This window comes from Streptomonospora nanhaiensis (assembly GCF_013410565.1).
In the GTDB taxonomy this organism is placed as follows: domain Bacteria; phylum Actinomycetota; class Actinomycetes; order Streptosporangiales; family Streptosporangiaceae; genus Streptomonospora; species Streptomonospora nanhaiensis.
The window spans coordinates 3,201,323-3,656,493 of sequence record NZ_JACCFO010000001.1 but is presented as its reverse complement, the minus strand read 5'-3'; the positions used below and the strand labels follow the sequence as shown (position 1 = coordinate 3,656,493).

415 protein-coding genes, 3 rRNA genes, 7 pseudogenes and 1 riboswitch (2 of these 426 running past the window's edge) are annotated in these 455,171 nt (G+C 74.1%); of the genes and pseudogenes, 227 read left to right on the top strand and 198 right to left on the bottom strand.

Annotated elements, in window-relative coordinates; all coding sequences use genetic code 11:
• The 4 genes from HNR12_RS15940 to HNR12_RS15925 all read right to left on the bottom strand — a co-directional run.
• Positions 1-667 carry the 5' portion of a GntR family transcriptional regulator gene (locus tag HNR12_RS15940; RefSeq protein WP_179768224.1) on the bottom strand. It extends 11 nt beyond the left edge of the window, so the window shows 667 of its 678 coding nt (coding positions 1-667); its start codon is at positions 665-667; its stop codon lies beyond the left edge, outside the window.
• Positions 668-826: 159 nt separating this feature from the next.
• Positions 827-1,570, bottom strand: coding sequence for a maleate cis-trans isomerase family protein (locus HNR12_RS15935; RefSeq protein ID WP_179768223.1), 744 nt, complete (start codon positions 1,568-1,570; stop codon positions 827-829).
• 41 nt (positions 1,571-1,611) lie between these two features.
• Positions 1,612-2,478, bottom strand: a complete 867-nt coding sequence (locus HNR12_RS15930; RefSeq protein WP_179768222.1) for a maleate cis-trans isomerase family protein — start codon at positions 2,476-2,478, stop codon at positions 1,612-1,614.
• Positions 2,479-2,559: 81 nt separating this feature from the next.
• Entirely contained in the window at positions 2,560-3,042 is a 483-nt protein-coding gene (locus HNR12_RS15925; RefSeq protein WP_217781716.1) for a DUF3830 family protein, read from the bottom strand.
• Positions 3,043-3,714: 672 nt separating this feature from the next.
• Between HNR12_RS15925 and HNR12_RS15920 the strand changes: the two genes are divergently transcribed.
• The 3 genes from HNR12_RS15920 to HNR12_RS15910 all read left to right on the top strand — a co-directional run bounded on the left by HNR12_RS15920 (position 3,715) and on the right by HNR12_RS15910 (position 7,188).
• On the top strand, positions 3,715-4,725 hold the full coding sequence (locus HNR12_RS15920) for a D-2-hydroxyacid dehydrogenase (RefSeq protein ID WP_179768220.1): 1,011 nt from the start codon (positions 3,715-3,717) through the stop codon (positions 4,723-4,725).
• Between the two features lie 81 nt (positions 4,726-4,806).
• Positions 4,807-6,273, top strand: a complete 1,467-nt coding sequence (locus tag HNR12_RS15915; protein WP_179768219.1) for an amidase — start codon at positions 4,807-4,809, stop codon at positions 6,271-6,273.
• A 243-nt stretch (positions 6,274-6,516) separates the two neighbouring features.
• Positions 6,517-7,188, top strand: a complete 672-nt coding sequence (locus tag HNR12_RS15910) for a response regulator (RefSeq protein WP_179768218.1) — start codon at positions 6,517-6,519, stop codon at positions 7,186-7,188.
• Between the two features lie 30 nt (positions 7,189-7,218).
• On the opposite strand, the gene HNR12_RS15905 is transcribed toward HNR12_RS15910, so the two are convergent.
• Complete coding sequence (locus HNR12_RS15905; protein ID WP_179768217.1) at positions 7,219-8,988, bottom strand: sensor histidine kinase; 1,770 nt, start codon at positions 8,986-8,988, stop codon at positions 7,219-7,221.
• A 756-nt stretch (positions 8,989-9,744) separates the two neighbouring features.
• On the opposite strand from HNR12_RS15905, the gene HNR12_RS15900 reads away from it, so the two are divergent.
• Positions 9,745-10,827 (top strand): hypothetical protein, encoded by a 1,083-nt coding sequence (locus HNR12_RS15900; protein ID WP_179768216.1) that lies wholly within the window; start codon positions 9,745-9,747, stop codon positions 10,825-10,827.
• Positions 10,828-11,260: 433 nt separating this feature from the next.
• The gene (locus HNR12_RS15895) at positions 11,261-12,391 is read left to right on the top strand and encodes a hypothetical protein (protein ID WP_179768215.1); all 1,131 of its coding nucleotides are present in this window, start codon (positions 11,261-11,263) and stop codon (positions 12,389-12,391) included.
• A gap of 406 nt (positions 12,392-12,797) precedes the next feature.
• On the opposite strand, the gene HNR12_RS15890 is transcribed toward HNR12_RS15895, so the two are convergent.
• The 3 genes from HNR12_RS15890 to HNR12_RS15880 form a co-directional block, all read right to left on the bottom strand.
• Complete coding sequence (locus HNR12_RS15890) at positions 12,798-14,057, bottom strand: L,D-transpeptidase (protein ID WP_308118624.1); 1,260 nt, start codon at positions 14,055-14,057, stop codon at positions 12,798-12,800.
• A gap of 250 nt (positions 14,058-14,307) precedes the next feature.
• Entirely contained in the window at positions 14,308-15,684 is a 1,377-nt protein-coding gene (locus HNR12_RS15885; RefSeq protein ID WP_179768213.1) for an LCP family protein, read from the bottom strand.
• Between the two features lie 370 nt (positions 15,685-16,054).
• On the bottom strand, positions 16,055-16,327 hold the full coding sequence (locus tag HNR12_RS15880; RefSeq protein WP_179768212.1) for a GlsB/YeaQ/YmgE family stress response membrane protein: 273 nt from the start codon (positions 16,325-16,327) through the stop codon (positions 16,055-16,057).
• A 645-nt stretch (positions 16,328-16,972) separates the two neighbouring features.
• Between HNR12_RS15880 and HNR12_RS15875 the strand changes: the two genes are divergently transcribed.
• On the top strand, positions 16,973-18,103 hold the full coding sequence (locus HNR12_RS15875) for a S1 family peptidase (RefSeq protein ID WP_179768211.1): 1,131 nt from the start codon (positions 16,973-16,975) through the stop codon (positions 18,101-18,103).
• A gap of 63 nt (positions 18,104-18,166) precedes the next feature.
• On the opposite strand, the gene HNR12_RS15870 is transcribed toward HNR12_RS15875, so the two are convergent.
• A complete protein-coding gene (locus tag HNR12_RS15870) occupies positions 18,167-18,904 on the bottom strand; it encodes a hypothetical protein (RefSeq protein WP_246425096.1) in 738 nt (245 codons plus the stop codon).
• Between the two features lie 440 nt (positions 18,905-19,344).
• On the opposite strand from HNR12_RS15870, the gene HNR12_RS15865 reads away from it, so the two are divergent.
• Positions 19,345-20,058, top strand: coding sequence for a hypothetical protein (locus tag HNR12_RS15865; RefSeq protein WP_179768210.1), 714 nt, complete (start codon positions 19,345-19,347; stop codon positions 20,056-20,058).
• An 11-nt stretch (positions 20,059-20,069) separates the two neighbouring features.
• On the opposite strand, the gene HNR12_RS15860 is transcribed toward HNR12_RS15865, so the two are convergent.
• The gene (locus tag HNR12_RS15860) at positions 20,070-20,588 is read right to left on the bottom strand and encodes a hemerythrin domain-containing protein (protein WP_179768209.1); all 519 of its coding nucleotides are present in this window, start codon (positions 20,586-20,588) and stop codon (positions 20,070-20,072) included.
• Between the two features lie 96 nt (positions 20,589-20,684).
• Here HNR12_RS15860 and HNR12_RS15855 point away from each other — a divergent pair, with 96 nt between their 5' ends.
• Positions 20,685-21,329 carry a TetR/AcrR family transcriptional regulator gene (locus tag HNR12_RS15855; protein ID WP_179768208.1) on the top strand — a complete coding sequence of 215 codons (645 nt, stop codon included), beginning with the start codon at positions 20,685-20,687 and terminating at the stop codon, positions 21,327-21,329.
• 30 nt (positions 21,330-21,359) lie between these two features.
• On the opposite strand, the gene HNR12_RS15850 is transcribed toward HNR12_RS15855, so the two are convergent.
• The 3 genes and pseudogenes from HNR12_RS15850 to HNR12_RS29770 form a co-directional block, all read right to left on the bottom strand.
• Complete coding sequence (locus HNR12_RS15850; protein WP_179768207.1) at positions 21,360-22,901, bottom strand: long-chain-fatty-acid--CoA ligase; 1,542 nt, start codon at positions 22,899-22,901, stop codon at positions 21,360-21,362.
• A 137-nt stretch (positions 22,902-23,038) separates the two neighbouring features.
• A complete protein-coding gene (locus tag HNR12_RS27875) occupies positions 23,039-23,344 on the bottom strand; it encodes a hypothetical protein (protein WP_218901952.1) in 306 nt (101 codons plus the stop codon).
• 140 nt (positions 23,345-23,484) lie between these two features.
• A pseudogene (locus HNR12_RS29770) lies at positions 23,485-23,874 on the bottom strand (SDR family NAD(P)-dependent oxidoreductase); the annotation flags it as partial.
• Positions 23,875-24,104: 230 nt separating this feature from the next.
• Here HNR12_RS29770 and HNR12_RS15840 point away from each other — a divergent pair.
• The 3 genes from HNR12_RS15840 (at position 24,105) to HNR12_RS15830 (ending at position 25,695) form a co-directional block, all read left to right on the top strand.
• Positions 24,105-24,533 (top strand): hypothetical protein, encoded by a 429-nt coding sequence (locus HNR12_RS15840; RefSeq protein ID WP_179768206.1) that lies wholly within the window; start codon positions 24,105-24,107, stop codon positions 24,531-24,533.
• Positions 24,530-24,871 (top strand): winged helix-turn-helix domain-containing protein, encoded by a 342-nt coding sequence (locus HNR12_RS15835; protein ID WP_179768205.1) that lies wholly within the window; start codon positions 24,530-24,532, stop codon positions 24,869-24,871. Before HNR12_RS15840 ends, HNR12_RS15835 begins: the two co-directional genes overlap by 4 nt.
• 188 nt (positions 24,872-25,059) lie before the next feature.
• Positions 25,060-25,695: a class I SAM-dependent methyltransferase gene (locus HNR12_RS15830; protein WP_179768204.1), complete on the top strand. Its 636-nt coding sequence runs from the start codon at positions 25,060-25,062 to the stop codon at positions 25,693-25,695.
• 221 nt (positions 25,696-25,916) lie between these two features.
• Here the strand turns inward: HNR12_RS15830 and HNR12_RS15825 are convergent, their stop codons facing one another.
• Entirely contained in the window at positions 25,917-26,660 is a 744-nt protein-coding gene (locus HNR12_RS15825; protein ID WP_179768203.1) for a GTP cyclohydrolase II, read from the bottom strand.
• A 130-nt stretch (positions 26,661-26,790) separates the two neighbouring features.
• On the opposite strand from HNR12_RS15825, the gene HNR12_RS15820 reads away from it, so the two are divergent.
• Entirely contained in the window at positions 26,791-27,519 is a 729-nt protein-coding gene (locus tag HNR12_RS15820) for a creatininase family protein (protein WP_372451071.1), read from the top strand.
• Positions 27,520-28,610: 1,091 nt separating this feature from the next.
• On the opposite strand, the gene HNR12_RS15815 is transcribed toward HNR12_RS15820, so the two are convergent.
• From HNR12_RS15815 to HNR12_RS15795, 5 genes are all read right to left on the bottom strand, one after another.
• Positions 28,611-29,672, bottom strand: coding sequence for a lysylphosphatidylglycerol synthase transmembrane domain-containing protein (locus HNR12_RS15815; RefSeq protein ID WP_179768202.1), 1,062 nt, complete (start codon positions 29,670-29,672; stop codon positions 28,611-28,613).
• Entirely contained in the window at positions 29,669-31,342 is a 1,674-nt protein-coding gene (locus HNR12_RS29545) for a class I SAM-dependent methyltransferase (protein WP_338119770.1), read from the bottom strand. The genes HNR12_RS15815 and HNR12_RS29545 overlap by 4 nt, the downstream gene beginning before the upstream one ends.
• The gene (locus HNR12_RS15805; RefSeq protein ID WP_338119769.1) at positions 31,339-32,490 is read right to left on the bottom strand and encodes a glycosyltransferase family 4 protein; all 1,152 of its coding nucleotides are present in this window, start codon (positions 32,488-32,490) and stop codon (positions 31,339-31,341) included. The genes HNR12_RS29545 and HNR12_RS15805 overlap by 4 nt, the downstream gene beginning before the upstream one ends.
• Positions 32,487-32,885 (bottom strand): 6-pyruvoyl trahydropterin synthase family protein, encoded by a 399-nt coding sequence (locus tag HNR12_RS15800; RefSeq protein ID WP_179768200.1) that lies wholly within the window; start codon positions 32,883-32,885, stop codon positions 32,487-32,489. The genes HNR12_RS15805 and HNR12_RS15800 overlap by 4 nt, the downstream gene beginning before the upstream one ends.
• Before the next feature lie 83 nt (positions 32,886-32,968).
• Complete coding sequence (locus HNR12_RS15795; protein ID WP_179768199.1) at positions 32,969-33,946, bottom strand: zinc-dependent alcohol dehydrogenase; 978 nt, start codon at positions 33,944-33,946, stop codon at positions 32,969-32,971.
• 191 nt (positions 33,947-34,137) lie between these two features.
• Between HNR12_RS15795 and HNR12_RS15790 the strand changes: the two genes are divergently transcribed.
• Positions 34,138-34,875 (top strand): CDP-alcohol phosphatidyltransferase family protein, encoded by a 738-nt coding sequence (locus tag HNR12_RS15790; RefSeq protein ID WP_308251248.1) that lies wholly within the window; start codon positions 34,138-34,140, stop codon positions 34,873-34,875.
• Between the two features lie 113 nt (positions 34,876-34,988).
• On the top strand, positions 34,989-35,189 hold the full coding sequence (locus HNR12_RS15785; RefSeq protein WP_179768198.1) for a hypothetical protein: 201 nt from the start codon (positions 34,989-34,991) through the stop codon (positions 35,187-35,189).
• Between the two features lie 24 nt (positions 35,190-35,213).
• Here HNR12_RS15785 and HNR12_RS15780 read toward each other — a convergent pair whose 3' ends face one another.
• Entirely contained in the window at positions 35,214-36,011 is a 798-nt protein-coding gene (locus tag HNR12_RS15780) for an SDR family NAD(P)-dependent oxidoreductase (RefSeq protein ID WP_179768197.1), read from the bottom strand.
• A 145-nt stretch (positions 36,012-36,156) separates the two neighbouring features.
• Here HNR12_RS15780 and HNR12_RS15775 point away from each other — a divergent pair, with 145 nt between their 5' ends.
• The 3 genes from HNR12_RS15775 (at position 36,157) to HNR12_RS15765 (ending at position 38,365) form a co-directional block, all read left to right on the top strand.
• Positions 36,157-36,666, top strand: a complete 510-nt coding sequence (locus HNR12_RS15775) for a DoxX family membrane protein (protein ID WP_179768196.1) — start codon at positions 36,157-36,159, stop codon at positions 36,664-36,666.
• Positions 36,667-36,839: 173 nt separating this feature from the next.
• A complete protein-coding gene (locus HNR12_RS15770; RefSeq protein ID WP_179768195.1) occupies positions 36,840-37,685 on the top strand; it encodes a class I SAM-dependent methyltransferase in 846 nt (281 codons plus the stop codon).
• 44 nt (positions 37,686-37,729) lie between these two features.
• On the top strand, positions 37,730-38,365 hold the full coding sequence (locus HNR12_RS15765) for a TetR/AcrR family transcriptional regulator (protein ID WP_179768194.1): 636 nt from the start codon (positions 37,730-37,732) through the stop codon (positions 38,363-38,365).
• 25 nt (positions 38,366-38,390) lie between these two features.
• Here the strand turns inward: HNR12_RS15765 and HNR12_RS15760 are convergent, their stop codons facing one another.
• Positions 38,391-38,990 (bottom strand): AAA family ATPase, encoded by a 600-nt coding sequence (locus HNR12_RS15760; protein ID WP_179768193.1) that lies wholly within the window; start codon positions 38,988-38,990, stop codon positions 38,391-38,393.
• Between the two features lie 189 nt (positions 38,991-39,179).
• Between HNR12_RS15760 and HNR12_RS15755 the strand changes: the two genes are divergently transcribed.
• The gene (locus HNR12_RS15755; protein ID WP_179768192.1) at positions 39,180-39,581 is read left to right on the top strand and encodes a VOC family protein; all 402 of its coding nucleotides are present in this window, start codon (positions 39,180-39,182) and stop codon (positions 39,579-39,581) included.
• On the opposite strand, the gene HNR12_RS29540 is transcribed toward HNR12_RS15755, so the two are convergent.
• Positions 39,574-40,257: a helix-turn-helix domain-containing protein gene (locus tag HNR12_RS29540; RefSeq protein ID WP_179768191.1), complete on the bottom strand. Its 684-nt coding sequence runs from the start codon at positions 40,255-40,257 to the stop codon at positions 39,574-39,576. The genes HNR12_RS15755 and HNR12_RS29540 overlap by 8 nt on opposite strands.
• A gap of 292 nt (positions 40,258-40,549) precedes the next feature.
• Between HNR12_RS29540 and HNR12_RS15745 the strand changes: the two genes are divergently transcribed.
• Genes HNR12_RS15745 through HNR12_RS15735 form a run of 3 tightly spaced genes read left to right on the top strand, consistent with a single transcriptional unit; the run spans position 40,550 to position 42,243 of the window.
• Positions 40,550-40,819, top strand: a complete 270-nt coding sequence (locus HNR12_RS15745) for a hypothetical protein (protein ID WP_179768190.1) — start codon at positions 40,550-40,552, stop codon at positions 40,817-40,819.
• Complete coding sequence (locus HNR12_RS15740; RefSeq protein WP_179768189.1) at positions 40,812-41,423, top strand: DUF6879 family protein; 612 nt, start codon at positions 40,812-40,814, stop codon at positions 41,421-41,423. The genes HNR12_RS15745 and HNR12_RS15740 overlap by 8 nt, the downstream gene beginning before the upstream one ends.
• 10 nt (positions 41,424-41,433) lie before the next feature.
• Positions 41,434-42,243 (top strand): DUF6082 family protein, encoded by an 810-nt coding sequence (locus HNR12_RS15735; RefSeq protein WP_338119768.1) that lies wholly within the window; start codon positions 41,434-41,436, stop codon positions 42,241-42,243.
• A gap of 22 nt (positions 42,244-42,265) precedes the next feature.
• Here the strand turns inward: HNR12_RS15735 and HNR12_RS15730 are convergent, their stop codons facing one another.
• Positions 42,266-43,183 carry a metallophosphoesterase gene (locus tag HNR12_RS15730; protein WP_179768188.1) on the bottom strand — a complete coding sequence of 306 codons (918 nt, stop codon included), beginning with the start codon at positions 43,181-43,183 and terminating at the stop codon, positions 42,266-42,268.
• Positions 43,184-43,304: 121 nt separating this feature from the next.
• Entirely contained in the window at positions 43,305-44,009 is a 705-nt protein-coding gene (locus tag HNR12_RS15725; RefSeq protein ID WP_179768187.1) for a TetR/AcrR family transcriptional regulator, read from the bottom strand.
• A 107-nt stretch (positions 44,010-44,116) separates the two neighbouring features.
• Between HNR12_RS15725 and HNR12_RS15720 the strand changes: the two genes are divergently transcribed.
• Together HNR12_RS15720 and HNR12_RS15715 are read left to right on the top strand one after the other, a co-directional pair.
• Positions 44,117-45,088 (top strand): SDR family NAD(P)-dependent oxidoreductase, encoded by a 972-nt coding sequence (locus HNR12_RS15720; RefSeq protein ID WP_179768186.1) that lies wholly within the window; start codon positions 44,117-44,119, stop codon positions 45,086-45,088.
• A gap of 75 nt (positions 45,089-45,163) precedes the next feature.
• Positions 45,164-45,619, top strand: a complete 456-nt coding sequence (locus tag HNR12_RS15715) for a GatB/YqeY domain-containing protein (RefSeq protein ID WP_179768185.1) — start codon at positions 45,164-45,166, stop codon at positions 45,617-45,619.
• Between the two features lie 190 nt (positions 45,620-45,809).
• On the opposite strand, the gene HNR12_RS15710 is transcribed toward HNR12_RS15715, so the two are convergent.
• A complete protein-coding gene (locus HNR12_RS15710; RefSeq protein ID WP_179770647.1) occupies positions 45,810-48,176 on the bottom strand; it encodes a penicillin-binding protein in 2,367 nt (788 codons plus the stop codon).
• A 461-nt stretch (positions 48,177-48,637) separates the two neighbouring features.
• On the opposite strand from HNR12_RS15710, the gene HNR12_RS15705 reads away from it, so the two are divergent.
• Complete coding sequence (locus tag HNR12_RS15705) at positions 48,638-48,973, top strand: WhiB family transcriptional regulator (protein ID WP_246425095.1); 336 nt, start codon at positions 48,638-48,640, stop codon at positions 48,971-48,973.
• A gap of 199 nt (positions 48,974-49,172) precedes the next feature.
• Here the strand turns inward: HNR12_RS15705 and HNR12_RS15700 are convergent, their stop codons facing one another.
• Together HNR12_RS15700 and HNR12_RS15695 are read right to left on the bottom strand one after the other, a co-directional pair.
• Positions 49,173-50,351, bottom strand: coding sequence for an ArsA family ATPase (locus HNR12_RS15700; protein WP_179768184.1), 1,179 nt, complete (start codon positions 50,349-50,351; stop codon positions 49,173-49,175).
• On the bottom strand, positions 50,348-51,373 hold the full coding sequence (locus HNR12_RS15695) for an ArsA-related P-loop ATPase (RefSeq protein WP_308118460.1): 1,026 nt from the start codon (positions 51,371-51,373) through the stop codon (positions 50,348-50,350). The genes HNR12_RS15700 and HNR12_RS15695 overlap by 4 nt, the downstream gene beginning before the upstream one ends.
• Positions 51,374-51,504: 131 nt before the next feature.
• Here HNR12_RS15695 and HNR12_RS15690 point away from each other — a divergent pair, with 131 nt between their 5' ends.
• From HNR12_RS15690 to HNR12_RS15675, 4 genes are all read left to right on the top strand, one after another.
• Positions 51,505-51,678 carry a DUF4177 domain-containing protein gene (locus tag HNR12_RS15690; protein ID WP_179770645.1) on the top strand — a complete coding sequence of 58 codons (174 nt, stop codon included), beginning with the start codon at positions 51,505-51,507 and terminating at the stop codon, positions 51,676-51,678.
• Positions 51,678-52,139: a RidA family protein gene (locus tag HNR12_RS15685; RefSeq protein ID WP_179768183.1), complete on the top strand. Its 462-nt coding sequence runs from the start codon at positions 51,678-51,680 to the stop codon at positions 52,137-52,139. Before HNR12_RS15690 ends, HNR12_RS15685 begins: the two co-directional genes overlap by 1 nt.
• A 54-nt stretch (positions 52,140-52,193) precedes the next feature.
• Positions 52,194-52,979 (top strand): NUDIX hydrolase, encoded by a 786-nt coding sequence (locus HNR12_RS15680; protein WP_179768182.1) that lies wholly within the window; start codon positions 52,194-52,196, stop codon positions 52,977-52,979.
• Positions 52,980-53,043: 64 nt separating this feature from the next.
• A complete protein-coding gene (locus HNR12_RS15675; protein WP_179768181.1) occupies positions 53,044-53,853 on the top strand; it encodes an MBL fold metallo-hydrolase in 810 nt (269 codons plus the stop codon).
• Positions 53,854-53,964: 111 nt separating this feature from the next.
• Here the strand turns inward: HNR12_RS15675 and HNR12_RS15670 are convergent, their stop codons facing one another.
• Positions 53,965-54,648, bottom strand: coding sequence for a Crp/Fnr family transcriptional regulator (locus HNR12_RS15670; RefSeq protein ID WP_179768180.1), 684 nt, complete (start codon positions 54,646-54,648; stop codon positions 53,965-53,967).
• Between the two features lie 386 nt (positions 54,649-55,034).
• On the opposite strand from HNR12_RS15670, the gene nth reads away from it, so the two are divergent.
• The 3 genes from nth (at position 55,035) to HNR12_RS15655 (ending at position 57,712) form a co-directional block, all read left to right on the top strand.
• Positions 55,035-55,712 (top strand): endonuclease III, encoded by a 678-nt coding sequence (nth, locus tag HNR12_RS15665; RefSeq protein WP_246425556.1) that lies wholly within the window; start codon positions 55,035-55,037, stop codon positions 55,710-55,712.
• A 161-nt stretch (positions 55,713-55,873) separates the two neighbouring features.
• Positions 55,874-56,503: an NUDIX hydrolase gene (locus tag HNR12_RS15660; RefSeq protein ID WP_246425555.1), complete on the top strand. Its 630-nt coding sequence runs from the start codon at positions 55,874-55,876 to the stop codon at positions 56,501-56,503.
• 30 nt (positions 56,504-56,533) lie between these two features.
• Positions 56,534-57,712, top strand: coding sequence for a MarP family serine protease (locus tag HNR12_RS15655; protein ID WP_179770644.1), 1,179 nt, complete (start codon positions 56,534-56,536; stop codon positions 57,710-57,712).
• Positions 57,713-57,847: 135 nt separating this feature from the next.
• Here the strand turns inward: HNR12_RS15655 and HNR12_RS15650 are convergent, their stop codons facing one another.
• Entirely contained in the window at positions 57,848-58,399 is a 552-nt protein-coding gene (locus HNR12_RS15650) for an ATP-binding protein (RefSeq protein WP_179768177.1), read from the bottom strand.
• A 19-nt stretch (positions 58,400-58,418) separates the two neighbouring features.
• Complete coding sequence (locus tag HNR12_RS15645; RefSeq protein ID WP_179768176.1) at positions 58,419-58,766, bottom strand: STAS domain-containing protein; 348 nt, start codon at positions 58,764-58,766, stop codon at positions 58,419-58,421.
• A gap of 303 nt (positions 58,767-59,069) precedes the next feature.
• Here HNR12_RS15645 and HNR12_RS15640 point away from each other — a divergent pair, with 303 nt between their 5' ends.
• The 3 genes from HNR12_RS15640 to HNR12_RS15630 are packed head-to-tail and all read left to right on the top strand — an operon-like array spanning position 59,070 to position 63,151.
• Complete coding sequence (locus tag HNR12_RS15640; RefSeq protein WP_179768175.1) at positions 59,070-61,463, top strand: DEAD/DEAH box helicase; 2,394 nt, start codon at positions 59,070-59,072, stop codon at positions 61,461-61,463.
• A 56-nt stretch (positions 61,464-61,519) separates the two neighbouring features.
• Positions 61,520-62,179, top strand: a complete 660-nt coding sequence (locus tag HNR12_RS15635; RefSeq protein ID WP_179768174.1) for a GNAT family N-acetyltransferase — start codon at positions 61,520-61,522, stop codon at positions 62,177-62,179.
• A gap of 60 nt (positions 62,180-62,239) precedes the next feature.
• Positions 62,240-63,151 carry a hypothetical protein gene (locus HNR12_RS15630; RefSeq protein ID WP_179768173.1) on the top strand — a complete coding sequence of 304 codons (912 nt, stop codon included), beginning with the start codon at positions 62,240-62,242 and terminating at the stop codon, positions 63,149-63,151.
• A 13-nt stretch (positions 63,152-63,164) separates the two neighbouring features.
• On the opposite strand, the gene HNR12_RS15625 is transcribed toward HNR12_RS15630, so the two are convergent.
• A complete protein-coding gene (locus HNR12_RS15625) occupies positions 63,165-63,962 on the bottom strand; it encodes an ABC transporter permease (protein WP_179768172.1) in 798 nt (265 codons plus the stop codon).
• Positions 63,963-64,881: 919 nt separating this feature from the next.
• Here HNR12_RS15625 and ssd point away from each other — a divergent pair.
• The 4 genes from ssd (at position 64,882) to HNR12_RS15605 (ending at position 69,419) form a co-directional block, all read left to right on the top strand.
• On the top strand, positions 64,882-65,991 hold the full coding sequence (gene ssd / locus HNR12_RS15620; protein WP_179768171.1) for a septum site-determining protein Ssd: 1,110 nt from the start codon (positions 64,882-64,884) through the stop codon (positions 65,989-65,991).
• 418 nt (positions 65,992-66,409) lie between these two features.
• Complete coding sequence (locus HNR12_RS15615; RefSeq protein WP_179770643.1) at positions 66,410-67,606, top strand: TadA family conjugal transfer-associated ATPase; 1,197 nt, start codon at positions 66,410-66,412, stop codon at positions 67,604-67,606.
• A 245-nt stretch (positions 67,607-67,851) separates the two neighbouring features.
• Positions 67,852-68,652: a type II secretion system F family protein gene (locus HNR12_RS15610; protein ID WP_246425094.1), complete on the top strand. Its 801-nt coding sequence runs from the start codon at positions 67,852-67,854 to the stop codon at positions 68,650-68,652.
• Between the two features lie 20 nt (positions 68,653-68,672).
• Complete coding sequence (locus tag HNR12_RS15605; RefSeq protein WP_179768170.1) at positions 68,673-69,419, top strand: type II secretion system F family protein; 747 nt, start codon at positions 68,673-68,675, stop codon at positions 69,417-69,419.
• A 379-nt stretch (positions 69,420-69,798) separates the two neighbouring features.
• On the opposite strand, the gene HNR12_RS15600 is transcribed toward HNR12_RS15605, so the two are convergent.
• From HNR12_RS15600 to HNR12_RS15585, 4 genes are all read right to left on the bottom strand, one after another.
• Positions 69,799-70,224: an Rv3654c family TadE-like protein gene (locus tag HNR12_RS15600; protein ID WP_338119767.1), complete on the bottom strand. Its 426-nt coding sequence runs from the start codon at positions 70,222-70,224 to the stop codon at positions 69,799-69,801.
• A gap of 71 nt (positions 70,225-70,295) precedes the next feature.
• Positions 70,296-70,688, bottom strand: coding sequence for a TadE family type IV pilus minor pilin (locus HNR12_RS15595; protein ID WP_179768169.1), 393 nt, complete (start codon positions 70,686-70,688; stop codon positions 70,296-70,298).
• Complete coding sequence (locus HNR12_RS15590; RefSeq protein WP_179768168.1) at positions 70,666-70,803, bottom strand: DUF4244 domain-containing protein; 138 nt, start codon at positions 70,801-70,803, stop codon at positions 70,666-70,668. Before HNR12_RS15590 ends, HNR12_RS15595 begins: the two co-directional genes overlap by 23 nt.
• Before the next feature lie 1,478 nt (positions 70,804-72,281).
• On the bottom strand, positions 72,282-73,082 hold the full coding sequence (locus tag HNR12_RS15585; RefSeq protein WP_179768167.1) for an oxidoreductase: 801 nt from the start codon (positions 73,080-73,082) through the stop codon (positions 72,282-72,284).
• 154 nt (positions 73,083-73,236) lie between these two features.
• Between HNR12_RS15585 and acs the strand changes: the two genes are divergently transcribed.
• From acs to HNR12_RS15555, 6 genes are all read left to right on the top strand, one after another.
• On the top strand, positions 73,237-75,216 hold the full coding sequence (gene acs / locus HNR12_RS15580) for an acetate--CoA ligase (protein WP_179768166.1): 1,980 nt from the start codon (positions 73,237-73,239) through the stop codon (positions 75,214-75,216).
• Positions 75,217-75,447: 231 nt separating this feature from the next.
• The gene (locus HNR12_RS15575) at positions 75,448-75,885 is read left to right on the top strand and encodes a phage holin family protein (RefSeq protein ID WP_246425093.1); all 438 of its coding nucleotides are present in this window, start codon (positions 75,448-75,450) and stop codon (positions 75,883-75,885) included.
• Between the two features lie 20 nt (positions 75,886-75,905).
• Positions 75,906-76,817, top strand: a complete 912-nt coding sequence (locus HNR12_RS15570) for an alpha/beta fold hydrolase (RefSeq protein WP_179768164.1) — start codon at positions 75,906-75,908, stop codon at positions 76,815-76,817.
• Between the two features lie 127 nt (positions 76,818-76,944).
• Complete coding sequence (locus tag HNR12_RS15565) at positions 76,945-77,610, top strand: DUF309 domain-containing protein (protein ID WP_372451152.1); 666 nt, start codon at positions 76,945-76,947, stop codon at positions 77,608-77,610.
• A gap of 640 nt (positions 77,611-78,250) precedes the next feature.
• Complete coding sequence (locus HNR12_RS15560; RefSeq protein ID WP_179770640.1) at positions 78,251-80,623, top strand: sodium-translocating pyrophosphatase; 2,373 nt, start codon at positions 78,251-78,253, stop codon at positions 80,621-80,623.
• Between the two features lie 264 nt (positions 80,624-80,887).
• Positions 80,888-81,361 carry a SixA phosphatase family protein gene (locus HNR12_RS15555; RefSeq protein ID WP_179768163.1) on the top strand — a complete coding sequence of 158 codons (474 nt, stop codon included), beginning with the start codon at positions 80,888-80,890 and terminating at the stop codon, positions 81,359-81,361.
• 30 nt (positions 81,362-81,391) lie between these two features.
• On the opposite strand, the pseudogene HNR12_RS15550 reads toward HNR12_RS15555, so the two are convergent.
• Positions 81,392-82,021, bottom strand: a pseudogene (locus tag HNR12_RS15550) (alpha/beta fold hydrolase); the annotation flags it as partial.
• Between the two features lie 346 nt (positions 82,022-82,367).
• On the opposite strand from HNR12_RS15550, the gene HNR12_RS15545 reads away from it, so the two are divergent.
• From HNR12_RS15545 to HNR12_RS15535, 3 genes are read left to right on the top strand one after another with little or no spacing between them, the layout of a single operon-like run.
• Positions 82,368-83,201 carry a CPBP family intramembrane glutamic endopeptidase gene (locus tag HNR12_RS15545; protein ID WP_179768162.1) on the top strand — a complete coding sequence of 278 codons (834 nt, stop codon included), beginning with the start codon at positions 82,368-82,370 and terminating at the stop codon, positions 83,199-83,201.
• Positions 83,198-84,355, top strand: coding sequence for a sensor histidine kinase (locus HNR12_RS15540; protein WP_338119766.1), 1,158 nt, complete (start codon positions 83,198-83,200; stop codon positions 84,353-84,355). Before HNR12_RS15545 ends, HNR12_RS15540 begins: the two co-directional genes overlap by 4 nt.
• Positions 84,352-85,011: a response regulator gene (locus HNR12_RS15535; protein WP_179768161.1), complete on the top strand. Its 660-nt coding sequence runs from the start codon at positions 84,352-84,354 to the stop codon at positions 85,009-85,011. The genes HNR12_RS15540 and HNR12_RS15535 overlap by 4 nt, the downstream gene beginning before the upstream one ends.
• Positions 85,012-85,053: 42 nt before the next feature.
• Here the strand turns inward: HNR12_RS15535 and HNR12_RS15530 are convergent, their stop codons facing one another.
• Positions 85,054-85,740 carry an HAD family hydrolase gene (locus tag HNR12_RS15530; protein ID WP_179768160.1) on the bottom strand — a complete coding sequence of 229 codons (687 nt, stop codon included), beginning with the start codon at positions 85,738-85,740 and terminating at the stop codon, positions 85,054-85,056.
• Between the two features lie 671 nt (positions 85,741-86,411).
• On the opposite strand from HNR12_RS15530, the gene HNR12_RS15525 reads away from it, so the two are divergent.
• From HNR12_RS15525 to HNR12_RS15510, 4 genes are all read left to right on the top strand, one after another.
• Positions 86,412-87,944: ribosomal RNA gene (locus tag HNR12_RS15525) — 16S ribosomal RNA — on the top strand.
• A 306-nt stretch (positions 87,945-88,250) separates the two neighbouring features.
• Positions 88,251-91,347, top strand: a 23S ribosomal RNA gene (locus HNR12_RS15520).
• Positions 91,348-91,431: 84 nt separating this feature from the next.
• Positions 91,432-91,547 (top strand): 5S ribosomal RNA (gene rrf / locus HNR12_RS15515).
• The 16S, 23S and 5S rRNA genes sit together here, the layout of an rRNA operon.
• A gap of 199 nt (positions 91,548-91,746) precedes the next feature.
• Positions 91,747-92,796 (top strand): zinc-binding dehydrogenase, encoded by a 1,050-nt coding sequence (locus HNR12_RS15510; RefSeq protein WP_179768159.1) that lies wholly within the window; start codon positions 91,747-91,749, stop codon positions 92,794-92,796.
• 39 nt (positions 92,797-92,835) lie between these two features.
• On the opposite strand, the gene HNR12_RS15505 is transcribed toward HNR12_RS15510, so the two are convergent.
• The 6 genes and pseudogenes from HNR12_RS15505 to HNR12_RS29185 form a co-directional block, all read right to left on the bottom strand.
• A complete protein-coding gene (locus HNR12_RS15505) occupies positions 92,836-93,648 on the bottom strand; it encodes an alpha/beta fold hydrolase (RefSeq protein ID WP_179768158.1) in 813 nt (270 codons plus the stop codon).
• A gap of 270 nt (positions 93,649-93,918) precedes the next feature.
• Positions 93,919-95,131 (bottom strand): annotated as a pseudogene (locus tag HNR12_RS15500) (cytochrome P450).
• 285 nt (positions 95,132-95,416) lie between these two features.
• Positions 95,417-96,250 (bottom strand): ABC transporter permease, encoded by an 834-nt coding sequence (locus tag HNR12_RS15495; RefSeq protein WP_179768157.1) that lies wholly within the window; start codon positions 96,248-96,250, stop codon positions 95,417-95,419.
• Positions 96,247-97,206 carry an ATP-binding cassette domain-containing protein gene (locus HNR12_RS15490; RefSeq protein WP_179768156.1) on the bottom strand — a complete coding sequence of 320 codons (960 nt, stop codon included), beginning with the start codon at positions 97,204-97,206 and terminating at the stop codon, positions 96,247-96,249. Before HNR12_RS15490 ends, HNR12_RS15495 begins: the two co-directional genes overlap by 4 nt.
• Positions 97,207-97,235: 29 nt before the next feature.
• Positions 97,236-98,039, bottom strand: coding sequence for a DUF4097 family beta strand repeat-containing protein (locus HNR12_RS15485; RefSeq protein WP_338119844.1), 804 nt, complete (start codon positions 98,037-98,039; stop codon positions 97,236-97,238).
• A 127-nt stretch (positions 98,040-98,166) separates the two neighbouring features.
• The gene (locus HNR12_RS29185; RefSeq protein WP_179768155.1) at positions 98,167-98,628 is read right to left on the bottom strand and encodes a ribbon-helix-helix protein, CopG family; all 462 of its coding nucleotides are present in this window, start codon (positions 98,626-98,628) and stop codon (positions 98,167-98,169) included.
• Positions 98,629-98,643: 15 nt separating this feature from the next.
• On the opposite strand from HNR12_RS29185, the gene HNR12_RS15475 reads away from it, so the two are divergent.
• Entirely contained in the window at positions 98,644-99,180 is a 537-nt protein-coding gene (locus HNR12_RS15475; protein ID WP_179768154.1) for a DUF2243 domain-containing protein, read from the top strand.
• Between the two features lie 7 nt (positions 99,181-99,187).
• Positions 99,188-100,102: a cytochrome c oxidase assembly protein gene (locus HNR12_RS15470; RefSeq protein WP_179768153.1), complete on the top strand. Its 915-nt coding sequence runs from the start codon at positions 99,188-99,190 to the stop codon at positions 100,100-100,102.
• On the opposite strand, the gene HNR12_RS15465 is transcribed toward HNR12_RS15470, so the two are convergent.
• The 5 genes and pseudogenes from HNR12_RS15465 to HNR12_RS15445 all read right to left on the bottom strand — a co-directional run bounded on the left by HNR12_RS15465 (position 100,038) and on the right by HNR12_RS15445 (position 104,052).
• Positions 100,038-100,526, bottom strand: a complete 489-nt coding sequence (locus HNR12_RS15465; protein WP_179768152.1) for a MarR family winged helix-turn-helix transcriptional regulator — start codon at positions 100,524-100,526, stop codon at positions 100,038-100,040. The genes HNR12_RS15470 and HNR12_RS15465 overlap by 65 nt on opposite strands.
• Before the next feature lie 227 nt (positions 100,527-100,753).
• Positions 100,754-101,542: an ABC transporter permease gene (locus HNR12_RS15460; protein ID WP_179768151.1), complete on the bottom strand. Its 789-nt coding sequence runs from the start codon at positions 101,540-101,542 to the stop codon at positions 100,754-100,756.
• A pseudogene (locus tag HNR12_RS15455) lies at positions 101,539-102,387 on the bottom strand (ATP-binding cassette domain-containing protein); the annotation flags it as partial. The pseudogene HNR12_RS15455 and the gene HNR12_RS15460, both read right to left, overlap by 4 nt.
• Positions 102,388-102,423: 36 nt before the next feature.
• Positions 102,424-103,239, bottom strand: a complete 816-nt coding sequence (locus tag HNR12_RS15450) for an alpha/beta fold hydrolase (protein ID WP_179768150.1) — start codon at positions 103,237-103,239, stop codon at positions 102,424-102,426.
• A 147-nt stretch (positions 103,240-103,386) separates the two neighbouring features.
• Entirely contained in the window at positions 103,387-104,052 is a 666-nt protein-coding gene (locus HNR12_RS15445) for a DUF4097 family beta strand repeat-containing protein (RefSeq protein WP_179768149.1), read from the bottom strand.
• A 235-nt stretch (positions 104,053-104,287) separates the two neighbouring features.
• Between HNR12_RS15445 and HNR12_RS15440 the strand changes: the two genes are divergently transcribed.
• The 3 genes from HNR12_RS15440 (at position 104,288) to HNR12_RS15430 (ending at position 107,080) form a co-directional block, all read left to right on the top strand.
• Positions 104,288-105,052, top strand: coding sequence for a GbsR/MarR family transcriptional regulator (locus HNR12_RS15440; protein ID WP_179768148.1), 765 nt, complete (start codon positions 104,288-104,290; stop codon positions 105,050-105,052).
• Between the two features lie 226 nt (positions 105,053-105,278).
• Positions 105,279-106,697: an MFS transporter gene (locus HNR12_RS15435; RefSeq protein WP_246425092.1), complete on the top strand. Its 1,419-nt coding sequence runs from the start codon at positions 105,279-105,281 to the stop codon at positions 106,695-106,697.
• An 86-nt stretch (positions 106,698-106,783) separates the two neighbouring features.
• Positions 106,784-107,080, top strand: a complete 297-nt coding sequence (locus tag HNR12_RS15430) for a nuclear transport factor 2 family protein (protein ID WP_179768147.1) — start codon at positions 106,784-106,786, stop codon at positions 107,078-107,080.
• A gap of 32 nt (positions 107,081-107,112) precedes the next feature.
• Here HNR12_RS15430 and HNR12_RS15425 read toward each other — a convergent pair whose 3' ends face one another.
• The 8 genes from HNR12_RS15425 to HNR12_RS15390 all read right to left on the bottom strand — a co-directional run bounded on the left by HNR12_RS15425 (position 107,113) and on the right by HNR12_RS15390 (position 113,072).
• The gene (locus HNR12_RS15425; RefSeq protein WP_179768146.1) at positions 107,113-107,316 is read right to left on the bottom strand and encodes a hypothetical protein; all 204 of its coding nucleotides are present in this window, start codon (positions 107,314-107,316) and stop codon (positions 107,113-107,115) included.
• A gap of 192 nt (positions 107,317-107,508) precedes the next feature.
• Positions 107,509-107,754 carry a hypothetical protein gene (locus HNR12_RS27865; RefSeq protein WP_218901945.1) on the bottom strand — a complete coding sequence of 82 codons (246 nt, stop codon included), beginning with the start codon at positions 107,752-107,754 and terminating at the stop codon, positions 107,509-107,511.
• 260 nt (positions 107,755-108,014) lie between these two features.
• Positions 108,015-109,121 (bottom strand): methyltransferase domain-containing protein, encoded by a 1,107-nt coding sequence (locus tag HNR12_RS15415; protein WP_179768145.1) that lies wholly within the window; start codon positions 109,119-109,121, stop codon positions 108,015-108,017.
• Entirely contained in the window at positions 109,118-110,077 is a 960-nt protein-coding gene (locus HNR12_RS15410; protein WP_179768144.1) for an MvdC/MvdD family ATP grasp protein, read from the bottom strand. Before HNR12_RS15410 ends, HNR12_RS15415 begins: the two co-directional genes overlap by 4 nt.
• Complete coding sequence (locus tag HNR12_RS15405; protein WP_179768143.1) at positions 110,077-110,364, bottom strand: hypothetical protein; 288 nt, start codon at positions 110,362-110,364, stop codon at positions 110,077-110,079. Before HNR12_RS15405 ends, HNR12_RS15410 begins: the two co-directional genes overlap by 1 nt.
• 270 nt (positions 110,365-110,634) lie before the next feature.
• Positions 110,635-111,798: a methyltransferase domain-containing protein gene (locus tag HNR12_RS15400; protein ID WP_308251266.1), complete on the bottom strand. Its 1,164-nt coding sequence runs from the start codon at positions 111,796-111,798 to the stop codon at positions 110,635-110,637.
• A gap of 297 nt (positions 111,799-112,095) precedes the next feature.
• On the bottom strand, positions 112,096-112,269 hold the full coding sequence (locus HNR12_RS15395) for a DUF397 domain-containing protein (RefSeq protein ID WP_179768142.1): 174 nt from the start codon (positions 112,267-112,269) through the stop codon (positions 112,096-112,098).
• The gene (locus HNR12_RS15390; RefSeq protein ID WP_179768141.1) at positions 112,266-113,072 is read right to left on the bottom strand and encodes a helix-turn-helix domain-containing protein; all 807 of its coding nucleotides are present in this window, start codon (positions 113,070-113,072) and stop codon (positions 112,266-112,268) included. The genes HNR12_RS15395 and HNR12_RS15390 overlap by 4 nt, the downstream gene beginning before the upstream one ends.
• Before the next feature lie 353 nt (positions 113,073-113,425).
• Between HNR12_RS15390 and HNR12_RS15385 the strand changes: the two genes are divergently transcribed.
• Entirely contained in the window at positions 113,426-113,770 is a 345-nt protein-coding gene (locus HNR12_RS15385; protein WP_179768140.1) for a hypothetical protein, read from the top strand.
• A 271-nt stretch (positions 113,771-114,041) separates the two neighbouring features.
• Here the strand turns inward: HNR12_RS15385 and serB are convergent, their stop codons facing one another.
• The 4 genes from serB to HNR12_RS15365 form a co-directional block, all read right to left on the bottom strand.
• Positions 114,042-115,277: a phosphoserine phosphatase SerB gene (serB, locus tag HNR12_RS15380; protein ID WP_179768139.1), complete on the bottom strand. Its 1,236-nt coding sequence runs from the start codon at positions 115,275-115,277 to the stop codon at positions 114,042-114,044.
• A 111-nt stretch (positions 115,278-115,388) separates the two neighbouring features.
• Entirely contained in the window at positions 115,389-116,012 is a 624-nt protein-coding gene (locus tag HNR12_RS15375) for a DUF1707 SHOCT-like domain-containing protein (protein WP_179768138.1), read from the bottom strand.
• Positions 116,013-116,059: 47 nt separating this feature from the next.
• Positions 116,060-116,686: a DUF1707 SHOCT-like domain-containing protein gene (locus tag HNR12_RS15370; protein WP_179768137.1), complete on the bottom strand. Its 627-nt coding sequence runs from the start codon at positions 116,684-116,686 to the stop codon at positions 116,060-116,062.
• Between the two features lie 115 nt (positions 116,687-116,801).
• Positions 116,802-117,569, bottom strand: a complete 768-nt coding sequence (locus HNR12_RS15365; protein WP_179768136.1) for a hypothetical protein — start codon at positions 117,567-117,569, stop codon at positions 116,802-116,804.
• A 133-nt stretch (positions 117,570-117,702) separates the two neighbouring features.
• Here HNR12_RS15365 and HNR12_RS15360 point away from each other — a divergent pair, with 133 nt between their 5' ends.
• Entirely contained in the window at positions 117,703-118,488 is a 786-nt protein-coding gene (locus HNR12_RS15360; protein ID WP_179768135.1) for an ABC transporter ATP-binding protein, read from the top strand.
• Between the two features lie 273 nt (positions 118,489-118,761).
• A complete protein-coding gene (locus tag HNR12_RS15355) occupies positions 118,762-119,742 on the top strand; it encodes an SPFH domain-containing protein (protein WP_179768134.1) in 981 nt (326 codons plus the stop codon).
• A gap of 45 nt (positions 119,743-119,787) precedes the next feature.
• Here the strand turns inward: HNR12_RS15355 and HNR12_RS15350 are convergent, their stop codons facing one another.
• Positions 119,788-120,141, bottom strand: a complete 354-nt coding sequence (locus tag HNR12_RS15350) for a WhiB family transcriptional regulator (protein WP_179770633.1) — start codon at positions 120,139-120,141, stop codon at positions 119,788-119,790.
• 503 nt (positions 120,142-120,644) lie between these two features.
• On the opposite strand from HNR12_RS15350, the gene HNR12_RS15345 reads away from it, so the two are divergent.
• A complete protein-coding gene (locus HNR12_RS15345; RefSeq protein ID WP_179768133.1) occupies positions 120,645-121,406 on the top strand; it encodes a sulfite exporter TauE/SafE family protein in 762 nt (253 codons plus the stop codon).
• A 40-nt stretch (positions 121,407-121,446) separates the two neighbouring features.
• Here HNR12_RS15345 and HNR12_RS15340 read toward each other — a convergent pair whose 3' ends face one another.
• Positions 121,447-122,073, bottom strand: coding sequence for an HD domain-containing protein (locus HNR12_RS15340; protein ID WP_179768132.1), 627 nt, complete (start codon positions 122,071-122,073; stop codon positions 121,447-121,449).
• Between the two features lie 132 nt (positions 122,074-122,205).
• On the opposite strand from HNR12_RS15340, the gene HNR12_RS15335 reads away from it, so the two are divergent.
• Positions 122,206-123,567, top strand: a complete 1,362-nt coding sequence (locus HNR12_RS15335) for an FAD-dependent oxidoreductase (protein WP_308118502.1) — start codon at positions 122,206-122,208, stop codon at positions 123,565-123,567.
• Positions 123,568-123,604: 37 nt separating this feature from the next.
• Here HNR12_RS15335 and HNR12_RS15330 read toward each other — a convergent pair whose 3' ends face one another.
• From HNR12_RS15330 to HNR12_RS15320, 3 genes are all read right to left on the bottom strand, one after another.
• Entirely contained in the window at positions 123,605-124,435 is an 831-nt protein-coding gene (locus tag HNR12_RS15330; protein ID WP_179768130.1) for a nucleotidyltransferase domain-containing protein, read from the bottom strand.
• Between the two features lie 101 nt (positions 124,436-124,536).
• The gene (locus HNR12_RS15325; protein WP_222600496.1) at positions 124,537-125,418 is read right to left on the bottom strand and encodes an alpha/beta hydrolase family protein; all 882 of its coding nucleotides are present in this window, start codon (positions 125,416-125,418) and stop codon (positions 124,537-124,539) included.
• A 98-nt stretch (positions 125,419-125,516) separates the two neighbouring features.
• Complete coding sequence (locus HNR12_RS15320; protein ID WP_179770631.1) at positions 125,517-126,083, bottom strand: TetR/AcrR family transcriptional regulator; 567 nt, start codon at positions 126,081-126,083, stop codon at positions 125,517-125,519.
• Positions 126,084-126,472: 389 nt separating this feature from the next.
• On the opposite strand from HNR12_RS15320, the gene add reads away from it, so the two are divergent.
• Positions 126,473-127,507: an adenosine deaminase gene (add, locus tag HNR12_RS15315; RefSeq protein ID WP_179768129.1), complete on the top strand. Its 1,035-nt coding sequence runs from the start codon at positions 126,473-126,475 to the stop codon at positions 127,505-127,507.
• Positions 127,508-127,738: 231 nt separating this feature from the next.
• Here add and HNR12_RS15310 read toward each other — a convergent pair whose 3' ends face one another.
• The gene (locus HNR12_RS15310; RefSeq protein ID WP_179768128.1) at positions 127,739-128,287 is read right to left on the bottom strand and encodes a pentapeptide repeat-containing protein; all 549 of its coding nucleotides are present in this window, start codon (positions 128,285-128,287) and stop codon (positions 127,739-127,741) included.
• 803 nt (positions 128,288-129,090) lie between these two features.
• Here HNR12_RS15310 and HNR12_RS15305 point away from each other — a divergent pair.
• From HNR12_RS15305 to HNR12_RS15290, 4 genes are all read left to right on the top strand, one after another.
• Entirely contained in the window at positions 129,091-129,552 is a 462-nt protein-coding gene (locus HNR12_RS15305; RefSeq protein WP_179768127.1) for a Fur family transcriptional regulator, read from the top strand.
• Positions 129,553-129,644: 92 nt separating this feature from the next.
• Positions 129,645-131,093, top strand: coding sequence for a catalase (locus tag HNR12_RS15300; RefSeq protein ID WP_179768126.1), 1,449 nt, complete (start codon positions 129,645-129,647; stop codon positions 131,091-131,093).
• A 699-nt stretch (positions 131,094-131,792) separates the two neighbouring features.
• Entirely contained in the window at positions 131,793-132,881 is a 1,089-nt protein-coding gene (locus HNR12_RS15295; RefSeq protein ID WP_179768125.1) for a chaplin family protein, read from the top strand.
• Between the two features lie 181 nt (positions 132,882-133,062).
• Entirely contained in the window at positions 133,063-134,004 is a 942-nt protein-coding gene (locus tag HNR12_RS15290; RefSeq protein ID WP_308118503.1) for an SURF1 family cytochrome oxidase biogenesis protein, read from the top strand.
• Between the two features lie 4 nt (positions 134,005-134,008).
• Here HNR12_RS15290 and HNR12_RS15285 read toward each other — a convergent pair whose 3' ends face one another.
• Positions 134,009-134,386 (bottom strand): YybH family protein, encoded by a 378-nt coding sequence (locus HNR12_RS15285; protein WP_217781868.1) that lies wholly within the window; start codon positions 134,384-134,386, stop codon positions 134,009-134,011.
• Positions 134,387-134,479: 93 nt separating this feature from the next.
• On the opposite strand from HNR12_RS15285, the gene HNR12_RS15280 reads away from it, so the two are divergent.
• On the top strand, positions 134,480-134,857 hold the full coding sequence (locus tag HNR12_RS15280; protein WP_179768124.1) for a winged helix-turn-helix transcriptional regulator: 378 nt from the start codon (positions 134,480-134,482) through the stop codon (positions 134,855-134,857).
• 67 nt (positions 134,858-134,924) lie between these two features.
• Positions 134,925-135,847: pseudogene (locus HNR12_RS15275) on the top strand (helix-turn-helix transcriptional regulator).
• A gap of 40 nt (positions 135,848-135,887) precedes the next feature.
• On the opposite strand, the gene HNR12_RS15270 reads toward HNR12_RS15275, so the two are convergent.
• Positions 135,888-136,292 carry a DUF1801 domain-containing protein gene (locus HNR12_RS15270; protein ID WP_179770628.1) on the bottom strand — a complete coding sequence of 135 codons (405 nt, stop codon included), beginning with the start codon at positions 136,290-136,292 and terminating at the stop codon, positions 135,888-135,890.
• A gap of 253 nt (positions 136,293-136,545) precedes the next feature.
• Here HNR12_RS15270 and HNR12_RS15265 point away from each other — a divergent pair, with 253 nt between their 5' ends.
• The 5 genes from HNR12_RS15265 (at position 136,546) to HNR12_RS15245 (ending at position 140,629) form a co-directional block, all read left to right on the top strand.
• Complete coding sequence (locus tag HNR12_RS15265) at positions 136,546-136,953, top strand: VOC family protein (protein WP_179768123.1); 408 nt, start codon at positions 136,546-136,548, stop codon at positions 136,951-136,953.
• A gap of 513 nt (positions 136,954-137,466) precedes the next feature.
• Positions 137,467-137,937, top strand: a complete 471-nt coding sequence (locus tag HNR12_RS15260) for a GNAT family N-acetyltransferase (protein WP_179768122.1) — start codon at positions 137,467-137,469, stop codon at positions 137,935-137,937.
• Between the two features lie 37 nt (positions 137,938-137,974).
• Positions 137,975-138,805, top strand: coding sequence for a class I SAM-dependent methyltransferase (locus HNR12_RS15255; protein ID WP_179768121.1), 831 nt, complete (start codon positions 137,975-137,977; stop codon positions 138,803-138,805).
• A gap of 168 nt (positions 138,806-138,973) precedes the next feature.
• On the top strand, positions 138,974-139,876 hold the full coding sequence (locus tag HNR12_RS15250; RefSeq protein WP_179768120.1) for a Vgb family protein: 903 nt from the start codon (positions 138,974-138,976) through the stop codon (positions 139,874-139,876).
• 78 nt (positions 139,877-139,954) lie between these two features.
• Complete coding sequence (locus HNR12_RS15245) at positions 139,955-140,629, top strand: CatB-related O-acetyltransferase (RefSeq protein ID WP_308118504.1); 675 nt, start codon at positions 139,955-139,957, stop codon at positions 140,627-140,629.
• A 63-nt stretch (positions 140,630-140,692) separates the two neighbouring features.
• On the opposite strand, the gene HNR12_RS15240 is transcribed toward HNR12_RS15245, so the two are convergent.
• A complete protein-coding gene (locus HNR12_RS15240; RefSeq protein WP_179768119.1) occupies positions 140,693-141,187 on the bottom strand; it encodes a Clp protease N-terminal domain-containing protein in 495 nt (164 codons plus the stop codon).
• Between the two features lie 127 nt (positions 141,188-141,314).
• On the opposite strand from HNR12_RS15240, the gene HNR12_RS15235 reads away from it, so the two are divergent.
• Complete coding sequence (locus tag HNR12_RS15235; RefSeq protein ID WP_179768118.1) at positions 141,315-142,037, top strand: hypothetical protein; 723 nt, start codon at positions 141,315-141,317, stop codon at positions 142,035-142,037.
• Between the two features lie 41 nt (positions 142,038-142,078).
• Here HNR12_RS15235 and HNR12_RS15230 read toward each other — a convergent pair whose 3' ends face one another.
• A complete protein-coding gene (locus HNR12_RS15230) occupies positions 142,079-142,219 on the bottom strand; it encodes a hypothetical protein (protein ID WP_179768117.1) in 141 nt (46 codons plus the stop codon).
• Between the two features lie 261 nt (positions 142,220-142,480).
• A complete protein-coding gene (locus HNR12_RS15225; RefSeq protein WP_179768116.1) occupies positions 142,481-143,176 on the bottom strand; it encodes a class I SAM-dependent methyltransferase in 696 nt (231 codons plus the stop codon).
• A gap of 228 nt (positions 143,177-143,404) precedes the next feature.
• Here HNR12_RS15225 and HNR12_RS15220 point away from each other — a divergent pair, with 228 nt between their 5' ends.
• From HNR12_RS15220 to HNR12_RS15200, 5 genes are all read left to right on the top strand, one after another.
• Positions 143,405-144,295: an SDR family NAD(P)-dependent oxidoreductase gene (locus HNR12_RS15220; protein WP_372451080.1), complete on the top strand. Its 891-nt coding sequence runs from the start codon at positions 143,405-143,407 to the stop codon at positions 144,293-144,295.
• A gap of 108 nt (positions 144,296-144,403) precedes the next feature.
• Positions 144,404-144,667 (top strand): phosphoribosyl-ATP diphosphatase, encoded by a 264-nt coding sequence (locus HNR12_RS15215; protein ID WP_179768114.1) that lies wholly within the window; start codon positions 144,404-144,406, stop codon positions 144,665-144,667.
• Positions 144,668-144,751: 84 nt separating this feature from the next.
• The gene (hisG, locus tag HNR12_RS15210; protein ID WP_179768113.1) at positions 144,752-145,606 is read left to right on the top strand and encodes an ATP phosphoribosyltransferase; all 855 of its coding nucleotides are present in this window, start codon (positions 144,752-144,754) and stop codon (positions 145,604-145,606) included.
• Between the two features lie 304 nt (positions 145,607-145,910).
• A complete protein-coding gene (locus HNR12_RS29535) occupies positions 145,911-148,586 on the top strand; it encodes an ADP-ribosyltransferase (RefSeq protein WP_179768112.1) in 2,676 nt (891 codons plus the stop codon).
• 144 nt (positions 148,587-148,730) lie between these two features.
• The gene (locus HNR12_RS15200; protein ID WP_179768111.1) at positions 148,731-149,474 is read left to right on the top strand and encodes a hypothetical protein; all 744 of its coding nucleotides are present in this window, start codon (positions 148,731-148,733) and stop codon (positions 149,472-149,474) included.
• Between the two features lie 422 nt (positions 149,475-149,896).
• On the opposite strand, the gene HNR12_RS15195 is transcribed toward HNR12_RS15200, so the two are convergent.
• The 4 genes from HNR12_RS15195 to eccCa all read right to left on the bottom strand — a co-directional run bounded on the left by HNR12_RS15195 (position 149,897) and on the right by eccCa (position 155,912).
• Positions 149,897-150,289, bottom strand: a complete 393-nt coding sequence (locus HNR12_RS15195) for a hypothetical protein (protein ID WP_179768110.1) — start codon at positions 150,287-150,289, stop codon at positions 149,897-149,899.
• 87 nt (positions 150,290-150,376) lie between these two features.
• On the bottom strand, positions 150,377-151,417 hold the full coding sequence (locus HNR12_RS15190; protein WP_179768109.1) for a DUF6177 family protein: 1,041 nt from the start codon (positions 151,415-151,417) through the stop codon (positions 150,377-150,379).
• Between the two features lie 2 nt (positions 151,418-151,419).
• Positions 151,420-151,911, bottom strand: a complete 492-nt coding sequence (locus HNR12_RS15185) for a hypothetical protein (protein ID WP_179768108.1) — start codon at positions 151,909-151,911, stop codon at positions 151,420-151,422.
• Complete coding sequence (gene eccCa, locus HNR12_RS15180) at positions 151,908-155,912, bottom strand: type VII secretion protein EccCa (RefSeq protein WP_179768107.1); 4,005 nt, start codon at positions 155,910-155,912, stop codon at positions 151,908-151,910. The genes HNR12_RS15185 and eccCa overlap by 4 nt, the downstream gene beginning before the upstream one ends.
• A 180-nt stretch (positions 155,913-156,092) precedes the next feature.
• On the opposite strand from eccCa, the gene HNR12_RS15175 reads away from it, so the two are divergent.
• Complete coding sequence (locus tag HNR12_RS15175) at positions 156,093-156,965, top strand: hypothetical protein (protein ID WP_179768106.1); 873 nt, start codon at positions 156,093-156,095, stop codon at positions 156,963-156,965.
• A gap of 430 nt (positions 156,966-157,395) precedes the next feature.
• On the top strand, positions 157,396-158,361 hold the full coding sequence (locus tag HNR12_RS15170; RefSeq protein WP_179770626.1) for a serine hydrolase domain-containing protein: 966 nt from the start codon (positions 157,396-157,398) through the stop codon (positions 158,359-158,361).
• A gap of 41 nt (positions 158,362-158,402) precedes the next feature.
• On the opposite strand, the gene HNR12_RS15165 is transcribed toward HNR12_RS15170, so the two are convergent.
• A complete protein-coding gene (locus tag HNR12_RS15165) occupies positions 158,403-159,179 on the bottom strand; it encodes a response regulator transcription factor (protein WP_246425090.1) in 777 nt (258 codons plus the stop codon).
• Positions 159,180-159,297: 118 nt separating this feature from the next.
• On the bottom strand, positions 159,298-160,602 hold the full coding sequence (locus tag HNR12_RS15160; protein ID WP_222600613.1) for a sensor histidine kinase: 1,305 nt from the start codon (positions 160,600-160,602) through the stop codon (positions 159,298-159,300).
• Positions 160,603-160,847: 245 nt separating this feature from the next.
• Between HNR12_RS15160 and HNR12_RS15155 the strand changes: the two genes are divergently transcribed.
• Both HNR12_RS15155 and HNR12_RS15150 read left to right on the top strand, forming a co-directional pair.
• Complete coding sequence (locus HNR12_RS15155) at positions 160,848-161,642, top strand: ABC transporter ATP-binding protein (protein WP_179768104.1); 795 nt, start codon at positions 160,848-160,850, stop codon at positions 161,640-161,642.
• A gap of 5 nt (positions 161,643-161,647) precedes the next feature.
• Complete coding sequence (locus tag HNR12_RS15150; protein WP_179768103.1) at positions 161,648-163,582, top strand: FtsX-like permease family protein; 1,935 nt, start codon at positions 161,648-161,650, stop codon at positions 163,580-163,582.
• Between the two features lie 386 nt (positions 163,583-163,968).
• On the opposite strand, the gene otsB is transcribed toward HNR12_RS15150, so the two are convergent.
• Both otsB and HNR12_RS15140 read right to left on the bottom strand, forming a co-directional pair.
• Positions 163,969-164,805, bottom strand: a complete 837-nt coding sequence (gene otsB / locus HNR12_RS15145) for a trehalose-phosphatase (protein WP_179768102.1) — start codon at positions 164,803-164,805, stop codon at positions 163,969-163,971.
• A gap of 99 nt (positions 164,806-164,904) precedes the next feature.
• Entirely contained in the window at positions 164,905-165,189 is a 285-nt protein-coding gene (locus HNR12_RS15140) for a DUF3263 domain-containing protein (RefSeq protein ID WP_179768101.1), read from the bottom strand.
• 357 nt (positions 165,190-165,546) lie between these two features.
• Here HNR12_RS15140 and HNR12_RS15135 point away from each other — a divergent pair, with 357 nt between their 5' ends.
• Together HNR12_RS15135 and HNR12_RS15130 are read left to right on the top strand one after the other, a co-directional pair.
• Positions 165,547-166,692, top strand: a complete 1,146-nt coding sequence (locus tag HNR12_RS15135) for a S8 family serine peptidase (protein WP_179768100.1) — start codon at positions 165,547-165,549, stop codon at positions 166,690-166,692.
• Positions 166,693-166,778: 86 nt separating this feature from the next.
• Positions 166,779-167,441, top strand: coding sequence for a GrpB family protein (locus tag HNR12_RS15130; protein WP_179768099.1), 663 nt, complete (start codon positions 166,779-166,781; stop codon positions 167,439-167,441).
• Positions 167,442-167,523: 82 nt separating this feature from the next.
• Here HNR12_RS15130 and HNR12_RS15125 read toward each other — a convergent pair whose 3' ends face one another.
• A complete protein-coding gene (locus HNR12_RS15125) occupies positions 167,524-168,963 on the bottom strand; it encodes an alpha,alpha-trehalose-phosphate synthase (UDP-forming) (RefSeq protein WP_179770624.1) in 1,440 nt (479 codons plus the stop codon).
• Positions 168,964-169,312: 349 nt separating this feature from the next.
• A riboswitch (SAM riboswitch) is annotated at positions 169,313-169,454 on the top strand.
• 13 nt (positions 169,455-169,467) lie between these two features.
• Between HNR12_RS15125 and thrC the strand changes: the two genes are divergently transcribed.
• The 4 genes from thrC (at position 169,468) to HNR12_RS15105 (ending at position 174,104) form a co-directional block, all read left to right on the top strand.
• Entirely contained in the window at positions 169,468-170,736 is a 1,269-nt protein-coding gene (gene thrC, locus HNR12_RS15120; protein WP_179768098.1) for a threonine synthase, read from the top strand.
• 81 nt (positions 170,737-170,817) lie between these two features.
• A complete protein-coding gene (locus tag HNR12_RS15115; protein ID WP_179768097.1) occupies positions 170,818-171,096 on the top strand; it encodes a MoaD/ThiS family protein in 279 nt (92 codons plus the stop codon).
• 343 nt (positions 171,097-171,439) lie between these two features.
• The gene (groL, locus tag HNR12_RS15110) at positions 171,440-173,068 is read left to right on the top strand and encodes a chaperonin GroEL (RefSeq protein WP_179768096.1); all 1,629 of its coding nucleotides are present in this window, start codon (positions 171,440-171,442) and stop codon (positions 173,066-173,068) included.
• A gap of 271 nt (positions 173,069-173,339) precedes the next feature.
• Positions 173,340-174,104: a maleylpyruvate isomerase family mycothiol-dependent enzyme gene (locus tag HNR12_RS15105; protein WP_179768095.1), complete on the top strand. Its 765-nt coding sequence runs from the start codon at positions 173,340-173,342 to the stop codon at positions 174,102-174,104.
• A 243-nt stretch (positions 174,105-174,347) separates the two neighbouring features.
• On the opposite strand, the gene HNR12_RS15100 is transcribed toward HNR12_RS15105, so the two are convergent.
• Positions 174,348-175,301 carry a LysR family transcriptional regulator gene (locus HNR12_RS15100; RefSeq protein WP_179768094.1) on the bottom strand — a complete coding sequence of 318 codons (954 nt, stop codon included), beginning with the start codon at positions 175,299-175,301 and terminating at the stop codon, positions 174,348-174,350.
• 93 nt (positions 175,302-175,394) lie between these two features.
• On the opposite strand from HNR12_RS15100, the gene HNR12_RS15095 reads away from it, so the two are divergent.
• Complete coding sequence (locus HNR12_RS15095) at positions 175,395-175,856, top strand: DoxX family protein (RefSeq protein ID WP_179768093.1); 462 nt, start codon at positions 175,395-175,397, stop codon at positions 175,854-175,856.
• 107 nt (positions 175,857-175,963) lie between these two features.
• On the top strand, positions 175,964-177,013 hold the full coding sequence (locus tag HNR12_RS15090) for an LLM class flavin-dependent oxidoreductase (RefSeq protein WP_179768092.1): 1,050 nt from the start codon (positions 175,964-175,966) through the stop codon (positions 177,011-177,013).
• Positions 177,014-177,051: 38 nt separating this feature from the next.
• On the opposite strand, the gene HNR12_RS15085 is transcribed toward HNR12_RS15090, so the two are convergent.
• On the bottom strand, positions 177,052-177,477 hold the full coding sequence (locus tag HNR12_RS15085) for an NUDIX hydrolase (protein WP_179768091.1): 426 nt from the start codon (positions 177,475-177,477) through the stop codon (positions 177,052-177,054).
• A 111-nt stretch (positions 177,478-177,588) separates the two neighbouring features.
• Here HNR12_RS15085 and HNR12_RS15080 point away from each other — a divergent pair, with 111 nt between their 5' ends.
• Positions 177,589-178,182, top strand: a complete 594-nt coding sequence (locus HNR12_RS15080; protein WP_179768090.1) for a phospholipid scramblase-related protein — start codon at positions 177,589-177,591, stop codon at positions 178,180-178,182.
• A 20-nt stretch (positions 178,183-178,202) separates the two neighbouring features.
• On the opposite strand, the gene HNR12_RS15075 is transcribed toward HNR12_RS15080, so the two are convergent.
• Positions 178,203-179,195 carry a R2-like ligand-binding oxidase gene (locus HNR12_RS15075; RefSeq protein WP_179768089.1) on the bottom strand — a complete coding sequence of 331 codons (993 nt, stop codon included), beginning with the start codon at positions 179,193-179,195 and terminating at the stop codon, positions 178,203-178,205.
• Between the two features lie 212 nt (positions 179,196-179,407).
• Here HNR12_RS15075 and HNR12_RS15070 point away from each other — a divergent pair, with 212 nt between their 5' ends.
• Positions 179,408-179,644, top strand: coding sequence for a hypothetical protein (locus HNR12_RS15070; protein WP_179768088.1), 237 nt, complete (start codon positions 179,408-179,410; stop codon positions 179,642-179,644).
• 11 nt (positions 179,645-179,655) lie between these two features.
• Here the strand turns inward: HNR12_RS15070 and HNR12_RS15065 are convergent, their stop codons facing one another.
• The 3 genes from HNR12_RS15065 to HNR12_RS29765 all read right to left on the bottom strand — a co-directional run bounded on the left by HNR12_RS15065 (position 179,656) and on the right by HNR12_RS29765 (position 183,018).
• Positions 179,656-181,302: a DNA repair helicase XPB gene (locus HNR12_RS15065; RefSeq protein WP_179768087.1), complete on the bottom strand. Its 1,647-nt coding sequence runs from the start codon at positions 181,300-181,302 to the stop codon at positions 179,656-179,658.
• Between the two features lie 197 nt (positions 181,303-181,499).
• Positions 181,500-182,006, bottom strand: a complete 507-nt coding sequence (locus tag HNR12_RS15060; RefSeq protein ID WP_179768086.1) for a hypothetical protein — start codon at positions 182,004-182,006, stop codon at positions 181,500-181,502.
• A gap of 220 nt (positions 182,007-182,226) precedes the next feature.
• The gene (locus tag HNR12_RS29765) at positions 182,227-183,018 is read right to left on the bottom strand and encodes a hypothetical protein (protein ID WP_394353915.1); all 792 of its coding nucleotides are present in this window, start codon (positions 183,016-183,018) and stop codon (positions 182,227-182,229) included.
• A gap of 305 nt (positions 183,019-183,323) precedes the next feature.
• Here HNR12_RS29765 and HNR12_RS15050 point away from each other — a divergent pair, with 305 nt between their 5' ends.
• Complete coding sequence (locus HNR12_RS15050; protein WP_179768085.1) at positions 183,324-184,472, top strand: epoxide hydrolase family protein; 1,149 nt, start codon at positions 183,324-183,326, stop codon at positions 184,470-184,472.
• A 63-nt stretch (positions 184,473-184,535) separates the two neighbouring features.
• Here HNR12_RS15050 and HNR12_RS15045 read toward each other — a convergent pair whose 3' ends face one another.
• The 3 genes from HNR12_RS15045 to HNR12_RS15035 form a co-directional block, all read right to left on the bottom strand.
• Positions 184,536-185,030, bottom strand: coding sequence for a hypothetical protein (locus HNR12_RS15045; protein WP_179768084.1), 495 nt, complete (start codon positions 185,028-185,030; stop codon positions 184,536-184,538).
• Positions 185,027-187,510 carry a helicase C-terminal domain-containing protein gene (locus tag HNR12_RS15040; RefSeq protein WP_179768083.1) on the bottom strand — a complete coding sequence of 828 codons (2,484 nt, stop codon included), beginning with the start codon at positions 187,508-187,510 and terminating at the stop codon, positions 185,027-185,029. The genes HNR12_RS15045 and HNR12_RS15040 overlap by 4 nt, the downstream gene beginning before the upstream one ends.
• A gap of 212 nt (positions 187,511-187,722) precedes the next feature.
• Positions 187,723-188,076, bottom strand: a complete 354-nt coding sequence (locus tag HNR12_RS15035; protein ID WP_179768082.1) for a hypothetical protein — start codon at positions 188,074-188,076, stop codon at positions 187,723-187,725.
• Positions 188,077-188,449: 373 nt separating this feature from the next.
• Between HNR12_RS15035 and HNR12_RS15030 the strand changes: the two genes are divergently transcribed.
• From HNR12_RS15030 to HNR12_RS15010, 5 genes are all read left to right on the top strand, one after another.
• Entirely contained in the window at positions 188,450-189,244 is a 795-nt protein-coding gene (locus HNR12_RS15030) for a hypothetical protein (protein ID WP_179768081.1), read from the top strand.
• Between the two features lie 507 nt (positions 189,245-189,751).
• Positions 189,752-190,135 (top strand): cold-shock protein, encoded by a 384-nt coding sequence (locus HNR12_RS29180; RefSeq protein WP_179768080.1) that lies wholly within the window; start codon positions 189,752-189,754, stop codon positions 190,133-190,135.
• 211 nt (positions 190,136-190,346) lie between these two features.
• Positions 190,347-191,117 (top strand): DUF3027 domain-containing protein, encoded by a 771-nt coding sequence (locus HNR12_RS15020; RefSeq protein WP_179768079.1) that lies wholly within the window; start codon positions 190,347-190,349, stop codon positions 191,115-191,117.
• A gap of 173 nt (positions 191,118-191,290) precedes the next feature.
• Positions 191,291-191,956, top strand: a complete 666-nt coding sequence (locus HNR12_RS15015; RefSeq protein ID WP_179768078.1) for an AIM24 family protein — start codon at positions 191,291-191,293, stop codon at positions 191,954-191,956.
• A gap of 261 nt (positions 191,957-192,217) precedes the next feature.
• Positions 192,218-195,313, top strand: a complete 3,096-nt coding sequence (locus tag HNR12_RS15010; RefSeq protein WP_179768077.1) for a sacsin N-terminal ATP-binding-like domain-containing protein — start codon at positions 192,218-192,220, stop codon at positions 195,311-195,313.
• A gap of 66 nt (positions 195,314-195,379) precedes the next feature.
• Here the strand turns inward: HNR12_RS15010 and HNR12_RS15005 are convergent, their stop codons facing one another.
• Both HNR12_RS15005 and HNR12_RS15000 read right to left on the bottom strand, forming a co-directional pair.
• Entirely contained in the window at positions 195,380-196,867 is a 1,488-nt protein-coding gene (locus tag HNR12_RS15005) for a DUF7059 domain-containing protein (protein ID WP_179768076.1), read from the bottom strand.
• Between the two features lie 90 nt (positions 196,868-196,957).
• Positions 196,958-197,323 (bottom strand): DUF2530 domain-containing protein, encoded by a 366-nt coding sequence (locus tag HNR12_RS15000; protein WP_179768075.1) that lies wholly within the window; start codon positions 197,321-197,323, stop codon positions 196,958-196,960.
• Positions 197,324-197,534: 211 nt separating this feature from the next.
• Between HNR12_RS15000 and HNR12_RS14995 the strand changes: the two genes are divergently transcribed.
• The 4 genes from HNR12_RS14995 (at position 197,535) to thpR (ending at position 201,828) form a co-directional block, all read left to right on the top strand.
• Complete coding sequence (locus tag HNR12_RS14995; RefSeq protein ID WP_179768074.1) at positions 197,535-199,031, top strand: NCS2 family permease; 1,497 nt, start codon at positions 197,535-197,537, stop codon at positions 199,029-199,031.
• Between the two features lie 141 nt (positions 199,032-199,172).
• On the top strand, positions 199,173-199,622 hold the full coding sequence (locus tag HNR12_RS14990; RefSeq protein ID WP_179768073.1) for a MarR family winged helix-turn-helix transcriptional regulator: 450 nt from the start codon (positions 199,173-199,175) through the stop codon (positions 199,620-199,622).
• Positions 199,623-199,777: 155 nt separating this feature from the next.
• Positions 199,778-201,046, top strand: a complete 1,269-nt coding sequence (locus tag HNR12_RS14985; protein WP_179768072.1) for an MFS transporter — start codon at positions 199,778-199,780, stop codon at positions 201,044-201,046.
• Between the two features lie 140 nt (positions 201,047-201,186).
• Positions 201,187-201,828, top strand: coding sequence for an RNA 2',3'-cyclic phosphodiesterase (gene thpR / locus HNR12_RS14980; protein WP_179768071.1), 642 nt, complete (start codon positions 201,187-201,189; stop codon positions 201,826-201,828).
• A 196-nt stretch (positions 201,829-202,024) separates the two neighbouring features.
• Here thpR and HNR12_RS14975 read toward each other — a convergent pair whose 3' ends face one another.
• Complete coding sequence (locus HNR12_RS14975; RefSeq protein ID WP_179768070.1) at positions 202,025-202,750, bottom strand: 3-keto-5-aminohexanoate cleavage protein; 726 nt, start codon at positions 202,748-202,750, stop codon at positions 202,025-202,027.
• A gap of 102 nt (positions 202,751-202,852) precedes the next feature.
• Between HNR12_RS14975 and HNR12_RS14970 the strand changes: the two genes are divergently transcribed.
• On the top strand, positions 202,853-203,923 hold the full coding sequence (locus tag HNR12_RS14970) for a hypothetical protein (RefSeq protein WP_179768069.1): 1,071 nt from the start codon (positions 202,853-202,855) through the stop codon (positions 203,921-203,923).
• 215 nt (positions 203,924-204,138) lie between these two features.
• On the opposite strand, the gene HNR12_RS14965 is transcribed toward HNR12_RS14970, so the two are convergent.
• From HNR12_RS14965 to serC, 3 genes are all read right to left on the bottom strand, one after another.
• Positions 204,139-205,107, bottom strand: coding sequence for an aminoglycoside phosphotransferase family protein (locus HNR12_RS14965; RefSeq protein WP_179768068.1), 969 nt, complete (start codon positions 205,105-205,107; stop codon positions 204,139-204,141).
• On the bottom strand, positions 205,104-206,096 hold the full coding sequence (locus HNR12_RS14960; RefSeq protein WP_179768067.1) for a glycerophosphodiester phosphodiesterase family protein: 993 nt from the start codon (positions 206,094-206,096) through the stop codon (positions 205,104-205,106). Before HNR12_RS14960 ends, HNR12_RS14965 begins: the two co-directional genes overlap by 4 nt.
• A 134-nt stretch (positions 206,097-206,230) precedes the next feature.
• Positions 206,231-207,352 carry a phosphoserine transaminase gene (serC, locus tag HNR12_RS14955; RefSeq protein WP_179768066.1) on the bottom strand — a complete coding sequence of 374 codons (1,122 nt, stop codon included), beginning with the start codon at positions 207,350-207,352 and terminating at the stop codon, positions 206,231-206,233.
• 224 nt (positions 207,353-207,576) lie between these two features.
• Between serC and HNR12_RS14950 the strand changes: the two genes are divergently transcribed.
• Both HNR12_RS14950 and HNR12_RS14945 read left to right on the top strand, forming a co-directional pair.
• Positions 207,577-208,539, top strand: coding sequence for a DUF2207 domain-containing protein (locus HNR12_RS14950; protein ID WP_179768065.1), 963 nt, complete (start codon positions 207,577-207,579; stop codon positions 208,537-208,539).
• Between the two features lie 139 nt (positions 208,540-208,678).
• The gene (locus tag HNR12_RS14945; protein ID WP_179768064.1) at positions 208,679-208,876 is read left to right on the top strand and encodes a DUF397 domain-containing protein; all 198 of its coding nucleotides are present in this window, start codon (positions 208,679-208,681) and stop codon (positions 208,874-208,876) included.
• On the opposite strand, the gene HNR12_RS28510 is transcribed toward HNR12_RS14945, so the two are convergent.
• Positions 208,857-209,312, bottom strand: a complete 456-nt coding sequence (locus tag HNR12_RS28510) for an MFS transporter (protein WP_246425539.1) — start codon at positions 209,310-209,312, stop codon at positions 208,857-208,859. The two genes, HNR12_RS14945 and HNR12_RS28510, sit on opposite strands and share 20 nt — an antisense overlap.
• Before the next feature lie 121 nt (positions 209,313-209,433).
• Positions 209,434-210,195: pseudogene (locus HNR12_RS28505) on the bottom strand (MFS transporter); the annotation flags it as partial.
• 377 nt (positions 210,196-210,572) lie between these two features.
• On the opposite strand from HNR12_RS28505, the gene HNR12_RS14935 reads away from it, so the two are divergent.
• The gene (locus HNR12_RS14935) at positions 210,573-211,127 is read left to right on the top strand and encodes a hypothetical protein (protein WP_179768063.1); all 555 of its coding nucleotides are present in this window, start codon (positions 210,573-210,575) and stop codon (positions 211,125-211,127) included.
• Positions 211,128-211,244: 117 nt separating this feature from the next.
• Here HNR12_RS14935 and HNR12_RS14930 read toward each other — a convergent pair whose 3' ends face one another.
• Entirely contained in the window at positions 211,245-211,613 is a 369-nt protein-coding gene (locus HNR12_RS14930) for a cupin domain-containing protein (RefSeq protein WP_179768062.1), read from the bottom strand.
• 77 nt (positions 211,614-211,690) lie between these two features.
• On the opposite strand from HNR12_RS14930, the gene HNR12_RS29175 reads away from it, so the two are divergent.
• The 4 genes from HNR12_RS29175 (at position 211,691) to HNR12_RS14910 (ending at position 215,944) form a co-directional block, all read left to right on the top strand.
• On the top strand, positions 211,691-212,173 hold the full coding sequence (locus HNR12_RS29175; RefSeq protein ID WP_179768061.1) for a MarR family winged helix-turn-helix transcriptional regulator: 483 nt from the start codon (positions 211,691-211,693) through the stop codon (positions 212,171-212,173).
• Between the two features lie 243 nt (positions 212,174-212,416).
• Complete coding sequence (locus HNR12_RS14920; RefSeq protein WP_179768060.1) at positions 212,417-212,875, top strand: hypothetical protein; 459 nt, start codon at positions 212,417-212,419, stop codon at positions 212,873-212,875.
• Between the two features lie 248 nt (positions 212,876-213,123).
• Positions 213,124-215,475 carry a hypothetical protein gene (locus tag HNR12_RS14915; RefSeq protein ID WP_179768059.1) on the top strand — a complete coding sequence of 784 codons (2,352 nt, stop codon included), beginning with the start codon at positions 213,124-213,126 and terminating at the stop codon, positions 215,473-215,475.
• A complete protein-coding gene (locus HNR12_RS14910; protein WP_179768058.1) occupies positions 215,468-215,944 on the top strand; it encodes a hypothetical protein in 477 nt (158 codons plus the stop codon). The genes HNR12_RS14915 and HNR12_RS14910 overlap by 8 nt, the downstream gene beginning before the upstream one ends.
• 125 nt (positions 215,945-216,069) lie before the next feature.
• Here HNR12_RS14910 and HNR12_RS14905 read toward each other — a convergent pair whose 3' ends face one another.
• On the bottom strand, positions 216,070-217,176 hold the full coding sequence (locus HNR12_RS14905; RefSeq protein WP_179768057.1) for a citrate synthase 2: 1,107 nt from the start codon (positions 217,174-217,176) through the stop codon (positions 216,070-216,072).
• 146 nt (positions 217,177-217,322) lie between these two features.
• Between HNR12_RS14905 and pdxH the strand changes: the two genes are divergently transcribed.
• From pdxH to HNR12_RS14890, 3 genes are all read left to right on the top strand, one after another.
• Entirely contained in the window at positions 217,323-217,994 is a 672-nt protein-coding gene (gene pdxH / locus HNR12_RS14900) for a pyridoxamine 5'-phosphate oxidase (RefSeq protein ID WP_179768056.1), read from the top strand.
• 304 nt (positions 217,995-218,298) lie between these two features.
• Positions 218,299-219,009, top strand: coding sequence for a metal-dependent transcriptional regulator (locus HNR12_RS14895; RefSeq protein WP_179768055.1), 711 nt, complete (start codon positions 218,299-218,301; stop codon positions 219,007-219,009).
• A gap of 212 nt (positions 219,010-219,221) precedes the next feature.
• A complete protein-coding gene (locus HNR12_RS14890) occupies positions 219,222-221,486 on the top strand; it encodes an ATP-binding SpoIIE family protein phosphatase (RefSeq protein WP_179768054.1) in 2,265 nt (754 codons plus the stop codon).
• 25 nt (positions 221,487-221,511) lie between these two features.
• Here HNR12_RS14890 and HNR12_RS14885 read toward each other — a convergent pair whose 3' ends face one another.
• Together HNR12_RS14885 and HNR12_RS14880 are read right to left on the bottom strand one after the other, a co-directional pair.
• Entirely contained in the window at positions 221,512-221,679 is a 168-nt protein-coding gene (locus tag HNR12_RS14885) for a hypothetical protein (RefSeq protein ID WP_179768053.1), read from the bottom strand.
• Positions 221,680-221,720: 41 nt separating this feature from the next.
• The gene (locus HNR12_RS14880) at positions 221,721-222,863 is read right to left on the bottom strand and encodes an acyl-CoA dehydrogenase family protein (RefSeq protein WP_179768052.1); all 1,143 of its coding nucleotides are present in this window, start codon (positions 222,861-222,863) and stop codon (positions 221,721-221,723) included.
• A gap of 308 nt (positions 222,864-223,171) precedes the next feature.
• Between HNR12_RS14880 and HNR12_RS14875 the strand changes: the two genes are divergently transcribed.
• Both HNR12_RS14875 and HNR12_RS14870 read left to right on the top strand, forming a co-directional pair.
• Positions 223,172-225,211: an MDR family MFS transporter gene (locus tag HNR12_RS14875; protein ID WP_179768051.1), complete on the top strand. Its 2,040-nt coding sequence runs from the start codon at positions 223,172-223,174 to the stop codon at positions 225,209-225,211.
• Between the two features lie 112 nt (positions 225,212-225,323).
• Positions 225,324-226,466: an acetyl-CoA C-acetyltransferase gene (locus HNR12_RS14870; protein WP_179768050.1), complete on the top strand. Its 1,143-nt coding sequence runs from the start codon at positions 225,324-225,326 to the stop codon at positions 226,464-226,466.
• 851 nt (positions 226,467-227,317) lie between these two features.
• Here HNR12_RS14870 and HNR12_RS28490 read toward each other — a convergent pair.
• From HNR12_RS28490 to HNR12_RS14835, 8 genes are all read right to left on the bottom strand, one after another.
• Positions 227,318-227,764: a hypothetical protein gene (locus HNR12_RS28490; RefSeq protein ID WP_246425088.1), complete on the bottom strand. Its 447-nt coding sequence runs from the start codon at positions 227,762-227,764 to the stop codon at positions 227,318-227,320.
• The gene (locus HNR12_RS14865) at positions 227,761-228,789 is read right to left on the bottom strand and encodes a serine hydrolase domain-containing protein (RefSeq protein WP_338119764.1); all 1,029 of its coding nucleotides are present in this window, start codon (positions 228,787-228,789) and stop codon (positions 227,761-227,763) included. Before HNR12_RS14865 ends, HNR12_RS28490 begins: the two co-directional genes overlap by 4 nt.
• A gap of 275 nt (positions 228,790-229,064) precedes the next feature.
• Positions 229,065-229,292 (bottom strand): hypothetical protein, encoded by a 228-nt coding sequence (locus HNR12_RS14860; protein WP_179768049.1) that lies wholly within the window; start codon positions 229,290-229,292, stop codon positions 229,065-229,067.
• Positions 229,293-230,368: 1,076 nt separating this feature from the next.
• Positions 230,369-231,274 carry a MinD/ParA family ATP-binding protein gene (locus HNR12_RS14855; protein WP_179768048.1) on the bottom strand — a complete coding sequence of 302 codons (906 nt, stop codon included), beginning with the start codon at positions 231,272-231,274 and terminating at the stop codon, positions 230,369-230,371.
• 18 nt (positions 231,275-231,292) lie between these two features.
• Entirely contained in the window at positions 231,293-232,618 is a 1,326-nt protein-coding gene (gene eccD, locus HNR12_RS14850; RefSeq protein ID WP_179768047.1) for a type VII secretion integral membrane protein EccD, read from the bottom strand.
• A 65-nt stretch (positions 232,619-232,683) separates the two neighbouring features.
• Entirely contained in the window at positions 232,684-233,796 is a 1,113-nt protein-coding gene (locus tag HNR12_RS14845) for a TNT domain-containing protein (RefSeq protein ID WP_179768046.1), read from the bottom strand.
• Positions 233,797-233,956: 160 nt separating this feature from the next.
• Entirely contained in the window at positions 233,957-234,259 is a 303-nt protein-coding gene (locus HNR12_RS14840; protein ID WP_179768045.1) for a pore-forming ESAT-6 family protein, read from the bottom strand.
• A gap of 24 nt (positions 234,260-234,283) precedes the next feature.
• On the bottom strand, positions 234,284-234,619 hold the full coding sequence (locus HNR12_RS14835) for a hypothetical protein (RefSeq protein WP_179768044.1): 336 nt from the start codon (positions 234,617-234,619) through the stop codon (positions 234,284-234,286).
• Between the two features lie 190 nt (positions 234,620-234,809).
• On the opposite strand from HNR12_RS14835, the gene HNR12_RS14830 reads away from it, so the two are divergent.
• Positions 234,810-235,271 carry a hypothetical protein gene (locus tag HNR12_RS14830; protein ID WP_179768043.1) on the top strand — a complete coding sequence of 154 codons (462 nt, stop codon included), beginning with the start codon at positions 234,810-234,812 and terminating at the stop codon, positions 235,269-235,271.
• A gap of 134 nt (positions 235,272-235,405) precedes the next feature.
• Positions 235,406-235,750, top strand: coding sequence for a DUF6507 family protein (locus HNR12_RS14825; RefSeq protein WP_179768042.1), 345 nt, complete (start codon positions 235,406-235,408; stop codon positions 235,748-235,750).
• Positions 235,751-235,868: 118 nt separating this feature from the next.
• Here HNR12_RS14825 and HNR12_RS14820 read toward each other — a convergent pair whose 3' ends face one another.
• Entirely contained in the window at positions 235,869-238,103 is a 2,235-nt protein-coding gene (locus HNR12_RS14820; protein WP_179768041.1) for a terpene synthase family protein, read from the bottom strand.
• Positions 238,104-238,667: 564 nt separating this feature from the next.
• On the opposite strand from HNR12_RS14820, the gene HNR12_RS14815 reads away from it, so the two are divergent.
• The 3 genes from HNR12_RS14815 (at position 238,668) to HNR12_RS28480 (ending at position 242,457) form a co-directional block, all read left to right on the top strand.
• Positions 238,668-241,058: a hypothetical protein gene (locus HNR12_RS14815; RefSeq protein WP_179768040.1), complete on the top strand. Its 2,391-nt coding sequence runs from the start codon at positions 238,668-238,670 to the stop codon at positions 241,056-241,058.
• Complete coding sequence (locus HNR12_RS28485; RefSeq protein WP_179768039.1) at positions 241,055-241,681, top strand: hypothetical protein; 627 nt, start codon at positions 241,055-241,057, stop codon at positions 241,679-241,681. Before HNR12_RS14815 ends, HNR12_RS28485 begins: the two co-directional genes overlap by 4 nt.
• A gap of 86 nt (positions 241,682-241,767) precedes the next feature.
• Positions 241,768-242,457, top strand: coding sequence for a spermine/spermidine synthase domain-containing protein (locus HNR12_RS28480; RefSeq protein ID WP_179768038.1), 690 nt, complete (start codon positions 241,768-241,770; stop codon positions 242,455-242,457).
• Positions 242,458-242,545: 88 nt separating this feature from the next.
• Here the strand turns inward: HNR12_RS28480 and trxA are convergent, their stop codons facing one another.
• A complete protein-coding gene (trxA, locus tag HNR12_RS14800) occupies positions 242,546-242,932 on the bottom strand; it encodes a thioredoxin (RefSeq protein WP_179768037.1) in 387 nt (128 codons plus the stop codon).
• A 236-nt stretch (positions 242,933-243,168) separates the two neighbouring features.
• Here trxA and HNR12_RS14795 point away from each other — a divergent pair, with 236 nt between their 5' ends.
• Together HNR12_RS14795 and HNR12_RS14790 are read left to right on the top strand one after the other, a co-directional pair.
• On the top strand, positions 243,169-243,585 hold the full coding sequence (locus HNR12_RS14795; protein WP_179768036.1) for a YidH family protein: 417 nt from the start codon (positions 243,169-243,171) through the stop codon (positions 243,583-243,585).
• Complete coding sequence (locus tag HNR12_RS14790) at positions 243,582-243,947, top strand: DUF202 domain-containing protein (RefSeq protein WP_179768035.1); 366 nt, start codon at positions 243,582-243,584, stop codon at positions 243,945-243,947. Before HNR12_RS14795 ends, HNR12_RS14790 begins: the two co-directional genes overlap by 4 nt.
• A gap of 128 nt (positions 243,948-244,075) precedes the next feature.
• Here the strand turns inward: HNR12_RS14790 and HNR12_RS14785 are convergent, their stop codons facing one another.
• From HNR12_RS14785 to HNR12_RS14775, 3 genes are all read right to left on the bottom strand, one after another.
• Entirely contained in the window at positions 244,076-245,065 is a 990-nt protein-coding gene (locus HNR12_RS14785) for an NAD-dependent epimerase/dehydratase family protein (RefSeq protein WP_179768034.1), read from the bottom strand.
• A gap of 69 nt (positions 245,066-245,134) precedes the next feature.
• Positions 245,135-245,845 (bottom strand): PIG-L deacetylase family protein, encoded by a 711-nt coding sequence (locus HNR12_RS14780; RefSeq protein ID WP_179768033.1) that lies wholly within the window; start codon positions 245,843-245,845, stop codon positions 245,135-245,137.
• 223 nt (positions 245,846-246,068) lie between these two features.
• Positions 246,069-246,788 carry a WbqC family protein gene (locus HNR12_RS14775; RefSeq protein WP_308251307.1) on the bottom strand — a complete coding sequence of 240 codons (720 nt, stop codon included), beginning with the start codon at positions 246,786-246,788 and terminating at the stop codon, positions 246,069-246,071.
• Between the two features lie 403 nt (positions 246,789-247,191).
• Between HNR12_RS14775 and HNR12_RS14770 the strand changes: the two genes are divergently transcribed.
• Both HNR12_RS14770 and HNR12_RS14765 read left to right on the top strand, forming a co-directional pair.
• On the top strand, positions 247,192-248,778 hold the full coding sequence (locus HNR12_RS14770; protein WP_179768032.1) for a glycosyltransferase family 2 protein: 1,587 nt from the start codon (positions 247,192-247,194) through the stop codon (positions 248,776-248,778).
• 393 nt (positions 248,779-249,171) lie between these two features.
• Positions 249,172-249,594 carry a DUF3817 domain-containing protein gene (locus HNR12_RS14765; RefSeq protein ID WP_179768031.1) on the top strand — a complete coding sequence of 141 codons (423 nt, stop codon included), beginning with the start codon at positions 249,172-249,174 and terminating at the stop codon, positions 249,592-249,594.
• Here the strand turns inward: HNR12_RS14765 and HNR12_RS14760 are convergent.
• Positions 249,567-250,472, bottom strand: a complete 906-nt coding sequence (locus HNR12_RS14760) for an SURF1 family protein (RefSeq protein ID WP_179768030.1) — start codon at positions 250,470-250,472, stop codon at positions 249,567-249,569. The genes HNR12_RS14765 and HNR12_RS14760 overlap by 28 nt on opposite strands.
• 523 nt (positions 250,473-250,995) lie before the next feature.
• Between HNR12_RS14760 and HNR12_RS29170 the strand changes: the two genes are divergently transcribed.
• Entirely contained in the window at positions 250,996-251,358 is a 363-nt protein-coding gene (locus tag HNR12_RS29170; protein ID WP_274613986.1) for a helix-turn-helix domain-containing protein, read from the top strand.
• Between the two features lie 64 nt (positions 251,359-251,422).
• On the opposite strand, the gene HNR12_RS14750 is transcribed toward HNR12_RS29170, so the two are convergent.
• A complete protein-coding gene (locus tag HNR12_RS14750) occupies positions 251,423-252,031 on the bottom strand; it encodes an ATP-dependent Clp protease proteolytic subunit (protein ID WP_179768029.1) in 609 nt (202 codons plus the stop codon).
• The gene (locus HNR12_RS14745) at positions 252,031-252,678 is read right to left on the bottom strand and encodes a ClpP family protease (RefSeq protein ID WP_179770622.1); all 648 of its coding nucleotides are present in this window, start codon (positions 252,676-252,678) and stop codon (positions 252,031-252,033) included. Before HNR12_RS14745 ends, HNR12_RS14750 begins: the two co-directional genes overlap by 1 nt.
• 386 nt (positions 252,679-253,064) lie before the next feature.
• Between HNR12_RS14745 and HNR12_RS14740 the strand changes: the two genes are divergently transcribed.
• From HNR12_RS14740 to HNR12_RS14725, 4 genes are all read left to right on the top strand, one after another.
• On the top strand, positions 253,065-255,347 hold the full coding sequence (locus HNR12_RS14740) for a penicillin-binding protein (RefSeq protein ID WP_179768028.1): 2,283 nt from the start codon (positions 253,065-253,067) through the stop codon (positions 255,345-255,347).
• Positions 255,348-256,438: 1,091 nt separating this feature from the next.
• Entirely contained in the window at positions 256,439-257,206 is a 768-nt protein-coding gene (locus HNR12_RS14735) for an alpha/beta fold hydrolase (RefSeq protein ID WP_179768027.1), read from the top strand.
• 273 nt (positions 257,207-257,479) lie between these two features.
• Positions 257,480-257,941, top strand: coding sequence for a fluoride efflux transporter FluC (locus tag HNR12_RS14730; RefSeq protein ID WP_246425087.1), 462 nt, complete (start codon positions 257,480-257,482; stop codon positions 257,939-257,941).
• On the top strand, positions 257,938-258,300 hold the full coding sequence (locus HNR12_RS14725; protein ID WP_179768025.1) for a fluoride efflux transporter FluC: 363 nt from the start codon (positions 257,938-257,940) through the stop codon (positions 258,298-258,300). The genes HNR12_RS14730 and HNR12_RS14725 overlap by 4 nt, the downstream gene beginning before the upstream one ends.
• Positions 258,301-258,381: 81 nt before the next feature.
• Here the strand turns inward: HNR12_RS14725 and HNR12_RS14720 are convergent, their stop codons facing one another.
• Positions 258,382-259,026: a class II aldolase/adducin family protein gene (locus HNR12_RS14720; protein ID WP_179768024.1), complete on the bottom strand. Its 645-nt coding sequence runs from the start codon at positions 259,024-259,026 to the stop codon at positions 258,382-258,384.
• Between the two features lie 608 nt (positions 259,027-259,634).
• Between HNR12_RS14720 and HNR12_RS14715 the strand changes: the two genes are divergently transcribed.
• The 5 genes from HNR12_RS14715 to HNR12_RS14695 all read left to right on the top strand — a co-directional run bounded on the left by HNR12_RS14715 (position 259,635) and on the right by HNR12_RS14695 (position 267,138).
• Complete coding sequence (locus HNR12_RS14715; RefSeq protein WP_246425532.1) at positions 259,635-261,140, top strand: aldehyde dehydrogenase family protein; 1,506 nt, start codon at positions 259,635-259,637, stop codon at positions 261,138-261,140.
• 231 nt (positions 261,141-261,371) lie between these two features.
• Positions 261,372-262,937, top strand: a complete 1,566-nt coding sequence (locus HNR12_RS14710) for a GMC family oxidoreductase (RefSeq protein ID WP_338119763.1) — start codon at positions 261,372-261,374, stop codon at positions 262,935-262,937.
• 70 nt (positions 262,938-263,007) lie between these two features.
• Complete coding sequence (locus tag HNR12_RS14705; RefSeq protein WP_179768022.1) at positions 263,008-264,168, top strand: quaternary amine ABC transporter ATP-binding protein; 1,161 nt, start codon at positions 263,008-263,010, stop codon at positions 264,166-264,168.
• A gap of 2 nt (positions 264,169-264,170) precedes the next feature.
• Positions 264,171-266,156, top strand: a complete 1,986-nt coding sequence (locus HNR12_RS14700; protein ID WP_179768021.1) for an ABC transporter permease — start codon at positions 264,171-264,173, stop codon at positions 266,154-266,156.
• Complete coding sequence (locus HNR12_RS14695; protein ID WP_179768020.1) at positions 266,149-267,138, top strand: ABC transporter substrate-binding protein; 990 nt, start codon at positions 266,149-266,151, stop codon at positions 267,136-267,138. Before HNR12_RS14700 ends, HNR12_RS14695 begins: the two co-directional genes overlap by 8 nt.
• Before the next feature lie 73 nt (positions 267,139-267,211).
• Here the strand turns inward: HNR12_RS14695 and HNR12_RS14690 are convergent, their stop codons facing one another.
• Together HNR12_RS14690 and HNR12_RS14685 are read right to left on the bottom strand one after the other, a co-directional pair.
• A complete protein-coding gene (locus HNR12_RS14690) occupies positions 267,212-267,442 on the bottom strand; it encodes a hypothetical protein (protein ID WP_179768019.1) in 231 nt (76 codons plus the stop codon).
• 102 nt (positions 267,443-267,544) lie between these two features.
• Positions 267,545-268,645: a baeRF2 domain-containing protein gene (locus tag HNR12_RS14685; RefSeq protein WP_179768018.1), complete on the bottom strand. Its 1,101-nt coding sequence runs from the start codon at positions 268,643-268,645 to the stop codon at positions 267,545-267,547.
• A gap of 475 nt (positions 268,646-269,120) precedes the next feature.
• Here HNR12_RS14685 and HNR12_RS14680 point away from each other — a divergent pair, with 475 nt between their 5' ends.
• Positions 269,121-269,312 (top strand): hypothetical protein, encoded by a 192-nt coding sequence (locus HNR12_RS14680; protein WP_179768017.1) that lies wholly within the window; start codon positions 269,121-269,123, stop codon positions 269,310-269,312.
• Between the two features lie 72 nt (positions 269,313-269,384).
• Here the strand turns inward: HNR12_RS14680 and purL are convergent, their stop codons facing one another.
• The 5 genes from purL to purS all read right to left on the bottom strand — a co-directional run bounded on the left by purL (position 269,385) and on the right by purS (position 274,045).
• Positions 269,385-271,682 (bottom strand): phosphoribosylformylglycinamidine synthase subunit PurL, encoded by a 2,298-nt coding sequence (gene purL, locus HNR12_RS14675; protein WP_179768016.1) that lies wholly within the window; start codon positions 271,680-271,682, stop codon positions 269,385-269,387.
• Between the two features lie 59 nt (positions 271,683-271,741).
• Positions 271,742-272,242: a hypothetical protein gene (locus HNR12_RS14670; protein WP_246425086.1), complete on the bottom strand. Its 501-nt coding sequence runs from the start codon at positions 272,240-272,242 to the stop codon at positions 271,742-271,744.
• Positions 272,243-272,277: 35 nt separating this feature from the next.
• A complete protein-coding gene (gene purQ / locus HNR12_RS14665; RefSeq protein ID WP_179768015.1) occupies positions 272,278-272,985 on the bottom strand; it encodes a phosphoribosylformylglycinamidine synthase subunit PurQ in 708 nt (235 codons plus the stop codon).
• A gap of 205 nt (positions 272,986-273,190) precedes the next feature.
• A complete protein-coding gene (locus HNR12_RS14660; protein WP_179768014.1) occupies positions 273,191-273,643 on the bottom strand; it encodes an ATP-binding protein in 453 nt (150 codons plus the stop codon).
• Between the two features lie 159 nt (positions 273,644-273,802).
• Positions 273,803-274,045, bottom strand: a complete 243-nt coding sequence (purS, locus tag HNR12_RS14655) for a phosphoribosylformylglycinamidine synthase subunit PurS (protein WP_179768013.1) — start codon at positions 274,043-274,045, stop codon at positions 273,803-273,805.
• A 301-nt stretch (positions 274,046-274,346) separates the two neighbouring features.
• Between purS and HNR12_RS14650 the strand changes: the two genes are divergently transcribed.
• From HNR12_RS14650 to HNR12_RS14635, 4 genes are all read left to right on the top strand, one after another.
• Entirely contained in the window at positions 274,347-274,967 is a 621-nt protein-coding gene (locus tag HNR12_RS14650; RefSeq protein ID WP_372451103.1) for a sigma-70 family RNA polymerase sigma factor, read from the top strand.
• 513 nt (positions 274,968-275,480) lie between these two features.
• A complete protein-coding gene (pdhA, locus tag HNR12_RS14645) occupies positions 275,481-276,599 on the top strand; it encodes a pyruvate dehydrogenase (acetyl-transferring) E1 component subunit alpha (RefSeq protein WP_179768012.1) in 1,119 nt (372 codons plus the stop codon).
• Position 276,600: 1 nt separating this feature from the next.
• Positions 276,601-277,581, top strand: a complete 981-nt coding sequence (locus tag HNR12_RS14640; RefSeq protein WP_179768011.1) for an alpha-ketoacid dehydrogenase subunit beta — start codon at positions 276,601-276,603, stop codon at positions 277,579-277,581.
• 16 nt (positions 277,582-277,597) lie between these two features.
• Complete coding sequence (locus HNR12_RS14635) at positions 277,598-279,076, top strand: dihydrolipoamide acetyltransferase family protein (protein ID WP_338119762.1); 1,479 nt, start codon at positions 277,598-277,600, stop codon at positions 279,074-279,076.
• 93 nt (positions 279,077-279,169) lie between these two features.
• Here the strand turns inward: HNR12_RS14635 and HNR12_RS14630 are convergent, their stop codons facing one another.
• On the bottom strand, positions 279,170-280,501 hold the full coding sequence (locus HNR12_RS14630) for a DUF418 domain-containing protein (protein WP_246425084.1): 1,332 nt from the start codon (positions 280,499-280,501) through the stop codon (positions 279,170-279,172).
• Positions 280,502-280,656: 155 nt separating this feature from the next.
• Here HNR12_RS14630 and HNR12_RS14625 point away from each other — a divergent pair, with 155 nt between their 5' ends.
• Positions 280,657-281,391 (top strand): TetR/AcrR family transcriptional regulator C-terminal domain-containing protein, encoded by a 735-nt coding sequence (locus tag HNR12_RS14625; protein WP_179768010.1) that lies wholly within the window; start codon positions 280,657-280,659, stop codon positions 281,389-281,391.
• 72 nt (positions 281,392-281,463) lie between these two features.
• On the opposite strand, the gene HNR12_RS14620 is transcribed toward HNR12_RS14625, so the two are convergent.
• Positions 281,464-282,042: a TetR/AcrR family transcriptional regulator gene (locus HNR12_RS14620; protein ID WP_179768009.1), complete on the bottom strand. Its 579-nt coding sequence runs from the start codon at positions 282,040-282,042 to the stop codon at positions 281,464-281,466.
• Positions 282,043-282,150: 108 nt separating this feature from the next.
• On the opposite strand from HNR12_RS14620, the gene HNR12_RS14615 reads away from it, so the two are divergent.
• Complete coding sequence (locus HNR12_RS14615; protein ID WP_179768008.1) at positions 282,151-282,528, top strand: DUF4267 domain-containing protein; 378 nt, start codon at positions 282,151-282,153, stop codon at positions 282,526-282,528.
• A gap of 243 nt (positions 282,529-282,771) precedes the next feature.
• Here HNR12_RS14615 and HNR12_RS14610 read toward each other — a convergent pair whose 3' ends face one another.
• On the bottom strand, positions 282,772-283,116 hold the full coding sequence (locus HNR12_RS14610; protein WP_179768007.1) for a hypothetical protein: 345 nt from the start codon (positions 283,114-283,116) through the stop codon (positions 282,772-282,774).
• Positions 283,117-283,334: 218 nt separating this feature from the next.
• Here HNR12_RS14610 and HNR12_RS14605 point away from each other — a divergent pair, with 218 nt between their 5' ends.
• The 3 genes from HNR12_RS14605 to HNR12_RS14595 are packed head-to-tail and all read left to right on the top strand — an operon-like array spanning position 283,335 to position 284,683.
• Positions 283,335-284,291 carry a helix-turn-helix domain-containing protein gene (locus HNR12_RS14605; protein WP_449338097.1) on the top strand — a complete coding sequence of 319 codons (957 nt, stop codon included), beginning with the start codon at positions 283,335-283,337 and terminating at the stop codon, positions 284,289-284,291.
• The gene (locus HNR12_RS14600; protein ID WP_179768005.1) at positions 284,281-284,463 is read left to right on the top strand and encodes a DUF397 domain-containing protein; all 183 of its coding nucleotides are present in this window, start codon (positions 284,281-284,283) and stop codon (positions 284,461-284,463) included. Before HNR12_RS14605 ends, HNR12_RS14600 begins: the two co-directional genes overlap by 11 nt.
• A 37-nt stretch (positions 284,464-284,500) precedes the next feature.
• On the top strand, positions 284,501-284,683 hold the full coding sequence (locus HNR12_RS14595; protein WP_179768004.1) for a DUF397 domain-containing protein: 183 nt from the start codon (positions 284,501-284,503) through the stop codon (positions 284,681-284,683).
• Positions 284,684-284,754: 71 nt separating this feature from the next.
• Here the strand turns inward: HNR12_RS14595 and cyaB are convergent, their stop codons facing one another.
• From cyaB to HNR12_RS14565, 6 genes are all read right to left on the bottom strand, one after another.
• Positions 284,755-285,321 carry a class IV adenylate cyclase gene (cyaB, locus tag HNR12_RS14590; protein WP_179768003.1) on the bottom strand — a complete coding sequence of 189 codons (567 nt, stop codon included), beginning with the start codon at positions 285,319-285,321 and terminating at the stop codon, positions 284,755-284,757.
• A gap of 4 nt (positions 285,322-285,325) precedes the next feature.
• The gene (locus HNR12_RS14585) at positions 285,326-286,663 is read right to left on the bottom strand and encodes a hypothetical protein (protein ID WP_179768002.1); all 1,338 of its coding nucleotides are present in this window, start codon (positions 286,661-286,663) and stop codon (positions 285,326-285,328) included.
• Positions 286,664-286,870: 207 nt separating this feature from the next.
• The gene (locus HNR12_RS14580) at positions 286,871-287,710 is read right to left on the bottom strand and encodes a helix-turn-helix domain-containing protein (RefSeq protein ID WP_179768001.1); all 840 of its coding nucleotides are present in this window, start codon (positions 287,708-287,710) and stop codon (positions 286,871-286,873) included.
• Complete coding sequence (locus HNR12_RS14575; RefSeq protein ID WP_179768000.1) at positions 287,710-288,255, bottom strand: phosphatidylserine/phosphatidylglycerophosphate/cardiolipin synthase family protein; 546 nt, start codon at positions 288,253-288,255, stop codon at positions 287,710-287,712. The genes HNR12_RS14580 and HNR12_RS14575 overlap by 1 nt, the downstream gene beginning before the upstream one ends.
• Positions 288,242-288,439 carry a hypothetical protein gene (locus HNR12_RS14570; protein WP_179767999.1) on the bottom strand — a complete coding sequence of 66 codons (198 nt, stop codon included), beginning with the start codon at positions 288,437-288,439 and terminating at the stop codon, positions 288,242-288,244. The genes HNR12_RS14575 and HNR12_RS14570 overlap by 14 nt, the downstream gene beginning before the upstream one ends.
• Positions 288,440-288,805: 366 nt before the next feature.
• Complete coding sequence (locus HNR12_RS14565; protein ID WP_270074240.1) at positions 288,806-289,183, bottom strand: hypothetical protein; 378 nt, start codon at positions 289,181-289,183, stop codon at positions 288,806-288,808.
• A gap of 826 nt (positions 289,184-290,009) precedes the next feature.
• Here HNR12_RS14565 and HNR12_RS14560 point away from each other — a divergent pair.
• The 6 genes from HNR12_RS14560 to HNR12_RS29165 all read left to right on the top strand — a co-directional run bounded on the left by HNR12_RS14560 (position 290,010) and on the right by HNR12_RS29165 (position 301,843).
• Complete coding sequence (locus tag HNR12_RS14560; protein WP_308251309.1) at positions 290,010-291,293, top strand: MFS transporter; 1,284 nt, start codon at positions 290,010-290,012, stop codon at positions 291,291-291,293.
• A gap of 64 nt (positions 291,294-291,357) precedes the next feature.
• Entirely contained in the window at positions 291,358-291,840 is a 483-nt protein-coding gene (locus HNR12_RS14555) for a DUF1449 domain-containing protein (protein WP_179767997.1), read from the top strand.
• 338 nt (positions 291,841-292,178) lie between these two features.
• Complete coding sequence (locus HNR12_RS14550; protein WP_179767996.1) at positions 292,179-294,194, top strand: flotillin family protein; 2,016 nt, start codon at positions 292,179-292,181, stop codon at positions 294,192-294,194.
• A 7-nt stretch (positions 294,195-294,201) separates the two neighbouring features.
• Positions 294,202-299,241: a DNA repair ATPase gene (locus HNR12_RS14545; protein ID WP_179767995.1), complete on the top strand. Its 5,040-nt coding sequence runs from the start codon at positions 294,202-294,204 to the stop codon at positions 299,239-299,241.
• Positions 299,242-299,471: 230 nt separating this feature from the next.
• Complete coding sequence (locus HNR12_RS14540) at positions 299,472-301,295, top strand: acyl-CoA dehydrogenase (protein ID WP_179767994.1); 1,824 nt, start codon at positions 299,472-299,474, stop codon at positions 301,293-301,295.
• Between the two features lie 287 nt (positions 301,296-301,582).
• A complete protein-coding gene (locus tag HNR12_RS29165) occupies positions 301,583-301,843 on the top strand; it encodes a DUF6458 family protein (protein ID WP_338119843.1) in 261 nt (86 codons plus the stop codon).
• Positions 301,844-301,961: 118 nt separating this feature from the next.
• On the opposite strand, the gene clpB is transcribed toward HNR12_RS29165, so the two are convergent.
• From clpB to dnaK, 5 genes are all read right to left on the bottom strand, one after another.
• Positions 301,962-304,568, bottom strand: coding sequence for an ATP-dependent chaperone ClpB (clpB, locus tag HNR12_RS14530; RefSeq protein WP_179767993.1), 2,607 nt, complete (start codon positions 304,566-304,568; stop codon positions 301,962-301,964).
• 114 nt (positions 304,569-304,682) lie between these two features.
• Positions 304,683-305,117, bottom strand: a complete 435-nt coding sequence (locus HNR12_RS14525) for a heat shock protein transcriptional repressor HspR (RefSeq protein ID WP_179767992.1) — start codon at positions 305,115-305,117, stop codon at positions 304,683-304,685.
• Between the two features lie 5 nt (positions 305,118-305,122).
• Complete coding sequence (dnaJ, locus tag HNR12_RS14520; protein ID WP_179767991.1) at positions 305,123-306,280, bottom strand: molecular chaperone DnaJ; 1,158 nt, start codon at positions 306,278-306,280, stop codon at positions 305,123-305,125.
• A gap of 143 nt (positions 306,281-306,423) precedes the next feature.
• A complete protein-coding gene (gene grpE, locus HNR12_RS14515; protein ID WP_179767990.1) occupies positions 306,424-307,182 on the bottom strand; it encodes a nucleotide exchange factor GrpE in 759 nt (252 codons plus the stop codon).
• Between the two features lie 29 nt (positions 307,183-307,211).
• Positions 307,212-309,065: a molecular chaperone DnaK gene (dnaK, locus tag HNR12_RS14510; protein ID WP_179767989.1), complete on the bottom strand. Its 1,854-nt coding sequence runs from the start codon at positions 309,063-309,065 to the stop codon at positions 307,212-307,214.
• A 438-nt stretch (positions 309,066-309,503) separates the two neighbouring features.
• Here dnaK and HNR12_RS14505 point away from each other — a divergent pair, with 438 nt between their 5' ends.
• Entirely contained in the window at positions 309,504-311,660 is a 2,157-nt protein-coding gene (locus HNR12_RS14505; protein WP_179767988.1) for a (Fe-S)-binding protein, read from the top strand.
• A gap of 126 nt (positions 311,661-311,786) precedes the next feature.
• Here HNR12_RS14505 and HNR12_RS14500 read toward each other — a convergent pair whose 3' ends face one another.
• Positions 311,787-311,984: a hypothetical protein gene (locus HNR12_RS14500; protein WP_179767987.1), complete on the bottom strand. Its 198-nt coding sequence runs from the start codon at positions 311,982-311,984 to the stop codon at positions 311,787-311,789.
• 360 nt (positions 311,985-312,344) lie between these two features.
• Positions 312,345-312,893 (bottom strand): gamma carbonic anhydrase family protein, encoded by a 549-nt coding sequence (locus HNR12_RS14495; RefSeq protein ID WP_179767986.1) that lies wholly within the window; start codon positions 312,891-312,893, stop codon positions 312,345-312,347.
• Between the two features lie 420 nt (positions 312,894-313,313).
• Between HNR12_RS14495 and HNR12_RS14490 the strand changes: the two genes are divergently transcribed.
• Together HNR12_RS14490 and HNR12_RS14485 are read left to right on the top strand one after the other, a co-directional pair.
• The gene (locus HNR12_RS14490) at positions 313,314-314,567 is read left to right on the top strand and encodes a hypothetical protein (protein WP_179767985.1); all 1,254 of its coding nucleotides are present in this window, start codon (positions 313,314-313,316) and stop codon (positions 314,565-314,567) included.
• Positions 314,568-314,766: 199 nt separating this feature from the next.
• Entirely contained in the window at positions 314,767-315,216 is a 450-nt protein-coding gene (locus HNR12_RS14485) for a GNAT family N-acetyltransferase (protein ID WP_179767984.1), read from the top strand.
• A 151-nt stretch (positions 315,217-315,367) separates the two neighbouring features.
• Here HNR12_RS14485 and HNR12_RS14480 read toward each other — a convergent pair whose 3' ends face one another.
• A complete protein-coding gene (locus HNR12_RS14480; RefSeq protein WP_179767983.1) occupies positions 315,368-317,041 on the bottom strand; it encodes an MDR family MFS transporter in 1,674 nt (557 codons plus the stop codon).
• A 165-nt stretch (positions 317,042-317,206) separates the two neighbouring features.
• Here HNR12_RS14480 and HNR12_RS14475 point away from each other — a divergent pair, with 165 nt between their 5' ends.
• The gene (locus HNR12_RS14475) at positions 317,207-317,797 is read left to right on the top strand and encodes a TetR/AcrR family transcriptional regulator (RefSeq protein WP_179767982.1); all 591 of its coding nucleotides are present in this window, start codon (positions 317,207-317,209) and stop codon (positions 317,795-317,797) included.
• Between the two features lie 51 nt (positions 317,798-317,848).
• On the opposite strand, the gene HNR12_RS14470 is transcribed toward HNR12_RS14475, so the two are convergent.
• Positions 317,849-318,457 carry a TetR/AcrR family transcriptional regulator gene (locus tag HNR12_RS14470; RefSeq protein ID WP_179767981.1) on the bottom strand — a complete coding sequence of 203 codons (609 nt, stop codon included), beginning with the start codon at positions 318,455-318,457 and terminating at the stop codon, positions 317,849-317,851.
• Between the two features lie 214 nt (positions 318,458-318,671).
• Here HNR12_RS14470 and HNR12_RS14465 point away from each other — a divergent pair, with 214 nt between their 5' ends.
• Complete coding sequence (locus HNR12_RS14465) at positions 318,672-319,070, top strand: hypothetical protein (RefSeq protein WP_246425082.1); 399 nt, start codon at positions 318,672-318,674, stop codon at positions 319,068-319,070.
• Positions 319,071-319,270: 200 nt separating this feature from the next.
• Entirely contained in the window at positions 319,271-319,786 is a 516-nt protein-coding gene (locus HNR12_RS14460; RefSeq protein WP_246425081.1) for a C40 family peptidase, read from the top strand.
• 256 nt (positions 319,787-320,042) lie between these two features.
• Here HNR12_RS14460 and HNR12_RS14455 read toward each other — a convergent pair whose 3' ends face one another.
• Positions 320,043-320,360, bottom strand: a complete 318-nt coding sequence (locus HNR12_RS14455) for a phosphatase (protein WP_179767980.1) — start codon at positions 320,358-320,360, stop codon at positions 320,043-320,045.
• A gap of 200 nt (positions 320,361-320,560) precedes the next feature.
• On the opposite strand from HNR12_RS14455, the gene HNR12_RS29530 reads away from it, so the two are divergent.
• Positions 320,561-320,878: a DUF6412 domain-containing protein gene (locus HNR12_RS29530; protein WP_179767979.1), complete on the top strand. Its 318-nt coding sequence runs from the start codon at positions 320,561-320,563 to the stop codon at positions 320,876-320,878.
• Between the two features lie 67 nt (positions 320,879-320,945).
• On the opposite strand, the gene HNR12_RS14445 is transcribed toward HNR12_RS29530, so the two are convergent.
• A complete protein-coding gene (locus HNR12_RS14445) occupies positions 320,946-321,341 on the bottom strand; it encodes an SSI family serine proteinase inhibitor (protein ID WP_179767978.1) in 396 nt (131 codons plus the stop codon).
• A 273-nt stretch (positions 321,342-321,614) separates the two neighbouring features.
• Between HNR12_RS14445 and HNR12_RS14440 the strand changes: the two genes are divergently transcribed.
• On the top strand, positions 321,615-322,358 hold the full coding sequence (locus HNR12_RS14440; protein WP_179767977.1) for a YidC/Oxa1 family membrane protein insertase: 744 nt from the start codon (positions 321,615-321,617) through the stop codon (positions 322,356-322,358).
• Positions 322,359-322,400: 42 nt separating this feature from the next.
• Here HNR12_RS14440 and HNR12_RS14435 read toward each other — a convergent pair whose 3' ends face one another.
• From HNR12_RS14435 to HNR12_RS14425, 3 genes are all read right to left on the bottom strand, one after another.
• Positions 322,401-323,018: a superoxide dismutase family protein gene (locus HNR12_RS14435; RefSeq protein ID WP_179767976.1), complete on the bottom strand. Its 618-nt coding sequence runs from the start codon at positions 323,016-323,018 to the stop codon at positions 322,401-322,403.
• A gap of 109 nt (positions 323,019-323,127) precedes the next feature.
• Positions 323,128-323,622 carry a DUF3291 domain-containing protein gene (locus HNR12_RS14430; RefSeq protein WP_179767975.1) on the bottom strand — a complete coding sequence of 165 codons (495 nt, stop codon included), beginning with the start codon at positions 323,620-323,622 and terminating at the stop codon, positions 323,128-323,130.
• A 33-nt stretch (positions 323,623-323,655) separates the two neighbouring features.
• Positions 323,656-324,339 carry a helix-turn-helix transcriptional regulator gene (locus HNR12_RS14425; protein WP_179767974.1) on the bottom strand — a complete coding sequence of 228 codons (684 nt, stop codon included), beginning with the start codon at positions 324,337-324,339 and terminating at the stop codon, positions 323,656-323,658.
• Positions 324,340-324,405: 66 nt separating this feature from the next.
• Between HNR12_RS14425 and HNR12_RS14420 the strand changes: the two genes are divergently transcribed.
• The 8 genes from HNR12_RS14420 to HNR12_RS14385 all read left to right on the top strand — a co-directional run bounded on the left by HNR12_RS14420 (position 324,406) and on the right by HNR12_RS14385 (position 333,949).
• The gene (locus HNR12_RS14420) at positions 324,406-325,056 is read left to right on the top strand and encodes a YigZ family protein (RefSeq protein WP_179767973.1); all 651 of its coding nucleotides are present in this window, start codon (positions 324,406-324,408) and stop codon (positions 325,054-325,056) included.
• A 36-nt stretch (positions 325,057-325,092) separates the two neighbouring features.
• A complete protein-coding gene (locus HNR12_RS14415; RefSeq protein WP_179767972.1) occupies positions 325,093-326,640 on the top strand; it encodes a hypothetical protein in 1,548 nt (515 codons plus the stop codon).
• A gap of 117 nt (positions 326,641-326,757) precedes the next feature.
• A complete protein-coding gene (locus HNR12_RS14410) occupies positions 326,758-328,677 on the top strand; it encodes a methylmalonyl-CoA mutase subunit beta (protein WP_179767971.1) in 1,920 nt (639 codons plus the stop codon).
• Positions 328,674-330,893: a methylmalonyl-CoA mutase gene (scpA, locus tag HNR12_RS14405; RefSeq protein ID WP_179767970.1), complete on the top strand. Its 2,220-nt coding sequence runs from the start codon at positions 328,674-328,676 to the stop codon at positions 330,891-330,893. The genes HNR12_RS14410 and scpA overlap by 4 nt, the downstream gene beginning before the upstream one ends.
• A complete protein-coding gene (gene meaB / locus HNR12_RS14400; RefSeq protein WP_179767969.1) occupies positions 330,890-331,939 on the top strand; it encodes a methylmalonyl Co-A mutase-associated GTPase MeaB in 1,050 nt (349 codons plus the stop codon). Before scpA ends, meaB begins: the two co-directional genes overlap by 4 nt.
• A gap of 339 nt (positions 331,940-332,278) precedes the next feature.
• The gene (locus tag HNR12_RS14395) at positions 332,279-332,650 is read left to right on the top strand and encodes an STAS domain-containing protein (RefSeq protein ID WP_179767968.1); all 372 of its coding nucleotides are present in this window, start codon (positions 332,279-332,281) and stop codon (positions 332,648-332,650) included.
• Positions 332,651-332,761: 111 nt separating this feature from the next.
• Positions 332,762-333,400, top strand: coding sequence for a class I SAM-dependent methyltransferase (locus HNR12_RS14390; protein ID WP_179767967.1), 639 nt, complete (start codon positions 332,762-332,764; stop codon positions 333,398-333,400).
• A 54-nt stretch (positions 333,401-333,454) separates the two neighbouring features.
• Positions 333,455-333,949, top strand: coding sequence for an NUDIX hydrolase (locus HNR12_RS14385; protein ID WP_179767966.1), 495 nt, complete (start codon positions 333,455-333,457; stop codon positions 333,947-333,949).
• 39 nt (positions 333,950-333,988) lie between these two features.
• On the opposite strand, the gene HNR12_RS14380 is transcribed toward HNR12_RS14385, so the two are convergent.
• A complete protein-coding gene (locus HNR12_RS14380; RefSeq protein WP_179767965.1) occupies positions 333,989-334,831 on the bottom strand; it encodes an alpha/beta fold hydrolase in 843 nt (280 codons plus the stop codon).
• A 348-nt stretch (positions 334,832-335,179) separates the two neighbouring features.
• Here HNR12_RS14380 and HNR12_RS14375 point away from each other — a divergent pair, with 348 nt between their 5' ends.
• Positions 335,180-336,160, top strand: coding sequence for a TetR/AcrR family transcriptional regulator C-terminal domain-containing protein (locus tag HNR12_RS14375; RefSeq protein ID WP_179767964.1), 981 nt, complete (start codon positions 335,180-335,182; stop codon positions 336,158-336,160).
• A gap of 62 nt (positions 336,161-336,222) precedes the next feature.
• Positions 336,223-336,528 (top strand): hypothetical protein, encoded by a 306-nt coding sequence (locus tag HNR12_RS14370; protein ID WP_179767963.1) that lies wholly within the window; start codon positions 336,223-336,225, stop codon positions 336,526-336,528.
• 78 nt (positions 336,529-336,606) lie between these two features.
• Here the strand turns inward: HNR12_RS14370 and HNR12_RS14365 are convergent, their stop codons facing one another.
• Positions 336,607-336,879, bottom strand: a complete 273-nt coding sequence (locus HNR12_RS14365) for a DUF6504 family protein (RefSeq protein ID WP_179767962.1) — start codon at positions 336,877-336,879, stop codon at positions 336,607-336,609.
• A gap of 311 nt (positions 336,880-337,190) precedes the next feature.
• Between HNR12_RS14365 and HNR12_RS14360 the strand changes: the two genes are divergently transcribed.
• The gene (locus tag HNR12_RS14360) at positions 337,191-337,826 is read left to right on the top strand and encodes a TetR/AcrR family transcriptional regulator (RefSeq protein ID WP_179767961.1); all 636 of its coding nucleotides are present in this window, start codon (positions 337,191-337,193) and stop codon (positions 337,824-337,826) included.
• A 53-nt stretch (positions 337,827-337,879) separates the two neighbouring features.
• On the opposite strand, the gene HNR12_RS14355 is transcribed toward HNR12_RS14360, so the two are convergent.
• From HNR12_RS14355 to HNR12_RS14335, 5 genes are all read right to left on the bottom strand, one after another.
• Positions 337,880-338,869 (bottom strand): M48 family metallopeptidase, encoded by a 990-nt coding sequence (locus HNR12_RS14355; protein ID WP_246425080.1) that lies wholly within the window; start codon positions 338,867-338,869, stop codon positions 337,880-337,882.
• 283 nt (positions 338,870-339,152) lie between these two features.
• Positions 339,153-340,046: a DivIVA domain-containing protein gene (locus HNR12_RS14350; protein ID WP_179767960.1), complete on the bottom strand. Its 894-nt coding sequence runs from the start codon at positions 340,044-340,046 to the stop codon at positions 339,153-339,155.
• Positions 340,047-340,176: 130 nt separating this feature from the next.
• Complete coding sequence (locus HNR12_RS14345; protein WP_179767959.1) at positions 340,177-340,560, bottom strand: hypothetical protein; 384 nt, start codon at positions 340,558-340,560, stop codon at positions 340,177-340,179.
• 143 nt (positions 340,561-340,703) lie between these two features.
• Positions 340,704-341,264, bottom strand: coding sequence for a hypothetical protein (locus HNR12_RS14340; RefSeq protein WP_179767958.1), 561 nt, complete (start codon positions 341,262-341,264; stop codon positions 340,704-340,706).
• Positions 341,265-341,319: 55 nt separating this feature from the next.
• Positions 341,320-342,189: an N-acetylmuramoyl-L-alanine amidase gene (locus HNR12_RS14335; protein WP_179767957.1), complete on the bottom strand. Its 870-nt coding sequence runs from the start codon at positions 342,187-342,189 to the stop codon at positions 341,320-341,322.
• A 184-nt stretch (positions 342,190-342,373) separates the two neighbouring features.
• Between HNR12_RS14335 and HNR12_RS14330 the strand changes: the two genes are divergently transcribed.
• Both HNR12_RS14330 and HNR12_RS14325 read left to right on the top strand, forming a co-directional pair.
• Positions 342,374-342,739, top strand: coding sequence for a YkvA family protein (locus HNR12_RS14330; RefSeq protein WP_179767956.1), 366 nt, complete (start codon positions 342,374-342,376; stop codon positions 342,737-342,739).
• Between the two features lie 481 nt (positions 342,740-343,220).
• On the top strand, positions 343,221-345,527 hold the full coding sequence (locus HNR12_RS14325; RefSeq protein ID WP_372451129.1) for a xyloglucanase: 2,307 nt from the start codon (positions 343,221-343,223) through the stop codon (positions 345,525-345,527).
• A gap of 87 nt (positions 345,528-345,614) precedes the next feature.
• Here HNR12_RS14325 and HNR12_RS14320 read toward each other — a convergent pair whose 3' ends face one another.
• From HNR12_RS14320 to HNR12_RS14310, 3 genes are all read right to left on the bottom strand, one after another.
• Positions 345,615-346,982 (bottom strand): ROK family transcriptional regulator, encoded by a 1,368-nt coding sequence (locus HNR12_RS14320; RefSeq protein WP_179767955.1) that lies wholly within the window; start codon positions 346,980-346,982, stop codon positions 345,615-345,617.
• Between the two features lie 366 nt (positions 346,983-347,348).
• Complete coding sequence (gene bldC / locus HNR12_RS14315) at positions 347,349-347,552, bottom strand: developmental transcriptional regulator BldC (protein WP_179767954.1); 204 nt, start codon at positions 347,550-347,552, stop codon at positions 347,349-347,351.
• A 685-nt stretch (positions 347,553-348,237) separates the two neighbouring features.
• Positions 348,238-349,149 (bottom strand): hypothetical protein, encoded by a 912-nt coding sequence (locus tag HNR12_RS14310; protein WP_308118559.1) that lies wholly within the window; start codon positions 349,147-349,149, stop codon positions 348,238-348,240.
• Between the two features lie 445 nt (positions 349,150-349,594).
• On the opposite strand from HNR12_RS14310, the gene HNR12_RS14305 reads away from it, so the two are divergent.
• Complete coding sequence (locus HNR12_RS14305; RefSeq protein WP_179767952.1) at positions 349,595-349,852, top strand: DUF3073 domain-containing protein; 258 nt, start codon at positions 349,595-349,597, stop codon at positions 349,850-349,852.
• Between the two features lie 157 nt (positions 349,853-350,009).
• On the opposite strand, the gene purM is transcribed toward HNR12_RS14305, so the two are convergent.
• The 3 genes from purM to HNR12_RS14290 all read right to left on the bottom strand — a co-directional run bounded on the left by purM (position 350,010) and on the right by HNR12_RS14290 (position 353,165).
• On the bottom strand, positions 350,010-351,062 hold the full coding sequence (gene purM, locus HNR12_RS14300; protein ID WP_308118558.1) for a phosphoribosylformylglycinamidine cyclo-ligase: 1,053 nt from the start codon (positions 351,060-351,062) through the stop codon (positions 350,010-350,012).
• Positions 351,063-351,169: 107 nt separating this feature from the next.
• Positions 351,170-352,624 carry an amidophosphoribosyltransferase gene (purF, locus tag HNR12_RS14295; RefSeq protein WP_218902649.1) on the bottom strand — a complete coding sequence of 485 codons (1,455 nt, stop codon included), beginning with the start codon at positions 352,622-352,624 and terminating at the stop codon, positions 351,170-351,172.
• A 31-nt stretch (positions 352,625-352,655) separates the two neighbouring features.
• Positions 352,656-353,165, bottom strand: coding sequence for a sterol carrier family protein (locus HNR12_RS14290; RefSeq protein WP_179767949.1), 510 nt, complete (start codon positions 353,163-353,165; stop codon positions 352,656-352,658).
• 494 nt (positions 353,166-353,659) lie between these two features.
• Here HNR12_RS14290 and HNR12_RS14285 point away from each other — a divergent pair, with 494 nt between their 5' ends.
• Positions 353,660-354,277, top strand: coding sequence for a DUF47 domain-containing protein (locus HNR12_RS14285; protein WP_179767948.1), 618 nt, complete (start codon positions 353,660-353,662; stop codon positions 354,275-354,277).
• A 51-nt stretch (positions 354,278-354,328) separates the two neighbouring features.
• Entirely contained in the window at positions 354,329-355,357 is a 1,029-nt protein-coding gene (locus HNR12_RS14280; RefSeq protein ID WP_179767947.1) for an inorganic phosphate transporter, read from the top strand.
• Between the two features lie 113 nt (positions 355,358-355,470).
• On the opposite strand, the gene pstB is transcribed toward HNR12_RS14280, so the two are convergent.
• The 7 genes from pstB to HNR12_RS14245 form a co-directional block, all read right to left on the bottom strand.
• Positions 355,471-356,250, bottom strand: coding sequence for a phosphate ABC transporter ATP-binding protein PstB (gene pstB / locus HNR12_RS14275; RefSeq protein ID WP_179767946.1), 780 nt, complete (start codon positions 356,248-356,250; stop codon positions 355,471-355,473).
• Positions 356,251-356,303: 53 nt separating this feature from the next.
• A complete protein-coding gene (gene pstA, locus HNR12_RS14270) occupies positions 356,304-357,416 on the bottom strand; it encodes a phosphate ABC transporter permease PstA (RefSeq protein ID WP_179767945.1) in 1,113 nt (370 codons plus the stop codon).
• Positions 357,416-358,378 (bottom strand): phosphate ABC transporter permease subunit PstC, encoded by a 963-nt coding sequence (pstC, locus tag HNR12_RS14265; protein ID WP_179767944.1) that lies wholly within the window; start codon positions 358,376-358,378, stop codon positions 357,416-357,418. The genes pstA and pstC overlap by 1 nt, the downstream gene beginning before the upstream one ends.
• 247 nt (positions 358,379-358,625) lie before the next feature.
• Positions 358,626-359,750, bottom strand: coding sequence for a phosphate ABC transporter substrate-binding protein PstS (gene pstS, locus HNR12_RS14260; RefSeq protein WP_179767943.1), 1,125 nt, complete (start codon positions 359,748-359,750; stop codon positions 358,626-358,628).
• Between the two features lie 319 nt (positions 359,751-360,069).
• Entirely contained in the window at positions 360,070-361,029 is a 960-nt protein-coding gene (gene mshD, locus HNR12_RS14255) for a mycothiol synthase (protein WP_179767942.1), read from the bottom strand.
• Between the two features lie 110 nt (positions 361,030-361,139).
• Positions 361,140-362,177: a hypothetical protein gene (locus HNR12_RS14250; RefSeq protein WP_179767941.1), complete on the bottom strand. Its 1,038-nt coding sequence runs from the start codon at positions 362,175-362,177 to the stop codon at positions 361,140-361,142.
• A 227-nt stretch (positions 362,178-362,404) separates the two neighbouring features.
• Entirely contained in the window at positions 362,405-363,172 is a 768-nt protein-coding gene (locus HNR12_RS14245) for a winged helix-turn-helix transcriptional regulator (RefSeq protein ID WP_179767940.1), read from the bottom strand.
• 110 nt (positions 363,173-363,282) lie between these two features.
• On the opposite strand from HNR12_RS14245, the gene HNR12_RS14240 reads away from it, so the two are divergent.
• The 8 genes from HNR12_RS14240 (at position 363,283) to HNR12_RS14205 (ending at position 371,097) form a co-directional block, all read left to right on the top strand.
• The gene (locus tag HNR12_RS14240) at positions 363,283-363,543 is read left to right on the top strand and encodes a MoaD/ThiS family protein (protein WP_179767939.1); all 261 of its coding nucleotides are present in this window, start codon (positions 363,283-363,285) and stop codon (positions 363,541-363,543) included.
• Positions 363,544-363,681: 138 nt separating this feature from the next.
• Positions 363,682-363,972 (top strand): glutaredoxin family protein, encoded by a 291-nt coding sequence (locus HNR12_RS14235; RefSeq protein WP_179767938.1) that lies wholly within the window; start codon positions 363,682-363,684, stop codon positions 363,970-363,972.
• A 264-nt stretch (positions 363,973-364,236) separates the two neighbouring features.
• Entirely contained in the window at positions 364,237-364,929 is a 693-nt protein-coding gene (locus HNR12_RS14230; protein ID WP_179767937.1) for a redox-sensing transcriptional repressor Rex, read from the top strand.
• 106 nt (positions 364,930-365,035) lie between these two features.
• On the top strand, positions 365,036-366,526 hold the full coding sequence (locus HNR12_RS14225; RefSeq protein WP_179767936.1) for a glutamyl-tRNA reductase: 1,491 nt from the start codon (positions 365,036-365,038) through the stop codon (positions 366,524-366,526).
• 2 nt (positions 366,527-366,528) lie between these two features.
• Entirely contained in the window at positions 366,529-367,470 is a 942-nt protein-coding gene (gene hemC, locus HNR12_RS14220) for a hydroxymethylbilane synthase (protein WP_179767935.1), read from the top strand.
• A 153-nt stretch (positions 367,471-367,623) separates the two neighbouring features.
• Positions 367,624-369,318, top strand: a complete 1,695-nt coding sequence (locus HNR12_RS14215; RefSeq protein ID WP_179767934.1) for a bifunctional uroporphyrinogen-III C-methyltransferase/uroporphyrinogen-III synthase — start codon at positions 367,624-367,626, stop codon at positions 369,316-369,318.
• A gap of 37 nt (positions 369,319-369,355) precedes the next feature.
• Complete coding sequence (hemB, locus tag HNR12_RS14210) at positions 369,356-370,339, top strand: porphobilinogen synthase (protein ID WP_179767933.1); 984 nt, start codon at positions 369,356-369,358, stop codon at positions 370,337-370,339.
• A 95-nt stretch (positions 370,340-370,434) separates the two neighbouring features.
• Entirely contained in the window at positions 370,435-371,097 is a 663-nt protein-coding gene (locus tag HNR12_RS14205; protein WP_179767932.1) for a bifunctional DNA primase/polymerase, read from the top strand.
• A gap of 340 nt (positions 371,098-371,437) precedes the next feature.
• Here HNR12_RS14205 and HNR12_RS14200 read toward each other — a convergent pair whose 3' ends face one another.
• Positions 371,438-372,157 carry a hypothetical protein gene (locus HNR12_RS14200; RefSeq protein WP_179767931.1) on the bottom strand — a complete coding sequence of 240 codons (720 nt, stop codon included), beginning with the start codon at positions 372,155-372,157 and terminating at the stop codon, positions 371,438-371,440.
• 12 nt (positions 372,158-372,169) lie between these two features.
• A complete protein-coding gene (rraA, locus tag HNR12_RS14195) occupies positions 372,170-372,664 on the bottom strand; it encodes a ribonuclease E activity regulator RraA (protein ID WP_179767930.1) in 495 nt (164 codons plus the stop codon).
• 377 nt (positions 372,665-373,041) lie between these two features.
• Between rraA and hemL the strand changes: the two genes are divergently transcribed.
• The 5 genes from hemL to HNR12_RS14170 all read left to right on the top strand — a co-directional run bounded on the left by hemL (position 373,042) and on the right by HNR12_RS14170 (position 378,725).
• Positions 373,042-374,331: a glutamate-1-semialdehyde 2,1-aminomutase gene (gene hemL, locus HNR12_RS14190; protein ID WP_179767929.1), complete on the top strand. Its 1,290-nt coding sequence runs from the start codon at positions 373,042-373,044 to the stop codon at positions 374,329-374,331.
• Positions 374,332-375,364: 1,033 nt separating this feature from the next.
• Entirely contained in the window at positions 375,365-376,306 is a 942-nt protein-coding gene (locus tag HNR12_RS14185; protein WP_179767928.1) for a LysR family transcriptional regulator, read from the top strand.
• A 70-nt stretch (positions 376,307-376,376) separates the two neighbouring features.
• Positions 376,377-377,012, top strand: a complete 636-nt coding sequence (locus HNR12_RS14180; protein WP_179767927.1) for a histidine phosphatase family protein — start codon at positions 376,377-376,379, stop codon at positions 377,010-377,012.
• Positions 377,013-377,444: 432 nt separating this feature from the next.
• The gene (locus HNR12_RS14175; RefSeq protein ID WP_013155353.1) at positions 377,445-377,543 is read left to right on the top strand and encodes a 30S ribosomal protein bS22; all 99 of its coding nucleotides are present in this window, start codon (positions 377,445-377,447) and stop codon (positions 377,541-377,543) included.
• Between the two features lie 165 nt (positions 377,544-377,708).
• Positions 377,709-378,725 carry an NAD-dependent epimerase/dehydratase family protein gene (locus HNR12_RS14170; protein WP_179767926.1) on the top strand — a complete coding sequence of 339 codons (1,017 nt, stop codon included), beginning with the start codon at positions 377,709-377,711 and terminating at the stop codon, positions 378,723-378,725.
• A 97-nt stretch (positions 378,726-378,822) separates the two neighbouring features.
• Here HNR12_RS14170 and HNR12_RS14165 read toward each other — a convergent pair whose 3' ends face one another.
• Positions 378,823-379,755, bottom strand: coding sequence for an HAD family hydrolase (locus HNR12_RS14165; RefSeq protein WP_179767925.1), 933 nt, complete (start codon positions 379,753-379,755; stop codon positions 378,823-378,825).
• Positions 379,756-379,939: 184 nt separating this feature from the next.
• Here HNR12_RS14165 and HNR12_RS14160 point away from each other — a divergent pair, with 184 nt between their 5' ends.
• From HNR12_RS14160 to HNR12_RS14125, 8 genes are all read left to right on the top strand, one after another.
• Positions 379,940-381,154 (top strand): putative quinol monooxygenase, encoded by a 1,215-nt coding sequence (locus tag HNR12_RS14160; RefSeq protein ID WP_179767924.1) that lies wholly within the window; start codon positions 379,940-379,942, stop codon positions 381,152-381,154.
• A 242-nt stretch (positions 381,155-381,396) separates the two neighbouring features.
• Complete coding sequence (locus HNR12_RS14155) at positions 381,397-382,089, top strand: LmeA family phospholipid-binding protein (protein ID WP_179767923.1); 693 nt, start codon at positions 381,397-381,399, stop codon at positions 382,087-382,089.
• A gap of 6 nt (positions 382,090-382,095) precedes the next feature.
• A complete protein-coding gene (locus HNR12_RS14150; protein ID WP_179767922.1) occupies positions 382,096-382,467 on the top strand; it encodes a TlpA family protein disulfide reductase in 372 nt (123 codons plus the stop codon).
• Between the two features lie 539 nt (positions 382,468-383,006).
• Positions 383,007-383,846, top strand: a complete 840-nt coding sequence (locus HNR12_RS14145; RefSeq protein WP_179767921.1) for a sulfurtransferase — start codon at positions 383,007-383,009, stop codon at positions 383,844-383,846.
• A 58-nt stretch (positions 383,847-383,904) separates the two neighbouring features.
• Positions 383,905-384,213: a DUF1416 domain-containing protein gene (locus HNR12_RS14140; RefSeq protein WP_179767920.1), complete on the top strand. Its 309-nt coding sequence runs from the start codon at positions 383,905-383,907 to the stop codon at positions 384,211-384,213.
• Positions 384,214-384,438: 225 nt separating this feature from the next.
• Positions 384,439-386,409: a hypothetical protein gene (locus HNR12_RS14135; RefSeq protein WP_308251344.1), complete on the top strand. Its 1,971-nt coding sequence runs from the start codon at positions 384,439-384,441 to the stop codon at positions 386,407-386,409.
• 298 nt (positions 386,410-386,707) lie between these two features.
• The gene (locus HNR12_RS14130) at positions 386,708-387,964 is read left to right on the top strand and encodes a MurT ligase domain-containing protein (RefSeq protein ID WP_179767919.1); all 1,257 of its coding nucleotides are present in this window, start codon (positions 386,708-386,710) and stop codon (positions 387,962-387,964) included.
• Between the two features lie 12 nt (positions 387,965-387,976).
• Positions 387,977-388,687, top strand: coding sequence for a type 1 glutamine amidotransferase (locus HNR12_RS14125; RefSeq protein ID WP_179767918.1), 711 nt, complete (start codon positions 387,977-387,979; stop codon positions 388,685-388,687).
• 72 nt (positions 388,688-388,759) lie between these two features.
• Here HNR12_RS14125 and HNR12_RS14120 read toward each other — a convergent pair whose 3' ends face one another.
• Both HNR12_RS14120 and ygfZ read right to left on the bottom strand, forming a co-directional pair.
• The gene (locus tag HNR12_RS14120) at positions 388,760-389,536 is read right to left on the bottom strand and encodes a GIDE domain-containing protein (protein WP_179767917.1); all 777 of its coding nucleotides are present in this window, start codon (positions 389,534-389,536) and stop codon (positions 388,760-388,762) included.
• Between the two features lie 219 nt (positions 389,537-389,755).
• Positions 389,756-390,784 (bottom strand): CAF17-like 4Fe-4S cluster assembly/insertion protein YgfZ, encoded by a 1,029-nt coding sequence (ygfZ, locus tag HNR12_RS14115; protein ID WP_179767916.1) that lies wholly within the window; start codon positions 390,782-390,784, stop codon positions 389,756-389,758.
• 641 nt (positions 390,785-391,425) lie between these two features.
• Between ygfZ and HNR12_RS14110 the strand changes: the two genes are divergently transcribed.
• The 5 genes from HNR12_RS14110 to HNR12_RS14090 all read left to right on the top strand — a co-directional run bounded on the left by HNR12_RS14110 (position 391,426) and on the right by HNR12_RS14090 (position 397,887).
• The gene (locus tag HNR12_RS14110) at positions 391,426-392,574 is read left to right on the top strand and encodes an Ldh family oxidoreductase (protein ID WP_179767915.1); all 1,149 of its coding nucleotides are present in this window, start codon (positions 391,426-391,428) and stop codon (positions 392,572-392,574) included.
• Between the two features lie 91 nt (positions 392,575-392,665).
• On the top strand, positions 392,666-394,045 hold the full coding sequence (locus HNR12_RS14105) for an MFS transporter (RefSeq protein ID WP_179767914.1): 1,380 nt from the start codon (positions 392,666-392,668) through the stop codon (positions 394,043-394,045).
• A 55-nt stretch (positions 394,046-394,100) separates the two neighbouring features.
• Positions 394,101-395,579, top strand: coding sequence for a mannitol dehydrogenase family protein (locus tag HNR12_RS14100; protein ID WP_179767913.1), 1,479 nt, complete (start codon positions 394,101-394,103; stop codon positions 395,577-395,579).
• A 96-nt stretch (positions 395,580-395,675) separates the two neighbouring features.
• Positions 395,676-396,440: an SDR family NAD(P)-dependent oxidoreductase gene (locus tag HNR12_RS14095; protein WP_179767912.1), complete on the top strand. Its 765-nt coding sequence runs from the start codon at positions 395,676-395,678 to the stop codon at positions 396,438-396,440.
• A gap of 124 nt (positions 396,441-396,564) precedes the next feature.
• Positions 396,565-397,887, top strand: a complete 1,323-nt coding sequence (locus tag HNR12_RS14090; RefSeq protein ID WP_179767911.1) for an alpha/beta hydrolase family protein — start codon at positions 396,565-396,567, stop codon at positions 397,885-397,887.
• A gap of 22 nt (positions 397,888-397,909) precedes the next feature.
• Here HNR12_RS14090 and HNR12_RS14085 read toward each other — a convergent pair whose 3' ends face one another.
• From HNR12_RS14085 to HNR12_RS14075, 3 genes are all read right to left on the bottom strand, one after another.
• A complete protein-coding gene (locus tag HNR12_RS14085; protein WP_179767910.1) occupies positions 397,910-398,344 on the bottom strand; it encodes a DUF3592 domain-containing protein in 435 nt (144 codons plus the stop codon).
• Between the two features lie 127 nt (positions 398,345-398,471).
• Positions 398,472-399,635 (bottom strand): alcohol dehydrogenase catalytic domain-containing protein, encoded by a 1,164-nt coding sequence (locus HNR12_RS14080; RefSeq protein ID WP_246425079.1) that lies wholly within the window; start codon positions 399,633-399,635, stop codon positions 398,472-398,474.
• Entirely contained in the window at positions 399,632-400,114 is a 483-nt protein-coding gene (locus HNR12_RS14075) for an acyl-CoA thioesterase (protein WP_246425078.1), read from the bottom strand. The genes HNR12_RS14080 and HNR12_RS14075 overlap by 4 nt, the downstream gene beginning before the upstream one ends.
• Before the next feature lie 475 nt (positions 400,115-400,589).
• Between HNR12_RS14075 and HNR12_RS14070 the strand changes: the two genes are divergently transcribed.
• Positions 400,590-402,602 (top strand): hypothetical protein, encoded by a 2,013-nt coding sequence (locus tag HNR12_RS14070; protein WP_179767909.1) that lies wholly within the window; start codon positions 400,590-400,592, stop codon positions 402,600-402,602.
• Positions 402,603-402,829: 227 nt separating this feature from the next.
• Here HNR12_RS14070 and HNR12_RS14065 read toward each other — a convergent pair whose 3' ends face one another.
• The 5 genes from HNR12_RS14065 to HNR12_RS14045 all read right to left on the bottom strand — a co-directional run bounded on the left by HNR12_RS14065 (position 402,830) and on the right by HNR12_RS14045 (position 406,930).
• Positions 402,830-403,507, bottom strand: a complete 678-nt coding sequence (locus HNR12_RS14065; RefSeq protein ID WP_179767908.1) for a M15 family metallopeptidase — start codon at positions 403,505-403,507, stop codon at positions 402,830-402,832.
• 23 nt (positions 403,508-403,530) lie between these two features.
• Positions 403,531-404,154, bottom strand: coding sequence for a hypothetical protein (locus tag HNR12_RS14060; protein WP_179767907.1), 624 nt, complete (start codon positions 404,152-404,154; stop codon positions 403,531-403,533).
• A gap of 91 nt (positions 404,155-404,245) precedes the next feature.
• Positions 404,246-404,770 (bottom strand): hypothetical protein, encoded by a 525-nt coding sequence (locus tag HNR12_RS14055; protein ID WP_179767906.1) that lies wholly within the window; start codon positions 404,768-404,770, stop codon positions 404,246-404,248.
• Positions 404,771-404,858: 88 nt separating this feature from the next.
• Positions 404,859-406,319, bottom strand: a complete 1,461-nt coding sequence (locus HNR12_RS29525; protein ID WP_179767905.1) for a C40 family peptidase — start codon at positions 406,317-406,319, stop codon at positions 404,859-404,861.
• On the bottom strand, positions 406,316-406,930 hold the full coding sequence (locus HNR12_RS14045; RefSeq protein ID WP_179767904.1) for a hypothetical protein: 615 nt from the start codon (positions 406,928-406,930) through the stop codon (positions 406,316-406,318). Before HNR12_RS14045 ends, HNR12_RS29525 begins: the two co-directional genes overlap by 4 nt.
• A 624-nt stretch (positions 406,931-407,554) precedes the next feature.
• Here HNR12_RS14045 and HNR12_RS14040 point away from each other — a divergent pair.
• The 15 genes from HNR12_RS14040 (at position 407,555) to HNR12_RS13970 (ending at position 422,347) form a co-directional block, all read left to right on the top strand.
• Positions 407,555-408,094 carry a hypothetical protein gene (locus tag HNR12_RS14040; RefSeq protein ID WP_246425077.1) on the top strand — a complete coding sequence of 180 codons (540 nt, stop codon included), beginning with the start codon at positions 407,555-407,557 and terminating at the stop codon, positions 408,092-408,094.
• A 5-nt stretch (positions 408,095-408,099) separates the two neighbouring features.
• Entirely contained in the window at positions 408,100-408,426 is a 327-nt protein-coding gene (locus tag HNR12_RS14035; protein WP_179767903.1) for a hypothetical protein, read from the top strand.
• A gap of 100 nt (positions 408,427-408,526) precedes the next feature.
• Positions 408,527-408,871, top strand: coding sequence for a hypothetical protein (locus HNR12_RS14030; protein WP_246425522.1), 345 nt, complete (start codon positions 408,527-408,529; stop codon positions 408,869-408,871).
• 34 nt (positions 408,872-408,905) lie between these two features.
• The gene (locus HNR12_RS14025; protein WP_179767902.1) at positions 408,906-409,691 is read left to right on the top strand and encodes a TrbC/VirB2 family protein; all 786 of its coding nucleotides are present in this window, start codon (positions 408,906-408,908) and stop codon (positions 409,689-409,691) included.
• A 69-nt stretch (positions 409,692-409,760) separates the two neighbouring features.
• Positions 409,761-411,326 (top strand): hypothetical protein, encoded by a 1,566-nt coding sequence (locus HNR12_RS14020; RefSeq protein ID WP_179767901.1) that lies wholly within the window; start codon positions 409,761-409,763, stop codon positions 411,324-411,326.
• The gene (locus tag HNR12_RS14015; protein WP_179767900.1) at positions 411,326-412,795 is read left to right on the top strand and encodes an SCO6880 family protein; all 1,470 of its coding nucleotides are present in this window, start codon (positions 411,326-411,328) and stop codon (positions 412,793-412,795) included. Before HNR12_RS14020 ends, HNR12_RS14015 begins: the two co-directional genes overlap by 1 nt.
• A 15-nt stretch (positions 412,796-412,810) precedes the next feature.
• Complete coding sequence (locus HNR12_RS14010; protein ID WP_179767899.1) at positions 412,811-414,412, top strand: hypothetical protein; 1,602 nt, start codon at positions 412,811-412,813, stop codon at positions 414,410-414,412.
• 6 nt (positions 414,413-414,418) lie between these two features.
• The gene (locus HNR12_RS14005) at positions 414,419-416,278 is read left to right on the top strand and encodes a type IV secretory system conjugative DNA transfer family protein (protein ID WP_179767898.1); all 1,860 of its coding nucleotides are present in this window, start codon (positions 414,419-414,421) and stop codon (positions 416,276-416,278) included.
• An 11-nt stretch (positions 416,279-416,289) separates the two neighbouring features.
• Complete coding sequence (locus HNR12_RS14000) at positions 416,290-417,555, top strand: hypothetical protein (RefSeq protein WP_179767897.1); 1,266 nt, start codon at positions 416,290-416,292, stop codon at positions 417,553-417,555.
• A 60-nt stretch (positions 417,556-417,615) separates the two neighbouring features.
• Positions 417,616-419,295: a hypothetical protein gene (locus HNR12_RS13995; protein WP_179767896.1), complete on the top strand. Its 1,680-nt coding sequence runs from the start codon at positions 417,616-417,618 to the stop codon at positions 419,293-419,295.
• A 109-nt stretch (positions 419,296-419,404) separates the two neighbouring features.
• Positions 419,405-419,938, top strand: a complete 534-nt coding sequence (locus HNR12_RS13990; protein WP_179767895.1) for a DUF4913 domain-containing protein — start codon at positions 419,405-419,407, stop codon at positions 419,936-419,938.
• Positions 419,939-420,197: 259 nt separating this feature from the next.
• On the top strand, positions 420,198-420,674 hold the full coding sequence (locus HNR12_RS13985; protein WP_179767894.1) for a hypothetical protein: 477 nt from the start codon (positions 420,198-420,200) through the stop codon (positions 420,672-420,674).
• A complete protein-coding gene (locus HNR12_RS13980) occupies positions 420,671-421,003 on the top strand; it encodes a hypothetical protein (RefSeq protein ID WP_179767893.1) in 333 nt (110 codons plus the stop codon). Before HNR12_RS13985 ends, HNR12_RS13980 begins: the two co-directional genes overlap by 4 nt.
• Before the next feature lie 46 nt (positions 421,004-421,049).
• Positions 421,050-421,862 (top strand): hypothetical protein, encoded by an 813-nt coding sequence (locus tag HNR12_RS13975; RefSeq protein ID WP_179767892.1) that lies wholly within the window; start codon positions 421,050-421,052, stop codon positions 421,860-421,862.
• Between the two features lie 29 nt (positions 421,863-421,891).
• A complete protein-coding gene (locus tag HNR12_RS13970; protein ID WP_179767891.1) occupies positions 421,892-422,347 on the top strand; it encodes a hypothetical protein in 456 nt (151 codons plus the stop codon).
• 272 nt (positions 422,348-422,619) lie between these two features.
• Here the strand turns inward: HNR12_RS13970 and HNR12_RS13965 are convergent, their stop codons facing one another.
• Positions 422,620-424,101: an alanine/glycine:cation symporter family protein gene (locus HNR12_RS13965; protein ID WP_179767890.1), complete on the bottom strand. Its 1,482-nt coding sequence runs from the start codon at positions 424,099-424,101 to the stop codon at positions 422,620-422,622.
• A 595-nt stretch (positions 424,102-424,696) separates the two neighbouring features.
• Here HNR12_RS13965 and HNR12_RS13960 point away from each other — a divergent pair.
• Positions 424,697-426,427 carry an NAD+ synthase gene (locus tag HNR12_RS13960; RefSeq protein WP_308118560.1) on the top strand — a complete coding sequence of 577 codons (1,731 nt, stop codon included), beginning with the start codon at positions 424,697-424,699 and terminating at the stop codon, positions 426,425-426,427.
• Positions 426,428-426,518: 91 nt separating this feature from the next.
• Here the strand turns inward: HNR12_RS13960 and HNR12_RS13955 are convergent, their stop codons facing one another.
• From HNR12_RS13955 to HNR12_RS13915, 9 genes are all read right to left on the bottom strand, one after another.
• Entirely contained in the window at positions 426,519-426,989 is a 471-nt protein-coding gene (locus HNR12_RS13955; protein ID WP_179767888.1) for a hypothetical protein, read from the bottom strand.
• 86 nt (positions 426,990-427,075) lie between these two features.
• Positions 427,076-427,909 (bottom strand): hypothetical protein, encoded by an 834-nt coding sequence (locus HNR12_RS13950; RefSeq protein WP_179767887.1) that lies wholly within the window; start codon positions 427,907-427,909, stop codon positions 427,076-427,078.
• A gap of 98 nt (positions 427,910-428,007) precedes the next feature.
• A complete protein-coding gene (locus HNR12_RS13945; protein WP_179767886.1) occupies positions 428,008-428,424 on the bottom strand; it encodes a hypothetical protein in 417 nt (138 codons plus the stop codon).
• Positions 428,425-428,461: 37 nt separating this feature from the next.
• Positions 428,462-428,944 carry a hypothetical protein gene (locus HNR12_RS13940; RefSeq protein WP_179767885.1) on the bottom strand — a complete coding sequence of 161 codons (483 nt, stop codon included), beginning with the start codon at positions 428,942-428,944 and terminating at the stop codon, positions 428,462-428,464.
• A gap of 97 nt (positions 428,945-429,041) precedes the next feature.
• Positions 429,042-431,423, bottom strand: coding sequence for a protein kinase domain-containing protein (locus tag HNR12_RS13935; protein ID WP_179767884.1), 2,382 nt, complete (start codon positions 431,421-431,423; stop codon positions 429,042-429,044).
• 40 nt (positions 431,424-431,463) lie between these two features.
• Positions 431,464-433,707, bottom strand: coding sequence for a transglutaminase family protein (locus HNR12_RS13930; RefSeq protein WP_179767883.1), 2,244 nt, complete (start codon positions 433,705-433,707; stop codon positions 431,464-431,466).
• The gene (locus tag HNR12_RS13925) at positions 433,704-435,158 is read right to left on the bottom strand and encodes a DUF58 domain-containing protein (protein WP_179767882.1); all 1,455 of its coding nucleotides are present in this window, start codon (positions 435,156-435,158) and stop codon (positions 433,704-433,706) included. Before HNR12_RS13925 ends, HNR12_RS13930 begins: the two co-directional genes overlap by 4 nt.
• Positions 435,158-436,126, bottom strand: a complete 969-nt coding sequence (locus HNR12_RS13920) for an AAA family ATPase (RefSeq protein WP_246624504.1) — start codon at positions 436,124-436,126, stop codon at positions 435,158-435,160. The genes HNR12_RS13925 and HNR12_RS13920 overlap by 1 nt, the downstream gene beginning before the upstream one ends.
• 222 nt (positions 436,127-436,348) lie before the next feature.
• Positions 436,349-438,223, bottom strand: coding sequence for a hypothetical protein (locus tag HNR12_RS13915; RefSeq protein WP_179767881.1), 1,875 nt, complete (start codon positions 438,221-438,223; stop codon positions 436,349-436,351).
• Between the two features lie 705 nt (positions 438,224-438,928).
• Between HNR12_RS13915 and HNR12_RS13910 the strand changes: the two genes are divergently transcribed.
• On the top strand, positions 438,929-439,759 hold the full coding sequence (locus HNR12_RS13910; protein WP_179767880.1) for an NAD(P)H-dependent oxidoreductase: 831 nt from the start codon (positions 438,929-438,931) through the stop codon (positions 439,757-439,759).
• Between the two features lie 167 nt (positions 439,760-439,926).
• On the opposite strand, the gene HNR12_RS13905 is transcribed toward HNR12_RS13910, so the two are convergent.
• The 3 genes from HNR12_RS13905 to HNR12_RS27850 all read right to left on the bottom strand — a co-directional run bounded on the left by HNR12_RS13905 (position 439,927) and on the right by HNR12_RS27850 (position 441,417).
• A complete protein-coding gene (locus tag HNR12_RS13905; RefSeq protein WP_179767879.1) occupies positions 439,927-440,334 on the bottom strand; it encodes a hypothetical protein in 408 nt (135 codons plus the stop codon).
• 306 nt (positions 440,335-440,640) lie between these two features.
• Positions 440,641-441,135 carry a hypothetical protein gene (locus HNR12_RS27855; protein ID WP_217782541.1) on the bottom strand — a complete coding sequence of 165 codons (495 nt, stop codon included), beginning with the start codon at positions 441,133-441,135 and terminating at the stop codon, positions 440,641-440,643.
• 105 nt (positions 441,136-441,240) lie between these two features.
• Complete coding sequence (locus tag HNR12_RS27850; protein ID WP_217782540.1) at positions 441,241-441,417, bottom strand: hypothetical protein; 177 nt, start codon at positions 441,415-441,417, stop codon at positions 441,241-441,243.
• A gap of 330 nt (positions 441,418-441,747) precedes the next feature.
• Between HNR12_RS27850 and HNR12_RS13895 the strand changes: the two genes are divergently transcribed.
• Positions 441,748-442,221 (top strand): hypothetical protein, encoded by a 474-nt coding sequence (locus HNR12_RS13895; protein WP_179767878.1) that lies wholly within the window; start codon positions 441,748-441,750, stop codon positions 442,219-442,221.
• Between the two features lie 42 nt (positions 442,222-442,263).
• Here HNR12_RS13895 and HNR12_RS13890 read toward each other — a convergent pair whose 3' ends face one another.
• Entirely contained in the window at positions 442,264-442,479 is a 216-nt protein-coding gene (locus HNR12_RS13890) for an EF-hand domain-containing protein (protein ID WP_179767877.1), read from the bottom strand.
• 169 nt (positions 442,480-442,648) lie between these two features.
• On the opposite strand from HNR12_RS13890, the gene HNR12_RS13885 reads away from it, so the two are divergent.
• A complete protein-coding gene (locus tag HNR12_RS13885) occupies positions 442,649-443,272 on the top strand; it encodes a maleylpyruvate isomerase family mycothiol-dependent enzyme (protein WP_179767876.1) in 624 nt (207 codons plus the stop codon).
• 113 nt (positions 443,273-443,385) lie between these two features.
• On the opposite strand, the gene HNR12_RS13880 is transcribed toward HNR12_RS13885, so the two are convergent.
• Complete coding sequence (locus HNR12_RS13880) at positions 443,386-445,692, bottom strand: AbfB domain-containing protein (RefSeq protein ID WP_179767875.1); 2,307 nt, start codon at positions 445,690-445,692, stop codon at positions 443,386-443,388.
• A gap of 347 nt (positions 445,693-446,039) precedes the next feature.
• Here HNR12_RS13880 and HNR12_RS13875 point away from each other — a divergent pair, with 347 nt between their 5' ends.
• The gene (locus tag HNR12_RS13875) at positions 446,040-447,062 is read left to right on the top strand and encodes a substrate-binding domain-containing protein (RefSeq protein WP_179767874.1); all 1,023 of its coding nucleotides are present in this window, start codon (positions 446,040-446,042) and stop codon (positions 447,060-447,062) included.
• Positions 447,063-447,096: 34 nt separating this feature from the next.
• Here HNR12_RS13875 and HNR12_RS13870 read toward each other — a convergent pair whose 3' ends face one another.
• Positions 447,097-448,335 carry a SpoIIE family protein phosphatase gene (locus HNR12_RS13870; RefSeq protein WP_218901937.1) on the bottom strand — a complete coding sequence of 413 codons (1,239 nt, stop codon included), beginning with the start codon at positions 448,333-448,335 and terminating at the stop codon, positions 447,097-447,099.
• A 471-nt stretch (positions 448,336-448,806) separates the two neighbouring features.
• Here HNR12_RS13870 and HNR12_RS13865 point away from each other — a divergent pair, with 471 nt between their 5' ends.
• The 3 genes and pseudogenes from HNR12_RS13865 to HNR12_RS13855 all read left to right on the top strand — a co-directional run bounded on the left by HNR12_RS13865 (position 448,807) and on the right by HNR12_RS13855 (position 452,177).
• Entirely contained in the window at positions 448,807-449,922 is a 1,116-nt protein-coding gene (locus tag HNR12_RS13865) for an FUSC family protein (protein WP_246425076.1), read from the top strand.
• Between the two features lie 145 nt (positions 449,923-450,067).
• Positions 450,068-451,636: pseudogene (locus HNR12_RS29760) on the top strand (prolyl oligopeptidase family serine peptidase); the annotation flags it as partial.
• An 85-nt stretch (positions 451,637-451,721) separates the two neighbouring features.
• Positions 451,722-452,177: a hypothetical protein gene (locus HNR12_RS13855; RefSeq protein WP_179767872.1), complete on the top strand. Its 456-nt coding sequence runs from the start codon at positions 451,722-451,724 to the stop codon at positions 452,175-452,177.
• Positions 452,178-452,186: 9 nt separating this feature from the next.
• On the opposite strand, the gene HNR12_RS13850 is transcribed toward HNR12_RS13855, so the two are convergent.
• The gene (locus tag HNR12_RS13850; RefSeq protein WP_179767871.1) at positions 452,187-453,194 is read right to left on the bottom strand and encodes a helix-turn-helix transcriptional regulator; all 1,008 of its coding nucleotides are present in this window, start codon (positions 453,192-453,194) and stop codon (positions 452,187-452,189) included.
• A gap of 63 nt (positions 453,195-453,257) precedes the next feature.
• On the opposite strand from HNR12_RS13850, the gene HNR12_RS13845 reads away from it, so the two are divergent.
• Together HNR12_RS13845 and HNR12_RS13840 are read left to right on the top strand one after the other, a co-directional pair.
• Entirely contained in the window at positions 453,258-454,400 is a 1,143-nt protein-coding gene (locus HNR12_RS13845) for an epoxide hydrolase family protein (protein ID WP_179767870.1), read from the top strand.
• 139 nt (positions 454,401-454,539) lie between these two features.
• On the top strand, positions 454,540-455,171 hold the 5' portion of the coding sequence (locus tag HNR12_RS13840; RefSeq protein ID WP_179767869.1) for a GntR family transcriptional regulator. It continues 130 nt past the right edge of the window; the window shows 632 of its 762 coding nt (coding positions 1-632); the start codon lies at positions 454,540-454,542; its stop codon lies beyond the right edge, outside the window.

The window sequence follows — 455,171 nt, the reverse complement described above, 5'->3', positions numbered from 1 at the left end:
CGGTCGGCGCGCCCGCGTTGATCCGCTCGACCGTGTCGAGCATGTGCGACTCGATGAGACGCAGCAGGAGCTCCTCGTCGCCGTCGGTTATGGCGTCGAGCAGCTTCTGGTGCTCCTCCACGAGTTCGTCGGCTTCGGGGTAGACCTCCTGCATCACCGTGAGGCACATGCGCGCCTCGACCAGCAGGGTCTCGGCCATGCGCTCCAGCCGGTGGTTGCCCGAGCAGCTCACCAGCGCGCGGTGGAACGCCTGGTCGGCGTCGCTCATGGCCGTGCGGTCGCCGGTCCGGGCGGCGGCCACGAGGTCGTTCAGCGCGGCCGTGAGCCGGGCCAGCGCCTCGCCCCGGTTGCCGCGCATGATCAGCTCGCAGGAGGCGCGTTCGACCGCCAGCCGCGCCACGTAGATGTCGTGCACGTCCTCGGGCCCGAGTTCGCGCACGAACAGCCCGCGGTGCCGCTCGCTGCGCAGCAGCCCTTCCTGCACCAGGCGCTGCATGGCCTCGCGCAGCGGGCCGCGGCTCACCCCGAGCTGGGCGGCGAGGTCGGTCTCGCCGAGTTGGTCGCCGGGGGCCAGGGCGCCGTGCATGATGGCCGAGCGCAGCTGGTCGGCGATCAGTTCGGCGGTGGACCGCCGCGGGACGGGTTCGAGTCGGCCGGGCGAGTTCATGGCATCCGTACTCCTCTGTCTCTTCTTTTATGATGGCGCGTCCGCGGCGGCGGCGCGCCCTCTCATGGTCGCGCGGCCCGCCCGGCGGGCGGTACCGCGCGGCGCGGCCGGAACCCGCCAACGGGTTCCGGCCGCGCCGGCTGTGCCACGGGCCGCGCTCTAGCGCTCGACCGCCGCCGCTGCCCCGGCCCCGGCGCGGAACAGCGAGCCCAGACCCTCGCGGGGGGCGGTCGCACCGGCCAGGCGCAGGCCCTCCCACACGCTGACCTGGTTGGCGGTCAGCACGGTCTTGCCCAGCCGGTCCTCCAGGGCGTCCAGGACGCCGGCGCTGTGCAGCGCGGTGTCGGGCACCAGGACGGCCTCGGCGTCGGGGTGGTCGTTGGCGGCGACGAAGTCGAGCACGTCGTCGGCCGGCAGGGTGCCGACCTCGGCGGCGGTGACGATGCCGCGTCCCGACCACGCCGCGACCTCGATCCCGGCGGCGCCGAGGAAGTCGGCGAACCGGCTCGCGACGTCGTCGGGGTAGGTGGCCGCGACCGCCACCCGGCTCAGCCCCAGCGCCCGCACGGCGTGCACGAACGCGAACGAGGTGCTGGAGGCGGGCGCGCCCGCCTCGGCGGCCACGCCCTCGGCCTGGGCGCGGGCGCCCTCCCAGCCGAACACGAAGCTGCCGCTGGTGCACGCCCACACGGCGGAGTCGACGCCGCGTGCGCGCAGTTCGCGGGCGCCCTCGCCTAGGACGTCGGCGCCGCCGACGTCGAGCAGGGCGTCGACCCGGTGCGCGTCCTCGCGCATCAGCGTGTGCACCAGGTGGAGTTCGACGTCGTCGCCCAGCAGCCGCTGGAACGCGGGGTAGTCGTCCTCGGCGCTGTAGCCGGGGTAGAGGAATCCGACACGGGTCATGTGCGGCACGACCCTCCCTTCGGTGTGGATCGGCGCGGCCGTCAGGCGGCGGTGCGCGCGGTGGCGTCGACGAGGTGCTGGCCGTGGGCGACGGGCTGGCGGCCCATCGCCTGGAGGGCGGCCCACATGGTCACCTGGTTGGCGGCGATCACGGGCTTGCCGAGCATGCGCTCCAGCGGCGCGATGATGTCGTAGGTCAGCACGTTGGTGCAGCTGATGAACACGGCCTGGGCGTCGGGGCGGTCGGCGTCGCGCACGGCCTGGACGACCTCGGAGTAGGTGGTCTTCCAGATGTGCCCGAGCAGCCCCAGCCCGACGCTGGAGACGGACTCCACGCCGTGCTCGGCCAGGTAGTTGAGGAGGCGGCCGGTGACGCTGTCGACGTAGGGCGTGACAACCGCGATCCGCCGGAGGTCCAGCGCCTCCAGGGCCTGGATCAGCGCGCCGGAGGTGGTGACCGCCTCGGGCGCGCCGGCGTCGAGGATGCACTGCCGCAGCCGCCGCTGGCCGTCGGCGCCGTGGACGAAGCTGCCCGAGGCGCACGCGTAGCCCACGACCAGGGGTTCGGGCGCCAGCAGGTCGCGGGTGGCGCGGGCGACGTTGGCGCCGTCGCTGAGCGCCGACGCCTGGTCGACCGTCACCGGGACGGGGACGAACGGCAGCCGCGTGACGTACAGCGAGACGTCGTCGGGGGCCCAGCGCCACAGCTCGCGGTCCAGCGCGAAGTCGTAGGGCGCCACGATGCCCACGCCCGACTGCCACGGGGTCTCGGCCACCGCCGACAGCTCCACCACCGTGGGCGCGGGGTCGGGGGTATGGCCGGCGGGCTTCACGTGCTTGTCGAGGATGACCCGCTCTCCCTGGTCGTCGCCGCTCACCGGTGCTCCGGCGGTCCGATCGGTCCGCATTGGTCACTCACCTCCTTCTCTTCGTGTTCTCGGGTGTGCGGGGCGGGGCCGCCGCGTGCGGCCCCGGTCGGACGGGGCGGCTCAGCGCTCCAGGCGCCGGTAGACGAGGCGCTCGCCGATGCTTCCCGAGCGCCAGACGTCGTTGCACGCCTCGGCCATGGGCGCCAGGCCCTCGACGATGGTGGCGTAGACGTTGCCGGGCACCCAGCCGACGTCGCCGTTGAGCAGCAGGTTGTTGCGGCCGTAGAAGATGGCGAGGTCGATGACGCCCGGCAGGTGGTCGATCCCCTTCTCCTCCTTGAAGCGGCGGTCGAGCATGCCGCCGTTGAAGGAGAAGTAGACGACGTCGCCCGGGATGGGGGTGACCGTGGGGTTCTCCTGGCCGGGCTCCTCCTCGGCGAAGCGCGGCACCATCGCGTACACCTCATTGCGGGCGTACTTGGCGTGGTAGATGTCGCCGCCCTGCGGCAGCGCGTTCCACACGGCGTCGCAGGTGCGCGGGGCGTCCTTGTCGAGGAGTTCGGCCACGCAGGAGACGCCGCGCTTCTCCAGGCTGATGGACATGTACCTGGGCATCGTCGTATCACGGCCTTTCCGTTGGTCGAGCGGGCGCGGCGGGCCGGGCGGGCCGCCGCGGGCGGGGGATGTCGGTGGTCGGGCAGCGGGGGCGGAAGGGACCGGCCGCGGTGGCGGGACGGGGAGCCGGCCCGGACGCGGGCGCGGACCACCCTGGGAGCGGAAGACAACCGATGATCGGACTAATGGGCAACGCTGATGGACGCCGGTGACAACCCTGGTATGTGTGACGCTCTCTCGCGGATTCGCTTTCCGCCGTGCCGATCTGCCAACGCGCCATCGCCCCAGCCCCGCCGGCGCCGGAGACGGCCGCCCGGCGGGCGCTGATTGTCGACAATCATACGATCGCGGAGCCGGGTGGATCAATGGCCGCGCGGCACCGGGGTGTTACGTGTCCGTGACGCCGGGGCGGGCGCCTTCGGCGGTGGCCGAGCGAGAGAAGGGCCGAGGCCCGGGCGTACCCCGCCGCCGGTGGGCCGCTCTGGATATTGTTGACAATCGTACGGGCGCTGCCTAGCGTTTCATCCGCCGCGCGGATCCGGCCTCTGCCGGGAGGGTGTCCTCCCGGGCGGGCGCGGGTACCGGGTAGGCGGCGGCCGGCCCCCGCGGCCGCCCACCGCGAACCTGGCCGTCCACACCGCGAACCGGGAGCCGCCCGCAGTGACCACCGGACCACCGCAGCCCGTCCACCTCGCCGTCCTGCACGGCGGCGACCTCCCGCCCGGCCACGGGGCCCTCGACTCCGACCCCCGCCTGGCGTCGGTCCGCTACGCCACCGCCGACACCCTCGGCGAGGCCCTGCCCGGCGCCACCGCCCTGTTCGTCTGGGACCTGTTCTCCGCGGCCCTGCGCACCGCCTGGCCCAAGGCCGACTCCCTGCGCTGGGTGCACGCCGCCACCGCCGGTGTCGACAACCTCATGTTCGCCGACCTGGTGGCCTCCGACGTCGTCCTCACCAACTCGCGCGGGGTGTTCGACCAGCCCATGGCCGAGTACGTCCTGGGCCTGGTCATCAGCTTCGCCAAGGACCTCCACGGCACCCGCGACCGCCAGCGCGAGCGCGTCTGGCGGCACCGCGAGACCGAGCGCGTCGCCGGCCGGCGCGCGCTGGTCGTGGGCACCGGGCCCATCGGCCGCGCCATCGCCCGCCAGTTGCGCGCCGCCGGCCTGGAGGTCGAGGGCGCGGGCCGCACCGCCCGCACCGGCGACCCCGACTTCGGCACCGTGGTCGAGGCGGCCCTGGCGCCCGCCTCGGGCCCGGGACTGGCCGACGCCCTGCCGCGCGCCGACTTCGTCGTGCTCGCCGCGCCGCTCACCGACGCCACCCGCGGCCTGGTGGACTCCCGCTTCCTGGCGGCCATGGCGCCCACCGCGCGGCTGATCAACGTCGCCCGCGGCCCCATGGTCGACGAGGACGCCCTGGTGCGGGCGCTGCGCGAGGGCGCCATCGCCGGTGCCGCGCTCGACGTCGCGCGGACCGAGCCGCTGCCCGGCTCGTCCCCGCTGTGGGACCTGCCCAACGTCATCGTCTCGCCGCACATGTCCGGCGACGTGGTCGGCTGGCGCGAGGAGCTGGTCGCGCTGTTCGCCGACAACCTGGACCGCTTCCTCCAGGGGCGCGAGCTGCGCAACGTCGTGGACAAGCGGCGCGGCTACGTGTCCGGCCCCTGACACCCCCCGCCGCACCGCCGTCCGGCGGCCCGGCGCCGTACCGCCCTCCGCGCGCAACCGCACAGCAGGAAGGACGCACACGTGAGTACCAAGTTCGACGGGCCGGCCCACACCGGCGCCGCACCGCGCCCGGAGCAGGCGCGCCCGGCCGCCCCCGACGACTCCCCGGCCTGGCTGCCGGCCACCGAGCTGCTCGCCGCCTACGCCCGCGGCGACCTCTCCCCGGTGGAGGCGACCGACGCGGTGCTCGACCGCATCGCGAGCGAGAACCCCGTGCTCAACGCGTTTTGCCTGGTGGCGGAAGACGAGGCCCGCGCCGCCGCGCGCGCCTCCGAGGAGCGCTGGCGGCGCGGCGAGCCCCTGGGCCGGCTCGACGGCGTGCCCACCTCGATCAAGGACGTCATGTTCACCCGGGGCTGGCCCACCCTGCGCGGATCGGCCACCACCCCGCCCGACCAGGAGTGGGCCGAGGACTCCCCGGCCGTGGCGCGCCTGCGCGAGCACGGCGCGGTGTTCGTCGGCAAGACCACCACGCCCGAACTGGCCTGGAAGGGCGTCACCGACAGCCCGCTGACGGGCGTCACCCGCAACCCGTGGGACCCCGCCAAGACCCCCGGCGGCTCCAGCGGCGGCGCCGCCGCTGCCGTGGCCGCCGGCATGGGCCCCCTGGCCACCGGCACCGACGGCGGCGGGTCGGTGCGCATCCCGGCGAGCTTCACCGGCATTGTCGCGCTCAAGCCCACGTGGGGCCTGGTGCCGCACTACCCGGCCAGCGCCTTCGGCAGCCTGGCCCACTCCGGGCCGATGACCCGCACCGTGGCCGACGCCGCGCTCATGCTCGACGTCATCACCGGGCCCGACCCCCGCGACTGGGCGGCGCTGGCCCCGCCCGCCCACTCCTTCACCGCGTCGCTGGACCGCCCGGTGCGCGGCCTGCGCGTCGCCTACAGCCCCGACCTCGGCCGCCTGGCGGTCGACCCCGAGGTCGCGCGCGTGGTCGCCGCGGCGGTCACGGCCTTCGAGGAGCTGGGCGCCGTGGTCGAGCAGGTCGACCCGCCGATCCCCGACTGCCTGGAGCACTTCCACATCCTGTGGTACTCCGGCGCGGCCAAGGCGACCGAGCACATCACCGGCGAGCGGCGCGAGCTCCTCGACCCCGGGCTGCGCGAGATCATCGAGGAGGGGCGGCACCACTCCGCGCAGGACTACCTCACCGCCATGGCCACCCGGATGGCCATGGGCGAGGCGATGGGCCGCTTCCACGCCGACTACGACCTCCTGCTCACGCCCACCATGCCGATCGCGGCGTTCGACGCCGGGCTGGAGGTGCCGCCCGGGTCGGCCGAGCGCCGCTGGACCAGCTGGGCCGGGTTCAGCTACCCGTTCAACATGACCCAGCAGCCGGCCGCGAGCGTGCCGTGCGGGTTCACGGCGGCGGGACTCCCGGTGGGCCTGCAGATCGTCGGGCCCCGCCACGGCGACGCGCTGGTCCTGGCGGCCGCCCGGGCGTTCGAGACGGCGCGGCCCTGGGCGCACCTGCGGCCCTGACCCCGCCCGCGCGGAGTCGGTCCACAGGCTGTGGACGGGCGCGCCGGAACGCCCGGCGCGCACCGGCCCGCGGCGGCCGGTGCGCGCCCGCGCGCCTCCGGCCGCGCGGCGGGGGCGTTACGGCCCGGCCCGAACAAGGTCGGGACCTTGGTCCCAGGCGATTCGTGGCCTTTGTCGGCATATGCTCCGCGTCGGCGGACTACCGTCGTACCAACGGCGGACACGAGCGAAGCGAGGGCCACCATGACGGCGGGCGAGCCGGGCGAGGAGTCCACCCCCATCCGGGTCTTCCTGGTCGACGACCACGAGGTCGTCCGGCGCGGCGTGGCCGCGATGCTGGAGGGCGAGGGGGACATGGTGGTCGTCGGCGAGGCCGGCACCGCCGAGCAGGCCATCGCGCGCATCCCGCTGGCCGCCCCCGACGTCGCCGTCCTCGACGTCCGGCTGCCGGGCGGGTCGGGGGTGAGCGTGTGCCGGGAGATCCGCTCCGGCCACCCCGAGATCGCCTGCCTGATGCTGACCTCCTTCGCCGACGACGAGGCCCTCTACGACGCGGTGATGGCCGGGGCCGCGGGCTACGTCCTCAAGCAGATCCACGGCGCCGACCTCGTGGGCGCCGTGCGCACCGTGGCCGCCGAGGGCTCCCTGCTCGACCCCGCCAGCGCCGGGCGCATGCTCGACCGGCTGCGCGAGGGCCCGCCCGAGCCCGACCCCCTGGCCGAGCTGAGCCCCCAGGAGCGGCAGATCCTCGACCTGATCGGCGAGGGCCTGACCAACCGGCAGATCGGCGAGCGGCTCTACCTCGCCGAGAAGACGGTCAAGAACTACGTCTCCAGCCTGCTGTCCAAGCTGGACCTCCAGCGCCGCACCCAGGCCGCGATCCTCGTGGCGGAGCTGCGCAGCAGGCGCCGCTGAGGCCTCCGCGCGCCCGGCCCGGCGCCCGCCTCAGCCCGCCCGCCGCGAGGCGTGGCCGGCCCGCTGGGAGCGCCGCGCCGCCCGCTGCTCGGCGCGCCGCCGCTCCTCCGGGTGCAGCGGAACGCTCCAGCGCAGCGCGGTGCCGCCGGTGGGCCGCGACTCCACCGCGAACTCGCCGCTGAGGGCGTCGGCGCGCTCGGCCAGGTTGAGCAGGCCGCTGCGCCGCCCGTTCTCGGAGATGCCGCGCCCGTTGTCCTGGACCTGGAGGGTGAGCCAGCGGTCGGCCTCCACCGACACGTGCACCTCCGAGGCGCGCGCGTGCCGCGCCACGTTGGCCAGGGCCTCGCCGAGCACCGCCAGGAGCTGGTCGCCGACCTCCTCGGGCACCGACGTGTCGATGGCGCCCTCCAGGCGCACGCCCGGCTGGCAGCCCAGGGAGCGCGCGGCGCCCTCGGTGGTGGCCAGGACCCGGTCGCGCAGCGTCAGGTTCTGCGGCGGCGGGGGCTGGCGCAGCGCGAACACGGTCGAGCGGATCTCGCGGATGGTCTCGTCCAGTTCGTCCACGGTGCGCTGCACCCGGTCGCCGGCCTCGGCGTCGGCGATCAGCCGCAGCGTGCTCATCAGCGTCATGGCCGAGGCGAAGAGCCGCTGGATCACCACGTCGTGCAGGTCCTTGGCGATGCGGTCGCGCTCCTCCAGCACCACCAGCCGCTCGGCGTCGCGCCGGGTCTCGGCCAGCTCCAGGGCCACCGCGGCCTGCGCGGAGAACGCGTCGATCATGCGGCGGGTGGCCTCGTTGAACGGGGAGAGCGCGTCGTGCTTGCCCAGCAGCAGCACGCCGCGGGTGTGCTCGGGCGTGCCGATCGGCACGAGCAGGCCGGGGCCGAACCCGCGGTGGGTCAGCATCGGGCAGTTGGCGTGCCGCAGGTCGGAGATGGCCACCGCCTCGCCGTTGCGGTAGACCCAGCCGCACTTGGTGTCGGACATGTCGATCGGCGTGTTCAGGATCTCCTCGGCCACCGCTCCGTCGGCGATCTTGGCGATGAGGTTGCGTTCGCTTCTGTCGGGGAGCAGGACCACCGCGATGTCGGCGCCCGACATCTCGCGCGACTGCCGCGCGAGGTAGCCGAGGACCTCGTCGGTGTCGTCGCCCGACAGCAGCCGCGTGGTGACCTCGGTGGAGGCCGCCAGCCAGCGCTCGCGCAGCCGGGTCTCCTCATACAGCCGGGCGTTCTCGATGGCCACGCCGGCCGCGGTGGCCAGCGCGGTGACGACGGCCTCGTCCTCCTCGTCGAACTCCTCGCCGTTGCGCTTCTCGGTGAGGTAGAGGTTGCCGAACACCTCGTCGCGGACCTGCACGGGCACGCCCAGGAACGAGGTCATCGGCGGGTGGCCCTTGGGGAAGCCCTGGAAGTCGGGGTGCTCGCCCAGGTCGCGCAGGCGCAGGCTGGCGCGGTCGCGGGTGGGGACCGCGAGGATGCCGGTGCCGAAGGGGAAGACGGGGATGCGGCCGGTCTCCTCCTCGGTGAGCCCGACGGGGATGAACTCGGCGAAGCGGCCGTCCTCGCCGATGACGCCGAGTCCGGCGTAGCGGGCGTCGACCAGGTTGGCCGCGGCCTGGGTGAGCCGCCGCAGGACCGTGGCCAGGTCGAGGTCGCTGCCGATGGAGAGGACGGCCTCCAGCAGGGAGTGCACGCGGTCGCGGGTCGACAGCGCCGATTCGAGGCGGACGTGCAGTTCGGAGATCAACTCGTCCAGGCCCATGTGGGGGAGGAAGGAACGTTCCGGGGTATCGGACATCGGATGCACACCTCCGGGTGCATACGTACTCGCTGCGGCCGATCGGGTGCGGCCGGTGGCGGCGCGGACGGGCTGAGGGGTGTACCCACCGCGACCGGCCCAGGGGCGATCGTCCGGCGTTACCGGTTTCCGCGGGGCGACGGACCGGGTTCAGGGCAGGATACGGCACCGGTTCGGGGAAGCGGTTTCACAGCGGCGGCCGCCGCTGTGGCGGTGCCGCGAGGGCCGCCGGGGCGCCGCCGGAGCCCCCAGGTCAGTGCGAGGGAAGGGGTGCCGTCCGCGTGCGGGGGGCGCCGGCCGGGCGGCCGGGCTCCGGGTGGCCCGCCCGGCGCGGCCGCCGGAGGCCGCCGCTCCGGGCGGCGCCGGACCGGCCCGTCCGGGGGCCCGGGCGGACATGCCGGTCCGGGCGGGCGCCGAGGGCCGATTCACCTCGCCGCGCGGCCGTCTTCCCGGGAGACTCCCCGGAGAACGAACCGGATACGCGGGGGCATACGGCGTGTACGGTGCGAGAAATTTCGCGGATCACGGTTGTGATCTGTAGCTGTCGTGCTACGGTCGCGTTCTGTCGGGGATACGGACCCTGGTTTCGGGTCCGGAATCCGTGTGGGCCCCGGTGTCCGAAACCGGGGCATCCCGCCGCCCCGATCCAGTGGCGTCCGGCGTCTTCTTCGAGACCGCCGGCCCCACCGGCCCACCCTGGGGCACCGCGGGAGACCGCGGCGCACAGCACTCCACCGCCACGGCGAAGGGACCGCCATGCCGACCACCGGCCGCACGGGACGCGCAGCGCGCGTCGCCGCGGCCGTGCGCGCGGCCGGGCGGACTCCCGCGCGCCGGTGGCTGCTGGTCGCCGGGGTGCTCGCCGGCGCGTGGTTCGCCGGCGCGGCTCCGGCCGCGGCCGACGCCGCGCTCCAGGGGCAGTTGGGCGCCGGAGCGAACGCCGTGAGCGAGCGGGTGGCGGACACCCCCGCCGGCGCCCACGGCGCCGGAGCCGGCGCCGAGGCGCCCGTCCCGGCCGCCGGCGCGCCCGCCGCCGAGACACCGCCGCAGCCGGCATCCGCCGACACCGCGGTGCCGGTGGAGCCTCCCGCGCCCGAACCCCCCGCCGTTCCCGAGGCCTCCGCCCCGGCTCCGGCCGCGGACGCGGTGGACCCGGCCGACACGGACCCGGCTCCGGGATCCGGCGGCCCCTCGCGCGCCTCCGGCGCCGGCAAGGGAGGCTCCGCGGACCTGGGCACCGCCGTGGACGCGGTGCGCGGTATCGGCCGCGACGCCGGCCGCGCGGTCCCGCTCTCCGTCGGACCGCCCGACCACGCCGCCGCCGACTCCGTCGCCGCGGCCTCCGGCCGCCCGTCCGCCGGCCTGCCCGACCTGGGCATGAGCCCCTTCGCGCCCGGCCTGGGCCGCGGCGCGGCCGTGCTCCCCGGGCTCGACCTGACCGGCGCGCCCGCCGCCCAGCCGGACGGCGACACCGCCCGGCGCACCGCCGGCGACTCCGCCGGCCGCGCGGACGACGACCGGCACGCCCGGACCGCCCCGCGCGGCGGGACGGCCCCGTCCGCCGGCGCCGCCGCTCTCACCGTGCCCGCCGCCGACGCGGCGGCCGAGCCCGCCGACGGCGCGGAGACCGGTTCGGTGCCCGACGCCGCCGACCCGCCAGCCTCCGCCGCCACGGTCGGCTCCGCCCCGCAGGCCCCCCAGTACGGCGGCTTCTGCGCGGCCTACCTCCCGGTGGCCTCCTCGGCCGCGCCGGCCGCCGGGCTGCTGCCCTGCGACCGCCGCGCCCTGGCCGCGGCTCCCCGCGACCTCGGCGGCGAGCCCACCTTCTCGCCCGACTAGCCGGCCCGCCCCGCCGCGTTCGCGCACCGGTGTCCCCGCGCCCCGGTCCGGCACGCGCGCCCTCTCCGGCGACCGGCTCCAGCGGCGCTGCGCCCGGCCCTCCAACGGCCCGGCCGCACCCCGCCCTCTGGAGGCTGACGTGAGCCCCGCGCTCCCCGGCCCCGCGCCATCACGGCGCCCGGCACGGCACAGCGGGCGCACCGACCGCGAGGTTCACGTCAGTCCGAGGTCCGCCAGACACTCAGGCTGATCCCGGTGTCCCGTCTCCGTGCGCGCCACGCACGGTCGCGGCGCACCCGGGAGAGCAAGACCCCACAAGACAACGCACCGCGCACGGGCCCCCGGCCAGGGCTCCGGACGCGGCGGGCGGACTCCGGGTCCGCCCACAGGCAACGCAGACCGCACGAACAGACCACTCGGAAGGACGTTTTCCATGTTCCAGTTCGCTCGCAGCTCCGCCAAGGCCGCTCTGGTGGCGGTCGGTGCCGCAGGTTTCGTCGCGTTCGGCGCGGGTGTGGCCGGAGCCGACGTCACGGGCGCCATGAGCGCAACTGACTCCCTCCCCGTCACCGACTCGCCCGCCGTGGTGGGGCTGCCCGCCGGCCTCGGCGGCACCGTCACCCACCTGGCCGAGAACGCGGACCTGGCGACCGCGCTGCCCGCGCCCGGCACCGAGAACGTGGCGACCCCGCTGGGCGACATGTCCCACGTGGGACCGCAGGTCCAGCGGCACCTCGACACCACCCAGGGCCACGTCGACCGCGTGGGGCGGCTCGTCGGCACGGGCGGGGCCACCCTCCCGCAGACGGCGCCGCTGCCGGGTGAGTCCGAGCTGCCGACCGCCCAGACCCTGCCCGCGGCCGACGTCGTGCCCGACTCCCGCGGCCCGCTGCCCCTGCCCCAGGCCACCGAGCTGCTGCCCGCCGTGCACGGCGTGACCGGCACCGTGCACAGCACGGCCAACCAGCTGCTGCACGAGGGCGGCACGCTGCCGCTGAGCCACGAGGTCCACCGGACCGCCGAGCTGCCGGGGCTGCCGGTCAACGGGGTGAACGGGACCGTGCACAGCACCGCCAACCGGCTGCTGCCCGCCGGGGGCACGCTGCCCATGAGCAACGAGGTCCCCGGCACCCGCGAGGTGCCGGTCGCCGTGGACGGCACGCCCGCCGAGATCGCCGGTGCGGCGACCGGCCTGGCCGTCGAGCGCACCGTCGGCACGCTGCTGCCGCGCACCACCGAGCAGACGCGCGAGCTGGCCGCCCAGCTGCCGGAGCTGCCCGAGCCCTCCACCGCCGCCGTGACCGACGCCCTGCCCGAGGTCCCGGTGACCCTGGACGCCCAGGGCGGCGACCTCGGCGCACTGGAGGAGGCCGGCGTGCCCGGCGCGGCCGAGGTGAACCAGGGCGTCGAGACCGTCAACCAGCAGGCCCCCTCGGTCGAGGAGGTGGCCCAGCAGGTCGACACCGAGCAGGCCGTGGCCGACGTCGTGGAGTCGGCCGGCACCGGCGCCGGCGCGACCGGCGTGGTGGACGCGGCCCAGGGCGTCGGCCTGCCCACGATCTAACCCTGGAGGCGCCGCCCCTCCGGTCCGCCTCCGGCGGCGGAGGGGGCGCCGAACCGGGCGCGCGGTGGCCGCGCCGCGGGGGCGTCCTGGGAACTGTGGGGGTTCCCGGGCCGCCCTGGCGCGGCCCCGCCGCCCAGCCTCCCCCACCCCTGGTGGGCGGAGTGCGGGGGCCTCGGGCGCAGCGGTAGCAGGTTCCGACCCGTGGGAAGCCCCGGAGACTGTGGGGGTCGTCCGGGGCGGGGTGAGCGGAGCCGGCGCCGCCCGAGGCCCCCTTCTTCGTGCCCGGCGCCCGCGGGCGCCGCCGCCCGGCCGGTCCTTCGGCACCGGGCGTGAACGGCGCAAGGCCCGGTCCCCGTGGCGGGGACCGGGCCCTGTCCGGTCGGTGCGGCGGCGGGGCCGCCGGGCGCTACTCCTGGAAGTGGGGCGAGCCCGGGGTGCCCGGCTTGGAGGTGTCGTCGGCCTCGCCGGTGGCGCTGTTGGAGACCCAGTCGTCCCACGAGCGCTGCCAGAAGCCCCAGCCGTTGTTCCACTCCAGCTCGCGGGCGGTGCCGGTGATGTCCACCGGGTCGCCCAGGAGGCTGTTCTCGTAGAACCACTGGGAGTCGGCCGTGCTCATGTTGACGCAGCCGTGGCTGGTGTTGGCCTCGCCGAGCTGGTAGTTCCAGTCGGCGGTGTGCAGGAACTCGCCGGAGTTGGAGATGCGGACCGCGTAGGCGACGAACTCCTCGTAGTACTCGGGGGAGTCGGGGGAGACCCCGAGGGTGTCGTTGCTCATGCGGTAGTTGGTCTGGAACTCCATGGTCACGTGGGTTCCGCTGGTGGTGGTGTACGCCTCGGTGGTGGCCATGCCCAGGCTGACCGGGAACTCCTTGATCACCTCGCCGTCGCGCTCCACGGTCATGTGGTGCTCGTCCTCGTCGATCGTGGTGATCTGCTCGCGGCCCACCTGGAAGGAGAACTCGCGGTCCTCGACGCCGTAGACGCCCTCGGCGGCCGCGACGCCGGCCAGGTGCAGGTTGACGTCGACCCGCTGGCCGGGCTCCCAGTACTTCTCGGGCCGGAACACCGCCTGCTGGTCGGTGACCCAGTTCCACGCGCCCTGGGCGGGCTTCTCGGAGGTGACCTCCATGGCCGCCTCGACCTGCGCCTTGTTCTCGACCGGCAGGTCGAAGTCGACGATGATCGGCATGCCCACGCCGACCTCCTCGTCGGCGGCGGGCACGACGTTGGCGATCTCCAGCCGCTGGCCCTCGACGGCGGGCGCGGTGCTGAACTCGCTGATCACCTCGGTCTCCTTGCCCGCCTCGTTCTCGGCGACGGCGGTCACGGTGACCTCGCTGCCGGGGGTCAGCGTCCAGTCGCTCACCCACTCGGTCTTGTCCTTGTTGAGCGTGCCGGTCATGCCGGAGTCGCCCTGGCCCTCGGCGACCGACTGCTCGACCTGGACGTCGGTGATGGTGCCGCCCTGCGCGCTGACCACGATGGGGGAGTCCGGGCGGACCTCGGAGCCGCCGTCCTCGGGGGTGATGGTGACCTCGGCCTGCGGGGCCGAGGGCTCCTCGTTGGCGAGGTCGCCTTCGCCGGTGCTGCAGGCCGAGGCCGCGAGCAGGACGGTGGCGGCCACACACAGCGCGGCGGCCGGAGAGCGGGAGATGCGGAAGGTCACGTCGGGGGTCCTCCAGGTCGTCGTGAGCGGGGGTGTGCTCCCGGTCGTGGCGGTGGGGAGGGTGCCATCGCGAGGGGAGCGGGGGCGCGCGGGGCCGCTGTGCGGTGCGGGACCGATGGTGCCCGACATTGTGACGCGCGGACAGGGTGGTTTGGTTCGCGGAAACTCGGTTTTTGTTGGGAATTATCGGGAAGTCCGTGCTGGTGACGGGCCGTAACGGGCGGAACCGCCCGTCTCGCCCGTCCCCCGGCTAGTGCCGTGCGCCCGCCGCGCCGGCGGTGTCCGCCGCGTCCCCGGTGCCGTCGCCCAGCCCGTTGGCGCACGGGTTCGACGTTGCGTCGCGGCCCTGGACCCGGCCGGCCGGATCGGTGCCGTCGGCCTGGCCGCTCACCGGCGACACCGCCGCCTCGGACGGTGCCGCCGCCTCGGTGGACTCCCCGGGGGCGACCGGCTCGGCACCGGGGGCGGGGGGCGCCGGCGCCGCCGCGCCGTCCCGCTCCTCCTCGGCGCCGCCGCCGGTCACCAGGAACTGGTCGTCCACGGGCCGGTCGTTCTTGATGGCGGCGAAGAGCTCGGCCGAGAGCTCGGGGTCCCACACCACGCGGTTGGGGTCGAAGGGGGCCTGCTGCCAGGGCACGGTGTAGAACGCGATGTCGGACAGCTCCACCCCGGCGAGCGTGGAGCCGATCGAGATCATCGTCGGCAGGTCGAAGTCGTCGTCGGTGCCGGTGTGCTCGGTGACCGCCTCCAGCAGCGCGGTGGTTTTGCGCGGGTCGGTGAGGACCCCGCTGCCGGTGACCTCGTCGGCGAGGGCGCCGAGGAACATCTGCTGGCGGTCGATGCGGCCGATGTCGCCGCCGTCGCCGATCTCGTAGCGGGCGCGGACGAACGCCAGCGCCTCCTCGCCGTCGAGCCGCTGGCGGCCGGCCTCCAGGTCGAGCTGGGCGCGCACGTCGCGCATGGGCTCGGGGATGCACATCTCGACGCCGCCGATGGCCTCCACCATGTCGCGGAAGCCCACGAAGCTCAGGTGGGCGAAGTGGTCGATGCGGACGTCGGTCAGCGACTCGATGGTCTTGACGACGCACGGCGGGCCGCCGTGGAAGAGCGCGGCGTTGATCATGCCGTAGTAGCTCTCGGTGCCCTCGGTCTCGCCGTAGGGCGCGCAGTCGGGGATCTGCACGAGGGAGTCGCGGGGGAAGTTGACCACCTGCACGCCGCCGTCGGGGGAGATGTGGGCGAGCATCAGCGCGTCGGAGCGCTCGCCGACGAAGTCCCGGCCGCCGTAGGCGGCGTTTCCGCCCTCGCGGCCGTCGGAGCCGATGAACAGGATGTTGAGGTCGTCGCCGATCTTGTCCGGGCGCTCCTCCTCCACCAGAGCGGCGTCCAGGTCGTGGCGGACCATGTTGGCGCGCAGCGACCGGTAGTAGGCGTAGGAGGTGCCGGTGCCCGCCACCAGGAGCGCCGCCACGGCCGCGGCGGTCCACGCCAGCGCCCGCCGGCGGCGGCGGCGCGGGGGCGCGGGGGTGTCCGCGCCGCCGGGCGTGCCGGATTCGGAGGTGTCGCCGGGGTTCTCGGCCTCCGGGGCGGTGGAGGCGGCGTCGTCGGCGGAGGCGTCGTCGGGCATGCGCGGTCTTCCCGTCGGGAGGGCTGGCGCGCGGTCAGGGGCCGTGCGCGGGGCAGGAGGCGCTGGCGTTCGGTGTCAGCGTGTCAGCGAAAGGGGCGGCGCAAAGCGCGCGCGGGGCGAGGCCGCGGGCGGCGGAAAGGGAAAGGGGCCGCCGCGGTGCAGGGGTGATCCTACGAGAACGCGCGCGGAAGCGCGCGTGCGACTCGCGGGGTTTTCTGGGGCTTTCAGGTGTGGTGTCCGGTTATGGCAGGGGGAATTCGTCCACTGTTCTCGCGGGATTACCCGTGACCGAAACCCGGGGCGGTGGTGTGGTGCGATGCTCCGGCGTCCCCCGGGTTCCGGTCGCGGCCGGCGTGGCCGGCGGGCCGCGTCAGGTCCGCGGGCGGGACCAGAACCCCGACACCAGGCCCACGCCGATGATCGCCAGGACGAGCTGGGTGATCAGCTCCCACCAGTCGACGCCGGGAGTGTCGGCGTAGCCGAACAGGCCCGCGATGAGCGTGCCGATGATGGCCGCCACCATGCCCACGAGGATGGTGAGCCAGATCGAGATGTTCTGCTTGCCCGGCAGGATGAGCCGTGCCAGCACACCGATGATCAGACCGATGATCAGCGCGCTGATGATGCTGAGGATGATCTCCATGATGGTCCCCCTCCGGATTGGAATGCCATCACGAACGGTTATTTCCCGAATGCGTCGTAGGATGCGTGGGTTTGCCGGTTTCCTGGCCGCCGGGCGCTCCTGACCTGCGCGGACGGCGCCGGGGCGGGGTGCCGCGGTCGGCGCGGACCCCGGTCGCCCCCGGTGTCCGGGCCCCCGGAGGCGCCCCGTGCCGGGGCCGCGGGCCGCCCGCGCGGGGGCCGGGGCCGGTGTCGAGCCGAACCGGCCCGGGCGGCCGCGATCGTCTCGCCGGATACCTGGTTTGGTCTCCGGGCGTCTTACCGGCCCGCCGAGAATTGGCCGTCTTCGGCCATGGATTTGGGTTTAACGGAGAAGATGAGCGGTTTTTTCATTGTTTCGCATTGGTGAAGAGGCATGTCACCCGCTGTCGTCGGATGACCTGATGCCCCCTGTCGATCATCGTGGGCGAGAGATCCGGTATTTCCCGGTATGTGGCTGGTCTGTCGCAGGGCGTGATCTTCACTTAGGGTTTCGAGTCATTCACCGTTGGTTCGGTGGATGCGGCGGGTCCGGGTCCACAAGACCCCGCCCGCCGGGGGTTCGTGACCGGGATGCACGCCCGGGCACGCCTATTCCCTTGTTCACCCCGCTCAAGGAGTACGGCACGTGCGAAAATCCCCCCTTATCACGGCAATCGGCGGCGTAACCCTGTCCCTCGGCCTCGTCGCCGCCGCCACCACCGCGGCATCGGCCGACCCCGCCCCCGCGACCGCGGCCCCGCAGCAGTTCGCGGCCATGCAGAGCGACCTCGGCCTGACCGCCGCCGAGGCCCAGACCCTGCTCCAGCAGGAGGACCGCGCCCGCTCGCTCGAACGTGAGCTGCGGGCCGACCTCGGCGCCGACTTCGGCGGCGCGGTCTTCGACAGCGACTCCGGCGAACTCACCGTCTCGGTCACCGACGCGTCGGCGGTGGAGGCCGTCGAGGACGCCGGAGCCCAGGCCGAGGTGGTCGAGCACGGCGAGCGAGCCCTCGACGCCGTCGTGGCCGACCTCAACGACTCCGCGCCCAAGCCGGGCACCGGTGTCACCGGATGGTACGTCGACGTCGCCGCCGACACCGTCGTCATGACGGTCGAGCGCGGCGAGGAGGCGGCCGGCGAGGCGCTGATCGCCGAGGCCGGAGTCTCGCCCGAGGCGGTGCGCATCGAGGAGAGCGCGGAGGCACCCAAGACCTTCGCCGACATCATCGGCGGCAACGCCTACTACATCAACAACAGCTCCCGGTGCTCCATCGGGTTCGCCGTGACCGTCGGGTTCGTGACCGCCGGCCACTGCGGCAGCACCGGCGCCACGGCCACCGGCGCCAACGGCGGTACCGGCCGGTTCTCCGGCTCGGTGTTCCCCGGCAGCGACATGGGCTACGTCACCGCCACCAGCAACTGGACGCCCACCCCCCGCGTCAACAACTACTCCGGCGGAACGGTGACCGTCACCGGTTCCAGCCAGGCCACCCTCGGCTCCTCCATCTGCCGCTCCGGCTCCACCACGGGCTGGCGCTGCGGGACCATCCAGGCCCGCAACCAGACGGTCGTCTACGCCCAGGGCACCGTGCGCGGACTCACCCGCACCAACGTCTGCGCCGAGCCGGGCGACTCCGGCGGCTCCTGGGTCAGCGGCAGCCAGGCCCAGGGTGTGACCTCCGGCGGCTCCGGCAACTGCCGGACCGGCGGCACCACCTACTACCAGGAGGTCAACCCGATCCTCCAGCGGTGGGGCCTGACCCTCGTCAGGGGCTGACCCTCTCCGCGTGAACACGGCGGCGGCCCCGGTGCCCGGCACCGGGGCCGCCCTCGCGCGCGGCTAGTCGTTCCAGAACGCGCTGTGGGCGTCGTCCTCGGTGTCCGGCTCGGCGGCCGCCTTGGCCTTGGACCGCCGGGCGGGCTTGGCGGGCTCGGCCGCGGTCTCGCCCTTGCCGTCCTCGGCGCGCGGCTTGCGCCGGATGCGTCCGCGCGGTGCGGGGGCGGCGGGCTCCTCGGCGGCGGGCCCGCTCTCGGGGACGGCGATCGGGCCGGTCTTGGCGGCGATGGCCGGTGCGGCGCCGGTGTCGTCGGCGGCGGCCGCCCGGCCGCCTCCGGCGTGGATGTTCAGCGCCTCGTCCTCCACGTCGAGCATCCGCTGCACCGAGGCGGGCACGGCGGGCAGCCGCTCGCCGCGGAAGTGCGCGCCCAGCACCTCCAGCGCGTGGTCGCACAGCGCCCGCCGGCCCAGGGCCGGCGTCACGCCGCTGAGCCGCTGCAGTTCGGGCAGCCGGATCTCGCGCATCAGCCGGACCAGGGCGCGCATCCGCTCGCGCGTGCGGCGGTCGGCGATGGCCACGCACATCACCTCGGCCTCGGCGAGGGCGTCGGTGGGCTCGGCGCCGTCGGCGTCGGCGGCCTCGCGTTCGGCGATGAACAGGCTGGTGAGCCGGCGCGTGGAGTCGCGGGTGGCGATCCGGACCTCGCCCCGGCGGACGTGCCGCGCCTGCAGCCAGGTCACCACGACGCTGGTGACGAGGCTGACCGCGGCGCCCGTCAGGACGAGCAGCAGGTCTTGCACGGGGACCTCCGAACGGAGTGCGGGGGGTGCGTGCCGTCCCGCGCGGCATCGGTTGAGCCGCGAGCATTCGCGAAGTACGGGCGGATTGTCAAGCGCGCCGGTGCGCGGGGCGGTGCGGCGCGCGGCCGCCGCGCCGCACCGGCCGCGGCGCCGGAGGGCCTCCGCGCGGCGGCCCGCGGCCCTGTTACCCCCGGTCACCGGCGTTGGGGGCCTTGACACGCGCGCGGCCGCCGATATCAACTTGCTCCACCCCGGGCGCCGACACTTTCGAACGGCGCCCTCGGGAGCCGGGCGCGAGGACGGACCGGTGGGGCCGCCGGTGAGGGGAGGGCGCGCCCGCGCCGGTCGCGAACCGGTCCCGGGCCCAGGCGGTCTGGGACCGGTCCCCGCGGCGTTCCCGCTCCCGGGCGGCCGGGGCGGCGCGGGGTAGGCTGCCCCCCATGCCTCCGTTCTCCCACGGCGCACCCGGCCCTATCTGGCGGCCCGCGCCGGGCGGCTGGCCGGTGCCCGGCCAGGCCGGCGCCCAGGTCCTGCGGCCGAGCGCCGGGGCTGCCGACTACCTGCGGTTCCTGCTGGGCTACCTGCCGCTGCTGGCCGCGCTGTTCGTGGTCGTGCTGCTGCTGGGCGCCGTGTTCTTCGAGACCGCCGCCGAGGGCACCGGCACGGCCGGCGGGATCGCGGTGGGCCTGCTGGTGGTGGTGCCGATGGCGGCCCACCTGGTGTGGAAGCTGCGGCGCATGTTCACCGGTACCGCCGTGGTGGTGTCGCCCCGGGGCGTGGAGCTGCGCGACAGCCTGGGGTTCGAGGTGCGGCTGGCCTGGACCGACGTGGTCGCGGTCGACACCGTGGTGGACCGCTTCAGCCCGGCCCGGGGTGTGCGCCTGGGCGACCGCGCCGATCCGGGCGCCCCGGTGGTGCGGGCGCCGGAGTTCCGCTCCCGCGGCCTGATCGGCTGGGGCGAGCGGGTGGTCCCGGCCCGCGCCCCGCGCTTCGTGCGCCGCCGCCTGGCCGCCCAGCCGCGCGACCTCGCCACCGGCCGCTTCCTGGTGGCCGTGGGGTTCGGCGCGGCGGGCGCCGCCGGTCCCGACAACCCGCTGCTGCGCGCGGCGCGCCACCACCGCCCCGACCTCTTCCCCCGGTTCCCCCAGGGCTGAGGCGCCGGGGGTCAGTGCCCCGGCAGGGTGGTGAGCCGGTTGAGCACCGGGACGAGTTGGGCCTCCTCGTAGTCCAGGTGGGCGGTCAGTTCGGCCGAGAGGCGGTCGAGGTCGTCGGCGAGGCGGGCGGTGCGCCCGCCGTCGGGGCCGTCATGGTCGGGGCCGTCCTCCAGTTCGGCGACCGCGGCGCGGATTCGGGCGAGCAGCCGCGCCACCACGGCGTGCTCGCGGCGCAGCCGCTCCAGGGCGGCGGTCAGCTCGGGGAAGTCGGCGCCCAGGGCGGGGAACAGCGCGGTGTCCTCCTCGCCGTGGTGCTCGTGCAGCCGGTCGCAGAAGGCGAGGCAGTGGCCGCGCAGCTGCTCGGCGAGCGGCGGCGCGCCGCGTCCGCGCGGTGCCAGGCCGCGGCGGAGCCGGTCGGCGTCCTCGCGCAGGGCCGCGAGGTCCCGTCGGAAGCCGTCGTGCAGTCGGACCAGTTCGTCGCCCCACGCCACGAGGCGCTGTGCGGTGCCGTCGGCGGGTCGGTCTGCCATGGGTGCTCCCTGTCCAAGGCCGCGGCCTTTTCGGTACGGTGTACGTGAAGAGTTCGTAGTTCAACACGTACGACGTACGTAGTCAAGGGGGTGGCCATGCCCGCACCGCGCAGGTTCAGCCGGGCCCGGCTCCAGGAGGCGGCCCTGGCGCTGGTCGACGCCGAGGGTCTGGACGCCCTGAGCATGCGCTCCCTGGCGGCGGCGCTGGGGACCGGGGCGATGACCCTCTACAACTACGTCGAGGGGCGCGAGGGGCTGGAGGCCCTGCTCGTCGAGGCGGTCATGGCCGAGGCGGTCTGCGAGGGCGTGCCCAGCGACGACTGGCGCGCCGACGTGCGGGCCCTGGCGCGGGCGACGTGGCGGTCGGTGCGGGCGCACCCCGACGTGATCCCGCTGATCCTCACCCGCCGCACCTTCGACGAGCCCACCCTGCTCCAGGGCGAGGCGCTGCTGGACGCGCTGGCGCGCGGCGGGCGGACGGGGCGGGATCTGCTCGTGGGCCTGCGCGTGGTCACCGGCTACGTCATGGGGTTCGCCCAGGCGGAGCTGGCCGGTCCGCTGTCGGCCGGCCGCGGCGAGAGCGTCGCGGAGATCACCGACCGGGTGCGCGCGCTGCCCCCCGAGCGGTTCCCGCGGCTGATCGACGCCGCGGCCGCGGCGTCGGGCAGCGACCCCGGCGCGGAGTTCGAGGCCGGGCTGGACGTCGTCATCGCGGGGCTGGACGCGGCGCCGTCGGCGTGAGGCCGGCCGGCGCCGCCGCGCGTGCCGCCGCTAGCGCAGTTCCCGCTTGAGGATCTTGCCGGTGGCGTTCATCGGCAACTCGTCGCGGAACTCCACGATCCGCGGGTACTTGAAGGCGGCCATGGCCTCCCGGCACCACGCCACCAGCTCCTCCTCGGTGATGGCGGCGCCGGGCTCGCGCACCACGAACGCCTTGACCTCCTCGCCGTGGGTCTCGTGCGGCACCCCCACGACCGCCGCGAGCGAGACCGCCTCGTGGGTCATCAGGACCTCCTCGACCTCGCGCGGGTAGACGTTGAACCCGCCCCGGATGATGAGGTCCTTGGCGCGGTCGATGATGTAGTAGTAGCCGTCGGAGTCGCGCCGGGCGATGTCGCCGGTGCGGAACCAGCCGTCGCGTATCACCTCGGCCGTGGCCTCGGGCCGGTTGTAGTAGCCCTTCATCACGTTGTGGCCGCGCACGGCGATCTCGCCGGGGCCCTCGCCCTCGACCGTGTTCCAGTCGTGGTCGATCAGCTTCATCTGCACGCCCCAGATGGGGAACCCGATCGAGCCCGGCTTGGTGGGCCGGTGCGGCTGGTTGAAGCTGGCCGTGGGCGCGGTCTCGGACAGGCCGTAGCCCTCCAGGATCCGCACGCCGAACGTCGCCTCGAAGTCCTTGAGCACCTCCAGCGGCATGGCCGAGCCGCCCGATACCGCCGTGCGCAGGGTGGTGGGCACCTCCAGGCCGCCGGCGCGCACCGCCGACAGCATCGCCCAGTACATGGTGGGCACCCCGGCGAAGATCGTGACCTTCTCCCGGCGCATCAGCTCCACCGCCTCGGCCGGCTCGAAGCGCGGCATCAGCACCAGCGTCCCGGCGCGGCGCACGGCGACGTTCATCACCGAGCTCTGCCCGAAGGAGTGGAACATCGGCAGCACCGAGAGGGTGACGTCGCCCTCGGGGGAGCGCTCGGTCATCTCGTCGGAGACGATCGCGTTCATCAGCATGTTCTGGTGCGTCAGCTCGGCGCCCTTGGGGCGGCCGGTGGTGCCGCTGGTGTAGAGGATGACGGCGGTGTCGTCGGCGCGGGTCTGCACGGACTCGAACCGGTCGGAGACGCCGTCGAGGGCGGCCCACAGGGTCTCCGCGCCCTCGATGGAGGACTCGGTGGCCAGCGGCGCGGCCGGGAGCACGAGGAAGTGCTCGGTCTTGGGCGCGGCGTCGAACGCCTCTTTGCCGCGCCGGCCCAGGGGCAGTTCGGGCGTGCCCTCGAAGCAGAACAGCGCCTTGGCGTCGGAGTCCTCCAGGAAGTAGGCGATCTCGCGGGCCTGCGACAGCACGTTGAGCGGGACCACCACCGCGCCCGCCTTGAGCGCGCCGAAGTAGACGGCCGGGAAGTAGGGCAGGTTCGGACACGCCAGCGCGACCTTGTCGCCGGGGCCGACGCCGCGCGCCACCAGCAGGTTGGCCACCTGGTTGGCCAGCGCGTCGAGCATGGCGTAGGGGACGCGCAGGTCGCCCTGGACGAGGGCGACGCGGTCGGGGTTGTTGCGGGCGCTGTCCTCCAGCAGGACGGCGAGGTTGAGCATGGGGGGTCCCTCCTCCGTACGGCACGGGGTGTGTCGAGTGCCATAGTGGCAGAGAAGGATACCGACTGGTAGGTACGCGCGGGAGGGGGTGGCGGGCGGCCCGCCCGCGGCGGCTCGCCGGCGGGCCGCCGCTCGGGTCAGTCGATGCCCGGGTGGCCGACCAGGTCGAGGCTGCGCCGCCACAGTTGGGCGCGGGCCGCGGGGTCCTGGGCCTGGGGGTCGGGACGGGCCGGGCGGGTGCGGTCGAAGAACGCGCCGGTCGTGTTCGCCAGGTCCGGGTCGGTGACCAGCCGGTACGTGGCCTCGACGCCCGCCTCCAGGGTGTCGACGTGGTGGCCGAGTTCGGTGAGGACCATCTTGGTCGGCATGTAGGTGGAGGGGTGGAGGCTGTTGAAGGTGACCTCCTCGGCCGGGACGCGGCGCGCGAACTCGATGCCCGACATGATCTGGGCCAGCTTGCTCTGGCCGTAGGCCGGATGCCGTGGTAGCCGCGCTCCAGCATGAGGTCGTCGAAGTCCAGGGCGTGCTGGCCCAGCGAGGTGACGTTGACGACGCGGGCGGGCGCCGAGGCGCGCAGCAGGGGCAGCAGGTCGAGGGTGAGCGCGAACCCCGCCAAATAGTTCACGGCGAAGCGGAGTTCGTGGCCGTCGGCGCTGGTGCGGCGGTCGCGGCCGTCGGGTTCGCCCGCGCCGATCCCCGCGTTGCTGACCAGGACGTCGAGGCGGTCGGTGTGCTCGCGCACCTCGGCCGCGAGCCGGCGGGCCTGCGCAAGGTCGGCGAGGTCGGCGCGGAAGGTGGCGGGTGCCGCGCCCGCGGGGTGGGAGGCGCCGACCTCGGCGGCGGTGCGGGCGAGGCGGTCGGGGTCGCGGCCGTGCAGGAGCAGGGCGGCGCCGTCGCGCGCCAGGCGGTGGGCGAGGGCCCGGCCGAGGCCGTCGGTGGCCCCGGTGATGAGCACGGTGGGTGCGTTGGCCATGCGTGGTCCCTTGGGTCGGGGAAGGAGGGGGCGCCGGCCGCCGCGGAGGCGGGCCGGACCCGCGCGGCCCATGCTAGCCGAATTCGAGACGATACGGTTCGAATTAAAAGGTGGAACCCTTGCGGGTGGAGAAGCCACTTGCCAGAGTGGAAAGTAGTTGCCATGCTGTCCTGTGGAGCGACCGGTCGGCCGGGCCGCCGCTCCGCCCACTCCACCGGCAGGGAGGTCGCATGCGGCGCGAAGAAGCACTCGAAGCCCTGGTGGCGGCGCAGGACATCACCGAGCGCGTGCGGCGCCGCGGGCGCTGGTACGCCGGCTACTCGGCCGGGTTCGGGGTGATCACCGTGGCGCTCGTACTCGCCGTGGGCCTGTGGCCCTCTCCGATGGGCGCCGTCGTGGCCACGCCCCTGGCGGTCGCGGGCTTCGCCGCGCTCACGGTCTACTGCCTGCGCCGGCCCATGAGCCCGCGGCGGCACGCCGCCGTCCACCTGACCTCCATGGGGTTCTGGTCGGCCGCCTACGTCGCCGTCCTGGTGGTGGGCGCCACGGCGTTCCCCGGATCGGCGGCGTGGTGGGTTCCCGGGGCCCTGGTCTGCGCCCTCCCGCCGTTCGCGGCGGCGCTGTACACCCTGGCGCGCACGGCGGAGCCGCGGGCATGACCCATCCCCGCGCGCGCCTCGACGACACCATCCACGCGCCGGTGCGCTTCTCGATCATGGCGGCGCTGGCCGCCGCCGACGAGGCCGACTTCCGGTTCCTCCGCGACACCGTCGAGGTCTCCGACTCCGCGCTGTCCAAGCAGCTCTCCACGCTGGAGGGAGCCGGCTATGTGCGGGTCCGCAAGACGTTCGTCGGCCGCCGGCCGCGCACGTTCCTCGCCCTCACCCCGCAGGGGCGCGAGGCGTTCGAACGCCACGTCCAGGCGCTGCGCGACATCGCGGCGGGGGCGGGTGTGGAGCTTCCGGAGCCGTCGAGCAGCGGGCATGGCCCCGCATAGCCGCCGCACCCGGGCGCTCTTCAGGCGGCGTGCCCGGCCGAGCCCCCGGGCGTGGCACCTGGCCGCACCCGGGCGCCGTGCCGGGCCGGAAACCCGTTGACCTCCAGTGCGCTTCAGGTCGCACAATGGCGGGCACCGGAACCCCGGCCCGGGACCCGGCCCCACCATCTAGCCGCGAGGAGCAGCCCATGTCCGGCGCCCTGCCCGCCGACCTGTTCGACTCCGCCTACCAGCACCGGTCCGCGCCGTGGGTGATCGGCGAACCCCAGCCCGAGGTCGTCGCCCTGGAGCGCGCCGGAGCGATCACCGGCACCGTGCTCGACCCCGGGTGCGGCACCGGTGAGCACACCATCCACCTGGCGCGGCTCGGCTACGACGTCGTCGGATTCGACTTCGCGCCGCGCGCCGTCGAACTCGCCCGCGCCAACGCCGCCGAGAAGGGCGTCGAGGCCCGGTTCGAGGTGGCCGACGCCTTCGCGCTCGCCGAATCCGGGCGCCGGGTCGACACCGTCGTCGACAGCGCCCTGTTCCACGTGTTCAGCGACCCCGACGACCGCGCCGAATACGTCCGCAACCTGCACGCGGTGTGCCGCCCCGGCGGGGTGGTGCACGTGCTCGCCCTGTCCGACGCCGAACCCGGGTTCGGCCCGCGCATCAGCGACTCCGTCATCCGCGACGCCTTCGGCGAGGGCTGGGAACTGGAGGAGCTGCGCCCGGCCCGCTACCGGTGCATCGCCATCGAGGGGGTCGCCGACTCCCTGGGCCTCACCCCGGGCGAACCCGTCGACCAGGCGGCGTGGCTGGCCCGCGTGCGCCGAGTGTGACACCGCCGCGTCCCGGTGGCCGGGGTGGGGAGGCGGCCCGGGTGGACGTGAGCCGGGGCGGCCTTTCGCCGGCGCACTAGCCGGAACACCAGCGCCGGCCCCGGTGGGGCGCGCGAGCGGTGTGTCCCACCGGATGGGCCCGCCCGGCCGCCGGCTCCGGCGGCCCGCCGCCCGGGACCCGTGCGCGCCGCGCCGGGCCCCGGGGTGGGATCCGATGCGCGTCAGGGGGTGAGCGGGGTGCCCGACAGCGGGCTCGGGGCCGTCGCCGCGGCGTCGTCCAGCACCGCCGCGCCCTCCGGCTCCGCGCGCTCGCGCGGGGCGGGCACCATGGGCACCTGCGGCAGGTCGTGGCCCAGCCGGTCGCGCTTGGCGGTCAGGTAGGCGAGGTTCTCGTCGTTGGGCGCCGCCAGCAGCGGCACGCGCGCCGCCACCCGGATCCCGTGCGACTCCAGGGAGCGGATCTTGTGGGGGTTGTTGGACAGCAGCCGCACCGATCCGATGCCCAGGTAGGCCAGGACCCGCGCCGCCGGGCCGTAGTCGCGCACGTCGACCGGCAGGCCGAGCGCGGTGGCGGAGTCGACCGTGTCCAGGCCGCGCTCGTCCTGCAGCAGGTTGGTCCGCACCTTGTCCACGAGTCCGATGCCCCGCCCCTCGTGGCCGCGCAGGTAGACCAGGACACCGCTGCCCTCGCGCACGATCGCGTTCAGCGCCAGGTCGAGCTGGCTGCCGCACTCGCAGCGCAGTGCGCCGAACACGTCACCGGACAGGCACTCGGAGTGCATCCGGACCAGCACGCCGTCGCGCCCGCGCGCCCGGCCGTACACGAGGGCCAGATGCTCCTCGCCGTCGGCCCGGAACGCGACCATGCGGAAGGTCCCGCGCGTCGTCACCAGGTCGGATTCCGCGATGTCGGAGGGATCGATGCCGCGGTGACCGCCGCGCGGCGTCTTGCTGTCCTGCGCCATGTGAACGTCCTCACGGTAGGCTTGCCCATGGATTTCCACGTTCGCCCGGCCGCCGCGCGGCCAGGGGATGCCCCCTGGCGATCACGCCGTGAGCCGGGCGGCGGCGTTCGAGCGGAGGGGGTGACCACCGGTGCGGTACGCCCCCACCGCCTTCGCGCTGCCGACGGAGACGACGTCGGACGTGCGGGCACGCGGTGCCGGACTCACCCTGCTACCCATCGGCAGCCATGAGCAGCATGGCCCGCACCTGCCGCTGGCCACCGACACCGTCATCGCCGCCACCCTGGCCGCCGAGATCGCCGAGGCCCACGGCCTGCGCGTGCTGCCGCCGGTGGCGTTCTCCTGCTCCCAGGAGCACGCGGCGTGGCCGGGAACGGTCAGCGTGTCGGCGGCGACCCTGTACGCGCTGGTACGCGACATCGCCGAGTCGGTGCGGGCGTCCGGCGCCACCGGGCTGGTCCTGGTCAACGGCCACGGCGGCAACTACGTGCTGGGCAACCTGGTCCAGGAGGTGAACCGGCTGGGCCACCGCATGGCGCTGTTCCCGGCGTTCGAGGACTGGGCGGACGCCCGTACGTCCGCCGGCGTGCTGACCACCAACGACGCCGACATGCACGCCGGGGAGCTGGAGACCTCGATCCTCCTCCACGCCCACCCCCACCTGGTGGGGGAGGACTACACGTCAGCCGACCACCTCACCGGCGACCGCCGCCACATGCTCACCCTCGGACTGGAGGCGTACACGCCGTCGGGCGTGGTCGGCCGCCCGTCCCTGGCCACGGCCGAGAAGGGCGAGGCGGCGCTGTCCGCCCTGGTCCGGGCGTTCGAGACCTACCGCCGAGCCCTGGAGGACTCCTAGCTCGCGGACGGGTGCGGATACGGGTGTGCGCGGCGTACCGGGCCTGGGACGGGGGCGGGGGCGGCGAGGGCGGCGGGCGGCCGGGCGTCGCGGTCATCGGCTCCGGAGATGGGGTGCGTCGGCCGCGACGGTGGCGCCGACGGCGGCGGGGGGCGAGCTTGGTGTTGACGGTGATGCCCCTCGGCGTTGGCCTGTGTCGACGGCGGCGGGTGGCGGGGCTCGGCGGTCGGCGGTTCCGTTGGCGGGCGCCGGGTCGAGACGCGGCGGCAACGGCAGTGGGTGGCCGGGCGCGCCGGTCCTCGATCCGTTGGTGGTTGGCAGGGCGGTCGCGCCCCCTGGCCGGTGGTCGGGGCCGCGATCCGGCGACGATTCCGCCCTCCGCATCGGCCCGCCCGGCCCAGGGCATGGGAAAGCGCTTGCGTACCCCTGTTTGTCTCACCATGTGAGACATAAGGGCGCCCGCTGCGACGATCTAGCATCCACGGTCGTCCCGCCCGTTGAAAACGCGAGATCGTCGCCGAAAGAAAAGGACATATGGGAAAAAAGGGTGCCCGAAGGCTCCAAGGCGTCTCACGGTGTGGACAATCAGGCCGGATAGGGTCAGGGGTCCACCATCTCGGCCGCTGTGCGCGTCTTAAAACAGACAAACACCTCAAATGGCGTCCTGGTGTGCCAACGATATTGCGATTCTCGTCACCCGGTTCGTTTGGAGCCGGGAGCCGCTGCCCGCCGAGCCGCGCGTGGTGGCGCTCAGCGCCGTCCGCGCCTCAACCACCCGCCACGGGCTTCGAGCACCGCCGGGCTCAACCACCCACCCGGCTTCGGCGCCCTTCCGTCGCGACCCCCGCCGTCCGCCGTGATCAGCGGTGATCGCCGAGCCTGGCCGCTCGCTTCCGTTGCCGCCTCGTCGCAAACACCAGCCGCCGCCGACGGCACCGCTGCCCGCCGGGCCCGGCACCCGCTGCCTTTGGCGCCCCGTCGCGGCCCAAGCACCGCCTACAGAACCGGCGGCTCCCCTTGCCGACCTGTCGGCTGCAACGCCCTGGCGTCGCGTCGCGCCGCCGTCCCCACGTCACCCAGCCGTAACGCCGTCAGGACCGGCGCGTCGGGGCGGACGGCTGTTCTCCGGCCGTCTCGCGTGTGCCCTCCCGCGCGGAGTCCTCCGACCGCCGCCGGTGCCGGTACGGGTTCGAGTGGCGATCGCCATGGCCGTGTGGGTGCCGGTCTCGGAGGCGGTCCGCCAGCAGGACGCCCGCGCCGGGCAGGGTGCTCACCAGGGCCAGCAGTCCGTAGGCCACGGCGGCGCCGAACCCCTGGGCGGCGTCGAGGCCCACCGCCGCGAACCCCACGGCCGCCGCCGACTCGCGCGGACCCCAGCCGCCGAAGCCCACCGGGACGCTCATCGCCATGAGGGCCGCTACCAGGACGGGCAGCAGCACGGGAACCGGTGCCTGCGCGCCCACCGCCCGGGCGGCGACCACGAACAGCGCGAGATACCCCGCCAGCGCCACCGCCGACAGGCCGAGGACACCGAGCCAGATCCTGGGCGCGCACGCGACCGCGCGGGCCTCCCGGACGACCGCCGCCCCCGTCCGGGCGAGCCGCCGCCCGTGCCCGCCGGACACGGCCCAGACCAGCGCGCCGCCCGCGACCACCGCCGCACCGGTGAGCACCGCCGTTCCCGCGGGGCCGGGCGGCTCCGCCCGGCCCAGGACGGCCGCCACCGCCGGTGCGGCTGTCGGCAGCACCAGCGGGGCGGCGCCGATCAGCACCGCCTGCCCGGCCAGGCGCTCCAGCAGCACCGCCCGCGCCGCCCGTCCCGTGGCCCCCACTCGGCGGCCGTGGCGGAACGCCCGGTGCACATCGCCCAGGACGCCCGTGGGCAGGACCGAGTTGAGCAGCAGCGCCCGGTAGTAGTCGGCCACAGCCGCCGGGAACGGCAGCCGCAGGCCCAGTCCGCGCGCCACCACCGTCCAGCGCCCCGCGCTGCACACCGTGGTCGCCGCGCCGATCGCCAGCGCGGCCAGCACCGGCCCCGGGCCGAGCGCCGCGAGGCCCGCCCGCAGCGCGTCGTCACCCAGCCGCCATGCCAGCAGCGCCACAATCCCCGCGCTGATGACCAGCCGGCTCCAGGCCCGCACCCGCGCGCTCACGGCCCCGGCACGCCCTCCGCCGTGCCGGAGCCGCCCGCGCCCGGTGTCTCCCGAACGTCTGCGTCCGCCGATACCGCCGAGCCCGCCGCCCCCAGGGTCCCGGCCTTCGCGGCCTCCGGGTCCCCTTCCGGCATCCCGGAAACGCCCGCACGGACCGTTCGCGGCACGGTTTCTGCCGCCCCGGGCGTCCGCGCGCCGACCGCGCACGGGACCTCGCCGTCTGCCGGTCCCGGGGTGTCGGCCGGACCTGCCGAGTGCGGCGTCGTCGTCTCCAGGGCTCCCGCCGAGCCAACAGCCCTCGGGGCCTCAGCCCTCGCGGCCCGCCACGCGCCCTCCGCCGTGCCGGGGGTGGCCGTGCCCGCTGCCGTGGGAGGTCCTGCGTCCGGTGCCTCCCGGCCGTCTGGGTGCGAGGTGTTCGCGGCGCCCGCCGCTCGGGCGGCCCCGGCGGTCGCCGCCTTCCGCGCGTGCCCCGTCGTGCTGCGGGCGGCCGTGCCCGCCGTCCTCGACCCGTTTTCCGGCAACCGGGGGGTGACCGTGCCCGCCGCCGTCTGGACTCGTGCGCCTGCCGTTCCGGGGGACTCGGCTCCTGCCGCGTTCGCCCGCACGCCCTCCGCCGCGCTGGGAGCGCTCGTGCTCGCCGCCCACTGGAGACGCGTCTCCGCTGTCCCAGGTGCCTCGGGGAGCACCGCTCGCGGTGCGCCCTCCGCCAACCCGGAAGCGGGAGCGCCCGCCGCCGGCTCCGGCGCGCCGCTCACAGTCGCCTCGACCTCGACCGCCGCGGTCCCCTCGACCGCCGCGACCGCCGACGCGCGTGTCCGCGCGGCGGGGGCGCGGCCGGCAGCTCCGCCGGGTGCGGGGAGCACCAGCAGGTCGCTGTGGTGCACCACCACCCGCAGGCCGCCCCGCGCGCACAGGTCCAACCGGTCGCGCAGGTAGGCGCCGGCCGCGGGGGCGAGGTCGGGGCGCTGCTCCACGGCGGCGGCCACCCACCCCCGCAGCCACTCCGCGGTCAGCGCCGCGTCGCCGGGCCCCAGCCGCCACGGGCTGGAGCGCGTCGTCACCCGAGCGCCCCGCCGGCGGAACTCCGCCGCCGCAGCGGCGGGCGCGTCGGGGCCGAGCAGGCGGCGGCCGCCGCCGTCGGCGCGCCGCTGGTGGGCGTCGAAGGCCGCCGCGATCGCGCCGTCCAGTGGATCGGACGGGTCCAGTTCCACCCGGCCCACCACCGACAGGCTCCACAGCACCGGGCACCCCGCCGCGACGCAGACCTCGGCGAGCGCCGCCACCTCCGCCGCCGTCAGCAGGTCCAGCAGGGCCGAGGCCGTCACCAGGTCGGCCGAGGCGAGGTCGGCCGGGCGCAGGTGCGTGAGGTCGCCGGCGCGCACCTCCACCGTGACCGGCGCGCCGCCGCCGCCCGCGCGCGGCAGGTCGGCCCGCGCGCGGTCGAGCAGGCCGGGATCGCGGTCCCGCAGCACCCAGTGCTGCGGGCCGACCAGCGCGGGCGCCAGCCAGCGGCCCATCGACCCGGTGCCGCAGCCGAGGTCGTGCACGACCAGCGGGCCGCCTCCGGCCGGGGGCAGGGCGGCGCGCAGCGCCGGCAGCAGGTCCGCCGAACGCGCCGCCGCGTCGGCGGCCTCGCGCAGCGCCAGCCACTCGGCGAACCCGGGGCTCACCCGGCCGCCTCCCGCGCCGCGTCGGGGCGCGGCCGCCCGGCCACCGTGTCCAGGACGTGGTCCATGCGCGCCACCGCCTCCTCCCATGACTCCAGCATTCCCCGCCGGGCCAGGGCCGCACCCCGCAGCCGCCGCCGCAGCGCGGCGCCGTCCAGCCACGCGCGCAGGCCCTCGGCCAGCGCGGCGGAATCGGCGGCGGGCACCAGGATTCCGGGGACCGTTCCGTCGGGCGCGCGGCCCAGGGTGTCGGGCAGGGCGTCCAGACCCGGAGCGAGCACCGGGATGCCGCGGGCCAGCGCCTCGGCGACCACCATGCCGAAGGTCTCGCCGCGCGAGCCCAGCACGGCGAGGTCGGCGGCGGCGTAGGCGTCCTCCAGCGCCGCGCCGGCCAGCGGGCCGCGCAGCCGCACGCGCCCGGCCAGGCCGTGCCGGGCGATGGCGGCGCGCAGCCGGGCGACGTGCTCGGGGGCGCGGTCCAGCGGACCGGCGAAGTCGCACTCCCACGGCCGGTCGGCCACCCGCGCCAGGGCGTCGACCAGCAGGTCGTGCCCCTTGCGCGGAGTCACGGCCGCGACGGACAGCAGCCGCGTGCGCCCGTCGGTGCCCTCGGCGACCGGCGCGGGCGCGGTGCCCGGCGCGACGACGTGCACCCGGTCGGCCGCGAGGCCGTGGTGGGCGGCCAGGCGGCGCGCGGCCCACCCGCTGGTGGCCACCACCGCGGCGGCCGACCGCAGTACGGCGCGCTCGGCCGCGTCGAGCCGGGCGGCGGTGTCCGGGGGCAGTCCCGTCTCGTCGGCCAGCCGCATGTGCGCCACGACCACCAGCCGCAGGCGGGCCGCGTGCGGCACGACGGCCTCGGGCACACCGCAGACCACCAGGCCGTCGGCGAGGACGAGGGCGCCGTCGGGCAGCGCGGCCAGTTCGCGGTCCAGCCGCGCCCGGTCGGCGGGTGCGGGCTGGGGCCAGGCGCCGGAGAGGACCAGGCGGCGCACCGGCCGGCCCCGCGCGGCAAGGCCCGCGCAGACGTGCCGGTCGTAGGCGTTGCCGCCGCTGGGCGAGGCGAGGTCGTCCACCCCGCCGGGCAGCACGGCGTGCACCTGGTGCATCCCGTGCATCCCGTGCGGGTCGGGGCCGCGCTGGGGGCTCACAGGCCGCGCTCGTAGGTGGCCCAGGCGACGTGGGACTCCCGCAGCGTCACCTCCAGCGCGGTCAGCCCGCGCGCACCCTCGCCGAGGGCCCCGGCCGCGATCCGGTCGGCCAGGCGGTCGGCCACGACCCGCGCCAAGAACTCGGTGGAGGTGTTCACGCCGGCGAAGTCGGGCTCCTCGTCGAGGTTGCGGTAGTTCAGCTCCCCCAGCACCGCTGCGAGTTCGCGGGTCGCCAGGCCGATGTCCACGACCAGGTTGTCGGCGTCGAGTTCGGGCCGGCGGAACGTGGCGTCCACGACGTAGGTGGCGCCGTGCAGCCGCTGCGCCGGGCCGAAGACCGCGCCGCGGAAGCTGTGGGCGATCATGACGTGGTCGCGGACGGTGATGCTGAACAAGGCTGCTCCCGAGTGGGGTCGTGGTGGGTCGGCGGGTCTAAGCGGGCGGTGGTCGGTCGAGCGGGGGCGGCCGGGGCCGGCGGTCAGTCCGGCGGGTAGGCGACGCGGTGGGCCAGCCCCGGCAGGTCGCCGCCGACCAGGCGCGGCAGCACCTCGGGCAGCTCCTCGAACGGGCTCTCCCCGGTGATGAGGGCGTCGTACCGGTCGTCGGCGAGCAGCCGCAGGGCGAGTTCCATCCGTCCGGCGAACCCGCGCCGCGCGCCGCGCGCGGGCGAGACGGTGCCGACCTGGCTGCCGCGCACGGTGAGCCGACGCGGGTGGAAGTGCGCGCCCAGCGGCAGGCTGACGGTGCGGTCGCCGTACCAGCTCAGCTCGACGACCGTACCCTCGGCGGCCAGCAGCTCCAGCGAGCGCCGCAGCCCCGCCTCGGTGGCGCTGGCGTGCACGACCAGGTCGCAGTCCTCGGCGGCGTCCTCCGGTGCGGCGAAGTCCACCCCCAGCGCGGCGGCCACGGCGGCGCGGTCGGGCGAGACGTCCACGAGCTGGACGCGGGCGCCGGGCAGCCCCGCCAGGACCGCCGCGACGCTCGCGCCGACCATGCCGGCGCCCACCACCGCGATCCGGTCGCCGATCAGCGGCGCGGCGTCCCACACCGCGTTGACGGCGGTCTCGACCGTGCCGGCCAGCACGGCGCGCCCGGCCGGGACGTCGGCGGGCACGGGGGTCACCGCCTCGGCCGGCACCACGTAGCGGGTCTGGTGGGGGTAGAGGCAGAAGACGGTGCGGCCGAGCAGGTGGTCGGGGCCGCGCTCGACCACGCCGACGTTGAGGTAGCCGTATTTGACGGGGCCCGGGAAGTCGCCTTCCTGGAACGGCGCGCGCATGGCGTCGTACTGGCTCTCGGGCACGCCGCCGCGGAACACCACGCCCTCGGTGCCCCGGCTCACCGCCGAGTAGCGGGTGCGCACCAGCACCTCGCCGGGGCCGGGATCGGGCAGGTCGACGGGCTCGACGGCGCCGTGGCCGGGCCGGCGCAGCCAGTAGGCGCGTGCTTCGGGCACGGGCGGCCCCCTTCCTCGTGCGGCGTCCGCCGGGGCTCAGCGGGGCGCGGACCGGGCCGAATCCGGCGCCGCTCGGTACGATACCTGGTGCAAGGTGATCCCGGTCATACGCGGGGAGGCGGGCCATCGGCGAGAGCACAGGTCGGCGCGCGGGCCGCACGGGCGCCGCGCGCGGCGGCCCGGCCACCGGCGTGGGCGGGGTCGCGGCGCGCCGCGCGCCGGGGCTGGCGGCCCTGGCGGTGGCGGGGTCGGCCGCCGCGCTGTGGGCGTGGCCCGGCCTGGGACCGGCGGGCGGCGCGGCGGGCGCCGGCTACGCGCTCGTCCTGTGGCTGACCCTCGGCGCGGCGCTGCGGCGCGCGGGCGGCACGTTCGGACCCGCCGACGTGGTCACCCTGGTGCGCGCCGTACTGGTGGGCGGGGTAGCCGCCCTGGTCGCCGACGCGCTGGCGGGCGGCCTGGCGGCGGAGCCGGGCGGAGCGCGGTGGGTGCTGGTGGCACTGGCGGCGTCGGCCCTGGCGCTGGACGCGCTCGACGGCCGGGTGGCCCGGTGCACCCGCACGGAGTCGCCGCTGGGGGCGCGGTTCGACATGGAGGTCGACTCCGTGCTGCTCCTGCTGCTCAGCGCGGACGCGGCGGCGGGGCCGACGGGCCCCTGGGTGCTGGCCATCGGCGCGATGCGCTACGTGTTCGCCGGGGCGGGCCGGGCGCTGCCGTGGCTGCGCGCGCCGCTGCCCCACTCGACGGCGCGCAAGGCGGTCGCGGCGGTGCAGGGGGTCGTGCTGGTGGTGCTGGCCGCCGGGGTGCTGCCCCCGCCGGCGGGGGCAGCGGCCGCCGGGGCCGCGCTCGCGCTGCTGTGCTGGTCGTTCGGGCGCGACGTGGTGTGGCTGTGGCGCCGTCGGACGGTGCGGCCGGAGGGGCCGACCGGCTGATACCTCCGTGTTCATGGCGTAGGGTAATCGCTCAACCACGAACTGTCAGGTTGCGTGGCTCCCGCCCGTTCCCCGGTGCCTCACCCCCGGCTCCCGTCTGAAAGGACACCCCCATGCGTCTTCGCCGCCGGTTCCTCGCGGCCGGTCTGCTCCCCCTCGCCTTCGCGCTCGCCGGGGCGGCGGGCGGCACCGCCGCGGCCGGGACGTTCCACGACGACGCCTACAGCGCCTGCAACACCGCCCAGGAGTCCTCCGGCCTCGTCGGGGTGAACATGAACGTGCTCACCCGCTGCTACGGCGACTACGACGGCTGACACCGCGGCCTGGCCGGCCGGGGCTTACGCGGTCTTGAGCACGCCGCCGTCGATCACGTAGTCGGAGCCGGTGATGTTGCCGGCGCGCGGCGAGGCGAGGAAGATCACCACGTCGGCCACCTCGCGCGGCTCGCTGATCCGCCCCGTTGTCGCGGCGAAGGTCTCCGGCAGCAGCCGGTCCATGACCTCCTCCACGGTGATCCCCGCCTGCGCGGCGAAGACGTTGGCGAACCCGTCCTCCTTTGCCGTCCACATCGGCGTGCGCACGGGTCCCGGCGACACCGTGTTGACCCGGATTCCGCTCGCGCCCAGCTCCTCGGCCAGCGCCCGGCCGACATTGGTCAGGGCCGCCTTGGAGGCGGAGTAGTGCACGATGCTCGGGGCCGGCATGCGGGCGTTGATCGAGCTGACGTTGACGATCGCGCCGCCGCCGCGCGCGGTCATCACGGGGATGGCCGCCCGGGTCACGCGCACCACGCCGAAAAGGTTGAGGTCGAAGACGCGCCGCCAGGCGGCGTCGTCGGCGCCGACGAAGTCCGGGGCCGGCCGGCTGGCGGCCGCGTTGTTGACGAGGATGTCGATCCCGCCGTGCGCGTCGGTGGCGGCGCGCACCAGGTCGGCGGCGCCCTGGGGGACGGAGAGGTCCGCGGTGACGACCGTGGCGCCGTAGGTGTCGCGCAGTTCGGCCAGTTCGGGGGTGACCGTGCGGCTGGCGGTGACGACCCGCGCGCCCTCCTCGGCCAGCCCCTGGGCCACGGCCAGCCCGATGCCCTTGCTCGCGCCGGTGACGACCGCGACCTTGTCCTTGAGGTTGAGATCCATACCGAGAATCCTGGCGTCCGCGCGCTGCGGCGTCTGGCGGGAAGCCGCCGTCGAATTCGCAGGCCGGCGCGCGCCCCGCCCGCCGGGCGGGCAAAAGTCGCGGCCGCGCCGGATCTTTGGGGACGACCCGGGTATACGGCTGGGCATGGGAGTGCTACGCATACAGCTTCAGCGGCTGCTCGCCGCCCCGTTCATCGTGGACTCGGTGGAGACCCTGCGAGACCCGGAGCCGCGGGCCGAAGCGCTCGCGCCCATGGTGAGCCGGCTCTCCAAGAGGTACCCGTGGGTGCCCGACAACCCCGTTCTGGTGGTGCGGGCGCAGGCCGCCGCCGGGATCGGCGCCGGCACCCTGCTGCTGTTCGGCAAGGGCACCCGGCTCGCCTGCGTCGTCATGGCCGCCCAGGCCGTGCCCTCGATCGTCGCGGCCGCCCAGGGGCACACCGCCCCTTCGGCGCGCGAGGGCGCGATCAAGGACCTCGGCCTGCTCGGCGCCCTGGTGCTGCTGGCCACCGAGCCCCGGCGCCGTCCGCCCAAGGTCGTCTACGACGCCCAGCACGCGGTGCGCCACGCCCGCCGCTCCACCGCCCGCGCGCGCAGGCGGGCGGGCCGCACGGTGCGCAAGGCGTCCACCCGGCTCGACCCCCGGCCGAGCTAGGCCCCGACTGTGCTCCACGGGCGGCCCGCTCCCGGCGGCGGCCGCCCGTTCGGCTGTCCGGAGCGGTTGACGCCGGGCCACCGCGCGGTCATTATGAACGTACGTTCATGAACGATGGTTCATGAACATCCGTTCATGACACGTCCACATCCCCCAACGGCGGAAGGCCACCCATGAGCACAGTCGTCAACACCGAGCAGGCCCGCGCCTGGAACGGCTACGAGGGCACCCACTGGGCCGAGCACCAGGCCCGCTACGACGCCGTCAACAGCGGGTTCAACGAGCCCCTGCTGGCGGCCGCCGCCATCGGCGCGGGCGATCGCGTCCTGGACATCGGCTGCGGCAACGGCCAGCTCACCCGGCTGGCCGCGCGCCGGGCGGCCGGCGGGAGCGCCCTCGGCGTCGACCTGTCCGGCCCGATGCTGGCCCGCGCGCGGGCCACCGCGGCCGAGGAGGGGGTCGCCAACGTCGCGTTCGAGCAGGGCGACGCCCAGGTGCACCCGTTCGCGCCCGGCGGCTTCGACGCCGCCCTCAGCCGGTTCGGGGTGATGTTCTTCGCCGACCCGGTGGCCGCCTTCGCCAACATCTCCCGCGCGCTGCGCCCCGGCGGCCGGCTCGCGCTGCTGTTCCTGCGCGGCATGGAGCACAACGACCTCGGCACCGTGTTCGCGGCGGCGGCGCCGCACCTGCCGGTGGAGACCGGCGACGACGGCGTGCGCGGCGCGGTGTCCATGGCCGACCCCGACCGCGTCCGCGAGGTCCTCGCCGCCGCCGGGTTCACCGGGATCGGCGTCCGCGAGGTCCGCGCGCCGCAGGTGTGGGGCGCCGACGCCGACGACGCCGGGGCCTTCCTTTCGGGGTGGGGGCCGGTGCGCCACCTCCTCGACCAGGTCGACGCCGCCGCGGCGGCCAAGGCGCGCGCCGCGATCACCGAGGCGCTGCGCGGCTTCGAGGCCGGCGGCGCCGTGCGCCTGACCGGCTCCGCCTGGCTCGCCACCGCGCGCCTGCCCGAGGGCTGAGTCGGGCGGTTACGACCGCCGGGCGCCGCATACGATGACCGGTGATGTCACCCAGAAGAGCGGCCGTCCTGCGCGACGGCGGCGGCGAGCTGTCGCTGCGCGACCACCTCGTCGCCGCCGCCGAACGCCTGGTCGCCGAGCGCGGCGCCGCCGGGCTGACCGTCCGCGACATCGCGCGCGAGGCCCAGGTGGCCGCCGGGGTGCTCTACAACCACTTCGCCGACAAGGAGGAGCTGCTGGCCCTGGGGCTGCACGCCCACGTGCGCGCCGCCGAGCGCGCGCGGGGCCCGCTGCCCGTGGCCGGCACCGCCACCGTCGCCGAGAACCTGCGCGCGATCCTGCTGCACGGGATCGAACTGCACCGCGAGATCCTCCCCGCCTTCGCGGGCCTGGCAGCCCGGCCCAAGGTGCTGGAGCGCTTCGCCGCGCTGCCCAACCCGCTCGCCGACGGGCGCGGGCTGCGCGCCGGGATCGCCGACTACCTGCGGGCCGAGCTGCGGTTGGGGCGGGTGGCGGCGGAGGCCCGGCCCGACGCCGTGGCCGTGATGCTGGTCGGCGCCTGCCACGAACTCGTCTTCCCGCCGCCGGCGCCGATGCCCGACGCGCCGCCGCCCGAGGTCGCGCCCGAGGTGGTGGACGACCTCGTCGCCGCCGTGCTGGACGGCCTGCGCCCGCGCTGAAGAAGCTCGGGCGGCGCCCCCGGGGTCACCCCCGCCCCCAGGCGGCGACGGCGTCGGCCACGAAGGCGGCGCGTTCGGCCGGGGGAACGCGCGGCAGCTCCACCGGTTCGTAGCCGTACTCGGTGTAGGCGGCGACCATGGCCTCGTGGGTGCGCTCGGCCTCGGCGCGGGACTGCCGGCGCTCGCCGTCGGTGCGGTAGATCTCCGGCCAGGGCGGGGCGACGAACACCCGCGGGTGGTAGCGGACGGCGCGGGCGGCGGTCCGCACGTGGTCGGGCACGGCCAGGCCGGACAGCCGCAGGTAGCCCAGGACGTCGACCACACCCCGGTCGAACACCACCGCGCCCTCGTGCGCGGCGGCCTCGCGGTGGGAGCGCAGGTCCCACGACAGCATCAGCTCGGCGAACAGGGCGGGGTCGACCCAGGGCAGCCCGCGCCCGCCCACGGCCCGCTGGTCGCGGATGACGGCGCGGCCCGCCTCGGGCGCGCAGGCCAGGCCCAGGGGGCGCAGGTGGGCCAGCAGGGTGCTCTTGCCCGCCCCGGGGCCTCCGGTGACGACGAAGAACCGGTCGGTGCGGCGGTGGTCGGCGGGGGCGACCGGGAGTCCGGGGGTGTCGGCGGCCATGGCGGTGTCTCCTTCACGGGTTGGGCGAGGACGGGGACGGGACAGGGGGATCGCGGGGGCGGGAGCGGGGAGCCGACGGGCAGCCGGGCGCGGCGGAGGGCGCCGGCGCGGACAGGGGAGGAAAAGACCGGGGAAAGGTGTCCGAAAGCTTCAAGACCGCCGGTGGGCAGGGCGCCTAGCGTGGGGCGTATGACAGCACGATTCAGCGCGGTCGGGATTGTGGCCGCGGACATGGGGAAGTCGCTCGCGTTCTACCGGCGCCTCGGGCTGGACATCCCCGCGGAGGCCGACGGCGAGCCGCACGTGGAGTACGAGGTGGGGGGCGGGGTCCGCATCCTGTGGGACACCGTGGAGGTCGCCCGGTCCATCGACCCGGACTACCGGCCGTCGGCCGGCGGCGGGGTCGGCATGGCGTTCGCCTGCGCGGACGCCGCCGACGTGGACCGGGTCTACGCCGACCTCGTCGGCGCGGGCCACACCGGTGACAAGGAGCCGTGGGACGCGTTCTGGGGGCAGCGCTACGCGGTGGTGGTCGACCCCGACGGCAACCACGTCGACCTGTTCGCGCCGCTGCCCGGCGCCGCTACGTAAGCGTACTCAACGTCGCGCCGGCCAGGGCCCGCACCTCGCGCGCGAGGTGGGCCTGGTCGGCGTACCCGGTGGTGGCGGCGACCTCGGCATAGGGCGTGCCGGCGCGCGCGGCGTCCAGGGCGCGGGTGAACCGCAGGATCCGCGCCAGGGTCTTGGGGCCGTACCCGAAAGCCGCCACGCTCCTGCGGTGCAGCCGCCGCGCGTCCAGTCCGGTGTCGGCGGCGACGGCGGCCACGGTCGCGCCCTCGGCCAGCCGGTCGGCGACCGCCGCCATCACGGGGTCGACGCCGCCCGACTCCCGCAGCCGCTCGGCGGCCACGGCCTCAAGCACCGCACCCGGACGGGACTCCGCGGCCTTCTCGGCGATGCGCCGCACCTCGCCCGCCGGCCAGACGTCCTCCAGCGCCACGCGCCGGTCCCGGAACTCCCGCGCGGGCACCCCCAGCACGGCGGGCCCCATCCCGGGCGGCAGCCGCAGGCCCACGTTGGCACCCTCCACCGCCCACTCCGCGAAGTGCGCCGCCGTGTCGGGCCCGGCCACCACGAGCCGCCCCGCGCACCAGAGCAGGTCCATGCAGCCGTCGGGCACCACCCGCTGCACCGCCGCCCCACCGGCGGAGGCCGTCCCCCGCCACACCACGGCCCCCACCACCGAAGACGCGCGTTCCCGGTACACCCCTTCAGTCTGCCACCGCCCCGGAACCGGGTTCTCGCCCGCGCGGTCGATACGGAGAGTGACAGCGGCTCCGGGGTGTCGGCGCCGGCGCCGAGTGCTATGTGGTGTTCTGGTGCTGTTTCTCCGAAGTCGCAAACCCCTGTGGAAACGGGGTTTCCGATCAACGGGCGGCGTAGGGTAGTACCGTCGTTGTCAACCGGGGTGGCCGCTTCCTGCCACATTCCGGCTACGCTGCGTTGCTTCGGCGGGAGCGGGAACATCTCCTAACCCGTCCACGGACTGAGGAGTTCGCATGGAGCGCCTTTGGGACGTCGATCCCACCGCCGGTTTCAAACGCCGCCTCGGTAAGACCGCCGCCGAACTGGACAAGAGCCGTGTCGACGACGACTGCCCGGAGATCTGGGAGTTGGACAACGGCGACATCGCGGTCGTGGGCCGCGACGCCACCGCCCGGTTCGCCGACCGTCTCCCCTCGGGGGTCCGCATCGGCGCCGACGAACGGCTCGTCGTCATCCCCGGGGTCATGCTGCGCTCCGCGAAGCCGGACATCGCCGATGCTTGACGCGATCAGGTCCGCCGAGGGCCGCGTCTTCGACCGCCGGGCCTACCACGCCGACGCCGCCGAACTCCGCGAGGACCCCCGGATCACGGGCGACGTGTGGAAGCTGGAACGCGCGCAGCACTTCGAGGAGTCCGGCGATCCGGCGTGGGAGGCGTTCCTGCGCGGCGACTGGAACCGCGTCATCGACATTTTCGAGGGTGAGCGCTCCGACCTCGAACAGCAGGTGAAGACCTATGAGCGCCAGGGACTTCGCCTGCGTCGCCTGCGCATAGTCGAGCGCCCGCTGTCGCCGTACCTACGATGGGAGATGCAGAGCCATCGGGTCTTCGTCGAAAGCGGGTACGAGATCGGTGTTCTCGAAGCCGAAGCGGTACGCCACCACGAACGCCGGTCACCCCTTCCCGAGCTCATGGTCTACGGGCGCCAGGTCATCTACCACGTCCACTACGACGACCGCTGGGCCCCCGCCGGCGCCAAGCGCATCGACGACCCCGTGCTCGCGAACTGGGCCGCGGACTTCATCTCAGGGCTCTACGCGCGCTCGCAGCCGTTCCTCGACTTCTTCCACCGGGAGGTCGGGACGGCGGCGCCCGTCGGCGACTGACCGAGGCGCGGTGCGGCCGCTCCCCACCACGATCGTGCTCCTGCTGGCGATCCTGGCCGTCGCCCTGATCGGCGTCTCGCCCCTGGGGCTGCGGGTGTTCGGCGGGCAGGACGGCGAGTGGGAGCGGCTGAGCTTCATCGGGCAGACCTACGGCGCGGTCTCCGCGCTCGTCGCGGGACTGGCGCTGGTCGGCGTCGCGGTGTCGCTGGTGTTCCAGGCACGGGAGAGCAGGCGGGCCGTGGACGAGAACCGGCGTCAGGCCATGGCCGAACTCCTGCGCATGGCCATGGAGGATCCCGACCTCGACGAGTGCTGGGGGCCCATCCCCGAGGGCGACGATCCGCGGGCCCGCAAGCAGCAGCTCTACACCAACATGATCGTCACCCAGTGGGGTACCGCGTTCCGCTCCGGAGCGCTGCCCGAGGCGCGGCTGCACGCCATCGCCAAGGAGATGTTCAGCGGACCGGTGGGCCGCGCCTACTGGGGCGCCGCGCGGGAGCGGCGGCTCGCCAACCCGGCGGGCCGAGCCGAGCGGCGCTTCAACGAGATCCTTGACAGCGCCTATCGCTCAGCGGCCGCCACCGCGTCGGCGGCCCCTCGGCGGGACGGCCGCGAGGACGCCGCGCGGCGGGGCCCTGCCGCCAAGCCGGGCGCGCCCGCCGGTCCCGTGTGCGACGGTCGCTCCCGCGTCGGGGGCGGACGGCTCCTCGCGGCCTTCGCGGCGGGAGCCGCGGCCGTCGGGGGCGGGGTCGCGGTGGTCCGGGTGCTGAAGGCGCGGCGGGAGCCGCGGCGCTGGTGGGAGCGGGCGTGGCGCGGGTGATCCGCGGGGGAGGACTTCGGGCTCAGTCCTGGGCGACGAGGTCGATGATGCTGGCCTCGGGGCGGCAGGCGAAGCGGACGGGGGCCGTGGGCGAGGTGCCCAGGCCGCCGGAGACGTGGAGCCAGGTGCCGGCGTAGCGGTGCAGGCCCCAGGCGCGGCGGCGGTCGATGCCGCAGTTGGTCACCAGCGTGCCGTAGAACGGCAGGCAGAGCTGGCCGCCGTGGGTGTGGCCGGCCAGGAGGAGCTGGTAGCCGTCGGCGGCGAAGCGGTTGAGGTTGGCCGGCTCGGGGGAGTGCAGCACGCCCAGGCGAAGGTCGGCGTCGGCGTCGGCGGTGCCCGCGACCTTGTCGTAGCGGTCCAGGCCGATGTGGGAGTCGTGCACGCCCGCGGCCGCGACCCGGCGGTCGCCGGCCTTGATCACGCCCTTGCGGTTGTTCAGGTCCAGCCAGCCGGCGTCGGTCATGGCCGTGCCCAGTTCGCGCCACGGCAGGTCGGGCACGGTCCGCTTGGAGTAGTCGGCGCGGCTGCTGCGCCACAGGTACCGCGCGGGGTTCTTGAACTGCGGCGAGTACATGTCGTTGGAGCCGTAGACGAACGCGCCCGGGCGCTCCAGCAGCGGGCCCAGCGCCGAGATGAACGGCTCGACCGCGTCGGGGTGGGCCAGGGAGTCGCCGGTGTTCACCACGAAGTCGGGTTCGTGGTCGGCGAGCCCGCGCAGCCAGTCCAGCAGCATGCGGCGGCCCGGGGTGAGGTGGGCGTCGGAGATGTGCAGGACGCGCAGGCGCGGGCTGCCGGGGTCCAGCAGCGGGATCTCGTAGCGGCGCAGGCGGAACCAGTTCCGCTCGATCACCGCCGCGTAGCCGATCCCCGCCAGGCCCACCGCGCCCGTGATGGCGGCGGCCGTGCCGGCCGTCCGCAGCGCCTTCCGCAATGTCGTCACCGTCTCCGCACCTCCCGACTTCCGATGGTGTCAGACATCCGCACCGGATGTGACGGTCCGGACCCTTTCGCCGGGCGGTGATCGCTCACGCCGGCCCGCGCGCCCCCTGCGGGGCCCGGGGTCAGCCGCCGTGCCCGGCGGCGGGCTCCGCGCGCTCCAGGCCGCGCACCGCGATGTCCACCGCGCGGCGCATGGCGGCGCGCCCGGCCCGCGCGTCGGTGCGGCCGGCGGCGAACTCCATGCGGGCCGCGCCCATCACCGCCCCCACCAGGGCGCCCACGGCCGCGCCCGCCGACACCGCGTCCAGTTCGCCGGGGAAGGCGCGGGCCAGGGCCCGCGCCATCCGCGCCTCGGCCTGCCCCACCGCCCGCATCGCGGCGGCCTGCAGCGCCGGGGTGGACAGCACCAGCTCCATCCGGTCGCCGGTGAGGCCCAGCAGGTCGAACCCGCCGGGCGCCAGCGCGAACGTCTCCTCGGCGATGCGCCGGCAGACGTCGGCCACGGTGTCGTGGGGCCCGCGCCCCTCGATGACGCGCAGCGCGAGGTCCAGCCGCTCGGCGGTGTCGGCGAAGACCAGCTCCTCCTTGCCGGAGAAGTAGCTGAAGAACGTCCGCGGCGCGATCCCGGCCTCGGCGCACACCTGCGCGATGGTCGTCTCCTGGTAGCCGCGCTCGCGGAAGAGGCGCAGCCCCGCCTCGATCAGCGCCCGGCGGGTCAGCTCCTTCTTGCGCCGCCGCCAGCCTCCGCCCTCGGCCGCAGCGCCCGCCGCGCCGTCCCGCTCGCCGGGCCGCGTACCGGCCGCCGCGTCGGTGTCCCGCGTGGTCATGGGGTGAGACTACACGCTCCACCAAGTAAATGCAGCGATTGCATTTTTGCAGTGATTGCGGTTTTCTGGGGGCGCACGGACGGACACCACAGGAAGGCCGGATCACCATGGGACTGCTGGACGGGCGGATCGCCCTCATCACCGGGGCCGGGCGCGGCATCGGCCGCGAGCACGCGCTGGCGTTCGCCCGCGCGGGCGCCGCGGTCGTCGTCAACGACACCGGCACCGAGCCCGACGGCACGGGCCGCGACACCGGCGTGGCCGCGTCGGTCGCCGCCGAGATCACCGCGCAAGGCGGCCGTGCGGTCGCCAGCACCGACAGCGTGGCCGACCCCGACGGCGCGCGCCGGATCGTCGACACCGCCGTCTCCGCCTTCGGCGACCTGCACGTCGTCGTCAACAACGCCGCCATCCTGCGCAACGCACCGCTGCTGGAGATGTCCGACGACGACTTCTCCGCCGTGCTGGACGTGCACCTGGCCGGCACCTTCCACGTCACGCGCGCCGCCGGCCGCTACTGGCGCGACCGCGCCGCCGCCGGGGCCGCACAGGACCGCAGCGTCATCAACACCTCCTCGGGCTCCGGGCTGTTCACCCCGCTGCCCACCCAGGCCAACTACGCCGCCGCCAAGGCCGGGATCGCCGCGCTGACCTCGGTGGCGGCGCTCGAACTGCGCCGCCACGGCGTGCGGGTCAACTGCTACGCCCCCTCGGCGCACCGCACCCGCCTCACCCAGGGCGTGCCCGGCATGGACCGCCCGCGCGGCGCCGGCGGCCGCGACCCCTACGACCCCGCCGCCAGCTCCCCGCTGCTGGTCTGGCTGGCCGCCGCCGACTGCCCGCTGACCGGCCAGGTGCTGCGGGTGCGCGACCGCTCCATCGGCGTTGCCGCCACCTGGCGTGTCCAGGACGAGGTCGCCCGCGAGGAGCCCTGGACCCCCGAGGACCTCGGCGTGGCACTGGCGCGCCTGGACTTGCCCGACCCCGAGGCCGACCTCATGCGGGCCCTGGGCACGCTGGACGACTCCGACGCCGCCCGGGCCGCCTTCCGCGCCCGGCTCGACGGAACGGCGGGCTGAGCCCGCGGGGCGCCGCGGCGTGTCCGGGGTAATCGACTCGCCGCCCGGCACGCCGCGAGCCTAAGATCTGTGCCCATGGCCGAATACAAAGACCGCCTGAAAGCCGACCTCACCGCCGCCATGAAGGCGCGCGACGACGTGCGGACGCGGACCCTGCGCATGGTGCTCACCGCGATCTCCACCGAAGAGGTCGCCGGCGAGGCGGTGCGGGAGCTCACCGACGAAGAGGTCGTCCGGCTCATCACCCGCGAGGCCAAGAAGCGCCGCGAGGCCGCCGAGGCGTTCGAGGCGGGCGGGCGCGCCGACCAGGCCGCCGCCGAGCGGGCCGAGGGCGAGGTGCTGGCCGAGTACCTGCCCGAGCCGCTGAGCGACGACGAGCTGCGCGACCTGGTCGCCGCCGCCATCGCCGAGACCGGCGCCGAGGGCCCCAAGGCCATGGGCCAGGTCATGAAGACCGTCACCCCGCGCGCGGCCGGCCGCGCCGACGGCAAGCGGATCTCGGCCGAGGTCAAGCGCCAGCTCACCGGCTGAGGCCGCCGGGCGCGCGGGTCCGCCGGGGCCGCCGGCGCCGCCGGGGCCGCCGGGGCGCCGCGCACCCGGACCCCTTCCGACCGCGGCCGCTCCCCGCACACCGCGCGGACGCGGCGGCGCACACGCCGAAGGGGCGGGCGGCCAGGTCGCCCGCCCCTTCCTCACGCGGTTGCCGGGGGCTCAGGACCCCTCAGTCGCCGTCGACGTCCTCCAGCCGGCCCGGGGCGAACAGCCCCCCGCCGGGAAGGTCGCCGCTGCGCTCCTCGGAGCCGCCGCCGGCGCTGAGGAACACGTTGACGGTGGCGCCCCGCGGCAGCTCCGACCCGGGGTCGGGGTTGACCGCCGCGACGGTGCCCTCGGCCTCGCCGGAGGGCACCCGGGCGGAGGACACGTTGGGCTCGAACCCGGCGTCCTCCAGGGCCGCGACCGCATCGGCCTCCGAGAGCCCCACCACGTCGGGCACGCCGCCCTCGATGTTGGCCGCCTCGTCGGCGTTGGGCCGCGGCGGCGCCTGCGACGTGCCGCCGAACTGCGGCGGCGCCGACGGGAAGCTCTCGGCCGGCAGCTCCTCGGTGGCCCGGGCCATGGTCTCCTGCCAGATCGGGCCGGGGATGGTGGCCCCGAACACCTCGCTGTAGTAGCGGTCGCCGATGGTGACGTTGCGCAGCGGGTAGTTCTGCGGCCCGCGCGGGTCGCCGACGAACACGGTGCCCGCCAGGTTGGGGGTGTAGCCCGCGAACCAGGCGCTCGCCGAGCCGTCGGTGGTGCCGGTCTTGGCGGCGGCCGGGCGGCCGATCTCCAGACCGGAGGTGGTGCCGCCGTTGAACGTCTGCTGCAGCAGGTAGCTCACGCCCGCCGCGACGTCCTTGTCGATGACCTGCTCGCACTCCGGCTTGATCTCGATGGTCTCGCCGGACTGGCGGTCCTCGATGGAGGTGATGGCCTGCGGCTCGCACAGCTTGCCGCCCGAGGCGAACACCGCGTAGGCGTTGGCCATGGTCAGGGGGGAGACCTCCTCGCTGCCCAGGGTGAAGGAGTTGTTGGCCTGGGTGCGGTCGTTGTCGAACGACGTGCCGTCGGCCCGGTGGATGCCCAGCCGCTCGGCCATCTTGATGACGTTGCACAGCCCGACGTCGGCCTGCAGGTGCGCGAAGTAGGTGTTCACCGACCCCTTCGTGCCGCTGATCATGTTGTGGCTGCTGCCGCCCTTGGTGTCGCCGGAGTTGCTCAGCGTCCAGTCGGCCAGGGTCCCGCCGTTGCAGTTGCGCTGGCCGGTGATGGTCGTGGTGTTGCCCGAGCTGTAGGACGTGCCGAAGCCCATGCCCTGGTCCAGCGCGGCGGCCAGCGTGATCGGCTTGAAGGTCGAGCCCGCCTGGAAGCCGGTGCTGCCGCCGTGGTTCATGTCGGTGGCGAAGTTGATCGAGGTCTCGCCGAGGTTGGACTCGTCGGGGCCGTAGTTGCGGCTCTGCGCCATGGCGCGGATCTCGCCCGTGCCGGGCTCGACCAGGACCTCGGCGGCCACCTTGCGGGACTCGTTGCGGCGCGGCACCCACTTGTCGACCGCGTCCTGCGCGGCCTCCTGCATGTCGGAGTCGACCGTGGTGTGGATGCGCAGACCGGCCGTGCGCAGCCAGCGGGCGCGCTCGGTCTCGTTCTCGCCGTAGCGCTCGTTCTGCTCGATCTCCTGCACGACGTAGTCGCAGAAGAACGGCATCTTGCTGGGCATGCAGCCGTTGCTGGGGGTGCTGACGTCGAGGTCGAGTTCGGTGGCCTTGGCCTCGTCGGCCTCGGCCTGGGTGATGTAGCCGGTCTCGACCATGCGGTCGAGCACCACGTTGCGGCGGTCGGTCGCGTCCTCGGGGTTGAGGCGCGGGTTGTACAGGTAGGGGTAGCGGACCGTCCCGGCCAGGGTGGCGGCCTGGGCGAGGTTGAGTTCGTCGGCGCTGACCCCGAAGAAGTGCTTGGCGGCGGACTCCGCGCCGTAGGCGCCGTCGCCGAAGTACGCGATGTTGAGGTAGCCCTCCAGGATCTCGTCCTTGGTCATGCGCTGTTCGAGGGCGACGGCGTAGCGGAGTTCGCGGATCTTGCGGCCGAGGGTGGTCTCGCGCGCCTCCTCCTGCTCGGCCTGGGTGTCGGCGCTCTCCACCAGCACGTTCTTGACGTACTGCTGGGTGAGCGACGAACCGCCCTCGACGTCGCCGCTGAGGGTGCGCAGCGCGGCGCGGAACGTGCCGCCGATGTCGATGCCGCCGTGCTCGTAGAAGTGGGAGTCCTCCATGGCGATGATGGCCTCGCGCATGACCGGGGCCATGTCGTCGAGTTCGACCAGCTCCCGGTTCTGGTCGTAGATCTCGGCGATGACCTCGCCATCGCGGTCGAGGATGACCGACCGCTGCGGGGGAGGCGGGGTCTCCAGTTCGCTGGGCATGTTCAAGAAGCCGGTGGCGACGTTGCGGGCGGTGATGCCGAGCCCGCCGATGGCCGGCAGCGCCAGCGCCGCCACGAGCACACCGGCGACGATTCCGACGCCTAGGAGTTGACCGATTTTTTGCAGCATTGTCCCCTGACCCACCCCCTCAGATTACGTGTGAACCGCGATGAGTGGTGTCGCGAGCGCCGGGTGTTTTCGGGGAGGGGAGGACGCCGTGGACACCTGCGGCACCAAGCCGCATTCCATTGTGGATGCACCGCGGAGCGGTCGGGACCGGCAAGGGCTTTCAGCCGGACCGAAACGGCGGACCGAGGGTGGTCCGCCGGGTGCAATGACCCACCCGGACTAGATCGGAAATGGGCCGGATGGGGCTGTTGATCGAGACTTGCGGACCGTATCTTCGTCCCCAGCGATCGCGAGGGTATGCGGCACCCGCGCGACGTCGCTCTCCGCAACCGCGCGGTCGCTCTCGGCGGTTCGCGGGCGGCGCGCCGAAAAGCCGCACCTTCCGCAGCGCCCGGGTCGGCGACCGCGCCCGCCGACCCGTCGGCCGCATCGGGTCAATGGGGAATTGGGGAGTGGGATTCATGTGGACGCCGGGGTGGGCCGCGCGCGGCCTGTGCCGAAAGACCGACCCTGACGCGCTTTTCGTCCAGGGCGCAGCGCAGAACCGGGCGAAACTCATCTGCCGGGGCTGCCCCGTGCGCACGGAGTGCCTGGCCGACGCCCTCGACAACCGGATCGAGTTCGGCGTGTGGGGGGGAATGACCGAGCGCGAGCGCCGCGCGCTGCTGCGCCGCCGCCCCGACGTCTCCTCGTGGGCGGAGCTGCTGTCCAATGCCCGCCGCGAGTACGAGCGGCGCGAGCCCCGGCCCGCGCTCTCCGCGCCGCGCGACGGCACCGGCGACCTCCTCTCGCGCTGACGGCCCGGACCGGCGGTGGACCCTCGCACCGCCGGGCGCGCCTGGCGCGCCGGACCGGAGGAACCGTGGGTCCCGCCGTGCGGCGCGGCAGCCGCAGCCGCACGGCGGTGCGGTCCCGCTTTCCCGCGGGGCCGCCGGTAAACACCTCGGGCGCGCGTGCCGCCGGCGCTGCCGCTCAACACCGGGCCGCCCCGCCCGGCTACCCCGCCGGGCGGCCCGCCAGCGCGCGGCCGATTTCGGCCAACCCGGCGAGGTCGTGCACGTCCTCGGGACGGGCCGGAACCTCCACCGCGGGCACCTGGGGGTGGGCCGCCGCCAGCCGGTCCATCAGGTGCCGCTCACGCGCGGCCACCCGCATCCGCTCGGCGTGCAGCCGCAGGGCGGCCCCGGCCAGCGGGTGCTCGCCCGAGGCCGCCAGCTCCGCCGCGGCGGCCCGCGCGGTGTCCTCGGCCAGTCCGGGCACGCCCGTGCGGTGCACGCGGTTGAGCACCACCCCGGCCAGCGGCATGCGGTCCCGGCGCAGCCGCTCGATGAAGTACGCCGCCTCGCGCAGCGCGTCGCCCTCGGGCGCCGCCACCACGACGAACCCGGTACCGCGCGCCTGGAGCAGCCGGTAGGTGCGCTCCGCGCGCTCCTGGAACCCGCCGAACACCGCGTCGAAGGCCCCCACGAACCGCTGCACGTCGGAGAGCACCTGGGCGCCCACCACCTTGGCGATGATCCCGGTGACCATGCCCACCCCGGCGCCCAGCAGCTTGAAGGCGCCGGTGGCGGGCGGCGCCCCCAGGATGCGGATCAGCCGGCTGTCCAGGAACCGCCCCAGGCGCTTGGGCGCGTCCAGGAAGTCCAGCGCCGACCGGCTCGGCGGGGTGTCGACGATGATCAGGTCCCAGTCGCCGGACTGCCGCAGCTGGCCCAGCTTCTCCATGGCCATGTACTCCTGCGTGCCGGAGAAGCTGGAGGACAGCGACTGGTAGAACGGGTTGGCCAGGATCTGCCGCGCGCGTTCGGGGTCGGCGTGCGCCTCGACGATCTCGTCGAAGGTGCGCTTCATGTCCAGCATCATCGCGTGCAGCGTGCCGGGCGGCGCGGCGCCGTCCACGGCCGGCAGCGGCACCGGGCGCGGGGTGTTGTCCAGCTCGGTCAGGCCCATCGACTGCGCCAGCCGGCGCGCGGGGTCGACCGTGATCACCACGGCGCCGCGCCCGTGCTCGGCGGCCCGCACCCCCAGCGCGGCGGCGGTGGTGGTCTTGCCCACCCCGCCCGAGCCGCAGCAGACGATGATGCGGGTCGCGCGGTCGGCCAGGAGCGCGTCGACGTCGAAGGGCGGCGCGGCGGCGGGGGGCGCGGCGCCGCCCGCGGGATCGGCGGGGCTCACCGGCCCACCCCCTGCTCGGCCAGGCGTGCCGCGAGCGCGCCCACGTCGCCCGCGCGCACGCCGTCGGGCAGCAGCGGCAGCTCCAGCCGGGGCAGGTCGACCGCGTCGAGCCGGGCGCGGATGCGCTCCTCCACCGCCACCCGGACGGCGTGGTCGCGCACCTCCTCGGCCAGGCCGCGCGCGGTGTCCTCGGGGTCGGCCAGGCCGACCGCCTTCAGCCCCCGCGCCAGCGCGTCGAGGTCGAGGCCGCCGGCGGCGGCGCCGGCCAGCGCGGCGGGGTCAAGCAGCGGCGGGCGGACCATGTTGACCAGGATCGAGCCCACGGCGAGCCCGGCGGCGCGGACCTCGGCGATCCCGTCGACGGTCTCCTGCGCGGGCATCTCCTCCAGCACGGTCACGAAGTGGACCGCGGTCTGGGGCGAGCGGATCACCGCCATCACCTTGTCGGCGTGGTTGCGGATCGGGCCCACGCGCGCCAGCCCGGCGACCTCGGCGTTGACGTTGAGGAACTGGGCGACACGACCGGTGGGCGGGGCGTCCAGCACCACGGAGTCGTAGGCGTAGGGGCGGTCGGCGGGCTCCCGGCCGCCGCGCCGCCCCGCGCCCTCGCGGCGGCGCACCGCCTCGGTGGCCTTGCCGGTCAGCAGGACGTCACGCACGCCGGGCGCGATCGTGGTGGCGAAGTCGACGGCCCCGAACCGGGTCAGCACCTGCCCGGCCCGGCGCATGCCGTAGAACATCTCCAGGTACTCCAGCAGCGCGGCCTCGGGGTCGGCCGCCAGCGCGTACACCCGGCCGCCGCCGGGCGCGTCGGCCACCGGCCGCTCGGCGTAGGGCAGCGGGGGGATCCCGAAGAGCTGGGCGATCCCCTGGCGGCCCTCGACCTCGACCAGCAGCACCCGCCGCCCGCCGGAGGCCAGCGCGACGGCGAGGGCGGCGGCGGCCGTGGTCTTGCCGGTACCGCCCTTGCCGGTGACGACGTGGAGCCGCACGGGGGCCCCGCCGCGATCGCGTGCACTCACTCCTCGGAGTGTATGTAACGGCCGCCGGGCGGTGATCGGCCGCCGCGCCTGCGCGCCGGCGGGACGACGGGGTTGGCGCAACGCCCGGGCGAGGGCCGGTGGTGACGGCGGCGGTCAGTAAAGTGACCGCTATGACGAAGTGGGAGTACGCGACCGTGCCGTTGCTGTCGCACGCGACGAAGCAGATTCTCGACAACTGGGGGCAGGACGGCTGGGAGCTGGTCTCGGTCATCCCCGGCCCCTCGGTCGACGGTGATCCGCGCAACCAGCAGCTGGTCGCCTACATGAAGCGGGAGAAGGCGTGATGGCCACCCCCGAGGACCGCATCGCCGAACTCGGCCTGACCCTGCCCGAGGTGGTGGCGCCGGTGGCGGCCTACCGCCCCACGGTGCGCACCGGCGACCACGTCTACGTCTCCGGACAGGTCCCGATGGTCCAGGGCAGCCCGGCCGGCACCGGCAAGGTCGGCGCCGAGGTCACCCCGGAACGCGCCAAGGAGCTGGCCGCCGTCTGCGCGCTCAACGCCGTGGCCGCCCTCAAGGCCGAACTCGGCGAGCTGTCGCGGGTGCGGCGCGTGGTGAAGCTGCTGGGGTTCGTCGCCAGCGACCCCTCCTTCACCGGCCAGGCGCAGGTGGTCAACGGCGCCAGCGAACTGCTCGGCGAGATCTTCGGCGAGGCGGGTACACACGCACGCAGTGCCGTCGGCGTCGCCGTGCTCCCGCTGGACGTCCCGGTCGAAGTGGAGATGATCGTCGAGGCCGACTGACCCGGCCACCGGCCGCGGCGGCGCTCGTTCACCAGACCCCCGGGGAGGGCGCTCATGACCAACACGGACTCCGGCGGCGGTGTGCCGGTCCGCCCGGCCGCCACCGTAATGCTGCTGCGCGAGCGCCCCGGCCTGGAGGTGTACCTGCTGCGGCGGGTGCGCTCCATGCCGTTCGCCCCGGGGGTCTACGTGTTCCCCGGCGGCGGGGTCGACGACCGCGACACCGACCGCGGCGTCCGCTGGGCCGGCCCCTCGCCCGCGGCGTGGGCCGAGGTCCTGGGCACCGCCGAGCCCCTCGCCCGGGCGCTGGTCTGCGCGGCGGTCCGCGAGACCTTCGAGGAGTCCGGCGTGCTGCTGGCCGGGCCCGCGGAGTCCGGCCCGGTCGCCGACACCCGCGGCCCCGACTGGGAGGCCGACCGCGCCGCGCTGGTCGACCGCTCCCTGGCGTTCAGCGCGTTCCTGGACCGCCGGGGCCTGGTGCTGCGCACCGACCTGCTGCGGGCGTGGTCGCGCTGGATCACCCCCGAGGGCGAGCCCCGCCGCTACGACACCCGCTTCTTCGCCGCCGCGCTGCCCGACGGCCAGTCCACCCGCGACGTCGGCGGCGAGGCCGACCGCGTGGCCTGGCTCGACCCCGCCGAGGCGGTGGCCGCCTGGCGGCGCGGCGACCTCGCCATGCTGCCGCCCACCGCCTACTCCTGCGCCTCGCTCGCCGAGTGCGGGTCGCTGGCCGCGGTCATGGCGGCCCCGCGCGACCTCAGCCCCGTCCGGCCCGAGCTGCGCGAGGTCGACGGCCGCGTCCGCGTCGTCGTGCCCGGCGCGGCCCCCGACACGCCGTGACACCCCCTCCCGTCCCGCTGACAACCCCCCGCCGGCTCCGGCCGGCGAGAGAGACCGAGGTGTGATGAGGATCGACGGCTCTGGAACCCTGCGCGCCAACTGCGTCCTGTGCCCCAACCCCGGGCCCATGACCCTCGACGGCACCAACACCTGGGTGCTGCGCGAGCCGGGGTCGCGCGGCGTGGTCGTGGTCGACCCCGGACCGCACGACGAGCGCCACCTCGAACGGGTCGCCCGCACGGTGCAGGAGCAGGGCGCGCAGGTGGCGGTGGCGCTGCTGAGCCACCACCACGGCGACCACAGCGACGGCGCGCGCTACTTCACCGAACTGACCGGGGCGCCGGTGCGCGCGGTCGACCCCGCGCTGCGGATCGAGGGCGAGGGGCTGACCGACGGTGAGGTGATCGAGGTCGACGGCCTGGAGCTGCGGGTCCTGGCCACCCCCGGGCACACCGCCGACTCCCTCAGCTTCCATCTGCCGGCCGACGACGTCGTGCTGACGGGCGACACCGTGCTCGGCACGGGCACCACCGTCATCGCCGACGAGGACGGCCTGTCGGCGTACATGGAGTCGCTGTACCGGCTGCGCGACCTCGTGGTGACCGCCGACGTGCGGGCGCTGCTGCCGGGCCACGGCCCAATCTGCACCGAGCCGCTGGCCAAGCTGACCGAGTACATCGACCACCGGGAGTCGCGGCTGGCGCAGGTGACCGACGCGGTGCGCGCGGGCGCCGACACCCCCGCGCGGATCGTGGCGCGGGTCTACGCCGGGATCGACGACGCGGTGCGCCCGGCCGCGGAGGCCTCGGTGCGGGCGCAGTTGCGCTACCTGGCCAAGCGCGGCGACATCCCCGCCGGACTCGGCCAGGACTGAGCACGCGGGCGCAGGACTGAGCGCGCGGGCGCGCCACCGCGGAGGGCCGACACGACAAAGCCCGGCGCGCGGCCGGGCCCGGTCGTCTCGGCGCCGCGGGGCGCCCGCGGGTCAGCGGGCGCGGCGGCGCATGCGCTCGACGTCGAGCAGCACCACGGCCTTGGCCTCGATCCGCAGCCAGCCGCGCAGCGCGAACTCCGCCAGCGCCTTGTTCACGGTCTCACGGGAGGCGCCGACGAGCTGGGCCAGCTCCTCCTGGGTGAGGTCGTGGTGCACGTGCAGGCCGTCCTCGCCCTCCTTGCCGAAGCGCTCGGCGAGGTCCAGGAGCTGACCGGCCACGCGCCCGGGGACGTCGGTGAACACCAGGTCGCTCATGACGTCGTTGGTGCGCCGCAGCCGGCTGGCGAGCGCCTTGAGCAGCTGCAGGGAGACCTGCGGCTGCTGGGCGAGGAAGGGGCGCAGGTCGTCGTGGCCCAGCCCGGCGAGCACGGCGTCGGTGACGGCGACGGCGCTGGCGGTGCGCGGGCGCGGGTCGAACAGCGACAGCTCGCCGAACATCTCGCCCGGGCCGAGCACGCTCAGCAGGTTCTCGCGGCCGTCGACGGCGGCGCGGGTCAGCTTCATCTTCCCGCTGAGGATGACGTAGAGGCGGTCGCCCTCGTCGCCCTCGGAGAAGAGGGTCTGGCCGCGGCCCAGCCGGACCTCACTGACCGAGGCGCGCAGCGCCGCGGCGCCCTCCTCGTCGAGCGCCTCGAAAAGAGGGGCTTTCCGCAGCACCTCGTTGGTCTCGTCCACCACTTCCTCCTTGCACGCCTGCCCGCCAACAGTGTGACGTATATCGCACCCCGATGGGAAACGAAGCTGTTATCTCGGCTTGTCGTCGGGGTGACAAGCCGACCGCCACGGTCGGCGTCAGTACGTCGATCCTAGTTCCTCCGGCGTGTTGGACCGCGTGCGGCCCGCCGATGTGTGGATATTGCCGACATCGACCGCAGGCGTCGCGGCGGCCGGACCGGCCGTTCCGGATCGATGCGCGGCGGCGGGTACGTAGTCTGTGGGGCGTGCCCGGTGATCCTGCCCAGTCAACCCCCACGCCCGCCGCGCGGCCGGCGCCGACCCCGGAGCGGCGCGTCCGGCCCTCCGACACCTCCGCGACTCCCACGGGTGAGTCACGCCTCGCACTGGTGAGACGTGCCCGACGGATAAACCGGGAATTGGCCCGGTTGTATCCCGACGCGCACTGTGAGCTTGATTTCACCAATCCGCTGGAGCTGCTGGTCGCGACCATCCTGTCGGCCCAGTGCACCGACAAGCGGGTCAACATGGTCACGCCCAAGCTCTTCGCGCGCTACACCAGCGCGGCCGACTACGCCGGCGCCGACCGCGAGGAGCTGGAGGGGCTGATCCGCTCCACGGGGTTCTACCGGTCCAAGGCCAACAGCATCATCGGGCTGGGCCGCCGGCTGTGCGACGAGCACGGCGGCGAGGTCCCCGGCGACCTCGACGCGCTGGTGCGGCTGCCCGGGGTGGGCCGCAAGACCGCCAACGTGGTGCTGGGCAACGCCTTCGGTGTGCCCGGTATCACCGTCGACACCCACTTCGGGCGGCTGGTGCGGCGCTTCCGCTGGACCGCCCACACCGACCCCGTGAAGGTCGAGCACGAGATCGGCGACCTGTTCCCGCCCAAGGACTGGACCCTGCTGTCGCACCGCCTGATCTGGCACGGCCGCCGGATCTGCCACTCGCGCCGGCCCGCGTGCGGGGCCTGCGCGCTGGCCCGCTGGTGCCCGTCGTTCGGCGAGGGGCCCACCGACGAGGAGACCGCCGCCGCGCTCGTCCGGAATGGGCCGTTCTCCTAGGCGGTTCGGTTGTTCGCAGGGCACCATGGCCGGGGAGGGACGGGGACAGCATGACCGATGGACACAGCGGTGAGGCGGACGGCGCGTTGAGGGGGCGTCCGGGCGCGCCCGAGATCAGCACGCCCGAGTGGCTGGCGTCGCTGGCGCGGGCCGGCACCCGCATGGCCGTGCCCGCCGCGATGCGCCCGCCCGAGACCGGCGGGCGCCGCTCGGCGGTGCTCATCCTCTTCGGCGAGGGCGAGCACGGCCCGGACGTGCTGCTGATCCAGCGCAACGACAACCTGCGCCGGCACGCCGGCCAGCCCGCGTTCCCCGGCGGGTCCTTCGAGCCCCACGACGAGAGCGCCGAGGCGTGCGCCGTGCGCGAGGCCGTCGAGGAGACCGGGGTCGACCCCGCCGGCATCGAACTCCTGGGCCGGCTGCCCGAGCTGTACATCCGCCACAGCGGGTTCCGCGTGGTCCCGGTCCTGGCGTGGTGGCGCGAGCCCTCCGCCGTCCACCCGGCCGACACCCACGAGGTCGCCGAGGTCGTGCGGGTGCCCGTCGCCGAACTCGCCGACCCCGCCAACCGGGTCCGGGTGCGCCACCCCAACGGCGGCACCGGCCCGGCGTTCCGGGTGCGCGGCCTGCTGGTGTGGGGGTTCACCGCCGCGATCCTGAACCGGCTGCTCGTCCTGGGCGGGTGGGAGCGCCCGTGGCTCGACGGCGCCGCCGTGGAGCCCCTGCCGCTTCCCGGCGCGGGCGCCGCGGAGCGCTCCAGGGCACGGGCGCCGCGCGGCCCGGGGAGCTGATGCGATCGTGAGGTGGTGATGGACGGCATCCTGCTGGACGCGGTCCTCGTCGTCCTGGTCGTGCTGTTCGCCGTCTCGGGATACCGGCAGGGCTTCATCGTCGGCGTCATGAGCTTCGCCGGGTTCCTCGGCGGCGGGATCGCCGCCGCGCTCGGCGCGCCGCCCCTCATCCAGCGCCTGGTCACCGACCCCAGCCGCCAGGCCCTGCTCGCGGTCGCCGTGGTGTTCCTGTGCGCGGCGATGGGCCAGTTCTGCGCCTCCTACCTCGGCGCGGTCATGCGCAACCGCGTCACCGGCGACTCCGCGCGGGTGCTCGACGCAATGGGCGGCGCGCTCGTCAGCGGCGCCTCGGTACTGCTGGTGGCCTGGCTGGTGGGCAGCGCGGTGGCCAACTCCGCCATCCCCGTGATCAACACCCAGGTGCAGGACTCCCGCGTGCTGCACGCGGTGGACCGCGCCATGCCCGAGGTCGCCCAGACCTGGTTCTCCACCTTCCGCCGCATCGTCGACCAGAGCGCGTTCCCGCAGGTCTTCAGCGGTCTGGGCTCGGGCGAGCCGGCCGAGGTGCGCCCGCCCGACCCCTCCGTCCTCAACACCGCCGGGCTGCGCGAGGCCAGCCAGAGCGTGGTCAAGGTGCTGGGCACCGCGCCGTCCTGCCAGCGGCGGGTCGAGGGCACCGGGTTCGTCTACGAGGACGGCCGGGTCATGACCAACGCCCACGTGGTCGCCGGGGTCACCCAGGACCTGCGGGTGGTGACCCGCTCGGGCCAGCAGGTGCCCGCCGAGGTGGTGCTCTACGACCCCCAGCAGGACATCGCCGTGCTGGAGGTGGAGGGGCTCGACCTCGACCCGCTGGAGTTCGAGACCGAGGCCGACAAGGGCGACAGCGCGGTCGTGGCGGGCTTCCCCCGCAACAACGGGTTCACGGCGGTGCCGGCGCGCATCCGTGCCGAGCAGACCGCGCAGGGGCCCGACTTCTACCACTCCCAGCAGGTCAGCCGCGAGATCTACCAGATCCGCGCCGAGGTCCGCCCGGGCAACTCCGGCGGACCGCTGATCTCGCCGCGGGGCACGGTCTACGGCGTGGTGTTCGCCGCCGCCACCAACGAGGACGAGACCGGCTACGTGCTCACCGCGCACGAGGTCGCCGAGAACGCGCGCCGGGGCGCCGAGGCCACCGAGCCGGTGTCCACCCAGGAGTGCGACTAGCGGGCGGCGTGCGGGGGCGCGCGGCGCCGCGGCGGGGAACGCGTCGGCGGCCGGGCCGGGGGCGGCGCCTGCCGCGCCCCGGCGCACGGCCGCCGAGAGGAAGGGGGTGATCCGCGCCCGCGCGGGCGGGGCGGATCACCCGACGAGTTCGGAGTCCGCCTCCGGGTCGGTGCGCTCCAGGGGCCAGCTCATCCGGACGACGGTGCCGTCCTCGTTGGGTTCGATGCTGACCTCGTCGGCCAGGCCGAGGATGACGGCGAGCCCGACATCGGGCGACAGCCCCGAGACCCCGCCGGGCGGGGTGGGTTCGTCGCCCAGGCGGACCTCGCCGTGGGCGGCGGAGCCGCCGAGGTCGGCGGCCGGCTCCTTGGCCGGGGCCCGGTCGAAGACCACCACCTCGAACCGCTGGCCGCGGTGGCCGTTGTGCGGTGCGCGCGTGGGGCCCGCCGGCGCCGCGGCCGCGCCGCGCGGCCCTCCGCCGTCGATCAGGTCGAGCTGGATGGGCTGGCTGGGGCAGTGCAGGCGATGCGCCTCGACCGCGCGGGAGCACGCCTCGCCGACCGCCAGGCGGATCTCGTCGAGGGCGGATTCCGCGATGCCCGCCCGCCGGGCCACGGCCGTGGCCATCAGTCGGGCGGTCCGGACGTGGGCGGGCAGCGCGCTGATCGTGAGCTGGACGAGTGCCATGGTTTCGCTCGAACGGAAACTACTTCGACTTGCGTTTGTCGATGGCGTCCTGCACCGATTCGTAGATGCCGAAGACCTTGGTCAGCCCGGTGATCCGGAAGATCTTCAGGATGCGCTCCTGGGTGCAGACCAGGTCGAGCGTGCCGTCGTGCGCACGCACCCGCTTCAGGCCGCCCACGAGCACCCCGAGGCCGGTGGAGTCGAGGAACTCCACCTTCTCCATGTTCACGACCAGGTGGAAGTTGCCCTTGTTGACCAGGTCGATCAGGAGCTCACGCAGCCGGGGCGCGGTATAGACGTCGATCTCACCCTCGACGACGACGATCTCGGTGTCGTCCTGTGTGTGGTGATCAAGCTTCAAGTCCACTAGTCCTCCAGCGCCGAACCGCGAATGGCCGCGGGTGATCTCTGCCGGGCGTTACCCCACAGTGCGGCATTCAACCACGCTCGGCCTTCGTCTCTGCCTGTTTATGCACAACAAAACCACGACAGCGCGGGTCTCTTCCCCCGGATGCCACACTGAAACAGGGGTCGATCGGTGTCATCGCATGAGCTGCCTGTCGAGGAGGGTGTCGGGGTGTTTGGAGCGGAGCCCCGTGCACAGGGGGGCGCGGCCCACTGGGAGTCCACACTCCGACGCTTGTGGCGTGACCATACCCGCAACTCCCAGGTGACACATGTTGAGCACCTGCCGGGTGTCCGCGGAGTAAGTGAAGACTGGCCAGCGTGGACACCGCCCTCCGTACGGGAGCGGCTGGCTGAGCAGGGGATCACGGCTCCGTGGTCCCACCAGGTCGCCGCCGCGGATCTCGCGCGCTCCGGTAGCAATGTGATCATAGCCACGGGCACCGCCTCGGGGAAATCACTGGGATACCTCCTGCCCTGCGCCGAAGCCCTCGGCGAGGGCGGCACGGTGCTGTACCTGTCCCCGGCCAAGGCCCTGGCCGCCGACCAGCTGCGCTCCCTGACCGCGCTGGGCCTGCCCGGGCTGCGCGCCGCCACCTACGACGGCGACACCCCCCAGGCCGAACGCGCCTGGGTGCGGGCCAACGCCAACTACGTGCTCACCAACCCCGACATGCTGCACCACGCCGTGCTGGGGCGGCACGCGGCGTGGTCGGGCTTCCTGCGCCGGCTGCGCTATGTGGTGGTCGACGAGGCGCACCGCTACCGGGGCGTGTTCGGCTCCCACGTCGCCCAGATCCTGCGCCGCCTGCGCCGGGTGTGCGCCCGCTACCGCCGCGACCCCGTGTTCATCCTGGCCTCGGCCACCACCGGCACGCCCGAGGAGAGCGCGTGCCGGCTGATCGGCGCGCCGGTGGCCGCCGTCACCGAGGACGCCTCGCCCCGCCCTGCGCTCAGCTTCGCGCTGGTCGAACCCGAACTCACCGACGACACCGGCGAGCACGGCGCCCCGGTGCGGCGCACGGCCACCGCCGAGGCCGCCGCGGTGCTGGCCGACCTCGTCGGCGAGGGCGTGCGCACGCTGGCGTTCGTCCGCTCGCGCCAGGCCTCGGAGGTCGTCGCGCTGACGGCCCAGCGCATCCTGCGCGAACGCGACGCCCGCGCCCGCTCGGCCCCGCCGCCCGACGACCCCTGGCTGCTGCCCGAGCCCGGCGCCGAGGCCGCGGCCGCCGAGCCGGACCCGCCCACCGAGGGCGCGGCCGCCGCCTCCCCCACGGAGGGCACCGCCCCCGACGGCACCGCCGGGTCCGCCGAGCTCCGCGGCCGCCTCGCCGAACGCGTCGCCGCCTACCGCGCGGGCTACCTCGCCACCGACCGGCGCGGTCTGGAGGAGTCGCTGCGCACCGGCGACCTCCTGGGGCTGGCCACCACCAACGCGCTCGAACTCGGGGTGGACATCACCGGCCTGGACGCCGTGCTGATCACCGGCTGGCCGGGCACGCTGGCCTCGCTGTGGCAGCAGGCCGGCCGGGCCGGGCGCACCGGGCGCGACGCGCTCGCGGTGTTCATCGCCCGCGACGACCCGCTCGACACCTACCTGGTGCACCACCCCGAGGCCGTGTTCGGCCGCCCCGTCGAGGCCACCGTCATCGACCCCGCCAACCCCTACGTCCTGGGCCCGCACCTGTGCGCGGCGGCGGCCGAGATCCCCCTCACCGAGGACGACCTCCCGCTGTTCGGCCCGGGCGCCGAGCGGGTGCTGGCCGACCTCGTCGACCGCGGCCTGCTGCGGCGGCGCCCGCGCGGCTGGTTCTGGACCCGCCGCGACCGCCCCAGCGCCCTCGCCGACATCCGCGGCGCGGGCGGCCCGCCCGTGCAGATCGTGGAGTCCGCCAGCGGGCAGTTGCTGGGCACCGTCGACGAGGCCGCCGCCCACGGCACCGTCCACGAGGGCGCGGTCTACCTGCACCAGGGGCTCACCTACGTGGTCGAGGAGCTGGACCTGGAGAACGGCGTGGCGCTGGTGCGCGGCGAGGCCCCCGACTACAGCACGTGGGCGCGCGACACCACCGAGATCGAGGTGCTGCGCACCGAGCGCGACGAGGCGTGGGGCCCCGACGCCGCCGTGCACTTCGGCGAGGTCGAGGTCACCCGGCAGGTGGTGTCCTACCTCAAGCGCGACATCCGCACGGGCGCCGTGCTGGGCGAGCAGGTGCTGGACCTCCCGGAGCGGCGGCTGAACTCCCGCGCGGTGTGGTGGACGCTCTCGCCCGAGGCCGCCGACCGCCTGCGCAAGGCCGACGTCGACGTCCGCGGCGCGGCCCACGCCGCCGAGCACGCCGCCATCGGCCTGCTGCCGCTGTTCGCCACCTGCGACCGCTGGGACATCGGCGGCGTCTCCACCGCCCTGCACGCCGACACCGGCTGCCTCACGGTCTTCGTCTACGACGGCCACGAGGGCGGCGCGGGCTTCGCCGAGCGCGGCTACGCGGCGGCGCGGGACTGGCTCACCGCCACCCGCCAGGCCATCGCCGACTGCGAGTGCGCCGACGGCTGCCCCTCCTGCATCCAGTCGCCCAAGTGCGGCAGCGGCAACGACCCCCTGAGCAAGGCGGGCGCCCTGCGGCTGATCGACACCCTGCTCGCCGGCGGGGTCTAGCCGGGCGAAAACCGGTGGAGGAGGCGCCGCGGGCCTTCACCGGATAATCGGCGGGTATGACGATGCGGAACTGGCCCTCGGCCGACCTCGTACTGCGCACCCCCCGCCTGGAGCTGCGGCTGCCCGGCCTCGCCGAACTCGACGCGCTGGGCGACCTCGCCGCCGAGGGGGTGCACGACCCCGCCGAGATGCCCTTCGCCGTCCCCTGGACCGACGCGCCGCCGGCCGAGCGGGCGCGCGCGGTGGCGCAGTACCACTGGAAGACTTTGGGCGAGCTGCGCACCGAGGACTGGCGGCTGCCGTTCGCCGTCTTCGCCGACGGCGTCCCCGTCGGCATCCAGGAGATCGCCGCCCGCGACTTCGCGGTGGCGCGCACGGTCCACACGGGCTCCTGGCTGGGCCTGCGCCACCAGGGCCGGGGCATCGGCACCGAGATGCGGCGGGCCGTGCTGCACCTGGCGTTCGAGGAGCTGGGCGCCGAAGCCGCCATCACCTCGGTGCTGGGCGGCAACACCCGCTCGATGGGCGTCTCGCGCCGGCTCGGCTACCGCGACAACGGGATCACCTGGATCTCCCTGCGCGGCCGGCGGCGCGCCGACCACCGGATGCTGCTGGAGCGCGCCGACTGGCGTGTCGACCCCGCGCACCCGGTGCGGGTGACCGGCCTGGAGCGCTGCCGTTCCCTCCTGGGCTGTGAAACGCCGGACCGGCCCTGATGGCGATTTCCCTCCGGTGTCTGTACGGTGCCAGGATCCACCGCGCCGGAAGGGAGCGACGTGAGCGGCGATCAGGAGGACGGTCTGCGCTCGGAGCTGGTCACTGGCATGCGCAGGGCACTGGAGAACGCGTCGGCCGAGGAGCTGGCCCGCGATCCCCAGGGCGCGCTGCGGCTGGCGTCGCTGGCCGCGCGGCTGGCCTATGAGATGCTCCGCCACGACCACCTGCGGACGGCGGCCGACCACGTCCGGAAGCGCTGGGGCGAGGGCGCCGTCCGGCAGGGGCCCGTCGACGCCGCCGAGGTGGGCCGCCGCCTGGGCGCGCTGCGCGAGCGGCTGGACCGGCCGCACACCCCGGCGGAGATCGCCGCGGCGGCCACCGGGTTCGCCGGCGCGCTGCTGCCGGGCGACGCCGAGGCCGCCCGCGCGCACGAGACCGCCGCCGCCGTCCTGCGCTTCACGACCGCCCGGTCGGAGGCGCGGGGGCGCCTGGAGGCCGCGGCCGCCGAGGCGGCCGCCCTGGCCACGCTGCACCCCGGCAGCGCCGACCTCGGCTGGGCGCACGGGTTCGTCCAGAAGGTCGCCGCGACGGAGGCCGCCCACCAGGCGGAGCTGTGGCTCTTCCCCGCGGCGGACCCGCAGGTGCCCGCCGACCCCGCCGCCCGCGAGTACGAGGTGCGGCGCCTGCTGGCGCGCCGGTCGCTCAGGGAGCCGAAGTTCCGCAAGGACGTCCGCACGGCCCTGGGGGATCTGGTCAAGGCCGAGCGCGGCCGGGACGCGGGGCGGGCGGAGGAGGCGGCCGCCCGCCTGTCGGCCCTGCTGCACGGTGCCGCCAACGCGGCACCGGGCGTGCGCCCCCTCCGCTCCCGGCCCCTCACCCCCGAGGCCCTGAAGCACTCCGGCAGCGCCTCCCGGCCGACGCGCCGCTTCCCGCTCGGCCCGCCGCGCTCCCGCCGCCAAAGCCCCGGCTAGCGGGGCGGAGCCCTCAGCCCCGGCGGACCAGGGCGCGGACGCTGACGGCGCAGCCGACCGCGCACCAGGCCAGCAGCACGGCGAGGTCCGGCCAGGCCGCGCCGTAGTCGTCGGCGAGCATGCCCGCGCGCAGCAGGTCGGCGGCGGGCCGGAACGGCAGCACGTCGTGCACGGCCGCGAACCACGCGGGCAGCCGGCTCGCCGGGAAGGTGACCGGCGAGAAGAGCATCACGAAGAACACCAGGACCTGGGACGTGAGCTGCGCCGGCAGCGGGGGCATGAGCACCGCGATCGCGTAGCCGACCACCGCCGCCATCACCGCGGCCAGGACGGCCGCGCCCACCAGCAGCGGCCAGTCGAAGCTGTAGCGCAGGCCGTACCGCAGCCACGCCACGGCCAGCGCGACGGGGATGCCCGGCAGGGCGACGACCAGCCACACCGTCAGGTCGGCGAGCAGGAGGAGCGGGCGCGGCACCGGCAGGGCGCGCAGGTAGGTGAACGTGCCGCCGGCGCGCGACTGCGCCACCCCCTGGGGGACCAGGACGAGGCCGACGACCATCAGCAGCACCGTGGGCGCGCCGGTGGCCAGGAACCCGGCGGCGGCGGTGTCGGCGCCGGGGATGAGGAACCCGAACCCGACGATGATCCCGGCGGCGAGCAGCACCTGGACCACGACGACCATCGGCAGGGCCATGCCGATCTGGAACACGGTCCAGCGCAGCAGCGTGGCGTAGGTCGTCCACAGTCCCGGGCGGGGCGGAACGCGGGGCGCTACCCGGACCGGCGGGGCGGCGTAGGGCAAACCAGTCATCCGGCGCCGCATATCTCATAAGGTGAGACAAAATCGGTGCCTTTCACGACGATCTGGCATCCACGGTCGCCCGAGTGAACGAAAATGCAGGATCGTCGCCTGCAAAAGGCGGCATATGGGACAAGGTGGCGGTTTAGCGGCCCCAGGTGTCTCATCATGTGGACATCGCGTGCTACCGGTGGCCTCGGGGCCTCCATGTGACAGTCAAATGAAAGAGCAAACCGGGGCAATCACCCCATAACAAGCACGCGTGAACCGACGACATGACGGTTTCCGTCCCCGGCCCTCGCCCAGGGGCCCCCGAGTACCGCCATCCGCCCAGACCGAGGCCGCTCCCCGAACCACCCGCTGTCCTCGGTGCCTCGCCGACACCCGGCCCGGCCGGCGCGCGAGCATCGGCCCCGCCGGCGTGAGCACCCGTGGCCGCTCGCCTCCGCCCTCGCGGCCCTCGGCGCCTCGTCACCGCCCCCGGCCCACTGCCGTGGCCGCCGGTAATCGCCTTCCCGCCCCCCGCCCCCTGCCGCCTTCGGTGCCTCGTCTCCACCTCAACCGTCCGCGACCGCAAGCGGTGCCCGCTCGCCCGAACCGCCGCCGTCCTCGGTGCACCGCCACTGCCCGAGCCCACCGACATCAGCACCGGTCACCGCTCGCTTCGTGCTGCGCTGTCCTCGTCCCCCGCGGCCGTCCCGCGGGCCCGGATCCCCACCGCTCAGCCCGGCCGCACGGGCTGGGGACCGGCGACCGACTTCCCAGCCGGCTGCCCGACAGCGCTGACACGGGCAGGGACCTGCGGCATTGCCAGGGAGGACACAGCGGCGGCGGGAACTGGCGCGGTTTATCCACAGCCGGTGGATTCGACTTTCGGGGCCGGGGTCCGCGCGGCGACGGTGGAGTGAGTCCACCAAGCCAGGAGGTCCGCATGGACACCACCGCCCCCGCGCGTCCGCTGTTCGTCACCGACCACGCCGAACTCCTCGACGACCTCCTGCGGCTGGCCGCCGCCGCGGGTGTCGAGGCCACCGTCGCCCATCATCCCGCGCACGCCGCCGCAGAGTGGGCGCGGGCTCCGGCCGTGGTGGTCGGCGCCGACCTTCTCCAGGCCGCCTGCGACCTCGGGTTGCGCCCGCGCCCGCACGTGGTGGTCGCCGTGCTCGGCGGTGCCGACACCGCCGTGTGGGAGGCCGCGCTGCGGCTGGGCGCCGAGTCCGTGCTGCGTCTGCCCGACGACGAGTCCCGTCTTTCGGGGGTGCTCGCCGACTCCGCGCACGCCAGGCCCGGGCGCGGCCGCGTCGTCTCCGTGGTCGGCGGGCGCGGCGGAGCCGGCGCGAGCGTGCTCGCTGTGGCGCTGGCCCTGGCCGGACGGCGGGCCGACCTCGACTCCGCACTGGTCGACACCGATCCCCTCGGCTGCGGTCTCGATCTCCTCCTGGGCGCCGAACACGCCGACGGCGCCCGCTGGGGCGACCTCGTCGGGCGGGAGGGCCGGCTGAACTGGACGGCCCTGCGCGCCGCGCTGCCCCGCGTCCACGGGATCACGCTCGTCACGTGGGAGCGCGGGCCCGCCGATCCGGTGCCGTCGGCCGCCGTGCGGGCCGTGGTCTCCTGCGCCGCCCGAGGCGCCGACCTCGTGGTCGCCGACCTCCCGCGCGGCCTCGGTCCCGCAGCCGAGGACGTCCTGCGCCGCACCACCCTCGCGCTGCTCGTCGTCACCGCCGACCTGCCCGGCGTCATCGCCGCCAACCGCCTTCTGCCGCGCCTGCGCGCGACCGCCGCCAATGCCCGGGTCGTCATCGGCAGCGGCGCCGCCGACCTCTCCGCCTCCGACGTCACCGATGCGCTCAGCCTGCCGCTCGCCGGGCGCGTACCGCCCGACCGCGAACTCGCCCGCACCCTCCGCCTCGGCCTTCCCCCCGCCCAGCACCGCTCCTCACCCCTGGCCGCCTTCGCCGACCGCGTCGTCGCCGACCTCCTGCGCACCACCCCGGCAGCGGCATCGGCCCCCGGACCCTTCGCCACGGAGGCACCATGACCGTCTTGCCTTCTCCGTGGATCCCCGGTCCCGGGACCGGGACCGCGGCCGCTTGGCCGCGCTCCCGTGCCCGGCCGGTGCCGCGTGCCGGTGCGGCACCCGCAGAACTCCCACCACCGGTGCCGGTCGCCGCACGGTGCCGGTGTCATCCCCCTCCGTTGAGCAAGGAGCCCGCATGACCATCCCGCGGTTTCCGTGGACCCCTTCACCCCGGCCCGCCCCCGCGCCCGCTGCGCCCGCGCCCGCTCCTGCGCCGGCGTCCTCGCCCCCGCGCGCTCCCGCGCCCCCGCCCCCGCACGGGACCGCGGCCGCCGTGGCGCCCCGTCACCGGGCACGGCAGCACCACCGTGGGGTGGAGACGCCGCGCGTGGGCGGCGGCCGTGCGGCCGAGCCCGGCGCCGCGACCGCGTCCGGCCCTGTGGCGGAGGCGGCGGCACCGCCGCCCGACCTGGTGGCGGCCGTGCGCACCCGCCTGGCGCGCGACGGCCGCGACCCCACCCCGGCGCAGGTGGCGGCGGCCGTGCGCGCCGAGGGCCGCACCCTCGGCGACGCCGAGGTGCTGTCGGTCGTCCGTCTGCTGCGCGCCGACATCGCCGGAGCCGGTCCGCTCGATCCGCTGCTGAGCGATCCCGGAATCACCGACATCCTCGTCAACGGCCCCGCCGAGGTGTGGATCGATGACGGCGCCGGGCTGCGTCCCGCTCCCGGCATCCGATTCCCCGACCACGACTCCGTGCGCCGCCTGGCCCAGCGGCTGGCCGCCCAGGCGGGCCGCCGGCTCGACACGGCGGCTCCCTGGGTCGACGCGCGGCTGCCCGGCGGAGCGCGGCTGCACGCCGTGCTTCCGCCGATCGCGCCCGAGGGCGCGTGCCTCTCCCTCCGCCTGCCGCGCCGGACCGCGTTCAGCCTCCGCGAACTCGTGGCCTCCGGCACCGCGCCCGAGTCCGGCGCGCGGCTGCTGCGCGCGGTCGTCACCGCCCGCGCCGCCCTCCTGGTCTCCGGGGGCACCGGCACCGGCAAGACCACGCTCCTGTCGAGCCTGCTGTCGCTTGCCTCGCCCGACGAACGCCTGGTGCTGGTCGAGGACTCCGCCGAACTCCGCCCCGAGCATCCGCACGTGGTCCGCCTCCAGGCGCGCCCGCCCAACATCGAGGGCACGGGCGAGGTAAGCATCCGCGACCTCGTCCGCCAGGCCCTGCGCATGCGCCCCGACCGCCTCGTGGTCGGCGAGGTCCGCGGGCCCGAGGTCGTCGATCTGCTGGCGGCCCTGAACACCGGCCATGAGGGCGGCGGCGGCACCCTGCACGCCAACGCCGCCGCCGACGTGCCCGCCCGCATCGAGGCCCTGGCCTGCGCCGCCGGGCTCACCCGCGAGGCCGTCCACAGCCAACTCGCGGCCACCCGCGCGCTCGTCGTGCACCTGGTCCGGACCCCCGAGGGTGCCCGCCGCGTCGCCGAGGTCCGCGTCCTGACCCGCGACACCGCCGGACTCGTGCACGCGCTCCCGGCCGTCGGGTTCGGCCCGTTCGGCGAACTCCGCGAACACGAGGCCCTGCCCGCCCTCACCGCCCGGATCGGCGCGCACTGGCTGTCGCCGGACCACCCTCCCCTCTGACCTCCTCCGCGGACGAGCGCCGCGCACGGAACGCACACGCACGGCGCGCGGCCCGGGCCCACCGAGGCGGCCGGGGCGGGGGCCGGGGCGGGAGACAAGCCATGCGCCCGGGGTCACCCCGGACGACGCCGGGGCGTCTTCGGGCGGTGCACCCGGTCGGACGGTACCGAGCTGAGGCACCACCTCATCACCTGACGCGGACAAACGGACAAACGGATAAACGCACACGTCGACAAGGGGTACGGATGACCGAGAGCCTGCGGGAACTCCTCCACGCCATGGGCGGGGCGGGCGGCTGGCTCCTGGGCGCCGGTGCGCTGCTGGGTGTGCTGGTGGCGCTGGTGCCGGGCGTGGGCGCGGTCCGGGTCCGAGGGCTGATGGCGGAGCCGATACGGCGCCCGCCGCCGGGGGCGACCGGCCGATCCGGCCTGGCCGCGGTCGCAGCGCGGCTGCGCGGCGCGGTCGACGACCGGCTCGGCCGCGTCGCCGCCGTGCGGCGGCGGGCGGTGGTGGAGCTGTGCCGGGTGCTCGCGGCCGAGTTGCGTGCCGGACGGGACCCCAACGCCGCTGTGGACTCCGCCGTCACCGAACTCGAACCCGGCGTGCGCGCCGACTTCGCGCCGTTGGGCGCCGCCGCGCGCACCGGGCAGGACCTCGCCGCACCGCTGCGCGGCCTCGCCGCCCTGCGCGGCGCGGGCGGGCTGGCCTACCTCGCCGCCTGCTGGCGGGTGGCCGCCGCGACCGGCGCCGGACTGGCGGACGTGGTCGACCGCCTGGCCGACGCCCTCGCCGACGAGGACGCCCGCCGCCGCGAACTGAACGCCCAGCTCGCCGGGCCGCGCGCCACCGCCGCCATGCTCAGCGCGCTGCCCGTCCTGGGTCTGGCCATGGCGGGTGCGCTGGGCGGGGCGCCGCTCGCCTTCCTGTTCACCACCCCCGCCGGGCTGGTCTGCCTGGCCGCCGGCCTCCTGCTCGACACCGCCGGCCTGCTGTGGACCCGGCGCATGGTGCGGGGAGTCCTGGCCGCCACCTACGGAACGGAGTGAGGGAGCGGAGTGAGCACCCCATGACCTGGCCGGAGCTCGCCGTGGTCGTCCTGGGCACGGCCGCGGCCACGCTGCTCACCGGCTCGGCGCGGCCCTGGGCGCGGCGGCGCGTGCGCGCGCTGCTGCCGCCACGGACCCCGCCCCGGCGCCGGCGCGGCGGTGCGCGGCTGCGGCGCGCGGTCCTGCTGTGGGGCGTGCCGGCGGTGCCCGCGTTGACGCTGCTCGTCGTGGTGGGTCCGCTGAGCGCCGTGGTGGCGGGGCTGCCGATCGGCGCGGCGCTGCGGTGGCGCCTGGCGCGCGGCGACGGCGCGGCCGGCGGCGCCGCACGCTCGGTGGCGGGGCTGCCGATCGCCGTCGACCTGCTGGTGGCCGGGCTGCGGGCGGGCGGCACCATGGCCGACGTGCTCGCGGCCGTGGCCGACGCGGTCGGCGATGGCCCGGCGGGGCGGGCGTTCGGCCAGGTGGCCGAGCAGGTGCGCCTGGGCGCCGAGCCGGGAGCCGCCTGGGGCGGCACCGCGCACCCACCGGAGTTCGCGACGGTGGGCCGGGCGCTCGCCCGCGCCGCCCGCACCGGCGCGCCGGTGGCCGACATCCTGGAGCGCCAGGCCGCCGAGATCCGCGCCGCCCTCCGCAGCCGCGCCCAGGCGAGCACCCAGCGGCTCGGCGTGCTGGCGGTGATCCCGCTGGGGCTGTGCTTCCTGCCCGCGTTCGTGCTGATCGGCGTGGTTCCCCTGGCCGCCGGTCTGCTGACCGGCCTGGGTACTTAATGACCCGGGTTCTCCATGACTGGCGACCGCCCCAACGCCAGGGACCCCGGGTGAAGCGTCGACGACCGCCATCGCCGCTGGGCCGCCGAAGCGCCTTCGAAGCCGCCCGGCCCCACGCCCCACGCGCGCTGATGCGGTGGGCCGCATCCACCGGCTGGGCGGCATCCACTCCACCGCCGTGCACGCCCGCACCCACGCCGCCGGCGCCGGCGCTTGGGAACAGGGCTCCGGCCCCAGACACAAGCCGCGCCGGCCCTCGGAGGCCTCCCCAGGGCGGACGGGGTGTCGTCCGAGGCGGGTGTCCGCAGGGCCATGGCGGCAAGGGCTGCCGCACGGAAGGAAAGGGCGGGTGGGCGCATCGCTGCCGGAGGCCAGGGGTTCACCGGTGGCCGAAGACCGCCGGTGAGCCGTGCGGGCCCGCGCGGGACTGGGCGGTGACCGTGCCGCGCACCGACCGGGCGGGGACCCGCACGGTCACCCGCAGACTGAGGTCGGCGGCGAGGTCGCAGCCCGTGAGGGCGGCGCCGTTGGCCTCGGCGGCCGCGCGCGCCGCCGCGCAGGCGGGTTCGCGGCCCAGGGCGGCGTGCTCGGCCCCGGCGAGCGCCGCGAGGTCGGCCGCCGAGGCGGCGCGGTGGTGGTCGGCCCGCACCCCCGCCACAAGGACGACCGTCAGCGCTGTGGACCACACCAGGGCGCACAGGGTCAGCACCCAGACGGTGCCGGACCCCCGTTCGGGATCGGCGGGGCGGGCGGCAGCGCTGAGGGGGTGCGGTGTCCGGGGCGGCGAAATGGTGGCCGGGGGCACGGGTCGGCTCCTTCTGGTGCACTTCGGATGCGGATTCAGGGAAGACACCGCCACGGCGCGGCTGCCGCGGGTCAGTCGTGGGGGAGCGCGGCGGCCGGCGGTGCGGCACCCGGTTCGCCCTCCAACGGTGTGGCGGCGCGCGCGATAACCGGGACCGCGAGGTCGTCCCACGGTCCGAGCGGCACGCGCGCCGCGACGCGGACGCGGGCGAACCCGGAGTCGGCGGTGAGGGAGATGTCGGCGGATTCGGGCGCGGATTCGGCCGCCAGGGCGTGCGCGGCCTCGGCGGGATCGCCGCGTGCGAGGGCCCGCGCGCCGACGCGGGCGGCGTCGACGCAGGCGATGTAGGCTCCGGCGGCGTGGACGGTCGCGACGGCAAGGCCCAGCACCAGCACCAGGCTCGGCAGCGCGACCGCGATCTCGGCCGTGGCGGAGCCCCGGTCAGCCCCCGGACCGCAGCGCATCGGTGACGATCCCCAGCAGGGTGTCGCGGACCTCGGCGCTGTTCAGGACGGCGAACAGCACAGCCGCGAACGCGCACGCCGTGACCGTGCCCACCGCGTACTCCGCTGTGGACATGCCGCGTTCGCGAAGGCCGGTGGGTGGCGGCCCGGTGAGAGGGCGGCCAGGCCGAGTGCGGCGGCCGCCCGGCGCCGCCCCGGCACCGGGCGGCCGCCCCGCCCGCGCGCGATGACACCGGGGCGCGGACACGGGCCGGGCGCGCGGCCCGCGCGGACGAAGAGGGAGAGGGGACGGGGACATGGCTGCCTCCAGGTTCCGAAACGACGCGCGGCCCCTGCGGCCCGCGCCCTGCACCCAGCGTGCGTGCGGCGGGTCCGGTGGCGAAAACGCAATCCCCAGGTTGTGGATAACTTGTCCCGTCGAGGCACAAGGCCTCGCCCCGGCCCTGTACGCATGCCGCGTGACGTGCTCGGACGTCAAGGAAAAAGGCCCGCCTCCGTCGGTCACCGCAGTGGGCGCGCGACGGACGCCGCGGGCGGAGGGACGGACGCCGCGGCGGGGAGGAAAAGGACAGTGCCGGGTACCGATGGGCGCTGTGTCGTCCCCACCGGTACCCGGCATCACCTGACCGCGCGGGCAGGTGGCCTCCCGGGCCGAAGCCGACCGCGCCGGCGCGCGGTCGCGCCGTGCTCGCCGCGCCGTGCTCCCTGGTGTGGGGGCCCGGCTCGGCCCGGCCGCGTACCGGCGCGCGGTCGTGCCGTGCTCGCCGCGTCCGCCGGTCTGTGCCCCCTGCGCTCACTTGTGCCCGCTGTGCCCGCTGCGTTGGTCGGTCGGCTCGGACGCGCGCGGCGGCGGGGGTCCGTGGTCGGTGTTCGACCGGCCGGCGAGGGGCTTCGCGTGCTCGGGGAAGCCGGAGGCGCGCGCGGCCGCCGCAACTCGGCCATCCCTCGCAAAAGACCGGAAAACAGCGACGGCCCCCGCCGGGGGGAGAGCGGGGGCCGTCGGGCGGTCCGGGTCTGGGGGGGTAGAGCCGGCCCGCCTCCGGATAAGACTGGATGGGGCGGTGCTCACGGCTGACGGCGGCGCCGTCGCCGAGCACATCGTCACACAAGCCGGGGATCCGCACCAGGTGCCGGGAAAGCGGAATCCGGACCGCTCGTGCCGCGGCCGGGCCGCGGCGCTGTTGCGGAGGAAGCGGACGGGGCGCCCGTACCTGGATATTAGGTCTAGCACCGGACGCTACCACGCCCATTTGTGTTCTCGGTGGGAAACTTTGACCTTGGGGGGCTTTTCACAGCGGTCCCCCCGGCGTAGAAAGGAACCACAAGGTGGCACAGGCCACCGGATACGCCGGCCGGGTACCCACGCGTCACTTAGCCGTTGAGAGGCCCGTCCAGGCCAGGCCCGACACCTGGTCGGACTAGAAGAGCAGCACGCATGATAGCCCGGTCCGACGTATCAGCGGCGACGCTCCGGCGCCGATCTCTCGGGTCGCGCGGAGCGTCGTTCGCTGTTTGGAGAATTACCATAAACCGGGCAAATGCCGCTTTTTTCCACGGGCAACTGTAATCCGATCGAGATTGACGCCCGACCCCTCAGCCGCGCTTCAGCGCCTCGCACGTCGCCAGCGAGTCGCGGGCCCCCGCCGCCACCGCCGCGCAGCAGTGCGCCACCCACCGCGCCACCCCCTCCGGGGTCGCGGTCCCGTAGGCCCGCAGGGCCGCCGCGTACTCCTCCCGCAGCTCCAGGTGCCCCAGTTCCGAGGGCACCAGCGACTTCGGGTCCAGTCCGCGCGCGATCAGCGTCAGCCGCTCGGCGGCCCGCGCCACAACCCCGTCGCCCCACCCGAACGGGCGCAGCGACACCAGTTCGCCGTGCACCACCGCGCCCACCACCAGCGCCGGCACCGACGCCGGCGCGGCCAGCACCGCGCCCAGCGCGTCGATCCGCGCCGCCACCTCCGCGGCCCGGGGCGCCGGCCCCAGCCCCAGCGGGTCGGCCGCGGGTTCGCCGTCGGCGCGGGGGCGCCCCAGCGCGTCGGCGGGCGCGCCGTCGGCGGCGGCCAGCGCGTGCAGCCGGGCCAGCACCTGCCGCGGCGCCTTGGTCCAGGTCTCGGCGAGCTGGCCCAGCTCCCCGGACACGCGCAGCGCGCCCTTCACTCGAGGGTCCTCGGCGCGCCCGGCGCGGACCTCCTCAAGGCCGGCGTCGGCGCCGTCGAGTACCGCCGAGGCGCGGGCGCCGCGCAGCGCCGACTCCATGGAGACGTCGGCACTGCGCCGCCGCAGCACGCGGTGGCCCAGAAGCCGGTCGACAAGGGTACGGGTCTCCTCCACGGCCTCGCCGACACCGGGAAGCCCGGCGACGCGCTGCAGCGGATCGGCTGGTGCGGTGTTCACACCCAAACCCTACGCGGCGGTAACCCAAGGGCGGTGCACAGCCTCGGAGGCGCCCCCTTGTAAGTTGCGGTCTCCACTTGATGAAGTGGGGTGCACCACACGCCACGCCATGATCTGTGGGCGTAGACAGGCTCGACAGTAAGGAGACGTAACCGTGGCTGAGACTCCCCATGGGCAGGGTCAGGAGACACTGTCCAACCTTCTTCAGGAGTCCCGGAGCTTCCCGCCCCCCGCGGATCTGGCCGCCCATGCCAACGTGCAGGCCGATGCCTACGAGGCCGCGTCCGCCGACCGCCTGCGCTTCTGGGAGGACCAGGCCCGCCGGCTGCGCTGGGAGCAGCCGTGGAGCAACGTCCTGGAGTGGAACCCGCCCTTCGCCAAGTGGTTCACCGGCGGCACCATCAACGCCGCGGTCAACTGCCTGGACCGCCACGTCGAGGCCGGCCTGGGCGAGCGCGTGGCCTACCACTGGGAGGGCGAGCCCGGCGACACCCGCACCATCACCTACGCCCAGCTCAAGGACATGGTGTGCCAGGCGTCCAACGCCCTGCTGGAACTGGGCGTCACCAAGGGCGACCGCGTGGCCGTCTACATGCCGATGATCCCCGAGACCGTGGTGGCCATGCTGGCCTGCGCCCGCATCGGCGCCGTCCACATGGTGGTCTTCGGCGGGTTCTCCGTCGACGCGCTGGGCACCCGCCTGGACGACAGCCAGGCCAAGCTCGTCATCACCGCCGACGGCGGGTACCGCCGCGGCAAGCCCAGCTCGCTCAAGCCCGCCGTCGACGCCGCCGTGCGCGAGCGCCCCGCCGTGGAGCACGTGCTCGTGGTGCGCCGCACCGGCCAGGACGTCGAGTGGACCGAGGGCCGCGACGTCTGGTGGCACGACGTGGTCGACCGGCAGAGCACCGAGCACGCCGCCGAGGCCCACGACTCCGAGCACCCGCTGTACATCATGTACACCAGCGGCACCACCGCCAAGCCCAAGGGCATCCTGCACACCACCGGCGGCTACCTCACCCAGGTCTCCTACACCCACTGGGCGGTGTTCGACCTCAAGCCCGACACCGACGTCTTCTGGACCGCCGCCGACATCGGCTGGGTCACCGGCCACTCCTACATCGTCTACGGCCCGCTCTCCAACGGCGCCACCTCGGTGATGTACGAGGGCACCCCCGACACCCCCCACAAGGGCCGCTTCTGGGAGATCGTGCAGAAGTACGGCGTCACCATCGCCTACATGGCGCCCACCGCCATCCGCACCTTCATGAAGTGGGGCGAGGAGCACCCCGCCCGGTTCGACCTCTCCAGCCTGCGGGTGCTCGGCTCGGTCGGCGAGCCCATCAACCCCGAGGCCTACATGTGGTACCGCACCCACATCGGCGGCGGCCGAGCCCCCGTCGTCGACACCTGGTGGCAGACCGAGACCGGCGCCATCATGGTCAGCCCCCTGCCCGGCGTCACCGCCGGCAAGCCGGGCGCCGCCATGCGGCCGCTGCCCGGTGTCGAGGTCGACGTGGTCGACGACCAGGGCAAGTCCGTCCCCAACGGCGGCGGCGGGTTCATCGTGGTCCGCGAGCCCTGGCCGTCGATGCTGCGCGGCATCTGGGGCGACCCCGAGCGCTACGAGAAGACCTACTGGTCGCGCTTCGAGGGCCTGTACTTCCCCGGCGACGGCGCCAAGCGCGACGAGGACGGCGACATCTGGCTGCTGGGCCGGGTCGACGACGTCATGCTCGTCTCCGGCCACAACATCTCCACCACCGAGGTGGAGTCCGCGCTGGTGTCCCACCCCAAGGTCGCCGAGGCCGCGGTCACCGGCGCCACCGATCCCGTCACCGGCCAGGCCATCGTCGCCTTCGTCATCCTGCGCGGCGAGGCCGGCGACGGCGGCCCCGAGCTGGTCAAGGACCTGCGCGACCACGTCGCCGCGCACCTGGGCGCCATCGCCAAGCCGCGCCAGATCATGGTCGTGCCCGAGCTGCCCAAGACCCGCTCGGGCAAGATCATGCGCCGGCTGCTGCGCGACGTCGCCGAGAACCGCGAACTGGGCGACGTCTCCACGCTCACCGACGCGCAGTCCATCCAGACGCTCAAGGACGCCTTCCAGCAGGGCGGAAAGGGCGACGACTAGGCGCGGCGCCGCGACCGCGGCCGCCCACCCACCGCCCACCCACCGCGCGCCCCCGCCGCCCGCGCCGGTCCCCGCCCGGGGGCCGCGCGCCGGGCGGCCCCCGCCCGCGCCCATCGGCGCGCCGCGTGCGCCCGGTGGTCCGCGACGTACCCTGCGCGGCGGATGGGGCGGGTGCCTCCCTGGGTATGCGAGGATGCGGAAGACGTCCGTCGGATGAAGGGAGCCGCCACCATGCCCGAGCCTCAGCCGGGCGGCAAGGAGCCTGTGGAGTTCGACGCCGCCGAGCACTCGCTCAACGAACTCGTCTCCGAGGCCGGAGGGCTCATCCCCCGCCTGGTCCGCCTGGAGATCGAACTGGCCAAGGCCGAACTCGCGCGCGACGTCAAGAAGATCGCCCAGGGATCGGGCCTCTTCGCCGTCGCGGCCGTCCTCGGCCACATGATGCTGATCCTGCTCCTCATCACCGCCGCCCTGGGGATCATGGCGCTGGGCCTGCCCGCCTGGCTCTCCTTCCTGATCGTCACGGTCGCCGTGCTGCTGGTGGTGCTCCTCCTCGGCTTCCTGGGCCTGCGCCAGTTCCGCCAGCGCCAGGGCCTGCCCCGCACCAGCGCCACCATCGCCAACAGCATGTCGGTGTTCCAGCGCGGTCGGCGGACCGCCGGCGAGTGAGCCGCCCGGGCCGGTGATCGGTGACTGAGGAGTCGGCCGTCCTCATCGACGGCCCCTGGACCCACCGGACGGTCAGCGCGGCCGGCACGCGGTTCCACATCGCCGAGTGCGGCGAGGGCCCGCTCGTCCTGCTCCTGCACGGCTTCCCCCAGTTCTGGTGGGCCTGGCACGAGCAGATGACCGCCCTGGCCGGCGCCGGCTACCGCGTCGTCGCGCTCGACCAGCGCGGCTACGGAGCCAGCGACAAGCCCCCGCGCGGCTACGACCTCATCACCCTGGCCTCCGACGCCGCCGGACTCATCCGCGCCCTGGGCGAGGCCGACGCCGCCGTCGTTGGCCACGCCGGCGGCGGCCTGCTCGCCTGGACCATGGCGGTCTACTTCCCCCAGACCGTGCGCCGCCTGGCGGTGCTGTCCATGCCCCACCCCCGGCGGCTGCGCGAGGCCGTCCTCACCGGCGGCCAGGGCTGGGCCGGCCGGCACGTCGCCGGCTTCCAGGTGCCCGTGGTCCCCGAGCGCCGGCTGGTCGCCGACGACGCCCGGCACGTCGCCGACATGCTGCGCGCCTGGTCGCGCCCGGGCTGGCCCGACCCCCAAACCGAGCGGCACCTGCGCGACGCCATGCGAATCCCCGGCGTGGCGCACTGCTCCCTGGAGTTCCACCGCTGGCTGGTCCGCTCCCAGTTCCGCCCCGACGGCCACCGCTACATGCGCCGGATGCGCCGCCCCATCACCGTGCCCACCCTCCACCTGCACGGCGCGCTCGACCCCGTGCTGCTGCCCGCCACCGCGCGCGGCTCGGGCCGCTACGTCGACGCCCCCTACCGGTGGCGCCTCATCGAGGGCGCCGGGCACTTCCCCCACCAGGAGCGCCCCCGGCGGGTCAACGACGTGCTCACCGGCTGGCTGGCCGACACCGAGCCCGACGACTGACCCCGCCGCCCGCACCCGCCCCCGCCGCGTGTGCACAATGGGCGCAGCGGCTAGAGTGCCAGGCGGCGCGCGGCCCCCCGGGCCGCGGCGCCGGGCACGGCGTGACGCAGACCAGAAAGCGGCGAGGATGAGCGACCCAGGCGACTCCGCCAGGACCGAGCGCGACCGCGACCCGCAGGGCCGGGCGCAGAACCAGCGCCCGCGCGACCGCTACGGCCGCCCTCTGGAGCACGGCCAGGAGGGCGTGCCCCGCGTGCCCGACGACGCCGTGTTCACCCCCGAGGAGGGCCTGACCGAGGCCCAGCGGCTGCTCGACGAGGGCTACGCCTTCCACGCCCACGAGGTCCTGGAGGCCGTCTGGAAGTCGGCCGAGGAGCCCGAGCGGGAGCTGTGGCGCGGCCTGGCCCAGATCGCCGTCGGACTCACCCACGCCCAGCGCGGCAACCTCGTCGGCGCCGGCCGGCTGCTGCGGCGCGGTGCCGAGCGCGTCGTGGCCTACGGGCCGCAGGCGCCGCACGGGGTCGACGCCGTGGGCGCGGCGGCCTTCGCGCGCTCCGTCGCCGACCGGCTGGACGGGCTGGACGCCATGGAGGGCGAGGAGCGCGTCAGCTCGGCCGCCGATCCCGAGGGCCCCGACACCCCCGACCGACCCGGCGACCCCGGCGCGCCGGCCGCGCCCGACGACCGCGCCGCCACCGAGCGCGCCGACAGCCCGGTGGGCCCCGACATCGCCCAGGACGCCCTGCGCATCGACACCAGCGGGCTGCGGCTGCGGCGCGACGACGTGCGTTAGGCCACATCCGCGCCGAACCGGTGGCCGATCGCGCCCCGGTACGACAGGCTTTCCCGCGGCGACGGTGCGCTGACGCGCGCCCGCCCCGCCTCCCGCGCGCGCTGCCCGGCCGGGTCCCCGTGCCCGCCGCCGCGCGCACGCCCGGCACCCCCGCGCGCCCACCGCACCGGCCGCCCCCGCGGCGCCCCCGGCTGCTCGGGGCCGCCCGGTCCGCCTCCTGCCGCTCTGACCGGCGAACACGCGTTTCACGCGTTTTTCATGGCGCTCTGCGCCTTTTATCACCATTGCCCCGATAAATTGTAATTCGCGGCAATTACAAAAATTGCCGACCTCCTGGTCAAATATCCGGATTCCCAGGTCACCGTGCGATCACATATCCCATGAGTCGACGGTGGATTCGCGACCGGCTCTCACGTTTCACGTTTTCGATGCGTAGAATCCCCGACACCGTGGCCGCGTGAATTCGCGGAAACGGCGATGGATTTGTGTCGGTGGCACCCGCAGGACCCTGCCGCGCGAGCCGCACCAGCGGGTCGGTCCGCACGTGCGCGGGAGCCAAAAACGTGCCCGTCTCTAGGAGGACGGATTGTCTGGGCTCACCCTCGCCGCCAACGGCGGCACGGCCCTGGCCTTGGACGGTATGAACCTCACGCTGGTCGTCGTGGTGCTGGTGGTCGCGCTCCTCGCGCTCGCCGTCGCCGGATGGCTGGTCCGCGAGGTTCTCGCCGCCGGTCAGGGCACCGAGCGGATGCAGAACATCGCGCTGGCCGTGCAGGAGGGCGCGGCCGCCTACCTCAAGCGGCAGTTCCGCACCCTCGCCGTGTTCGTCGTCGTCATCCCCCTGCTGCTTCTGCTGCTGCCCGCCGACGACATCGGCGTGCGCGTCGGGCGGTCCGTGTTCTTCGCACTCGGCGCCGGCTTCTCCGCCCTGACCGGCTTCATCGGCATGTGGCTCGCGGTCCGCGGCAACGTCCGTGTCGCGGCCGCCGCCCGCGAAGGCGGTGAGGGCGGCGAACACGCCGCGATGCGCATCGCCTTCCGCACCGGCGGTGTCGCCGGCATGTTCACCGTCGGCCTCGGCCTGGCCGGCGCCGCCATCGTCGTCCTGCTCTACCGGGGCGACGCGCCCACGGTCCTGGAGGGCTTCGGCTTCGGCGCCGCCCTGCTGGCGATGTTCATGCGGGTCGGCGGCGGCATCTTCACCAAGGCCGCCGACGTCGGCGCCGACCTCGTGGGCAAGGTCGAGCAGGGCATCCCCGAGGACGACCCCCGCAACGCCGCCACCATCGCCGACAACGTGGGCGACAACGTCGGCGACTGCGCGGGCATGGCGGCCGACCTGTTCGAGTCCTACGCCGTGGTCCTGGTTGCCTCGCTCATCCTGGGCCGCGTCGCCTTCGGCGTCGAGGGCCTGGTCTTCCCGCTCCTGGTCCCGATGATCGGGGTCATCACCGCCATCATCGGCATCTTCCTGGTGGCGCCCCGCTCCAGCGACAAGAGCGCGATGTCGGCCATCAACCGCGGCTTCTTCATCTCCGCGGTCATCTCGGCCGTGCTGGTCACCGCCACCGCGTTCGCCTACCTGCCGGCGAGCTTCGCCGACCTGACCGGCGCGGGCGCCGAGATCCGCGATCTCGACGGCGACCCGCGGATACTCGCGGTCGGCGCCGTGCTCATCGGCCTCATCCTGGCCGCCGCCATCCAGCTCCTCACCGGCTACTTCACCGAGACCGACCGCCGCCCGGTCCGGGAGATCGGCGAGAGCTCCGAGACCGGCGCGGCCACCGTCATCCTCTCCGGCATCTCGGTGGGCCTGGAGTCGGCCGTCTACTCCGCCGTCCTCATCGCCGGCGCGGTCTACGCGGCGTTCCTGCTGGGCAGCGCCTCGATCACGCTCAGCCTCTTCGCCGTGGCGCTGGCCGGCACCGGCCTGCTCACCACCGTCGGCGTCATCGTGGCGATGGACACCTTCGGGCCCGTCTCCGACAACGCCCAGGGCATCGCCGAGATGTCCGGCGACGTCGAGGGCACCGGCGCCGACGTCCTCACCAGTCTCGACGCGGTCGGCAACACCACCAAGGCGATCACCAAGGGCATCGCGATCGCCACGGCGGTCCTCGCCGCCACCGCGCTGTTCGGCGCCTTCCGCACCGCCGTCGAGGAGGCGCTGCGGGCCGCCGGCGAGAACGCCGACACCTTCAGCCTGTCCATCGACGAGCCCAACGTCCTCGTCGGCGTCATCATCGGCGCCGCGGTGGTGTTCCTCTTCTCGGGCCTGGCGGTCATGGCCGTGGGCCGCGCCGCCGGACGGGTCGTGGTCGAGGTGCGCGAGCAGTTCCGCACCCGGCCCGGGATCATGGACGGCACCGAGAAGCCCGAGTACGCCCGCGTGGTGGACATCTGCACCCGCGACTCCCTGCGCGAACTCGTGACCCCCGGCCTGCTCGCGGTCCTCACCCCCATCGCGGTGGGCTTCGCCCTGGGCTACGCGCCGCTGGGCGCGTTCCTCGGCGGCGCCATCGCCGCGGGCGCGCTGATGGCGGTGTTCCTCGCCAACTCCGGCGGCGCCTGGGACAACGCCAAGAAGCTCGTCGAGGACGGCCACCACGGCGGCAAGGGGTCGGAGGCCCACGAGGCCACCGTCATCGGCGACACCGTCGGCGACCCGTTCAAGGACACCGCCGGCCCGGCCATCAACCCGCTGCTCAAGGTCATGAACCTCGTCGCGCTCATCATCGCGCCCAGCGTCGTGATGTACGCGAGCAACGTCCCGCTGCGGCTGGGCGTGGCCGCGCTGGCCCTGGCGCTGATCGTCGGCGCGATCGTGTGGTCCAAGCGCCGCGGCGGCGACTCCGGCCCCGGCGACCGGGTCGGGCAGACCCGGACCGACCCCGAGGTCGGCTCCGCCGCACCGCCCGCCGCGGACCCCGTGGTCCCCGACCCCGTGCACAACGGCGGCAACCCCGGCCGCAAGGCCGAGGCCCGCACCGCCGAAGCCGGCGGCGAGGGCTGACACCGCGCTCCCAGGGGCCGCGCCGCCCCGGCCGCCACCGGCCGGGGCGGCGCGGCCCCGCGCGTTTGCCGAGGCCGCGCCGGGGGCGGCGCGCTGGGCGCCGGTCGGCTGAGGGCCGCCCGGACCACCTCATAGGCTGGGCGGACACAACGACGTGATGGAGGGATGTCGTCCGTTGTCCGGAATGAAGGGTCTGGCCATCGTCATCGGCGCCATGCTGGCCTTCATGGCGGCCATCGCCGTCCTCGCCACGGTGCTGGCGCCATGACCAGGCGGCTGATCGTGCTCCGGCACGCCCAGGCCGACGCGCTCGTCGGCGGCCCCGACCACGCCCGCACGCTCACCGCCTCCGGCCGCGACCAGGCCCGCGCCGCCGGCGCCCGGATCGCGGCGGCCGGCCTGCGCCCCGAGCACGTCCTGTGCTCCACGGCGGCGCGCACCCGCCAGACCCTGGAACTGGCCGTGCGGGCGTTCGACCCGCCGCCCGCCGTCGAGTACGACGACGCGCTCTACAGCGCCGACGTGCACACGGTGCTCGACCTGGTCTCGCGTACCGACCCCGCCGTGGGGACGCTGCTGGTGGTCGGGCACAACCCCACCATGGCGCAGTTGGCCGGGGCGTTCATGGCCGACGATCCGCTGACCGGGTTTCCCCCGGCCGCAACCGCCGTGATCGACCTTGAGGTGGAGTGGCTGTACGCGGCGCCCGGGACGGGCACCGCGCGCCTGCTCGCCTAGCCCCGCGGGAGGCCCCCGCCGCCCCCGCCGTCAGGCCCGCCCGGCGACCCGGTCGACGACGTCCCCCACGGCGTCGGCGGCGATGGCGGGCCGGTCCACGTGGATGTGGTGGCCGGCCCCCTCGGCGGTGCGCAGCCGGCTGTCGGTCGAGACCGCCGGCCACCTCTCCTGGCCCTCGGCCCACGCCCGCTCCAGCTCGGCCCCGTACTCGGGGATCTCGCCCAGGTAGGGCACCCCGTGCCGGACGACCTCGGTGGGGACGTCCCCGGCGGGGCGGACCGGGCCGTCCTCGACGACCACGCGTTCGGGGTTCTCGCCGCCGAAGACCGCCAGGTTCTGGGCGCGCACCTCGGCGCCCGGCCCGGTGGCCGCCTCCGGGACCACGCCCGTGAGGTCGGCGGTCATGGACGGCGGCGTGGCGTCCAGCAGCACCAGGCCCGCCACCCGGTCGGGGTGGTCGGGGGCGTAGCGGGCGGCGATCAGCCCGCCGAGCGAGTGGCCGGCCGGCACCACCTCGCGGTCCCCGGCGACCCGGTCGAGCACGGCCGTGAGCAGCCCGTGGGTGTCGGCGACGCTCTGCCGGTCGCCCGGCTCGCCGCTGCCGCCCTCGCCGAGCCGGTCGTAGGAGCACACCCGCTCCTCCTCGGCCAGCGCCTCCTGGAACCGAGAGCGGTCGTGCGGGCGGTGCGGGGCGTGCGGGACATCAGTCCTCCAGGGAAGGCCGGAACGGGAAGCGGTCGGGGGCCGCCGGCGCTCCGCGGCCGGGGCGCCGCGACCGCGCCACGCTAGGGAGCCGCCCGCCCGCGCGTCGTCACCGCCCGGAGCCCACCCGGATGTCCCCCGCGGGGGTGACCGCGGGACCCGCCGCGCACCCGTTGTCCCCCGTGCGAGCTACACGCAGGTGTCCACCGCACGGTGACGACCCGGAGGGGCCCGGATCCGTAGCGTTTCCTCATCACGCGGCGCCCCGGCCGCGGACGACAGAGCGAGACGAAGGAGTCCCCCCATGAGACTGGTGTGGCAGTTGCTGGCCGTCGCGGCCGTCGGCATGATCGGCGGCCAGGTGGCGATGGGATTGGAGGGCAACTGGCTGGCGACACTGGTCGTGGGCCTGCTCGCCGCGGCCCTGACCCTGCTGGTCTACTGGGGCGTGGTGCGGCTGACCGAGCGCCGCCCGGTCACCGAGGTCGTCGGCAAGGGCTCGGTGAGCGGGCTGCTGATCGGGCTGGTCGCCGGGATCGCGCTCTTCGCGATGGTGATCGTCAACATCTACTTCCTCGGCCACTACCAGATCAACGGCCTGGGCACCGTAGTCGGCGCGATCGGCCTGATCGGTTTCATGGCCGCGGCGGCCGTCACCGAGGAGGTGCTGTTCCGCGGTGTGCTGTTCCGCGTCATCGAGGGGTGGGCGGGCACCTGGATCACCCTGGTGCTGACCAGCGTGCTGTTCGGCCTGATGCACCTGCCCAACGCCGGCGCCACCGCCGTGGGGATCGGCGCCGCCGTCATCGCCGGCGCCATGTTCGCCGCCGCCTACGCCGCCACCCGCAACCTGTGGCTGCCCATCGGCCTCCACTTCGGCTGGAACTACGCGGCCTCGGCGATCTTCAGCACCGAGGTCTCGGGCGCCGGCACCCCCACCGGCCTGCTGGACACCACCATCACCGGCCCCGCGATGCTCACCGGCGGCTCGTTCGGCCCGGAGGCCAGCCCTTACTCGATCGTGTTCTGCTTCCTGACGGCGCTGGTGTTCCTGTGGCTGGCCCACCGACGCGGCCGCCTGGTGCCCCTCCGCAAGGGCGCCAAGCGGGTCGAGTCCGGCACTACACTTCCCCAGTGACCACTCGACGGCGGCTCACCGGGCTGTGGCGGCGGTTCGGCGCCGAGGCGTGGCTGCTCCCGCTCCTCGGCGCGGCCCTCTCCGTCGCCTCCCTCGTGCCCTCCCTCCAGGGTGAGGGCACCATGCTGGGCGGCGTGCCCGACCGCCCCTTCGACGCGCTGGCGCTCGTGGCGATCGGCCTCCAGGGCCTGCCCCTCGCGCTGTGCAGGCGGTGGCCGATCGCCGCGCTCGCCCTGGTGGCGCTGGGCTTCGTGGTCGACCAGCTCCTCGGATACCACACGGTCGCCGGCACCGCGCTGCCGCTGGCGCTGGGGGCCGCCGCCTTCTACGCCGAGCGGCACCGCCGCGCCACCGCCGCCGTGGGCACCGTCGGGTACGTGGTGCTGGCCCTGGCCCTGTCCCAGGTGGGGGCGGGCGAGTCCATCGCCGGGTGGATCGCCTTCTACGGGGCGCTGGCGCTGTCCTGGGGTGTCGGCGCGTGGCTGCGCGCCGTGCGGATCGCCGACGCCGAGCGCCGCCGCCGCGTCGCCGAGGAGACCCGCACCGCCGAGCGCACCCGCATCGCCCGCGAGCTGCACGACGTGGTCACCCACCACGTGACGGCGATGGTGGTGCAGGCCGAGGCGGCGCGCTACCTGACCGCGGCGCCCGAGCGCCTCGACCAGACCCTGGACGCCATCACCGACACCGGCCGGCGCGCGGTCACCGACCTGCGCCACCTGCTGGACCTGCTCAACCCCGACCACGGGACCGGGGCCAGGACGCCGCCGGTCGGCCGGGTGCTGACGCTGGTGGAGCAGACCCGCCGGTCGGGGCAGCCCGTGGAGTTCACCGAGGAGGGCACCCCGGCGGCCTCGACCGGGAGCGCGGACCTCGTGGCCTTCCGGATCGTGCAGGAGGGCCTGACCAACGCGCTCAAGTACGCTCACGGGGCCCGCACCTCGGTGCGGCTGCGCCACGGCGAAGGGGAGATCACGGTGGAGGTCGAGACGGACGGGGAAGGCACCGCGCCCGGGTTCGCCGAGGGCAGCGGCAGGGGCCTGGCCGGCCTGCGCGAACGGGTCGAGGTCCTGGGCGGGGAGTTCAGCGCGGGGCCCCGGGCCGAGGGCGGCTTCCTGGTGCGGGGGCGCATCCCCGCCAAGGGCGCGGCGTGAGCGCGCCGACCCGGGTGCTGGTCAGCGACGACCAGGTGCTGATCCGCACCGGCCTGACCACCATCATCGACGCCCAGCCCGACATGGAGGTGGTGGGCGAGTGCGGCGACGGCCAGGCGGCGGTCGAGCTGGCCGAGCGGCTGCGCCCCGACGTCGTGGTGATGGACGTCCGCATGCCGGTGCTCGACGGCATCGAGGCGACCCGCCGCCTGGCCGGGGCCGGGGTGGCCGATCCCGTCAAGGTGCTCGTGGTGACGACGTTCAACCTGGACGAGTACGTCTACGAGGCCCTGCGCGCGGGCGCCAGCGGGTTCCTGCTCAAGGACGCGCCGCCGAGCCAGCTGCTGCACGGGATCCGGACCGTGGCCACGGGCGCGGCCCTGCTGGACCCCGAGGTGACCCGCCGGCTCGTGGGCACCTACGCGGCCCGGATCCGGCCCGCGGGGGGCGCGGCGCGGGACATCCCGCTGACCCCCCGCGAGCTGGAGGTGCTGTGCCTGGTCGCCGAGGGGCTCTCCAACAGCGAGATCGCGGCGCGGCTGGTGATCAGCCAGGAGACGGTGAAGACGTTCGTGTCGCGCATCCTCACCAAGCTGGACCTGCGCGACCGCGTCCAGGCGGTCGTCTACGCCTACCGCCACGGCCTGGTCACCTGACCCCGGGCGCGGATGCGGGACGCCGGGACGGCGGAGCGCGGGTCAGCGGCCCAGCCGCAGCAGCCCTTCGGCGACCGCCACGAGGTCGTCGCCCACGGCGTCGGCCGGGGTGAAGACGTCGCCGTAGACGGACTCCAGCCGACCGCACCAGCCGGCGAGCAGGCCCGCCTGCTTGGCGCCGTGGCAGTCCCAGGCGTGCACGGCGACCAGCGCGGTGCGCGCGGCCGGCACCCCCAGGGACTCGGCGGCGATGTGGTACAGCGCGGGCGCGGGCTTCCAGACGCCTTCGTCGGCGGCGGTGACGACGCGGCTGATGTAGCGGTCCCATCCGGTGCGCTCCAGGAACCGCTCGGTCGCGTCGCGCCCGCCCACGGTGAGGAACCCCATGGGCACGCCCGCCTCCGCGAACCGCCGGATGGCGGGCTCGGCGTCGGGGTGGGCGGGCATGTCGCCGAACCCGCTGACGACGTGGTCGATCTCCTCGTCGGTGACCGCGCCCCGGGTCTCGACGCGCATGGCGTGCCGCATCGCGTCGGGGAAGGGCGTGGGCCGCCCGCTCAGCGCCAAAGCGAAGGCGTCGCGCTGCGCGCGCAGGAACCAGGGCTGCATCAGCTCGGGGGGTTGGCCGATGTCGATGAAGCGCTGCCGCAGCGGGCGCACGTCCATGAGGGTCTCGACGACGTCGAACAGCACGCCGCCGAGGGCGGGAGCGGTGGGGCCGTCGGCCATGTTCGCCTCCTTGGCTGGGTCCGGGCCGGGGACCGGCCGGGCACTGGCCGCGGTCCGCCCGGGTGCGCGGGGCGGTGCGGGTGCGCGAGCCGGTCCGCGCATGGGCCTTCTCGCCGTGATCACGGGTGCCGAAACGTGGGGTGGCCTACAGGTGCCGCGCCGAGTTGGCGTCGCGGAGCAAGGCCGCTATAGTCGATCGAGTCGCTACCGCCGGGCCCGCATGGTGCCCAGGCGCTGAGGCGGCGTCTTCCTTCGGCGAACGACCACCACTCGGTGGGCGTCGCCGCATCACACGGTTCGATCACCTGTTGATGTGTGGCAGTATGAACGCTGCCCACGCGGAAACGGGTGGGAATGAATTGTGTTGGTGTTTCGGGAGTTCCGAAAAACCGCCGATTTGGCGGGGCGCGGAACGCCTGATAATGTGAAGACACAACAAAGCGGAAACGCGGAGATTGATCCGCCCCGTGGGGGAAGAGCCTTTGCGGGCCTGCCGATTGAGTGGGTTCGGGGTTTGTACCCGGTGAGCGGTTGCTTCTTGAGAACTCAACAGCGCGTGTATGACATTCTTTGTGCCGTGTTTGTTTTGGCCCCGTTGAACACCCTCGGGTGTTCGGGGTTCCTTTGATGGGTCCGCCCTGTGTGGGTGGGCCGGTCAGGATTGAAGACCTTTAATGGAGAGTTTGATCCTGGCTCAGGACGAACGCTGGCGGCGTGCTTAACACATGCAAGTCGAGCGGTAAGGCCCTTCGGGGTACACGAGCGGCGAACGGGTGAGTAACACGTGAGCAACCTGCCCCTGACTCTGGGATAAGCCGGGGAAACCCGGTCTAATACCGGATACGACACGCCACCGCATGGTGGTGTGTGGAAAGTTGTTTCGGTTGGGGATGGGCTCGCGGCCTATCAGCTTGTTGGTGGGGTAGTGGCCTACCAAGGCGGTGACGGGTAGCCGGCCTGAGAGGGCGACCGGCCACACTGGGACTGAGACACGGCCCAGACTCCTGCGGGAGGCAGCAGTGGGGAATATTGCGCAATGGGCGGAAGCCTGACGCAGCGACGCCGCGTGGGGGATGACGGCCTTCGGGTTGTAAACCTCTTTTACCACTGACGCAGGCCCCCATATCGGTGGGGGTTGACGGTAGGTGGGGAATAAGGACCGGCCAACTACGTGCCAGCAGCCGCGGTAATACGTAGGGTCCGAGCGTTGTCCGGAATTATTGGGCGTAAAGAGCTCGTAGGTGGTGTGTCGCGTCTGCTGTGCAAGTCCGGGGCTTAACTCCGGTTTTGCAGTGGATACGGGCATGCTAGAGGTAGGTAGGGGAGACTGGAATTCCTGGTGTAGCGGTGAAATGCGCAGATATCAGGAGGAACACCGGTGGCGAAGGCGGGTCTCTGGGCCTTACCTGACGCTGAGGAGCGAAAGCGTGGGGAGCGAACAGGATTAGATACCCTGGTAGTCCACGCTGTAAACGTTGGGCGCTAGGTGTGGGGGCTTTCCACGGTTCCCGTGCCGTAGCTAACGCATTAAGCGCCCCGCCTGGGGAGTACGGCCGCAAGGCTAAAACTCAAAGGAATTGACGGGGGCCCGCACAAGCGGCGGAGCATGTTGCTTAATTCGACGCAACGCGAAGAACCTTACCAAGGTTTGACATCGCCGGTAATCCATCAGAGATGGTGGGTCCTTTTTGGGATCGGTGACAGGTGGTGCATGGCTGTCGTCAGCTCGTGTCGTGAGATGTTGGGTTAAGTCCCGCAACGAGCGCAACCCTTGTTCCATGTTGCCAGCACGTGATGGTGGGGACTCATGGGAGACTGCCGGGGTCAACTCGGAGGAAGGTGGGGATGACGTCAAGTCATCATGCCCCTTATGTCTTGGGCTGCAAACATGCTACAATGGCCGGTACAGTGGGCGTGCGATGCCGTGAGGTGGAGCGAATCCCTAAAAGCCGGTCTCAGTTCGGATTGGGGTCTGCAACTCGACCCCATGAAGGTGGAGTCGCTAGTAATCGCGGATCAGCAATGCCGCGGTGAATACGTTCCCGGGCCTTGTACACACCGCCCGTCACGTCATGAAAGTCGGCAACACCCGAAACTTGTGGCCTAACCCTTCGGGGAGGGAGTGAGTGAAGGTGGGGCTGGCGATTGGGACGAAGTCGTAACAAGGTAGCCGTACCGGAAGGTGCGGCTGGATCACCTCCTTTCTAAGGAGTCTTTTGAGCCGGTTGTTTTTCCGTTATGCCGGCGGACTCGTAAGTGGACCCGGTTGGTGCCTGGGTTGGTCTGCGTTGTGCAGGCTGGCCTGGGTGGCTGTTTCCGGGGTGGTTCGAAGGATGTTGTCACGCGCTGTTGGGTGTCTGAGGGGGCAACCGTTGGTTGTTTCCTGCTTGCCACCCTGATGAAGACCCGTGGTCTCAAGCCTCTGTGAGTGGGGTTTGTGGGGTTGTGGTTGGGTGTGTGGCTGGTGTTTTGATTTGTGGATAGTGTGCGCGAGCATCTTGTATCTGTGGTGGCCAAGTATGTGTGGCATACGGTGGATGCCTTGGCACCAGGCGCCGATGAAGGACGTGGGAGGCCGCGATAGTCCACGGGGAGTTGTCAACCGAGCTGTGATCCGTGGGTGTCCGAATGGGGGAACCTAGCCCGAGTTGTGTCGGGTTGCCGCTGCCTGAATGTATAGGGCGGTTGGTGGTGACGCGGGGAAGTGAAACATCTCAGTACCCGCAGGAAGAGAAAACAATAGTGATTCCCTGAGTAGTGGTGAGCGAAAGGGGATGGTGGCTAAACCGCGGGCGTGTGATAGACGGCAGTCGTTGCGTTCGTGGGGTTGTGGGGCGTGTCTGTACTGGGTCTGCCGGCCTGGTGTGGGGTGTGTTCTGTTAGCTGAAGCCGTTGGGAAGCGGCGCCGTAGTGGGTGAGAGTCCCGTAGGTGAAGGCAGGGCATGTCTCATTGGATGCGTTCCCGAGTAGCGCGGAGCCCGAGGAATTCCGTGTGAATCTGGCAGGACCACCTGCTAAGCCTGAATACGTCCTGGTGACCGATAGTGGACGAGTACCGTGAGGGAAAGGTGAAAAGTGCCCCGGTGAGGGGTTGTGAAATAGTACCTGAAACCGTGTGCTGTCAAGCCGTCAGAGCTCTGCTTTGGTGTGGGGTGATGGCGTGCCTTTTGAAGAATGAGCCTGCGAGTCGTGGTGTGTGGCGAGGTTAACCCGGGTGGGGTAGCCGTAGCGAAAGCGAGTCTGAATAGGGCGTTGAGTCGCATGCTGTGGACCCGAAGCGGGGTGATCTACCCATGGCCAGGGTGAAGCGGAGGTAAGACTTCGTGGAGGCCCGAACCCACCAGGGTTGAAAACCTGGGGGATGAGCTGTGGGTAGGGGTGAAAGGCCAATCAAACTCCGTGATAGCTGGTTCTCCCCGAAATGCATTTAGGTGCAGCGTTGTGTGGTGCTCCCTGGAGGTAGAGCTACTGTTTGGCTGATGGGCCCGACAAGGTTACTGAGGTCAGATAAACTCCGAATGCCGGTGGAGTGGAGCATGGCAGTGAGACTGCGGGGGATAAGCTTCGTAGTCGAGAGGGAAACAGCCCAGATCATCAGCTAAGGCCCCTAAGTGTGTGCTAAGTGGGAAAGGTTGTGGAGTTGCTGAGACAACCAGGAGGTTGGCTTAGAAGCAGCCATCCTTTAAAGAGTGCGTAATAGCTCACTGGTCAAGTGATTCTGCGCCGATAATGTAGCGGGGCTTAAGTACACCGCCGAAGCTGTGGAGCCTGCACGCGAGTGTGGGTTGGTAGGGGAGCGTCGTGCGTCCGGTGAAGTTCCAGAGTGATCTGGGGTGGAGGGTGTGCGAGTGAGAATGCAGGCATGAGTAGCGATACCGGAGTGGGAAACTCCGGCGCCGATTGACTAAGGGTTCCTGGGGCAGGTTAATCCGCCCAGGGTGAGTCTGGACCTAAGGCGAGGCCGACAGGCGTAGTCGATGGATAACGGGTTGATATTCCCGTACCCGTTTGTGCGCGTCCATGTTGATAGCCCTGATGCTAACCGGGCGTGTCTGGGGTTGGGCCTTCGGGTCTGGCCTTGTGGTGCGTCTGGGATCCGATGGGTGTGTAGGCAAGTGATGGGGTGACGCAGTGGGGTAGCTCTACCCGGCGGTGGTTGTCCGGGGGTAAGCGTGTAGCCCGGGGTGTTGGTAAATCCGTGCCCTGTGAGGGGTGAGGCGTGATGCCGAGCCGTTTTTGGTGAAGTGAGTGATCCCGTGCTGTCGAGAAAAGCCTCTAGCGAGTGCGCAGGCGGCCAGTACCCGAAACCGACGCAGGTGGTCAGGTAGAGTATACCGAGGCGTTCGGGTGAACCGTGGTTAAGGAACTCGGCAAATTGTCCCCGTAACTTTGGGAGAAGGGGAGCCCTGTCTGGTGATGGGCCTTTGCGTCTTGAGCTGGGTGGGGTCGCAGATACCAGGGGGAAGCGACTGTTTATTAAAAACATAGGTCCGTGCTAAGTTGTAAGACGCTGTATACGGACTGACGCCTGCCCGGTGCTGGAACGTTAAGAGGACTGGTCAGCCCCTTTTTCGGAGGGGTGTCGCTGGGAATCTAAGCGCCAGTAAACGGCGGTGGTAACTATAACCATCCTAAGGTAGCGAAATTCCTTGTCGGGTAAGTTCCGACCTGCACGAATGGCGTAACGACTTCCCCGCTGTCTCAACCGCGGGCCCGGTGAAATTGCAGTACGAGTAAAGATGCTCGTTTCGCGCAGCAGGACGGAAAGACCCCGGGACCTTCACTATAGCTTGACATTGGTGTTTGGGATGGTTTGTGTAGGATAGGTGGGAGCCTGTGAAGCTGTCACGCTAGTGGTGGTGGAGGCGTTGGTGAAATACCACTCTGGCTGTTTCGGGCATCTAACCTTGGGCCGTGATCCGGTTCGGGGACAGTGTCTGGTGGGTAGTTTAACTGGGGCGGTTGCCTCCTAAAGGGTAACGGAGGCGCCCAAAGGTTCCCTCGGCCTGGTTGGTAATCAGGTGGTGAGTGTAAGTGCACAAGGGAGCTTGACTGTGAGACGGACGTGTCGAGCAGGTGCGAAAGCAGGGACTAGTGATCCGGCACCGGCGTGTGGAAGTGGTGTCGCTCAACGGCTAAAAGGTACCCCGGGGATAACAGGCTGATCTTCCCCAAGAGTCCGTATCGACGGGATGGTTTGGCACCTCGATGTCGGCTCGTCGCATCCTGGGGCTGGAGTTGGTCCCAAGGGTTGGGCTGTTCGCCCATTAAAGCGGCACGCGAGCTGGGTTTAGAACGTCGTGAGACAGTTCGGTCCCTATCCGCTGCGCGCGTTGGAGACTTGTGGAGGGCTGTCCCTAGTACGAGAGGACCGGGACGGACGAACCGCTGGTGTGCCAGTTGTTCCGCCAGGGGCATGGCTGGTTGGCTACGTTCGGGAGAGATAACCGCTGAAGGCATCTAAGTGGGAAGCTTGCTCCGAGATGAGGTCTCCTGCCCTGTTGTGGGGGTAAGGCTTCCAGTTGATGACTGGGTTGATAGGCTGGTGGTGGAAGCGTTGTGAGGCGTGGAGCTGACCGGTACTAATGGGCCGAGGGCTTGTCCGCCATGGATGCTGGGTGTTCGCGCACATTGTTCATTGTTTTTGGTTTTCCCTGGGCCTGCTTTGTTGGTGGGTGTGGGGGTTGGGTTTGCGGTGGTTATGGTGGGAGGGTCACACCCGGTCTCTTTCCGAACCCGGTCGTTAAGCCTCTTTACGCTGATGGTACTGCCCTGTTGTGGGGTGGGAGAGTAGGTTGCTGCCGCAATTCTTGTTGGGGGTGGAGTCTTTTGGGGCTCCACCCCCTTTTTTTATGCCCGGAAACGGGCCGCGACCGGGCCGCCCGCGTGTCGCCACCGGTCGGCCGACGCTTCCCGACGTACCTTTGCAGTCAGCCGCGATCCTGCGGCCCTGCCCGACGCACAGCGGCGTTTCGGCCGTCCCGCCGCCAGGAGGTACCCGTTCCGATGACCGCGACCATGCGCGCGCAGCGGTTCCACAAGGCCACCCGGCAGTGGGCGATCGAGGAGGTGCCGGTTCCCGACCCCGGGCCCGGCGAGGTCCTGGTGAAGGTGGCGTACTGCGGCATCTGCCATTCCGACCTCAGCCTGATCGACGGTGTTTTCGGCGGGCCGGAGGTCCCCGACGTCATCACCCAGGGGCACGAGGCGGCGGGCGCCATCGCCCGTATCGGACCGGGTGTCACCGGATGGGCCGAGGGCGACCGCGTCATTCCCGCCGCCGGCCGGCCGTGCGGTGTCTGCGAGTACTGCCGCCGGGCCGACTTCGGGAACTGCTCAAACATCCTGCTGATGGCGTTCGCCTATGACGGCGCGTGGGCCGAGTACACCGTCGCCCAGGCTGTCGGCCTCACCCGGGTGCCCGATTCGGTGCCTCTGGAGCAGGCCGCGCTCCTGGCCGACGCCGTGTCCACGCCCTTCGGCGCGGTGGTGCGCACCGGCAGGGTCGGCATCGGCGAGGCGGTGGGCGTGTGGGGTGTGGGCGGGGTCGGCACCCACATCGTCCAGCTCGCGCGCCTGGTTGGCGCCAACCCCATCGTCGCGTTCGACCTGGACGAGGAGATCCGTGGCCGCGCGATCGCCGTGGGCGCGGACTTCGCCTTCGACTCCCGCGACCCCGACGTCAAGGCCAAGGTCGCCGAGGTCACCAAGGGCCACCTGCTCGACGTCGCCTTCGACGCGGTGGGCATCAAGGCCACGTTCGAGCAGGGCCTGGACCTGCTCACCGCCGGCGGGCGGATCGTCGGTGTGGGGCTCAGCGCCCAGGAGGTCTCCCTCGGGACCACGGCGGCGTTCGGCGTCTCCCGCAAGCAGGCGCTCGGCCACCTGGGCTACAAGAACGAGGACATCGGCACGCTGGTCGACCTGGTGGCCGCCGGGCGGCTGGACCTGTCGCGGTCGATCAGCGGTGTGGTGGGCCTGGACGACCTCGGCGAGGGCATCCGCCGCCTGCACGAGCACGAGGGCAATCCGATCCGCATCCTCGTCCGGCCCTGACCGCCCTCACAACGTGGACAGCCCCGCCGGCCCAGCGGCCTACGCGGTGGTGGCCGGCTGCTCGGCGGTGAAGAACTCGGTGACCACGGGTGCCAGTGCCTCGGGCGCGATGCCGTGGTCCTGGCCGGGGAACGTGTGGGTGACGACGTGCGGCCCCAGCGCGGTGAGCGCCTTGCCGCCGTCCTGCATGAACGCCTCGCTGGCCCCGCCGATGCCGACGAAGACCGGGATCCGCACGGACTCCCAGCGGTGCAGCGGCAGCCGGTTGCCCGACATGGCCTCACCCATCACCCTGCCGTCGTAGGCGATGGTGTGGGCCAGCGCCTCCATGGCCGGCCACATCGGGGCCTGGCGCATGCCCGCGACCATCTCCTCGGGGAGGCCCACCGCCGCGGTGAGGAAGAGGGCGACGGCCTCCCCGCGGGCACCCTGGTCGACCAGCCGGTCCAGGTGCTCGACGTAGTCGGCGGGCAGCGGGGCCCGGCTGTCGTCCACGATGAAGGGCGGCTCGTAGAGCGCGACCCGGGTGACGGCGCTGCCCCGCGCGGCGGCCTCCAGCGCCAGCACGGCTCCCGACGACAGGCCCAGCAGCATCGCCGAGCCTCCGGCGGCCTCGATGACCGCGTCGATGTCCTCGACCTCGCGGGCGACGTCGTAGGGCGCGGTGTCGCCGCTGTCGCCCCGGCCGCGCCGGTCGTGGGCGTAGACGGTGAAGTGCTCGGACAGCAGCGCCGTGTAGGGCGCGAAGTCGGCGCGGGCCATGAGGGCACCGGAGACCAGGACGAGCGCCGGGCCCGTGCCGGTCTTGTCGTAGGCGATGGGGGTGCCGTCGCGGGAGATGACCGTGTGCATGTCGGCCGACCTTTCAGGTTCTGTGTCCGGCGCGGCCGTGTTCACCTGCGCCTGGGCGGCAACAGTAGTACGCGGCGGTGACATTCCGGTTGGGCGGCACGGTCCCAGAACGGGGACGGCCGCGCCGGACGCGTCGAAGAGCCGACGAGGTCCGCCCGCGGCCACCCGTCCCCCCGTGTACGCGGGGTTCCGGGTGAGCCGCGGGCGGAGGCGCCTCAGCTCACCGCTTCACCGCTTCATCGGTGTTATCGGTTTCGCCGGATCCGCGGGTCACGCGTCCCAGGTGACCGGGAGGCACCGGACCCCGTAGAGGTCCGCGGTCTCCGGGCGCAGGGGGACCTCCTCGGGCGGTACGGCCAGGCGCAGCGTGGGGAACCGGGCGAACAGCGCGGGGAGGGCGACGCGCATCTCGACGCGGGCCAACTGCTGGCCCAGGCACTGGTGGATGCCGTGGCCGAACGCCAGGTGCCCGCCGCCGCTGCGGCGCACGTCCAGCGCGTTGGGGTCGGTGAAGCGCTCGGGGTCGCGGTTGGCGGTGTTGACGGACAGGACGACCGTCGCGCCGGCCTCGATCGTCTGGCCGCCCACCTCGGCGTCCACCAGCGCGACCCGCAACGACGTCTTGGCGACGCTCAGGTACCGCAGCAGTTCCTCCACGGCCCCGTCGGCGAGGTCGGGGTCCGCCCGCAGCGCGGCCAGCTGCTCCGGGTTGCGCAGCAGCGCGAAGGTGCCCAGGGCCAGCGTGTTGGCGGTGGTGTCGAACCCGGCCGCCAGCAGGGTCAGGGCGACGCCCTTCAGCTCCTCGTCGGTCAGGTCGCCCTCGGTGAGTTCGCTGAGGATGTCGTCGGTGGGGTTCGCGCGCTTGGCGGCCACGAGGCCCGCCAGGTAGGTCTGGACCCCGGTGTAGGCCGCGATCAGCTCCTCGTCGCCCACCTCCCCGCTGTGGAAGACGTCGACCTGCCGCTGGAAGGAGCCCCGGTCGGCGTAGGGCACGCCCAGCAGTTCGCAGATCATCACCGAGGGGATGGGCTTGGCGAACGCGGTGACGAGGTCGGCCGGCGGCCCGGCCTGCGCCATGGCGTCCAGGTGCTCGGCGGTGACCTGCTCGATCCGCTCGGTGAGCAGCCGCATCCGCCGGACGGTGAACCTGCGCACCAGCGGCTTGCGGTAGCGGCTGTGCACCGGCTCGTCCGTGAGCAGGAACTCGCCCGGCGCCGCGGGGGGGGGGGACCTCCATGCCGCCGTAGTCGATCTGGGGGTGGTGGCGCATCAGCTCCTTGCGGGCGCTGAACCGGGGGTCGGCTAGGACCTGGCGGACCTGGTCGTATCCGGTGACCAGCCAGCCCTGGTGGCCGTCGGGGAAGGAGAGGCGGCTGATCGGCCCGTGCCCGCGGGCCTCCAGGAGTTCCGCCGGGGGGTCGAAGGGGCAGCCGGGCCGCCGCGTCGTGGGCATTGCCGTGACGGTGTGGACGGAGTCGCTCATGGGGTCCTCGGTTTTCGCGGTAGGGGGTCGGGGGTCGGACACGGGGAGAGCGGGTTGTGCACAGGCGGGGAAGCCGTGTTGCGGCGGCGCCGCCCGGCAGGTGATCGTGAAGTGTGCGCACTATCCGGAGTTGTGTGGACGCGCTTCGTGTTCGGCCGCGGCGCGGGGCGCCCGTTCGTGATCGGCGCGTGGCGGGGTTCGAGGCGGAGCGGCCTCGGTGGCGGCCGCGGCCGGCGGGGAGGGGAGGAGCGAATGCCGCGGAGTGGGGCGGTGGCGGGGTCCGCGTCAGTTGGCGGGCTCGCGGTTGAACAGGCGCTTGGACCACAGGTAGGACCCCAGGGCGATCCCGGCGCACCAGGCGAGCGCGATCCAGCCGTTGTCGCCGAGCGGCTCATCCATGAGCAGGGCACGCAGGGTCTCGGTCATCGGCGTGAATGGCTGGTACTCGGCGAACCAGCGCAGGCCGGCGGGCAGGGAGTCGGTGGGCACGAACCCGCTGCCCAGGAACGGCAGCAGCACGAGCGGCATGAGCACGTTGCTCGCGCTCTCGACGGTCTTGCTGACCTGGCCGAGCGCCACGGCCAGCCAGACGAGCGCGAACGTCATCGCCGCCAGGAACCCGGCCGTGGCCAGCCACCCGGTGAGCCCGGCCTCGGGCCGGAAGCCCACCAGCAGTGCCACGCCGGTCACCAGCGTCAGGGCGAACGCCGCCTGGATCATGCTGGCCAGGACGTGGCCGGTCAGCACCGAGGCGCGGGCGATGTGCATGGTGCGGAACCTGGCGATGATGCCTTCGGTCAGGTCCATGGCGACCGACACCGCGGTGCCCTGGATGATGCTGGTCACCGTCATGAGGATGATCGCGGGGGTCACGTAGTTGACGTAGGCGGACCGTCCGCCGGCGGCGTCGCCGGGTGCGGGGCCGCCGAGCCCGGCGCCCAGCGTGCCGCCGAACACGTAGACGAACAGCAGCAGGAAGACCACCGGCATCCCGACCAGGGTCAGGGTCAGCGACGGGTACCGCAGCATACGCTTGAGGTTGCGGCGCAGCATCGTCGTGGAGTCGCGGAAGGGGTGGAAGCGGGGCGGAGCGGGGCGGGAGAGGGTGTCGGTGCTCATCGGGTGGTCGCTTTCTCGGTGGTGGGGCTGCCGGTGAGGGCGAGGAACACGTCGTCGAGGTCGGGGGTGTGCACGGACAGTTCCTCCACGTCGATGTCGTGGTCGTCGAGCCGGCCGATCAGGGTCTTGAGCGACCGCAGGCTGCCGTCGCCGGGCACGCGCAGGGCGAGCGCGTCGTTGTCGGGGGAGGTCTGGTCGAGCACGCGCACGGCGGCGTCGAGGTTCCGGTGGTCGGCGAACCGCAGGCGGACGTGTCCGCCGGGGATGCGCCGCTTCAGCTCCTCGGCGGTTCCCTCGGCGACGATCCGGCCGCCGTCGAGCACGGCGATCCGGTCGGCGAGTTCGTCGGCCTCCTCCAGGTACTGCGTGGTAAGGAAGATGGTGACCCCATTGGCCACCAGGTCCCGGACGATCTGCCACATGTTGCGGCGGCTGCGCGGGTCCAGACCGGTGGTCGGCTCGTCCAGGAAGATCACGCGCGGGCTGCCGACCAGGCTCATCGCCAGGTCGAGCCGCCGCCGCATGCCCCCGGAGTACGTCGACGCCGGCTTTCCACCCGCCTCGACCAGGTCGAACTGGTCGAGCAGGTGGGCGGTGCGGCGCCGGGCCTCGCCGCGGTCCAGATGGTGGAGCCTGGCCATCATCAGCAGGTTCTCCTCGCCGCTGAGCAGGTTGTCCACGGCGGAGAACTGGCCGGTGACCCCGATCGCGGCGCGCACGCCGTCGGGTTCGCGGGTGAGGTCGTATCCGGCGACCCGGGCGTCGCCGGAGTCGGCGCGGATCAGGGTCGAGAGGATCTTGACCGTGGTGGTCTTGCCGGCGCCGTTGGCGCCGAGCAGCGAGAAAATCGTGCCTTCGCGCACGGTGAGGTCGAGGTCCTTGAGGACGGTCTTGCCGCCGTAGGCCTTCCGCAGCCCGGTGGCGGTGATCGCCGGCCGGGAGTGCTCGGTGGTCATGGTGTCCCTTTCGTCGGTGGCGGAAGCGGTCAGGAGGAGCGTCGGATGGTGATGTCGCCGTAGCCGGTGCGGCCGCGCACCCCGACCGTCTCGTCGGTCTCGCCGGGCCGGGCGGTGTTCTCCAGGTGGTTGCGCAGGTGGCCCCGTCCGGTCTCCATCTGCACCCAGGCGGCGGTGCCCTCCGCGATGCCGACCTCCAGGTCGCCCATGGAGGTGGCGAGCACGACCACGCCGCGGGCGGCCTCGCCGACGCGGATGCTGCCGGCGGAGGTCTTGGCGTCGACCCCGGCTCCGGCCCGCTCGACCGTGATGTCGCCGGAGGCCGAACGCACCCGGGCGTCGCCGGCGACCGCGTCGATCGTGGTCTCGCCGCTGGAGTTCTTGACCACGGCGCCGCCCGCGATCTCGCCCAGTTGGATGCGGCCGGTGCCGGTGGAGGCCTCGGCGTCGCCCTCGACGCTGTCGGCGGTGATGTGTCCGGCGCCGGTGCGCACGCGCAGCGGGCCGGTCTGCTCAAGCCAGACGTTCCCGGCGGAGGTCTTCAGGCGGCACTCGCCGAGCCGGCCGGCGAAGCGGAAGTCGCCCGCCTGGAGTTCGCCGGTCACATGGGAGCCGCTGGGCAGTTCGATGGTGACGTCGGCCGACCTGGTCTTCTTGGAGAAGTCGAAGGCGGGGAGCTTGGGGCCGGTGACGCGCAGGACGCCGTTGGCGTGGTCGCCCCGGATCTGGCGCGCGGCCTTGATGTCGGACTCGTCGGAGTCGTCGCTGGGGCGGACGTCGACACGGGTGTCGGTCCGGTCGCTCGCGGCGATGCGCACGTCGCCGACGGCGATCTCGATGGTGACGGAGATCGGTTCGGGTGTCTGGAAAGTAGGAATGGTTGTCCCCTGGTGACGGGTAGGTGAGGCGTCCCCGCAGGTCAGGGACGTGGTGGTGGAAAGGTGTGGCGCGCGGGGGCGGCTAGCGCACCCAGCCGGTGATGCCCTGCTTGGTGCGCTTGCCGCCGCTGGGGAGGTCGGGGCGCGGGTCGTGGCCCGACCGCTGGAGGGAGGCGGCGGCGGCCCGCCCGAGCCAGGCGTTGACCGAGCGCCCCTCCCTGGCCGCGGCCTCCTCGATGGCGGCCTTGAGCTGTTCGGGCAGGCGGACGTTGATCCGCGCGGTGGGGCCGTCCTCGGCGAAGAGGAGTTCGGGGGCGGCGGTGTCGGCCGGGGTCGGCGTGTCCTCGGCGGGGTCCTTGTCTGTCCCCGCGCGGGGGTCCTCCCCGCGGCCTCCCCGCGGCTCCCTCGCCGCCTCCCGGGCCGCTGTTTCCCGCAGGGGCGGCGGGGTAGCCGCGCCCGCACGGCGTCCGCCCCGTGCCGCTCCCCGCGCGGTGCGCGGGCGCTCGCCGCCGCCTCCACCAAAGCGGCGGTCCACGCCCCGCACGAGGAAGGAGCCACCATGGCGCGAGCGCGGAGCGGCCCCGGCCCGGCGGCCCCGCCCGGCGAGGTGAGCGGGTACGACCGGCGCGGCCGCAACCTGGCGGCGGGCGTGCTGCTGGGCCTGGGCACCGTGGCCTTCCTCGACGAGGCGGTCTTCCACCAGCTCCTGCACTGGCACCACTTCTACGACCGCTCCACCACCGCCGTCGGCCTGGTCTCCGACGGCCTGTTCCACGCCTTCAGCTGGTTCGCGACCGTCGCCGGGTTCTTCCTGGTCGCGGCCCTGCACCGCGAGCGCGCCTTCTGGGCGGGTGCCTTCGCCTCCGGGTGGCTGACGGGCGCCGGGTTCTTCCAGCTCTACGACGGCCTGGTCCAGCACAAGCTGATGGGCCTGCACCAGATCCGCTACGGAGTCGACCTGCTCCCCTACGACCTGGTGTGGAACGCCATCGCCGCGCTCCTGCTGCTGGCCGGGATCGTGGGCTGGGTGCTGACCGGCCGCGCCCGCGCCGCCGCCCGCCGCTCCGGCGCCTCGCCCGCCCGCCGGGCCGGGTAGGCGCGCCGTGCACGGCCACGGCGGCCCCGGCGGCGGCCCGGCCGGCACCGGGGCGGTGCTCTCCGGGGGCGAGTGGGCGGTGGCCGCCGTGCTCGCCGCCGCCGTCCTGGCCTACGGCGCCGGCGTGGTGGCGGTGTGGGTCCGCGGCACCGACTGGCCCGCCGGCCGCCTGGCCCTGTGGACGTGCGGCTGGCTGTGCGCGGGCGCGGCCCTGCTGGGGCCGGTGGCCGAGCGCGCCCACCGCGACTTCGCCGCCCACATGGCCGGTCACGTGCTGCTGGGGATGCTCGCCCCGCTCCTGCTGGTCCTGGCGGCGCCGGTGACGCTGGCCCTGCGCGCGCTGCCGCGCCCGTCCGCCCGCGCACTGGCGCGGCTCTTGGCGTCCCGCGCGGCCGCCGTGCCCACCCACCCCCTCACGGCGGCGGTGCTCAGCGTGGGCGGGCTGTGGGCGCTGTACCCCGGCGGCCTGTACGCGGCGGCGTCATCCGGCCCGTGGGGGCACGCCGCCGTCCACGCCCACGTCCTCGCCTCCGGGTACCTGTTCGCCTTCGCCGTGCTGGGCGGCCCCGACCCCGCGCCGCACCGGCCGTCCCCGCCGTGGCGCGCGGCGGTGCTGGTGGCGGCGATCGCCGCGCACAACGTCCTGGCCAAGACCGTTTACGCCGTCCCGCCGCCGGGGGTGGACCCGGAGCGGGCCCGGGCGGGCGCCGAGGTCATGTACTACGGCGGCGCCCCGGTGGAGATCGCGCTCATCGTGCTGCTGTGCGCCGCCTGGCTGGGACCGCGCCCCGCCCCGGCCGCGCGTCCGGGCCAGGCCGGCGGCCGGGGCGCCCCCGCCCGCCGGGGGCCGTCGGCGCTCACTCCCGGCCGGGACCGCCGGCCGGCGGCGCGTTCGGCGGGTCGGACGGGCGGTGGGCGATGAGGCGGCGCATCATGCGGTGGAGTTCGCGGACGTCGTCCTCGGGCCAGTCGGCGGTGAGGTCGGCGAACACCGACTCCTGCCAGGCGTGGGCGGCGCGCAGCAGGCGGTGCCCGGAGTCGGTGACGACGAGGACGCGGCGGCGGCCGTCGTCGGGCGAGGTGGTCTTGCGCAGGTAGCCGTGGGCGGTGGCCTGGGCGACGAGCCGGCTGGCGCCGGACTGGTCGATGCCCAGTTCGTCGGCGACGTCGTTGACGGTGGCACCGGTGGCACCGGTGCCGTGCGCGCGGGCGGCCACGGCCTCGGTGACCCAGACGTCGCGCCCCCGGTCGGGGTCGATCCCCGCGGCGGTGGGGCTGAGCCAGCGGCGGGACCAGTAGCGGACGAAGCGGAAGAGAGTCTGGCCCGGTCCTTCGGTGTCCGGCATGGTCCGCCCCTCCGCTCCCGCCGCCCGCTCACCCCCCGCCGAGTCGACTCTACACACCTGTTGCATGCGATACGCATACAGGCGTGCCGTGCGGGCCGCCGCCCGTACCGCCCGCCCGCACCACGCGAGAGGGCGGCGTACCCGACACGGTGTCGGTGTACGCCGCCCGCGGACGCGAGGGAACGGGACGGAGCGGGGTGCGGGTGCGGCCCGCGCCGCCACGGCGGCTACTTCGGGTCGCGGTTGAACCGCGCGGTCGCCCAGAGGTAGCCGGCCACCGCAAGGCCCACGCACCAGGCCGCGGCCAGCCACCCGTTGTGGCCGATCTCCGTGCCCAGCAGCAGGCCGCGCAGGGTCTCGATCGCGGGGGTGAAGGGCTGGTACTGGGCGATGGGCCGGACCCAGCCCGGCATCGCCTCGACGGGGACGAAGGCGCTGGAGAGCAGCGGCATGAGGATCAGCGGCATCGCGTTGTTGCCGGCGCCCTCGGCGTTGGGGCTCACCAGGCCCAGCCCGACCGCGACCCAGGTGAGCGCCGTGGCGAAGAGGACCAGCAGGCCGAGGGCCGCGCACCACTCCAGGAGGGTGGCGTCGGTGGCGCGGAACCCGATGGCCACGGCGACGGCGCCGACGAGCACCACACCGGCGACCGCCTGCACCACGCTGCCGACGACGTGTCCCACGATCACCGAGCCGCGGTGGATCGCCATCGTGCGGAAGCGGGCGATGATGCCCTCGGCCATGTCGTTGGAGACGGAGACCGCGGTGCCCACCACGGTGCTGCCGATGGTCATCAGCAGCAGGCCCGGAACGATGTAGGCGATGTAGGCGGAGCGGTCCGCGCCGCCGCCGATACCGGCGCTCATGGCGTCGCCGAAGATGTAGACGAAGAGCAGCAGCAGCATGATCGGCGTGAACAGCAGGTTCAGCGTCAGGGACGGGTAGCGCCGGGCGTGCAGGAGGTTGCGGCGCAGCATCGTGGCGGAGTCGCGCGCGGCGAGGGAGAGGGTGTTCATCGGAGTGCCTCCTTGGCCTGCTGGGGGACCCCGCCGCCGGTCAGGGCGAAGAAGACGTCGTCGAGGTCGGGGGTGTGCACGGTGAGCTCGTCGGCCTCGACCCTGGCGGTGTCCAGCCGGTCGAGGATGGAGCGCAGTTCGCGCTGGCTGCCGTCGCCGGCGATCCGCAGGGCCAGGGAGTCGTCGTCGGGGACGCTGCCGGGCAGCGCGGCGGCGGCGCCCCGGTAGGCGGCCGGGTCGGTGAAGCGGAGGCGGACGTGCCCGCCGGGGACCATTCGCTTCAACTCCTCGGGGGTGCCCTCGGCGGCGATGGTGCCGTCGTTGAGCACGGCGATCCGGTCGGCGAGTTCGTCGGCCTCCTCCAGGTACTGCGTGGTGAGGAAGACGGTGACCCCCTCGGCGACGAGCCGGCGGATGATCTGCCACATGGTGTGCCGGGAGCGGGGGTCCAGGCCGGTGGTCGGCTCGTCCAGGAAGATGATCCGCGGGCCGCCGACCAGGGTCATCGCGATGTCGAGGCGGCGGCGCATACCGCCGGAGTAGGTGGAGGCGGGCCTCTTGGCGGCCTGGACCAGGTCGAAGCGCTCCAGCAGTTCGGCGGTCACGCGGCGGCCCTCGCGGCGGGGCAGGCGGTGCAGGTCCGCCATGAGGAGCATGTTCTCCTCGCCGGTGATGAGGTTGTCCACGGCGGAGAACTGGCCGGTGACGCCGATCGCGGCGCGCACGGCCTGCGGGTCGGCGGCGAGGTCGTGTCCGGCGACGCGGACCTCGCCCGAGGCGGGGTCGGGGGTGATGAGGGTGGAGAGGATCTTGACGGTGGTGGTCTTGCCGGCGCCGTGGGCGCCGCCCGGGTCGGCGGGTCGTCGGCCGGCCGGTGGTGCTCAGCGGGCCTGGCGGTCGAGGTCGGCGACCTCGCGGATGGCCGCGGTGATGGCCGGGTAGTCCTTCTTCAGCAGCGCGCCGTGGTTGCTGGGGACCTTCGCGGCGACCTTGATGTTGGCGTTGCGGGCGGTGACACCGGTGAGGCTGGTGCGGATCCGCTCCTGCTCGTCGCCCTTGCTGCCGAAGGACGTGCCCGAGGCGACCACGAAGCGGGTCGGCACCGTGATGGCGTCCAGCACCGGCCCCAGCGCGTCCTCGCGGGACAGCCAGCCCAGTTCGATGTTGCTCTGCGCCTGCTCCGCGGCGTTCAGCCGCGGGGTCAGGCCGGTGGGGCGCAGCAGCCGCATGACCGGGCTCATCCGGCGGAACATGGTGGTGATCCGCTGCGCCATGGCCTCGTCCATCCAGTCGTAGGGGAAGGCGCCGTCGACCAGGACCGCGCCCATGGTGCGCTCGGGGTTGCGGTGGACCCAGTGCGCCGCGACGACCGCGCCGTAGGACCAGCCCACCACCACCGCGCGCTCCACGCCCCGGGCGGCGAGGACGGCGTCGACGTCGCGGACGGCGGCCTCGAAGGAGTAGTCGGAGGAGGTCTTGGACTTGCGGCCGCGGCCCCGCTCGTCGTAGGTGATGTGGCGCCAGTCCGCGCCCAGGTCGGCGATGACGTGCCGCCAGTAGCCCTGGGTGGCGAACTGGCCGTTGAGGTAGATCACGGGGGTGCCGGAGCCGCCGGTGTCGGTGGCGGCCAGGGCGGTGTCGTCCACCGGGACCATGCCGGTCCAGGGGGCGGCGGCCGAGGTGTGGTTGGCGGTCATGTGCTTCTCCTGTTCAGGGGCGGGTGTGCGGGGTGGTGGGGGCGTGCGGGTGGGAGGGTGGTCCCGGGGAGGGCGGCCGGGCCCGCGGCGGCGACCGGGGCGGTCGGGATCGCGGTGGGCCCGGCCGGCGGGCCCTGGTGGTGCCGGTCAGAGGCTGCGGGCGCTGATGTCGCCGTAGGAGGTGGTGGCGCGGATGTCGAGTTCGGTGGTGCCGTCGTTCTTGAGGGAGTTGGAGACCCGGCCGTGGCCGGTGCCGGCGTCCAGGGCGGCCGAGACGCCCGCGGCGGCGGCGACCGCGATGTCGCCGGACTGGGTGCTCAGTTCGACCGTGCCGCGCCCGGCCTCGGCGATCCGGATGTCGCCCCGCTGGGTGCTGATCGCGGCGTCCCCGTTGAGGCGGCCGATCTCGACGTCGCCGTCCGTGGCGGTGAGGCGGACCCCGGCGGCCTCGTCGATCTTGATCTGGCGGTAGGCGCCCTCGACGTCCACGGTGCCCAGGCGGCCGACGCCGCGCAGTTCCGTGGCGGCGGCCTTGACCTCCACGCGGCAGTCGGCGGGGAGCTGGACGGTGACCTCCAGGGCCCCCGAGGAGCCCAGGACCTTGTTCGTGGGCTCGGGGGCGTGGACCCGCAGGACGCCCTCGGCGTAGGAGACGGTGGCCTGCTCGGCGGCCTGGACGTCGCGGCTCTTGGCCGGGTTGGCGGGCCGGACCTCGACGGTGGTGTCGGCGCGGTCGGCGGCGATGAACTGGACGCGGCCGGCGGGGACGTCGAGGACGGCGGCGATCGGGGCGGGGGTGGCGAAGGTCTGCATTTCGTTCTCCGGTGTGGTGTGCTGCTCGTTGTTTCCGACATCGCAAACGCTACGTTGCTTTCCACAAGTCTCCAACATCAAAGTTGCGAAGTAACTGCATATGCGCAGGTAAAAGGCGTGAAATCGTTGCGCTGACTGTGAAAGGAATGCAATGCAACGCGCCTGTGCGTTGCAATGTAATGGAGATGAACGCTATGGTGGGGGCGACGGAGAACACCGACGAGGGGAGACCTCGATGCCGGGAGGCAGGCTCACCCAGCAGGAGCGCCAGCAGATCGCGCTGGGCCTGGCCGACGGCCTCGCCTACGCCGAGATCGCGCGGCGCCTGGACCGTCCGACCTCCACGGTCACGCGCGAGGTCATGCGCAACGGCGGCCCCACGGGCTACCGGCCCGACCTGGCGCAGCGCGCCACCGAGCAGCGCACGCGCCGGCGCCGGACCGCCGCCTCGCGGTCGGAGGCGGCTCCCCAGCCCTACGGGCGCGACGCCGAGGCGGTGGCGGAGTTCGAGGAGCGGCTGACCACCGTCCTCATGTCCTCGGGCCTGCCCAAGATGCCGGCGCGCGTGCTGGCCTGCCTGTACATCACCGACGAGGCCAGCCTCACCGCCGCCGAACTCGCCCGGCACCTCCAGGTCAGTCCGGCGTCGGTCTCCAAGGCGGTCACCTACCTGGAGGGCCTGTCCCTCCTCCGCCGGGAGCGCGCCGACGGCCGCCGCGACCGCTACGTCGTGGACGACGACCTGTTCTACCAGTCCACGATCGCCAGTGCCCGCGCCAACGACGTGCTGGTCACGACCGTGCGCGAGGGCGCGACCATCCTCGGCCCCCACACCCCCGCCGCCGTCCGCCTGGAGAACATCGCCCGCTTCCTCGACTTCGTCAGCGAGAGCACGCACCGCGCCGCCGAACAGGCCCGCGAGGTCCTCCGCAGCATGTCCGAGGCCAGGGCCCACGATCCCGCTCAAGCCCCCTCCCGCGACCCCGCCCGCCCCGCCTAGGGCCCCCGCGGACCGGCCGCCGAGGCGCCCGGCACCGGCGGCGTGCGCCGCTGGTAGCGTTCAGGGCATGTCCGGCTCCGCCGCGGCCGCCTGCGCCGCCGTCACCAGGACGCCCCGCTAGCGGCGGGGCGTCCGGACCTGTCCTCGCGACGTCCAGCCGCTTCGTGATCAGACCGGAGCGGCACTTTCGTGCTGCTCGGAAACCCTCTGAGCGACGGAGCACCGGATGTCCTCAAGCCTTCCCCCCTCGGGCGGGTCCACCCCGTCCCCGGCACGCGCGTGGCTGGTGCTGTGCGCGATGTCGGCTCTCCAGTTCCTCATCGCGGTCGACGTGACCGTGGTCAACATCGCCCTGCCCTCGATCGGCGCCCGCTTCGGGGTGGGCGGCCACGCCCTGACCTGGGTCGTGGTCGGCTACACCATCACCGGCGGCGGGCTGCTGATGCTGGGCGGGCGCCTGGGCGACCTGCTGGGGCGCCGCCGCACGCTGCTGGTGGGCACGGGGGTGTTCGGCGCCGCCTCCCTGCTGGCGGGCCTGGCGCCGTCCTTCGCGCTGCTGGTGGTCGCCCGGCTGCTCCAGGGCGCCGGCGAGGCGATCGCGCTGCCGGCGGCGATGGCGACCATCGTGCTGATGTTCCCCGAGGGGCCGCGCCGGTCGCGGGCCCTGGGCGTGTGGGCCGCGGTCGCCAGCTGCGGGCTCGTGCTCGGGTTCGTCCTGTCGGGGGTCGTCACCGCCCACCTGGGGTGGCGGTGGGTCTTCCTGCTCTCGGTGCCCTTTGTGCTGGTGGTGCTGCCGGCCGCGCTGCTGCTGGTCGAGCGCGACCGGCCCGCCGCGCCCGGGGCCGGGCCGCTGGACGTCCCCGGGGCCCTGCTGCTGACGGCCTGCCCGCTGCTGTTCGCCTTCGGCGCGGTCCAGGCGGGCGAACCGGGCGCGCCGGTGTGGGCCGCGCCCGCCGCGCTGGCCGGCGCGGCGCTGGCGGGGGCCGGGTTCGCGCGGGTGGAGGCTCGCTCGCGCAACCCGCTGCTGCCGCCGGCCTTCTTCGCCGACCGCACCCGGGTCGCGGCCAACGTGACCACCATGCTGCTCAGCGGGGCGCTGTCGACCTCGTTCCTGCTGTTCACGTTCTACCTCCAGGACCGGCTCGGCCTGGGGCCGCTGGCGGCCGGGGCGACGATGCTGCCGCTGGCCGCCGCACTGGTCGCGGCCTCGGCGCTCGTGCCCCGGCTGCTGGCCGGGTGGGGGGCGCGCGCGTGCGTGCTGGCGGGGCTGGCGTTCACCGGCGCCGCGATGGCCGTGATCGCTCTGGTCGCGCACTGGGGCGCGGGGCCGTGGGCGATGGTCCCGGCGATGGTGCTGATCGCCGCCGGGATGGGGTTCGGCCTGGTCGGCCTCCAGTACCTGGCGGTCAGCGGCGTGACCGGCGACGACGCCGGGACGGCCTCGGGCATCCAGCGCGCGGCCGACCAGCTCGGCGGTTCCGCCGGTGTCGCGGTCTACGTGGGGATCGGCTTCGCCCCCGCCCTGCACGGCGCCGACCCGTTCCTGGTCGCCGCGCTGCTGGCCGGTGCCGGGCTGCTGGCCGGGGCGCTGGTGGCCGGGCGCATGCGCGTGCCGGCCGCGGGCCCGGGGGAGCGGGCGGCGTAACCGCCCGCACCGCCGCCGCGCCCGGCCGGGTGCGGCGGCGCCCCGGTGGCCTAATATATGCGAAACGCATATAAAGGAGGCTTCGCATGGCCGAGGACTGGGCGCCGGTGCGGGAGTGGCACCGCGCGGTGAACGCACGCGACCTGGACACCGCCCGCCGGATCGCCGCCCCGGGAATCCGGGTGGGCGGCCCCAAGGGCGCGGCCGCGGGCGTGGAGGTGTTCACCGACTGGATCACGCGCTCGGGCATCCGCCTGGAGCCGGTGTCCTGGCACCCGGTGGGCGCGGACCGGGTCGTGGTCGAGCAGGACGCCACCTGGCCGGGCGCCCCGGACGCCCAGGCCCGCCAGGCCCCGCCCGTGCGCGCGGCCGGCGGAGGCTGAGCCGGACCCGCCGCCGTCCCGCGTCGGGCCCGCTACGCCGACTCGGCCTGGAGCACCATCTCGCCCAGGCCGGCCTCCAGGCCGATCAGCGTCCGGCGGCCGTGGTCGGTGCGGGCGGCGCTGATGCCGAAGGAGCGGTCGCGGCCATGTCGGCGACCAGCCGGTTGGCGGTCCCGCGCCGGGTACGGAACGCGGCCACCACCCTCACCGAGTATGGTTCCGGGTTCTGCGACCACTACGGGCTGTTGCGCCTTCGTGCTTCTTGCTCCCCCTCGACCAAGGACTTCGGTCACCCGTTCAAGGTGGGATGGCGGAGGAGAACGCGCGCGATGATCCGCTCCACGTGCTCCTCCCGTGGGTGAAGGTGATCCGTCGATGAACGCGCGGCCGTGGGTGTCGCGGTGCTGCGCTCTCCACGCATGCGGAGGTCAGTCCCCTCCGCCGCCTCCGTCACCTCCGTCGCCGCCGTCACCACCGCTCCAGCCACCGCCGCCGCTCTCTGGTCCGCGGCGGTGGTTCTCCTTGCGGGATTTCTCCAACAACTTCCAGGTCTCCTTGCTGATGTGCTTCGGACGCCGGCGCGGGGGCGGCGAACCGTCGTCCAAGAGGATGGCGATCCCGAGGATCGCGCCTGTCATGAGTACCGCCAACACGATCCCCAGCAGCGTGTCCAACGCCCCGCACCTCCCACCGGCCACCAAGCGGCGTCCTATCGCGAGTGTCGCAGCGCGCGAGGAGGCTGTCCCGGGGTGTGTCCGGCAACGGCCACCAGAGCAGGGCGGCCCCGGTGCCCTCCTCCACGCGTGTGGAGGAGAGCCCAGGGTCTTCGCCCCGGCCAGGCCTTGAGCCCCCGGCAGGCACCTGGGGTCTGTCCGGGAGACGGCCGTTCCCCGGATACGCGCAGCGACGGCCCGCATTTCGGCTTGTCGGTTCCTCAGACGTCCGCGGCGTTGTCATGTGGGAGCGCGATCGTCTGGCCCTGCGGGGCCACGGTGATCGTGAAGTCCTCGATTCCCGGCCTGCCCGCCGCCTCCCAGTGGGTGCGGGTGTCCTCGACCAGCGCCCACAGGTCGCGCGGCCCGGCCACCTGTACCTGGCCGGGCTCGTCGGGGGCGGTGGCCCAGGAGCCGTCGGGGGCGGCGATGTCGGCCGCGCCGGACGGGGCGATGATGACCTCCGGCTCGGCCGCCCACACCGCGAAGGCCAGGCCGGGGTTCTTCAGTTCGGCGCCGCCGACCCTGCTCGTGCGGGTGCGGGCGTCGCGCAGGTCGCGGTGGGACTGGCGGCGCACCTCGGGGCGGTCCAGCCGAGTCCGGGCGCCCATGAACGCGCCGTCGCCGCAGTGGGTGAAACCCCCGCGGGCGGTGCCGTCCTCGTGCACGTGGAGGCGGGCGATGCGGCCCACGTGCGGCGACCCCACCGAGCGCACGTCGACCAGGACCAGGCCGCCCGGGCGGGTCTGGGCCACCCAGGGGTAGGGCACGGCTTCGACGGAGTGGGTGGCGATCACCCGGTCGTAGGGGGCGCCCGCCGGCCAGCCGTGGGCGCCGTCGGCGGCGGCCAGCACCGGGTGCAGGTTGAGCCCGTGCAGGCGCCCGCGGGCCAAGGCCACCAGGTCGGGGTCGATGTCGATTGAGACCACGCGGTCTTCGCCTAGCCGGGAGGCGAGCAGGGCCGCGTTGTAGCCGGTGCCCGTCCCGATCTCCAGCACGCGGTGCCCTTCGTCCACCTCCAGGGCCTGGAGCATGTCCAGCATCAGCGAGGGGCGGCTGCTGGATGAGGTCGGCCAGGTGCTGCCCGGGTGGTCGGGGTGGGGCCTGCGCTGCACGGTCAGCGGCTCGTCGCTGTAGACCGTCGGAAGCCAGCGCGGGTCCTCGGCGCCGACCTCGGTGCTGTGGGGGCCACCGGTCCAGTAGGAGGGGACGAAGACGTGGCGGGGGACGGCGGCGAACGCCGCGCCCCAGGGCGTGCCGGCGGCGCCGATCCGCTCGGCCAGGGATGCCGCAAGCGGCTGCCAGTCCTGCGGTGCCAGGGCGGTCATGGTGCAGCTCCCGTGAGTTCGTCGGCGACCAGGTCGGCCATGGGGGCGCCGGTCTGCTCCTCAAGCCATGCCCACTGGCCCCCCGGGTTGAGTTCATAGACCCATGTCCGGTCGGCGGTGACGGCGAAGTCGAACACCGCCGACCGCAGTCCGAGCCGGGTCAGCGCCTGCTGGGCCCGGCGGACGACGCCATCCTCCAGTCGGGTACGGGCATAGGCCAGGGTGTCGTAGTGATCGCGGTAGTCCAGTCGCGCAACGCCGGTCCGGTCGGTGATCTCCACGGCCTCGCACCCGCCGGAGGTCACCAGGGCCCGCACGTCGCGGGCCCCGCGCACCCGGTGCTGGAACTGGTGCATGGTGGCCGCCACGCGCTCGTCGATGTCGGCGCCCGTCACCGGGGTGGTGTAGAGGGCTTTGACCGCGCCCTCCTCCGAAACCACCTTGTGCATGATCGCTTTGTAGACGGCGCCGCCGGGCTGGCCGGAGACGAACGCGCGAGCCGCGCTTGGGTCATTGCCCATCCAGGTGGCGGGCACTGCCAGGCCTGCGGCGGCCAGCGCGGCCAGTTGGACGGGCTTGTACTCGGCGTCGGCCACAGCCGAGGGGTGGGAGACCCACCGGGCGGGCAGGGACGCCAGGATTCCGCCGAGGCCGAACCGCGCCTCCACGATGGCGAAGCGGCGCTCCGGCACGCTCATCCCTTCCGCCGGTGCGAAGGGCGGACTGTGGTGGGAGTAGACGGCGGCGACGTCAGCGAGCGCGACGGTAGCGGCCGGGGTAGTGATGATGTGCCCGATCCACCCTGATGGGGTCAACTGGGCCTGCACACTGGCGCGCAGTGGGAACCACGACAGGTCCAGCCACACCACCTGCTGGGAGCGGCGTGTGAGGGCGTCGGCGACCAAGGCGGCCTCGCCGTCGTCGGAGGCGGCCAGGACCAGGACGGCCGAAGCCATCAGTCGGTGACGGTCTGGGTCTCGGTGTCGGATTCGACTTTGCCGCCGTTGTTGATGGTGGTGGGCCGGGTGATGATCTTGTTCTCCGTGGGTTTCTGGTGCTTGCCCGTCGGCAGGCGGACCGGACGGGGCACGCGGGCCCGGTCCATGCCCCAGGGGCGGTGAGCGGAGGGCAGGGCGTCGGAGACGGGGACGCAGCGGCCGGGCAGCCCGGTGGCGAAGCGGTCGTCCGCCAGCACAAGGGGATTGTCGTCGGCTGGCGGGGCGGGTGCGGGCTTGGTGGTCATGGCGGCCTTCCTCGATGCGGACTCAGGGCACGGGCCACCAGCAGTATTCCCGGGCCCGGGCGGCCGCGCAGCGGTGCGGGCCATGTGGCCGGAAGAGGTCACCGTCTGTAGTGGGCTGCGGCAGGTCGGCGGTCAGGTTGAGAATGGGCGCGCCGGTCTGCTCCAGCAGCCACGCCCGCTGAGCGTCGCGTACCCCGTGTGCAGCGGCTGCCCGACGCGCCGGCCATCACGCGGATCCGCCCGGGTGGCGGCGACCAGGCCGTCAGGCCTTTAGGACACGACGCACTCCGGCCTGTCCAGCCACACGTGCTCGCCGTTCGCGGTGACGGTGGCACCGAACCGCTCGCAGTCGGGGCGACCGTTGCGCTCCCACCAGCGGTAGGCGGCTTCGACCTCGTCGAACAAGCGGCGCTCACCGTGCTGCTCGACCACGTATTCACCTGCGCCGGGCACGTAGTCCAGTGACGCCCACGCCCCGCTGCCGTCGTAGAACCACAGCGTGTACTCGCCCGAGCCGTCCGAGGCGTGGAAGTCCACCTGGCACAGGCCCGGCACCCGGAGCCCAACCGCGAAGCGGGCGGGGGAGTCCATCCGCAGGATGTCGTCGGGGTCGAGCGTCGAGGCGGATGTCTCCACCGGAGCGCTCGTATCCACGTAGGTGCGCCATCCGCCGGTGAGGCCGCGCTGCTGTCGCAGCCACATGAATCCCGCCCGGCCGATGACCGGCCCCGACGCGGTTCCGTCCTCTTTCACCACAAGCCGCAGCAGGCCCGTGCTGGCATAGGGTGTTCCCCAAGGGACCACGATGACCCCGCCCGCGCGCGTCTGCGCCACCCACGCGTACGGCACCGGACCTGCCGCGACCGTCGCGATCACCCGATCGAAGGGCCCGTGCGAGGGCGCGCCGCGGGCTCCGTCGCCCACGACCACGGTCGGCGCCAGGCCGGCGGCCGCCAGCCGCTCACGCGCGTGGGCGGCGACCTGGCCATCGACCTCGACCGTCACCACGTTGGGTCCGCCAAGGCGCTCCGCCAGCAGGGCCGCGTTGAAGCCCGTACCCGTGCCGATCTCCAGTACGCGCGAATCCTCGCCCACGTCCAACGCGTCCAGCATCCGCAGCACGAGGGACGGTTGCGACGCCGAGCTGGTCACATAGCGGCCGCGCCCGCCCGGTCCGTCCGGTGCGCCGTCGTCCGCCTGGGTGGCCACCGCCGAATCCGAGTAGACGACCTGGGACCAGTACGGGTCATCGCGTTCCACGCGGACCAGCCACGTGGCATCGCGCGCGTCTGGCGCCCAGATCGCATCGGGGATGAACAGGCCGCGAGGGACGCGCCTGAACGCCTGCTCCCAGGCCGGATCGGTGAGGTCCCCTTGAGTCCGGAGCAGCCCGGCCAACTCGGCCGGGCCGCTCTCAGGGTGGGTGGACGTCACTTATTGTCCTTACCCGTCTTTTCCCCTCCACCGCCGTGAGTCGGGCCCTGCTGGCCGTCCCACTCCGAGGGCTTGCCCTTCCCCTTGTCCTCGGGCTTGTCGTCGTTGCCGTGCGAACCCATGTCGCCCCCTCTGCTTGGCCAAACGCGTTCTCCCTCGACGGTAATCACGTGCACGCACAGTGTCAGGAGAAGGCCGACACCGGACAAGTGATGGCTTGATGTTTCGACGTGGGATCGGCCAGGCATAAAAAGAGCCCCGAGGGACATCCCTGGGGGCTCTCTCGTCGGTCGGGGGCTAGAGGGTGTCGTTGCGGATGGCCGTGAGGAAGGCGTCCCACTCGGGGGCGGGGAAGGCCAGGTGGCCGAGGTGGCGGTTCTGGGTGTCGCGCACGAGGGTCTGCGCCCCTTCGGCGACCTCGACGCAGTTGGCGTTGTCAGGACCGCTATAGCTGCTCTTGTGCCACGTCATTGCAGGGTTCCTCTTACTTTTTCGATCAGTCTCATTGAATCGCTCGTGCTCAGCGACTCGCTTTGCAGGTCCCCGAAGTAGGTAAGGAGACGGCTGACCTTCTCGGCTTCATTGACCACGACCTCACCGAGAGTGTGCTCGGAGTGCGCCACGAGATTTCCTCCCGGCAGGCGCATGACACGGAAACTGCCCAGCACGCCCGGGCGCATCGGGGAGTACTCGGGCACCACCGTGATCCGGATGCTCTCGTGCGCGCACAGCTCTAGCAAGTGGGACAGTCCTTCGAGCTGCGCCTCTACGGACCCGACGACACGGCGGATGGCTGTCTCTTCCAGGACGAACCACAGGTGCACGTCGTCCCGGAGCCTACCCAGACGATCCAGTCGAGTGGCAACGAGCCCTTCGGTATCCCCGTCCTTGATGCGTGTGCCGCTGCGCTGCATCATCGCACGGGCGTACTTCGGCGATTGCAGGAGCCCAGGGATCACCAACGGCTGGTACTCGCGAATCTCATCGGCCGCGCGTTCCAACTGAATGAAGTCGCGCCACTCGTCGGGTATCCCCACCGAGTTGCTGAGTTGGTGCCACAGTTGCCTGAGCGCGCCGCCTGTAGACAAGATCTCGTCGAACTTGCTAGCTACGCCGGATTTGGGCGCTCTTGTCGCCATCTCGTACTTGCTTACTACTTGTCGACTCATCAACGCCTGCCGGGCCAACTCAGCCTGCGTCAGACCCGCTTGTTCGCGAATTTTTTTGAGTTTGGCCGCCCAGGGCAGCCACTCTTCGCGCACGTGCTCTGCCATGTCTCCATGATGATCTTCCGGTCAACCGAGGGCTACCGATTCTCCAAATCGGCCCTTTGTTTGGCGCATGGCTAGCTGGAGATGTGGGTTGTCGCCACAGTAGACGTGAAAGACCCCCGCGATGCGTGCCTGCATCCGGGGGCGTGGTTTCCAGCTAGTAGAGAGCTGAGAACGATGCACATCCTAGCGATGCTTATCGCCCCGTTGGCTCTTATCGCCCGATTGATACGCCCGGCGCGGGGACTGCACGCCGCCCCGCCCCATTGGGCGCGGTTCGAGCCCGACGAAGACGACCGCCTCTTCCTGGCCCGGCGCCACACGCGGCCGGTCCTCCTTGCCCCGGGAGTCGCCGTATGAGTGCCTTCGACCAGGTGATCCGGCACCCCGGCACCCTGCGCCAGATCCCGGCCAGCGGCAAGGTCGTCTCCACGCCCCGGCCCGGAGCCCCGCCCACCGCCGTGCTGTGGGTCGCGCGCGAGGGCTGGTGCGTCTGGCACAAGCACGTCGGCGCCCGCTGCGTCGCCACCGGCACCTGGGACGGCCACGACTACCCGCTCACGGTCCTCTGGCGCTTCTTCGTCAGCGACGAACGCACCGACTGGGAGCAGGCAATCTACCCAACAGACCTCTTTCTCTGCGAAAGCCCCGAATCCAATGACCCGACAACCGCCAAGGGAAATTCCACCCCCGTGCGATGAATGGCGCTGCCATCTCTGCGAACGCCGATGCGACAGGGAGATATGCGGGTACTGCGGAAATCCGAAGGAGGCCACCACCGCCTACCTCCGGACCTACGCCCCGCGTAAAAGACGCCGGCGGCCCCGACACAGCCGGGTCCGCCCCTACATCCGCCACCTGACACCCGCAGCCGCATAAGCACATGAAACCGCGCCCGCGTGGGCGCAGCGAAACGGCCGCCCACCCCCCGCCTGGGGGTCGGGCGGCCGTCGTTGCCTGTCGGCGCGGGCCTCAGTGGGCGGTGGCGGGGTCGAGGTCGTCCATGCGGTCGGCGGCCTCGACCTCCTCTCGGGTGATGCCCAGGAGGTAGACGATGGTGTCCAGGTAGGGCACGCTGACCGACGTGTCGGCCTGCTCGCGCACCACCGGCTTGGCGTTGAACGCCACGCCCAGCCCGGCGGCCTGGAGCATGTCGAGGTCGTTGGCGCCGTCGCCGATGGCCACGGTCTGGCTCAGCGGCACGCCCGCCTCGCCCGCGAAGCGGCGCAGGGCCTCGGCCTTGCCCTTGCGGTCGACGATCGGGCCGACCAGCTCACCGGTGAGCTTGCCGTCCACGATCTCCAGCGTGTTGGCCACCGAGTAGTTGATGCCCAGCCGCTCCACCAGGACGTCGGTGATCTGGGAGAACCCCCCGCTGACGATCGCGCACTCATAGCCCAGCCGCTTGAGCGTGCGCACCAGGGTGCGCGCCCCGGGCGCCAGCACCAGTTGCTCGCGCACGCGGTCGACGGCCGAGGCGTCCAGGCCCTTGAGCATGGCGACGCGGCGGCGCAGGGAGTCCTCGAAGTCGATCTCGCCGCGCATGGCCTCCTCGGTCACGCGGGCGACCTCATCGGCGCAGCCCGCGTGCTCGGCCAGCAGTTCGATGACCTCGCCCTGGATCAGCGTGGAGTCGACGTCCATGACGACCAGGTGCTTGGCGCGCCGGTGCAGCCCGCTGGGCTGGAGGGCGACGTCGATGGCCTGGGTGGCGGCCTCCATGGAGAGGTCGCCCCGCAGCCGCTCCGGGTCGGCGCCCGAGACGTCGAGTTCGATGGAGGTGACGGGGTAGCTGGCCAGCCGCTCGATGCGGTCGATGTTGGCGCCGGCGCGGGCGATGCACGAGGCGATCGCGCCCAGTGCGCCGGGCCGCAGCGGGTCGGCCAGGATGGTGATGTGCAGCTGGTCGGCGGAGGCCGCGCCCACACGGCCGTTGCCACGGGAGAACTCGACGTCCATGTCGAGGTCGATGCAGGTCTTCTCGACGGCGCTGCGCAGCTCGGTGAACACGCGGTCGTGGCTGACACCGGGGGCGACACCGTCGTCGACCGCCAGAACCGCCCCGAGGACCAGCCGGCCGCCCACGACGACCTGCTCAAGGTCGACCAGGGTCACCGGGTACACCGAGAGCGTGCTGAGCAGTCGCGCGCTGACACCCGGACGGTCGCGACCGGACACCGTAACCAGGAGCGTGGAGTGTTCATTCATGGCTTCATCCACGGTACTCGGCCGACAAATCCGGCCGTGTCGCAGCCCGCCCCCCGGCGGCCTCCGTTCACCGCGCGGCCACGAGCCCGCCGGGGTCGGGCCGCGCGGGTGTCACCGGTCCTTCTTCTTCCTGCGCTTGGGCTTCTTGACCTTCACCTCGATGCCGCCCAGCATGCACGTCCCCGTAAGCCGTATAACGGGGTGATTCGGGTCGGTGACCTCGTCGGTGCCGTGGAGGCTGCAGCCGCCCAGAATGCCTGATGTGTTGTTCACCACACGCACCCCGTGGGGCACGGTGATCTCCAGTCCGCCCAGGACCACCGCGCACTGGATGGTGACCTCGCGCTGGGACAGCACCGCCTCGCGGAGGTCGAGTTCGACGCCGCCGCACAGCACCGACACGTTGGTGCGGGCCTCGACCAGCCAGCGGCCCTTGCGCTCGGCGCCGCCGAACACCGCCACGATGTTCTCGCGTCCCTCGCCCTGGGCGGCCATCCGCCGGGCCTCGTCGGAGGAGACCTCCATGCCCTGGGTCGGGAAGGGGCCGGTGCCGCGCTCGGCGGGCAGGTCGCGGGTGACGGCGGCGAGTTCGCCGACGGTCTTGGCGCGGTACAGGGTGTCGAGGCGCTCCTCGTGCTCCTCGGGCGTCAGCCTGCCCTCGGCGACCGCCTCGCGCAGGCGCTCGATGACGCGGTCGCGGTCGGCGTCGGAGGCGCGGATGTGCTCGGGTTCCATGGCAGTGTGCCGTTCTCTCGCTCGTAGTGCCCGGCCGGACGGGATGTTCAGCGGCCCCAGCGCCCGGACTTGGGCTCCTTGGTGCGCACCGTGACGGTGGACAGCCAGGCGCCTCCCTCCAGCACCACGGTGGGCGGCGCGGGCACGGCCGGGTCCTCGCGGGTCTTCAGTTCAACGGTGCTGAGGGTGTCCCTCATCCGGCTGACGACCCGCACGCCCGGCGGCACGACGACCTCCAGGGTGCTGAACATCAGCGCGCTCTGCACGGTGACCTCGCGCTGGGACAGCACGGCCTCGCGCATGTCCAGGGAGACGCTGCCCAGCACCACCGACACGTTGGTGCGGGGCTCGACCAGCCAGCGGCCTTTGCGCTCGGCGGCGCCCAGGACGGAGCGGATGTTCTCCACCCCCTCGGGGGAGCGCGTCAGGCCGCCGAGGTCGTGGCGCGCGCCGGCGCCGGCCGCCGCGGGGAGGTCCTGGGTCAGCGGCGCGAGTTCGCCCAGGGTCTTGGCGGCATAAAGCGCGTCCAGGCGCTCGGAGTGCTCGTCGTGGGTGAGGCGGCCCTCGCTCAGCGCGGTCGACAGGACCTCGGCAACGCGGTCGCGGTCGGCGTCGGAGGCGCGGAGGTGGGGGAGGGCCTGTCCGTGGGCGAAAGCCGGTGCCGTGTCGTTCATGGTGTCGAGTATCGCGCGCGGCGCCACCCGGTCGGATCCGGAACATCCCCGGTGTTTCCCCTGAGAACGGCGGCGGCCGGGTGCGGGGGCGGCCGCGGGGCCGCTGGGGCGGGGGTCAGTCGCCGGCGCCGTAGGCGGCCACGCGCGCCCGGCGCACCGCGCTGTCGAGGACCCGCAGCGCCTCGCGGCGGGCGTCCATCTGGGCGGCGCTGAGCCCGCGGCCGCCGTCGGCGGCGGCCAGGCGCACCACCACGGCCAGGCGGTCGGCCTGCGCGGCCAGGCGGTGGGCGCGCTGGGGGTGGCCGGGGGCCAGCCCGGGGCCGGGGGCGCGGTCGGCGTCGCGGAGGTCGGCCAGCGCGCGGGCGACCTCGGGGCCCCAGGAGGAGATGTCGTCGACCCGGCCGAACAGTTCGGCCGACTCGCGGATGGCGTGCTGGAGCCGGTGCTCGGCGTCGGCGAGGGGGACGTACTCGGGTTCGCGGTCGGCGGCGGGGTAGGCGCTCCAGGCCACCCCGACATAGGAGGAGCCGCGGCGGTCCTGGCCGGGCACCAGCCCCACCCGGCGGTCGGCCAGGCGGACCAGCACGGCCTCGCGGGCCTCGACGGCGGCGGAGTTGAGGTCGGGGCCGCCGACCAGGCCCAGGGGGTCGCCGGGCACCGGCAGGCTGAGGTGGAAGCGGGCCAGGCCGTGGGAGCGCAGCCGCGCGAGGGCGCTGCGCAGCGGGGCGCCGGACTCGAACGGCAGGCCGTCGGCGACCGCGCCCACCACGTGCGGCCCGGTGGCCCGCTCGACGGAGTCGACGAGGTCGTCCAGCCCGGCGTGGCCGGCCAGCCAGGCGTTGCCCCAGGCGACCACCTGTGCGGATGACAGTTCTGCGAGCATCGCTTCAGCCTAGATCGCGGCGCGGACAGCCGGGGGCGTCGAGTAGGTTCCTATCGGCGAGGTCCGCCGCGCGGGCCCCCTCCGGCGGCGCGGCGGCGGGCGGCATGGACGTGGAAAGACCCCGGGGAGTGCGATGAACGGCCAGGTGCTGCGCATGCGCGGCGTGACGGTGCGCCGCGGCGAGGCGGAGCTGCTGCACGAGGTGGAGTGGACCGTCGAGGAGGACGAGCGCTGGGTGGTGCTCGGCCCCAACGGCGCGGGCAAGACGTCGCTGCTCAGCGTGGCCGCCGCGCAGCTGGCGCCCGACTCCGGCGAGGTCGCCGTGCTGGGCGAGGACCTCGCCGAGGCCGACACCACCGAGCTGCGCAGCCTGGTCGGGTTCGCCAGTTCGGCGGTGGCCAACCGGATTCCCGACTCCGCGCTGTCGCTGGACCTCGTGATCAGCGCGTCCTACGGCTACCTGGGCCGGTTCGGCGAGGAGTACGGCACCGTGGACCTGGGCCGGGGCCGGGCGCTGCTGGCCCGCTGGGGCGCGGCGCACCTGGCCGAGCGCCGCTACGGCACGCTGTCGGAGGGCGAGCGCAAGCGGGTGCTGATCGCCCGGGCGCTGATGGCCGACCCCGAGCTGCTGCTGCTGGACGAGCCGGCGGCGGGCGTGGACCTGGCCGGGCGCGAGGACCTGCTGCGCCGGCTGAGCACGCTGGCCGACGACATCGACGCCCCCGCGCTGGTGATCGTGTCCCACCACGTCGAGGAGATCCCGCCGGGGTTCACCCACGTGCTGATGATGCGCGAGGGGCGGGTCGTGGCGGCGGGTCCGCTGGAGTACGAGCTGACCGGCGAGAACCTGAGCGAGGCGTTCGGGATGCCGCTGAAGGTCGACCGCGACGGCGACCGGTGGAGCGCGCGGGCCGTGTGAGGCGCCCGGGCCGGGCGGGCGCCGGCGGGGCGGGCGCGGCGGACGGAGGCGTGCGGGGTTTGTGTGGTTGTCGAACCCCGGCATCCGGTTGCCCGTTATTCCGCCAGGTGTCCGCATCCTGCCAGGTTGACCGGGTTTAGGCCCTGGTCGGTGGCCTGGTGCTGAGAGACGCCGGTGCGGGACCCCTAGGATCGCCGCGTACATCGGATGTGTGGCAGCCGATGTGCCGCGACCGCCCGTGTCCCCCCTGCCAGGAGAGCCGGAGCCGCCCTGATGGGAACCGTCATCGTCATCCTGCTGATCTTCGTCGCCGTCCTGGCCGTGATCGGCTGGTTCAGCGTCCGGATCGTCCCGCAGGCCGAGGCCGACGTGGTGGAGCGCTTCGGCGGCTACCACCGGACGCTCAGCTCCGGGTTCCACATCGTCATCCCGTTCGTGGACCACGTGCGCGAGCGGATCGACCTGCGGGTGCAGGTGGTCAGCTTCCCGCCGCAGGCGGCCATCACCCAGGACAACCTGTCGGTGAACGTCGACACCGCGGTCTACGTGCGGGTCACCGACCCCTACAACGCCACCTACAAGGTCGCCAGCTTCATCCAGGCCGTGGAGCAGCTGGCCTCGGCCACCCTGCGCAACGTGATCGGCGGGATGGACCTGGAGCAGACCCTCACCTCGCGCGACCAGATCAACCGCGAGCTGCGGGCGGTCCTGGACGAGGCCACCGCCGAGTGGGGCATCGAGGTCAGCCGCGTCGAGCTGAAGGCCATCGAGCCGCCGGAGTCGGTGCAGGAGGCCATGGAGAAGCAGATGCGCGCCGACCGCGACAAGCGGGCGGAGATCCTCACGGCCGAGGGCCAGAAGCAGTCGGCGATCCTGCGCGCCGAGGGCGAGCAGTCGGCCGCCGTGCTCAGCGCCCAGGGCGCCGCCGAGGCGGAGAAGGTGCGCGCCAAGGCCGAGGCGGAGGCCATGACCGTGCGGGCGCGCGGCGAGGCCGACGCGATCATGATGGTGGCCCGCGCGCTGAACTCCGGCAAGGTGACCAACGAGCTGCTGGCCTACCAGTACCTGCAGAAGCTGCCGGAGATCGCGCGCGGCGACGCCAACAAGGTGTGGATCGTGCCCAGCGAGATGGGCAAGGCGCTGGAGAGCATCGGCGGGATGTTCGACCGCGTGCGCGACAACGGCGCCGAGCCGCACCCGGCCGGGGAGGCCAACGGCCAGGGCCGCCCGGTGGAGCCCGGCGCGCGGGCCTGAGCCCGGGCGCGGCGGGCCGCACCCGGCGGGCGCGGCCCGCGGCGGCTACCGGTCGGCCTCGGCGCAGACTCCCGCCACCAGGGGGGAGTCGGTGAGCCAGCCGTCGCCCGAGGGCTCGGTGTTCTCGCGCTCGTAGCGGTCACGCGCGGCGGTCAGCAGGTCCCACCACGACGTGACGTCCTGGCGGCGGCGCAGCAGCGCCCGGCGTTCGCGTTCGGTCATCCCTCCCCAGACGCCGAACTCGATGCGTTCGTCCAGTGCCTCGGCCAGGCACTCGGTGCGCACCGGGCAGCCCCGGCAGATGAGCTTGGCGCGGTTCTGCGCGGCTCCCTGCACGAAGAGCGCGTCGGGATCGACCTCGCGACAGAGCGCGCGGGTCGTCATCTCCGCAGTCCACATGTTGCCCCACTCCCAGATCAGCATGTGTGTTTTCGGGTGTGCCGACGGGCGCGGACGCCGACACGGACGCGGGGGACGAACACGGGGCGCGACGGGGGTCCCGTGGATCGTCCGACAGGGGGTCGGGTGGTCGCTCGGGGCCGGGGTTTCGGCGCACTGTGTCGTTCCTCACCGCTGAGGACGAAACTACGGACCGGCGCAGATCACCGACAGGCCCCATTGGGTTCATTTCTGATATAGCCCGAGTGAGCTATAGCCAAAGAGACGGTAAGTAATCTACCAGGTACGAAGAGTAGTTGGTTGCGACCTGGTGGCCCGGACCCGGTGGGGCGGGCGATTTTCCCCGGCACGTAGACTGTATGCAGCACACACGCGTTCCGACCTGGTCGTCGACCGGTCGAGGCGGGCGCGGCCCGGTGCGGCCGCCTGTGCGCGCCCCCGGCCGCCCCCGCGGGCGCGCCGCCGTGCCCCGCCGACCTCTCTCGCGAAAACGAAGGGTGCCCATGAGTGTCTGGGAGGCGCTCGCCATTCTGCTGGCGGGCATCGGAGCCGGCGGCATCAACGCCGTCGTGGGCTCGGGGACCCTGTTCACCTTCCCCGTGCTGCTCGCCCTGGGCTACCCCCCGGTGACCGCGTCGATCTCCAACAGCGTCGGCCTGTCGCCGGGCGCCATCACCGGCGCCATCGGCTACCGCCGCGAACTCAAGGGCCAGGGCCGCCGCGCCGCGCGGCTGGCCGTGATGTCGTGCGCCGGCGCGGTCACGGGCGGCGTGCTGCTGCTCAACCTCCCCTCGGAGGTCTTCGAGCTGGTGGTGCCGGTGCTCATCCTGCTGGCCTGCGTGCTCATCGTCGTGCAGCCGCGGATCTCGGCCTGGGTGCGCTCGCGCCGGGGCGCCGAGCACCGCGGCCGGGGGCCGCTGCTGCCGCTGGGGGTCTACGGCGCGGGGGTCTACGGCGGCTACTTCGCCGCCGCGCAGGGGATCGTGCTCATCAGCATCCTGGGCACGGCGCTGGACGAGGACGTGCAGCGGATCAACGCGGTCAAGAACGTGCTGGCGTCGGTGGTCAACGCCACGGCCGCGGTGTTCTACACGGTCTTCGCCCAGCCGGAGTGGCCGGTGGTGGGGCTCATCGCGGCGGGGTCGGTGATGGGCGGCTACGTCGGCGCCCGCCTGGGCCGCCGCCTCAAGCCCTTCGCCCTGCGCGGCCTGATCGTGACCGTGGGCCTGATGGCGGCGATCCACCTGGTGGTCGAGCGGTTCTGAGGGCGGTCGGAGAAATTCCGGGTACCGGGGCGCCGGGTGCTCACCCGGCGGCCAGGTACCCCCGGCGGTCGGCGTCCTCGATGAGGGCCACCGCGTAGGCGCCCAGCGCCTCGGAGCCCTCGGCGATGATCTTCACCTTCTCCAGCACCTGCGAGCGCGTGACGCCGTGGCGCACCCAGGTGCCGCCCTCGGTGTGCCAGTTGGCCAGCATCGGGGCGAGGCGGTCGATGGCCTTGGCGAACCGCGCCTCGGGGGTCTCGCGGGCCTCGAACTCCTCCCACAGGGCGCGGGTGCGCTTGGCCTGGTCCTCGGGCAGCAGCGCGAAGATGCGGTCGGCGGCGGCGCGCTCGCGCTCCAGTTGCGACTGCGACCGGTCCACGTCGTAGACGAAGGTGTCGCCGGCGTCGATCTCGACGATGTCGTGCAGCACGAGCATCTCGACCACGCGATCGATGTCGGTGCCCTCGGGGGCGTACTCGGCGAACACCCGCGCGGCCAGCGCCAGGTGCCAGGAGTGCTCGGCGTCGTTCTCCCGCCGCGAGCCGTCCACGAGCATGTTGCGCCGCAGGATCCGCTTGAGCTTGTCGGTCTCAAGGTAGAACCGGAGCTGGGACGTGAGCCGTTCGTGGTCGACCCCGTTGGCAAACACCGGTGCCGGTTCCGTCACGTAAGCCGCCCTCCTAGCGCTGTGTTCGTCACTATGTACCAGGGAGATCCCGGCCGCCACGGGGATGATCCCATGCAACGGCGGCAGACTGACGCCGGAGCGTCCGACAAGGGAGGCGGCATGGAGCGGCGAGTGAACGCACGGCCACGACTGATCGTCATCGGAGGCGACGCCGCGGGAATGAGCGCCGCGTCGCAGGCCCGCCGGCTGCGAGGGCCCGAGGAGCTGGACATCCTCGCCTTCGAGCGGGGCCGCCACACATCGTACTCGGCGTGCGGAATCCCCTACCTGGTCGCCAAGACCGTATCGAGTGCCGAGGACCTCGTGGCGCGCGACCCCGAGACTTTCCGCCGCGACCACGCCGTGGACGTGCGCACCGGCACCGAGGTGGTGGGGGTGGACCTGGACCGCCGCACGGTGACCGCGCGCGGGCCCGGCGGCGAGGAGACCGAGGAGCGCTTCGACGACCTGGTGTTCGCCACCGGGGCGGTGCCGGTGCGCCCCCCGCTGCCGGGGATCGACGCCCGGGGCGTGTTCGGGGTGCAGACCCTGGCCGACGGGATCGCGGTGCGCTCCTACGTCGACGAGGAGCGGCCCTCCTGCGCCGTGGTGGTCGGCGGCGGCTACATCGGCCTGGAGATGGCCGAGGCGTTCGTCGAGCGGGGCCTGCGCGTGCGCCTGGTCGAGGCGGCCGCCGAGCCCATGGGCACCCTCGACCCCGACATGGGCGCCCTGGTGCGCACCGCGCTCACCGGCATGGGGGTGGAGGTCCACATGGGCGAGCCGGCCACCGCGCTGCGCACCGAGGGCGGCCGGGTCCGGGCGGTCGCCACCGAGAAGGGCGAGTACCCGGCCGACATCGTGGTGCTGGGCCTGGGCGTGCGGCCCAACAGCGCCCTGGCGCGGGCGGCGGGCCTGGAGATCGGCCCCACCGGCGGCATCGCCGTGGACGCGCGCATGCGCACCTCGGCCGAGGGGGTGTGGGCGGCCGGGGACTGCGTGGAGTCCTTCCACCGGATCTCGCGCCGGCCGGTGTCGATCGCGCTGGGCACCCACGCCAACAAGCAGGGCCGGGTGGCCGGCACCAACATCGGCGGGGGCTACGCGCGCTTCGGCGGCGTGCTGGGCACCGCCATCAGCAAGGTGTGCGGGCTGGAGGTCGCGCGCACCGGGCTGAACGAGGCCGAGGCGCGCGCGGCCGGGTTCGCGTTCGAGACCGAGACCCTGGCCTCCACCACCCGGGCGGGCTACTACCCCGGCGCGGCCACGGTGACCACCAAGATCCTGGCCGAGCGGCGCACCCGCCGGCTGCTGGGCGCCCAGATCGTGGGCTGGGAGAACGCGGGCAAGCGGATCGACACCCTGGCGGCGGCGCTGTGGGGCGGCATGACGGTGGAGGACCTGGCCGGCCTGGACCTGGGCTATGCCCCGCCGTTCTCGCCGGTGTGGGACCCGGTGCAGATCACCGCCCGCAAGCTCGCCGAGCGGATGTGAGGCCGCGCGGGCGCGGCGGCCCGGCGCGGGCCGCCCGTCACCGCCCGGCCGCACCGGCCCCGGGCCGGGCGGCGCCCGCCTGCCCGGCCGTCACCTCCTCCAGGTACGCCACGGCGGCCCGCGCCGCCTCGGCCTGGTGGGCGGGCGGGTGCGGGAGCGCGTCGCGCAGGGCCGTGTACAGCTCCACGCACCGCAGGACGGCCCGCCCCAGCAGGCCGGGGTCGTAGCCGGGGGCGGTCTCCACCAGCGCGGGCACGAGGTCCGGCAGCGCGTGCTCGGCCCTGCGCACCCCGCGCGGCTCCAGCCCGCGCGCGGCCCCGGCCAGCGGCACCAGCACCCGCGCCCGCAGGAACGCCAGGAACTCCACCACCTCGAACAGCTCCCCGCGGCCGAGCTTGGTCGCCGCGTAGTGCACCCAGATCCAGAACCGGTCCTCGATCCACCGGGGGTCCACCTCCAGCGGCGCGGCGGGGGCGGCGGCCAGCGCCCGCGACAGCGCGCCGTCGCGCTCCCACACCACCCGGGGGTCCTCGATCCGGTCGGCGAGTTCGGCGGCCCGCAGGAACTTCAGGTCGACGTGCAGCAGCGGGGCGTCGTAGAGGCAGATGAGCACGCGGGGCTCGCCGACGTGCTCCCCGGTGAACGCGGCCAGCAGCCGCCCAAAGGACGCGGCGATCTCCTTGCGGGCGGCCATGACCGCCTCGTGGTGCTCGTCGGCGACGACGACCACGAGGTCGAGGTCGGAGTAGGCGTCCACGGCGCCGGACAGCAGCGAGCCGCCCGCGCCCAGCCCGGTGAACCGGGGGTCGGCGCTCACGCCGGACTCGATCCGGGCCAGGGTGGCGGCGTGTTCACGGGGCAGGTCCACGGAGGCCCTCCTCAGCTGGGGCGGCGGCGGCAAAGTCTTGCAACGTACACCGCCGCGGACGCGGGCGGCAACGCGTCCTCCCCCGCCCGGGCCGCGCGGAGCTAGCCCAGCCGCACGGTCTCCTCGGCCGCCGAACCGGTGGGGCTGAGGTGGGTGTGGAACCACTCGACCAGCGCGCGGTCGGCCAGCACGCTGCCGGGCTCGGGCGGGCCGGGCTGGAGGCCGGGTTCGGGGCCCATGGTGTGGGCGAGGTCGGGCACGACGATGTGCCGCAGCGCCTGCGGGCTGTAGCCGGTGGCCAGCGCGTCGTGCAGGGCGCGGGTGCGCTCGGGCGGCATGACGTCGTCCTGGCCGCCGGTGACGATCAGCAGCGGCGGCTGGGGGCGGCGCGCGCAGATCTCGGCGGCGCGGGAGGTGAAGTCGAGCCAGGCGGCCACGCCGCGCGCGGTGTCGGTCCAGGCGTAGTCGACGCCCAGGCGGCGCTCGCGGGCGGCCAGCACCGGGCGGGGGTCGACGATCGGGTTGACCAGGCCGGCGGCGCCCACGGGCACGCGGTTGTCGGCCAGCGCCAGCAGGGCGGCCGCGCCGCCCGCGCCCACGCCCATGAGGCCGGCGGGGGTGTCGCTCACGGGGTGGCGTTCGCGCAGTTCGGTGATCGCGCGGGGGAGTTCGGCGGCGGCTTTCTCGACCACCGGGCCGAACAGCTCGATGAGGTAGTCGTCGGCGCCGCGCCGGTTGACCTCGGCGATCCCGCCCTCGGGGAGGCGGGCGCCGAACATGGGCAGTCCCAGGTAGAAGCGCCAGGCGGGCAGGGAGGCCAGGGGCAGCGCGCCGGCCAGCGCGGTCTCGCTGCGCGGGGGCTCGAAGGCGTGGAGGGCCACCACCATGGGGGCGTCGCCGGCGGGCAGCGCCGGGGGCACGGCCAGGTAGGGGATGCCGGCCACCGTTCCCGTGGTCGGCTGGGCGGTGCTGTCGGCTGGCACTTGAGGGTCTCCTCCCGTGTGCGGGTGCCGCGCGCCGGGACGCGGGGCCGGGGCCGCCGCCGCGCGGGTGCCCGGACCGCCGGGCGGGTGGGCGCCCCTCAGCCGAAGTGGTGGCCGAGGTAGGTGCGCAGCAGCAGCTTGGTCTCCTCGATCAGGCGGGGGTCGCCGTCGGGGTCGAGGCGGAACGCGAGCTTGAGCACCGCGTCGGCGGCCTCGACGGCCACGACGACGGCGCGGTCCAGCTGCTCGCACTCGTGCGCACCGCCGTGGGCGGTGAGCAGCTGGCGCAGCCGGGTGGCGATCACCCGGTTGTTCTCGGTGTCGGAGTCCAGCAGCCGCTCGTCCACGACGTCGCCGAAGTGCAGGCTGCGGAACCCCGGGACGGTGCGGTGCATGTCAAGGTACTCGTCGATGATGACATCGGCGGAGTGCGTCCAGTGCTCGCGGCCCCCCTCGGCGAGGCGCTCGGCCACGCGCGCGGTGAACTGGTCGAGGTAGCGCAGGCCCAGGGCCTGGGTGATGGCCTTCTTGTCGGGGAAGAACTGGTAGACCGAGCCGATCGCCACACCGGCGCGCTCGGCGATGCGGGTGGTGGACAGTTCGCTGTAGCCGCCCTCGTCGAGGAGTTCGGCGCAGGCGTCCAGCATCCGCTGCACCCGCACCATGCTGCGGTGCTGGGCGGGCAGGCGGCGCAGCGGCGCGTAGGCCAGCGACGGCTCCACCGCGCCCACGCGGCTGCGCTGGTCAGCGGCCCGTCCGGTGTCCCCCGCCTTCGCCTGCCGCGCGTCCGTCCTGGGTAGCGTCGAAGCAGCTGAGCTGCCAGAAGTTGTCGTCATCACGCCCCCTATGATGTGCTTCCGCATTCAAACGGTTCCCATTGAAATCCCGCCACGCGGGCGCTGATCGCCTTCTGTCCGGATATGGCCAGTAGCGCAGCGCAGCGGGGGCGCGCGGGGGCACGGCGCTCTGGAAGCATGGTCAATCAGACGAATCAACGTCAAATGCCGTGGCAGCGCCTTGTTGCGCGCACACCCTTGTGCGTAGCGTCGCCGCCATGGACCTGACCACACCCGGCCTCGACACCGAGGCGTTCATCCGCGCCCTGCCCAAGGTCGAGCTGCACGTGCACCTGGAGGGCTCGATGCGGCCGGAGCTGCTGCTGCGGCTCGCGCGCAAGCACGGGGTGTCGACCCTGCCGGGCACCCTGGAGGAGGTGCGCGACTGGTACGCCTTCCGCGACTTCCCGCACTTCGTCGACGTCTACCTGGCCTCGGTGCACACCCTGGTGGACGAGGAGGACTTCGCCCTGCTGGCCGCCGACGTGGCGGCCCGGCTGGCCGAGCAGAACGTGCGCTACGCCGAGGTCCACGTCAGCCTCTACGGCCACCTGATGCGCGGGGTGCCGGCGCGGACGGTGTTCGACGGGATCGAGCACGGCCGCCGCGAGGCCGAGCGCGAGCACGGGATCCGGCTGCGCTGGATTCCCGACTACCCCAGCGACTACGGGCCCGAGGTCGCCGAGCAGACCCTGGACGCGGTGCTGGCCGAGGCCCCCGACAGCGTCGTGGGGTTCGGCGTGGGCGGGATCGAGGCGCCCTTCGCGCCGGTGGCCCACCTGTTCGCCCGCGCGCGCGAGGCCGGGCTGCACAGCCTGCCCCACGCCGGCGAGCACGGCGGCCCCGAGCGGGTGCGCGAGGCGCTGGACCTGCTGGGCGCCGAGCGCATCGGGCACGGGATCGACGCCATGCGCGACCCGGAGCTGGTGGCCCGGCTGGCCGCCGAGCAGGTGCCCCTCGACGTGTCGCCGACCTCCAACCTGCGCACCGGCGCGATCACCGCCATCGGCGACCACCCCCTGCCGCGCATGATCGAGGCGGGCCTGCTGGTCACCCTCAACAGCGACGACCCCACCATGTTCGGCACCGACCTGACCAACGAGTACCGCACGGCCGCCGGGCTGGGCCTGGACGCCGCGGCCCTGGCGGCGCTGGCGCGCAACGGGGTGGCCGCCTCCTACCTGGAGGAGCCGGCCAAGCGCGCCCTGGCCGAGGAGATCGACACCGTGCTGGCGGAGCACGCCGGCTCCTAGGCGGTGCGGCGGGCGGGCGGCTCGGGCGGGCGGGCGTCGGGCCGCCCGCCGCCCCCGCCGCGATCCCCCCGCCTGGGAAGATCCCCCGCCCTGGAACCGGTCGCCTACCCGGCCTCGGCCGCGTCGTCGGTCCCCTCCGTCGCGCCGCCCTCCGGCGCCGGGGCGAGGTCCAGGCCGCCGCACTCCGCGTCCGGGGGCGGTGGCGGGGTCACGGGACTCTGGGGGAGGAAGTCAGTGGTCGACTTTCCATCCCAGCTCAGCCATGACCGACGCCATCAGGTTCGGGATCTGGTCAGCGTCAATCCTGGCCTTGCGCATCGACAGGACACCGACCACATCCTCGACGGAGCTTCCGCGCAGGTCACAACCGTCCACCCGGGTTCCGTCGAACTGGACCCCTGCCAGACGGCACCCGTCCATGGCGACTCCTGACAAGTCGCAGGATTCGAAAACGGTCTCGGTGAACCGGCATCCGGTGAAGGCCACCCCAGATACGGACCGTAGCCATGTCAGGTGGGCGTAGTCGAACACGCAGTCACGGAACAGCACGTCGGTCAACTCAGCCTGGTTCACGATGAGGCCGGTGAACCGGCAGTCGGTGAAGACCACACGAGAAATCTTCACGTTGTTCCAACGGTGACCGGCCAGGTCCACACTGCTGTAAGCGGAGTGCGAGAGAGCCGCCTTGGTCAGGGTGTCGGCGTGGGGCCAGGTGGTGTGTGTGTCCTCTTCGTCGTCAGGAAGAAGGACGCGCACGTCACGGACGTTGACGGTTTCCATGTGGTCCTCTCAGGATCGTTTTCCTGTGCCGTTGCACGCGGGGCACAGGATGCGTTCTGGTTTCCTGTCGCGGGGAACCACAATCGTCTTGGCTCCGTTGCAGGTGTCGCAGGTGGCCATGCTCAGCGTCCCTTCCGGATGATAGGTGTCCTCGTTCTCGTTCGTGAGGCGGACGCGAGAACGGCGTTTGCCGCTGAGTGTCGTATCCCGTACCCGTGCGTGAGTTCGGTGTGGCAGGCGTGTCAGGAACCGGCCACCTCGCCCACACACCACACTCCGCGCCCCAGATGGCGGACCACGGGCTCAACAGCTCCCACCGCCTGACTCCTTGCGGTCGACGGGGAACAGCAGGAGGCGGCCAGCGCGGCGGCGGCGACGGCCGCGCCCGCGCGCAGGACGACGCGGCGAGTGGCCGACCGGATGGGCGGCCGGGGGTCGGTCTGACGGGCGGCCGCGCGGACGGCGCGGTTGTCGGCCGGGCGGGGGGAGCCGGTCCATGGTCGCTTCAGGGGGGATGGGCGGCCAGGGCCGCCGGCGTGGGGTCGTCGCGGAGCGGGCGCGACCGGCACGGCGGTCCCCGTGTCCTGCCAGAAGGGGGCCACGGCGAGGATACGTCGCGGCCCCCGCCCGGCCCAGGCGTGTTATGAAAAGGTGCGCTCACGATGCGTGGCCCGGTGGGAGCCGGGTGTGCGGGCGGGGCGTCCGGCGGGCGGGAAAACGGCTGGTGAAGCCCTGCCCAACAGGATCAACTGGAATGACTCGTTTTCTTGAGCCATTCCAGTCTGTGTCGTAGAGTGATCACCATGGACAACGTCGCCGATGATCTCCGATCGGCCGGACTCCGGGTCACCGCGGCACGGGTGGCCATCCTCGAACAGGTCCGGTCCGGCAACCACCTCGACGCCGAACGCATCGCGCGCGGCGTGCGGGGTGCGGTCGGCCACGTCTCGACCCAGGCCGTCTACGACGGGCTGCACGCGCTCACCAGAGCGGGCCTGCTGCGGCGGATCGAGCCGGCGGGGTCGCCCGCGCGGTTCGAGGCCCGGGTCGGGGACAACCACCACCACATCGTCTGCCGCTCCTGCGGCGAGGTCAGCGACATCGACTGCGTGGTCGGCGAGGCGCCGTGCGTGGAGCCTTCGCAGACCCACGGCTTCGTGGTCGAGGAAGCCGAAGTGGTGTTCTGGGGCGTCTGTCCGCAATGCCAGGAGCAGGGCGCGCCTCCCGACCGCCCGCCCGCCCGGCGGGTGCCCGACGCGTCCTGATCCATCCGCCCCCCGCCCGAGGCGGCACGGTGCGGTCCTCGGCCCTGCGCCGATCCCGAGGCAGCTTTGAGCATTCTTGAAAGGTGCGAGCAGTGAGCGTTCCCTACAGCACGGACGACGCCGGCCACCCGGCGCCCAGCGATGGTTTGTCGCAGTCGGTAGGCCCCAACGGGCCGCTGCTGCTCCAGGACCACTTCCTCATCCAGAAGATGGCCCACTTCAACCGCGAGCGCGTGCCCGAGCGCGTCGTGCACGCCAAGGGCGGCGGCGCCTTCGGCGAGCTCGAGATCACCGAGGACGTCAGCGCCTACACCAAGGCCGACCTCTTCCAGAAGGGCAGGAAGACCCCGCTGCTCCTGCGCTTCTCGACCGTGGCCGGCGAGCTGGGCAGCGCCGACACCGCGCGCGACCCCCGCGGGTTCGCCCTGAAGTTCTACACCGAGCACGGCAACTACGACATCGTCGGCAACAACACGCCGATCTTCTTCATCCGCGACCCCTCGAAGTTCTCCGACTTCATCCACTCGCAGAAGCGGCGCGCCGACAACCAGCTGCGCGACAACAACATGCAGTGGGACTTCTGGACCCTGAACCCGGAGTCGGCCCACCAGGTGTCGTTCCTGATGACCGACCGCGGCACGCCCAAGAGCTGGCGCCACATGCACGGCTTCGGCAGCCACACCTTCATGTGGTACAACGCCAACGGCGAGAAGTTCTGGGTGAAGTACCACTTCAAGACCGAGCAGGGCATCGAGAACCTGACCGCCGCCGAGGCCAAGGCCATGGAGGCCGAGGACCCCGACGCCCACCGCCGCGACCTCTGGGAGGCCATCGCGCGCGGCGAGTTCCCGTCCTGGACCGTCAACGTCCAGATCATGCCGTTCGAGGACGCCGCCGACTACCGGTTCAACCCGTTCGACCTGACCAAGGTGTGGCCGCACAGCGACTACCCCGAGATCACGATCGGCCGGTTCACCCTGAACCGCAACCCCTCGAACTACTTCGCCGAGATCGAGCAGGCCGGCTTCGAGCCGTCCAACCTGGTCCCGGGTATCGGCGGCAGCCCCGACAAGATGCTCCAGGGCCGGCTGTTCTCCTACCCCGACGCCCACCGGTACCGCATCGGCCCGAACTACCTGCAGCTGCCGGTCAACCAGCCCAAGGTCGAGGTCCGCAGCTACAACTTCGACGGCCCGATGGCCTACCGCAACGGTGCCGACCCGGTGTACGCGCCCAACACCGTGGGCGGCCCCGCGGCGGCGGTCGACCTCTACGAGGCCGAGGGCTACCAGGTCTCCGGCGAGATCGTGCGCTCGGCCTACGAGCTGCACAAGGAGGACGACGACTTCGGCCAGGCCCGCGCCCTGTGGGAGAAGGTCCTGTCCGAGCCCGAGCGCGCCAACATGGTGAGCAACATCGTCGGCCACGCCTCGGCCCCCGAGGTCACCGCCGACATGAAGAAGCGCGTGGTCGAGTACTGGACCAACGTCCACCCCGACCTCGGCTCCGGCGTGGCCAAGGGCCTGGGCGTGGAGTCCTGACCCTGCCGGCCTCCGGCTGAGTGAGCCGGGCCGAGCGCCCCGCCCCGGGCGCGGATCCGCGGATCCGCGCCCGGGGCTTTTCGTGTGCGGGGCCCGGGCGGTTCCGGCGGGCCCGGGCGGATGGGGGCGGGCCGGCGCGGGGTGCCGTGCGGCGGTCCGGCACCGCTGGTGTGCGGTACGACACGGCCAACGCGCCGAGTGACCGCCGGAATTGCCGGACATCCGTTTCCGCCCATTGCCGACGCGATTCCCGGTTGTCCCGATTTGGGGGCCTTGGCGGAATTGGTCCGATGAGGTTCGCCCTTTTTCGCGAAGCTCGCCGGGCTCGCACACCCCGGCGGATTCGGGTGCATACATCAGCCGTGATCACGGAGCGTGTCGTTCGGTATACCTCGTCCCTGTTGGTATGGGTGGATTTTCTGCAAAACGCCTGACAGGGAATTCAGAGCTGCTAGCGTAATCCGGGAGCGGCAAGGTCGTGCGGCTCACCGGGCCTCCGGTGTCCCGATGAGCCGATCTTTCCGCCGCCCCACGGCCGCCGCCCGCGACGGGCGCCGACAGGCCGCCGGGTCGGTGCCGCCTGAAGCACCACCCCCCGCCCGCGGGCCGCGCCGTGCCGCACTGCGCCCGCCCGCGGTGACGCTTCGACACCGATCGAAAGCCCAACGTGTTCGCGTCCGCGAAAGGTCACCCCGAAACATGCGCAAGCAGTACACCTATCTGACCGCCTCCCTGCTCACCGCGGGAATCCTCGGCGCGGCACCCGCCGCCGCGCTGGCCGACCCCCAGACCGACGGCTCGGGCGGGGTGGGCAGCGGCAACCAGGTCAACGTCCCCGCCGACATCCGCGCCCAGCTGTGCGGCAACGCGCTGTCGGTCCTGGGGATCTCCCAGGCCGACTGCGACCGCGTCTCCGAGGTGCTCTACGCCGCCAGCGACGCCGGGCAGGAGGGCCCCGCCACCGACGGGTCGGGCGGGATCGCCAGCGGCAACCAGATCAACATCCCCGTGGACGTGGCCCTGGACATCTGCGGCAACTCCGCGGCCATCGGCGGCATCGCCAAGGCCGACTGCACCACGGTGGTGGAGGAGCTGGCCGAGGAGTCCGCCGAGAGAGCGCCCACCACCGACGGCTCCGGCGGGATCGCCAGCGGCAACCAGATCAACATCCCGGTCGACGTCGCGCTCGACGTCTGCGGCAACTCCATCGCCGTGCTGGGCGCCTCCAGCGCCCAGTGCACCACGATCGTCAACGTCATCGAGGAGTCCGCGGAGTCCTCCGGCGAGGGCGCGCCCACCACCGACGGCTCCGGCGGGGTGGCCAGCGGCAACCAGGTCAACATCCCGGTCAACGCCGCCGTGGACATCTGCGAGAACGCGGTGGCGGTGCTGGGCATCGCCGAGCCCGACTGCGTCGAGAAGATCTCCCAGGGCGACCCCGGCGCGCCCGGCGGCGGCGACGGCGGTGAGCAGCCGCCCGGCGGCGGCGACGAGCAGCGGGGCGAGACCGGCGACCCCGGCGGCGAGGGCGGCACGCCCTCGGCCGAGCCGTCGCCGTCGCCCTCGGCCGGCACCGGCCCCTCGCCCGACGACCAGGCCGCGCCCCAGCCGGGCGACGGCGCCGGAGCCGCCGGCGACCTGCCGCTGACCGGCCCCGCGCTGGGCGGCCTGGTGGCCGCGGCGCTGGCCGCCATCGGCGGCGGCGCCGGGGCGATGTACCTCACCCGCCGCCGCCGGGCCGCCGCCGGCCCGGCCGAGGACGGCGCCGAGTCCGCCGACCGGGACTGAGGCCCGGCACCGCACCCGTCCACCCGTCCACCGCGACGCCGCGCCGCCCCGGGGCCCCATGACCGGGGCGGCGCGGTCCGCGTGGTGAGGGGCATGCGGGGCCGCGCGGGCGCGTGCGCGGACCGTGCGCCAACCGCCACCCGGTGCGGGGGCGCCCGGGTGCTCGGATAGCCTCGAAGACGTGCTCCGAGTCCTGCTCACCCCGCGCATGCTGGCGTTTCACGCGCTGGTGGCGCTGGTCGTGCCCTCCTTCGTCTGGCTGGGCTTCTGGCAGTGGGGCCGCTGGGAGGACAAGGCCGCGGCGGCCGCCCTGCAGGAGGCCAACATCGCCGCCGACCCCGTTCCGGTGCGGGAGTTGGCCGCCCCCGGCGAGGACGTCCCGCCCGAGGACCGCTGGCGCCGGGTGACGGCCACCGGCCGCTACGACACCGAGCACGAACTGCTGGTGCGCAACCGCGACGGCTCGGCGGGGGTGGGCCTGCACGTGCTCACCCCGCTGGTCACCGACGACGGCCCGGCGCTGCTGGTCAACCGCGGCTGGATCGCGCAGCCGCCCTCGGCCACCGCCGAGCCCGAGGTCCCGCCCGCCCCCGAGGGCGAGGTCACGGTGACCGGCCGGCTCCAGTACAGCGAGACCCCCGAGAACACCGGAATCCGCGTCCGCGAGGGCCTGCCCGAGGGCCAGATCATGATCGTGGACGTCGACACGATCGCCGAGGACCTGCCCTACCCCGTCTACGGCGGCTACGCCGAGCTGACCGAGCAGCGGCCCGAGAGCGCCGACGCGCCCGAGCCCGTCGCCGCGCCCGAGGTCAACACCGGCATGAACCTGTCCTACGCGGTGCAGTGGTGGGTGTTCACGGTCATCGCGATCGGCGGCTGGATCTTCCTCATGCGCCGCGAGGTCAAGGACGCCCGGGACGGCTCCGCCGAAGCGCCGGGAACCTCCGGTGGCTCCGGCGGCTCCGATGGCCCCGGTGGCGGAGGCCCGGGGCCCGAGCCAGGAGGGTCCGGCGGCGGTACACCGGCCGCCGCCGAGGGCACCTCCGAGCGCTCCGCCCCCGCCGAGGACGCCGCCGCCGGCACCGCCGAGCCCCGCCCGCACTCGGGCGCGCGCCGCTGACAGCTCAGGCCGTGCCGTGCGGGTTGTCCACGGCGTAGCGCCACACGCCGTCGGGGCCGCGCCGCACCACGTCGGTCGCCGTCCCCCGCAGCGCCACCTCCTCGCCCGCCGCCGTGCCCTCGATCCGCCAGTCGACGATCAGCAGGGCCACGTCGCCGCTCACGTAGACGTGCCGGGGCGCCACGCTGATGGGCAGCCCCAGCGACAGGTGCCCCGCCAGCCCTCCGGCCAGGCCGGCGCCGGACACGGGCGCGCCCGGCTCGGGCACCAGCACCGCGCCGCCGGGGAACAGCTCCAGCACCCGTTCGACGCGGCCGGTGTTGAACCGCTCGGCGAAGGCGGCCGGCACCTCGTGCGGGGTGCGGGGCGAAGACGACATCATGGGACCTCCACATCAGGGCCGCGGGCACCGGCGCGCCGCGCCGCCGCGGCATCACCGTCGCGTTTCCGCACCCGGACGCTAGGAGGCGCCCTCGTGACTCACCAAACGGTTGGCCACGCGCCGCGGCCCGGACTGCCCGCACACCCGCTGGCGGCGGTGGCGCGCCCGGTGCCCGACTGCCCCGTCGAGACCGCGCTGGCGGCGCTGTCCGGCCGGTGGACCACGCTGGTCGTGCGTGAACTGCTGCGCGGCCGGGAGTCCTACACCGAGCTGGCGGGGGCGCTGCCCGAGCTGTCGGCGAAGGTGCTCAGCGACCGGCTGGCGCAGCTGGTCGATGCCGGGGTGGCCACGCGCGTCCGCCGCCCGGGGTGGCCGCCGCGCGTGCGCTACGTCCTCACCGAGCGGGGGCGCGCGCTGGGGCCGGTGCTCCAGGCGCTGTGGGACTGGGGCGCGCTGTCCGCCGAGCGGTAGCGGGGCGGTTGCCGGCGCCGGGGATCGCGGAAGGGGCCGTTCCGCGCGGTCGGGCAGAATCACCCCCATGGCCGACACCTCGGCGCGGCTGCTGCGCCTGCTCTCGCTCCTGCAGTCCGTCCCCGACTGGTCCGGCCCGCGCCTGGCCGAGCGGCTGGGCGTGACCACCCGTACCGTCCGCAAGGACGTCGAGCGGCTGCGCGACCTGGGCTACCCGGTGCACGCCACTCCCGGTGCCGGCGGGGGGTACCGGCTGGGCGCGGGCGCGCGGCTGCCCCCGCTGGTGCTGGACGACGCCGAGGCGGTGGCGGTGGCCGTGGGGCTGCGCACCGCCGCGTCGGGCTCCATCGCCGGCGTCGAGGAGACCGCGCTGCGCGCGCTGGCCAAGCTGGAGCAGGTCCTGCCCTCGCGGCTGCGCCGCCAGGTCGGCGCCGTGCACACGGCCGTGGCGACCGCCGAGGCACCCGAGCGCGCGCCTGCCGCGACCACGAGCGGCTGCGTTTCGACTACCGGGGGCCCGGCGGCGCGGCCGGGCCCCGGGAGGTCGAGCCGCACCGGCTGGTGCACACCGGGGGCCGGTGGTACCTGGCCGCGTGGGATCCGGCGCGCGACGACTGGCGGACCTTCCGCGTGGACCGCGTGGCGCTGCGCACGCCCAACGGGCCGCGCTTCGCCCCGCGCGAGGCGCCGGGCGGCGACGTGCTGGGGTTCGTCGAGGCGGGCCGCGCCGAGGCGGGGTGGCGGCGGCGCGCCACCGTCCTGCTGCACACCGGAATCGGCGCGCTGCACTGGATGACCCCGGAGTGGGGTGTGGCCGAGGCGCGCGACGAGCACACGTGCATCCTGCACACCGGCGCGTACTCGTGGGACCTGGTGGCGTCCCGGATCGGCGCCCTGGGCGTGGACTTCGAGGTGGTCGACCCGCCCGAGCTGACCGCGCACCTGCGCGGCCTGGCCCGCCGGTTCGCCCGGGCGGCGGACGGCGCGTGAGGCGGCGGGCCGGGCCGCGCCGCCCTGGGCGGCGCGGCCGTCAGTCGTCGGCGCCCACGGCGCGCCGGACCAGGGCGGCGAGCGCCTCCTCGCCCTCCGGCGTCAGCTCGGTCACCGCGTAGGCGGTGGGCCACAGGCCGCCGGGGTCGTCGAGGCCGGCCTCGGTGGTGAAGCCGAACGACGAGTAGCGCTCCCTGTCGACCCGGCCGCTGCGGAAGAAGCAGACCACCTTCCCCTTCCGGGCGTAGGCCGGCTGCCCGTACCAGAGCCTGGGCGCCAGCTCCGGCGCGGCGCCGGTGACGATGGCGTGGACGCGTTCGGCCATCGCGCGGTCGGGCTGCTCCATCTCGGCGATCTTGGCGAGCACGTCCAGCTCGTCGGCCGCGGCCCTGCCGCCGCGGCCGCGGCCCGCCTCCTTCTTCAGCTCCGCCGCGCGCTCCTTCATGGCGGCGCGTTCCTGCTCCGAGAACCCCTGTGGCACCGTGTCCCCTTTCCTCGTGGTGCGCTTCCTGCGCCGGTGCCCTCGTCCCGCTCGCGGGGAGAGCGCTCGCCACGGTAGCCGCGCCGGGGAATTCGGCGCTTCTCGATTCCTGACCGACACGCCGCCGGTTTCGGCGATCGGTCTTTTACCGCGACACGGCCGAGGTGATCAGGAATCAAGAAGCGCGTCGGGGGACGCGGTGCCTAGCGTTGGGGCCATGAAGACGACCATTCACTACACGTTCCTGCCGCACACCGACGCCGAGGCCGCGCTCGCCTTTTACCGCGACGCCCTCGGGTTCGAGGTCCGCAACGACGTCGGCTACGAGGACATGCGCTGGATCACCGTGGGGCCGGTGGGGCAGCCCGAGACCTCGATCGTGCTGCAGCCGCCGACCGCCGGCCCCGACCTCACCGAGGAGGACCGCCGCAGCATCATGGACCTGGTGGCCAAGGGCGCGTTCGCGGCGATCACCTTGGGCACCGACGACCTCGACGGCCTGTTCAAGCGGGTGGCGGACACCGGCGCCACGGTGGAGCACGAGCCCACCGACCAGCCCTACGGGGTCCGCGACTGCGCCTTCCGCGACCCGGCGGGCAACCTGGTCCGCATCAACCAGCTCTGACCGAGGGGCGCCGGGTGCCGCCAAGGCGCGCACCCCGCCGTGCTCCGCTTTTTCGCCGTCGTGCCGCGGGGGAAATCCGCGGCACGACGGATTTCAGCCATCTTTTTTGCGATTGCCGGAATCGGCCTCCCGGTGGACGGACGAATCGCACGCTCCGCCAAGGGGCGAAGGCGCCGGCGAGCGGCAGATGAAACTCCGCTTGCCAATGTCGATCGGTTTGCGGCCGATGGCCGGTTTCCCGGGCGAGGAGTCGCGGTCTTCCGCGGCGACGTGACCGTCGGCGCCGACTCGCCGCGCAGAGCGGCCCGGTATCCCCCATGGTGAGGAGCCGGGTGCCATCGACGCCGATCCGGGCACCCCACTGCGGCGGCGCGGCGGACGGCCCGCGCCCTCCCCGTGCGGTTCGCCGTCCGGGTGCGGCGGCGGCGCGGACCCCTTTAGGGTCGGATCGTCCACCGCCCGTTGCGGCTCCGCCCCCGGTGGCGGCAGCGGGCACCACCCAGAGGAGTCCTCGTGGTCGACGTTCGTCCGGCGGTCGCCGCCGACATCCCGGAACTGGTGCGGCTGCGCGCGCTGTTCGCCGAGCGGCCCGACAGCGGCTGGGGGCCGCCGCCCGAGGGCGACGCGTGGCGCGAGCGCTGCGCGGAGTCCATCGCCGAGCAGCTGTTCCGCGACACCATGCGCATCGCCGTGGTCGACGGCGGCGAGGGCGGCCTGGCCGCCTGCGGAATGGGCGTGGTCGACCAGCGGCTGCCCATGCCGCACAACCCCGACGGCCGGGTCGGCATGGTGTTCGGGCTGGTCACCGACCCCGAGCACCGGCACCGGGGGTATGCCCGCGCGATCATGGCCGAGCTGCTGGCGTGGTTCGACGGGCTCGGGGTGGAGCGGGTGAACCTCACCGCCACCCCCGAGGGCGACGGGATCTACCGCGACCTCGGGTTCGTGGACAACCCCGACCCGCTGCTCACCCGGGCCCGCTGACCCCGGCCCCGCCCCGCCGCCTGGCAGGATGGCGGCCATGAGCGACGACGTGGACCCCGGCGCGGCCGAGCGCGTGGCGCGCCGCCCCGCAGGCCCCGACGAGAGCGCCCGCGCCAGCCGGCTGTGGTGGGAGCGCGCCGCCGACGAGTACCAGGCCGAGCACGGCGGCTTCCTGCGCGACGCCGGCTTCGTGTGGGGCCCCGAGGGGCTGGACGAGGCCGACGCGGGCCTGCTCGGGCCGCCGGACCGGCTGCGCGGCGCCCGCGTGCTGGAGATCGGCTGCGGGGCCGCGCAGTGCTCCCGCTGGCTGCGCGTCCAGGGCGTGGCCGAGGTGGTGGGGATCGACGTCTCGCACCGGCAGCTGCAGCACGCCCGGCGCATCGACGAGGAGACCGGTGTGCGGGTGCCCGCCGTGGAGGCCGACGCCCAGCGGCTGCCGTTCGCCGACGCGTCCTTCGACGCGGTCTGCTCGGCCTACGGCGGGTTCCCGTTCGTGCCCGACGCCGCGGCGGCGCTCGCCGAGGCCGCGCGGGTGCTGCGGCCCGGCGGGCGCCTGGTGTTCTCCGTCAGCCACCCGCTGCGCTGGTGCTTCCCGGACGACCCCACCGAGCGCGGGCTCACCGCCGAGCACTCCTATTTCGACCGGCGCGCCTACGTCGAGGAGGACGCCGCGGGCCGCGCCGTCTACGTCGAGCACCACCGCACGGTCGGCGACTGGGTGCGTGCGATCGCGGCGGCCGGCCTGGTGCTGCGCGACCTGGTCGAGCCCGAGTGGCCCGCCGGGCACGACCGGGTGTGGGGCGGCTGGAGCCCGCTGCGCGGCCGGCTGCTGCCGGGCACCGCCGTGTTCTGCGCCGACAGGCCCTGACCGCCCGGCCCCGCCGACCGCCGCCCGCCCCCTGCCGCCCTGCCGTCCCGCCCGCCGCCGGCGCGCTAATCGGGTTGTGCCCGGCCCCGCACACCGCTACGGTCACCTTCGCCCGTTTTGTCCCTGTACCGATCCCGCCCTGACCACGTCCGTTCCGAGGAGCCCCGCATGCCCGACACCCCGCCCGCCGCCGCGATCACCGAGATCCCCGTGGCCGGGCCCGAGGAGGGGCCCTACGGGATCGCCGCCGGGCCCGACGGCGCCCTGTGGACCACGCTCGTGCACTCCGGCGAGATCGCCCGGGTGGAGCCCGGCGGCGGGGTGCGGCGCCACGCCGTCGACGCGGGTTCGCGGCCCTGCGTGATCACGGCCGGGCCCGACGGCGCGCTGTGGTTCACGCTCAACGAGTCCGACGCCATCGGCCGGCTGCGTCCCGGCGGGGACCTCGCGGTGTTCGGCCTGCCGGCCTCCGGGAGCGGACCCTACGGGATCACCGCCGGGCCTGACGGCGCCCTGTGGTTCACCCAGATCACCGGCGGGCGGATCGGCCGCATCACCGTCGACGGCGCCGTCACCGAGTTCCCGCTGGCGGCGGGGGACAACCCCATGCCGTCGATGATCGCCGCGGGCGCCGACGGCGCCCTGTGGTTCACACTCAACCAGGCCAACGCGATCGGCCGGATCACCACCGAGGGCCAGACGGGCATCCACCGGCTGCCCACCGAGGGCGCCGCCCCGGTCGGGATCACCGCGGGCCACGACGGCGCGCTGTGGTTCGTGGAGATCGGCGCGGGCCAGATCGGGCGGATCACCGTGGACGGCGAGGTCGCGGAGTTCCCGCTGCCCGACCGCGCCGCGCGCCCGCACGCCATCACCGCCGGACCCGGCGGCGCGTGCTGGTTCACCGAGTGGGGCGCCAACCGCATCGGCCGCATCACCCCCGACGGCGGTGTGACCGGCTACGCCCTGCCCACGCCGGGCTCCGAGCCGCACGGGATCGCGGAGGGGCCCGACGGCGCCGTGTACGCGGCCCTGGAGACCGGCGCGCTCGCGCGCCTGCTCCCCGCCTGACCGGCGCCGCAGCCCGACACCGGAACCCGACCACCGCCGCCCGGTCCGCCGACCGGACGCCCGCAGCAGAGGAGCACCGTGCCCGCGCCCGACCCCGCCCGCCTGCACCCCACCACGCGCCCGGACCTGGACAACGTGGTCTTCCTGCGCAACCAGGTGACCTCGGAGTTCATCGAGGTCGGGGAGTTCACCTACTACGACGACGAGGGCCGCCGCGAGCCGTTCGAGCGCGCCAACGTGCTCTACCTCTACGGCCCGCAGCGGCTGGTCATCGGCCGGTTCTGCGCGATCGGCCCCGGCGCGCGGTTCGTGATGCCCGGCGGCAACCACCCCATGGCGGGGCCCTCGACCTTCCCGTTCACCATGTTCGGCGGCGAGTGGGCCGACAACACGCTGGAGGCGTTCCTGGCGCTGCCGGCCAAGGGCGACACCGTGGTGGGCAACGACGTGTGGATCGGCCGCGAGGCGGCGGTGCTGCCCGGGGTCACCATCGGCGACGGCGCGGTGGTGGGCGCCTACAGCGTGGTCACCGCCGACGTCCCGCCCTACGCCATCGTGGGCGGCAACCCCGCCCGGGTCATCCGCACCCGGTACGAGCCCCGGGACGTGGACCTGCTGCGCCGCGTGGCGTGGTGGGACTGGCCGGTGGAGCTGATCACCCGCCACGCGGCCGACATCATGACCGGCACGCCCGCGCGGCTGGCCGAGATCGCCGCGCGCGCCGCCGAGGAGGGCGGGCTGCGCGGCGCGTAGCCCGCGCGCCTCCGTCCGGTCGGACACCCGGCCGGACGGCCGCCCGACCGGGCGGAGGCGCGCTCAGGCGGCCTCGCCGAGCAGGCGCTCGGTGGTGCCGCGCAGGTCGGCGGGCGCCACGCCCGCGTCGGTGAGGGCCCGCAGGGCGCCGGGGTCGCCGGTGCGCAGGACCCCCAGCAGCACGTGGCCGCCGGAGATCGTGGTGTCACCGCGGTCCAGGGCGACGCGCAGCGACTCCTCCAGGGAGCGCTTGGCCGGACGGGTGAAGGGGATGTGCCCCCGGCCCGCCAGGCGGCCGAGGAGGCCGCGCCGGGGCGGGGAGGCGGTGCCGGCGGCTCCGGCGGGCGCGGGCGCTCCGGCGGAGCGCCGGACGGCCTCGCGCAGGGCGGCGAGGTCGGCGCCGTGCTCGGCCAGCGCGCGGGCGGCGGTGCCGCCGTCCTCGGCCAGCAGGCCCAGGACCAGGTGGGCGGCGCCGATGTGGCGGTGGCCCAGGCCGCGGGCCTCCTCCTGGGCGGAGACGACGGCCAGGCGGGCGTCCTTGGCGAAGCGCTCGAACATGTCACAACCTCCGAGGGGTCGGGTACCGCTGCGCTTGTCAACTTATGTTGACGACACCGCGCTGTCAACCTTTGTTGACGACTCTGGTGGGGGTGCCCCGACGCGCCGCGCGTGCGAGGATCCGGGCATGCTGACCGAGCGGATCGCCGCCGTGGACTGGGCGGCCATCCCCACCCCGGTGCTCGCGCTCCCGGCCTGGGCACCTGAGTCCACCTGGCGTCCGCCCGACCCGGCCGCCCCGCTGCGGGCGCTGGCCACCGCCCGGACGCGGTTCGAGGCGGCCGAGGCCGTGACGCGCCTGGAGAACTCCAGCGTCCTGCACGGGCACATGGGGGCGGTCTTCCCGGCGGCGGTCGCCGCCGCCCCGTTCCTGCTGGAGATCGCCGAACGGCCGGACGCCCCGCGCTGGACGCGCGAGGCCGCCCTCGACCTGCTCGGCGAGTTCCTGGTGCGGTATCCCGTCGCGGGGTACAACCGCGTGGGCGGCACGCCGCTGTGCTGCGCGGTGGCCGACCTGGTGCGCGCCCGCGCCGACCGCCTGCGCGCGCTCGGCGCGCCCGGCCGGGAGCTGCTGAAGGAGGCCGCCGCCCACTGGCGGTTCGCGGTCGCGGAGTCCTACGCCGAGCGGGACCGCCTGATCGCGTTCGGCCGGCTGGCCGGAGCGCCCCCGGCGGCCGGCACCCGCGCGGAGGCCGGACCCGAGGGGCCGGTCTGCGAGGTCTGGGTGGAGTACCCGCCCCAGGACGCCTCCGGCGGCCCCGCCGACGCCTGCCTGCGCCTCGCGGGCACGGCGGAGGCCCCCGAGGGCACCGTCCTGCGCCCCGCCGAGTGCGGCGAACGGCTGCACTAGGCGCCGCCCCGCCGGTGCCGTCGGCGAGGCGTCGGCGCTGGTCACAGCCCGTACACGTTGCTCCTCCTCGCCAGGACCCATACGTAGTACCACCGGTCCTCCCGGAGTTGGCGCGGGCTGTTCTCGGCCGCGCCCTGGATGACCCCCCATATCCCGCCGGCGCCCGCCGCTCCGAGGATCATCAGCGCCTCGTGTTCTTGGCGACGACGGGATTCTGGACCGGTTTCCGGCGACCGAGCATGGAGACAGGGTAGCCACGGGATTTCCGTACCCGGCCGGGATTTCCCGGGCGCTGGAGTTCCCCTTTTCATGAGGGGTTTTCGGATAACCGCGCGTGGCGCGGTGCCGCCCTGTGCAACCGCCCCCTCAACGCCGGCGGCCCCGGTGCGCTGGGCGCACCGGGGCCGGGTGGACGGGGAGACGCGCGGAGGCCGGCGACGGAGTCAGTCCTCGGCGGGCTTGCGCAGGTGGTGGATCCAGGCCGGCGGGAGGTTGGCCAGCACCGGTTCGGTACCGATCCCGTAGCGGTTCACCCACTCCTCGACAACCCAGCTCGACCGCGCCTGGCGCAGGTAGTCGGCGCGCGGCGCGATGACCGCCTTGACCTCCTTGGTGTAGAGGTAGCCGAAGAACGACAGGTGGCCGCCGGGGCGCAGCACGGAGAAGTAGTACTCCATGATCTCGCGGACCTCTTCGGCGGTGAAGTTCGCGAAGGGCAGCCCGGAGACGATGACGTCGTAGCGGCGGTCGGGCCCCATGTTGGTGACCGGCATCTGGTGCACGGTCACCCGGTCGGCCACGCGCGACAGCTCCGGGTCGGCCACCAGGAGCTCGGCCAGGTGGCCGGTGAACTCCGGGTTGGTCTCGACCAGGTCGAGGGTGTCGCCGGGGCGCATGTGGGACGCGATCGCGCGGGAGACCGCGCCGGTGCCCGCGCCCGCCTCCATGACGGTCAGGGGGGCGTCGGGGTCGTCGCGTTCGTCGAGGAACCGGGCCAGCCGGTGCGCCAGCGCGGGGCTGCTGGGCGCGACGGCCCCCGTGGCGCGGAACGTGCGGATTGCCTGACGGATGAACAGCCCGGCGTCGCGCAGATGGGAGTCGAGACCGGCGGGCTGCAGGGGTTTCTGTGGCGCTGCCATGCCCAAACCGTAGTGCCTGGGGTGCTAAGCGCCCGGTTGGCGGCGCCGGTGTGTGGCGTGGAACACTGCGGTCCGCCGCCGTACACGGGTGAGGGAGCAAGCCATCGCGGTCATACGGCATCGGACGGGAGTACAGCCGTCCAACCCCGGCGGGCGCGGGCGGCCCCGCGCGCCCGCGCACCGGGGGAAAATCAGGCCACCAGGTCGATGGGAAAGGGTGAGGATCTCGTGAGCCAGTCCGAGCACACCGGCCGGAACGCGGCCGAGGCGGCGGACGGCGGCGGCCGGCACCGCCGCACCGCGCTGGTCACCGGCGCGTCGTCGGGCATCGGCGAGGAGTTCGCGCGCCGCCTGGCCGAACGCGGGTACGACCTGGTCCTGGTGGCCCGGCGCGCCGAGCGCGTCGAGGCGCTGGCCGCCGAGTTGGCCGAGCGGTTCGCCGTGGGCGCCGAGGCGCTGCCCGCCGACCTCGCCGACCCCGGCGGCCTGGCGCGCGTGGAGGACCGGCTGCGCGCCGACGGCTCGGGCGCCGCCGCGCCGGTGGACCTGCTGGTCAACAACGCGGGCCACGGCGGTGGCGGCGAGTTCGCCCGCCAGGACGTGGAGGAGGTCGACGCGCTGCTGGCCCTCAACGTGCGCGCCCAGCTGCGCCTGGCGCGCGCCGTGCTGCCCGTGCAGCTCGCCCGCCGCGAAGCCGGCGCGGGCCGCGTCCCGCCGCTGGGCGTGATCAACGTCTCGTCCATGGCCGGGCAGCTCACGGCGGCCCCCGGGTCGTCGGTCTACGCCGCGAGCAAGGCGTTCCTCACCTCCTGGAGCCAGAGCGTGGCGCTGGAGGTCGCCCCGCACGGGGTGCACGTCACGGCGGTCCTGCCGGGGTTCGTGCGCACCGACATGACCCAAAGCCTGCAGGACAGCGGCCGGCTGCCCGAGCCCGCGTTCGTGCCCAAGGACCGGGTGGTGCTGGAGGCGCTGCGGGGCTGGGCCGCCGGGTGGGCCGTGGTGGTGCCCGGACCCGTCTACGGCGCGGCCGACCGGCTGCTGCGCCTGGTGCCGCGCGGGCTCTACCGCGCCCTGGCGCGCCGCTCCGGGGCCCGCAAGGTGCTGCGCGAACTGGACTGACGCCCCCCGGAGGCCCGCGTGTCACCGGCTGTTCGCGCCGCGCGGGGCGCGAGCGGGTACGCGCTGCGCCTACCCTGGTAGGGCACGCCTGGCCCGAGGAAAGTGACCATGAAGACCTTCGATGAGCTGTTCGCCGAGCTGTCCGAGAAGGCGCGCTCCCGTCCCGAGGGCTCGGGCACGGTCGCGGCCCTGGACGCGGGCGTCCACGCCATCGGCAAGAAGGTCGTCGAAGAGGCCGCCGAGGTCTGGATGGCCGCCGAGTACGAGTCCGACGACTCCGCCGCCGAGGAGATCTCCCAGCTCCTGTACCACGTGCAGGTGCTGATGCTGGCGCGCGGGCTGCGCCTGGAGGACGTCTACCGGCATCTGTAGCCGGTCCGGGCGCACGCCCGCGCTCCGGCCCGGCCCCGCCGACGTCCGCGTCCGCAGCCACGACACCTCAAGGACTCCTCACCCATGCCCGACATGCTCCGAATCGCCGTGCCCAACAAGGGCCAGCTCGCCGAGCCCGCCAGCGCCATGCTGCGCGAGGCCGGATACCGCCAGCGCAAGGACTCCCGCGACCTCGTGCTGGTCGACCCCGAGAACGACACCGAGTTCTTCTTCCTGCGCCCCAAGGACATCGCCGTCTACGTCGGCGAGGGCATCCTGCAGGCCGGGATCACCGGCCGCGACATGCTGCTGGACTCCGGCGCGCCGGTCGAGGAGGTGCTGCCGCTGGGCTTCGGCGGCTCCACCTTCCGCTTCGCGGCGCGCAACGGCGCCGCCATGACCGTCGACGACCTGCGCGGCAAGCGGATCGCCACCTCGTTCGAGGGGCTGCTGGAGCGCTACCTGACCGAGCGCGGGATCGAGGCGCGCATCATCCACCTCGACGGCGCCGTGGAAAGCTCCATCCAGCTCGGCGTGGCCGACGCGGTCGCCGACGTCGTCTCCACCGGCACCACGCTGCGCAACGCCGGCCTGGAGCTGTTCGGCGAGCCGATCCTGACCTCCGAGGCGGTGGTGATCCGCCGCACCGGCGCCGCCGACGACCCCAAGATCGAGCAGCTGCTGCGCCGCCTGCGCGGCGTCCTGGTCGCCCGCGACTACGTGATGATGGACTACGACGTCCACGCCGAGAAGCTGGACGACGCGGTCGCCCTGACCCCCGGCATGGAGGGGCCCACGGTCTCGCCCCTGCACCGCGAGGGGTGGGTGGCGGTGCGCGCCATGGTGCCGCGCACCGCGGCCCAGCGCATCATGGACGATCTGTGGGAGCTGGGCGCCCGCGCCATCCTGGTCACCGACATCTACGCCTGCCGGCTCTAGCCGCGCGGCCGGGGCGCGCCCGCGCGGGCGCGCCCCGGCGCCGGACGGCCGCGCCCGCCGCGCGGTTCCCTCCGCCCCGCGCCGCTCGGGACCGGTTCCGGCCGCGCGAACCGCTCGCCCGCGCGCGTTCGGCGCAGCATCATGGACACGGGACCCCAGGTCCCGGCCCCGGACGCGGCCGGGCGCCCCCGTACCCCCAGACGGGAACCGTCCGTCCGCCGCCGTGGTCCAAACCACTGGTGGGCAGCGCCCGGATCCGGCGCCGCCCCCTGTGCCCACAGGATCGACCCATGGTGGTGCCGCGGTGAGCGACGGTGTGATCGACCCCAATGCGATTCCGATTCCGCAGGTCAAGCCCGAGGATCTGCGGACCGCCGGCGACGCGTTGAAGAACGACGGCACCGCGATCCGCGACGCCGGAAGCGACATCAAGTCCGAGTGGGACCGGCTTGAGGGCATCTACATCGCGCCGGAGTCGGGCGTGCTGCTGGGCGCGTTGAACCAGGTGCCGACCAAGGGCGAGGAGTTCAACACGGCCGCCGCGGTTGTTGGCGGGGCGCTGCTGACCTTCGCCGACCGCGCCGAGGAGATCAAGGGCCGCCTGGAGACGCTGAAGGCCGACGCCCAGGAGTTCCGCGACGAGATCGAGGGCGACGACGACTGGCGCGAGGACGAGGACAAGGTCAACCGGCACAACGACCTGAACAACGACGTGCTCGCGGCCCTCAACGACTACATGGAGGCCGAGCGGGAGTGCGCCAACGAGATCACCCGGCACTTCGGCGGCACCACGTTCGTGGCCACCGACCCCGGCGGCGAGACCGGCCTGGGCCCCAACCAGCGGGCGTACGGCTACACCGAGGCGCCCGAGAACGTCGAGACCCCCTGGGCCACGCCGCAGGAGCATGACGCGCCCTGGTATGAGGACGTGTGGAACGGGGTGGCGGACTTCGGTGTGGGGATCGCCGAGGATCTGGGGGCGATGGTCGGCCTCTACGGCGAGAACGGGTGGGGTGTCGGTTCGTGGAGTGAGTGGGGGAGCAATCTCGCGGGCAACTGGGGTGACACGCTGGCGGGTCTGGGGAGCCTGGTGGGGGTCTATGGGGAGGACGGCTGGGGGGTGGGCTCCTTCGGTGAGTGGTGGGGCAACTTCTCCAGCGGGTGGACGGAGTTCGCGCACGCGGTCGTGCCGTGGCGGGAGTGGGGCGATCGTCCGGGCTATGTGATCACGCAGGGCGCGTTGAACGTCGGGAGCATGTTCCTGGGCGGTGCGGGGGTCTTCAAGGCGCTGGCGCGCGGGTCCCGCGCCGTCGGCGGCGGCAACGGAAACGGCAACGGCGACGGGGGCGACCAGCAGCAGGCCGACAACAACCAGTCGGCGAACACCAACCAGTTGCAGCAGATCGGCAACCAGACGGGGCAGCAGACCACGCAGTCGCTGCAGCAGGCCCTGGACGGCCTGCAGGTCGACCAGAGCCGGATCGACGGCCTGCAGCAGGTGCTCGACGACGCCGACCAGGACCTCACCCGGCAGCCGGCCCCGGTCGAAGACGGCCCCGGCGGCACCCAGCCGCTGACCGTCCGCTACGAGCCCGTGGGCGGCGGCGACGAGGGCGGCTCCGGTGGTGGCGGCGGCTCCGGCGGGGGCGGTGGTGGTACCGGCGGCGGTGGTGGCACCGGGGGCGGCGGCGACGGTCAGCAGTCCGGCGGCCAGCAGCCGGACGGTCAGCAGTCCGAAGGACAGCAGACCGACCCGCCGAACACCGACCCGGCGAACCTGCCGAATCGGACGACCGACGGCGGCGGCGACCCGCTGGCCCCCGACCCCGACGGCGTCCCGGTCCGGGACCCGGGCGACACCGACCCGAACGGCAACGCGGACTTGGACGCCGATCCGGACGCCACCGCCCCCGGCCCCGACCCGGCCCCCGAAGCGGAGGGCGACGCCGACGGCGGCGCCCCCGACCCCGACCCGGCTCCGGACCCCGACGCGGCCCCGGACGCCACCAACCCCGACCCCGATCCGGCCCCTGACGCCGACAGCCACCCGAGCGCGGACGGCTCGGACTCCGACGGCGACTCCGACCCCGCCACCACGCCCGACCCCCGCGACTCCTGGCCCGGCCGGGTGGACCCCGACGGCGTCCGGCGCTTCGGCACCGACGCCGACGGCGAGACCTACGGCGAGGACGTGCTGGGTGACAACTACCGCAACCTGCCCGAGGACCAGCGTTTCGCGGCCTACGAGTACACGCGGCACTCGTGGCCGTTCAACCCGATCGCCCGGGACCCGGCCTCCATCACCCGGCACCTCAACAACTGGTGGAACAACAGCGGCGGGCCGGGGGCGGAGTTGATCGACATGGTGGGCGGCAACCGTGCGGTCCGCCTGCAGGACATCCTCGACGCGGTCGGCCGGACCGACCTGAATCCCAACCAGCGCTGGCTCGTCGACGACATCCTGAACGACGCCGACCCGGCGGCTCGGCTGGACGGGTGGATGGAGCGGTCAGGCGCGCGCGAGCGCATGATCCAGTCCTACGACGGGTTCCCGTCCTCTGACGACCTCCTGAACCGCATCGACACGCTCGACCGGGCCATGGAGAACAGCCGGCTTCCCGAGAGCCTGGAAACGCTTCGCGGGCTGCACGACTTCACCCACCTGGACGGCTTCGACCCCGGCAACCCGGACGTCTTCGACGCCCTGCGCCAGTTGATCGGTGTGCGCCAGGTGGAGCGCGGCTACATGTCGACGTCGCTCGGCAACGAACCGGCCGTCATCGATGGAAATCCGTACCCCTACAAAATCAATTTCTCACTCCCTGCGGGAATGCGGGCCCTCTGGATGGGAACGGAGAGCCACTATCGAACCCAGCGGGAACTCATCCTGCCGCGGGACATGGAGTATATAATCACGAATGTTTCACGGAACCCGGACGGGAGTATCCGCATCGACGCGGAGGTCGTCAACCCCAAATGAGTGTCAGCCGCGGGCGAAGAGAGGTGAGCGGTGAGTAGCGCCGGGCAGGAGCCTGACCAGCCGGTACCCCGATGGAGTCCGCCTGCGGCCGGGGCGGGGGCCGCACCGGGGGCAGGCGATACGAGTGCCGGGTCCCAGGAGCCGGTGCGCTACCTTCCCGTGGAACTGAACGGGAAGCCGATCGGGTACGTGTATGTGTCGACTCGGACGCGCAGGGCTTCCTTTGTTCGGATTCTCTCATCGCAGGACAACACCGCCGGTTTCGAGGCGGCCATGAAATGGTCGGAGCGATTGGAGCGGGCGCGCAGGAAGCCGTACCTGGACAAGGCGGTTGCGGAATGGATCGGCGCTCCGCAGGACGAGAAGGCGGGGCGCATTCCCGAGGGCGCCCGGTTCACCACAGCGGAGAGCGTGGAGGCGCTGACCCGGCTCGCCAATCCGGGCTACTCCAAGCCGCCGCTGCCCTCGGCGTCGGGGTACCTGCCCGACGGTGCGCCGGTGGACCGGCCGGCCACCGCCGCGCCGCTGGACACCTGGCGCACCGATGACCCCGACACCTACCGCATGGCGACCGACAAGCCGGTCCTCTACCTGCCGGTGCGTGCCGCGGACGGCACCCTGCTGGGGCACCTCTGGGCGTCCCAGGCGGATGAGGACAACGCGGCCGGGTTCGCGCGCGACACGCGTGCCGACGCAGCGGCCTCCCGCGCCGCGGGCGTGTGGCTGGACCGGCTGAACGCGTACCGGCGGCAGGGCCTTGCCCCGCGCGAGGCTCTGCAGCGGGTCCGCGCTTACCCGGCCGATCCGGTGGCCGGTGCGGTACCCCAGGACGCGCGGGCCAAGGAGGCCGGTAGTTCAAAAGAGCTGCGCCTTCTCGGTCGCCGCTGAGGGCGGCGGTCGCCCGGGCGTTCCTCGAAGGAAGCCCGGCGACCCGGCCGGGAAGGCGCCAGCCTCCGCCTCATGGTCCTGACGGAGCGCACCACCGCAACCGCCGGTGACCCGGCGGCTCCGCCGGGCCGGCCGCCAACTCGTCGACGCTCTGAAGAACCTGATCGGTGTCGCGCAGAGCGATCCGGCGCACCTGTCGGGTGGCCCGGTTCGATGGTTGAGGGGATCGTGGACGGTGGCGACAACGCTTCCTCGGGTTCTGCGGGCAGTGGTACGCGGCGGTGGACAGCGCCGAGGCCAGGCCGGGGACCGGCGGCCGGGTGGGGCCGCTCGTTCCGGAACCGGAGGGACCCGGGTCCCGCCCGTCGTCCGGACGGCTCCCGCGGCCGCCGCGGCCGCCGGTGCCCCGCGGCCTTGGCGGCCTACCCCGGGGCGAGGCGGACGAATCCGGTGAAGTGCGGGACCCGGTCGCCGGGGACCGGGGTGCCTCCGGGGCGGTTGAGGGCCTCGGTGATGTCGGGGTCGGGGGTGCCGTAGACGTCGAACCGCTCCACGGTGCAGTGCTCCATGACCTCCTTGATGTAGGGGTCGGAGAGCCGCCAGTGGGTGCGCACGGCGTCGCTGTCGGCGTAGACCTGGAAGCTGTAGGCCAGCATGCGGTCCTCGTCGATGTACACGTTCACCATGAGCTGGGGCGCGTGCTCCTCGACGAAGGACACGGCGCGGTCCACGGCCGCCTTGAAGGCGTCGAGGTGGCCGTCGGCGATGCGCATGGTGTTGCGGAAGAGAAGGGCTCCGTTGCCGTGAGTGGTCATGGGCCCATGATGGGACATGAACCAAGGTTGAGGTCAACGGTCCGCGCTCGCCGCGCCGGTGCGGGTCCGCCGGGGCCTTCGCGGTGGTCAGGAGGGCCGGGCGCCGTCCTTGGGGCGCAGGTGGTGCATGAGGGCGTTGAATTGCCGCCACGCCTGGGGATCAGTGCCGTCGCCGAGTGGGTACCACAGTGCTGGAGCGTGTGAGGGTCCCACACGCTCACCCGGTGCGGGGGCGCTGTCGGCGTGCGCGGTGCCGATCTCGGCGACCGTGTCGGGGCCGATCGCGACCCCCACCGGGACCGGCGGGCCCGCCCAGCGCGGTTCGTAGGTGAGGTCGGGCCGGCCCGCGAGCCGCTGCACGGTCATGGTCTTCAGCACGCCGCGTTCGGCGAGTTCGGCGGCCACCCCGCGCAGGAGCTCCAGGGCGGGGGCCTCGTCGCGGCGGTAGCCCACGGTGAACACCACGGTCTCCTTGACGCCCTCGACCACGCGGGTGGTGCGGTGGGTGCCCAGGAACCGGTGCGGTGCCACCGGAGGTCCGGTGAACACCGACCAGGTGGGCTGGGGGGAGCGGCGGCGGCCGAGCGCGGTGAGGGCGGCGCGGTCCCAGGGGGTCAGCGCGGGTTCGCTGGTGCCCCAGCCGGCGGGGTCGGCCTCGCCGAAGACCTCGGCCAGGTACTCCACGGCGTCGCCCAGCAGGAGGCCCTCGCGCGGCTCGCGTATCAGCCGGAGGTCGATCCACAGTTGGCTGCCGGGGTCGGAGCAGGGGCGGCGGAAGGTGGGCGAGGGGCCGTCCTCGGGGCGGGCGCGGCGCACGACGAACCCCGACCGCTCGTCCCACACCAGCGGCACCCCGGAGAAGCCGTCGAAGTGTCCGCTGCCGTCGGGCTCCTCGACGACCCAGCGGGCGTTGGGGTTCTGCAGGACCGTGCGCAGCGGGAGTGTGACGCGGGCGTCGGCGGGGGTGAGCACCTGCAGGGCCCGGCCGCCGGCGCCGCACATGGCCAGGGCGTCGGTGAGCCACGACGACAGCGGCACCACCGGGCGGTCCTGGATGACGACCGCGGTTTTGTCGGTCATGACGTCGACGGCCGGGTGCTGCCGCACGGCGGGGGAGGGGGCGGCCATGGTCAGTTGTCCCGCCTTTCCGGCTGCTGGTCGTGGTGGGGCTGGGGGGCGGTGCCGGCCGCGCCGGGGTGGTCGGGGGCGGGCGGCGGTGGCTGGTCGGCGGGGGCGGGCAGGGGGTCGAGCGCGCCGGGCGGCGCCGGGCGCGGCGACCACACCAGGCCGCCCAGCCGCTGGACGAGCCCGCCGGCGAAGCGGTGGGCCAGCCCGGCCGGGCCGGGGTCGGCGCCGGCGGCGCGGGCCTCGATCCACCAGCAGGGGTCGGGCAGCTGCGCGGCGATGTCGGGGCCGAGCAGGCGTTCGACCTCGCCGGGCACCCGGACCTCCTGGGCGGCCTCGATGCTGAGCAGGGCGCGGCCGGAGCCGTCGCAGAGCTGGATGACGGCGCCGTCGCCGGCGCCGACCACCTTGAGGTCGGGGTGGGCGTCGACCATGGCGTCGACCAGGGCCCGGACGTCGGGCGCCTCGCGGACCAGAGCGACCACGTCGTATGTCACCGGTTGTCTCCCCCGGGGTCGAGGATGGCTGTCTGCATGAGACGCGGGGACTGGCCCCTGCGGATCCATCGGCCGCGGCCGGGCGGCTGGGCGCTGGCGTAGACCTTCGGGAAGAGCTGGCCCTCGCTGCGGTCGCCCGACATCAGCACGGCGCTGGTGCCGATCTCGCGCATGGCCAGCACGAGGGGGTCGAAGAGGCCGCGGCCGGCGCCGGCGACGCGGCGGGCGACCACGAAGTGCAGGCCGATGTCGCGGCCGTTGGACACGAACGGCACGAACGGGGTCAGCGGTTTCTGGCCGGCGGTGGTGAGGACGTCGTAGTCGTCGACGAGGACGACGATGCGCGGGCCGGGGACCGTTCCGGAGTCGATCCGGTCGGGGTCGGCGTCGTCGGGCATGCGCTCCTCCAGTTCCTTGGCCACGCCGCCGGCGAGCCCGGCGCACACGCGGGCGTTGCTGGCGTAGCCGCCGAGGTAGGGCTCGGGGATGGCGTTGCGCAGGGTGCGGCGGGGGTCCATGACCGCGAAGACGACCTCCTTGGGGGAGTAGCGGGCCATGAGCCCCTCGGCGACCAGCCGCAGCAGGTTGGTCTTGCCGCACTCGCCGTCGCCCAGGACGAGGAGGTTCTGGTCGCGGTCGAAGAGGTCGAGCAGGACGGGTTCGAGCGCGCGTTCGTCCACGCCCAGGGGCACCAGCGGCTCCTCGGCGGGACCGGGCAGGGTGGCGGCGGGCAGGTGGTGGGGCAGGACCCGCACCGGCGGGGCCACGGGGCCCTTCCACGCCGCGGCGACGGCGCGCGCGGTCTTCTCGACGACCTCGCCGAGGTTCTCGGCGTCGGCGGTGGCGTCGATGCGCGGCAGGGCGACCTGGCCGAACAGCTTCTGGTCGGTGAGGGCGCGCCCCGGGGTCTCGGCGCCGATGGTCTGGGCGAGCTTGCGGTCGATGGAGGAGTCGGTGGCGTCGTTGAGCCGGAGTTCGATCTTCTGCCCGAAGTTGGACTGCATGGCGATGCGGACGTCGTTCCAGCGCAGCATGGCGGCCACCACGTGGATGCCGAAGCCGCCGCCGCGCTGGAGGAGGTCGTTGACGATGTCGTTGATCTCCTCGAAGTCGGTGCGGATGGCGCCGAAGCCGTCGACGCACAGGACGACGTCGGCGCTGGGGAGTTCGGGGACCTCGCCGCGGGCGTGCATGCGGCGCAGCTGCTGGACGGAGTCGATGCCGCGGTCGCGGAAGACCTCCTGGCGGTGGTCGAGCATGCCGCGCAGCTCCTCGGCGGTGCGGCGGACGCGCTCGGTGTCGGTGCGGGCGGCGACCCCGCCGACGTGGGGGAGGTCGGCGACCGCCTGGAGGCCGCCGCCGACGAGGTCGAGGGCGTAGCAGGCGACCTGGGTGGGGGTGTGGGTGAGCGCCAGCGACATCAGCAGGGTGCGCAGCAGGGTGGTCTTGCCGGTCTGGGGCCCGCCGATGATCGCGACGTGGCCGCCCGAGGCGGCGAGGTCGATGCTCCACAGCCCCTGCCACTGCTTGGCGGGGTCGTCGAGCACGCCGACGGGCACCCGCATGGGGCCGGGCGCGTCGGGCAACCGCAGGCCGTGCGCGCCGGGCTGGGCGGGGCCGGTGACGAGGTCGAGCGTGGTGGCGGCGGGCAGCGGCGGCAGCCAGACGCTGCGGGCGCGTTCGCCGGCGCGGGCGAGCTGGCCGACCATGACGTCGAGCAGGGTGGGGCCCACGGTGCGGTCGGGCAGGGCGGGTTCGTCGTCGGGCGCGGGTTCGGTGCCGGGTCCGGCGGCCTGGGCGCCGTTGAAGGCGGGGTAGGCGTAGACGGGCGGGGGGCCGTCGGCGTGGTCGGCCTCGTCGGCGGCGACGGGGCCGCGGTAGGCGCCGGAGACGTAACCGGCCTTGAACCGCTGGTAGACGCTGGTGTCGACCTTGAGGTAGCCGAACCCCGGCAGCGCGGGCAGGTGGAAGGCGTCGGGGCTGTCGAGGACGGTGCGGCTCTCCTCCTCGGAGAAGGTGCGCAGCCCCAGCCGGTAGGACAGGTAGGTGTCGAGGCCGCGGAGCTTGCCGCTCTCGATGCGCTGGCTGGACAGCAGCAGGTGGACGCCGATGCTGCGGCCGATGCGGCCGATCGACAGGAACAGCTGGATGAAGTCGGGCCGCGCGGTGAGGAGTTCGCCGAACTCGTCGATGATCACCAGCAGGTGCGGCAGCGGCGGCAGCGAGGGGTCGTGGGCGCGCTTGTAGTGGTAGTCGGCGATGTTGGCGACGTTGCCGGCGTCGCGCAGCACCTGCTGGCGCCGCTGGACCTCGCCCGAGAGGCTGGCGTAGGCGCGTTCGATGAGCGCGGCGTCGTCCTCGAGGTTGGTGATGACGCCGGCCACGTGGGGCATGTCCTCGAACGGCGCGAAGGTGGCGCCGCCCTTGTAGTCGACCAGCACCATGCTGACGCGTTCGGGCGGGTGGGTGGCGGCCAGCGCGATGACCAGGGTGCGCAGCATCTCGCTCTTGCCGGAGCCGGTGGCCCCCACGCACAGGCCGTGGGGGCCCATGCCCAGCTGGGCGGACTCCTTGAGGTCGATGATGACGGGCTGGCCGAGGTCGTCGACGCCGACGGGCACCCGCAGGAAGGAGCGCTCGCTGCGCGGCGCCCACAGCCGGGCGACGTCCATGTCGCCGGGGTCGCTCACGCCGAGCATGGTGGGGAAGTCGACGCTGCCGCCCTCGGTGGCGGTCTCCTCGACGGACTCGCGGCTGAGCCGCAGGGGCGCGAGCATGCGCGCCAGGCCGGTGAGGGTGGCGGGGGTGACGCGGTCGACGGTGCCGGTGGTGGTGGCGCCGGCGGGGTCGGGGCTGCGGAGGTCCTCGACGCGGACGCGGTCGCCGTCGACGGTGATGCGCACGCTGACGTCGCCGGGTTCGTCGACCTGCCGGGCGGCGAGGTGGATGACGGTGGCGCCGAGGTGGGCGGGGGGAACGGCGTCGTCGGGGCGGGCGAGTTCGACGGCCACCGAGCCGTGGGTGTCGTGCACCACCACGAGCCGGCGCATGAGCTGGTAGGTCTCGCGCTTGCCCATGCCGCGGCGGACCTCGGCGGCGAAGTCGGTGCGGCTGCGGAGTTCGTCGGAGAGCAGGGCGCCGAGCCTGGCGGGGGTGGGGGCGATCAGGCGGGTGGGTGCGCCGCCGTCGCGCCGCTGGGGGTCGAGGGCCTGGGGCAGCCATTTCAGCCAGTCCCAGTCGTCGGCGGCCGAGGCGGGGTGGGCCACGGCCAGGGCGGTGTCCTCGGGCGCGTGGAAGGCGCACAGCTGGGACAGGAGCGCGCGCATGAGGCGCATGACGTCGGCGCGGTCGCCGATGACGCTGACGTTGCCGACCATGTCCAGGGGCACGGTCAGCGGCATCTCGGGCACGGTCGCGAACCGGCGGATGGCGGCCTGGGCCTCGGACAGCATGAAGGGGTCGGTGGGCGTGAGCGCCGACCCGCGTTCGCCCAGGACGAGCGGCTGGCCGGGCACGGCGCCGGTGCCGATGCGGACCCGCAGGAAGTCGGGGTCGCGGCGGCGGCGCTCCCACAGCCGGGTGGGGTCGCGGACGATGTCGTAGAGCGCCTCGGGCGGGGGGTCGAGGAGCTGGGCGCGGGCCCGGGCGTCGCGTTCGCGCGAGCTGAGGTCCTCGCGCAGCTCCTCAAGGTACTCCAGGTACAGCTCGCGCTGGTTGCGGCGCTGGCGGGCGGCCTGCCCCCGGCGCGACAGCAGCATGCCCAGCGCGGCGAACAGGGCCACGACCAGCACGAGCGCGCCCAGCGCCATGAAGGCGGGGTTGCGCAGCACCATCATGATGGTGAGGGAGCCCATCATGGCGACCATCGGCAGGATGGTCATGAGCTGGTTGCCCTGGGCGTTGCCGTCGGGGAGCGTGGGAGGGGCCTCGACGTCGTAGGGGTCGCGCGGGGGCGGCGGGTGGACCGTGCGGGCCGGCCGGTGGACTACGCGGGTGGTCACCCGGCACTCCTCTCGGGGGAAGCGAGCGGATCATACGCTGGTGCGGTGGGGCACTCCCTTACCGTAATCGGGCACTTCCACGAACGGTCAACGCGTTGTACCGCTTGTGGACAACCGCGCGCGGCGGGGCGTCCGGTGCGGATCCGTTCCGGTGCGCGCCGCGTCTGAGGGGAGGGCCCGGTGGGCGCCAACGAGCTGGAGATCGCCGCCGAGGTCCACGCGCTGGTCGACGGCCTGCTGCCGGTGGCCCTGCCGAACGCCTCCTTCGACCGCGCGGCATCCCGCGTCGTGCTGCCCTTCGGCCCCACCACCCTGCGGGCCTCCACCTGGGACCTGCTGGAGCGCTGCGCCGCCGCGCCGCGCGAGCGCTGGCCGGGGCTGGTCGACACCTGGCTGCGCGAGACCGCCGACCTGGCCGCCATGGCCGTCGCCGAGATCGAGCTGCTGGGCGACGTCCGGCGGCTGCTGCGGGTGCGGGTGGTGCCCGCCATGGACGGCGACCGGCGCCGCGAACTGGTGTGGCACCCGGTGGGCCCGCACTTCGACGCCCTGGTGATGGTCGCCCACCCCACCTACGGCGCGCCGCTGTCGTGGCACCGCGCCCGGCTGCTGCAACTGGGCAGGCTGGGTCGGGCGGTGCGGTACACGCTGGAGCGCGAGCTGGCCGACGTGGTGGTCTACGACCGGCCGCTGCGCTCGGGCCACGACGTGCGGGTGGTCACCAAGCCGGGCAGCCCCTATGTGACCCTGCTGCTCACCGAGCTGCGGCGCTACGTGCCGCCGGCGCTGCCCTGCGGCGCGCTGGTGGGCGCCCCCCGCTACGACACCCTGCTGGTGCACCCGGTGACCTCGCGCGCGGCGGTGGAGGCGCTGCCCGCCCTGGCCGCCGAGGTCGCGGCCCTGCACGCGGCGGCCGACGACCCCTGCAGCCCCGAGGTGTTCTGGTGGCGCGGCGGCGACCCCGAGGCGCTGGACCTCCGGCGGGGGCGCCGCGACCTGAAGCGGGCGCTGAAGGGGGCGGGCATGTGGCGCCCGCCCCGCCGGCGCGGCTGACGGCGGGGCCGGGCGGGGCCGGGCGCGGGCCGCCGGCGCGGCCCGTCGGACTCGGGCGGTGCGGGCGGGTAGGCGCCGCGTGGCCGGTTGTGGCCGCGCCCCGGGGCGGCCCCGCGGCACGCCAGGGGATATCGGACGGCGACGGTGGACGAATCTCGGTCGCCGCAAACCGTGGGGCAAAGTCCGGTGGAGCGCGCGCGGATCGGTCGCCGGGATGCGGGCAGCTGCCCCTTTCGCGGGTGTGCGCTCTGATCCGAGCGGGTTTCGGACAGCGGCTTGACCCAACATTGAATCCGTGCATCGAGCGCCCGGGTGACGACGCCACCCCCACTGGGTATCCGCCGATGGGAACGACGCCGGAGGAGGGCACGTGCTGGACGGTGACTGGCTCGCGGAGACCGGGTCCGAGATCCGCGGTGTCCTGAAGGTGATGGTCGACGCCGGGTGGATCCCCGGCGGCACCGCCGTCGTGGGGACCGGGAGCATGTGGGAGTTCGTCGCGGTGGGGGGCACCCACGCCGGCGACGCCGAGCACCTGGCGGCCCCCGACGTCCACTACGACGTGGCGAGCCTGACCAAGATCATGGCGACCTGGCCGCTGGTGGGGCGGGCGGTCGCCGAGGGCCTGATGGACCTCGACGCCCCGCTCGCCGAGCACTTCCCGGGCGGCCCCTACCCCGGCGGCCGGGTCACCGTCCGCCAGATCCTCACCCACACCTCGCGGCTCAACCCGGTGACGTGGCTGGAGCGCTACGTCGGCACCGAGCAGGACCTCGCCGAGGCCATCCTGTCCGAGCCGCTGGACGACGAGGGCTACCGCTACATCGACCGCGGGTTCATCCTGCTCGGCCTGCTGCTGGAGCGGCTGTTCGGCGCCCCGCTGGACCAGTTGGCCGGCGAGCTGTGGTCGGTGGCGGGGATGTCCTCGACCACCTACGGCCCGCTGCCGCGCTCGCCCATGGTGGCGCCCACCGAGCGCCGCATCCCCGGCACCGCGCCGACGTGGGGCGTGGTGCACGACGAGTCCGCCGCGCTGATGGGCGGGGTCGCCGGCCACGCCGGCGTGTTCACCACGGCCATCGACCTGGGGGTGTTCGCCCGCGACCTGCTGCGGGTCTACGGCGAGTCGCAGGGGGCCTCCGGCAGCTTCGCGCACTACCTGCGGCAGAGCTGGCAGCCGCAGGTGCCGGTGGACGAGCGGTTCTCGCGGGGCCTGGCCTGGCTGGTCACCGGCGACGGCCTGGTCTACCACCACGGCTACACCGGGGTCAGCCTGTTCCTCCAGCCCTCGACCGGCCGCTACGTCGGGCTGCTCACCAACGCCGTGCACTACGGCCGCCGCCGCACCGGCCTGTTCGACCTGCGCGCGGCGGTGCGCACCGCCTTCACCGGCTGAGCGGCGGCCCCGGCGCGGCCCGGTCCGGCCCGGGGCGCGGCTCAGCGCTCGGCCGTGGCCCGCAGGTAGGTCAGCACCGCCATCACCCGACGGTGCACGTCGTCGTCGGCGGGCGGCAGGTCCAGCTTGGCGAGGATGCCGCTGATGTGCTTGCCCACCGCCGCCTCGCTGACGAAGAGCGAACGCGCGATGGCGCCGTTGGACCGGCCCTCGGCCATGTGGCCCAGCACCTCGCGTTCGCGCTCCGACAGCCGCGAGAGCGGGTCGCGCCCGCGCCGCAGCAGCTGCCGCACGACCTCGGGGTCGACCACGGTGCCGCCCGCCACCACCTGCCGCAGCGACGCCGCGAACTCCGCCACGTCGGCCACGCGCTCCTTGAGCAGGTAGCCCACGCCCCGGCCGCCGTGGGAGTCGAGCAGGTCGAACGCGTAGCTCTGCTCCACGTACTGGCTCAGCGCCGCCACGGCCAGGCGGGGGCGGGAGCGGCGGAGGGCGACGGCGGCGCGCAGGCCCTCGTCGGTGAAGCCGGGCGGCATGCGGATGTCGGTGACGACGAGGTCGGGCTCGTGCTCCTCGACGGCCGCCTGCAGCTCCTCGGCGTCGCCCACGGCCGCCGCGACCGTGAAGCCGAAGCGCTCCAGCAGGCCGGAGAGCCCTTCCCGCAGCAGGACGCCGTCCTCGGCGAGGACCGTGCGAACCGGGGGACCGGCCGGCGCCGGCGACTCCCGGGGGCGCTGCTCGCGCCCGTGCGCCGCGCCGTCCGGCCCGCTGTGCTCCGTGGCCGCCATCGCCGTCCCTTCGTGAGTGGTGGTCGTCATCGGTGGTGGTCGTCGGCCCGGAGCCGGCGCGGCGTCGGCCGCGGCCGACGCCCGGTGCGCGGGCTCGGTCCGCCGGTAGGGCGCGGGCTCGGGTGCGCCGCCAACTCACACCGGCCGGTCAGCCCCGGGGCAGGCACGGCAGTTCGACGCGCAGCAGGGTCGGGCCGCCGGGCGGGCTGGACACCAGCATTCTGCCGTCCATCACCGCGACCCGGTCGGCCAGCCCGGTGAGCCCGGTGCCCGCCCGGGGGTCGGCGCCCCCGGCACCGTCGTCGCGGACCTCCACCACCAGGCGGCCGCCGTGGCAGCGCGCGGTGACCTCGGCCGCGTCGGCCCCGCTGTGCTTGGCCACGTTGGCCAGCGCCTCCGACACCACGAAGTAGGCGGTGCCCTCGATGTGCGCCGGGCAGCGGCCCGCCAGGTCGGTGCGCACCCGCACCGGCACCGGGCAGCGGTCGGCCAGCTCGGGCAGCGCCGCCGACAGTCCCCGGTCGGTGAGCACCTGGGGGTGGATGCCGCGGATCAGTTCCCGAAGTTCGGCGATGACCTCCTTGGCGCTCTCGTGCGCCGAGGCGACCTGGCGCGCGGCGGGGGAGTCGGGCGGCAGGTCCAGCCGCGCCAGGCCCAGCTCCATGGTCAGCGCCACCAGCCGCTGCTGGGCGCCGTCGTGCAGGTCGCGCTCGATGCGCCGGCGCTCCGCCTCAAAGGCGTCCACCAGCCGGGCGCGCGAGCGGGTGACCTCGGTCAGCTCCGCGCGCAGCTCCTCGCCGGGGGCGCGCAGGAGCGAGCGCGCGAGCGCGGCGTGGACGCCGGCGAGGAGCGCGTGGAGGTACAGCGCGGCCGCGGTCATGGGCACGCCCGCCAGCGCCGCCGCACCGCTCTCCAGCGGCTCGGTGAGCAGCAGCGGCCCCAGGGTGACGGCCTCGCCGCCCGGGCCGGTCAGCAGCGGGGTGGCCAGGGTCAGCAGGCTCAGCGTCAGGGCCGTCCAGGCCAGGAGCGCGGCCGCCGGCAGCACCGTCGCCGCCAGGACCAGGTAGCCGAACGCGCGCCAGGTGGCGGCCTCGGTGAAGCGCAGCCGCAGCCACGGCCACAGGCCGGGGCTGTCGGGCACGCGGTGGGGCGAGCGGAGGGGGCGGTCGTCGGCCACGCGCAGCCGCAGCCGCTCCAGCGCGGCGCCGGGCAGGCTGATCAGCGGGCCGAGGACGCCCGCCAGCAGGCCGCCCCCGACGGCCATGGCGACCAGCGCCGCGACCGAGACGGGGCGGTCCGGCTCGGGCTCGGAAAGGCGGGAGAACAGCACCACCAGCGGCAGGGAGACGAGCAGCAGCGTGAAGGCGTAGCCGGCGCCGGTGAGGGGGGTCAGGGCGTTGTGCGCCAGGGACCGCCACGGCCACGGGGTGAGCAGGAAGCGCGGGGACCGCACGGCGTCCAGCGGGCCGCGCGCGGGGGCGCGCGTGGGACGGGCCGGGCGGGCCGGGGCGTCCGGTGAAGGCGGCGGGGCCGGCCGGGAGGCCGCGTCCGGCGGAGGAGGGGACACGGTCCCACGGTACGCGGGGGCGCCCGCCGAGGTCAGAGGGCTGGGTCCACACGTGGGGTAGGGCTGGGCCTACCCCGCTTCTCCGCCGTTCACCAGTGCCCCGGCGCCCCGCGTGCTGCTGCAATCGGGCCATGATGCAGACGAACGCCGTGCAGTTGCACGCGCTGACACGGGCCTACGGCATGCGGGACAGCCGGGTGGTGGCCCTCGACGGGGTGACCGTCGGCTTCGAGGCGGGCTCATTCACCGCCGTGATGGGGCCGTCAGGCTCGGGGAAGTCGACGCTGCTGCACTGCGCGGCCGGCCTGGACCGCCCCACCTCGGGGCACGCGGTGGTCGCCGGGACCGACCTGACCGGCCTGTCGGAGAAGCGGCTGACGCGGCTGCGCCGCGACCGCATCGGGTTTGTCTTCCAGTCGTTCAACCTGGTCTCGGCGCTCAGCGCGGAGCAGAACGTGGCGCTGCCGCTGCGCCTGGCCGGGCGCCGCCCCGACCGGGCCGCCGTGCGCGCCGTGCTGGGCGAGGTGGGCCTGGGCGGGCGCGAGCGGCACCGCCCCGCCGAGCTGTCGGGCGGCCAGCAGCAGCGGGTGGCGGTCGCCCGCGCGCTGATCACCCGGCCGCAGGTGCTGTTCGCCGACGAGCCCACCGGCGCCCTGGACAGCGGGTCCTCGCGGGTGGTGCTGGAGCTGCTGCGGGCGTTCGCGGGCGTCAGGGGCGGTGGTGGCGGGGCCGCGCGGGCCGGTGCGGACGGCGGGCCGCCCCGCACCGTCGTGATGGTCACCCACGACCCCCTCGCGGCCTCCTACGCCGACCGGGTGCTGTTCCTGTCCGACGGGCGGATCGCCGACTCCCTTGAGGCGCCCACCCCCCAGGAGGTGGCGTCCCGGCTGGCGGCGCTGGAGACCGGGCCGGCGGTGGCGCGGTGACCGCCATGTCCCTGCGCACCCTGCGCGAGCGCTGGGTGCCGTTCCTGGGCACGTTCGTCATCATCGCCGCCGGTGTCACCCAGGTCGCGGCCCTGAACCTGACCATGGCGGCCACCGGGCGCGATCCCGCGTTCGACGGCGTCGTCAACATCCTCGCCATGACCATGATGGTCACCACGTTCGTGTCGGTGTTCGTGATCGCCTCGACGTTCGCGTTCTCGGTCGCCCAGCGGCAGCGTGAGTTCGCGCTGCTGCGCACGCTGGGCAGCGGGCCGCGGCGGATCGCGGTCGTGGTCTACGGCGAGGCGCTGCTGGTGGCCGGGGCCGCGGGCGCGCTGGGCTGCGTGCTGGCCCAGCCGGCGGCCACGGCCCTGCTGGCGCTGCTGCACGGCATCGGCATGGTGCCCGCGGCCCCGCCCGTGCGCTACGAGGCCGCGGCGCTGGTCCTGGCGCTGGGCACCGGCGTGACCGTGTCGCTGGCCGGGGTGTGGGGCCCGGCGCGGCGGATCCGCCGCATCAAGCCGATCGAGGCGCTGCGGGAGGCCTCGGTGGACGCCCGCGCCATGACGCCGGGCCGGTGGGTGCTGGGCCTGGGGTGCGCGGCGATGAGCGCGCTGGCGGGCTGGGCGCTGCCGGAGGCGACCGGCGACGGCGTGCCCGCGCTGACGATGGGCCTGGGCATGAGCGCCATCGTGGCCATGGGCTTCCTCAGCCCGGTGGTGATCCCGCCGCTGGCGGCGGCGCTGACCTGGCCGCTGGGCGGTCTGCCCGGCGGGGGCGCGATGGTGGTGCGGGCCGGGATGTCGGCCGCCGTGCGCCGGACGGCCTCGCTGTGCGCGCCGGTGCTGCTGACCGTGGGCCTGTTCGGGATCGCCATCGGCCTGGTGTCGGTGGTCAACGGGGTTGCGGCGCGCGCCATGGCCGAGTGGACCTCGGCGGAGTTCACCGTGACCGCGACCGGGGGCGGGGGCCTGTCGGCGGACCAGGTGGCGCGGCTGCGGGCGCTGCCGGGGGCGCAAGTGGCGGTGGTCCGCGAGGCGGAGATCGGGATGGGCGGCGCCGCGCACGTGGTGCGGGTGGTCGATCCCGAGGACGCGGCGGCGCTGATCGACCCGCCGGCCGAGGAGGGGGACTTCGCCGCGCTGGGAGCTGACGGCGTGGCCGTGGACGCCGCGACGGCGGGGGAGTACGGCTGGGGCGCCGGTGACGAGGTCCGGCTGCGCCTGCCCGACGGCGAACGCGTCCGCGCACGGGTTGCGGCGGTGCTCGCCGAGGGGCCGTACACGCCGGTGACCTACGTCGCCGCGCCGCTGCTGGCGGGGCACGGCGGGGGGACGGCGACGGCGCCGTACGCCTACGTCGGCACAGGGGGAGGCGCGCAGGCGGCGGCCGGCCATCGCGCCGACGGCGCGGTAGCGGGCACCGGTGCCGCGGGCGGTGACCTGGAGGAGCGGCTGGAGGCGGCGGTCGACGCCGACACGGCCAGGACCGACCCGGTGGGCGCCATCGAGCCCGGCCGCGAGGAGAACAACCGCATGGTGCTGCTGATCGGCGCGGTGCTGCTGGGGATGGCGCTGTTCTGCTCGTGTGTGGCGATCGCGAACACCCTGGTGATGTCCACCGCCGACCGCGTCCGCGACTTCGCCGCGCTGCGCCTGGCGGGAGCCGACCGCGCGCAGGTCCTCCGGCTTGTGGCGGGCGAGGCGGTCGCGGTGGTCGGCATCGGCGCCTTTCTGGGCACGGCCGTCACGGCGATGACGCTGGTGCCGCTGGCCGCGGCCATGGGGGAGGGGCCGGCCGGGGTGGCGCTGTCGATGCCGTGGTGGCAGTTGGGCGTGATGACGGGGGTGTGCGCGGTCATCGCTGTGGCGGCGGCGGTGGTCCCGGCGGCCTTCGCCACCCGCACGAGCCCGGTCCAGGCCCTGGGCGCGCGGGAGTAGGCGGCGGGCGAAGCCGACCGGCGGCCGGTGATATCGGCTGCCGGTCGCCGTCCGTGGGAGCGTCCGTGCCGGTCAAAAGGGGCCGACGATGGCGGCCGGGGACCGGGGGGCCATGGGCGCCACGGCGGCGGCGCGGCGCCGGCCGGTCCCGCGGGCCCCTCGGCGGTCCAGCGCCCTTTACCACGCCGCGGATCCGCGTACGGTCCCGGCCGTTGCGCAGCAGAACCACCCGCCGCCCCCGGCGCGCTTGTCACGGGGTGAGGCGTTGGTCTCCCCCGCGGAACCTTCGGTGACGACCGCCGAGCCGGGCCACCCGCCGCGTTCCCGCACCCGCCGACCATGGCGCCGGCGGACGGCCCGTCCGCCTGCTCGCGGGCGGGGCGGGGTCAGCTCCGGGCCGCGGCGGTGATCTCCTCGCGCAGGGCGGTGAGCAGGCCGGCGACCCCCGGCGGGCCGTCGACCACCAGGTCGGCGCGTTCGGCCAGGGTGGCGACCTCGTCGGAGCCGCTGCACACCGTGATACCGGGGGTGCCCTGCTCGGCGAGGCGGTCGACGGCGTCGAAGGCCGGGAGGTCGCCGAGGTCGTCGCCCGCGTACAGGACGGCGGTGTGCTCGCCCCGGTGGTCGGCGACGGTGACGTTGAGCGCCGCGCCCTTGTCGGTGCCGTCGGGGCGGAGTTCGATGACCCGGCGGCCCGGCTCGACGGTGAGCCCGGCCCGCTGGGCCAGCGCCGCGAGGGGGACCCGCAGCGCGTCGAGGGCGGTGTCGGGGTCGGGGGCGCGGCGGGTGTGGACCGCCAGGGAGCGCCCCTTGTCCTCGATGACGACGCCCTCGGGGGCCTGGGCCCTGCGCAGCAGTTCGGGGAGTTCCTCACGGACCAGCGCCACCCCGGGCGGGGTGCCCGGCGCGGTGACGCGGCCGTCCTCCCAGCGCTCCAGGCCGTAGTGGCCCAGCACCAGGATGCCCTCGACGGAGTCGAGGGCGCCGTACTCCACGGCGACCTCGGCCGGGCGCCCGGTGATGATCACCAGGCGCCCGACCAGAGGGGCGAGCCGCTGGAGTTCGGCGGTGACGCCCGGATAGGCGCGGGCGTCGCGGGGGTCGGAGACGATCGGCGCGAGGGTGCCGTCGAAGTCGAAGGCCAGCACCGCCTCGGCGGGATACCGCACGATCCGCTCCAGCGCGGTCGCGCCCTTGGCGGAACGTGGTTCGGGCAGAGGCATGGGCGGTCGTCTCGCTCCCGTTTCGGTGATCGCGATTGCGGGCGGATGAGATATGCCCTCAGATGGTGCCGCGGAACACTCGTGGTGAGCCCGCGTCCGCTAGAGCTGGATACCCAGCTGGCGGGCGGTGCGCTGGCGGCGGCGGTTGGCGCGCAGGCGGCGCAGCCGCTTGACGGTCATGGGGTCGTAGGCCAGCGCCTCCGGCCGGTCCACGAGCCCGTTGAGGAGCTGGTAATAGCGTGTCGGCGAGAAGCCGAACTCGTTGCGGATGGCCTGCTCCTTGGAGCCTTCGAGCTTCCACCATTGGCGTTCGAAGGCCAGGATGCGCTGTTCACGGTCTGCTAGGTCGGATGCCTCGGTCGCGGGGTCGTCCACCGAAACCACGGACGTTTCTGGATCGACGTGCCCTGGATCGAATGGCCCTGGATCTGACATTGGGCGCCTCCTCGTCCGGATTGGCGCGACTCATGGTAGCGACTCGCCCCGAACGCTGAGGAGCCGATCAGGCATCATCCACCTTGGCGGTTAGTGTTTGCTGTCCTTTGGGGTGTTCACCCGAGTCGCAGGCGCACCGGGCGTGCCGTGCGGCTCCTGGGCCGCTCGGCGCGCGGGCACGTGGAACAATGGCGCCGTCCGTGCCCGGGGCGCCTGGGGCGGTGCACGCCGCGCCGCCGCCCGCACGCCGCGCGCCCGGGTGGACTCACGCGCCGCGGCAGCCTGTCAGTCACGGGGGAAGACACGATGCGCAGTATCCCGCCCGCCGTCCGCGCCGCCTCCGCGGTCTGCGCGGCGCTGCTGCCGGTGCTGGCGCATGCCGCGCCGGCCGCCGCCGACGGTGCGGAGCTGCGCCCCGAGCAGTGGGGGATGGAGCAGATCGGCGCCCCCGCGGCGGCCGAGGCCAACGACGGCGGGGGGATCCTCGTGGCCGTCCTGGACGACGGCGTCGACGGCGACCACCCCGACCTCGCCGACGCGGTCACCGAGGGCACCGACTTCACCGGGGGCGGCGGCGGACCCGGCGCCTCGGGCACCGCCCTGGCCGGGGTGATCGCCGGGCGCGGCCACGGCCGGGAGTTCACCGGCGGGGTGGTGGGCGTGGCCCCGGGCGCCGACCTGCTGTCGGTGCCGGTGGTGGCCGAGGGCGGCGGGGCCGACCGGCTGGCCGAGGCCGTGCGGTACGCGGCGGGCGAGGGCGCCCAGGTCATCACGCTGCCCGCCGGCGCCGCCACCGCCGAGCCCGACGAGTCGGTGCAGGCGGCGGTGACCTACGCCGCCGACGGCGGCGCGCTGGTGGTCGCGCCCGCCGGCGAGGGGGAGTCGGCCTACCCAGGGGGCTACCGCGACGTGCTCTCCGTCGGCGCCGTCACCCGCGACCTCGCCCTGGCGGCGGGCTCGCCGGCCGCCGAGGGCGTCGGCCTGGCCGCGCCCGGCGCCGACATCACCGCGCTGGAGCCGGGCGGGGGCTACACCACCGCCGAGGGCACCGGGGTGGCGACCGGGTTCGTGGCGGGCACCGCCGCGCTGGTGCGCGCCGAGTACCCGCAGCTGCGCCCCGACGAGGTCGCCGAGGTCCTGACCGCGAGCGCGGCGGCCCCGCCCGCCGGCGCGGGCGCGCCGGGGTACGGCGCGGGCGTGGTGGACGCCCGGGCCGCGCTGGAGCAGGCGGGCTCCTCCGCCGAGGGCGTGCCGCTCTACGACGAGGAGCTGGCCCGGGACGCCGATGCGGACAACACCGTCAACTGGCCGCTGTGGTCGGCGGTCGCCGCCGCCGCGGTGCTGCTGGTGGCCGCCGGCGTGGTGCTGGTGCGCCGCGCCACCGCCAACCCCTACGGCTTCCCCGAGCGCTCCGAGCGGTCGCGGCGCGGCGGCGCGCGCCGCCGCCGCTGACCAGGGGCGTGTTGTGGCGCTGCGTTAGCGCGTCGTCGCTGGTGGGCGCCTTGACGTGCGGTAGGCGAACATAGAAGTCTGGGGCCATGCCCCTCGACCAGCTCCCTGAACCCGTTGCCGAGGCCCCGGGCGCCCAGGATCCGCGCCGGGAGGACCCGACCGCCGGCGGTGCCCCGCCGCCCCTGCCGTCGCGCGCCTCGGGTGCCGCCGCGTCCGCACACCGCCCGCACTTCCGCGACGGCCGCGTGCTGCTGGTCGACTACGACCCCAAATGGCCCTACCTCTACCAGCGCGAGGCCGACCGCATCCGCGAGGCCCTGGGCGAGGCCGCGCTGGCCGTGGAGCACGTGGGCTCCACGTCGGTGCCCGGGCTCGCCGCCAAGCCGTGCGTGGACGTGCTGCTGGTGGTGGCCGACCCCGCCGACGAGGACTCCTACGCGCCGCGGCTGGAGGCGGCCGGCTACGCGCTGCGGCACCGGGAGCCCGACTTCCACGAGCACCGGCTGTTCAACGGCCCCGACGTCAACGTCAACCTGCACGTGTTCGGGGCCGGCTCCCCCGAGGTGGGGCGCATGCTGATGTTCCGCGACCGGCTGCGCTCCGACGACGCCGACCGCGCGCTGTACCAGCGCACCAAGCTCGCGCTCGCCGAGCGCGCGTGGCGCGAGGTGCAGGACTACGCCGACGCGAAGTCCGAGGTGGTCGAGGAGATTCTGGGGCGTGCCCGCGCGGCGGCCGGGCGGGCCTGATCGCTCCGCCGCCCCCTGCCCCCGAGGGCGGCCGCTTCCCGGAGAACGCGGGCGGGGACCGCGGCGCCCCCGCCCCGGCGGACTACCGCAGTGAGCGCAGCTGCTCCTCGAACCAGCGGGTGGGCGACAGCGCCGTGGCGCTCTCGACGAGCCGCTCGCAGCGGGCGCGGCGCTCGTCGTCGTCCATCTCCAGCGCCCGGTGCAGGACCCGCGCGGTCTCGCTGACGTCGTAGGGGTTGACCAGCAGGGCGTCGCGGCCGAGTTCGTCGGCGGCGCCGGCCTCGGTGGACAGCACCAGCGCGCAGCCGTTGTCGGAGAGCACCGGCCCCTCCTTGGCGACCAGGTTCATGCCGTCGCGGATGGGGTTGACCAGCAGCACGTCGGCCATGCGGTAGGCGGCCAGCGAGCGCGGGAAGTCGTCGTTGACCTCCAGGATGAGCGGGGTCCAGTCGGCGGTGCCGAACTCCTGGTTGATCTCCTTGGCGACCCGGCGCACCGACTCGGTGTACTCGCGGTACTCGGGGACGTCGCCGCGGCTGGGGTAGGCGAACGCGAGGTGGGTGACCCGGCCGTGCCATTCGGGGTGGTCGCGCAGCAGTTCGCGGTAGCCCTCCAGGCCCCGCACGATGTTCTTGGACAGCTCGGTGCGGTCCACGCGGACGATGAGCCTGCGGTCGCCGACCCGCTCGCGCAGGGCGGCGCGGCGCTCCTCGACGTCGGCCTGGGCGGCGCGTTCGCGCAGGCCGGCGGCGTCGGCGCCGAGCGCGTGCACGGCCACCTCGATCAGCCGCCCGCCGAACTCCACGGTGCGCTTGCTCCAGTCGACCTCGACGCGCAGGAAGGTCTCGCAGCAGCGCAGGAACGCGTCGGCCCACCGCCGGCTGAGGAAGCCCAGGTGGTCGGCGCCGAGCATGCCCTCCAGCAGTTCCCGGCCGATCTCGGCGGGCAGCATGCGGAAGTACTCCGGCGGCGCCCACGGGGTGTGGGAGAAGTGGGTGATGCGCAGGTCGGGGCGGCGGCCGCGCAGCATGCGCGGCACCAGCGCCAGGTGGTAGTCCTGCACGGCCACGCGGGCGTTGTCGGCCGATCCGGTCAGCAGGGCCTCGGCGAACGCGCTGTTGTAGTCGCGGTAGCCCTCCCACTCGCGGCGGAAGGCGGCGTCGAACCGCGGCTTGTTGGGGGTGTCGTAGAGCATGTGGTGCACGAACCACAGCGTGGAGTTGGCGACGCGCGTGTAGGCGTCGGTGAACGTGTCGGCCGGGATGTCGAGCATGCGCACGCGCATGCCGCCCAGGTCGAAGCCGGCGAGGTCCAGCCGCGCGCCGGGGGCCGCGGCCGCCGCCTTGCGGTCGGCCTCCGACAGCGCCGCGCACACCCACAGGGTGTCGCTGGTGGCCGCCACGGAGCTGAGCCCCGATACCAGGCCGCCGCCTCCGCGCCGGTAGTCGAGGGAGCCGTCCTCGTTGATCGAGAAGGACACCGGTCCCCTGTTGGAAGCAACAAGGATCTGCGCCTTGTCCACCTGATCGCCCACCTCTCACCTGGTCACCCGGTCATTGCGCCGATGTTTCGTGCGGCTACACCGATTTGACTACACGGGCAGCCGTCGGCAACAGGGTTCGTTAACGGAAGGTGTCATAGGTCTCGCCTTTAGCGGACGCGCGCAAACACGAGCGGGAGCCGGTCCGGGCTCGCGTGTGCCCGGTTGGGCGGCCCGATCCGGGCGCGGGCGCAGGTCCGGCGGGACCGCCCGGCCGGCCCGCCGCGCGGGTGTTACCCGGATCACCCTCGATGGCAAAGCGGACGAACCGTGGGTTACAGTGTCCCTCGGATCCGGCTGTATTCCGAGCTGGGACCGCACAATTTCACATTGCTCATCCAGAGGGGTGGAGGGACCGGCCCTGCGAAGCCCCGGCAACCATCTCGGTGTGCGTTGCTCGCGATCCCCGCGAGGCGGCCGAGGCAGGTGCCAACTCCGGCCTGGACCAAAGCGGTCATCAGGAAAGATGAGGGGAGACGCCTCGCAATGGCGACCACCGCCGCCCAACCGGCCACCGCTGCCGCCACCCGCCCCTTCGGCTCCGCCGCCGCGCTCTCGTGCCGCGAGTGCGGCCAGCGCTACGACCTCGCCCCGCGTTTCGCCTGCGAGTTCTGTTTCGGGCCGCTGGAGGTGGCCTACGACTTCGGCGACATCTCGCGCGAGGCCATCGAGCGCGGCCCCAAGAACATCTGGCGCTACGCCGCCCTGCTGCCGGTGCCGGACAACGTGGCCGAGCTGCCGAACATGAACCCCGGCCTGACCCCGCTGGTGCGGGCCGACCGGCTGGCCGCCGAGCTGGGCATGCGGGCGCTGCACGTCAAGGACGACTCCGGCAACCCCACCCACTCCTTCAAGGACCGGGTGGTGGCCATGGCCGTCGAGGCCGCCCGCACCTTCGGCTTCCGCACGCTGTCCTGCTCCTCCACCGGCAACCTCGCCGGCGCGGTGGGCGCCGCCGCCGCGCGCGCCGGGTTCCGCTCCTGCGTGTTCATCCCCGCGGGCCTGGAGGAGGGCAAGGTCGTCATGGCGGCCGTCTACGGCGGCCAGGTGGTGGCCATCGACGGCACCTACGACGACGTCAACCGCTTCTGCTCGGAGCTGATCGGCGACCCCGCCGGCGAGGACTGGGGGTTCGTCAACGTCAACCTGCGCCCCTACTACGCCGAGGGCTCCAAGACCCTGGCCTACGAGATCGCCGAGCAGCTGGGCTGGCGGCTGCCCGAGCAGATCGTCATCCCGATCGCCTCGGGCTCCCAGCTCACCAAGATCGACAAGGGCTTCCGCGAGCTGGTCGCGCTCGGCCTGGTCGAGGACCGCCCCTACAAGGTGTTCGGCGCCCAGGCCACCGGGTGCTCGCCGGTGGCGCGGGCGTTCGAGGCCGGCCACGACGTCATCCAGCCGGTCAAGCCCGACACCATCGCCAAGTCCCTGGCCATCGGCAACCCGGCAGACGGCCCCTACGTGCTCGACATCTGCCGCCGCACCGGCGGCGCGGTGGCGCACGTGGACGACGCCGCGGTGGTCGACTCCATCGCGCTGCTGGCCCGCACCGAGGGCGTGTTCGCCGAGACCGCCGGGGGTGTCACCACCGGCGTGCTGCGCAAGCTGCTGGCCGAGGGCGCGCTGGACCCCCAGGCCGAGACCGTGGTGCTCAACACCGGCGACGGCCTGAAGACCCTCAACGCGGTCGAGGCCGGGGTCACCGCCACCATCAAGCCGTCGCTGGACGTCTTCAAGGCCGCCGGGCTGGTCTAGCCGCCGGCCGCCGGCCGCCGGCGGCCCCGCACGCCGCACGCCACACCGCACGAGCGAAAGAGTCAAGGAGCACACCGCCCCATGAGCGTCAGCGTCCGCGTCCCCACCATCCTGCGCACCTACACCAAGGACGCCGCCGAGGTCACCGCCGAAGGCGAGACCGTCCAGGAGGTCCTGGCCGACCTCGACGCCAACTACCCGGGCATCCGGGCGCGCATCGTGGACGACTCCGGCAGGATCCGCCGGTTCGTCAACGTCTACGTCGGCGACGAGGACGTCCGCTTCGCCCAGGGCCTGGACACCCCCACGGTGTCCGGGTCGCAGGTCTCCATCATCCCGGCGGTGGCCGGAGGCTGCTGACCGCTGTTTCCCGGCCCGCGTCCCCGCTTTCGGCAGCGGTCGGGCGCGGGCCGCGGCATGTCCGGTGAGCAGGGCGGGGAAGGGCGGCGAACGGGGCGGGACCGGCGGGTTGACCTGCGGGTAGCCCGCTGGGGAAAACCGCGCGAGGCGTTTGCACTCGCCTAGGGAGAGTGCTAAAAAGGGGATCGTTAGCACTCATGGATCGCGAGTGCTAATCCTGGTTCGAGGCGATGAGACCGCACCCGACGGCAGCGGGGTTGCCGGCCCGGGAGCGGTCGTCCGTCGCGGGCGTCGGCTCGTACCACTTCGCGTATCAGCCCGGTCCCGGGAGGACAAGAAGTCTATGGCAGCCAAACTGATCGCGTTCGACGAAGAGGCCCGTCGCGGCCTTGAGCGCGGTATGAACCAGCTCGCTGACGCCGTCAAGGTCACGCTCGGCCCCAAGGGCCGCAACGTCGTTCTGGAGAAGAAGTGGGGCGCCCCCACCATCACCAACGACGGTGTCTCCATCGCCAAGGAGATCGAGCTCGAGGACCCGTGGGAGAAGATCGGCGCCGAGCTCGTCAAGGAGGTCGCCAAGAAGACCGACGACGTCGCGGGTGACGGCACCACCACCGCCACCGTGCTGGCCCAGGCCCTGGTCCGCGAGGGCCTGCGCAACGTCGCCGCCGGCGCCAACCCCGTCGGCCTCAAGCGGGGCATCGACGCCGCCGTGACCCGCATCAGCGAGGAGCTGGCGAACCTCTCCAAGGACGTCGAGACCAAGGAGCAGATCGCCTCCACCGCCTCGATCTCCGCCGGCGACGTCCAGATCGGCGAGGCCATCGCCGAGGCCATGGACAAGGTCGGCAAGGAAGGCGTCATCACCGTCGAGGAGGGCCAGACCTTCGGGCTGGAGCTGGAGCTCGCCGAGGGTATGCGCTTCGACAAGGGCTACATCTCGCCCTACTTCGCCACCGACCTGGAGCGCATGGAGACCGTCCTTGAGGACCCCTACATCCTCATCGCGAACTCCAAGATCTCCAACAACAACGAGTTCCTGCCGATCGTCGAGAAGGTCCTGCAGGCCGGCCGCCCGCTGGTGGTCATCGCCGAGGACGTCGAGGGCGGCGCGCTGCAGACCCTCGTCGTGAACAAGATCCGCGGCACCTTCAAGTCCGTGGCCGTCAAGGCCCCGGGCTTCGGCGACCGCCGCAAGGCCCAGCTCGAGGACATCGCCGTCCTGACCGGCGGCCAGGTCATCACCGAAGAGGTGGGCCTGAAGCTGGAGAACACCGAGCTGGACATGCTCGGCCGCGCCCGCAAGGTGGTCGTCACCAAGGACGAGACCACCATCGTGGACGGCTCCGGTGACGCCACCGCCATCTCCGGCCGGGTCAACGAGATCCGCAACGAGATCGAGCGCACCGACTCCGACTACGACCGCGAGAAGCTGCAGGAGCGCCTGGCCCGCCTGGCCGGCGGTGTGGCGGTCATCAAGGCCGGCGCCGCCACCGAGGTCGAGCTGAAGGAGCGCAAGCACCGCATCGAGGACGCGGTCCGCAACGCCAAGGCCGCCGTCGAGGAGGGCATCCTGCCCGGTGGCGGTGTCGCGCTGCTCCAGGCCGGCGTCCCCGTCTTCGAGAAGCTGGACCTCCAGGGCGACGAGGCCATCGGCGCCGACATCGTGCGCCGCGCGATCGAGGAGCCGCTGAAGCAGATCGCGATCAACGCCGGCCTTGAGGGCGGCGTGGTGGCCGAGAAGGTGAAGAGCCTGGAGGCCGGCATCGGCCTCAACGCCGCCACCGGCGAGTACACCGACCTGTTCAAGGACGGTGTCATCGACCCGACCAAGGTCACCCGCTCCGCGCTGCAGAACGCGGCCTCCATCGCCGGTCTGTTCCTGACCACCGAGGCCGTCATCGCCGAGAAGCCGGAGAAGGCCGCCCCGGCCTCCCCCGACGCCGGCGGCATGGGCGGCATGGACTTCTAGGGCTTCTCTCCTTCGAGAGGTCCGAAGTCCGGGTACGCGAACACAGTGCCTGCGACGAACGGGCGGTCCCCGCAGGGGGCCGCCCGCTTCGCGTTCCGGGGCCGTCCGCGCCGGCGCCGCCCCGCCTCCACCGGCGGCACGGCCCCCGGTGGTAGCGTCGCAACGGCCTTGTCCGCGCCCGGCCGGGCGCGGCCCAGACCGCCGTACCCGCCCGAGGCCCGCCAGGCCCGGCGCCGCAGCGGCCGCGCGGCGATCAGCACAGGAGGCGACGATGACCGCACCCCGGATCCGAACCGACGACACGGCCGCGGTCCTCGACCTGGTCGAGGACGCCACGCGCCGCCTGCTGGACACGGTCGCCGCGATGCGCCCCGACCAGGTCGGCGAGCCGTCGCTGCTGCCCGACTGGACGCGCGGCCACGTGCTCGCCCACCTGGCCCGCAACGCCGACGCCCTGACCGGTGTGCTGGAGGGCGCCCAGGAGGGCCGCGCCGCGGCCATGTACGCCAGTGAGGAGGCCCGCGCCCAGGGCATCGCCGACGGCGCCGGCCGGCCGCCCCGCGATCAGGCCGCCGACATCGAGGCCACCGCCGAGCGCTTCGCGCGCGCGGCGCGCGAGACCGGCGGCGCGGCGTGGGGGTTCGAGGTGGTGCACCGCTCCGGTGCCCGGTTCCCGGCCTCGGCCCTGCCGTGGAAGCGGCTGGCGGAGGTGGAGTACCACCACGTCGACCTCGACCTGGGCTACCGGCCCAAGGACTGGCCCGAGGAGTTCGTCGGCCACGAGCTGGCGCTGCTGGCCGGCCGCTTCGCGGTGGCCGAGGAGGTGCCGCCCGTGCTGCTGCGCGTCGCCGAGACCGGCGCCGAGTTCCGCATCGGCGCGGCGGCCGGCCCCGCGGTCACCGCCGAGGGCGCGGCGGGCGACCTGCTCGCCTGGCTGGCCGGGCGCGCCGACGGGTCGGCGCTCATCGTGCACCGCGGCGGCCGCCCGGTGGCGGAGCCGGCCCGGGTCCTGCCCGCGCTGCCCGCGATGGCCTGAGCGCGACCACGGGGGCCCGTGCCGTCCGGCGGTGCGGGAGCGTCCGGCGCGGACGGGCGGCAGCGGCGGCTCGAAAATTCCCCGAAACCCGGGAAACGCCTTGTGAATGGGGTATTCGCACTCCGCAATGGGCCGCGGGAAAGTCCGCGGGCGCGGGCGGCGTGCGGTTATCCCATCACGGGCAACTGAATACGGTATGCGTATAAGGCTCGGGCGGGAATGGGGTGCGGACCCGACCCCGTGTTAGGCCGGCGCCGTTCCGCGCAGCGAATCCCGCGGCGCGCCCACGACCTCGATCGCCGTTTTGACGAAAAGGTCCACCGCCGGGCACAGCAGGCCGGACGGGTCGTCGGGCCAGGCCAGTGCCATGGCGTAGGGGCTGGCGTCGGCCACCGGCAGGTACACCACGTCGGCGCGCGGGTTGCGCTCGGCCACGTGGTGGGGCACCAGCGCCAGCGCCTGGCCCAGGCCGACGACCTCCAGCAGTTGCTGCATGTCGTTGACCAGGGGGCCGACCGGCGCCTCGGCGGAGTCGCCGGGATCGGCGGGGTCGGCGTCGGCGCGGTCCTGGCCGGTGACGTAGCGGCGGGCGGCCCCGGTGTCGTCCGGCCAGCGGGGGAACGGCTCGCCCGCGAGGTCGGCGCAGCGCAGTTCGGCGCGCGCGGCCAGCGGGTGCCCGGCCGGCACCGCCGCCACCCGGCGCTCCTCCAGCAGCGGCAGCACGGCCAGTCCGCGCCGGTCGTAGGGGGTGCTGATGACCGCGATGTCGGCGTGCCCGCCGCGCACGGCGGCCGCCGGGGCGCGGTACCCGCTCACCGCGATGGCGGCGGCCGGCGCGCCCGGCAGCGAAGTGTAGGCGTCGACGATCCGGCGCAGCACCTCGGTGCCGCGCCCGGGTTCGGCGGTGGCGGTCAGGGCCGGCGCGGCGCGGGCCGCGCGCCGGGTGCGCCGGGTGGCCGCCGAGACGACCTCCAGCACCTTGCGGCCCTCGTCGCGCAGGGTGAGGCCGGCGGCGGTGAGCCGCAGGGCGCGGTGGCCGCGTTCGAACAGCGGTGCGCCCAGCCGCCGCTCCATGCGCTTTATGGCACGGGACAGCGGAGGCTGGGACATGCCCAGGCGGGCCGCCGCTCGCGAGAAATTGCGCTCTTCGGCGACGGCCAGGAAGTAGCGGATTTCGCGCACGTCGAAGTCCTCCATACCTTGAGGGTATATCGGTATTCGCGATCGGTATTTCCCGCTTCAGTATCAGGGCTGGTCAAATGGTAGAAATCCCCAAAAAAAGGAGACCAGATGAAATACCTGGTACGGTCCGACGCGGTTCTCACCGACGTGGCGTTTCTGCTGGTGCGGGTCTGTGTCGGCGCCGTGTTCCTGGCCCACGGCTGGGACGCGGTGGTCAACCGGGGCGTGGCCGAGATGGTCCCCGGGCACCGCGAACTGGGCATCCCGCTCCCCGAGCTGAGCGCCCCGTTCCTGGCCTACGGCGAACTGGTCGGCGGCGTGCTGCTCATCGTCGGCGCCGTCACCCGCGCCGCCGCCGTGGTCCTCGCGTTCATCATGGGCGGCGCCTGGGTCTTCGTCCACGCCGAGGGCGGCCTGATGCTGGCCAACGGCGGCTTCGAGTACGTCATGGTGCTCGCCGCGATCTGCCTGCTGGTGCTGGTCCACGGCCCGGGCAGGTTCAGCGCCGACGCCCTGGCAGCGGGCCGGTTCGGCGCGCCGCTTCCGGAGCGCCCCGCCGCGCGGGCCTGAGCGCCGCCGCCACGGCCGCCCGCGCACGCGCGGGGGCGCGCCCCTGCCCCGGGACGCGCCTCCGCGCACCGCGGGAATTCCCGGCGGCGCGCGCTGTTGGAACCTTCGTGAGCACGCTGCCGCCCGCCCTCCGCCTCTCCGTCCTCGACCGCTCCAGCATCCGGCGGGGGCAGGACCCCGCTCGGGCGCTGCGCGACACCGTCGAGTTCGCGCGGCAGGCAGAGGAGCTGGGCTACCACCGGTTCTGGGTGGCCGAGCACCACAGCGTCCCCGGGGTCGCGGGCTCGGCGCCCACCGTGCTGGCGATGGCGGTGGCCGCGGCCACCTCGCGCATCCGGGTGGGCACCGGCGGGGTGATGCTGCCCAACCACCAGCCGCTCGTGGTGGCCGAGCAGTTCGGCGTGCTCGACGCCCTGCACCCCGGCCGGATCGACATGGGCATCGGCCGCTCCCTGGGCTTCACCTCGGGTATCCGCCGGGCGCTCGAACGCGGCGCCGACGCCGCCGACGACTTCCCCGACCAGCTCGCGCGGCTGCTCGGGTTCATCAGCGGGGAGCAGACCGACCACCCCGGCGTGCACGCCGTCCCCGGCGAGGGCAGCGGTGCGGCGCCGTTCCTGCTCGCCACCGGGGCGGGCGCGGCCACGGCGGCCGAACTGGGCCTGCCGCTGGTCATCGCGCCCGTGGGCGGGGTGGAGCGCATGGCCGGACTGGTCGCGGACTACCGCGCCGCCTTCCGCCCCTCGCGGTGGGCGCCGCGCCCCTATGTGGTGGTGTCGGGCAACGTCGCCGTCGCCGGCACCCCCGAGGCGGCCCGCCGCCTGCTGGTGCCCGAGGCGTGGTCGTTCGCCTACTCGCGCACCCACGCGGTGTTCCCGCCGCTGGAGAGCGCCGAGGACGTCGAGGCGCGGCAGATGACCGACCGCGAGCGCGCCCGCTTCGACGAGGCCATGGCCGGGCACGTCCACGGCACCGAGGACCAGGTGGCCGAGCAGCTCGCCGACCTGGTGGGGCGCACCGGCGCCGACGAGGTGCTGGTGACCCTGAGCACCTACGACCGCGCCGAGATGCTGGACTCCTACACCCGCCTGGCGCGCCTGGCAGGCCTGGCGGGGCGGCCGGCCGCGCGCCGGGCGGCCGCCACCGCCGCCGGCTAGCGCGGCGGGCCCCCGCGGCGGCGCCGGTCCGCTCCGCCTCAGTCGACGAGGTCCCGCTCGCGCAGCAGGTCCAGGACGCGGCGCACGGCCGGCGCGCAGCGGTCGCGGTCGGCGTGGGCCAGCCACGCGAGGTCGGCGATCTCGTTGGCGGGCGCCGGCTCGCCGGTGTGGTCGGCGGTGTAGCAGGACAGCCGCACCCGGGTGCCCGCGGGGCGGTTGTCGGCGGCCTCGTCGACCACCGCGAACGGGGCGATGGTGCCGGGCACCAGTTCCACCCCGGTCTCCTCGGCGACCTCCCGGGCCACCGCGGCCTCGTCGCTCTCGCCGGGCTCGCGCTTGCCGCCGGGCAGGTAGTACCGCTCCAGGCCGATCGTGCGGACGCACAGCAGCCGCCGGTCGCGCACGTGCACCCAGGCCAGGGCGTCGATCACGGGAGCGGGGGCCGCCGATTCACGTGGTGCCATGGTGCCGAGCCTACGGCGGGCGCCGCGCGGCGGGCGGCCCGGGGTGGTGGGCCCGCGGGCGGATCGCGCCGGGCGGGAACCGGCGGGCCGCCGCGCGCGTCCAACCCGTTCGTGCAGGATCTTTTCAACACGGCCCCCATCGTGGTGAAGCAGCCCAAGCGCTTCTTCATCGACGAGTCGGAGTACCACTGCTACGACCGCAACGGCCGGCACCTCGCCCACGTGCACGAGGTCGGGCTGGACGGCGGCATGAAGGCGCTGCGGTTCATGGCGGGCAACACCGCCGGCTTCGCGCGCAAGCTGATGGTCAACGACGCCTGGCGCCGCCCGCGCCTCTACATCGAGAAGTCGTGGGCGCTGTGGACGGCCTCCACCACCATCGCCCACCCCGACGGCACCCCGATCGGCTACATCGACCAGGACTTCAAGCTGTTCAAGGCGGGGTTTCGGCTGCTGGACCCCTGGAAGCGGCACCTGGGCACGATCAAGGGCGACTTCTGGGGCTTCGACTTCAAGATCGTCGACCACACCGACCACGAGATCGCCAAGGTCAACCGGCAGGTGGCCGACCTCGGCGACCTGTTCACCGCCGCCGACACCTACGTGCTGTGGCCGCGCTACCCCACGCTGCCCGAGCCGCTGAAGACGCTGGTCATCGCGTCGGGCATCACCGTGGACCTGGTGCTGGCCGAGGGCAAGCGCTAGGCGGGGCGCGCGGGGCCGCGCTAGGACCCCAGCCGGTCCAGCGCGGCGCGGTCCTCCTCGCCGAAGCGCTCCTCCAGCTCCTCGGGCGAGGCGTCCACGTCGATCCGGGACACCGGCACCCCCCGCGCGGTCTCGATCGCGCCCAGGCGGCGCAGCGCGCGGTCGGCGGCGTACTCCATCAGCTCGGTGTCGGAGAGCATGTACTGCTTCTCCTCCTCGCTGGGCGGCGGCTCGCTGCCCCGCCGCACCGACGACGTCACCAGCGGCAGCAGTTCGTTGACGCGCTCGGAGACCACGTCCCAGTTGGCGGGGTCGGCGGCCACGTGCCGGCGGCAGGTGAAGGTGCCCCACGCCATGTGGCGGCGCTCGTCGTCGCCGATGCGCTTGATGATCTGCCGCATGCCGGGGAAGATGCCGCGCGCCGTGCACACGTGGTTCCAGGCGTGGTAGCCGGTCAGCGCGAGCGAGCCCTCGATGATGTGGTTGTAGGTGACCGAGGCGCGCACCTGGTTGCGCGGGCCGGGGTCCTCCAGCAGCGCGTTCAGCGCCGCCGGCAGCTCGGCGTAGAACAGCGCGCGGTAGCCGGGGTTGGTGTCGACGAAGGAGTGCAGGTCCTCGCTGATGCCCACGGCGTCCAGCCACATGCGGAAGACCTGGACGTGCTTGGCCTCCTCGAACGCGAACTGGGTCAGGTACATCTCGTCGCCGATGCGGCCCTCGGCGGCCATCGCCCGGATGAAGGGCTGGATGTCCTCGGTGACCGCCTCCTCGCCCGCCACGAACAGCGCGCACAGCCGCATGATGCGCAGCCGCGCCTCCTCGGGCAGCCGCCTCCAGTCCTCGGCGTCGCGGCTCATGTCGATGTCGGCGGGGTCCCAGAACCGGGCGTTGCCCTTGCGGAACAGCCGCAGCGGGAAGGAGTCCCAGTTGAGGCCGCGGGCGCGCAGCGAGTGGAAGCCCTGGCGGGTCTCGGGGACCGGGGAGAGGGCCGCGGTGTCGGCGAGGTCGGTCATGGGGGCACCTCCGTGTCGTGTGTGCCACCCCATCATTGGACACGAAAGTGATCTGTGTAAAGGAGGGTCGGTAGGCGGGGCGGCGCCCGCGGACGGCGCGGGCGCGGCGGCGGGCGCGATACGGTCTTCTTCGTGCGCCCCGCCGCACCGCGGCGTGCCGCCCGCCCGCGCGTCCCCGCCCGCCGGGAAGACACAGGAGACCAGGAGACAACGTGTTCTGCGGCGATCCGGACAGTTCCGGCTATGCCTCCTGCGCCGAACAGGAGGCCCTCTTCGTCATCGCGTCGCTGATCCCGGCGATGCTCGCGCTGGTCCTCATGGTCGCCGCGTTCGCCACCCCGGCCGTGCGCCGGAACCCGTCGCTGCGCGCGCAGACCCTGGGCTACTCCCTGGTCGCCTGGTGCATCGCGGGGTTCACGATCGTCCTGGGCGCGCTGCCCCCGCTGTAGCCCGGCGGCGTCTACAGTTCGTCGCCGGCCAGTACGTCGTCGGCGTCGGCGATGCGGTAGGCGTAACCCTGCTCGGCCAGGAACCGCTGGCGGTGCGCCGCGAAGTCCTGGTCGATGGTGTCGCGCGCGGTCACCGCGTAGAACCGGGCGGTGCGGGAGTCGGCCTTGGGCCGCAGCAGCCGGCCCAGCCGCTGGGCCTCCTCCTGGCGGGAGCCGAAGGACCCCGACACCTGGATGGCCACGGCCGCCTCGGGCAGGTCGATGGAGAAGTTGGCGACCTTGGACACCACCAGCGTGGTCAGCTCGCCCGAGCGGAACGCGTCGAACAGCCGCTCGCGCTCCTTCACGCGGGTCTCGCCCTTGATCACCGGCGCGCCCAGCGCCTCGCCCAGTTCGTCCAGCTGGTCGATGTAGGAGCCGATGACCAGCGTCTGCTCCCCGGAGTGGCGGCGCACCAGCGCCCGCACCACCTCGGTCTTGGCCGCGGTGGAGGCGCAGAAGCGGTAGCGGTCCTCGGGCTCGGCGGTGGCGTAGGCCAGCCGCTCGGAGTCGCTGAGGTTGACCCGCACCTCGACGCAGTCGGCCGGGGCGATCCAGCCCTGGTTCTCCATGTCCTTCCACGGCGCGTCGTAGCGCTTGGGGCCGATCAGGGAGAACACGTCGCCCTCGCGGCCGTCCTCGCGCACCAGGGTGGCGGTCAGGCCCAGGCGGCGCCGCGCCTGGAGGTCGGCGGTCATGCGGAAGATCGGCGCGGGCAGCAGGTGCACCTCGTCGTAGACGATCAGGCCCCAGTCGCGCGCCTCGAACAGCTCCAGATGGGTGTGGACGCCCTTCCGGCGCGCGGCCATGACCTGGTAGGTGGCGATGGTGACCGGCCGGATCTCCTTGCGGGTGCCGGAGTACTCGCCGATCTCGTCCTCGGTGAGGGTGGTGCGGCGCAGCAGTTCGCTGCGCCACTGGTGCACCGAGACGGTGTTGGTGACCAGGATGAGCGTGGTGGTCTTGGCCAGCGCCATCGCCGCCGCGCCCACGATGGTCTTGCCGGCGCCGCAGGGCAGCACCACCACGCCCGAGCCGCCGGAGTAGAAGCTCTCGGCGGCCTCGCGCTGGTAGCCGCGCAGCTCCCAGTCGCCCTCGGCGAGGTCGATGGCGTGGGCCTCGCCGTCGACGTAGCCGGCGAGGTCCTCGGCCGGCCAGCCGAGCTTGAGCAGGGCCTGCTTGAGGTTGCCGCGCTCGCTGGGGTGCACCGCCACGGTGTCGGGCTCGACGCGCTCGCCGAGCATGCCCTTGACCTTCTTGGCGCGCACGACCTCCTCCAGCACCGCCTGGTCCAGGGCGTGCAGCACCAGGCCGTGGATGGGGTGCGCCTGGAGGCGCAGCCGGCCGAAGCGGTCCATGGTCTCGGCGATGTCGACCAGCAGGGAGTGCGGCACCGGGAACCGGGAGTACTTGATGAGGGCGTCGACGACCTGCTCGGCGTCGTGCCCGGCGGCGCGCGCGTTCCACAGCGCCAGCGGGGTGACCCGGTAGGTGTGCACGTGCTCGGGGGCGCGCTCCAGTTCGGCGAAGGGCGCGATGGCGCGGCGGCACTCGTCGGCGAGTTCGTGGTCGACTTCGAGCAGGAGGGTCTTGTCGGACTGGACGATCAGGCAGGACACACGTACCTCGCAGCAGGGGTAAGGGCAGGCGGGCCGCCCACGGCGCGCCGGGGCGTGTAACACCGGGACCGCCCGCGATATGCCCGCGCCGCGTCACCGCGTCAACCCTACGCGGTGCCGGGGCGGGAGGCGGGGAGACACGGACGCGGGCCGCGCGGGAGGAGCGGGGGCGGGGCCGCCGGGGAGGGCGGCCGGGGTCACAGCAGGGCGAGGATCACCATGACCGCCGCCGCGAGGATCACGCACATCAGCGCGATGTAGACGAACGTGCAGCCCCACATGTAGCGGATGCAGCGCTCGACCTCCATGGGCTCGGAGGTGCGGGTGAGCGCGAGGATCCCGTAGGCGATGCCCGGGACGTTGACCAGCAGCACCAGCAGCGGAAACCCCAGCAGCACGAACAGCATGGGAAACGCCAGCGTGGCCAGGGAGCACAGCAGGCCGGCGACGGCGGCGCCGACGCGGGCGGGCGGGCCCGTGTACTCGGGGGTGCGCGGCGTGGGCGGCGGCAGGCCGCGGCCGGGCCCGTGGCCGGCGCGGCCGTAGGCGGCGGGCGGCGCGCCGAGAAGAGGGCCGCCGCCCACCGGCGGGCCGAGGGGCGCGGAGCCGGTGCCCGCGCTCCCCGGGCCGCCGCCCGTTCGGCCGAGGCCGCTCCCGGGCTCGCTGTCCCAGTAGCCGCGGGGGCGCGGCAGTGGGTCGCTCATCGGTTGCCCGCCTTTCGGGTCGTCCGGGCGGCGCGCGCGGAGGGGCGCCGCGGTGGCCGCCCCTCGGCAGTGGCGCGCGCCCGCCGCCGCTGCCCGCCAGGGTAGTGTCCGCCGGGCCGGTGCGGGCAAGCGGCGGCGGTGCCCGGTGGGCGGCCGCTGGGGCCCACTGCCCCGTGCGGGCGGCTCGACACCGCCGGGCGGCCGAATCGGCGGGCGGCGGTCAGTAGCCGACGCCGACGACGCCCTCGAACAGCGAACCGGCCTGGGTGAGCAGCCACAGACTCATGACCACCATGACGGTGAACATCACGGCGGCGGCGCCCAGGGCGTACCAGGAGTAGCGGGTGAGGGTCTCGGCCTCGGCGTAGCGGCCCTGGTCGCGCTTGTGTCCGGCGCGGACGGCGAACACGATGCCGATGACCCCGAAGATCCAGTTGGCGCAGCACAGGAACGTCAGCGCGTGCAGGATCAGCGCCATGGTGGGGCTGCTCGCCCCGGCGGCGGGCGCGGGCTCGGCCCGGTCCGCGGCGCGGTCGGGGTCGCGGTCGGTGCCGCGCTCGTCGGGGTCGCGGTCGGCGCGGCGGGTGTCCGGTGCGCTGCCGGAACCGGGGCGGCCGGCTGGGCGGTCGTCGGCGGGGCGCCACCGCGGTCCGCCCTCGGCGCGGGCGCCGGAGGGGGAGCCGGGCGCGGGAGCGGGCCGGGCACCGGGGGGTTCGGGCGGCTCGGCGCGCCCACCGGGCGCGGGAGCCGGGCGCGGCGCGGGGGCCGGCGGCTCGGCGCGGTCGCCGCCCCAGGGTGCGGCGGCGGGCCGTTCGCCGCGCGCGGGGCGGTCGCCGCCCGGGTCGCGCCGCCCGGCGCCGGGGGCCTCGCCTGGGCCCGTGCCGGAGGGGTCGCGGGGGCCGCGCGGCTCTCCGTCCTGCCCGCGCCCGGCCTCGCGCCGGCGCGCGCGGTACCCCGGCGGCGGCTCGTCCCGAGGAGAGGAGGCGCCGGGCGGCAGCGAATGGTTGCTCATAGGGGGTTCCCTCTTCGCGGATCCGTGGGCGTGGGGCGGGTGCCGGTACTTGTCGCACCTCCTATCTCATCAGAGATCCGGCCGCCGTCCGCGCCGGGACAAGGCGTCGCGCCGTCCGGACGCCCGGCGGCCGGCGCTGGCCGGCCCGGCGGCGCGGACGTCGCCCGCGGTGCGCGATCGCGGAAGGAACCGTTCCGCAATGGCTCCTACGGTGCTCCTGCCGGCGGCGGGAGGCGCACCGCGTCCCGCCGCCGGCGCGTCCGGTGGCCGAACCGCGCCACCGCGGGACCGCACAAGGAGCAGCCATGGGCACCGACACCGCCGCAGTCACCGACATCCGCCCCTTCACCGTCGAGGTGCCGGGGGCCGACCTCGACGACCTGCGCGAGCGGCTGGGGCGCACGCGCCGGCCCCGGGAGCTTCCGGGGCAGGGGTGGGACCGGGGCGCGCCGCTGCCGTTCCTGCGCGGCCTGGCGGAGTACTGGCGCACCGGGTTCGACTGGCGCCGCCGGGAGCGGGAGCTGAACGCCCTTCCCCAGTTCACCGCCGACATCGGCGGCCAGACGGTGCACTTCGCGCACGTGCGCTCGCCCGAGCCGGACGCCACGCCGCTGCTGCTCAACCACGGGTGGCCCAACTCGCTCGTGGAGTTCCTGCCGCTCATCGGCCACCTCACCGACCCCCGCGCCCACGGCGCCGACCCCGCCCGCGCGTTCCACGTGGTGGTGCCCTCGGCACCGGGGTTCGGCTTCTCGGCGGCGCCCTCGGCCACCGGGTGGTCGGTCGCCCGCACCGCCGGGCTGTGGGCGCGGCTGATGCGGGCGCTGGGCTATGAGCGCTACGGCGTGCAGGGCGGCGACCTGGGCGCCTACGTCGCCCCGGCGGTGGCCGAGGCCGACCCCGACCGCGTCACCGGCGTCTACATCACCGCCGGGATCGGGTTCCCGACCGAGGCCGACGTGCCCGGCATGACGCCCGATGAGCTGGCCCACTACGAGCGGATGCGGCAGTGGTCCACCGGCGGCCTGGACCACCACGCCCTGCTGCGGCGGGGGCCGCAGACGTTCGACTACGGGTGGGCGGACTCCCCGGTGGCCCTGCTCGGCTGGATGGCGCACAAGTTCCAGGAGTTCCACGTCTCCCAGGGCGTGTTCACCGACGTGATCGACCGCGACCTGTTCCTCGCCAACGTGTCGCTGTACTGGTTCACCCGGACGGCCGGGACGTCGTCGTGGCCGATGTACGACACCGAGGACTCCCCCTGGCCGGCGGGGCAGCGGCACGTGCCCACCGGGGTCTACTCCGGCCCGCCCGGGATCCGCCGCCTGGCGGAGCTGCGCAACGACGTCGTGCACTGGCCCGAGCACAACCCCGGGCGGCACCACTTCGTCACCATGGAGTCGCCCGGGCCCTACGCGGCCGACCTGCGGGCGTTCTTCGCCGAGGTCGGGTGAGCGCGGCACCGCCCGCACCGGCCCGTGACGCCCGGCGGGCGGGCCGGTGCGGGGGCGGCGGCGTCACCGCAGGCCGGTGGCAAGTTCGGTGTCCACGCCCAGGCGGTAGCCGCCGGTGAACGCGACGGTGATCCGCTCGGCGGCCCAGTCGACGTGCTCGACGCGCACGGGCTCGTCCGCGCCGCCGGTGCCCGCGGGCGCCGTGACCTCGTGGAAGTAGGAGTCGGGGTCGTGGCCCAGGCGCAGGGTGTAGCGGTCGCCGCCGAGGGCGGGGCGGCGCACCAGCACGATTTCGACCGGTACCGGGTCGGCGCCGGAGCCGGGGGTGTCGGGGTCGTAGCGGACCCCGGCGTCGGCCGAGGAGAGCCGCTGGACCTCCTCGGTGAACAGGTCGAGGTCGACCAGCGGGAGGTCGCCCAGGCCGATCACCACGCCCACCGGCAGGCTGACGAGGGCGGCGGCCGCCGCGGCGGCCAGGGTGCGGCCCGGCCGCGCGGGGGCGGGCGGCGGAGGCGCGGCCGGGTGGCCGGGGAGGGCGGGGTCGTCGGAGGAGGTCACGCGGGGTCTTTCGGGGGGTCGGCGGGGGAGTCGAGGTCGGCCACCCCGGTGATGCGGTGCACGGCGAAGCGGTGCACCGCCGCGCGGGTGGCGTCGTAGGCGGTGAGGAAGCCGCCCTCGACCCGGGCGGGCTCCACGATGCGGCTGCTCGCGCGGCCGTCGGAGTCCAGGTAGCCGATCCAGACCCGGCGGCCCTCGGTGGCCGCATGGGCGAGCACGCTCAGGGTGGCGGCCGTGGACGAGCGCGGCGGGGCGGAGTCGGGGGCGGGCACGGGGCGGCGCCGGGCGGTGGCGGCCTCGTCGCCCGCGCGCACCGCCCGTACCGCCGCCATGCGCAGCTCCGGCCCGGGCGGCGCGGGCTCCTCCTGGTCGCGCCCGGCCGGCGGCGCGGCGCGGGGGTCGGCGCGGCGCGCCTCGGGGCGGGTGAGCTGCACGGTGCCGTCGGCGGCCTCGGCCACGGGGTGGTAGCCGAGTTCGGCCAGGCGGGCCATGAGGACCGGGCGCGTCGTGCGCGAGGCGAGCACGGTGGGCGCCAGGCGGAACAGTCCGAGGTCGGCGGCGCGGCGGTCGCTGTGGAGTTCGTCCAGCACGGTGGGTTCGTCGCAGCGCAGGTAGCTGGAGGCGGTGCCGATGCGCAGCCGGCCGTGCCGCCGGGCGACGTCGGCCACCAGGTAGCGCAGGGGCTGGGGGAGTTCGGTGGCGGAGTGGCGCTCCAGCATCGCGATCAGGTCGTCGGCGCCGCGCCCGGCGTCGAGGGCGCGGCGGACGGAGTCGGCGCTGAACCGGTACACGGTGGCCCCGCCCGTGGACTCCACGTCCGCCGACAGCGCGAGTTCGCGGGCGAGTTCGGGCACGAGCGGGCCGGGCGCCACCGCCGTGAGGTCGCCCTGGACCAGGATGCGGTCCAGAGGGCGGGGGAGTTCGGCGGCCAGGAGTTCGCCGGCCCGGGTCTTGTCGCGTTCGGCGAGCGGGGTGTCCTCGGTGCCGGCCTCCTCCAGCAGCGCGCGGGCGTGCGGCGCGAGCGCGCCCGCTCCGGTCAGGCCCAGCAGCGCGGCCTCGCGCAGCGCGGTGTCGACGAGTTCGGTGTAGGCGGCGCCCTGGCGGCGCGGCCGGAGCCAGGCGAGCCGGGCGGCGACCGCGTCGGGCGCGGGCGCGGTGCCCTCGGGCGCGGCGGCCAGCGCCAGCAGCACGTCCACGCGGACCTCGGGCGCCGAGCGGCGGTCCAGGCCGGGGCCCAGGATGGTGCGGGGACGGCCGCGGGCGTCGCGGGTGCCGTTGAGGGAGGCGACACGGGGCGAGCGCAGCCACGCCTCGGCCAGCCGCAGCCAGCGGCGTTCGCCGGGGGACTCCCGCCACAGGTCGAAGTCGGGGGTGGGCAGCCACTCGCCGTCGACCTCGCCGCTGGCGGCCAGGAGCCCGGCGGCGTGCGCGGTCTCGATGAGCACGGCGGCGCCGGTGTCGTCGGTGTCGAGGTCGCGGGCGGCGCGGCGGAGGTCGCGGGTGCCCAGGCCGCCGCTGCGCAGCACCCCGGGCGGGTCCTCCGACCAGCGCTCCAGCAGCTCCTCGACGGAGCGCAGCACGGTGAAGACCTGGCCGGCGGCCGCCCGCATGGCGGTGGCGGGGTCGGCGGGGCGGCCCTCCAGCGGCGGGGGGTCGGCCGGGACCTCCGTGAACAGCCGCCCGCCGCGCAGGTGCAGGGCGACCTCGCGGGGCAGCGCGACGGTGTCGGCGCCGACGGGCACCAGCAGCGCGAGGGCGAGCAGCCGGTCGATGGGCGAGGCCGCCGAGGCCAGGCCGGTGCGGCGGTCGGCGCCGGAGACGGTGCCCTGGGGCGGACCCCAGACGAGGCGGTCGAGCACGGGGCGTGCGTCGGGACCGGCCAGGGCCAGGAGGTCGTCGATGCGGCCGGGGGCGGTCAGCGCGGCCGCGATCCGCTCAGCGGGGTCGCCCTGGGCGTAGCCGGTGGGCAGGCCGAGATCGGCGGCGACGGGGTTGAGGCGCTCGGCCGGGCGCTCGCCCAGCAGGGCCCGCAGCGGCGGCCCCAGCCCGGCGGGGGCGCGCAGGATGTCGCGCAGCACGGCGACCGGGCGCAGGCGGCCGGAGTCGCGCCAGACCAGTGCCAGGGACAGGAGGTCGGCCACGGCCTCGCCGACGCGTTCGGCGGGTGCGGGCACCGCCGCGGCGAGCCGGTCGGGGTGGACGCCGGGGCCGCCGGCCATGCGGTCGTCGCCCAGCGCGACCAGGCCCTCCAGCACGCACAGGGTGAACCGGTCGAGCCGGTCGAGCACGCGCAGGACGGCCGGGCGCGCCGTGGCCCGCGCGGCGAGCGCGCCGATGTCGGCGGGCACGGGGGTGACGAGGTCGGGCCGGTAGGCGAAGAGCGCCGCCAGCTCTGCGTCGGACCGCTGCCGCAGCCAGGAGGTGAAGGTAGGGGGGCGCCCGCTCGTGCCACCGGGACCCGGATCGGCGTGGTCGATCATTTTCTCAACGCTATGCGATGCCCCCACCCGGCGCAGGCCCGATCCGCCCCCTGTGGACGGCCACCGCCCGAGCGGGATGGGTGCCGCCCGGCCGCACCCGCGCCGCCGCCCGGCACCTCTGCCGCCCGCCGGGCCGGGGAGCCGGGTGGCGGGCGGCGCCGCCGGTGCCATCGGCGCTAACGGCGCTAACGGTGCTAACGGAGCTACCGGTGTTACTCGAAGTCCACGCGCACGGAGCGGGCGCCCTGGAGCGGGGGGATCCACTGGGTGTCGTCGCGGCCGGAGCCCAGGGTGCTGCCGGTGCAGTCGGGGCCGGTGTAGAACGCGTAGACGGCGATCGGCTCGGAGTCGATGAAGCTGACCATGCGCGGGCCGTCGAAGGTGTGGCAGCCGTCGTTGAGGGTCAGGCTGTCGTAGCCCAGGCCGGGCAGCGCGTAGGTCTCCAGCGTGCCGGAGGACGCGCCGGTGGCACCGGGTGCGGCGGTCTCGGCGCCGGCGGGGGCGGAGAGGGCGGCGGCGGCCAGGGCCGCGCCGATCAGGGTCGTGATGCGGGTACGGGCGCGCATGCTGCCTCCTGGTGTGGCTGGGAGCCGCCGGATCGGCCGGGTGTGCCGTGCGGCGCGGTCGGTGGTGCCCCCGGCCGTCCGCGCGGCGCGCGGACGGCCCCGCACCGTGTCCGCTGCGGGCCCTCGGCGCGTGGGCCCGTCCGGCCCGCGGGCACGGCGCCGCGTCCCGGCGCGGGCTCACGCGGGCGCGGGAGCGCCCCGCGTGCGGCCGGTACGGAAGCGGGGCTTCCATCTATACACTCCGTGCCGTCACTTCGCCGCTACTTTCGGTCGCGGGTTGGGTTTTTCCCGGCCGTCCGCAACCGGGTCCGAAGTGCGGTCGGGCGCTCGGCCGCCTTCGGCGGCGCCCGATCTTGCGGCACTATGGGGACCTATGACCGAGCGGGCCGAGCAGTTGGTGCTCCAGTACCTGTCGCGGGTCGGGGACGCCGCCTACGGTGTCCTGCCCTCGCGCCGGCGAGCGGCCTACCTCGGCGAACTCCGCCGGCGGATCCTGAGCGCGTGCGCCGACGCCGGCGCCGAGACCCACGAGGACGTGCTGCGCGTGCTGCGCGGCTTCGGCCGCCCCGCCGACCTCGTGGCGCGCGAGCTCCGCTCCGGCCAGGCCGCGGCCTCCGGTGCCGCTGCGGTGCGGCCGGAGTCCGAAACCGGGGCGAAGGGGGACCAGGCCGACCAGGGGGACGAGAGGGGCGCGGCGGACCCCGCCTCCGCGCCGCCCGGCCGCCCCCACCGCCCGCCGCCGCCCTGGCGCGGCGGCCCCGCGCGGGCCTCCGCGCTGCGCCGCGCCCGCGACGGCGCCGCCCGCCCGGGCGCGGCCCTGCTGTCCGGGTTCTCGCCCGCGCCGCTGCGCCGCCATCCCCCCGAAGTGCTGGCCGTGGTGCTCTACCTGGTGAGCGGTGCCGTGGGCGCGGCCGCCGCGGCCTGGCCGGTGGGCGCCGCCATCGTCGCGCTGAGCCGCGCGTGGTCGGCCCGCGACAAGGCGATCGGCCTGGGCGTGCCTCTCACCGCAACCCTCGTGGGCATGTCCCTGTGGCGGGGCGACGCCGTCTACATCGACCAGGTCATCGCGGGGTCGCTGGCGGCGACCGGCGTGGTCGGCCTGCGGCTGGCGGCCTTCTGCTGCGGCTGCTACCTCGCCGTGCGCCTGGCCCGGCTCGGCGACCGCTGAGCGCGTGGGTCAGTCGTTCGCCAATTCTCCGGAATATCGGCGTTGACCTGCGTTTTCCTACGAGTGAGGACCTACCTGCCGGGTAATCATGGACCTGCGTGCCGATACGGATTCGTACCGCTATCGACCGAACTGGCGGCGTCGTGCCCGTGACGGACACAGCGCTGTCCGGGTCGGCGGCGGTCGCCGGTTCCGCCGGGTCCCGTCCCAATACTCCGCAACCAGCGGTACCGGGGGCACCGCCGATCGAGGGGTCCGGAGATCCGCGTCCGGACCCCTCATCCGTGTGCGCTCCCGCCGCCCCGGCCGGGCGCCCCGCCCCGCCCGGTTTCACACCGCTTCGCGGTGGCCGGTAGCGGCCGTCCCCGACCCCTGCCGGAACGCACCGCCGCACGGGATTTCACCGTGGAAATCGCTCGCCCGCCGGGAACGCGGCGCACTAGCCTGAAAAGGGCCCTATGGGAAGATAAGGGCCACTCCAACGACGGCGAGAGCGTGAGGTCACCCGTGCCCACCGGCAAGGTCAAGTGGTACGACAGCGACAAGGGTTTCGGCTTTCTCACCCGCGACGACGGCGGTGAGGTCTTCGTGCACTCCTCCGCGCTGCCCGAGGGCGCCGAGGCGCTCCGCTCGGGCCAGCGGGTGGAGTTCGGCGTCGTCGAGGGCCGCAAGGGCGCGCAGGCGCTCCAGGTCCGGCTGCTCGACGCCCCGCGGTCGGTGGCCAAGGCCCAGCGCAAGAAGCCCGACGAGATGGTCGTGCTGGTCGAGGACCTCATCAAGCTCCTGGACGGCGTCTCCGGCACCTACCGCCGCGGCAAGCACCCCGAACGCCGCGAGGCCGCCAAGATCGCCCAGGTGCTGCGGATCCTCGCCGACGACCTCGAAGCGTGAACCCGCCCCTGCCGGGGCGCCCGGCGGCGCCCCGGCACCCCCGCGGACGTGACTCCCGACACATCCGCTCCGGACAGTCGGGCACAACCCCCGCCGCCTGCGACGTAACGGTCGACTATCGATCGGTGTGGTGGTCATGTCGGTGCCCGTTATCAGCGAAAATGAAGACGTGAGTCCAAGCCGTCGTTCTCCCGCACCAGACAAGGCATGCATGGAGGCGGTCGACCTCGCCCGCGCCGCGGCCGTCGAGATCGCCCGCGCGGAGTGGGTGGGCGAGCACCTCTCCGCCTACGTCGAGGGTGACCGTGTCGTCACCCACCTCTTCGCCTGCCTCGATCCCGCCTACAAGGGCTGGCACTACGCCGTCACCGTGGCGCGCGCCTCGCGCGCCAAGAAGGTCACGGTCAACGAGGCCGTCCTGCTGCCCGGCGGCGAGGCGCTGCTCGCCCCCGAATGGGTGCCGTGGAAGGAGCGCCTGCGCCCCGGCGACCTCGGCGTGGGCGACCTCCTGCCCAGCCCCGAGGACGACGACCGCCTGATGCCGGGCTACGCCCAGGTCCCCGACGACGAGCTCGCCGAGGACGGCGTCGACCGCCAGATGGTCTGGGAGCTGGGCCTGGGCCGCCCGCGCGTGCTCTCGGAGGCCGGCCGCGAGGCCGCCGCCGAGCGCTGGTACAACGGCGACGCCGGGCCGCGCAGCCCCATCGCCAGCGCCGCCCCCGCCCAGTGCGCCACCTGCGGGTTCATGACCCCGCTGGCGGGCGAGTTCCGGCGGATGTTCGGGGTGTGCACCAACGAGTTCGCCCCCGACGACGGCCGGGTCGTCTCCCTCGACCACGGCTGCGGCGCGCACTCCGAGGCCGCCCAGCCCGCCGCCGCCAACACCCAGCCGCCGATGCGGCCGGTCGTCGACGAGATGGGCTACGACCACATCGTCTTCGACGACACCACCGAGCTGGAACTCGTCTCCTCGGAGGGCTGAGGCCCGCCCGACACCGCCGGGGCCGCGCGCCCGCGCCCTCGGCCCGCCCGCTCAGCCGGCCGGAACCCGCGCGGGGTCCGGCCGGTCTTATCCGGGCGCACCCGCACCCGCGGGTGCGCCGGGCACACCACGCCGGTCCGCGACCGCGGCCGGACACGAGAGGAGCGGGTGAGTTGCGCAGCGAGCTGTTCAGCGAGCAGATGCGGGAGTCCCAGCACCGGGGCATGGCCCTGCAGAACCCCCGGATGCTGCGCGTCGGCCTTGACGGCGAGGTCTACGCGCGCCAGGGGTCGATGGTGGCCTACCAGGGCGACATCGACTTCGCCTACAAGGGGTCGGGCAGCATCGCCAAGTTCCTCAAGAAGTCGCTGTCGGGCGAGGGCGTCCCCCTGATGACCGTCTCCGGGCGCGGCGACGTGTTCTTCGCCCGCGACGCCTGGGAGATCCACGTCATCGACCTTGAGGGCGACTCCATCACGGTCAACGGCGAGAACGTGCTCGCGTTCGAGCCGGGCCTGGAGTGGGACATCCGCCGCGTCGAGGGCGCCGGGCTGGTCTCCGGCGGCCTGTTCAACACCGTGTTCAGCGGCACCGGGCGCATCGCCGTCGCCTGCCACGGCACCCCCGTGCTGCTCAACGTCGACCAGCCCACCTTCGTGGACCCCCAGGCCGCCGTCGCCTGGGCCGCGTCGCTGCGGACCGGCATGCGCCGCACCGTCAAGGCCGGCGCGCTGATCGGCCGCGGCAGCGGCGAGGCGTTCCAGCTGGCGTTCGAGGGCCAGGGCTTCGTCCTCGTCCAGGCGTCCGAGGGCGTGCCGCCCGCGCCGGCGAGCGCCTGAGGCGCGCCGGCCCCGGCCCACCGCGCGCCCGCCCGGCGGCGGGCGCGCCGCCAGGGTCCGACGACCCGCCGGGCCGCCCGGCGGAGTAGGAATTCCCACCGCGCACTCCCCTGTCCGTCCGCCGCCGAAGGCGGCATCATTCGCCTCGGCACCCGCGTACGGCGACCGCCTCCCGGCGGCGCCCAGCGCGTTTCGCGAACCCCTCCGAGAACGTCACCGGGGTCGCGTACCGTAGTGCAGCACCGACGTGGAGGAGTCGCCATGGCCCAAACGCACACCGACCCGTTCGGCACGGCCGAACTGCGGCGGCGCGTCCTCGCCGGCTGGGCCGACGCCCCCGCGCGGTTCCGCGAGGACGCCAACGCCGAAGAGGACTTCGCCCTCGGCGGCTACCGCGACCGCGTGGTGGTGGAGCTCGCGCAGAACGCCGCCGACGCCGCCCTGCGCGCGGGCGCCCCCGGCCGGCTGCGGCTGGAGCTGCGCGGCGACCGCCTCACCGCCGCCAACACCGGCGCCCCGCTCACCGCCGCCGGGGTGGAGTCCCTGTCCACCCTGCGCGCGTCGGCCAAGCGCGACGAATCCGCCCCGGGCGCCACCGGGCGCTTCGGCGTGGGGTTCGCCGCCGTGGCCGCCTACAGCGACGACATCACCGTCGCCTCCGCCGACGGCGCCGTGCGCTGGAGCGCCGACCTCGCCCGCGACACCGTCCGCACCGAGCTGCTCGACCCCGGCCGCGCGCCGGGGCTGGCCGGCGAACTGGAGCGGCGCGGCGGCCACGTCCCGCTCCTGCGGCTGCCCTTCCCCGCCGACACCCGCCCGCCGGCCGGCTACGACACCGAGGTCGCGCTGACCGCCCGCGACCCCGAGGCCGCCGACCGCCTGCGCGCCCTGCTCGACCACACCGGCCCCGCGCTGCTGCTGGCGCTGCCCGGCCTCGCCGAGGTCCGCATCGCCACCTCCGCCGGCGAACGCCTGCTCACCCGCGAGTCCGCCCCCGAGGGCGACGTGCTGACCCGCGTGGCGCACCTCGGCCCCGACGGCGCCGCCGACCCCGCCCGCACCCACACCGTCCGCTGGCGCACCGCCGCCCGCACCGGCCGGTTCGACCCCGACCTGCTGGCCGACCGCCCCACCGAGGAGCGCGACCGCCTCGACTGGAGCCTCACCTGGGCGGTGCCCGTCACCGCCGAGGGCGCCGCCGCGGCCCTGCCCGCCGGGGTGCCCGGCGTCGTGCACGCGCCCACCCCCACCGACGACCGCCTGGCCGTGCCCGCGCTGCTCATCGGCACCTTCCCGCTGGGCGCCGACCGCCGGCGCGTGGCCGCCGGCCCGGTGGCCGAGGCGCTGATCGCCGAGGCCGCCGCCGGCTACTGCGAACTCCTGTGCCGCGTGGAGCCCCGCTCCGCGCTCGACCTCGTGCCGCCCGCGCTGCCCGGCCAGGGCGAGTTCGACGCCCGCTTCCGCGCCGCCGTGGCCAAGCCGCTCGTGGACACCCCGTTCCTCACCACCGCCGAGGGCGAACCCGTGCGCCCCCGCGACGCCGTGGTCCTCGACGGCGGCCCCGAGGTCGTTGCCGCCCTGGCGGGCCTGGTCACCACCGCGCTGCCCGGCGACCTCAACACCCGCCACCCCGCGCTGGCCCAGCTGCGGGTGCGCCGCCTGGGCCTGGCCGAGCTGGCCGACCTGCTCTCCGACCTCGACCGCGACCCCGCCTGGTGGGCCCGGCTGTACGCCGCCCTGCGCGCCGCCGGGCAGCGCGGCGCCGACCTCGGCGAGCTGGGCGCCCTGCCGGTGCCGCTGGTCGACGGCCGGCTGGTGCGGGGCCCGCGCGGGCTGCTGGTGCCCTCGCCCGACGACTTCGGCGACGGCCTCGACCTCGCCGCGCTCGCCCCGCTGGGCCTGCGCATCGTCCACCCCGAGGCCGCCGACCCCCTTTTGGAGCGGCTGGGCGCGGTCGCGGCCGGCCCCGCCGCGGTCCTGGCCGACCCCCGCACCCGCGCCGCCGTCGAGCACTCCCTGGACGCCGACGACCCCGACCTCATCGCCGCACCGGTGCTGGAGCTGGTGGCCATGGCCCAGACCGCCGCCGCCGACTCCCCCTGGCTGGCCGAACTCGCCCTGCGCGACGACGAAGGCGGCTACTCCGTGGCCGGTGAGCTGCTGCTGCCCACCAGCCCGCTGCGCGACATCTTCGTGCCCGACGCCCCCTTCGGCGTGGTCGCCGACGACCTGGTCGACCGCTACGGCGCCGGTGTGCTGGGCCTGGTGGGGGTGCTCGACTCCTTCGCGGTGGTCCGCGCCGCCGACCTCACCCTGGGCCCCGACTCCGCCGACCTCTCCCGCGACCCCCGCCTGGAGGGCCTGAACGGCCTTGAGGAGTGGGCCGAGGACGTCGCCGAGCGGCTGGGCGACCCCGACCTCCCGCCGGTGGTCACCGAGTTCGCGGCAGTGGCCGACCTGGAGTTCGTACGCGACGACCGCTGGCCGCAGGCGCTGGAGCTGCTGTCGGGCCCGCTGCTGCGCGACACCGTCACCACCCCCGCGCGGGTGCTGGACGGTGGCGGCCGCGTGGCCGACGTCCCGCCCTACACCGCCTGGTGGCTGCGCACCGGCGCCGTGCTGGCCGGGCGCCGCCCCACCGAGCTGCGCACCGCCGACGCCGAACCCGTGCTCGCCGACCTCTACGACCCCGCGCCCGAGGGCCTGGACCCCTACCTGGCCGCCGCGCTGGGCGTGCGCTCCACGCTGGCCGACCTGCTGGCCGACCCCGACGGCCCCGACGACCTCCTGGAGCGCATGGCCGACCCCGACCGCCACGTCGCGCGCGGCGAGCTTCGGGCGCTGTGGACCGCGCTGGCCGAGGTCGACGCCGACCGCGTCGCCCCGCCCGAGCGGGTGCGGGCGCTGCGGGGCGGCGCGATCGTGCTGGCCGACCCCGAGGACACCGTGGTGGTCGACCTCCCCGAGCTGCTGCCGCTGCTGGCCGACCGCCCGCTCGTGCTCGCCCCCGCCTGGGCCGCGCCGGCGCTGGCCGACGTCCTCGACCTCGCCCTGGCCAGCGAGGAGGTCGAGGGCCGCATCACCTCCATCGGCGAGGTCCGCCCGGTGCCCGCCGAGGTCGCGGCGTTCGTCGACACCGGCGCCCACACCTATGTCCACCACGACGAGCTGACCGTCGACAACACCCCCACCGAGTGGTTCTGCGAGGGCACCACCGCCCACGCCTCCACACCCGAGGGCCTGGCCCGCGCGCTGTGCCGGATCGCGGGCCGGTGGGCCGACCGCCACCTGGTGGCCGCGGTGCTGCGCGACCCCGACGCCCTGCCCGTGCTGCTGGCCGAGGCCGACCTCGACTAGGGCGGGCCAGGGCGCACCGGGGCGGCGCCGGGCGGCGGCCCAATCCCCCCGCCCCGGCCGCCTGGGTCAGCGCGCGACGCGGAAGAACCCCTCGGCGATCAGCGAGCGCAGCACGTCGGGGGTGCGCCGGCGCACCTCGCCGGGGTCGCGGTCGATCAGCTCGGCGATGGCGTCGAGCAGCGGGCCCACCGGCATCGTGCCGTCGCACACCCCCGCCAGCGCCGCCTCGATCGTGCCGACCTGGGCCACCCGCCGCAGCCCGCCGCGCTGGCGCAGCAGGATCCGCTCGGGGTCGGGCGCCCCGGGCACGGCGATCCGCTCCTCCACCACGCCCGGCGCCAGCGCCACGTGCGCGCTCAGCAGCGCGGCGTCGGTGAGCCGGTGCGCGGTCATGGCGCCGTTGACCACGTCGGGCAGGTAGCGCCCGACCGGCTGCTCGATCTCGTGGCGGAACTCCTCGACCCGTACCGCGGCGTCCTGGGCGGCGTCGTTGCGCAGGCAGATCCAGCCGAACCCGATGGCGCGCACGCCCGCGCGCTCGAAGTAGTCCAGCCAGGCGTCGTAGCGGCGGTAGTACTCGGGGGTGCCGGTCTCGCAGGAGTCGCGCAGCCACAGCTCCACGTACTCGGCGGGGTCCTGGACGTCGCGCTGCACCACCCAGCCCGAGCAGCCGGTGCCGGTCACCCACGCGCCCACCCGGTCGCGCCAGTCCTCGCCCTCCACGTGGAGCCAGTTCGCCAGGATCTGGCACCAGCCGCCGTCGGTGAGGTGCGCGGGCGCCTGGCGCACCAGTTCGGCGCACACCGCGTCGTCGGCGAAACCGGACTCCCGGTAGGTGTAGCGCGCCGATCCGGGCGAGATCACGAACGGCGGGTTGCACACCACGAGGTCGAAGCGCTCCCCGGCGACGGGCTCGTACATCGAGCCCTCGCGGGAGCGCACGTTGGGGACCTCCGACAGCGCCCAGCTGATCTCGGCCAGGCGCAGGGCGCGCGGGTTGACGTCGGTGGCGGTGACGTCGGCGGCGCGGGAGGCCAGGTGCAGCGACTGCACGCCGCAGCCGGTGCCGATGTCCAGCGCCCGGTCGAACGGGCCGTCCACGATCAGCTGCGACAGCGTGGCCGAGGCCCCGCCCGCGCCCACGACGTGGTCGGGGCGCGGGGTGCCCTGCCCCGGGCGGACGGTGGGGTCGGAGACCACGAACCCGGGGCGGCCGCCGTCCATCTCCCAGGGCGACAGCCGCACCAGCGCGCGCACGCGGTCGCCCGCCGCCTCGACCAGCCCCGCCTCCGCGAGATCGGCCACCGGCAGGATCGCGGCCGCGGCGTCCGCGGCCACCGGTTCGCGCAGCCACCACAGCCGCAGCAGCAGGCCCAGCCGCTCCTCGCCGCCCGTGGCGCGCAGGGCGGGGGTGAGCTGCTCGCGTGCCAGCGCCCGCGCCGCCATGTCGCCGAGGCGGTCGCGCACGCCCGAGACGGTGTAGTCGGCGTCGATCAGCGTCTTGCGCAACCGGTCGGCGAGCGCGGGCGGAAACGGGCGGAACGTATCAGACACGCGCCCATTATCCGCGAGCGCGCAAGGCCGCAGGCCGTGAACTGCCGACGGGCGCGGAGAAGGCGGCGCCCGGGCACCGCGCCGAGGGGGTCAGGGAAGGTCGTCGCGGCCGCCGGCCTCGGCGGCGGGGGTGCGCGCGGGGGCGTCAACGGGGTCGGCGGCCGGGGCGGGGCCGGCGGCGGGCCGCACGGCCGCGCGCTCCTCGCGGGCGCGGGCCCGCGCGGCGTCGTCGGCGGCGCGGCGGCGCTGGAGCCGGGGGATGTAGAAGTAGCCGAACACGCCGAAGGCCATGCCGGTCACGCAGACCCAGCGCCACCACTGGTCGGACGGGGGCAGCCGGTCGCCCATGGCGAGGAGTATGGCCAACGCCACGAACCAGCCCACGGTGCCCAGGGCCGTGGGGATGCGGTAGTCGCTCTCCAGGACCTCGGGATCGGGCTTGCGGGCACGGCGCACCCCTTCAGGCTAGACGATCCGGGACCGCGCGCGGCCGCGCGCCGCCGCCGGCGACGGGGCGGGCGAGGCCGGCAAGGGGGCGGGACGAGGGCCTGTCTGGAGATTCGGCCAGGCTCGCGGGCGTGCCGGATGTGTCCCATTGTGCGAACATGCAACTAGGCTGACGTGTGCTGATCTGTACATTCATCCCCTTCCTGCCAGGGTCGTACGAGTGAATCCAACGCCGCAGTCCGCCGAGAACACGCCCTCGCAGCCCGCGTCCGGTTTCGCGGGCCGCCTCGACCGCTACTTCCGCGTGCACGAGCGCGGGTCCACCTTCCCCCGTGAGATCCGCGGCGGCCTGGCGACCTTCTTCGCCATGGCCTACATCATCGTGCTGAACCCGCTCATCATCGGCACGGCCGAGGACATGAACGGCGACACCCTGGGCCTGGCCCCGGTCGCCGCCACCACCGCCCTGGTCGGCGGCGTGGTCTCGATCCTCATGGGCGCCATCAGCCGCTACCCGTTCGCCATCGCGGCGGGCATGGGCCTCAACGTCATCGTCGCCTACACCCTGGCGCCGCAGATGACCTGGGCCGACGCCATGGGCGTCATCGTGCTTGAGGGCCTGGTGCTGCTGGTGCTGGTCCTCACCGGGTTCCGCACGGCCGTCTTCCGCGCGATCCCGCCGGAGCTGAAGACCGCCATCGCGGTGGGCGTGGGGCTGTTCCTGGCGCTCGTCGGGTTCGTCAACGCCGGGTTCATCCGCCGCATCCCCGACGCCGCCAACACCACGGTGCCCGTGCAGCTGGGCTCGGGGTCGCTGTCGGGCTGGCCGATCCTGGTGTTCGTCATCGGCCTGGTCCTGACCATCGTGCTGATCGTGCGCAACGTGCGCGGCGCGATGCTGATCGGCATCGTGGTGGCCACGGTGGTGGGCGTGGTCGTCGAGGCGCTGGCGGGGATCGGCCCGATGTCCGACGGCCAGGGCAACACCAACCCCGACGGCTGGTCGCTGACCGTGCCGCAGCTGCCGACCTCGCCGGGCGACCTGGTGGCGGTGCCCGACTTCAGCCTGGTGGGCCAGTTCAGCCTGTTCGGCAGCTTCGCCCACGCGGGCACGATCGCGGTGATCCTGCTGGTGTTCACCCTGCTGCTGGCCGACTTCTTCGACACCATGGGCACCATGGTGGGCGTGGCCGGGCAGGCCCGCCTGCTGGACGAGGAGGGCAACGTCCCCCACGCCCGCGAGGTGCTGATCGTGGACTCGCTGGGCACCATCGCCGGCGGCGCGGCCTCGGCCTCGTCCAACACGGTGTTCGCGGAGTCGGCGGCCGGCGTGGGCGAGGGCGCGCGCACCGGCATCGCGCCGATCGTCACCGGCCTGCTGTTCCTGGTGGCCACGCTGTTCTCGCCGCTGGTGGAGCTGGTGCCGTTCGAGGCGGCGACACCGGTGCTGATCATCGTCGGGTTCATGATGATGACTCAGGTCACCAAGATCCCGTTCCAGAACTACGCGATCGGGATCCCGGCCTTCCTCACCATCGTGGTGATGCCGTTCAGCTACTCCATCACCAACGGTATCGGCGTGGGCTTCATCAGCTACGTGGTCATCAGGACCGCGCAGGGCCGCCTGCGCGACGTGCACCCGCTGCTGTGGGTCGTGTCGGCCGCGTTCGTGGTGCACTTCGCGCTCGGTCCGATCGAGTCCCTGCTGGGTCTGTGACCGTGACGTTGCGTCACTAGGCTCGGTACCCGGGCGCCTCCGGCCGCCCGGCCCCGACCCGGGGGCGATGTCCCGCGGGTCCGCTTCGGGCGGAATTTCGGGGGTGCCCGGTACTGTTAGCAAAAGTAATGAGTTCTGCTAATGAAGAAGTCTCCTTTCAGCCAGAGCACGAGGACGGACGCGGGGCTGGCGGCCGTCCTCCGCGTCGTCGTGGGCCGACTGGCCAGGAGGCTGCGCGCGCAGAGGCTCGACACCTCCCTGTCCCTGGGGCAGGGCGCGGCGCTGTACACCCTCGCCCGGCACGGGGAGATGACCCCCGGCGAACTCGCCGAGCACGAGAAGGTGCAGCCGCCGTCGATGACCCGGATCGTGGCCGCGCTGGAGGAGCGCGGGCTGGTGCGCCGCGCCAAGCACCCCGGGGACCAGCGGCGGCAGCTGGTGGACCTGACCGACGCGGGGCGCGAGCTGGTGCGGGCCGACCAGCGGCAGCGGGAGGCGTGGCTGGCCCAGCGGCTGCAGGAGCTGACCCCCGAGGAGCGGGACACGCTGCGCCGGGCGGCGGAGATCCTGGACCGGCTGAGCCAGTCCTGACCCCGGGCGGGGCCCGCGCCCCCGCCGAAGAGCTGTCCGAACCCGCCGAGTCGGCCCAGGCCCCCGGGCGCCCCGAGCCCTCCGGCCCGCGGCAGCCCGGCGCGAAGACGCCCGGCGCCGGCGAGAGCGCCGCCGAGGCCCGCCGCCGCACCGCGATGTTCCGCTCCCTGGCCATCCGCAACTACCGCCTGTTCGCGATGGGCCAGCTCGTCTCCAACACCGGCACCTGGATGCAGCGCGTCGCCCAGGACTGGCTGGTGCTCCAGCTCAGCGGCGGCAGCGGCATGGCGCTGGGCCTCACCACCGCCCTGCAGTTCCTGCCCATGCTGCTGTTCGGCCTGTGGGGCGGCGCCCTGGTGGACCGGCTCTCCAAGCGCGGACTGCTCATCGCCACCCAGGCGGCCATGGGCGTGCTCGCCGCCGGGCTGGGCGTGCTGGCCACCGCCGGGCTCGCCGAGGTCTGGCACGTCTACGTCTTCGCGTTCGCCCTCGGCGTGGTCACCGTGGTGGACAACCCGGCCCGCCAGACCTTCGTCGTCGAGATGGTCGGCGACCGCGACCTGCCCAACGCGGTGGCCCTCAACAGCGCCAGCTTCCAGTTCGGCCGGGTGGCCGGCCCCGCCGTCGCCGGACTGCTCATCGCGGCCATCGGCAGCGGCCCGGTCTTCCTCATCAACGCGGCGTCGTTCCTGGCCGTGCTGGGCGGGCTGTGGCTCATGCGGCCCGCCGAACTCCAGGTCACCGAGCCCGCGCCGCGCGCCAAGGGGCAGACCCTGGCCGGGGTGCGCTACGTGCTGGGCCGCCCCGACCTCGCGCTGCTGCTGCTCATGACCGTGTTCGTGCAGATCTTCGGGGCCAACGTGCAGAACCAGATCGCGCTGATGGCCAACAACGTCTTCCGGACGGGCGCCGCCGCGTTCGGCTCGGCCGCCACCGCGCTGGCCGTGGGCGCCCTGGCCGGGGCGCTGGTGGCGGCGCGGCGCGAACGGCCCCGGCTGCGGATCGTCCTCACCGGCGCGCTGGCCTTCGGCGCGACGCAGATCGCCGCCGCGGCGGCGCCCGGCTACCTGGCGTTCGTGGCGGTCCTGGTGCCGATGGGGGTGGCGTTCATGACGTTCACGACCTCGCTCAACGCCACCTTCCAGCTCAGCGTGGACCCGCAGATGCGCGGCCGCGTCATGGCCATCTACATGCTGGTGTTCCTGGGCGTGGCGCCGATCGGCGCACCCATCGTGGGGTTCCTCGCCGACGCGTTCGGCCCGCGCGCCAGCTTCGCCGTGGGCGGCGCGGTCTCCGTGGTGGTGGTGCTCGTCGTCGCCGCGCTGCTGGCCCGCAAGCTGGGGGTGCGCGTCCGCCTCGCCCGGCGCCGCCCGTTCGTGCGGGTGGGCGCGCGCGAGGCCGTGCCCGGCGCCGGCCCGGGCTGACCCCCGCGCCCGCCCCGTCCGCGCGCGGCGGCTCCCGCGCCCGACGCCCGGCCCCAGTACCCTTTCGCCAGCGCGCCCGCGCGCCGGGACCGGGGCACGCCCCCGCGCGCCGCCCGGCCGACGACGACACGGGGTGATCCATGAGGCTCTTCGCCGCGGTCCAGCCGCCCGACGGCGTCCTGGACGAGGTCGCGCTGGCCGTGGAGGCCCTCGCCCCGCCCGGCACGGACGCGGCCGAGCGCGCCGAGGCCCCCGCCGGCGCCCGCGCCGCCGACATCACCGGCGGCGGGTTCGCCCCCGAAGGCGGGCACGTGCCGCCGGGCCTGCGCTGGTCCAGTCCTGAGGAATGGCACGTCACACTGGTGTTCCTCGGCGAGGTCGCCGACGACGCGGTGCCCGCCGCGGCCGAGCGCCTGGCGGCCGAGACCGCGCGGCACGCGCCGTTCGACGTCGCCGTGCGCGGCGCGGGCACCTTCCCCGGCGACCCCGCGCGGGCGTCGGTGCTGTGGGCGGGTCTGGAGGGCGATGTCGACGAGTTGACGCTGCTGGCCGACGGCCTGCGCCGCGCCGCGCGCAAGGCGGGCGTGCGGGTGGACCGCCGCCCCTACGCGCCGCACCTGACCCTGGCCCGGTGCCGCCCGCCCGGCGACCTCGGCGCGCTGCGCTACACGCTGGGCCGCCTGGCCACGGCGTTCTGGACGGTCGAGGAGGTGCGCCTCATGCGCAGCCACCACCCCCGGCGGCCCCGTTACGAGACCCTCCGGACATGGCGGTTAGGCTGAAACGGACGAGGGCGCCCCGACCAGGGCGCCGCACGGCACGCCCGGCCGCCGGGCGGGGAGTAGGGCACCACCATGAGCATGCTGACGAACAACCGCAAGCAGCGCTGGCTCCTGCCGACGGTGCTCGCGGCGATCATGCTGCTCGTGGTCGCCGGGGCGCTGCTGGACTGAGCCTGCCGCGCCGGGGCGGGCGCGGCTAGGCGGCGGCCGACATCCGCGCGGCCGCCAGCGACACCAGCGCGGCGTTGCCCTCGGCCTCGTCGCCGTCGGGGTCGCGCAGGGTGTCCTCCAGTCCGATCCGGATGTCGCGGCCGGCCGCCAGCGCGGTGTCGAGCACCGGCCAGGCGGTGTCGTCGCTGCCGTGCAGCAGCCGCGGCAGGTCCAGGCCGGCGCGGTCCAGCACGGCGTCGATCGTGGAGGCGTTGGCCAGGGCGTCCTGGGTGGTGGCCTGCATGGGCTCCACCAGCACGCGGGCGAACTCCGCGGCCAGGCCCGAGGCCACCAGGATGCGGGCTGCCTCGGGTGTCCAGACCCCGGCCTCGACGTCGACCTGGCGGTCGATCAGCAGCCGGGCGACCTCGACCGACCCGGGCTCGTGCAGGTTCACCGTCGCGGAGTCGGGCAGGGCGCTCCAGCGCTGCACCAGGTCGAACCGGCGCCAGGGGTCGTGTTCGGCCGACAGCGCGGTGGTGAGGCTGATGGGGGTGCTGGGCAGCGCGGCGCGCAGGCGCTCCAGCAGCGGGGTGACGACCTGGGGTTCCAGCGACTCCGCGCCGGTGCGGTCGCGGGGGTGGATGTGGACCTCGTCGGCCCCGGCGTCGACCGCGGCGCGGGCGTCGAGGGCGAGCTGGTCGAAGGAGATCGGTAGCGCGGGATGGGCCCCTGGGCGGCGGTCCCCGTTCAGGCAGGCGACGATCCGCATGCGTGCCGTCCTTTTCGCTCTAGCGCGTGAGTAAGGGGAGCATGCCCACAAGGCCCGGGTTGCAAGCCAGGGCGGCGCGCCGATGATGGCAGGATTGTCGGTATGACGAGAGGCGCCGCGTTCGCGGTTTCGGTCGCCCTGGTGCCGCTCTGCTCCCTCACGCTCGCCGGCGCGGCGGCGCCCGCCGCCGAGGCGTCGCCCAGCCCGGGCGCGGGTCCGTCCCCCACGGTGGAGCCGGAGTTCCGGCTGACTGACGAGCGGATCCAGGAGTCCAGCGGCATGGTGGCGTCGCGTCGGCACGAGGGCGTGTTCTGGACGCACAACGACAGCGGCGCTTACGGACCGGAACTGTACGCGGTGAACGAGGACGGCGACACCGTCGCCACGGTCACGCTCACCGGGGCCGGGGTGGAGGCGCGCGACTGGGAGGCCGTGGCGGTGGGCGCCGACGACTCCGGCGATCCGGCAATCTACGTGGGCGACATCGGCGACAACTTCCAGGGCGGCTGGCCCAACGTCCGGGTCTACCGGTTCGCCGAGCCGGCCGACCTCACCGACCAGACGGTCGAGGCCACCACCTTCACGCTGAGCTACGCCGACGGCGGGCGCGACGCCGAGGCGATGATGGTGGACCCGCGCGACAACCGGCTGTATGTGATCAGCAAGGAGGTCGCGGGCGGGGTCTACGCGGCGCCCGAGTCCCTGGACCCCGAGGGGGTCAACACCCTCACCCGGGTCGACTCCGCGCCGCTGTACGCCACCGACGCCGCGTTCGCGCCCGACGGGTCGCACTTCGCCATCCGCACCTACTGGGCCGCCAGCGTCTACGACGCCGCCGACGGTGTGGAGGGCGCGCGCATCGTGGACCGGGTGCCGCTGCCCGAATCCGACCAGGGGGAGTCCCTGGCGTTCGCGCGGGACGGCTCGGCCCTCTACGCCGGGACCGAGGGACCGGGCAGCCCGGTGTGGCGGCTGCCTGTGGATACCGGGGCGGGGGATGCCGGGGGCGGTGGCGGCTCCGGTGACGCCGACGCGCCGGAGGGCGGCGGGGGCGGCTCCGCGGCGGCCGATCAGGGGCCCGACCCGCGCACGGCCTCGATCCTCATCTGGACCGGGGTGGGGATCGCGGCGGTCGTGATCGCGGGGATCGCTGTCCTGGCTCGTCGCGGTTGACGGGTTTATCCCCACGTTATCCACAGCGGTTTCCCCGGGTTTTCAACAGCAAACAGGACGTCTTGTGGATAACTGTCCCCAAGCTGTGGACAACCGGTTCGAATGCCGCGGCGCGGCCCCGGGCGGAGCGGTGGAGGTCGCGCCGGAGGACGGCGGGGATCAGGCCGAGGGCACGCCGGAGGCCGGACGCGGCGGAGCGGCCGGGGGCCCGGCGGCTACAGGCCGACCACGCGGGCCACGGCGGACGCCTGCGCGAGGTCGGCGGCCCCGCCATCGGCGTCGCCCCGGTCGAACCGGTCGAACGCCGACTCCACCGCCCGCGCCACCGACCACGCGGCCAGGCGGTCGGCCGGCTCGCCCAGCACCTCGGCGCACAGGGCCAGGCGGCGGCGCAGCACCGGCGCGGGGTCGGGGTGCGCCATCGGCGGGTCCACCTGCACGAGCAGCGGCCACAGGTCGTAGCCGGGATCGCCCACCATCGGCTTGGGGTCGATGGCCAGCCACGGGGCGCGCTCGGCCGAGAGCACGTTGCCGGGGTTGAAGTCGCCGTGCAGCACGGCGGCGCGCGCGGCCGAGCGCGGCAGCGCGGTCATCAGGTCCACGGCCGTGCGCACCAGACCGGGGTCGGCCCCGGTCCGCAGCCGCGCGTGGCGCTCGGCGGTCAGGTCGGCCCACTCGGCCAGCACGTCGGCCAGCCGCTCCAGGCCCGGGTCCGCCCGCACTCCACGGCTCCACAGCCCCGCCAGCGCGCGGGCGCCCGCGGCCAGCAGCCCCTCGGGGTCGCCGGGCGCGTGCGCCAGGGGGCGGCCGGGCCGGCAGCGCTCCAGCAGCAGGGCGAAGCCGTCGTCGGAGGCCCGCAGCAGCCGCACCGCGCCCGCGCCGTCCCACAGCCGCAGGGCCGCCGCCTCGCCCCGGGCCTCGCGGTGCGGGAAGGACAGCTTGAGCACGGCGGGGCCGCCGTCGGCCGTGCGCACCGGGCCCGCCCACGAGCAGCTGCCGCCGGTGAAGGGCCGGCCCAGCTCCAGATTCCACTCCCGCGCCACGGCCGCCAGGCGCCGGGGCAGTCCGGCCAGCCAGTCGGGGCCGCCGCGCAGGCCGGCGACGTTGTCGGCCACGTCGGCGGGCAGCGGGGGCGGCCAGGGGCCGGTGCCGCTGCCCGGCCCGGACGCGGCGGCCGCCGTCACCCCTCCGCCAGGAACAGCTCGCGGGCCAGGTAGGCGTGGCGCGAGTGGTCGGTGAAGACGCCGTCGACCCCGGCCGCGAAGAACGCCTCGTACTCGGCGGCGAAACCGCCGTAGCTGCGGGGGCCGTCACCGCGCAGGTTGGCCGGGAGGAAGTGGTTCTCGCTGCGGAACGTCCAGGGGTGCACCAGCAGGCCGGCCTCGTGGGCGTCGTCGACCAGGGAGGTCGGCTCGGAGATCGCCCCCTCGTCGTCGCGGGGGAAGACCAGGTCCTTGGCCGGGCCGATGGCCTCGGCGAACGTCGCGACCTCGGCCAGCCCCTCGGGGGTGAGGAAGCGCCGCCAGTGGTCCTCGGTGCCCATCAGGAACACGCACGGCACCTGGGCGTCGCGCAGCCTGCGCAGGCTGTCGCTCTCGAAGGACTGAAGGAAGACCGGGACCTCCGGTTCGGGGCCGGTGAGCCCGTTGTCCAGGAGGGCGGCCAGCAGCGGGGGTTCGAGGTCCAGGCCGATCTCGGCGTGGTAGGCCGGGTGCTTGGTCTCGGGGTAGACGCCGATGGGGCGCTTCAGCTCGCGGGTGAGGCTCTTGGCGAGGTCGACGATCTCCTGGAAGGTGGGGATCGGGTGGCTGCCGTTGTGCGCGGCGTTGTCGGGGCGGATGTCGGGGATGCGCTCGACGGCGCGCAGCGTGCGCAGCTCGTCCAGCGTGAAGTCCTGGGTGAACCAGCCGGTGTACTCGCGGCCGTCGATGGTGCGGGTGGTGCGGCGGTCGGCGAACTCGGGGTGGTCGGCGACGTCGGTGGTGCCGCTGATCTCGGGCTCGTGGCGGGCCACCAGGGCGCCGTCGGCGGTGGCCACCAGGTCCACCTCGATGAAGTCGCCCCCGAAGCGCGCACCCAGCTCATAGGAGGCCAGCGTGTGCTCGGGGCGGTGCCCCGAGGCGCCCCGGTGGGAGATGATCTTGATGGGGGGCTCCTGCTTGTTTCTGCGCACAGCCGCCTTTCACGGTCGTGGCCGCCGCGGTGGGTCGCCGCAGCGAGCCGCGGCCTGCCCGGACGGCGCGTCCGGGCAGGCCACAGGTGTTTCCTCGGGTGGGGCCGGGCCCGCGCGGCGGGCACGGGCCGGGGTCAGGCCAGCTTGCCCACGACGAAGTCGACGCACTCGGTGAGCGCGCGGACGTCGTCGGGCTCAACGGCCGGGAACATGCCGATGCGCAGCTGGTTGCGGCCCAGCTTGCGGTAGGGCTCGGTGTCGACGACGCCGTTGGCGCGCAGCGCGGCGGCCACGGCGGCGGCGTCGACGCCCTCGGCGAAGTCGATGGTGCCCACCACCTGCGAGCGCTTGGCCGGGTCGGCCACGAACGGGGTGGTGTAGTCGGTCTTCTCGGCCCAGGAGTACAGGATCGAGGAGGTCTCGGCGGTGCGGCGGACGGTCCAGTCGAGGCCGCCGCGCTCGTTCATCCACTCCACCTGGTCGGCGAGCAGCATCAGCGTGGCCACCGCCGGGGTGTTGTAGGTCTGGTCCTTGCGGGAGTTGTCGATCGCCGTGGGCAGCGAGAAGAACTCCGGGATGTAGCGGTCGCCGCCGGCGATCTCGGCGGCGCGCTCCAGGGCCCTGGGCGACATGAGGGCCACCCACAGGCCGCCGTCGGAGGCGAAGCTCTTCTGCGGCGCGAAGTAGTAGACGTCGGTCTCGGCGATGTCCACGGGCAGGCCGCCGGCGCCGCTGGTGGCGTCGACCAGGACCAGCGCGTCGTCGTCGGCGCCGGGGACACGGCGGATGGGGGCCGCGACGCCGGTGGAGGTCTCGTTGTGGGTGAGGGCGTAGGCGTCGACACCGTCCTCGGCGGCGGGTTCGCCGTGCGTGCCGGGGTCGGTGCTGATGACGCTGGGGTCGTCCAGCCAGGGGGCGCCCTTGGCGACCTTGGCGAACTTCGAGGAGAACTCGCCGAAGGAGAGGTGCTGGGACTTGCGGCGGATCAGGCCGTGCGCCGCGATGTCCCAGAAGGCGGTGGTGCCGCCGTTGCCGAGGACGACCTCGTAGCCCTCGGGCAGCGAGAAGAGCTGCGACAGACCGGATCGCACCCGCCCCACGAGGGACTTGACCGGCTTCTGCCGGTGCGAGGTCCCCATGTAGCCGGAGCCGGACTGCGCGAGGGAGGCCAGTTGCTCGGGTCGGACCTTCGACGGGCCGCAGCCGAAGCGGCCGTCGGTGGGCAGCAGGTTAGCGGGAATCTGAATGTCGGTCACCCGCAGAAGCGTAGTGGCTGAGGGCCCCGCGCCGCAGGAAAGGGGCCCGGTTGTCAGAGGTCCGCCGCCGCCTCCTTGGAAGCCGCGACGCCGCAGGTCGCGGCGGTCGCGAAGGGAGGAGCGGAGCGCCGCGCGGCCGCGGCGGCGCGGGGGAGGGCGGCGGCGGGCGGGGGCGGCCCGAGATCATCGGGAACCCCGGCCGGGGGCGCGCCATCCCACTCTTCATGGTGGGCGTTTTCGGAAACCTGGTCATGGCGGCGGCGACCGCCGCGCTTCCGGCGGCGGTGCCGGCCGAGGCGCCGGCCGGCGACCGCTCGGTCGTCGCCTTCGACGCCGACATCACCGTGGGCGGGGACGGTGTGGTGTCGGTCCGTGAGGAGATCACCTACGACTTCGGCGACGGGGGCGGCGGGCCCGCGCACCGGTCGCTGCCGGCGTCCGCGCCGATCGACGGTTCGGCCGAGCAATTCCTGGGCCTCACCGGACTCACCGTCGAGGACGACGCCGGGGTGGAGCCCACGGAGGTGCTGGCCGACGGGGCGTCGGTGCGGTTCGGGTCCGATGGCGGCGACGACCAGTTGACGGGGCGGAAGACGTTCGTCGTCTCCTACGCCTACGAGACCCTGCTCGTGGAGTCCGAGGCGGGCGGCGCGCGGCTGTACCTGGACGTCATCGGCTCCGGCTGGGAGATCCCGGTGGAGTCGGTGACCGCCGAGGTCACCACGCCGGTGGCGGCGCAGGCGGTCGACTGCTACGCGGGCGCGCCCGGGTCGCGGGACGAGTGCACGGGCCGGGGGACCGCCACGGGCGCCGCCACCGTCACGTTCACCCAGGACCGGGTGGCGCCCGGTGAGGCGTTCAGCGTCGACGTGGTCCTGCCCGCAGACGCGCCGGTCACCGTGAACGAGGCGGAGCCGGTCGGCGGCGGAGCGGACACCGGCCCCGCCGACAGCGAGCTTTCGCCCTTCTACATCGCGGTCGGGGCCATCGCGGGAGTCATGTTCCTGGTCGGCGTGGCGCAGGCCATCACCCTCGCCGGCGGCGGGGGCTCGGGCCGGCGCGGCGGCTACCACGGCGGATCGGGCGGCGGAGTCGGCGGTTTCGGCGGCGGAGGAGGAGGGGGCGGTGGCGGAGGCGGCGGGGGTGGCGGCGCCGGAGGCGGCGGCGGGGGCGGAGGCGGCGGCTGACCCGGCCGGGCGCCGGGTCCGCGCGGGACCGCGGCCGCGACGGGGCGTGCGGAAATGAGCCGGTCATCCCACAACGGGGAGTTGACGCGGGAATGGCGAAACGCCTGAAAAGGACCAAAGTCCCGATGTACAAAGAAGCATGCGCGCCACAACTCCATTTCCAACCGATGCTTTCCGTACCTCCAGTTACACGCGCAGTGAGAACTGCGTGGAGGTAGCCGACGCCCCCGGCGCCTCGGCGGTACGGGACAGCAAGAACCGCCAAATCGGAGTCATTCAGTTCCCCTCGGCTGAATGGATCCACTTCCTCGGCGCGGTCAAGGCCGACCAGACCTGACCGCGCTCCGGGGCTGATCCCGGCCCTGTTCCCGCTCCTCGGCCGGCGTGCGCGCATCACGCAGGCAGAGGAGCGGGAGCGGGGTCGCCAGCAGGAGCAGGCCCGCCACCGCCACGGCGGTGCGGGTGTCGGTGGCGCCGGCGAGCAGGCCGGCGGCGGCGGTCGCCGCGGCCACGGCGGCCTTTCCGGTGACCGTCCAGGCCGTGAGGACGCGGGCCACCCGTTCGGGCGGGGTCCGGTCGAGGCGGAACGCCGCCGACACCGGGCTGAACACCCCGATGCTGGTGACCAGGGCCAGTTGGACCGCCACGACCAGCACGAGCCCGGCGGTGCCGGGACCCACGAACACCAGGCCCACCGGCCAGCACACCCGGACGATCCCCGACCCCACGAGGACGGCGCGGCGGCCGAAGCGGGCGACGAGCGGCTGGGCCAGGCGGGCGCCGATCAGGCCGCCGACACAGGGCAGGGCGAACGCCAGGCCGTACTGCCAGGGGGGCGAACCCGAGGTCGTCCAGCATGAGCACGCTCATCAGCGGGGCGGTCGCCATGATGAGGCTGTTGACCGGCACCGTGTTGAGGAACAGGGGGCGCAGGACGGGGTCGGCGAGGACGTACCGCCAGCCGTCGGCGAGGTCGGCGGCCCGCATTCGGGGAACCCGGGACTCGCGGGCGGGCGTGGCGGCCTCAGCGGGCGCGGCGGTCTTGGGGGGCTCGCGGTCCGGCGCGCCGGGGCGCGGCTCCCGGCCGCCGACGGCGCGCAGGCCCACGGCCGACAGCAGGTAGCTGATGGCGTCGGCCGCGAGCGTGGCCACCGGGCCCAGGAGCCCGGCGACGGCGCCGCCCAGGGGCGGACCGGCGATGGTCGCGGTCCAGGTGGCCGACTCCAGCCGGGCGTTGGCGGCGACCAGCTCTTCGGGCGGCACGAGCCACTTCAGGAAGGCGCCGTGGGCGGCGCGGAAGGCGATGTCGGCGGTCGCGGCGACCACCGCCACGACCAGGAGTTGGGCGAACGACAGGACGCCGAGCACGTAGGCGGCGGGAACGCTGAGCAGGGCGGCGAACCGGATCAGGTCCATCGCGATCATGACGGGCCGCTTGCGGCGGAACTCCACCCACGGCGCGAGCGGCACCGCCACGGCCGCGCCCACGGCCAGCGCCGCCGCCGACAGCATCGAGACCTCGGCGGGTCCGGCGTGGAGCACGGTGATGGCCACGAGCGGGAACGCGCCGAAGGCGAACTGCGTCCCGAACGAACTGACGGCAAAGGCCCCCCACAGCCACCCGAACCGCCGCCCCAGCCTTCGCCGCTCCGCCATGCCCACGCCCTCCGCCCCCGCCTGCCACGACCGGGCAAGTAAAGCGGAGGCCATCGACAGGGGCAACGGGGACCCGGTCGCGCGCCGGACGAGTTGGGCGAGAGGTCGGCGGGGACCGGCCGGCCGGGATACCGCGACCTGGGCGGGTTTCTCCGCCCGCCAAGCGTGGCCGCCGATCTCCATCGGCAATGTGCAGATCAAACGTCGGCATTGAGAAGCTCGCGTCCTTCTGAAGGGGACCACGGGTGCGCTCGTGGGGTTTCGGACCGGTGGAATCGGCCTCCGGTGGCCGGATGCGGCCGTGCGGGTGTGTCGGCGGGCGCGGGGGCGGCAGAATCGCGGTGTCTGTCCGCTCCGTGAGTGCTCGCCAACCGTTCGTGAGCGCTCGGCCGTACCCATGCCCGGCATTCCGGGCCGCGCCCGCAGGTCGATCGAGAGTTGGGACAAGGCACCATGAACACCGTGATGGCCCCGATCAGGGGCGTCCCCCTGCGCGCAGTGCTCGCCGCAGCCGCGGCGACAGGGGCGCTCTGCTCACCGGATGCGGGGGCGGCGCCGACGCCGGTTCCGCATCCGACGGCGAGGCGAGCCCCACCCCCAGCCCCGCCCCCTCACCGTCGCCGACTGAGGAGGAGGGTCCCGAGCCCGCGGACGGCACCGACCTCGCCAGCTGCTCCGACGCCGAGTGCGAGGTCCGCGTCAGCCAGGGCGACGAGATCGACCTCGGCGGCTACACCGGCATCGACGAACTGGTCGTCGCCACCGTGGAGCCGTGGAAGGTCACCTTCTCCCTGTACGGGCCCGGAATCCAGTTCGGCGGCTCCCAGGAGGCGCCGTTCACGGAGATGTCGGCGAACCGCTTCAACGGTGTGGCGGTCCACGTCCTGGGCGCCGACGAGGAGGGTGCGGTCCTCCACATCTCGAAGGCGTGAGGCTCCGGGCCGGGCCACCGCGCCGACGTTCCACCACCGCGGTGGACGGCTGGCGCGGCGCCCGGCCCGGGCGGACGGTCCGGGCGACGGCCGGCGGAGGACGGGCGGAGGCGGCGGTCACTCGGCCCAGGGCAGGGCGCGGGGCTCCTCGCTGCCGGGCACGAAGGCGCGGCCGCCGGCCGGCATCGCGACCAGCGCCTCGACGGGGTCCGCGCCGGCGCGGACCTGCCGGACGGCGCCCGCGGGCAGGACGACGGTCTGCCCGGCGGCGACGGTCTCGGTGCGCCCGGCCGAGGTGACCTCCATCGAGCCGCTGGTCACCGTCCAGACCTGTTCGCGGTCGATCGAGTGCTCCGGGCCCGCCGAACCGGGCTCCATGCGGACCCGCCAGGTGCTGAGTTCGGCGCTGCCCCGGCTGGGGGCGGCCAAGCCGGTCATGGCGGCGTTGGGCGTGGTGACGGCGGGCGCGGGGGTGAGGACGTGCATGGGGTCTCCCAGTGAGTAAACGAGCTTTACTCAACTGAGTAAAGCAGCTTTACCCGCATGTGTCACCATGGAGGACCATGGACCCCGCGCACCGCCACGACCCCCTTGCCCGCGCCGAGCTGACCTTCCTGCTGGGCATGGGCTTCCAGCTCCTGCTCACCGAGTTCACCGACCGCCTCGCGGCCGCGGGGTACGCCGACCTGCGGCCGGTCCACGGGATGGCGTTCCAGGCCCTGCGGGACGGCGGGGCGACCAGCAGCGAGCTGGCCGAGCGCCTTGGGGTGACCAAGCAGGCGGCCGGGCAGATCGTCGACGACCTGGAGAGACGCGGCTACGTGCGCCGGGAGCCGCACCCCGCGGGCGGGCGCCGCCGCCTGGTGGTCCTCACCGGCGCGGCGCGGGAGCACCTGGAGGTGGCGGGCCGCGTCCTGCGCCACCTGGAGGCGGAGGTCGCCGAGGAGGGGGCGGGCGCCGACACCGAGGTCCTGCGGCGCGAACTCGCCCGCCTCATCCGAGCGCTGAGCGGCGACCGGGTGCCGCCGCTGCGCCCTGTGTGGTGAGCGGCCCGGGCAGAGGAATCAGGAGGGGGCCGACCGCGGGAGCGCGTGCGGGACCGGGCGTGCCGCCGGCCGCCTCCCCGGCCGCCGGACACGGGACACCGCCGTCGCGGTGCGCGGCAAGGCGCGCGTCCCGGATTTCGGCGTCCGCCTGGCCGGATGCGGTCTGCGGCGGCGCGGAACGCCTCCCGACGCCGGGGCGTCGGAGGGCACTGACCGCCACCGCCGCGACGCACAAGGACCCGAATGCCTGACCGCCCCTGGCTCAACCCCGTCGAACAGCATCGCATCCTCGGCGAGATCACCCTGCACCTGCTGCCCGTCCTGCCCGCCGGGTGGCGGCAGGTGCTCATCGACTACGCCGCGCTCGGCACCCGGGTCCGGGCCCGCTCGGGGGTCCGCACGGACGGCGGCCGGATCGAGCGCCTGCCGGTGCCGCCGGAGGCGCGCCCCCTGTTCGCGCGGCTGCGCGAGGGGATGTACCGCGCGGGGACGGGCACGTGGTTCGCCATGTCCTACGTGATCAACCCGCCCGACGTGTTCTCGGTCAGGTACGACTACACCGCCCTGCCCGAACTCCTGGCCCCGGTCCCCGCCGAGGCGTTCGCCGAGGAGCAGCGGCGCCTCCCGCGCAGCCCGGAGCACATGCCGGACTGGTTCCAGGCGGGCCTGAAATCACCGGCGGACCAGGCGCGGCAGGACTGACCGCGCCACGCGGCTCAGCCCGGCGCGCGACATACCGTATTCGCTCCTCCACGGGGAGTGTCCGCTTCCGGCCATCTTCCATGTGGGATGCCGCCGTTGATGTTCGTATTCGCAGGCTGCATCACGGAAAGGAGGCAATGCTCCGCCCCGATCCCTGCGAGAGGCGAAATATCCCCTCATTGGGTCACATTGGCGCCTTAGGGTGTTGCGCGGCTGGCGGACGGTAGCGCGTGGCGGAGGCGGAGCGAGTGACGGCGGAGATCCCGGAGGGCCTTGCGGACGGAATCGCGCCCGGTGCCATCGCGATCCCACCCGTTGACCTGGAGAAACTGGAGACGGCGGCCGAGGGGATCAAAAACGTCGGCCAGGACATCTTCGACATCGGGCAGGACATCAAATCCGACTGGGCCGGGCTGGCCGCCTTCTACAGCGCGCCGGAGGAGGACGTCCTCTTCGAGGCGGTCGATCCGGTGGCGACCAAGGGCACGCAGGTGCAGAGCGCGGCCACGGTCATCGGCGACGCGCTGCTCGCCTTCGCCGACGAGGTGCGGCCGATCCTCGCGCGCTGGGAGAGCCTCAAGGACGACGCGACGGCGATGCAGGAGCACATCGCCGGCAACGCCGAATGGGACAAGGACGAGGCCAAGGTCGAGGAGTTCAACACCCTCAACAACGACCTGATCAAGGTCCAGAACGACTTCATGGCCGCCGAGCGCGACTGCGCCAACAAGATCACCGCGCTCTTCGGCGGCACGACGTTCGTGGCGGTGGAGCCCGGCACCGACCCCGACCTCGGGCCGGACACGCAGGGCTACGGCTACACCGAGGCCCCGCGCGACGCCGCCACGCCGTGGGCCGTCCCGCAGCAGCACGACGCCGCCTGGTACGTCGACGTCGGATCGGCGGTCGGCGACTTCGCCTGGGCGTTCGTGACCGACCCGGCAAGCTCCATCGGCGCCTACCACCCCGCCACGGACACGTGGACGGCCGACGCCGACCAGATGCTGGCCAACGCCGGGGAGTTCTGGTACGGGACGGCCGTGGGCGCGATGTCGCTGATGGGTGTCTCGGTGGAGAACGGCCTCGGCTTCCAGAGCCTGGAGGCCACGGGCGCGGCGTGGGCGGACATGGCCCACGCCTTCTTCCCGTGGACGGAACTGGAGGACCGCCCGGGGTACGCGGGCACGACCGCGGGCCTCAACATCACCGCCGACGTCATCGCCCTGGCCTCCATCGCCAGCGGCGTGGGCGCCCCGGCGGGTATCGCCCTGCTCGCCCGCAAGGGCTTCGGGGCATTACGCACCCTCAACACCGTGGGCGACGGCCCGGCTCCGGGCGGGCCGGACATCGACGTGCGGCGACCCGACCTCGACGTCGAGCTGCCGGGACCGCGCACCGGCGCCGCCACCGGGGCCGCCCTGGACGGCGCGCCGGACCTGGAGATGCCGGCACCGGGCAGCGGCCTGCCCACGGCCCAGGAACTGCAGCGCTTCCTCGACACCACCGAGCTGTACGCGAACGACGAGCAGCACCCCGACATCCCGCAGACCACCCCCGAGGCCGCCCGCCCCGCCACAAGAGAGCCCGCCCTGGTCGGCGCCCCCGAGTACGACATCCAGGCCAACGCCGACGACCCCACCCCCACCAACCGCCCCCGCCACGACGACACCGAGGACACACCGACCCAGACGGAACAGCCAAGGCCGCAACCCACAGCCAAGCCGCCCAGTACTGGACCGGAGATTCCGCTCGGCCGTGAAGGGGCGGCTTCACCGACCGGCGCAGGCGGAGGCGACGGGCTGGACGGTACCGACGACATGCCTTCCGCAGGCGATCAACTCTCCGCAGAGGAGCCTGTTTTTCCAGCCGAGGGCGAGAGGGAGGAGGAACGGCAAGAAGATCGATATCCAGCCGAGGCGATCCACGGGGATGGGCCTCCATCGAGAGATGATGTGCGCCCCGCCCGAGTGGTGGACATCGAGAAATTTGAGGAGGTCGACTTTGGGTGGACCGACTCTAACGGATACTGGTACGACAATCGGGGCACACCCTATGTTTCATCTCCCGAGTTCGTGCAGGCGGCCGATCGTTACGAGAAAATTCGCAACTTGGACGGTGATGTAGAGGAGATCGCCGATAGGACAGGGTATTCAGCGGATCTTATTTCGAGGATTAAGAATCACCTATTCTGCCAAACGCATGATGTGGCAGTTGGGCCCGGGCGTGTAAATCATGCATACTTCTCTCCGATGTATGAAGTGGCAGATCTATGGCTCAAGGCTGCCGGTGAACTGAAATCCACTGCTGTTGACATGGAGAAGTTTCGCCGGTTGATTGTCCACGAGGGCGTGGAAAGTCGCCTTATGGAAGAGGGGATTCCGTATATCTCCGATCATCCGTCGGCGTTTTCGGATGGGATGTCACGTCCGACCTTCGACCACTTCGGGGCACATAACATGGCTCCTGATGTTAGGCGGGTTCCTTCGTATAACCACTACGCCGCCATGGGAAGGGAACCGGTAGAATTCGAACTGGCGGACGACCTCTCAAACCTCGATGATCTTGTCGAGGTGATCAAGGAGGAATTTTTCGGTGGCTAAATCGACAGAGGAGTTGGCGAAGAGGATCGTTTCATTTGATTGGTCTGAGCCAGGGGTGAACATGGAGGCTCAGGCTGATCGAATGGTTGAGTATTTGAGGCGGGCGGCGCTATGGTCCGAGGTGCTCGATGCGCCCTGGCCGTTTTTTGATTATGCTCTTGCGGTAGACAGCGGGGTGCGGGCTCCTGAAGGGCTGGTGCAAGAGGTTGAAAACAGCCTTCCTCCGCATCTCCACCTGATGGTCAGGTATACCTGCGTCTGGGCGCTGCATTTCAGGGAGTTGAGGGCGCATTCTGGTCCAGTGCTTCCCGCATTGCCGGATCCGTTTGTTCCGTTGCTTGAGATGTATCAGCAAGGTGACTCGTGGCAAGTCAACGGTGCGGGGTTCATTGAGGTCGGCATCATTGGAATCCCAAGAAACTCTCGCGAGAAGTATGTTTCCGACACTCCGTTTCCGCCCATCAAGTGAATATTTCCAGTGGAAGTGGAACGCCTGTCCCCGGTACAGCGGAAGGCCCAGCGATCCGTCCTCGATCGCTGGGCCTTCCACGTGCGGGCTGAACTCGCCGGGCGGTGGCCGGCGGCGAGAGGTGGCTACACCCCCTGGGCCAGGGCCTCGTCGGCGCCTGCCACCTGCTTGATGTCGCGGGCCGCGGGGCCGACGTACTTGGCGCTGGGGCGGACCAGGCGGCCGGTGCGCTTCTGCTCCAGGATGTGGGCCGACCAGCCGGCGGTCCGGGCGCAGGTGAACATGGACGTGAACAGCTCCGAGGGGATCTCGGCGAAGTCCAGGACCACCGCGGCCCAGTACTCCACGTTCGTGGCGAGCACGCGGTCGGGCTTGCGGGCGTGCAGCTCCTCCAGGGCCGCCGTCTCCAGGGCCTGGGCGACCTCGAAGCGCGGGGCGTTGAGCTCCTTGGCCGTGCGGCGCAGCACCCGGGCGCGCGGGTCCTCCGCCCGGTAGACGCGGTGGCCGAAGCCCATGAGGCGCTCGCCCTGGTCCAGGGCGCGCTGGACGTAGGTGCGGGCGTCGCCGATCCGCTCGGTCTCGTCCAGCATGTGCAGCACGCGCGCCGGCGCGCCGCCGTGCAGCGGGCCCGACATCGCGCCGACCGCGCCCGACAGGGCCGCGGCGACGTCCGCGCCCGTGGACGCGATCACGCGGGCGGTGAAGGTGGACGCGTTCATGCCGTGCTCGGCGGCCGAGGTCCAGTAGGCGTCGACGGCCTTGACGTGCCGGGGGTCGGGCTCGCCGCGCAGCTGGATCATGAAGCGCTCGACGATCGAGGTGCCCTCCTCGATGCGGGCGCGCGGCACCTCCGGCAGGTCGCCGCGGGCCGACTGGGCGATGATCGACAGGGCCGCCGAGGCGGCGCGCGCCACGTTGTCGCGGGCCTCGGCGTCGTCGATGTCCAGCAGCGGCTTGAAGCCCCACAGCGGCGCGAGGGCGGCCAGCGCGCTCTGCACGTCGACGCGGACGTCTCCGGTCCGCACCGCCTGGTACACCGGCTCCGCGAAGGGCAGCCCGGGCTCGAAGCTGTTGTCGACCAGCAGCCCCCACACGCGCCCGAAGGTGGTGTGGCCGACGAGGTTCTCGATGTCGACGCCGCGGTAGCGGAGGGCGCCGCCCTCCTTGTCCGGCTCGGCGATCTCCGTCTCGAACGCCACGACTCCTTCGAGCCCCGGTTTGAAGTCCGACATACCGGCTTCCTCCGTGTTTCTCGATCCATGGGCAAGGGTGCGCCCATTGAACCGTTCGGTCATGTTTCGGTGGCACGTGAGGTGTCACTTGTGGTGATGGTGTGCAGGTGGCGCCTACCCCACAGGTCGTGTGAGGATGCTCCACTGTGAGCCAGTGCGACCCCGCGGAACTGCGCCAGCCCTACCTCGGCCCGCCGTTGCGGCGGAGCGACATGGCCGCCCATCCCATGCAGCAGTTTCACACGTGGTTCACACAGGCACACACGGCGGGTCTGGCCGAGCCCAACGCCATGGTCCTGGCCACGGTCGAGCCCAGCGGGGCGCCCCGGGCGCGGACCGTCCTCCTCAAAGGGTACGACCGCTCCGGCCTGCGCTTTTTCACCAACTACGGCTCGCGCAAGGGGCGCGCGCTGGAGGCCGAGCCGCGGGCCTCGGCGGTGTTCCCCTGGCACGCGATCCGCCGCCAGGTGCTCGTCGCGGGCCGTGTCGAACGTCTCAGCGACGCCGAGAACGACGCCTACTTCCGCACCCGCCCCAGGGGTTCACAGATCGGCGCGTGGGCGAGCGAGCGCCAGTCCAGCCCCGTCGCCGACCGCGGGGAGCTGGACCGCCTCTACGCGGGCTTCGCCGCCACCTGGCCCGAGGACGCCGAGGTTCCGCGCCCGGGCTACTGGGGCGGCTACCGGATCGTCCCCGAGGAGGTGGAGTTCTGGCAGGGCGGGGCCGACCGCATGCACGACCGATTCCGTTACATGAGGGGCGCGGGGGCCGACCCCCACGACGAGGCGGTGTGGCTGCTGGAGCGCCTCGCCCCCTGACACACCCGCCCCGCGCACCCGTCCCGGCCTCCCGGGGGAGCCCCTCGGGCGCAGCCGCACCGGAGGGCGCGGGAGCCCCGGCCGACACTGTGGCGCATGCCACATTGCGGCGAAGTGGGTTGTCTGTTGCCGAGGTATGATGAAGCCAGATCGGTGGCCGCTCCCGCGGCCAGGGCGCAGCGGCCGGCCTCTGACCGGGTCACGACTTCGGCTCCTCGGCAGACGGCCGGAATCCCCTGCGACCGGCCTGTGTTGAGAGTCTGCCGTCGTCGACTCTCGACGGCCCACGAGGGGAGGGGGAGCCTTGACCGCACACGGGCTTATCGACACCACGGAGATGTACCTCCGCACGATCTTCGAGCTGGAGGAAGAGGGCATTGTGCCGCTGCGCGCCCGCATCGCCGAGCGCCTGCAGCAGAGCGGCCCCACCGTGAGCCAGACTGTGGCGCGCATGGAGCGCGACGGCCTGCTCCGGGTCGAGAACGACCGCCACCTCGTCATGACCGAGGACGGCCGCCGTCTCGCCACCCACGTCATGCGCAAGCACCGCCTCGCCGAACGCCTGCTGGTCGACGTCATCGGCCTGCCGTGGGAGGACGTCCACGTCGAGGCCTGCCGCTGGGAGCACGTCATCTCCGAGGCCGTCGAGGAGCGCCTGGTCAAGCTCCTGAACGCCCCCTCGGTGTGTCCCCACGGCAACCCCATCCCCGGCCTCGAGGAGCTGGGGCTGGACGACTACTCCCCCGAGCCCTTCTCCGGCGACTCCATCGTGCCGATGCTGGAGGTCGCCAACGGCACCGAGGTCACGGTCACGGTCCGGCGCATCAGCGAGCAGCTGCAAAGCGACCCCGAGGTCATGCTCGATCTCAAGCACTCCGGGGTACAACCTGAGCAGGAAGTCACGCTCGTCGCGAGCGACAACGGCGTACAGGTGATTGGTGGTAGCGGCAAGGATGGCGAGACCAGCGAACTGTCCCGGCAGATCGCAAGCCACATTTTCGTCACCAAGCCCTGACCGCCCCACCCCCTCCGCGCGGCCGGCGCGCCCGCCGTCGCCCCTTCCCGCCAACCGAAATGTAACGTTGCTCTGCAGATACACCCCCGGTAGGGCTATGCTCACCCCATGGTTCGCGGCAGCCAGTGCAAGCAGGCCCGCCGCACGGGGGCAGTACGGATCGTGCGGCCGGGCGTCATGACCCCGGCCGGCGAGGTCGAGGTGGCGGCTGTATGAACCAACGGGGGGACGACTTCCGCCACGATGGTGCCTTCACGGGGGCGGCGGTCTTCGAGCACGCTCAGACGGCGGTGGTGGTCGCCGACCGCGCGGGCCGGCTGAGACACATCAATCCCTACGCCCGCGCCATGTTCGGGCTCTCCGCCGACGACGGCCACCTCCTGGGCCGGTCGTTCACCGACCTCGGCATCCAGGACTCCGACCGCGACCGCGCCGACCAGCTCGTGCGGCGCGTGCTGCGCGGCGAGACCTGGGACGGCACCTTCGCCGTCGTGCGGGCCGACTCCGCCTGGCTGCACATCCGGGTCAGCGCCGTGCCCCTCAAGTCGCCCGCGGGCGCCGTGGACGGCTTCGTCGTCTTCGCCGACGAGGCCCTGCGCAGCGGCCGCGTCGAGGACCTCTACGGCCTGCTCGACCGCGTCGGCAGCCGCCTGGCCGGCTCGCTGGAGTTCGGGTCCACCATGAAGGCGGTCGCCGAGATCCTGGTGCCGCAGTTCGCCCACCACTGCTTCATCGACCTCTTCGACCACGACCGCCTCGTCCGGCACGTCTCGGTGCACGCCGAGGGCTGGACCCCGCCCGCGGGCACCTGGTTCGACGTCGGCGAGGAGGTCCGCTACCCCGACCGCCACTTCGTCTACACCGCCATGCGGCGCTTCGAGACGGTGCTCGTCAGCGACTACGCCTACGCCTACGAGACCGACGACGCGCGCTCGGCCCGCGTCGCCGAGCAGGTGGGGGTGACCTCGGCCATCGCGGCGCCGCTGCGCGCCCGCGGCGAACTCCTGGGCGTGCTCACGCTCGCCCTCTCGCGCCTGTCGCCCCGGCAGAAGACCCGCTACGGCGGCTTCGACCGCGACCTGGTGGGCGCGCTCGCCTCACGGGTGGCGCTGGCCATCGACAACGCCCGCCTGTTCGAGGAGGAGCGCCGCACCGCGCTCGCCTTCCAGCAGAGCCTGCTGCCGCGCGGGGAGTTCCCGCCCTTCGACGGCCTCACCATCGCCCACCGCTACGTCCCCGCCAAGCCGCTGGAGGCGCACGGCCACGGCATCCAGACCCAGGTCGGCGGCGACTTCTACGACGTCATCCCGCTGTCGGCGGGGCGCGTGGGGCTGGTGATCGGCGACGTCGAGGGCCGCGGCCCGCACGCCGCGGCCGTCATGGGGCAGATGCGCGCCGCCCTGCGCGCGTTCGCCCAGGCCGACCGCGAGCCCGCCGACATCCTCCTCGCGCTCGACGAGTGGGTGCGCCAACTCGGCCGCCCCGACGGCTCCGGCGGCACCTGGGTGCCCAGCGTGAGCTGCCTGTACATGGTCTACGACGCCTGGTCGCGGGAGCTGTCCTACGCCAACGCCGGCCACCAGGCGCCGCTGCTCATCAACGACGGCCAGGTCGAGGAGCTCGCGCTGGAGGTCTCCGACACCCTGCTGGGGGTGCGGGCGCGCGGCGGCAGCGGGCTGGAGGACGCCGTCTACCACCAGGCCAACCTCGAACTCCCGGCCGGGGCCACCCTGCTGCTCTACACCGACGGCCTGGTCGACCGCCGCCCCCTCGGCGGCAGCGTCGACATCCCCCGGTCGATGGAGTACCTCTACGAGCGGGTCCGCGAGGTCGCCGACAAGGACGTCGACCAGATCGCCGAGACCGCCCTGACCGCCGTGCCCGGCGAGATCGACGACGACACCGCCCTGCTGGTGGTGCGCACCCACCCCGGCGAACTCGCCATGGAGGAGGGCTGGTTCATCGCCGAGGCGCCCACGGTCGGCGACGCCCGGCACCTGGCCTCCAGCACCTTCAAGAACTGGGGCATGGACCGCGACCAGGCCGAGCTGGCCTGCCTGCTGGTCTCCGAGATCGTCACCAACGTGGTCATCCACGCCACCCCGCACCCGGTGCGCCGGGAGTTCACCGCCGACGGCGTCAAGGACTCCGCCGAGCTGCCCGGCCTGGGCGCCCTCGGCGGCGGGGGCGGCGACGAGTTCGACGAGGACTGGTCGGACCTGCTGGAGGAGGCGGGCGAGGAGCCCGCGCCGCCGCAGGCCACCGAGTTCCTGCTGCGGCTGCGCCGGGGCGCGGAGTCGGTGTGGGTCGAGGTGTTCGACCGCGACCTGCGGCTGCCGCGCATCCGCAGCGCGGGCGCCGACGACGAGGGCGGGCGCGGCCTCTACCTCGTCGACCAGCTCGCCACCCGCTGGGGGTCGCGGCCCACGCCCGACGGCAAGGCCGTGTGGTTCGAGGTCCCGCTGAAGTCGGAGTGACCGCCGGGGCGGCCCCGCCCCGGCGTCAGCGGTTGGACCACGCCCACAGCATCAGCACCACGAAGATGAAGAACACGACGATGCCGCCGGTGGCCCACGGGATGTGGACCCTGCGCCGGAGCCGGCGCACGCCCAGTACCAGCAGGATGACCAGGAGACCGAGGACGATCAGCCCGTCCCACGCGCCAGTCACAGCGATCCCGACCCTTTCGCCAGACCCGTCAGGGGGTGCGGCTACAGGCCCAGCGAGCGGCCCACGATCTCCTTCATGATCTCGGTGGTGCCACCGAAGATCGACTGGATCCGGGCGTCCTGCCATGCCTTAGCCACGGGGTATTCCATCATGTATCCATACCCGCCGTGCAGTTGCAGGCACCGGTCCATGACCCGGTTGGCGAGCTCGGTGGTCCACCACTTCGCCTTGGCGGCGTCCTCGGGCGTCAGCTCGCCCCGGTTGAGCAGGGTGATCGCCCGGTCCACGTAGGTGCGGGCGAGGTCGATCTCGGTGGCGAGTTCAGCCAGCAGGAAACGGGTGTTCTGGAACCTGCTGATCGGGCGTCCGAAAGCCGTGCGGTTCTTGCAGTACTCGATGGTCTGGTCGAGCACCGCCTCCGACCCGGCGGTGGCCGACACCGCGATCGCCAGCCGCTCCTGCGGCAGGTTGGTCATGAGGTGGACGAACCCCGCGTTCTCGCGTCCGATGAGGTTGGCGGCGGGCACCCGCACGTCGGTGAACGACAGTTCGGCGGTGTCCTGGGCCTTGAGTCCGATCTTGTCGAGGTTGCGGCCCCGCTCGAACCCCGGCATGCCGCGCTCCACGGCCAGCAGGGAGATCCCGTGCGCGCCGGCGCCGGGGTCGGTGCGCGCCACCACGACCACCAGGTCGGCGTTGATGCCGTTGGTGATGAAGGTCTTCTGCCCGTTGAGCACGTAGTGGTCGCCGTCGCGCACGGCGGTGGTCTGGATGCCCTGGAGGTCGCTGCCGGCGCCCGGCTCGGTCATGGCGATGGCGGTGATCAGCTCGCCCGAGGCGAACCCGGGCAGCCACCGGCGGCGCTGCTCCTCGGTGGTCAGCCGCACCAGGTAGGGGGCCATGACGTCGTTCTGCAGGCCGAACCCGAGTCCGCTGGCGCCGACGCGGCAGATCTCCTCGGCGACGATCGCGTTGAAGCGGAAGTCGTCGGTGCCCGAGCCGCCGTACTCGGCGGGCACGCCCAGGCCGAGGATGCCGACCTCGCCGGCCTTGGTCCACACCTCGCGCGGGACGATGCCGTCCTTCTCCCACCGGTCGTGGAAGGGCACCACCTCGCGCTTGAGGAACGCGGCCACCGACTCCCGGTAGAGGTCGTGGTCGGTCTCGAAGATCTCCCGCCGCATGGCCCACTCCTTCGCTGCCGGCCCCACCCGCGCCCGGGCGGCGCGCCCGGTGCGTGACGTACGGCACCACCGTAACCGAATCCCGTTCGGTTCGGCAGGACCGTGCGCCGGCCGAGCCGGGCGCGCGGCCGCCGCCGGCCGGCCCCCGCGCCGGGCGGGGACCGGCTCGGCCCGGGACGGCTGAAGTTTCCGCAAAGTCCGGGTCCGGCCGCGCCCGGCCGTCCGGCCGCCGGCATCGCCCCTGCTTAGGCTGCTGCTGCGTTCACCGTCGTCCACCCGTTCTTCGCGCCGGCAGGGGGCAGCACCCGATGGCAGCCAAGCACGCAGCCCGCACCCGTCCGCGCCGGGAGCCGCGGGGTCGCGCGGGCGCCGCCGTGGTGATGGCGGCCCTGCTGCTGACCGTGCTGCTCGCCGCGCTGGACCAGACGATCGTCTCGACCACGCTGCCCACCATCGTCGGCGACCTCGGCGGCCTCAACCACCTGTCGTGGGTGATCACCGCCTACCTGCTGGCCGTCACGGCCAGCACGCCGCTGTGGGGCAAGCTCGGCGACCAGTTCGGCCGCAAGTGGCTGTTCCTGGCCTGCATCGTGGTGTTCCTGGTCGGATCGGCGCTGTCGGGCACCTCGCAGTCGATGCTCCAGCTCATCCTGTTCCGCGCGCTGCAGGGCGTGGGCGGCGGCGGGCTGATGACGCTGGCCATGGCGATCGTCGGCGACGTGGTGCCGCCCCGCGAGCGCGGCCGGTACCAGGGGTTCTTCGGGGCGTCCTTCGGCGTGGCCAGTGTGGCCGGTCCGCTGCTGGGCGGGCTGTTCGTGGACCACCTGTCCTGGCGCTGGGTCTTCTACATCAACCTGCCGTTGGGCGCGCTGGCCTTCACCGCCGTGCTGCTCGTGCTGCCGGCCACCGGGCGGCGCACCCGGCACCGGATCGACTACGCGGGCACCGCGCTGCTGGCGGGCGCCGCCGTGGTGCTCACCCTGGTCTGCGCCTGGGGCGGCAGCGTCTACGCCTGGACCTCGCCGGTGACGATCGGGCTGGCCGCCGCCGCGCTCCTGCTGGGCGCCGGGTGGTGGCTGAGCGCGCGCCGCGCCGCCGAGCCCGTGATGCCGCTGCACCTGTTCCGCGGCCGCGTGGTGCCCGTCGGCGTGGCCGTGCTGGCGTGCGTGGGGTTCGCGATGATGGGCGCCATGGCCTACCTGCCGCTGTTCCTGCAGGTGGTGCACGGCTACTCGCCCACGGCCTCGGGGCTGCACCTGCTGCCCATGGTGGTGGGCATGCTGGTGACCTCGATCGGCAGCGGCCAGCTGGTCTCCCACACCGGCCGCTACAAGCCCTTCCCGATCGTGGGCATGGCCCTGGTGACGGCGGCCCTGCTGCTGCTGGCCACGCTGGGCCCCGACACCTCGATGGTGGCCATGAGCGGCTACTTCCTGCTGCTGGGCTGCGGGCTGGGGCTGGTCATGCAGGTCGTGCTGACGGCGGTGCAGAACGCCGCCGACTACGCCGACCTGGGCGCGGCCACCTCCACCGCCACCTTCTTCCGCTCCATCGGCGGATCGTTCGGCACGGCGGTGTTCGGCTCGGTCTTCTCGGCGCGGCTGGCCGCCAACCTCCAGGCGCGCGCCGACGAGATCCCCCTGCCGCCGGGGGTGTCGACGGAGCAGCTGGAGACCAGCCCGCGCGTGCTGGACACCCTGCCGGCGGCGGCCCAGGCGCAGTTCCTGCGCGCCTACGCCGACTCCATCGACACCGTGTTCCTGTGCGCGGCGCCGGTGGCGGCGGCCGCGTTCCTGCTGACCCTGCTGCTGCGGGAGATCCCGCTGCGCACCACGACCGGCCACCCCGACCTGCACGAGGCGGTGGCGCCGGTGGCCAGCACGCGCGAGCCCTTGGCGCGTGTCGAGGCCGCCGCCTACCGCGAGGCCGGGCGCGCCGGGCCCCGGCGGATGTATGAGCGGCTGGCGGCGGCGGCCGGCCTGGACCTGTCGCCCGGGGCGTGCTGGGTGCTCAGCCACCTCGCCGTCACCGGGTCGAGCAGCGGCGAGGAGCTGGCGCGCCTGTGCCACCGGCCGGTTGAGGGCCTGGTGCCCGTCCAGGAGGAGCTGCGCCGGGCCGGACTGCTCAACGGCACGGCGGCGCACTGGGCGCTGAGCGCGCGGGGGCGCGACGCCGCCCGACGGCTCCTCGCCGCCCAGGAGGACGCGCTGCGCTCGGCGCTGGCCGACTACGCGCCCGAGGACCACCCCGAGCTGGTCGCGGTGCTGCGCGACGTGGCGCGGCGCACCCTGGGCGACGAGGACGACGCGGCGCTGGCCGGCGAGGCCGGCCGGCCGCGCTACCTGTAGCGCCGGTCCGGGAGGGCGGGGAGGGCGAAGGCGGCCCCGAGGACTTGCCGCGCCGGGCGAACCGAATATGGTTCGGGTTAGGCATCGAAGCGCTCGCCCCTCTGGAGGAACCGTGGCTGAGGCATTCATCGTCGGGGCCGTCCGGACCCCCGTCGGCACCAAGAAGGGCGCCCTGGCCGGCGTGCACCCGGCCGACCTGGGCGCCCACGTGCTCAAGGAGCTGGTCGACCGCACGGGGGTGGATCCGGCGGCGGTCGAGGACGTCGTGATGGGCTGCGTGAGCCAGGTCGGCCCGCAGGCGCTCGACCTCGCCCGCACGGCGTGGCTGTCGGCCGGGCTGCCCGAGACCACCGCCGGCGTCACCATCGACCGCCAGTGCGGGTCCTCCCAGCAGGCAGTGCACTTCGCCGCGCAGGGCGTCATGTCGGGCACCCAGGACCTGGTGGTGGCCTCGGGTGTGGAGAACATGGGCATGGTGCCCATGGGCTCCAACGTCAAGTTCGCGCTGGACGCCGGCCTGTCGGTGTACGGCGAGGGCTGGGCCAAGCGCTACGGCGACCAGGAGATCTCCCAGTTCCGCGGCGCCCAGCTCATGGCCGAGAAGTGGGGCTACAGCCGCGAGGACCTGGAGCGCTACGCGCTGGAGAGCCACCGGCGGGCGGCGGCGGCCCGCCAGGCCGGGTACTTCGCCGAGCAGATCGCCCCGCTGGCCGGGGTGACCCAGGACGAGGGCGTGCGCCCCGACACCACCCTGGAGAAGATGGCCGGGCTGGACCCGCTGCGCGAGGGCTGGGTGCTCACCGCCGCCGTGGCCAGCCAGATCTCGGTGGGCGCGGGCGCGCTGCTCATCGCCTCCGAACGCGCGGTCGAGCGGCACAACCTGACCCCGCTGGCGCGGATCGTGCAGCTGGCCCTGGTCGGCGACGACCCCGTGTACATGCTCACGGCGCCCATCCCCGCGACGCGGATCGCGCTGGAGAAGGCCGGGCTGGGCATCGACGATATCGACGTCACCGAGATCAACGAGGCGTTCGCTCCGGTGCCCATGGCCTGGCTGGACGAGCTGGGCGCCGACCCCGCCAAGACCAACCCCAACGGCGGTGCCATCGCCCTGGGGCACCCGCTGGGCGCCACCGGCGCGGTGCTGATGACCAAGCTGGTGCACGAGCTGCGCCGCACCGGCGGGCGCTACGGCCTGCAGACGATGTGCGAGGGTGGCGGCCAGGCCAACGTCACGATCATCGAGCGGGTCTGAGGCGGCCGGGTCCCGGCCGCGGCGGGCGGGACCCGCGAAAGCGGTCGAGCGGCGCGGGGCACCGGGTGCACCGCGCCGCCGTCGTGTGCCCGGCCCGCCGCGCGCCGGGAAATCCCGCGGTACGCCCCGGGTGAGCGGCGGAGAAAAACAGACATTCGAGGGCGCGGCACTGTTTTCCCTCGTATCCGGGCGGGTGCGGCCCGGTCGGCCGCGGCGCCGCGCGCCCGCCTCCTAGCGCGAGACTTTTGGTATCGGTGCAGGTCAGAACGTTTTTCGGTGGTGTCCTGCGCTGCTGATCAGGCGTTCCGTATCAGATCTTCATTGGCCAAGCGCTGGCGCTGAATTCTGCAACGCATTAAATTGCCTTCATGCTCTTTCGCATTTCCCCAGCGGGGTGTGCTTTGGGCGCAGAATGCCGAAGAGAGGCGCGTTCGCGCCGTCCGATATGCCTTTAGGTGTTTTCGGCGGATGTCGTTTCGCGTGCCGTAGGCCGGCGGCGGACAGGGATCCGGAACCGGGGCGCGGTGCCGGGTAGGGCGGAGGCCGGGCCAGCGGCGTTCGACCGTCCGGTTGAGGACCCGCAGCAGGATCAGCGCCGAACCGACCGCGAACACGCAGGTGAAAAGTCCGATGGCGGTGACCGCGAGGTAGGCGAGGAGGCGGACCGGGCTGAGGGCGAAGGCGGCGGAGGCGGGGTTTTCGGGCAGCCCGGCCTGGGCTAATGGCCACCCAGAGGGTGGAACACACCGACCAGGGTTTCGATCTCTCCGCGTTTCCTTCCCGACGACCGCCGATCGCACCGAGCATATACGCCGCCCCCCGCGCCGGGAACCCCCGTCCGGGCCGCGCGGTCAGGGCCGGCCCGCACGCTCCCGCACCAGGCGGGCGACACGTGCGGCGGCCACGGCCACGCAGGCCAGGGCGGTCGCGGCGAGCAGGACCATGAACGCGGGGTAGAGGTAGCACACCTGGACCCAGGCCACGTCGCGGCCCCGGTAGAGGAAGCCGACCACCCGGTGGACCTCGGCGAGCAGCAGCGGCGGCAGGGCGAGCGGCAGCAGCCGCGCGACGGCCCACGGCAGGCGGGCCGCGCGCAGGCGCGCCCACCGGCGCGACCGGCGCACCCCGCGCCAGGCCGCCGCCGCGACGACGAGCGCCAGCGCGAGGAACGCCGCGTCCATCAGCAGCAGAGCGGTTCCCGCCGGGGCCGGGGGTGCCTCCCCCTCCTCGATCAGGGCGATCAGCGCCTGGGCGATGGCCTGCGCGTCCCCGTGGGCCATGCCGGTGTTGGCCATCACCGCGACACCGTGGCCGGAGGCGGGCAGCAGCGCCTGGTAGGCCGTGGAGGTGAACAGGTCCCCGCCGTGCTCGACGACGGGCGCGCCCGAGGGGTCTCGCCGGTGGACCAGCCCAGGGCGTAGGAGCCGGAGTTCGGCGAGGGGGTGTGCATCAGCGCGATGGTCTGCGGCGAGGCGATCCGGGCGCCGCCGGGGCCACGGCCGCCGCTGTTCTGGGCGATCAGCCAGGCGGCCATGTCCGACGCGGTGCTGATCACGCCGCCGGATCCGTTGCCGAACGCGGGCGGCTCGGGCAGCGCCACCGGCCGGCCGAGGATCCGCAGGTGGCCGCGCGCGTCGGGCGGCAGATCGCGCTCGGTGTCGGCGGTGGTGCTGCGGTCCATGCCCAGCGGGTCGAAGATCTGGGCCGTGAGCTGTTCGGCGAACGGCCGGTCGGCGACCACCTCGACCAGGCGGGCGGCGACCTGGAAGTTGGGGTTGTGGTATTCGTGCCGCGCCCCCGGGTCGGCGGCGAGCCGTCCGGTGCGCATACCGGCGACCGCCTCGCGAAGCGTGTCGGGCTGCTCGCGGGTGAAGGCGGGGAACGTGGTGTCGGACATGCCGGAGGTCTGGTCGAGCAGTTGGCGCACCGTGATCCGCGACGCGCGCGGATCGGCCATGCGGAACTCGGGGAGGTAGGCGGCGACGGGCCGGTCGAGGTCCACCTCCCCGGCCTCGACCAGTTGCAGCACCGCCGCCGCAGTGAAGGACTTGCTGACCGAGGCCACGGCCATCGGGGTGTCGGCGGTGACGGCCTCGCCGGAGGGTGTGGTGCCGTACCCGGCCGCGTGCACGGTCCGGCCGCCCCGGGTCACGGCGACGGCGACCCCGGGGACGCCCCGGGCCTCCCGGTACTCCTGCACCACGGTGTCGATCGCGGCGGGCGTGACCTCGGCACCGCCGCTGCCGGCGCCGTCCTGGGCGGCGGTGCCGCCGACGGCCGCGCCGGGCGCGAGCACCGCCGCGGCGAGCACGGCCGCGCACACGGCGGCGAGGCCGCGGCCCGCCCCCGGCGGACGGGCGCGGCGGCGGTCAGGGGCGGGGGACGAGGCGGGGGAGGGCGGGAGGGGGGGATGTGGGCACCGCGGCAGCCTACGCGCGGCCCCCGGGGGCGCCTCAAGGGTGCTGCCACGTCACCGGAGGACCCGCCGCCACCTCTCCTGGCGGCCGGTCGCGAGGGCGCCGGGTGGGTCGTGGAGCGCTGACGGGACGGCAGGCGACCTGGGCGGCGGTCGTCGGCAACCGGACCGCACAGCCCGCCCTAGGTGTCCTTCCGCCCGGCGGAGAGGTTGAGCCTGCCGCCGGTGGCCTTGTAGAGGAGGCGGGGCAGGAACGCGACCGGAACACCGGGGAGGGCGCGGAGCCGTTTCTCGTAGTCGCTGGGGGCGCGCGGCGGGAAGCGGCGCCGCGGGCCCGACGCGGGGGTCGCCGGGGGCCGCGGCTCGGTGGGGCCCTGCATGAACGCGCGGGCGGTGGCCGAGCCGGGCACGGCGGAGACGGTCGGGCCGGTGCTCGGCTCCGCCGACGGGCCGGGCGGCGCCGGTGCCGTCGGCGCGGAGGGCGCGGTCGGTGTCGCGGCGGGCTCGGGCGCGGTGCCGGGCGCCGGGCCCGGTCGGCCGTGGGCGGCCGCGGGGGTGCGCGGGTAGGCCGCCGGCGGGGGCGGGGCGGCGGTGCCGGCCGGCGGTGTGCCGTGGTCCCTGGCGGGCGCGGCGGCCGGTGCGCCACCGGGGTCCGCGCCGGTGGCGGCCTCGGGCGGCCCGAAGCCGTGGGGCGGGGTGGTCTGGCGGTAGGCGGGGTCGGACCGCCAGGACCGGGACGGCGGCGTGGCGGGCTCCGGCGCGGACGCCGAAGGCGTCGCGGGCGCCGCGCCCGACTGCCGCGGGGGGTGGCCCGCGCCCGCCCGCTGCGGGTGGTGCCCGGACTGCGGCGGGTGGTGGTGTGCCGCCTGCCCGGGGCGGGGCGCCGGCTCGGCGGGGTCGGGGCGCGGGGCGGGCCCCGCGGTGGGCGCGTGCTGCGGACCGGTGGGGCTCGGCGGGTGGGAGGCCGCCGTGTGCGGGGTCCGCTCCTGGGCCGCCGGTTGCGGCTGGGGCGGCCGCGCCGCCTCCGCTCGCGGTGCCGGTCCGGCGGGGTCGGGGTGCGGTGACCGCGCGGCGTGCGGCGCGGGCGGTGCCGTAGCCGCCACCCGCGCGGGGTGGGGCGGCGCCTCCCCCGGGTGCGCGGTCGGGCCGGGCGCGGTCCGCCCCCGTGCCGGGGCGGGCGGCCGTGGCTGTCCCCAGGCTGTGGGCTCCTGCGGTGTCTCCGGGGCGGGCGGGCCGGCCGGGGGCTCGGGCAGGCGGCTGTAGGGCGGGGGCGGCGGGTCGATCTCGGGGTAGTACGGCGACGCCGCGGCGGGCTCCGCGGGATCGGCCGGGGACTGCGATGGTTCTCCCGGATGCGGACGGTTCGGCATGCTGGGGGTCTCCTGGCGGGCGGGGCGGCGCGAGGTCGGCCCGGTCATCCGATGGCCGGCGGTGGTCCGGTGCGGGGCCGGGGCGGCACCCGGCGCGATGTCTGCCGTTCCCATGGTCACATGGACACGGCCCGGCGCAGGCACTCCACGGCCACACGCGTGGCGGTGGCGTGGGTGGCGGCCGAGACGCGGGCGGGGTCGATGGGGGTGCCGCCCGCCAGGTGGCGGTCGTAGGCCAGCCGGAACACCTCGGCGCCGCTGCCGCGCAGGATCCCGGCGGAGCCGGGGTAGTCGAACGCGCGGTCCTGCCCGCGCTCCTGCTCGGTGAACACCACCACGATGCGGCGCGGCAGGGAGTCGGCGCCGTTGGCGGTCATCCAGTCGAAGGCGCGCCCGATGTCGGCGGCGCCCTCGCGGGTGGCCGGCACCACGAGCACGTGGGCGTGCGCGCTGGCCTGGGCCGCGCGGTTGAGGTCGTCGGAGATGTCGGCCGCGCGGTCGATGACGGTGAGCCCGAAGAACCGGGTCAGCGCCAGCACCTTGTCGCGGTAGGTGCGGGCGTCCAGGCGGCCCTCGGCGATCACCTCCTGGAGCCCCGGCAGCAGCCACAGGCGGTCGCGGACGGGCGCCAGGCACGGCTCGACGTCCGCGAAGGAGTCGGACTCGATGCCGGGAGCCGCCAGGCCCGTACCCGGCCCGCCGTGGCCCCCGCCGAAGCGGGCCGCCAGGGAGCCGGTGCCCGGGCCGAGGTCCATGGCCAGCACGCGGTCGTTGCGGTAGTGCGCGTAGACGAGCGCCAGCAGCGCGCTGACGGTGCTCTCGGCCGGGCCGCCGCGCGGGCGGCTGACCACGATCCGGCGGCCGGTGGTGACCGACCGCTGGAGTTCGCGGCCCAGGGCGATGGGGGTCAGCACGTCCTCGGGCGGCCGGAACGGCCACACCGCGCCGCGCCCCACCCGGCGCAGCAGGGAGTCGCCGTGGCGGCCGCCGCCCGGTGCCGCCGTCCTCGCGGTGTCGCGCATGACCCTCCCCCTTCGTCGTCAGAACGTGTTGATCAGCCGCGTGTAGGTGCCCAGCGACCCGATCGCCACCGGGATGAGCACGACCACCGCGACCGCCTCGAAGCGGTTGGCGATGCGCCGCAGCCGCGCCCGGCTGTGCTCGGGCTGGTCCACGGTGAGCACCACGACGGGGACGAGCAGGCACGCGGCCAGCACCCCCATGGCGGCCCACAGCGCCCACCCGCCGGTGTCGGCCCAGGCCATGGCCAGGGCGACCACGATGAGCAGGGCCGCCGCCATCAGCGGGACCTTCTGCAGGATCAGCGGGAACAGCCGGGACCGGCTCGCGACCACGATCGCCAGCAGCGCGGCGAGGGCGGCGGTCCAGCCGCCGAGGTCGCGGGTGAGCCACAGCCCGGCGGCCGCCGCCGACACCGCGGTGGCGACCGTGGCCAGGGTCATGGTGCGGTGCGCCCCGGCCAGCGCGGTCATGACGTCGGCGCGCGCCACCGGCGAGCCCGAGCCGCGCCGGTCGTCGAGGACGGTCAGCCCCGACAGGGCCATGGCGACCCGCAGGATCAGGCTGAGCACGACCACGCACGCCACCGCCACGACCGCGGCGATGCGCGAGAGTTCCAGGCCCAGTGCCGCGCCGCCGGCCCACACCAGGGCGTATCCGGCGATCACCGCTCCGCCGATGACGCCGCCGCGCCCCAGGCCGGTGGTGAGGCCCAGGGCGGCGACGACGGCCGCCGCGACGGCGGCCAGCCCGCCCCACAGCACCCACCCCGGCCAGCCGAAGGCGGCGGTGCCCGTCCACAGGGTGTAGGCGGCCGCGGCGCCGCCGGCGATGGCCAGCGCGGTGCCGAAGGGCTCGCGCCAGGTGGCGGCGACCGCGCAGCCCAGGCCCAGCAGTGCCACGGCGGCGGTCGCGAGCACGGCGGCCCCGGTGGTGGTGCCGGTGCCCTGCCACAGCAGGACGCAGAGGGCCAGGACCAGGGCGGTGACGGCGCCGGTGGCGCTCCAGCGGGCGGCGGTGGGGTTCCACCGGCCCTGGTTGCCGTCGAGGACGTCGCCGACGGCGTCGGGGACCTCGTGCACGACCGGTGCGGGCACGGGTTCGTCGACCCGCACCAGGCGCAGGACGTCGCCGTCGGCGATGCCCCGGTCGGCCAGGGTGGTGTCGCTGTCCAGGTGCACCCCGGAGGCCGTGGCCAGGTGCATCGGGAGCGCGGGGTTGTGCACGCGGTCGCCGAGCAGCCGCAGCACCTCGGGCATCAGCGCGCCGACCGGCTCCTGAGCGGGGAGAACGGCGTCGACCCGGCGGTTCTCGCCGACGAGGGTCACGCGGCTCCAGGAGGTCATCGGGCCCTTTCCCATCGCTTGTCTAGGAGGTTGGCGAACGTGGTCCCGCCGGGCGCCGGCGGGGGTCAGGCGGGGACGTCGGTCACCTCGACGCGTTCGAGGTAGCCGTTGGCCAGCAGCCACCGGATGCTCGGCAGCGCGGGCGGCTGGGTGAACCCGCCGGCGTCGACGGTGAACCGGACGCCGCCGCCGGGGTGGCCGTCGGTGCCGGGGGACAGCGAGGCCTCGACGGTGAAGGGGTGGGTCACGCGGTAGCGGTGGTAGTTCTGGGCGGCGGCCTGGTCGCCGGGGTCGGTCGAGGGTGAGGCCGAGGGGCTCGCGGCGGCGGGGGGCGAGGGGTCGGCGGGGTCGGCGGGGCGCAGGTCGTCGGCGGGCGAGGGCGAGGGCGCGGCGGTGGGCGCGGCGGGTTCGCCGCCGCGGCTGATCTCGGGCAGGCCGCGCTCGCTGAAGGCCATGCCGTCGGGGAAGAGGAGCGAACCGCTCTCGTTGCCGAAGGCGTCGACCACGGTGTCGGCCCGCAGGGTGTGGCGGACGGAGTCGCCGCTGCCCTCGCGGATCTGCTGCTGGATCTGCTGGGTGAGTTCGGCGGTGCGCTGGTCGGCGGCCAGTTCCTCGGCCGCGCTGAGGGTCTGGGGTTCGGCGTCGACAAGGACGAGTTCGCTGTAGAGCCAGCGGGCGGCCTCGTCCTCGGTGGCGAACTCCGCGCCGGTGCGGCCCTGCTCGAACTCCACGATGCCCGCGGCGAAGCCGCGCTCGTTCTCGGTGAGGAGGTAGTAGCTGTCGACGGTGCCGGCCGGCGGGCGGGGGTCGCCGGGCAGCACGTAGAGGCCGGGCGGGACCTCGGCGCGGTCGAGTTCGGCCCGCAGCATCTCCATGGTGACGTCGGCCCCGACCCAGTCGGCGGGCACGGGCGCCGCGGCGACGTCGGGCGGGGGCGAGGCGGCCTGGTCCTGCTCGCGCTGGGCCTGCTCCTGGCTGGCGAGCTGGTTCTGCAGGAAGGACCAGCCGATGCTGCCCGCGCACATGACGGCCGACAGCGCCAGGCCGATGAGGATCTTGGCGACGTTCTCGTCCAGCCGCCGACGCGTGCGCTGGGGCCCGAACAGCACGGCCTCGCGGAGGCGCTTGCGGCGGACGGCGACCGACTCCAGGAGCTGGCTGTCGTAGTCGCGGGCCATCGGGCCTCCTTTCCGGGCGGCCGGGCGGGCGGGGCGGCGGCGGGCGGCCGGCGCGCGGGGGCGGGGCACACGGGACGGGAGGGGCGCCCGTCAGCCTACGGGGCCCCTCCCGTGGGGCGTGGGGCGGCCGCGGCGGCGGCCGCGGGTGCGCGGCGGGGGGTCAGATGGCCTGGACGGCGGCGTTGGCGCGGGTGAGCGCCTCCTGCGCGGTGCCGTCGTTGGTCTCCAGGGTCTCGCGCACGAGGCGGATGATCTCGCGGACCTCGTTGCCCGCGTTGTGCCACTTGAGTTCCTTGGCGCTGTACTCGTCGGAGACGCCGTCGGCCTGGAAGTCGGCCATGGCGTTGCTGACGTCGACGTCGTGCTCGCCGATGATGGCCTCAAGCTGGGACATCACGTTCTGGATGTTGGTCTGCGCCTCCTGGGAGGCGCCGATGTCGTAGCTGTTGCGTCCGTTGGTCACCGGAGGTCTCCTCGGCTGCGGGGGTCAGGCGGTGCGGAACTTGGCGGCGTCGAAGTTGGCCGCGCTCATGTTGCGGGTGGCGTCGTCGGCCATGGTCTGGCTGCCGGTCGCGAAGGCGGCCTGGATGCCGCCCTGGCCCTGGTTGATGGAGCCCAGCCCGGCGCTGAGGTCGGCGGTGATCTGCTCCGAGCGCGCCTTGAAGGAGTCGAAGGCGGCCTTGCCGGCGCCGTTGAAGCGGCCGGAAAGGGGTTCGGCGGCGTCGATGAGCTGATTGATCAGGCTGGCCAATTGATCACCGGAGGCCGAGGTGTTGCGGTTCAGGGTGGTAAGGGTCTGATCGCCGAAGTCCCAACGTGACATCTGTTCACCTGCTCCTCGGTTACCTGCCGTCTACTGCGGTAGGACGTCCAGTCCGTATCGCTGGTTCCCGCAATCCGCGTGTGGACCATATAACGGAAGAATTCCTCGGGGAGGACAATTATATGGGTGATAATGACAGGCGGGAGTTGGTTGTTGCCGGTTGTGGAGACGACGACTGGGGGGACTCTGCATGAAGTTCGAACTGGTGGATCCCGCTGAGTGGCCCGAGCCCGCGGCCCCCAAGGCCGCCGACGGCCAGGACGGCCACGACACCCCGGCGGACGCCGAGACGGCCGCCGCACCGCCCGAAACCGACCCCAACGCGCGGCTGCGGATCGCCACCCGGCGGCTGTCGCAGCAGGTCAGGCACAACGCCGCGGCCATCCGCGAAAACCTCGCCCACCTCATGGAGCAGGTGGCGCGGGCCGAACTGGCCATGACCGATTCCGGTCAGCGGCCTACCCGGGCGCCGTCGTCCTTCCGCCCCGCGCGGTTCGGGCCGGGCGGGGAGTCCGCCGGCGCCGGCGGGGCCGCCGAGCGCCCGGCCGCCGCCGACACGGCGCCCGCCACCCCGGTCCGGGGCGCCCAGCCGCGGGCCGACGGGCGCCGCCCGGAACCGGACGGGAACCCCGCGGCGGCCGCCGGCGCCTAATCCGGTGAGGGGCCGGCCACCGGCCCCGCCCGCACCTCTGACCACCTCCGACCGATCGATCACGTATCCCGCACCCCGTGCCCCGCCCGCAGCGGGTGGACCAGGGAGCAGGGCAGAAGGGAACCCGAACGGCTATGGGCGCAACGTGGGACATCGAGGCCCCCCAGGTCAACGAGGTCGTGCAGACCGTCGGCGGGCATGTCGGCGGCGACGACGGCGAGGGCGGCCTCGTGGCCAAGATCGAGACCTTCGGCGGCCACGTCGAGGACGCCGGTACCGCCGCGGCCAGCGGGCCCATCGGCACGGCGCTGGAGGAGTTCGTCACCGAGTACGGCCAGACCCTGCAGAGCATGGTGCTCAAGACCGCCGCCGCCATCAACGGCTGCGTGAAGGCCACCGGCTACTACCTTGAGGGCAACCTGCAGATGGCGGCCGACGCCCAGAGCAACGCCGACAACATCGACTCGCTCGACCTGTAGGCGCCCGCGCGGTGCGGCGGCGGGCGGTCCGCTGCCGCGAACACCGCGAACACCGCGGACGGCCCGGGCGGTGCGCGAGGCACCGCCCGGGCCGCCGGTGCCGGCGGCCGGGCGGGTGCTAGGTGGTGGCGGCCGGCGCCAGGCGCGCCGCCGACGTGCCCAGGCCGGTGGGCCGCCACCAGAACCCGGAGGGCGCCTGCGGCCGGTGCTTGGCGCGCAGCCAGTCCTCGCGGTAGCGGGCGACCTCGTCGTGCCAGGCGAGGATGCCCGACATCCACTCCTTGAGGTGCTCGGCGTGGGCGGTGACCACGCGGCGGGCGTTGTCGTCCAGCTCCCACTGCTCGAACAGGTCGGGCAGGCCGGTGGCGAGGATGTGCTCGAACTGCTCCACGCGCACCCGGATGAGGTCCACGACGATGTCGCGGGCGGTGTGGCGGTCGACGTCGAGGAAGTTCTCGATCACCAGCACCATGTTGTGGACCTCGCCCTCGAACTCGATCTCCTTCTGGTATGAGTACAGGTCGTTGAGGTAGCAGGCGGCGTCCTGCGCGGCGGTCTCGAGTTCGCGCAGGGTGCGGGTCTGGTAGACGCCCTCGGGGACCTCCTCGTAGTGGGCCAGCCGCGACAGGCTGATGGTCATGTCCGAGCCGAAGGTGCGGCGGCGCATCTCGAGGTAGTCGACCGGATCGGGCACCCGGTTGGCGGCCTGGTTGCCCAGCTCCCACAGCCAGCTGGTGGTCATCTCCTCGACGGCGGTGCGGAAGCTCTGCCGGGCGGCCGTGGGCATGGGCGCGGCGGTGCGCCGCCAGAGGTCGGCCAGGCCGCGTTCGACGGCGTTGGCGGGCTCGGGGACCGCTCCCATGTCCAGCGGCATGAAGGCGGGCAGCCGGTCGGTGAGCGCCTTGGCCGCGCCGAGGTTGCGGGTGGCGCCGAAGACCCGGGGGTAGGCGTCGTCGCCGTAGGTGCCCCAGGTGAGCCACAGGGCGGCCAGGGTGACGCCGTCGAGGTCGCCGTCGGGGGCGATCCGGGCCGCGCAGAAGGCGAGGTCCATGGCGGTGAACTCGTCGTCGTCCCACACGCCGTCGAGGCCCGCGGGCGGGGTGGGCGTGATCATGCCCATGGCGCGCGCCCACTCGCGGGAGGCACGGCGGGCGGTGTCCTGGTGGGGGCTGAGGCGGACCTCGAAGGGGATGTGCAGCGGCGGGAGGTCCAGGTGCCCCACCGGCGGGCACACCGGCTGGGAGTGCTGGCGGGCGCGGCGGCGCGCGCCGGGGCCGATGGAGGTGAAGACCGGCCGGCCGGCCGAGGTGCCCAGGCCGGTGGGGCCGTGCAGGCCGCCGGAGCGGGTGGCGGCGCCCTGGTTCATGTACCGGCTGGAGCGTGCGTGCCACTCGTGCCCGCCGGCCTGCCAGTCCTGCAGGCCCTTGGTGTAGGCGGCGACGTCGGCCTGGCCGGGCGGCGGCACGGCGTGGTCGGCGAGCATGGCGGGGATCTCGACCAGGGCGGTGTCCTCGAACTGCAGCAGCCGGGAGGTGAGCAGGTCGTTGACCATCTCGGCGGCCTGCTGGGTGGAGCAGTCGAAGAACCGCTCGAACACCAGGACGGCGTTGGAGTTCTCGCCCTCCTCGCGGACCTCGCGCTGGTAGGAGAACAGGTCGTTGCGCAGGTGGACGGCGTCGGCGAAGGTGTCGGTGAGGACCTTGACGGGGCGGGTGGCGGCGACCTCGGCGGGGATCTCGGCGCCGGCGGCGACCTCGACGAGGTTGGCCGACCAGGGGGCGCCGCCCACGCGGCGGCGCATCTGGATGTACTCGATGGGGTTGGCGATCCGTTGGCGCTGGATGTTGTCCAGTTCCCACATGGACTCGACCATGAGGAAGTGGGTGCTGGCGCGGAACCGGCGCCGCCAGTCGGCCGACATCAGGGGCACGGTGCGCCGCCAGAGGTCGTCGAGGCCGCGTTCGGCGGCGTTCTCGGGCTCAGGGGCGTCCTGGCCGTCGTCGGTCATGAAGAGTTCGAGGCGGTCGAGGTAGGCCTGCCCGCCCTTGAGGTCGCGGGAGTACTTGAACTCCTCCAGGAAGTCGTCGTCGAAGAAGAAGACCCAGACGTACCAGTCGGTGATCAGGTCGAGCATGGGGCCGTCGCAGTCGGGATGGGTGTAGGCGCACATCAGCGCGTAGTCCATGGCCGCGAGCGCGGGTTCGTCCCACACCAGGCCGCCTCTGGGTGAGGGGGTGTCGAGCATCCCCATGTCGCGCGCCCACGCCATGGTGTGCCGACGGGCACGCTCCACGTTCGGATTGATGCGGGCGGGATGCGACAGGTAGAAGTCGGGCAGTGTGAACGCGTCCATCCGCGTACCTACTCTCATCGACCGACTGAGGCGGTTGTACGCTCTGGATTCTATTGATCGCGTTCGGTGTCTATGGTGCGTTTGCCGAGGTAGTTCCGCTGGAAAAGTGTGGGAGTGCTCCCAAGCTACGGTGCGGCCTCCCTCGGCGGCTGCGTGTTGGTCGCGGGGGCGGCCGGGGGATGCGGTGTTCGGCGGCGGTGGCGGGAACGGGCGCGCGGATCCCCATGAGAAAGCGTTTCCATGGGCGCGTTTTTTCGCGTGGGGAAAATCGATCGTGGTTCCTGGATTCGGTGGGGCTTTTCGTTTCTCGCTGAAGTGACCGGAAACGGACAGGGTGATGTGCGCTCCTTTTCCGTGTGGTTGCCTGGAGGCGTCTTGCCCATGGCCGCATTGGCGATCTTGGTCCGGGTTTCCGTCCCGGGGTGATGATCTCCATTCGGCGGCCGGGCAATCAGCTCAAAAGGGACGCGACAACGGGCGGTGGCGTTTTGAGCGACGACGTGATCCGGCCGGAGGACGTGCCGATTCCGCAGGTGCACCCCGAGAACCTGCGGCGGGCGGGCGATGCCCCTGAAAGGCGACGGAACCTCCATTCAGGGCGCCGGCGACGACATCAGGTCCGCGTGGAACGGCCTTGAGGGAATCTACGTGGCGCCCGAGCAGGACATCCTGCTCAACGCGCTGAACGAGGTGCCGACCAAGGGCGGGGAGTTCAAGAACGCCGTCACGGTGGTGGGCGACGCCCTGCTGACCTTCGCCGACCGCGCCGAGGAGATCAAGGGCCGCCTGGAGACGCTGAAGGCCGACGCCCAGGAGTTCCAGACCCGCATCCAGGGTGACGAGGACTGGCGCGAGGACGAGGACAACATCAACGACCTCGACACCCTCAACAACAACATCCTGGCCGCCCTGCACGATTACCAGGAGGCCGAGCGGGAGTGCGCCAACGCGATCACCCGGCACTTCGGCGGCACCACGTTCGTGGCCACCGCTCCCGGCGAGGAGGGGGCGGTCGGCCCCAACCAGCGGGCGTACGGCTACACCGAGGCCCCCGAGAACGTCGAGACCCCCTGGGCCACGCCGCAGGAGCATGACGCGCCCTGGTATGAGGACGTGTGGAACGGGGTGGCGGATTTCGGTGTGGGGATCGCCGAGGATCTGGGGGCGATGGTCGGCCTCTACGGCGAGAACGGGTGGGGTGTCGGTTCGTGGAGTGAGTGGGGGAGCAATCTCGCGGGCAACTGGGGTGACACGCTGGCGGGTCTGGGGAGCCTGGTGGGGGTCTATGGGGAGGACGGCTGGGGGGTGGGCTCCTTCGGTGAGTGGTGGGGCAACTTCTCCAGCGGGTGGACGGAGTTCGCGCACGCGGTCGTGCCGTGGCGGGAGTGGGGCGATCGTCCGGGCTATGTGATCACGCAGGGCGCGTTGAACGTCGGGAGCATGTTCCTGGGCGGTGCGGGGGTCTTCAAGGCGCTGGCGCGCGGGTCCCGCGCCGTCGGCGGCAGGGGCGACAACCCCGACGCCCCCGACACCGACAGCCCCGACACCCCCTCGCGCATCAACGCCGACACCATGCCGGGCCTGGACGGGATCGGCGACCGGCCCTCCACCAGCGGCCTGCAGGAGGCCCTGGACGGCCTGGAGATCGACCCGAGCCGCCTGGACGGGCTCGACAACGCGCTGGACGACGCCGCCGACTTCGCCGACAACCCCACCCCCGTGGACCCGGCGGGCAACGACGTCCCCGGAGGCGGCGGCAGCTCGCCGCAGGGCGGCGTCCAGCCCACGGCGCTGAACAGGACCTACGACGCACCCGACACCACCCCGGCGGTCGACGTCGACACCCCCACGCGGCTGACCGCCGACTTCGACGCACCGGCCGACACCACCGGCGGCCCCGACACCACGCCCGACCGCCACACCCCGTCCGGCGACCGGCCCGCGCCGCTGGGCGACCTCGGCGACGACACCCCCGACCCCGACCCGGTGGACACGGACGTCCCCGACCCGGACACCCCGGGCCGGGACACCCCCGCCGCCGACACCTTCGACACGGACCCGGTCGACAACGACGCGCCGGACCCCGACGACCCCGACACCCCGCGCGGCGACGACGACTCCGACGCACCGGGCGACCAGGACGCCCCCGACCCGGCCGACCCCGCCCCGTCCCCCCGCCCCCGCCTGGGCGGCATCGACGGGACGGACGGTGTTCCGGGGGATCCCTACGCCGACGTTCCGCCCGCGGGCGACCTCCCGCGCGACGAGGTCATCCGGATCGCCCACGAGGAGTCGAGGCAGCAGCCCGGTCCCGGGTACATCGACGAGACCAGCTCCAAGTTCAATCCCCGGGTCAACCGGGGCCACATCGACGAACTCCTCCGCTGGCACGACGACGAGGGCAACACGTTCCTGGACGCCCCCGAAAGCGAGCTCGCCGAGCGGCAGTACGCGGAGATCCGGGCGAGGACCGACGACACCGAGCAGATCGCCCAGAACACCGGGGTGGACCAGGCCTGGCTCGACCGCATCAAGAACCACCTCTTCTACACCGAGCACGACGGCACGCTCGGCCCGAACGTGTGGAAGAGAGGGCTGTTCACGCCCATGATCAGCATCGGGCGCCTGTGGACGGACGCCACGAACGGTAGTCTGGACAGCACGTCCCTCACGGAGTTCCTGCGGCTGCTCAAGCACGAGGGGGTCGAGCTCCGGCTGATGGAGGAGGGCCTGCCCTACCGTCCGGCCGACCCCGAGTACTACCGCATGGACCTGAGCCAGAACCCGAGCCCGGAGCACCGGGGCGCGCACGACCTGGCTCCGGCCGACCGCGGTGCCGACCCCTACCGGCTGTTCGACCGGGTCGGCGTGCAGCGGCCGGACTTCTTCATCGCGGACGATTTGTCCAACCTGGAAGACATGGTGCAGTACATCCTGGGGGAGATCGGACGGTGACCGAGACACCGCGTCAACTGGCGGAACGCCTGGCGCAGCTCACATGGGACACGCGGCCGGAGCGCGAAAGGGCGCAGACCCTGCTCATGCGGGAGTACCTGCGCCGCGCCGCGCTGTGGGCGCGGGAGGTCGGCCGGCTGCGGCCCGAGATCGCGGAACCCGAACTCGTCCTGTGGCCGTTCGCCGACCTTCCCCAGGCTCTCGCCCCGGACGTCCGCGCCCCGGCCGAGGACATCGCCCTCGCCGAGCAGGGCTTCGCCGACCAGGGGCTCCACGACACCATGAAGGAGACGTGCCGGCGGGCACTGCACTTCCGGGCGGTGCAGGCGGCCGGGATCGCGCTTCCCCGCCTGCCGGATCCCTACGCGCCCCTGATCCTGATGTTCGAGCGCGGGGACTTCTTCACCCCGCGCCCGGGCGGCTACGTCGAGGTGGGGTCGGTCAACCTCAAGGTGGGCCGCATGGGGAAGTACCTGCGCGAGGAGCCGTTCGCGCCGATGGACCCGGCCGCGCTGGACGCCCTCGACTCCGGACAAGGGCCTCGGACCGGCGGGGGGACCCTGGAATCCGCGCGTCCCGACCAGCGGCGTCCGGCCGGCGGCGGACGCGGGATGGGGCGGTAGCCCGCCGCGCCGGGGCCGGGCCGCCCTTCCCACGCGGTAGTCTCCGCGGCAACCGCGACATCGGGATCGGACACAAGGGGGCAGCGGTGGCGCAGGAGGCGGTCGCCGAGGTGGTCGGGCGGGTGACCGGCGAGACCGGGGGCGACCTCGTCCTGCGGCGCGTGGGCGGCCACCTGGAGATCATCGACAACGGGGTGTTCCTCATGGACACCCGCGACGGCGCCTCCGAGCGCGAGATGGTCCGCGCCTGCCTGGCGGGACTCCCCGCCGGCCGCGCCGGGGCCTCCGTGCTCATCGGCGGCCTGGGCGTGGGTTTCTCCGCGCGCGAGGCGCTGGACGACCCCCGCGTTGCGCACGTGCGGGTGGTCGAACTCGAACCCGCGATCGTGGAGTGGCACCGCGGGCCGCTGGGCGCGGCCTCCGGCCGCCCGCTGGACGACCCCCGCTGCGAGGTGGTGTGCGCCGACCTGGTGGCCTGGACGGCCCGCGCGGCCCAGCCGGGCGGGCCGCGCTTCGACGCCGTCTGCCTGGACATCGACAACGGCCCCGACTGGACGGTCACCGAGGACAACGCGCGGCTGTACCGCCCCGAGGCGCTGGAGCGGCTGCGCGCGCTGCTGCGCCCCGGCGGCGCCCTGGCGTTCTGGAGCGCCATGCGGGCGCCCGCGTTCGCCGCACTGCTGCGCGACCGGTTCGGGGCGGTCGACGCGATCGAGGTCCCGGCCCGCCGGGGCGAGCCCGACGTGGTGTACCTGGTGCGGGCGGAGCCCGCCTGACGGCCGCCCGCGCGGCCCGCGCCGGGCGCACCCGCGCACGGGGGGCGCGCCGCCTGCGGCGCGCCCCCGCGGTGTCAGTGGGACCGGGTCACTCGGCCGCCGGGCCGCCGGCCTCGGCCTGCTGCTTGGCGATCTCCTTGCGGACCTCGTCCATGTCCAGTTCGCGGGCCTGGCGGATCAGGTCCTCCAGGCTCTCCTGCGGCAGCGCGCCGGGCTGGGCGTAGATGACGATCTCGTCGCGCACGACCATCAGGGTCGGGATCGACTGGATGTCGAAGCTGGCCGCCAGCTCCTGCTGGTCCTCGGTGTCGACCTTGGCGAACAGGAGGTCGCCGTGCTTCTCCGATGCCTGCTCGTAGACCGGGGCGAACTGCCGGCACGGCCCGCACCAGGACGCCCAGAAGTCGATGAGGACGAAGTCGTTCTGGCTCAGGGTGTCGTTGAAGTTGTCCTTGGTGAGTTCGATGGTGGGCACGAAGTCTCCTGTGACGGGTCGGCTGCTTTTTCCTCCTAGAGCGGTCGTGCCCGCGAAATTGTTCCGCAAGCATCGCGCGGGCAGCGGACACCGCTCGTCGGGCCTGTCTACCAGCCGCGCGGACCCGCCCTGACCGGTTTCCCGGCAAATCCGCTGGTTGCACCTGTTTGGGATTGATTCCCGCGCCTCACTAGTGTCGGAAAGGACAGGACGGCTTACCAGCGGGGGAGGACGGGATGGCCGGCCGGCCCACCACCGAAGGAGCACGCGACATCGCGGACCACACGCGCCACGCCGACCGCGGCCCCGACCCCGGCGGCCCGCCGGGGTCAGAGCCCGACTACCGTTTCACCCTGGCCAACGAGCGCACGTTCCTCGCCTGGATCCGCACCGCGCTCGCGCTGATCGCGGGCGCCGTCGCGGTCCTCCACCTGGTGCCGCTGGACTGGCACACGGGGGCGAAGCTGGCGGTGGGGTTCTCCCTCACCGGGCTGGCGGTGGTCATCACCGTCTACGCCCCGCTGCGCTGGATCCGCGTGCAGAAGGCCATGCGGCGCGACCAGCCGCTGCCGATGAGCGCGCTGCCGGTGATCACCGCCGTGGGCGTGGCGCTGGTCTGCGCGGTCGTGCTGTTCGGGAACTACTGGTCATGAGCCACCCCGGACCGCGCGACTCCGGTCTGCAGCCCGAGCGCACGCTGCTCGCCTGGCAGCGCACCGTCATCGTGTTCGTCGCCGTGGCGCTGCTGTACCTGCGCGACCCGTTCGAGGACCCCGCCGTCGGCGGCGGGGTGGACCCGCTGTACCGGCTGGCCGCGGTCCTGGCGGTGGTCGCGGCGGTGGGGGTGCTGATCGCCCACCTGCGGCGGCGCTGGCGGGCCACGGCGCACGGCCTGCACGACGACGCCACGGGCAACCCGCCCGCACCGGTCGCGCGGCCGTGGGCGCTGGTGCTGCTGAGCGCCGCCACCGCCGCGCTGGCGCTCGTGGTGGCGGCGGGGGCCCTGCTGGGCTAGGGGGCAGGACCGGGCGGACCCGGGCGGCCGGGGGCGCCGGTGCCGCTCTTCGGGGCGCAGAGGTGGAAGAGCGGCGGCGGTCCGCGGGGCGGGGCCGGACAGCGGGAATCCGGCCCGGCGCGTCAGGGTCAGGCGACGGCCGCGCGGGGGGTGGGCAGGCCCGTGCGGTGGTGCTCGACGATGGACAGGATGATGTCGTCCAGGCGGCGGGTGGGCGTGTAGCCGACGAGCTCGGCCGCCAGCGAGGTGTCGGGCATGCGGCGGCGCATGTCCTCGTAGCCCTCGCCGTAGGCCTCCTCGTAGGGGACGAACCGGAGTTCGCTGGCGGACCCCGTCAGCTCGATCACCCGCGCGGCGAGGTCGAGGACGGAGACCTCCTCCAGGCCGCCGAGGTTGACCGCCCGGTTGTGGGCGGCCGGGGTGTCCAGCAGCAGCGGCAGCGCCGGGACGACGTCGAAGACCGACCCGAAGCAGCGCCGCTGGGTGCCGTCGCCGTGCACGGTGATCGGCTCGCCGCACAGCGCCTGCTCCACGAACCGGGGCACCACCATGCCGTAGCGGCCGGTCTGGCGGGGGCCGACGATGTTGAAGAACCGGGTGATCACGCACGGCAGGCCGGAGTCGCCGCCGTGGACGTAGGCCACCAGTTCGTCCAGGCCCTTGGCGGCGGCGTAGGACCACCGGCTCTTCAGCGGCGAGCCGAGGATCCGGTCGGCGTCCTCGGTGAGGCCGTCGGCGTCGTTCTTGCCGTAGACCTCGCTGGTGGAGGCCACCAGGTAGCGCGCGCCGCGGCGCACGGCCGCCTCGACCACGTTCTCGGTGCCGTGCAGGTTGACCCGCAGCGACTCCAGCGGCTTGTCCACAATGGTGTGGACGCCGACGGCCGCGGCGAGGTGGAAGACGGTGTCGGCCTCGCCCACGACGGCGCCCACCAGCGCCTTGTCGAGGATCGAGCCCTTCACCAGTTCGAAGTTGGGGTTACCGCTGAGCTGATCGAGGTTGGACTCGGACCCGGTCGACAGGTCGTCCAGGGCGATGACCTCGTGCCCCTGGGCGATCAGGTGGTCGCACAGGTGCGACCCGATGAATCCGGCTCCGCCGGTCACAACGGCCTTCAACGTGACTTCCCCTCCTGAAGGGTGCTCCATGGAATTCGCGGTTGGGCGGGTGGCGGGCCCGACACGGGTTCAGGTCAGCCAGCGCATCGCGTGGTATCCCTCGGCGAAGGCGACCCCGCCCTGCATCCCGCGCAGGACGGCCAGGCTCCGCAGTGTGAGCTCCGACCGCGTGTGCGGGTGATCGTGGACCTGGCTGCCGTAGAGGCGCATGCCGGCGAGCTTGGCGTCGACGTCGGCGCCGGTCAGCTCCACCAGCGCGTTGGGGGCGCAGACGGCCTGGTCGCGCCACTGGTCGGCGGCCTCCTCGTAGGCCAGGACGAGGCCGGGGTGGTGGCGGCGCCCCGCGTCGGAGGGGCGCAGGGCGGTCAGCACCGCCTCGGCGGCCGCCTGGTGGTCCTGGTTGTAGCTGGTGCGGTGCGGGGCGAGCACGACGGTGGGCTTGACAGCGGCGATCGAGAGCGGACTGGCGTGCTCGATCGTGTTGGCGAGTTCGAACCGGGGCAGCGCGTCCAGCCGCAGGTGGAACTCGTCGCCGGGGTAGGCGATGTGCCAGTCGTCCCACCGGAAGTAGTCGGCGACCGCCTTGACCTCGGCGACGCGCTCGCTGGCGGTGGAGAACCCCTTGTCGGAGACGTCGGCGGTGTCGCCCACGGTGAGGAACTGGACGTAGACCTGGGCTCCGGCGGCCTTGGCCTTGTGCATGAGACCGCCGCAGCCGAGGGTCTCGTCGTCGGGGTGGGGGGCGATGACCAGGAGGCGCTGCTGGGACCAGTCGAACATAGACGGCGTCCTTTTCGCGTTGGGGGAACGGAACGGGCACGGCGCTGTGCGGTCGCGCCGGCCGGCGGGGTGCGGGGTGCGGGCGGACGGGGTGGGGGTCCGGGGTGCGGGCGCGGAGGGCGGCGGGGTGCGGGGTGCGCGGACGGGGCGCCGAAGGGCCGGGCGAGGGGGATCGCGGGCGCGGCCGGCGCGGCGTCGGGGCGCGGCGCGGCGGCGCGGGGGGCTAGCCGCTCCCGGATCCGGCGCGGGCCTCGCGCAGCAGCCGCAGGCCGGCCGCCGGACCGACGTTGACCAGCAGGTCCAGGGCGGCCATGCGCGGGAGGAAGTCGGCCCCGGCGCGGTTGTGCTGGGGGTAGCGGGGGTGGCGGAAGCCCTGCCACTCGACCGCCACGCCGTGGCGGCGGAAGACCTCCAGGTCGACGTAGTCGCGGGCGCCGTCGCCGGAGAGCATCGTGGTGGCGCCGACCTTCGCGGCGATCTGGGCGAGGAGTTCGCTCTTCTGGCCGGGGAACTCGCCGAGTTCGCTCGACAGCACGACCGGGGTGCGGATTCCGAAGGCGTCGAGGGCGAAGCGGGTGGTGGCCATGGCGAGGTCGGCGAGGCGGTCCCATTCGGCGGTGTAGGGGCGCAGAATGTCCTCGCGGAACCGTGTCCAGAACGGGGCGCCGCGGTAGCAGTGTTCGTCAAGCGTTCTTCGGTGCTTTTCTCGCCATGTTTGTTTGTTATTGATTGTTTTGTCCAGTATTCGTTCGTCCCGGTTGCCGTGTATTACCGGAACGGTGAGCAGGACGGCCCCGTTCTTGGCGGCGACGTAGTTGCGGTTCTGCCATCCCCGGCGCTCGTATTGCACGTGGTCGAGAACGACGAACAGGTCGCTGCGGTCGGCCTTGTCGATGAGGCCGAGCCACGGCAGGTAGTGCGGCTGGTGCATGGCGACGCGCACTGCGGTTCCTCTCCGGGGCGGGACCGGCACGAATGGTGGCGGTCGTGCGTGCGGACTCCGCGGCGTCGGCCCTGCTCGCCGGGGCCGGACCGCCTGGTGTGACGGTGGGGTTCTGTTGTGGTCGCGCCGCGCCGCCGGCCGCGGTGCGACCGGTTCTCGCGCAACGGTTGAAAGGCCCGAGAAATCCGAAGAAACTACGTACTTGTGGAGGTACTGCCCTGCTCCTTCCGGTATTGCATCAACGGCGCCCCCGCTTGGCAAGTCCATGCAAACGATTCGGGTGGCCTGGTTAGGTCGCCGAGTTCTGTCAACTTCCGGCATAGCGGAAACGTCACGTAATAGCGAGCGGTGTAGCCGCTGGCGATTAGCGTCGGCCCGAAACCCCCTCACAGGAGGACCCCCCGTGCGTACCGCACGTTTCATCGGAAGCTGGCTGGCGGCCGCGATCGCCCTGACCCTGGCGGTGACCCTCTTCCTCCAGTGGATCGGGTTCGTACTCGACTCCGGCGGCGCCGGCTCCCCCATGCCGCTGCTGCTGTGGATGGCCTTCGGCGCCAACCTGCTGGCCTGGAGCCTGGTCGGCGTGGTCCGGCTCGGCGACGACTCCGTGCGCGCCCTGATCAGCCGCCGGGCCGCGGCGGGAGCGCCGGCGCGTGCCCCCCAAGGCCCGCGCGGGCGCGGCGGCGACCGCGCCGCGGCCGACCGCGTGCTGGTGCGCGCGCACGCCGGCGCCGGCGGGCCGGGCGCCCCCGCCGGCCCCGGGGGCCCCGGCGGCGGCTTGGCCGGCTCCGCACCCGGCACCGTGCCGCTGCCGCTGCCGCCCGCGGGGCCGGCGGGCCGGCGGCGCACCGACCCCGACCAGATCTCCCTCGCCGTGGTGATCCCCGCCCACAACGAGGAACCGGTCATCGACTCCGCCATCACCTCGGCACTGCGGCTGTTCAACCGGTGGGACATCTACGTGGTCTCCGACAGCTCCCACGACGCCACCGCCGACATCGCCGCCGAGACCGGTGTGAACGTCCTGGAGTTGCTGACCAACCGCGGCAAGGCGGGTGCGATCGAGGCGGTCATCGAGGAATTTGAGCTGACCGAAAACTATGACGGAGTGGTCATCCTCGACGCCGACACCGAACTCGACACCAACTACGTCGCGGGCGCGCGCAGGCAGCTCAGCGATCCGACGGTGGCGGCGGTGGCCGGATTCGTGGTCGCCGAGTGGAAGCCGAAGCAACGCACCGTCATCGGACGGCTGGTTTCGGCGTACCGGGACCGCCTGTACTGGTTGCTCCAGTACCTGCTGCGGTACGGGCAGACCTGGCGGCACACCAGCGTCGCGCCGATCGTGCCGGGTTTCGCGAGCGTCTACCGCAGCAGCGTCCTGCGCCGGATCGACATCAACCCCAAGGGGCTGGTGATCGAGGACTACAACATGACCTTCGAGGTCCACCACAAGCGCCTGGGCCGGATCTCCATGAGCCCCGACACCCGCGCCTACTGCCAGGACCCCTTCACCCTGGGCGACTACGTCAAGCAGGTGCGGCGCTGGACCCTCGGCTTCTGGCAGACCGTGCGGCGCCACGGCGTGTGGCCCAGCCTCTTCTGGTTCTCGCTGTTCTTCTACATCCTGGAGGTCGTGGTCGTCTCGGTGCTGCTGCTGGCCACCGTGGCGATGGGCGTCCTGGCCGTGCTGCCGCCCCTCACCGGCGGCGCCGTGCTGGAGTTCGGCGCCTACGCCTCGGCCTACACGGCGGTCACCGCCGTCCTGCCGCTGACCACGATCGCCGTGGGCCTGTTCGTGCCCGACTACATCCTCACCTGCGTGCTGGCCACGGTGCGCCGCCGCCCCAGCTACCTCCTCTACGGCCTGTTCTTCCTGCCGATGCGGATCATCGACTCCTACCTGACCCTGCGCACCCTGCCGATGGCCTGGACCGCGAAGTCCGACGGCCGGTGGAAGAGCCCCACCCGGGTGGCCCTCAAGCGGTAGCGGCCGTTCAAGCGCCGGGCGGCGTCCGCGGCCCGGGCAGCGGGGGCGGGGGCGGGGGCGCCGGAGCGCGGCTCCGCGGGCGCGCGGGGGACCGCCTTACGGAGCGCGCGGTGCGCCACCTCCGCGCCCCCCGACCCCGGCCCCCACCTGGGCCGACGCGGTGTGACACGCCCCGCGGCGCGGGTGCTCGGCACGGCGTTTAGGCTCAGGACCAGGGCCGTCGGCACGTACGCGGCGCCCGCCGCGCGGGCACGCCGGCCGGCCCCCGTTTCCACCGCCCATGACCCCCGGGCGCGGCCCCGGCACCGCGCGGGGTCCGGGCCGCCCGCGCCCCGCGGCCGACGCGGACGCGGGCCGCCCGCGCCGCGCCCGCCCGACCGACGAGGTGTCCCCGTGGACAACAACCGCCTGCCGTTCCTGCTGTACCGGATCCTCGCCTACGTGACCGGGGTGTTCCTGATCCTGCTCACGTTCGTGTCCATGCCCGCCAAGTACCTCATCGGCGAGACCGCGCGGTTCTCGCTGGTGTCCGCGCCGGCGGGCATGGAGACGTTCTTCGGCGACGACTCCGTGCTGATGCCGATCGTGGCCATCCCGCACGGCTACATCTACATGGCCTACGTGCTGGTGGTGCTGTGGCTGGCGCTGGGCCGGCGGTGGAGCGCGGGGCGCACCGTGGGCGTGGCGCTCGCCGGGACCATCCCCTTCGTCGGGCTGGTCATCGAGCACCGGCTGGCCACGGCGGAGAAGGCCGGCCGCGCCGGCGCGGCCGGGACCGGCGCGGCGGCTCAGGAGGTCCGGGCCACCGAGACCTGATCGCCGGGGGCCTCGGCCGCCTCGGCGGCCGGTCCGGTGGTGTCCGCGCCGGGGCGCGGCGGAGCGCCGCCGCCTCCGGGACCGTCGCCGGGGCCGCCGCCGTCGCCGGCTCCGGCCGCGCGCTCGCGCCGGTCCTGCACCTCGCGGCGCATCAGCGAGATCCAGAAGACCACCACGGCGCCGCCGAACACGGCCCACTGGGCGGCGTAGCTCACGTTGCGCCAGTTCCACACGACGCCCTGCGGGGGCTCGGGCGGCGGGATCTCGCGCAGCCCCGCGCCGCCCCCGGTGTCGGCGGGGTCCTGCGCGCCGCGGATGACGTAGCCCTCGTAGAGGCGGTAGGGCCACTCGTTGACGAGCACCGAGGGCGCGATCCGGGCGGCGTAGCCGTCGGGGGTCTCCATGGGGACGTAGCCGTCCTCGGCCTTGTCGGGCGGCATCAGCCAGCCGGTCACGGTGACCTCGCCCTCGGGCGGGGCGGGCAGCCGGTCGAGGGAGTCGGCCCGCGCCTCGGGGACCCAGCCCAGGCTGACGGTCAGCGCGGTGTCGTCGGCGGTGACCAGCGGCACGATCACGTAGTAGCCGCGGTCGCCCTCGGGGGAGAGCGCCGGCGCCAGCAGGCGGGCGTCGGCGTCGTAGACCCCGGTGGCGGTGACCGCCTGGTTGCCCTCGGCCTCGGGCATGTAGGCGCCGGGCTGGAGGACCTCGCCGATGGGCCGGGCGGCGGCCAGCTCCTCGACGGGGTTGGTCACGCGGTCGCGCTCGGGCTCCTGGGCGCGGACGAACTGCCAGTAGCCCATGCCAAGGCACACGGCGACGGCGAGGACCGCCAGCAGATGCAGCCCGATCCATCGCGGGGTGACCAACACAGAACGCACCCCCCCAGGCTATGTCCGCTCCGCGCGCCCGCTCACCGGCCCCCCGCGAGCCCGCGCCGCCGCACCCGTCCGGGGCCTTTGGTGCGCACCAGGAACGGAAATGGCGATCACTTTAAGTAATTCGCCGTGACTGAGGGTTGTTCGCCCTGGTGGGGGTCGGTAGTCTCTGAACCAGAGCGGGAGGGAAGCCCACCGGCCCCCACCCGCCCACAACACAGACCTTTCCCAGGTCGCGACTCCAGGGGGGAGGAGTCAGCGACCGTTCCCAGCGAGGGCCGCATCCGTGATTTTGAGGGGGGACACGGAGGCGGCCCTCGCGCTTTCGCGTTGCCCGCCGCCTTCCTGCCGCGCGGCGCCTCCCGGTCCGCGGGTCCGCGCCACCTCCCCGGCAGGCGCCCCGTCCCCGCCCCCATTACGCCCGGCGCGGAAACACCCGTTGCGCCCGGCCTCCGCGTGGCCCGGGGCGGGCGCGGCGCCGTAGAGTCGGGGCAGTTGGTGTGTGCCGAGCGGTGCCGGAGGGCTTATGCGCGAGGACGGCGGTCACGGCGGTCCTGACTCCCCCCGTGGGGCGGGCGAGCCGCTGATGCGGGACCTGATCGGGGCGACCCTGCGCCGGGCGCGGCTGGAGCAGGGGCGGACCCTGCAGGACGTCGCCGAGGCGGCCCAGGTGTCGCTGCCCTACCTCTCCGAGATCGAGCGCGGTCGCAAGGAGCCCTCATCCGAGGTGCTGGCCGCGGTGTACCGCGCGCTCGGGCTCCAACTGGTCGACCTCGTCGGCGACCTCCACATGCAGCTGCGGCTGACCACCGCCCCCGCGCGGCGGCCCGCGGGCCGTGTGGGACCCGTGCCCAACACGGCGCCGCGCGCCATGGCGCTGGCGGCCTGACCCCCTCCGGAGGGCCGGCCGGTCCGGTCGGCCGGGCGCCGCGGCGCCCGGCCCCGGGGCCGTGTCAGGCGGCGGCCCGCACCAGGTCCCGGCTGGTGACCAGCCCGTCGACCAGGCCGTAGTCCTTGGCCTGCTCGGCGGTGAAGATCTTGTCCCGGTCGGTGTCCTCGCGCAGCCGCTCCACGGTCTGGCCGGTGTGCAGCGACAGGATCTCCTCGATCTCGGCGCGCACCCGCAGCACCTCGGCGGCCTGGATCTCCAAATCCGCCGCCTCGCCCTGGCCCTCGCTGGAGGGCTGGTGCAGCAGCACCCGCGCGTGGCGCAGCGCCATGCGCTTGCCCGGCGCACCCGCCGCCAGCAGGACCGCCGCCGCCGAGGCCGCCTGGCCCATGCAGACCGTGGCCACGTCGGCGCGTACGAACTGCATGGTGTCGTAGATGGCGGTCAGCGCCGAGGTCGAGCCGCCCGGCGAGTTGATGTAGAGGTGGATGTCGCGGTCGCTGTTCTCGTGGTCCAGGTGCAGCAGTTGCGCCATCACCACGTTGGCGACCCCGTCGTCGATCGCGGTGCCCAGGAAGACGATCCGCTCCGACAGCAGCCGGCTGAAGACGTCGTAGGAGCGCTCCCCGGTGGGCGTGCGCTCCACCACGTAGGGCACGGTGTACTGGCTCATCACTGCTCCCCTCCCGCCGCGCCGACACCGGCGGGGGTGCCGAACCCGAACCGGTCGGCGGTGTCGCCGCCCAGTTCGGCCACGCTCTCCACCACCCGGTCCACGAACCCGTACTCGCGGGCCTCCTCGGCGGTGAACCAGCGGTCGCGCCGCTGGTCCTCGGCGATCCGCTCCACCGGCTGGCCGGTGTGCTCGGCGATCAGCTCCTGGAGCCGCCGCTTGGTGTAGGCCAGGTTCTCGGCCTGGATCGCGATGTCGGCGGCCGTGCCGCCCATGCCGCCGGAGGGCTGGTGCATCATGATGCGGGCGTTGGGCAGGCTGAAGCGCTTGCCGGGGGCGCCCGTGCACAGCAGGAACTGGCCCATGCTGCCGGCGAACCCCATGACCAGGGTGGCGACGTCGTTGGGGATGAACGGCATGGTGTCGTAGATCGCCATGCCGGCGGTGACCGAGCCGCCGGGGCTGTTGATGATCAGCGTGATGTCGCGCTTGGGGTCCTCCTCCGAGAGCAGCAGCAGTTGCCCGCAGATCCGGTTGGCGATCGCGTCGTCCACCTGCGCGCCCAGGACCACCATGCGCCCGTGCAGCAGCCGGTGCGCGATCTGGTCGTCAAAGGGCGCGGGAGCCGCCTCGGCCGCCTGCGCCATCCGCGGCCGGTCCCGCAGAGCCGTTGGGAACACATCTCCTCCTCGGGGTGCGGCCCGCCGGCGCGCCCTCGTGGCGCCGGTCCGGGCCCGTCGTCCCCAGCCTGGGTGCCGGGTCCCCCCGCGGGCCAGCGTTTCTGCCGGGCGGAGATCTGCTCAGGGCAGAGCGGTCGGCGGGGGTCCGCCGGGCGGGCGGCGCCGCCCGCCCGGCCGGACGGGCGGCGAAGCCATAACCCGTTCTGAGGCCGCGTTGACCGGCCGTTTGGGTGTTTTCTCCTAGATTCGCAATGGCGGTGTGTTATTGGGCTGATTCGTTGTGTAGTGCCCGGAGTGCCGTGCTGAGATCAGGGGCCGCAGCGCCCGCGCCTGTCTGCTGAGGACATGGTCGGATGGACAAGTCGTTCTGGTCGTCGTCCGCTTGGCGGATGGCCTACCTCTCCGCGATCGCCGGGGTGCTGGTGGCGCTCCTGGTGCTGCCCCTGGTCGGGGGGCTCGCGCTGACCGTGCGCGACGGCGCCAGCGGGTTCCTGGGCCTGCCGGCCGACATCCACCGGCTGCGGCCGGCCCAGCCCACGCGGCTCGTGGACGTCAACGGCACGACCATCGCCGAGATCGGCGACAAGCGGCGCGACCCCGTGGCGATCGAGGACATCGCGCCGGTGATGCTCGACGCGATCGTGGCCATCGAGGACGAGCGGTTCTACGAGCACAACGGGGTGGACTTCCGCTCGGTGTTCCGCGCCGCCGTGCGCACCGCGCAGGGCAGCACCCAGGGCGGGTCCACCCTCACCCAGCAGTACGTCAAGAACGTGCTCGTGGAGTCGGCCGGCTCCGCCACCGAGGCGGCCGCCGCCCGCGAGGTCACCGTGAGCCGCAAGGTCCGCGAGCTGCGCTACGCCCTCGGCGCCGAGGAGCGGATGTCCAAGCGGGAGATCCTGGAGGGGTACCTGAACATCTCCTACTTCGGCAACAGCGTCTACGGCGTGGAGGGGGCGGCGCGGCGCTACTTCTCCGTCTCGGCCGACGAGCTGAGCCTGGAGCAGGCCGCGCTGCTCGCCGGGCTGGTCAAGGGCCCCGCGCTCTACGACCCCATCAGCCGCCCCGAGGAGGCGCGCGACCGGCGCGACACCGTGCTGTCCAGCATGGCCCGCACCGGAGCCATCACCGAGGAGGAGGCGCGCGCGGCCCAGCGCCGCGGCCTCGGGCTCGACCTGTCGGCGCCGCCGACCCCGCCCGGCTGCCACACCAGCGAGTACCCCTTCTTCTGCGCCCACGTGCTGTCCTGGATCGAGGGCCACCCGGGGCTGGGCGAGGACGCCCGCGAGCGCGCCCAGTGGGTCCGGCGGGGCGGGCTGACCATCCACACCACGCTGGACGTGCGCATGCAGGAGGCGGCGCAGAAGGCCGTGGAGGACTTCGTGCCGCCCACCGACCCCTCGGGCAAGGTGGCGGTGAACGTGCTGGTCGACCCGGCCACGGGCGGGATCCGCGCGATGGCGCAGAACCGCGAGTACGGGTTCGACTCCGGCAAGACCGGCACCACGTCGGTGAACTTCGCCGTGGACGCCGCCTACGGCGGCTCCTCGGGCTTCCAGGCGGGCTCCACGTTCAAGGCGTTCACCATCGCCGCCGCGCTAAAGGCGGGCATGGGCTTCAAGACGTCCTTCGACTCGCCCCGCTACTCCACCGTCAAGGGGATGCGCAAGTGCTCGGGGGAGCGGCTGCCCACCTGGTACGTGCGCAACCACGGCGACTCCACCTCGGGCGAGCACGACATGCTCTCGGGCACGCGGCACTCGGTGAACACCTACTTCGCGCAGCTGCAGAAAAAGGTCGGGCTGTGCGAGACCGCCGAGATGGCGCGCACCCTGGGCGTGGAGCGCGCCGACGGCGAGCCGCTGGCCGAGTGGAACTCCCTCACCCTGGGCGACCAGGAGGTGTCGCCGCTGTCCGTGGCGAGCGCCTACGCGGTCTTCGCGGCGCGCGGGGTGCGCTGCGAGCCGCGCCCGGTCAGCGCCGTGTCCGACGGCGTGGGCACCGACCGGCTGGCGCCCACCTGCACCCGCGTGCTGCCGCGCGAGGTCGCCGACGCCACCGCCCACGTCCTGCGCGAGCCCTTCAAGGCGGGCGGCACCGCCGAGGGGCTGGCCATCGACCGGCCGGTGGCGGGCAAGACCGGGACCACCGACAACGCCGCCGCGGCGTGGTTCGCCGGGTTCACGCCCGACCTCGCGGGAGCGGTCGCCCTGGGCGATCCCCGCGGCGCCACCAGCCACCCGCTGCGCAGCGTGGTGATCGGCGGGCGGTTCCACTCCACGGTGTACGGCGGCACGCTGCCCGGCCCCATCTGGCAGGAGACGATGGAGAAGGCGGTCGAGGACCTGCCCAAGACGAGGTTCCCGCGCCCGCCGCGCGGCTTCGAGGGCGGCGAAGGCGCGCGCCGCCCCCAGGAGGCCGAGCGGGAGGCCCGCGCCGAGATCCCCGATGTGGTCGGGCACCACCCGGAGGAGGCCGTGGCGGCGCTGGAGGACGCGGGTCTGCGGGCCGAAGTCGGCGAGGTCACCGTGCCCAGCGACGTCCCCCAGGGCCGCGTCGCCTCGACCAACCCACCCGCGGCCGGCCGCCTGCCCGAGGGTTCGACCGTCAACGTGTTCCTCAGCCGCGGCCGCTGAGAGGGCCGCCGTCGGACCGGCGGCCATCACGGCGGGTCCGTTCAGCGGCGGGGATGGCGACGGGGTCGCGGGGCGGTGGGTGGTGAGGGCGGCGGGGGTTGGGGTGTGCGTTCATCGGTTCTGGTGGGCGAGGGCCGGGGTTGTGTCGGGGCGGCGACGGCCGCGCGGGTGGGGCGTGCGTTCACCGGTCCTGGTGAGTGGGGCCGAGGCTGCGACGGGCGGCGAGACCGCGCGGAGCCGGGCACGCGGCTGGCGAGCCGGGTGCGGGTGGCGCGGCCGCCTCTGATGGTCCGTTCGGCGCCCTCTCGTGATGGCACGAACCGCCCGCCTGATCTCCGCCTTCGCCGACCTTCCGGTGCACATAAAGGGCATCCAGGACGACAGGGCCCTGGAATCTCGAATAGTGAGACAATTACGCCCTCTTTCGCGACGATCTATGCTCCACGGTCGCCCGGGTGGACGCAGGCCCCGACTCGTCGCTCGCAGGAAGCGGCATTAGGGACAAACGGTCGTCTCGGTGGTCCGAAGTGTCTCACCATTCGGACATTGCCCCGTCCTGCGGGCCTGAAGGCAGCCGCAAGACAGCCGATTGAAAGCGCAAAGCGGGCAATTGGCTCATAACGAAGCGGGATGTGCAGACGATATGCGGATTCTCGCCCCCGAGCCCTTGCCTACGTCGGCTCCCGTGCGCGAATGGACCGGAAGGGGCGGCCCCGCCTGCGGCGCCCGTTGCGGCCCGGCCGTCCGCCTCCGGTTCCGTTGTTCGCGTGCCCGGGCTGGCGCTGCCTTCGGTGCCTCGTCGCAACCGCAACCCCCGCCGACCGGGAGCGATGACCGCGAGCCCTGGACCCGTGCCGTGCCGTCGCCGCCCCGTTGCAGCCCGAGGCCCCGCCTTCAGTTCCGTTGATAGCGCGCCCGGCCTGCCTGCTCCCTCCCTCGCTCCCGCCGCGTCGTCCCGGTCCGGCCGGAGCGGCGTCCCGAGAGCCATCTCACCCCCCTTCGGGGACCGCTCGGGGTTCGGGTCATGGCAAAAGCCCTGGTGCGGACCGCCGTGACCGCTACGCTGGCCCCGGAACCACAGGAGGTCGCGCATGGCCGTCGTTCCCCTCCACTACCGCTTTGACGGACCTCGGCACGCACCCGCCGTGCTGCTGCTGGCGCCGCCGGGCGTGCGGTGGACGCTGTGGGAACCCCAGATGCCCGAACTCACCCGCGTGCTGCGGGTGCTGCGGGTCAACCACCGGGGCCACGGCGCCTCGCCCGCCCCGGCCGGCGACTACCGGCTCGCCGACCTCGGCGCCGACGTGCTCGCCCTGCTGGACGAGTGCGGGATGGACCGCCTGTCGATCGTCGCTGCGGGGCTCGGCGGGCTCCTGGCCACGTGGATCGCCGCGGCGCGGCCCGAGCGCGTGCGCCGCCTGGCCTACCTCGCCGGAGCCGCCGTCGTGCCCCGCACCCAGCCCTGGGCGGCGATCGCGGAGCGCGCCCGCTCCAGTGGCATGGCGGCGGTGGCCGAGGGGGTGATGCGCCCCTGGTTCACGCCCTCCTTCGCCGACGACCGCCCCGACGTCGTGACGCGCCTGGCCGACGACTTCGCCCGGCTCGACCCCGCCGGGTTCGCGGGCTGGTGCACGGCGGTGGCGGGTGCCGACCAGCGGGCCCAGCTGCGTGGTGTCCGCGCGCCCGCCCTGGTGGTGGCCGCCGCCCACGACCCGCTGCTGCCGCCCGGCCACGGCCGCCGCCTGGCCGCCGCGCTGCCCTCGGCCCGGTTCGCCTCGGTGACGGGTGCCGCGCATCTCGTCGGCATCGAGCGCGCCGACCGCGTCAACGAACTGCTGATGGAGCACATCGCGCGCTGACCCCGCCGTACCGCGCCCGGCCCCGCCCGCCCCACCCCGGCACCGCCTCCCGCGGCCCACCCCCGCCACCGGCCGCGCCCCCGCCACCCCCCGTCGGCCCCCGCTCACCGCTGGGCCTTCCCGCCGCCGCACCCCCGCCCTCAGCGGCTCAGCGTGCCCGGCGACTATGATCGCCACCGCGCCGACGGGCCCGAGCGGCGGCGGAACGCGCGGGCGCCGTCCGGCAGCCGGAGCACCGCGCCCCGGCGCCGACCGTCCGCGATGGGAGACGCCATGCCCGCCACCTCCGCGCCCCGCGCCGCCTCCGGCGTGCCGTGGGCCGAGGTCGGCGCGGTGGCGGCGGGCGGCGCGATCGGCGGTGCGGCGCGCGCGGCCGTCGACCTGCTGCTGCCGCACGAGCCGGGCGCCTGGGCGTGGTCCACCCTGGCCGTCAACTGGACCGGCTGCCTGCTCATGGGCGTGCTGATGACCGTGCTCGCCCTCCGCCGCCCCCGCACCCGCCTGCTGCGCCCGTTCGCGGGCCCCGGTCTGCTGGGCGGGTTCACCACGTTCTCCACGCACACCGCCGACGCGCTGGCGATGGTGGTCGCCGGCGCCGTGCCGGTGGCGCTGGGCTACCTCGCTGCCACCCTGGTGGGCGGACTGGCGGCGGTGTGGGCCGGCGCGGCGGCGGCCGAGCGGCTGTGGAGTCCGGGCCGGCCTCCGGCGGCCGACGGCGCGGGGGGACGGGCGTGACCGTGCTCCTGGCGGCGCTGGGCGCCGCGATCGGCGCACCACTGCGCTACCTCACCGACCGCTTCGTGGGCCGCCTCACCGGGTCGGCGCTCCCTTGGGGCACGCTCACCGTCAACGCCGTGGCGTGCCTGCTGCTCGGCGCGGCCACCGCGCTGACCCTGCCCGAGTGGGCGGCGGCGCTGGTGGCCACCGGCGTGCTCGGCGGGCTGTCCACCTACTCCGCGTTCGGCTACGAGACCTTCGCGCTGCTGCGCACGGGACGCCGGTGGCTCGCGTTCGCCAACGCCGCGGTGTCGATCGCGGTGGGGCTGGCCGCGCTGACGGCGGGGCTCGCCGTGGGCGCCGCCCTCACCGGCTGAGCGGCGGGCGGCCGCGCTCGACCGGAGGCCGGGGGAGACGCATAGGCGGGCGGGCGCGGGTATACGGCCCGGCCGCGCGCCTCAGACGATGTCGGGTCCGCCCCAGCCGTAGGTGTCGCGGTCGCGGACGGCGGCGAGCTCGTCCTCGGTGAGGATCCGGGGGCCGCCCAGCGCCCGCGCGCCGATGTAGACGCCGCACAGCCACTCCAGCAGCCGGGCGTTGGCCAGCGCCTCGTCGACGTCGGCGCCGATCGCCACGCCCCCGTGGTTGGCCAGCAGGGCGGCCCGCTTGCCCTTGAGGGCCTTGACCAGGTGGTCGGAGAGCTGTCCGGTGCCGTAGGTGGCGTAGTCGGTGACGGGGATGGCGCCGCCCAGGCGGGCGGCGCGGTGGTGCACCGGCGGGAGTTCGGCCAGGGCGGCGGCCACGACGGCGGCGTGGTGGCCGTGGGCCTGCACCACGGCGGCGGCGTCGGTGGCGCGGTAGACGGCGGTGTGCAGGATGGTCTCGGCGGAGGGCTCGCGGCGGCCCTCCAGCACACCGGCGTCGACCGAGAGGACGGGGCAGTCGGCGGGCTCGATGCGGTCCAGGGGGACCCCGGCCGGGGTGACGGCCACCCAGTCGCCGCTGCGGACGCTGACGCTGCCGCCCTCGTGCTGGGCCAGCCCGCTGTCGGCGAGTCTGCGGGCGGTCAGGCACACGTCTCGGCGTTCTTGCTCCAGCAGCATGGTTCCTCGGCAGTCTCCCGGAGCGGTGGAGGCGTCCGGGGAGGAGGCGGTGGTCACGAAGGCACCCGTTAGGTTTGCCTAAACTACGGTAACCCGATTCCCGGTGGTCTTGTCCAGTGCCTGAGCGAGATCCGGCACACGCCCGGCTCCCCGGCTCCGCCCCTCCCGGAGCCCGCGTCCCGGCCCGGTCCGGTCCCGCCTCGGGGCCTCCGCCCGTGGCCCCGGGCTCCGCCCCGCCCCGGGCGTCCCCTCCTCGGCCGCGCCCCCACGCCATGGGCGTGCGGCGGCGCTAACGGTGCTGAGCGGACTCGGCGTCGGCGAGCGGGGTGCCGAGGAGAGCGGCGAGCCGGTCCCGCCGGGCCGGGTCGAGTGCGCGCAGCAGTTCGGCCTCGTTGGCGAGGTGGCCGGGAACGACGTCGTCGATGACGGCCAGCCCTTTCCACCCCCGCGACCGCCCGCGCCGGGGCTGGACACCCCTGTGGACAACGACGACGCTCCCCGCCGCCCGTGCCGTAGCTTCGTGTGTCGGAACCGTAAAGAACGTGCAACGACCGTTTGTGGCCTTTTCACCTGGGGAGAAGCGTTTCGTGATCCGACCCGACGTACGCCTGCCGAACACCGCCTACCTCGCCGCCCCCGGCGCCGCCCACGCCGCGAGCCTCTTCCTGGACGGCTCCTGGCGCCCGGCCGCCAAGGGGCGCGTCCGCGAGGTGGTCAACCCCTACGACGCCTCCGTGCTCACCGTGGTGAGCGAGGCCGGCGTCGAGGACGTCGACACCGCCGTCGCAGCCGCCCGCGCGGCCTTCGACTCCGGCGACTGGCGGCGCACCCCCGCCGCCGAGCGCGGCGCGCTGCTCAACCGCGTCGCCGACCTCCTCCAGCGCGACCGCGAGGACATCGCGCTGATGGAGTCGCTGGACACCGGCAAGACCCTTGAGGAGGGCCGCATCGACGTCGACGACGTCACCGCCGTCTTCCGCTACTACGCCGGACTGGCCGACAAGGACGCCGGGCGCGTGATCGCCGCGCCCGAGGGCGTCCTCAGCCGCGTCGTCTACGAGCCCGTGGGCGTGTGCGCCATGATCACACCCTGGAACTACCCCCTGCTCCAGCTCTCCTGGAAGATGGCGCCCGCGATCGCCGCCGGCAACACCATGGTGGTCAAGCCCAGCGAGATCACGCCGGTCACCACCTGCAAGCTGTTCGAGCTGTGCGCCGAGGCCGGGCTGCCCGCCGGTGTCGCCAACCTCGTGCTGGGCGCGGGCGCCGAGGTCGGCGCCGCCATGGTCGAGCACCGCGACGTCGACCTCGTGTCGTTCACCGGCGGCCTGGCCACGGGCACGCGCATCATGGCCGCAGCGGCGGCCACCGTGAAGAAGGTCGCGCTCGAACTCGGCGGCAAGAACCCCAACATCGTCTTCCCCGACGTCGACCTCGACACCGCCGTCGACTACGCCATGAGCGCCGCGTTCTTCCACTCCGGGCAGGTGTGCTCGGCCGGCGCCCGCCTCATCGTGCACGAGGACATCCACGACGCGTTCGTCGCCGAACTCGCCCGCCGCGCCGACCGCGTGCGGCTGGGCCGCGGCACCGACCCCGCCGTGCAGTGCGGCCCCCTGGTCTCGGCCGAGCACCGCGCCAAGGTCGAGGCCGCCGTCGCGCGCGGTGTCGAGGAGGGCGCGCACCTCGCCGCCGGCGGGCGCCGCCCCGACGACCCCGACCTCGCCGCCGGGTTCTTCTACCGGCCCACCGTGTTCACCGGCTGCCGCGGCGACATGGACATCGTGCAGACCGAGGTGTTCGGCCCGGTCGTGACCGTCGAGACCTTCCGCACCGAGGCCGAGGCCGTCGCCATAGGCAACGACACCGACTACGGGCTGGCCGGCGCCGTGTGGACCAACGACCCCGGCCGGGGCGACCGCGTGGCCGCCGCGCTGCGCCACGGCACCGTCTGGATCAACGACTTCGGCCCCTACTTCCCGGCCGCCGAATGGGGCGGGTTCAAGCGCTCGGGTGTGGGCCGCGAACTCGGCCAGGCCGGTCTGGACGAATACCGCGAGGCCAAGCACGTCTACCGCAACCTCGACCCCCGCCCGCAGCGCTGGTTCGACTGACCGACCCGCCGGACCCGCCGCACCGCCGGGCCCTCCCCACCGGCGGGCCGCCCCGTCCGGTCCCCCTCCACCCCGCCGACCGCCCGACCCGTTCCCCTCCCCGACCCCATCCGCCCCGCCACCCCACCCCGTCCCACCACCCCCGCCCCCATCACCCTCCGCTCCGGGGCGGCCCCCGCGGGCCGCCCCGGAGCCGCGCGGCCCCGCCGCGCCCACCGGAAGGAGTTCCACGTGTCCGCAGCCGGTTCCGCCCGTGGCGACGTGTACGACTACGTCATCGTCGGCGGGGGCACCGCGGGCTCGGTGATCGCCAACCGCCTCACCGAGGACCCCGGCACCACCGTGTGCGTCATCGAGGGCGGCCCCTCCGACCTCGGGCTGGAGCGCGTCCTGCGGCTGCGCGACTGGCTCGACCTGCTCGGCGGCGATCTCGACTACGGCTACACCACCGTCGAGCAGCCGCGCGGCAACTCCCACATCGTGCACTCGCGCGCCCGCGTGCTGGGCGGCTGCTCCTCCCACAACACGCTGATCAGCTTCCGCCCGTTCCCCCAGGACCTCGACGACTGGGTGGCGGCCGGCGCCGAGGGCTGGGACAACGCCACCGTGCAGGCCTACGCCGACCGCATCAAGTGCAACATCGTCCCGGTGGCGCCCCAGCACCGCAACGCCATCGTCACCGACTGGATCGCGGCCTCGGCCAAGGCCACCGGCGTGCCCGTCATCGAGGACTTCAACGCCGAGACCTCCCACCGGGGCGGCTTCGCCGAAGGCGTCGGGTTCCTGCCCATCGCCTACGACCCCTACACCGGCCACCGCTCCTCGGCCTCGGTCGCCTACCTGCACCCCATCATGGGCGTGCGCGCCAACCTGACCCTGCTGCTGGAGACCTGGGCGCACCGGCTGGTCCTGGACCGCGGTCGCGCCCGCGGGGTCGAGGTCACCACCGCCTCGGGCGAGCGGCGCACCATCACGGCCGAACGCGAGGTCGTGCTGTGCGCGGGCGCCATCGACACCCCGCGCCTGCTGCTGCTCAGCGGTGTCGGCCCGGCCGACGACCTCCGCTCGGTGGGGGCCGAGGTCCGCCACGACCTCCCCGGCGTCGGCCGCAACCTGATGGACCACCCGGAGTCCATCATCATGTGGGAGACCACCCGGCCGGTGCCCGAGACCACGGTCATGCACTCCGACGGCGGGCTGTTCGTCCGGCGCGACCCCGACGACCCCCGCCCCGACCTGATGTTCCACATCTACCAGGTCCCCTTCGACGACAACACCGCCCGCCTGGGCTACAACTCCCCGGGGCCGCGCAACGCCATCTGCATGACCCCCAACATCCCCCGCTCCAGATCCCGGGGCCGGCTGTGGCTCACCAGCGCCGACCCCGCGGCCAAGCCGGCCCTGGACTTCCGCTACTTCACCGACCCCGACGACTACGACGCCACCACGATCGTGGACGGCCTGCGCATCGCCCGCGAGATCGCCGCCACCGAGCCGTTCCGGTCCTGGATCAAGCGCGAGGTCGCCCCCGGCCCCGCGCTCACCACCGACGCCGAACTCTCCGAGTACGGCCGCCGCGCCGCCCACACCGTCTACCACCCCGCCGGCACCTGCCGGATCGGCGCCGACGACGACCCCGCCGCCGTGGTCGACCCCCGCCTGCGCGTGCGCGGCCTGACCGGCCTGCGCGTCGCCGACGCCTCGGTGTTCCCCACCATGCCCTCGCCCAACCCGATGGTTACCGTGCTGGCCGTGGGGGAGCGCGCCGCCGACCTCATCCGGGCCGACAACGCCTGACCCGGGTCCCCGCCCATTCGACGGACCGGCCGCGCCCCCGCGCGGCCGGCCAGAGGAGAACGCCGCCCCGATGAACGCCCCCGCACCCGCCTCCGTCCCGCCCACATCCGCCCCCGCAGGCGAGCCCCGCATCCGCGTCCGCGGCCTGTGGAAGATCTTCGGCCGCAACGCCGACTCCATCGTCGGCACCGAGACCGCCGCCCTCGACCGCGACACCATCCGCGAGCGCACCGGCTGCACCGTCGCCGTGCGCGACATGTCTTTCGACGTCCACCCCGGCGAGATCTTCGTCGTCATGGGCCTGTCGGGCTCGGGCAAGTCGACCCTGGTGCGCTGCCTGACCCGGCTCGTCGAACCCACCGCCGGCACCGTGCTGCTCGACGGCGCCGACATCGGCGCCTGCCGCCCCCACGAGCTGCGCGAACTGCGCCGCCACAAGACGGCCATGGTGTTTCAGCACTTCGGCCTGCTGCCGCACCGCCGCGTCCTCGACAACGTCGCCTACGGCCTGGAGATCCGCGGCACGCCCCGCGCCGAGCGCTACGCCCGCGCCCGCGCGATGATCGACATGGTGGGGCTGTCCGGCTACGAGGACGCCCGGCCCGGCCAGCTCAGCGGCGGCATGCGGCAGCGCGTCGGCCTGGCCCGCGCGCTCGCCGTCGACCCCGACGTCCTGCTCTTCGACGAGCCCTTCAGCGCCCTGGACCCGCTGATCCGCCGCGACATGCAGCAGGAGGTCCTGCGGCTCCAGCGCGAGCTGGACAAGACCGCCGTGTTCATCACCCACGACCTCGCCGAGGCGCTGAAACTGGGCGACCGCATCGCCATCATGCGCGACGGCGAACTTGTGCAACTGGGCACCCCCGAGGAGCTGGTGGGCCGCCCCGCCGACGACTACGTCCGCGACTTCGTCAAGGACGTCGCCCGCACCACGGTGCTGACCGTGCGCTGGCTGATGCGCCCCGCCCGGCCCGGCGAGGCCCTCGACGGCCCCGCCGTCGCCCCGAACACCGTCGTCTCCGAGGTCGTGCGCCCGCTGGCCGACGCCACCGCCCCGGTGCGGGTGGTCGACGACGGCCGCGTGCTGGGCTACGTCGGCCGCGACGACGTGCTGCGCGCCATCGCCGAGGACCAGGACGACGACGCGGTCAAACCCGCGGCCGATCCCGCCGCCCCCGCCGGGCCGCCCGACCCGCCCGCCGCGCCGGCCGGCAACGCTGCGGGGGTGTGACCATGGCCGTGGGCTCCGCCTCCGCACCCGCGCCCCCGGCCGCCGCCGGGCCGCCCGCCCCGTCGGCGCCGCCCGGCCCCGCCGACCGCGCCCGCCGCCGGGCCGCCAACCGCTGGGTCCTGGCGGCCGCGCTGCTGCTCGTCCTCGGCGCGGGGTTCGCGGCCGCCCGGATCCTGGACACCCCCGCCTGGCTGGGCGCCTTCCCCGCCGCCACCGGGGAGTGGCTGACCGCGCGCCTGGACTCCGCCTACGCCTGGATCGTCGCCAACCGCAACACCAGCCCGCTGTTCCTCTACGGCTTCAACTACGTGTCGGTGGGCCTGGGCTCGGCCGTGGTCCTGGTCAACCAGGCGCTCACCCTGCTGACCTGGCCCGGTGTGGTGGTGCTGGGGGTCTTCGCGGCCTGGCGCGCCGCCGGGTGGCGGGTGGCGCTGCTGGTGCTGGCGGCCTTCGCCTCCTTCGCGCTCACCGGGCTGTGGAACGAGGCCATGACCACGCTGGCGCTCATCATCACCTCGGTGCTGATCGCGCTGGCCGTCGGCGTCCCGCTGGGGGTCCTGGCCGGGCTCCGGCCCGCCGTCGACCGCGCGCTGCGGCCGGTGCTGGACTTCCTGCAGATCATGCCGGCGTTCGCCTACCTGATGCCGATGCTGCTGCTGTTCGGGATCGGCAACCCGGCCGCCGCGGTGGCCACGGTCCTCTACGCGGTGCCCCCGGCCGTGCGCATCACCGCGCTGGCCGTGCGCGGGGTGGACCCCGGCGCGGTCGAGGCCGGCACCTCGCTGGGCTCCACGCCCTGGCAGCTGCTGACCCGGGTGCGGCTGCCCATGGCCTGGCGCACCATCATGCTGGGGGTCAACCAGACCATCATGCTGGCGGTGTCGATGGTGGTGATCGCCTCGGTGATCGGCGCCGGCGGCCTGGGAGACGCCATCTACCAGGCGCTGTCCAAGGTCAACGTCGGCCAGGCCACCGAGGCCGGCGCCGCGATCGTGCTGATGGCCATCGCCCTGGACCGGGTCACCGGCGCGGCCGGCGAGGGCGGCCGCACCCCGGCCGTCCCCGCCCGGTGGCGCACGCCCGTCCTGGCCGGCGGTCTGGCGGCCGGCGCCGCCGCGGTCGCCGCCGGCCACCTGGCCGGGGTGCGCGGGTGGCCGCCCGACTGGTCGGTCAGCGTGGCCCAGCCCCTCAACTCCGTCCAGGCGGCGGCGCAGTCGGCCCTGGGCGGCGCCACCGGCGCCCTGGGCGACCTCCTGCTGCGCGGTGTGCTCAACCCGCTCAGCGCGCTGCTCACCGGCATCCCGTGGTGGCTGGTGGTGCTGGTCGCGGCCGGGTTCGGGTTCGTCTTCGCCGGTGCGCGGGCCGCGCTCACCGGCGGGCTGGCGGTCCTGGCCACCGGCCTACTGGGGGTGTGGGACAACGCCATGGACACCCTGTCGCAGGTGCTCGTGGCCGCGGCGGTGACCGTCGCGCTCGGGGTGGCGCTGGGGGTCCTGGCCGCGCGCCGCGACCTGCTCGCCGCGCTGCTGCGGCCCGTCCTGGACACCATGCAGACCCTGCCGCCGTTCGTCTACCTCATCCCCGCCGTGGCGCTGTTCGGCGTGGGCCGCGTTCCGGCGCTGGCCGCCGCGGTCGTCTTCGCGCTGCCGCCGGTGGTGCGCCTGGTCAACGACGGCATCCGCGGGGTGGACCCCGGCGCGGTCGAGGCCGCCGTCGCGCAGGGCTCCACCCCGCGCCAGCTCCTCACCAAGGTGCAGCTGCCGCTGGCCCGGCCCGCCCTGCTGCTGGCCGTCAACCAGGGGATCATGATGGTCCTGGCGATGGTGGTCATGGGCGCCCTGGTCGGCGCCGGGTCGCTCGGCTACGACGTGGTGTTCGGGCTCAAGCAGAACCAGTTGGGGCTCGGCCTGACCTCCGGCGTGGCGATCGTGTGCCTCGGCCTGCTCCTCGACCGCGTGACCCAGGGACAAAGGACCGCCCATGCCTGACACCCCCGCCGCCCGGACCCCCCGGAGCCTGCCGGCGCTGCCGCTGCGGGTCCTCGCCGTGCTGCTGGCCGCCGCCCTGCTGTCCTCGTGCGCGGTGCGCACCACGTCCATGCTGCGCGACCCCAACACCGTGCGCATCGCGCTCAACGGCTGGGTCGGCTACGAGGCCAGCGCGGCCGTGCTGGCCTACCTGCTGGAGCACGAGCTGGACTACCAGACCCAGCTCGTGCGCATCGACGAGCAGCCCGCCTGGCAGGCCATGGACCAGGGCGCGGTCGACGTCATCGTCGAGAACTGGGGCCACGACGACCTGATGGAGCTGTATGGCCCCGGGGGCAACGGCACCGTGGTCGACGGCGGCCCCACCGGCAACAAGGGCACCCTGGGCTGGTACGTCCCGCGCTACCTGGTCGAGGAGTACCCCGGGATCGACACCGTCGAGGGCGTCAGGGAGCACGCCGAAATCTTCGCCACCGCCGAGACCGGCGACAAGGGGCAGTTCCTCGCCGGCGACCCCGGGTTCGTCACCCAGGACCAGGGCATGATCAACCACTTCGGCCTGGACCTGGAGATCGTCTACGCGGGCTCCGAGGCCGCCCAGATCACCGAGGTCCGCGAGCGCTACGCCGACCGCGAGCCGGTGCTGTTCTACTTCTACGAGCCGCAGTGGCTGTTCGAGGAGCTGGACCTGGTGCACGTGGAGTTCCCCCCCTACCGCGAGGGCTGCGACTCCGACCTGGCGGACGTCGCCTGCGACTATCCCGCCTACGACCTCAACAAGATCTTCCGCGCCGGCTTCGCCGAGGACGGCGGCCCCGCCTACGAGCTGCTCGACAACTGGCGGTGGACCAACGCCGACCAGAACGCGGTGGCCCGGATGATCGCCGACGAGGGCATGGACCCCGACGACGCCGCCCAACGCTGGGTGCGCGCCAACCCCGACACCTGGCGGCCCTGGCTGCCGGAGGGGGAGCGGGGCTAGGCCGGCCCGCCGGCGAGCGGAGCCCGGCCGGGCGCACCCGGCCGGGCACCCCCGGCGGCGGGCGGCGGCGCGCTCACTCGTGCCGCCACCGCTGCCACACCCAGTACACGTTGAACCCCGAGGCGACCGTCCCGGCCGCCAGGATGATGGTCAGCGGCAGCGGACCGCCCAGCACCACCGACAGCACGGTGCCCGCCACCAGCACCCCGGCGCCGAACACCGTCAGCACCAGGCGGAACGCCAGCGGGCTGGCCGGCCGGTCGTGGCTGCCCAGCGCGCCCTTGAGCCGTCCTCGCCGCTTCATCGCCGGGCTCCTTCACTCAGACCGCCGCCGCGTCCTCGCGCGGCCGCGCACCATCGTAGAAGCGGCGGGCGGCGCACCGGCCCCCGCCCGCCGGCGTCCCGCTCAGCGCGCCGCCGCGAACCGCAGGAACGCGCCCACACCGTCCACGGCCTCGCCCGGATCCGGCAGCCGGGTGAACGCCGCGCTGGTGGCCTGGGCGGCCCGCAGCAGCAGCGCGCCCGCCGGCGCGGAGAACGCCTCGGCCGGGTCGGTCAGCCGCCCGCGCCGCTCGGCGACCTCCAGCGGGTCCGTGCGCGAGGCCCACAGTTCGGGCTCCGCCGCGCCGCCGGGGGCCAGCAGCAGCCGCGACACCCGACCCGACCGCAGCGCCCGGGTGGTGTCGGCGAACCCCTGCACCGCCCGCCCCGCGCGGCCGAGGTCCTGGACGAACTCCGCCAGCACCCCGCTGCGCAGCGCCACGGCGGTCTGCCGCAGCCCCTCCTCCACACCCGCGCGCAGCCGGGCCACGGCGTTGCCCTCGCCGCGCCCGCCCACCTCGATCACCGGCGCCTCGGTCGCCGTGCTCAACCGCGCCCGCAGCAGGCCCAGGGTCCGCTCGTCGCCGCCGACGAACACGGCCGCCGCCCGCACCCGGCGCACCGCCGCCTCGACGTCGCGGACGACCTCGCCCGCGCTCGCCGACCACACCTGCTCGGCGCGGTCGCGTACCCGGTGGCGCCGCCCGCCCGCGGCCGCCTCGCCGGGGCGGCCGCGCGCGCCCCCGGGGCGGCGCTCCTCTCCGGCCAGGCCGCCGTGCGCGGGATAGGCGTAGACGTCGGCGCCCTCCCCGTCGGCCGCCACCACCACGTAGGGCACGCCGTCGTCCAGGTCGCAGACGAGTTCGACGGGGTCGGCCACCGGCAGCCACGCGGCGCGGTCGCGCTCGGGCGGCCGCGACAGGGTGAAGGCGGCGACCAGCCGGCCTCCGGCGGCGAACAGGGCCTCGCCCTGGGGGCCGGGGACCCCCGGCAGGCCGCCCGCCGCGGCGTCCAGGGCACGCAGCGTCTCGGGGTCGGCGCCCTGCTCGGCGAGTCCGCCGCGCAGCGCCCGCCAGCGGCGCTCGATGCGCTGTGCCGGGTCCGCGCCGGCGCGGGTGGTGTCCAGGTACACCGAGGCGACCGGTCCGCTCGCCCGGTAGAGCCGTTCCAGAAAACGCAGGTCCATGATGGCCGGACCGCACCGGGTGCGGCCCGTCTCACCTCCCGATGCCGCAGGCGGTTCCCGTCCCCGGGGACCGGTGGCGGCGAGCGGCGCTGACGCCGCTGGCGGCACTGGCGGTGCCCCGCCCGCGCGGCCGGCGCCTCCGCGTCGCCGGCCGCCGTGCCCCGCGACCGCCGGGCCGGGGCGCTCCCGCCGACCGCGACGCGCCCTGGGTGGGCGCGCGGGTCCGCGTCGGCACCGCCGGGCCCGCCGGTCCCCCGTGGCACAGGCCACTGCCCCGGCACCGCCCAGGGCATGCGGGCCGGTTGCGGACGCCGCCCGCGCGGCCACGCGGCGCGAGCGCCCCGGAGGGGCGCCGCGCGCCGCCTCCGACCACCGGGTTTGCCCCCGGGCGCCGGCGGGTAGCCGCGCCCGGTACCGGACCTACCGCCCAGCGGACAGACCGCTGAGGGACACCTCGACCAGGGAGGAGGGCACCATGGAGCGCGGCAGCGACAAGCACGGCCCCCGGATCGACGACCAGTTGGAGAGCGAGGTCCAGGGTGTGCTGCGCGGGGGCAAACCCACCCGCGTCCGCGAGGAACTGGAGCCCGAGCCGACCGTCACCGACGACGGCGAACCCGCCACCAACCCCGGGGCGGTCGACCCCGACCGCGAGCGCGGGGAGTAGCGGGGCAGGACGAAGGCGCGCCGGCGCGGATTCCTCCGCGCCGGCGCGCCTGTGCCGCCGTCCCGCCGCGCGCTACTCGGCGCCGAGCACCGCCGGCAGGGTGGACTCGTAGGCGGTGCGCAGGTCCTCCAGGCTGACGCTGAACCCGCCCTCGGGGTGGGTCACGGTCAGGGCCGAGCCGCCGACCGTGCCGATCTCGGCGGCCGGCACCCCGTGCCGCTCGCACAGCGCCGCGAAGGCGGCCTCCTGCTCGGGCCGCACCACGACCACGGCCCGGGCGCCCGACTCGCTGAACAGCGCGGTGAACGCGTCGGTCACGTGCAGCGTGGCGCCCACGCCGCCGCGCAGCGCCGACTCCGCGACCGCCACGCCCAGGCCGCCGTCGGACAGGTCGTGGGCCGCCGCCAGCAGGCCCGCCTCGGCGGCGTCGGCCAGCAGTTCGCCCAGCGCCGCCTCGGCGGCGAGGTCGACCGCGGGCGGCAGCCCGCCCAGGTGGCCGTGCACGACCTCGGCCCACACCGACCCGCCGAACTCCTCGGCGGTGCGGCCCAGCAGCACGATCCGCGCGCCGTCGGAGTCGGCGGGCAGCGCGGAGGTCAGCCGGTTGTGGACGTCGTCGATGACCCCCAGCACCCCGATGACGGGGGTGGGGTTGATGGCGGTGTCGCCGGTCTGGTTGTAGAAGCTGACGTTGCCGCCGGTGACCGGGGTGCCCAGCGCCTGGCAGGCGTCGGCCAGCCCGCGGGTGGACTCCGCGAACTGCCACATCACCCCCGGGTCCTCGGGCGAGCCGAAGTTGAGGCAGTTGGTGACCGCCAGCGGGCGCGCCCCGGTGGCCGCGACGTTGCGGTAGGCCTCGGCGTAGGCCGCCTGGGTGCCGGTGTAGGGGTCCAGCCGGGTGTAGCGGCCGTTGCCGTCGGTGGCCAGCGCGATACCGGTGTCGGTGTCGTCGGCCACCCGGATCATGCCGCCGTCGTGCGGGGTGGCCAGCACGGTGTTGCCCATGACGTAGCGGTCGTACTGCTGGGTGACCCAGGAGGAGTCGCACACCCCCGGCGCGGCCAGCACGCGCAGCAGCTGCTCGCGCAGGTCGTCGTCGGTCTTGGGGCGCTCCAGGCGGTCGGGGGTGTCGGCCTGGAGGCCGTCCTGGTCGGCCGGGCGGGCGTAGGGGCGGTCGTAGACGGGGCCCTCGTCGGAGGCGGTGCGCGGCGGCATGTCGACCACGGTCTCGCCGTGCCAGGTCATGACCAGCCGCCCGCCGCGCTCGGCCTCCTCGGGCGTGACGTCGGTGACCTCGCCGATGACGCCGGCCAGGATGTTCCACTTGCGGCAGGTCGCCAGGAACGCGTCGAGCTTGGCCGGCTCGACGATCGCCATCATGCGCTCCTGGGACTCGCTCATCAGGATCTCCTCCGGCGTGAGCCGGGGGTCGCGCAGCGGCACCCTGTCGAGTTCGATCCGCATGCCGCCGGTGCCGCCCGCCGCCAGTTCGGTGGTGGCGCACGACACCCCGGCCGCGCCGAGGTCCTGGATGCCCACCACCAGGTCGGCGGCGAACAGCTCCAGGCTGCACTCGATGAGCAGCTTCTCCATGAACGGGTCGCCCACCTGGACGCTGGGCCGCTTGGCGTGGCTCTCGTCGTCGAAGGTGGCGCTGGCCAGCACCGAGGCCCCGCCGATCCCGTCGGGGCCGGTGGTGGCGCCGAACAGCACGACCTTGTTGCCCGGGCCGGGCGCCTGGGCCAGCTTGATGTCCTCGTGCCGCATGACGCCCACGCACAGGGCGTTGACCAGCGGGTTGCCCGCGTATCCGGCGCCGAACCCGATCTCGCCGCCGATGTTGGGCAGGCCCAGGCAGTTGCCGTAGAAGGAGATGCCCGAGACCACGCCCGGCAGCACCCGCCGGGTGTCGGGGGCGTCCAGCGGGCCGAACCGCAGCGCGTCCATCACCGCCACGGGCCGGGCGCCCATGGTCAGGATGTCGCGGACGATCCCGCCCACGCCGGTGGCCGCGCCCTGGTGCGGCTCGACGTAGGAGGGGTGGTTGTGCGACTCGATCTTAAAGGTGACCGCCCGGCCGCCGCCGACATCGACCACGCCCGCGTTCTCGCCCATGCCCACCAGCAGCGCGTCGCTGGCCGGCGCCTTCTCGCCGAACTGGCGCAGGTGCTTCTTGGAGCTCTTGTAGGAGCAGTGCTCGCTCCACATCACCGAGTAGATCGCCAGCTCCGCCGAGGTGGGGCGGCGGCCGAGGATCTGCCGGACCCGCGCGTACTCGTCCTCGGCCATGCCGAGTTCGGCGTAGGGCTGCGGGGTGTCGGGCGTGCTCTGGGCCGTGGCGACGGTGTCGGGCAGGGGTGCGTCGGGCATCGGGTCTTCCGTTCGGGGCTCGCGGGCTGCGGTGCGCGGCCGGCGGTGGGCGGGTCGGCTCAGGAGGCGGGCTCCTGGGCGTGCATCAGCATCAGGCCGGCGGTGGTGTCGGGGGCGTTGACGGGCGCGGCGGTCACCATCACCTCACCGTTGGTGAGGTAGCTCTCGGCGAGGGGGACGTCCTCGGGGTCGGCCTCCTGGTTGGGCAGGATCCGCGCCCACCCCTCGTCGAGGAGGTGGCCGAACACCTTCTCGACGGCCTCGTCGGTGTCGTCGCCCTCGGCGGTGGCGACACCGACGATGCGAACGCATTCCACGTCGGGGCACTGCTCGCCGAAGTCGGTGTAGGAGGCGCCCCGGGGGGCCTCGCCGAGCTCGTCCAGGGCGGGCGCCGGCATGGGGGAGTCGGGTTGGGCCGGGGGGTTCTGCCCGGCGGCGGGGCCGGGGGTGCCCAGCGCGTTGACAAGCCCCACCGCGCCGGTGGCGATCATCCCCAGGATCAGCAGGGCGCCCAGGACGAGGATGGTCGTCCGGGAACGCAGCAGGGCCATCATGCGCATTGGGTCCCCCCGGTCTCGCGCGGTGCGGCGGTCGCTCAGCCGGTGGCGCCCGCCGCCGCGGGCACGCCGTCGGCCAGGTGCGCGAGGAGGGAGGTGAAGAACCCGAGCCCGTCGGTGGAGGGGCCGGTCAGGTCCTCGACGGCGTGTTCGGGGTGCGGCATCAGGCCCACCACGTTGCCGTGCTCGTTGGCGATTCCGGCGATCTCGCGCCGCGAGCCGTTGGGCGCGGCCTCGGCGTAGCGGGCGACGACGCGGCCGGTGCGCTCCAGTTCGTCCAGGGTGTCGGGGTCGGCGACGTAGCAGCCCTCGCCGCTCTTGAGGACGACCAGGATCTCCTCGCCGGAGGTGTAGCGGTTGGTCCAGGCCGTGGCGGTGGACTCCACGCGCAGGGTGATGTCGCGGTTGATGAAACGCAGCGACCGGTTGCGGGTGAGCGCGCCGGGCAGCAGGTGGCTCTCGCACAGGATCTGGAAGCCGTTGCAGATGCCCAGCACGGGCAGGTTGCCCGAGCGCGCGGCCGGCACGATCTCGCCCATGATGGGGGAGAACCGGGCGATGGCGCCGCAGCGCAGGTAGTCGCCGTAGGAGAAGCCGCCGGGCAGCACCACGGCGTCCACGCCCTTGAGGTCGGGGTCGTCGTGCCAGAGCGCGACGGGCTCGGCGCCGGCGATGCGGACGGCGCGGGCGGCGTCCCTGTCGTCCAGGGAGCCGGGGAAGGTGACGACGCCCACACGGGCTGTCATGGGCACTCTCCGGAAAGGTCGTCGGTGGGAGCCGGCAGTCGGCGCTGCGCGGGCGGCGGTGTGCGCCAGGTGTGGGCGCGACGCTCACGAGGTTACCTGCTGACCTCGGCGCCCGGCGCGCGCCGGCCCCGGGTCGGGCGGGCGCCGGCCGCCGGGCGGCGCTCGGGCGGCGCCCGGGCCGACCCCGGCGCGGCGCGGGACCGGGTCAGCGCAGGACGGGCTGCGGGGCCACCCACTCGCCGTGGTCGGGCGGGGCGGCGGCGCACTCGGCCAGCCGCTTGCGCAGGCGGACGCGGGTGGTGCCGTCGGGTTCGCCGGTGATGGCGACGTCCTCCATCAGGTGGCGCATCAAGAGAATGCCCCTGCCGGATTCCGCTTCCAGATCCGGCAGGGGCACCCGGGACGGGTTGAACCGGCGTCCTCTATGGGTGATCTCCAGAACACAGGTGTCGGACCGCAGCCGTGCGTCGACCTGGTAGCCCGCAGCCGGGAAGCCGTGGTCCACCACGTTGGCGCACGCCTCGGAGGCGGCGAGCAGGATCGAGAACCGGCAGTCGGCGCATATGCCGCTGCTCCGCAGCGCCTCACCGAGGAAGTCCCGCATCACGGCCACGGTGTACGCCTCTCGGGGGAGTGCAATCGAGAATGTCACGTCCATCGGAAGCCCTCACGACCGTTCAGCACAGTCCAGAGCCTTCCCGAGGGGACCACGGCGAAACGGACATGGCCGTGAGTTGGCCGGAAGCGGCACGTGGCGTGGTGATTCCGCAGCGCGACCGCCCCCGGCGGGCCGGCCCGCGGCGCGGCGCGCGGCGGGCTACTCCACCCGCAGGGAGAAGTCCTCGATCACGGGGTTGGCGAGCAGGGTCTCGGCCATGCGCCGGACGTCGGCGAGCTTGGCGTCGTCGACCTCGCCGTCGACCTCGACCTCGAAGCGCTTGCCCTGGCGGACCTCGCTCACGCCGGTGAACCCGAGGCGGCCGCAGGCCCCGGCGATGGCCTGGCCCTGGGGGTCCAGGATCTCGGGCTTGAGCATGACGTCAACGACGACGCGGGCCACGGGTCCTCCACTGTGCTTCGGGGCGCGTTCGAGGGTCGGCTGGGGGTGCAGTCGAATGAAGCCGCCTCCCCTGGCTAGTGGGGAAGGGGCAGGGAAAAGCGTACGGCACCCCGGTGTGCCGCGCGGGCACGGTGCGGTGGCGTCTACGCTGGAAGGAGGCGCTTTTACCGCATCTTGAGCCGCCGCATAGCCCGATTCGGTAGTTTCGTGACACGTATCACCCGGGCCGTTGTCATCATGGAGCGCCTGTTGAAGCGTCTACCAAGTTGGTAACGATCGCCGGTCGTCCCAAGGGGGAAATTTGACGACCATCGAACTGGAGCGTATGCGCGAAGCCGACGATTCCACCGAGCCGAACGAGTCCGCGGGGTCGATCGACTTCGTCACCGCCGTCACCCCGTACGCCGACCAGCTCTACCCCACGGCGCTGCGGATGACGCGCAACTCGGCCGACGCCGAGGACCTCGTCCAGGAGACCTTCGCCAAGGCCTACGCCAACTTCCACCAGTTCCGCGCGGGCACCAACCTGCGCGCCTGGCTGTACCGCATCCTGACCAACACGTTCATCAACGGCTACCGCAAGAAGCAGCGGGAGCCCTGCCAGGACTCCACCGACGAGATCAAGGACTGGCAGCTGGCCGCCGCCGACGCGCACGCCTCCACCGGCTCGCGCTCGGCCGAGTCCGAGGTGCTGGAGCGCCTGCCCGACTCCGCCATCCGCCACGCCCTGGCCCAGCTCCCCGAGGAGTTCCGCCTGGTCGTGTACTTGATCGACGTCGAGGGGTTCACCTACAAGGAGGTCGCGGCCCGCATGGGGACACCCCTGGGCACCGTCATGTCGCGCCTCCACCGCGCGCGGCGCCAGCTGCGCGAGCAGCTCGCCGACTACGCCCGCGAGCGCGGCATGCGCGTGGCGGCCTGACAGCCCGACCCCGCCGCCGCGCCGGCCCCGCCGGCAGCGCCGCGCCGCACCTCCCCGCATCTCGGCCGCCCCCGATACCCGCGCACCCGAACGCCGCGCGCGGCGGCCGCGCCCCCGTTCCCGTCCGCCCCCGCATCGCCGGCCGCGCGCCGCCGGGCCGCAGGGGCCGCCGACCGCCGCCCGCTCGACTACTCTCCGTGGTCGCCTGTGTGCGGCGGCGTGACCCCCGGAACCGCCCTTCGGGTCCGTTTTCCGGTTCCTCGGTCGTCCGAATTTTTCGTCGGACGCCCTTGAAAATGCTAGGTCATCCTGGTAGTTGCGCTTTTCCCGTTCTCGGACATGATGGTCGGCAGGCGAAAGGTTGCCCGCAGCACTTGCGCCGTCCGTGGTGAGTTCTGTCACGATGTCGGTAGGGCTGCCGACTCGACTCCCGTTACCCCGGGTGAGCGGCAGAGGTCCGGCCGACGGAGTGGTACCCCGCGAAATCGGCCCCGAGAACCCGAGGAGCGACAGGTGTCGGACAACACCGCGCATGAGGAACCCGAACTCGTCCAGCTCTTGACTCCCGAAGGAGAGCTGCGGCACCACCCCGACTACCCGCTGGACCTCGGCGCCGACGAGGTGCGCGGCCTGTACCGCGACCTCGTCCTGGTGCGCCGGGTCGACACCGAGGCCGTCGCCCTCCAGCGGCAGGGCGAACTCGGCCTGTGGGCGTCGCTGCTGGGCCAGGAGGCCGCCCAGATCGGCTCCGCCCGCGCGCTGCGCCCCCAGGACATGGCGTTCCCCTCCTACCGCGAGCACGGCGTGGCCTGGGTCCGGGGCGTCGAGCCCAGGAACCTGCTCGCCATGTTCCGGGGGGTCACCAACGGCGGGTGGGACCCCGCCGAGCACAACCTGCACCTCTACACCATCGTCATCGGCTCCCAGACCCTGCACGCCACCGGCTACGCCATGGGCGTCCAGCGCGACGGCGCCACCGGCGGCGACGACGGCACCGCGGTCATCGTCTACTTCGGCGACGGCGCCACCAGCCAGGGCGACACCAACGAGGCGTTCAACTTCGCGGCGGTGAACAACGCCCCCGTGGTGTTCTTCTGCCAGAACAACCAGTGGGCGATCTCCGAGCCGCTGGAGCGCCAGTCCCGGGTGCCGCTCTACCGGCGCGCCGCCGGGTTCGGGTTCCCCGGCGTGCGCATCGACGGCAACGACGTCTTCGCCTCCCTGGCGGTCACCCGCCGCGCCCTCCAGCACGCCCGCGAGGGCCAGGGCCCGATGCTCATCGAGGCGTTCACCTACCGCATGGGCGCCCACACCACCAACGACGACCCCACCCGCTACCGGGTGGCCGCCGAACTGGAGGAGTGGAAGCGCAAGGACCCCATCCTGCGGCTGCGCGCCTACATGGCCGCCAACGGGGTGGCCGACGACGACTTCTTCGCCGCCGTGGACGCCGAGGCCGACAAGCTCGGCGAGCGCGTGCGCGTCGACTGCCGGGCGCTGCCCGACCCCGACCCGCTGGACATCTTCCACGAGGTCTACGCCGAACCCCATGCCCAACTCGACCTCCAGCGGGCCGAGTTCGCCGACTACCTGGCGTCCTTCGAGGACGCCGGCGCCGAGGGAGGCCGGTGACATGAGCGTCAACCTGACCATCGGAAAGGCCATCAACGCCGGCCTGCGCCGCGCCATGGAGGCCGACCCCAAGGTGCTCGTCATGGGCGAGGACGTCGGCAAGCTCGGCGGTGTGTTCCGGGTGACCGACCAGCTCTACAAGGACTTCGGCGCCGACCGGGTGATCGACACCCCGCTGGCGGAGTCGGGGATCGTGGGCACCGCGATCGGCCTGGCCCTGCGCGGCTACCGCCCGGTGTGCGAGATCCAGTTCGACGGCTTCTTCTTCCCCGCCACCAACCAGACCTTCACCCAGCTGGCCAAGATGCGCCGGCGCTCGGCGGGCGCGCTGAACCTGCCGGTCGTGCTGCGCATCCCCTACGGCGGCGGCATCGGCGCGGTGGAGCACCACAGCGAGTCGCCCGAGGCGTACTTCGCCCACACCGCCGGGCTGCGGGTGGTCACGGTGGCCAACGCCGTCGACGCCTACTGGATGATCCAGCAGGCCATCGCCTCGCCCGACCCCGTGGTGTTCTTCGAGCCCAAGCGGCGCTACTACGACAAGGCCGACGTCGACACCGAGGCCGCGCTGGACTCCGCCCACCCCATGGGCGCCGCCCGGGTGGCGCGGCCGGGCACCGACGTCACGCTGCTGGCCTACGGCCCCATGGTCAAGACCGCCCTCCAGGCGGCCGAGGCCGATAGCGACCACTCCATCGAGGTCATCGACCTGCGCTCCATCTCGCCGGTCGACTACGACACCGTCACCGAGTCGGTGCGGCGCACCGGGCGGCTGGTCATCACGCACGAGGCGCCGGTGAGCGGCGGCGTCGGCGCCGAGATCGCCGCGCGCGTCACGGAGTCGTGCTTCTACCACCTGGAGGCACCCGTCATCCGCGTGGGCGCGTTCGACACGCCCTACCCCCAGTCGCGGCTGGAGGAGCACTACCTCCCCGACCTCGACCGGGTCCTCGACGGCGTCGACCGCGCGTTCGCGTACTAGGGGGCAGGGAGCACACGTGAGCCAGGTGAACCAGGTGAGCACAGCACAGTCCGGCGTGCGCCACTTCCGGCTGCCCGACGTGGGCGAGGGGCTGGTGGACGCCGAGATCCTCCAGTGGCACGTCAAGCCCGGCGACGAGGTCGCGGTCAACCAGGTGATCTGCGAGGTCGAGACCGCCAAGGCCGCCGTGGAGCTGCCCTGCCCGTGGGCGGGGACGGTCCGCGAGCTGCTGGTGCCCGAGGGCCGCACCGTCGACGTGGGCACGCCCATCATCAGCGTCGCCACCGGCGAGGACGACGGCGACACCGAGGTCCGCGAGAAGCCGCTGGTGGGCTACGGCGAGAAGGCGGCGGCCACGCAGCGCCGCCCGCGCCGGCGGCCCGGCCGGGCCCCGGCCGCGGGGGCGCCGTCCCCCGCCGCCGAACCGGCCCCGGCTCCGGCAGCGGTCCCGGCCGAGCCCGAGGCACCCGCCGCGCCCGCCCCCCCGGCCCCGAGCAACGGCACCGCGAACGGCGCCGGCGGCACCGCGACCCCGGCGGGGCCCGTGCCGGCCAAGCCGCCGGTGCGCAAGCTCGCCAAGGACCTCGGGGTGGACCTGCGCACGGTCACCCCCACCGGTCCCGGCGGGATCGTGACCCGCGAGGACGTCCGCCGCGACGCCGCCGCGCCCGCGTCGGCGCCGCTGGAGCAGCGCGAGGCCACCCCGGCCGCGCCCGCAGCCGACCAGCCCGCCGCCGGGCAGGCCGCGCCCGTACCGGCCGGTGCGGGGGAGGCGCGGCCCGCACCCGGGGTCCGCGAGGAGCGCATCCCGGTGCGGGGCGTGCGCAAGCACACGGCGGCGGCCATGGTGCGCAGCGCGTTCACCGCGCCGCACGTCACCGAGTTCCTCCAGGTCGACGTCACCAAGACGGTCAAGGCCGTGGAGAAGCTCAAGGCGCGGCCGGAGTTCGCCGGGGTCAAGGTGTCGCCGCTGCTGCTGGTGGCGCGGGCACTGCTGAGTGCCGTGCGCCGGTACCCGGGCATCAACGCCGCCTGGGACGAGGACGCCCAGGAGATCGTGGTCAAGCACTACGTCAACCTGGGGATCGCGGCGGCCACCGAGCGCGGGCTGGTGGTGCCCAACGTCAAGGACGCCCACGCCATGGCGCTGCCCGACCTGGCGCGCGCGCTCCAGTCCCTGACCGAGACCGCCCGCGCGGGTGCGGCCACCCCGGCCGACATGAGCGGCGGCACCATCACCATCACCAACGTGGGCGTGTTCGGCGTGGACGCCGGCACCCCGATCCTGAACCCCGGCGAGGCGGCCATCCTGGCGTTCGGCCAGATCCGCGACCTGCCGTGGGTGCACAAGGGCGAGCTCGCCGTGCGCAAGGTCACCACCCTGTCGCTGTCCTTCGACCACCGCCTGGTCGACGGCGAACTGGGCTCGCGGGTGCTGCGCCACGTCGGCGCGGTGCTGGAGGACCCCAAGACCACCGCGCTGGTCTGGGGGTAGACGCGGCGAAGGGCCGTCCCGCGGGTGCGGGACGGCCCTTCGGTGTTGGGGCGGACGGCCGGGCGCGGCGACGGCGCCGCGCCCGGCCCCGTCTCATCCGCCCCGGCTCTCGGTGGGCTGCGGCGCCTCCCGGGCCCCCGCGCCGTCCTCCCGCGCGCGGCCGTACATCAGCCGGCGCAGCAGCACCTCGGCCGGTCCGCGGCGCCCGGCGCGCTCCAGGGCGTAGGCCCCGGCCACGGTGAGCAGCCACACGCCCACGGCGAACGCCGCCATGCTCGCGGTGTGCAGGTAGGCGCCCAGACCCAGGCCCCAGGCCGCCAGGATCGGTGAGAACAGCAGCGAGTGGGTGAGGTAGGTCGACAGCGACCGCTTGCCCACGGCGGCCACGGCCGCCACCGGCAGGCTCGCGCGCGCCCGCGCCGACAGCCCGTGCGCCACCAGCGCGATCAGCGCGACGTAGCCCAGCCCGCCCGGCAGGCCGGTGGCCGACTGGAGGGTGTAGAGCGGGCCGAGTTCCACCAGCATCGCGGGGGCGACGTCGATCAGGCCGACGTGCGCGAGCGCGTTGGGCAGGCCGCCGAGCCAGCCCACGGCCAGGCCCGTGACCGCGACGGTGCGCAGCAGGCCCAGGTGGCGGCCGGGCTCCTCCAGCACCCGGCGGCGGGCCGCCCAGACGCCCAGCAGCATCGCGGCGTGGAAGGCGAAGCCCATCAGGCCGCCGCCGAAGGCCACGAACAGCCAGGTGAAGAACCGCATCACCACCGAGGTGGCGTAGTCGGACTCGCCCGAGGCGTAGTACTCGGTGGAGGGCGTGGTGTCGGCGGCGGCGGTGTCGCCCGCCTCCAGCACCGTGACCGCGTTCAGGGACTCGGTCACGACCAGCAGGAGCGTGAAGACCCCCGCCCACACCAGGAGCGTGGTGTCGCGGCGGCGCAGGAACAGGGCGCCCAGGATCAGGCTGGCCACCCCGTAGGCGCCCAGGATGTCGCCGGCCATCAGCAGGGTGCCGTGGAGCAGGCCGAACAGGATCAGCCACAGGCTGCGGCGGCGCAGCAGCCGCACCGCCGTCTTCTCGGAGGCGCCGGCCGCCACCTGGCGGCGCATGATCTGGGCCATGCCGTAGCCGAACAGGAACGCGAAGAGCGGGAACACCCGCAGGTCCAGGCCGACGATCATGGCGAACTGCACGACCCGGTCGATCGGGCCGCCGTCGATCGGGTGCCAGCCGGAGGGGCCGTGCTCGGCGGCCCACAGGTAGAAGCCCGTGTTGGACAGCACGATGAGCAGCAGCATGAGGCCGCGCGCCAGGTCGGGCGCCAGCGCCCGTTCGCCGGGCAGGACGCCGCCGCGTGCCGGGCCGCGCCGGGGGGCCGGGGGCGCGGGGCCGCCGGCCCCGGCGGTGGTGGAGGGGGTCGGTTCGGGCATCGGGACACTCCCTGCTGCGCGGCGCACCGGTGCCCGTGGGCCGCGCGCTCTCCTGGGGCCGAACCGCCCGCGGGCCGATCCGACCAAAAAAACCGAACACTGTTCGCTGATTCTTATTCTCCGAACGGTATACGGAGTTTTATGATGATCGCAAGATGAGTAGCGAAGCCCCGTCCGACGACCCCACCCGCGCGCTCGAACTGCTGTGGGGATCCCGGCCGCGCCCCCGGCGCGGCCCCCGCCCGGGACTGAGCCTGGAGCAGGTGGTGGCGGCCGCCATCGAGATCGTGGAGGGCGAAGGCATCAGCGCGCTGTCCATGCGGCGGGTGGCCCAGCACCTCGGGGTCGGCACGGCGTCGCTGTACACCTACGTGCCGGGGCGCACCGAGCTGATCGCCCTCATGCTGGACGCGATGATCGCCGAGGCCACGCTGCCGCACACGCTGCCCGGCGACTGGCGCAAGCGCATCGAGACCTGGGCGCGGGAGGACTGGGCCGACTACCGGCGGCACCCGTGGATCCTCCAGGTCACCGCCGAGCGCCCGCTGCCCGGGCCCAACGCCATGGCCTGGCTCGACTCCGCGGTGCGCGCGCTGGAGGGCACCGGGCTGAGCGAGCGGGAGAAGATCGACGTGATCGAGAGCGTCGACGGCTACATCCGCGGCATGGCGCGCAACGCCCTGGAGTCCACGGCCGCGTCGGACGCGTGGATCGCCGCCCGCGACGCCTTCCTCGGCGCGCGCGTGGACTTCTCCCGCTACCCCGCGCTGGCCCGGACGCTGGTCGCCGGCCACCCCAGCACGGACGAGATCTTCGAGTTCGGGCTGAGCAGGATCCTCGACGGGGTGGAGGCGCTGATCGCCCGGCGCGAGGAGCGCGCGCGGGGATAGCGGCCGGGCGGCGGCCCCGGGCCCGGTTCCGGGGCGTCCGGGCGTCCCGCGGCGCTCCAGGGCGCGGGCCGGTCAGTCCGGGGTGTCGGCGAGGCGGGTGATGAGGAGGTCCAGGCGATCGTCCTGGCGGTCCGGGGGGATGCGGCCGCTCTCCGCCAGGACGACGATGCCGTGCAGCGCGCTCCAGGCGACTTCGGCGAACAGTTCGCGCCGGTCGTCGTCCGCGCGGAAGCACGCCGCGAACTCCTCGAAGCCGGCGCGCAGCTGGGGCGGTGTCTCGGCGTGCGCGAACTTCACGTCGGTGGGCATGACGAACATGGCCTGGTAGAGGACGGGCCGCTCGGCGGCGAAGTCCAGGTAGGCGCGGCCGACGGCGTGCAGCGCCCGCCGCGGCTCGGGCGCGGCCAGCCGGGCGCGGCGCAGGCGGTCGGCGAGTTCGGCGAAGCCGTCGAGCGCGACGGCGCGGACGATGGCGTCCTTGCCGCTGAAGTGGCTGTAGAGCACGGGCTGGCTGTACTCGACGCGCTCGGCGAGCCGGCGGGTGGTCACGGCCTCCCAGCCCTCGGCCTCGGCGAGTTCGCGGGCCGCGGTGATGATCAGCTGGTGGCGCTGGGCGCGTTCGCGCTCGCGGCGCTCCTTGGTGACGGACATGACCTCACTCTAGCAGCGCTAGACATTCTGCCGTAGATACCGCTATCTTCGGCACGAAACCTAGCGCCGCTAGAAAACTGGTGGGCGCCGCCACGAGAGGGAGCCCCCATGGTCACCACCGTCGCCACCGCGCTCGCCGGCCTGATCGGAGCCGCCGTCGTCTTCATGGGCGTCCACGCGTTCTTCGCCCCGCACGCCGCGGCCGGCTTCGGAATCCCCGGCACGCCCACCGAGGACCCCGCGTTCCGGTCCTGGCTGAACGTCAAGAGTGCGCGCGACATCGCCAGCGGGCTCATCATCCTGCTCGTCCTGGCCGCCGGAACACCCCAGCTCCTGGGCTGGCTGGTCCTGATCGCGACCGGCATCCCCGTGGCCGACGGCCTGATCGTCCTGCGCGCCAAGGGCCCCAAGGCCACCGCCTACGGCGTCCACCTCGCCACGGCGGCGGTGATGCTGGTGGTCAGCGTTCTCCTGCTGCTCGGTTGACCCCACACCCCGGCGCCCGCGCGGACGTGCTCCGCGCGGGCGCCGGGGTGTTCAGGCTCGGGTGCTTATGCGGCTGCGGGTGTCAGGTGGCGGATGTAGGGGCGGACCCGGCTGTGTCGGGGCCGCCGTCGTCTTTTACGCGGGGCGTAGGTCCGGAGGTAGGCGGTGGTGGCCTCCTTCGGATTTCCGCAGTACCCGCATATCTCCCTGTCGCATCGGCGTTCGCAGAGATGGCAGCGCCATTCATCGCACGGGGGTGGAATTTCCTTTGGCGGTTGTCGGGTCATTGGATTCGGGGCTTTCGCAGAGAAAGAGGTCTGTTGGGTAGATTGCCTGCTCCCAGTCGGCGCGTTCGTCGCTGACGAAGAAGCGCCAGAGGATCGTGAGCGGGTAGTCGTGGCCGTCCCAGGTACCGGTGGCGACGCAGCGGGCGCCGACGTGCTTGTGCCAGACGCACCAGCCCTCGCGCGCGACCCACAGCACGGCGGTGGGCGGGGCTCCGGGCCGGGGCGTGGAGACGACCTTGCCGCTGGCCGGGATCTGGCGCAGGGTGCCGGGGTGCCGGATCACCTGGTCAAAGGCACTCATACGGCGACTCCCGGGGCAAGGAGGACCGGCCGCGTGTGGCGCCGGGCCAGGAACAGGCGGTCGTCTTCGTCGGGCTCAAACCGCGCCCAATGGGGCGGGGCGGCATGCAGTCCCCGCGCCGGGCGTATCAATCGGGCGATAAGAGCCAACGGGGCGATAAGCATCGCTAGGATGTGCATCGTTCTCAGCTCTCTACTAGCTGGAAACCACGCCCCCGGATGCCTGTCCGCATCGCGGGGGTCTTTCACGTCCTCAGCATCCAACTCCCGCCTACCGCCGGTCCACCGATACCCCTTACAGGGGCGCTTTTTTTCTATTCGGCGGTCACCGGAGGTGCGTTGGTGGTAAAACTCAATGCCATGGCGAATCTCCCTCGCACGGCGCGTCGACGTCTTGGCGCCGATGTTCGTCGATGGCGTGAAAACGCAGGTATGACTCAAGAGGAACTTGGCGGCTGCATCCCTCTGTCGCAGAGCCAAGTGAGTGCTATTGAAGTGGGAACCAAAGGGACGACCAAGGAGCAAATAAAGCGGATTGACGACGCTCTTACCGCCGGAGGGGCGCTCGTACGAAGGTGGGACGACCTGCAACGGCCCTCCGGATACGCCGAGTGGTTCATCGATGTGGTGAGCATTGAGCAGGAAGCAACGGAGATCAGGGAGTACCAACCGCTTGTCATCCCTGGCCTGCTTCAGACCAACGACTACGCTCGGGCTTCCCTCCGTCAGGGAGCCATATCTGAAGCAGCTCTTGAGGAGGCCACGCGCGCTCGCCTCGATCGACAAGAGATCCTTGATGGTGCGATGGCGCCTGCACTGATGGTGGTGCTTGAGGAGCACGTGCTGCGTCGGCCATTGGGAGGTCGTTCGGTGCTCCATGACCAACTCGCCCACCTGGTTCGTATGGCAGGACATCCAAAGGTCACGATCCTCGCGGTACCGGCGGAAACAGAGGTCCACCCTGCACAGGAGGGCGCTTTCATGTTGTTCGATGTGCCGGGAAGGGGTGTGGTGAGCTATACGGAAACGCGCGTCTCCGGAACTCCCTCAGACCTGGCGGAGCACGTGGCAAGCCATGAGAGGGCTTGGCGGGAACTCTCGGCAATAGCGCTTCCGCCGGTAGCCTCCCGGCAGTTGATTGCCGAGATCATGGAAGGATTGCAGCATGCAGACTGAGATGTGGCACAAGTCGAGCTACAGCGGTGGCCAAGGAGGCGCCTGCGTCGAGGTCGCTGAAGGCGCTCAGACCCTTGTCCGGGACACGCAGAACCGCCACCTCGGCCACCTCGCCTTCCCCGCGGCCGAATGGGACGCCTTCCTCGCCGCCCTCCGGCGCGACACCCTCTAGAAGCCTCTGCCGCAGAATTTGTTGGAGAGTCTCGCCCATGGTTAAGAACACCGCATGGCACAAGAGCACGTACAGCGATACCGGGGGGCACTGCGTCGAGGTCACCGAAGGCGTACACACCTTTGTCCGTGACACGCAGCACCGCCACCTCGGCCACCTCGCCTTCCCCGCGGCGGAGTGGGACGCCTTCCTCGCCGCCCTCCGGCGCGACACCCTCTAGAACCCTCTGACGACAAGAGAGCCCCAGGGACCCCGGTCCCTCGGGGCTCTCCTGTCTCGTCGACTTAGATGTCACGTACTCCGCGAGGCGGCGCGGACGAGGTCGCGATAGGGCAGCGTCATCACCGGGTAGCGCGCGAGGTCGAGTTCGGCTTCCACCCGGGACAACTCGGCGGCGGCCTGATCGGCGTCGGCGCTGATGACCTCCACCTCCACGAACGCGCCCACACCGCCCACCTTGTCCACGGCAACGGAGGTGTCCGACCGTTCGGGGTGGTGCCACACGACCCGCGTCTTTTCGACCCGTGTCAGGAAGACCATGCCCACCGCCTCAAGTAGCGCTTCCGCTTCGCCCGCTTCATCGGCCAGAGCCACGTTGGTCTCGCGTTTGGCGACAACCCCGTCGGAACGGCGGGTGGCGTCTGTGGAGGAGGGCTTGTAGGTGATCTCGGCGAAGCCGTTCCTTCGCCGTACACGGAGGCACTCCACCGTTCGCAGGTAGTCCACGTCCGGGCGGCTGTAGTAGGTGTCCACCTCGGCGACCGGAGCCGCCTGGCGCCACCCGCGCGCGACCAGGCGTTCCTCGACCTGATCCGCGTGATCGCCGATGGCGCGCTTGCGTTCGACCTCAAGGGGCATTGGTTCATCCTCGCGGGTTGAGGGCGGCATAGATGCGGGCGAGGCTGTGCTTGCCGCATACGCCTCCGATGGCGGCCATGGCCTGCCCCAGCATTTCCGAGTCGGCGACGTCGATGTGGGAGAACAGCACCAGCTGTTTAGCGTCCACGAGAGGGTTCGCCAGGCGTTTGCTCAAATACCGGTTGTAGTAGTTGCGGTGGGGAAGAGCGATGTCGTCGACCCGGGCGGGCAGCAGCACGGTGGAGCGGCCGTTGTCGGCCTCGGTGGAGTGGACGGCGAAAGCGGTGATCAGTTCGTCCAAGGTCAGGTAGGCGTAGGTCTCCCTGCCTTCGCGCGCCGCCCAGCTCTCCCAGACCTCCGCGCAGGCGGTGTCGCCGCGGCCGGTCGCGTCCAGGAACGCGGCCAACGCGATGTCGGTGCACTCGTCGAAGATGTCGCCGTCCACGGCGTAGTGGTCGGCGTAGGGCTCACTGACAGCCAGAAGCATCGCCCGCTGGGAGCGGGGGAGCCAGTCGGCGCCGGTCAGTGTGTAGTGGACCCGTTTGTGGCCGGTGCGGGTGTCCAGCCAGTCAGCGGCCAGGTGGCCGTCCAGGACGGGCACGAAACCCAGGGCGCCTGATCGCCAGGCGTGGTCGCGGAAGGTCAGATAGTGGCGCTGAATCTCCCGGAAGAGGCCGATGGGGGCGCTGACCACGGCGCACCTTGCCGGCGCCAGGTCGGCGACGGCGACGATTCTGGAATCCTGGCGGGCGACGACCTCGTCTTGGGCGTGGTGGTAAGGATGGACCCCTTCGCTGAGGTAGCGGGGGGTGAACATGCGAAGGAACCGCAGCCACGACGGCGCGTTGTAGGTGTGGGTGGTGCGTTCATGGAGGGAAGGGGCGCCGACCGCGTACACGTCCCGGTAGGCGAAGAACCCGCCCGGGGCCAGCACACCGGGCAGGGCGCGCATCAAGTTGTGGATGCCCGCGTAGCCGCCGCCGTAGGAGTACACCTCGTGCATGAGGGCGGAGGCGGCCACGACGTCGGCGGGGCGCTCCAGTAGGCGGTCGATTTCCTGGGCGTGGCCGCGGAGCAGGGTGCAGTGTCCCACCCGGGCGAACTCCTTGATCGCTGCGGTCAAGGCGCGTGAGGTGACGCCGGGAACCTCCACCAGGGTGAGGTCGACGCGTCGGTTACCGCCGTGCAGCGCCTTGGCCAGGGCACTGACGGCCGAGCCCCCGCCGGGACCGATTTCGACCAGGTGAGGGCGCTCGGGGGACACCCGTTCCAGGGCGCGGTGGGTGAAGAGGGCCTTCTCCCAGCCGTGGGCGTTGGCCGCGACGTCCAGATAGGCGGGCATGGATTTGTGGTCGCTGATCGCATGCGGCTGAGTGGAGAAGTCGACGGTTTCCGGACGGAGTGCGTTGTCGGCCTGGCTGGTGGACTCCTTGGTCATCCTCTGCTCCTCGACCTGTCTTGGACACGAAGACAGACTAGTCCGAGAAATTGATAAGGAGAAGGAATAGTCCTCTTGCCGCGACCTCACCGCCGACAGCTTCGGCAGGACTCAGGCGTGCTCGCGCGCGAGGTCGGAGAGGAAGCCGCGCGCCTCGTCGTCGTAGACGGCGCAGTCGGCGAACAGGTCGAAAAGCCTGAGGTGGAAGGCGATGTCCCGCGGATCGGTGAGTGTGCGATGAGTGGTGAAGCTCTCCACCGACACCTCCCGCTCGTCACGGACGGTGAAACCGCTCTTGGGGACCTCGGGGACCCGGGCGCGCCACGGGATGACGCCGATACGCACGTTGGCCAGCGTGGACAGATTCGCCAACCGGTCCATCTGGGCGGCCATCGTCACGGAATCCCCGATACGCCAGCGCAGAGCCGCCTCGGTGACGACGAAGCTGAAGTCGCGTTGCGGGTCGAACAGTATCGACTGGCGGCGGAGACGCGCGGCGACCGCTGCGCCCACGTCGACGCCGGCCTTGGAGAGCGGCTGGCTGAAGACGCACCGCGCATACTCGGCAGTCTGCAATAGGCCGGGCACCATGCTGGGCTGGAAGGTTCGCACAACGGCTGTGGAGTTCTCGTCGCGCCGTATGTCCTCCTGTACACGGTGGAGACCGCGTTTGCGCAGCATTCTCAGGGACCGGTAACGGTCATTGAGCTGCTCGGCCCGCGCTTCCAGTTCACGGCGCTGCGTCTTGGGGGCGCGGTAGAGGTCCAGCAGCAACCGGACATCGTCACGCGACGCGGTGACCCGACCGGTCTCCACTTTGGAGATCTTCGACTGGCTCCAGCCCAGGCGCTCGGCCACAGCGGTCCCCGACATGCCGGCCGCCGCGCGGAGCCGGCGTAGTCGGTCCGCCAGTTCCGCGCGTTCACGCTCGAAGGTGTCCGGTGTCTCCATCAGTTCCGGTGGTATTCGGGGTGGGCCTCCCAGTACTCGTTGAAGAGTACGGCGTTGGCCGCGGCGAGATCGCGCTGGGCGCGGTAGTGGGCGAGGTCCGGAGCCGCCAGCAACTCCGGGTGGCGGAACTCGCCGTCGTCTCGATAGTTCATGACGACGACATGGGTGTCGTCGAAAAGCCAGAAGTCCTGGTCTAGGAGGCCTTCAGGGCGCGGCTGCTCGGCGGTGTCCAACAGGAGGATCCGCTCGCCGCAACGCGCGTTGTAGGCGTAGCCCCATTCCATTTCATAGCGCAGGTAGTCGGTGGGCGGGCCGGTGAAGACGTGCACCCGCCAGCAGTCGATGCCACGGCCGGTCTGATCGGCGACCCGCCTCATGTACGGCGTCGGTTCGCGATCCTTGGGGCAGGGCTCACCGGCCAGGTAGGACCGCAGCCTGTCGGCCTCGGACACGGGGTTGTAGACCGGCAGCGTCTCAAGGCGGAACACGCTGGACGCGACGTTGCGGAACAGCGCCGCCAGATCGCCCGCCTCAAGCACCGGCATGGAAGCTCGCCAGCAGTTCCACAGGGACCTCGACAGCGGTCTCGCCGGTCGGCAGGCCCAACTGGGTCAGGGCCTGTGCGTCGCTGACGACCAGGCCCCGCACGATCACGGTCCCCCGATCCGTCGCATACAACGTCGGGCAGTTGTCGTCCTCACACGTCCCACCGATCTTGCGCAACTCCACGCCCGCCTCCGGGAAGCTAGAGCACTGTTCGGGTCTGTCTATTCTCGCATGCAGTTCGGTAGTGGGAATAGTCGCAGACGAGGCTTGTCCGCCGGGTGTCTCGCGGGGGCTGGAGGCCTTCCGGCGACCGGGCAGGCAAGTGGGACGCCTTCTCGCCGCTCTCTGCGGCGGGAGCCTCTGGAAGGCTTTGAGGAAAACGAGAGCCCCCAGGGACCGGTGTCCCTTGGGGCTCTTCGGTGTGGGGGCGGCGGGGCCGCGGGGTGGCCGGGTATGGCCACGGGGATTTCGGGTAAAGGCGGAACAAGTCCGGGCGCGGCGGCGTCTAGGTCAGTACAGCGGCGCGCGAGAGGGTGGCCGGCGGGGTCGCTAGGCCACCGAGAGCGAACGGGCGTGGTGGCGCCCGCGCTGGAAGGGACTGGTGAGGGGGAAGGAGAAGGAGTTGAGCAGGGCCGCAGCCCCCGCGGGGTCGCTGGCCGGGTGGGTGACGGTGCCGCCGAAGAGGTCGTTCCAGAAGAACTTGCCGTCACTGCACCAGACGTTGATACCGCGCATGACCGAGATCACAGCCATGTCCGAGCTTCCGGCGCGGTACATCGGGCGGATCGCGACTGCGACGAGTTCGTCCCACAGAGCGGTGACGGCTCGTTCGGCGCAGAACGCGTGGCGGGGTCTGTGCTTCACGCGGTTGGCCAACGCCGACTTCACGCGGGTGGCCCGAGGGTTGTTCAACCGCCAGTGACTCACTTCGACGTCTCCTGATCAGTCCGGTTACCGCGGTGGGGGTGCCGCTCTGCTGATGCGACCACGCTGACCGCGGCGAGAGCATGAGCCGGTAAGGCGAGTGACTCATGATCCTGCGCAGAGTCCGGGGGAAGACGGCTGTCGTTACCTCCCGGTTATTCTTTGCGCTCCGGATAGTAGCAGGAATCGACCCCTAGGGGTCGACCCTCAATAATGTGGCCCATGTCACACCTGACAATAAGGTGACATTGCGGTGGCCATTGTGTTTTCGCAGGTCAGGGCCTGGTTTTGCGGACTCCCTGGCCGGAAGAGGCCAGGTCAGCGGGGGTGCGCTCCCCTGAGTCCGGAGCCGTGGGTCACACCGGGCGGCCCGGGTTCGCGACCGGTGCGTCACCCCTGGTGGCGGGCCGGGTGGCCGGGTCGGCCGTGTGGGGGTGGCCGGTGGGCTACCCCGTCGGGCGCACTCTATTCTCCTTGCTCTTTTTCTCCGTCTTCCCGCCCGGCGCCGGACCGCTCCTCCGTCACGCCCGTCCCGGTGCCGGTCCGCCCGTAACCCCGGACACGCCCCACCGTGGCGGGTGCCACCCCGCCCCGGTCCTGTGCGCCGCGCGCGGCGCACGTAGCGTGGAGATGAGATGCGTGATACCACCGCCGCGCCCAGTCGCGCCCACCGCCGCTCCCGCGGGGCCCGCCGATGAGCGACCTCCCCGCCTCCCTTCGGAACCACCCGGACCGCCCGCGCGCCGATTCATCCGGTGACCGGCTCAATCCGGCGGCCCCGGCCGCCGCCGGGGACCCCGGTGTACCCGCCGAACCCGAGGAGCCCGCCGTGGGGGCGGCGCCCGCGCCCCTGGAGCCGCCCGGCGGCGCCCGCGCGTGGTGGGTGTGGGGTATCGGGGTGGCCGTCTACTTCCTGGCCATGTTCCACCGCAACGGCCTGGGCGCCGCCGCGCTGGAGGCCCAGGAGCGGTTCGACGTGGGCCCGGCCGTGCTCTCCATGCTGCCGATGCTCCAGCTGCTGGTGTACGTGGTGCTCCAGGTCCCCACCGGCCTGCTCGCCGACCGCGTGGGCCCGCGCGCCTCGCTGACCATGGGCCTGGTGGCGATGGCCTCGGGCGTGGCCCTGTTCGCGCTGGCGCCGGGGATCGAGGCGGCCATCGCCGGGCGCGTGCTCATCGGCCTGGGCGACGCCGTCACCTTCCTCAACGTCATCCGGCTGGCCGCGCTGTGGTTCCCGCGCTCGCGCTACTCCCTGGTCAGCGCCCTCACCGGCGTGGTGGGCGGCCTGGGACAGGCGGCGAGCGTGGCCCCGCTGTCCTTCGCCCTGCACGGCCTGGGCTGGACGTGGGCCTTCCTGCTCTTCTCCGGCATCACTTTGCTGATGCTGCTGCTGGTGCTGCTCGTGGTGCGCGACCGCCCCGGCCCCGCGCCCGCGCGCGGCGCCCACCCGCCCGTGCGCGGCGCCCACCCGCCCGTGCGCGCCTGGGCCGCCGTGCGCGAGGCGCTGGCCGCCCACGGCCCGCGCCTGGGCATGGCCCACCACGCCGCCGTCATGCCGCCCTTCACCACCCTGGGCGTGCTGTGGGGCTACCCCTTCCTCGTGGAGGGCGTGGGCTTCAGTTCCGCGGCCGCGGGCGCCCTGCTGTCCGTCGTGGGCGCCGGGGTGCTGTGGATCTCGCCCCTGCTGGGCGCCGTGGTGGGCCGCCGCCCCGGGGTGCGCCGCCCGCTGGCCACCGGCCTGGTGGTGCTGCTGTCCGCCGCGTGGCTGGTGGTGGTCTGCTGGCCGGGCGGGCTGCCGCCCGCGCCCGTGGTGGTGGCGGTCCTGGTGGTCAGCGCGGCCGGGTCGGTCATCGCGCCCGCGCTGTCGTTCGACTTCGCCCGCGACGGCCTGCCCGCCGAGCGCACCGGGGTGGCCTCGGGCCTGGTCAACATGAGCGGGTTCCTCACCACCGTGGTGGTCACGGTGGCCGCCGGGGTGGTGCTGGAGGCCGGAGGCGGCTTCCAGGCGGCGTTCGTCCCGGTCACGGCCACCACCGCGCTCGCCGGGGCGCTGCTGGCGCTCCTGCTGTGGCGCCGACCGCGCGGCGGCGCCTCCGCCCGCCCCGCACGCTGACCGGTTCCGGCCGCTCCCACGGTCTCCAGGCCGACAACCCCCCTCAGCTAGGGTCAAACCGCACGTGCGGTCCGGCGCGGTCGGGCACGGCGGCGTACCGGTCACCGCCGCGCTGTCGCCGCTGATCGCCGCTGCCTGGATCGTGAGCCTGGTGGGTGCCGTGCTGATCGACTCGTTGAACGCCTCCACGCCGATGCTGGTGGCCCTGGGCCTGCTGGTCATGGTCGCCGCGGTGATCGCCGCCTGGGGCGCCACGAGCGCCGCCGTGCTGGGGCTGCGCCGGCTGCTGCCCGAGGAGCGCCGGCGGCGCGGCGCCGACTTCGTCGGCCAGACCTGCCTGGTGCGCACCGGCCGGGTCGACTCCGGGTTCGGCCAGGCCGAGGTCCGGCTCGCCGACGGCTCGTCCTCGCTGATCGAGGTGCGCACCATCGGCGAGGAGCGGCTGTCCACGGGGGCCACCGCGCTGGTGTTCGACTACGACGACCGGAGCGGGGTGTACCGCGTGACCGCCTTCGGCACCGCGCTGGACCCCGGGCAGCCGGCCTGAGCCCCGCGCCCGCCCGCCCCCGGGCCCGGCGCCGCGCGGAACCCGCGCCTCCGCCGCGGCGTCCCATCGGCACAGCGGCCCTCCTCGCGGAACGCGCCCGCCCCGGGGCGGCCCCCACCACCCGCGCGCGTTCGCCCGTCCCCCGTCCGCCCCCTCCCCGCCGCGCCGCCGGCGCGGCCCCCTGACCCCTCCGGCGCCTCCCTCCCCGCACGCCGCCCGCCGCTCGCGCGCCCTCTGCCCCGCCGCCCCCCTGTCCGCCCGCCCCGCCCGCGCCCAACCCGTCGCGCGCCGGGCCCCGATCCACTGACACCCCCCCAGGACGAAAGAGAACCGCCCTCATGCTCACGAGCACCATCACCATCGGGGTCGGCGTGCTGATCGCCGTCGTACTGCTCATCGTCATCGGCCTGCTGATCACGCTCATGCGGCTGTTCCGCAAGGTGGAGCAGGGCAAGGCGCTGATCGTGTCCAAGGCCCGCCGGGTCGACGTCACCTTCACCGGTGCCGTGCTCCTGCCGGTGCTGAACAAGGGCGAGATCATGGACATCTCGGTCAAGACCATGGAGCTGGAGCGCTCCGGCAAGGAAGGGCTGATCTGCCGGGACAACATCCGCGCCGACATCAGCATCAAGTTCTTCGTGCGGGTCAACCACACCACCGAGGACGTGCTGCGGGTGGCCAAGCTCATCGGCGTGGAGAACGCCAGCAGCAAGGAGAAGCTGCAGGACCTGTTCGGCGCGAAGTTCGCCGAGGCGCTGAAGACCGTCGGCAAGCAGTTCGACTTCGAGGACCTCTACACCCGCCGGGTGGAGTTCCGCGACCGCATCATGGAGGTCATCGGCCAGGACCTCAACGGGTTCGTCCTGGACGACGCCGCGATCGACTACCTGGAGCAGACGCCCAAGGAGCAGCTGGACCCCGACAACATCCTCGACGCCCAGGGCATCCTCAAGATCACCGAGCTGACCAAGCCCAAGAACGAGCGCACCCACATGCTCGAACAGGACGAGGCCAAGGAGAAGGACCGGCAGCAGACCGAGGCCATGGAGGCCCGCGAGGAGCTGCGCCGCCGCCGCGCCGAGGCCGAGGCCAAGGCCAAGCGCGAGATCGAGACCATGCAGGCGCGCGAGGAGGCCGAGATCCAGCGGGTCCAGGCCGAGGAGCGGCTGAAGGCGCAGCAGGCCCACCTGCGCACCGACGAGCAGTTGGGCGTGCAGCGGGAGAACCAGCAGCGCGAGATCGCGGTGGCCGAGAAGAACCGCGAGCGGGTGATCTCCATCGAGACCGAGCGCATCGAGAAGGACCGCATGCTGGAGGTCATCGGCCGCGAGCGCGAGACCGAGCTGTCGCGCATCGCCAAGGACAAGGAGGTCGAGGCCGAGAAGCGCGCGGTCGCCGAGGTCGTGCGCGAGCGCGTCGCGGTCGATCGGACCGTGGCCGAGCAGGAGGAGAGCATCAAGCGGCTGCGCGCGGTCGAGGAGGCCGAGCGCGACCGCCAGGCCACCGTGATCCTCGCCGAGGCCGAGGCCCAGCAGAACCTGGTCAAGGACATCAAGGCCGCCGAGGCCGCCGAGCAGGCCGCCCGGCACCGCGCCGCCGAGGAGCTGACCCTGGCCGAGGCCCGCCAGCAGGCCGCCGAACTGGACACCCGCGCCAAGATCCGCAGCGCCGAGGGCATCAGGGCCGAGGCCGCCGCCGAGGGCCTGGCCGCCGTGCAGGTGCGCGAGCAGGACGCCGAGGCGATCGAGAAGGTCGGCCGCGCCGAGGCCGCCGTGGAGCGCGAGAAGGCGCTCGCCGCCGCCGAGGGCGTGCGCGAGAAGCTCAAGGCCGAGGCCGAGGGCCTGCACGAGAAGGCCGGCGCCATGGCCGCCCTCGACGAGGTCAGCCGCGGCCACGAGGAGTACCGCCTGCGCCTGGAGACCGAGAAGGACGTCCGCCTGGCCGGGATCGACGTGCAGCGCCAGATCGCCGAGGCCCAGGCCACGGTGCTGGCCACCGGGCTGGAGAAGGCCGACATCAACATCGTGGGCGGCGACGGCATGTTCTTCGACCGCATGGTGGGCTCGATCGGCATGGGCAAGGCGGTCGACGGGTTCGTGCGGCACTCCGACGTCGCCCAGTCGCTGGCCGGGCCCTGGCTCAACGGCTCGCAGAGCCTGCCCGAGGACCTGACGCGCGCCCTGGGTTCGCTGGGCACCGAGGACGTCAAGAACCTCACCATCTCGGCGCTGCTGGCGCGCCTCATCAGCCGGGGCGGCCCCGACACCCCGCAGCTGGAGGAGCTGCTGAGCACCGCCCGGCGCCTCGGGGTGGACGGCGCCCCGGTGTCCGCCCTCGACGGCGCGAAGCGGTGAGGCGGCGGTGACCGACCTCGCCACCGAGGGGTCCGCCGCCGCGGCGGACCCCGCCCCCGCCCCCGCCGGCGGCCTGGACGCCGGCACCTACGAGGTGCTGCGGGCCCGCCTGGCCGAGCAGGCCGGGCGGCTCGCCGAGCGCGCCGAGGAGCTGAACACCCGCCGCGTGGCCGCCTTCGGCGGCACCGGGCTGCGGCTGGCCGGGACCGCCCGCATCCGCACCGCGCACAACTGCGTGCCGCGCGACCTCGTGCCGGTCGGCGGCCGGCTGCTGTTCGGCTTCAACGTGTTCATGGGCCTCAAGCCCGAGACCGGCGTGGGCGACGTGTTCTCGCTGCACGCCTTCGTGCCCGGCGAGGGCGAGGGCGCGTTCCGGTTCGACGCCGTGGACCCCGCCGATCCGCCCGGGCTGCTGGACGACCCCCGATTCGCCCGCGACTTCGGCGAGCTGTACCGCTACTACCGCGACACCCGGCTGCTCCAGCTGCGCCGGGTCGAGGAGAAGCTGCTCGCCGTCTTCCAGACCGGCCCGAACGTGACCGACGCGCGCGTGCTGCGCTGGGCCGTGGCCCCCGACGGCGGGGTGTCCTACCTGGACAACCGGGGCGAGCGCGACCACGTGTTCCCGCCCCGCCACGACTTCGAGTGGACCCCCGCCACCCGCGAGGACCACGTGCAGGGCCGCCACCCGCACATCTCCGTGCGAGGCGAGCTGTTCGTGGAGACCGTCGGCGGCGACCTCACCGTCAAGGTCGAGAACAACACCGAGGTCGGCGAGGGGGTCTACAGCGAGCCGGTGGCCGAGCCGCTGCAGAGCCTGGCCGACGCCGAGATCGCCCACGCCCGGGTCGGCCCGCTGATCCTGCTGCGGGTGCTGCCCTACAACGAGACCCAGACCCGCTACCTGGTGTTCAACACCCGCACCAAGGACGTGGTCCGGCTCGACGGGATCGGGCAGGCGTGCCTGCGGCTCCCCGACGACCAGGGGATCATCTTCCCCGGCGGCTACCACCTGGCCACCGGCGCGGTGAAGACGTTCGACGCCGTGCCCCCCGACCTGGAGGTCGAGAAGGTCGTGCGCTCGCCCAACGGCGAGGACGTCCTCTACGTCTTCCACGCCCGCCAGGAGGGCCGCGGCCTGCTGCTGCCCTACAACGTCATCCGCAAGGAGGTCGCCGCCCCGATCCCCTGCCACGGGTACTCCCTGTTCGACGACGGCACCCTGGTGGTGCTGCGGGCCGAGACCGACGAGCCCGCCCGGGTGCACCCGCTCCAGGTGTGGCGCACCCCCTTCGTCTCCGACACCCACGCCGCCGCCCAGCCCGTGGGCACCGGCCCGCTGGAGCGCGTCGGCAACGCCGAACTCGTGCGCGCGGTCTCCGACTCCCTGTCGGTGGCCCGCATGGTCCACGACATGACCCCCTCCACGGCCGTGTTCGAGGCGCTGATCGCCGCCTGCCGCCGCATGGCCGACCGGTACCACTGGCTGGGCGAGCCCGGCCTGGGCGGGCTGGCCGGTCCCCTCGCCGAGGTGCGCGCCACCGCCGAGCAGGTGCTGGACGAGTTCGAGAACGTCCAGGCCCTGACCGCCCAGGCCGCCGAGGCGGTGGAGGAGGCCGCCGAGCGGGTCGCCGCGCTGGTGCGGCGCTCGCGCGGCGACGACCCGCGTACGGCCGAGGGCTGGACCGAGCGCCTGACCGAGCTGCGCCGCGCCCAGGGCCACCTGGTGACCGTGCGCGACCTGCGCCACGCCGACACCGCCCGGGTGGACGAGCTGGCCGAGCGCCTGGCCGAAGAGCTTGCGGCGGCCGGGCGCCGAGCCGTGGACTTCCTCCAGGGCGAGGACGCCTTCACCCCCTACCTGGCCGAGGTCGAGCGGCTGGCCGCCGACGCCGAGGCCGTCACGGCGGTGGCCGAGGCCGAGCCCGTGGCCGGGCGCATCGCCGCCCGGACCGAGGGCCTGGAGGTGGTCACCGAGGTCGTGGGCTCCCTGGACATCGCCGACGCCCGGGTGCGCACCCGCATCCTGGAGCACGTCGGCGAGGTCATGGGCGGGCTCAACCGGGCGCGCGCCGCGCTGGCGGCGCGGCGCACCGCCCTGCTGTCGGCCGAGGGCCGCGCGGCCTTCGCCGCGGAGTTCGCGCTGCTGGGCCAGGCCGTGTCGGGTGCGCTGGCCGCCGCCGACACCCCCGAGCGCTGCGACGACCAGCTGGGCCGGCTGCTGCTGCGCCTGGAGGACCTGGAGTCGCGCTTCGCCGAGTTCGACGACTTCCTCGCCGAACTGGCCGCCAAGCGGGAGGACGTCTACGAGGCGTTCTCGGCGCGCAGGCAGGCGCTGCTGGACGAGCGGGCGCGGCGCGCCGACCGGCTGGTGGAGTCGGCCGGGCGCGTCCTGGCCGGGGTGGCCCGGCGCGTGGCCGCGCTGGACTCCCTGGAGGAGGTCAACACCTACTTCGCCGCCGACCCGATGGTGGCCCGGGTGCGCGCCACCGCCGAGGAGCTGCGGGCCCTGGGCGACCAGGTGCGCGCCGAGGAGCTGGCGGGCCGGCTCAAGGCGGCCCGCCAGGAGGCGGGCAGGGCGCTGCGCGACCGGGTCGACCTCTACGACGGCGACACCGTCCGCCTGGGCCGGCACCGCTTCGCGGTCAACACCCAGCCGCTGGACCTCACCCTGGTGCCCGCCGACGGCACCATGGCGCTGGCCGTCACCGGCACCGACTTCCGCGCGCCCGTCACCGACCCCGACTTCCTGGCCACCCGGGCGCTGTGGGAACGCACGCTGGCCTCGGAGTCGCCCGCGGTCTACCGCGCCGAGTACCTGGCGGTGGCGGTGCTGACCGCGGCGGAGTCCGGCGCCGGCCCCGCCTCCCTGGCCGACCTGGAGCGCGCCGCCGCCGAGGACGGCACCCCGCCGCCCGGCCTGCTGCGGCTGGTGCGCGCCGCCGCCGAGGAGCGCTACGACGAAGGCTACGAGCGCGGCGTGCACGACCACGACGCCGCGCTGATCCTGGCGGCCCTGCTGCGCCTGTACGCGGGCGCCGACCTCCTGCGCCACCCCGCCCCGGCGCGCGCCGCCGCCCAGCTCTTCTGGGCCTACGGCGCGGCGGAGGCCGACCGGGCGGCGTGGACCACGCGGGCGGTGTCGCTGGCCCGCGCCCGCGCGGCGTTCGGGACGGCCCGCCCGCCGGCCGCCGACGCGCTGTGCGCGGAGCTGGCCGAGGCCGCCGCCGCGTTCCTGGCCGAGGCGGGCCTGCCCGCCGACGGCGCCGCCGGGGCGGGGGAGTACCTGGCCGAGGAGCTGGCGGCCGCACGGGGCGGGTTCGTCACCGGCGCGGGCGCCCGCACCCTGCTGGACCGGTTCGGCCGGGCGCTGGAGGGCACCGCCGCCGCCTCCCGGGCCGACTTCGAGCGCGACCTCGCGGCGCTCGGCGGCGACCTCGCCGCCCGCCACCAGCTCGTCACCGCCTGGCTGGAGTCCTACGCGAGCACCCTGACCGGCACCGGCGCCGACACGGGATCCGCCGCCGAATCCGCCGCCGGCGCGGGGGCCGACCTGGGCGAGGCGGCGGCGGTGGAGCTGTGCGGCACCCGGCTGGAGCGGCGCGACTCCGAGGCGCCGCTGAGCGCCGTGGTCGACGGCCTGCTGGGCGCCCACCCGCGCGTCAGCGGGCGGCGCATGGTGCTCCGCCTGGACGAGGTCCTGGCCCGCGTGCGCCGCTTCGCCGCCGAGGACGCCCCCGCGTTCCGCGACTACCTGCGGCGCCGCAACGCGCTGGTGGCCCGCGAGCGCGCGCGGCTGCGGCTGGAGGAGTACCGGCCCCGGGTGCCGGCCGGGTTCGTGCGCAACCGGCTGCTGGACGAGGTCTACCTGCCGCTGATCGGCGACAACCTGGCCAAGCAGATCGGCGCGGCGGGGGATTCCAAGCGCACCGACCAGAGCGGCCTGCTGCTGCTCATCTCGCCGCCCGGCTACGGCAAGACCACGCTGATGGAGTACGTGGCCAGCCGGCTGGGACTGGTGTTCGTCAAGGTCAACGGCCCGGCGCTGGGGCACGGCGTGACCTCGCTGGACCCGGCCGACGCCCCCAACGCCGCCGCCCGCCAGGAGGTGGAGAAGATCTCCTTCGCCCTGGAGATGGGCGGCAACGCGCTGCTGTACCTGGACGACATCCAGCACACCAACCCGGAGCTGCTGCAGCGGTTCATCTCGCTGTGCGACGGCCAGCGGCGGATGGAGGGCGTGTGGGAGGGCCGCACCCGCACCTACGACCTGCGCGGCAAGCGGTTCGCGGTGTGCATGGCCGGCAACCCCTACACCGAGCGGGGCGGCCGGTTCCGGCTGCCCGACATGCTCGCCAACCGGGCCGACGTGTACAACCTGGGCGACGTGCTGTCGGGGCGGGACGCGCTGTTCGGGCTCAGCTACATCGAGAACGCGCTGACCTCCAATCCCGTGCTGGCGCCGCTGTCCACGCGCGAGCGCGCCGACGTGGAGCTGCTGGCGCGCATGGCGCAGGGCGACGAGTCCGCGCGGCCCGACCGGCTCAGCCACCCCTACTCGGCGGTGGAGCTGGAGCAGATGCTGTCGGTGCTGCGCAAGCTGGTGCGGGTGCGGGAGGTCGTGCTGGCGGTGAACCGGGCCTACATCGCCTCGGCGGCCCAGGCCGAGGAGTCGCGCACCGAGCCGGCGTTCCGGCTCCAGGGCTCCTACCGCAACATGAACCGGCTGGCCGAGAAGATCGTGCCGGTCATGAACGACGCGGAGCTGGAGGCGGTGCTGGACGACCACTACCAGGGCGAGGCGCAGACGCTGACCTCTGACGCCGAGGCCAACCTGCTCAAGCTGGCCGAGCTGCGGGGCACGCTCGACGCCGCGCGCGCCGCACGCTGGGCCGAGGTCAAGGCGGCGTTCCGGCGCGCCCGCGCGCTGGGCGGCGACGGCGACGACCCGGTGAGCCGGGCGGTGGGCGCCGTGGGGCTGCTGGCCGACCGGGTGGGCGCGGTGGAGTCGGCCATCGACCGCGCGGCCGGGCGCCTGGGCGGCTGAGGCCTCCTCCGGCACGGCCGGGGCAGCGGCGGGACGGGGGCGCGGCCGGCGGCGGCCGCGCCCCCGTCGTCGTGCGGGCGCCGCACCCGTCACCGGGCCGTTACCGGGTTCTCGCCCCACCGATACGGGGGCGTGCTGGCCGACACTACTACTCGGTAGTAACATGGTCTTGTTACCAGTCAGTAGATCGCGTCGGCACACCCACCGGCCGGATACAGCGGAGCGCGCCCATGTCGCATTACAAGAGCAATCTCCGTGACCTCGAGTTCAACCTGTTCGAGGTCTTCAAGCGCCAGGACGTGCTGGGCAGCGGCCCGTTCGAGGAGCTGGACGAGGAGACCGCCCGCACGATCCTCCAGGAGGTCGAGCGGCTGGCCACCGGTGTCGTGGCGGAGTCCTTCGAGGACGCCGACCGCAATCCGCCGGTCTTCGACCCCGCCACGAGCAGCGTGCGGCTTCCGGAGAGCCTGAAGAAGTCCTACCGCGCGTACATAGACGCCGGCTGGTACAACCTTGACCTCCCGCCGGAACTCGGCGGCCTCAACGCCCCCCGCTCGCTGGTGTGGGCCGCCGCCGAGCTGATCCTGGGCGCCAACCCCGCCGTGCACATGTACGCCGCCGGGCCCGGGTTCGCCAAGGTCCTCTACTCCGAGGGCAACGACGCCCAGAAGCGGTTCGCCCAGCAGGCGATCGACCGCGGCTGGGGCGCCACCATGGTCCTCACCGAGCCCGACGCCGGATCCGACGTCGGCGCCGGGCGCACCAAGGCGATCGACCAGGGCGACGGCACCTGGCACATCGAGGGCGTGAAGCGGTTCATCACCTCGGCCGAGCAGGACATGACGGAGAACATCTTCCACCTGGTCCTGGCCCGCCCCGAGGGCGCCAAGCCCGGCACCAAGGGCCTCTCCCTGTTCCTGGTGCCCAAGTACCTGGTCGACGAGGACGGCAACCCCGGCGAGCGCAACGGCGTCTACGTCACCAACGTCGAGCACAAGATGGGCCTGAAGGCCTCCACCACCTGCGAGCTGACCTTCGGCGCCAAGCACCCCGCCGTGGGCTACCTGGTGGGCGACAAGCACGACGGCATCCGGCAGATGTTCCTGGTGATCGAGCACGCCCGCATGATGGTGGGCACCAAGGCGATCGCCACGCTGTCCACCGGCTACCTCAACGCCCTGGCCTACGCCAAGGAGCGCAAGCAGGGCGCCGACCTCACCAAGATGGCCGACAAGACCGCGCCGCGCGTGCCGATCACCCGCCACCCCGACGTCCGGCGCAGCCTCATGCTGCAGAAGTCCTACGCCGAGGCGCTGCGCGCCCTGGTGGTCTACGCCGCCACCCAGCAGGACGCCGTGCAGATGGCCGAGCACGCCGGCGAGGAGCACGGCGCCGTCGTGGCGCTCAACGACCTGCTGCTGCCCATCGTCAAGGGAGTGGGCTCGGAGCGCTCCTACGCGCTGCTGGCGGAGTCGCTGCAGACCCTCGGCGGGTCGGGCTACCTCCAGGACTACCCGCTGGAGCAGTACATCCGCGACGCCAAGATCGACACCCTCTACGAGGGCACCACCGCGATCCAGGCGCAGGACTTCTTCTTCCGCAAGATCGTCAAGAACAACGGGCAGGCGTTCGGGCAGCTCATCGGCGAGATCAAGGCGTTCGCCGCGAGCGAGGCCGGCAACGGCCGACTCAAGAAGGAGCGCTCCGCCCTCGCCGACGCGGCGGTCCACGTCGAGAAGATGGTCGAGGCCATGGTCGGCGACGCCATGCGCTCCGCCGAGAAGACCGACGAGCTGTACAAGGTCGGCCTCAACGCCACCCGGCTGCTGATGGCCACCGGCGACCTGGTGCTGGCCTGGCTGCTCCAGCGCCAGGCCGAGGTCGCCCTGGCCGCGATCGACGGCGCCGACGCCGCCGACCGCGACTTCTACACCGGCAAGATCGCCGCCGCGCGGTTCTTCGCCGCCGAGGTCCTGCCGCGCCTGGCCGCCGACCGCGCGGTCGTGGAGAACACCACCCTGGACCTCATGGAGCTGCCGGAGTCGGCCTTCTAAGTCCTCTCCCCACTCGGCCGGGCGCCCCGCCGCCCGGCCCTCCGAGCCGGGAGGGCGGCGACCCCGCCCTCCCACCGTCAGCCCGGGGCGCCGGCATCCCGCGCCCCGGGCTCAGCCGTGCCCGCTCCCGGCCGCGCCGGCGGGCGGCCTGATGCGGCCGCGTCCGGTGATCGGCGGGCGCGGGACCACCCGGCGCACCCGCCCCACAGGGCTCCCACCTCGCACGACGCCGGGATTTGGGTGCGGCCGCGGGGTTTCCGGGATGGTGCGGCGCGGAACGGGTAGTGATAGCCCACGCAAACGGGATCGCAAAACAAGGCGGTGCGGAGGCAGCAAAGATAGGAATCGGACTCGGCATCTTCCTGATGGTCATCGGGGCGGTGCTCGCCTACGGCATCACCGCGGACATCGCGGGCCTCAACCTCGACGCGATCGGGATGATCCTCATGGTGGCCGGTGTGGCGGTGGTCGTGATCACCATCATCCTGATGATGATGCGCCGCGACCGCACCGCCCGCGCGGCCATGGACGACACCGACGTGCTCTGACCCCCGACGGCACGGGCGCGCCGCGACGCGCCCGGCCGCCCCAGAACACACGGCGGCCCCGGCGCCTGGAGCGCCGGGGCCGCCGTTTCGCGCGGGCGCGGAGAATCCGCGCGCGGGGTCAGACCGATGCGGGCTCGGCCGTGCCGGGCCGCACGCTGAGGGAGTCCTTGGCCTCGTCCAGGTCGACCACCACGGGGTCGCCGTCGTTCAGCTCACCCGACAGCAGCGCCTTGGCCAGGGGGTCGCCGATGGCGGCCTGCACCAGGCGGCGCAGCGGGCGCGCGCCGTAGACGGGGTCGTAGCCGGTCAGCGCCAGCCACTCGCGGGCCGCCGGGGTGACCTCCAGCCGCATCCGCCGCTCGGCCAGCCGCGCGGCCAGCCGGTCCACCTGGAGGTCGACGATCCGGGTCAGCTCCTCGGTGGAGAGCGCGTCGAAGACGATCACGTCGTCCAGCCGGTTGAGGAACTCCGGCTTGAACGTGCCGCGCACCACCGCCATGACCTTCTCGCGGCGCTCCTCGCCGCCCAGCGCGGGGTCGACCAGGAACTGCGAGCCCAGGTTGGATGTCAGGATCAGCAGCGTGTTGCGGAAGTCGACGCTGCGGCCCTGGCCGTCGGTGAGCCGGCCGTCGTCCAGCACCTGGAGCAGGGTGTCGAAGACCTCGATGTGGGCCTTCTCGACCTCGTCCAGCAGCACCACCGTGTAGGGGCGGCGGCGCACCGCCTCGGTGAGCTGGCCGCCCTCCTCGTAGCCGACGTAGCCGGGAGGCGCGCCCACCAGCCGCGAGACCGAGTGCTTCTCGGAGTACTCGCTCATGTCGATGCGCACGATCGCCCGCTCGTCGTCGAACAGGAACTCCGCCAGCGCCTTGGCCAGCTCGGTCTTGCCCACGCCGGTGGGGCCCAGGAACAGAAACGAGCCGGTGGGGCGGTCGGGGTCGGAGATGCCGGTGCGGGCCCGCCGCACGGCGTCGGAGACCGCGGTGACGGCGGCCGACTGGCCGATGAGCCGCCGGCCCAGCTCGTCCTCCATGCGCAGCAGCTTGGCGGTCTCGCCCTCCATCAGCCGGCCCACGGGGATGCCGGTCCACGACGACACCACGTCGGCGACGTCGTCGGCGCCCACCTCGTCCTTGACCATGGTGGGCTCCGGCGAGGTCTGCTCCTCGGCGGTGGACGCCTCCTCCAGCTGCTTCTCCAGCTGCGGGATCTCGCCGTACATCAGCCGGGACGCCTCGGTGAAGTCGCCGTCGCGCTGGGCGCGTTCGGCCTGGGTGCGCAGGTCGTCCAGCCGCTCCTTCAGCTCACCGACCCGGTTCAGCCCGGCCTTCTCCTGCTCCCACCGCGCGACCAGGCCGTTCAGCTCCTCCTGCTTGTCGGCGAGGTCGGCGCGCAGCCGCTGCAGCCGCTGCATCGAGGCGGAGTCGGACTCCTTGGCCAGTGCCATCTCCTCCATCTTCAGCCGGTCGACGGTGCGCTGCAGCTCGTCGATCTCGACCGGGCGGGAGTCGATCTCCATGCGCAGCCGCGAGGCGGCCTCGTCGATGAGGTCGATGGCCTTGTCCGGGAGGAACCGGGCGGTGATGTAGCGGTCGGAGAGGGTGGCGGCGGCCACCAGGGCGGAGTCGGCGATCTGCACCTTGTGGTGCGCCTCGTAGCGGCCCTTGAGGCCGCGCAGGATGGCGATGGTGTCGGCCGCCGAGGGCTCGCCCACCAGCACCTGCTGGAACCGGCGCTCCAGCGCGGGGTCCTTCTCGATGCGCTCGCGGTACTCGTCGAGCGTGGTGGCGCCCACCATGCGCAGCTCGCCGCGGGCCAGCATCGGCTTGAGCATGTTGCCGGCGTCCATCGCGCCCTGGGCGGCGCCCGCGCCGACCATGGTGTGCAGCTCGTCGATGAACGTGATGATCTGCCCGGCGCTCTCCTTGATCTCGTTCAGGACCGCCTTGAGGCGCTCCTCGAACTCGCCCCGGTACTTGGCGCCGGCCACCATCGCCGACAGGTCCAGAGAGATCAGCCGCTTGTCGCGCAGCGACTCGGGGACGTCGCCGGCCACGATGCGCTGGGCCAGGCCCTCGACCACGGCGGTCTTGCCCACACCGGGCTCGCCGATCAGCACCGGGTTGTTCTTGGTGCGCCGCGAGAGCACCTGCACCACGCGGCGGATCTCGGAGTCGCGCCCGATCACCGGGTCCAGGGCGCCCGAGCGCGCCCGCTCGGTGAGGTCGACGCCGTACTTCTCCAGCGCCTGGTAGGTCTCCTCGGGGTTCTCGGAGGTCACCTTGCCCGGGCCGCGCACCCGCTCGAACGCCTCCAGCAGCGCCTCGGGCGTGGCGCCCGCGTCGCGCAGCAGCCGGCTCGCCTCGCCGCCGTCGGTGGCCAGCCCCACCAGCAGGTGCTCGGTCGAGACGTACTCGTCCTCCATCTGCTGGGCGCGCTGGGCCGCGGTGTTCAGCGAGACGATGAGCTGGCGCGAACTCTGCGGCGCGCCCACGGTGCTGCCCTGGGCGGCGGGCAGCGCGGTCACGGCCTGCTCGGTCTTGGCGGCGAGGTCGTCGGGCGAGGCACCGACCTCCTTGAGCAGCGGGCGGATGACGCCCTCGCCCTGGTCGAGCAGCGCGGCCAGCAGGTGCACCGGCTCGACCTGCGGGTTGCCGTCGGTCGTGGCCCGCCGGATCGCCGTCGAGACCGCTTCCTGGCTCTTGGTGGTGAGTTTGTAGTTCATGCGTCGCCGCCCCCCTTGCGCGAACAGAGCGAATGGCCGTGCGGATGTGGACATGGTGGAGTGCGCCGGCCGCCCCCGGCCGGCCGACGCGTGCGGCCGCGCACCGGGAAACCGCTACCGGTCGTCGTCGGGCGGGGGCGCGGTGTTGAAGATCGTCAGGCGGGTGCGGCGCACCGGGATCAGCTCGCCGCCGCGCGGCTGGGCCTGGCTCTGGGCCGAGGACCGCCGGGCCACGGCCGAGCGCGCCGCCTGGAGTTCGTTGGCGAGGTGGAAGACCTGCGCGCGCAGCTTCTCCACCTCGTTCTGGAGTTCGAGGATGCGCTTGATGCCGGCGAGGTTGATGCCCTCCTCCTGGGAGAGGCGCTGGACCTCGCGCAGCATCTGGATGTCGCGCATGGAGTAGCGGCGCCCCCGGCCGGAGGCCCGGCCCGGCGAGACCAGGCCCAGCCGGTCGTACTGGCGCAGCGTCTGCGGATGGAGACCGGACAGCTCGGCGGCGACCGAGATCACGTAGACCGGGATGTCGTCGCCGAACCCGGGATCGCTCATGCCACTTACACCCCTTTCGCCCGCGCCTCAAGCCCGCTGCGCGGGTCCTGGTCGGCGGTCGCGGCGCGGAACTTCTCCAGAGCCTCGCGGGCTTCGCCGCTGAGGCTCTGCGGAACCGACACTTCGACGGTGACCAGCAGGTCGCCGGTGGTGCCGTCGCGCCGGGTGGCGCCTTTGCCGCGCACCCGGAACGTCCGGCCGTTGGGAGTACCCGGTGGGATCTTCACCGTGACGGGGAGGCCGTTGAGGGTCGGCACCCGGACCTCGGCGCCGAGGACGGCCTCGGGGAAGGTCACCGGGACGGTGATCGTCAGATTGTCGCCGGACTTGCCGAACAGGGGGTGCGGCTGCACATGTACCACCACGTAGAGGTCTCCGGCAGGTCCGCCGTGCTCGCCCGGCGCGCCCTTGCCCTTGAGCCGGATTCGCTGGCCGTCGGAGACGCCGCCGGGGATCCGGGCCTGGATGGTGCGGGTGCTCGTGCCGCGGCCGCTGCCGTTGCAGGTGGGGCAGGGGTCGTCGACGACCAGCCCGCGCCCCCTGCACTCGCTGCAGGGCTCCGACAGGGAGAACCCGCCGAGGTTCTGGTTCTCGTGCCCGGTGCCCGAGCACTTGGGGCACACGCGCGGTGAGGTCCCGGCCTTGGCGCCGGTGCCCTTGCACGTGGGGCAGGCGGCGTCGCTGCTCAGCTTGAACGAGCGCGTGGCACCGGTGGCCGCCTCGGCGAAGGTCAGCCGGGTCTCGGTCTCGATGTCGGCGCCCCGCCGGGACCGCGTGGCCGTGCGCCCGCGCCCGCCGAACAGGCCGCCGAACAGGTCGCTCAGCCGCTCGCCGCCCGCCGGTCCGGCGGTGCCGCCGGGCTGGCCGAACAGGTCCCCCAGGTCGAAGCCGCCCGGGCCGGTGCCCCCGCCGGGACGGTAGGAGCCGCCGAAGAGGGAGCGGGCGTTGTCGTACTCCTTGCGCCGCTTCTCGTCGGACAGCACGTTGTAGGCCTCGGAGATCTCCTTGAAGCGCTCCTCGGACTTGGGGTCGCCCTTGTTGGCGTCGGGGTGGTTGGCGCGCGCGAGCTTGCGGTAGGACTGCTTGATCTCGTCCTGCGAGGCGGTCTTAGAGACGCCGAGGACCTTGTAGTAGTCCTTCTCCAGGTAGTCCTTGGTGCTCATCGACGCTTGCCTTCTCCCGCTTCGCGCTCATGGTCGAATGATGCCTGCTGGGGTTGTGCCCGCGGCGCCCGGGGTCACCCTCGGGGACCGCGGGTCCGGGCGCCGCGGCGGGCGCCCGGACCCGCGGACGTGCCGTGGGCCCGCTAGGTGCCGTCGCCGGTCCCGTCCTTGGGGTCGGGACCGGCCGCGCCGTCGGCGCCGGGCTCGCCCGGCGCCTCGGCGGAGGCGGGCGGCTCGCCCGCCTCGGCGGGCGCGGCGTCGTCGGCGGCGGCGTCCTCACCCGGGCCGGCCACCACCACGCGGGCGGGGCGCAGCACCCGCTCGCCGATCAGGTAGCCGGGCTGGAAGACCTCGATCACGGTGGGCACCGTGACGTCGGCCGAGGGCACCATGGTCAGCGCCTCGTGGACGTTGGGGTCGAACTCGTCGCCCTTCTCGCCGTACCTCTTCAGCCCGAGCTTGCCGACCAGGCCCTCCAGGGCCTCGCCGACCGACTTGAACCCGCCGGTCAGCTCGCCGTGCTCGCGCGCCCGGCCGATGTCGTCGATGATCGGCAGGAGTTCGCCGACCACCTGGGCCATGGCCTGTTCGCGCACGACCACCCGGTCGCGGTCGACCCGCTTGCGGTAGTTGGCGTACTCCGCCTGGACCCGCTTGAGGTCGTTGGTGAGCTCGACGACCTGCTCGCGCGCCTTGAGGAGCGCGCCGTCGTCGGCGACCGGGTCGCCGATGACGGGTTCGGCCTCGGGCTCGGCCGGGGCGGGGCCCTCCGGGGCGCCCGGGCCGGTGCCCTGGGCACCTTCGGGGGTGCGGAGTTCACCGGTCTCGGGATCGATGCGCCGCTTGTCGCGAATCACCGGTCCTTGCCGCTCCTCACCGTTCTCGTTCTCCGGCAGCGCCATTGGCTGCGCCTCCCTTGACTAGCGTTGGATCAGGCGTTGCCGTCCTTCTTGCTGCTGTCGTCGTCGACGATCTCGGCGTCGACCACGTCGCCGTCGTCGGCCTGGTCGCTCGCGGTGGCGCCGGAGTCGGCGCCCCCGGCCTGCTGCTGCCCCTGGCCGTAGATGGCGGAGCCGATCTTCTGGCTGGCCAGCGCGACCTTCTCGCTCGCCGAGCGGATGGCCTCGGTGTCGGAGCCCTCCAGGGCGGACTTCAGCTCGCTCACGGCGCTCTCGGTCTCGGCCTTGACGTCGGCCGGGATCTTGTCCTCGTTGTCCTTGATGACCTTCTCGGTCTGGTAGACGAGGGACTCGGCGTTGTTGCGGACCTCGGCCTGCTCGCGCCGCTTGCGGTCCTCCTCGGCGTACTGCTCGGCCTCGCGGACCATGCGGTCGATGTCGTCCTTGCTCATGGCCGACCCGCCGGAGATGGTGACCGACTGCTCCTTGCCGGTGCCCAGGTCCTTGGCGGTGACGTTGACGATGCCGTTGGCGTCGATGTCGAAGGTGACCTCGATCTGCGGCACGCCGCGCGGCGCCGGCGGCAGACCGGTGAGGTCGAAGACGCCGAGCTTCTTGTTGTACTGCGCGATCTCGCGCTCGCCCTGGTAGACCTGGATCTGCACCGAGGGCTGGTTGTCGTCGGCCGTGGTGAAGATCTCCGACCGCTTGGTCGGGATGGTGGTGTTCTTCTCGATGAGCTTGGTGAACACCCCGCCCTTGGTCTCGATGCCCAGCGACAGCGGGGTGACGTCCAGCAGCAGGACGTCCTTGACCTCGCCCTTGAGGACACCGGCCTGGAGCGCGGCGCCGATGGCCACGACCTCGTCGGGGTTGACGCCCTTGTTGGGCTCCTTGCCGCCGGTCAGCTCCTTGACCAGGTCGACCACCGCGGGCATGCGGGTCGAGCCGCCGACCAGGACCACGTGGTCGATCTTGTCGACGCTGATGCCGGCGTCCTTGATGACCTGGTGGAAGGGGGCCTTCGTCCGGTCGAGGAGGTCGGCGGTCAGGCGCTGGAACTCCGCGCGGGTCAGCTTCTCGTCGAGGTGCAGCGGGCCCTCGGCCGAGGCCGTGATGTAGGGCAGGTTGATGGCGGACTCGCTGGAGCTGGACAGCTCGATCTTGGCCTTCTCGGCCGCCTCGCGCAGGCGCTGGAGCGCCATCTTGTCCTTGGCGAGGTCGACGCCGTTGTTGTTCTTGAAGCGCTCGACCAGCCAGTCGACGACGGCCTGGTCCCAGTCGTCGCCGCCGAGGTGGTTGTCGCCGTTGGTGGCCTTGACCTCGACCACGCCGTCGCCGACCTCGAGCAGGGAGACGTCGAAGGTGCCGCCACCGAGGTCGTAGACGAGGATGGTGGCCTCGTCCTCCTTCTCCAGGTGGTAGGCCAGCGCCGCGGAGGTGGGCTCGTTGATGATGCGCAGGACGTTGAGGCCCGCGATCGTGCCGGCCTCCTTGGTGGCCTGGCGCTGGGCGTCGCTGAAGTAGGCCGGGACGGTGATGACCGCGTCGGTGACCTCCTCGCCCAGGTAGGCCTCGGCGTCGCGCTTGAGCTTCTGCAGGACGAACGCGCTGATCTGCTGCGGGTTGAACGTCTTGCCGTCGATCTCGGTCTTCCAGTCGGTGCCGATGTGGCGCTTGACCGAGCGGATGGTCCGGTCGACGTTGGTGACCGCCTGCCGCTTCGCGACCTCGCCGACGAGCACCTCGCCGTTCTTGGCGAAGGCAACGACGGACGGAGTGGTTCGGGCGCCTTCGGCGTTGGCGATGACCGTGGGCTCGCCGCCTTCCAAGACCGAGACGACCGAGTTGGTCGTCCCCAGGTCGATACCGACCGCACGTGCCATGAGTACGTCCTCCGTCAAGAGTTGAGTCTTACAGGCGGAAGTTTGCTTCGCGGTTCGCCTGCTGTCAAATGACTTGAGTCTGCTGGACTCAACGTCGTGTCACCCTGTCCAACGGGAGGGGGCGCGTGTTTGTTCCCGGGTGGCGCGTTCGATCTCGGGCCGGGGGAGGCGAGGAGGGGGCGGACGGGGAGGGCGGGGGTGGGCGCGCGGGGGCCGAGCGCGGCGCGGGGCCGGCGGCGCGGCTCGCGTACGGTTGCACCCGGAGGCGACCGGCGCGCGGCAGGCGGCCCCGACCCGACATCCTCTACGGTTGGTTACCGTGGCGCGGCAAAGGCGAGGCCCGGTCCGGCCACGTATTACCGGCTAGTAACATGTGGTACCAGCCTCCGGTGTGTGGCGCACCGGAACGACAGGACAGCAGGATGGAGGCCGCAGGCGATGCTCTACATCGTTCTGGGGATCATCACGACCCTCTTCGCCGTGGCCGGGGTCGCGATGTTCGCCTACGGCGTCGGCCGGATGGTGCGCACGGTGCGCCTCGGCCGCCCCGTGGAGGCCGGCCGCCTGGGCCCCTTCGGCCGACGGCTGACCACCACGCTCATCGAGATCCTCGGGCACAACCGCATGCTCAAGCGCCCGTGGGTGGGGGTGGCCCACTGGTTCGTGATGGTGTCGTTCCCGCTGCTGGTCTTCACCGTGGCCGAGGCCCACGGCGAGGTGTGGGACCCCCACTTCCACCTGCCGCTCATCCACGACTGGACGGTCTACGGGCTGTTCATCGAGGTGGTGTCGGCGGCCAGTCTCGTGGGCATCATCGGCCTGGCGCTCTACCGGCAGATACAGGGCCCGGCGCGCATCGGCCGCGCCTCGCGGTTCGCCAACTCCCAGCACTGGACTGCCTACTACGTCGAGGCCTACATCATCGCCCTGCTGGTCTGCATCTTTTTGATCCGCGGGTTCAAGGTCGCCATGGGCGACTTCCCGTTCCCGGTGTGGGCCACCCCGGTCTCCCACGCGGTGGGCGCCGTGCTGCCGGCCAGCGAGCCCGCGCTCGCCCTGGTCGCCGCGTTCAAGCTGGTCATCTCGTGGATCTTCTTCATGGCCGTGGCCGTGTTCATGACCATGGGCATCGCCTGGCACCGGTTCACCGCGCCGCTCAACATCTACTTCAAGCGCGACCCCGAGGGCGGCCCCGCGCTGGGCGCCGCCAAGCCGATGATGGACAAGTCCGGCAAGAAGCCGCTGGACTTCGAGGAGGCCGACCCCGACGAGGACCCGTTCGGTGTCGGCAAGATCGAGGACTTCACCTGGAAGGGCCTGCTCGACTTCACCACCTGCACCGAGTGCGGCCGGTGCCAGTCGCAGTGCCCGGCGTGGAACACCGGCAAGCCGCTGTCGCCCAAGAAGCTCGTGATGGACCTGCGCGAGCACGCCTACGCCAAGGCGCCCTACCTGATGCAGGGGATCACCGAGGAGACCCCCGACATCCACGACGACGTCCTCGCCCTGCTCGGCAAGCCCTTGGTGGGCACCGAGGAGGAGGGCGGCGTCATCCACCCCGACGTGCTGTGGTCCTGCACCAACTGCGGCGCGTGCGTCGAGCAGTGCCCGGTCGACATCGAGCACATCGACCACATCATGGACATGCGCCGCTACCAGGTGATGATCGAGTCCAGCTTCCCCTCCGAGGCCAACACCCTGCTCAAGAACCTTGAGAACAAGGGCAACCCGTGGGGCATGAGCGAGGACAAGCGCATGGACTGGATCGCCGAGCTGGACTTCGAGGTCCCGGTGGTCGAGGACAGGCTGCCCGAGGGCACCGAGTACCTGTTCTGGGTCGGCTGCGCCGGCGCCCTGGAGGACCGCGCCAAGCGCACCACCAAGGCCATCGCCGAACTGCTGCACATCGCGGGCGTGAAGTTCGCGGTGCTGGGCGGCATGGAGGCGTGCTCGGGCGACCCGGCGCGCCGCCTGGGCATGGAGTACGTGTTCCAGATGCTGGCCCAGCAGAACGTCGAGACCCTCAACGAGGCCGGGGTCAAGCGGATCGTGGCGAGCTGCCCGCACTGCTTCAACACCCTGGGCAACGAGTACCCGGCGCTGGGCGGCCACTACGAGGTCGTCCACCACAGCCAGTTGCTCGCCCGGCTCGTGGAGGAGGGGCGGCTCACGCCGGTCCAGCCGATCGAGGAGAACATCACCTACCACGACCCCTGCTTCCTGGGGCGGCACAACAAGGTCTACACCCCGCCGCGCGACATCATGGCGCAGGTTCCCGGCATCACGACCACGGAGATGCACCGGCACAAGGAGCGCGGCTTCTGCTGCGGCGCCGGCGGCGCGCGCATGTGGATGGAGGAGCGGATCGGCAAGCGCATCAACACCGAGCGGGTGGACGAGGCGCTGACCACCAACCCCGACACCGTCTCCACCGCGTGCCCGTTCTGCCAGGTCATGCTGGGCGACGCCATCAACGAGAAGAAGGCGGCCGGCGAGGCCAAGGAGACCCTGGAGGTCGTGGACGTCTCGCAGCTGCTCCTGCGCTCGGTGCGCGGCGGCGCCCCGGCGGCCGAGGAGGAGAAGGAGAACGCCTGACCGCGCGCCCGGACGGCGCCGTGCGGCGTCCGGGCGCCCGGCCGCGGACACGCGGAGACGGGGCCGGGCCGCCGCAACGGCGGCCCGGCCCCGTCGGTGGTGGAGGGGCGGGGGACCGGCGCGCGGCTACCGGCGGCGCGGGCCGACGCGTTCGCGGACGCGCCGCCGGGTCTGCTCGGGCACGGGGCGGCGCACGCCGAGGACGATGTCGATCTCCTCGGCGGTCAGCCGCCGTTCGGCGTAGGCGACCGCGGTGAGCACCTCGGCGTACAGCTCGATCTCGGCGAGCGCCACCTGGTCGTGGAAGGGCATGTCGGAATCCATCCGCGCCCACCTCCATCGACGAAACCGCGGGGGCGCGACACCCGCCTGGGACACACGGCCGGGCTCCGGCGTGTGTATCCCCGGCCCCGGGGCGGCGCCCGTGCTCCGTGGAATCCCACCGGTGAAATCCCGCCAACGACAGGCTACGCGCGGGTAGCCCGCCGCCGCATGACCCAGAAGGGCCATTCGCGCGACCGCCCGGGTGTAGTCATCCGGTGGTATACCGCCATCCCGCGCGCGGCTCATCAGGCCCGGCCGCCCCGGCGGCGAGCAGCGCGATCGCCCCGGCGCGGCGGCGCCCGGCCCGGATAGGCCGTGCGGGGGATGCCGGCCGGGGGAGGGGCGCGGGCGCCCCGGGGCTCACGCGCGGCGCTGACCGCCCGCCCGCCAGGTGACCTCGCGGTGGCGCTCGGCGTAGCGGGCGTACTTCTCGGGGGTCTCGGCGAACCCGGCGCGGTCCTCGTCGGTGAGTTCGCGCACGACCCGGCCCGGCAGGCCCGCCCACAGGGTGTGCGGCGGGACGGTCTTGCCCGGCGGGACCAGCGCGCCGGCGGCCACGAGCGCGCCCTCGCCCACGCGGGCGCCGCCCAGGACGATCGCGCCGATGCCGATGAGCGCGCCCTCGCCGATCTCGGCGCCGTGGACCATGGCCTTGTGGCCGAGGCTGACGCGGTCGCCCAGGACGGCGGGCTGGCCGGGGTCGGAGTGCAGGCCGCACTGGTCCTGGATGTCGCACAGCGTGCCGACGACGATGTCCTCGGTGTCGGCGCGCAGCACCGACCCGTACCAGACGCTGCTCCGCGCCCCGATCCGCACCCGGCCGACCACAACGGCGCCCGGCGCCACCCACGCGTCGGGGTGGATGTCGGGCTCGCCGAAGGGGGCGTCGCCGATCAGGGGAGCGGACATGGCTGCCTCCTCGCGGACGGTGCGGGGGTGCGGGCGGCAGGGCGCTGGGGTGCGCAAACGCCCCCCCGGCACTCCCCGCGCGCCCGGCCGCGGAATGCGCGGCCGCGGCCCCGCGGCGGCGTGATCGGGCATACCTTAGTAGGCGACGGCCACGGCGGTCGCGGCGGCCTGCCCGGGCGGAACACCCGCGGGGGCTATTGAGGGAGAGGAGCATCGGCCACTACCGTGGTCGCCTCCCCCCGTGCACGAAAGTGCACGCTACGTCACGCTTTCGCACGCGATATGGGCCTCTGCCGCACTCTTCCATCACACCCCAAAGCTTGAGGAATGAATGTCTTGACGTGTTTTCCGCAGGTTAGGGGAATGATAGGCAGGGAGTCCGGCCACTTCCCAAATGCAGCCAACCTGGTTGATTAGGACATGAACGAGCACAGCGCAGAGATCTTGCCGAACCTACTCCGAGAAGAAGCCTTCCCGACCGAGAAGCGGGGCTACAACAAGCGCCAGGTCGACGACTACGTGGTGCGCAACCACAACCAGATGCGAGACCTGCAGGAGCGGCTCGCACGCGCCCACGACGAACTGGAGCAGCTCCGGCGGGAGCTGGCCGAGGCCAAGGAGAAGGCCGCGGTCAAGCCCGAGCACGAGCAGATCAGCGAACGCATGTCCACCATCCTGCGCATCGCGGAGGAGGAGGCGCGCGACAAGCGCGCCAAGGTCGACAGCGAGGTCGAGGCCATCCGCGGCAAGGCCGAGGAAGAGGCCGCCAAGCGGATCAAGGACGCCGAGGAGCACGCCGAGCGCGTCGTCTCCACCGCGCGCTCCGAGGCCAACGACATGGTCGCGGCCGCCAAGAAGGAGGCCGAGCAGCTCCGCGCCCAGGCGCAGCAGGAGAGCGAGCGCCGCCTGAGCGACGCCGAGGCCCGCGCCAAGAAGATCAACGACACCGCCGACCGCCGGCTGGCCACGCTCACGGCCACCCACAACGAGGCGGTGCGCCGGCTGTCGGACATGCACGGCACGCTCGCCGAGCTGCTCGACGCCGAGAAGAGCGCCGGGCCGCTGGAGGCGGGCCTGTCCCGCGCCGAGGTCGAGGCCGAGCAGGAGGCCGCCAAGGCCGAGCAGGCCGCGCCCAAGCAGCAGCAGCCGGCGCGTCCCGCCCAGCCCGCCGCGGGCGCCCGCCCGCAGGGCCAGCAGGGGCAGCAGCCCTCGCAGGCGCAGCCCGCCGCGGCCCGTCCGCAGCAGCCGGCGGGCGGCGCGCAGGGCACCGGGCCCCACGCCGCTCCCAAGGCCCCGGCCGCCGCGCCGTCGGGCCCGCAGGCCGCGGCGACCGGCTGGGAGCCGCCGGCCGGCAAGGGCGCCGACGACGAGGCCACCATCAAGGTCGCCCCGGGTCAGCAGCTCGACGAGGCCACCGTGCGGATCGCCCCGGCCAAGCAGGGCGAGGGCGTCACGTCCCAGCCCGTGCGGCAGACGCCGCGGCCGCAGGGCGCCCGCTACGCGGGTCCGGCGCCGCAGCAGTACCCGCAGCCGCCGCAGCCCCAGGCCGGGCGGCCGCAGCCGGCTCCGGCCGCGGGCGACCCGGGGATCACGGCCATGCACCAGCGGTCCGACACCGCGGCCGGTCCGGACGATCCCGAGGCCACCGAGGGCGTGCGCATCATCAAGCCGTGAGGCGCCCGGGCCGCCCGGCGCAGCGGCGGCGCGACGCGTGCGCGCGCCGCCGGCCGCGCGGCCCCGGGGGATGACGGGACTCGCTCATGTCGGGTGCCGGGGACGGGGTGTCCGAAACCCCCGCCCCCGGCGCCTTTTTGTCCTGTCCTGTGGGGGGACGTCGGGCTTGGTGCCGGTGTCGGCTACGATTCCGGAAGCCATGATTATCCGCGCGGCCATCCGGTCCGACCTCGGTGCGATTCTGCGGCTCTTACGCGAACTGGGCGACACCACCCCTGCGCAGAGCAGCACCGTCCGCATGTCCTCGGCCGCGGTGCGGGCCTGGACCCGCATCGAGAACGACCCCGACCGCACCGTCCTGGTGGCCGAGCGCCGGGGCCAGATCATCGGCACGCTCGACCTGCTGGTGGTGCCCAACCTCACCCACGACGCGCAGTCCTGGGCGGTCGTGGACAACCTCGTGGTCGACCCCGCCTGCCGCCGGGCGGGCGTGGGCCGCGCCCTGGTGGAGGACGCCGTCGACCGCGCCTCGCGCGCCGGCTGCTACAAGATCGAGCTGGTGTCCCACGAGAGCCGGGCCGGCGCCCGCCAGTTCTCCACGGCGATGGGGTTCGCCGGCTCCGCCGAGGGCTTCCGCCGCTACCTGTAGGCCCGCCGGCCCCGCGGGCGCTCCCCGCTCCCTTCCCCCTGTTTTCGCCTGTCCTTCGCCGAACGGCCGCGGCCGGGCCGGGGCGCCCGCCCCGGCCCGGCCGCGTACCTGGTGGACCGGTGTATCCGCGCGGCCCGCGTGCCCGGTGCCGCTACTGGCCCGAGCGCAGCGGGACCTGCCGGAAGAACAGCACGATCACGAACGCCACCGCCGCGATCGGCAGGCCCAGGGTGAACACGGTGTGCATGGCGTCGCTGAACGCCTGGACGACCGCGTCCTGGGCGGCCGGCGGCAGGGCGTGGATCGCCTCGGGCGAGCCGCTGGCCGACCCCGAGAGGTCCATCGAGCCCTGCGGGGCGCCCGCGCGCTCGGCCTTCTCGGCGAGGGCGTCCAGCTCCTCGTGCAGCCGGTTGGTCATCACCGAACCGAACGCGGCCACGCCCACGGCGCCGCCGAGGTTGCGGAAGAAGGTGATGGCGGAGGTGGCCGAGGCGAGGTCGGCGCGCGGGAGGGCGTTCTGCACGGCCAGGATGAGGATCTGCATGGACAGCCCCAGGCCCAGGCCGATCAGCGCCACCCCCGCGCCCACCAGGACCAGGCCGGAGGCCACCTCCAGCCGTGTCAGCGTGAGGTAGCCCAGGCCGATCAGCACGGTGCCCAGGGCCGGGTAGATCTTCCACTTGCCGGTGCGGCTGACGAGGAACCCCGAGGTCACCGAGGCGATCAGCAGGCCCACCACCATCGGCAGGGTCATCAGGCCCGACTCGGTGGGGCTGAGGCCCTGGACGATCTGCAGGTACTGCGGGAAGTAGATCATCACGCCGAACATGCTCATGCCCACGGCGGCCGAGGCCAGTGAGGACAGCACGAACGTGGAGTTGCGGAACAGGCGCGGCGGCAGGATCGGGTCGGCGGCGCGCAGTTCGGCCCACACCGCGCCGGCGGTCAGCAGCACCGCCGCCGCGGCGAGCGCGTAGCTGGGGGCGGAGTTCCACGCGAACTCGTGGCCGCCCAGGCTCAGCAGCAGCATGACGGCGCTGGCCGCGCCCACCACGCACGTGGCGCCCCACCAGTCGATGCGCGCCTCGCCGCGCGGGCGCTGGGGCAGCTTGAGCAGGCGCTGGATGACGACGAACGCCACCACCGCCACGGGCACGGTGATGAAGAAGCACCACCGCCAGCCCAGCGGGCTGTCCACCAGGAAGCCGCCGAGCAGCGGGCCGGCCACGGTCGAGACGCCGAAGACCGCGCCGATGAACCCGGAGTAGCGGCCGCGCTCGCGGGGCGCCACGACGTCGGCCAGGATGATCTGCGGCAGAGAGGCCAGGCCGCCCGCGCCGATGCCCTGGAAGAAGCGGGCGCCGATGAGCCAGCTCATGTCGTTGGCGAACCCGGCGGCCACCGACGAGCAGATGAAGACCACCAGCGCGATCTGGAACAGCAGCTTGCGGCCGAAGACGTCGGACAGCTTGCCCCACACGGGGGTGGAGGCCGTCATGGTGAGCAGGGTGGCGCTGGCCACCCACGACAGCCGGTCCTGGCCCCCCAGTTCGCCGACGATGGTCGGCAGCGCCGTGCCGACGATCGACGTGGTCAGCATCGACGTCAGCATGGCCAGCATGAGCCCGATCAGGATCTCGATGACCTGCCGGTGGGAGTAGTTGACCTGCGGTTCCTCGGCGGTCTGGCCCCCCGCGCCCGCCGTCGGCTCCCCCTGGCCCGCCGGGGCTAAGCGTTGCTCCACTCTGCGATCTCCCGTTCCAGTCCCCGTACCGTGCGGCCCGTCCGGGCGCGGCCCACTGCGGACCCGCCTGGATCCGGACATGGCAAACCACCCTCCGAAATAGAGGGCGGAAGTCTGATATGTGCTCCTACCGGTATAAGTAAACAGTGTTGACTTGTCAAGTGCGGGAGCTATAGTGCGAGCAACCCCCGCCGAGCCGCGCCGCGGTGCCGCCGGCGGTGCCGCGATGCATGGGAGCCTGGAGAGATGGACGTCCCGCCGACCGCCGACGCCGACACCTGCGCCGGACGCGTCCGCGACCGCGAGGCCACCCGGCGCCGGATCCTGGCCAGCGCCTACGAGCTGTTCACCAGCGAGGGCTACGAACAGGTCTCCTCGCGGCGCATCGCCGCGCACGCCGGGGTCAACGTCGCGCTGATCAACCGCTACTTCGGCGCCAAGCGCGGGCTGCTGGCCGAGGTCATCGCCGAGGACGCGGCGTTCCCCGGCGTCTTCGAGGGCGACCCCGCCACCCTGCCGCGCCGCATCGCCGAACACGTCACGCGCCGCACCCTGGGCGAGGGCACGCCGCTCCAGCGGGCGCTGGTGCACTCCATGGGCGACCCCGACCTGCAGTCCGTCTACCAGGAGCGGCTGCAGAACGCGATCATCGATCCGCTGGCCGCCTGCATCGGCGGGGAGTCCGCGCACGCGCGGGCGGCCCTGGTGGCGTCGCTGCTGCTGGGGGTGAACGCGGTGCGCCGCATGGGCGGCGCCGGTCCGCTGACCGACGAGGACCCCGAGGTGCTGACCGCGCGGCTGACCCGGGTCGTCGAGGCGTGCATCGCCGACGACTGACCCGCTGACCCCGAACGCCGTGCGGGGCCGGCCGGGGCGCGGCGGCGCGGCTCAGCCGTGCGGCGCCGTGGCCCGGATCCCGGCGAGCACCACGCCCACCACGCGCTCGGCGTCCGCGCGGGTGAACCGGCGCGTGCCCCGGTTGACGACGAGGTGCACCGGGCCGGAGATCATCTCGCCCAGGAACGCGCTGTCGACCGGGGGCAGTTCGCCCCGTTCGACGGCGGCGGCCACCCGCTCGCGCATGGCGGCCACGCGCCGGTCGAGGATCCGGGACAGCGCCTGGCGCACCACCGCGCTCTGCCCGGCGGGCAGCAGCGCCTGTTCGAGCGTGCGGCCGAACGGCGTCTCCAGGCCGCCTGCGAGGGCCACCAGGAAGTCCACCAGGTCGCGGTGGATGTCGCCGGTGTCGGCGACCGAGGCGAGGTCCTCGGCGTAGCGCAGCATGGCCTCGACCACCAGGTCCTCGCGGTCGGGCCAGTTGCGGTAGACGCTCGTCTTGTGCACGCCGGCGGACTCGGCGACCTCCTCGTAGCGGAAGCCCGCGATGCCGTCGCGGGCCACCAGTTCGGCGGTCGCGGCGAGGATCCGCGCCCGCACCCGCGCGTTGCGGCCCCCGGGGCGCCGCGCGGGCGGCCGGTCGGCGGTTCTGTCGGTCATCGCCGCGCCCACCTCCTGTTCCGTCGCTCGGGTGCCGATTGTCGCCAGGTTCAACGTTGCGGTGCAAGCCGATGGTAAGTAGGCTCCGTAAAAGCGACAAAAAGTTGCTCTAATCGGCGGGCGGCCTCCGGCGGCGGCCTTTCGGGGGCGCCACCGCACCCGGGACCGCCCGACCCGCGGCCGCCGGTCGCATCCCTTCGCGATGCTGGCCGGGGTGTCGATGCTCCCCCTGGCCGTGGCCTGCGGCACCGTGATCGGCATGGCCGCCGGCGCGATCGGCGCCTCCGGCTACAACCTGGCGACCGACCTGGCGGCACCCGAGCGGCAGGGCACGATCGCCGGTGTGGTGTCGGTCGTGCTCGCGCTCGGCTCGGTCGTCGTCAACATCGCCGGGGGCGCGGTGCTCCAGGCGAACCCCGCGCCCGGGGCCACCGCCGACGGCGCCCCGGTCAGCTCGGCGGCCGGGGTGTACCTCTACGTCGGGATGGCGGGCGTGCTGTTCGTGCTCGCCGCCGTGCCCGCGCTCCTGCTGGTGCGCGGCCGCTCCGCCGCACCCGCCGCGGCGCCGGCGGCGGCGGCGCCCACCGTGCCGGCCGGCGAGGCCGGGCGGTAGCCCGGCGGCCGGGGCGCCCCGCCCCCCGTTGCCCCGGGGTCGCCCTGTTCCCCGGAGTCCCCCCGAATTCGGCGGGGACCTCCGTGGGGCGACACGCCAGGGCGCCGGACGAGAACAGTTTCCGGGCGAGGTCTGTGTTTCCCTATGGAACTGTGCCCGGCAATTGCGCCGGGCGCGAGTCGACGAAAACGGGGGGAACAATGACCGAGAGCATGGAATACGGTTCTCCGGAGCGGGGAAAAAGACCGCCCTCCATGACCCGGGCGGTCCTGACGTTATCCTCGCTGGCCGTCATCGCCGCGTTCGGCCTGATAGCCGGCCCGGCCGCCCGGGCCGAGGAGCGACTACCCCAGGCGGCCGGGATCGCCGCCGAGGCCGTGGAACACGCCAAGAGCCAGGTGGGAAAGCCCTACACCTACGGCGCCGAGGGCCCGGGCGCCTACGACTGCTCCGGGCTTGTCCAATGGGCCTATAAAAAGGCGGGAAAGAACCTCAGCCGAACCACATACACGCAATTCAAAGAGGGGTCTTCGGTGGCGCGGGACAATCTGCGGCCCGGAGACCTCGTCTTCTTCTACTCGGGTCCCACCCACGTGGGGATCTACATCGGCGACGGGCAGATGGTGCACGCGTCGAGTTCCAAGGACAGGGTCATGATCGTGAGCCTTTCGGACTACTACGACCGGCACTTCACCGGCGCGCGCCGTGTCGCCTGAGCCTTCGCCCGGCACCGCCGCGGACGTCCAGGCCGGCTGACCGCACCGCCCGCGGCCGCCGCCCGTCCGACGGAGTCCGGGGCGCGCGACCCGCGCCCGCCCGGCACCCCCGGGCGGCGGCCGCACATCCTCCCCCCGCAGCGCGGAACCGTCGGCGCGTCCGCGTCCGGTCCGCGCCCCTTCGCCGTTCTTGCCGCTGTACCGCCGTGCCCGCCCCGCCGCCGCGGCGAGGGGGGCGGCGGCGAACGGCCGGGCCTCAGCCCAGGACGATGGCCCCGGCCAGCACCGGGTCGCCGAAGCTCACCGACCCGCTGCCCGAGGCGACGGCGCGCCCGCCCTGGCAGGAGGTGCCGGCGAACAGGGCGTACCTGGTGGCCACCTGGGTCTCGATGGCGACCACGCCGCCCTGGTCGGACTCCAGGGTGCGGCAGCCGCCGCCCTCGACGACCTGCCGGTGCCCGGACTCGAACACCACCGTGACCGGCCGAGGGGGTTCGTCCCCGGCGCGCATGCCGGCCAGCGCGCCGGCGATGGTGGCGGACATGGTGGCGAGGTTGGCAGGTCGGATGGGCACGGCTGGGCTCACGGTCCTCACGGGAAGCGGGTGGCGGTCACTCCCTGTCATTTAGCTACAGCGGACCGTGCCGCGCCGGTATTGACGCCGGTGTGTCGCCACATCGGTGTGATCGGGGTGCGCGGGCGGGGGCGGCGCGGCGCCGCGCGGTTGAGTAGGCTTGCTGCCGCACCGGGGTACCGACGGCGAGAGGAGAGCCCGTGGCGTTCGCGTCAGCGCTGCAGCGCGCCGCCGCCGCGGTGCCGGTTCCCGACCTCGACTGGCTGACCGGCGCGGCCGGTCCGGCCCTCGGCGTGTTCGCGGTGCTCGCCGTCCTGGCGGCGGGCGCGGCCCTGCTGCTGGCGGCCGTGCGCGGCGCCCGCGGGCGGGTGTCGGCCGACCCCGCCGAGGCCAGCCGCCTGCGGTTCCTGCTGCACCGGGCCGGCCGCGCCGCCGTGCCGCCGGTGCGCGCCCCCGACACCCCGGGCAAGCCCCGGGCCCGCGCGCCGGGCGCGCGGGCGGCGGTCGGCTGCGGCTGATCCGCTCCCGCGGCGCCGTCCACCCGCCGCGCGCCCGCCCGGATCCGCTGCTCCGTTACGAGTACGGCTAGGCGTCCACCGGCACCACCGGTGCGGCGACCGTGCGCACGGAGCAGGAGTTGGCGTAGTGCGCGGTGAACGTCCGGTCCTCGCCCCGCCAGGTTCCGGTGATGCCGACCCGTACGGGGTCGGGGTCGCCGGGGCAGGGGACGTACTCCGGGCGCAGGCGGTCGAGGCCGCCGTCCAGGGCCCGCAGGCGGTCGCAGGCCGCGCCGGGCTCGGGATGGGTGCCGAAGTCCGGAGCGCAGTTCAGCCAGAAGCGGTCGAAGGTGCCCGCCAGGACGCGCTCGACGGTGATCTCCAGGTTCGATGACTCCTGGGCGTCGGCCGGCGCGGCGGCGGCCATCGTCAGGACCGCGGCCGATCCCGCTGCCGCGACGGACGCGGCGAGGCGACTGAGCATGGGGTTCCAATCACACTGAGTTGCGAAGTGTCGCGTTGAGTGTGTGCCATGCCGGAACCCCCTGCAAGCGGCGGCACACCTCCAACGAGCCTTTGCACCTGGCCGAATCCGGCTGAGGGGTGCCGGGCCGGGGAGCGCCGCCGTACCGTCCGGTCCGCCGCCGACCGTTCGCCTCCGCCGCGCGGGTCCGCCGTCCCAAGGCCCGCGCCGCCCATCCCCGTCCACCCCGCCCCTTCCGGCCCTTTCCGGCCTTTCCCGACCCGAGGTGTCGCCATGTACGCGTTCCCCCCGATCGCCGCCGCCGTCGAACTCACCCACACCGCAGTCGCCGGCCTCGCGGTGCTGCTCGCGCCCGTCGCGGGCGCCGCCGCCGCTGCCGCGGCGGTGGTCTGCCTGACCGCCCTCGTGCGGATCGCGCTGCTGCCGCTCAGCGTGGCGCAGGTGCGCGCCGAGCAGACCCGCGCCCGACTCGCGCCCCGCCTGCGGGAGCTGCAGCGCGAACACGCCGACGACCCCCAGCGGCTGCTGACCGCGCAGCGCGAGCTCTACGCCGCCGAGGGGTCCTCGCCGCTCGCCGGCTGCCTGCCGACGCTCGCCCAGCTCCCGGTGTTCGCCGTGCTGTACGGGGTGTTCATCGGCGCCGGGGGCGGCGGCGACCTGCTGGGCGCGACGCTGGGCGGCGCGCCCCTGGGGTCGGGGCTGGGCGACGCGCTCGCCTCCGGGGAGCCGGCGCGGATGCTGGTGTTCGCGGTGCTGCTGGCCGTCCTGGCCGCCACGGCGTGGGCCTCGCGCCGCTTCCTGACCCTGCCCGCCATGGCGCGGGCGGCCGAGGACGGCGACCCGGACGCGCCCGCGACGCGGGTGATGGCGGCGATGTCCTACCTGTCCTACACCACCGTGGTGTTCGCGGCGTTCGTGCCGCTGGCCGCCGGGCTGTACCTGGCCGCGACCACGGCGTGGACGGTGGCGGAGCGCCTGGTGCTGCGGCGCCTGGTGGGCGCCGGCGGGCCCGCCTAGGGCGCGGGGCGGGCGCCGTGCCCGGCGCCCGCCCCGCCGCCCCTACATCGGGAAGTTCAGGCAGCCCAGGCGGTCGCCCGCCTCGCCGGCGTGGCCCTCCTCGGTCATGGTGTGGTGGGCGTGGATCACGATGGAGTTGGCCTCGCCGGGGCGCACCTCCCAGTCGACGTCGGTGTCGGAGGTGGCGGTGCCCTCGGCGTCGGTGGTGAAGTCCAGCCAGACCTCGTTGTCGTCGTTGGCGTACTCGGGGTCGTTGGCCGCGTCCTCGGGGGCGGGCTCGTCCTGGTAGTGGGGGCCGGAGTCGTCGGGGTTGGGCCCGCAGGGCTCGGTGTGCAGGTGCGCGCCGAACTCGCGGTCGGGCTCCAGGCCGTTGACGGCCAGGACGAACTCGGTCTCGGCGCCGTTGCGGGTGGCCGACGCCTCGACGCTCGCCCCCTCGGGCACGGCCTGCTCGTCGTAGGTGACGGCCTCGACGTCGGGGCCGTAGGGCGCGAACTCCGCCTCGGCCGACACCCGCTCGGGCTCGCCGCCCGCGGGGCTGCCGTCGAGCGTGGGAGAGGGGTCGGCTGCGCCCTGGTCGTCGCCGTCCTGGTCGCCGCCGCAGGCCGCGCTCCCCGCGGCGAGCAGGGCGCAGACGGCGATTCCGGCGATGGTTCGCATGGCGGACACGGTGGTTACCCTCCCGGCATCGTGCTGCGGTGTCAGCCGCAACGCTACCCAACGCGACCGCGCCGTCACAGGGGAACGCCCGGAGGGCCGGGGCGGGGCGTCAGGGGCCGGGGGCCGGGGAGGGGGCGGCAGGGGCGGCGGGGGCGGCCCCGGGGGCGGGGAAGCGCGTGCCGAAGGTGAACGCCTCGGGGGTGGGGCCGTGCTCCCGCAGGCGGGCCAGCCGCTCGGCGGCCTCCTCGACCGAGGGGAGGTGCCCGGCCGGGATCCACCACAGCACCATGTGGGCCTCCTTGGGCAGGTGGAACCAGGACCGGCGGCGGCGCACGAGGTCGAGGTGGTCGGTGCGGTAGGAGAAGTTCCACAGCGCCTCGACGTCGGCCCACACCGTCAGGTTGACGATCCAGTCGGGGCCGAAGGGGCGCAGCGAGGTGGCGTCGGACTCCCCCTCGCCGACCAGGCGCCAGACGAACCCCGGGCTGGCCTCGGCCAGGGCGTTGACGGGGTCGAGGAGCGCGACGAAGTCCGCCATCAGCGGATCGTCCAAGGGGGCCCGCATGCGGGCGATGTTGAGCTGGGCGAGGTGGTGGTCGGTCATGGCGCCCAGCATGTCCGGGACCGGCCTTCTATGTCAACATTCATTGGTTTTGGAATCGGTGCGCGTGATGGCCACGCAGCACCCCTCCGGCCCCGGCGCCATCCGCGCCGCCACCCCCTCGACCCCGGCCCCGGCCAGCACCCCGCGCAGCATCTCCAGGTTCATCCCGCAGGCCAGCGGGGGGAACCGCGCGGCGGTGGCGTGGAAGGGGCAGTTGCGCAGGCGCACCTCGGCGCCGTCGGGCGCCTCCACCGGCTCATAGCCCCGGCGCTCCAGCCAGGCGGTGAGCGCGGCCGGGGTCGCCGGCCCCTCCGCCGCCAGCTCGGCGCCCCGGCGCTCGCCCTCCTCGCGCGCCGCCGCGTGCACCGCCTCCTCGGCGCCCGCCCGCTGCACCGCCTCGGCCAGCACGGCGGCGGCCGTGGCGTAGTCGCGCGGCGGAAGCTGCACGCTGTGCTCGCGGCGCGCGCGCCGGTACAGCTTGGCGGGGCGGCCCGACCCCGGCCCGTCGCGGCCCGACACCTTGCGCCGGGTGACCTCCAGCAGCCCCGCCTCGACCAGCTTGTCCAAATGGAACGCCACCAGGGTGCGCCGCGCGCCCACCGCCTCGGCCGCCTCGGCGCGGCTGACCTCGCCCCCGCTCCTCACCACGTAGCGGTACAGGCTGCGGCGCAGCGGCTCGGCCAGCGCGCCCAGGGCGTCGATCCCGGTCTCGGTCATGCCCCCATTCTGCGCCGCCGCGCGCCCGAACCCGGCCGGGCGCACCAGCGTACGATCTGGGAGGACATGCGAACGATCAGGCGCGGCGGCGAGCACGAGCTGCACATCAAGAGGTCCCGGTTCCTGTGCGCCCTCGCGCGCGTGGGCTCCGAGGACGAGGCCCGGGCCTTCATCGCCGAGCGGCGGCGGCTGCACTGGGGCGCCAACCACAACTGCTCGGCCTACGTGCTGGGGCCCGGCGGCCAGGTGCAGCGCTCCAGCGACGACGGCGAGCCCTCGGGGACGGCCGGGGTGCCGATGCTGGAGGTGCTGCGGCAGCGCGGCGTCACCGACACCGCCGCCGTGGTCACCCGCTACTTCGGCGGCGTCAAGCTCGGGGCGGGCGGCCTCGTCCGCGCCTACGGCGCGGCCGTGGCGGCGGCCCTGGACGAGGTCGGGGTGCTGGAGCGGCGCACCCTGCTGGTCGTGGAAGTCAGCGCCGACTACCGGCGCGCGGGCCGGCTGGAGAGCGACCTGCGCGACTCCCGCTACCCGGTGCGCGGCGTGCACTACGGCGACGGCGTGCGGATCGACGTGGCGGTGCCCGAGCCCGGACTGGCGGGGTTTCGCGCCTGGCTGGCCGAGGCGACCGGCGGGCACGCGTCCTGCGAGGTCACCGGCAGCGCGGTGGTCGAGGTCGAACCCGGCGGCGCGGCCGGCGGCGGCGGCGAGTTCTAGGATTGCCCCACGTCCGACTTGAGGGAGTGACCGGCCATGCGCACCTGGCGATCGGGTCCGCCGGCGGTGGCCGCCGCGGCGGTGCTGCTGGCCGCCGCCTGCACCCCGGCCGGGCCGCCCGAGCGCCCCGACAGCTCCCCCTCGCCCCTGCCCACCGACTTCGAGGGCGAGGTGCCGCCCGGCGTCGGCGGCGAACCACTGCGCCACCTGCACGGCCCCGGCGCCGAAGGCCCCGACATCCTCGGCGACGAGCTGGGCGTGCGCATCGACTCCCTGGGCGACGCGTTCCTCATCAGCTCCAACAGCGAGGAGCGGCACCTGCTGATGGACCCCGAGACCGGCGAGGCGCTGTGGCAGGGGCGGCGGCGCATCGAGCGGTTCGCCCTCGACGGCGACGGCTCGGAGGTCCTGGTCCTGGCCGGCGAGCGGGGGCGCACCGCGGTGGTCGACGACACCGGTGCCACCGTGTGGCGCGGCACCCAGGGCCGCGAGGAGTTCCTGGGGGGAGTGGTCGTGCGCCGCCCCCTGCGGTGGAGCCCCGGCGACCCCTACGGCGAGTACACCGTGCTCGACACCGAGGGCCGCGAACTGTGGGACTACACCTTCGAGCCGCCGCCCGAGGACGAGGCCGGGAACAGCGAAGACGAGGACGGGGGCGGGGCGGCGGAGCCCCCCGGCGGCGGCGAGCGCGGCGACGACCCCGACCGCCTGGGCGTGCCCGTGGCCGCGCGCGGCGGCGTGCTGCTGCTGGACGACGGCGCCGGGCTGCTCCAGGCGCGCGGGGTCGGCGGCGGCGACGAGGGCGACGAGGACGGCGGCGGGGACTCCGCCGGTGACCTGCTCTGGTACGTCGACGGGCGGCACCCCGACCTCGCGGGCGCCGCCCCCGGCCAGCGGCCCCGGCCCCAGGTCGTCGGCGGCTTCGACCTGCCCGCCGGCACCGGACCGGCGGACCACGGCGCCACCGGGTCCGCCGAGCCGTCCGAACCGGGTAAGCCCTCCGGCGGCATCGGCGCGCCCGCGACCCCCCGCCCCTCCGCCTCCGCGCCCTCCGGCGGCGCCGACCGCCCCGCCGTGCTGGTGCGCTGGAGCCTGCCCGAGGACCCCTCCGTGCTGTCGCTGCACGACCTGCGCACCGGCGAGATCCTGTGGAGCCTGGTCGAACCCGGTGCCAACCCCGCCGCCGACCCCTACGCGCCCGCCCCCCTGGGCGGGGCCCTCTACGACGCCGCCACCCGCACCCTGCTGCTGCCCCAGGCCAGCGGCGCCACCCCGCTGATCGCCGTCGACCTCGCGGCCGGCGAGATCCGCTGGGAGTTCGAGGACGAGGCCGAGCGCGCGATCACCCCCGCGTTCGCCCTGGGCGGCTACGTCTACGGCGACTCCAGCGCCGCCGACGACCCCACCACGGCCCAGGTGGTGCTGGAGGCCGACACCAAGGACGTCGCCGCCGAAGGGCTCGACGCCTACGTGGAGGCGGCCACCGCGCGGGGCTACAGCGTCGTCGTCAGCGGGCGGCAGCGGTTCGTGTTCCCGCCCGCCGGCACGGCCGGTCCCGGCGCGCCCACCGGCACCGGCGGGTAGCCGCGCCCGGTCGGCCCGCGCCCGAGACCGCCGCACACAGCGGCGCGAGCCGGGCTTGACACGGGAGCGACCCCCGCTTCAGGTGATCTTCAGCACGGTTGCCTACCATCTCAAAGTATGGATATGCCGGACAGCGGCCCGCGAAACGCCCCGGGTCAGGGCACCGCCTTCGCGACCGGGTTCCCCGAGGCCACGCGCGAGCGGTGGCGCGAGCTCGTCGCCGGAGTGCTGCGCAAGAGCGGTGCCGAGGTCGCCCCCGACACCGCCGCGCCCGAGGACGCCCTGGCCACCCGCACCTACGACGGGATCGTGCTGCGCCCCCTCTACACCGAGGAGGACGGCGCCGACTCCGGCTACCCGGGGCTCGCGCCGTTCACCCGCGGCGGCCGGCCCCAGGGCGCGGTCGGCGAGGGCTGGGAGGTCCGCCAGCAGCACCGCGACCCCGACCCCGCCCGCGCGCGCCGCGCCGTCCTGGCCGACCTGGAGAACGGGGTGGGCGCGATCTGGCTGGTGACCGGACCCGGCGGCGTCCCCGTGGAGGGCATCGGCGAGGTGCTCGCCGACGTCTACCTCGACCTCGCGCCGGTCGTCCTGGACTCCGGCCCCCACCACGAGGCCGCCGCCGAGGAACTGCTGCGCGCCTGGCGCGACCGCGGCCTGCCCGACACCGCCGTCACCGGCGGCCTGGGCATCGACCCGCTGAGCACCGCCGCCCGCACCGGTGAGCCCGCCGACCTCGACACCGCCGCCCGCGCCGCCGCCCGCCGCGCCGCCCGCCACCCGCGGCTGCGGCTCGTCACCGCCGACGCCACCCCCTACCACGACGCCGGCGGGTCGGAGGCCCAGGAACTGGGCGCGGCCGTCGCGGCGGGCACGGCCTACCTGCGCGCGCTCACCGCCGCCGGCCTCGACCTCGCCGACGCCGCGCGGCGCCTGGAGTTCCGCTTCGCCGCGAGCGCCGACCAGTTCCTCACCATCGCCAAGCTGCGGGCCGCGCGCGCCATGTGGGACCGGGTCCTCCAGGTGTGCGGGCTGGGGCCCGACCGCCCCGCCATGTACCAGCACGCCGCCACCTCGGCGGCCATGGCCACCCGCCGGGACCCCTACGTCAACATGCTGCGCGGCACCCTCGCCTGCTTCGGCGCGGGCGTGGGCGGCGCCGACGCCGTGACCGTGCGCCCGTTCGACTCCGCGCTGGGCCTGCCCGACGACTTCGCGCGCCGCATCGCCCGCAACACCCAGGCGCTGCTGATCGAGGAGGCGCACCTGGCGCGGGTCGTCGACCCCGCGGGCGGCTCCTTCTACGTCGAGCGGCTCACCGCCGACCTCTACCACGCGGGCTGGGCGTTCTTCCAGGAGGTGGAGGCGGCCGGGGGCATGGCCGAGGCACTGGCGTCGGGACTGGTCGCCGACCGCGTCGATGAGGTCTGGCGGCGGCGCCGCGACGCCCTCGCGCACCGGCGCGACCCCATCACCGGGGTCAGCGAGTTCCCCCACCTGGACGAGCCGCGCATCGAGCGCCCGGCCGACCCCGCCGCCGCACCCGCCGGGCCCGCGGCGCCGCCCGCCTCCCGCGCCGCGCTGCGCCCGCACCGCTACGCCGAGGACTTCGAGGAGCTGCGCGACCGCTCCGACGCCCACCTGGCCGCCACCGGCGCGCGGCCCCGGGTCTTCCTGGCCACGCTGGGCCCCGTGGCCGCGCACACCGCCCGCGCCGCGTTCGCCGGGAACCTGCTGCGCGCCGGGGGGGTCGAGCCGGTCGGCGGCGACACCGCCGGCGGCCCCGCCGAGGCCGCCGCCGCGTTCGCCGCCTCCGGCGCGCGGATCGCCTGCCTGTGCTCCAGCGACAAGGTCTACGCCGACCAGGCCGCCGATGCGGCCGCCGCCCTCAAGCGGGCCGGCGCCGAACTGGTGCTGCTGGCGGGCCGGCCCTCGGCGGTGCCCGAGGGCGCGCCTGTGGACGGGTTCTGCTTCGCCGGCGGCGACGCGCTTAGCCTGTTGGTCAAGCTCCACAACGCGCTGGGAGTGGCGTCATGATCCCTGACTTCAGCCGCATCGGACCCGGCACCACCGGACCCGGCCCCGGGCCGGACGGCGCGTCGGCGTGGGCGCGGGCCGTCGAGGACGCCACCGGCAAGGGCCCCGACGCCCTCGTCTGGGAGACACCCGAGGGCATCGGCGTCAAACCGCTCTACACCCCCGCCGACCGCGCCGGGCTCGACTTCGTCCACACCTACCCCGGCATCGCGCCCTACCTGCGCGGGCCCTACCCCACCATGTACGTCAACCAGCCGTGGACCATCCGCCAGTACGCGGGGTTCTCCACGGCCGAGGAGTCCAACGCCTTCTACCGGCGCAACCTCGCCGCCGGGCAGAAGGGCCTGTCGGTGGCCTTCGACCTCGCCACCCACCGCGGCTACGACTCCGACCACCCGCGCGTGGCCGGCGACGTCGGCATGGCCGGGGTGGCCATCGACTCCATTTACGACATGCGGCAGCTCTTCGACGGCATCCCGCTCGACCGCATGAGCGTGTCCATGACCATGAACGGCGCCGTGCTGCCGGTGCTGGCGCTCTACATCGTGGCGGCCGAGGAGCAGGGCGTGCCGCCCGAGAAGCTGTCGGGGACCATCCAGAACGACATCCTCAAGGAGTTCATGGTCCGCAACACCTACATCTACCCGCCGCAGCCCTCGATGCGGATCATCTCCGACATCTTCGCCTTCACCTCCCAGCGCATGCCGCGCTTCAACTCCATCTCGATCTCCGGCTACCACATGCAGGAGGCGGGGGCCACGGCCGACCTGGAGCTGGCCTACACCCTGGCCGACGGTGTCGAGTACATCCGCGCGGGCCGCCGCGCCGGGCTCGACGTCGACTCCTTCGCGCCGCGGCTGTCGTTCTTCTGGGCCATCGGCATGAACTTCTTCATGGAGGTCGCCAAGCTGCGGGCGGCGCGGCTGCTGTGGTCGCGCCTGGTGGCCGGATTCGGCGCCGCCAACCCCAAGTCGCTGTCGCTGCGCACGCACTCCCAGACCTCCGGCTGGTCGCTGACCGCCCAGGACGTCTTCAACAACGTCGTGCGCACCTGTGTCGAGGCCATGGCCGCCACCCAGGGCCACACCCAGTCGCTGCACACCAACGCCCTCGACGAGGCGCTGGCCCTGCCCACCGACTTCTCCGCCCGCATCGCCCGCAACACCCAGCTGGTGCTCCAGCAGGAGTCCGGCACCACGCGCGTCATCGACCCCTGGGGCGGCAGCGCCTACGTCGAACGCCTCACCCACGAGCTGGCCGAACGCGCCTGGGCGCACATCACCGAGGTCGAGCAGGCCGGCGGCATGGCCCAGGCCATCGACGCCGGCATCCCCAAGATGCGCATCGAGGAGGCCGCCGCCCGCACCCAGGCGCGCATCGACTCCGGGCGCCAGCCGGTCATCGGCGTGAACAAGTACCGGCCCGACACCCACGACGAGATCGAGGTCCTGCGGGTCGACAACTCCCGGGTGCGCGCCGAGCAGCTGGCCAAGCTGGAGCGGCTGCGCGCCGAGCGCGACGACTCCGCCGTGGCCGCGGCGCTGGACCGCCTCTCCGCCGCGGCGGCCGCGGAGTCCCGCGGCGACAGCCTCGACCACAACCTGCTGGCCGCCGCGGTCGACGCCGCGCGGGCCAAGGCCACCGTCGGCGAGATCTCCGCCGCCGTCGAACGCGTCTTCGGGCGCCACTCCGGGCAGGTCCGTACCATCCAGGGTGTGTACCGCGACGAAGCCGGGTCCTCCGCCGACACCGAGGCCGCCATGTCCGCCCTGGCCGACCGGGTCCGCCGCTTCGAGGAGCACGAGGGCCGCCGCCCCCGCATCCTGGTCGCCAAGATGGGCCAGGACGGCCACGACCGCGGCCAGAAGGTGATCGCCACCGCGTTCGCCGACCTCGGCTTCGACGTCGACGTCGGCCCGCTGTTCCAGACCCCCGCCGAGGTCGCCGCCCAGGCGGCCGAGGCCGACGTCCACGTCGTGGGCGTGTCCTCGCTGGCGGCCGGGCACCTCACCCTGGTGCCGGCGCTGCGCGCCGAGCTGGAGGCCCTGGACCGCGCCGACATCATGATCGTGGTGGGCGGGGTCATCCCGCCGGCCGACCACCAGGCCCTCTACGGCTCCGGGGCCGCGGCGATCTTCCCGCCCGGCACCGTCATCGCCGAGGCCGCGGCCGGCCTCCTCGACCGCCTCGAAACCGAGCTGGGCCACGGGTCGTGAGCCCGCGCCGCATCGACCTCGACTCCTACGCCGAGGGCGTCCTGGCCGGGCACCGCCCCACGCTGGCCCGCGCCATCACCCTGGTGGAGTCGCGCCGGGCCGACCACGCCGAGCTGGCCCAGGAGCTGCTGGTGCGCCTGCTGCCGCACAGCGGCAAGGCGCACCGGGTGGGGATCACCGGGGTGCCCGGCGTGGGCAAGTCCACCTTCATCGACGCGCTGGGCACCCGGCTCACCGGCGCGGGCCACCGGGTGGCGGTGCTGGCCGTGGACCCCTCCTCCACCCGCACCGGCGGCAGCATCCTCGGCGACAAGACCCGCATGGCGCGGCTGTCGGTCGACCCGTCGGCGTTCGTGCGGCCCTCGCCCACGGCGGGCACGCTGGGCGGGGTGGCCCGCGCCACCCGCGAGACCATGGTGCTGATGGAGGCCGCGGGGTTCGACGTCGTCCTGGTCGAGACCGTCGGCGTGGGCCAGTCCGAGGTCGCGGTCGCCAACATGGTCGACTGCTTCGCCTTCCTCACCCTGGCCCGCACCGGCGACCAGCTCCAGGGCATCAAAAAGGGCGTGCTGGAACTCGTGGACCTGGTGGCCGTGAACAAGGCCGACGGCCCCTACGAATCCGACGCCCGCAAGGCCGCCCGCGAGCTGGCGCGGGCGCTGCGGCTGCTGCAGCCCGTGCACCCCGCGTGGCGGCCGCCGGTGCTCACCTGCAGCGGCCTCACCGGCCAGGGCCTCGACGCCTTCTGGCAGGCGGTGCTGGACCACCGCCGCGCGCTGGAGGACGCCGGGGAGTTCGCCGAGCGGCGCAGCCGCCAGCAGGTCGACTGGATGTGGGCGCAGGTACGCGACCGCCTCATGGACCGCCTGCGGCGCGACCCCCGGGTGCGCGCCGAAGCCCCCGGGCTGGAGGCCGCGGTGCGCGCCGGCGACCTCACCGCCACACTCGCCGCCGAACGCCTCCTCGCCGACTTCACCGGCGGTGACCGCTCCGCCACCCGGACACCCGGCCATCCGCCCGGCGGCGCCGCCCCCGGGCGAGGATGATCACACCCGCCCGACCTCCCGCCAGCTGCGGCATTGCGCCGCGCCCGTGAAACAGACCACAATGGCCGCGGGTCTTGATCGACCCGTATGGGAGAAAATACTTCCGCAACGGCATTCCCGTGAGCCCGCGCGGCTAATACCGTGTGTGGTCAGAGACTTACGGAACCAAGGCTGGACCGGAGCCCTCGGCCCCGTTCGGCGGCGCTTCGCGCGCCTCGGTCTCCCCGACGAGGCCGCCGCCGACGGCGCAGTGCGGGTGAACCCCTACCGGTTTCCGCCGTTTTCCGTAGGGTGAGCAAGGGGACCCCTCATCACAACGTGGGGCTGGGAGGAGTGAACGTGCACAGGCTTGGGCTGAGCACCCGGGTCGAGAACCACAGCGTGATCGTGAGCGTCGAGGGCGACCTCGACATCGCGACCGCCGACGACCTCCACGAGCATGTCCTGTCCGCGATCGACAAGCACGGGCCGTGGCTGATCCTCGACCTGTCCGCGCTGGAGTTCATGGACTCCAGCGGTCTCAACGTCGTCATCAACGCCTACCGCGCCGTCAAGGAGCGCAGCGGCAGCCTCGCGCTGGCGGCCCCGAACGAGCGGGTGACCAAGGTCGTCCGGCTGGTGGGGCTGCACCGCCAGGTGCCGGTGCACGACACCGTCGCCGCGGCGGTGAACGCCATGGAGGTGCTGGAGAGCAGGCAGCAGGCCGGCTGACCGCGCACCGCCGTGCCCACCGACGACCACACCACGGCGCGCCGGGCCGCCCCGGACCCCCGGGGCCGCCGCGGTGCCCCCTGGCCGCGCGCAGCATTCGGAGCCCTCGCGGTGGACCTCTCCTGGAACCACAACGTGCACTACCACGAGCACCTGCTGCGCCACGTGCCCGACTCCTGCGTGCGCGCGCTCGACGTCGGCTGCGGCACCGGGCGGTTCGCCCGGCGGCTGGCGTCGCGGGCCGCGCAGGTGGAGGCCATCGACCCCGACCCCGCCATGATCACCGAGGCCCGTCGGCGCACCCCGCGGCGGATGGGGGTGCACTACGTCCGCGCCGCGCTCGACGACTTCGGGATCGCGCCCGGGGCCTACCAGTTCGTCTCGGCGGTCGCGAGCATCCACCACATGCCCTTCGCCGAGTCCCTGCGGGTACTGGCCCGCGGCCTGGCACCGGGCGGGGTGCTGGCCGTGCTGGGCTGCTACCGCGAGCAGACCCCGGCCGACTACGCGGTGAGCGCCGCCGCGCTGCTGCCGCAGTGGTCCCTGGGCGCCGGGCTGCGGGCCGCCCGCGCGCTCACCGGGGTGGCCGACCCCACACCGGCCCAAGGGTCGGGCATGCCGGTGCGCGAACCCGACATGGGCCTGGCCGAGATCCGCGCCGAGGCCGCGCGCGTCCTGCCCGGGGTCCGGGTGCGGCGGCTGCTCTTCTGGCGCTACTCCCTGGTCTACGTCCGCCCGCTCACCGGCTGAGAGCGGCCGCGGCGCCGCCCGCCCGGCGCCCGCCCACTGGGTAGGGTCGGTGCCATGGCGACACCCGACTTCATCCTCGGCCTGCGCAAACACGTCGGCCACGACCTGCTGTGGCTGACCGGCGTCACGGCGGTGGTGGTGGCCGACTCCGGCGAGGTCCTGCTGCACCGGCGCGCCGACGACGGCAACTGGAGCACGCCCGGCGGCATCCTGGAGCCCGGCGAGCAGCCCGCGGCCGCCCTCGTGCGCGAGGTCGCCGAGGAGACCGGTGTGGCGGTGGTGCCCGAGCGCATCGCCAGCGTCGTCACCGAGCCGCCGTTCACCTACCCCAACGGCGACCAGGTGCAGTTCATCGACATCACCTTCCGCTGCCGGGCGGTGGGCGGGCGGGCGCGCGCCGACGGCGAGGAGTCGCTGGAGGTCGCGTGGTTCTCCCGCGACGCGCTGCCCCCGATGAACGGGCGCGTGCTGCGACGCATCCGCCACGCCCACGACGAGGGCCCCGCCTACTACGTCGCCCCGCACGAGGACGGCCCGCTGCCGGGGTGAGGCGGAGCCCCGCCGGCGCGCCCGCGCGCCGCGGCCGCCTCAGCCGCCGAGGCGGTCCAGCACGTCCACCAGTTCGGGCTCGCGCGCCAGGAAGTGCGGCGAGGCGATCGAGTGGACGTCGAAGGGGTTGTCCGGGGTGAGCCGGTCGGCCTCGGCGATCCACCGGTCCTGGAGCGCGGGCGGCAGCAGCCGGTCCTGGGTGAGGCGGATGTAGCTGCGCGGGATCCGGCCCCAGGTCTCGGCGTGCCCGCGCGCGTCGGCCACCGTGATGGAACCGGGCTCGTCGGGCTGGAGCATCTGGTGCATGGCCCGCGACTGCGCCGGGGTCCAGGTGTGGGCGTTGGCCGCGCGGAAGGCCGCCTCGTCCCCGGGGTCGCCCGAGCGCCAGTTGACCCGGGCCACCCCCTCGGGCGAGCCCGCCGCGGCCATCTCCGTGATGCGCGCCAACTCCGGGGTCAGCAGCGGGGGCTCCTGGAGGTAGGCGGCCATGGAGGGCCGGTCGACGCAGCAGAAGGCGCTGATGTAGACCAGCCGGTCGATGAGGTCGGGCACGCGGTTGCCGACCAGGCTGAGGGTGACCCCGCCCTGGCTGTGGCCGACCAGGACGACCGGCCCGATGCGGTGGGCGCGGCGGACGATCCCCTCGACGTGCTCGGCGTAGTCGTCGGCGGTGAGCTCGGCCAGCGGCGAGGGCTCGACGGCCAGCGCCGCGCGGTCCTGGCGCTGGTAGGCGTCGGGCAGGACGGCGTCGACGCCGTGGCCCGGCAGGTCGACGGCGAGGGTGCGGCGGCCCCGCAGCGCCAGCTCCTGGCAGAACCAGGACCAGTAGTAGGCGTTGGCGTGGGTGCCGTGGACGAACACGTAGGTGGGCTGCTTAGACACGGTGGTCTCCGTTCGAGGGCGGTGGGTGCTGCCGGGCGCGCGGGGCGAGCGGCGCACGCGGACGCGTACGGCGTCTGGGTGCGGCTCCGGCGGATGCCCGGTGGGGGCCGGGTGCCGCGCGCCGTACCGGTGGTCGGCGGTTGGCAGGAGCGTACGGGATACGTCCGGTGCGGCAGGACGGCGGAGAGCACGCGCCTCGGGGGGATGACGCGCACTAGTGCACCGGGGGTGTGCGCGGCGTGCGGGGCGGCCTGCCGGTGCGCCCCGGCGCCCCGCCCGCCGCGAGCCGGCGCGGTGGCCGCGTCCGGCCGGTGCACTAGTACGATGCGCACCCGGAGAGGAGGCCCCATGGACGGCCACACGGCCCCCGAGGACCGGCGGGCGGCACCGGTCTCCGTGCGCATCGCCGCGGAGCTGCGGCGCGACATCGCCGCCGGCCGGCTGCGGCCGGGCGAGCGGGTGCCCTCCACCCGCGAGATCACCCGCCGCTGGGGCGTGGCCATGGCCACCGCCACCAAGGTGATCACCACGCTGCGCCAGGAGGGGCTGGTGCGCACCCTGCCCGGGGTGGGCACCGTGGTGGGGGAGTCCCGTCCGGCCCCGCGCACCGCGCCGCAGGGCCCGGCGGCCCCGGTCCGCCCCGGCGAGCGCCGCCGCCCGGGTGCTGCGGGCACGCGGCTGACCCGGACGGCCATCGTGCGCACCGCCGTCGGGATCGCCGACACCGAGGGCCTGGACGGGGTGTCGATGCGGCGGGTGGCCGCCGAGTTGGGCGCCGCGCCGATGGCCCTCTACCGGCACGTGCCGGCCAAGGAGGACCTGCTGCGGCTGATGGTCGAGGCCGTGTTCGCCGAGCACCCGCCGCCCGAACCCGCGCCCGAGGGCATGCGCGAGGCGCTCGCGGCCGGGGCGCGGGTGCAGTGGCGGCTGTGCCGCCGCCACCCCTGGGTGGTCCCGCTGATGTCGATCGCCCGGCCGGTGCTGACGCCCAGTTCGGTCGACCACACCGAGTGGGCGGTGCGCGTGCTCAAGGGGCACGGGGTCGGCGCCCCCGAGGCGCTGAACGCGGTGGTGGCGCTGACCGGCTACGTTCTGGGCATGGCCGCCCAGGTCAGCGACGACACCGAGGCCGCCCACGAGACCGGGCTGCGGCACGCGCAGTGGTGGGCGGCGCGGGAGCCGGAGCTGTCGCGGCTGGAGGCCACCGGCCGCTACCCGCACCTGTTCGCCTACACGGCCGGGCCGCCCGACTTCGACGAGACCTTCGAGTTCGGCCTGGAGGGCTTCCTGGCGGGCCTGGAGGCGCGGCTGCGCACGGCCGCGGGGTGAGCCGCGCGGCGGGGCGGGGCGCCGCCCGCCCGAGTGTCGGCGTGGTGCGCGATCCTGGTGGCATGAGCGCGAGCGCGGAGGACCCGGCGGCGTCCGGGGTGGACATCGAGCACCTGGCCGCGGTCCTGGTGCGCCGCAGGCGCGAACTCGCCGGCGGCACCGCCGTGATCGGGGCCTCGGGGGTGGTGCACCGGGTGCACGAGACCGTCTGGGCGGGGGTGCGGGTGCCCGCCACCGCCTGCCGCGCGGCGAGCGACCCCCTGCGGCTGCGCCCCGCGCACGGCCCGGTGACCTGCCGGCGCTGCCTGCGCCGCACCACCGGGCGCGACACCGGCGTGCCCGAGGGGCAGACCGAGTTGAGCGTGTGAGCCGGCGGCCCCGCGCCGCGCGGCACCCGCCCCCGTGGCGGGCGGGGTGCCGCGCGCGGGCGGCGGCCGGGGCCGGGGTCAGTCCCAGATGCGGCGCAGGGTCCAGTCGTCGGTGGCGGGGTCGCGCGTGATGTCGGCGACGCTGGGTTCGCCGCGGTCGGACTCGGCGGCGACCCGGATCAGCTGGACGTCGGTGGCGGTGGCGTGCCCGCCGCCGGGGCCGGGGTCACCGGGGGAGGTCCAGGTGCCGATGACGCGCCGCACGCGGTAGGTGCCGCCGCGCCAGGCGAAGAACGCCGGGTGCCCGCCGTTGGTCGATCTGACGTCGATCCGTTCGTTGTAGAGACTCACCCGGGCATCTTATCGAACATGCGTTCGATTTCCCATCGGATTCGCCCAATGTCGTCCGGCCCCACCCTAGGGGTGCGCCGCCGGCGCGGCGGCGCGCTCGCGGGCGCGTGTCGCCCGGGTTGCCGGCGCCGTTTCCACTGCGGCCTGCGGAAACGCGGGGCACAGGGGAGGGGTGGGGGCCCGGCGGCGGACGGGCGTGTCGCACCGCGTCCCGCGCCGCCGAGGGGAGGCGGGCCCGCCCGGGAGCGACCGACCGATTGGTATGCCTATGCTGGAGGCGGCGCGACGGCACGGGGGAACGGGGATTCACCATGGACGACCACACGGCAGGCGGCGGACGGGCCGACACCGCCCCCGACCGCGCGCTCCCGGTCCCCGACCGCCTGCTCTCGGTGGCCACGCGGCTGTTCGCCGAACGCGGCTTCGAGCGGACCTCGGTGCAGGAGCTGGTGGCGGCCGCCGGGGTCACCAAGGGCGCGATGTACCACTACTTCGCGTCAAAGGACGACCTGCTCTACGCCGTCTACCAGCGCGTGCTGGCGATGCAGACGGAGCGGCTGGCGGGGTTCGCCGCCGCCGAGGGCCCCATCGGGGAGCGGCTGCACGCCGCCGCCGCCGACGTCGTCCACACCACCGTGGACAACCTCGACGACACCCGGATCTTCTTCCGGTCGCTGCACATGCTGCCCGAGGACAAGCTGGCCGCCGTCCGCAAGGAGCGCCGCGCCTACCACGAGCGCTTCCGGGGCATGATCGAGGAGGGTCAGCGCTCCGGCGCCTTCCGCACCGACGTCCCCGCCGACATCGCCGTCACCCAGTTCTTCGGCGCCGTGCACCACCTCAGCACCTGGTACCGCCCTGACGGCGAGCTGAGCGGCGCCGCCGTGGGCGCCTACTTCGCCGACCTCTTCCTCGCGGGCCTGCGGCCGCCCGAGACCGCCGGATAGGCGGGGCGCGGGCGCGCAGGACCGCCGACGCGCGCGGCCTCGCCGAGCCCGCCCTAGAGGAACACCCGGCCGGGGCGGTCGCGGTCGCGCAGCGCCGCCATGCGGCGGGTGTTGGCCGGCCGGCTCGACAGCAGTGTGTAGAGGAACAGGAACGGCCCGCGGTCGGTGCGCCCCCGCTCGGCCATCTCGCTGAGGTTGACCTCGGGGTAGAGGTACTTGCCCCCGGCCAGGAGCCGGATGGCGTGGGCGCCCTCGGGGCAGTGGGCGTGGGCGTGGTTGTCGGCCGTGTACTCCATGGCGCGCGCCAGCGCCGGGCCGAGCACCGGCAGCAGCCGCCCCAGCGACGTGGCGGCGCGCAGCGGGAACGACGTGTGCCCGGCCGCGATGTGGCCGAGCTGGTGGGCCACGAGGAACCGGAAGCCGTCGGGGTCGCGCAGCCGGCCGCCGACCTCGAACAGGTCGCTGGAGATCACGAGGTAGCGGCGGGTGCCGTGGCCGCCGGGCGTGGCGTGCGGCGCGCCGCTGCCCAGCGCGACGTAGGCGTCGGGCACGAAGCCCAGGCCCATGCGGGCGCTCAGCCGCTGCACGGCGTGGTAGGCCTCGGGGAACTGGGTCGGCGAGATCCGGATGGACTCCGCCCGCTGCTCGGCGTGGCGCAGGCCGCGCGCGGTCCAGGAGCCCGCGGGCACCGCCAGTACCGCCAGGCCGAACCAGCGGTGGGCGACCTCGGTGGCGGTCCACAGGGTGTGCACGGCCATGCCGAGCAGGCACAGGGTCGCCAGCGCGGCGGCCACGACGAGCGGCAGCTCCCAGGGGTGGCGCGGCACCAGCAGGGGTTCGGCCGGGGCGTGGCGGTCGGAGACCGGGTAGACGGCGCCGGGGCGCGGGGCCAGGGGCGGGCGGCAGCGGGCCGCCGTGTGCTCGGACCGGGGCAGCGGCGCCCGGGCGCGGCCCGCCGGGGCGCCGGCGCTCCAGGCCCGCCGCACCGCACGCGGTGCTCCCGGACGGTCGTGATCGCCGCCGGAGGTCGTCGCGAATGTCATCCCAGCCCCTCCCCCGTACCGCCGCTCCAGTTCCACGACACGTATGAGCTACGTCAAGTTATCGCATATTACTGTGCGTATCGGATTTGAATCACACTGATTTGGGCGTGTCCGCAGCGCGGGCGGTTTCGGCGCGGCCCGCGCGACTCCGGTCCGGACGGGGCAAACCGCCGTCTCCGGCCGGGTCAGGCGGGCCGCGCACACGCAACGGACGGCCGGTCGGCGCGGGAGGACCGGGCGCGCCGCGGTGTTCCGGGCGCGCCCGGATTCGGTTGTCCGGGGCTCAGCCGCGCTCGTAGCGCCGAAACTCGGCCGCCAGGAAGTCCAGGAACGCGTCGACCTGGGCGGGGTCGTAGCCGGGGCGGGCGCGCGTGGTCGAGAACTGGACGCGGTCCACCTGCGCCGACGTGAGCAGGGCGCGCTCGGGGCGGCCGCGCTGGAGCGCGTCGAGGGTGATCTCGGCGCTGTCGAGGAACGCGTCGACCTCCTGCTCGTTGTAGCCCGTGGTCAGGCGGGTGGTGGAGAAGCGCTTGTTGCGGATGTCCTCGGGCCGCAGCGGGGGCTGCCCCGCGGGGGTCTGCGGCGCGGCGGGGTGCGGGTGGGGGCCCGGGGCGGGCGGAGGGAAGCCGGGCGGACCCGGCGGTGCGGCGGGGCCGCCGTGCGGGGGCGGGGGGCCGTAGGGGGCGCCGGGCACGGGCGGCGGCACCGGCGGCACGGGCGGGGGAGCGTGGCCCGGAAGGGGGCCGGGCGGCGGGGGGCCGCCGGCGGGTCCGGGCGGACCGTGCGGAGCGGGGGGCCCGCCGGCGGCCGGGGGCGGGGGAGGAGCGCCGTGCTGCGGTGGCCGCGGCGCCGCGTGCGACGGGGGCCGCCGGGCCGGCGCCCCGGCCGCCGCGCCGCCGGCGGCGAGCCCGCGCGCCCGCAGTTCGGCCACGACGACGTCGAGGAACTCGTCCACCTCGTCCTCGTCGTAGCCGGGGCTCAGCCGCGTGGTGCGAAACCGCGCGTTCTCGACCTCTTCCGCGGTGACGGGCCGGTCGGCCGGGGGGCCGCCCTGGAGGCCCGCGAGCGTGGCCTCGACCCGGTCGAGGAGGGTGTCGACGTCGTCCTCGTTGTAGCCCGGTCGAAGGCGCACAGTTCGGAACTGCTTGTTGCGGATGTCCGCCGGTGTCAGAGGCATGGCTCCATTGTGCAGACACAGCGGTGCCCGTGCCGGGGGCCGGGTCGGTCGGCGGTTGTTTTCGCGGCGGTTTTTCCGCCCATCGTGTTTCGCCTCCCCGGCGTCGGGAGCCGTTCCCGGCCGCCCGCGGTCAGCCCGCGGCGGAGGGCCCGCGCGCCAGTTCCGCGCACATTCGCTCGACGGCGGCGTCCACCTCGCGCGGCCGGAAGCCGCGCAGCACCTTGGGGAGGCGGGCATGGCGTTCGCGCAGTTCGGCGGCTGCCTCACCGGTGGCTGCGGCACCGCCGGCGCCGGTTGTGCGCAAAGCCGCGGTGGCGAGTTCCAGGAGTTCGGCAACCGCGTCGGGCGCGTATCCGCGAAACACGACGGTGAATGCGAATGGTGGCGCTGCGTGATAGTCGGAGGAGGGGTGCGCGCCATCCGCGCCCGGCCGCGGGGAACCGGGGGAAGTGAGGGAACCGGGGGAATCGGGGGAATCGGGGGAATTGGGGGAGTCGGCGTCCGGAACGGTCATCGCGCAATTGTCGCGGATATCGAACCGTTCGACGGGCTGCTTCTTCCGGAGTTGACCGGATGTGGCCGGGGAATCGGCGGAAGGTTTGGCGCCGAGGGTTTTCGGTCCGCCCGCCCCCGGGGGGTGCGGCCCCCGCGCGGGCCTCAGCCCGCCCCGGCCGCCGCGTCGCGCGGCACCAGCGGCTCCAGTTCGTGGCCTTCGGCGTGGACCAGCACAAACTCCGGGTCGGTGCGCCGGGCGGCCGCCAGCAGCCGGCCCATGACGTCGGCCGACAGGTCCAGGTCCAGCGCGGCGGCCACCCGCTCCTGGTGGTCGGCCAGGTCGGGCACCTCGTCCGCCACGGCCTCGGCGCGCAGGAGGGCGTGGGCCGCGCGCATGCCCGCCGCGCCCTCCCGCCACCGGCCCAGGCAGTCCGGCCACCACGGCGCGGCCACCACCAGGGTCAGCAGGTCGGCGAGGCTGTCGGCGACCAGGCTGGTCACGCCGTCGCTCGACAGGTACAGGACCGGGCGCTCCTCGCCCCCCTCGCCGCAGAGGAAGTAGCCGGCGCCCGACGCCCGGCCCGCGGCGGCCTCCTTGCGGGCGCCCGACCGCAGCTCCTCGTCCTCGCCGACCCAGTAGGGCCGGTCCAGGTCGAAGTCGAAGGGGTGGACGAGGAGGCCGGCCAGTTCGCGGTCGCCCCTGATGCGCTGGAGGAGGCTCATGGCGGGTGATCGTAGCGGCGCCGGCGGGGCGGCCGGTGACCGGCCGCCCGACCGCTCACCCGGTCAGGAAGCGGCTGACGCCGGCCGCGATCGCGTCGGCGGCGTCGGCCTGCCACCCGGGGTCGGCGAGGTTCTCGGCGTCGGTCGGGTTGCTCATGTTGCCGGCCTCCAGGAACACCTTGGGGACGTCGGACATGTTGAGCCCGCCGAGGTCGGTCCGCTCGTCCAGGCCCTCCTCGGCGATGTAGTCGGCGCGGGGCTGGCCGGTGCCGTCCTCGAACGCGTCGCGCAGGTCGGCGGCCAGGCGGCGCGAGGGCTCGGCGATGTCGTCGGTGTAGCCGGTGAGCACCCCCGGGGCGATGACGTGGAAGCCCCGGCCCGAGGGCGGTCCGCCGTCGGCGTGGATGGAGACCGCCGCGTCGGCGCCGGCGTCGTTGCCGATCTCCGCGCGCTCGTCCACGCACGGGCCCACGCCCGTGTTGTCCTCGCGGGTCAGCACGACCTCGGCGCCGTCGGCCTCCAGGCGCTCGGCCACCAGGGTGGACAGCTCCCAGGTGAACTCGTGCTCGGGGTAGCCGTCGTCGGTCTCGGCGCCCACCGTGTCGCACTCCTTGGTGGCGGGGCCGGCGGGCACCTGTTCGGAGATCGCCTCCGGGGCCTCGGCGTTGCCGCCGTTGTGGCCGGGGTCGACCACCACGGTCATGCCCGCCAGGGGCCCGCTCCCGCCCGGCTCCTCGGCCGCGGCCGACCCCCCGCCGCCGCGGCCGTCCTGCCCAGAGGCCGGATCCCCGGGTGCGGGGGCCGCCGAGGGGCCGGGCCGGGTGTCGCCCGACACGGCGGCGCACGCGGACAGGGTGAGGACGGCGGCCGCGGCGAACGGGGCGATTCGCCGCGTTCTCCCCGGGAGGGCGGAACTGGTGCGCATGATGACGGTTGGGGTCCTTGCGTCGGGGATGCGGGCGCGCAGACCAACCTAGCCGGTTTCAGGGAACGTTTTCGCGGAAGAACGCGTCATATCTTGAGTAGTGCAGCGGTTCCGCTCCGGGGGCCGCGCGGCCCGTGCCGCACCGCCGGGGCATTCGGACCACTCAGATGCCGAGGTGAAGACAATGCGCAAGTCCAACCGCGCCGCCGCGGGAGCCGCGGCCTGGCAGGCCGTGCAGCAGGCCGGCAGCGCCCGGCCGGGCGCGCCCACCGTGTGGGAGCGCGCCAGCGCCCTTCCGCGCATGCTCGGAGCCCGCATCCGCGGCCACTACGACGGCCTGTCGGGCTCGCGGCTGCTGCTGTACGTCCTGGGCGTCGTCTACGTCGCGTCGCCGATCGACCTGGTACCGGAGCTCTTCGTCCCCTTCCTCGGACTGGCCGACGACGTCGGCGTCGCCGTCTGGCTGGCCACCAGCCTGATGGCGGAGTCCGAGCGCTTCCTGCACTGGGAGCGGCGCGACAACTACGTCCAGGGGCACGTGGTCGACTGACCCCCGCCCCCGCCTTGTCCGGGACCCGCCGCTGCCTCGGCGGCGGGGCCCGCGCGCGCGAGCCCCCCGCCGACGGCGCCCCCGGGCCCATACCGGCTCCGGGCGGGCGGCCGCCCGGAAAGAGTTCGCGTCCTGCGGTGAAGCGATTCGACGGGTTGACGTCGCAGGACGCCGAAAGTGTCGAACACGCACCGGATCCGTCCGGTCTCCCCCCGTTGACGGGCCCGGGATCCGGTCCGCACACTGACGACGGCGTCACCGCGCGACCGCGCCCGCGCCGGCGTGCGGCGGACTCCCCCACCGTCCGCCCGGCCGCGCCGTGGTCGTCTCCGCGGCCAGCGGGCCGCGGCCGAGCGGGCTCATCCCCCACCCCGAGGAGCCTGACGTGACACCGGCACCTTCCCCGTCCTCCGCATGCCCGCCACCGCCCCCATCCGGCGCTTTCCGCCCCCTCACGGCCTTCCGCGCCGCCCGCCTCCGCCTGCCCGGCCCGCGCCGCGCCGCCTCGGCGGCCGCCGCCCTGCTGCTGGCGGCCCCGCTCACCGCGCTGGGCACCGCCGCCGCGCCCGGTACCGCCCTGGCCGACACCGGCTACACCTGGCGCAACGCCCAGATCCAGGGCGGCGGCTTCGTTCCGGGCATCGTCTTCAACGAGACCGAGCCGGACCTGATCTACGCGCGCACCGACATCGGCGGCGCCTACCGCTGGAACCCCGACACCGAGCGCTGGATCCCGCTGCTGGACTGGGTCGGCTGGGAGGACTGGGGCTGGACCGGCGTGGCCGGCCTGGCCACCGACCCGGTCGACCCCGACCGGGTGTACGCCGCCGTGGGCGGCTACACCAACTCCTGGGACCCCGACAACGGCGCGGTCCTGCGGTCCACCGACCGCGGCGAGACCTGGGAGGTCACCGAACTGCCGTTCAAGCTCGGCGGGAACATGCCCGGCCGCGGCGTGGAGCGGCTGTCCGTCGACCCCAACGACAACCGGGTCCTCTACCTCGGCGCCCCCGGCGGCAACGGCCTGTGGCGCAGCACCGACCACGGCGCCACGTGGTCCAAGGTCGCCTCCTTCCCCAACCCCGGCGACTACGTGGCCAACCCGGGCGACGGCTCCGGCTACTCCAGCGACAACCAGGGCGTGGGCTGGATCGCCTTCGACCGGAGCAGCGGCTCACCCGGCAGCCCCACCCCCGACGTCTACGTCGGCGTGATGGACAAGGAGAACACCGTCTACCGCAGCGGCGACGCCGGGCGGACCTGGGAGCGGGTGCCCGGCCAGCCCGAGGGCCACCTGGCCATCGAGGGCGTGGTCGACCACGAGAACGGGCGCCTCTACATCTCCACCAGCGACACCGGCGGCCCCTACGACGGCGGCAGCGGCGACGTGTGGCGGTTCGACTTCGCCACCGAGGAGTGGACCAACATCAGCCCGGTGCCCTCGGACTCGCCCGACAACCACTTCGGCTACGGCGGGCTGACCATCGACCGGCAGAACCCGGGGACCCTGATGGTGAGCACCCAGATCTCCTGGTGGCCCGACGTGCAGATCTACCGCACCACCGACGGCGGCGGCACCTGGACCCAGGCGTGGCGCTACGGCTCCTACCCCGAGCGGATCAACCGCTACGACCTGGACGTCTCCGCCGCGCCGTGGCTGACCTTCGGGGAGAACCCGCAGCCCCCGGTCACCTCGCCCAAGCTCGGCTGGATGACCCAGGCCATGGAGATCGACCCGCACGACTCCGACCGCATGATGTACGGCACCGGCGCCACCCTGTACGGCACCGACGACCTCACCGCCTGGGACGCCGGCCGGCGGTTCACCATCGAGGTCAAGGCCGCCGGGATCGAGGAGACCGCCGTCAACGACCTCGCGGCCCCGCCCGGCGGCGTGCCGCTCGTCTCGGCCCTGGGCGACATCGGCGGGTTCCGCCACGACGACCTCACCCAGGTCCCCGACATGATGCACACCCGGCCCTTCCACGGCAGCGTCACCTCGCTGGACTTCGCCGAGCGGGCGCCGCACACCTTCGTGCGGGTCGGCAGCAGCGACAACGCCGCCACCTCGCGCATCGCGCTGTCCACCGACGGCGGCGCCAACTGGTGGGCCGGCCGGCAGCCCGCCGGGGTCACCGGGCCGGGCACCGTGGCCATGGCGGCCGACGGATCGGCGGTCGTGTGGAGCACCGAGGGCGCCGGCGTGCAGGTCTCGACCAACTACGCGGGGTCCTGGCGCGCGTCGAGCGGGGTGCCGGCCGGGGCGCGGGTCGAGGCCGACCGGGTCGACCCCGACCGGTTCTACGCCTTCGCCGACGGCGGGTTCTACGTCAGCACCGACGGCGGCGAGACGTTCCGGAGCTCGGCCGCCGGCGGGCTGCCGCAGGGCGGCGGCAGCGTCCGCTTCGCGGCCGTCCCCGGGCGCGCGGGCGAGGTCTGGCTGGCGGGCGGAACCTCCGGCGGCGCCTACGGCATGTGGCGCTCGACCGACTCCGGCGCGACGTTCACCCCGGTCGCGGGCGTGGACGAGGCCGACACGGTCGGCTTCGGCAAGGCCGCGCCGGGCGCGGACCACCCCGCCGTCTACACCAGCGCCCGCATCGGCGGGGTGCGCGGCATTTTCCGCTCCGACGACGCCGGGGCCACCTGGCAGCGGATCAACGACGACGAGCACCGGTGGGCGTGGACCGGCGCGGCCATCACCGGCGACCCCGACGTCTACGGGCGGGTGTACGTGAGCACCAACGGCCGCGGGATCGTCTACGGCGACCCGGCCGGGGGCGGCTGACCCGGCACGGCGGAGGCGGCCGCGCGGGGGGCACCGCGCGGCCGCCCTCCGCACAGGCGCCTCCGCGCGTCCGGCCGGCGGCGCCGGTCAGCCCCCGCCGGCCGGCACCGCCGCACGCGGCGGCGGCAGCGGCAGCCGCCCGCCCTCCAGCGCGTCGACCATCGCCATGGCCCCGCCCCGCGCCGCCGCGCTCAGGCCCAGTACCGAGGGCTCGACCACGCAGCCGGCCGCGTCCGGGGCGAACGCCAACTCGCGCACCGCCGCCCGGCACTCGGGCAGCAGCCAGGGCGCCAGCGGCACGAAGTAGCCGCCGAGCACCACCGCTCCCGGGTTGAGCAGGTTGACCAGCAGGGCGGCGCCCCGCCCCAGCCAGGTCCCCGCGGCGCGCAGGGCGGCCACGGCCACAGGGTCGCCGGCGCCGGCGCGCTCGACGGCCGCCGCCACCAGGCCGGCCAGGTCGGCGCGGGTCAGCGCGCCCCCGGGGAAGCGGTCGGGCAGGGCCGAGCGCAGGATCGCCTCGATGCCCGCCAGCGCCTCCAGGCAGCCGCGCCGCCCGCAGCCGCACGCCGGGCCGTCCTCGACCATGCGGGTGTGCCCGATCTCGCCGGCGAACCCCGACGACCCGCGCAGCAGTTCGCCGTCGACCAGCACGCCCGCGCCGATCCCGACCTCGCCGGTGATGTAGACGAGGTCGCGGGTGCGCGCGCGGTGGCCGCTGCGGTACTCGGCCACGGCCCCGAGGTTGGCGTCGTTGTCCACGAGCACGGGCGGGGGCGCGGCCGGGGCCCCGGGCACCGCACCGGGAGAGGCCAGCAGCTCCAGCAGCCGGGCGCGCAGCGGCGTGTGCGACCAGCCCAGGTTGGGGGCGCGAGTGATTGTGCCGGTGGGGGAGTCGACCAGGCCGGGCACGCCCACGCTCACGCCGATGACCGCGCGGTCGCGCAGCGCGGGGTCGCCGGCCACCGCGCGCACCGCCTCGGCGATGCGCCGCGCGCAGGCGTCGGGTCCGGCCGCGCGGGCGTCGAAGGGCAGGTGCCGGGTGACCAGGTCGCGTTCGAGCAGGTCCACGGCGACGACCGACAGGTAGTCGACGTTGACCTCCAGGCCGATGGCGGCGATGGTGCGGTGGTCCAGGGCGAGCATGACCCCGGGGCGGCCCACGCGGCGCTCGGCGGACTCCCCGGTCTCGCGCAGCAGGCCGCGCGAGATCAGGTCGGCGACCAGGCTGGAGACGGTGGTCTTGTTCAGGCCGGTGGCGGCGGCGACGGCGGCGCGGGAGCAGGGCGCGAGGGCGCGCACGGCGCGCAGCACCAGCCCGAGGTTGGTCCCGCGGACGTCCTGCAGGCCGGCGGGGCCCGCGCCGACGTCGGGGATGTCGGCGGTGTGGGCCGGGCCGACCAGGTTGACCGGGCCGGCCGGGTCAGCGGCGCGGGCCGTGTGGGCCGTGTCTGCCATGCGGCCTCCCTCCCCCTTGGTCCGCCGCCCGGCGGAGCCGCGACGTGCGGCGGGGCCGCGGCGGGCCGGCCGCCGGGCGCCATCGCGAACATACCGATACCGCGCGCCCGGCGGCAAAGTTCGCGAGCCTGACACGGCGGCAGGCGGGCGCGGAGCGGCGGGGGCGGCAGGCGGGGTGCGGGGCGGGTCGGAAGGGCGCTGAGCAGCGGCTGAGGGGCCGCCGCGGGGCACGGAGGCGGCGGGCCGCCCCGGCGCGGGCGGCGGGAACGACGGAGGGCGGGCCACGCTGGGCGGCCCGCCCTCACCGAACGGGGATGTCTGCCCTCCCCGGTCGATCCCCCCGGAAGCGGCACATGCCGGGAGGGATCACTCCGAGCGCTGGTTGGGGATACCACTCAGCAGAGCACGGACCTCGGTCTCGCGGTAGCGGCGGTGGCCACCCAGGGTCCGAATCGAGGTCAGCTTGCCCGCTTTCGCCCAGCGCGTGACGGTCTTGGGGTCCACGCGGAACATGGTGGCGACCTCGGCAGGGGTCAACAGGGGCTCCGCCTCGGGCGTGCGAGTTGACATGTGTACGGCCTCTCCTCCTGGATCTGTGTGCCGATCCTGAGCCTTATCCTGGCACTTGGCTTGGATGTCCAATATTGCCCTTGTAGGTCTATATTGGCATCACCCGAGGTGATTGCGCGACCACTTAACGCGACTTTGTCGGATGGGAGGTCGCGAAGTCGCCCATGGTGCGCGTCACGCTGAGTGATTCTAGCGACACGTTTAGTGGCATGTGGCGTATTCGGTCAAAACTTCGTTCTCCGGCCCTGTTTTTCTCGATCCGGCGCGCCCGAAGTGCTACGGACGGCCGGACTGAAATTCGGTCGGCGGACGAGGTCGGGGGCCGCCAAACCGGCTCTGGCCAGGGGATTCACGGCCGCTGCGGATGCGGTGCGGGTGCCTGTCTACTCTCATCGACCGTGCTCCTGTGTCACGTACATCCGCGGCGCGCCACGGGGACCCGGTTACGCAGAGTGCACTGGGTGACCGGTCGAACACAGTCTATGTCAACCTCTATGGGTTGGTATGCCCAATTTCGAGAATGCTGACGCCGCCTGCGTGCCTCGTCCGGACATATCCGCCTGTCAGAGAGCAAGAATTCCACCGCGAGGAGTAAGAAACCTGGCGGCCAGGTTGTCGCTCGGCGTGGCGTGTCGGGTGCGGAACGTGAACTACCCTCGCGTTCGCGCTGGTGGAGCCGTGACCCTCAGTTGGCGTTCCGGAGGGCCTGGACCACCTTCCACCGCCGGCTGACCCGGTGGTACATCGCCGCGGCCAACTCGTGCTCGCCGGTCTGCAGCCCGGTGATCGCCGCCGCGACCTCGGCCACCGACTCGTCCTCGCGCAGGCTGTCGTCGTCGAGCAGGTGTACCAGGCCCGCGTAGTCCAACTCCAGCAGGCCCCTGGGGTGGGCCACCCCCAGCAGCCAGTCCTCCAGCCGCTCGGCCGCCGCCAGCGCCGGGCCCTCGCCCACGTGCTCGCGCAGCACCCGGATCGCCCGTTCCAGCCGCCGCCGCGCGTCGGCCACGCGGGCGACGTAGAGCAGGGTGCGCGGCGCCGGGCCCGCGCCGCCGGCCGGGTGGCAGGCGCGTCCCGGATGCCCGCCGTCGCCGTCGGCGCCCGCGCCGCCCAGCACCAGGCAGCGCTCCGCGGCGTCGAACGGCGCGAACCACGCCAGCGGCACCGTCCACGTGCTGGTCTGGATGAGCGTGCGCAGCGGCTCGCCGCGCTCGCGCCAGGCGCGGAAGCGCTCCTCGGTGTCGGCGGCCACCGCCTCCGGCAGGAACGCGGCGCTGATCCGGGCCGGGGTTTCGGTCCGAAACTCCCGCAGTGCCAGCCACGACCGGAGCCGGGTCTGCCAGGGGCAGATGTAGGTCTCGCCGTTCACCCGCCGCACGTAGGCGTCGCCGCTCTCGCACTCGGGGGCCGGGACGGGCGGCGAGGCCACCAGCCGGCGCAGGCTCTCGGCGTGCTCGGCGGCAACCGCGCCGCTGCGCCGGGGGCGCCGCGCCGACACCGCGTAGGCCCTCCAGTAGGCCCGCTCCTGCGGGGAGAACGAGGAGACCGGCTGGTAGATCCGGAGGTAGGCCGTGTAGGGCAGGCAGGGGTAGCGCGGCACGCAGGAATCGTGGCACACATCTCGCGCGCGGGTGCCCGCGGGGCGCGACCGGCGATCACCGGAGAGCGGGGGGCGGCCCGGACCGGCCGCGCCGCGGCCGATTGAACACCGCCTCGGCGGGAACGCTAGGGGGCACCGGTCCGTTGACCGGTGTGAACGACCCCGGCCGCGGGGCTCGGCGGCGCCCCGACACACCGGGGCGCAGCGCCGTGCGCGGTGCCGGATTGACCAGACACGCCCGAGCCGGAGCCGATCCGCCCCACCCCCGTGCACCGCGACCCGTTAGGCATGGGCGGCGTAGGCAGTTCGGATCCAAACCGGGTACGGTTGTATCCGTACGTAAGCTGGCGCCTGTCGTCAGTGCGGTGACGGCCGTCAGCCCGGCATTGCGGTTTTCTAGTGATCTGGGGTTTGTCCAAACCCAATCGTTGAGGGGGTCGAGCCAATGGGGCGCGGCCGAGCCAAGGCCAAGCAGCAGAAGGTCGCTCGGAGGCTGAAGTACAACTCCGGCGGTACCGACCTTGAGCGGCTGCGGGCAGAGCTGGGTGTCGCTGAGGAAGGTGGGGCACCGGCCAACGCGCCGGACCAGCCCTACGAAGACCCTTACGACGACCTGGTCGACCGTTATGCGGATCTAGCCGACGAGTACAGCCGCGACGACCCGACTGAGGACGACTCAGATCGTTCGGACAGCCTCCGCTGATCCGTCGCGTCGACCCGCCGGCAGCCTTACGCATCCGCATCACCGGGTCTGCTCCGCTGACACGCACACCTGCATATCCACATAGCCGGTTCGCGCCACCGCCGTGGCGCGAACCGGCTATGTGTATGCCCGCCGCCGGTAGGACCCCGCGCACGGCTCAGGGGTGGTCGCCCTCGAGCACGGCGCTCCCGGTGCCGGCGCGCACCTCGCCCAGCCGCCAGGCCGGCAGGCCGCGCTCGGCGAGCAGCGCCACGGCGCGCTCGGCCTGGGCCGCCGGCACGACCGCCGCCATGCCCACGCCCATGTTGAACGTCGCCTCCATGTCCGCGCGCCCCACCTTGCCCAGCTGGGCCAGGAACGGGAACACCGCGGGCGGGGTCCAGCTCGCGCGGTCCAGCACGGCGTCGAGGTGGTCGGGCAGCGACCGCGCCAGGTTGGCGGCGAGCCCGCCGCCGGTGATGTGGGCGAACGCGTGCACCTCGACCTCGGCGGCCAGCGCCAGGCAGTCTTTGGCGTAGACCCGGGTGGGGGTCAGCAGCTCCTCGCCCAGCGCCGCGCCGAACTCGTCGATGTGGGCGTCCAGCCGCAGTCCGGCCTCGTCGATCACCCGGCGCACCAGCGAGTACCCGTTGGAGTGCAGGCCCGAGGACGCCATGGCGATCACGGCGTCGCCCTCGCGGACCCGCTGCGGGCCCAGCACCGCGTCCTCCTCGACCACGCCCGTGCCGGCTCCGGCCAGGTCGTACTCGTCCGGCCGCATGGCGCCGGGGTGCTCGGCGGTCTCGCCGCCGATGAGGGTGCACCCGGCCTGGTGGCAGCCCTCGGCGATCCCCGAGACGATCTCGGCGATGCGCTCGGGCACCACCTTGCCGCAGGCGATGTAGTCGGTCATGAACAGCGGCTCGGCGCCGCAGACCACGAGGTCGTCCACGACCATGCCGACCAGGTCGACGCCGATGGTGTCGTGCCGGTCGAAGCGCTGGGCCAGCAGCACCTTGGTGCCCACGCCGTCGGTGGAGGTGGCCAGCAGCGGCGCGCGGTACCGGGCGGTGTCGAGCCGGAACAGCCCGGCGAACCCGCTGGCGTCGGCGACCTGCTCGGGCCGCCGGGTGCGGGCCACGTGCGCCTTCATCAGCTCCACGGCGCGGTCGCCGGCGGCGATGTCGACACCGGCGGCGGCGTAGGCCGGCGGGGTGGCACCCTCTGCCACGCGAATCCTCATCTCTGTCGTCGGATGCCGGCCCGGCGGTCCGCCCTCCGCGCACGCCGCAGGGGCGTGGCGGGAAAGGGCGTCCGCGCGGGGCGGCGGGGCGGCGGTCAGCGGCGGGCGGCCAGCGGGGGCTGGTCGGCCACGCCGGGCGTGCCGCAGGACTTCTCCAGCAGGTACTTGCCCCGGGAGTCCTCATCGACCTCGATGGGGTACTCGCCGTCGAAGCAGGCGCGGCACAGCCGGTCCTTGGGGACGCGGGTGGCCTCGACCAGTTCGTCCAGGGCGATGTAGGCCAGGGAGTCGGCGCCGATGGAGTCGCGGATCTCCTCGGTGGAGAGGTTGCCCGCGATCAGCTCGGACTTGGTCGCGAAGTCGACGCCGTAGTAGCAGGGCCACATCACCGGCGGGCTGGAGATGCGCACGTGGACCTCCGCGGCGCCGGCGTCGCGGAGCATGCGCACCAGCGCGCGCTGGGTGTTGCCGCGCACGATGGAGTCGTCCACGACCACCAGCCGCTTGCCGGCGATCACCTCGCGCAGGGGGTTGAGCTTGAGCCGGATGCCCAGCTGGCGCAGGGTCTGGCTGGGCTGGATGAAGGTGCGCCCCACATAGGAGTTCTTCACCAGGCCCTGGGCGAAGGGGATCCCGCTGCCGTCGGCGTAGCCCACGGCGGCCGGGGTGCCCGACTCGGGAACGGGGATGACGAGGTCGGCGTCGGCGGGGTGCTGGCGGGCCAGGCGGCGGCCGACCTCCACGCGGGCGGAGTTGACGCTGCGCCCGGCGATGGTGGTGTCGGGACGGGCGAGGTACACGTACTCGAACAGGCAGCCCTTGGGCGCGGCGGGGGCGAACCGCATCGAGCGGACCCCGCGGTGGTCGACCGTGATCATCTCGCCGGGCTCGATCTCGCGGTCGAAGACGGCGCCGACGATGTCGAGGGCGGCGGTCTCGCTGGCCACGGCCCAGCCGCCGTCCAGGCGGCCCAGCACCAGCGGGCGGATGCCCTGGGGGTCGCGGGCGGCGTAGAGGGTGTGCTCGTCCATGAAGACCAGCGAGAAGGCGCCCTTGACCTGCGGCAGGAGTTCGAGGGCGGCTTCCTCGGTGCTGCGGTCGGGGTTGTGGGCGAGCAGGCCGGTCAGGACCTCGGTGTCGGTGGTGGCGCCGCGCCGCTCGTTGGGCAGCATGGCCGCCAACTCGGGCGTGTTGATCAGGTTGCCGTTGTGGCCCAGCGCCAGCCCGCCGTCGCGCGCGGTGTAGAAGGTCGGCTGCGCGTTCTCCCACACCGGCGAGCCGGTGGTGGAGTAGCGGCAGTGGCCGATCGCCAGGTGCCCGCGCAGGGAGTCGAGGGTGGCCTCGTTGAAGACCTGGGAGACGAGTCCCATGTCCTTGTAGACGACGATCCGCTCGCCGTCGCTGAGGGCGATGCCCGCGGACTCCTGGCCGCGGTGCTGCAGAGCGTAGAGGCCGAAATAGGTGAGCTTGCTGACTTCTTCGCCGGGCGCCCAGACCCCGAAGACCCCGCAGGCGTCCTGCGGTGCGCGGTCGTGCGGGTCGGTTTCCATGGTGAGCCGGCCGTCGGGATGCGACACGCTTTCAGCTTAGTGCCTGATCATCCAGACCGGGTCCAGCGGGGTGCGAGGTGGGCGGCCACAGGGGCAGCAGCCAGGACAGATCCGCCCGCACCCCGCTGGCCGACAGGGTTCCCGCGGCGGTCTCGGCGCTCCAGGTGGTCTCGCCCACAGCCAGCGCCAGCCAGGTCAGCGGGTCGGTCTCGACCACCCCGGGCGGGGTGCCGCGGGTGTGCCGGGGGCCCTCGACGACCTGGACGGCCCCGTAGGGCGGCACCCGGACCTCCAGGCTGTGGCCGGGGGCGCGCTCGGCCAGTTCGGCCAGCGTGCCGCGCACCGCCGCGCGCACGGCGGCGCGCTCGGGCTCGGCGCCGGCCGCGCGGGCGCGCAGCACGGCGTCGGCGCAGGCGCTGAGGACGAGCGAGGGCCGGTCGGGGCCGGCGTAGGGCGGCAGGCCCAGGGCGGCGAGCTGGGTGTCGAGCGCGGTGCGCAGGGCGGCGTGGCGCCGCTGGGCGGCGGTGGGCTTGGCCGGCATGCCGCCGAGCATAGTGAGGGGCGGCGACGGCGCGGGTGGGGCCGGGGAGGGCGGGACGGCGGCGCGGCGGTTCGTGGCGTAACTTGCCGTTCGCGGCTCCTGCGGGGAAACTGTCGATCAAGGGAAAAAGCAGAGACCGAGGCGTGAACAGATCGTTCCGCCACGGTGACGCGCCGGGCGTGGTGGCAGCTGGGGCATGTGTTCTACTGTGATTCGCGTCCTGTTCGCGTGTCTCTTCACCCGCCGCACCGGGGGCCGAGGGCGTCGACGCCGCCACGCGGCCCGTTCATCCGGGGTGGCTAAGATGAATGCTCCACTACGTCGGTGTTTGCGGCCGATCATGTAGTTCAAGTGAACAACGAGTAAAACCGCCCCTGGGTCGCGGTACGGGGGTGCCGCGCGGGCGCGCCCGCATCAGCGGAGTGACCCTTTTGCCCGATTAGTGCCCATAGCATCCCTGAATGAGGACGATCCCCGCACTTCGGGAGATAGATGTGCGTCTGCGCCTGACTCCGCGTGATGACAGCTACTTCGAGATGTTCGCCGACTCCGCGAACAACCTCGTCATCGCCGCGCGCCTGCTGGTGGAGCTGATCAGCGACGGCGCCGACCGCGATGCCATCGGCGAGAAGATGCGCGCCTGCGAGCACGCCGGCGACGAGAGAACGCACGCCATCATGCGGAGGCTCAACGAGAGCTTCGTGACCCCCTTCGACCGAGAGGACATCTACCGGCTGGCCTCCTGCCTGGACGACGTCATGGACTCCATGGAGGCCGCGGTCGACCTGATCGGGCTCTACGGACTGGAGCGGCTGCCCAAGGGCATCATCGACCAGATCGAGGTCCTGGAGCGCGCGGCCGAACTCACCGCCGAGGCCATGCCCCGGCTGCGCTCCATGAAGGACCTCACCCGGTACTGGATCGAGATCAACCAACTGGAGAACCAGGCCGATCAGATCTACCGCCGCCTCCTCGCCAACCTGTTCAGCGGGGAGTACGACGCCCTGACCGTGCTCAAGCTCAAAGACGTGATCGAGGAGTTGGAGACCGCGGCCGACGCGTTCGAGCACGTCGCCAACACGGTCGAGAGCATCGCGGTCAAGGAGTCCTGACCGAGCCGAGTCCCTAGGCCCCGCCCCGTGCCCTTCGCCACGCTCCTCGACATGCCCCTCGAAACCGCCTACCTGGCCGCCGTCGTCCTCGCCGCCCTGGTGTTCGCCTACACCAACGGCTTCCACGACGCACCCAACTCCTTGGCCACCGCCGTCTCGACCCGGGCACTGGGGCCGCGCGCCGCCGTCATCATGGCGGCGTGCATGAACGTGATCGGCGCCTTCCTCGGCGAGGGCGTCGCCCGCACCATCAGCCGCGACATCATCGTCCAGCCCCAGGGCACCGACGGCCTGACCGTGCTGATGGCGGCGCTGGTCGGCGCGGTCGCCTGGAACATCCTCACCTGGTACATGGGCATGCCGTCGTCGTCCTCCCACGCCCTGATCGGCGGCATGATCGGCGCGGCCCTGGCCTCGGCCACCAGCGTGCGCTGGTCGGGGGTGGCCACCGACTTCGCGCTGCCGATGGTGGTCTCGCCGCTCATCGGCGGCTTCCTGGGCTACGCGGTGATGCTCGCGATCCTGTGGACGTTCCGCTCGGCCAGCGTGCGCCGGACCAACCGGCAGTTCAAGATCGCCCAGAGCGTGTCGGCCGCCGCGATGGCGCTGGGCCACGGCCTGCAGGACGCGCAGAAGACCATGGGCGTGGTGGTGCTGGCCCTGATCGCGGTGGACGTCCACAGCGCCGCCAGCGCACCCGGCGGGGACGGCTACGACGTCCCGCTGTGGGTGGTGTGCGCCGCCGCCGCCGCGATGGCGCTGGGCACGCTCACCGGCGGCTGGCGGATCATGCGCACCCTGGGGCGGCGGGTGATCGAGCTGGACCCGCCCAAGGGGTTCGCCGCCGAGAGCACCGTGGCCGTGGTCTCCTACGCCACCTCGTTCATCTGGCAGGTGCCGATCTCCAACACCCACATGATCACCTCGGCGATCGTGGGCGTGGGGGCCGCCCGCCGCCTGTCGGCGGTGCGCTGGGGCGTGGCCGGCAACATCGTCGCGGTCTGGCTGGCCACCCTGCCCGGCGCGGCGCTCGTCGCGGCGGCGGCGTTCTACCTGCTCGACCTCGCCCTGCCGGGCTGAGCCGGCCGCACCGCCGACCGACCCTTCCGCTCCCCGCGGCGCCGCCCGCGACGCGAACGGGCGGGGGCGGGCGTGTGCCCCGCCCCCGCCCGTTCCCGCGGGGTCCCGGCCGATCAGCCGAAGCGGCCGGTGATGTAGTTCTCGGTCTCCTTCTTGTCGGGCTTGGTGAAGATCTTGTTGGTGTCGCCGATCTCGATGAGCTTGCCGGGCTTGCCGGTGTCCTCGACGTTGAAGAAGGCCGTGCGGTCGCTGACGCGGGCCGCCTGCTGCATGTTGTGGGTCACGATGACGATCGTGTAGTTCTCCTTGAGCTTGGAGATCAGGTCCTCGATCGCCAGCGTGGAGATGGGGTCCAGGGCCGAGCAGGGCTCGTCCATCAGCAGGACCGCCGGCTCCACGGCGGTGGCCCGCGCGATGCACAGCCGCTGCTGCTGACCGCCGGACAGGCCCGCGCCCGGCTTGTTCAGCCGGTTCTTGACCTCGTCCCACAGGTTGGCGTCGCGCAGCGAGCGCTCCACGATCTCGTCGGCGCGGCGCTTGCTGATGCGCTGGTTGTTCAGCTTGGCGCCGGCCAGCACGTTGTCGTAGATCGACATCGTGGGGAAGGGGTTGGCGCGCTGGAACACCATGCCGATCTCGCGGCGCACGGCCACGGGGTCGACGGAGGGGTCGTAGATGTCGATGTCGTCGAGCATCACCTTGCCGGTGACGCTGGCGCCCGGCGTGACCTCGTGCATGCGGTTCAGCGTCCGCAGGAAGGTGGTCTTGCCGCAGCCGGAGGAGCCGATGAAGGCGGTCACCGAGCGGGGCTCGATGGTCATGTTCACGTTCTCGACCGCGTGGAACTTGCCGTAATAGACGTTCAGGTCGGAGACGTCGATTCGCTTGGCCACTGGATGTCCTCGGAATACCTCTGGTTGGGAGTGGTGTGGTCGTGCGGGCGGTGTCAGCGGCCCAGCTTGGGTGAGAAGAAGCGCGACACCAGTCGGGCGGCGAGGAACAGCAGCATCACGACCAGGATCAGCGTCAGCGCCGCCGCCCAGGCGCGCTCCTCGGAGAACACGCCGGCGTCGCCGGAGGACCCCATGGCGCGGACCTGCTGGTAGATGAAGACCGGGAGACTCATCATCTGGCCTTCGGCCGGATTGGCGTTGATGCGGGTCGAGGACGTCCCCGCGGTGAGGATCAGCGGAGCCGTCTCCCCGATAACGCGGGCGAGGGCGAGCATGATTCCCGTGGTGAGCCCGGCCACCGCCGTCGGCAGGACCACCTTGACGATGGTGAGCCACTTGGGCACGCCCAGCGCGTAGGAGGCCTCGCGCAGGTCGGCCGGCACCAGCCGCAGCATCTCCTCGCTGGAGCGCACCACGACCGGGATCATCAGCACGGACAGCGAGATCGCGCCCGCCAGGCCGTTGGTCTGGCCGGGCCCGAAGATCATGATCCACAGCGCGACCACGAACAGGCCGGCCACGATCGAGGGGATGCCGGTCATGACGTCCACGAAGAACGTGATGGCGGCCTTGAGGCGGCCGCGGCCGTACTCCACGACGTAGATGGCGGTGAGCAGGCCCACCGGCACCGAGATCGCCGTGGCGATGCCGGTGATCACGAGCGTGCCGACGATGGCGTGGTAGACGCCGCCGGCGTCCATGCTCGGGATGACCCCGTTCATGGAGACCGACAGGAAGTACAGGTCGAACCGGCGGATGCCGTTGATCACCACGGTGGACAGCAGGGAGACCAGCGGCACCATGGCCAGCACGAAGCAGCAGTAGACCACCCCGGTCACCAGGCGGTCCGTGGCCTTGCGGCCGTTCTCCACGACCGCCGAGACCACCACGACGGCGATCAGGTACAGCAGCGCGGTCAGCACCGCCGCCGAGGCCGGGTGGAAGGACCCCAGGGCGAACAGGGCGCCCGACACGAGGGCCGCGCAGGCCACCAGCAGCACGGGGGGGAACCAGCCCGGCAGGGTCCGGGTGTGCATCGACGCCGTCCGCAGCGAGGGCCCCTCGCCCGGGGCGCCGGTGGCGGTGTTCTCAGTGGCGGTGGTCATCACACAAACTCCTTGCGCCGCGAGACGACGAAGCGCGCACCCATGTTGACGGCCAGGGTGATCGCGAAGAGGACGAGGCCGGCCGCGATCAGCGCCGAGACGCCGAACCCGCTGGCCTCCGGGTACTCCAGCGCGATGTGCGCGGCGATGGTCTGGTTGCCGCTCTGCAGCAGGAACGGCGAGATCACCAGCGACGGCGAGAGGATCATGGCCACCGCCATGGTCTCGCCGAGCGCGCGGCCCATGCCCAGCATCGCGCCGCCGATGACGCCGGGGCGCCCGAACGGCAGCACGGCCATGCGGATCATCTCCCAGCGGGTGGCGCCCAGGGCCAGCGCGGCCTCCCGGTTGGCCTGCGGCACCTGCTGGAACACGTCGCGGGACATCGCGGTGATGATCGGCAGGATCATGACCGCCAGGACCAGGCCCGCGCTCAGCATGGTGCGGCCGGTGGAGGAGACCGGGCCGGCGAACAGCGGGATCCAGCCCAGGTAGGACTCCAGCATCCCGTAGAACGGCCGCAGCTCGCCGACCAGGTAGACCACGCCCCACAGGCCGTAGACGACGCTGGGGATGGCCGCCAGCAGGTCGACCACGTAGCCCAGCACGGCGGCCAGGCGGCGCGGCGCGTAGTAGACGATGAACAGCGCGATCCCGATGGCGACCGGCGTGGCCAGCACGAGCGCGATGAGCGCGGCGAGCACGGTGCCGAAGATCAGCGCCGCGACGCCGAACCGGGGCTCCTCACTGGTGTTGGGGTCCCACTCGGTCGAGGTGAGGAAGTTGCCGGTGTTCGCCATGAGGGAGGGCACCGACTGGATGAGCAGGAAGGTGGCGACGCCGGCCAGGATCAGCAGGATCAGGATGCCCGCTCCTCGGGCAGAGCCGGCGAAGACGACATCGCCCAGCCGACGCTTGCCCTTGGGTATGCGGGCCGTCGCAGACGAGTCCGTGGTGGTCATGTGAGACTCCGGTCGATTTCGGTCATGGTTCGCCGCCGGGCGACGTGGGGCCGTGCCGCATGCGTCAGGGTCATGCGGCCCAAGGTGGCGCGGTGCGCCGCGCCGATCACATTCTGGTGGGCGGACGGAGCGCTTCTGCCACCGGCCACCGGCCCAGACATGCGAAAACCGCCGACGGCGGGGCCCGCACCTCGCGGTGCGCGCCCCGCCTCAGCGGACGACATCAGCAAGCCGACGATCAGTTCGATCAGGAGGCCGCGGAGATCTGCTCGATGGTGCCGGTCAGGGCGTCGCGGGTCTCCTGGCTCAGCGGGGCGGCACCGGCCTCGTCGGCCGCGGCCTGCTGGCCCTCCTCGCTGACCACGTAGCTGAGGAAGCTCTTGACCAGGTCGGCCTCGGCCTGCTCCTCGTACTCCATGCAGGCGACGTGGTAGGACACCAGGACGATCGGGTAGACGCCCGCCTCGTCGGTGGTGTAGTCGAGGTCGATCGCGTGGTCGTTCTCGGTGTTCTCCTCGCGGGGCTGCGAGGCGTCCACGATGGCGGCCGCGGCCTCGGGGCTGTACTCGACGAACTCCTCACCCACGCCCACGGCGACGGTGCCCAGCTCGCCCACGTGCGAGGCGTCGACGTAGCCGATGGTGCCCTCGCCGCCCTCGATGGCGTTCACCACGCCCGAGGAGCCCTGGGCGGCCTCGACCGGGTCGATGGGCCAGTTGCCGCTGACCTCGTGCGGCCAGTTGTCGGGGGCCGCCTCGGCGAGGTAGGCGACGAAGTTCTCGGTGGTGCCGGACTCGTCGGACCGGTTCACCGGGACGATCTCCTGGTCGGGGAGCTCGACGTCGGGGTTCTCCTCGGCGATCGCGTCATCGTTCCAGTTGGTGATCTCCTGGTTGAAGATGTCCGCGATGACCTCGGGGGTGAGGTTCAGGCTGTCGACGCCCTCAAGGTTGAAGGCGACGGCGATCGGGGCGATGTAGGCGGGGAGGTTCACAACCTCGGAGCCGTTGCAGCGCTCCGTGGCGTCCTCGGTCTCGGCCTCGTCCAGCGCGGCGTCGGAGCCCGCGAAGGCCACGCCGCCCTCGATGAACTGGGAGCGCCCGGCACCCGAGCCCACGGCGTCGTACTCGACGACGGAGCCCTCGCAGGCGCCCTCCCAGACGGCCTTCCAGGCCGCCATGGCGTTCTCCTGCGAGCTGGCGCCCGCGCCGGAGAGGGTGCCGCCGCCGTCGACACACTCGACGTCGCCGGCCTGCGGGGCGGCGGAGCCGTCGCCGCCGTTGCCGGTCGGGTTGTCGCTACCGCAGGCGGAGAGAGCAAGCGTGCCGGCGAGGGCGATCCCCGCGAACTGGCCGTACTTGGAGAGCTTCACAGCCCCGACGTCCTTCCTTTGGACTTCGTCACCTTTGGGCGAGCCCGGTCGATGACCTCGCCAAATGTGAAGGTAGGGACGAGAAGTGACGAGTTCTCCCAACCAGAGTGAACGCAAAGTGAACGACGGTACGAGGCTGCAAGAAGAAAAGTAAGCTCTTTGATGGCTGTGGGGTTAACCACGTCAAGGTCACGGCAATATCACGCCGACACGCCGTACGCCACCTGGGCGCGTCACCCGCGATCGGCGCGCCGTCACCCTCTGTGCCGTGACCCAATCGAAACCGCAGGTCGCGGCGGTGGGGCCGGTTGCTCTCCGCTCACGGGGCGGCGTACATCACATCGGCGTCCCACACCGAGAACCCCAGGGACTCATACAGCCGCACCGCGGCGCGGTTCTCCTCGTCGACGTACAGCAGCACCCAGGGCAGCCCGCGGTCGCGCAGGTGGCGCAGCCCGATCAGGGTCAGCACCCGCCCCAGGCCGGTGCGCCGCCAGGCCGGGCGCACGCCCACCACGTAGACCTCGCCCACGGGTTCCTCGGCCAGCCCCGCGCCGTCGGCGTGCACCTTGGTCCAGTGGAACCCGGCCACGGCCCCCGTGGCGGTCTCCTCGGCCACGAAGAAGCCCTCCGGGTCGAACCAGTCCTCGGCCGCGCGCTGGCGCAGGTCGGCCGCTGTGAGCGCGCCCTGCTCGGGGTGGTCGGCGAACGCCTCGGCGTTGGCGGCCACCCACGCGTCGTCGTCGGCGCCCGGCCGGAACGGCCGGATGACCAGCTCACGGGCCACGGTGTCGGAGAGCACCGGCTGGGGCAGCACCGCCTCGCCCAGCGCGGAGCCGGGGTCGCCGCCGCGCAGCCGCAGCCGCATCTTCAGCAGCCCCCGCGCCTGGGACCACCCGGCCGAGCGCGCCAGCGCCACGGCGCCCTCCAGCCGGCCGTGCGCCCATACGCGCACCCCCTCGGGGGCGGCGTCGGCGGCCAACGACCGCAGCAGCGCCCCGCCCAGCCCGGCCCGCCGCTCCGGCGGGGCCACCACGAGTTCGCCGGAGTCGGGCGCGCCCGGGGCGCGCTCGGCGTAGCCGAAGCCGGCGAGCCGGCCGCCGGGGCCCTGCGCCAGGTGGAAGCGGGCGGTGCCGCGCGGCGCGCCGTGGCGCACGCGCAGCAGGGTCTGCTCCGACAGCGGGGCGACGCCGTCGTGCGCGCGGGCGGACTCGGCGAGGTCGAGCACCGCCCGGGTCTCGGCGGGCTCCAGGGTGTCGGTGATGCGGACGTGGCTCATGGTCTTCGAGCCTAGACGGCGGGAGCGGGCGCGCGCCGACCGCCACGGGACGACCGGGCCGTGGGGGAGCGCGGGCGCGCGGGGCGCGGGGGCCGGGTGCGGCGCGGGGGTCAGCGCTTGCGGCGGCGGCCCCGGTAGGCCGTGGGGCCGGTGCGCACCCGGCGGGCGGGCGCCAGCGGCGTGGAGAACAGCAGCAACAGCAGCAGGAACAGCAGCAGCACGGCCGGGGTGACCGCCGACGCGGGGGAGGACTCGCGGGCGGCGACCTCGCTGGTGCCGTCGGATTCGCCCTCGCCGGGTTCGACGGTGGGGAGGTCGGCCAGCGGGTCGTCGCCGGAGGGCGGCTCCAGGCCGGGCAGCAGGGGATCGCCCTCGGGGAGTTCGGGGAGGTCGGCGGGGCCGTCGCCGAGGCCGCCGCGGCTCTCGGGCGCGCCGAGGTCGTCGCGGGTGGTAACCGGGCTGTGCGGGGGCGCGGTGGACCCGCCGCGCCCGGTGCCCGATCCGCCGCGGTCGCCCGTTCCGCCGCGGTTGTCGGATTCGGAGCCGCGGTCGCCGCCGCCCGAGGAGCCGCCGCCGTCGGAGCCGCTCGGTGGCGGCGGCGAAGAGGACTGCGGCGGGGAGGACGGCGGCGTGGTGGAGGGCGTGGGGGTGGGGGTCGGTGTGGGCTCGGGTTGGCGGATTCGCACCGTGAACGGCGCGATGGTCTGGGTGGTGGAGTGGTAGGGGCCGGTGTAGTCGGCGCAGTCGCGGTCGGCGGCGATGACGGCGTAGCTGAGCCGGGCCGTGACCCGGACGACGTCGGCCTCGGAATCGGGCTTGCCGCTGACCACGGCGGTGGCCGGGGGCTCCGGCTCCGTCAGCTCCTCGGCGGTGAACCCGTTGTCGACGGTGAGGTCGCCCAGGCACACCCGCTCGGTCAGCGGGTCGGCGCCGCCGGGGGAGACGGTCAGGGTGGACTCGGCCGGCTGGCCGGGGTCGACGGTGGCCGCCGCCGGGGCGAAGCTGAGCAGGGGGGCGTCGGACGCCGCGGCCGGCGGCGCGAACCCCACCAGGCCCGAACCCACGACCAGGGTTCCGACGGGCAGCGCGGCGGCCAGGCGCAGGGGCAGGGGGAAGCGGGTCGGGGGGAGCCGCTTGCCGCGCGACATGGCGTTGCCTCCTCGGTCAGGGCGCCGCTGGTGCGTGGCCGGCGCCGCCCGCGAGGTCATGGTCACGTGGAGCAGGGGAGCGGTCACGCACGCCGACACTGCTAACGCATCCTAGACAATCCCGGGCCCGTAAACGAGACCCCGCACACAGGCACCGGGGACGGCGCGGCGGTGCCGCGGCCCCGGTGGCGGCGGTGTCGTCGCAGGTCGGCGCGGGGCCGGCGGCGTCAGCCGGAGGCGGGGGCGGTGTGCGGGGAGTCCTCGGTGCGGCCGTCGCGCTGGGCGGAGGGGTCGGCGGCCTTGGTGGCGGGGTCGGGCACGAACCGGTAGCCGACGTTGCGCACGGTGCCGATCAGGGACTCGTACTCGCTGCCCAGCTTGGCGCGCAGCCGCCGCACGTGGACGTCGATGGTGCGGGTGCCGCCGAAGTAGTCGTAGCCCCAGACCTCCTGCAGCAGCTGGGCGCGGGTGAAGACCCGGCCCGGGTGCTGGGCGAGGAACTTCAGCAGCTCGAACTCCTTGAAGGTGAGGTCGAGGATGCGCCCGCGCAGCCGCGCGATGTAGGTGGCCTCGTCGATCACGAGGTCGCCGCGGCGGATCTCGTCGGGGTCGTCGGCGCCGGAGTCGGCCTGCCCGATCGCCAGCCGCAGCCGGGCCTCGACCTCGGCCGGGCCGGCGGAGGTCAGCAGGAAGTCGTCGATCTGCCAGTCGGGGGTGAGCGCGGCGACACCGCCCTCGGTCAGGACGGCGAGCAGCGGGCAGTCCAGGCCCGTGGTGTCGAGCAGGCGGCAGAAGTTGCGGACCGTGGCGAGGTCGGTGCGGGCGTCGACGAGGATGGCGTCGACGGGCATGCTGGACGACCGGTCGGCACCCGTGGACAGCAGCGCGCCCGCCTCGGCCGGCGCGACGCGCACCGAGTGCAGGAGCAGACCGAGAGCGGGTAGGACGTGGTCGGACGGTTCGTTGGAGTTCGTCAGCAGCAGCAGGTGGCTCATGCGTCTCTTCCCGTCACCCCGCGCAAGGCGGTTGTGGTCGAAGGCGCCGTTGCCCCCGCCGGAGAAATAATGAAGTGTTCGCCTCCGAGACCACCAAGGATAATCAACCGATGCTGAACGGAACCATCCGCTACTGGGCCGCGGCCAAGGAGGCCGCCGGCACGGCCGAGGAGCCCGTGACCGGCGCCACGCTGGCCGAGGTCCTGGAGCAGGTGCGCGCCGCGCACGGCGGCGACGATCGGCTGCTGAGGGTCCTGGAGCGCTCGTCCTTCCTGGTGGACGAGTACCCCGTGGGCACGCGGCCACACGACCAGGTGCAGTTGCGCGAGGGCAGCGTGATCGAGGTGCTGCCGCCCTTCGCGGGCGGCTGACCCGCTTTGGGGCGCGCGCCGCGCACGGCGGCGAGCGCCATGTCACAGGGGGCGCCGGTCACACGACCTGGCGGCCCGGACCACACGCGGAGCGGGGCGGCCCGCCGCGGCGCGGCGACGAACGGGAAGGGGGCGCCGATGTTCGGCAGGCGCAGGCGGGGGGAGGCCCCGGCGGCGGGCCGCACGGTGACCATGCTCGGCAAGGAGGGCTGCCACCTGTGCGCCGAGGCGCTGGCGGTCATCGAGCGGGTCACCGCCGAGGTGGGCGCGGCCTACGAGGTCCGCGACCTCGCCGACGCCACGCAGGAGGAGCGCGACGACTACTGGGACAAGGTCCCCGTGGTCTTCGTGGACGGCGAGCAGCACGACTTCTGGCGGGTCGACGCGGACCGGCTGCGGGCCGCCCTCACCGGCCGCGTCCGGCGCTGAGGCCCCGCCCGCCGGCGGGCGGGGCGGCGCCGACCGGGCGGCGCGTGTCAAGGGGGGCGCGGGCGGCCCGATCCGGCCGTCCACCGTTGGCCACCCCACTTTGTGCGCGCGTTCACAAGGGCGTAATCTGAGAGGCGGAATCCCAACCGGCCGGGGGCAGGGGAGCCGAACATCAGGGCCGTCGAGCGCCCGTGCCGACCGGACCAGTCGACGTGGCTGTCCCGACTGTGTCGACAGTCGACCGCCGCCCAGGAGCGCACGCCAGTGACCCCCCCTTCACCACGGCCCCGCGACCGGGGCATCCCCGAGGCGACTGTCGCGCGCCTCCCCGTCTACCTGCGCGCCCTCCAGGCCCTGGACGAGCGCGGGATCCCCACCGTGTCCTCGGAGCACCTCGCCGAGACCACCGGGGTCAACTCCGCCAAGCTCCGCAAGGACCTCTCCCACCTGGGGTCCTACGGCACGCGCGGGGTGGGCTACGACGTGGAGTACCTCATATACCAGATCTCGCGTGAGCTTGGTCTCACCCAGGACTGGTCGGTGGCCATCGTGGGCGTGGGCAACCTGGGGCGCGCGCTGGCCAACTACGGGGGCTTCGGCACCCGCGGATTCCGCATCGCGGCCCTGCTCGACGCCGACGAGTCGGTGCTGGGCGACCGGGTCGCGGGCCTGGCGGTCGGGCATATCGACACCCTCGCCGACGTTGTGCGCGAGGAGAACGTGTCGATCGGCGTGATCGCCACACCCGCCGCCGCCGCGCAGGACGTCTGCGACCGGTTCGTCGAGGCGGGCGTGACCAGCGTGCTCAACTTCGCACCGGTGGTACTCAATGTGCCTCCGGGCGTCGATGTGCGTAAGGTCGACTTGTCCATCGAACTGCAGATCCTGGCCTTCCACGAGCAGCGGAAGGCGGACGGCCACGCGGGCCCCGAGCTGATCGGCGGCGATCCCGCGTGAGGGGGGCCGCGCAGGGGGCAGCACGGACGGAAGAGGGGGCGCCCCCGCGCGTGCGGGGAACCTCGCAGGTACGGAGCAGCGGAACGCCGCCCGCATTGGAGTGCAGATGAGTGTCCTCGCCGTTGGGCTGAGCCACCGGAGTTCGCCCGTGGCGCTTTTGGAGCGCGTCGCCATGGAGGGGCAGACGCGCCTGAAGGTCATGTCGGAGATGGCGGCGGCGCCCTCGGTCAACGAGGTGCTCATGGTCTCCACGTGCAACCGCACCGAGGTCTACGCCGACGTCGACAAGTTCCACCCCGCCGTGGCCGCCATCACCGAGCTGCTGTCCTGGCACACCGGCGTCCCCCTCAGCGAGCTGTCGCAGCACGCCTACGTGCACTACGAGGAGCGCGCGGTCCAGCACCTGTTCTCCGTCACCTGCGGGCTGGACTCCATGGTGGTCGGCGAGGGCCAGATCCTCGGGCAGGTCCGCAACGCCCTCAAGGACGCCCAGCAGAGCGGCACCCTGGGCCGGGTGCTCAACGACCTCGGCCAGCGGGCGCTGCGCGTGGGCAAGCGCGCCCACACCGAGACCCACCTCGACCACGCCGGCGCCGACATGGTCGGCCTGGGCCTGCGCGTCGCCCTTGAGCGGCTGCGCGGCACCGGGGCCGACACCGGCACCGCCGACCTCGCCGCCGCGCCGGCCGGCTGCCCGGTCACCGGCGCAGGGCAGGGCGCCGCCGCCGGTGAGGCCGCCGCCGACGTCGCCGCCGCGCTGCCCGAGCCCCAGCCCTTCACCGGGCTGCGCGTGCTCGTCCTGGGCGCCGGCTCCATGAGCGCGCTCTCCGCCAACACCGTCGCGCGCCAGGGCGCCGCCGCCGTCACCGTGGCCAACCGCACCTACGAGCGCGCCGAGCGGCTCGCCGAGTGCCTCACCGAGGCCTACGAGCCCCTGCGCGCCCGCGCCGTGCCCGCCGACCCCGACACGGTCGCCGACGCGATCGCCGAGGCCGACCTCGTGATCTCCTGCACCGGCGCCCAGGACCTCGTCGTCACCCGCGACCAGGCCGGCGCCCGGCCCCGGCCGGCCGGCCGCCCCCTGGTGTTCCTCGACCTCGCCCTGCCGCGCGACATCGACCCCGCCGTGCGCGGCCTGCCCGGCGTGCACGTGGTCGACATCGAGGACCTGCGCCAGGCGGTCGCGCAGGGCGCCGACGACTCCTCCGCCCGCGCCGGCGCCATCACGCTGGCGCGCGGCATCGTGGACGAGGAGGTCGCCGAGTACCAGAGCGTGCGCCGCGCCGAACTCGTCGCGCCCACCGTGGTCGCGCTGCGCAGCAAGGCCCGCATGGTCATGGAGTCGGAGCTGGCGCGCCTCCAGGGCCGGCTGCCCGACCTGGACGACCGGACCCGCGGCGAGGTCACCCACGCCATGCGCCGGGTGGTCGACAAGCTGCTGCACCAGCCCACCGTCCGCGTGAAGGAACTCGCGGCCGGACCCAACGGCGACACCTACGAGGCCGCGCTGCGCGAGCTGTTCGACCTCGACCCGGCGCGCCCCGACGCCGTCACCCGCATCGACCCCGCGCCCGGCGGCGCGGACCAGGGAGAGTGACCATGGCCCCGGCCCGGCTCGGCACCCGCCGCAGCACCATGGCCACCACCCAGTCCCAGCAGGTGGCCGACGCCATCACGGCGCGCACCGGCGTGGCCGTGGAACTGAAGCTGATCACCAGCTACGGCGACATCACCCGCGCCCACCTCACCCAGCTCGGCGGCACCGGCGTGTTCGTCAACAACCTGCGCGACGAGCTGCTGTCGGGCGGCATCGACTTCGCGGTGCACTCGCTCAAGGACCTGCCCACCGCCCCGGCCGAGGGCCTGACCGTGATCGCCGTCACCGAGCGCGACGACCCCCGCGACGCCCTGTGCGCCCGCGACGGCCGCAAGTTCTCCGACCTGCCGGCCGGGGCCACCGTGGGCACCGGGTCGCCGCGCCGCGTGGCCCAGCTCGCCGCGCTGCGCCCCGACCTGTCCTACGTCCCCATCCGCGGCAACGCCGAGACCCGCCTGGGCAAGGTCACCTCCGGCGAGCTGGACGCGGTCGTCCTGGCCTACGCCGGTCTGGCGCGCGTGGGCCGCCTGGACGACGTCACCGACGTGTTCGAGGCCGAGCAGGTCCTGCCCGCGCCCGGGCAGGGCGCGCTGGCCGTGGAGTGTCTGGCCGAGCGCGCCGCCGCCGACCTCGCCTACCTCACCGCCGTGGACCACGGCCCCACCCGCGCCGCCGTCACCGCCGAGCGCACCGTGCTCGCCGAGCTGGAGGCCGGCTGCGCCGCGCCCGTCGGCGCCTACGCCGAGTGCCACGACGGCCGGCTGCTGCTGCGCGCCGCCGTGGTGGCGCCCGACGGCGGCCAGGCCGTGCGGCGCGAGCGCGGTATCGCGCTGGGCCAGGACACCGACCCCGTCGAAGCGGCCGCCTCCCTGGGCCGGGAGCTGGCCCGCGAGATGATCGGGGAAGGAGCCGACCGGATCGTCGCCGATGCCGCGGGGGGATAGCACCGGCGGCGATGACGCAAGCAGGACGCGTGGCGCGCAGCGCCCGCTATCGCCGCGCCCCCATCCCGGGCGCGGCCGGCAGGAGCCGTGCGGCGCTGCCGCGGACACCCGGACCGGGGGCGGGAGTCCGAGCCGACAGTCAAGGAGCGCACAGTGAATCCGCAGAGTGAGACCCAGGAGCCGCGTCCGGAGACCGCCGGTGCGGCCCGGAGCGGCCACGTGGCCCTGGTGGGCGCCGGACCCGGCGACGCCGAGCTGCTGACTCTGCGGGGCGCCGACGCGCTCGCCAAGGCGGACGTGGTCATCCTGCTCCGCGAGCCCGGCCCCGAGCTGGCCAAGTACCGCACCGGACTGCTGCGCCACTGCCGCGAGGACGTCACGGTCATCGAGCCCGCCGAGAGCGGCGCCGAGATCAACGCGCTGGCCGTGGGCCACGCCCGCGAGGGCCGCCGCGTCGTGCGCCTCTACAGCGGCGACCCGCTGCTGGGCTGCCGCGGCGCCGAACTCGCCGCCGCCTGCCGCGCCGCCGGGGTGGAGTACGAGGTGATCCCCGGCCTGTCCTCGATCACCGCCGTGCCCGCCTACGCCGGGGTGCCGCTGCTGCCCGAGGGCGTCGGCGAGGTCCGCGTCGTCAGCGCGCTCGAACCCGACCTGGACTGGGCGCGGCTGTCGGAGGGCGTGCCCGAGGGCGACGCCTCGCTGGTCGTGCTGTTCCCCGACCTGCCCGACGACGACGCGCCGCGCGGCGGTCCCGGCTTCGACCGGCTGTGCAAGACGCTGATCGCCGCGGGGCGGCCCGGCACCACCCCCGTGGCGGTCGTGCGCATGGGCTCCACCACCGAGCAGACCACCGTGCGCTCGACGCTGTCCCGGCTGGCCGCCGACCTCAAGGCCGCCGACGCCAAGGGCCACAACGTCACCTCCCCGGCCATGCTGCTGATGGGCAGGGGCGTCACCACCGACAAGGAGCAGGGCTGGTTCGAGAACCGGCCGCTGTTCGGCTGGCGGGTGCTGGTGCCGCGCACCAAGGAGCAGGCCGCCAGCCTGTCGGAGCAGCTGCGCGGCTACGGCGCGGTGCCCGAGGAGGTGCCCACCATCTCGGTGGAGCCCCCGCGCACGCCCCAGCAGATGGAGCGCGCGGTGCGCGGCCTGGTCACCGGCCGCTACCAGTGGGTGGCGTTCACCTCGGTCAACGCGGTGAAGGCGATCCGGGAGCGGTTCGAGGAGTACGGCCTGGACGCCCGCGCGTTCGCCGGGGTCAAGGTCGCCGCCGTCGGCGAGCAGACCGCGGCCGCGCTGCGCGCCTTCGGCATCCAGCCCGACCTCACCCCGCCGCCGGACCGCCAGTCCGGCGCCGGGCTCGTGGAGGTGTGGCCGCCCTACGACGCCGAACTCGACCCCATCGAGCGGGTCCTGCTGCCGCGCGCCGACATCGCCACCGAGACCCTGGCCAAGGGCCTCACCGACCTCGGCTGGGAGGTCGACGACGTCACCGCCTACCGCACCGTGCGGGCCGCGCCGCCGCCCGCGCCCGTGCGCGAGGCGATCAAGGGCGGCGGGTTCGACGCCGTCCTCTTCACCTCCTCCTCCACCGTCCGCAATCTCGTGGGCATCGCCGGAAAGCCGCACAACACCACCGTCATCGCGGTGATCGGGCCCGAGACCGCCAAGACCGCGGCCGAGTTCGGCCTGCGCGTGGACGTGGTGGCGCCCACCACGTCGGTTTCGGCCCTGGCCGCCGCGCTCTCGGAGTACGGTGCCGCACAACGGGCCGAGGCGCTCGCGGCGGGCAAGCCGGCGCTCAAGCCCAGCCAGAAGCGGCGCGGGCGGCGCCGCAAGACCGTATGACCGCGTGACCGCCCCACCGCCTGATCGGGAGACCCCTATGAACGCCCGTTACCCCGTGGCCCGGCCCCGCCGGCTGCGCCGCACCCCGGCCCTGCGCCGGCTGGTCGCCGAGACCCGCGTGCGGCCCGAGGACCTGATCCTGCCGATGTTCGTCAAGGAGGGGATCGCCGAGCCCAACCCGGTGGGCTCCATGCCGGGGGTCCTCCAGCACACCCGCGACAGCCTGCGCAAGGCGGCGGTGGAGGCGGCCGAGGCCGGGGTCGGCGGGGTGATCCTGTTCGGGATCCCGGCGGAGAAGGACGAGCGCGGCTCGGCCGCCGACGACCCCCGGGGCATCGTGCAGCTGGCCCTGCGCGACCTGGCCGCCGAGGTCGGCGACGACCTCGTGCTGATGGCCGACCTGTGCCTGGACGAGTACACCTCGCACGGGCACTGCGGCCTGCTCACGCCCGAGGGCGAGGTCGACAACGACGCCACCCTGGAGCGCTACGCCTCCATCGCGCGCGCCCAGGCCGAGGCGGGGGTGGCCGTGGTGGCGCCCAGCGGCATGATGGACGGCCAGGTCGCGGCGATCCGCGCGGCCCTGGACGAGTCCGGGCACACCCAGACGGCGATCCTGGCCTACGCCGCCAAGTACGCCTCGGCGTTCTACGGGCCCTTCCGCGAGGCGGCCGAGGGCGCGCCCCGGTTCGGCGACCGCACCGGCTACCAGCAGGACCCGGCCAACGCCCGCGAGGCGCTGCGCGAGGTCGAGCTGGACATCGCCGAGGGCGCCGACATGGTCATGGTCAAACCCGGCCTGGCCTACCTGGACATCGTCGCCAGAGTCGCCGACGCGGTCACGGTGCCCGTATCGGCCTACCAGGTCAGCGGCGAGTACGCGATGGTCGAGGCGGCCGCGGAGAAAGGCTGGATCGACCGCGAGCGGGCCATCATGGAGACCCTGCTCTCCTTCCGGAGGGCGGGGGCGGCCCAGATCCTCACCTACTGGGCCACCGAGGCGGCACGACTGCTCCGGTAACCGGGGAACACCACGCTTCCCCGTCGGCTCGCGGTCGAGGCCGGGGAGGCGCACCCACCGGCCTCGACCGCGACACGACGAACGGGGAGGCACCCATGGCCGAGGTCCTGCAGCGGCGCAAGCGCCGGCGCGGCACTCACGACAGCATGCTCAACGCGGCACTGCGGTACGCGGCCCTGGGGTGGCCCGTGTGCCGCGGGGCGTCGCCGCTGGGCGCGAACGGACGCGCCTGCGGCTGCGACCGCATCGGCTGTCCCGACCCGGGCGCGCACCCGGTCGCGGCGACCTGGGGGCTGGAGGCCACCACCGACCCCGAGACGATCACCCGCTGGTGGACGGCGACCCCCGACGCCAACGTCATCCTGCCGACGGGGCGGGTCTTCGACGTCTTCGACGTCCCGGCGGCGGCGGGCGTGATGGCCCTGGCCCGCATGGGCCGGTCGGGCGTGCACACCGGCCCGGTGGCGGCGGTCGACGCCCGCCGGTACCTCTTCTTCGTGGCCACCCGCTCGCCCGCCGACGAGGACGAGTGGTGGTCCTGCCATCTGGACTGCGTGCCCGAGAGCATCGCCGAGACCCCCGGGCTGCGCTGGCACTGCCGCGACAGCTACGTCCCGGCGGCCCCCTCGATGCTCCCGTCCGGCAACCCGGTCACCTGGATCCGCGCCCCGCTCGAAACCCCCAACCCGGCCGACCTGCCGGACCCGATCGCCGTGCTGGACATCCTGTCCGACGCCTGCGAGGAGTTCCAGGGGTAGAGGCGCGTCCTGGCGGGTGATTTCGTCTCATACCTTGAGACGACTGGGGCGTGCAACCGCTCTCCAGGCCCGTATCAGGCGACCGGCCGACGCTGAGAGCGGGATCGTCGGCGGATCGCGGTGCGGAGAGCGGCCACGCCCGCCTGTCCGGCGCCGCCGCATCCGCCGCCCCCGTCCGGGGGTTCAGCCACCGCGCCACCGGAACCGATGACCGCCGGGGCGGGGGTTCCGCTGCCGTTGGCGCCCGTCGTCGCGGGCTTCGCCACATGCCTGCGCATCCGCCGGCCGCCGGGTCGGACCGAAGGGCGGTGACCCGGACCCCGGGCCGGCCGGGCCGCGCCTAGGCGGTGGGTCGGTACTCCTCGGCCACCGACCGGCGGATGGACTCGGCCAGGGCCTTCCAGTCGTCGGTGTGCTCGGCCCAGGGCGGGATGACGGTGGGGCGCGGCTCGTCGCCCAGGCCGCCGGTGAACAGGTAGCGGTGCGGGACCATGGTGAGGTGGCGCAGGACGTCGATCCGGTCGTCCACGAAGTGGGTGATTCCCAGCCGCTCGCACACCGGTGCCTTGTCGCCCCGGTTCAGCACGAAGTGCATGCGCTCACGGGTGATCCCGGTGCGGCGCTCGAAGTCATGGTGGTGCAGCCACTCGATGGTTCGGTGCGCGGTGTCCGGCTTGGCCTTGGAGATCACGTAGACCCGGCCGTCGAACGGGCCGGCGGCGAGTTCGGCCAGCGCCTCGAAGGCGCCCTCCACGGCCGGAGTGCGCATCGGGTGCTCGCCGAAGAACGAGGTGTCCTGGTCGCCGTCGCTGCGGCGGATGATCACGCCGCCCACGTCCACGCCCAGCGCCGGCACGCCCGGCGGCCGCCCGCCGGCGGGGCCGCCGAGGCCCTCCGCGCCCCCGCCCGCGTGAGGCCCCGCACGCTCGCCCACGCGGTGGTGCACCCGCTCCGCCCGGCCTTCCCGCTCCACCCGGTCCTCCCGGTCCGCCCCGTCCACCCGGTCGGGCGCCTGGCCGCCGTCCCCGCTGCCGTCGCCGCCGCCGTTCAACCCACTCACCTGTGCCACTCCCTACCCCGGAAGGTCCAGCTTCTCCTCGCTGACGACGATCCCGTCGTCATCGCTGTACAGCCACGCCTCCGGGGTGAAGACCACGTTGCCGAAGGCCACCGGGGCGTCGAGGACCCCGGCGCCGGTCTTCGCCGACTTGCGCGGGTTGGAGCCCAGGGCCTTGATGCCCAGATCGACCTTGGCGAGTTCGGCGACGTCGCGGACCGCGCCGTTGATGACGACCCCGGCCCAGCCGTTCTCCTGCGCCGCCTTGGCGATGAGGTCGCCCATCAGCGCCGTGCGCAGCGACGCGCCGCCGTCGACCACCAGCACCCAGCCCTCGCCCGGCTGGTTGAGCTGCTCTTTGACCAGCGCGTTGTCCTCGTGGCACTTGACGGTGGCGATGGGGCCGTGGAAGGCGCTGCGGGCGCCGTACTGGCGGAACTGCGTCTCGCAGCTCGCCAGGGCGTCGCCGTGGGCGTCGATCAGGTCGGCGGTGGCGAAGACCTCGGGCATGGGAGTGTCCTTTGCGTGCGGAGGCCGGCTGCCGGGGCACCGGCCTCGTGCGGTCTCATCCGGTCTCAACGACGTGGTGCCGTCTCAACCTACTGATGCCGACCGCGCGGCGGTAACGCGGGAGCCGCCGGAACGCCCCCTGCCCGCACACCCTTCCGGGCCGAAACACCGCGTGGCGCCGGGGCCGTGTGCCCCGCGCCCCACCGCGTCGCCGTCTTGGCAGTGCCCCGCGGTTCCCGGTAGGGCGCCTCCGCGGCGTGCCCGCGGCTCCCTGCGCCGCCCTCTCCGCGGCGCCCTCCGGCGCCTCTCGGGCTCGCCTCGGCGCGCCCGCGGCGGGGTCGGCGCGCGGACCGCGGCACCGCTGCCACACTGGAGGCGTGGGTAACGACAACACTTCCGCCGAGCTGTTCCAGCGTGCCAGCGCCGTCGTCCCCGGAGGGGTGAACTCCCCGGTCCGGGCGTTCGGCGCCGTGGGCGGCACGCCGCCGTTCATGGCCTCGGGCTCGGGCCCCTACCTCACCGACGTCGACGGCAACACCTACGTCGACCTGGTGTGCTCGTGGGGCCCGCTGATCCTGGGCCACGCGCACCCCGCCGTCGTGGAGGCGCTGGCCGAGGCCGCCGCCAAGGGCACGTCCTTCGGCGCGCCCACCCCCGGCGAGGTGGAGTTGGCCGAGGAGATCATCGCCCGCACGCCGGTGGAGCAGGTCCGCCTGGTCAACTCCGGCACCGAGGCGACGATGTCGGCGATCCGCCTGGCGCGCGGCGCCACCGGGCGCGGCCGGATCGTGAAGTTCGCGGGCAACTACCACGGCCACGTGGACTCCCTCCTGGCGGCCGCCGGATCGGGCATGGCGACGTTCGCGGTGCCCGACACCCCGGGTGTCACCCGGGCCGGCGCCGCCGACACCATCGTGCTGCCCTACAACGACATCGACGCCGTGGAGCGGGTGTTCGCCGAGTCCGGTCCGGACATCGCCTGCGTCATCGTGGAGGCGTGCCCGGCCAACATGGGCGTGGTCCCGCCCCGGGACGGGTTCAACGCCCGGCTCAAGGAACTGACGGCGGCCCACGGCGCGCTGCTCGTCCTCGACGAGGTGCTGACCGGCTTCCGGGTCAGCCGCTCGGGCTGGTACGGGCTCGAAGGCGTCGCCGCCGACCTGGTGACCTTCGGCAAGGTCATGGGCGGCGGCCTGCCCGCGGCCGCGTTCGGCGGGCGCGCGGACCTGATGGCCCACCTCACCCCCGGCGGGCAGGTCTACCAGGCGGGCACGCTGTCGGGGAACCCCCTGGCCACGGCCGCCGGGCTGGCCACGCTGCGCAACGCCACCGACGACGTGTACGCCCGCATCGACGCGGTGTCGGCGCAGGTCGCCGACGCGGTCGAGCGTGAACTGTCGGCGGCGGGGGTGCCGCACCGCGTGCAGCGCGGCGGCAACCTCTTCACCGTCTTCTTCACCGACACCGAGGTCACCGACTTCGACGGCGCCCGCGCGCAGAACACCGACCGCTTCGCCGCGTTCTTCCACGCGATGCTGGAGCAGGGCGTGTACCTGCCGCCGGCGGCGTTCGAGGCGTGGTTCTTCTCGGCCGCGCACGACGACGCCGCCATCGACCGGGTGATCAGCGCCCTGCCGCGCGCCGCCCGGGCCGCCGCCGAGGTCTAGCGGGCCGCCCGGGACCGGGGCCGGTCCCGGGGGGACCCGCCCCGGTGGACGGTTGTCGGTTCGCCCCCGGTGGTTGATGCGGATGACGGGGCGGCGACGGCGGCGGGGGCGTGGGGCGAGCTGTCATCGGACGCCCCCTCGTGGTCGAGGTGTGCGATGAAGGCGCCGACGGCGGGTGCCTGGGGCGACTGCCTTCGGTCCGCATCCAGTGGTTGTCGCGGGTGACGAGGGCGGCAACGGCGGCGGGCGGCCCGGATGGGCGGTCATCGGTGCGCACCCCAGTGGTTGAGGTATGCGACGGGGCGGCGAGGGCGCCGGGGGCCGGGATGGGCGGTCATCGGCGCGCCCCCGTGGCTGTTGCGGGCGACGGGGCGGCGACGGCGGCGGATGGCCGGGGCGGGCGGCGTGGGTCCGGTCTGTCGTGGGTTCCTGTGACCGGCCCCGTTCCCAAACCTGGTCAAATGGGACGCCAGCGCTCTGGAATCTCACATGGTGAGACAAAAATGGCCTCTTTCACCGCGAGATGCGCCTTCGGGTCGCCTTTTTGAACCGCAGGCCGACTTCGTCGCCCTTGGAAACGGGCATTGCAGACATAAGGGTGCCGCCTTCGCCTTGGTTGTCTCATATCGTGGACACTATGGTTCTCATGGGGCCTCTCCGGGGCCGCTGTGCCCGCCTTTGTCAGGGACAAAAAGGGCAAACCTTGAGGAAACGCCGCGCCGCGCGCCGACGAGGTGCGGGTTTTGGTTCCCCGCCCCCGTCGCGGAACCACCCCGAGCCGAGGCACCGGCACTGACACCGCCGTGCGATCGGGCCGCGCCCGTCGCCACCTCGGCCGTCCACCCCGCCGGCCGATGGCCGCGTGCCGCTGACCGCGGCCGCCTGCCGACCGCCGCCGCCTGCTGTCCCGGCCCCCGCTGCCCCGTCCTCCCTCGTTCCTCCGCGTGATCGTTTGGGCGGATCTGTTCCCCAATGGGTAGTTCAGCTTTCAATTACCTGCTTCCGGCGTTAAACGGCGCTTTATGATTGCCGCGTGCTCGACATCGACCGCCTCCGGGCGCTCAACGCCATCTCCGAGTACGGGTCGGTCAGCGCCGCGGCCGACGTCCTCGGAATCACCACCTCCGCCGTCTCCCAGCAGATCGCCAAGCTGGAGCGCGAGACCTCCGCCCGCCTGCTGGAGCGCAGCGGGCGCGGTGTGCGGCTCACCGACGCGGCGCAGTTGCTCGTCCGCCACTCCGAGCGCATCCTCGCGCTGATCGCCGAGGCCGAGGCCGACCTTGAGGCCCAGCTCGGCAGCGTCGCCGGGCGGCTGAGCATCGCCGCCTTCGCCACCGCCGCGCGCAGCGTCCTGCCCCCCGCGCTGCGCGACCTGGCCGCCCGCTACCCCAACCTCAAGGTCCAGATGTTCGAGGCCGACCCCGTCGCCTCCCAGCCCCTGGTCCAGCGCGGCGACTACGATCTCGCCATCGTCCAGGACTGGGTGAACTCCCCGCTTCCCGTGCTCGACGGCACCGAGCGGCTGCACCTGTTCGACGACCCCGCCGAGATCGCGCTGCCGGCCGACCACCCCCTCGCCGACCGGGCCGAACTCGCCCCGGGCGAGCTCGTGGACGAGGACTGGATCGTCGCCCCGCAGGGCACCATCTGCTTCGAGTGGCTGTGCGACACCCTCCGGCGTGCGGGGGTGGAGCCGCGCGTGGCACACTACGCGACCGAGTACCCCACCCAGATCGCGCTGGTGGCCGCCGGCCTGGGCCTCGCCGTGCTGCCGCGCCTGGGCCGCGGGATGCTGCCGCCCGGCGTGCGCACGGTGCCGCTGCGGCCCGTGCTCGTGCGCAGCGTGTACGCGCTGCTGCGCCGCGAGGCCGGGCGGCGGCCCGCCGTGCGGGCCGCCGTGGCGGCCCTGCGGTCCACGGTCGATAAGTTGGATGACGGTACGCGGACCTTGGACGCCACGTCAGCGCCCGTCTAGGCGGCGGCAGCCGCAGCCGCCGGGGCCCGCGCCGTCCAGCGAACGTACGGAAGGAATCGGTCGCGCGAACATGAGTACGACCACCGTTGTCCACCTCCTCCGGCACGGCGAGGTGCACAACCCCAAGGGGATTCTCTACGGCCGCCTGCCGGAGTTCCACCTCAGTGAGAACGGTGTCCGCATGGCGGGTCTCGCGGCCGAGTGGTTCACCGGGCGCGACATCGCCGCGCTGTACTCCTCGCCGCTGGACCGCGCCAAGGAGACCGCGCAGCCCGTGGCCGACGAGTTCGGTGTGGCCATCCGGCTGGACGAGCGGCTGATCGAGGCCGGCAACACGTTCCAGGGCATGACCCTCACCTCGCGCTCCATGCGCGACCCCGAGGTGCTGCGGCGGCTCTACAACCCGTTCCGGCCCTCCTGGGGCGAGCCTTACTCCCGCATCGTCGCCCGCATGGTCGACATCATCAAGGTGGTGCGCAAGGAGGCGTGGGGCCGCGAGGCCGTGTGCGTCAGCCACCAGCTCCCCATCTGGATGGCCCGCCGCGCGGCCGAGCGCAAGCGGCTGTGGCACCGCCCCGACCGGCGGCAGTGCAACCTCGCCAGCATCACCTCGCTGACCTTCGAGGACCACCGGCTGGTCAGCGTGGGCTACACCGAGCCGGCGGCCGAGCTGTACCGCAAGGGCCCGGCCATGCCCGGCGCCTGACCCGCCGCCCCGCGCGCCGCCGACGGCCGTCCCGCCCCGCCCCGCGGGAGCCGCCGTCCGGTCCGTGTCGGCGCCGTCTCCGCCCGGACGGCTCCACCCCGCCCGGTCCCGCCGCCCCCGCGCCCGGACCGGCTCCACGCGCCCGGCCCCGCCGGCACTCTCCGCCCGGCTCCGCCGCGCCCCGACCCGCCGTCCCCCGAGGGGCGCCCCGCGACCCCCGTTGCGCGGCCTGTGCGGCCTCCCCTTGTGCGAGGCGGTAGGCTGGTCCAACGGGTGCGGCGTTTCATCGGCACGCGGCCGCCGCGTGCCCGCCCCCGGGCGACAACCTCGCCGCACTCCCTCCGTCGGCTCACCTCGCGGGCCGCGCCATGCGCGCCCGGCCCGGTGTGCCGTCGTGTCATGTGATTCGAACGTAGGCGAGAGGTGAACCGTATGGGTTCCGTCATCAAGAAGCGCCGCAAGCGCATGGCGAAGAAGAAGCACCGCAAGCTGCTCAAGAGGACCCGCGTCGCGCGCCGCAACAAGAAGTAGCCGAGCCTTCGGCATCGGGTAGGGCAGTCTCTCCGCCGACACCGACCGCGGCGGTCCCGGTCCGCACGGTCCGCTCGGTCCGCTCGGTCCGCGGCGGCACGGTCGACGCGGAGACACCTCCCGCCCCTCCAGCGCAATCCCCCCCGACTCGTGGAGGCGTGTGGCATGGGCCGCGTCGTACTGATCACCGGAGTCTCCCGCTACCTGGGCGCCCGGGTGGCCGAGGCCATGCAGACCGAACCCGGAGTCGACCGGGTCGTCGGGGTCGACCCCGTCGCCCCCCGGCACCCGCTGGGCCAAACCGACTACATCCAGGCCGACCTCCACGACGGCGGTATCGGCCGCGCCGTCCTCGAATCCGGGGCCGACACCGTGCTGCACCTCGGCCTCACACCGTCGGCGCGGCACGCCGGCAGCCGGGCCGCCGCGGCGCACTCCAACGTCCTGGGCACGATGCAGCTCCTCGACGCCTGCCAGCGCTCGGAGTCCCTCCGGCGCCTGGTCGTGCGCTCCAGCGCGGCCGTCTACGGCCAGTCCGACCAGGACCCGCTGCTGTGCACCGAGGACCGCGCCGAGCGCGCGCTGCCGCGCTCGGTCTACGCCAACAGCGCGGCCGAGGTCGAGAAGCACACGCGCGGCCTGGCCCGCAGGCGCCCCGACGTCGCCACCGCCGTGCTGCGCTTCGCCAACTTCATCGGCCCCTCGGTCGACACCCCGCTCACGCGCTACTTCGGGCTGCGCCTGGTGCCCACCGTGCGCGGCTACGACCCGCTGATGCAGTTCATCCACGAGGACGACGGCATCGAGGCCGTGCGCCGGATGGCGCTGAGCGACGGCGAGGGCGTCTTCAACGTGGCCGGGTCCGGCTCGCTGCCGCTGTCGCTGTGCCTGCGCCGGGTGGGCCGCCGCCGGTTCGCCGTGCCCGAGCCCGGCCTGCGGATGCTCGGCGGCCTGGCGCGCCGCAGCGAACTGGACTACTCGCCCGAGCAGCTGCGGGTGCTGTGCTACGACCGCGTCCTGGACTTCAGCAAGCTGGAGCGCGCGCTGGGCTGGTCGCCGGCCTACACCTCGCAGGAGGCGTTCGAGAGCTACGCCAGCGAGCGCGGGCGCCCGGCGCGCCGGCGCGGCGCCGGTACGGCCGGGCCGCGCGCCCACAGCACGCGTCCGGCGCTGCCCGCCTGATCCTGGCCGCCCGCCTGGCTCCCGTTCCCGCCGCGCGGCCCGTCGGCTTGAGTCGCCGACCGGGCCGCCGGCCCGGCCGCCCGCGCGGGGCGGCGGCTCAGCGCCGCGCGCGGCGGCGCAGCACGCTCATCGCCACGCCCCCGGCCACCGCGCCCGCGATCGCCGCCGGCACGCCGACCCGCAGGGCGGCGCGGTGCCGGCGGAACTCGTGGACCGGCCAGCCCCGCTCGATGGCGTGGTCGCGCAGCGCGGTGTCGGGGTTGACCGCGTTGGGGTGGCCCACCGCGTTGAGCAGCGGCAGGTCGTTGCTGGAGTCGCTGTAGGCGGTGCACTCGGAGAGGTCGACGCCCTCGTGGCGGGCCAGCGCCTCGATCGCCGCGGCCTTGGCCGGGCCGTGCAGCAGGTCGCCGACCAGGCGGCCGGTGTAGACGCCGTCGACGGTCTCGGCGACCGTGCCCAGCGCGCCGTCCAGGCCCAGCCGGCGCTTGATGATGTCGGCCAGCTCCACGGGGGTGGCGGTGACCAGCCACACCCGCTGCCCCTCGCGCAGGTGGCGGTGGATCAGCCGGTGGGTGCCCTCCCAGATGCGGTCGGCCATCGACTCGTCGTAGATCTGCTCGCACAGGGTGACCAGGTCGTTGACGTCGTGCCCGGCCACGAAGGCAAGGGCGGCCTCGCGCGCGGCGTTGATCTGCTGGGCCTGCTCGGTGCCGCTGATGCGGAACCGCATCTGGCCCCACCCGAACCGCAGGAGGTCGCGCGTGGTGAACAGGTCGCGCGAGGCCAGGCCGCGTGCGAAGTGGTAGATCGACGCGCCGCGCATCAGCGTGTTGTCGACGTCGAAGAACGCGATGGGGGGAGCCGCGGGCGGCTCGGGCCGGCGCGCGGGCGGAGCGCCCGCCGGCAGGGGCGGGACGTACGCGCCGCTCGGCCGCCCGGTGCCGCGCAGGGCCTCGGCGGCGGCGGCGGCCGACGCTTCCCCGGCGAGGGCGGCGCGGCCACGGTCGTCTCGACGGAGATAACGCCACATGGTTCGAGCCTAGAGCTATCCGCACCACAGGTGTACATCGAGCCGGGAACAGTCCGTGACCGGTGAGGTAACTCACAAGTTAACCGTCTTATTCCGCTCAAAAGGGCAATTAGCAGGCAAAACAGTGCGGCCAATGTCCCGCTCGGTTCACGCCCAGGGCTCCACGTGCAGCATGATTAGCGGGATGGTCGAGGTAGGACTGGCGTTCATCTGCGCCCTGGTGGCGTGGAGCGCGACCGCCGCGCTGATCGCCCGCGGGATACGGGACCCGCGGCTCTTCATGGCTGCCTGGGTGGCCTCGGCGGTCGCTCTCGCGATCGCCCTCAGCGCCGGCTTCCCGGGCGCGCTCCTCGATTTCTCCGCGGCCACCTTCCGCATCTTCCAGATCGGCGTGGGCCTGCTCGGGCCGCTGCTGCTGGCCTGGGGCGCGGTGGAGTACGCCGTGGTCGAGCCGCGCACCCGGTTCGGCACCCGCCTGGTGGTCACCACACTGGGCATCGTGCCGCTGGTGGTGCTCACCATGGACCGGCTGCGCGGGCAGTTCGGCAACGGCTACCCCGCCATGCGCGAGCACTACGACTTCCTCCCCGGTATCGCGCTGGGGCTGGTGCACACCTTCGCCTTCGTGGCGCTGGCCGTGTGCGCCGCGGCGGCCCTGCGCCGGATGGGCGAGCAGCCGCGCCGGGCCCGGCACCAGTTGACGGTGCTGGGCCTTCTCGCGCTCGCGGTGCTCATCGAGGTCCTCGTCAGCCGCTTCGGGCTGGGCATCCTCGGCCAGTTGCTGATGCTCGGCGCCATCGCCGCCCTGTGGACCGGGTTCCTGCGGGCGCTGAACCCGCCGCGCGAGCGCCCCGGCCGGCGCGCGGGGCGCGGCGGCCGGCGCAGGAGCCGCGGCGGCGGTTCCGAGGACCAGGACGGACCCGACGACGACGAGGAGGACGGTGTGTGGGGCAGGCGCCGCAAGCGGGACGACTACGACGACTTTGACGAGTACGACGACTACGGCGACGACCGCGGGTTCGACGGTGCCGAGGGCGAGGGCGGTGGCGGCGGGCAGCGCCGGCAGCGGCTGCGCGGCATCATCACCATCTACACGCTGGCCGAGGGCCGCGCCGAGATGTTCGACGACTACGCCGACGAGATGGTCGAGCAGGTGGCCAGGCACGAGCCCGACACCCTGCTGTTCGCCTGCCACACCGTGCCCAGCGCGCCGCTCCAGCGGATCGTCTACGCCATCTACCGCGACCAGCTGGCGTTCGAGGAGCACGAGCAGCAGCCGCACGTCCTGGAGTTCGCCCGCCGCAGCGCCAACACCGTGGTGGCCACCAACGTGATCGAACTCGCGCTCTCCGGCGCCTCGGCCACCGACAACCTCGCCGGCATGCTGCTGCCCCACTGAGCCGCGCCGCCGGCGGCGGGACCGGCCGTCCCGCCGGGTCGCCCGGTTCCCGCACCGCCCCCGACCGGGTTCATTGGAGTTTGCTGAGATATCGCACCGGAGCGCTGCGGGGCGAATCGGGTGAAGTAACCTTCGTGCAGAGTCCGGGCGTCCCGCGACGCCGCACCACGGCGCCCCCCCCGCTGACCGTATCCCCCGTCCGGACGCCGCGCCGGAACCAACAGGAGCGTACTGGAAGCCCGATGCGTAAGTTCCTCGTCTTCCTCATATTCGTGCTGATCGTGCTCGCCGTCGCCGATCGCGGTCTGCACTACGCCGCGGAGAGCGAGATCGCCTCGCGCGTGGAGCAGCAGTACGAGATGACCTCCGAGCCCGAGGTCACCATCGGGGGCTTCCCCTTCCTCACCCAGGCGATCGGCGGGGAGTACGCCGAGATCCACATCGTCACCGGCGCCGTCGTGGTCGACGACGTCCAGCTGGAGCGGGTCGACGTCACCGCGCGCGACGTCCGGGCCCCCATCGGCGACCTGCTGACCGAGCCCAGCGTGGTGGCGGGCAGCGCCGACGCCCGCGTCATGCTGCCCTACAGCGAGCTGCAGAAGCGGCTGCCCGAGGGGATCGTCATCGAGAACGAGAACGGCAGCCCGCGGATGTCCGGCGACCTCGCCCTGGGCCAGTACAGCGTGCCGGTCTCGGCCGACCTGGGCGTCGCGGTCGAGGAGGGCACCATCGTGGTGACCCCCTCCAACATCGAGGTCGGGCAGAGCCAGTTCGGCGACCTCGGCCTGGTCGAGGACCTGCTGGCGCTGTCGGTCCCCGTGCCCGAGATGCCGTTCGGCCTGCGCGTCACCGACATCCAGGCCCAGCCCAACGGCGTCGAGGTCTCCGCCGAGGCCACCGAGGTGGTCCTCGTGGGCGAGAACCCGCAGCGCTGAGCCCCCGTGCCTGATCCGGTCGAGCGGCCCGCCGCCCCCGCCGCGTCCGGCGGGCCGGCCGGGCGGCCGGACGTCCTCACCGCCGCCGACCTCGGCGCGCCGCTCGGCGAGCGGGCCACGCTCGTGCACTTCTCCTCGGCCTTCTGCCGCCCCTGCGCGGCCACCCGGCAGGTGCTGCGCCAGGTCGGCGGCATGGTCGGGGGCGTGGCCCACGTCGAGGTCGACGCCGAGTCCCGCCTGGAGCTGGTCCGGCGGCTCGACGTGGCGGCCACGCCCACGGTCCTCGTCCTCGACGCCGCCGGCCGGGTCGTCCGCCGGGCGAGCGGCCTGCCCCGCAAGGCCGACGTGATCGCCGCCCTGGGCGCGGCCATCGCCTGACTCAGCGGGCCGCGGCGCACGCGCCGCGCGGAACCGCAGGCCGTGCGGGTGGAGTGAACGAACCCACTCGTGACATCCGTCGCCCCACCCCGTACCATCGGGTGCGTGAGTTCTCCGACAGAGCCGTTTCTGACCAAGCGGCGCGCCGTGGACTTCTGCCACGTCGCCACCGCGCTCTGTCGCGCTTCCCGCTAGAGCCGAACCCCGCGGGGCACCGCCCCGCCCGGAACCCGGCCGCGCCCTCCTGTCCGGCGCCCGGCCCCTTCGACTCCGCCAGCACACTCACCCAGGTGGGAAGCCCCAATGCCGGTCGACCCGCGAGGGCAGCGCACCGCTGCCGTGCCCGCACCCTCCGTACCCGCGCCCGGCTCCCCCGCCTGCCCCATCAGCCCCGCCCCGCCTCCGGGCCGTCCGGCCGTGCCGCCGTCCCGGGGCGGTGCCGCGTCGGTCAGCGCCGGGTGAGGGCGCGCCGAGACCAGCCGAACACCCCGCCCCCGCGGCGGACAACGAGATCAACCCGACGAACCAAGGAGGTTCCCATGAGCCGCTCCGACGTCCTGGTGGACGCCGACTGGGTGGAGGCTCACCTGGACGACCCGAACGTGGTGCTGGTCGAGGTCGACGAGGACACCTCGGCCTACGACAAGGGCCACATTCGCAACGCCGTCAAGATCGACTGGAAGAAGGACCTCCAGGACCCCGTCCGCCGCGACTTCATCGACCGCACCGGCTTTGAGAAGCTGCTGTCGGAGCGCGGTATCGCCAACGACCACACCGTGGTCCTCTACGGCGGCAACAACAACTGGTTCGCGGCCTACGCCTACTGGTACTTCCGCCTCTACGGCCACCAGGACGTCAAGCTCCTCGACGGCGGCCGCAAGAAGTGGGAGCTGGACTCCCGCGAGCTGGTCGAGGCGGTGCCCGAGCGCCCCGCCACCACCTACACCGCCAAGGAGCAGGACACCTCGATCCGCGCCTTCCGCGACGAGGTCGTCGAGGCCATCGGCACCAAGGACCTGGTCGACGTCCGCTCGCCCGACGAGTTCGTGGGCAAGCTGCTGGCCCCCGCGCACCTGCCGCAGGAGACCTCGCAGCGCCCGGGGCACATCCCCACCGCGCGCAACATCCCGTGGTCCAAGACCGCCAACGAGGACGGCACCTTCAAGTCCGACGAGGAGCTGCGGGAGCTGTACACCGAGGCCGGCGTCGACCTGAACAAGGACATCATCGCCTACTGCCGGATCGGCGAGCGCTCCTCGCACACCTGGTTCGCGCTGCACGAGCTGCTGGGCCTGCCCAACGTCAAGAACTACGACGGCTCCTGGACCGAGTACGGCTCGCTGGTGGGCGTCCCGGTCGAGCTGGGCGAGGCGAAGTAGGCCCGACCCGTTCGCCCGCCGGCGAACGCCAAACCGCACTGAGCATGGAGGACACGCTGTGAGCGACAACGGATGCGGCGCACCCGTCGGGGGCGTAGCCCTGGCCGACGTCGACGCCAAGGGCCAGGCGGTGATCCAGGGGGTCGTGCGGCGCGGCGGCGTGCCGCTCAGCGGCGCCTACGCCCGGCTGCTGGACGACTCGGGCGACTTCGTCGGCGAGGTCGCCACGGGTGAGGAGGGCACCTTCCGGTTCTTCGCCGCCGACGGCGCGTGGAGGGTCCGGGTGCTCGCCTCCCAGGGCTTCACCGCCGAGTACGACATCACGGCCGAGGTGGGCAAGGTCATCGACCTCCAGGTCGACGCCTGAGCCGATCGCCCGGCCCGGTGCACCGGTCGCCGGCGCGGACGGGGGACACCCCCGCCCGCGCCGGCGTTTTTCATCGGGCGGCGGAGCGGATGGCGCACTTTGCGGCAAAGCCGTGACAACTCGGCAACCGCCTGACAACATCTCCAGGTAGTCTCCCCAGATCTCCGCATGCAACGCGATGCCGACCCGGACGCCCCCGGCAGGCCGGGCAGGAGGTGCTTCGAGGTGGCCGACCCCGCAGCGGGAACGCAGGCGAATCCGACCTCCCTCGGGTGGCGGTACGAGATCCTGGTGCCCGACCCGGGCCCCCCTCCGCACCGCCCGGCGCCGCCCGACCAGATGCGGGTCAGCCGGGAGTGGATCGCCGCGCAGCGGGCCGGCGAGAAGCGCACCAACCGCCCCCTCTACCTCGCGCTCGCCGCGCTGGGCGGGCTGTCGGCCCTCAGCGTGCTGCTGTGGCCGGTGCGGGTCCTGCCCGGGGTGTTCGCGCTGGGGATCTGCCTGGCCTCGGTCGTGGTGGCGCTGCCCGTGGGAGTGGCGCTGCTCCAGGGTCGCCAGGCCATGCGCGAGCGGCTGCGCCGCGAGGAGGAGCGGCTGGCCGCCGAGCGCGCCGAGCGCGAGCGCGACCTGCGCGAGCGCCAGGAGGAGCACGCCCGCGCCTACACCGAGTGGCAGCGGCGCAAGCGGGTCTACGACGCCCAGCCCCGGTGGTACGCGGTGCGCCCGCCCGAGGACGCGCACACCGTGGTGGTGGCCGGCGGCACCGAGGTCGGCTGGTCGGCGCTGCTGGCCACGGTCGGCGCCTCGGTGCTGCGCGTGGGCGGCGACCTCACGGTGGTCGACCTGTCGGGCCGCGCGGTCGCGGGCGAGCTGTGCTCGCTGGTGAAGCGCTCGGCGGTGATCCCGCGCGTCTGGGTGCTGCCGGCCGACCTGCCGCGGATGAACCTGGGCACCAACCTCGGCGCCGGGCCGCGCGCCCGCATCCTGGCCTCGCTGGCCTGCGCCTCCGACGCCAAGGCCGACATCGACGCCGACGAGACCCTGCTGCTGCGGATCTTCGAGGTGCTGGGCCCCCAGATCAGCATCGCCGTGCTCATCGGCGGGCTGCGGGCGCTGAGCACGCCCGAGGACGACCCCGGCACCGAGGGCGACCCCGTGCTCACCCAGCTCACCGCGGCCCAGCGCGCCGAGCTGCGCGCCCGCTGCGGGCGCGACCGCGCGGTGCGGGAGCGCGCCTGGGAGCTGGAGCACCATCTCGCGCCCTTCGAGGGCGTCGGCCGGCGCGCCGCCGAGGAGCCCTACGCCCAGATCAAGGTCATCGCCACCGACCGCACGCTCGGCGACGTCGCGGCGCGCGCCTACGGCACCTACACCGTGGCCGCGCTCAGCGAGCTGCTGGAGCTGCGCGCCACCCGCACCGCCGGCGCCGCCGCGCCGCCCTGGCGGCACACCGTGGTGGTGTGCGGCGCCGACTCCGTGCCCGAGCACGACCTGGAGCGCCTGGCCGAGACCGCGAGCTTCGCCGGTGCGGGCCTGGTGCTGATGTTCCGCGAGATCGGCGACGACACCGCGCACTGGCTGGCGGACGAGGGGCACTTCCCGGTCGTGATGCGCCAGCCGGGCAACGGCGCGGCCGCGCGGGTGCTGCCGGTGCTCCGGGCGCGGGGCGCGGCGGGCGCCGGCACCCGGCCGCCGGTGGTCCGGGTGCACCGGCTGACCGAGGTGATCGCCGAGGCGCTGAGCGGGTCGGTGGCCGACAGCTACGTCGAGGACAGCGCCGAGGGCGTTACCGCGCCGGTGGCCATGCGCAACGCCGCCACCTCGGTGCCGCCGCTGGACCTGGTGCGGCACGTGCGCGCGGCCACCGCCTGGGGGCGCACCACCGCGCAGGCGGCCGGCCTGGACGGCGGCCCGGGCGCCGGCGACGTGCTGGACGACCACCGGCTCGACGCCCACGGGCTGCGCACCCTGCCGCACTCGGCGATGGTCCTGCCCGGCCCTGACGGCCCGGTGCTCGCCGACGCCAACCCGGGCATCGTCACCCTGCCCACCGCCACCCTGGGCACCGTGGAGGAGGCGCCGGAGGCGCCCGTGCCGGAGGATACCGCCGGGCCCGGCGCCGGAGCCGACCCCGATGGCGGCCCGCCGCCCAACCTCGGCCCCCCGCCCGAGCGCCTGGACTGGCGCACGGCCTAGCCGCCCCGGCGCCGCCGCGTCCGGCGGCGCCCCTTCCGCCCCTCGTCCGTCCCGCGCGCCTCGCGCGGGCGCGGTGCTCCGGTGCGCCGCCGGTCCGCTCGGCACCGCCCGGTGCCGTCCGGTACCGCCCTGAAAGGCCCGGTACGGCGGCATCCGGGGTGTTCGCCGGAGTCCGCCCCGTCCGGGCCGCGCGGTGCCGTGCGGTCGCCGGGGCGAATTCCGCGCTCGGACAGGGCAATAGGCTGGTCCCACCGCCTGTTGCGTAGGCAATCCACCCGTATCGAACGTTGTGGGGATCATGAGCGAACTTCCCTTGCGCGCCCAACTGGCCGCGGCTCTGGGCAAGGGCGCGGCCTCGCTGTCCCGGGCCACCGGGCGCGGCGACGGCTCCGTCATCGGCGGGCGCATCGCGCTCAAGGTCGAGCCCGACCTGCTCGCGAAGCTGGCCCGCGGTCGCCGCCTCGCCCTCGTCAGCGCGACCAACGGCAAGACCACCACGACCCGGCTGATCGCGGCCGCGCTGCGCGAGCTGGGGCCGGTCGCCACCAACGAGCACGGCGCGAACATGCCCACCGGGCACATCACCGCGCTGTCCAACGCCCCCGACGCCCGCAACGGCGTGCTGGAGGTCGACGAGAAGTACCTGCCGCGGGTGCTGCGCGACACCAACCCGGCCGTGGTCGTGCTGATGAACCTCAGCCGCGACCAGATGGACCGCGCCTCCGAGATCAACCTCCTCGCCAAGAAGTGGCGCGAGGCGCTGGCGCTGAGCGAGACCCACGTGGTCGCCAACGCCGACGACCCCCTGGTGGCCTGGGCCGGCATGGGCGCCCACTACGCCACCTGGGTCTCGGCGGGCCAGCGCTGGAAGGAGGACTCCTGGTGCTGCCCCGAGTGCGGCGGGCACCTCAAGCGCGAGCCCGACCCCCACTGGGAGTGCCCCGAGTGCGGCATGCGCCGCCCCGAGACCACGTGGGCGGTCGACAACCGCACCGACGCCGTGATCGACCCCTACGAGCAGCGCTGGCCGCTGCGGCTCAACCTCCCCGGCGACGCCAACCGCGCCAACGCCGCCATCGCCATGGCCACCGCCGCCGCCTACGGGATCCCCCCGGAGCGCTCCCTGCCGCGCCTGCAGGAGATCCGCTCGGTCGCGGGCCGCTACACCTCCGTGGTCACCGACGGGGTGGAGGTCCGGCTGCTGCTGGCCAAGAACCCGGCCGGCTGGCTGGAGTCCTTCGCGGTTCTCGACCCGCCCCGGGTGCCGGTGATCCTGTCGGTCAACGCCCAGATCCCCGACGGCAAGGACACCTCCTGGCTGTGGGACGTCGACTACACCGTGCTGCGCGGGCGGCGGGTGTTCGTCATGGGCGAGCGCCGCACCGACCTCGCGCTGCGGCTGGAGACCGACGAGGTCCCCTTCGAGACCGCCGACAAGGTGAGCGACGTCATCACCCGGCTCAAGGCCGAGCAGCCCGACATCACCAAGGTGGACGTGATCGCCAACTACACGGCCTTCCAGCAGATCCGCGCCCACTACGGCCGCGTCCAGTAGCGAGGAGCCCTCATGAGCGACACCAGCAGCGCCCTGCGCATCGTCTGGATCTACCCCGACCTGCTGAGCACCTACGGCGACCAGGGCAACGCGCTCATCCTGCGCCGCCGCGCCGAGCTGCGCGGCATCAGGACCGAACTCGTGCGCGTGCTCTCCAGCGACCCCGTGCCGGTCGAGGGCGACATCTACCTGCTGGGCGGCGGCGAGGACCGCCCGCAGATCCTGGCGGCCGAGCGGCTGCGCTCCGACGGCGGCCTGAAGCGGGCGGCCGAGCGCGGCGCCGCCGTGTTCGCCGTCTGCGCCGGCTACCAGATCATCGGCGAGAGCTACGGCGACGACGCCGACAACCCGCTGCCGGGCGTGGGGATCCTCGACGTCCGCAGCGGGCGCGGCGAGACCCGCGCCGTCGGCGAGATCGTCGCCGACGTCGCCCCGGAGCTGGGCGGCGGGCGGATCACCGGGTTCGAGAACCACCAGGGCCGCACCGCCGTGGGCCCCTCAGCCGTGCCGCTGTCGCGCACGGTCACCGGGATCGGCAACGACGGCCAGACCGAGGGCGCCTACCAGGGCCAGGTCATCGGCACCTACCTGCACGGCCCGGCGCTGCCGCGCAACCCGCACCTGGCCGACCTGCTGCTGCGGATGCGCGTGGGCGACCTCGCGCCGCTGCCGCCGTCGTGGGGCGAGGCCCTGCACCAGGAGCGGCTGGCGGCGGCGCTGTAGCCGCCGCGCGGGACGCGGCCGCCGCTCCGGGCGGCCGCGCGCGGCCCCCGGTACGGCCGCCCGGAGCGGCCCTTAGCCGAGGGTGAGGGCGAGCAGCAGCAGGAGGAGCGCCACCGGCAGCACCGAGAAGCCGACGAACTCCTTGGTGCGGTCCTCGGCGATCAGCTCGCGCTCGGTGTGGGTGGAGACCACCATGGGGGCGTCCTCGTCGCCGATCAGCATGAGGCCGCCGTCCTCGCGCCGCTTGGGGTGGGCGCGCACGAACACGTTGGTGCCCGGGCGGATGACCCACTCGCGGTAGGTGCAGCCGGGCCGCAGCGCGGCGGGGCCGGCCACGGTGGTGCTGGCGGTGCGCTCGGCGCGCTCCTCGATGCTCAGGTGCGGCGGGGACAGCGCGTCGCGGGGCGGTTCGGCGTCGGCCTCGAACCGGTCGTGGACGAGTTCGGCGTCGTCGACGGTGATCCAGTGCGGGCGGCACAGGGCCTCGGTGCCGGAGTCGCGCAGCACGAACGGCTCGTGGGAGTGCAGGTCGAAGACGCGGGTCAGTTCGAGGCGGTCGCCGGCCTCCTCCTCCCAGTGGTGGTGGACCACCTCGACGCGGAACCACACGCACGGCGTCTGGGAGTAGGGGGCGGTGAGCTGGCCGTCGGGGCCGGCCCACGCCTGGGCCAGGACCTCGGCGGTCTCGGGCGGGTCCGCCGCCTCGGCGAGCCGGCCCAGGGTGAAGTTGGGTGTGGTCTGCAGGCTGAGCCGGTGGGCCCGCGCCTTCATGGCGCGCAGCCACAGCCAGCAGCCGAGACCGACCAGGATCAGCGCGAGGAGCTGGAGGGTTACCGCCACGTTGTTCATGCCGCTTCCGCTATCGGTCGAGGGGTGGAATGGCCGTCGGCGCCCGCGGCGCCTTCGTGCGGGGCGCCGCACGCGGGTGGGACCTGGGCAAGGCTACTGAACGCCCTGGCCGGGGCGCGCACCCGGTCCGGCCGGAGGGACGGACGCGGAGAGGGACTACCCGGCGCGGCGGCGGCCACACCCGTGTGCGGGGCGGTGGCGGTCACACCCGCGGGGGCCTCAGACGCCGCGGCGGCGCAGCGGGATGTCGGCGTTGGCGCCGGTGTCGGGCGGCACGACGACCTCCTGGCCGGCCGCGATCCCGTCGACGCTGAACTGGGCGTCGACCGGCACGGTGCGCTTGACCAGCCCCAGCGCGATCGGGCCGAGTTCGTGGTGGCGCGCCGAGGACCCGGCCACGCCCACCTGCCGGCCGTCCAGTTCGATGGCGGCGCCGCGCTCGGGCAGCCGTTCGGCCATGCCGTCCAGGTGCAGCAGCACCAGCCGGCGCGGGGGCCGGCCCAGGTTGTGCACGCGGGCCACGGTCTCCTGGCCGGGGTAGCAGCCCTTGTCCAGGTGGACGGCCGAGCCGACCCAGCCCATCTCGTGGGGGATGGCGCGGTGGTCGGTGTCGAAGCCCAGGCGGGGCCGGTGCGCGGCGATGCGGGCGGCCTCGTAGGCCCACAGGCCCACGGCGCGCACGCCGGAGTCGCTGAGCGCGGCGGCGACCGGAGCCAGGGAGTCGGCGGGCAGGAAGAGGTCTGTCTCGTCGGCGGCGCGCCGCACCGGGACCTCGGTGCCCAGGTCGGGCACCGCGGCCAGGGCGGAGTCGCGGTCGGGGCCGGCCAGGGTGAGCACCGCGCGGGAGTCGCTGAGGTCCTCGACCTCGACCCGCAGCAGGAACCGCATGGAGTCGAGGAAGGCGGCGAGTTCGGCCGCGGCTCCGGGCTCGGTGTGCGCCCACACGGCGGTGCCGTCCTCGACGATCGACAGGTGGAAGCGGATGTGCCCCTTGGAGTCGAGGACCAGGGCCTCGGTGGCGGTGCCGGGGGCGGCTCCGGTGAGCGCCTGGCTGGTGAGGCTGTGCAGCCAGCTCAGGCGGTCGGGGCCGGAGACGCGCACGACGCCGCGGTTGCCGCGGTCGACCCACCCCGCCGAGCGCTCCAGCGCGCGGCCCTCCTGCGCGGGTTCGCCGTAGTGCGCGGCGACGTCGGAGTCGGGGGAGGCGGCGGCCACGGCGCCGGGGCGCGTCAACAGCGGCGAAGTCATACTCCCGATGGTATGCGCCGCACCGCGCCCGGGGACGGCCGGGCGCCCCCGCCGTGCGGTGCCTTTCCGCACGGCGGGGGCGCGTGCGGAAAGGCACCGCAAAAAACATTTGCCCCGCTCGGCACGCGGGTCGTACTGTCGGAGCCACGCAGGAAAGGAGGTGGTCCTGACAGTGAAGACGCTTAGGACTTGCGAGGTGTCCGTCCGCTAGGGCGACACGAGTGATCGGTTCGCCCTGGCGAATCCACATCGGACACCCGGATCCCCGGGCGCCGGACCTTGTCCAGCCGGCAGGCCCCGCACAAGGCGCGGAGCCAAGCCCGGGGGTCTGTCCTGTCCGCGGCCGCGCCGCCCCTTCCGAGGGCCGCGCCCGCCGCGTTTTCCTTTTCCCGGCTCCGCCCGCCGCGGCCGCGATCAGTCGCAGCGCCCCCCTGACCTCGGGCCCTTCCCCGTCGGGGGAGTACGGTGCGCCGTTGGGCACACGTCGCTGTGACCCCCTTCACATGTCCGCACATCTGTGCCACCATGCAGGGCAACGCAATGGAATGCCGTTCCGTTCAACGGAACGCATGGGGAGCGCCCACGTGGCCAGGGGAGGAAGCGTGCACAACGGGGGGCGGGCGCCGGCCGGCGCCGGATGGATGGACACCGGCACAGCGGGCGGCCTCGACGCCGAGGCCCGGCCGCGCGTGGTGGCCGCCGCGGAGCTGACCGCCATGGCGGAGTCGGCGCTGGCGCACCTGGGCGCGCCGCCGGACACCGCCCGCGCGGTGGCGGCCTCTCTGGTGGAGGCCAACCTGGTGGGCCACGACTCCCACGGGATCCGGCGGCTGCCCATCTACGCGCGGGCCGTGCGGCTGGGGCGCATCGACCCCGCCGCCCGGCCCGAGGTCGCCGGCCGCGACGGCGCGGTCGTCACCGTCCGGGGGCACCGGGCCTTCGGGCAGATCGCGGCCGCCGCGGCCGTGGAGGCGCTGGAGGAGGTGGTGCGGTCCCACGGGATCGGCATCGCCGCCGTCCGCGAGTGCAACCACATCGGCCGCCTGGGCGAGTACGTCGAGGCCCTGGCCCGCGCCGGGCACATCGGGATCGCGCTGTGCAACGTCGACCCCACCGTGGCGCCCTTCGGCGGGCGCGAGCGCCGGCTTGGCACCAACCCGCTGGCCTGGGCGCTGCCCAGCGGCTCCACCGTGCCCGGCGGGGAGGGCGGCGAGCCGGTCGTCATGGACTGGGCCACCTCGGCCATCGCCGAGGGCAAGCTCGCCATGCTGCGCGCCCGCGGCGAGCGCGCGCCCGAGGGCGTGCTGCTCGACCCCGCCGGCCGGGTCTCCACCGAGCCCGGCGACTTCTACGGCGGCGGCGCGCTGCTGCCGTTCGCGGGCCACAAGGGCTACGGCCTGAGCGTGATGATCGAGGCCGTGGGCGGCCTGCTCTCCGGCGGCGGGATCGCCTGCCTGCCCGACTACGACGGCGGCAACGGCACGGTGCTGGTGGGGATCGACCCCGGCCGGTTCCTGCCGCCCGAGGTGTTCCGCGCCCAGGTCGAGGACTTCACCGACGAGCTGCGGCGCACACCCCCGGCCGAGGGGCACCCGGAGGTCCTGGTGCCCGGCGACGTCGAGCGGCGCACGCGCGCCGAGCGTACCGCCGCGGGCATCCCGGTGCCCGCCTCGGCCTGGAACGACCTGGTCGCCCTGCTGCCCCCCGGAGCCGCCGCACGCGGGGCCGGCGGCGCGCCGGACGGCGGCGCGCCGCCGTCCGGCGCGGAGGGCCCGCACCCCGGCCGCTGACCGCCGTCCCGGCCCGGCCGCGCGCCGGGCCACCCGGCCTTCCGGCCGCACAGCTGTCCTTCGAAACGGGGGAGAGACGGAGTACACCGCCATGACCGCACACGAGGGGGCGCCCGCCCCCGACACCACGGGACCCACCCCTCCCGAGCAGATGCGCCGGGTCGTCCTGGCCTCGCTCGTGGGCACCGCCCTGGAGTGGTACGACTTCTTCATCTACGGCACGGCCGCCGCCCTCGTCTTTAACACGCTGTTCTTCACCGACGCCGACCCGGCGGTGGGCACCCTGGTGGCCTTCGCCAGCTTCGCGGTGGGGTTCGTGTTCCGGCCGCTGGGCGGATTCGTGTTCGGCCACATCGGCGACCGGTTCGGCCGCCGCACCACGCTGGTGATCACCACCCTCATCATGGGCGTGTCCACCGGGCTCATCGGCCTGCTGCCGACCTACCCGGTGATCGGGATCTGGGCGCCGGTGCTGCTGACCCTGCTGCGCGTCTGCCAGGGCCTGGGCGCGGGCGCGGAGTTCGGCGGCGCCTCCACCCTGCTGTCGGAGCACGCGCCGCCCGCGCGGCGCGGCTACTACGGCTCCTACGCCCAGACCGGCGTGCAGATCGGCCTGGTCATGGGCACGGTGGTGTTCCTGCTGGTGGGCTTCCTGCCCGACGAGGCGCTGTACTCCTGGGGCTGGCGGCTGCCGTTCCTGCTGAGCTTCCTGCTCATCGGGGTGTCGCTGTACCTGCGGCTGCGGGTGGCGGAGTCGCCGGTGTTCCTGCGCGCGGCGGCCAACCGCACCACGGTCAAGGTGCCGATCCTGCGGGCCCTCACCCGCTACCCCGGCAGCTTCCTGGTGGGGATCGGCGCGCACATCGCCGACACCGCCGTGGTGTACATCTACGCGACCTTCAGCGTCTCCTACCTGACGGCAACCCTGGACCAGCCGCGCTGGGTGGCGCTGACCGGCGTGATCGCCTTCGGCGTGGCGGTGATCCTGCTCCAGCCGGTCTACGGCGCGCTGTCGGACCGCATCGGCCGGCGGCCGGTGAACCTCTTCAGCGTGGTGTTCACGGCGCTGTTCGCCTATCCGTTCTTCTTCCTGCTCAACACCGGGGAGCCGGTGGTGATCTGGCTGGCGCTGCTGGTCGCGACCACGCTGGGCCTGGCGCCGATGATCGCGGTGCAGCCCGCGTTCTACGCCGAGCTGTTCGGGGCGGGCGTGCGCTACACCGGGTTCGCGGCCTCGCGCGAGATCGGCGCGGCCATCGCCGGGTTCTCGCCCGTGGCGGCGTCTTTCCTGCTGGAGTACTCCGGCGGCGACCCCTGGCTGGTGGCGCTGATGATGGTGGGGGCCTGCGCGGTCTCGCTGGTGGCGTTCCTGTTCTCCCGCGAGACACGCGAGATCGACATCTCCGCCTTCGAGACCAGCCAGGGCAGCATCGTGGGCACCGGGCGCGCCCGGTCCGGCGGGGCCGGCTGAGCCCCCGCACCGGCGCGGTCGCGCCGCAGGCACCGACACGAGGGGAGGCCCCGCCATGGCAGCCATGGCCGGCCCGCCGCGCCTGACCCGGGCCGCGCGGGCGCACCTGCCCGCCGACACCGTCCGCGGCCTGCCGCCCGAGGGGGCGGGGGTGGGGATCGTGCACCTGGGACCGGGCGCGTTCCACCGCGCCCACCAGGCCGTCTTCACCCAGGAGGCCATGGCCGCAGAGGGCGGCGACTGGGCGATCTGCGCGGCGGCCGCCCGGGGCCGCGCCGTGGTCGACGCGCTGCGCGCCCAGGACGGCCTGTACACGGTCACCGAGCGGGCGGCCGACGGCGCCGACCGGGTGCGCGTGGTCGGCGCGGTGGCCGACGCCGTCTCCGCCCGCGACGAGCCCGAGCGGTTCGCGGTGGCCGTGGCCGCGCCCACCACCCACGTGGTCACCCTCACGGTGACCGAGGCCGGGTACCGGCACGACCCGGCCACCGGGCGGCTGGCCGAGGACGACCCCGAGACCGCCGCCGACGCCGCCGGCCGCCCCCCGCGCACCGCCGTGGGCCAGCTGGTGCGCGGGCTGCAGGCCCGCAGCCGCCTGGGCGGCACGCCCCTGACGGTGCTCAGCTGCGACAACCTGCCCGCCAACGGCCGGCTGCTGCGCGGCCTGGTGGAGTCCTTCTGCGCGCTGCTGCCCGAGCGCGAGGGCGGCCCGCTGTGGGAGTGGATCAGCGCGCACACCGCGTTCTGCGGCACCGTGGTGGACCAGGTGGTGCCCGCCACCACGCCCGCCGACGTCGACCGGGTGGCCGCCGCGCTGGGGTACCGCGACACCGCCGCCGTGGTCGGCGAGGCGTACCGCTCGTGGATCATCGAGGACGCCTTCGCCGGCCCCCGTCCGGCCTGGGAGCGGGTCGGCGCACGCTTGGTCGCCGACCTCGCCCCCTACGAGACGGTCAAGCTGCGCTGCGTCAACGCCGTCCACTCCGCGGCGGCGTGCCTGGGCCTGCTGCTCGGCGCGACGACCGTCTCCGAGGCGGTGGGCCACCCCGCGCTGCGGCCGTTCCTGGTGGCGCTGTACGAGCGGGAACTGGCGCCCAGCGCGGCCGCGCACGGCGGCGCGCCGCCCGCCGCCGAGGCGGTGCTGGCGCGCCTGGGCAACCCGCACCTGCGCCACCGCCTCGCCCAGATCGCCCAGCAGGGGGCGAAGAAGCTGCCGCAGCGGCTGCTCGCCCCGGCCGCCGAGCACCTGGCCACCGGGCGCGACCCCCGCCTGGCGTGCCTGGCGGTGGCGGGCTGGGCGCGGCTGCTGCGCCTGCCGCCGGGGGAGCGGCCCGCCCTGGAGGCGGGGTCGGAGGACATCGCCGCCGGGCTGGCGGCCGCGCGCGGCCCGCGCGAGGCGGTCGACCTGCTGCGGGTGCACGTGCCCGCGCTCTCCCAGGGCGGCGGGCGCGACCTGGGCGACCGGGTCGCCGACGCCCTGGCCGGGCTGGAGCGCGAGGGCGCCGAAGGGGCGCTGCGCGCGGCCGCGCCGTGAGCGGGCCGCCCGGCGGCGGGCGGCCCGCTCACGGCCGCCGCACAGCGCCGAGCCACCACGGACGATGACGAACAGGACGAACGAGGAGGGCACGCGATGCGCATCAGGGGAGCCGTGCTGGTCGTGACGGGCGGCGGCACCGGTATCGGGCGGGCGGTGAGCCTGGAGGCGGCCCGCCGGGGCGCGGCCGGGGTGGTGCTGACCTACGCCCGGTCGGCGGGCGAGGCCGAGGCCACCGCCGCCGAGGTGGAGCGGCTGGGCACCCCCGCGCTGGCCGAGCGGGCGGACGTCGCCGACACCGCCCAGGTGGAGGCGCTGGCCGAGCGGGCCCTGGAGCGGTTCGGCCGCGTCGACGCCCTGGTCAACAACGCCGCCACCACCCGGGCGGTGCCGCCCGGCGACCTCGCCGCCCTCACCGACGACATCTGGCGGGAGATCCTGGACGTCAACGTGGTGGGCGCGTTCCGCTGCGCCCGCGCCCTGGAGCGCCCCCTGCGCCAGGCGCGCGGCGCGATCGTGAACACGTCCTCCATCTCGGCGTTCCGCGCCGGCGGCTCCTCGATCGCCTACGGGGTCAGCAAGGCCGCCCTCCAGCAGCTCACCCGCTCCCTGGCCGCCGTCCTGGCGCCCGAGGTGCGGGTGAACGCCGTGGCGCCGGGCACCGTCGCCACCCGGTGGCAGACCGGGCTGCGCGGCGAGGAGGGGTTCGCCGAGTTCGCCCGCCAGGAGCGCGAGGTGATCCCGCTGCGCGCCACCACCCAGCCCGAGCAGGTCGCCGACGCGCTGCTGGGCCTGCTGGAGATGGACGCGGTCACCGGCGAGACGCTGATCGTCGACGGCGGCAAGCACGTGCTGTACTGACGCGCCGGGCGCGCCCGCGGCGCCGCCCGCGCCGGTGCGAGGCGGCGCCGCTATGCCCATCGGGATAGCCGGGCGGCGACGACCGGGTCATGCGCCGCCGGGGCGAGGCCGCGACGATGGCACCATGATCCCGGACTCCACGACCGCGTCCCCGCCCCGTTCGCCCCGCCCACCGCGCCCGGCCGGGCGCGTCCGCGCGCTCGCCTACACCGCCGCGGCGGCCGTGCTGGCGGCCTGCTGCGCCTTGCCCTCCGTCGTCTCCGCCGTGGGCGCGCCCGAACCCGTCGCGCTGCGCCCGCCCGCGCCCACCGGCCCCTACGCGGTGGGCCAGGTGGAGTTGCACCTGGTCGACGAGACCCGGGGCCACCCCTGGGTGGAGGGCGCGAAGCGGCGCGACCTCATGGCTACCGTGTGGTACCCGGCGGCCGAGGACGCCGACGGCGAACCCGCCCCCTACGCCTCGCCGGCCGCCGCGAGCCGCCTGGCCGACGAACTGGAGCAGGTGGGGCTGGCGCGCGACGCCGTGGACTTCGCCGGATCGCGGGCCGGGGCCGTTGCGGGCGCCCCCGTCGCCGCGGAGGCGGGGGACCTGCCGGTGCTGCTGTACTCCCACGGGTTCCGCCAGACCCGCTACCAGGCCGCCGCCCAGCTCGCCGACCTGGCGAGCCGCGGGTTCGCCGTGGTGGCCGTGGACCACCCCTACGAGGCGTCGGCGGTGGAGTTCCCCGACGGGCGGATCGTGCGCGACTCCGTGCCCGGCTCCGACCCCCAGACGATGCGCGAGGCCATCGCGGTGCGGGTGGCCGACATGCGGTTCGTCCTGGACGCCGTGGCCGACCTCGCCGCCGGACGCAACCCCGACGCCGCCGGTCGGCGGCTGCCGCGCGGCCTGGGCGCCGCGCTGGACCCCGCGCACACCGGCATGTTCGGCCACTCGGCGGGCGGGTTCACCGCGGCCGAGGCCCTGCTGGCCGACGAGCGCATCGACGCCGCCGCCAACCTCGACGGCAGCATCGCCTACCACGTCGGCGACGAGGACTGGGCGCGGGCCACGCTCGCCGGCGCGCCGCGCCCCTTCCTGCTCATGGGCGGCGGCACCAGCGGCAGCGGCGGCGAGCCGCACACCAGCGCGCACTCCCCCGACTGGAGGCGGTTCCGCGCCGCGTCCACCGGGGAGTTCACCGAGGTGTACCTGCCCGAGGCCGAGCACATGAGCTTCACCGACACGCAGTGGATCCTGCCCCGGATCGAGGCGCGGCTGCACCCGAGCAGCCCGGCGTGGGAGACCACCCGCACCGAGTCGACCGGCACGATCGACCCCGCCCGCAGCGTGGCGGTGCAGCGGGCCTACCTCGCCGCGTTCTTCACCGAGTACCTGCGCGGGCGGGAGCGGCCCCTGCTCGACGCGCCCTCGGCCGCCTACCCCGAGGCCGAACTGGTCGGCTGAGGCGGCCGGCCCGGCACCGGCGTCACAGGAGCGCCCCCACCAGCAGCCACGCCCCCAACACCAGCCCGAACACGCCGCCGAGGAGGAAGACGACCGCGCCGGTGAGCTGGCTCCAGGCCTCCACGACGTCGGCCCGCTCGGGGTTGCGGGGGTCGTAGGCCACGGTCACCCGCCGGCCCGCCCGGAGCCGGTTGGAGCTGCTGTACACCTGCTGGCGCACGCGCAGGCGGCGGCCCTCGCGGGTGGTGAACTCGACGACGGCGGCGTAGGAGGGCGCCTCACCGGGGTCCCGGCTGACGGCGCGCCCCACGACCACCCCGGGGACCCGCACGCCGCCGCGCCGCAGGCGCAGGATCCGCAGGGCCATGGCCCCGCCCACGCCGGCGAACAGGGCGCCCGAGGCGAGGAGCACGCCGTAGCCGGCGAGGTCGGAGAGCGGGGGAAGGGACACGGGCACCGGGGCCTCCTGTGGGTCGGCCCGGGGGCGGTCGGCCACCGCCCCCGGGCACCCCCTTGGATCCCGCCCGCGGGGCCGCCGGTTCCCCGCGGGCGGGTCCCGGTCCGGCCGCCCGCCGGGCGGCCGGCTACAGCAGCACCACCTGGCGCACGGCCTCGCCCGAGGCCAGGCGGTCGAAGCCCGCGTTGACCTCGGCCAGCTCCAGCCGGCCCGACAGCAGTTCGGTCACCGGCAGCAGCCCGCGCCGGTACAGCGCGATGTAGGCGGGGATGTCGCGGGCGGGCACGCCCGAGCCCAGGTAGCTGCCGCGCAGCGTCCGCTCCTGGGCGGCCAGGGTAACGGCGGGGATCGCCACCGTCCGGTCCGGGTGCGGCAGGCCGACGGTGACCGTGGTGCCGCCGGGCCGGGCCGCCAGGTAGGCCTGGGCCAGGACCTCGGCGCTGCCGGTGGTGTCGATGACCTTGTCGGCGCCGCCCCCGGTCAGGTCGCGGACCGCCGCGACCGCGTCGGCGCCGCCGGGCAGCCGGTCGGTGGCCCCCAGCCGCCCGGCCAGCTCGCGCTTGCCGGTCACCGGGTCCACCCCCACGATCTGCGCGGCCCCGGCCACGCGGGCGCCCAGCAGGGCGGACAACCCCACACCGCCCAGCCCGAAGACCGCCACCCGCTCGCCCGGCCGGATCTCGGCGGCGCGCAGCGCGGCGCCCACGCCGGTGAGCACCGCGCACCCGAACAGCGCGGCCGTCTCGAACGGCAGGTCGGGGTCGACCCGTACCGCGGAGTCGGCCGAGACCACCGTGTACTCGGCGAACGCCGAGACACCGAGGTGGTGCGCGGGCTCGGTGCCGTCCTCGGCGCGCCAGCGCCGTCCGCCGCCCACCAGGTCGCCGGCGTTGTTGGCGGCGGCACCGCGCACGCACAGCGCCGGGCGGCCCTCCAGGCAGCGGGGGCAGGTGCCGCAGGGGGCGACGAAGTACAGCACCACGTGGTCGCCGACGGAGAACCGCGACTCGGTACCCGGCCCGAGCGCGGCGACCTCGCCGGCGGCCTCGTGGCCCAGCACCATCGGCACCGGGCGGGGCCGGTCGCCGTTGACCACGGACAGGTCGGAGTGGCACAGCCCGGCCGCGCGGACGCGCACCAGCAGTTCGCCGGGTCCGGGCGGGCGCAGGCCCAGTTCGCGCACCCGCAGCGGGCGCGACCGCGCGTAGGGGGCGGGGGCCCCGATCTCGTGCAGCACGGCGGCCCGGACGGCCATGCCGTCGGCGCCGGTCCGGGGGGCGGCGGCGCTCATCGGTTCCTCCGCAGCTTCTCCAGGGCGGTGCGCAGCCGGCCCTCGACGGGCACCGGCCGCCGGGTGCGGCGGTCGCAGAAGACGTGGACGAAGTGGCCCTCGGCGACCCGGGTGCGCCGGTCGCTCCGGTACAGGCCCAGCTCGTAGCGCACCGACGACGTGCCCAGGTGGCCCACCGACAGCCCCACCGCCAGCGTCTCGGGGAACCCGGCCTCGGCGGTGTAGACGCAGTGCGACTCCACGCACATGCCGATCACCGGGCCCTCGCGGTAGTCCAGGCCGCCCTGCTCCACCAGCCAGGTGTTGATGGCGGTGTCCATGAACGCGTAGTGCACCGTGTTGTTCATGTGGCCGTAGGCGTCGTTGTCGGCCCAGCGGGTGGGGATCTCCTGCCAGTGCGCGTAGTCGGGCGGTGCGGGCGCCGCGTCGGCGGGCCGGGGCGCCCTGCCCCGGCCGGGGTCCTGGTCGGCCGCGTTCAACCGTCCACCTCCGTGTCGTGCGGGGCGCCGGGCGGCGCCTGTGCATACCGCTCGGTATGTAACCGTAGCGGCCCGGCGCCGCCGCGCCGCGCGCGGGGCACCGGCCGCGCCGCGACGCCCGTGCCGCAGGGGGATCCGGCGCCGGGCGCACTTGACGCGGAGTGTGCGGCGACGGCAAGATTCGTGGGCTGGTGTGTCCCGGACCGGGCGAACTCCCCGACGCCGGCCTCCTCAGCGGACCCGCCCCGCACCCGCCGCGGGTCCGCGCACGTTCCACCGGCTCCGCCACCGGAGCCGTCCGCGCACCGCCCCTCGCCGGCCTTCCGGCCCGACCGGGGCGGCCCCCGCACGGCGGTCGCGCCGGGAGGCCGGGCGCGCGGTCGGCCGGTGCCGGGCCCGCGCCCCGACCGGCCCGCGGGCGGCACAGCGGGCCGGTGCCATCTGTGCCGACGGGCCGACCTCGGAGGGCCACTCGATGACAACCGACGCCGACGCTCCGAAGGTGCCGGGCTACCGGATCACCGGGCCGCTGCGCTCGGCCGGGGCCGGCCGCACCTTCCGGGCGCGCCGCGCGGCGGACGGCCTGCCGGTGCTGGTGCGGGTGCTCAGCGGCGCCCCGGGCCCCGGCGGCATCTTCGGCGGCTCCTCCGGCGGTCCCGGCGCGCCCTTCGCCGTCTGGCCCGAGGCCCCCGAGGGCTCGGCCGCCGCGCTTGTCGCGCGCGGCGAGCGGCCGTCGCCCCGCGACGCCGTGCGCGCGGGCCTGGCCCTGGCCGCCGCGCTCGCCCCCCTGCACGCCGCCGGGTGGGTGCACCACGGAATCCACCCGCGCACGGTGCTGCTGAGCGGGTCGGGCGCTGAGGCGGGCCCCGGCGGCGACCCGCCGCTGCCCGCGGGTGTGCCGTTCCCGCCGCGCGCCCTCGACCGCGACCTGCGCGACCACCTGCCGCCCGAGGCGTGGGCCGGGCGCCCCGCCACCCCCGCCTCCGACGTCTACCGCGCGGCCGGGGTTCTGTGGGCGCTGCTGACCGGGCGGGTGCCGCCGGCGGCGGAGCCGCCCCGGGGGAGCGGCGAGGAGCCGCCCGACCCGCTCGGCCCCGGTGTCCCCGCCGACCTCGCCGACCTGCTGCGCCGCGCCCTGGACCCCGATCCCGCGCGGCGGCCCGCCCACGCCGACGCGCTCACCGAGGCCCTGACCGCCGTCGCGCGCGCCCACGGCTGGGCACCGGAGGCGGCCGAGGGGCGGGAAGGCGAGGCCCCCGCGGACGGCGCCGCGCCGGTCCCGCCCGAGGACGGCGCTCCGGCCGCCGGAGCCGCAGGCACCGCCGGCGCGGCCGCCGCCGAGCCGCCCGCGGCGGAGGCGGCCGACCCCGGGGGCCATTCGCCGCGCGCGGCCGAGGCCGCCGCCGACCGGGCCCGGCGCGGGCCCCGCACCCGCGCGGACGGCTCGGCCGCCGACGAGGCCGCCGACGGCGAGGAGACCGGCGTCTTCGCCGCGCCCGACCCCGGCCCGGCCGCGGACCCCGACGCGTTCGACGCCCCCGGCGGTGCCTTCGCCGAGCCCGAGGCCGAGAAGGTCGTCTACTTCGAGGAGGAGCCGGAGGAGGCCGTCGGCGGCACCTGGACCGCCCCCGTGTGGAGCCGGGGGCCGGTGCAGGGGCGCGGCCCGGCCGGCCCCGCCCGCGCGGACACGGCCTGGGGCGGCAACCCGCCGCAGGCCCGCCCCGACCCCGCAGCGGCCGCCGCCGTGCGGCGGGCGCAGTGGGCGGCCGAGCGTGCGGCCGAGGAGCGGGCCGAGAAGGAGGACGACGACCGCGACGCGCGCGACGCCCGCGACGGCGACGACCGGGCCGCCGAGACGGAGCAGCTCTCCCCCGAGGAGCCGTTCCTGGGCTACCGCGCCCTGCCCGGCGCCGCCCACGGCGCGCCGCTGCCGCTCGCCTCGCCGAGCGAGCCCGCGGGGCGCGGCCCGGCCGACCGCGTGGTCCTCATCGCGGCGCTGGCGGTCGCGATCGCCGCCGCCGCGGTGGCCCTGGCCGTGGCCGCCGTCGTCCTGGTGCTGGGCGGCGACGAGGAGGGCGGGGAGGACGGCACGGAGGCGGCCGCGTCCCCGTCGCAGACCGGGACCGCCGGCGACGGCGACGGCGAGGGCGGCGCGCAGGAGTCCGACCGGCCGGAGGGCCGGCCCCGGCCCCCGGGTGACGTGGAGATCGCCGAGGACGCCGAGGTGTCGGTGGTGCTGACCTGGACCGGGCACGGCGGCGACGACGTCTACAACATCATGGGCGGCCCCAAGGGCGAGCCGGCCGTGCTCCTCGCCGACACCCGGCCGCCGGCCGAGGAGATCGAGCTCGTGGGCCTCAACCCGGACGTGGACTACTGCTTCACCGTCGTGGCGGTCATCAGCGGTGAGGAGACGAAGGCGTCCGAGGAGGTCTGCACCGACCGCTCGGGCGGCGGCGGGGGAGCCGACCGGCCGACCGGCGACTAGAGCGTTGATGGGAGACACCTGGACCCGCCGCGCCCATGACGAGGGCGCCAAGGATTGTTGTGTATAGACCGGCCTCGACGCCCGTGTGACCGCTCGTACGGCCGCCTGGACGACCATGTGGTCCCTTCGCGCGGCACGCCCGCCCGCCGGGGACGCCTCCGCCCGCCCGTCCCGCCGGGCGCCCGGCCCCGGCCGCGCCGGGACCGGGCCCGCCGCCGCGCCCCGGCTTACGCCTGGATGGCGTTGGTGTACTCCCAGTGCCAGGCCTCGGAGGTGCTCTTGCCCTCCTGGGCCCAGGTCGGGTGGAACCAGTTGAAGTCGTTGGCGTTGGCCCGCATCCACTCGTGCTGCTCGGTGCCGAAGTTCTCGACCCCGCCGCACAGGTCCACGGCCAGGCCCTCGCCGTGGTTGCTGGAGCCCGGCCGCGCCGCGAGGTTGCCGTTGCCGTTGACGTAGGCGTCGTAGAGCCGCTGCTGGTCCGCGAAGCTGCGGTAGGCGTCGGTGATGCAGATGTCCTCGCCGAACTCGTCGCGGTAGCGCTCGTTCATCGCCAGGAACGCCACCGCGGCGTCGGCCCGCAGGTACTGGCCCTCCTCGGTCAGCTCGCACAGCGCCTCGGTGGGGATGCGGCCGTTGTCGTACCCCTCGGCCTGCTGCACGCTGCCGCGGTCGCAGTCGCCCGCGGCGGCGGTGCTGAAGTTGACCTGGTCGGTGCCGGCCTGCTGGTCCTCGGCGAAGGGGGTGGAGCCGGTCATGGCCTGGACGAACACGTAGCTGAGGATGCCGCTGACCGAGAGCGAGACCCCCGCGATGGAGTAGTCGGCGCGGGTCGCGCCGCCGTCGCCCCGGCGCCGCCATCGCCGCCGGGCCGGCCGGGACTCGGCGCGGCGCCGTCGTCCGAACATGCCCCACCTCCTCCTCGGGTGCGTCACAGGTCCGCCGGCTCGTTGTCGCCGGTGGGGCCGCCTCCGGGCCCGCCGCCCTCGGGCGCCTCGGGCACGGCGCTGGTCACCACCCAGGCGTCGTCCTCGCGCATCAGCAGCACGGTGTAGCGGCCCAGGTCGACGTCCTCGGCCTCGGCCGGGCCCTCCTCGGGCACCGCCGTGACGTCGACCGACAGCTCCATGGACTCCGCGCCCAGGTACTCGATGCGGGCGACCTGGGCGGCGCCCTGCGTCGCGGCGCCGAGGTCCTCCAGGGCGGTGTGGGCGGCGGTGGCGCCCGCCAGGTCAACGCCCTCGGGGACGTCGGCGAGCGGCGCGGCCTCGCGCACGGCCGCCAGGTGGTCCTCGGCGCTCTGCCCGGGTGTGTAGGTGCCGTAGCCCTCGGTGTGGGCCAGGGCGACCTCGGCCGCGGCGGCGTAGTCGGCCTCGTCGACCGGCAGCGCCTCGCCGAACGGCGGGTAGCCCGACCGGTCGCTCGCGCCCTCGGCGGGACCCGGCGACCCGCCGTCCATCATGGCCAGCGCGAGGGCCACCAGCGCGCCGATGAGGACCGCGATGGTCACCATGAACACGGTGGTGGTGCGCTGCGGGAAGAGCGAGTCTCTCATGTCCTTGCCGTGGTGGTGCCGAGGGCGGCCGGAACCGGAGGCCGCGCGGGTGCGCGCCGCCTCCGGCTTTCGGACCGCCGCGGTTGCGCCGCTAGGTGGCCAGGCCGTACTGGCCGTTCCGGGCCTTTCGGAGGCCGTCGGTCACGGTCGTGCCCATGCCCGACTGCGCGGCGCCGCCACCGGCGACGGCCGCCTCGAACTGGCCCGCCAGCGAGAACAGGCCGCCTCCGCCGGCGAGCCCGGCGGCGAAGGCGCCGCCGATGTCGCTGGCGAGGGACATGGCGCCGGAGGCCAGGCCGCCGGCGGCCCGCCCGAGCAGGCCCAGCGCCTTGCCCGCGAAGCCGAGCACGGCGCCGCCGAAGCGGAACACCCCGCCGAGCTTGGGGCCGACCCGGCTGGCGAAGCCGAGCAGGGCCCGGCCCCAGCCGCGCTGGGCGAGCCATCCGCTGATCCGGGGGCCGAAGCGGGTGGCCAGCCCGCGGCCGGCGCTCATGGCGGTGCGGCCGAGCCACGGCAGGGCCGTGCGCATGACCCAGGGGGCGGCGGTGCGGGCCAGCCAGGGCCCGGCCGCGCGCAGTGCCGCCCCGCCGAGGGCGACTACCAAAGGTGCGACCATCGTCGTCCTTCCTTTCTGTGTGGCCTCGGCGGGGGCGGGGCCGCGGCGGTGGGTCGTCGTTCGTCGTTCGTTCTGGCGGTTCGCGGCGTCACGCCTCCATCGCGCCGCCGCCGCTGAAGGAGAGCCGCACGGCGCCGGTGTAGGTGGAGCGCCAGTACTCGGTGTCGAGGGGGCCGCGGCGCACGCCCACGCGCGGGTTGCCGGCGTCGATCATCTCGCCGTTGCCGATGTAGACGCCGACGTGCCCGGGATAGCTCCCGCGGAAGAACACGATGTCGCCCGCCTGGAGCTTGGAGACGTCGAGGGTGCCGGTCTGCACCCGGTGGGCGGTGACACCGTTGCCGCTGTAGGCGTCGAGTTCCTGCCACTGGGACCCGGCGACCCTGGGTAATGTCACGCCGATCTCGCGGAGGCCCGCTAACACCAGCCCGGAGCAGTCGAAGCTGCTGGGCCCCTCCGCGCCCCACACATACGGTTTGCCGACCTGGGCGTGCACGAACTCCAGGAAGGTGCGGTGCTCGTCGGTGACCCCGGCGGGGATCCCGAAGGAGGCGGTGAACGCGCCGCCCTGGCCCGGCTCGCAGTCGGCGGTGTTGCCCGCCGGCGAGTAGGAGGCCGGCGAGAGGTTCAGGGAGGGCGCCACCCCGTACTCGTCGGAGTTGGACAGGATCTCGGCCAGATCGAGGATCTGGTTGACGTACCACTTGGCGTTGTTGTGGATGAAGATCGTGCACTGCAGGGGGTCGGTGATCCCGGCCCGGCTGCGGCAGGTCGAGGCGTAGGACCCGTTGGGGTTCTCCTCGACGTTCTTGGCGACCCAGGCCAGCCGGAACGCCCCGGACATGATGTTGTCCCAGGGGTCCCACACGTCGACCCAGCCGTCGTTGTTGCCGTCGATGCCGAAGCCGCCCGGGTTGGCCGGCATCTCGCCGGGCTCCCAGTCGTTCTCCCGCTCGGAGACGCGCTCCTTGGGCATGCCGCCCCAGGCGTTGCCCGCGTTGCCGAGCCGGCCGCCCTCCTGCCCGGTCTCGGGGTCGAGCACGCCGAACTGCATGATTCCGGCGGCGCCGTAGGGGTTGCGGGTGCCCGGCAGCACGCCGGAGTCCCAGTTGGGGTCGCCGGTGTTGACGTACTGGCCGCTGTGGGTCTCCTTCTGGGCCACCGCGGCGATGACGGCCCACGGGAAGTCGTAGGCCTCGGCGGCCTCTTGCTGGATCTCCAGGATGTCTTCGGGGATGTTGCGCGGCACGCTGGTCGTGCCGCTGGCGGTCTCGCCGTGGGAGTCGAAGACGATGTTGCCGCCCGAGTACGAGGCGTTGACGGCCTGGCCGCCCCCGCTCGTCGTGCTCGCTCCGGTGGCGCTGGGATCGGGGCCGCACGCGGTGGCCACGTAGGTGACGGTGCCGGCCACCAGCAGCGCCGACAGCCCGCCGGCCACTCGGGGCACGACCTCGCCGCGGTCGCTCGCGGCGCGCACGCGGCGGCCCAGCGTGCGGACCCACGTCCGCACGCGCTCGCCCAGGGCGCCGGCGCGCCCCCGGGCGGTCACGGCACCCCCGCGTCGCCGAGCGACGCGTCCTGGAAGCCGTAGACCCGCCATTCGCCGTTCTCGGGGACCACGGTGACCGCGTAGCTGGCCGTCTGGGTCTCGCCCGCGCCGCCGGTCTCGGCGGACAGGTTGGCGTCCACGACGAAGATGACGGACTCGGAGCCGACGTTGCGGATCTCGACGACCTCGGCGGAGGCGGTGGTGGCGGGCGCGTCCTGGCGCGACCCGGCGGTGGGCGGGGACAGCATCAGCGTCTCCAGTTGTCCGACGAAGTCCTCACCGACCAGCGGGGTGACGCGGTCCATGCGCTCCTGGGGGTCCTCGTCGGGGTCGTAGGTGGCGTAGGCGGCCACGAAGTCGCGGGCGACCTCGGCGCCGGCGGACAACTGCTCCTCGGTGTGGGGGAGCAGCGCCATGACGTCGCCGACGGGCCGATCGCCCTCGGCGGCGCCGCCGGAGGTACCGGAGGAGTCGGCCGAGTTGGACCCCTCGTCGGGGTCGTCGCCCCCGGTGAGCTGCACGTACAGGAAGACCGCCGCGGCGACCAGCGTCACGATGATCGCGGTCACCAGGACCCTCTCGCGCGACGTGCCGCCGGTGAACTCGCTCATGAGGGTCCCGGGCCGACCGTTCTGGACATGGGCACACCTCACCGTCGATTCGTGCGGAAAGGACGTCCCTTGATACCGAAGAACCGCCTCTGTGCGCAATACCTTTCTGGCGGACGGTCCGCTACGCTTCGTGGTTTTCCGGCGTGTTTTTCCGGCGCTCGGGGCGGGTATTGACGGGGGCGGCGCCCACATTGGCCGAAACGGGCCAACGGGCCGCGGGCCGACGATCGGCGTTGGTTATCAACGCCGGTGGCCGAAGAAATTCCGAGGGATAATGTGAGTTTTTCTTTTTGATTCTCACCTTTCACATTCTCCTTGGTGCGCGGGGAACGCGCTGCGTGAGCGCTGTGATCTGGGTCACTTGCAAAAGGTGTCCCTCATGCGATAGATATGCCCCGTTGTGTCAGCCTTGACCATCGCGCCCGCAGGCGCGTCCGGCGGCCGTGGTCTTCGTTATCTGGAATCAAGAACTTAAGGGCTCTGGAATGCGCGGATTCAGTGGCGATCCTGATTCCGTTCGCGGGAGCAGGGGCGCGGAACGGCGAATTCCGCTCGCATCCGCGGTGCGGCGCGCATTGAGCGCGGCCGGCCGCGCGGCGGTGCGGACGTCGAATGGGGAGCGCCATGGCGCGCCGACGCGGTGAGCAGGACGCGGCCGAGACGCTGCAGCTCGCCGCCACGCTGCCCGAATGGGCCCGAGAGATGGTGCTGCTGGGGTGCCACGGAGGCGCCGGCACCACCACCCTCCGCGTCCTGCTGAACACGCCCTGGGAGTTCGGGGCCTACTCGGCCGACCGCAGGGAGATCGCCACGTTCGGCCGTCCGCTCGTCCTGGTCACCCGCGACAACGCGGCGGCCACGGCGCGCGCCGCCGAGGTCGTGAACAACATCGAGGCCGGCGGGCTGGCTCCGGCGGCCATGGTGGTCGTGGCCGACGGCTCGGGCCCCGAGCCGCCCGAGGCCACCACCCGGCTGCGCCTGGTGGAGGCGCGCGTGGGCCGGCTCATCCGCTTCCCCTTCGTCGCGGGGCTCCGGTTCGTGGACGTCGCCGAGGTGGGGCAGGTGAAGCTGCCGAAGAAGGCGCAGCAGGCTTTGGACGAGATCAGGAACGCGTGCTTCAGCGCCGCGCGGGGCGCTCTGGCGCGCCAGGTTGAGGAGAGTTGAGAACTGTGGACGGTCTGCTGTACCTCGCCGGTGGTCTCGTCGACCACCTCGCCCTCGTGCCCATGAGCTTCAACTGGTCGAACAACCCGGAGCTGCCCGGCTTCAACGGCAGCGCCAACCCCATCGAGCAGGTCATCAACTGGGGCCAGGGCATCATCGTCGTCATCGGCATCATCGGCATCCTGTTCGCCGCGGGCAAGATGGCGATCGGCAAGTTCGGCCGCTCCGACCTCGCCGCCGACGGTGTCGGCGGGCTGGTGTGGACCGTCATGGGCATCTCGCTGATGCTCGTGGCCATCCCGGTCATCCGCACGGTCGCCAGCGTCGCCTGAACCACCGCGCCGATCCGGTCCCGCACCCCGTCACGGGCGGGGGCCGGACGGCGCGGACCCGTATCGGTCTCCGCGGCAGAGGGGGTGCCACGTGACGGTCATGCACGCGGGAGTCGAGATGCTCGCCGCGCTCGCAAACACGGTTTCGATCCCGATCGCCAACGTAGTGGAGTGGGACACCACTCCCCGCCTGCCCGATTACGGGTTCGGCGACAGCCAGGCGCCCGAGCAGAACCCCATCGAGCGGTTCCTGAACTACGCCCAGGGGGTGATCGTCGTCCTGGGCGTCTTCGGCATCCTGTACTCCGCCGGGAAGATGGTGGTCGGCCGGCTCGGCCGCTCCGAGGTGGCCGCCGAGGGCGTCGGCGGCGTGGTGTGGACCATCATGGGCGTCTCGCTGATGCTCGTGGCCATTCCGGTGGCCACCACGATCGCGGGGGTCTGAGACGCATGGCCGCAGACGGGAGGAGGCGGGGACTGTGCTGGTGATGCTGGGCCGCGCCGAGTTCATCGGACGCGGCAACGAGCTGCTCGGCTACGTCGCCGGGCTGGGCGTGCTGGTCGGCGTCATCGCCCTGGTGATCATCGGCGGGCGCATGATCCACGCCAACTTCACCGGCGACCCGTGGATCGCGGCGCGCGGCATGGCGGACCTCCCCTATGTCGTGCTGGGGGTGATCCTGCTGATCGGCTCCGGCACGCTGGCGGCCAACCTGCTGCAGGGTTCGATCCACCAGACCAACCAGGACATCAGCGAGGTCATCGACCAGGCCGGCGAGGGCCAGCGCGAGATCGAGCAGGAGACCCGCCCCGGCTGCCTGCCGCGGCCCGAGGACGACGAGGCCGAGGACCCCTTCGTCTGCCCGGAGGACGACGACTGGGACGACCTGTCCAAGACCATCCCCGTCCAGGGCAACAACGACCCCCGCTGCAAGAAGGACGACGAGAAGGTCTCCTGCTACGAGTACTGCTACGTCAACCCCGGATCGCCGATCCAGCACTCCCCGTGCCTGAACCAGGACTTCCGCTCCGACGAGTGGATCTGGGGCAACTACGCCTGCCCGGTCCTGGATCCCGAGCCCCGCTCGGAGGCGCCCAACTGCCCGGACGGCCCGATGCCCGACGACGCCCCCGACGGCATCACCTGGACCACCGAGTGGGCGTACCGGCAGTACGCGTGCCAGCACTTCCGCAACTGGGTGAACGACATGAAGGAAGACCCGGACCGCTACTGCGACCGGAACCTCAACGAGCAGTACCGGTAGCGCGGCGGACCGCCGATGTGACCGCCCGTGCGCTGAGACCCGGTGCCGGACGCAGAAAGGAGGGCGGACGTGGGAGAAGACGAAGAGACCGGTGACTGGATCACCGAGAGCATCGAGGGCCTGATCGGGACCCTGTTCGACCGCCTGCTCTACGACCCGTTCCTGATCTCCGGCAACACGGGCAACGTCACCACCTCGACGGGCCAGCCCGTGCCGCCCGAACTGGACCAGGGGATGCTGCACCTGCAGAACGTGCTCAGCCCCTTCGTGCTGTTCCTGGCCACGCTGGGGATCCTGTTCGCGTGCATCCGGCTGCTGTGGCACCGCCGCCTGGACCCGATGATGGACATGGTCCGCGGGCTGCTCACGGTCATCGGGGCGACCTTCTTCGGCATCTTCCTGGTGTCGATGCTGATGGACCTCAGCCGCAACCTCGGCATCATGATCATGACCACCGGCATGGACCGGGACTCCGAGGGGTTCATCCCCACGGCCAAGGACGTCTACCCCAGCGTCTTCCGGGTGGCCCTGGAGGAGAGCGGCAACGGCCTGGGCCTGGAGAACGAGGCCGCGACGCAGGCCCTCACCTACATGATCGGCCTGGCGGTCATCCTGGGCATGGTCACCCAGATCATCGTGGTGACCCTGCTCCAGGGCGTCATCTACATCATCGCCTGCGTGCTGCCGCTGGCCGCGGCGAGCACCATGGTGCCCAACCTGAAGATCTTCCCCAAGGTCGTGGGTTGGCTGGTCGCCTGCATGCTGTACAAGCCGCTCGTCTTACTGATCTACCTCGCCGGACTGATCATCCTGGGCAGCGCCCAGCAGGCGTCGGAGGACTCCGGCGGCGACGAGGGCCAGGCGCTGTTCCGCTACCTGCTGGCGGCCGCCATCCTGCTGCTGGCCACCGGCGCGCTGCCGATCCTGATGCGGCTGATGAGCTCCTCCGGCATGTGGATGATGGCCCTGGCCGCCGGCGGCGCCAGCTCCATGGGCCTCCTCGGCGGGGGCGGTGGCGGCGGTGGCGGAGGCGGCGGTGGCGGCGGCGGTGAGGGCTCCGGCGCCGCCGACGTCCAGCCCTCCTCCTACTCCGGCTCCGGCGGCAGCGGCGAGGTCCAACCGGCGAGCGCGGCCAACGGGGCCATCGCGCACGCCAACACACTCAGCAACAGCCTCGGCGACGGCTCCGTACCCGGGGCCGCGGGCGACCCCACGGCCGGAGGCGCCCAGACCGTCTCGACCCTGGGCACCCAGGGCGGCGCCTTCTCGGCCGGGTCCTTCAGCGGCGCCGGCAACATGAGCGGCGACGGCGGGTCGTTCATCAGCGAGGACTCCGGCGCGCTGTCCACCGGCGCCACCGAGTCCACCGACCAGTCCGGGTCCGTCACGTCGGCCACCACCGCCGGCTACGAGACCGCCACGGGTGCCTCCGACGCCGCCACCAGCGGCGTGGGCACGGCCGCGGTCGACACCCCCGGCGGCGCCACCGACACCCCCGGCGCCCCCGCGGGCGACCCCGGTCCCGGCGCCGAGGGCGCCCTGGCCACCGGCTCGCCCGCGGCCGAGCCCGGCGCCGCCACCCCGGCGTCGTCCTCGCCGCCGCTGCCCGACGGTTCTGAAGGGAGGCTCATCTGATGGCCCGCACCTACGGCGGCTGGCGCCGCCGCCGCAGCATCGGCCTGTTCGGTCTGAGCTTCAACGCGACGCTGGGCCTGCTGGCCGGTCTGATCGTGCTGATGTTCTCCGGCCTGTTCGCGCCGAACCTGTTCCTCTACCTGCTGCCGGTCATGGCCGCCGTCTTCGCGCTGGCGGCGGTGCCGGTCCAGGGAGAGTCGCTGCTCAGCTTCCTGCTGACCCGGCTGCGCTGGTGGTGGGCCTCGGTCCTGGGCCACACCCGCTACCGCGCCGGAGTGCTGGTGGAGCACCCGCGCGCCTTCCAGCTGCCCGGCATCCTCGCCCCGATCACGCTGCTGTCCTGCGAGGACGGCCGCGGCGGGCGGTTCGGCATCGCCTGGAACCGCCGCCTGGGGCACATGACCGCCACCGTGCTGGTGTCGTCCAACTCGGTGTGGCTGGCCGAGCCCGGCGACGTCGACGGCTGGGTCGCCAACTGGCACTCCTGGCTGGCCTCCTTCGGGCACATGCCGTGGGTCCAGTGGATCACGGTGACCGTGGAGTCGCGGCCCGACCCCGGCGCGGCCCTGCGCGAGGGCGTGGCCGCCCAGGTCGACCCGTTCTCCCCCGAGGCCGCGCGCAAGATCGTCAGCGACCTGGTGGAGCAGGCCCCGGCCATCAGCGCCCAGATCGAGACCCGGGTCTCCATCACTTTCGACCCGCGCAAGTTCCCGGCCAACCCCAAGGACCGCCTGGAGGCGGCGGCCGAGATCAGCAACTACCTGAACACGATCGAGTCCAGCCTCGGCAGCGCGGGCGTCACCGTCCTGGGCCGGGCCACCCCCCAGCAGCTCGTGGCCATGGTGCGCACCGCCTACGACCCGGCGGCGCTCAACGAGTTCAACACGCTGCTGCGCACCAACCCCGAGGGCATCGAGACCGGCGACTGGACCGACGCCACCCCCGTGGAGGCCGAGACCTTCCACGACCGCTACGTCCACGACAGCGGGCACAGCGTCGCCTGGATCTGGCAGGAGGCGCCGCGCACCCACGTCACCAGCACGGTGCTGGCCGAGCTGCTGGCGCCCACCCGCTACACCAAGCGGACCACGCTGCTGTTCCGCCCGTGGCCGGCCGCCGCGGCGGCGCGCGCGCTGGAGTCGCAGAACTCCGCCGCGCAGTACAAGAGCGAGCTGTCGTGGCGGGTGCGCCGCCGGGTCAGCGCCCGCGACAACCAGGACCTCGCCTACGCCCGCCAGGCCGCCCGCGAGGAGACGCGCGGCGCCGGGCTGGTGCAGATGAGCCTGTACGCCAGCGTCACCGTGGAGGACCCCGAGCAGCTCAAGCGGGCGGCCGCGCACACCGAGTCCGCGGCCGAGACCTCCAAGATCCGGCTGCGCCGGGCATGGGGCAGCCAGGACGTCGCCTTCGCGACGACCCTGCCGCTGGGTGTGTGCCCGCCGTTCCTCGTGCAGCGCGGAATGGGCTAGGGGGAAAGCGGACACATGGCCATCGTGCAGCGCCAGAGCCGGCGCGAGGAGCGCCGGCAGCAGAAGGCCGAGCGCAAGCTGCAGAAGCAGGCGGGCAAGGCGGACAAGAAGGGCCGGAAGGGACGGGACGGCGGCCGGCCGGGCGGCGAACCCGGCGCCCGGCGCCGCGGCGGAGGCCAGCAGGCCGGCGAGCGGCGCGAGGTGATCGCGCCGCTGCGCGGCTGGCGGCACCGCGGCGGCGGCGCGGCCGTCAACATTCCCCAGGCGCCGGAGTACCAGGCCACCACAGCCCAGGCGTGCGGCCTGTACCCGTTCGTGACCTCCAGCAAGCCGCCCTCCATCGGCACGCCCATCGGCCGGGACCTGCTCTCCGGCGAGGTCGTGTGCATGGACCCCATGGGCTGGCTGCGCGCCGGGCTGGTCACCAACCCCGGCTGCTTCGTGCTGGGCCAGCCCGGCACCGGCAAGTCGACGTTCGTCAAGCGGCTGGTCACCGGCGCGGTCGCGTTCGGCTCCCAGGCGATCATCCTGGGCGACACCAAGCCCGACTACACCGAGCTGATCCGCCACCTGGGCGGGCAGGTGGTGCGCATCGGGCGCGGCCTGGACCGCATCAACCCGCTGGACGCCGGGCCGCTGGGCGGCGTGATGAACCGGCTCAGCCAGGTCGAGCGCGACAAGCTGCGCTGGGAGGTCCGCTCCCGGCGCATCTCCCTGCTGATGGCGCTGTGCACGCTCATCCGCGAGGACCGCATCAGCAACGCCGAGGAGGTCGTGCTGGGCGCGGCCGTGGACCTGCTGGACGAGCGCCTGGCGGGCAGCCGCGAGCCCACGGTCGTGGACGTCCTGCGGGTGGTGGAGGAGGGCCCCGACCAGCTCCGCTCCTACGCCCGCGCCGACGCCCGCACCTACGACCAGCGGGTCGACAACCTCGTCTTCACGCTGCGGCTGCTGTGCACCGGGTCGCTGGCCGGCGTCTTCGACGGCGCCACCACCCGCGCCCTGGACATGGAGGCACCGGGGGTCAGCGTCGACATCTCCCGGGTCGGCGCCGCCGGCGACAAGCTGCTCACCGCGGCGATGCTGTGCACCTGGAGCTACGGGTTCGGCATGGTGGACGCCGCCTCGGTGCTGGCCGAGCACGGGCTGATCCGCCGCCGCTCCTACATCGGCGTGATGGACGAGCTGTGGCGGGCGCTGCGCGGCGCGCCCGGCCTGGTGGACTTCGCCGACTCCCTCACCCGCCTCAACCGGTCCAAGGGCATGGCCTCGGTGATGGTCACGCACTCCCTCAGCGACCTGGAGGCGCTGTCCACCGAGGAGGACCGCGCCAAGGCGCGCGGCTTCGTGGACCGCTCCGCCATCACGGTGCTGGCCGGTCTGCCGCCGCGCGAACTGGCCTGGGTCAACCGCATCACGCCGCTTACGGGCCCCGAGCAAGGGCTGGTGTCGTCGTGGTCCTCGCCGGACTCCTGGCAGCCCGGCGCGCGCCACCCCGGCCGCGGCAAGTACCTGATCAAGACCGGGGCGGAGCGGCTCGGCATCCCGGTGCAGATGTCGCTGACCCGCGACGAGACGGTCCTCTACGACACCGACCAGGCGATCCGGAGGGACTGAGGCGCCATGGCGCGGACGAAGAAGAAGCCGACCTACCAGGTGAGGGGCGGCGCGGCGGCGGCCGGCGCCCCGCCCCTGCTCATCCTGCTCGCCCTGTGGGGCGTGGTGGGCCTGTTCTTCTTGTTCTGGGTGGCGGCCTGGCTCGTGGCCGCGGTCACCGGCGGGGGTGTCGGCGGCTTCAGCGCGTTCTGGGCCTACTCCCTGCTGATGGGCGACACCGGCACCACCTGGCCGGGCACCCCCACCCTGCCGGTGGTGCTGGTGTTCGGCGCGCTGCTCAGCGGCGCGGTGTTCGGCGGGTGGCGCGTGCTCAGCCTGGTGCGCCGCCGCCTCTACGCCCAGCCCGACCCGATCGACGCCCTCAACAAGGACAACGAGACGGTGGCCGAGCTGGCCCGGCCCCAGGCAGCCGAGAAGGCGCTGCGGCTGCGCAAGCGCTCGCTGGCCAAGCGCAAGGCCAAGCTGCTGCCCGACGCCGAGGTGGGCCTGATCGTCGGCGACATCAAGGGCAACGGCAAGAAGGCGGGGCCGCGGCTGTTCGCCTCCTGGGAGGACACCATCCTCGCCTACATGGCTCCCCGCGCCGGCAAGACGACCGCCCTGGCGATCCCCTACGTGATGGACGCGCCCGGCCCGGCGCTGGCCACCAGCAACAAGGCCGACGTGTGGGCGGCGACCGCCAAGCTGCGCGAGCGCACCACCGGCGAGCGGGTGTGGCTGTTCGACCCCCAGCACGTCACCCACCAGGAGCAGACGTTCTGGTGGAACCCGCTGGCCAACGTCAACACGGTCGAGGACGCCTACCGCGTGGCCGGGCACTTCGTGCTCACCATCGACGACGACTCCAAGAAGGACATGTGGGGCCCGGCCGCGCGCGCCCTGCTGGCCCAGCTGATCCTGGCGGCGGCGGTGGGCGGCCTGGGCCTGGACCGGGTCGGCGAGTGGCTCAACGACACCAAGCTGCCGATGCCGGTGGACCTGCTGTTCGACCACGGGTTCACCGCCTACGCCGAGGCGCTGCGCCAGACGCAGAACATCGTCGCCGAGACCCGCGACGGCATCTACACCACCGCGCGCACCGCCGCGCGGTGCCTGGACGACCCCGAGATCATGTCGTGGGTGACCCGGCCCGACGACCCGACGCTGCCGGAGTTCAACCCGCGCACGTTCGTGCGCAGCCGCGAGACCCTGCACCTGCTCAGCAAGTCCCGCGCGGCGGCGGCCCCCCTCATCGCGGCCATGACCGACGCGATCTTCCTCGCGGGCGAGGAGGCCGCCGAGGGCCAGGGCGGCCGGCTCGACCCGCCGCTGGTGGCGGTGCTGGACGAGGCCGCCAACATCTGCAAGATCGCCGACCTGCCCGACATGTACTCGCACCTGGGGTCGCGCGGTATCGTGCCCGTCACCATCCTGCAGAGCTACCGGCAGGGGGTCCGGGTGTGGACGGAGAACGGCATGGAGGCGATGTGGTCGGCGGCCACGGTCAAGGTGTTCGGTGCCGGCCTTGACGACCACAAGATCGTCGACGCGCTGTCGAAGCTGATCGGTCAGCACGACGTGTCCACGACGTCGTTCAGCTACGGCGACGGCAAGGGCAACCAGTCGGTGCAGCTGCGCCGCCAGGAGATCATGCAGGGCTCGGATATCCGCCAGATCGAGAAGGGCGAGTGCCTGCTGTTCGCGACGGCGGCCAAGCCCACGATCCTGCGGATGCTGCCCTGGTACAAGACGAGCAAGGCGAAGCTCATCAGCAAGGCGATCGCCGAGGCCGAGGAACAGATCACCGCCGGGGCGCGGTCTCGGGAGCAGGGCCGCAAGGGCCCGGGCACCGGAGCCGGTGACGTCGCGTCCCAGCTTGTGGGTTAGGATCGCGGGACATGGACGACGCGGGAGCCAGAGGGCCGTCAGCGGCCGAGATGGCGGCGCACCGGGCCAAGCAGTTCGGCTCGTCTCTTGGCGCGGGCGGAGGCGTGGGCGGCGGCCCCGGGTTCAGCGGGCAGGCCGGCACGGTGGCCGACGGGGTCACCGGTGGCATGGGCGACATCCGGCGCCTGGAGCAGGGCGTCGGGCGGTTCATCACGACCGTGCCGCTCGCCGCTGTCGGCGGTGCGCTGCGGCTTCTGGCGTTCCTGTTCATGGCCGTGTGGAAGCCGGCCCGCGCCCTCTTCCGCTTCCTGCGCAAACGCCGCCGCGAGCGGGCCACCCCTGAGGGCAGGGCGCGCATCGACATCAAGAAGGAGCGGCGGGCGGCCAACCGGCAGCGCCGGCAGGTGCGCCGGGTGCGCAACCGCGCCCGCCGCCGCGTGTTCTACGCCCGCGTGCGGCGGTTCCTCAGCCGCCTGCGCCTCCGGGCGGGCAACCTCCGGCGCATGCTCGGGGCGCGCATGGTCCGGCTGCGGGTGTTCCTCAGGGCCACGCGGCGGCTCAACGCCCAGCGGCGCGAGAACAACCGCGCGGCGCGCGAACTGCTGCGCGGCACACGGGACCGCGAGCAGCGCCGGCAGATCATCGAGGCGCGCAACGAGCGCAACCGGGAGGCCGTGGGAGCGCGCGCCGACAGGCTGAACCGCTTCGACGCCCGGGGCGGGCGCGAGCTGTACACCCGGAGGGTCCGCGCCGAGATCGAGCGCCGAAACAGGGCCTTCGACCACATCTCGCACCCCACCAACGTCCGCCTCACCGAGACCCTGCGCGACCGCGCGCGGGCCGACGCGGCCGACTCCGACTACCGCGCCGAGCACCGGCGGCACATGCGGGAGCTGCGGGTCTTGTACCGCAAGGTCCGCAAGAACGACATCCTGCCCGAAGAGGTGCGGCGTACCGAGCTGCCCCGGCTGCGCGTGGAGCGGCGGCAGATGCGCCAGAGGTTCGAGGCGGCCCGGCAGGGCGCCCCGATGCCTCCCACGACAGCCCCCACGACCACACCGCCGGCGACCACGGCTCCGGCCACCAACGGCACCTCCACCAACACCCCGGCCGCGAGGGTGCCCACCACGGACCCGACAGGGTCGCGCAACCTCAACAACCCGCGACTGCGGGCCGCGTCCGCATCGGGCGCCGCGCGGCGGAGGCCGCGCGACGGCGCCGCGCCCAGCAGCAGGGCAATCCGCACCACCCGCGCCACACCTAGCGCTTCGCGCTGACCGCGGTGCGGGCGCCCGCCACCGGGCGCCCGCACCGCCCGCTTCACTACGGAGGGACCCATGGCCGACCACGACCCAGGCAACCGCGACCCGCTCCTCGGCGCCGAGGCGGAGGACCGCCGCCGTACCCGCGGCCTGCTGGACGCCCGGGCGCGCGAGGCCGGGGCCGACGGCGACACCGGGTCCTCGGGCGGTGGCAAGGACGCCGTGGAGGCCCTGCTGACCGCCCAGTACCTGGCGGAGGTCGGCCGCGGGCCCGGCGCCGCGAGCAACCGCGACAAGGCGGCGACAGCGGCGACCCACTACGAGCTGCGCAAGCGCGGACTCGTCCGCGAGGGGCAGTTCGACACCCCCGAGGAGAACCTCCGGCAGTCGCCCGACATCGTCCAGGCCAATGTGAACCTCGCCCGAAACGCCGACCCCGCGGCGGCGGCCCAGGCGAGCGGCCTCAGCCCGGAGTACCTGCGGGAGTGGCAGCGGCGGCTGGCCTACGACGACGTGGCCGCGGTCGTCTACGGCGATGACGACCGCGCCGAGCGGCTGGAGCGGGCGGCGGCCGAGGGCCTGCGCGACCGGACCACCGGCTCCACGCCTCCCGAGCAGGTGTGGCGCCTGGCCCTGGACGACCGCACCCTCAACAAGCTGCAGCCCCGCCACCTCGTGCAGGTCCAGCTCAGCGCGGCACTGTCCCAGGAGGCCGAGTCGCGGGACGCCCTGGAGCGGGCCAACGAGCGCCTGGAGGCATCGCACGGGCTGCTGGGCGACTCCGTCAACCGCGCCATGCTGTCCGACCCCAACTGGCGCGGCAGCGGCACCTCCAAGGGCCTGAACTGGCCCGCCATCGCGGCCCGCGCCTCCGTCCAGCTGGACTCCGCGTCCCGGACGCCCGAGCAGGAGTGGAATCAGGCCGCCACCGGGTACGACGCGCGGCGCGACCGCGTCGACCTCGACGCCTGGCGCGACAAGTTCGAGTCGCTGGCCGCGGCGGTGGTGGACGGCAAGGCCGCGTACGAGAGCCTGGTCAACCGGCTCAACCACGCCAAGGAGAAAATCCCGGGCTTCGCCGAGCGCTACCGCGAGAACCTGCGCCGCGAGGAGCAGCGCACCGAGCGCGGCAACGGCAACGGCTTCCCGCCGGCCGACGCCGCGCTCGCCACCGCCGACCAGTTGCGCGGCGTGCCCAGCGGCGCCGACCGCGTCGCCGCGCTCAACGCCCAGGCCGTGGCACTGCGCGAGCGGGCGGCCGCCTCCGGGCCCGAGATCACCCCGGCCGACCCCCACCAGGCGGCCAACTCCGTCCTGCCGGGCAACATGGCCGAGGCCGTGCGAGCCCACAGCGCGTCCGGGTCGGGCCTGCGCCGCCCCGTCCAGGAGGCGGAGGCCGACGCCCGCCAGGGCGGCACCGACTGGCTCCGGCAGCGCTCGGCCGGCCTGCAGAGCGGCGAAGGCGGCGCGCGGCTGGGCCGGGCCGAGGCCGACCAGCGGGCCCGGGGCACCGGCACCGGGGTCGGCGAGGGGAGCAACGTGCGCGTCGGCCGGGTCCACGGCACCGCTGGCGGCGTGCGGTCCAGCGACGTCCGGGCCCGCCACGGCAGGGGCGACCGGGTGCGCGCGGTGCAGGGCGACTCCGCGATGCCGCGCCGGCCCACCCAGCGGCGCGCCGCCGGGGCCCGGCTGCAGAAGCACCGGACCCGCCACGCCTTGCTCGCGCGGTGGGAGCGCTCGGCGGCCCGCCGGTGACGCCCCGCCGGCGCGGGGCCGCCGCCGGGGCGGACACGGGCCGTCCGGCGCGCGCCCGCGCGCGCCACCAGACACCAGTACAGCGTCAAGAGGAGAGGAAGCGGCGGCGATGAGCAGCGCTGAGCCGGGATGGGCGGACGAAGGGGCTCAGCCCGAGACCGTGGCCACGTTCGAGCCCGAGGAGGGCGCCGAGGGCGTCGGCCCGGGGTACTCCCTGGCCGGTGAGGCCCCCAGCGTGGGCACGGCGGTGGCCCGGGTGGACGAGAACGCCGAGGGCGCCCCCGCCGACGAGGAGGAGCCCGCGCCCGAGCCGGTCTTCAAGAACGTCGAGGAGTTCGTGCGGCACCGGTTCCTGCCGGTCTACGTGCGTCCCGAGGGCGGCCAGTTCCGCTGGTGCAAGGAGTGGTGGCGGCACGCCGAGGCGGTGTCGCGCTTCCAGGCGCTGTGGCACGCCTGGGAGGTCCTGCGCTGGGAGCCGGGCACCGGCATGGCGGTGTGGTACCGCGACCACCTGGACTTCCAGATGGGCATCCTGCTGGGCGACACCGGCCCGTTCCGCGAGTGCACCTCGCGCCGCCACCAGGAGCCGCGCCCGCTGCCGGCCGACCCCTCGCCCGAGGGCTGGTTCGAGGACGAGTGGTAGGCCACGAGGTAACACCGGACTGAACACGCGCGCGGCGGCCCCGCCGCGCCGGAGTCGCGATCTCCGGCGCCGGCGGGGCCGCCGCCGTTGTGCGACCCGGATCACACTCCGCCGCAGGTCCGGGCGCCCGCGCACTTGTTGTTCACCCGTCCGTCGGTCCGGCGAAACCCGCCATGATCGCGTTGGCATCCCCCCGCCACTACAAATGACCCGTCAGCACGGGGCGCGGTGCGCGCGGACACAGGGGGGACGGGGCGACGTGGACCAGATCCTGGCCAACTTCCCGATCGTGCTGGGCTCGGCCAGCCTCCTCACGGCGATCGCGGCCGTGGGCCTGCGCTGGGCCGGGCGCGCCCGCGGCCGCCTGCTCGTGGCGCGCGCGGAGCGCTACGAACTCTCGGTCAAGCAGTCGCCCGAGGTCCTACGCGTCGCCCAGGACAAGGCGCTCGTCGCCGCCTACGAGTCCGCCCAGACCTTCGGCCGCGAGGAGCTGAAGAGCCGCGGTCAGCAGTTGGCGCAGGTCGAGAAGGTGGCCGAGGAGCGGCGGCGGTTCAGCCAGCGGCAGTTCGAGAACCTCAGCGACCTCAAGATGGCGGCCGGCAACCTGCGCCAGACCCTCAACGACCGGCCCCGGCGGCGCGGCCTGCTCGGCGGGGTCCGCGCCCGGCTCACCGGGGAGGCGGCGCGCCGCCACACCCCCGGCCGCGCGCCCGCCCGGACGGGGAGGGCCCGGTGAGCCCCGTGCTGGTCGCGGCGGCGGCCGCGGTGGTCGCCGCCGCGCTGGCCGCCCTGAGTTGGTGGAGCGGCCGCCACTACACCCGGCTGCGCGTCTACCGCAGCCCCGGCGAGGACACTGCGGCGCTCGCCGAGCGGGCCGACCGCGCGGCCGACGCCGAGCGCCGCCTGGGCGCGGCCACCGGCCACGCCATGGCCTGGCGGGACCTGCTGGCCGACGCCGCCCGGGAGCGCGCGGGCGCCCCCGGGCCCGCCGATCCCGTGGTCCGGGAGTCCGCCCAGCGGATCCGAGCCCGGTTCCGGTCCGAGGTCGAGGGCCTGGGCGACTGAGGTCGGCGTCCGCGCTCGTGCGCGGCAGGAATGAGGAGGGTTCGCGTTGTCGACGCTCGCCGCCATGGGGCTGTGGGGACTGGCCCTGGGCTCCGTGGGGTTCATGGTCGCCAGCATCTCCGCGGTCTTTCGCGGTGCCCGCGCGGTCGTGGACTCCAGCCGGGCCCGCGCCGACGCCATAATGGAGCGCGCAGACCGGCTCCAGCGCGACGCGCACATCGAGAGCTACGGGTCCGGCGCCAAGGTGCTCTCGGCCAAGAAGGCGGGCACGCTGCGCCGGGGGATGGCCACCCTCAAGGCCGGGTGGGACGAGGTCCTGGAGAGCCTTAAGCGCTCGGAGTCCTCCTACCACTCCTACGAGTACCAGGCGCGGCGGGAGATCGACGCCCTCATGGCCGAGGGAGTCGTGGAGGTGCGCGACGGCGTGCACCGCGTCCGGCCCGAGACCCTGGCCCGGGGCGGCGAGGACGCCGCCTTCCTCGACAGCGTGCTGCTGGGTCGGGCCGAGCTGGCCCGCGAGGCGCGGGAGAAGGGGTTCGGGCGCCCACTGGAGATCACCCCGGTCACCGACGCCGACGTGGAGAGCTTCAACCAGCGGGTCCACCCGGACAACCTCGGCGTCGACGAGACCGCCATTAGGGAGACCGAGAAGGCGCTCGCGTTCCAGGAGCGCCCCCAGGAGGCGGTCCAGCGGGCCAGGGAGCGGCTGGTCCTGGAGGCGCGGCAGCGCACCGCCAGGATGACCGAGTCGGCGGTGTTCCAGGGGCTCACCGGGAGCCGCGGCACCGTGATGCGGCGGTTCGACGCCGCGCGGCTGCGGTCGGAGCGCCAGACCCGCCAGAGCCGCCAGGGCCGTTAGGCCCCGGCGGCGACGAGAGGAGACACACCGTGGCGCCCATCAGTGACATCGTGCTGACCCTGCCGCTGGCGGCGGGGACCGTGGCCGTCTGCGGCTGGGTGTTCGCCCGCTCCGCGGCCCGGCTCGCCGACCACGGGCTGGACTACCCGCCGCTGCTGCTGCGCGGCGACGAGATCCGCGGGCGGCAGCGGGTGCGCGCCGAGGGACTGCGCCGGCGGGCGGAGCTGCTGGCCGCGGCGGAGGCCGAGGTGCTGTCCGGCGCGGCCGGCTCCGGCGACGCGGTCGCCCGGCTCGACGCCGACCTGGCGCTGCTGGAGGGGGAGGTCGAGGACCGGCTGGCCGAGGTCGGTGCCGAGACCGCCGCCGCGCGCGACCGCGCGGAGGCGGGGCGGCGCCCGGCGCGGGCCGTCGACATCGCCCTCGTCGCCGCGAGCACCGCGGCGGCCCTCGTCGCCCTTGTCGCGGTCCTCCTGCTGGTGCTCTGACCGCCGGTCTGCGGGGCCGCCGGTCCCGCCCGGCCCTCCCGCCCGGTTCGGCCTCCCCGCGGCCCTCCGCGGCTCCCGCGCCGGGCCCCGGACACGCCGCGAGCCCGCGGCCGGCGCCTTCTCCTCGGTGAGAGGCGGCCGGCCGCGGGCTCGCGGCGTGTTGCCCGTAAGGGACCGGGACCCGGGGGCCCTCCGGGTCCCGGCGGAACGGAGGGCGCGGCACGAGGGAGTGGTGACCGCGCCCTCCGGGGGAGAGACCGGGACCGGGACGGTCAGTCCCGAGCGGCGCTCCCCGTCGCGGAGGCCGGACCGGCGCTCGGCAGGTCCGACGCGTCCCAGCACTGCACGTTGACCAGGTCGGGCATCCGGTCCTTGGTGAAGACCGGGTCCTTGCCCTCCTTGCGCTGGGCGGTGTAGTCGCTCAGCAGCCGGATGGCGACCCCGGCGAGCGGCGCGATCGCCGCCAGGTTGATCAGGGCCATGATGCCCATGGTCGCGTCGGCCAGGTTCCAGATGAGGTCCACCGAGCCGATGGCGCCGAGGAAGACGACCACGACGACCAGCCAGCGGAAGACCAGCATCACGGTCGGGCTCTGGGTGAGGTAGCCGACGTTGGACTCGCCGTAGAAGGTGTTGCCCAGGACCGAGGTGTAGGCGACCAGCAGGATGATGAGGCTCATCAGGTGGATCGTCCACGAGCCGAGGTTGGCCGCGACCGCGTCCTGGGTCATGGTGGCGCCGCGGGTCTCGTCGAAGACCGGGTTGGACAGCAGCACGATGAACGCGGTGGTGGAGCAGACGATGAGGGTGTCCAGGTAGACGCCGAGGGTCTGCACCAGGCCCTGCTTGACCGGGTGGGTGACGGCGGCGCTGGCGCCGGCGTTGGGCGCCGAGCCCAGGCCGGCCTCGTTGGAGAACATGCCGCGGCGCACGCCCTGGATGATCGCCGTGCCGACACCGCCGGCCGCGATCTCCTGGATGCCGAAGGCGTGGGTGACGATGCTGGCGATCACGCCCGGGATCTCGCCGATGTTCATCACGATGATGACCAGGCCGAGCAGGATGTAGATGCCGGCCATGAGGGGCACCAGCGCGGTCGCGACCTGGGCGATCCGCTTGGCGCCGCCCAGGATGATCAGCGCGGTGACCGCCGCCAGCACGATGCCGACCGCGTAGGCGAACCACGGGGCGGGGGCCGAGCCGCTGACGGTCTCGACGGACTGCGCCAGGGCGCCGGAGATGGTGTTGCTCTGCACCGCCGTGAAGACGAACGCGAAGGTCAGCGTGATCGTGATGGCGAAGAGGACGCCCATCCAGGGTGCCTTGAGGCCGAACTTCATGTAGTAGGCCGGGCCGCCGCGGAAGCCGCTGGTGCCGCCCCGCACCTTGTAGAGCTGGGCCAGGGTGGACTCCACGAAGGAGGCCGAGCCGACCAGCAGGCCCATGACCCACATCCAGAAGACCGCGCCGGGACCGCCGAGGGCGATGGCCGTGGCCACACCGGCGATGTTGCCGGTGCCGATGCGCGCGGCGGCCGAGACCGCGAACGCCTGGAAGGAGGAGATCGGCTTCTTGCCGTCCTCGGACATGCCGGGGTCGCTCGCCAGGGCCCGGAACATCTCCGGGATGAGGCGGATCTGCACCGCTTTGGAGCGGATCGTGAAGTAGATGGCCAGGATGGTCAGGAGGGGGATCAGGAGATAAGCCCAAAAGGCATCGTTGAAGGCCAAGATGCCGTTGTTCAAGGCGTCCACGGGGGGATCGTTCCCTTCGTCGTCGGCGGAGACGGCGCTGTCTCGCTCCGCGACATCAGCTTGCGTCTGACGCGGGATCACCGCGATGGGGGGTGCGGTCGGTGTGCGCGGATCGTGCACGCACGGTGAACGGCGGCGAGGTCATCGCCGATGTGTCGGAGTCGGAGTGTGTTGTTGGCAACCCCAGGGTGTTAGGGCCGCGACAACGTAACGGGAAAACTCGGTGAACCGCAAGATCCCCCTCCGCGTCAAGGGCGACCGGCCGCAGGGCCGGGTCGCCGTGGGTCGCGGTGTGGTCGCGTTCGGTCGTGCGAGGGCGGAGTGTCACGCTTCGCGTTGACTGCCGGAAAACGACTGTGAGCTGTGGTTTCGCGGCTTCGGGGGCGGCGGTGTCCCGCGTTCGCCGAACCGCGCGGTGACCTGGGGTGATGCCGTGGGACGCCATTGCCTGTGATGATCATCACGTGGTTTCACACCCCCGTTAGCGGGTTTTCGGTCACCGACCGAAGAGGGGATGACAATCAATTGTTGTCCTCCCTGTTATATTTCCGTGACATATTTCCGTTGTGTTAACGAGTTCGCTACCCTCCCCTGTGTGGTACAACTTCGGATAGCTCTGGCCCAGGTCAACCCCACTGTGGGCGACCTGGAAGGTAATTGCGACAGCGTCGTCGCTTACTCCCGTCGAGCGAACGACGCCGGCGCCCATCTCGTTGTTTTTCCTGAGATGGTCGTCACTGGATACTCGGTCGAGGACCTTGCCCTGAGAAACGGGTTCGTCTCGGCGTCGATCAAGGCCACCCACGGCCTTGCGCGGCGGCTGGAGGCGGAAGGGCTGGGGCATCTGCCCGTCATCGTCGGCTATCTCAGCCGGCGTGAAGGGCTCGGCGAACGGTTCGGGCAGCCTCCGGGCGCGCCGCAGAACTCGCTCGCCCTGCTGCACCACGGCGAGCTGCGGCTCGTCTCGGCCAAATACCATCTGCCCAACTACGGCGTCTTCGACGAGGCGCGCTACTTCGTGCCGGGCGACACCCTGCCCGTCGTCCGCCTGCACGGCGCCGACATCGCCTTCGCCATCTGCGAGGACCTCTGGCAGGACGGCGGCCCGGTGTCGACGGTGCGCGCCGCGGGCGCCGGCATGCTCATCACCCTCAACGGCTCCCCCTACGAGCGGGCCAAGGACGACATCCGCCTGGAGCTGTGCCAGCGCCGCGCCCGCGAGATCGGGGCGGCCGTGGGCTACGTCAACATGACCGGCGCCCAGGACGAGCTGGTCTTCGAGGGCGACTCCTTCATCGTCGACTCCGACGGCGAGCTGGTCGCGCGGGCACCGCAGTTCGACGACGCGCTGCTGGTGACCGACATCGACCTGCCTCGCGCCAAGGACACGGCCGCGCTGCCGGCCGAGGTCGGGGGGTTCCGGATCGTGCGCCACACGGTCTCGGAGGAGCCGCCGGCCGCCTACGAGCCCCTCACGCCGGTCCTGACACCGCGCAGGAGCCCCACCGACGACCGGGCGGAGGTCTACACCGCCCTGGTCACGAGCCTGCGCGACTACGCCCGCAAGAACGGGTTCGCGTCGGTCATGGTGGGGGTCTCCGGCGGCATCGACTCCGCGCTGACCGCGACCATCGCGGTCGACGCGCTGGGGGCCGAGAACGTCCACGGCGTGGTCATGCCGGGGCGCTCCACCACGGCCCAGGAGATCCAGGACGCCGAGGACCTGATCCGGCGCCAGGGGATCAACGGGCGCACCGTGTCCGTCAAGCCGATGGTCGACGCCTACGAGACGGCGGCCGGCCTGGGCCGGGCCGGCGAGCGCGACCTGGAGTCGCGCGTCCGGGGCAACGTGCTGATGGCGCTGTCCAACGAGGGGGGCCACCTGGTCCTGGCCACGGGCGACAAGACCGCGCTGGCCACCGGCGAGGGCAGCCTCTACGGCGACTCCGTGGGCGGCTTCGCCCCGCTGAAGGACTGCTGGAAGACCCAGGTCCGCGACCTCGCGCGCTGGCGCAACGAGGCGGCGGCCAAGGAGGGCGGCGCTCCGCCCATCCCGGCGAACTCCTTCGACCGCGCGGTCGAAGGCGACTGGCCCGGCCTGCCCGACCCCGACGTGGTGGACAGCCTGCTCGACGCCTACATCGGCACCGACCGGGGCCAGGCCGAGCTGATCGCGGACGGGTTCGAGGCCGAGCTGGTCAAGAACGTCGTCAGCCTGGTCGACCGGGCGGAGTTCTCCCGCCGCCAGTACCCGCCGGGCCCCAAGATCAGCAAACGCAATCTGGGCCGCGACCGCCGGCTCCCCATCACCAACCGCTGGACCTAGCCGCTCCGCGAAGGGGGGCGGGCACGAGAAAGCCTGCTGGTTCCCGGCCGGGACCGGGGATCAGCAGGCCGACGGGCGCGTCCTGGCGGGACTAGGCGGAGAGGTAGAGCAGCAGCGCCGCCGACACCACGGCGCCCACCACACCGACGACCAGGAACACGCGCTCGGCGCGCAGCGCGAACCCGCGCAGATGCTCGCGCTCGTCGCGCACCCCGGCCATGTCCTGGCGGGTGGCCTGCAGGTGGTCCTCGGTCTCCTGGGAGAGCGCGTCGAAGCGGGCGTCGAGGTCCGCCAGTTCGGCCTCGTCGCGCTCGGGCACGCCCTCCGCCGCGCCGGGGGCCAGCGCCGCGTCGACGACGGGGCGGACCAGGACCTCCTTGCGGTCCAGGATCTCGTTCTTCTGCCGCAGCCTCGTCTCAAGGCCGGCCTGTTGAGCCTCTTCCTGGCGGTTCCACACCGTGACCCGGGGGATCTCCAGGCCCTTCTCGTTGATGCGCAGGGCCGAGGTGGCGACCGTCGCCGCGAAGACCACGAAAGCGAGGAAGAGCAGTGGGATAGCCATGGGTCGCCTTTCGAAACCGATACCGATGACGAGCTGAGGAGCGCCGCCGCGCCCGGTCCGCGCCCGGGGCGGGCCTTGCCGCGCCTCTAGTGGCGTCCGCGCCGCCTGCCGTGGTTCTCCTGCGGAGGAAGACCGGCCTTCTCCAGGGTGGCGCGGTCGGTCGGGCGGGTCTGCCGGTCGACCAGCTGCTTCAGGCGCCGGGCGGCGAGCCAGCTCATCGCCTTGCCGCCCTTGGCCGTCTGGGCGACCTTGGCCCGTTCCAGTTCCGTCAGCATACCGACGGCCCTGGCGACGTCCTCGGGGCTTTTGAAGTAGTCGGCGAGCACCGGGCCCCAGGTCTTCTCGAAGTCGGGGTACTGGCCGTGCACGACGGCGTCGAAGCCGACCTGGACCGGATTGCGCTGGGGCGCCTCGACGCCCCGGAGTAGCAGGGAGGTGCCCTCAAGCAGGATGAACCGCTCGCCGAGGCCGACCATCGTGTCCTTCAGTTCACGGATGGCTTGCTTGATGCGCCAGGCCTCGTACTCGCTCACCGTGTTCTTCGTCTGGCGGAAGGGGGTTTTCGGCCGGGTGCGGACCTCGATCTTGGCGTCGGGGTTGAGCAGCATCTCATCCAGGGAGTGGTCCACCAGGCCGAACTCGCGCAGGCGCTTCACGTTGAACTCGATGGGGCCGTACTGGTCCCGCAGGTGGTGCAGCTCCTGCTTCAGGGCCTCGTGGACGTTCTTGCCGACGAACAGCTCCTTCGCAAGAAGGAACGGGTTGATCGTCTTGTACCACTTGGCGGAGTTGAGGGCGAGAGCCTGCTTGAGGACGTCGGTGTACCGGTTCAGCCGCGACTCGTGGGCGGAGTGCCGGATGTCCTTCCTGGTGATGTAGGCCAGTCCGACGCCGAACCAGCTGACTCCTGCGGACAGCACGCCGGCAACGGCGAGAGCTATGATCGCGCCAGTGTTCATCGCCTGCTTCTCCAACTAGTCTCTGGACGTAAGCCTCGGGGGCGCCGCTGGGGAGGCGGCTACGGCCGGTCCGGCGCGGCGCTCCCCGCGCCGCCCGTGCCGCCTCCTCCGGCGGCGCCGCTGCCCAGCCCGTCGGCGATGGTGGTGCGCAGCTCCGCGAAGCGGGAGTCGTAGACGGCCGCCCGCGCGCGCAGCCGCTCCAGTTCCTCGGCGTCCTCGGCCTCCGTCAGCGGCCGGGCCTTGGCCGCGAGGTCGAGGAGGTTGTCGAGCATGAGCCGGCGCTCGGTGAGCGCGCTCTCCGCGAGCACCAGCCGGTCCCTGCGGTCCTGGAGCTCCTCGGCGCGGTCCGCCAGGGCCTTGACGCCCCTGATCCCGCTCGGGTAGACGCCCTTGCCCCGCATGTAGACGACCATGGCGGCCCTGGCGACCAGGACGCCGGCGGCGAGCACGGTCAGCGCGTACACAAGGATCTGCATGTTCACCCCCGGCCTTGTCGGTGTGGGTCCATCGGAGTCACAGTTTCGGGGTCGTCTGCCGGGTGTTGTACCCGGGGAGGTCCGCCATGTGGCGCTGGGCCTCCCGGCGCAGCCCATCGGGGTCGCCCTTCTTGGTGCGGTAGTACTGCCGCATGCTCTCCTGGGAGAAGGGCGTACGCGGCCCCAGCCACTGGCCCAGCAGCGTACCCAGGAAGTTCACCTTCTGCGCCGCGAAGTCGGTGACCGCCTGCCAGCCGGGGATGTAGGACTCCAGGAGGTCCTCCCTGCGCAGTTCGAGCACGCGGTTGCGCGCCTTCTGCAGCAGGGTGCGCCGCTTGGGTTCGTTCAGTTCGGCCTCTTCGAGGTGCATGCCCAGCCGGTCCTTCTGGTTGGCCCGCTCGACCCTCGCCCGAAGGGCACCGAAGACAAGCGTGTTGACGACGACGTTGAGGGCGATCACCGAGCCGAAGAGGCTGACGTTGGCACCCTGGCCGAATAGTGCGTTGAAGAGGTCGCCCACCGGGATCCCTTACCCAACCGAGAGTGTGGCATGAAGGAAGCCGCGGCGGCCCTGAGGGCCGACCGCCGGCGGCTGGAGCGGAGGAGGCGGAGGCCGCCTACTCGTCGTTCGTGCGCTCTGTGCAGACGCGCTCGGACGCCGCCGACACCTCGGTCGACTGGACGGCCACGACGCGGAAGCAGTACTCCACGTCCGGATTCAGCCCGGTGATCTCAACACGGTTCTCGCCGGCGGGCACGCTCGCCATGGTCGACTCCTCTCCCCCCGTGGGACCGCCCACCACGTAGTGGACGGCTTCCTCACCGGAGCCCTGCTCCCACGACAGGGCAACGGTGATGTTGCCGTCGCGGAGCGCTACCCCCGTGGGGGCGATGTCCGGTGCCGAGGCCGAGGGAGTGGGGGCGTTGGACTCCTCCGCCGAGTCGGCGGAACCGGCCGCGTCCTCAGCGATGCTTTCGCCGTCCTCGACCGGCGACGCCTCACCGGCCTGGGGCGGCAAAGGGGAGTCGTTCGAGAGCAGGGAAGCGGCCCCCAAGCCCACCGCCGTGACCACAACCACACAGGCCACAGCAGCGAGAGCGTACAACGCGGGGCGGCGTTTTGTCTTCAGAGGGCGGTTACGATTCGTTTGCGAAGAAGTCATCCGCGCCTGGTGAAGGCTTTCCGCCTGCCTGCGCCTTTCCAGGGCACGGGCTTGCAGCTCTCGTTTGGCAGGATCCTCCGAAAATCCCTGAACTGGGGAAACGTCGGTTCCAGGGCCGGTGAACGGCTCGTGAACGGCGGCCGCCATGCCGTAGGGCGGCGGCGGGACCGCGTCCGCGCCGAAATCCTCCCCGGCGGCCGGTGGAGCGGCCTCCGGACCGGCGTGGACAGGCCGCCCCGGACCGGTGGGCTCCGCCGCCGGCGGCGCGGGGGGCTGCTCGGGGGCTCCGGCGTGCGGCCACGGGGCGGCGGGGGGAGCCGCCTCGGGGGCCAGGGGCGGCAGCCCGGGCGCGGGCGCGCCCCGGGGCGGGGTGTGGTGGCCCGGCGTGGGCGCCCCGGACCCGGCGGCCATCCCGCCGTGCGCGGGCGTGCCACTGCCGTGCGCGGGCGTGCCGAGACCGTGCGCCGGCGTGGGCACCGAGTACGGCGCGGTGGGCATGGGGGGAAGGGGCGGCAGGTCGGCGGCGGGGGCGTCGGGAGCGCTGTCGGCCTTCGCGCCCGGGGGCGGCGGCAGCGGCGGCCCGGGAAGGGCGCTCGGGGCGGCCGTCTCGGCGGGCTCGCCGACAAGGCCGACAGGGTCGACCGCACTGGTGGCGCCGGCCGCGGAACGGTCATCGTCCTCGGCGGCGCGGGCGGCGTCGGCGGCACGGCCGCCGGGCGCGGGCTCCGCGCCGAAGGCGGGCGCGTCCGCCGCAGGGGGCTCCGTTCCGGGGTTGAGGACGGCGGTCGCCTCCGCGGGGTCCAGCGCGACCTCCGCGGCCGTGTCCGGACCCTCCTCGCCCTCCTCCGCCCGGGCGTGGCCGGCCTCCGGCGCACCGGTTCCGGCCGCCGCGAACGCCGCCACCGCACCGGCCGCGCCCGCACCGATCACGCCCGCACCGAAGGCGCCCGCCTCCGCCGCGCCGACGGCGGCGTGCGGCCCGGTCCCGCCCGCCGGGAGCACCGGCGCCGCCTCCTCGCGGAGCAGGCGGCCGAACTCCTCGGCCGTGGGCACCCGGAGCGCGGGGTCGGGCGCCAGGCCCGCCCCGAGCGCGGCGGCGAACCACTCGGGCACGTCCTCGCGCGGCAGGAAGGGCACCGCCCCGCCCAGCACGCGGGCGCGGTAGGCCGCCGCGGACTCCGGCTCGCCGGGGGCGTCCTCGAACGGCGCGCGGCCCGCCAGCAGCGTCCACAGGGTCGCGGCCAGGCGGTAGACGTCGGAGGCGGGCGAGGGTGCCCCGCCCGCCAGCTCCTCCGGCGGGGCGAACCGCACCGACTCCCGCGAGTGGTAGACCGGCGCGAAGGGGGCGTCCTGGGGGAGCGCCGAGCCGAAGTCGATCAGGGCCGGCCCGAACCGCGCCTTGAGGATGTTGGCGGGCTCCACCGCGTGGTGCAGCAGCCCGCGCGCGTGCACCCCGGCCAGCGCGTCGGCGATCGCGGTGCCCACCGCGCGGACCTCCTCCACCGGGAGGGGGCCGCGCTGCACCGAGATCCACTCGTAGTCGCCCTCGGGGCAGTCCTCCATCACCGCGTAGGAGCGGTTCCCCTTCTCGGTCACGCCGTCGTCCAGCAGCGAGTGCACCCCGCGGATGGAGGAGTGCATGCGCCACAGCTCGATCTCGTCGCGGCGGCCCTGGGGACCGGCCGCGCGCAGGACCTTGACGACCACCACGCTGTCGGCGGGCGCGCGCCGCGCGCGGTAGACGACCGACTCGGCACCGCTGTGCAGCAGTTGCGCCGAGTGCACACCCGGCACCAGCCACGGCTCCGGCCGCGCTGCGATCCTGCCCCGGCTCATCGGCACACTCCCGTCCCCGGGCGCGGCGTCCCCGCCGCGCTCACCGCCGCCTCCAGAACAGTGGACGCGGGTCCAGCCACCACAGCACCCGCCGCACGCGCGGCAGCCGCCGGCGCAGCGCGGCCGTGTAGGCGCGCACCTCCTCGGCCGCGCGCTCGGCCGAGTCCGCGTCCAGCCCGGCCGCGCGCTCCTCGGCCGGTACGAACGCCATCGCGTTCAGCGTGCGGCCCAGCGTCCAGTCGCGCCGGCCGCCGCCCTCGGGCGGCAGCAGGTGGTCGGAGCGGTCCAGCACGTCGGTCACGGTGTCGGAGGGGCGCGGCGGCGCGCCGGCCAGCCGCAGCCCGTCGCGCAGCTCCCACCACGCGCCCGCCAGCCGCCGCCGGGGGTCGCGCGCGCCCAGGCGCAGCCCGCGCCGCGCGCCCCGGACCGCCCCGCTGAGCAGCGCGGCCAGCACCAGCGCCGCCACGACCCCCGCCGAGGTGCGCCCGGCCATCGACCACGCGTAGCCGACGTCCAGCGGGGCGCCGCCCACCCGGAAGAACCCGCGGTCCTCCTCGGATTCGGTGCCCCCGGCCGCCTGGCCGGCGGTGCCGCCGCCCTCGCCGCCTTCGCCGCCCTGGTCCACGCCGTTGCGCTTGGGGTCGCCGGGCAGCACGTCGAACGGCGCCCACCCCACGCCCTCCAGGTAGACCTCGCCCCAGGCCAGCGCGTCGCCGGACCGGATGATCCGCTCGTCGCCGCCGTCGCCCGCCGGAGTGCCGGGGCCGAACCCCACCACCACCCGGCTCGGCAGGCCCGAGGCCCGCGCCAGCAGCGCGAACGCGCTGGCGAACTGCCCGGAGGTCCCGCCGCCGCCCTTCTCGCTGGGCGGCACCAGCAGCTCCTCCAGGTTGGCGTAGCCGTGCCCGCCGGGCGCCTCGGGGTCCACACCGTAGTTGGCGCGCAGGTGCGCGGCCAGCCAGTTGGCGCGCTCGTAGGGAGTGCCGTCGGCGAACGCGTCGGCGATGGCGTGGATCTCCGGCGGCGCGCCCTCGGGCAGCGCCAGGTAGTCGGCGAACGCCTCGCGGTCGGCCTCCTCGGCGGCCCGCAGGGTCTCCCGGTCGTACTCGGGCACCTGCCCCCGCACCCGGTAGGTCAGCCCGGCGGCGTCGCCCTGGCGGGTGCGCAGCGTCGCGGAGGCGGGCTGGACGGCCACCGGGGTGCCCGTGATCCGCTCGGGGATCCCGGCCGTGGGCAGCCAGTGCCCGGGCAGCTCCTCCACCTCGACCTCGATGGCGCGCTCGGGGCCGTCGGGAACCTCCTGCTCGGGGTCGGGCAGCACCTCCGAGGACGGGCGGTAGCGCCCCTCCGGCTGCCAGGTGACCCCGTCGAAGTGCGAGAGCGTGACCCAGCGCAGCTCGGTCGGCTCGGGCGAGGTGACGGTCATCAGCCGGTGCCCCGGCTCCTCGGTCCACCCGGCCAGGTAGCTCAGCGGGCTGACGGCCTGGGTCTCCTCCTCCGGCGGCGACACCGCCGCGCGCGGGTCGGCCGGGCGGATCGGGGTGCCGTAGAGCGCCAGCGGCCCCAGGTAGGTGGTCAGCGCGGCGACCAGGGCGAGCACGCCGCCCAGGCTGAGGGCGCGCGGCAGGGCGCGGCCGACGCGCCCGGCGCGGTCGGCCGCGGCGATGGGCACCACCGTGCCCGGGCCGACGTCGGCGGCCAGCTCCTCGGGCGAGGGGGTGCGGGCCGCCACGGCCAGCACGACCACCGCCGACAGCGCGAACAGCGCTGCGGGGAAGTAGGCCGGCGCGAGTTCGGGGCCGTTGAGCACGGCCGCGCCGGCCAGCGCCAGCAGCGGGCACAGCATCCCGGCGAGCGGGTAGCCCGCGCGCACGGCCAGCGCGGCGGCGGAGCCCGAGAGCCACACCGCCAGGGCGGGCAGCGCCAGCGTGTCCACCGCCATCTCGGTCGGCAGGGACGTGGTGAGGATGCGGGCGCCGGAGTTGACCACGGCGTCGAGCACCGCGCGCGCGAGGTCGCGTTCGGGCCCGGGGAAGAACCGGGCCAGGACCGCCACGCCGCTCAGCGCCACCACGAGCCCGGCCAGCAGGGTGGCCGGGGCGCCCAGCGTGCGGCGCAGCGCGGTGGTGAGCAGGACGGCCGCCGCCGCCCACCCCGCGAGCAGGCCGCCCACCAGCACCGGGTCGACGTAGGCGGGCGCGAGTGCCAGGCCGGGCGCGGCGCTCGCGGCGATGAGGGCGGCGTGGCCGGCGGTGCCGGCGACGCGGGCGGCGGCACGGCTCATGCCGACCACCGCTCGCTCTCCCAGCGCGTGGCCAGGTCGTGGGCGTCGGCGGCGTTGACGACGGTGACCCCGGGGATTGCGCCGAGGGGCTGGCCGAACCGGCGCAGCACGATCAGCACCAGGCGCGGGTAGACCTCGCGCAGGCGGGAGAACAGCCGGGCCTCGCCGCTGGTGATCGAGGCGCTGACCAGCACGAGGGTGTCGCCGAAGGGCCGGTTGCGCAGCCGCCACAGCTCCTCGGTGAAGTCGGCGTCGCGGTTGACGCGCGCCTCGGCGAGCAGGTCGAGCATGGGCGCCATGCGGCCGGTGCTCTCCAGGCTGCGCCCGCTGACCAGCCGCAGCTCGCACGCCCAGCGGCCGTTGACCGAGGCGGCCACCACAGCGGCCGCCGCGCCGGCGACCTCGTCCAGCGCCGCGAGCTCGTCGCCCGCGGCGCCGCCCCGGTCGTCGGCGACGACGCTCAGCCGGGTGTGGGAGGTGTCCAGATGCTCGCGCACCAGCAGCTTGTTGTGCCGCGCGGAGCTGCGCCAGTGGATGTGCCGGACGTCGTCGCCGGGCACGTAGTCGCGCAGGGAGTGGAAGCTGACGCTGCCCGCGCGCCCGCCGTCGAACACGCCCTGGGGGTCGTCGGTGCGGCCCACCGGCATGGAGGGCAGCGGCTCGAAGCGGGGGTGCACCCACACCCGCTCGGTGCGGCCGGAGGTGCGCCGGGTGGCGATGAGGCCGAGCGGGTCGCTGCGCCGCGACTCCAGCGGGCCGAGGTCCAGCACCCCGCGCCGCTCGGCGCGCAGCCGGTAGCCCACGGGGCCGGTCTCGCTGGAGCGGCGGGCGGGCAGCTCCACGGTGCGGGTACCGGTGGGGCCGGTGACCCGGTCGGTGAGCAGGTGGGCGCCCCGGCCGCGGCCGTCCTCGGTGGTGCCGAGCAGGACCTCGACCTCGTCGCCGGGCGAGACGCGGGGGGTGGCGACGCTGCGCCAGACGGTCATGGGGCGCAGCCGCCCCACCAGGACGACCGACAGCAGCACGACGGCGAACGGCACGGAGCCCAGCACCACCAGCTCGCGGTAGCCGAAGGCGACGCCGGCGCCCAGCAGCGCGGCGCCGCCGGCCAGGACGAACCACCCGCGCGGGGTCGGCCGGGCGGCGCCGCCCCGGCGGCCGTCCTCGCGCGTGCCCTCGGCGGGGTCGTCGGCCGCGGTGTCGGACGCGGCGGCGCGGGTGCCGGCGGCGGGAGTGGGGCGCTGCGCGGGACCGCTGACGGCGGGGCCGGGCAGGCCGGCGGCGGACGCGGAGCCGGTCGCGGCGCGCGGTTCGGGGGCGGACGGCGCGGGCTCCGGCGCCGGGGCGGAGGCCGGGGCCGGTCCGCCCTCGGGTGCCCAGGGCGACGCGCCGGACGCCGCCGGGGCCGCGCCGGCGGCGCCCGGGGAGTCCGGACGCGCGTCGCCGGCCATCACTCGCCGCCGAGCCGGACCGGCTGGGGGGTGGGCGCGCGGTCCACGATGTCGGCCAGCACCTCGCCGGGGGTGCGGCCGCTCACGGCCGACCCGGCGGCCAGCACGAGCCGGTGCGCCCACACCGGCACGGCCAGCGCCTTGACGTCCTCGGGGGTGGCGTAGTGGCGGCCCTCGCTGAGCACGTACATGCGCAGCGCGCGCATCAGCGCGGCGGTGGCGCGGGGCGACACCCCGACGTGGATCTCCTCGTGGTCGCGCGTGGTGTGGGCGATGCCGAGGGCGTAGGAGTAGATGGCGTCGTGGATGTGCACGCGCCGGGCGGCGGCCGACATCTCGGCGAGCTGCGCGGCGTCGACCACCGTCTTCAGGTCCTCGGTGTCGGTGAGGCGGTCGCCGCGCATGATGGCCAGCTCGGACTCGGTGTCGGGGTAGCCCATGGAGAGCCGGACCAGGAACCGGTCGAGCTGCGCCTCGGGCAGCCGGTAGGTGCCGTCCATCTCGACGGGGTTCTGCGTGGCCACGACGAGGAAGGGCCGCGGCACCGGGTGGCGGCGGCCGTCGACGGTGACCCGGCGCTCCTCCATGACCTCCAGGAGCGCCGACTGCGCCTTGGGCGAGGCGCGGTTGATCTCGTCGGCGATGACGACGTTGCTGAACACCGGGCCAGGGTGGAACTGGAACTCGCGGGTGTCCTGGTTGTAGACGGGCGCGCCGGTGACGTCGGAGGGCAGCAGGTCCGGGGTGAACTGGATGCGCTGCCACTCGCCGTCGGTGGCCGCGGCGATTGCGCGGGCCAGGGTGGTCTTGCCGACGCCGGGAACGTCCTCCAGCAGCACGTGGCCCTCGCTGAGCATGGCCACGAGCGCGAGGCGGACCATCTCCCGCTTGCCCAGCACCGCGGACTCGATCTCGGCGGAGAGGCGGGCGAAGCGCTCGGCGTGCTCGCCGGCCTCGGCCGCGGTCAGCGGTGCGGGGGCCGGGACCTCGGTCGCGGCGGGGGTGTCGGCGTCAGGGGCCGGGGCGGGGTCGGCGCCCGGGTCGACCTGCGGGTCCGGAGTGGTCACGGTCTCTTCTCTGGTGGGTCGGTGCGGGGCGGCGCACGGCGGCCGCCGGCGGGTGCCCGCCTCCGCGCCCGGGGCCGGGCGCGGAGGCGGTTCGGGACGCGATCGCCCGCGCGGTGCCGCCGGTCAGGCCGCGGGCGGCGGGGTGGTGCCGGTCTCGGGAGCCGGCTCGACGGGCTGCTCGGGGGCGGGCTCGACGGGCGGCGGGGGCTGCTCCTCCACAGGCGGCGGAGGCTGCTCCTCGACCGGCGGCGGGGGCTGCTCCTCAACGGGCGGCGGAGGCTGTTCGACCGGGGGCTCCTCGATCGGCGGCTCCTCCACGGGAGGCTCCTCGACAGGGGGTTCCTCCACCGGGGGCTCCTCCACGGGAGGCTCCTCTACCGGGGGCTCCTCCACGGGAGGCTCCTCCACCGGCGGCTCCTCCTCGTCGGGGAGTCCGGGCCAGCCCGGAGCGGGCTCCTCCTCCTCGTCGCCGTTGTCCTCGTCGTCATCGTCGTCGCCCCAGTTCGGGGGGTCGAGGATGCCGTCGTCGTCGTCCTCGTCGTCGTTGTTGCCGTTGCCGTTGCCGTTCCCGTGGTCGTCGTCGCCCCAGGGCGGGGAGTTGTCGTCGTCATCGTCGCCGTCGCCGTCCGGCAGCGGAAGCTGCGGGGCCCACTCGTCGGGAGTGGGGATCTGCGGCTCCTCGTTGGGCGGCCGGGAGTACTCGTCCTCCGGCCGGCCGCGCGGGGTGTCGTGGTCCTCGTCGTCCTCGTTGCGGCCGTTCTCCTGGTCGTCCTGGACCAGCGGGACGTCCTCCGGCAGGTCCTCCTGGTTGCTGGCGTCGGGCAGGTCGAGCCGCGGCGGCTCGTAGTCGCTGTCCGGTCCCTCGACGTAGGGGTCGGCCTCCTCCTCCTGCTCCTCGCGGCTGTCGCCGCCCTCGCCGTCGCCCTCGCCCTCGGGGTCGTACTTGTCGACCTTGCGCACCCGGCCGTCGGGGTCGACGACCAGCGCCGACTCCGACTCCGGGGCGTTGATGAACAGGTGGTCGTCGCGGACCTCCAGCTCCAGCGGGCTGTCGCCGGCGTCGGGAACGCGGATGGTGTTCTTCTGCGAGCCGTCGGGCCGGAAGCTGCGGACCAGGCCCTCCTCGGAGTAGGGCACGAAGAGGGCGTTGGCGAAGGGCAGCGCGGTCTCGGGCGTGGAGCCGTGGACCTCGAAGGACGACGCCTCGGGGCTGCCGTTGAGGTTGGCCAGCGCGACCAGCGACGAGGACTTCGGAACGGTGACCGTGGCGAGGTTGCCCACGGTGCGGGCGGGGACCTTGGCGCCCTTGAGGTCGATGGGGGAGTCCACCGTGGTGGTCGAGCCGCCGCCCACGACGCTCAGCTCGCCGGTGTCGCGGTTGACGGCCAGCGCGCCGGTGTCCAGCACGGTCATGACCAGGTCGGCGCCGGGGTCGCTGACGGCGATGCTGTCGATCACCTCGGGCTGCTCGCGCGCGGTGTCGATGGCGACCACCGTGCCCTGCGAGCGCGAGGCCACCCACAGCGTGCCGTCGCGGTCGAACTCGCCGCCGACCAGCGGGCCGACGAGTTGGAGGGGTTCGCCCACCGACTCCAGGGTCTCGGGGTCGACCCGGCGGACCTCGCCCTGGGCCTTGTCGATGATCACGGCGGTGTCGTTGCCGAGCACGAAGTGGTTGTCGCCCGCCGTGCCGACGTCGGTCTGGCCGGTGAAGTCCATGCGGGCGAGGTCGACCGAGGACAGCGCGCCGGTGTCGAGGTCGTGCACGACCAGGTACCGGTTGTTCTGGGCCAGGCGCACCGGGTGGTTCTCGGAGTCCTTGACCTCCTGGACGAGGTCGACCTGGCCGTTGTTGGCGTTCACGCGGATGAGTTCGCCCGTGACGCTGCTCCACAGCCACACGCTGCCGCTGGAGATGTCGTCCCAGTGGTTGTAGGCGCCGACGCCGAAGACGGCGGTGCCGACCAGCCCTGTGGCCAGGATCGTCACCGCGCCCACGGTCGTACCTTTGCCGAGGCGTCCGCGTTCCGTTCTGGACTGGTGCCGCAAGGTAACCGAACTCCTGTCGCTCCTGGGGGTGAAGAACGGCGGTTCAAGGCCCATGCGGCCCCGCCGCAGCCTGGGACGGCCGCGCCGGACCGGGAGGGCGTGGGCGCCGTGGTGGGGGGTGGCGGAACACCCGGGGCGGGAGGTGTCGCGGCGCCACGGCGGAGAATCGTCGGTTCGGCGGGAAATCCACGTACGGAGTTGCCGCAGCAGCGATAGTACCCGCCTGGGAACGCCGGTTAAAGGTGCGAATGCGGCCAACAATCACGGAACCAGCAGGGAAATCGGTGTTTCGGTGTCCTCTTCCGGTCGCGGGGGCCGCCGGTGCCGTCCATGCGGGGGTGGCGCCGTGCCGCCGCGGCGACGCCGCGCCACCGGTGCGGCGCGCCCCGTAGCCGATTCCGGGTGCGGGCCGCCATTCGGCGGTGCCTTTCCGGGCGACGGCGATTTCGTAAGACGCGCGCCGGTCCTTTCCGGTTGACTTTCCCGGCGCAAACGTCCGGCCGCGGTCAGGTGGCCGTGTCATGGTGATTCGGGTGCTCTGCGGTTTCCGGCGTCCGGTGTCCGGTTCCTTGGGGCGGAAAACCGCACGATTCCGGCGATCGCGGGCCGGTCGCCCCTCGTCAGGGCATTGACCGCTAAGGCACCATCGTGAGGATGAAGATCCTCTGGGTGTTCGCCCACCCCGAACGGCGCTCGCTGAACGGCTCCCTGATGGCGGCGGGGCTCGCGGAGCTGGCGGAGCGCGGGCACGACGTCCGCGTCTCCGACCTCTACGCCATGGGCTGGAAACCGGTGGTGGACGCGGCGGACTTCCCGGGGGCCGGCGGTTTGGAGCGGGACCGGCTGGTGGTGGGCGCCGCCCAGGAGCGCGGCCACCGCGAGCGGCGGCTGAGCCCCGACGTCCTGGCCGAGCAGGAGCGGATCGACTGGGCCGACGCCATCGTCCTGCACTTCCCCCTCTGGTGGTTCGGCCCGCCCGCGATCCTCAAGGGCTGGCTGGACCGTGTGCTGGTGCAGGGCTTCGCGTTCGGGCTCCGGGACGACCAGGGGCGCACCCGCCGCTACGGCGACGGCGGCCTGGTGGGCAAGCGCGCGCTCATCGTGACGTCGGTGGGGGCCCGGGAGGCGTCGTTCGGGCCGCGCGGGATCCACGGGCACGTGGACGAGGTGCTGTTCCCGCTGCTGCACGGCACGTTCTGGTACACCGGGGCGGCGGCGCTGCCGCCGTTCGTCGTCTACGGGGCGGACCGGGCCGACGCCGCGGCCGCCGACGCCGCGGCCAAGGGGCTGCGCGCCCGGCTCGCCGAGCTGCCCACCCAGCGGCCCATCGCCTACCGCTACGAGAACAGCGCCGACTACGACGCCGACCTGGTGCTGCGCCCCGACCTTGCGCCCGGCCGCACCGGCCTGGGCGTGCACCGATGGGACGGCCCCCACGCCTGTGCCGCCGCCCCGGGCACCGGTGCGGCGGCACAGGCGGATTAGCCGAGCCCCCCGCGGACGCGCGGGGGCTCCGCCGTCACCTGGCTGTCACGCGGCGCGCGGAGAACGGGGTGTACGGCGTACGGGGAGCACGCGCGGCCCGTTTCCGCGCGCCGCGCCCGGTCCCGGCGTCCGCCGCGGCCGGGCGGCCGCGGCGGACGCCGGGCGGCTCAGTTCCGGGTCTGCAGCAGCTGCCGGAAGAAGGTGCGGTAGCTGCGCATCGCCGTGCGCAGGGCCTCGGTGTCGGCCCCGCCCTGGCGCGACCACTGCGCCTCCAACGTGCGCTTGTGGTCGGCGAACTTCGCGGTGAGCGTCCTGAGCACCTCGTCGACGAGTTCGTCGGCGGTGTGCACGGCCGCGCGCGGGTCGTCCACGAAGTCGCCCTGGGCCTCGCGCCACCTGTCCTGGAACCGCTTCCGGTCCTCCTCGGTGAACAGGGTGAGGGACTCGGCCGCATCGGCGTGCGGCGCGGTGCTCCCGGCGCGGTCGGAGGCGGCGGGCGACGCCGCGCGGACCTCCGATGATGCGCCGTCGGCGGCGCGGTCGGCCGGACCGGGCGGACGCGCCCCTGCCGGCACTGCCGATGGTGGTGGCCCGGGTGGGCGGGGTGCGGGTGCCGGTCTCGGCGGCGTAGCGGTCCTCGGCGCGGTGCCGGGCGGCGTCGCCGCCGGGGGACACCGTGCCGTCGGCGCCGACCGCGTGGGCGTGGTCGCGCGCGCCGGCCACGGCGGTGTCGTCGGGCCGGTGCGCCGGGCCGCCGGGACCGCTCGGATCACTCGGACTGCTCGGACTGCTCATGGGAGGGGTCTCCCTTCGCTCGGGGCGGCGCGGGGACGCGCCGGAAGACGGGTGCGGCGCGCGCGAGGCGCGCCGCGCGGCGCCGGTCAGGGCGCGGCGGGGCCACCGCGGCGGTGGCGCTCGTCGGGGTCGGCCGGCGCGCCCGGACGGCGGGGGTGGGCGCCCTGCGCGGTGCCGGAGGCGGCGGCCACGCCCGGCCCCATCGGCTCGCCGGTGCGCGGGGCGGGCGGAGCGGTGCCGCGGTCGGCCGCCTCGGGGGCGGTGCCGTGTCCGGAGCGGCCGTGGGCCCTCCGGCCCGCCGCGTCGGCGGGGGCACCGCCCGTGGTGCCGTTGGCCAGCAGTTCGGTGAAGAGCGCCCGGTAGTGCACCATCGCGTGGCGCAGGTCCTCGGTGGACGCCTCGCCGGTGCCGGTGCGGCGGCTGATGGCGCGGGCCTCGCGGTAGCGGTCGAGGGTGCCGGCGTGCTCCACGGACAGCGCCGCGATGCGCCGGTCGTCGTCCTCGGTGGGGTAGCCGCGCTCGGTCATGAGGCGGGTGAGCAGGTCGTGGGCGTCGCGGACCGCCTCCGCCGGGGTGTCCACGAACTGCTCCTGGATGCGGGCCCAGCCGGTCTCGTAGTTCCGGCGGGAGGGCGCGGAGAGGGGTTTCAGATCGAGCCGGGCGTGCTGCTTCTCGCGCGCGGCCAGCTACCGTTCGGCGGCGGCGCGGCTGCCGTGCTCGCGGAGGGCCCGGTCGTACTCGGGGCCGAACCGCCGGCGCAGCCGCCTGCTGCGCTGCCGGGGCAGGACGAGCGCCACCACCGCCGCGACGGCGGCGACCAGCAGCACGATCGCGACGACCGCGATGATCAGGCCGGTGTTCATGTCTTCTTCGGCCTCCTCGTTCCCTGGTCGGGGCCCGCGCCGCGGGCCCCGTAAGGCTGTGTCCAGGCGCCTACCCGGCAACGGGTCCATAAACCATGGATCACGTTCTCGTCAAGGACCGGCAACGCGGAGCAGGGGCCGCGAACTGCGGTGACGCGGACGCGCGGCGCGGCGGGCTCCGGGCGGCGACACCGGCCCCGCCGCCGCCCGGCGCGGCCTGAAAAGGGGCATGCTGATGGCACGGCCCCGGTCGGCGGGAGTTCCGCGGCGGGGGCCGGGGCGGACAAGGCCGGACCGGGCACCGGGCCGGACAAGGGAGGGAGCACGCCGGTGGAGCGCCACCTCGGCTTCTGGGAGAGCGTCCGGCTGGGCGGGTACGTGTCGGTGCCCGCCTCGATGGTGCTCGTCCCCGCCGCCGTCGGATTCCAGACGTGGCTGATCCCGGCGGTGGCCTACCCGCTGATCCTGGCCGGGTGCGTGGTCGGCGGCTGGCTGGTGCCGCGCAGCCTCGCGGCCACCGACGCCGCGCTGGTTCTGGCGTGGCTGGCGGGCGTGGCCGCGGCGTTCGGGCTGATCGCGCTCGGCGGGTACCTGATCAGCGCGTTCGAGCCGCACTGCGTGTCGACCGAGCGGTGGGAGTGCTTCGACACCGTCGAGGAGCAGCGGGCGAGCAACCTGCGGGCGTCGCTGCTTCCGATCGCCGGGGGCGTGCTCCTGCTGGCGGTGCTGACGGTGGTGGGGGTCCGGCGCGGCGGCGACCTCTACGACGACTACTTCGGCCCCAGCGGGCGGTTCCGCCGCTGAGGGGGCGCGCCGCGCGCCGGGCCCCGGTGGCCGAGCGCCTGGTCAGGCGTTCTGGGCCATGTAGCGGGTGAACTCCGCCAGGGAGACCCGGCCGTCGCCGTCGGAGTCCAGCGCCGCGACCGCGGCGGCGGCCCGGTCGGCGTCGCGCTCCTGGCCCAGGCGGGCCAGGAGGTCGGCGAACTCGTCGGCGGAGATCAGGCCGTCGTCGTCGCTGTCGACAAGCGCGAACGTCTCGGCGTACTCGCTGGAGTCGGCCATGGTCGCCACCCTTCTGCCAGGTCTGCCCGGGGTCGTCGGTGCGCGGCTGGGGCGCCGCCCGGAAAGGCTACCGCCGCGCGGGAGCGGCGGGGGAGGCGGGAGCCGGCGCGGGCCGCCGGCGCGGGCCGCCGTCCGCGGGTTGTCGTACCCGGTGGGTAGGGTCGTACGTATGAACGAAACCTGGCCCCTGGTCCACGCCGAGCGCGCCGCCCTGGCCGCCGACCTCGGCGGTCTGAGCGACCCCGACTGGGCGGTGCCCTCGCTGTGCGCGGGGCTTTCGGTGCGCGAGGTCCTGGCCCACCTCACCGCCGGGGCCAGCCTGTCCATGGCGCGCTGGCTGGTGGGCGTGCTGCGCTGCCGGTTCGACTTCGACGCCATGGTCGCCATGCGGCTGAGGGAGCACCTGGGCTCCTCGCCGGCCGACACCCTCGACCGCTTCCAGCGGGTGGTCTCCAGTACCACCTCGCCGCTGCCGCCGATCGCCAACCTCGGCGAGGCCGTGGTCCACGGCGAGGACATCCGCCGCCCGCTGGGCCTGCGCCGCGACTACCCGCCGGAGGTCCTGACCCGCCTGGCCGCCTACTACCACGGCAGCGACTTCGTCGTGGAGGCCCGGTCCCGCGTCAAGGGGCTGCGGCTGGCGGCCACCGACACCGACTTCTCCGCCGGCGAGGGCCCTCTGGTCTCGGGGCCCACCGTCGCCCTCATCATGGCCATGACCGGCCGCGCCGCGTTCTGCGACGACCTCACCGGCGACGGCGCCGCCGAACTCCGCGCCCGCTGCCCCGCCTGACAACCCGCGGCCCGCCGCCCGCTCGCCGGACGGGTGCGAGCGGGCGGCGGAGCCGGGCGGCGCCGGCGGCGGGGCGAACCGCCGGCGCCGGTCCATTCAGCGGCGCACGGCCGTCACGGCGCCCACGGGTCGGCCACCGCCCAGCTCGCGTCCTCGGCGAACAGGTCGGCGGTGTCGTAGGACCGCGGCCCGCCCATACCCGCCAGCCACAGCTCGGAGCCGTAGTGCCGCAGGAAGTGGTCGGGGTAGTTGTAGGAGCGCAGCGACACCCCGGTGCCCGACAGCCCGGGCACCGCGCACCAGGTGGCGTCCTGGTCGAACAGCCGCGTCCCGTCGTCGGGGTCGCGCCGCACCCGGTCCTCGCGGTGGCGCAGGTACTCGCCGGGGTAGTTGCGCGACTCCAGCGAATAGCAGGCCTCATCGGCCAGGCCGGGCACGATCCGCCAGGTGGCGTCGGCCTTCAGCAGGTCGGACCCCGAGGCGTCCACCGCGGCGGTGTAGCCGAGCCCGTCGGCGTGGCGGATGTAGCGGTCGGTGTGCCCGGGGGTGGTCACCCGCAGCGAGCGCCACTCGCCGGCGGGCAGGTCCGCCGACCCGCTCACCGGCCGGCCCGCGATCAGGTCCTCGTGGGCGGCCCGCACCGCGCCGGGGTCCACCTTCAGCTCTCGGCGGTCGTAGGTGTAGAGCCCGTTCAGCTCGTTCTCCACGTCGGTGATCTCGGTGTAGATCGCGCCCGAGAGCCCGTTGGTGCGCTCCAGCCGCTGGAGGCCGGCGAGCATGCCGGTGTAGCGGTGGGTGAGCGAGGCGCTGTCGGACACCATCTCGTAGCCGAACCCGTCGCCGGGGCTCCACTCGTGGCCCTCCACCGCAAGGCCCAGGCCGCCGTACTCGCCCAGCACCGAGGCGCGGGCGTCCGTGGCGGGGGAGGGGTCGCCGGGGCCGGTGTAGATGTGGGAGTCGATCACGTCGCCGTTGCCGGTGTCGTGCCAGCCCGATGCGCCGGTGACCAGGCGCGAGGGGTCCATGGCCGCGACCTCCTCGGCGATGCGGGCGCCGTCGTACTGCCCCCAGCCCTCGTTGAACGGGATCCAGTGGGTGATGGCGGGGGAGCTGCGGTGCTGGTCGATCATCTCGCGCAGTTCGGCCTCGAACCGCTCGCGCCCGGCGGCGTCGGGGACCTCGGCCATGGAGGGCATGTCCTGCCACACCAGCACGCCCAGCCGGTCGGCCCAGTAGTACCAGCGGTCGGGCTCGACCTTCACGTGCTTGCGGATGGTGTTGTAGCCCAGGTCCTTGTGCGCCTGGATGTCGAAGCGCAGGGCCTCGTCGGTGGGCGCGGTCGCGATGCCGTCGGGCCAGTACCCCTGGTCGAGCGTGCCCATCTGGAAGACGTACTCGCCGTTGAGGACCGGGCGCACCACGCCGTCCACCTCGGCGGTGTCGATCGAGCGCATGCCGGCGTAGCTGTCGACGCGGTCGACCGTGCGGCCGCCGCGCTCCAGGGTGACCTCGACGTCGTAGAGGAAGGGGTCGCCGGGGGACCACAGGCGGGGGTCGGGGACCGGCACGGAGATCTCCGTGCCGGGGCGCCCGCGCGCGGTGCCCACGACGGTGTCGCCGTCGCGGACGGTCACCCGTGCGGTGGTGCCGCCGGCGCGCTCGGCGTGGACCACCGCGTCCAGCCGCTCGCCGGGGACGTCGGGGGTGAGGTCCACCCGGGTGACATGGGCGGGGGCCACCGGCTCCAGCCACACCGTCTGCCAGATGCCGGTGTAGGAGGTGTAGAAGATCCCGCCGGGCTCGTCGCGCTGCTTGCCGACCGGCTGGGAGCCGCCGTCGGTGGGGTCGTGCACGCCCACGACCACCTCGTTGCCGCCCTCGCGCAGGGCGTCGGTGACGTCGAGGGAGAACCGGTCGTATCCGCCGGTGTGGCCGCCCACCCGGGTGCCGTTGACCCAGACCTCGGCGCGCCAGTCCACGGCGTCGAAGTGGAGCAGCACGCGGCGGCCGTCCCAGGAGTCGGGGACGGTGAAGGTGCGGCGGTACCACATGCGGTCGGTGTCCTCGCCGACACCCGACAGCGCCGACTCCACGGGGTAGGGCACGAGGATCTCGCGGCCGAGGTCCTCGCCGAGCGGCGGGGCCTCGCCCTCGGCGGCGGGCGCCCACTGCCACACGCCGTTGAGGTTGCGCCAGTCGGGGCGCTCCAGTTGCGGGCGCGGGTACTCGGGCAGCGCGTTGTCGGGCGAGACGTCGTCGGTCCAGGGGGTGGTCAGCGGGGGTTCGAGGGGCCGCCACTCGGCAGCGGCGGCGGGCGGGGCGGGCAGCAGCAGGGCGGAGGTCAGGAGCGCGGCCAGGGCCGCGGCGGCGGGTGCGGCGGAGCGGGGGCGGGCGGGGGGATCGGAGGGGCTCAGGCGCATGGGGGCCTCCGGGAAACGGGGGAGCGGCCGGAGCGGGGGCGGGTCGTGTCCGCCCCCGCGTCCGGCCTCGTCGCGTCGTTTACAACGTGGAAAACCCGGGTTCACTCACGATGAGAGCACAGTCACCCCCCGCTGTCCAGAGGTCCGGCCGCACCGCCGCGCCCGCCCGGCGGCCCCCCGGATGGCGCGGAACGGGCGCTGCGGCGCCGAACTGCGGCCGCGGGTGGCGGCACGGGCCGGTGCTGTATAACGATGGAACTCCCAGCGGGGAGCGCGGGAATTGGCGGCGCGGCGCCCGCGCGGGCGGCGGGCCCGCGAAGCGGCCCCGCGAACGCGAAGGGGGCGGTGTGGTCGTCAGCCTGAAGGACGTCGCGGAGCGCGCCGGCGTCTCCGCCAAGACGGTGTCCAACGTCGTCAACGGCTACCGCCACGTCACGCCGGCCACGCGCCGGCGCGTGCAGCAGGCCATCGACGAGCTGGGCTACCGCCCCAACCTCACCGCCCGCCACCTGCGCGCCGGGCGCACCGGCATCATCGCCCTCGCCCTGCCCGAGCTGAACAACCCCTACTTCGCCGAGTTGGCCGAGGAGGTGATCGACTACGCGGCGGGCCTGGGCTGCACCGTGCTGCTGGACCCCACCCACGGGCGGCGCGACCAGGAGGTGCTGTTCGTCCGGGGCGTGCGCGCCGGCCTGATCGACGGCCTGATCCTGAGCCCCATCGAGCTGGAGAACGAGGACCTGGCCGAGCGCGGCTCCGAGGCGCCGCTGGTGCTGCTGGGCGAGCGGGAGTACGACGCGCCCTACGACCACATCGCCATCGACAACGTGGCCGCCGCCCGCACGGCGACGCGGCACCTGCTGGAGCTGGGCCGGCGGCGCATCGCTTTCCTCGGCGCCCGCCACGGCCGCACCCGCCAGCCCGCCCACCTGCGGCTGCGCGGGTGGCGCGAGGAGCTGGCGGCGGCGGGCGCGGCGGCCGGCGACGACCTGGTGGCGACCACCGACGGCTACACCCGCGCCGACGGCGCCCGGGCGATGGCCCGCCTGCTGGACTCCGGCGCCGCGCCCGACGCCGTGTTCTGCTACAACGACCTGGTCGCGATCGGCGCCATGCGCACCCTGGGCGAACGCGGCCTGCGGGTCCCCGAGGACGTCGCTGTGGTCGGGTTCGACGACATCGAGGACGGCCGCTACTGCGCGGCGGCCCTGACCACCATCGCCCCGCACAAGCGGGCGATCGCCCGCGCCGCCGTCGACGCCCTCCTCGCCCGCCTCGACCCCGCCCGCACCCCACCCCCCGATTCCTCGCGCCGCATCCGCCCCGGATTCGCCCTGGTCCCCCGAGAAAGCACCCTCGGCCGCCCTTGACCCCGCGGCGGCCGGGACCGCGTACGGCCACCGCTCACCCCTCCCCGGGGACCCGCAGGGCCAGCAGGACCACGTCGTCCTCGGGCTCGGGGACCATGCACTCCAGCAGGCTGTCGCAAAGGGCGCCCACCGGTTCGCGGGCGCGCAGGGCGAGTTGCTGGCGCAGGCGGACCATGCCCCGCGACAGCGACTCGCCGCGGCGTTCGACCAGGCCGTCGCTGTAGAGCAGCAGGGTGCGGCCGGGCCGCAGGGCCTCGGTGCGGTCGGTGCGGGGGAGCGGCACGCCGGTGCCCAGCAGGGGGTCGGGGGCGCCGCCGAGGTAGCGGGTGCGGCCGTCGGGGGCCAGCAGCAGGGGCGGCGGGTGGCCGGCGTTGCTCCAGGACCAGGTCCACGGGCCGCCGTCGGGGCCGTCGACGCGGCCGAACACGGCGGTGGCGGTGCGGGCCCGCAGGTAGTCCATGAGCGCGTCCAGCCGGCGGAGGATCCCGCTGGGCGGGTCCTGGTGGTCCCAGGCCAGGGCGCGCAGCATGTTCTGCAGCTTGGACATCTCGACGGCGGCGGCCCGGTCGTGGCCGCAGACGTCGCCCACGGCGAGCGCGGCGGCGCCGTCGGGCAGCACGAAGGCGTCGTACCAGTCGCCGCCCACCTCGGCCTCGTCCTGGGCGGGCAGGTAGTGGGCGGCCGTCTCCAGGCGGCCGAGGTCGGGGAGTTCGGGCAGCAGCGCCCGCTGGAGGTCGTGGGCGGCGCCGCGGACCGAGGCGTAGAGGCGGGCGTTGTCCAGGGCGATGGCGGCGCGGTGGGCGATGTCCTGGATCAGCTCCAGGTCCTCGGCGGTGACCGGGCGCTCGGGCGAGGTGCGCACCAGCCCCAGGACCCCCAGGACGCGGCGGCGCACGCGCAGCGGCACCAGGACCTCGGTGTGGGCGCCGAAGGCGTCGATGAGCTGGCGGTGCTCGCGGCCCAGCGGGCTGTCGGCGGCGGGGAACTCGGTGCTGACAAGGGGCCCCTCGCCGGCCAGGACGCGCTCGACGGCTCTGCCGGGCACCGGCCCGGGCGCGGGCAGCACCATGCCCGCGGTGTAGGGGGCGGGGCGCACGTCGGGGTCGCGGTGCACCAGCGCCACGCGGCGCAGTTCGTCGCCGATGAGGTCCACCACGCACCAGTCGGCGAGCACGGGCACCACCAGGCGGGCGAGGCGGCGCAGCACCACCTCGCCGTCCAGGCTGCTGCCCACGACCGTGCTCACCTCGGCCATGAGCCGAAGCCCGGCCACGGCCCGCTCCAACTCGGTGCCCTCCGCGCCCCCGGTGCCTCCGGCGCCCGAAGCGCCCCCGGCCCCTCCAGCGCCTCCGCCCGCGCCGCCCGTGCCCTCAGCCACTGGCTTCCACCACCCCCGCACCAGTGTCGGCCACGGGGCGCCGCCGAGCCACGACCGACAGGCGGTCGGCGCCGATGCGGCGGCGGGCGACATGTTCGCGGCGTTCCCGGTTATCCGGACGGGGCAGGAGCCGGCGGGACCGCGCCGCCCCAGGTCGCGCGGATCCGGTCGGGGCAACGGGAGAGCGGCACCAGAGCCAGGAGGCAGCGGGGTATGCGTCCATCGCGGTCGGCACGGTCAGCGCGTCGGTCACGGCGCCCATCGGAGCGGACGGGGCTGCGGCCGGCCCCCCTGGACTGGTGGTCGCGCACCCGGCAGTGGCTGCACCGCGCGCGATCCGACGGCCACGAGCGCAACGTCCTGCTGATGATCGCCAAGAGCACGCTGGCCGCCACCATCGCCTGGACGATCGCCTACTACGGCATGCGCGCCCAGGCGCCCGCGTTCGCCCCCTTCTCGGCGGTGCTGATGATGCAGGTGACGGTCTACCAGTCGGTGGCCCAGTCGCTGCGCTACCTCGGCGCGGTCTCGCTGGGCGTGGTGCTCCAGGGCGTCTTCGGGTTCCTGGCCGGGCCCGATGTGCTCACGTTCGCACTGGTCACCGTGGGGGCACTGGTCATCGGCCGGTGGCCCCGGCTCGGCTCGCAGGGCTCCCAGGTGGCCACGGCGGCGTTCTTCGCGTTCTCCATGTACATCACGGCCACCACCACGGTGGACCGGCTGGCCCAGCTCGGCCAGATCGTGCTGCTGGTGTGCGTGGGCTGCGGTGTCGGCGTGCCGGTGAACCTGCTCGTCCTGCCGCCCATGCGGTTCCGCAGCGCGGAGTACGGCGTGCGCGCGCTGGCCCACTCCATGTGCGACCTGATCTCCGACATGCACCCGCCGCTGCGCGAGGGCTCCCTGGACGAGGAGCGCACCGCCCAGTGGCGCCGCCGCGCCAACAACCTCGGCCGCCAGGTGGACCAGGCCCGCACCGCCGTTCGGACGGCCGAGGAGAGCGTCTACTACAACCCCCGCCGCCTGCTGCGCCGCAACCGCGGCCGCCTGACCTTCACCGGCTACGCCGAGGTGGTCGACGCCCTCGACCGCGTCAGCTACCAGCTGGCGTCGGTGGCCCGCACCCTCGACGAGTCGGCCGGCCGCACCCAGGCCGGCCCCGACCGCGACGCGTTCCTGGGCCACTACGCGGACTTCCTGGCCTCGGCCGCCGAGGTCACCCGCGACCTCAGCGAGGTCGCCGACGAGCGCCTGGCCGAGCAGACCGACGACCTCTGCGCCAAGGTGGCACAGGCCGAGGAGTACGCCCAGGGCCTGGCCGACCACGCCTCCCGGAACGCCCTGCCGCTCACCGACCGCTCCAGCCCCTACGCGACGCTGCTGGTCGAGGCCACCCGGCTGCAGGAGGAGTTCCAGTACACCTGCGACGTCCTGCGGCGCACGGTCGGCCGCGAGGAGGGCGACTCCGCGCCGCCGCCGTCCTGACCGGCGCCCGCCTCTCGCGGCGACGGCCGCCTCCACCCACCTCCGCCGCCGGGGCGCCGAAACCGCCCTTTAGGATCCCCGTGACGACAACGGAGTCGACACCCGGCCGCGGCGATCCGTGCGCGGCGGGGGAAAGAGGTGTGCCATGGAGGACACGGCGGGGGCGGCGCCGGGGGCGCCCCGCGAGCAGGGCAGCACGGCGGAGCTCCGGACCGCCGAGGCCGACCCGGACCGGAGCATCTACTGCTACCGGCCCGAGCCACCGGGCGAGGAGCCCGGCGCGTGGGCGGTCTACTCCTGGGACCGGGGCACCGGCGAGCACCGCCGGCTCACCGACCCCCGGCACAACGCGGCGGACGCCGTGATCTCGGCGGACGGCGAGACGGTGTACTGGTTCAAGCCGGCCTACCCCGGTGCCGAGGACGGGGCCTGGGTAGGCCAGCCCTTCGCCAGTGCCCCCGGCGACGAGGTCCCCGTCGCACCGGACCTGCCCCCCGGGCGCCAGCTCGGGGCGTCGTCCCGCACCGGCAGGTTCGCGTTCGCCCTGGGGTTCGACGGCGAACTGCCGCCCGGCGGGAAGCGCTTCGGGGTCTATGTGGCCGAACCCGACGGTGCCGTGCGCGAGATCGCCTCGGACGACTCCGCGCTCCTCAACGGCCCGGTGCTGTCGGCCGACGGCACGCTGGTGGCCTTCGTCAACGGCGCCATCGGCGGCGCCTGGGCCGACGTGCGCCGCACCGCCGACGGCTCCCCCGTGCGGCGGGTGGGCGACCGCGACGGCGTGTCCGTCGTGCCGGTCCAGTTCAGCCCGGACCCCCGATCCCACGAACTCCTGCTGTTCCGCGAGGGCCCCGACGACAACCTGCGGAGCCTGGTGGTGGCCGACGCCGACGACCCGACCGACGAGCGGCGGCTCTCCCGGGAGGCTGTCGTCGGGGAATTCGTCCAGCGCTGGACCTCGTGGTGGCTCCCCCAGGCGTCGTACGCGCCCGACGGGCGGACCGTGGTGGCGGTGTTCACCGACGGCTTCGACCAGCGCGTCTACCGCTTCGACACCACCCGGCCCGACGCGCGGCCCGACCTGGTGCCCACCCGGCCCGGCACGGTGCGGGACGTGGCCGCCCGCCCCGACGGCAGCGTCGAGTACCGGTCGCAGGACATGTTCAGCGCGGCGGAGTACCGCTCCACCGCCGGCGCGGCCTTCCCCTTCGCACCGGCCAAGCCGCCGCTGCTGGGGGCGGGCGACGCCCGTCATCAGCGCCTGTGGGTCGACGTGGCCGAGCCCGCAGGCGGCCGGCTCTCGGTCGTGGTGGTCACCCCGACCTCCCCGCCGCCCCCGGGCGGGTACCCCCTGCTGCTGGACGTGCACGGCGGGCCGGTCTCCAGCACCCCCAACGCCCCGCCCTCGGAGGTCTCCCAGATGGCGGTCAAGGCGGGGGCGGTGCTGGTGCTGCCCGACTACGCCGGTTCGGGCGGGTACGGCCGCGACTGGCGGACGAGCATCTACGGCAGGGCGGGCACCACCGAGGTGGACCACTTGGAGGCCGCCGTCGCCGCCGTCGTGGCCCGGGGTAAGGCCGACCCGCGGCTGGCGGTGAACACCAACCGCATGGCCGCCTACGGCTTCTCCTACGGCGGCTTCCTCAGCGCCCTCCTCATGACGCGGGGCTTTCCCGCCGCGGTCGCCAGCGCGCCCCTGCTCCACCCCGAGGGCAACCACGCCGACCCCGGCGCGGCGCTGTCCATGCGCGTCACCCACGAAACCCACTTCGGGGGGGCCGCCGGACGCCTCCCCCGAGGTGCGCGCGGCCTGGGAGCGCGCCTCGGCGCTGCGCAACATCGAGGGCATCACCGGCCGCCTGCACGTCGTCTGCTTCACCCTGGACTCCCGGTACGGCTACCCCCAGGCCGCGGCGTTCAAGAAGGAGGCGCTGCGGAAGGGCAAGGACAACATCTCCTCCACCGACTTCGCCGACGGCCACAACCCCGACCGGCGCCCGGCGGAGGTGGCGCGCGGGGTCCGCGAGGTCGAGACCAAGCGCCTGTTCACCTTCCTGGGCCTGGTCCGCCCGCGCGCCTACGTCGTGGCCGCCGGCGCGGGCGTACGCGACTTCCCCTGCGGCCTGCGGCCCGCGTTGAGGGAGGTCGCCACCGGGCGCGGCCCGCAGCAGTCCGCGCACCGCGACCCCGCGGCGGTGCCGCCCGTGTTGCGCCTCGGCGGGAACCGCACGGCGCGGCCCCGCCGTGCGCGGTAGCCGGGGGGCTCAGGCCCCGTGGACGCCACCGTTTCCGGCCGCCTCCGCCCTCGCTGACCGCCCCTCCATCGCCTCGGCCCCGCGGACGAACCGCGCGGCCAGGCGGCGGAGTTCGGCGGCCAGTTCGGGCGGGCGCACCACCTCGAAGTCCTCCTTCAGGGCGCCGAGCAGGAAGGCCAGCGAGTGCAGGGTGTCGGCGCCGAAGTGCAGCAGGCAGGTGCGGTCGTCCACCGGCTCCACCCGCCCGTAGGTGCGCGCCCGCAGGGCGGTGGGGGAGTCCGCCGGGGCGTGCAGCCGGACCGTGGCGTGGTGCGGCCAGGCCCGGTCGAGGCCGGCGGTGACGAACTCCGCCGCGTCCCCGCCCGGTAGCCCGCGCGGGGTGAACCGGGCGCCGGTGCCGGGCCGCACGCGCATGCGGTCCACCCGGAAGGTGCGCCAGTCGGCCCGGTCGAGGTCCCAGGCGACCAGGTACCAGCGGCTGCCCCACACCACCAGTTGGTGGGGCTCGACCAGCCGCACGCTCTCCTCGCCGGGGCGGCTGAGGTAGTCGAACCGCAGGCGGCGCCGGTCGCGGCAGGCGGTGGCGATCGCGGCCAGATCGCCCGCGTCGACCGAGGGCAGGCCCGGAACGTGCACCATGGCGATGTCGAGGGCGCCCACGCGGCCGCGCAGCCGCGGCGGCAGCACCTGGCGCAGCTTGACCAGCGCGCGCAGCGCCGCCTCGCCGATCCCGGCGACGTTGCTCCCGGCGGCCGTGCGCAGCCCGACGGCCACGGCCACCGCCTCCTCGTCGTCCAGCAGCAGCGGCGGCAGGCGCCCGCCCGCGCCCAGCCGGTAGCCCCCGGCCGGCCCCAGGTCGACCTCGACGGGGTAGTCCAGGCCGCGCAGCCGGTCGACGTCGCGCCGGACCGTGCGGGTGCTGACCCCCAGGCGCTCGGCGAGTTCGGCCCCCGACCACTCCGCGCGGGTCTGCAGCAGGCCGAGCAGCCGCAGCAGCCGGGCCGAGGTCTCCATCATGGTCCGCAGTCTCCCAGGAGTCCCGGACAGCAGCCGGCCGCCACCCTGCCTACCGTGCCCGCCATGACCGAAACGATCACGCCGCTGCGCATCGAGGTGCCCCAGGCCGACCTCGACGACCTCGCCCGCCGCCTGGAGAACACCCGCTGGCCCGACGACCCCGCCGAGGACTGGTCCTACGGCATCCCGCTGGGCTACCTGCGGGAACTGGCGGAGTACTGGCGCACCGGGTTCGACTGGCGGGCGCAGGAGGCGCGGCTCAACCAGCTGCCGCACTTCACCACCGAGCTGGACGGCCACCCCGTGCACTTCGTGCACGTGCGCTCGCCCGAGCCCGACGCGCTGCCGCTCGTCCTCACCCACGGCTGGCCCGGGTCGTTCGCCGAGTTCGAGCGGCTCATCGGCCCGCTGGCCGACCCCCGCGCCCACGGCGGCGACCCGGCCGACGCCTTCCACGTGGTGGTGCCCTCGCCGCCGGGCTTCACGCTGTCGGGCCCCACCCGCGAGACCGGGTGGTCGGTGCCGCGCGTGGCGCGGGCCTGGAAGGAGCTGATGCGCCGCCTGGGTTACACCCGCTACGCCGCCCACGGCCAGGACTTCGGGGCGCTGGTGTCGCGCGAGCTGGCGCTGATCGACGCCGGGCACATGGCGGCGCTGCACCTGACGCAGGTGTTCTCGGCCGGCGCCACGGCCGAGACCGCCGACCTCTCGGTGGAGGCCGAGAAGCGCAGTGCCGAGAAGTCCTACCGCTACGACCACGAGCTGAGCGGCTACGCCGCCGTCCAGAGCACCAAGCCGCAGCTCATGGCCTACGCGCTCACCGACTCGCCGGTGGCCCAGCTCGCCTGGATCGCCGACGGGTTCAAGGCGTGGACCGACTCCGCGAACGCGCCCGAGGACGCCGTGGACCGCGACGCGATGCTGACCACCGTGTCGCTGTACTGGTTCACCCGCACCGCCGGGTCCTCCGCCCGCTACTACAAGGAGGGGGTCGAGACCTGGGGCGAGCCGGAGCCGGAGTCGAGTGTGCCCACGGCCGTGGCGGTGTTCCCCGAGGACATCATGCTGCCGGTCCGGCGGCTGGCCGAGCGCGACAACCCGATCGTGCGCTGGACCGAGTTCGACCGGGGCGGGCACTTCCCCGCGCTGGAGCAGCCCGGCCTCCTGCTGGGCGACCTGCGCGCCGCGCTGCGCGCGTTCCGGTAGGGCGGCCGCCGGGCGGGGGAGCGGCCCCCGGCGAACCGCGCCCCGGACGGCGGCCGCCGCCCGGGGCGCGGTGCTTCACCGGCGGAAACACCGGAAGACGGTATTGACTTATCAAATGCCCGATTGGTTAACTCAAAAAATGCACGCCGCACGGTACGACATGATCCGGGCTGAACTGGAGGCCCGGATCACCTCAGGTGAGTGGCCCCCCGGCACGCGGGTGCCCACCGAGGCCGAGCTGGCGCGGACCCACGGCGTCAGCCGGGTCACCGTGCAGCGGGCCGTGCAGGAGCTCGTGCGGCGCGGCCTGGTGGTGCGCTACCGGCGGCGCGGCACCTTCGTCGCCCGCTCCGAACCCGAACGCGACCTGCTGCGCCTCGTCAACCCCCACGGGGCCGGCCCCGACATCGAGGGCCGCCACCTCGTCACCGAGGCCCGCGTCGTGGCCGCCGCGGACGCCGGCGCCTCCGCCGGCCCCGCCGGGGCCGGGCCGGCCGCCGGGTTCGCCCCGGACACCCCCGTCGTGCTGCTGCGCCGCGTCAAGCTCGACGCCGCCGAGAACCCCATCGCCACCGAGCGGGCCGTCATCCCCTTCGCGCTGGTGCCGCGCCTGCTGGAGGAGCCGCTGGAGGACCTCACCACCGTCGCCTACTTCCGCGCCACGGGCGTGCCGATCCACCGCTCGCGGCTGTACGTGGAGCCGGTGGCGCTGCCCGAGTCCGAGGCCGAACCGCTGCGCACCGCCGCCGGGCGGCCCGTCTTCCGGCTGCG

Bases quoted from the DNA above. Each gene is read 5' to 3' on its own strand.
- HNR12_RS14795 (WP_179768036.1), top strand. From the start codon at position 243,169: ATGGCCGGCCGGCCCACCACCGAAGGAGCACGCGACATCGCGGACCAC.
- serB (WP_179768139.1), bottom strand. From the start codon at position 115,277: ATGAATGAACACTCCACGCTCCTGGTTACGGTGTCCGGTCGCGACCGT.
- HNR12_RS13995 (WP_179767896.1), top strand. From the start codon at position 417,616: ATGGCCGACCACGACCCAGGCAACCGCGACCCGCTCCTCGGCGCCGAG.
- HNR12_RS15240 (WP_179768119.1), bottom strand. From the start codon at position 141,187: ATGTTCGAGCGCTTCGCCAAGGACGCCCGCCTGGCCGTCGTCTCCGCC.
- HNR12_RS15575 (WP_246425093.1), top strand. From the start codon at position 75,448: ATGCCCGAGCCTCAGCCGGGCGGCAAGGAGCCTGTGGAGTTCGACGCC.
- HNR12_RS15150 (WP_179768103.1), top strand. From the start codon at position 161,648: ATGTCCCTGCGCACCCTGCGCGAGCGCTGGGTGCCGTTCCTGGGCACG.
- HNR12_RS14445 (WP_179767978.1), bottom strand. From the start codon at position 321,341: ATGCTCAGTCGCCTCGCCGCGTCCGTCGCGGCAGCGGGATCGGCCGCG.
- HNR12_RS14595 (WP_179768004.1), top strand. From the start codon at position 284,501: ATGGTTAAGAACACCGCATGGCACAAGAGCACGTACAGCGATACCGGG.
- HNR12_RS14345 (WP_179767959.1), bottom strand. From the start codon at position 340,560: ATGACCGTTCCGGACGCCGACTCCCCCAATTCCCCCGATTCCCCCGAT.
- HNR12_RS15295 (WP_179768125.1), top strand. From the start codon at position 131,793: ATGCGCAAGCAGTACACCTATCTGACCGCCTCCCTGCTCACCGCGGGA.
- HNR12_RS15165 (WP_246425090.1), bottom strand. From the start codon at position 159,179: ATGACGACCACCACTCACGAAGGGACGGCGATGGCGGCCACGGAGCAC.
- hemB (WP_179767933.1), top strand. From the start codon at position 369,356: ATGAACGCCCGTTACCCCGTGGCCCGGCCCCGCCGGCTGCGCCGCACC.
- HNR12_RS14735 (WP_179768027.1), top strand. From the start codon at position 256,439: ATGGCCGTCGTTCCCCTCCACTACCGCTTTGACGGACCTCGGCACGCA.
- HNR12_RS15505 (WP_179768158.1), bottom strand. From the start codon at position 93,648: ATGCACACGGTCATCTCCCGCGACGGCACCCCCATCGCCTACGACAAG.
- HNR12_RS15345 (WP_179768133.1), top strand. From the start codon at position 120,645: ATGAGTGTCTGGGAGGCGCTCGCCATTCTGCTGGCGGGCATCGGAGCC.
- HNR12_RS14100 (WP_179767913.1), top strand. From the start codon at position 394,101: ATGGCAGCCATGGCCGGCCCGCCGCGCCTGACCCGGGCCGCGCGGGCG.
- HNR12_RS14010 (WP_179767899.1), top strand. From the start codon at position 412,811: ATGGCCATCGTGCAGCGCCAGAGCCGGCGCGAGGAGCGCCGGCAGCAG.
- HNR12_RS14990 (WP_179768073.1), top strand. From the start codon at position 199,173: ATGAAGAAGTCTCCTTTCAGCCAGAGCACGAGGACGGACGCGGGGCTG.
- HNR12_RS14550 (WP_179767996.1), top strand. From the start codon at position 292,179: ATGCTCACGAGCACCATCACCATCGGGGTCGGCGTGCTGATCGCCGTC.
- HNR12_RS15405 (WP_179768143.1), bottom strand. From the start codon at position 110,364: ATGACCACCAAGCCCGCACCCGCCCCGCCAGCCGACGACAATCCCCTT.
- thpR (WP_179768071.1), top strand. From the start codon at position 201,187: ATGAGGCTCTTCGCCGCGGTCCAGCCGCCCGACGGCGTCCTGGACGAG.
- HNR12_RS15720 (WP_179768186.1), top strand. From the start codon at position 44,117: ATGGGACTGCTGGACGGGCGGATCGCCCTCATCACCGGGGCCGGGCGC.
- HNR12_RS14495 (WP_179767986.1), bottom strand. From the start codon at position 312,893: ATGTCCGCTCCCCTGATCGGCGACGCCCCCTTCGGCGAGCCCGACATC.
- HNR12_RS14540 (WP_179767994.1), top strand. From the start codon at position 299,472: ATGTCGCATTACAAGAGCAATCTCCGTGACCTCGAGTTCAACCTGTTC.
- HNR12_RS14700 (WP_179768021.1), top strand. From the start codon at position 264,171: ATGGCCGTGGGCTCCGCCTCCGCACCCGCGCCCCCGGCCGCCGCCGGG.
- HNR12_RS14370 (WP_179767963.1), top strand. From the start codon at position 336,223: ATGAGCGCGAGCGCGGAGGACCCGGCGGCGTCCGGGGTGGACATCGAG.
- HNR12_RS13885 (WP_179767876.1), top strand. From the start codon at position 442,649: ATGAACGAAACCTGGCCCCTGGTCCACGCCGAGCGCGCCGCCCTGGCC.
- HNR12_RS15725 (WP_179768187.1), bottom strand. From the start codon at position 44,009: ATGACCACGCGGGACACCGACGCGGCGGCCGGTACGCGGCCCGGCGAG.
- HNR12_RS15225 (WP_179768116.1), bottom strand. From the start codon at position 143,176: ATGGCAGCGCCACAGAAACCCCTGCAGCCCGCCGGTCTCGACTCCCAT.
- HNR12_RS15010 (WP_179768077.1), top strand. From the start codon at position 192,218: ATGGCCCAAACGCACACCGACCCGTTCGGCACGGCCGAACTGCGGCGG.
- HNR12_RS14970 (WP_179768069.1), top strand. From the start codon at position 202,853: ATGACGAGAGGCGCCGCGTTCGCGGTTTCGGTCGCCCTGGTGCCGCTC.
- HNR12_RS15860 (WP_179768209.1), bottom strand. From the start codon at position 20,588: ATGGCAGACCGACCCGCCGACGGCACCGCACAGCGCCTCGTGGCGTGG.
- HNR12_RS14835 (WP_179768044.1), bottom strand. From the start codon at position 234,619: ATGTCACGTTGGGACTTCGGCGATCAGACCCTTACCACCCTGAACCGC.
- HNR12_RS14855 (WP_179768048.1), bottom strand. From the start codon at position 231,274: ATGCGCGACACCGCGAGGACGGCGGCACCGGGCGGCGGCCGCCACGGC.
- HNR12_RS14815 (WP_179768040.1), top strand. From the start codon at position 238,668: ATGCCCCTGAAAGGCGACGGAACCTCCATTCAGGGCGCCGGCGACGAC.
- HNR12_RS14125 (WP_179767918.1), top strand. From the start codon at position 387,977: ATGAGCGACACCAGCAGCGCCCTGCGCATCGTCTGGATCTACCCCGAC.
- HNR12_RS27875 (WP_218901952.1), bottom strand. From the start codon at position 23,344: ATGTCGGGCATCGAGTTCGCGCGCCGCGTCCCGGCCGAGGAGGTCACC.
- HNR12_RS14695 (WP_179768020.1), top strand. From the start codon at position 266,149: ATGCCTGACACCCCCGCCGCCCGGACCCCCCGGAGCCTGCCGGCGCTG.
- HNR12_RS15460 (WP_179768151.1), bottom strand. From the start codon at position 101,542: ATGAACACCCTCTCCCTCGCCGCGCGCGACTCCGCCACGATGCTGCGC.
- HNR12_RS14640 (WP_179768011.1), top strand. From the start codon at position 276,601: ATGAGCGTCAACCTGACCATCGGAAAGGCCATCAACGCCGGCCTGCGC.
- HNR12_RS14585 (WP_179768002.1), bottom strand. From the start codon at position 286,663: ATGCCCGCCTATCTGGACGTCGCGGCCAACGCCCACGGCTGGGAGAAG.
- HNR12_RS14605 (WP_449338097.1), top strand. From the start codon at position 283,335: ATGCCTGTCCGCATCGCGGGGGTCTTTCACGTCCTCAGCATCCAACTC.
- HNR12_RS15050 (WP_179768085.1), top strand. From the start codon at position 183,324: ATGGGCACCGACACCGCCGCAGTCACCGACATCCGCCCCTTCACCGTC.
- HNR12_RS14660 (WP_179768014.1), bottom strand. From the start codon at position 273,643: ATGGACGTGACATTCTCGATTGCACTCCCCCGAGAGGCGTACACCGTG.
- HNR12_RS14160 (WP_179767924.1), top strand. From the start codon at position 379,940: ATGGTCGAGGTAGGACTGGCGTTCATCTGCGCCCTGGTGGCGTGGAGC.
- HNR12_RS15440 (WP_179768148.1), top strand. From the start codon at position 104,288: ATGCCGGGAGGCAGGCTCACCCAGCAGGAGCGCCAGCAGATCGCGCTG.
- HNR12_RS14615 (WP_179768008.1), top strand. From the start codon at position 282,151: ATGGTCACCACCGTCGCCACCGCGCTCGCCGGCCTGATCGGAGCCGCC.
- HNR12_RS14170 (WP_179767926.1), top strand. From the start codon at position 377,709: ATGGGCCGCGTCGTACTGATCACCGGAGTCTCCCGCTACCTGGGCGCC.
- HNR12_RS15365 (WP_179768136.1), bottom strand. From the start codon at position 117,569: ATGCTCGCAGAACTGTCATCCGCACAGGTGGTCGCCTGGGGCAACGCC.
- pstA (WP_179767945.1), bottom strand. From the start codon at position 357,416: ATGACCACCGCCACTGAGAACACCGCCACCGGCGCCCCGGGCGAGGGG.
- HNR12_RS14460 (WP_246425081.1), top strand. From the start codon at position 319,271: ATGACCGAGAGCATGGAATACGGTTCTCCGGAGCGGGGAAAAAGACCG.
- HNR12_RS14730 (WP_246425087.1), top strand. From the start codon at position 257,480: ATGCCCGCCACCTCCGCGCCCCGCGCCGCCTCCGGCGTGCCGTGGGCC.
- HNR12_RS15135 (WP_179768100.1), top strand. From the start codon at position 165,547: ATGCGCAGTATCCCGCCCGCCGTCCGCGCCGCCTCCGCGGTCTGCGCG.
- HNR12_RS15195 (WP_179768110.1), bottom strand. From the start codon at position 150,289: ATGACCACTCACGGCAACGGAGCCCTTCTCTTCCGCAACACCATGCGC.
- HNR12_RS14705 (WP_179768022.1), top strand. From the start codon at position 263,008: ATGAACGCCCCCGCACCCGCCTCCGTCCCGCCCACATCCGCCCCCGCA.
- HNR12_RS15610 (WP_246425094.1), top strand. From the start codon at position 67,852: ATGACCGAGAGCCTGCGGGAACTCCTCCACGCCATGGGCGGGGCGGGC.
- HNR12_RS14375 (WP_179767964.1), top strand. From the start codon at position 335,180: ATGGACGGCCACACGGCCCCCGAGGACCGGCGGGCGGCACCGGTCTCC.
- add (WP_179768129.1), top strand. From the start codon at position 126,473: ATGGACCTGACCACACCCGGCCTCGACACCGAGGCGTTCATCCGCGCC.
- HNR12_RS14350 (WP_179767960.1), bottom strand. From the start codon at position 340,046: ATGCCTCTGACACCGGCGGACATCCGCAACAAGCAGTTCCGAACTGTG.
- HNR12_RS14155 (WP_179767923.1), top strand. From the start codon at position 381,397: ATGCGTAAGTTCCTCGTCTTCCTCATATTCGTGCTGATCGTGCTCGCC.
- cyaB (WP_179768003.1), bottom strand. From the start codon at position 285,321: ATGCCCCTTGAGGTCGAACGCAAGCGCGCCATCGGCGATCACGCGGAT.
- HNR12_RS15350 (WP_179770633.1), bottom strand. From the start codon at position 120,141: ATGTGGACTGCGGAGATGACGACCCGCGCGCTCTGTCGCGAGGTCGAT.
- HNR12_RS15265 (WP_179768123.1), top strand. From the start codon at position 136,546: ATGAAGACGACCATTCACTACACGTTCCTGCCGCACACCGACGCCGAG.
- HNR12_RS14825 (WP_179768042.1), top strand. From the start codon at position 235,406: ATGGGCGCAACGTGGGACATCGAGGCCCCCCAGGTCAACGAGGTCGTG.
- HNR12_RS14880 (WP_179768052.1), bottom strand. From the start codon at position 222,863: ATGCGGCGGGAGATCTTCGAGACCGACCACGACCTCTACCGGGAGTCG.
- HNR12_RS14625 (WP_179768010.1), top strand. From the start codon at position 280,657: ATGAGTAGCGAAGCCCCGTCCGACGACCCCACCCGCGCGCTCGAACTG.
- HNR12_RS15395 (WP_179768142.1), bottom strand. From the start codon at position 112,269: ATGACGTGGCACAAGAGCAGCTATAGCGGTCCTGACAACGCCAACTGC.
- HNR12_RS14875 (WP_179768051.1), top strand. From the start codon at position 223,172: ATGGCAGCCAAGCACGCAGCCCGCACCCGTCCGCGCCGGGAGCCGCGG.
- HNR12_RS13935 (WP_179767884.1), bottom strand. From the start codon at position 431,423: ATGAGCCGGGGCAGGATCGCAGCGCGGCCGGAGCCGTGGCTGGTGCCG.
- HNR12_RS14040 (WP_246425077.1), top strand. From the start codon at position 407,555: ATGGCGCGCCGACGCGGTGAGCAGGACGCGGCCGAGACGCTGCAGCTC.
- HNR12_RS15390 (WP_179768141.1), bottom strand. From the start codon at position 113,072: ATGGCAGAGCACGTGCGCGAAGAGTGGCTGCCCTGGGCGGCCAAACTC.
- HNR12_RS14790 (WP_179768035.1), top strand. From the start codon at position 243,582: ATGAGCCACCCCGGACCGCGCGACTCCGGTCTGCAGCCCGAGCGCACG.
- HNR12_RS14425 (WP_179767974.1), bottom strand. From the start codon at position 324,339: ATGACCGAGACCGGGATCGACGCCCTGGGCGCGCTGGCCGAGCCGCTG.
- HNR12_RS14690 (WP_179768019.1), bottom strand. From the start codon at position 267,442: ATGAAGCGGCGAGGACGGCTCAAGGGCGCGCTGGGCAGCCACGACCGG.
- HNR12_RS13865 (WP_246425076.1), top strand. From the start codon at position 448,807: ATGATCGCCAAGAGCACGCTGGCCGCCACCATCGCCTGGACGATCGCC.
- HNR12_RS14630 (WP_246425084.1), bottom strand. From the start codon at position 280,501: ATGCCCGAACCGACCCCCTCCACCACCGCCGGGGCCGGCGGCCCCGCG.
- HNR12_RS15360 (WP_179768135.1), top strand. From the start codon at position 117,703: ATGAACGGCCAGGTGCTGCGCATGCGCGGCGTGACGGTGCGCCGCGGC.
- HNR12_RS15445 (WP_179768149.1), bottom strand. From the start codon at position 104,052: ATGCAGACCTTCGCCACCCCCGCCCCGATCGCCGCCGTCCTCGACGTC.
- dnaJ (WP_179767991.1), bottom strand. From the start codon at position 306,280: ATGAGCACCAAGGACTACCTGGAGAAGGACTACTACAAGGTCCTCGGC.
- HNR12_RS13850 (WP_179767871.1), bottom strand. From the start codon at position 453,194: ATGATGGAGACCTCGGCCCGGCTGCTGCGGCTGCTCGGCCTGCTGCAG.
- HNR12_RS15510 (WP_179768159.1), top strand. From the start codon at position 91,747: ATGACCGCGACCATGCGCGCGCAGCGGTTCCACAAGGCCACCCGGCAG.
- HNR12_RS15530 (WP_179768160.1), bottom strand. From the start codon at position 85,740: ATGGCCGACGGCCCCACCGCTCCCGCCCTCGGCGGCGTGCTGTTCGAC.
- HNR12_RS15755 (WP_179768192.1), top strand. From the start codon at position 39,180: ATGACAGCACGATTCAGCGCGGTCGGGATTGTGGCCGCGGACATGGGG.
- HNR12_RS15385 (WP_179768140.1), top strand. From the start codon at position 113,426: ATGAGTGCCTTCGACCAGGTGATCCGGCACCCCGGCACCCTGCGCCAG.
- HNR12_RS14015 (WP_179767900.1), top strand. From the start codon at position 411,326: ATGGCCCGCACCTACGGCGGCTGGCGCCGCCGCCGCAGCATCGGCCTG.
- HNR12_RS15095 (WP_179768093.1), top strand. From the start codon at position 175,395: ATGAAATACCTGGTACGGTCCGACGCGGTTCTCACCGACGTGGCGTTT.
- HNR12_RS14070 (WP_179767909.1), top strand. From the start codon at position 400,590: ATGACAACCGACGCCGACGCTCCGAAGGTGCCGGGCTACCGGATCACC.
- pstC (WP_179767944.1), bottom strand. From the start codon at position 358,378: ATGACCACCACGGACTCGTCTGCGACGGCCCGCATACCCAAGGGCAAG.
- HNR12_RS15375 (WP_179768138.1), bottom strand. From the start codon at position 116,012: ATGGAACCCGAGCACATCCGCGCCTCCGACGCCGACCGCGACCGCGTC.
- HNR12_RS14780 (WP_179768033.1), bottom strand. From the start codon at position 245,845: ATGTTCGACTGGTCCCAGCAGCGCCTCCTGGTCATCGCCCCCCACCCC.
- HNR12_RS15895 (WP_179768215.1), top strand. From the start codon at position 11,261: ATGTTCCAGTTCGCTCGCAGCTCCGCCAAGGCCGCTCTGGTGGCGGTC.
- HNR12_RS14500 (WP_179767987.1), bottom strand. From the start codon at position 311,984: ATGGATTCCGACATGCCCTTCCACGACCAGGTGGCGCTCGCCGAGATC.
- HNR12_RS15930 (WP_179768222.1), bottom strand. From the start codon at position 2,478: ATGCGGACCGATCGGACCGCCGGAGCACCGGTGAGCGGCGACGACCAG.
- HNR12_RS14055 (WP_179767906.1), bottom strand. From the start codon at position 404,770: ATGGTCGCACCTTTGGTAGTCGCCCTCGGCGGGGCGGCACTGCGCGCG.
- HNR12_RS14620 (WP_179768009.1), bottom strand. From the start codon at position 282,042: ATGTCCGTCACCAAGGAGCGCCGCGAGCGCGAACGCGCCCAGCGCCAC.
- HNR12_RS14095 (WP_179767912.1), top strand. From the start codon at position 395,676: ATGCGCATCAGGGGAGCCGTGCTGGTCGTGACGGGCGGCGGCACCGGT.
- HNR12_RS14580 (WP_179768001.1), bottom strand. From the start codon at position 287,710: ATGGAGACACCGGACACCTTCGAGCGTGAACGCGCGGAACTGGCGGAC.
- purQ (WP_179768015.1), bottom strand. From the start codon at position 272,985: ATGACAGCCCGTGTGGGCGTCGTCACCTTCCCCGGCTCCCTGGACGAC.
- HNR12_RS15680 (WP_179768182.1), top strand. From the start codon at position 52,194: ATGACCAACACGGACTCCGGCGGCGGTGTGCCGGTCCGCCCGGCCGCC.
- HNR12_RS14905 (WP_179768057.1), bottom strand. From the start codon at position 217,176: ATGTCGGACTTCAAACCGGGGCTCGAAGGAGTCGTGGCGTTCGAGACG.
- HNR12_RS14975 (WP_179768070.1), bottom strand. From the start codon at position 202,750: ATGCGGATCGTCGCCTGCCTGAACGGGGACCGCCGCCCAGGGGCCCAT.
- HNR12_RS15560 (WP_179770640.1), top strand. From the start codon at position 78,251: ATGAACCTCACGCTGGTCGTCGTGGTGCTGGTGGTCGCGCTCCTCGCG.
- HNR12_RS14335 (WP_179767957.1), bottom strand. From the start codon at position 342,189: ATGCGCACCAGTTCCGCCCTCCCGGGGAGAACGCGGCGAATCGCCCCG.
- HNR12_RS14250 (WP_179767941.1), bottom strand. From the start codon at position 362,177: ATGTCGCGCGGCAAGCGGCTCCCCCCGACCCGCTTCCCCCTGCCCCTG.
- HNR12_RS15190 (WP_179768109.1), bottom strand. From the start codon at position 151,417: ATGGCCGCCCCCTCCCCCGCCGTGCGGCAGCACCCGGCCGTCGACGTC.
- HNR12_RS14740 (WP_179768028.1), top strand. From the start codon at position 253,065: ATGGACAAGTCGTTCTGGTCGTCGTCCGCTTGGCGGATGGCCTACCTC.
- purL (WP_179768016.1), bottom strand. From the start codon at position 271,682: ATGCCCGACGCACCCCTGCCCGACACCGTCGCCACGGCCCAGAGCACG.
- HNR12_RS14750 (WP_179768029.1), bottom strand. From the start codon at position 252,031: ATGAGCCAGTACACCGTGCCCTACGTGGTGGAGCGCACGCCCACCGGG.
- HNR12_RS13945 (WP_179767886.1), bottom strand. From the start codon at position 428,424: ATGCAGATCCTTGTGTACGCGCTGACCGTGCTCGCCGCCGGCGTCCTG.
- HNR12_RS14045 (WP_179767904.1), bottom strand. From the start codon at position 406,930: ATGAGCGAGTTCACCGGCGGCACGTCGCGCGAGAGGGTCCTGGTGACC.
- HNR12_RS15830 (WP_179768204.1), top strand. From the start codon at position 25,060: ATGTCCGGCGCCCTGCCCGCCGACCTGTTCGACTCCGCCTACCAGCAC.
- HNR12_RS14120 (WP_179767917.1), bottom strand. From the start codon at position 389,536: ATGAACAACGTGGCGGTAACCCTCCAGCTCCTCGCGCTGATCCTGGTC.
- HNR12_RS13925 (WP_179767882.1), bottom strand. From the start codon at position 435,158: ATGGCCGGCGACGCGCGTCCGGACTCCCCGGGCGCCGCCGGCGCGGCC.
- HNR12_RS14410 (WP_179767971.1), top strand. From the start codon at position 326,758: ATGGATATGCCGGACAGCGGCCCGCGAAACGCCCCGGGTCAGGGCACC.
- HNR12_RS14290 (WP_179767949.1), bottom strand. From the start codon at position 353,165: ATGCCGGCCAAGCCCACCGCCGCCCAGCGGCGCCACGCCGCCCTGCGC.
- HNR12_RS14415 (WP_179767972.1), top strand. From the start codon at position 325,093: ATGCGCACCTGGCGATCGGGTCCGCCGGCGGTGGCCGCCGCGGCGGTG.
- HNR12_RS15565 (WP_372451152.1), top strand. From the start codon at position 76,945: ATGAGCGACCCAGGCGACTCCGCCAGGACCGAGCGCGACCGCGACCCG.
- HNR12_RS14920 (WP_179768060.1), top strand. From the start codon at position 212,417: ATGCCTGACCGCCCCTGGCTCAACCCCGTCGAACAGCATCGCATCCTC.
- hemC (WP_179767935.1), top strand. From the start codon at position 366,529: ATGGCCCCGGCCCGGCTCGGCACCCGCCGCAGCACCATGGCCACCACC.
- HNR12_RS14930 (WP_179768062.1), bottom strand. From the start codon at position 211,613: ATGCACGTCCTCACCCCCGCGCCCGCCGTCACCACGCCCAACGCCGCC.
- HNR12_RS15625 (WP_179768172.1), bottom strand. From the start codon at position 63,962: ATGACTGGTTTGCCCTACGCCGCCCCGCCGGTCCGGGTAGCGCCCCGC.
- HNR12_RS13990 (WP_179767895.1), top strand. From the start codon at position 419,405: ATGAGCAGCGCTGAGCCGGGATGGGCGGACGAAGGGGCTCAGCCCGAG.
- HNR12_RS15320 (WP_179770631.1), bottom strand. From the start codon at position 126,083: ATGGTGCGGGTGCAGCGGATGCTGGACGCCTGCGCCGAACTCCTCGAC.
- HNR12_RS15785 (WP_179768198.1), top strand. From the start codon at position 34,989: ATGCGTCTTCGCCGCCGGTTCCTCGCGGCCGGTCTGCTCCCCCTCGCC.
- HNR12_RS15900 (WP_179768216.1), top strand. From the start codon at position 9,745: ATGCCGACCACCGGCCGCACGGGACGCGCAGCGCGCGTCGCCGCGGCC.
- HNR12_RS14065 (WP_179767908.1), bottom strand. From the start codon at position 403,507: ATGTTCGGACGACGGCGCCGCGCCGAGTCCCGGCCGGCCCGGCGGCGA.
- HNR12_RS15905 (WP_179768217.1), bottom strand. From the start codon at position 8,988: ATGTCCGATACCCCGGAACGTTCCTTCCTCCCCCACATGGGCCTGGAC.
- HNR12_RS14385 (WP_179767966.1), top strand. From the start codon at position 333,455: ATGGCGACACCCGACTTCATCCTCGGCCTGCGCAAACACGTCGGCCAC.
- HNR12_RS14430 (WP_179767975.1), bottom strand. From the start codon at position 323,622: ATGACCGACCACCACCTCGCCCAGCTCAACATCGCCCGCATGCGGGCC.
- HNR12_RS14420 (WP_179767973.1), top strand. From the start codon at position 324,406: ATGCGAACGATCAGGCGCGGCGGCGAGCACGAGCTGCACATCAAGAGG.
- eccD (WP_179768047.1), bottom strand. From the start codon at position 232,618: ATGACCTCCTGGAGCCGCGTGACCCTCGTCGGCGAGAACCGCCGGGTC.
- HNR12_RS14745 (WP_179770622.1), bottom strand. From the start codon at position 252,678: ATGGCGCAGGCGGCCGAGGCGGCTCCCGCGCCCTTTGACGACCAGATC.
- HNR12_RS15490 (WP_179768156.1), bottom strand. From the start codon at position 97,206: ATGACCACCGAGCACTCCCGGCCGGCGATCACCGCCACCGGGCTGCGG.
- HNR12_RS15270 (WP_179770628.1), bottom strand. From the start codon at position 136,292: ATGAAGGAGCGCGCGGCGGAGCTGAAGAAGGAGGCGGGCCGCGGCCGC.
- HNR12_RS15880 (WP_179768212.1), bottom strand. From the start codon at position 16,327: ATGGAGATCATCCTCAGCATCATCAGCGCGCTGATCATCGGTCTGATC.
- HNR12_RS15685 (WP_179768183.1), top strand. From the start codon at position 51,678: ATGGCCACCCCCGAGGACCGCATCGCCGAACTCGGCCTGACCCTGCCC.
- HNR12_RS14205 (WP_179767932.1), top strand. From the start codon at position 370,435: ATGGCCGAGGTCCTGCAGCGGCGCAAGCGCCGGCGCGGCACTCACGAC.
- HNR12_RS14945 (WP_179768064.1), top strand. From the start codon at position 208,679: ATGCGCGCCACAACTCCATTTCCAACCGATGCTTTCCGTACCTCCAGT.
- HNR12_RS15285 (WP_217781868.1), bottom strand. From the start codon at position 134,386: ATGATGTCGTCTTCGCCCCGCACCCCGCACGAGGTGCCGGCCGCCTTC.
- HNR12_RS15215 (WP_179768114.1), top strand. From the start codon at position 144,404: ATGAAGACCTTCGATGAGCTGTTCGCCGAGCTGTCCGAGAAGGCGCGC.
- HNR12_RS15780 (WP_179768197.1), bottom strand. From the start codon at position 36,011: ATGGATCTCAACCTCAAGGACAAGGTCGCGGTCGTCACCGGCGCGAGC.
- HNR12_RS15465 (WP_179768152.1), bottom strand. From the start codon at position 100,526: ATGCCGGACACCGAAGGACCGGGCCAGACTCTCTTCCGCTTCGTCCGC.
- HNR12_RS15935 (WP_179768223.1), bottom strand. From the start codon at position 1,570: ATGACCCGTGTCGGATTCCTCTACCCCGGCTACAGCGCCGAGGACGAC.
- scpA (WP_179767970.1), top strand. From the start codon at position 328,674: ATGATCCCTGACTTCAGCCGCATCGGACCCGGCACCACCGGACCCGGC.
- HNR12_RS14240 (WP_179767939.1), top strand. From the start codon at position 363,283: ATGCTGAACGGAACCATCCGCTACTGGGCCGCGGCCAAGGAGGCCGCC.
- HNR12_RS14245 (WP_179767940.1), bottom strand. From the start codon at position 363,172: ATGAGCCACCTGCTGCTGCTGACGAACTCCAACGAACCGTCCGACCAC.
- HNR12_RS14305 (WP_179767952.1), top strand. From the start codon at position 349,595: ATGGGGCGCGGCCGAGCCAAGGCCAAGCAGCAGAAGGTCGCTCGGAGG.
- HNR12_RS13955 (WP_179767888.1), bottom strand. From the start codon at position 426,989: ATGGCTATCCCACTGCTCTTCCTCGCTTTCGTGGTCTTCGCGGCGACG.
- HNR12_RS14005 (WP_179767898.1), top strand. From the start codon at position 414,419: ATGGCGCGGACGAAGAAGAAGCCGACCTACCAGGTGAGGGGCGGCGCG.
- clpB (WP_179767993.1), bottom strand. From the start codon at position 304,568: ATGAACTACAAACTCACCACCAAGAGCCAGGAAGCGGTCTCGACGGCG.
- HNR12_RS14330 (WP_179767956.1), top strand. From the start codon at position 342,374: ATGCGCAAGTCCAACCGCGCCGCCGCGGGAGCCGCGGCCTGGCAGGCC.
- HNR12_RS14830 (WP_179768043.1), top strand. From the start codon at position 234,810: ATGAAGTTCGAACTGGTGGATCCCGCTGAGTGGCCCGAGCCCGCGGCC.
- HNR12_RS14340 (WP_179767958.1), bottom strand. From the start codon at position 341,264: ATGAGCCTCCTCCAGCGCATCAGGGGCGACCGCGAACTGGCCGGCCTC.
- HNR12_RS15555 (WP_179768163.1), top strand. From the start codon at position 80,888: ATGACCAGGCGGCTGATCGTGCTCCGGCACGCCCAGGCCGACGCGCTC.
- HNR12_RS13930 (WP_179767883.1), bottom strand. From the start codon at position 433,707: ATGAGCCGTGCCGCCGCCCGCGTCGCCGGCACCGCCGGCCACGCCGCC.
- HNR12_RS15410 (WP_179768144.1), bottom strand. From the start codon at position 110,077: ATGGCTTCGGCCGTCCTGGTCCTGGCCGCCTCCGACGACGGCGAGGCC.
- HNR12_RS15450 (WP_179768150.1), bottom strand. From the start codon at position 103,239: ATGACCGCCAACCACACCTCGGCCGCCGCCCCCTGGACCGGCATGGTC.
- HNR12_RS13910 (WP_179767880.1), top strand. From the start codon at position 438,929: ATGAAGATCCTCTGGGTGTTCGCCCACCCCGAACGGCGCTCGCTGAAC.
- HNR12_RS14225 (WP_179767936.1), top strand. From the start codon at position 365,036: ATGAGTGTCCTCGCCGTTGGGCTGAGCCACCGGAGTTCGCCCGTGGCG.
- HNR12_RS15760 (WP_179768193.1), bottom strand. From the start codon at position 38,990: ATGGCCGCCGACACCCCCGGACTCCCGGTCGCCCCCGCCGACCACCGC.
- HNR12_RS15415 (WP_179768145.1), bottom strand. From the start codon at position 109,121: ATGACCGCCCTGGCACCGCAGGACTGGCAGCCGCTTGCGGCATCCCTG.
- HNR12_RS14175 (WP_013155353.1), top strand. From the start codon at position 377,445: ATGGGTTCCGTCATCAAGAAGCGCCGCAAGCGCATGGCGAAGAAGAAG.
- HNR12_RS14845 (WP_179768046.1), bottom strand. From the start codon at position 233,796: ATGGCCCGCGACTACGACAGCCAGCTCCTGGAGTCGGTCGCCGTCCGC.
- hisG (WP_179768113.1), top strand. From the start codon at position 144,752: ATGCCCGACATGCTCCGAATCGCCGTGCCCAACAAGGGCCAGCTCGCC.
- HNR12_RS15130 (WP_179768099.1), top strand. From the start codon at position 166,779: ATGCCCCTCGACCAGCTCCCTGAACCCGTTGCCGAGGCCCCGGGCGCC.
- HNR12_RS15430 (WP_179768147.1), top strand. From the start codon at position 106,784: ATGGCCGAGGACTGGGCGCCGGTGCGGGAGTGGCACCGCGCGGTGAAC.
- ssd (WP_179768171.1), top strand. From the start codon at position 64,882: ATGGACACCACCGCCCCCGCGCGTCCGCTGTTCGTCACCGACCACGCC.
- HNR12_RS15255 (WP_179768121.1), top strand. From the start codon at position 137,975: ATGAGCGACGACGTGGACCCCGGCGCGGCCGAGCGCGTGGCGCGCCGC.
- HNR12_RS15605 (WP_179768170.1), top strand. From the start codon at position 68,673: ATGACCTGGCCGGAGCTCGCCGTGGTCGTCCTGGGCACGGCCGCGGCC.
- HNR12_RS15250 (WP_179768120.1), top strand. From the start codon at position 138,974: ATGCCCGACACCCCGCCCGCCGCCGCGATCACCGAGATCCCCGTGGCC.
- HNR12_RS15305 (WP_179768127.1), top strand. From the start codon at position 129,091: ATGGACAACGTCGCCGATGATCTCCGATCGGCCGGACTCCGGGTCACC.
- otsB (WP_179768102.1), bottom strand. From the start codon at position 164,805: ATGCCTCTGCCCGAACCACGTTCCGCCAAGGGCGCGACCGCGCTGGAG.
- HNR12_RS15590 (WP_179768168.1), bottom strand. From the start codon at position 70,803: ATGTCCACAGCGGAGTACGCGGTGGGCACGGTCACGGCGTGCGCGTTC.
- HNR12_RS15690 (WP_179770645.1), top strand. From the start codon at position 51,505: ATGACGAAGTGGGAGTACGCGACCGTGCCGTTGCTGTCGCACGCGACG.
- HNR12_RS15715 (WP_179768185.1), top strand. From the start codon at position 45,164: ATGGCCGAATACAAAGACCGCCTGAAAGCCGACCTCACCGCCGCCATG.
- HNR12_RS14030 (WP_246425522.1), top strand. From the start codon at position 408,527: ATGCACGCGGGAGTCGAGATGCTCGCCGCGCTCGCAAACACGGTTTCG.
- HNR12_RS15865 (WP_179768210.1), top strand. From the start codon at position 19,345: ATGCCTCCGTTCTCCCACGGCGCACCCGGCCCTATCTGGCGGCCCGCG.
- HNR12_RS14480 (WP_179767983.1), bottom strand. From the start codon at position 317,041: ATGTCCGGATCCAGGCGGGTCCGCAGTGGGCCGCGCCCGGACGGGCCG.
- HNR12_RS15020 (WP_179768079.1), top strand. From the start codon at position 190,347: ATGGAGGCGGTCGACCTCGCCCGCGCCGCGGCCGTCGAGATCGCCCGC.
- HNR12_RS15355 (WP_179768134.1), top strand. From the start codon at position 118,762: ATGGGAACCGTCATCGTCATCCTGCTGATCTTCGTCGCCGTCCTGGCC.
- HNR12_RS14440 (WP_179767977.1), top strand. From the start codon at position 321,615: ATGTACGCGTTCCCCCCGATCGCCGCCGCCGTCGAACTCACCCACACC.
- HNR12_RS14950 (WP_179768065.1), top strand. From the start codon at position 207,577: ATGGTGGGCGTTTTCGGAAACCTGGTCATGGCGGCGGCGACCGCCGCG.
- HNR12_RS14575 (WP_179768000.1), bottom strand. From the start codon at position 288,255: ATGCCGGTGCTTGAGGCGGGCGATCTGGCGGCGCTGTTCCGCAACGTC.
- HNR12_RS15235 (WP_179768118.1), top strand. From the start codon at position 141,315: ATGCTGACCGAGCGGATCGCCGCCGTGGACTGGGCGGCCATCCCCACC.
- HNR12_RS14320 (WP_179767955.1), bottom strand. From the start codon at position 346,982: ATGGCAGACACGGCCCACACGGCCCGCGCCGCTGACCCGGCCGGCCCG.
- HNR12_RS14985 (WP_179768072.1), top strand. From the start codon at position 199,778: ATGTTCCGCTCCCTGGCCATCCGCAACTACCGCCTGTTCGCGATGGGC.
- HNR12_RS15775 (WP_179768196.1), top strand. From the start codon at position 36,157: ATGGGAGTGCTACGCATACAGCTTCAGCGGCTGCTCGCCGCCCCGTTC.
- HNR12_RS14130 (WP_179767919.1), top strand. From the start codon at position 386,708: ATGAGCGAACTTCCCTTGCGCGCCCAACTGGCCGCGGCTCTGGGCAAG.
- HNR12_RS15060 (WP_179768086.1), bottom strand. From the start codon at position 182,006: ATGAGCGACCCACTGCCGCGCCCCCGCGGCTACTGGGACAGCGAGCCC.
- ygfZ (WP_179767916.1), bottom strand. From the start codon at position 390,784: ATGACTTCGCCGCTGTTGACGCGCCCCGGCGCCGTGGCCGCCGCCTCC.
- HNR12_RS15745 (WP_179768190.1), top strand. From the start codon at position 40,550: ATGGAGCGCCTTTGGGACGTCGATCCCACCGCCGGTTTCAAACGCCGC.
- HNR12_RS14145 (WP_179767921.1), top strand. From the start codon at position 383,007: ATGAGCCGCTCCGACGTCCTGGTGGACGCCGACTGGGTGGAGGCTCAC.
- HNR12_RS14490 (WP_179767985.1), top strand. From the start codon at position 313,314: ATGAACGAGCACAGCGCAGAGATCTTGCCGAACCTACTCCGAGAAGAA.
- HNR12_RS13890 (WP_179767877.1), bottom strand. From the start codon at position 442,479: ATGGCCGACTCCAGCGAGTACGCCGAGACGTTCGCGCTTGTCGACAGC.
- HNR12_RS14610 (WP_179768007.1), bottom strand. From the start codon at position 283,116: ATGAGTGCCTTTGACCAGGTGATCCGGCACCCCGGCACCCTGCGCCAG.
- HNR12_RS15170 (WP_179770626.1), top strand. From the start codon at position 157,396: ATGGTCGACGCCGGGTGGATCCCCGGCGGCACCGCCGTCGTGGGGACC.
- groL (WP_179768096.1), top strand. From the start codon at position 171,440: ATGGCAGCCAAACTGATCGCGTTCGACGAAGAGGCCCGTCGCGGCCTT.
- HNR12_RS14820 (WP_179768041.1), bottom strand. From the start codon at position 238,103: ATGGACGCGTTCACACTGCCCGACTTCTACCTGTCGCATCCCGCCCGC.
- HNR12_RS14680 (WP_179768017.1), top strand. From the start codon at position 269,121: ATGGAGCGCGGCAGCGACAAGCACGGCCCCCGGATCGACGACCAGTTG.
- HNR12_RS14360 (WP_179767961.1), top strand. From the start codon at position 337,191: ATGGACGACCACACGGCAGGCGGCGGACGGGCCGACACCGCCCCCGAC.
- HNR12_RS15595 (WP_179768169.1), bottom strand. From the start codon at position 70,688: ATGCGCTGCGGTCCGGGGGCTGACCGGGGCTCCGCCACGGCCGAGATC.
- HNR12_RS15825 (WP_179768203.1), bottom strand. From the start codon at position 26,660: ATGGCGCAGGACAGCAAGACGCCGCGCGGCGGTCACCGCGGCATCGAT.
- HNR12_RS15885 (WP_179768213.1), bottom strand. From the start codon at position 15,684: ATGCCCGACGACGCCTCCGCCGACGACGCCGCCTCCACCGCCCCGGAG.
- HNR12_RS14470 (WP_179767981.1), bottom strand. From the start codon at position 318,457: ATGACCGACAGAACCGCCGACCGGCCGCCCGCGCGGCGCCCCGGGGGC.
- HNR12_RS13880 (WP_179767875.1), bottom strand. From the start codon at position 445,692: ATGCGCCTGAGCCCCTCCGATCCCCCCGCCCGCCCCCGCTCCGCCGCA.
- HNR12_RS14090 (WP_179767911.1), top strand. From the start codon at position 396,565: ATGATCCCGGACTCCACGACCGCGTCCCCGCCCCGTTCGCCCCGCCCA.
- HNR12_RS14485 (WP_179767984.1), top strand. From the start codon at position 314,767: ATGATTATCCGCGCGGCCATCCGGTCCGACCTCGGTGCGATTCTGCGG.
- HNR12_RS15925 (WP_217781716.1), bottom strand. From the start codon at position 3,042: ATGTCCATCAGCCTGGAGAAGCGCGGCGTCTCCTGCGTGGCCGAACTC.
- HNR12_RS14165 (WP_179767925.1), bottom strand. From the start codon at position 379,755: ATGTGGCGTTATCTCCGTCGAGACGACCGTGGCCGCGCCGCCCTCGCC.
- HNR12_RS15030 (WP_179768081.1), top strand. From the start codon at position 188,450: ATGACCGAGCGGGCCGAGCAGTTGGTGCTCCAGTACCTGTCGCGGGTC.
- HNR12_RS14685 (WP_179768018.1), bottom strand. From the start codon at position 268,645: ATGGACCTGCGTTTTCTGGAACGGCTCTACCGGGCGAGCGGACCGGTC.
- HNR12_RS15435 (WP_246425092.1), top strand. From the start codon at position 105,279: ATGTCCTCAAGCCTTCCCCCCTCGGGCGGGTCCACCCCGTCCCCGGCA.
- HNR12_RS15770 (WP_179768195.1), top strand. From the start codon at position 36,840: ATGAGCACAGTCGTCAACACCGAGCAGGCCCGCGCCTGGAACGGCTAC.
- HNR12_RS15100 (WP_179768094.1), bottom strand. From the start codon at position 175,301: ATGGAGGACTTCGACGTGCGCGAAATCCGCTACTTCCTGGCCGTCGCC.
- HNR12_RS14670 (WP_246425086.1), bottom strand. From the start codon at position 272,242: ATGCGCATGATGGCCCTGCTGCGTTCCCGGACGACCATCCTCGTCCTG.
- HNR12_RS15855 (WP_179768208.1), top strand. From the start codon at position 20,685: ATGCCCGCACCGCGCAGGTTCAGCCGGGCCCGGCTCCAGGAGGCGGCC.
- HNR12_RS15085 (WP_179768091.1), bottom strand. From the start codon at position 177,477: ATGGCACCACGTGAATCGGCGGCCCCCGCTCCCGTGATCGACGCCCTG.
- HNR12_RS15910 (WP_179768218.1), top strand. From the start codon at position 6,517: ATGACGGCGGGCGAGCCGGGCGAGGAGTCCACCCCCATCCGGGTCTTC.
- HNR12_RS15105 (WP_179768095.1), top strand. From the start codon at position 173,340: ATGACCGCACCCCGGATCCGAACCGACGACACGGCCGCGGTCCTCGAC.
- HNR12_RS15545 (WP_179768162.1), top strand. From the start codon at position 82,368: ATGAGACTGGTGTGGCAGTTGCTGGCCGTCGCGGCCGTCGGCATGATC.
- rraA (WP_179767930.1), bottom strand. From the start codon at position 372,664: ATGCCCGAGGTCTTCGCCACCGCCGACCTGATCGACGCCCACGGCGAC.
- HNR12_RS14110 (WP_179767915.1), top strand. From the start codon at position 391,426: ATGGACACCGGCACAGCGGGCGGCCTCGACGCCGAGGCCCGGCCGCGC.
- HNR12_RS14525 (WP_179767992.1), bottom strand. From the start codon at position 305,117: ATGAGCGATCCCGGGTTCGGCGACGACATCCCGGTCTACGTGATCTCG.
- HNR12_RS14080 (WP_246425079.1), bottom strand. From the start codon at position 399,635: ATGAGCGCCGCCGCCCCCCGGACCGGCGCCGACGGCATGGCCGTCCGG.
- HNR12_RS14475 (WP_179767982.1), top strand. From the start codon at position 317,207: ATGGACGTCCCGCCGACCGCCGACGCCGACACCTGCGCCGGACGCGTC.
- purF (WP_218902649.1), bottom strand. From the start codon at position 352,624: ATGGAAACCGACCCGCACGACCGCGCACCGCAGGACGCCTGCGGGGTC.
- HNR12_RS15155 (WP_179768104.1), top strand. From the start codon at position 160,848: ATGATGCAGACGAACGCCGTGCAGTTGCACGCGCTGACACGGGCCTAC.
- HNR12_RS15635 (WP_179768174.1), top strand. From the start codon at position 61,520: ATGACGATGCGGAACTGGCCCTCGGCCGACCTCGTACTGCGCACCCCC.
- HNR12_RS14280 (WP_179767947.1), top strand. From the start codon at position 354,329: ATGCCCCTCGAAACCGCCTACCTGGCCGCCGTCGTCCTCGCCGCCCTG.
- mshD (WP_179767942.1), bottom strand. From the start codon at position 361,029: ATGAGCCACGTCCGCATCACCGACACCCTGGAGCCCGCCGAGACCCGG.
- HNR12_RS15040 (WP_179768083.1), bottom strand. From the start codon at position 187,510: ATGATCGACCACGCCGATCCGGGTCCCGGTGGCACGAGCGGGCGCCCC.
- HNR12_RS14435 (WP_179767976.1), bottom strand. From the start codon at position 323,018: ATGCGAACCATCGCCGGAATCGCCGTCTGCGCCCTGCTCGCCGCGGGG.
- HNR12_RS14060 (WP_179767907.1), bottom strand. From the start codon at position 404,154: ATGAGAGACTCGCTCTTCCCGCAGCGCACCACCACCGTGTTCATGGTG.
- HNR12_RS15740 (WP_179768189.1), top strand. From the start codon at position 40,812: ATGCTTGACGCGATCAGGTCCGCCGAGGGCCGCGTCTTCGACCGCCGG.
- HNR12_RS14355 (WP_246425080.1), bottom strand. From the start codon at position 338,869: ATGACATTCGCGACGACCTCCGGCGGCGATCACGACCGTCCGGGAGCA.
- HNR12_RS15705 (WP_246425095.1), top strand. From the start codon at position 48,638: ATGTGGACGCCGGGGTGGGCCGCGCGCGGCCTGTGCCGAAAGACCGAC.
- HNR12_RS29765 (WP_394353915.1), bottom strand. From the start codon at position 183,018: ATGAGCAACCATTCGCTGCCGCCCGGCGCCTCCTCTCCTCGGGACGAG.
- HNR12_RS14720 (WP_179768024.1), bottom strand. From the start codon at position 259,026: ATGCTGCTGGAGCAAGAACGCCGAGACGTGTGCCTGACCGCCCGCAGA.
- HNR12_RS29175 (WP_179768061.1), top strand. From the start codon at position 211,691: ATGGACCCCGCGCACCGCCACGACCCCCTTGCCCGCGCCGAGCTGACC.
- HNR12_RS15075 (WP_179768089.1), bottom strand. From the start codon at position 179,195: ATGACCGACCTCGCCGACACCGCGGCCCTCTCCCCGGTCCCCGAGACC.
- HNR12_RS14000 (WP_179767897.1), top strand. From the start codon at position 416,290: ATGGACGACGCGGGAGCCAGAGGGCCGTCAGCGGCCGAGATGGCGGCG.
- HNR12_RS29170 (WP_274613986.1), top strand. From the start codon at position 250,996: ATGCGCGAGGACGGCGGTCACGGCGGTCCTGACTCCCCCCGTGGGGCG.
- HNR12_RS14105 (WP_179767914.1), top strand. From the start codon at position 392,666: ATGACCGCACACGAGGGGGCGCCCGCCCCCGACACCACGGGACCCACC.
- grpE (WP_179767990.1), bottom strand. From the start codon at position 307,182: ATGGCGCTGCCGGAGAACGAGAACGGTGAGGAGCGGCAAGGACCGGTG.
- HNR12_RS14890 (WP_179768054.1), top strand. From the start codon at position 219,222: ATGAACCAACGGGGGGACGACTTCCGCCACGATGGTGCCTTCACGGGG.
- HNR12_RS15495 (WP_179768157.1), bottom strand. From the start codon at position 96,250: ATGAGCACCGACACCCTCTCCCGCCCCGCTCCGCCCCGCTTCCACCCC.
- dnaK (WP_179767989.1), bottom strand. From the start codon at position 309,065: ATGGCACGTGCGGTCGGTATCGACCTGGGGACGACCAACTCGGTCGTC.
- HNR12_RS27850 (WP_217782540.1), bottom strand. From the start codon at position 441,417: ATGAACACCGGCCTGATCATCGCGGTCGTCGCGATCGTGCTGCTGGTC.
- HNR12_RS15710 (WP_179770647.1), bottom strand. From the start codon at position 48,176: ATGCTGCAAAAAATCGGTCAACTCCTAGGCGTCGGAATCGTCGCCGGT.
- HNR12_RS15650 (WP_179768177.1), bottom strand. From the start codon at position 58,399: ATGGCACTCGTCCAGCTCACGATCAGCGCGCTGCCCGCCCACGTCCGG.
- HNR12_RS14600 (WP_179768005.1), top strand. From the start codon at position 284,281: ATGCAGACTGAGATGTGGCACAAGTCGAGCTACAGCGGTGGCCAAGGA.
- HNR12_RS14235 (WP_179767938.1), top strand. From the start codon at position 363,682: ATGTTCGGCAGGCGCAGGCGGGGGGAGGCCCCGGCGGCGGGCCGCACG.
- HNR12_RS15765 (WP_179768194.1), top strand. From the start codon at position 37,730: ATGTCACCCAGAAGAGCGGCCGTCCTGCGCGACGGCGGCGGCGAGCTG.
- HNR12_RS15310 (WP_179768128.1), bottom strand. From the start codon at position 128,287: ATGGAAACCGTCAACGTCCGTGACGTGCGCGTCCTTCTTCCTGACGAC.
- HNR12_RS15230 (WP_179768117.1), bottom strand. From the start codon at position 142,219: ATGATCCTCGGAGCGGCGGGCGCCGGCGGGATATGGGGGGTCATCCAG.
- HNR12_RS15835 (WP_179768205.1), top strand. From the start codon at position 24,530: ATGACCCATCCCCGCGCGCGCCTCGACGACACCATCCACGCGCCGGTG.
- bldC (WP_179767954.1), bottom strand. From the start codon at position 347,552: ATGTCAACTCGCACGCCCGAGGCGGAGCCCCTGTTGACCCCTGCCGAG.
- HNR12_RS15675 (WP_179768181.1), top strand. From the start codon at position 53,044: ATGAGGATCGACGGCTCTGGAACCCTGCGCGCCAACTGCGTCCTGTGC.
- HNR12_RS15475 (WP_179768154.1), top strand. From the start codon at position 98,644: ATGGCGCGAGCGCGGAGCGGCCCCGGCCCGGCGGCCCCGCCCGGCGAG.
- HNR12_RS15370 (WP_179768137.1), bottom strand. From the start codon at position 116,686: ATGAACGACACGGCACCGGCTTTCGCCCACGGACAGGCCCTCCCCCAC.
- HNR12_RS14505 (WP_179767988.1), top strand. From the start codon at position 309,504: ATGCTCTACATCGTTCTGGGGATCATCACGACCCTCTTCGCCGTGGCC.
- HNR12_RS15115 (WP_179768097.1), top strand. From the start codon at position 170,818: ATGAGCGTCAGCGTCCGCGTCCCCACCATCCTGCGCACCTACACCAAG.
- HNR12_RS15850 (WP_179768207.1), bottom strand. From the start codon at position 22,901: ATGCTCAACCTCGCCGTCCTGCTGGAGGACAGCGCCCGCAACAACCCC.
- HNR12_RS15840 (WP_179768206.1), top strand. From the start codon at position 24,105: ATGCGGCGCGAAGAAGCACTCGAAGCCCTGGTGGCGGCGCAGGACATC.
- HNR12_RS15035 (WP_179768082.1), bottom strand. From the start codon at position 188,076: ATGCGCGCCCGTACCCGCATCACGACCCTGATCGGCGCGGCCCTGGCC.
- HNR12_RS15660 (WP_246425555.1), top strand. From the start codon at position 55,874: ATGGCCGTGCCCGCCGCGATGCGCCCGCCCGAGACCGGCGGGCGCCGC.
- HNR12_RS14180 (WP_179767927.1), top strand. From the start codon at position 376,377: ATGAGTACGACCACCGTTGTCCACCTCCTCCGGCACGGCGAGGTGCAC.
- thrC (WP_179768098.1), top strand. From the start codon at position 169,468: ATGGCGACCACCGCCGCCCAACCGGCCACCGCTGCCGCCACCCGCCCC.
- HNR12_RS13845 (WP_179767870.1), top strand. From the start codon at position 453,258: ATGACCGAAACGATCACGCCGCTGCGCATCGAGGTGCCCCAGGCCGAC.